The sequence below is a fragment of the Streptococcus suis genome (genome assembly GCA_002831545.1).
Lineage (GTDB): Bacteria > Bacillota > Bacilli > Lactobacillales > Streptococcaceae > Streptococcus > Streptococcus suis_P.
Genome location: CP025095.1, coordinates 922,743 through 1,384,115, shown reverse-complemented (window position 1 = coordinate 1,384,115; position 461,373 = coordinate 922,743). Strand labels below are relative to the sequence as shown.

Here is a 461,373-nt window from a genome sequence, read left to right as displayed (position 1 = left end):
TCGGTCTTAAAAATGATTTCCGAAATGAACTGTTTGAAGGTTCCCAACATTTGCTCTTATTGGCTGATAAATTAGATGAAATCAAAACAATCTGCCAATATTGTTCCAAAAAAGCCACTATGGTTTTGCGAACTCAAGACGGTAAACCAACCTATGAAGGCGCTCAAATTCAAATCGGTGGCAATGAAACCTACATTCCTGTCTGTCGCAAACATTATTTTTCACCGGAAATTAAAGATTTACCCTAATTTTTGAAAATGAAATGAGAAGCGACTGTAAACTGAGCATCTGTATAGAAATGAATTTGCCTATGACTCTGTGCCAATTTTCATGACTTACATACTACGGCAAAGGAATTGAATACGGGCTACGAACTGTGCCTGTTTCATGACCTACATATTACAGAAAGGAAATGAACACGCCCTACAAGCTGTGTCAAAAAGATAATTTCTCCAAGTGTTTGTAACACTTGGTCAAAATTCCTATTTTGACTGTGCTTGCTTAACGGGCTTTGTATCTTAATAGAACTGAACACGCCCTACAAGCTAACTAAAAGTGTGTTCTTTCCAAATTTTTAGAAAGGAACTGAATACGGGCTACGAACTGTGCAAAAAAGATAGTTTTTCCTAGGACGCTTTCGTCCTTCGTCAAAACTCCTATTTTTGCTTTGTTCGTTTAACGCCCTTAATATCTTAAAATTATGAACATCTACGATCAATTACAGGCGGTGGAAGACCGCTACGAGGAACTTGGTGAATTGTTGTCTGACCCTGAGGTTGTCAGCGATACCAAGCGTTTTATGGAGTTGTCTAAGGAAGAAGCTGCAACTCGTGATACAGTAACTGCCTACCGCGAATATAAGACTGTACTTCAAAACATTGTCGATGCAGAAGAAATGATTAAAGAATCTTCTGATGATGCTGACTTGGAGGAAATGGCTAAGGAAGAACTCAAACAAGCTAAGGCTGATAAAGAGGCTTACGAAGAAAAGCTGAAAATCCTTCTTTTACCAAAAGACCCTAACGATGACAAAAACATCATCTTGGAAATCCGTGGTGCCGCAGGTGGTGATGAAGCTGCCCTCTTTGCTGGAGACCTTTTGACCATGTACCAAAAGTATGCAGAAGGTCAAGGCTGGCGTTTTGAAGTCATGGAGGCTTCTTATAATGGTGTCGGCGGTATCAAGGAAGTGGTTGCCATGGTCTCTGGTCAATCCGTTTATTCAAAACTCAAGTATGAATCAGGAGCTCACCGTGTCCAACGTGTCCCTGTGACAGAAAGCCAAGGTCGTGTCCACACCTCAACAGCAACTGTCCTCATCATGCCTGAAGTTGAAGAAGTGGAATATGACATCGATCCAAAAGATCTTCGTGTCGATATTTACCACGCATCTGGTGCCGGTGGTCAGAACGTCAACAAGGTTGCGACTGCCGTGCGTATCGTTCACTTACCAACCAATATCAAGGTAGAAATGCAGGAAGAGCGTACTCAGCAGAAAAACCGTGAAAAGGCCATGAAGATTATTCGTGCCCGTGTAGCTGATCACTTTGCACAGATTGCCCAAGATGAGCAGGATGCAGAGCGTAAATCAACTATCGGTACAGGAGACCGTTCAGAGCGTATCCGTACCTACAACTTCCCACAAAACCGTGTGACAGACCACCGTATCGGCTTAACCTTGCAAAAGCTGGATACTATCTTGTCAGGTAAGATGGACGAAGTCGTAGATGCCCTTGTTCTCTACGATCAAACGCAAAAACTAGAAGAGCTTAACAAATAATGAATTACGCTCAATTATTTGCAGCATACGAAGAACAATTAGTCGCAATCGGTGAAGAGGCAGAATCCCTGTCCTTCACCTTTCGTGGCTTAAAGGGATTGAACTTTACGGAATTTCTCCTCCTGCTCCGTCAGGAAGTTACACCGACTGACAAAGAAGAGATTGATGCGATTTTTCAGCAACTTTCCCAGCACCGACCTGCCCAGTACATTATCGGCAAGGCTGATTTTCATGGCTTGGAGTTTGCAGTGGATGAGCGAGTCTTGATTCCAAGACCTGAAACGGAAGAATTAGTTGATTTGATTTTGCAGGAAAATAGCGGAGCAGGTTTGCGTGTATTAGACATCGGTACAGGAAGCGGTGCCATAGCTATTTCCCTTGCAAAAGCTAGACCTGATTGGGAAGTGGTAGCAGTTGACATTTCAAAGGATGCCCTAGCAGTGGCTCAGGAAAATGCAAGAACCAACCAAGTCTCTGTTCACTTTCTAGAATCGGATGTCTTGCAAGCTGTGACAGGGCAATTTGACATCATTGTTTCTAATCCGCCCTATATCTCACCAGATGACACAGATGAAGTTGGACTCAATGTATTGACTTCTGAGCCTCATCTGGCCTTATTTGCGGAAGAAGATGGCATGGCTATCTATAGACAAATTGCAGAGCAAGCAGGGGCATTTTTGAAGGAAAATGGAAAACTCTACTTTGAAATTGGCTACAAGCAAGGGCAAGACCTAACCGACTTACTCGCTCTGCATTTCCCCAAAAAGCGAATTCGAGTCCTCAAAGACCAATTTGGACAGGATAGAAAGGTCATAGCGGATGACAATGGATAAACTCCGAACAATTCTTGAAAATGGTGGTGCTGTTATCCTTCCAACTGAAACAGTCTATGGGCTTTTTGCCCAAGCCTTGAATGAAGATGCAGTCAATCGTGTCTATCAGTTGAAACAGCGTCCGAGGGACAAGGCAATGAACTTAAATGTCTCAAATCTGAACGATATTTATTTTTTCAGTCAAAATACACCCTTTTTTCTGGAAAAACTGTATAATAGATTTATGCCAGGACCGCTAACGATTATCCTGAAAGCAAACAAAAATGTTCCTTTTTGGGTTAATTCTGGACTGGATACTGTTGGTTTTCGTCTTCCCAATCACAAACAAACCTTACGTTTGATTTCAGAGACTGGCCCACTTATTGGACCGTCCGCCAATATTTCAGGAAACGAAAGTGGCAAGAAGTTTTCGGACATCCAGGCACAATTTTCAGTTGATTTGCCTGGCATTGAGGATGACCAAGCTCTGACAGGCATTGATTCAACGATTTTGGACCTTTCTGGGCAGAAAGCGCGGATTTTGCGCCAAGGTGCTATCAGCCGCGAAGAGATTCAGAAAGCCATTCCCGAAATAGAATTTGAGGTAGTTTTATGATTCGTCCCATTGAGAAAAGTGACTTGGTAGTCATCCGAGAAATCAATGCTCAATCCTTAGGGTATGATTGTTCATTGGAACAAACTGAGCGACAGTTTTTTAGATGCACGAGCACATTGGGGCATATCTTGTTGGTCTATATAGATGACATAAGTGGCGCAGTGCAAGGCTACATTCACGCACAAGTCTATGAAAGTCTCTATTCGGATACAGGCCTCAATATTCTCGGACTAGCTGTTTTACCTAGTCATCAAGGACAAGGGATTGGAGCAAGCCTGCTGAAAGCCGTTGAGCAAATTGCACAGAAAGAGGGCTACCATTTTATTCGCCTCAATTCTGCTGAAAGTCGTCTCCAAGCCCATCTTTTCTACGAAAAGAATGGCTATCATTCCGATAAAATGCAGAAGCGTTTTATCAAGCACATTTAGCCCAATACAAAGGAGTACCGTATATGATTTTTGACAAAGTTAACTACAAAGAATTTGATAAAGAAGTTTGGGAAGCTATCCAAGCTGAAGAAAAACGCCAACAAAATAATATCGAATTGATCGCGTCTGAAAATATTGTTTCTAAAGCTGTTATGGCAGCTCAAGGTTCTATTTTGACCAATAAATACGCAGAAGGTTACCCAGGTCGTCGTTACTATGGCGGTACGGAATGCGTTGACGTAGTTGAAAGTTTAGCTATTGAACGTGCTAAAGAAATATTCGGTGCAAAATTTGCTAACGTTCAACCACACTCAGGAAGCCAGGCCAATTGTGCTGCCTACATGGCCTTGATTGAGCCAGGAGACACTGTTATGGGGATGGACTTAGCTGCAGGTGGTCACTTGACTCACGGTGCATCCGTTAGCTTCTCAGGACAAACTTACAACTTTGTAGCTTACAATGTTGACGAAGAAACTGGCTTGCTTGATTACGATGCAATTTTAAAACAAGCAAAAGAAGTACAGCCCAAATTGATTGTAGCAGGTGCTTCAGCCTATGCACGTACAATTGACTTTGCTAAATTCCGCGAAATTGCAGATGCAGTGGGTGCCAAACTGATGGTGGATATGGCTCATATTGCTGGTCTTGTAGCAGCAGGTCTTCATCCGAACCCAGTGCCACATGCCCATATTACAACAACTACGACTCATAAAACTCTTCGTGGGCCACGTGGTGGTTTAATTTTGACCAATGATGAAGAGCTCATCAAGAAAATCAACTCAGCCATCTTCCCAGGCATCCAAGGTGGTCCATTAGAGCATGTCATTGCTGCAAAAGCCGTATCTTTCAAAGAAGTTTTGGACCCAGCTTTCAAAGACTATGCTCAGAAAGTGATTGAGAACAGCAAGGCCATGGCCGAAGTCTTCCTTGCAAACCCTAACTTTAAAGTCATCACAGGAGGAACAGACAACCATCTCTTCCTCGTTGACGTGACCAAAGTTGTTGAAAATGGTAAAGTTGCTCAGCATCTCTTAGATGAAGTAAATATTACTCTCAATAAAAACTCAATTCCTTACGAAAAACTCTCGCCATTCAAAACAAGCGGTATCCGTATTGGCTCTGCGGCCATTACTGCTCGCGGTTTTGGAGTAGAGGAAGCTCGCAAGGTCGCACAACTAACTATCAAAGCACTTGAAAATGCAGAAAATGAAACTGCTCTTGAGGAAGTCCGTCAAGAAGTGCGTGCTTTGACAGATCAATTCCCACTTTACGAAGGTTTATAATGGATATATTTGTAAAAAAAGCCATCATACATCAATTTAGTCCTGATGATACAGAGCTGGTCCTTTCCGACCAGCTTTTGACTGTTAGCCCAAAAATAGAAGAATATTTGCGTAAAAAGATTGAACGTGTCTTTTCTGATGAAGCAAAAACAGGACAATTTAACCCCGACAATCCTTTTCTTGACTATTTAGATGGTGACCTACTGACCAACTCTGTCAAGATTGCTAATCTCTGGAAAGAGGAATTCTCCATTTCTGAAAATCTCAAGACCAACGATTTGATATTTATTGAGTTTGAGAGAAATGGTGTAGAGCATTTTGCCTTTCTAAGAATTTCCTTACGTGAAAATCTCGCTCACGTTGGTCTGGAAAGCGGAAGTCCTCTTAAAATTACTCAAAACAATTTGCCAGGGGCAGGCTCTGCACCTGATGAAGCCTTGATTGTCAATCTTCAAACGCGGAAGTATCATTTGATTGAGAAAAGAATCAAACATAATGGAGCCTTCCTCAATTATTTCTCAGATAATCTTCTGCAGGTTACACCAGCTATTTCTGCAAAAAAATCAATCAAAGCAGTAGAGCAAACTGCACAGAAGATTGCTGACAATTTCCATCAAGGCGATTTTCAATTTCAATCGAAAGTCAAATCAGCTATTTTTAACAATTTGGAAGAAGATAATGAGCTTTCACCCGAAAAATTGGCTGATCAGTTATTCGATAACAACCTGACCGCTCGTTTAAATTTCGTCGATCAACTGAAAGAGGTCATACCTGATAAGATTTCCTTCGATGAAATTGATAGTAGCCGTCAACTTAAGAAATTTGAAAATCAGAAGCTATCTTTATCAAACGGAATTGAGTTGATTGTGCCAAATGCAATCTATGAGGATGCAGAATCGGTTGAGTTTATTCAAAATGACAACGGGACCTATTCTATTCTTATCAAAAATATTGAAGACATAAAGAGCAAGTAAATGAAAAAACTGATACGTACGCTGATACTTCTTTTGCTGATTTTTCTCGGTTACAAATTCTATCAAACCTACAGTGCAGTCAAGCAAGTGATGACCTATCAAACTATGGTACAAGAAGTATTGGCTGAAAACGACACACCAGCTAATGAAGAACTAGTCCTAGCAATGATTTACACAGAAACCAAGGGACAAGAAGCAGATGTCATGCAATCAAGTGAGTCCGCTACTGGCTATGCTAACACTATCACGGATAGTAGAGAGAGTATCAGGCAAGGAATTATCTACCTAACAGAAAACCTACGGTTGGCTGAGGAAAAAGGAGTAGAGGTTTGGACAGCAGTTCAGGCATATAATTTCGGTCCAGCCTACATCGACTATATTGCTGAGCATGGTGGAGAACATACACTCTCTTTAGCTAAAGAATACTCCAGAACAGTAGTAGCACCAAGCTTAGGGAATACTACAGAAGAAACATATACCTATTTTCATCCCTTGGCTTTGCTAAATGGTGGGAAGTTATATGTAAATGGTGGAAATATCTACTATGCTAGACAGGTTCGTTTTAATATGCACCTGATGCGCCTCATTAATTTATTTTAATACCTATCAAACTCATCGGAAATCTGATGAGTTTTTAACTATAGCATTTTTACAAACTAGGTAAAATTGTAGTATAATAAAGAGAATAGGAGACAGAGTGATGAAACGAAATGTATTGATTACAGGTGCAAGTAGTGGTATTGGCAAAGCAATCGCTTATGTGTTTGCTGCTAATGGTGATAATATCATCATTACAGGACGAAGATTGGACAAACTAGAAGAAATTAAGCAAGATATTGAAAGGCAATACCATGTTCAGGTATCCGTTCATTCATTTGATATTACGAATATGGAACAAACAATTGTAAATTGTCAAAAAATCTTAGAAGAAGTCGGACAAATTCATATTTTGGTAAACAATGCTGGTCTGGCATTGGGATTGGACAAATTCCAAGACTATGATTTGACTGACATGATGACAATGATTGATACCAATATTAAAGGATTACTAACTGTGACACGTCAGTTATTGCCACAAATGGTTGAAAATAATGAGGGTCATATCATCAATATTGGATCAACGGCTGGTATTTACGCCTATGCAGGAGCTGCTGTCTATGCTGCAACCAAATCAGCTGTCAAGGTGCTTTCAGACGGGATCCGTATTGACACGATTGATAAAAATATCAAGGTAACTACGTTACAACCTGGTATCGTTGAGACTGATTTTAGCCAAGTCCGTTTTCATGGAGATAAAGAGAGAGCAGCGACAGTCTATCAAGGAATTGATGCTCTTCAAGCAAATGATATTGCCAGCTGTACTCTATTTGTTGCAAATCAACCTGCACACGTGCAGATTTCTGATATGACCATTATGGCAACCAAGCAGGCAACTGGCTTTACTATTCATAGAGATTAGAGGGGAGATAGCTAGAATGAACAGAAAATATTTAGCACTCGCTCTTGGCTTGCTCACTATCATGTCGCTTTCTGCCTGTCAAACTGAAAAGAAGGGCAGTTCCGCAAGTACCTCAACTGCTGATACCCAGGTTTCTAATGCCAATACAAGCACGTCATCAACAATCCAACGTGAGATTTCTCTTAGTTCTATGGATATAGATGCTCTAATGCAAGGCAATTACGATAGTATACTAGGCACCTGGCAAAATAGCCAAGGAAATTCACTAGTCTTCAATAGCAAAGGATTAGTAGCAGATAGCCAATCCTTACTTGGCCGCGGAAAAATAACTGACGGAATTTTTGAAACAGGCTATGTAGACGCAATGATTGGCGATGTAACACTATTAATGATTCCCAAAGGAACACAAGCAAATACAACTGAGACAGACACTACTGACTCTACGCGCGATAGAATGATTGTAATAAGCCAAGAAACAGCAGCAGACGTGATAGATGTCTATTATCGCTTGACCAATTCAGCCACTAGCGGTATAGACCCATTAAAAAATACTGAAACAGGCGTACAGTTGGATAGTGGACCAAAAACGATTGATTATGCCAACTCAATTTTAGGCGAAAACAATTGGCGCGTCATTGAAGGTAACTACACGCGCACCGAATCTATTCCTTATAATGTTTTGGAAGGCGATGATAATGCCCGTTACACTATTTACCAAAACGGTGTCATTATCAATGCAGATTATCAAATTGTTTATCAACCATAATGATTCTCTAGGAGGTTAGACATGACATTCACATCATTTGAACCAACACGCAATGTGCAAGATTTTCATTTGGCAGCCTTTGCCTACTATGATGGACTAGATGTAATCGACCAACTCAAGCCAGGAACACCTGTTCAGCTAGTCGGAGAGCCTTCAAACCCACATGACTCAGAAGCTGTAGCAATCTTTTATCAGGGCACAAAGTTAGGATATATCCCATCGGATAAAAACTCACTAATCAGTCGGTTAATCTATTTTGGACACGGCGATATTCTAGAGGCACGTATTCAGATGTCCAATACAGAAAATCATCCTGATCGCCAGTTTCGAGTCGTTGTAAAACTAAAAGATAATCGTAAAAATGATAGTCGGTAATTTACCAACCTACCCATTTTCTACTTAACACGGAGCTGTGCTCTCCGTTTTTGTTCTTCAATAATGCTTAAAAAGGCTGCAAACTCCCTATCCAGGCGATGTTGGTAGGCCTTATTTTTTATTGTGAGATCTTCCAGGAACACTGGATAGGTTCCTTTTTTATACAATTCTCCCTGAAAGAAGGTAACCGCCCAATAACAAGGTATATTGAAAAGGTTCCAAAGTCCTGTCGACTCTGGAACCTTTTTCTATTTACACGCTCTCTTAATTGTTTCCTTCCATGGCAAATAAGCCTCTAGCACCTCTTTTTTTGCGAGCGTCTCTTCGTTGGGTAAGTGTTCTAGAAGATAGGTCATATATTTCTCTGCATCAAGTCCGTGTCGCTTAGCTGTTTCCAAAAGACTCAAAATGACAGCTGTCGACTTGGCTCCCTCAAAGCTCTGAGAGAACAGCCAATTTTTTCTGCCCATCACCAAGGTCTTCATAGCCCTCTCAGCCATATTGTTGGATAGGACTAGGTCACCGTCCAAGAGAACGTTTCGGAAGGTGGTTTCGTATTTGAGGCTATACTCCATTGCAGTGCCCAATTTGGAGCCTGGCAAAACGGCCTGATTGCGACACCAATCAAAGAACTCGTCCATCAAGGGAGTTAACTCTGTCTGCCGTTTATGTCGCCGTTCCTCAGTAGACAAATCTGCCCAGTCATTCTCTAAGGCAAATAGGCGGTCGCAATAGGCTAAACCCTTAGCACCTAAAGAAGTCTTGTCTGTCTTCTTAGGAGTCGCCTCAAAGAACTTCCGTCTAACGTGAGCCCAACAGCCAACCAGCTGTGCCTTGTCTAACTGCCGATAGGCCGACCACATATCACAGTGAACATAACCCGCATAATCCCCAAGAAATTCCTTTACAACCAAGCCACTCCGTCGTTTGTCATGATGATAGAGGGTGACGCCCTTTTTCTCATGTTTCCCAGACAAGAAGGTCCAGTAGAAGGTCAACTGGCTATCATTTTCCAAGACCTTGTAGGAGGTTTCATCCGCATGGAGAATAGGCTGCTCCAACAATTTCTCGTGCAACAGGTCATAAATCGGTTCGAAATAATACTGACTAGACTTGATGTGCCAGTTGGCTATTTCCTTCCGACTGATTGGCAGACCAAGCTTATGCCAGTCCTCTTCCTGGCGGTAATTGGGCACCTTAAGATTGAACTTCTGATGAATAGTATGGGCGATGATAGAAGCTGAACCCAAGCTGTGTGCCAAAGGTGCCTTAGGAACTGGAGCCTTGATAATCTTATCGCTCAGATTCTTCTGACTACATGCCTGACACTTGTATGCGTGTTGAACATGGTCAATCCGCTTTAATTGTGCGGGAATGAAGACCAACTCTTGTCGTTGAACAGTAGAACCAATCTCTTTCAACTGTCCATGACAGTCTGGACAAGTGCAATCTTCGCCCTGCAATTCGTGATGAACAATCTCTGGAGTGAACTGACTAAAAATAGCCTGACGAACTCCCTTGGCTTTCTTGCGTTTATAGGTGATGGTCTCCGTTTCAACTGGGTAAGTCAGCTTCTTCTTCAGGGAGAATTTCCTCCCCAAACAAGCTCAGCTGACCGGGTTGATACACAACCTTCTCTGATGATTTTCCGTAGAGTTTCTGTCTCAGATACTCAATCTGTTCACGAAGGAGGGTAAGTTCATTAGCCATCATATCTATCGTTTTTGACTGTGTTTCAATAATTTTTTCTAGTGATGACATAACCAATCTCCTTCTTTTTATCTCATTATACACAAAGAAAAGCCATGATTTCAATAGAAATCACGACTTTTTGAAAGATTTATTTTTGGATTGATAGAAAATCCTTTCATGAGCCAGTCCACCTGCTCGGAAGTTAGAGCCTTGACCTCTTCTTCATTGTTTGGCCAGGTCAATTTTCCATTCTCAAAACGTTTATACAATAACCAAAATCCTTGTCCGTCCCAGTAAAGAGCTTTGAATCGGTCTTTTCGACCTCCGCAGAAGAGATAGACCTGACCTGAAAAGGGATCCAGATTGAATTGACTTTTGACAAGGTAGGCGAGAGAATCAATCCCTTGACGCATGTCCGTTTTACCGCAAACCAAGTAGACTTGACCTAAATCACTGAGTCGGATGGTCATAGTGCAGTACCTTATCCAAGATTGTTTCTAATATTTTTTGGTTGATAGAGTGAAAGAATGTGACTTCCACTTTTCCGAGACGAATTTTCATCAGAATATCGTTTCTGCCTTTCTTCTCAAAGCGGCGAGATTGGGGAACAGTCAATGGGACGATGGGCTGTGACATAATAAATCCTCCAGTTTTGTTTTTTATAACAGTATACTGGAGGAGGGAGTGATTAGATAGATACTTTGTTATTGGGCGGTTACGAAAGAAGAAGCGGTCCGATAATTTATCAACTGAAACAAGAGAAGAACGCCAGCGGCTTTTACGAGAGTGAGAAGGTTTCCAAGATATTTTTAATTGCTTCTCATAAAAGTACCAGCCCATAATATAGATTTTAGTAATCTGATTTCGTTTCCTGTCTTGATAGAAACAAGGAACTGCATAAACATTTCCATGCTTTGTTTGCAAAAAAGGATGGAAATCTTTTATCTTTTCGTATTCTTTCTTTGGAATAAGGGTTAATTGATTATCCTTAATAACCTTCTTTTCATCAATAGTATATGAATAACGGTAGGGGTCATAAATGGTTGATTGTCCACGCGCTCTATAACGCTCTGCCATTTCCTTAAAAATAGGTAGACGTCCATAACCATCCATCAGACTAGATAGACTAAGTCCTCGTCGATTATTATTTTTCTTCACACCAAGAATCTGGCAGGTAGGCCAATAATTGATAGGAATGGCTCCTAATCCGACCAGAAGACCGGCGCTGTCAAAATGACTGGCAAAGCGTACCTCACGAGTGTGACCAGTCTCATTTTTCAAATCAACAAATATAGGTTGCTTGTCCTGTTCAAAAACAATTATATAATTTCCAGAAGACTCCGTATTTTCTCTAATTGGAACGGTGTAGAAGTGGTGAAAATTTGGTAATTCTAGTAACTTTCCAAGTGTTGATGTTTTCATAACACAAGTATAACAAAAAATATTTTTCAAATCCACAAAAATGTTTAATTTGTTAAACAAAATATAAAGAAGCTGGGAAAGACATCCATGACGACTTTCCCACTCCCACCGTTTATTCAAGGATAGGTGATAATTGTCTTATCTACCGAATCTTCTAAAGCCTGGCGCGATTCTTCTGATAAACGCAAATCTGCAAGGGTTTGTTCTGAAAAATAGTAGGGATTTAGACTATCTACAAATGCAAAAATTGAAATGACAGCTTTCTCCAATATCAGAGATTTTTCAGTGTAAGCAAAGGGAATAGCAGACCAATCATCACTCTCGAACATTTCTAAAATATCTTTTTGAACTTGAATTTCAGCCTCATTTTTAGCTGAAACTAGGATTGTTTTTAGTGTAGTACGAAAACTTTCCTTGTCTTGCACCAAGTCTTCCAAGGTCAGCAAGCTTTCATCTGCCTTCTCATAAAAAATATCTAATTCCGTCTCTGATGAAGTAGTCACATGGAGCCAGTCAGCCTTGATACTGTTTTTCATTACTGCATAGGCAGAAGTATTTTCAAAGGGACTGCTGCGCGTTTGAGGATAGAGAACAATCCACTCTTTCTGGAATAGATTGTCAGGTTTAGCTATTTTCAGTTCCTCCTCAGAAGCTGTACCAATCCGCTGGCTGATAGCAGTAGTGTCATCTCGCTGAAAGAATCCAATGATACGCGGATTTTGCGGACCACCAATGGCATCAATTTTTGTTCCTAGATCATTAATAATGCGTATGTTCAAGGCATGCCACTGCTCATTTAATAGTCTATTTTGCTCTTTTCCGAGCCAGTAGATTCCGATACAAGATAGACCAGTGGCAATAAGCAAGACAAGTAACAGCACTTTCGAGTATTTCAACACAGCCATCACACCTTTCTAAAACGTTTTCATCCATATATTATCATATAAAAATATAAAAAGCAACTATTTTATGGTACCACATTAAACGGTTACACAAGTATATAAATTCTAAGTTTACGACAGGAATGTTTAATGATAAAATATAGGTAATTCGAACTCATAATTTAATAGGTGTAGATACAACACCGTTGGAGGATACTATGGATGAACAATATCAATTCAATTGGGTAAACTTTTATAAGGAATTTGCTTGGAAATTAGTAGACTATAAAGATAATAGAGCAGAGCTGGTTGAGAAAGTAAAAGCTATCTATACCAAAACAAAGATACATATGCCCACGTTAGAAAAGGACAATCAACTGATGGATATTGATCCTTTTACGATATTTGGACTCTTCAATAAGCAAATAAAAGAGGAGAATCGTATTAAAATTCTGACAGCTATAGCAGAATTATTCCACCTCCAAGCGGAAATCCCATCCTCTTTTGAAAGCATACCAGTACTGAATAATCAGAATGCGACTTTCTATTACTTCATCGGAGATCGTGATGAGAATGATATTGATGACTTATGGGAACTTTTCATTGCTGCTTTGACCTATAGCAAGGAGCCTACGGCTGAGAAGAAAGAAAAATTTTCACACTATTTTGATTTGGCTATAAACAAGAAAGGAAATGGCAACAGCAAGATTACGATGGCCTTGTATTGGATTGCTCCTGACTTTTTCTTGAACCTAGATGGTCAAAATGAAAAGTATGTGTATGAGTCTGGGGAGATTCCTGCTGACATTGTCCAAAAATTGCCAAAGATGAAGTCAAAAATTTCTGCTGATGAGTATTTTGATATTTCAGATTCTATACTTCAATATTTAAAGAGTGCAGAGAGCAAACTGAAAAATTTTAAAGAATTATCATCCATGGCTTGGAAATACAATCAAGAAGAGAAAGAAAGAAGTGCTGAAACAATTTCTCCACTGGCTGATGAAGCTGATACTGGAAACGAGATAGGTAGAGAAGAGGTAGTAGAAGATAGCTATACTAAAAATCACTTCCTATCAGAAGTCTATATGACAGAAGAAGAGTATGATCAATTAACCTCCATACTCCAAATGAAAAAGAATATCATCTTACAAGGAGCGCCAGGAGTTGGAAAGACGTTTGTTGCAGAGCGCCTAGCATTTTCATTAATGGGTAAACCAGATTTAGAAAGGGTCATGACAATTCAGTTTCACCAAAGCTATTCCTACGAGGACTTCATCATGGGCTTTAGACCTTCGACAAGTGGCTTTGAGCTGAGAAGAGGGGCATTCTATACTTTCTGCAAAAAAGCAGAGTCTGACAAGAATCATGATTATTTCTTTATTATTGATGAAATAAACAGGGGAAATTTGAGCAAAATTTTTGGTGAATTGTTTATGCTGATAGAAAATGACAAACGAGGCAAGTCTTTACAACTCCTCTACTCGGATGAGCAATTCTCAATTCCAGAAAATCTATATATCATCGGCATGATGAATACCGCAGATAGGAGTTTAGCCCTACTTGATTATGCACTGAGACGACGCTTTGCCTTCTTTGACATCAAGCCAGGTTTTTCAACTGCGGGATTCAAAGATTATCAAACAAATCTGAAAAACGAAAAATTCGATAGACTCATTTCCTGTGTAGAAAAGCTAAATCAGGCCATTTCAACAGAGGAAGTACTGGGAGATAGCTTCTGTATTGGGCATAGTTACTTCTGCGGTTTATCGGCAGAAGTACTGGACCAAGGTTTGCTAGAAGCCATTGTTGAATATGAACTGATTCCTCTCTTGAAAGAATATTGGTTTGATGAACCGACAAAAATTCATGATTGGAGTAGTAAGTTAAGGAGTGCCATCCAGTGATACCTGTCCAAAATATCTACTATATGCTATCCTACGCATTCAAAATCCTTCATAAGCAGGAATATAAACGGATCGCTACTGAAGAATTTAAAAATGCTGCAGATCTACTGGCGGAAATAATGATAATCAGCCTCTCGATACAGGTGAAAAGAGGACTTGGTCGAGAGTATCGTTCTCAAACCGAGTCACTCTCGGCACTTAAAGGTAAAATAAATATCTCTGAATCTTTAACACCTCCGAATTGGCGTAGAAAGCAACTTGTTTGCCAATACGATGATTTTTCTCTTGACAGTAGAATGAATCGCATTATCAAAGCAAGCATTGAGATACTGCTAAAAGCTGATATAAGCAGGGACAGGAAAAAGAAATTGAGAAAACTCTTAGTTTTCTTTGGAGAAGTCTCAAAAATTAATCTACACTCAATCAATTGGAATTTACAATATAATCGAAACAATCAGTCGTATCAATTACTAATGTCAATCTGCTATTTGGTGGTGAATGGATTAATTCATACAGAGAGGGAGGGGAATAAGAAATTGATGAATTTTCTTGATGAGCGAAGGGAATCCTTGCTATATGAGAAGTTCATTCTTGGATATTATAAAAAGCATTATCCCCAAATACAGGTTACCGCCTCTCAGATACCTTGGGCACTAGATGATGGTTTTGGAGAAATGCTCCCCATCATGCAAAGTGATATTTACCTCAAATATAAAGATACTATATTGATTATTGATGCTAAATATTATTCTAGTAACACACAGATTCGCTTTGATAAGCGCACACTCCATTCAAATAATCTATACCAAATTTTTACCTATGTGAAAAACCAGGCTTATCGCCTGTCAGATTCAAACGATATAGTAGCAGGAATGCTTCTATACGCTAAAACCGATATAGATATTCAACCTAATCAGGTCTACCAAATGCATGGAAACCGGATTAGTGTCAAAAATTTGGACTTAAACCTGCAGTTTGCAAGTATTGCTGAACAACTGGATGACATCATTACATCGCATTTTGCATCCCCTCCAAAACGGTACTAGTTAGAGCTTTAAGCTAGAAAACAAAAAAACAATCAAAGTAGTAGCACTAAACTACTCTTTGATTGTTTTTTTATAAGACTCTTTCCTATTTTGGAGCGTCTGGTTAATTGATTTCCCAGATCAGCGACGCTTTTTTGTTTTTAGGCATCGGGTAAATTAGTCTGATTGAATTGCTGATAGAGCCTATCCCCAGGCTCTATCACTCCCACTCAATTGAAACAGGTATCCTCCTATCCCTTGTGGGACAAGGGATTAGAAGTAGTATATACATCAAAGGGGGGTGTTTTAGGGGGGATTGATTTTTTCATATGTTGGTTTCCATTAAATTTTACTCTAGTTTCATGTGCAGTTTGTATGTTAATTGCATTAGTGAGTAACTGGGCTATCTCTTTATCAGCACCACTGTACAAGTGAGCATAGTGACGCAAAGTTATCTCAGGACTTGAATGTCCTAATCTCTTTGAAAGCGCAAGAATAGAAGCTTTTAACTCATTTAAAACATAGCTTGCATGACTATGTCTTAGACCTTTAGGTTGAATCCTACGAACGCCCGCAAGCTCTGCATATCTATTTAATATTCGATTTATTGTTGACTTTATCATAGGGTAGCCATCGTAAGTAAATATAAAGTCATTTTCTTTACCAAGTCCTATTTGAGTTTGTATTTCTCGCCATTGTCTCAATATACTGACAGTTGTATCATCTAATTCAATGATTCTTTTGCCATCATCTGTTTTTGTATATTCTTTTCTAATGTATTTTTTTCTTGATTGAACCTCAAGCATGTGGTGGATGCGTAATTGTTGTTGCTCAAATGCAATATCACTCCAAAACAAAGCAGTTCCTTCATTAACTCGAATACCAGTCGTATAATATAAATATAGCATTACAAAACACAAATGTTCATATACATCATCTAGGCATATTTGTTGCAAGACTAACTCGAATTCCGTCCTTGTCCAATAAGGGACAATTTGCTTTCCTTTCGGAATTGCCTTTACTTTTTTTGAAATATTGTATTCAAGAAAATTTCTCTCGACAGCTTTATCAAGTGTTTTACGAAACATACCAAAAACTAGGGAAGCATATGATTGACTGTAACCTGAGCCTCCATTGTTTTCATCTGTCAGTAGCCAAATCTTAAAATTATCAACATCGGTCACGCTTATTTCACGTAGTTTTATATCACCAAATTTTTCAATAATAAGTTGTAAAGCTGGATATCTAGTATTAAACGTTGAGGTCTCGACATATGAACGATAGTATGGAATATATACTGTGTCCATAAATTCTCGATACTTCATATGATAAAAAGAATAGCCATCTGCTTTATGGTACTCTCTTTTTATTCTAGTAACTTCTTTATGTGCTTGAAGTGCTGATGTAAAGATATTCCCGAATCTATCTTTTGATTTTTTCCTCCTTATTCTTTCACCTGTTGCTTTGTCTGTACCTAACTCAATCTGATAAAAAAATTTACCTGACTTTAGGTCCTTGTAAACACCTGGATACTTAGTTTTTTGTTGGGTTTTGTTTGCCATTCTCTTCTGTCTCCTCTGAAATTGTTACTCCAATAAAAGATTCGACAGCAGAAGCTGGAACAATACCAAGTCTCTTGTTATTATACAAATAATAACCTTGATTGACAAGGTTCAGCTTAACTTGTTTGATAATGCCTGTGGCTTGGTATTTTGTAAACCCCATCTTTATCAGATGGGATTTTTCAATCATTCTGTCTGTCATCATCTTCCTCCTTTGATATTTTGAGAGTCATTTTTTTATACTTATCATAAACATCTGAATTGAATTCAATTTTATCTTTTTCGGGCTCGTAGTAAGGATTGCCGATTCGCTCATGTTCTACATATTCATTTTTTTTATTATCAAATTTATATGTGATAATTGATTTATCTGTTACTTCTTGAAGCAGTGTGATTCGTCTAATGAGCTGGGTCAACGTATCAATTTTCTTATCAAAACCAGCTTGTTTACTTATTGATTCATAGAATTGAGAAGGTGAAAATGGGGTGTTTATTATTATTGTCGTCGCAATAATTGGTTTATCAAAGAAACGGCTGGAAGCAGTAGCATCAGCATTGAATGGGTCAATGATAAGTAAGAAGTCAGCGTAATTAAAATTACCTCCCCGACCTGGTCTGATTTCCTCGATAATTATAGTCTCTTGTGAAGCGACATTTTGAAATGGGTCACGTGAAGAACCTGTTGTATAAAATGGTTTTCCAAGCGATTTTGCAAAGTGTTTACATAATCTTGATTTTCCAGTTCCTGATGGTCCATAAAGCCAGACTATTTCTCGCTTAAACCCATTTTTTAGTGCATTTTCTTTCCAATTTTCAAAATCAATTTCTGTTCGTCTTTTCTTAGCTTTTGAAAATTCTCTATCGTATTTCACAAGTGTATATCCATCAACCTGTTTAATTGCTTCGTCGAAAGTTATATCTCCAGCGATTATTTTATTTATGAGATTTCGGACAACGTTGATTGTTCTTTCTTTCCTTGAGTTAGATTGGATTTTTGACTCAATGTTCTCGATTCTTTCAGCATAGTCAAAATTTGCGATAACTTCATCAACTGTATATTGATGTTTTTCACTAGCATCCTCCGTACGATGAATTAAATAAGAATAAGCGTTATTAACTTTACCTTTCCATGCTTCGAAAAAGTTTGATTGAACCTCAAACCCATTTTGCGAAAGCTTGTTGATAATTGAATTTAACCAAACAGCATTTTTAAATCTGATGATAATATGATAGTGTGATTCTGTATCAATATCTTTATCGTGGATGATACCTGCAATTTCAAATGGATTCAGTGTTTCTTGAAATAATTTGATTATTTCTTGCAAATTTTTAATTGAAACACTTTCAACTGTTGAACAGAACATATAAGCAGTATGTCGAATAGTAGGTACCTTTTCTGACATTTTTCTCTTTTTCTTCATTTTATTCCTTTCAAATTTTGACAATGACAATGTAATTCATGCTGTCTATAACAAGCCCAGACAGCATTTTTTTCTAGAGCAGATGTTACTCTTGACAATGACAAAATAAAAATTTGGATAATTTAATCGCTATGTTTCGTCAGTGCAAATCTTCAATAAATTTTCTTACGAAATGCACAATTAAAATAGAATTTTAGAGGAAATATGATAAATTTTTCGTTATTTTTCTCAATAATGCATGCTAATTCTTGTATAAACTATAACGATAGAAAAATTGATTACTTGTTAAGCGTTACTGCTCAATAGCTAGTCATTGCCCTTGTTGAGGCTGATTTTCTAAAGAACTGTGATTTCATTCATCTGTCTCGCAGGCTTCAACAGCTTACATTCAATCACAGTTCTTAAAAGAAATTATCAGCAAAACAACAAATCGAGCAACGATAGATTGAGTGTTTCACTTAAGTACAAGCAATCAATTTTTATCGGTTTCTAGAGTTATTTTAAAGAATTAGTCATATATTAACTGAGAAAGCCAATACAAAAATCGAAAAATTGGGTTATCATCTTTCCAATCATCAAATTCTTTTTCTGCTTTGCGCTTATCTCGTTCAAGAACACGTATTTCTTGATTCACACTTGCACGTTCTCTAATAGCGTTTGAAATATCTTTCTCAACTTTTTCTTTGTCACTGAGCAATCGATTTAACTCTGCATTTCTAGAAGTTAATACTGACTCTGTTCTTTTTAAATCAGCTTTTGTATTTTCAAGTTGCTCATTGTACAGCTTTTCTTGTAGTCGTAAAACAGAAGAAGTATCACAATATTCACCAGTAAATTTATTTTTTAGCACTAAATAGACTGGTGCTTTTTCACGCTCTTCATGACCGATTATCATGTCTTCTAGACTACTTGAACATTGTAACTTGAAGTCTTTTTTTGACATTTCGCTGTAAGTGATGAGAGCAATGTCAAAGTCAGTTGCTTCATTTTGTAATGTATGCTCAGCGACAGTCGATAACAAAGTTATCTTCATTTTTCAGTTTACCTTTCTTTTTTTATTCAAATAACTGAATTGATTCAGCTCTGAAATAAATCGTACCATTGAAATCATAAGCTTCTAAATTCTGAAATTTATATCCAATGAATATTTTTAGATTCTTGTTTAACTCTGCTGGAAGTGCAACTTGAAACGGCTCTGAATTATCTTGTATAAACCAGTATTTGTACCCTGTGATTTTATCGGTCCTACCATTATCATCATACTTAAATTTCAAAGTATAGTCGGTGGACAATAAAAAATATGGTTTACTAACATCAGTTACAACGCTGGCTAAAACTGAAGGACTTAGTTTTTTTGTTTTCATTCTTAATTTTCCTCTCATTTTCCTGGTCTTTTTTGTAGTATACTTATGTGTTAAAATATTCTACAAAGAGTTAAAAAATCAATTAACGTTAATCTATATTCATTATATCTGCTATAAACTTATGTGTAAAAAACAGAAAATAGTTCGAATCCGAATCTATGAAATTATATAATATACAAGTTATATAAGTAGTCTCACATGCTAATTAGTAGATTTCAGAGTTTTAGTTAAAATCCGAAGGGTGCAATGTTATGAAAATTTATTTCAATGAAAAAGAGCTTGAAATAGCTTCTGTAGCAACGTTTTTGAGGGGTACATATGATTTTGTAGAATACAAAAATAATATTTTTTCTGAACAGATTGAAGAATTTGATAAGGTAAATGGCCAGAGCAGGACTGGTCACGTTATACTATTTAAAATTTTTCAAGAAGAAGTTGCAGAATTGATAGCTCAATCAATGTTAGTAGAATTAAGCTACAAACTAGCAAAAGTATTTACTAAGGAGCCACTTGCAATAAACTATACTCATTGGATTGTAGAAGAGATTACAAACAAGGTACGACTAAATAAAAAGAATAAGGAGCAAATGCATAAGTTAATTGCTGATTTTATCCTTTACATCTCTGAAAATTATTATGATAAAAAAATGGAGACTCAATTACTTGCTACTGAATCGTTAGTTACGCTTATACAATTTGTTAATGGAGAGATATTTCTTAATAAACAAGAAATTAAGTTTTTAATAAATAATCAATACCTTACAAAATCTGTACAGATTAACATTGAGAAGAATGATGATTATAAGCTCGAATCTTTAATACGTTTGGTCAGAAAATGCTCAACTGATAACCACAAGAATTTTAATGGTCACTACGAACTAAAGGCAACACTAGAAGCAATTAAACGAAGTCGTTTAAGCAAATCGCCACAGAAAATTTCTACTCTTATTCCTGAAGAATATAGAAAGTTAGAGAAGAAGTGGGAAGGAACAAAGTTACAGTTGCAAAATATTATTGAAGAATATCAAGGTTTAGACGAAAATATAAACTATACTTTAAATAAATTGAGTGATGATTTCGAAGACTATTATTTGGAACTAAGGAAATGTATTCAGAAAGTTACAATTACTATGCTTATCATTGAAAATTTGAATCGTAGCAGTTCTGAGTTAGAAATAATAACTATTGAAAATGTCCTAGATTCCCTGAATATTAAGAAATACTCCTTTAAAAGTATTTTGGAAAAATGGAAAGATTTTGAGAACGAACTCGAAAAGCAGAACCTTGAGTCAATGTATTACAAAGATATGTATGATTTAATGGATGAATATTTAGGAAAAGCAATTGATTATAGCAAATACTCGAATGATTTTGAAAAGGCCATTATTCAATTATTACTTAAGGTTGAAGAAGTACTCGCAATTACAGATAATTGTGACAAGTTGTATTTAGACATTAAGAAGAAGCTTCAGCAGTCCAAGGAGGATTGCCTTGAATATGCCAAAAATATTGATATGAGATTAAAAAATTTCTTAGAAAACCGAATATACTAAAAGCCAAGCGATTGTGCTTGGCTTTTAGTATTCATCTAGTTCATGTTTGATTATGTCTTCAACATTACATTCAAGAATTTCACATAATTTATCAATTGTTTTTGTTGTTATTGGTTCTCCTGATTTCATTCGATGTAACGTATGTGCAGAAATTTTTTCAACCTTGATTAAATAATATTCTGAAATTCCTCTTTTATTCAAAGTCTCATAGAAGGGTTTATATGAAATCATGTTATTACTCGCTCTTAAATTCTCTTATATAAACAATATGGTAACATTACCAACATATTGACTATATTCAATTTATTGAGTATAATTTTAGATAATAAACAAATTAGAGGTAAAAAATGGAAGTTTTATACGCTCTCAAGAGATTTTTAACCCTAAAAAATAATCTAATTCCCTCAACACAAAATAGAATAAAAGAACTTGGAAGAGAAATTTTTCAAGCTGAGGTTACCCTGAATGCTATTTCAGATGAAAAAGTATTTCTTGAGGACTTTAAATGGGATATTCGCACAAGAGGATTTACTATTTTTAATCTGGTTCACCTACCATCCCTGATTGTGTTTATCATATTTCTTATAGTTACACTATTATCTTTAGCAGGGATTGCCATTATTGGTGTCATTATAGAAACAATTATTCGAACTTTTATACTTTTCCAAGATTTTGAGTTTGAGGATACATTCTTCTATATCCCAATAAAAGTGGTTGAAGACTTTATCTATTCTCCTCCCTCAATTCCTGTTCCGATTGTGGTTGGGCTTTTGATAGTCTGGGTTTTATACAGTATCAGACAGGTTCAAAAAAATAGAATCTACTATGAAAATGTTGTTATTCCAGAGAATCGAAAGAAAAACGCTCTCGTCCCTGGAAAGCGTAGAAAACAACAATTAGCAGTAGATAATCTGAAAAATACCTTGAAATCCACTGAAGCTCAACTACTGAACCATCAAAATGAAATGATGAATATTATGAATACCATTTCCATTCCCAATCAGTATTGGAATAATGATGAAGTCATAAATTTCCTCATACAAAAATTAGAATATGGGCAAGCGAAGACTATCGGAAAAGCTTTGAATCTTTGGGATATAGAAGTATCGACTAGAAGAGTTGAGCAGGCATCGAAAGCTGTTATAAAAGAGACGAGAGAATCGGAAGCTCGTCTGGCTAGACAACGTGCAGAACAACACGCGCAAGAGCAACGTAACATTAGAGATAATACCGAAGCTCAAAATAAAGTGGCAGAAGAATTAAAACGAAGGAATGACCGTTCTGAGTTCTATGATGATATTGCGAAGAAAAACGGTTGGTTATAAATAAGGAGACACACTATGAACAAAAAGAAATTTTTAGCGAGCTTTACACTATTGGCATCTACAGCACTCTTATTTGCTTGTCAGAGTAATGAAAGTACCACAAAATCCTCTGAAAAGATTGTTGAAACCTCCTCTTCATCAAAGGATGCAATCTCCGAGGAGCAAAGAAATAAGTGGTTGAAGGAGTTTTATGAAGAAGTAGCTGAGACTGATGGTTCAAATTACCATAATGAGATTGAAGAACGAAGTCAAAAAGCATGGAATGAGAATCAAACCAACATCTTCAATGGACAGGCTAGTCTAAATGTTACTAATGACTATCTTCCTTCTGAATTGACAAAGCTAAAAGTCACGCTTGACGGTTATGATGAATCAACTAGAAGATTAAAAGTTACTGTTACTAACAACTACGATGAAACACTGATTGGAACAACAACCAATTCAAACAATAACAACTTGTACGGAACATATTTCACTCTATATGGCTACACAACGTTGTCAGGACGTTCTGAGAGGGTAAAAATTGCTCAGATTGCTCTTGCTAGTGATTTACCAGCTGGGGAGTCTATTCAACTAGAGATTCTTCCATCAGCTCTTGCAAATCGTCAAACTGATTATGCTAAAAAATTGCAAAATAGTGAGCTAGATTCTAAATACTACTTACTATCAAGCGATTACGGAAATTCTTTATGGGACATTACTAAAGACCAAGTAATGGGAGAAGAGATTATTTCAGAACAAATAGTATTATCTAGCCTTGCGAATATCTACATCGTACCCAAGCTAGTATTTGAAACTTACCCATCTACAGCTCCAAGTGATTCAGAGCTAGAAAATCTAATTTCAAACAATTAAAGAAAAGAGCAGACTGATGAGCGTAAAGAAACTAATATTGACCCTACTCACTCTAACACTAACAATTGTCCTTTGTGCTTGTGGTAAACAATCGAATACTAATGATAGTCAGCTATCAGGAACATATTCATACGAAAAAGGCGGTATTGATGGTTCTGAAATGGGATTCGAAGATGAAGAATTAACATTGCATTACGAACTAAAAGTAAGTGGTGATGAAAACATACTTAATATCAATCTCCTTTCAGAAAGAGGTAATAATGTGAAGTACCTCTATTCCGAGAAAGTAACCATTGATACAGACAAACAGATTATCAGTGATAGTAATGGAACAGAGCTGAAATATTCAGTTTCAGGAGATTCTGTAACAATACCTGATTTAGCAGGGGACAGTGGTGAAACAGTAACATTAAATAAATAATGTTGACAACCGAGAAATTTCTTGGTTGTTTTCTTATGGATTTATTTTACTTAATTCTATTGACATTATTAATAACTGTAAGTTATTATCTAAATATCGAAAATTTAAGTTATAGAAAGAATTATTAATATGAATAATTATTTTGCATCATTGTATAATCTTGATTTTAATGAAGATGAACAGACCTTATATGTATTTGACTCAAACTATATATCGTATGCAATTCAATCGGTACATAATTCAGAAAAATTTTTTAATGCGTTAGAAAATGTTATTGACAAAACATATTTACCATTTATTGTTTATCTTGAAAGCATTGATAACATTAGGAGTCACATATCTGGTACAAAAAACACACTAGATGCAATTAACAGCATATTTGAAGGAATAGAGGATTTGGATTCTGTCTTTGACACAGATACTAAAGCGTTCCAAGATTTTTTGAAGAAAAAAATCATAAACAAACAGGGTATTGACATTAATGCTTTAAATGGAAATATAAATTTTAAAGGAGAAAATGGAGCTAATAAAAAAATAGATTCTTTCTTAGACGAAATTTTTAACAAAGTAAAGTCACAATTAGATGGATTAAACGAGGTATTAGTTGAATCACTGAGTCAAATCGAACCCGACAAAGCGGATTTCAATTCCCAAAAATATATTGAAGGTATTGAAGAGCGCCTTCAACGAATTAATTCAATTTTCCTAAAAGAAGGTGTACTTGGGAAAGAGTATACTCAGGAAAAACTTGATTATTTTGGAAAAGTAATTCCTGAAAGATATCAAAAAGATATTCCACCCGGATTTAAAGATAAACAAAAGAAAAAAATGCGTAAATTTGCTACACTTGAATTTAATGCATCTTTTGGTGATGCGATGCTTTGGCTTGATATTATAGAATTTGTAAAAGAGAAAAAATTTAGTAATGTAGTAATTGTTTCTGATGATAAAAAGACAGATTGGTGTACTAGTAACGGAACCTCAGAATTAGAGTTATTACCAGAACTTAAGGTAGAGTTTCTTAAAGAAACAGGTATACCCGTTATTAGAAAATCAAGTTCACTATTTATTAAAGATATATTGAGCTTATCAGAAGACGAGAAAAAAGGTATAGAGAAGGAAATTGATGAAATTGAAAAAATTAAGTCGGAAATAGAATATCAAAATACAATAATTGTTAGAGCAAGAAAGAGTGGCTTCGAAAAAGTATTTATTGGCGAAAATTCATGGTATTCAGTTAGGATTAACGAGGATAGGATTCCATTTTTGAAGTATATTGCTGTATACCAAAAAACGCCTATTAAAAAAATTACACATTATGCAGAAATCGAAGATATTACTATATCCCCTGAAGATTCTTCAAAGAAAAAAATAGTATTTAAAGGGGAGGCGAAAGAGTTACCTAAAAAAATACCTCTAGGGGATGACTGGAATGCCTTGCAATCAAATAGGTATACGAATTTTAACAATCTATTTACTTCAGCAAATACTGATGAATTATTTTCAAAAACATTTGAAAACGATGGAGACGAACGTTCTTATCACAGTGAAGAATTTGATGACGGATTTGAAACAAATCAATAGTATATAAAAAGAATTAGCCAGAAAAAATTTCTAGCTAATTCTTTTTTCGGGGGGATTTAGGGGGGAATCAAACGAAGATTCACCCTTTTTAGACTAGTTTGTTCCTGCTAAACTGCTGTAGAATCGCTATTTTGAAGGTAAATCAAGCCTCTCCATTATTCCCACTCAACTGTTGCTGGTGGTTTACTTGTTATATCATAGACGATGCGGTTGACGTGGTCGACTTCGTTTACGATACGGACAGAGATTTTTTGAAGAACATCCCATGGTAGTTTGGCAAAGTCAGCTGTCATTCCATCGACAGAAGTGATAGCACGGATGGCGATGGTGTAGTCGTAGGTACGACCATCTCCCATGACACCTACGGAGCGAACGCCAGTGTTAACCGTGAAATATTGCCACACATCGCGGTCAAGACCTGCTTTTGCAATTTCCTCACGCAAGATAGCGTCAGATTCGCGAACAGTTTGAAGTTTTTCCTCAGTGATTTCACCCATGACACGAATGGCAAGGCCTGGTCCTGGGAATGGTTGGCGCCATACAACTTCATCCGGCATACCAAGAGCAGTACCAAGGGCACGAACTTCATCCTTAAAGAGAGTATTGAGCGGTTCAATCAACTTGAACTGCATATCTTCTGGCAGACCACCAACGTTGTGGTGAGATTTGATTGTCTCAGCAGTATCCGTTCCTGACTCGATTATATCGGTATAAAGCGTTCCTTGCGCTAGGAATTCAACATCAGTCAACTTGCTCGCTTCATCGTCAAATACGTAAACAAATTCATTACCGATGATTTTACGTTTCTTCTCAGGGTCAGATACGCCAGCAAGTAGGTCTAAGAAACGCTTAGCAGCATCGACGCGAATAATATTGAGGCCAAATTTACCGCCCAACATTTCCATAACCTGATCGCCTTCATTCTTACGTAGAAGACCATGGTCAACGAAGATACAGGTCAATTGGTCACCGATAGCGCGTTGGAGAAGGACGCCAACAACAGATGAATCCACACCGCCTGATAAACCGAGCAAGACTTTCTTGTCCCCAACAGTCTGGCGGATTTTTTCAATTTCTGTTTCGATGAAGTTTTCCATTTCCCAGTCGCCTTTGGCTCCACAGATACCAAACGCAAAGTTTTTCAAAATATCGTTTCCATATACGGAATGACGAACTTCTGGGTGGAACTGGATACCGTAGATACGGCGTTCCGTATTTTCAATGGCCGCGTAAGGGCAGTCAGCAGACAGACCAACCAGGTGGAAATCAGCAGGAATTTCAGTTACTGCATCACCGTGGCTCATGAGTACAAGCTGTTCTTCTGGTGTTCCAGCAAATAAGGCTGATTCAGCTTTCAATTGCAAGTTTGATTGACCATATTCACGATTTCCAGCCTCACCAGCAGGTACAACCTTACCACCCAATTTGTGAGTAATCAACTGCATACCGTAGCAAATACCCAAGATTGGAATACCCAATTCAAAGATTTCTGGATCAATATCAAAGGCATTTTCTGCGTAGACAGAGTTCGGTCCACCTGAAAGAACGATACCAATTGGATTGATAGCACGGACTTCCTCAGCTGTAATTTTATGGTTTTTCAATTCTGAAAAGACACCAAATTCACGAATTCGACGTGAAATAAGTTGGTTGTACTGGCTACCATAATCCAATACAATAATTTTTTGGACATCTTGTTTTGTCATGTTTTTCCCTTTCGTTTTGAAAAAAATTCAAATACTATTAGTTATTTTAACATAAAAGCGAACATTTTCAAAATTTTATTTGTTAAATATCTGTTTTGCAAACTATGAGTGATAATAAAAATGTTAGTGTTCGTATTTTTATTGTTTTTACTCACTTTATTTTAGGTAATCTGACTTCATTGTTTGCCTAGGAGAATTTTACCAATAGAGTGTGGCCTGAATTAGCCAAACGCCTTTATTTTTGGTAAACTAGAAAGAAGAGAAAGGCTAGATAAATGAAAGCAGCATATATCACAATTCACGATAAAATTAAGGAACAAATCGATAACGGAATCTGGAAAATTGGTCAACGTTTACCAAGTGAACGCGATTTAGCAGATGAATTTGGTGTTTCTCGTATGACGCTCCGTCAAGGAATCACACTTTTAGTGGAAGAAGGTATTCTACAACGCAAGATTGGTTCCGGTACTTATGTCGCCAGTACACGGGTTCAAGAAAAGATGCGAGGCACGACTTCCTTTACTGAATTAGTACAACTCCAAGGAAAGACGCCAAGCAGCAAATTATTGTCCTATACACGAACCAAACCTAATGAAAAAGAAGTTGAACAGTTAGGTTTATCCCGTGGCGAGTATGTTATTCGAATGGAGCGGGTCCGCTATGCAGATAATGTTCCCGTCGTGTATGAGGTTGCCAGCATTCCTGAACGCTTGATAAAAAATGTCCCAAAAGAAGATGTTACCAACCATTTCTTTAAAACACTTATGGACAATGGTTATCGAATTGGAACGAGCAAACAAACCATTTTTGCGCGTTTAGCCAATGAAAAAGTGGCTCAATATTTACAAATTTCTAAAAACCAGGCTATTCTCGCACTAAAACAAGTATCTTATCTCGAGGATGGTCAAGCATTTGAATTTGTAAATAGTCAGTATGTTGGGGAACGTTTCGAATTCTATTTAGAAAACAATTAACATAAAAATAATTATGCAAAACATTTTTAAAATCCGTAATCTTTCTAGTGATGACGGATTTTCTTATTTATAAAATATGGAATTTTTGATATAATAAAGTTTATGGAAATTGAAAAAACCAACCGAATGAATGCCTTATTTGAATTCTATGCAGCCTTGCTAACAGACAAGCAAATGAACTATATCGAGCTGTATTATGCGGATGATTATAGTTTGGCTGAGATTGCTGAAGAATTTCAAGTTAGCCGTCAGGCGGTCTATGACAATATTAAACGAACAGAAAAATTACTGGAAGATTATGAGATGAAGCTGCATATGTATTCTGACTATGTGGTGCGTAGTCAGATTTTCGATGAAATACTCACTAAGTATCCAGAAGATGCTTATTTGAAGGAGAAAATCGCCATTTTAACCAGCATTGATAATAGAGAGTAAGAGGAGAAGTATATGGCTTTTGAAAGCTTAACAGAACGTTTGCAGAGTGTTTTTAAAAACCTACGTCGTAAGGGGAAAATTTCTGAGAGTGATATCCAAGAAGCAACCAAGGAAATCCGTCTGGCCTTACTAGAAGCCGACGTTGCTCTTCCAGTTGTAAAAGATTTCATCAAAAAAGTACGTGAACGTGCCATTGGTCACGAAGTCATTGAAACCCTGAACCCCGCTCAACAAATCATCAAAATCGTTGATGAAGAATTGACGGCTGTATTGGGGTCTGAAACGTCTGACATTATCAAGTCACCCAAAATTCCAACTATCATCATGATGGCTGGTTTGCAGGGTGCGGGTAAAACAACCTTTACAGGTAAGCTGGCCAACAAACTCAAACAGGAAGAGAATGCTCGTCCTCTCTTGATTGCTGCCGATATTTATCGTCCAGCTGCCATTGACCAGTTGAAAACCCTGGGTCAACAGATTGATGTACCTGTATTTGAGCTAGGCAATCAGGTTCCTGCCCTGGAGATTGTACGCCAAGGTTTAGAACAAGCCAAAGCTAATCATAATGACTACGTTCTGATTGATACGGCCGGTCGTTTGCAGATTGACCAAGCCCTCATGGACGAATTGAGAGAAATCAAAGAGTTTGCTCAGCCAAACGAAATCCTCTTGGTTGTCGATGCCATGATTGGTCAGGAAGCTGCCAACGTTGCGCGTGAGTTCAATGATCAACTGGCTATCACTGGTGTGATTTTGACCAAGATTGACGGCGATACACGTGGTGGTGCAGCCTTGTCTGTCCGTCACATTACTGGTCAGCCAATCAAATTTACCGGTACTGGTGAAAAAATCACAGATATTGAAACCTTCCACCCAGACCGTATGTCCTCGCGTATTTTGGGCATGGGCGACATGCTGACCTTGATTGAGAAGGCAAGCAAAGAGTACGACGAGAAGAAATCACTAGAACTCGCTGAAAAAATGCGTGAGAATACCTTTGATTTCAACGATTTCATTGATCAGCTGGACCAAGTTCAGAATATGGGACCAATGGAAGACCTGCTGAAGATGATTCCAGGTATGGCTGGTAATCCAGCACTTGCCAACTTGAAAGTTGACGAGCGTGAAATTGCACGAAAACGAGCTATCGTATCTTCTATGACACCAGCCGAACGAGAAAACCCTGATTTGTTGACACCGAGCCGTCGTCGTCGTATTGCTAACGGTTCTGGAAATAGCTTTGTCGAAGTCAATAAATTTATTAAGGATTTCAACCAAGCGAAAACCATGATGCAGGGTGTCATGTCAGGCGACATGAATAAAATGATGAAACAAATGGGAATCAACCCAAATAATCTCCCTAAAAACATGCCAAATATGAACGGTATGGATATGTCTGCTCTGGAAGATATGATGGGCGGTGCAGGCATGACTGATATGAGCCAACTGATGGGAGGGGCTGGTATGCCAGACATGTCCCAAATGTTTGGAGGCGGTTTGAAAGGTAGAATCGGCGAGTTTGCTATGAAACAAGCCATGAAACGCCAAGCCAATAAAATCAAGAAAGCCAAAAAGAAGAGAAAATAATCTCTTCTTTTTTACTTTTTATTCGAAGAAGTAAGATACAGCGCTATAAAATAGAAGTAGCAAAGCAGGAAAAATGATTTTTGAACCCCAATACTTTCCATTATAATGGAAATATTCTAAAATGTCCTTTCTAGTGGACAATCTTTATATTGTCCGTTATAATGGAAATATAATAGAAATCAGAGGACAAGTTATGAATTATATCGCATTAATAGGAGATATTGTCAATTCAAAACAGACTTCAAACCGCTCTAGTATTCAAGAAAGGCTAAAACAGCAGCTGAATAGAATCAATCATTCCTTCGCTCAGGACTTCGCATCGCCATTTACCATTACAAAGGGAGATGAATTTCAAGCCTTATGCAAGCCTAACCCTTATATTTTTTTAATAATTGACCAAATCCAACTAGCCTTTCGTGATGAGGTGGAGATTAGATTTGGAATTGGTTTGGGTGAGATTCTAACAGCTATCGATCCCAAGCTAAGTATTGGAGCAGATGGTCCAGCTTATTGGGAAGCACGCAAAGCTATCGACTTCATCCACGACAACCATGACTATGGCACCAGCAAAATTGCCTTTTCATCCGAATACAAGCAAATCGATCGTGTGATTAACCCCTTGCTAACTTCTAGCGATTTCATCAAAGCTGCCTGGAATCGTTCGCAAACGGATCTGTTTGAGACCTTAATCTCCAAAAAAATCTATCAAGAAGATTTCACACAAAAGCCAATTGCTGAGAAAATGAAACTCAGTCAAAGCGCCTTTACCAAACGTTTGAAATCCAGCGGAATCAAACTCTATCTGCGTAATCGTCAAACTGCAATGAATTTGATTCTCCAGCTCAGTCAAAGAAGCTAATTTTGTTTACATAATTTATTTTGTGTAAACTTTTTTTAGAATTCTAATCGCAATATAATTTCATCTTCATCGTATTCGCCAGTTTCAACAAAGCCAAGCGATTGATACAAGGCTTTGGCTGGGGTGTTTTGGGATAAAATGCAGAGCTGAACAGCTGAAAATTTTCTTTCTGAGCAGAATTTTTCCAGTAACTGTGTCATAGCCTGACGCCCCAAACCTTGTCGCTGGAAGTTGGCATCAATGAAGAATTCAGAGATGAGATAGGCTTGCCGTTCAGGAAAATCATGGTATAAAATCAGGCCAACTGGGCAATCTTGCTGGTAAATCAAATAAGCCTGGCTATCAAACATCCGATAAGCAAATGCACGTGCCAAAGTTGTCACCTTATCCGCAACAAATTCGGCTTGGTCAGGAGAAACAGCTAAAGGAACTCGCCAATTCTCTGGACTAACAGGAACAAAATCTAGCATAAAACATCCTTTCGTATTTGTTTGTATTATATTATATTTGATTTTATTTGAAATACCCACCTACATCTTTCCGAAAAACTATAATTTTCTTGAAACTTATATAAGGTTATGCTATACTACTCATATAGCAAAAATCAGGAGAAAATGATGAGACGCGAGTTATTATTGGAAAAAATTGATCAACTAAAAGAAATCATGCCTTGGTATGTCTTGGAATACTATCAGTCAAAGTTGTCTGTGCCATACAGTTTTACCACCTTATATGAATACTTGAAAGAATACCGTCGTTTTTTTGAATGGTTACAGGATTCGGATTTGGTCGCTGTTGAACGGATTGCTGACATTCCCTTGGATATTCTGGAACATTTGACAAAAAAAGATATGGAAGCTTTCATTCTTTATCTGCGGGAGCGTCCCTTACTGAACGCCAATACCACGCAGAATGGTGTGTCGCAGACCACCATTAACCGTACCCTGTCGGCACTTTCTAGTCTCTTCAAGTATTTAACCGAAGAAGTGGAAAATGAGCAGGGCGAGCCCTACTTCTACCGAAATGTCATGAAAAAGGTGTCTACTAAGAAGAAGAAGGAAACCTTGGCAGCTCGGGCGGAGAATATCAAGCAGAAGCTCTTTTTGGGCGATGAAACGATGGAGTTTTTGGACTATGTGGACAAGGAATACCAGGTCAATCTCTCCAAACGTGCCCTCTCCTCCTTCCAAAAAAATAAGGAACGGGACTTGGCGATTTTGGCACTTCTCTTGGCATCTGGAGTTCGTCTGTCTGAGGCGGTCAATCTGGACCTCCGTGATGTCAACCTCAAGATGATGATGATTGAGGTAACGCGTAAAGGTGGCAAGCGGGACTCGGTCAATGTGGCTGGTTTTGCTAAGCCCTATCTGGAAGCCTACATGAGCATCCGTCAGCAGCGCTACAAGGCTGAGAAAACGGACACGGCCTTTTTCCTGTCTGAGTACCGTGGTCTGCCTAATCGCATCGACGCTTCTTCCATTGAGAAAATGGTGGCTAAGTATTCTGCGGACTTCAAGATACGCGTAACCCCCCACAAACTCCGTCATACCTTGGCAACTCGCCTCTACGACGCCACCAAGTCGCAAGTTCTGGTCAGTCATCAGCTTGGTCACGCCAATACCCAAGTCACTGACCTCTATACCCATATCGTCAACGATGAGCAAAAAAATGCTCTGGATCAGTTGTGACGTTACGTAAAATAAATTATGTAAAAAATCAAGGAGTAAGCGAAAAGCCTACTCCTCTTTCTATTAAATCAATTCTTTCAATTTTTCCTGATTGACAGCTGGGTACTGGTCCAAAAAGGCTGATAAGGTTTTCAAAACAGCAGGAATATAGCCGGTTTGGTCATTCTCCACCTGCAAGACCAAGAGTGGCTCGTGGAGGCTCATACGGAGCAAGAGCCAGCCGTCACCATAAGGCTCAGTCAGGTCAAACCGCACTCCTTCTTCGTTTTCTGGGTTAAAAGCAAAGCCTTCGAGGCTGGTGTTTCTGAGTTCAGCAATGACCTGTTCACCCAGTGCTCGATAGTCTGCCACTTCTAATTTGAAACGCACTTCTTGGGTTTCCAGCGGTTGTTTAAGCTGGGCAATCAAGTCGTCCAAGGACTTGCCTTTCGCTTGCAGTTTTGGTAAGAGCATGAGAATCTTAGCCGCTACATATGTTCCGTCATCGAGGAAGTAATTTTCCTTAAAGGCAGCGTGTCCTGAGGTTTCGATAGCCAACTGGCAATCAACTCCCTCTTGGTTTGCTAAAATAGCACGGTTGATGACATTACGGTAGCCTGAAATATAGCGAATTTGTTTGCCTCCCAGGCTTTCTATAAAGATCTTAAGGTGTTCAGTGGTTGGGGAATTGGTCACAATGCTGGTACCTGGATGTTCCGTCAAGGTAATCTGGCTGAGAACGGCAATCAGGTTGTTACGGTTGAGGATTTGACCGGACTTGGTCACTAGTGCTGCACGGTCAACATCGGTATCAAAGATAATACCAAGATCTGCCCCTTGCTTCAAGACTGCCTGACGAATGCTTTCCATAGCTTCCTTGTTATCAGGATTTGGAACGTGATTCGGGAAGGTTCCGTCTGGGTCTAGGAATTGTGAGCCTGTGGTATCTGCTCCTAGCTCTGCCAACACTTTCTCAGCAAAGAATCCGCCCGCACCGTTTCCAGCATCAACGATAATGTTGAGATTGGCAAGTGGTTTTTCTTGTCCACCACAAGCGGTACGAATTTTGCCTACGAGGTCTTGGGAGTAAGGCATAATCAGGTCTGCGGTGGTCACACTTCCAAGGGTGGAAGCTGGCAAGTCTTCGCTATGTGAGAGGATGAAGTCGATATCTTCGTGCTCTGCTCCGCCATTTTCCGAAAAAATCTTAATGCCGTTAAAGTAATAAGGCAGGTGACTGGCAGTAACCATGACGCCTGCGTGGCACTTGAACTGCGGGTACTGGGTGCTCATGAAGAGTGCTGGTGTGGTGGCCATGCCGAAGTCAATCAACTGAATGCCCAAACGCACTGCTTCTTCTGTGAAGGCGGCGACCAAGTCTGGACCACTGAGGCGGCTATCTCGGCCAATACCAATCTTGAGTTGTCCTACTTGATAGGCTTGAGCAAGTTCAGGCTTCTGGGTCAGCCAATGAATTAGTCCGCGAACCACTTCCTTGATGGCCAGTGGAGTGAGATTGACAGCATATTCATCTGTAGCGATAGCAATTCCACGAATATCCGATCCGTTTTGCAAAACATGATGGTGTGACATAGTAGCCTCCTGATTTATCTAGTAGGTTCAGTATATCACAAAATCAAAACGCTTTCAAAAGAAAAAAGTACAGCTTCTACTGTACTTTGGTGATGGTTACTGTGGTGCCGACGTCTACTCGGCTTTCCACTTTAATGCCTAATTCTAATTGACTTAAAATACGCTTTGTCAAATAAAGCCCAAATCCTGTCGCTTTTTGATGTTCACGGCCATTAAAACCTGTAAAACCTTCGTCAAACAGGCGTGGAATGTCTTCTGCCAGAATGCCAATTCCCGTATCGGAAATGGAAATTCCCTCATTCAGTTCAATGGCTACCTTACCACCAGTCTTATTGTACTTGAGGGCGTTGTCGATGATCTGTGATAGGGCAAAACTGAGCCACTTTCTGTCGGTTTTCAGTAACCAATTTCCATCGATGGTCACTGAAATGTCTTTTTGCAAAAACTGATTGCGGTATTTTTTGACCAAGTCCACAACTACTTCTCTCACCTCTACCTGCTCAAAGCGAAAATCACTGGCATGGTTGGTCAGCTTGAGGTAGTTGAGAAGATTGGCCATATAATTGTCCAATCGTAAGAGCTGATGATCGACATCCTGCTGGTTGAGATTGTCTGTCTGGCTCATCAAAGACAGGGCAGCCAGAGGCACTTTCATCTGGTGGGACCACATTTTGACCATGGCTTGCAGGTCCTCTTCCCGCGACTTATAATCCAAGAGCTGCTCCCGCGTCACCTCTTTCTCAGCTTCAATCAAGTTGAGATAGGCAAGGTCCATAGGCTTATTCAGCAGGGGCAGAGCTTCTTCATGGACGTAGTCTTCCAAGGCTCTCATGCGGTTGCGAAACTTCCAGAAAAGCCCTGCAGTCAGAAGGATTAAGAGGGTTAGGGACAATATCAGAGCGTTTTGCAGGAATTCGGTGGGGAGTTTGTAAAGTAAAAAGAGCAAGAGAAAACTAGCAGCCAAGACCAGATAGGCGAAGTAAAAACTACGGTATTCTCGGATAAATTTTGCCATCATTTGACCAGGTACCCCACGCCACGAACAGTATGAATACGGTCAAATCCCACTTCACTCACCTTCTTTCGCAGACGAGTCATGTTGACATTGAGGGTATTCTGGTCGATAAATTCTTCATTTTCCCAGAGTTTTTCCAAGAGTTCATCCTTGCTGACAATCTGCCCTTGTCGTTCTAGTAAAGCTGATAAAATCTTGGTTTCCGTAGGAGACAATTGAACCTGTTCCGATTCGTTTGAAAATCGCCCGTCCAAACTAAGCTGGAATTGGTCGATAGACAAGTCCGTTGTTTTGCTGAATTGATTAACCCGACGCAGAAAGGCACCGATTTTGGCATCCAAAATTCCTAGTGAAAATGGCTTGGATACAAAATCATCGCCACCCATGTTCATAGCCATGACCGCATTCATCTCATCATCGCTAGAGGAGATAAAGATAATGGGCATGGTCATGGTTTTACGGATTTCTGTCGTCCAGTAAAAACCGTTATAATAGGGGAGGCTAATGTCCATCAGCACCAAGTCTGGTTTGATTTCTGCCACTTCCTGACTGACAGCCCGGAAATTCTGCACACTTTCTACCTGATAAGATTTTCCCAAATGCTGCTTCAAGAGTTGGACGATCATCTCATCATCTTCAACAATATAAATCTTCTCTTTTTTCATCATTTTCATTCTGCAAAAGCCAGGACACAGGTTTTGGCTTTCTTATATACTTCCATTTCTCATTTTTAGACTTGTAGCTGTCACTTTGTCATCTTCGATGCTGACGATAACCCTGTAATTGCCGATACGGTAGCGCCATTGGCCAGAACGATTGGCAGTTAAGGCTTTTCCGTATTGTCTAGGGTTGTCAGTCACATGACTGGACAGGTAGTTGGTAATCTGCTTTTGAGTAAATTTATCCAGCTTTTTCAACTGTTTAATAAAACGACTGGTTGGTACGAGTTTATAACAAGTCTTCATTCGTCAATCCCAACTCTTCCAACATTTCCTCCCAGCTAATCGGCTCAATGCCATTCGCCAAGTCTTCTTGGTATTCTGCCCAAGCAATGTCTGCCACACGGGCATCGTACTCATCTTCAAGTGCTTCAAGGGTTTTAGTCCGAATGAGTTCTGACAAACTCACACCTTCAAACTTTGCCATAGCCTGCATAAAGAGTTTGTCCTGCTCAGAAACTTTCAATGTAATAGCTGCCATTTTCTCACCTCTTCGAGTATTCCTTTGGTATTACCATTGTAACACCATTCCCCTGAAAAAGCAAGAAATCTCGCACAAGGCGAGACTTCTTCTAGCGTTCAATAATGCGGTAATAGGTGCGACTAGTCCACTTGTAAATGACAAAGTAAATCAGAGCGACTGCCAGTAGGGTAATTCCGCTGACGGTATAAATCATAAGCGAAGAGGTGACACCTAAGGTCAATAGCATTTGCTTAAGCATAACAAGAGAAATCACGAAATGCAAGGTCGCCATAGCTAGTGGCATAAAGAAGACCGTAAGTGTTTGCGAGTTAATGGTCTTTTTGACCGCTGCTGCACTCATGCCCACTTCTTGTAGAATCTTGTAGGATTTCTTGTCTTCATGCCCTTCCGAGTACTGCTTGTAGTAAATAATCAAGGCAGCACCTAGCAAGAAACTAATACCCAACAAGAAGCCTGTGAAGAGAAATCCACCTCTGAAGCCCATGATCATATTGGTAAAGTCTGTTTTCTGCATGACGTATCCTAAAGATTCTCCATTAGCATCACTGATATTATAGGCATCGCCTGCCTGCTCACCAAGAGTGGCCACTTCCTCATTGGTCATATCAGTAAAGACACGGTAGTCCAGACTAACCTGATAGCCTTGCGGATTATTTGACTCATAGTAACTGCGAATGGTTTCCAAGACACTATCATCACTGACCACCATGACGGCAGCATTGAGCGTATTAGTAATATCAGGGAAAATAGCTGTATCAAGATTTACTACATTCTCGAAAGTACTATCTCCCAAAGTGACTTTCTCTAGCAACGGCATTTCACTTGGACGGATAAAGGCAACTTGATTGGCAGCCAGCTCTGGCAGGTCATTGCCCAACTTCCGGAAATCATCTTGGGTGACGAAGTAGGTAAAGGCTATTTTGCTAAAGTCTGGATTGGCAATGGTTTCTGGACTAATGACAATCTCCTTCCCACCGTCATAGACCAGACCAGCTTGGTAGGTCAGGTAGGACAGACTATCTTCCGCTTTTTCTGGAAAATGGCTGAGCACCGATTGCTGATAGGCACTTTCACCCTGACTTCTATCCGCAACTTTGTAGGTAATAGATGTTTCCTTTGGATAAAGACCACTTGTCATGCTTGACATGCCAGTATAAAGTGAAGTCGTTGTTGCAATGGTCACAAAGGCCATGACTGCTAAGAGGGTAATATTTGCCAAACCAGTTGCATGCTGTTTCATACGGAAAATCATCTGCGACGTGGTAATGAAATGCTCTGGCGTGTAAAAATAGCCTTTGTTTTTCCGACGAGCCTTCAAATACCAAGTCATAAAGCTGATGTAGAACAAGTAGGTCCCCGCGATGACAAAGAGCACAGCGATGAAGAAACGAATGATGACGCCAACTCCTGCAGATTGAGAAGAAAGTGATAGGTAGTAACCAACCCCTAGGCTAAGTACACCGAGTGCTGCCAAGAGGAAATTCCCACGCGGCTCCTTCTCCCCTTTTTCACTAGCTCGGAATAAAATCAGCGGACTGGTCTTGCCAATAGTCCGAATAGCCAGTAATTCCAAGATAAAGAAGATACCTGCAAAGAGAAAGGCGGTCATGGCAAATGCCAGAGGTGAAATACTAAAGTGTAAGTCACTATAATTGGTCAGATTCACAAAAATCAAGTAGAGAACATTAGCAAATACACCGGCTAATGCAGAACCCAGCACAATGACCAAGAGGAAGATGAAAAACAACTCAATGCTGGCAACCAAGGCCACCTTCTTCTTGTTCATCCCCAGCATATTGTAAAGCCCGAACTCCCTAGTCCGTTGCTGCATGAGGAAATTAAAGCTATATATTTCCATAATGACCGAGAAAATGGTCAGAACAATCACGCCAAGACCGATAGAAATGGCACCTGAGCCCATGGTCTTCATTACTGGACTGAGCATGAGTAAGAACATAGAACAAATCAAGGTAAAGAGGACCAGACTGGCTAAAACAAAAGGAGCAAACACACCCATGGATTTTCGGATATTTTGTCCAGCAAGTTTGAGGTAAAACATCTATTCACCCCCTAAAAGTGCAGACATATTGAGCGAAATTTCCTTGGCAAAGTCTTGATTGCTCTTACCTGCCTTGTACAATTGGTGGAAAATCCGACCATCCTTGATAAAAAGAACCCGTTTGGCATGGCTGGCTGCGTTGGCTGAGTGGGTCACCATGAGAATGGTTTGTCCATCTAGGTTGATGTCCTCAAATAAATTCAGCAAGTCTTCCGAATTGCGATAGTCAAGGGCGGCAGTTGGCTCGTCCGCTAGGACAATCTGTGGCTGTGTAATCAAACTACGGGCAATGGCCACGCGCTGCTTTTGTCCACCAGATAGTTCAAAAGGACGTTTTTTCAGCAAATCTTGAATCCGCAGTTTTGGCACCAAGACTTTCAAACCTTTCTCCATTTCCTCATGGCTGGTACGTGCCAATACCAGAGGTAAAAAGATATTGTCTTGGATGGACAGGGTGTCCAAGAGATTAAAATCTTGGAAGACAAAGCCAAGATTACGCAAGCGAAAATCGGCCAGCTCGCTCTCCTTGATTTTGGTAATATCTTGATTGTTCAAAAGAACAGAGCCACGAGTTGGCTTGTCCAAGGTTGCTAGAATATTGAGCAAAGTCGTCTTACCTGAACCACTTTCACCCATGATGGCGATAAACTCACCCTCTTCTACCTTAAAATCCACATCTTGCAAAGCACGAGTTTCCTCTTTTGAAAAGCGCGTGCGGTAAACTTTTTCTAAATGATTGATTTCTAATAACATAGTTACTCCTAATTCCTTATTCACTGTCTAAATCAACTTGGTCAAGAACTGCTTGATAGTCGATTCGGTCTGATTCAGCAATATTATCTTCTAAATCCACCTTATAATAACCACCCTGGACACCGATGGCCCATTCCTTGTTAGAAGTAGTGTAAAGATTATTCAAGGAAACTGTTTCTTTGACAGAACTCTCTTCTTTGACAACGGGCCATTCCATAAACTTAGCTTCTGTTCCTCGAATACTATCTTCGGCAACTTCCTGCTTGCTAACGGCATAGTCTTTTCCCTTGTAATGGAAAGTTTGATAGCCCTCATCAAAGCTAAGACCTGCTGAAGAGGAAGAACAAGCAGTTAGCATTATACTGCCCAAAGCCAGCAAACCAAATACTTTCTTTTTCATAGTTTCCTCCCTCTAGTATGCCATAAATCTTATACTTTGCAAATCATGGGCGAGCTCTTCTAAGAATGAGGCTTGTTCCATGAGTTCAGCCTTTTCTTTTTCTGAGAATACTTTTTCTTCTATTCTCTTCGCTTGTAAAAATTTGAATGACATATAATTTCCTTCTTTCTGTTATTTATGAGTCTATTATAGAAAATATTCCTCCTGTGCTCTCTTACAGTTCTGATTAAAAAACTTACAGCTTTGTAAGGAAAGAAAAAGGGAGTGGGAAAGAACTCGACTGGTCAAAAAAAGAGTTCGTCAACAAGTCCTTATTTCCAGTTGTTGAGCTGAAACAGTCTATCCCCAGACTGTTTCACTCCCACCCCCGCACAGCTCAAACTGTCTGGGAGACAGTTTGAGGTTGGAAATAGAGCGAACTTTGTTCGCAACAGTCGTAATGGTCAGATTTGGAGTGTGAAACACGAACAAATCTGCCAATCAACCACTGCGCTGAGATGTTGATGCGAACTCTGAAAAGAGAGGCTGGACTTTTTGCCCAACCTCTTAATCTAGTCTATTTTGTCTTCCCAATAAAGGCAATCATGGCGTCTAATTCTTCCTTGCTCTCAGTCACGAGAAGATAAGCATCGTTTCCTTGCAGTTCCGCAAAGGCGTCTGGCATGCGTTTGACTGTCTTAATCTTACCAGCGAATGTCTGATGAATGTCATCTGCTGAGTGAACATATTCAGTCGTATCACGGCGAGTTGCGACCAAGCAGTATTGAGGCTCAAATCGACGTTCCTCAACTGTAGCACCAGTTACCACATTGGCATAGTCACGGAAAAGGTCAATCGAATAAGCATAGTTGTAAGCTTCTACAGTGAAACCGCCTGCCATACGGTTATTGTATTCAATGGCGATATAGTCTTTACCATCTTTGAAGAATTCAATGTGGAAGAAACGTTCTTTCATACCGAAGGCTTTGATAATCGCACGACCATATTTTACTAATTTCGGATCTAATTCTTTTTCAATATAGTAGGCATTATCTTTTTTGCTTTGCATCAATTCAAACGGTGTATGAACATAGGTCAAACCTGTTTCAAAAACAACATTTCCTTCATGATCGACCAATCCGTCATAGGTTGTGATGATGCTTGAATTAACAAATTTTTCAAAGAAGTAAACCGTTTGACCGTCCCAAGCATTTTTAAATGTTTCGATATCAGCTTTTTTTGTCAATTTAAAGGTTCCGGAAGCGCCGACTCCATTATCTGGCTTGGCAATCATTGGAAAACCAATTGTCTTAACAGCCTTATCAATGTCTTTCTCCGATTTGACAACCATACCTGGAACGACTGGAACCCCTGCTTTTGAGAAGAATTTTTTCATCTCTGACTTAAATTTTGTCTTTTTCAGGTGTTTGGGTTTGGTACCAAAGATATTAAATTGTTCACGAAGGGCTGCATCATTTTCAAGCCAATGTTCATTGTGGGATTCTACACGGTCAATAGGACCATGCTTGTAAATTAGGAAGGCTGCCGCACGCTTGACTTCGTCAATATTTTCCAAATCATTGACACGGAAGTATTCTGTTAAGGCATTACGAAGTTCTTCAGGCAATTGATCGTAAGGTTCTTGCCCGATACCTAGAACCGTAACGCCTTCTTTTTTAGCCAATTCAATGGTGAATGGTTGAAAATTTTCTGGATAAAAAGGTGAAATAACGAGATAATTCATAGGTAGTCCTTTCTAGCTTATAGTCCGATAGAATGAAGGAAGAATGGCATTTGCTTTCTCCACCACACCCAGTCGTGGGCCACATCTGTTCCCCAAGTATCAAACCAAGCTGGGATATTCTTTTCTTCAAAGGCACGTTTTAGGTTATAGAATGAGTCCAGACCGTCTTGCTCCCAATCGCCCAAACCTGTACAGACGATAATATCAGCCTGACGGTATTTGTCAATAAACCAACCATCATTCTGATTCCAAATGTAGTCAGACGGTGAGTTCTGATAAACAGCATCGTCATTGCCATAGTCTTGATTGTTGTTGAAGAAACGAGCATCATAGACACCTGAAAGGGCGATGACTTTTGTGAAAACATCCGGATGCTGGAGGAAGAAATTCAGCGCGTGGTAGGCTCCCATAGAGCAACCGGTCGTCATCATCCCATCGAACCAGCCAGTTTTATGTTTGATAAAGGGAATTGCTTCTTCAATCACATAGCGTTCGTAGGCGCGGTGAGCTTCTGCTTTGTCATGAATAGATTTCCAGTCTGCCAACCAGCTTTCACTATCGTAACTCGTTAAGGTGAAAAATTGAACATGACCTGCCTCGATAGATCCACGGCAAGCTTCAATCATCCCAAAATCCGCATACTCATTGTAAGAACCGCCTGATGAGGCAAAAACTACCACAGGAATCCCTGCGTGACCATAACGATTTAGATTCATTTCTCGACCAAGATTTCCAGACCAGTGACTTAAAAATTCTACATGCATATTCATACTCCTAACAATTTCTAATCTATTACCATTTTTCACTTAAAAAGCGCAAGCAATCTGGCAAATAAGTTGCCCAAGCTTCTTCACTATGGACCGCACCTGAAACGACTTCCAAGGCGATATTGTCTAAATCCACTCCGCCAGCGATCAATTGACGATAGTAAGTCAGAGAGGAATTGATATAGGATTGCTTGATATTACCTGCCATCAAGGTTTTATCTGTATCATCGGCTTCTTCTGTTCCAACGTAGATATAAACTCGTTGGTCCTTGTCTAAGTTTTGGCGTTCAATATAGAGGTCAAATGCTTCTTGATGAAGCCAGTTGGCAGATGAAAAGACACCCAGACAGCCAATCTGGTCTTGATAAGCCAATCCCATAAATTGTGTGATATTACCACCTAAAGATGAACCAATCATAGCTGTGTGGGCCTTATCAGACTTAGTACGGTATTCTTGATCGATAAAGGGCTTCACCACATCCATGACAAATTCGGCATATAAGGTTCCCTTGCCACCAAACTGAATGCCTGGAATCCCCATTTCGCTAAACTTCCATGCGGCATATTCATGCATCCGTTCAGCACCATCGTTGTCAATCGCTACGATAATCATCTTGGCAATATCGGGATTTCGCTTAATAGTTGGGATGACTTTCCATGAATGACCTGAAAAAGCTTCCTTACTGTAGAGTACATTTTGCCCATCGTGGAAATAAACAACGGGATAGGTCGTTTCCGTATTTTCTTCGTAACCTTTTGGTAATAAGACACGGACACGACGCTTTCGACCAGTGAATGGAACGTCTAATTCATGGGTTTTCATATCCAAATAAAAATAGGACTTGTTCATATACATCTCTTTCTAACAGTATTTTTAGTATTATACCATAGTTTTTCTGGAATATTCAGAAAATTTAGTTATTTGTTTGCAATTTTCGGATTTTCCGAACATAGTTAGTTAATGTCACAGAATTTTCTCATACATTTGGCGGTAATGATTCAATTCTTTTTCTTCTTGTTGTGTGATGTCTTCAAAAATATCTAGCAAAATGGTACCTTTATCTCGTTTCCAGGTTGCCACCAATCGTCCTTTATAAAAGACAACAGGTTTGACAATACCCGTCAAAGTATAGATATTACGGATGTACTTAGGATTAAAAAAGGGATTAGCTTTCTTTTCATAACCTAGCAAAAGTTGGTCAAAGCCTGCAATGAAGAGGCAGTCAGGTAGGGCGGCTTCTTCTAATTCTCCCAGATAAAAGCGTTCTTCCCCTGCTACCTCAACGGTTTTTAAATCTAATTGCTCCATCCAATTTAGGACCGTAGATTTATTTTCCTTGAAATAGTAACGGGCATCGGCTAGGCTGACTGGCCCAAAACCTGCAAAATACCGTCGAGCAATTTCCAGCTCTGCTTTTTCCCGAGAAAGTGGCTGAAAGTCTTTCAGACGATGAAAACGCTTGGCACCATATTCTTGATAGACTTCCCCACGCTCGACCATGTAGCGAAAGAGACCGCCCCAGGCATTAAAGACCTGCTTCTCTTCTTCCAGTGTCATTTTCTCGGATCGGCAAAGGGACTTGAGTTCCTCGCGGGTCATGGGACCTTGTTCAAGGGCTTCTAAAATCAGCTGGTGATATTTCTGCCTGGTCTGAGGACTAAAAACGTCCCGTCCTTCTATCTTGAAATAGTCGGTGCTGGCCAGCCGCCCCTCGTGGATATAGAGAGAAATTTCCGACTTGAGATAGGCATGAACCGTTCGCCGAATGGACCACTGACGAGTCAGCTCCTCCTGCCAGCTCCCCTCATGAAAATCCTCCGCTGTCATACGGTTACGAAATCCGACATGAACATAGGGCTGAAACTGAGCCTGCAAACCGTTGAGGTTTTGGCAGATTTGCTGAACAGACTGTCCCTCCAGCAAGCCCTGCTTCTTGAGAACAATCCCCTTCCAAGTCTCCTGATTCATAACTTCCCTCTTTCAACTTTACTAAGTCCAGTATATCATAAAAGACACCCGAAGGTGTCTAAAATAGCTAATCATCTTAGTAAGCCAAAAACTCTTCCAAGTCCTTGAGGGAACGTTCTGCTATTGCCTCATAACGCTCCTTCTTATCACGGATACGCGGACCGTCCAGCTCCTTGATGATACCAAAGTTGACATTCATAGGCTGGAAGTGCTTGCTTTCGGTGTGGGTGATGTAGAATGGCAGAGCTCCGATGGCTGTGGTCTGTGGGAAGATGACCGGCTCCTCGCCTCGGAAACGGCGAACAGCGTTGATACCGGCCACTAAGCCAGAGGCGGCAGACTCAACATAGCCTTCTACTCCTGTCATTTGACCTGCAAAGAACAGATTTGGATTTTTCTTGGTCGCAAAGGTCTGTTCCAATAAGTTTGGCGAATCCATATAGGAATTGCGGTGCATAACGCCGTAGCGGACAAATTCAGCATTTTCGAGTCCTGGAATCATTTGGAAGACCCGCTTCTGCTCGCCCCACTTGAGATGAGTCTGGAAGCCAACAATATTGTAAAGGCTACCTGCTGCGTTGTCCTGACGGAGTTGGACAACAGCATAGGGGGTCTTGTATTCACCGTCACGAGGTCCCTTGTAATCTTCTGGATACTCTAAACCAACTGGCTTCATTGGGCCATAGAGCATGGTTTTGATACCACGTTTGGCCATGACCTCAATGGGCATACAGCCTTCAAAGTATTTTTCTTTTTCAAAGGAATTGAGCGGTGCTTCCTCGGCTGAAATCAAGGCCTCATAGAAAGCGGTGAACTGCTCCTTGTTCATCGGAGCATTGAGATAGGCAGCCTCTCCCTTATCATAACGGGACTTGAGATAGACCAAATCCATGTTAATGGTCGAGCTATCCACAATCGGTGCTGCCGCATCGTAGAAGTAAAAACCATCACCACCATTAAGCGCGTGAATCTTCTCCGCCAAGGCGTCAGATGTCAAAGGCCCCGTCGCGATAACTGTGATAGCATCGTCAGGAATCTCTGTAATCTCGCCACGAATGACCTCAATCAGTGGGTGGCTGTGAATCTCATCAGTAACTGCTTGAGAGAAATTCTCACGGTCCATGGCCATGGCACCCCCAGCAGGCACACGGTGAGCCTCTCCGGCACGCATGATGATGGAATCCAAGCGACGCATTTCTTCCTTGAGAAGACCGACAGCGTTGGTCAAACTATCGCCACGGAAAGAGTTGGAACAGACAAGCTCCGCAAACTTGTCGGTCTTGTGCTGGGGCGTTGGTTTGACACCACGCATCTCGTAGAGTTTGACAGGAATGCCACGCTTGGCAATCTGATAAGCAGCTTCTGAGCCAGCCAAGCCAGCTCCAATAACGTTAATGTGGGTTTGAGACATGAAACTAATACCTCTAGCCAGAATATCTGACTACTGTTTGGGAATAACCCAAAACAGAACCTTTCTAAATTTTATACCTATCTAGTATACCAGAAAATGGCTAGAAAAGACAAAACTACCTTCATTGAAATGAAAGTAATTTCACCTTTTTACATAATATATTTTATGTATATTCTTTACGGGAGTTTGACAGTTTGAAACCACCAAAAGTGTCACAAACGTTGATGTGACGCTATTTTTTTGTCAAATTCTCGCACATTTTTATTGCGTACTTTCTCGTACTGTGGTATAATAGAGTGAGGTGCGAATCCATGAGAGTTAAAAAATCAGTATCTAAAAATACTATCAACTATGCCATTATCAAAGATATCAAGGTCGGAAACAAACGGACATCAACCATTGTCGAAAATCTCGGCAATCATGAAACTCTTCAACAGCTACATCCCGAAATGGAACCAATGGAATGGGCAAAATTGCGGGCTAAAGAGTTAACCGAACTTGATAAAGAAGATAAACAAGAAATATTAGTCAAACTTCATGAGAATAAACAGTTGAAACAAAATCAACGAAATGAATATCATGGGGGATATTTATTTCTACAGAATATCTATTATCAGTTGGGATTGGATAAAATCTGTCAAGATATTCAGAAGAGGTATCACTTTAGTTTTCACTTAGATACCATTCTTTCTCGTCTCCTCTACGGCAGAATCCTATTCCCATCCTCTAAACGGTCTACTGCTCATTTTTCACAAACTCTCCTAGAACCTAAAACTCTGGAACTCCAGCACCTCTACCGAGGATTAGAAATTATTGCCAAAGAAACTGACTTTATTCAAGAACAACTCTATAAAAACTCAACTGCACTTTCCTCTCGTAAAACTGATGTCCTCTATTACGACTGTACAAATTTCTATTTCGAAATTGAGGAAGAAGATGAGGAGGGGCAACTGAGACAATATGGCTATTCTAAGGAACATCGACCGAATCCAATCGTTCAAATGGGGCTGTTTATGGATTCTCAAGGAATTCCATTAGCTTTCTCCGTCACACCTGGTAATACGAATGAACAAACGACTATGAAACCTTTGGAGAAGAAGATTATCAAGGATTTTGAAAAAGCTCAATTTGTGGTCTGTACAGATGCTGGACTATCTTCTATTGGAAACAAACGCTACAATAATATCAGCGGGAGAGCCTTTGTCACAACTCAATCTATCAAAAAGTTAAAGAAAGAAGACAAAGACTGGGCTACAGCTTCTACAGGTTGGCGGTTGATGGGAGATAAGTCCGAGACATTCTATGATATTTCTGCACTAGATGAAAGTAATCAAGACTTTCTCTATAGACAAGTCTTTTACAAAGAATGCCCCTTACCACAAGATGGGCTAGAAGACCAACGATTGATTGTAACCTTCTCAGCTAAATACAGAGATTACCAAAGAAAGATACGCGAACGCCAGATTCAACGTGCCTCAAAATGGATTGGAAAACCAGCTGACTACAAGAAGAAACAATCTACAGATCCTAAGCGTTTCCTAAAAGTAACAGAGACAACAAGGGATGGAGAAATAGCTGAGAAAACGTTTATTGAGTTGGATGAAGAACGAATTGTTTCTGAAGCTAGATTTGATGGAATTTATGCGGTAACAACAAACTTAGACGATACGATTGAGACCATTGTTTCCATTAATCAGAGAAGATGGGAAATTGAAGAATGTTTCCGTATTATGAAGCATGAATTGAAAGCTAGACCAGTTTATTTAAGTCGAGAAGATCGCATTTCTGCTCACTTTACAACTTGCTTTCTTGCTCTTATACTCTATCGTTACTTAGAGCTGGCGGTTCAGAAGCAATTCACATGTACTGAACTCATTGAAACCTTACGTTCATACACCTTTAAGTATCTGCCTGGTTTTGGTTATCTACCTAACTACACTCGGACGGCTATTACTGACCAGCTGCATCAGACATTTGGATTCAGAAGTGATTATCAAATTCTAAGCGAAAAAAAGATGAAAAAAATTTTACAATCGTCAAAATCGAGAAAAAGTACGCATTTTTGATATAAAAAGAAAACCTCGCTAAACCCTTGATATGCATAGGGTTAGGGAGGTTTTTGTCTTGTAAAACTGTCAAAGACGGGAGTATACCAGAAAATGGCTAGAAAAGACAAAACTACCTTCATTGAAATGAAAGTAATTTCACCTTTTTACATAATATATTTTATGTATATTCTTTACTATTCTATCGCTTATTTACAATAGCTCCGCTATATCTCCAACAACCTCAAAATTCCAACCAAGTCTCCTATAAGAGTCGATTTCTTCCTGACTATACGGGAAAGTATTCAGCAAAATGGAATCCATTCCCAATTCATGAGCAATAGCTATATCGGATGTCAAATCATTACCAACCATAACCGTTTCTTCAACATCAAGATTATTTTCCTCTAAAACCAGTTGAAGAAATGCTGGTTCAGGCTTCTTCATCTTAAAGTCAGAAGAGATATAAATTTTTTCCATCAAATCCGCACAACCTGTCTGTTCAATTTCTGCCTGAGTAAAAATTCGTTGAGCATTGGAGAGAATAAATAATCGCACTTCTCTGTCCTTTAATATCTGTAGACTAGTTAGGGTATTTTCATAAGCTTCTAACTTTTCACGTGAAAGCACGCGGAAAATCGTGGCTACTACTTGCCCAAAAGTCTCTAAATCAGTCGGCTTATTGGTACTTTGGTTTTCATTTGGTGAATCCGTTAATAGGCGAATGAAGATTGTTTCTAAATCAATTTCGACATACTGATAACTCACTGTTTCCGCGAGAGATCTCTCTGCCTCTTCTACAAAACGATGATAGGCATTTTTCAACTGGCGCGGTCGATAGGAACAACCAAAAGCATTGTAAATCTGTGTTAGCTGATTCCAGACCTCTAGTTTATTCTCATCTGTACGAATGTCAACCAATGTACCATAAAAATCGAAGATATAGTTTTTGTAACTTTTCATGTCTTTCTCCTAATCTTTAGACAACATGTTTTATATTATACCTCACAACGAAAACGTTTGCAACAATAGAACGAAAAAACCTACCACATTAAGTGATAGGTTTTTATTTTGATTGGAAACTCTATTATTTAAGAGTAACAATTGCACAACCTGTTAAATGTGCAGTATCAAGGGGTTTGAGTTCATAAATTTGAAGTTTGGCAGGAATTTTGGCATAAAATTGAATCCAATCCTGCACTTTTTATATTTTGTGTGATTTCTTCAGAAACTGTTTTATCTAAAGCATTAAACCAATGACTATATGTGTTCAAAGTTGTTGATTTATCAGCATGTCCCATTCGTCTTGCCACATATAAAATATCTTTTTTCAAAACATTTATTAGATAAGAAGCATGACTATGTCTAAGACCTTTCCCTGTTATAACAGGCACTCCTACTTGCTGCGCTTTACGTTTGATGATACGACAAATGGTTGATTTACAAAAAGGATCTCCAAATCTTGAAATGATAAAATCTGTCTCTTGATTTGCAAACTGATTTTTTCGCCAAACTTGAAGTACTTCAATAGTAATATCATCCAATTCAATAAGTCGTTCACCTGCTGGAGTCTTTGTTTGGTCTTTACGATACCAATTTCCATTTTCATCTTTCTCCAAGGTTGTATGTACCTTTAGAAATTTATTTTCAAAATCAATATCTTCCCAACATAAAGATAAACCTTCACTCACTCGTACACCTGTCATATAATATAACCAGATGGCAGTAAATCGTTGTAATTCTTCATAATCATGTAAGTCAAATGATTTGACAAATGTCTGAAACTCCGCATAGGTCCAAAATGGAGTTTCTGGATGCTTACCTCTAGGATTATCTAATGCTTTACAAGGCATATCTGAAATATAGCCAAGTCTTTCTGGCATAACCCATACAAGCTTTAAACCTTGACCATAAATTTTTCGCATAGTTTTCAGAATAATTTTCTATGATATGTAATCTAAAGCCTCGCAATCTCTAGGAGTTATTGCTTTTAATGGCTTTGAACCAAAATATTGAATAAAAAGTTTATGATGAGGAAGAGCCGTCTTATATGTCACAGACTGAACTTTTTGCTTATACGCTCTTAAATAAATTTTGTTCATATAGTTTTCAAAAGTCATATTGTAATTTTCTAAACTGACTTTGTTGGCAAATTCATATTTTATACGAACTAATTCGTCATATGCTTCTTTCATTGTTTCAAAGTTTTACCATATTGATTTTTTCTAGCTTTCTTTTGTACCCTTTTGCCAGTTACTGGGTCGATTCCAAGATCAATCTGATAAAATATCTTTCCCTTATTATCACAATAAACACCTTTGTATTTTTTACTACTTTTTGTTACCATTTGGATTCTCACTTTCTAAATGTTATTTAGATAGTGGAATCCCTATTAATTGTTCCACAATTTCTGCTGGTGCGATACCTAGTCTTCGATTGTCAAAGGGCGATTTACTTAATTGTACCGCATTATGGTCAACTTTGCGAGCTTCTTCAAACTTTTTTACAGCAATTCTTTTAGCTTCTCGAATAATGTCTCTAGAGGTATGTTCAGGAAATCCTAAATTCATTAAATCTTTATATGTAGCAGTTCTCATACACTTTTCTCCTCAAATCACTAAGTTTTTTTACACGCTAGATGAGATTTGAATGGTTAGTTCAATCATGGGAATTTCACCCGCTGTCCTTTTACGATGGCAGCCTGAACGGTCAGAAGTATCATTATCATTATTTGTGTCATGGCAGATAGGTTACCATCCTATTTTTGAATAAATGATTTTCGCTCATTTCCTGGCGCATTACATTCTATTGCTCAACAAATAAATAAAGTCCCACCTAGAATTATTCAATTGTCAATGAACAAATCAGGAGGACTATTTAAATTATTCTTTATTCGGTGGGGAAAGTCAGTTTGCCCCAACAAATAATCTGTACTGACGTTGTAAAGATTCGAGAGTTGTATTAGCACTTCAGCCGATAATGTATGTTCACCTCGCTCAATCTTTGCGTATGCTGAACGTGTAATACTAAGATATCGGATACATTCTGCTGATTAAGTCATAATCCTCTCGTATATCTCTTATTCGCCGATACATTAAGCTTTCTCCTAAGAAAAAGTATACTGTACAAATTATAAAAAGACGGAAAATGGTCCAGCTTGGACCAAACAGATTATTAAAAAAGAGGAGTACCTCTCCTCTTTTTTAACTCCTATAAAAGCCTAGTGACTTGTATGTTATATAGAAGCGATTTATTTAAAACTAATTATTTTTTTCCAAAACATCTACTGTTAATTTATAAAAAAGGATAGAAAATATACTATTTACTACCAGAAAAATAGATAAATTACCAAAAGACATATCTGTTAATGCTCTACTTCGGAGTGCAACCATTGGCTGAGAATAAGGGGAAAAATTTTGTTAAATCTTCATTGATAAAGATAAGTACAAAATTCAATACACTTCCAACTGTCGCAATTCCAATACTTTTACTGAAATTTCTTGTTTTCACTGTTATATACGATTGAAGAATAATTATTGGAACAGATGCTAAAAGTGACAATAATAGCCATTTAATATACGTCTGTAAACTCAAATCCAGAATAATTTCCATCAGCATGAATTGCTATAATAAAAATAATTAATAATACTAGTTGAACTGGAAGAATAATGAAAAAACTACACAATAATTTACCAAAATACAATTTCCACATTGAGACTTGGTTTGCTTTCAACATTTCAAGGTTTTTTCGTTCAAATTCAGGTATAATCAGTAAACCAGCAATAATAGCAAGCATCGGAGGATAGAGCAAGGTGCTATTATAAAATGTTAATTGTCCCCATAAAACCAGTGATTGTGTTCCTTCAACTAAAACATCCCTATTAGAAAAATATATTCCTAACCCAATAAAACTAGAAAAAGTCAGAAAAGCCATTCCAATCAACCAAAAGTTGGATTTTTCTAGCTTTTTTCCATTCTGCCTTAAAATAACTTCCCATCTTTATTCCCTCTCTTTCTCAAAACGAGATTGGCTTATAGCATACAACAATAAACAATAAACAAATAAATTATCAACTTCCAAAATAATTGACTATCAAAAATGTATGCAAACTCCCCGCCACCAAGAGACTGATATTTATAGGGTGCTAAGCTACCAAATCCTGTTATAGGATTAATCAAACTACTGAAGCCATAACTTCTTGGAGTCAAAACAATGCCTAAAAAACCACCTAACAAACCTAATGCCAATAATAGACCCTGTTTTTCTACTACTATAGCTAAGAATAAATAGATACAAATCAAAGAATATACTGAAAGAAATTGGGCAAAAAGTTGAAATAAAATAACTGAGAACGGGATTCTGATGCCTACTTGTTGACCAAAAATACAAATAGCAATGACTTCTAGAATTGACATGAAGCTAAAATAATAACCATAAATAAGAATTTATTGGCAAAAATAGTTAGAAGATTATGACCATTTGAAAATTGCAACTTAAAAGTCTGACCCTCACGCTCATTCCATACAATGCGAGCAGGCAAATACACAAACTGCTATAGGAAGCATGAGGAGGTTGACATTTTGATTGCTAAATAAAATTTCTACCCCTTTTAATTCTGGATGGGAAGAATGCAGAATTAAACGTAACGATATTCCATAGTGTGTCGCAACAATAATCAAATAGTTACTATTGAAAAAGATTTTGTTCGTTTACTTTTTAACCATTCAATGTATATACCTCTCATGCTACACCTCCTTGGTTAACTCTAGAAAAATATCTTCTAGTGTTTCACTCTCTCTGACCACTCTAAAAATGCGATAACCACTCTTGGTTAAATAACTTACTACATCTGCTAATTTAAATTATCCAATATCGCTTATTTTGACATAACTTGCAGTTGCACCTAATACTTCTACTGAACCGAAACTCAACCAAACTCTGAACTATATTATTTCTGAGAAAAATCTCCACCAATCTCCACCCACCTATTAGCTTTAATAGCTTCGATTTCTCCTTCATAAACCAAACGTCCGTGATTGATAATTCCAACTCTGTCTGCAATATACTCAATCTCTGTAAAGAATATGACTAGAAATAAATACTGTCAATCCCTCTTCTTTAGCTAATTTAACAATTAATTCTCGAATTTCATGAATGCCGCTGGATCAAGACCATTGGTCGGCTCATCAAGTAAAGAATTTTGGGTTTCTTAACCAACGCAAAAGCAAGTGCTAGTCTTTGTTTCATACCAAGTGAATAATCCCTCACAAGTTTTTTCCGATTTTTTTCTTCTGACAATCCCACTAACTCTAATGTTGGCCAAATATTTTCTTTTGCGAATCCTACCATCTTCTGAAAGACCATTAAATTTTCATAACCTGTAAGATTAGGATAATAAGAAGGTTCCTCAATCATTGACCCAATTTGTTTTAGATAGCCTTTGCCATTTTGTATATTAGAGCCAGTTACTATGATTTCTCCCGAAGTAGGACTAATCAGAGACAATATCATTTTCATAGTTGTTGTTTTACCTGCCCCATTTGGTCCAAGAAAACCGTAAATTTCACCCTCTCGGACGGTAATCTTTTCTAAGTCTACCGTGGTAATATCTTTATACACTTTTGATAGTCTACGCAATTCAATTACATTTTTCATCTCTACATACCTAATATAAGCCTACTCTTAGGGCTCTTCCTCTCTTTTTTATTTCACTACTATTGTACTGTCACAAGTTAAAGATAACATTAAGAGAACTGGGGTTTACTTAAAAACTAGAACAAATAAATTTTCCATAATTTACATTTGTTTCCATGAGATTCTTATGACTATCTTTAATCACTTCACCAGACTCCTCATCAATGAATATAACATTGTCAACAAAATTCACAATATCTAAATGGTGACTTACAATCAGCATTGTTTTATCCGAATACCTAGAAGACTGTAATACCTATAAATTCTATTTTTTACTGTGTTCATCCAAATTACTAAACGCCTCATCCCAAAAAACAATGCCGTTATCTTTTATCAATGATTTTGCTATAAGTAATTTCTGAATTTGTCCACCTGATAAATTTTTCCCCTGTTTTAACAATTTAGAATATATTTTGTTAGGTAGCTGAGAGATTACTTCATCCGCTGCCGTATCTTTCAATATTTGATAAAGAGGAGATAAATCATTAGAAGTCCATTCAAGATTTTCTAAAATACTTCCTTTTCTAAGCGTCATATTCTGTAAAACCACACTTATATAATCCTCAAATCCTACGATTCATATCTAATAGAGCCATTATAACGAAGCATGCCTGCTAGAAGTAACAGTAATGTAGATTTACCACTCCCCGATTTTCCTACAATAGCAATTTTTTCTCCTTTTTTGACTGTAAGATTAATATTTTTATAGATTGGTTTATTACCATAAGAAAAGTTTAAGTTATCAGTCTGTATTAAATAATCGTTTGATTCTGAACTCGGTACAGTAATTGGTGCTGAGTCTTTCAACAAATCACTTTGCTTTTCAGCGTAAATCTCCAATCGAAGTATTTCGAAAATTGCTCCTTTCACCTGTTCAATTGCCGAAATCAATAATGAAATGCTAGTTTGATATACAAGTAAGTCCGAAAGTGATACTTCTATATAGTTATTGTAAACTGATATAACTATAATAGAAGATAAACTGATGTAGTTAAATATAGTTCCAATCAATTGAGATAGATTTTCAATTCTCAAAATTTGAGAGTATTTTGTTGTGACTTTATTATTGACTGTCACCCAAGAATTGAAAATTTTATCTTCTTTTCTCATTATCTTTATATAGTCAATATCGTCCAAATCGGTTTGTAATTCCGAATTAAAATCGATAAGATATTGCAAATACGTTTGATTGTATTCGCTTTGTTTATAATATAACAGTATCGAAAATATACTATAGACAGAGATCATCACAACTAAAATCACTGTTAATTTTACAGAGATTGTCATTAAATAGATAAAAATTACCAAGGCTGAAATTAAACTTATAAACGACGGTATAATTTTTAATGTAACATTATCTCTTAATATTGATTTTAGATTAATCTTTTCAGAACCCCACCACTTAAATGATTGCGAAAATATAACAAAGGCTTCTTTAAAAGCCTTATAAATAACTCTTTACTATAATATTTGTCAAAATCCCTATTATACTTATTCAGCGCCTTATTTTTTACAAAATATCCAAGCAGTTGAAAAACAAGAACAAAACTTAGTAAAAATAAATTTGCACTGAATTTGAACTCATCTGTTAGCATTTGTCTTAAATTTATTGAAAACAATAGTACACTTGCTTGAATAAATAACAAAGATTAAATAAATAAGGAAATGGGTTTGACCTGAAGTGTCTTCTTAAAATAACTCCAAAAAATGGGGTTATATCTTTCTGGCTTAAACTCGTTACCTTTATTTACCATAATCATCGTTCCAGAATAATGTTCCATAAACTCACTTTTATGGTATCTAATTCGGCCAATTGCAGGATCTACAATTAGGACTCGGTCAGTTTTAATTTTTTCTAGAACTACAAAATGATCGTTATTCCAGTGAATAATCATTCTTCTTTTGGTTTCTTCGTAAATTTTCAATAAATCATCAAATGAAGTTCGATAAGCATTTATAGTCACTCCAAATCTATCATTTAAAGTTAGTAGATAAGATAAACTTAGACCATCTGCTGGTAATGAATCTTTATTACAGACTTCATGTAAAGGGATTCGGTGTCCAAGGTCATTCAACATCATAGTATAACAAGCTAGAAGACAATCTTCTTCATTGTTTTTGCAAAATAATCTTCATCGTCTTTCTTCCTTTCTGTAACTCATACGCTAGGAATAAGAATATCAAGCGATTTATCTTCTTTTAGATATTTAGCTGTAGAAAACAAAATTCCTGGAATCCCAGTCATTAAGCCATAAACATTATATTTTGTATTAAAGCTGCACATCCAGCCTTTTTCTAACCAAATGAATGTAACTTTTTGTATTCTCGATCTACAATACCTTTGAGTTTTTTGGACTGGCAATTCTCCATATAATTTAAATAATAACTGAGAGCTAATAAATTTCCACTGGTACCATGGCACAGCGAAAAATTAGTCATATCAAAACCAATTTCAATAATTTGTTTTACAGCATGCTCTACATCTCTTCTCAATTCTTCTACCTCAGAATCAGATAAAATATTATATTTATCATTTAATTGCAGCTGTGCCAACCTTGCAACTAATACCCCTGTAGAACCGTGGCACCAATTCGCACTTGTTTCACCATTCCTTTTATCAATCCAGCCTTCACCTAGTTTTTGTTGATTTTCAAAAAGTTCTAGCCTTATTAAATAGATCTAAGGCCTCTGAACGATTAGATTTATATGCTAAAAACAACAAGGCTACTTCTACTCCTAAATTCCCATGGGCAAGGCTGACATTATTTGCTTCTAATCGATTCCAACATATATAATCATTGTTATTGACACCTAATTCTTTAAGTTTAACTAGTGATTGAGCTAGATTCTCTATATTTGTGTCTGTATTCCTGAATGCAACAATTTCATTCGGAAAACTTGATAAAAAATCAGCTTGCGATGTAAATTTAAACAATATTGATCTCTAATTTTAAATATATCATCTGAAGTCTCTGACCTGTAATCAAGCTAATTCTAGAAATAGCAGAAAAAACTCCTAATTTTCCAACGAAGTATGTTGGATTTTCTATTTTAGTATATAAATTTAATAAAGTTGATAGTATTCGCTTCAAACAATCCATAATTCTCTCTTGTCTAGAAGGATCAACTAAATCATAAGCTTCAGATAAAGCAATAGCCATGCCAGCGATTCCTTCGTATACTGAATTATCCATTGGAACTAATTCAAAAGCGTCGTGATCATTAACTTTTAAAGTTAACCAATTTGTACTATCATCTTCCAATGAATATTTCTCATCATCCAAGATGATATCTACTAACGCATTAATACCTTCATTTAATATACCGTCATCAACACTAGTACAGTCATATTTTCTATATTCTTCTTGAAGCTCTGTACTATACAAAGCTTGTGTAGTTTTTAGTGAAAATTCTATCAAATCAATCTGTTCCTCAATTAATTCATCACTAAGCCTCTCTAACTTTTTAAGAGCCGTATTTAACGCTGAGATTTTTAATTTCCAAATTTTTCTCTCTCCATCTGTAATATCACAGCTATTAATGCTTGTGCTAAAATATGGAATATCCATGTTTAATAGCTGATTTTTTTCTGACTGGATTAACATATCACAGTCATATTCATTTAGTTTATTTGACATTTTTTCAAATAGCACTTTCGACTTATCGCAGTATACGGGAGATATTAGTAATTGTCGTATTAAACTATAATCCTTAGTGTTTCGAAATAAAATTCTAGTCTGAATATCGCTATGATTTAAATAAAGATTTTTAAGGTATTGTTTTTCCTTGACAAAAAAATTCCCCAATTCTCGGAATCCCTCTTTAATGAATTCAATATATTCTACCGCATTAAGATAATGCTTCTCTCCTCCTGAATTAAGAAAATAGGGTAAATGTTCTTGATTTTTTATCTGATATTTTTTCTTTTCGATACGGATGTCATCCCGATTATGATTAACAACAACTTTTACTTCCCCAAAGAATGTTCCCCCAAGAACTCCACTAGTATCCCCGCCAAAAACATCATCTGAGTCAGCAATTGGAAGAAGACCAGTGGAAAGTACGGAGTCTCTACTTTTTTCTATAATATGAAATGTTGCTTTATTACCAACCAACGTATCAAATGGTGAGATAGAAAAAATTGTTTCGACATCAACCAAAATAGGTGTAAGATTTGAAGAGATTAAATTTTCAAAATGTAAGTCTGAAATATTTAAAATGTAGGAATATCCTAATAAATAACCGATTCTACGATAAAATTCCTCAGCTTCATTTTTTGAATTAATAGGCTTACTAATTACGAATTTTTCCCAAAAATAATTTCCTTTATTCAAAAAACTAGGAATAAAATGAATTTCTTTATCTAGATAAGCACTGACTCTAGAATCTAATCGAGCCAAAAGTATGTTTGGTTTAGCTGATTTCTTTTTTAATACAACCTTTTGTCCTCGGTAAGATACAATACATACTCCGTCACCATTGTGAATATCTCCAGTAACATTAAGTTTGATATCACTTATGTTAGGAGTCACGCACGTACTATTAATGTACTTTTTTGCTACTAATTCTGAAAAGTCAGAAATAAATGTATTTTTTACAAATTCAACCAAACTTAAATATTTTTGAATACTGAGTACAACGCGATGATTTATTTCTGGGAAACGTTGCTCAATCTCATCCAATATTATACCTTTCCTACATAAGACATTATTAAAAAAGTCATAACGAATCTCTGGTGTAGACCCTACTAGACTTCCTTCAATCCGCTTCTCATTTATTAAATAAATTAGCGTCGGACGATAATAATCTAAAATCTTTTTCCCAATCTCATCAATGATATCACCATCCTCCAGTAATAGTTCTGGAAAGTATCTTTCAAGAACTACTTTTTGAAAAGTATTAAATTGGTTGTACAAAATTTCGCTACCCACCATACTGTTCCCCTCCAAAAACTAACAACATGTGAAGATTGCCTGTAAACTATTCCAACGACATTCCGCAGAAATAGTATTAACACCATGACCTGCTCCTCCTAAAAGAATATCCAGATCATCGATTTTTACTTCTTGTAGTGTAGCAACTGCTTCATAATTTATTTCTTTATTAGTTTTCGCATTCATAATTTTTTACCTTCTTTTTAATATTAGTTTAGTCAGTGCACTTCTCTATATGATAATTTTAGTACTCTTACTTAAAGATAAGTTTAAGAAATAATAAATTTTAAATAAATTTATACATTACAAAATATTCGTCACTTCTATGGCAACGATCAACTTCACATGAGACCTCTAGGGATAAGTCCTGCATCTTTCCTCGTTTACACAAGATATGAGCTCCCTAACTCTCACATTGCTAGGTAGGTTTCTAGGTATTTAGAATTTTTGGTCTTCTCATCCTCCATATATACCTTACATAACATTTCTGTTCAGAGAACCACCATTTCACTATTCCTCCCTATCCTTGCCACCTCATAATAGTCAGCATTTTGAGTCCTATTGGGTTACTCGCTAGCAGGTGTCCCCAGAGTACTTTCATCTTAAATGTAGCCATGCCCAGCGTTATCAAAAAAAGACAGACCAAAATAATTTTGAGTCTGTCTGTAAATTGTCAGAGGAAATCCTCCATTACGTAACTTCAAAGATATCTAAATGTATATATTTATGAACAACACGTAAATAGGAATTGCCATGAATTCATATGACATTCATGCGAAATAGTTTTAAAAACCCCATTTTTTCCAGCACCAATAATTTGATCCAACTCTTCAAGACTTACTTCTTGAATCGTACTCATTAATTCAATATCTTTTTTCATTTTAGTCGCCTCTCTTTGAAAAATTTTTTTACGAGCAACATGTGAATAAAAACTGCCATGAATTCATGTGACATTCATGTGAGATAGTTTTAAAAACTCCATTTTTTCCAGCACCAATAATCTGATCCAACTCTTCAAGACTTACTTCTTGAATCGTATTCATTAATTCATAGTTATCTTTCATAACATTTTCCTCTTTCTATTTTTTATTACCGACAATATCGATATCTTCTTTGTTACAAGTTCATCTTACAGGAGTATCTTAAAGTCTGTATAAAGAAAACATAAATTTAACTTTAAGATTTTTAATCTCCAAATATTTTAATTTAGTTAGTGAGGCCCTTGAAATAATATATTTTTATCTATAACTTGTTTTATTTTTCGAATTACAACATTAAATATTATTTCAATCTTTATTATATGATTGTCAAGTCATAAAATATTTGTATGCTTATTATATTTTCATTCTGAGTAAGGCTAAATAAACCCGATAACTTTATTGTATGATATAATTTATATAAACATTGGAGGTAAAAGTATGGGTTTTGAAATACAATTGTTGAATAAACATATACTAATTGTGGATGATGACATCGCATTAAGCGAATCAATCAAAGAAGTGCTCATGAGTCGTGGCTTCAAAAATATTAGTTTTGCTTATAGTATTAGCGAAGGTATTGATATTTTTTCAGTATCTCAAATTGATTTAATTATTCTAGATGTCATGTTACCAGATGGTGAAGGCTATTTACTTTCCAAATATGTAAGAAAGACATCTGATGTCCCAATTCTATTCTTAACTGCTAAAAATAATCCTGATGATGAAATAAATGGGCTTGACTCAGGAGGAGATGACTATGTTACAAAGCCATTTTTACCTAAATCTTTAACTTACCGTATAATGGCATTGTTGAGAAGAGCTTACCGAGATGAATCTGAACTCATTGAATTAACAGATTGCACAATTGACTTGAATAATGCAAGCGTAAAAAAAAGTAATCAAAATTTTTCACTGACCCCTACTGAAATTCAAATTCTTAGAAAGCTATTTACCAACAAAAATTACATCGTTTCCACAGAGACAATATGTGATACTATTTGGGGATTAGATAGCTTTGGATATGAAAAATCCTTAATGGTCCATATACGCAATATTCGAGAAAAAATCGAAATTATACCTTCCAAGCCAAAGCATCTAATTACCGTTAAAGGGCTTGGATATAAACTTGCTATTTAAACAATAAGAGATCTTATGAATATTTTCAAAAAGAATATATTAAAATTTATTTTATCGTTTATTTTCATCATAATGGTTGATATAGTACTTCTAACTGTAGCAGCAAACTATATACGTAGCCAACAGTCTGCCTCCAACATTATAGAAACAGTATCATCAGAAATTGTTTTATCTGATGGTAATTATACTGTCAGTCAAAAAGCCAAAGAATTAATCGATAATAATAACTTATGGATTATGATTATTGACAAAAATAGTGGAAAAGAAAAATTTAATATTGATAAACCTAAAGATATAGCTAATCAATTTGATTTTGCAGATGTTATTCGTTTCTCCAGATTTTATTTAAAAGACTATCCTGTATTTACTCAAATAAAAGAAAATGATCAGGATATATATATTATTGCATTCCCGAAAGATAGTATTATTCGCTATAGTAATAATTATTTTGATTTGAGCAGGATTCAAATTTTTCCCATCATTATCCTATCAATTATTTTTGCTAACATATTATTTTGCTTAATTTTATACATTTATAGTATTACTTTTCTAGATAGAAATATCAAGCCAATTATTTCTGCAATTGTAAAATTACCGAACGGTGTAAATACACAAGTTAAATCAGTAAAAGAACTAGATAAATTAACATTCGCCATTAATTCTGCCAATCAGAAACTTCGTGAAAATGAAGAGTTTAAAGAAGATTGGATTTCTGGAATTGCACACGACATAAAAACTCCTCTTTCAGTTATTGTATCCAACATATCTTTAGCCATTGAGAAAACTGATAACGACACTCTACTCAAATATTTAACTCCTACTTTAGTTGAAAGTCATTATATCCAGAACCTTCTCAATGACCTAAATATATTTGCTAGATTAACAAACGGAAATCTGATATTGAAACAAGAAATTATTTATATTATTCCATTTTTTAAAGATATAATCATTCAAATTATTAATCAAGAAATTTGGCACGATTTCAATTTTGAATTTACTGCCGATGAAAATTTATATAACAAAAAAATGTATGTCGAAAAATCTCTTGTTTCTAGGATAATCCATAATTTGATTTACAATTCTGTTTTACATAACCCCTCTGGATGTGATATTCAGATTATTCTTAAATCTCTGACCAATGACAGATTTTCAATTACTATACTAGATAATGGAGTGGGAACATCTGTGGATAGACTTAACAATATCAATAAAATTGAAGAATTTAATTTTGATATTTCTGGAGTTCGTAGGAGTGGTATAGGCTTAAAAATTACTAAGCAAATTGTTGATTTGCATGGTGGTGATATGTTTATATCTAGTCAACAGGGAGAATACTTCCAAACTACTATTACTTTAGATAGTATTGGTTGAAGATATTTTTGAGGATACCTTTATCAATCGCCCAATTATCAATTCTTTCGATAGATTTCTTCCTTATTTTTTATAGCAAAAACTCTCCTTGATTTTTATTAATTAAACCTATAGGTAATAGTTTATTCTAGTGAGACATTCTCTTGGAATTTCAAGTCTATATCTGTATTAAGAATTTTTACAAACCTTTCTATTCTACTTACCAGCCCTTCATACTCATCCAGATATAAGCTAAATTTTTCTTGTAATAGCTTAATTTCTTCAGTCACTTGTTCTAGTGTAATTGATTCTGTCAAATTTAGTTTTGAAAAGTCATACCTTGCTAGTTTTCGACTATTCGGATCATCACTCTTTAGGTTGATAAGCACTTCCGCCATCTTATTCAAGGTGGCGATTTTTTCATTGGTTTGATTTAGTTTGACATCTAGCTCTGCTATTTCTGCGACCAGTTCGTCTTTAACGTCTTGGTATCTTTTGTCTGTCTCTGTTAACTCAATCAAGAGGTTAATCTCAGTAATCTTTTCTTGAAGTCTTTCAACAGTCGGTCGTCTGTATGGTATTGCTCGACTATCGTTGGTTAGCTGTCTAATCAAGGTTCGTCCTTTTATATACTGATTCTTATCCGAATGTTCTTTGTTATAGATAAAGTATGAGGTTGTCTCACGGATATAGACTTTATATTTTGTCTGATTCTCTTCTTCAAGAATATCTAATTGATAGTTAGGAATGAAAATAAAACCGCTCTGCTTTACACCAAAAGACACCTTGATATAAACGCCCTCATCAACTAACTTCTCTATTTGGTGTCCTGCAAGTTCCACTTCAAATTCGTGAACGGCATCTCGTGTTTCCTTAAATGTCTCAAAGGCTTCCTCAATCTCTTTAGTGGATACCTTATCCTTATCTCGTTCTTCTTGAAAAGCATGGTACTGCTCCTTTAAATTCTCTAATCCTCCTGAATCACCTACTTCCTTATTTTTAAAGTAATCTTGAAAAAAATTGACATCATATAATTTCTTGTCACTTATTTTTTTATGATTCAGACATATCTGCTTTCCATTTTTTTCAAGTATGAAGGTTACATTCTTTTGTTTTAAGTCAATGGTTAGATTCAATTCTTTCGCTTTTGTCAGTAACTTTTCCAAAGAATTAACACGGTTCAACAAAAATTCTAATCGATTTTCAATCTCTAGCTTGGCAAAATATGTACGGAAAAAGTCTTCATCATATAGCTCTCGTTTACTGAGTTGGCGTCCTCGAATTGGCTTTGTCATGGATCTATCTGTCATCATGAATCGACTATGCTTCTGACTAAAATCAATATGAACATGTAGCTGCTCTGCTTTTTCTAAAAAATCATCAAAGGACTTTGACTGTTGCATCAAAAAATAAAGGCGCTGCTTCAATTCAAATTTATGACTAATCTTCCTATATTTTTGGTAGTCACGGTAAGAGAAACGCTTCTCAATAATTTTCGCTCCAGCCATTTTAGAAATGCGATCTGAAATCATGCGAAGGTTTCGTTCCAAGGCATAATTCCATATCAACTTTTTATCTGAATTGCGGTCAATAGCATTGATTAGGATGTGATTATGAACATGATCTTTGTCTGTATGAGTCGCTACGATGAAACGAAAACGACCTCCTGTTAATTCCATCATGGTCTCATAACCAATGCGGTTAATTTCTTCAGGTGTCAGATTATCCTCGGGAGAAAATGATTGTATGAGGTGATGGGCATGAATATTTTGTTGGTGTTTTTCTTGTCGGTCATTTCTAGATTCGTACAACTTGTCGTTATTGGTAAAGTTGACATTGTACATTTCTACCATTTCTTCATAGCTAGGAAAGTCTAAGTAATTGCTCATGCCAAAATCAGATACCAATTTCAAATTGTCTGTTTTACCGGGATTGAGGATATACTTAATCAGACGCCTACGGTATTTTTTCCCGTGCGTTGCAAAGTGTTTAGTGACTACCATGAAACTCCCTCAGTCTCTTCACTTCCACTTGAAATTCTTTCTCCACTCCAGTAATCAACTCACTAACTCCTTTACTTAATTCTTGTAACTGTTCTTGAGAAATCAGATGACTTTGATTAATCGCACGCGCAATTTGATTAATGTTATTTCCAATCCGTCTCAATTCAAATACTAACTGGTCATAGGTATCCGTGTTAATGGTGACAAATGACATATTGGGATTCAGCAACACTTTTCTAGCATATACTGAGAAATTTTGACAATGACTCTTAGCAATCCGTTCATTCAATTGATGTAATTCTGAATCTGTTAGAAATACTTTTTTGAGATTGGTACGATAACGATAAACCATAGTAGCCCCCTATCTCATATATTTTTCACGAAACTCACGACTGAGTGGCTGTACTTGATTGACTTCCGCAATCAATTCTTGAACGCAGGTCAATAAGATTGAAACGTGTTCTTGAGTCACTTGGTGATTTTCTCTTGCGACAACTAGAACTTCATGCACATCTCGACTAATTTGTTCAAACTTTTGAGACTGCCAAAGGGAAAACCAACTTTCAAAAATTCTATCCTGATAATTCTTTTTCAACAAATTTTGACGAAGAAATTCTGAGAAACTACCCACTTTTTGTTCCCTCATCATTTCTTTTATCTGTTTTTCTTCTTGTCTCGTGATTCTAAATTGCTTACGGATTAACTTAATTTCTTGTCCCATCCTACTATCCTTTCAACATGATATTTGTCTGACAATGTAAGGCTGCCTCACATTGTCAGTACGCTTCCTAAAGACTTCACTCTCTCCTTGTTCGGTCTTTGCGAGCTCAGATATTGTGTCCACAATATCCCCAAAATCATATCGCCAGCTGACCAAAACCTTTGAGTTTTGATAGCTGACGATAAGATAACTTGGTGGCTTCGCCCCCAAACCCCCAGTAGAAAATCAACACTTGATTTTCTTAGGAATGATATTAGGATAATAGAGGTGATTTGGAAAAAGTATCACAAAACAAAAAGTAGGATATTTCTAACCTACTTTTCATTTCCTTATATTATTCAGAAAGAGCTGTCTCATATATGGACATCTTATGTTTAAATGAGTCTCTTCCACCTTCCAATTGATTGATAATATGGTTTTTTATAAATTTTTCACTAACATATCCCTGTGATTCAATCCAAGCATGAGCCCCATCTGATTCCATAATTACCACTTGATCGGTCATGGAATTTGTTACAATTGTCGCATTATGGGTTGCTAAAATAATTTGTCGTTGAGCTTTCACGTCTCTAAACTGTTGAACTAAATGTCTGTATATATAGCGGTTATCCAAATTATCTTCAGGTTGATCAATAATTAATGGTCTGAAATCCTTTGAATAATCACTATATGCTAGTAAAAAATCTAACATCGCTACAACTTTTTGACCCAAACTTAATACACTAACTTCTTTATAAAGAATGTCAAGATGTTGTGATGTTTCTTTTGAGTTAATGTTAAACTCCAAAAAAAGTCTTTCATTGGCTACATGTTCTTTTAGCACTCTCTTTAACTCATCTAGTAAACTACTATTTGCGATTAAAGAATAAATACTAGTTTTTAAATAGGGTATGTTAGAATCATTAATCTCGGAATTATTTCTCCACTTATTCTCATGTTTTGCAAAATTCTCCTCAGAAATATTTTTTAATAATATAAAATACCTATTAGGAATATTTTGTTTCAAAATAACGTTAACAAATCCTTTTATTCCTAACTCCTGATAAACAAGGTATAGAATATCTGCAACATCCCGCTTACTAATTCTATAATTTTCAAATGAGAAATTGAGAGTTGAATTACTTTTGAAAAGAGTGCTTTCAAAATCTGGTACTTCCCATCTATCAATTTGCTCATAACAGATTCTTAACTTACCAACTTGAGTTTGATTGAAATCATCAATTATTTTGAGTATTGAATCCTTACGAACTCTCCTATATTTATCAAGTTCCTGTAGTTTAGCTTCGAATGATTCTAGAGTCTGGGTTCTTAAACCATAGTTTGGTCTCGGTAAATTTTTATTTTTTAGCATTAAGTCGGAAATAAATTCTGTAATTTTTTCTCCATCCGCTGTTCTAACCAACTCATTAACAGAATATCTCCTATCAAACATTTTTTCTAATATTCTAGTTTTATCAACTAATTTGAAAAATTTTCCCTCAACTTTGTATACTCTCGTATATTGAGAGCGTGTCCACTCTTTGATAGAGTCAGAATTGTAGTTATAAGGATATCCATACCTATTCTCACGATTTTGCCCATAATATTGTAAGATATTGTCCTTATTTTCCTGCAAGACATCTGGCAAACTAACCTCAATGATATATTCAGCATCCTCTAAAACATAGAGTACAAAAGCATTTGCATGGTTACATAGGAATTCTAATTTACTCTGCTTGTCGCAATCCTGAGAAAGTACAAATTGTAACATATCTATTAGTGTACTTTTCCCTGTACCTCTCCCTCCAATTAAACAGTTCATAGATGGTGAGAATGTTAAAAAGAAGTCTCTATCTTTTTCTAACTTATCACCTGTAAGAAAACTTCTATCGCCTCCACGACTTTGAATGTATAAACCTTTTATGTAAGACTTTTGTTCAAAATTTGGTTCAAATAAACTTACTGATACAGTGTAATCAAGCAAAGCTTCTTGGAACATTTTAAAAGAAATCTTTCCACCTTTTATCCACATATTATTCTTTCCGACTGAATCAATATCATGTGAATCATTATCTAATAAAAAATTTGGTTCACAATTAAAATCTGTCAATAAACGATTTTTCGATCCTTCAACAGAATTTATATTTTTTACACCAATAAATCGTGTATTTTCTTTTGTAAAAACTTGTCTCTTATATGCACCCGACAAGTGAGAACCTTTTTTCAAAATATTATAACTATTGAAATGAGCAATGTAGTTAATTATGTTTTGATTATTAAAATCTTTCATGATAGTCAACGAATGCTGATAACTTCCATCTTTTTCACTTATAATATTTTCACATAACCATTGATTAACCCAAGATTCTTTTTCATGATCGTATATACAAACAATATGTAACTTATCTGCTGCACTAATTTCTACTCCATGTAAAATATGAGGATGTATATTATAAGTCGGATAGGTTCTCGTTATAATTGAAACTGCTGTTTGAAGTTTTTTAATACCTTTGGTAGTATTATGATCAGTTACTACAACTATTTCTATTTCATTTTTTAAGATAGCTTCTGCTAACAAAAGAAAACTAATGTACTCTTTTGGGCTAGAAAAGACAACTTTATCAAAGCTACTAAAAAATTTTGTTTTATCAACTTTGATTTTCTTATTTTTGAAAAATATATCAAATAATTCATCTTCTGTACTTTTTCTATATTTCGTTGAAGTCCAGCTCGAAAATAGCTTATAATCATAAGAAACAGGTGTATGTAAATGAATCAAGGTCTTATGAAAACTACCGAATTTCTCTTTGGTATTTGTTAATTCTCGATAAACAGATTTTATCTTATTATTAAATCCTCGCAATTCTAACCCCCAAAAAATATTATCTTTAAAATCAATTATTTATTTTTCTCAAGTAATTCATTAAGTAGGAGTTCACTCTCCTTCACCATCTCCTCCTCTACCTTGCTCCATTTTCCAAAGAGACACTCTTGTAACACTTCTGCTGCGGAGCCTTCATCAATTGCAGAATCATAAATGCAAGTCCTGTCTCTTTGATAAATCTGAATCTGGTCAAAGAGTTGCTCTCTTTCTAACTCCCTTAGGTTATCAACCAAGTTCTCTACAATCCCATCATGGTGTTCTTTTGGCGTTGCTCTGGCCTGATTGGGATCGATGGCATAAAGCTCTTCGTAACGAATCAAAGTACTGAGATAGGACAATTCTGGTTTGGTGCCAATCACAGCTAAGGAAACCTGGTAGCCTTTTGATACTAATAATTGAGCAGTCTGACGAGGAACTTGAGTGGTTCGCAAAGTTCCCTCAATCAGCAAGTGATACCCCTGCGTGCTGAGTCCGTCAACCAGATGCTCTACCATTTTTCCTGCAAATCCCTTGGTATAGTCCACGCTGTCCTTGCCATACTTTTCTTGCAGGGCTAAGTAGTTGGGATGCTGAGAACGGTAGCTATCACCATCGATGATAATGATATTGCCTTGAAATTCTTTTTGCTTGATACGATGAATAGTCGTCTTACCTGCTCCGCTTTGTCCACCAAGCAAGATAGCTTTCGGTTGACCTGGAATCGTCTTTCCTCGGGTTAAGGCCCGAATGGTTCGCTGTAAGGCCTTCTGAAACTCAGCCTCACTGAATTCTTCCAACCTCATTAAGCCACCACCCGATGATGCACCATGTCTAACATCCGCTCGATACCGTCTAAATAGCCATTGTAACGCTCTATTTCATCGAAAGTATCGACAAGGTAAATTTTTGTGTTAATCAATTCGGCCAAGTCATCACTCATCAAAATCCAAGGGTTGGATTCATCATCAAAAGCAATATCTTGACTATCCTGGTATCTATAAAGCTGTGATAAAATGGCAGCTCCACGTTCTTTTATCACTTCTACTTTTAAAGTCAGTTGGTAATCTTCAACAGGTGTTAACATCTTATCCTCCCCTACAATATCGACATAAGAAACGTTAAATTTCTGACAAATACGGTCGATGAGTTCAGTTGAAACTGTACTAGTCCCATTTTCATAACGACTTAAGCTATTGCGTGAAATACCAACCATTTTCGCAAATTCTGGTTGTGTTAAATCATGTGTTCGGCGTAGCGACTTGATATTGTCTCCAATCATAGATAAAGACCTCCTCATATTTGCTTTCATTATACCATAAAAAACGGATAACGCACCAAATATGGTGCGTTATCCGTTTTTAGGTTTCTTCGCCTGCTTAAACTGTTCGATTCGTTTCTCCAGTTGTTCCGTCTTAAGTTTATTTTTCGCTTCTTGGATCGACTTATCAAGACTTTGTTCCTCATCGGTTATAACGCTTTGAGATAATTCAACGTTCTTATCAGGCTTAAAATTTGTATCAAAAACCACATCTAGGAGTTGTTCTACTTTGGTTAGTTCAGTATCTGACATCTCAGATAGTCGATGAATCAGTCGTTTAAATTGATCCTGATTCTGGGTTTTCTTTTGAAAAAATTTCATTGTCTTCTCCTTCAATTGTAAAAAGGTAGCCCGCATAGGACTACCTGACTTATAAATCATCAATGGCTACTGAAATAGCCTGCAACTTTTTATTTTGGATTTTCTTTTCATCAATCAATTGATGAAGTTCTTCAATTTGTTTCTGACAGGCGGAAATATCCTTGTTGTTTTGTGCAATGGTATCAGCCAAGTGTTGTTTATAGTCACTTGTGATATTTACTTTCTTCGGCTGACTTTGTTTAACGGTTGATGCGAGCGTTTGTACATCTTTAGATTCTGACTCCTTTTGTTGCTGTTCAAAAGCAGCCACATAATCTACTTCTTCAATTGGTTTTTCATCCTGTTTATGGAAAAGTGCTGCAATTTTTGCTCGTTCTTCATGGGAAGATGTTGGTTTCACATCATCTAGTGGCTGATCAAAATTCCAAGTTTTACTCATTTTATATCCTCATTTCTGTAATCTGAGTGTAGTGTGGTTTCTTTACCAAAGGCTTGCTCTAGTGCTTCATGAAATGACAACTGACTAGATTGTTGCCGTTTGATAAAGGTACTGTACATAGCTGTTTGTAGTTGGTCTCGATAGTGTTCCAATTTCTCAGTCTCACGTGAGACTTTTTCTTCTTGTCTAGCTACTTTTTCAGCCAGACGTTCAATCACACTCATAGGGTGTCCTCCTTGTCACTTTCTAGATTATGATAGTGGACTTGATTTTGTTATCACAATTCCATAGCACGCTCTCGTTTAGGTGGAGGATGATTCTTATTAACTTGTGCTTGGGCTGTTTGGATACAATCACTTAAGGATAGTTCACTCTGCTGTTTCACAATATCATTCCAATCTGACTTTGTTTCAAGTCCTTGCAATGGTGGTAAATCTTGAGAAAGCGGAAGTCCTTTATCTGACAGTTTCTGACAAAATTCTCTTCCTGCCTCATCGTTATCAACAGCCAATGTTAATGCATTTGAATGAGTTTGGTAGAAGGTTGTCGTCTCTTGTATTGCCTGAAGATAATGACTAAGTCTGCTTGGATTTACTGTATCTAGAAATGCCAATTTCCCCTGTTCCTCTGCTGCTAGACGCAAGGTCTGATAAGCAATCACAGAAAGTTTTAAACCTTCCATTGAAATCAGGCGAACATCGGATAATTGCTTTTGGTAAAGCTGATAATAACTCATCATATCGATAACTGATTCACAAAAAATGAGTCGCTTAGGATTCCCAATATCGAAACTAATACCGACATAGCCATGAGATCCTTTCATGATTTTTTTGAGATAACCTCGATCGTGTTTTTCTTCATTTTTGACGAGACCTTGAAGGCTTGCGGCCTGTAAGGTCCCGTTGTGGTCATAGCTTTTTAACACTAATACGGGCTCCGATTGATAAGTAGCTTGAGCAAGCAATCCTTGTCTACCAAAGGTATTGATAGTCTGATCACTTAGGCCACGGATGTCTTTTAAGTAAATACGTGCTTGCTGAAAGGGTTCTTCATGCAAATAATATTGAAACGGTTGATAAGTTTCTTCTATCAACTTAGCTTGTTCAAAATCCCCAGTTTCAAGATAGGATACAGCCTCTTTGAAAGTAACGCCTGCCACTAATTGAACAAAGTCTATCACATCCCCTTGTATATCTCTTGAAAACCATTTGAAAGTATTGGTATCCGCAAAAATCCGAAAGGAATCATGGTCTGGGTGTTCATAAATGTGTCCTGATAAACGTCTGAAGGAATAACCCAGACTTTCAGCCACATTTAAAATGGCCTTTTGTTTTACTGCTTTAATTCGTGTCATCTTGTCTCCCTATAAAAAAAGCAGAAGAATGTCTCCTGCTAGTTGTTCTCACTTGTTGTAGTTCAGTCGGTCATTTTTTGCGGACAGTTCATACATGCTATCCTTTTCTGTTCTCTGCTCCTGCGTTTGCTCTCGTTTGATTTCTCCCTCCGTATCTTCTTGGCACAAGCAGGACAATACCTTGATGCACCAGAGCCCGGGACATATTCAACGCCGCACACCGTACAATTTTTAGCGGGCATTGCTGCCCACCGTTTTGTAGGTATGATATGTAATTCATCGACAAAGCCGATGAATTTATAGTAAATCTTGATTTCCTGCTTCACTGTTCCGTCTGCTATCTTCTCACGCTCCGAAACAAGTATCTTGTCTATGAGTGCGTTTATAACTGTTGCATCCAGTTCTTTTAAGCCTTGATAATTTCGGATAAGGGCGAGGAAGTCACGGATTCCCCGTGATTTCTCGTAGCTTTCATTAAGAGTTTCCGTCACCTCTTTCAGCCTTGCTTCAATTTCAAGCTGCTCTTTCTGGTATTTCCCCGACATCATCTCAAAATTCCGCTCGGTAATACGCTCCATGACCTTATCCTCGTAGAGAGAGGAAAACAGCCTGTCCAGTTCCGCAAGGCGTTTGTTCAGCTTCTTACGTTCTTTCTCTAATGCTTTCGCCCTGCTCTGGTCTGTTTCCGTGAGCCGCTTTTCTATGGCCCTGACCGCCTTTTCATCATTCACTGCCATATCCGCAAAACAGTTGATGTCGGCAAGAACGGCATTGAATAAATCCCTTGCTTCTATATTGTGGGCACTACACTCGCTTCTTCCGTTTCTTGCATAATTATTACATGAATACTGTACACAGTCGATAATCTCTGGGCGTTTCCTCCTGTGTACGTTCATTGCCCGCAGAGCACATCCGCAGTCCACACACTTGATAACGCCTGCAAAAATATTTACAAATCCTCCCTTGTTCTGTGGAAGCCTACGACTTGTAATAAGCTGTTGGACAATATCAAATTCCTCCTGCGTGACTATTCCCTCATGGGTATTGGGTATCACTTCCCATTCTTCGGGCAGCTTAGAGGGGCGTTTCTTGCTTTTCATATTGGCGGCAATCCGTTTGTAGCCTACAAGATTTCCCGCATATATCGGGCTTCTTAAAATGCTCCTCACGCTGTTCCCACTCCAAATATAGCGTTTGTCCTCGTTCCCCTCAAAATGACGTTCAAAGCCTGTTTCGCCACGCTCCGCCGCATAAGCGGCAGGGCGTAGGATATGCTGTTTATTAAGATGTCTGCAAATTTTGGCAACTCCATTCCCTTTTAATGCAAGGTCGAATATCTCTTTTACAACATGTGCCACTTTATCATCTATCAGCAGATGGTTGTGGTCGGCAGGGTCTTTGATATAGCCATAAGGGGCGGTAGTTCCCATGAATTTCCCCTGTTGAAACCTCGCCCGATATGCCGATTTTATCTTAACAGATATGTCAGCGGCATACATTTCGTTTAAAATGTTGCGGAAAGGCGTGATGTCCATAGCAGATTTATTCAAGGTATCTACGCCGTCATTGACCGCTATATACCTCACGTTATGCTCTGGGAAGAAAACTTCCAGATATAACCCACAATCAAGATAGTTTCTCCCCAGACGGGATAAATCTTTCGTAATCACGCAGTTTATCAGACCGCTTTCAATGTCTTTTATCATATTCTGGAAACTTGGTCTTTGGAAATTTGTACCAGAATAACCATCGTCCACATATATTAATCACAAATCACTTATCACAAATCACAAGTGATTTGTGATTGTTGATGATAAAATAAGAATAAGAAGAAATAGAAAGAAGTGAGTGATTGTGGGAAATTTAGGCGCACAAAAAGAAAAACGAAATGATACACCAATCAGTGCAAAAAAAGATATAATGGGAGATAAGACGGTTCGTGTTCGTGCTGACTTGCACCATATCATAAAATTTTGTATAATAGGAATTGAAGTTAAATTAGATGCTAAAAATTTGTAATTAAGAAGGAGGGATTCGTCATGTTGGTATTCCAAATGCGTTATCAAATGCGTTATGTAGATAAAACATCTACTGTTTTGAAACAGACTAAAAACAGTGATTACGCAGATAAATAAATACGTTAGATTAATTCCTACCAGTGACTAATCTTATGACTTTTTAAACAGATAACTAAAATTACAAACAAATCGTTTAACTTCTGTATTTGTTTATAGATGTAATCACTTCAGGAGTGATTAAATGAACAAAAATATAAAATATTCTCAAAACTTTTTAACGAGTGAAAAAGTACTCAACCAAATAATAAAACAATTGAATTTAAAAGAAACCGATACCGTTTACGAAATTGGAACAGGTAAAGGGCATTTAACGACGAAACTGGCTAAAATAAGTAAACAGGTAACGTCTATTGAATTAGATAGTCATCTATTCAACTTATCGTCAGAAAAATTAAAACTGAATACTCGTGTCACTTTAATTCACCAAGATATTCTACAGTTTCAATTCCCTAACAAACAGAGGTATAAAATTGTTGGGAATATTCCTTACCATTTAAGCACACAAATTATTAAAAAAGTGGTTTTTGAAAGCCGTGCGTCTGACATCTATCTGATTGTTGAAGAAGGATTCTACAAGCGTACCTTGGATATTCACCGAACACTAGGGTTGCTCTTGCACACTCAAGTCTCGATTCAGCAATTGCTTAAGCTGCCAGCGGAATGCTTTCATCCTAAACCAAAAGTAAACAGTGTCTTAATAAAACTTACCCGCCATACCACAGATGTTCCAGATAAATATTGGAAGCTATATACGTACTTTGTTTCAAAATGGGTCAATCGAGAATATCGTCAACTGTTTACTAAAAATCAGTTTCATCAAGCAATGAAACACGCCAAAGTAAACAATTTAAGTACCGTTACTTATGAGCAAGTATTGTCTATTTTTAATAGTTATCTATTATTTAACGGGAGGAAATAATTCTATGAGTCGCTTTTGTAAATTTGGAAAGTTACACGTTACTAAAGGGAATGTAGATAAATTATTAGGTATACTACTGACAGCTTCCAAGGAGCTAAAGAGGTCCCTAGCGCCTACGGGGAATTTGTATCGATAAGGGGTACAAATTCCCACTAAGCGCTCGGGACCCCTTGTAGGAAAATGTCCTAAGTGTGGCAACAATATTGTATTAAAAAAATCGTTTTATGGTTGTTCAAATTATCCTGAATGTACCTTCACTTTAGCTGAACATTTTAGAAAGAAAAAACTCACCAAAACAAATGTAAAAGAATTACTAGAGGGAAAAGAAACCCTGGTAAAAGGAATCAAAACGAAAGATAGAAAGTCCTACAATGCCGTTGTAAAAATCGGAGAAAAGGGATATATTGATTTTATATCTTTCTCAAAATAAACATAAAAGCCCTTTAAAGAGGGCTTTTATACGTTTTTGCTATGTGCCATCCCTGCTTTTTCACATAATCCGTGAGGATGGATTTCTGTGTCGCAATGCTCGCACTCTCGTTATCCGTACCATCGTCTTTAGATAAGCGGCAATAAATGCCGACTAAATAGATTTTCTTTTCTTCTTTGATTCCTGCCATACTGTAAAACCTCCGTATCTGTCCTATCTGTTTTCATGTCCCATTGCGTACATTCTAAGCGGACAGCCCCTCATTGTCGAAGGTGTCGCCCTCGGCAATCTTCTTCCGAATATCCTCGGAGATAATCGGGACAAACGCTTCTGTAACGGTCTGTGTGCCGACATATTCACGGCTGATTATCATCTGCACTGGTGCTTTTGGCACGATACGCTTTCTCTTTTTATCTGCTTTCTTATCCTCGCCCATACTTAAATCTTCCTTTCCAGACAGGGCAGGGAAGAGTTTGGAAATGTCCCCGCCCTGCCAATCAGATACCATTAATCCTCGCTGTTTAATTCTTTCTGTAATGCTTTAAGGAGTGCCGCCGCTTCATCAGCGTTCAGCGTGATTCCCTTGCCGCACTTTTCACGGTTCGGGGAAAAGCTGCGGATGTCATACTTCGGCTCTTTCCCATTCCATGAAATGAGATTGATTTCCTTTGTGTAGCCACTGTCGCCCGTAGACAATACTGCGATTTCCTTTACGATTTCATACTGGATTTCTCTCATTCTCCATACCTCAACTCTCTGTATTTACTTCCCGAAAAAAGAAGATTAGCGGCTGTCACGGTTGCGTTTCCTCTGCAACTCACGCTCCAAAAGTTTGATGATGGTTTCCTCCATCTGCTTCGGCGTTGTGTTCTTCGGAAAGTATTTTTTCAGCTTGCTTGTGTTGATTTTCAAGGTTTCTTTCTGGTTGCCCTTTTCCTCCGTCATAATCGCAAATATCGTATCCATGTCAAGCCGCCCGCTCTGGCTTAACTGTTTCATCCGCTGTGCCTGTGAGAGTGAGGGCGTTGCTTCTTCGCTCTCCATCGTGGCAAAGAGGTTTTCCTGCTCGTCTTTCTTCAAGAAGGACAGTTCCACCGCAGGCGTGAGGGCGATTTTCCCCTCGTCCACCATCTGCAAAATCGGCGGTATCAGTTCCGTCAGGCGGATAAAACGCTGCACGGTCATCCTGCCCACGCCGAAGCCCTGTGCCACCTTGTCGTCCGTCCGCAACTTCGTCACAACTTGTGACGAGGTTAAGTCTGTGCGGAAACCCTGCCGCTTCATGGCTTCGGATTTCATCTTGTAAGCAAACGCCCGCTCCGATGGCAGGATATTCTCACGCTGCAAATTGCTGTCTACAAGGGTGATGATGGCTCGGTCACGGTCTAAGGGCAGGACAAACGCAGGCACGGTATTTATCCCTGCAAGTTCAGAAGCACGGACACGCCGCTGTCCTGCAATCACTTCATAACCGTCCCCGTCCTCTTTCGGGCGTGTGATTATCGGCGTGACAATGCCAAATTCCTTGATGCTTTCCGCTAACTCTGACAGTGTTTCATCTTCTGCCACATGAAACGGATTGTCGGGGAACGGGTACAAGTCTTTGGTCTTTAACACCTTAAAATCCTGTTTCTTCATTCACATATCTACCTTTCTTTCGCTCTGCTTCTATGATTTTTCTGCAATTCTTCCAACACTTCGGGCGGTATTTTTGACAGCAGCCGCCCCATCTGCTCGTTGGTTCTCTGCAATTCAAATATCTTCTGATTCGCTTTCTGCACCTTTAGTTCCTGCTCGTACTTTTCATCACGCATACGCCCCGCATAGTCTGATTCCTGCCCAATTCTCTCTTTCAAACTGTCGATATACGCCTGCTGTTTCCCGATTTCCTTAGAGAATTTCTCCACGTCTGGCAGCCATGCAGAGAGTAAATCTAACGCTTTATCCCTTTTCTTCCCTGCGTTAAAGGCGTTGATGTCGGATAGGGCAGACACGATTTCTTCATACTGTTTATCAAGCCTGCCGCCTAATTTATAGAGCCATGTGGGGACGTGTTTCCGCTTGGTTTCCATTGAGGACTGCCCCCGTTCAAGCTGATTCCACCGTGAGGACATCCGCTCATGGTAGGCGGTCTGCCACTCGGATAATGATTTCTGGTTGCCTAAGATAGCTTTCGCTGACAGCTTATTGTCTGGCGTAATCGGCACAAAGCAGAGGTGCATATGGGGCGTTCTCTCGTCCATATGGACGACAGCGGAGAGGATATTCTGCTTTCCAACACGCTCCGAAATGAAGTCAAGAGCCGTCTGGAAATACGCTTTTTGTTCTTCGGGCGGTAACTGGTTCATAAATTCTGGTGAAGCTGTGATGAGCGTTTCCACCATCATCACGCTGTCTTTCCTTGTCCTGCACCCCGCTTCGGCTACCATGCGGTTAATCTCTTTCTTGTAGGTGTACTTTGGTGGTGCTATGAGATGGTAATTGTTTTTAGAGCGTTCCATATCTATATCTGGGTTGCTTTTGTAGGCTTCTTTCTTCCGCTCGTTGTGGCGTTCACAAGCCGCAACGCCGCCCGCTTTTCGTTTCTGGAAACGCAGGATTGCATAAGGCATAGGCGGATTCCTCCTTTCTTTCGGCGGGTGACCGTCCTTTGGGGTGACAGCGGTGACGGTGGTGACAGCAGTTTTGGGATACCCCCTGCCGACTGCCGCAACTGTCACCCTCACCCCCTGCATGACGGTCATGTCGATGATGACGGTGTTTTTGGGATACCCCCCCCTCGCAAGAGCCGTCACCGTCATGCCGCCATTCTTTTATCCGAAGCCGTAAGGCGTAGGATAGCAGGGCACAGCCCTGCCTTAAGGGAGTCCAGAGGGAACGTCTGGCACACGACTTTGCAGGGCAAAGTGTAGTGTGTTACACCCTGTAAACGCAGTCGGAAAAATCGGAATGATTTTTCTGACCGCAGGGGTGGTTTTACACGACCGAAAAGGGCGAGTAAATCTCACGCCTGCATTTTGCGTTTACGGGGTGTTCTCCCGTAGGGATGACAGCGGCAGGGTATCCTAAAATCACTGTCACCACCGTCACTGCTGTCACCCGCAGGGCAGAGCCGCCAGCTTTACATGGCTTTAAGCGTCAATGACAGTAACAGGGGGGTATCCTAATATCGCTGTCACCACCATCACCGCTGTCACCCGCCCTCCTTGCAAGGGCAATCCGCCTGCCGTCTTTCCTGCGGCTGTACTGGTAGCAGATACGGTTCTCGCTTAAAAATGTGGTGCGGTATTCATTCAGCCATTTCGTAATCACCGTGGGTATGGTTTCCGTTTCCCCCATAGCGGCTAACAGTTCCGTTGCCGTGCCTATCCATTCTTCCTTATCCCTCATAAAATCCACCAACCGAAAAAGGACATCTGGTATCGTTTCTTTCGCAAGCTGCTCCTGCGTTTTCCGCTCCACAAGCTCCCAACGGCAATCACGGAAACGCAGCGTGTATTCCTGATAAGGCGTGTCCCTGCCCGTCACATACAGCTTGGCGGTGTCAGACGCACGTTTCTCCTTTTCCAGAACAAAGGTAGCGTCTGCACTCCCCGTTAAGCCTGTCGTCCCAGACACCTTGTTGAACACGTCGCTGTCATTCTGCTTTCGGATGTGGTGTACGACAATGACCGCCAGAGAGTGCCTGTCGGCAAAATCTTTGATTAGGGAGATGTCCCCATAGTCGCTTGCGTAGGCATTGTCTTTGGATGCGGTTCGGACTTTCTGCAAGGTATCAATCACAATGAGCCTGCTGTCTGGATGGTCTTTCAGATAATCTTCCAACTGCACGATAAGACCGTCTGACAGCTTGCAGCTTGCCACGGCAAAATGAAGCCGCCCGCTTGCTTCATCCGTCAAGCGGAATAATCTGTCCTGTATGCGGCAGAACGTGTCCTCAAGGCAGAGGTAAAGCACATCGCCCTCCATTGTCGGCATGTTCCATAAAGGGATTCCCTGCGACACGCATAGGCATAGCTTCAGCATGAGCCAGCTCTTGCCTATCTTCTGTGAGCCGCAGAACAGCGACAAGCCTGTCGGGATAAGACTGTCCACCACAAAGGACGGCTTCTCAAGCGGCTCATAAAGGAGCGTTTCGGCGTTGACTGTCTGTAACTTCTGCATGGCTTTCCTCCTTTCGGGCAGTTATCTTGTTGTTGCACATAAGCGTTGACCTCCTTAAAAATAGATTTACTCCCATGAAAAAAATGAGAGTATGTAATGCCGCCAATCCCGTACAAATAAAAAACGGATTTCTTTTTCGGGCGGTGTCGGTCACGGTTGGAGATACTTTTTCATTTCCGCCTTTACTTTCTCCTTTGCAATCGCAACAGATTTCTGTATTGCCGAAGCGGTGCAATGCTCCATCGCAGCGATTTGATAAAAATTAAATTCGTACTCGTAGTAGAGCAGGAAACGCCGCCTTTGTATCTCTGGCAGTCTGTCAACCGCTTTACAAAGCAGTTCCGCCCGTTCTGCTTCAATCATTTGTTCCTCAATGCTCTTAGGCAGCTTTAACGCCCGCCTGTTCAGCGTTTCGTCCCATACTTCCGAAAACTCCCTGTGCCGCTCGTCCCATTGGAGAAGATTCCTGTTCCTGCGTTCCATTTGCCGAAACTCCATAAAGAACTGTTCCGACACTTCCAACTCGTGGGATTTGCCCTGCCCGTCCTTAAAGCTGATAAAATACCTTGTGCTGCTTTCCGTAGATTCCTCCCGAAGCGTGTATGCCTTAACTCTGTATGTCATCCTGCTTACCTCCTGCAAAAAATGAGTGAGGGGATTTCCATCCCTCACCCAGTAGCCCGCAGGACGGCAGGCTGTTTTAGACGCTATAAAATTTTCGTAGCTTCTTCCGCAGATGGTCTAACCTTGCGTAAATAGCACCAGTCGTCAAATGCACGAGCGGGGCAATTTCTTTTGTGGAATACCCCTGCATTTTCAGCAGGACGATTTTCAAGGTACGTCCGTCCACCGTGACTAATACTTGATAAAGATTTTCGCTCTCAATCTCGTCCAGTAACTCCGCAACCGTACCCACCTCCGTCTGCCGCTCCCTGTCTGCCATGTCCTCAAGGTATTCCGCAACGTCATTCGTCCATCGGTAAAACCGCCTGTTGGAATTGAAGTCTGCCCTGTCCGCAATGCGTATCTGCTCAATGGTCGCTTCATCAACGCCGCACTCACGCAGCAGCTTTTCCTCCGCTTCTTTCCAGATACGCCATTTCCTGTCCTCCCGTCCGTGGTTATATGCCATGCTTCTTTTCCTCCAATCAGAATTGATTGAGAGGGCAGAGAAAAACCCCCTCATTTTCCCAAAGGAAAAAACAAGGGGGCTGAACGCCTTAAATTTTAATTTTCTATTATCTTTCTTAGTTTTCTTAGGATTCTGGCTTTGCGTTTGTTCACAACGCTCTGGGTTATGCCGAACCTCGCCCCGACTTCACGCTCAGAAAGTCCGTCAAAAAAGATTGCCTGTATCAATTCCTGTTCACTATCCGACAGCAAAGGCAGGGCGGCTTTCAGCCTGTCCACCATAACCGCATTGACAACGGTTTCCGCAATGTCCGCCGCTTCATCAGCGATAAAGTCTAAAGGCTTCCCCTCGCTGTCCGTAAATCCATCCAGAGAAAGCAGGCTGTTCTTCGTATCTAATTTTTTCAGATAACGCCACCGTTCCTTATCTCGGTAGAAGTCCGTGTATTGCTCCCTCACGACTTCAAGCAGACAGCCTTGAACGGGAATAAACAGCTTGTCCATGTAGGTCTGGTCGGATTCCCTGCGGCGGCAGAAATCCATGTAGGACAGTTCCACATATCTGCCGCTTTCTTTGATAAATACCTTTCTTGGTGCGTATTTCACCGCTAATACCTCCAATCTGAATTTTTGAAATGTAAAAATCCAGATGGAGAGGCGGGGAGCGGCAACGCACACCAGAAACAGCCCTGCGGCACTTTCCAACAAAAAACGACAAAAGAAAAACCGCAAAGGCTCTGTGACCTTCACGGTTATGGGAAATACAAATTCTGTTGTATGGAGATTGTACTTCCACTTTCAAGGTGAGAAGTACCGCTGCACTGGCAGAAATTTTTTTAACTGGTTTCCTGCCATTCTCTGATATGCTATGTATTGATAAATTTTACTTCGTATGAGCAGATGAATAACCGCCCGAAAAAAGAACATAAAAAAATCCCTCCAAATTTAAAAACAAATTCAGAGGGTAATTTAGGGTATAACAAAATAACCCACCCGAATATCGTTTTTTTTATTTGGTGAGTTTGTTCTTTCAAATACGAAACAAAAAGAGCCGATGATTCGTGAATTGTTCCACAATTTCATCGGCTCTGCGTCTTAAGCGTCTGGCTCTTTGATGACAGTTATCTTCAAGTTGTCAACTTTAATCAAGCTTTCTTGTCTGCATTTTGGACAATAAAGGGGATAATTCTCCAAAACAGTGTCCTTCCTAATTTTATTACGGGTTTTGCTCCCACAAACAGGACACAATATCCATTCGCATTTCATCATAATTAGTCTCTAATCCTTTCAAATCTCATTTTATATGACTTTTGCAAGCTGTTAAGCTAACTTGTGGAACATATGCCGAACCTTATCTATACGGCTATTCGGGCGGCGGGGTTGGCAAATAAATTTACCAATAGCTGGCTGGTATCCTTTTAACTCTGTCAAGCAGACTCCCTGCCCATTTGTGAAATAAGTTAAATCGTTCCTGTATTCTTGAATACATCTAGCAGGGATTTCTCCTTTCAGAATGACCTCGTCATTCTTTATCTGAGTACTTACAATATCTGCACAATACCTTGGAGCATCATGATACGCCCGTGAGAGATATTCCTGCGGTGCATAAATTTCAAAGTGGAGATATGGCTCTAATAGTTCTGTCCCTGCTTTTTTTAAAGCCTGCTCCAATACGATAGGGGAAAGCAGCCGAAAGTCTGCGGGGGTACTTACAGGACTATAATACAATCCATATTCAAAACAGATTTTACAGTCTGTCACTTTCCATCCATACAGCCCCTGCTCGCAGCCATAAAGAACCCCCTCCATAACCGCATTTTGGAACGATTGGTTTAAATATCCAAGTGAAACTCTGCTTTCATACTGCACTCCGCTTCCAATAGGGAGCGGCTCTATGGACAACCCGACAGAAGCCCAGAAAGGATTTGGCGGGACTTCTATGTGGATGGTATATTCTGCTTTTCTAAGCGGTCTTTCCATATATATAACAGTAGGCTCTTTTATTTCTGCCTCCACATGGTATTTTTCCTCAAGGATGGCACAAATGACTTCCATCTGCACATTCCCCAAAAAAGAAAGTATAATCTCATGCGTTGTAGTATCCACATAATATTTTAAAAGAGGGTCGCCATCTGAAATTTCTGTAAGTGCCCCAAGCAATATTTCCCGCTGTTCAGATTTCTTTACTGCAATCGTTGTTTGGAGCATAGGGAGAGGATTTTCAATAAATTTTCTCTGCGGCAACAGCATTTCGTTCCCCAAAATACTGTTTAGCTGCAAAACATCATTTGGTAAAATTACAATATCACCAGAGCAGGCTGTATCGGATGAATATAATTCACCGTTTGTCGGAACACACATCTCTGTGATTTTTATTTTCTCTTTTTCAGATATTTTAATAACATCCCTCAAATGCAATGTTCCGCTATATATACGCACATAAACAAAACGCCGCCTTTTCTCTGAATATTCAATCTTAAAAACCTGCCCGCATAGTTCAGATTGACCTTCAGGCGTTGATGAATAAAACTTACTGGCAATCACTTCTATAAGCTGCCGAATCCCCAGATTGTTTTTAGCACTTCCGTGATAAACGGGAAATAACGTTCCGTTTTGGAATCTCCTGTTTTCTTCCTGTTCCAGTTCTGACATTTTAAACGGTTTCCCTGACATATATTTCTCTAATAGTTCATCGTTTCCCATAATTACCGCATCCCACTGTTCCATATCGTCATTGTCCGTTACATTTATATGGGGATGCTGCCCAACCTTTTGCTTCACTATAATTTCCGAAGAAAGCTTTGCTTTCATTTCTTGATATACCATTGGCAAATCAATCCCCTCTTGGTCAATTTTATTGATGAAAAAAATTGTCGGAATCTTCATTGTCTGTAGTGCATGAAACAGTATACGGGTCTGTGCCTGTATGCCATCCTTTGCAGAAACTAATAATACTGCTCCGTCTAATACGGATAAAGAACGGTATACTTCCGCCAAAAAATCCATATGGCCTGGCGTATCTATAATGTTGACTTTTACATCCTCCCACTGAAAAGATGTCACTGCTGTCTGGATAGTGATTCCCCTTTGACGCTCCAAATTCATTGTATCTGTCCTTGTTGTGCCTTTATCTACGCTCCCTGGTTCTGCAATTGCACCACTGGTATACAATAAACTCTCCGTTAATGTTGTCTTTCCTGCGTCAACGTGAGCCAGAATGCCTAAGTTAATTATTTTCATGTGATTTTCCTCCTATCAACACCCAAAAAAGGGCATAAAAATACCCAGTGATAAATACTCCTATCACTGGGTAAATAACTCCAATAGCCCCAAAACACTTATATGTTTTCGGGCATATAAAATTACATGATAAAAGTATTATTAAACTGGGTACAAAAAACTAAGCCCCATATTAAAAGTGAAACGGGACTGCTACTTTTTGTTCCCACTATCAAATTGACAGTTTATTTAAGAATACCTTGCCGCATATTTATTAACTCCTTGTATAATACTGAATCTAATTATATTCCTTAACCCTTTATTTGTCAAGCTGACAAACTAAAGCAGAAAAAGCGGCAGGATTTCCCCCTGCCACTAATCATCTGTTTATGCAAAAATAATTTCCTTTTCCACAATCTCCCTCGCACAAGCCCTTATGTTATTGAGGCATCCTGTCCATTCTAAGGCGTTTTCTGCCTTTAGCTGTTCCGTTATGCCCTGTGCCTGTTTCATACCCTCTATGAGCCTTTCAAAGCGTTCCTGTGCCTGTCTGTTGATGTCGGCAAGGTAGGCGTTTAGCCTGCCGCTTGTAAGAAGATTGGTGTATGTAACTTTACGGTACTGTTTTAGATAATCTAAATGCCGTTGCCCCCAGATGCCTATTGCCTGTTCTTCTTCGGCGGGTACAGTTAAGCACGGTATCAAATAATCCCCTTGCCTTTCGTATTTGCCGCCCAGTTCCTCAAATAATGATTTTGCCATTGTCTGTTACCTCCACATTCTTTTTTATTTTGAATGTCCGCAAAATCCGTCCTACATCCTTGGATCGTTGGTATGCTGGAATTTGCACCATCTGTGGCTTCTTTAATGTCCTCTAGTTTTCCATTCCAAATGGTCAACTGATTAACCAGGAGCTTGTCGGAAACTTTGGAGTAGGATAACATAACCGTCTTGGTTTCTGTTTGAGAGGTTCGCTGTTGTTGCTCACTCAAATCAGATACATAGGTCACTTGATAGGTAACTTCCGCAAGTGCAACATTACTTTCTGTATTGACATAGATACTGGCTGATTCAAATCGGTAGTCAAGCATATAGTCTTTATAAACTTGATTGATCGCTTTATTCTGATTTGCTTCCTCTTCTGAAAATGCCGAGTCCGTCATGTAGGGTTTGATACGAGCGTTATTTTCACCCAGCTGGACCTTGGTGAAATATTGAGTGAGAAATTCATTGACAATCTCATCTGATAGGACTGTCGCTCTTTCCTCCTGCTTTTTCTTTGACACAAGTTTATTGGCTTCTGCTCGTATTTGGTTCTCTGTTTGCTTTGAAATGGTTTGTGAGCCAATCGTGTAGCCAATCATGACCATAAAACTGACTGCGATTAAACCTCCTAATCCAATCAGAAATCGAGCTTTCACTTTATTTAACATGGCTTACTCCTCTATTAGTGATAGCTTCATCATATCAAGATTAGCTTGGAGATTTTATCACAAGAAAAAGGACTACCAATCGGTAATCCTCCGTGTTAAACTATTCTATTTCTCCACCACTTTATAATAAAGCTTAAAACGAGAAATAGATTCAAAGCAATAAAAAATCCTGTAAAACTCCAAACTCCATTAGTTGCTAAATCTTCTGAATAGAGGTATCTCTCAGTAAAGAAGAGGTAAACTCCATAGATTTCAATAAAGACTAATCCACTGATGAGTCCGATAAGAAATAAAGCACCTGAAACTTTCACAATCCGATAAAGGACAAACAACATCAGTCCTATTGCTGCGATAATCAAAAGGCTTTGTAGAATTTGCTCCAACATCTTACACCTCTTTCTAGGCTAATTGCTTGCGATAGTAGTCAGCCTGTCTCTTGTCTAAATCATCAAGTTGGGCAACCAAATCAAGGTATTCTGCCTTCGTCACCTTATCTAAGCTTGGAAAATCATTCTCACGATTTGTGATGATGATTTCCAGCTGTCCAGTAATTTCACGCCTTGAAAAACTGTAATCAAAGGTCTCATCTTCATACTGTTCCTTTAAAGTTTGGTAGTTTGCCCTATCTTCTGAACTCGTAAAGCCTTGTGACAACCATTCTTCAAGTTGATAACGCATTTCTTCTACTGTTTTGGTCATGGTCTGTTCTCCTTTTGTGATTTCTTGACTTCATTTTACCGCGTTCAAAAATATTTGTCAGCCTTTTTTCTTATATCTCGAGTGCTAGTTGTTGCTTCTTTTGGGCTGTTGTATCTTCACTAAACTTGGCCAAAGCTGCATCTATCTCTTCAATCTCTGCTTCTTTTTCAACCAAGGGAGCCAAGACATCATACTTAGCCTTTACAAGCTGATATTCCTCTTCCTTGGGAAAGATTTTCTCAACTTCAACTTTGGCTACTTGTAGCTTATCTTTTAAATCCTTTACCAGCTCTTGCGTCTTTTCTTGGTCATCCAAAATATGGTCAATGGCATTACTGATCCGTTGAATGGTTCCCACGTCTGATTTCAAATCAAGGGCGACTGTATATTGGTTATCGCCTACAATCATCAAAGAAACAGTCTCTGGTAAAGGCTCACTAGGACCACGTGTTGTCATTTTCAAATCAAATCCTCTAAAGCTGGCAAGCGTTTTGACTTCCTTGGTCTCTGAGCGGTTATAGGTGATGAGTTTACGCAGATAGTCCCCAGCTTCAGCACGATTATCTATTGCTTGATTGTCAAATTGCATGACAAAATCTTGCGACTTTGTTGCCAAAGATTGGGCAATATCTTTATCATATTGACTCAACCGTTTTTCCATAATAGGGAGGTGCTTCTCGCTATAGGAAATGGTATGGCGATACTCGTCTTTGGAGCGATTAAAGGCGCGTTTTTGATTTTCTAAAACTGTCAGTTCATTTTCCAACTCCATTTTGAGCTTAAGGTAGGGATTACCAGTGGCTAAAGCCTTAAAGTCAGAAGCAGTCATGGTTTGTTCATCAATGTCTTCAGCTGATCTCACAGGATCTTTTGAGGTCATTATCTGCGTAATGTATTTGAGCTTATTCTCCTGTGTCTGCCAGAGGTAATTGTCGAAGCTCCCTTTAGTAATATAGTGATAAATATCTACCTCCTGGTGCATGTTTCCCTGACGAATCAATCTACCATTTCGCTGGACAATGTCTGAGGGACGCCATGGAACATCTAAATGGTGAACAGCTTTCATGCGTGATTGTACGTTTAGACCCGTTCCACCTTTTTCAGTCGAAGCCATGAGAATCCGTACTTCCCCACTATTGACCTTTCGTGAGAGAGAGTTTTTCTTCTCATCGGTATTGGCATCATGGACAAAGGCAATTTCTTCTTTTGGAATCCCTCGATCAACCAGCAAAGCTTTCAGTTCGTTGTAGACATCAAAGCCTTCTTCCTTACTTTTAGGTGTTCCAATATCAGAGAAAATCATCTGAGTGGCTTTGTATTCAGCTCCTTCACGGTAAATCCGCTCGACATTATCGACTACTTGAAGGATTTTCTGATTATCCGATAAGGAGTAAGCAGGGTCAATCAACCGCATATCAATGGCTAGTTTTCTGGCTTCTCCTGTGTAGGGTAGGATACTAGCGAGGTAGTCATTGCGACCCCTTTTCCATTATCCCCCCACCGAACCGGACATGATACTTTCGCATCATCCGGCTCTCCAGTAATTTCATTTCATAAACGTGTATTTATTGAACCATTATGTATTGCATGGTGACAATCCCGACAAGTCACTAGCGTTTTTCGACATCTTGCTGACATGATTTCTTTCCACTTTGGAACTAATTTCCCATTGTGTTTGTTCAAGTCTGCTAATTTTCTGATATGATGTACCTCTATGTTCTCCTCACTTCCACATAGCTCACACTTATTTGCGAGTAATCGCTTGATAAGCTCTGTTCGACCACCATAAACTTGATACGGAGCATCTTCTATTACAGCTTTCTTTTTATAAGAAAGTGAAATGCCACCCCATGTTGCAACTAGAGGAGGTTTATCTTCTCGAGGCACAACTACCTGTAAACACGGCACAGTTCGGCCATTCGTGCTAGTTGTGGTAGTCTTATATTTAGCTAACATTTTATTAATGGATGACTTATGTTTAAATGCTAATGTTTTAAGGAGTGATGTTTCCATATACCAATAGACTTTTGAGAACCATGACAAATTTTGTGCCAATATATAATATTGAACCAGCCCTCTATATTCTTGTTGGTAAGTTTGAACGATACTAAAGTCATCATCATGCAATAAGTTATTACGATGAATAGCTTTACCATTTTTCATGTATTGGCGGCATTTGCTTTCAATAACCGATGCAGGTACAAATAATGCGATAACACCATTGGCACTCCGTCTCCCTTTGTTATCAATATAATCATTGACACGTTGTGCTTTTATCTCATATCCCAGAAATTTAGCTGATTCTCCAGTCGCATGGGTAATCAAAGTCTTTTCTTGAGAAAGTTCCAAAGATAACTTAGTATTTAAAAAGTCTCCAATTTGCTTCTTTATAGCCTTTGCCTCAGCTTTTGAACCTGTAAAGCCTAGAATAAAGTCATCCGCATACCGAACATATCTTAATCTCCGATAGCTGGTATCATAAGTATCGACTGAAGGGAGATTTCTTCTCTCAACAATTAACTGATGAGCTTTTTTATAATCTCCTTTATCCTGATAGCATTTAATTCTTCTACTCAAACGATTATAGGCTGAGTTTGCTTTCTGCTTTTTACCTCTTGTATATTGAGGTATCAGTTCTTCACCGACCCACTTATCAAATTGATGTAAATAGATATTAGCTAATAAAGGACTAATAACTCCACCTTGCGGTGTTCCACTAATAGTCTTGTGAAACTTCCAATCATCAAGACATCCTGCCTCAAGCATATTTTTGATAAGCCTAATAAACCGACCATCCTGAATTTGTCTAGACAACATAGTGATTAATACATCGTGGTCAATCGTGTCAAAATAACTAGAGATATCTCCTTCTATGAACCAACGTGTCCCTTTCCAGGTCTGAATTTCTTGTAAAGCTGTATGACACCCTCTTTTTGGTCTAAAACCATGAGAATGTTCACTAAATTGTGGCTCATAATAGGCTTCTAATATCATGCGAATCACTTCCTGAAGAAGTTTATCACTCCATACTGGTATTCCCAAAGGACGGTGTTTTCCATTCTTTTTAGGAATGTACTCTCTCCTAGCTGGTCTCCAGTAATAGGTTTCTTGTCTTAATTGTTCAATAATCATATCTATTTTTTGAATAGACATTCCATCAATCGTTTCCTCTGTAACACCCTTTGTCATTGCTCCATTATTCGGGTATAACTTTGCATAGGCTATCAGATAGAGTTCACGATTAAATAGTAACTTATAAACCCTTTCGAGTGGTTTATCTTGTTTTCCACGTTCATGAATGACCGTTAAAATAGTTTTGGCTGTACGCATCCCACGCACCTAATCCTTTCTAACTAATCGAAATTACCTGTCACCCTTCGCCATGTACAAGGATTTCCCTTGCTCGGACTACTACGGTGACTCCGTTACCATAAGGGTCTCCCCTCTTAGGCAATCCTGCTATTCGTTAAAAATGTACGTTCTAGTAACCCTTAGGTTCCTCACTCATTCCTTTATTCATACTTATCGTATGCTCTTTTACTGTAGAAAGTTATTCGTCCAAAATCACAACAACGAATATACAGTAACATCGGTCTCAGTTACTTTCCGATGGGCGATGCTTTGCACCTAGTCAGAATTGAGGTTCAAGCAGTTTAGCCTTAACCATAGGTTACGGAACTTGCGGCACATCAAAGCGTTGTAACTCGCTCCTTATCCGCTTTACTAACATGCTATTGTCCCCTTTGGGTTTCCCCGCTAGGTTAGTTAGTTGTTCCTATTATTTACTTTCAATAATATCCCTCTGTGAGGGAGATACATTTTTACGCTTAACAGCGCACGATTTTAAGCATGTTATCTCTACTTGGATCAACACTACCTGACTTGATAGCGTCCGATCGCTCTACCAGCTCTTCTAAATAGTATTTCTGAGCTTGCGTTAACTCGCTTTCCACCGCAATAATCTTAGCTTCAGGTACAGGTAAGTCGAGCATATCTGAGGTCTGAATATCGGCAGTTTCCTTGTAGATTCGCATGAGTTCAGGAAGGTTGACAAATTTCTTGAACCGTTTCTTGGGTTGGTACTTATCTCCTGTCGGGGCTAGTTCCATAGAGTTTTCAATATTCCCAAAAGCCCCAACCCATGAATCAAAATTGGATACCTGGTATCGCTCTAAAACATCAGGTTGAATGTAATTCATCATGGTGAAAAGTTCACTAATAGAGTTAGAAACTGGTGTTCCTGTCGCAAAAACGACATTTCTATCTCCATGCTCTGCCTGAACCTGTCTCACTTTCATTTCCATATCCACGTTCTTTTTTGAAGTTGTGTTGGTAATGCCAGCTACATTCCCAAGTCCAGTGATTGGACGGATATTCTTGAAGTGATGAGCCTCATCCACAAAAAGAAAATCAATTCCAAGGTTTTCAAATTCGATAAAGGTATCTCGCTCTAGTTTTTGGAGTTCTTTCAACTGGTGTTCCAATCCCTTAATCGAACGTTCCGCTTCTTTCACCGTGTAATCAGAGTCACTTCCTAGTTTAATTTCTCTGAGTTGCTCAAGTTTGTCATTGATATAGGTGACCTGTTTTTCACGACTCATCGGTATCTTCTCAAATTGTGAATCCCCAATGACAATGGCATCATAGTCCCCTGTAATAATCCGAGACACAAACTGCTTACGTTTGGCTTTGGCAAAGTCTTTCTTAGTAGTCACATAGACTTTCTTGGTAGGGAAAAATTTCATGATTTCTTGACCAAACTGGGCAGTCAAACTAGAAGGGACCACATAAAGTGGTTTATGTACCATTCCGAGTTCTTTCAGTTTGAATCCTGCCCCAAGCATGGTAAGTGTTTTACCTGAACCAACTTCATGAGCTAGTAGGGCACGTTTCTCCTCCACAATCCGTTGAATGGCATTCTTTTGGTGAGGACGTAAGGAAATATTCTGGGCAAGTCCATCAATGGTTAAATGGCTACCATCATAGACCTTTGATACTGTACGATTATAGAGACTGTTATAGGTGTCTTCAATCATCTGTTGGACTTCTGGATACCTTGCTACAAAATCTTGAAAGAATTCCTGTAGGTGTGTTTCCTTGGCACGCAGGACTGTTGTTTTCTCTACATCCGTCACATTCTTTTTCTTATCCCCTTCAACAATTTGTTTTGTGATCGTTGGTTGATTGGAATTCAGGAGATTTTCGAAGATTTTTCGACCACTATCATAGCGTGAAGCAGGGACACCTAAACTCCTATCCGTTGCGTTGGAATTGGTGTAGGCAAACTTAGATTGGTAAGTGATAACCCCGTCAATGGGACTGACTTCAAGGACTGTTGCTACTTCTTGGTCTGACAGTTCATAGGCTTTCCCCATAAAGGTTTCTTGGGCAAATTTTCCATAAACAGCCAGAGGAATCCAGCGTGAACCGATTCGATAATCAATGTCTGCTAAAGTAATGCGGGCTGGTTTGACTGTTTCTAGAAGTCCTGCATAATGCGGCCGGTTAAAGTCCTGATTGTCTTGTTTGACGAATAGGTCCACCTCTTCTAACTTGCTAACGACATCCCCTGACAGAAAGTCTTGACGAGAAACATAGGTCAATTCTCCATTCAAATACTTCTCAGGATCAGGCATAATGAGGTCACCTAATTCCTCAATCAAGGTCATCTTCGATTCAACCTGATAGATAGACATCATATAAGCGAAATCAACACCTCGTCCGTCAGCCAAGCTCGAATTTAAGGCATCAAGGGCAGTATGTACCTTTTTAACCTCTTTTTCAGGACGCACTAGAGCCTTCTCAAAGGCAAGGGATTTAGTATAGATAACAGACTTTCCACTTGGATCCAGACGTTCATCTTCCAAACTAGCAAGAAGCGAATACTTATCATCACTATCAAAAAGATTGCGGTTCACTGCACTGTTCAAATACCCAAAGCGTTTGACAAAGCTATCATAGGTATGATTGAGGTTGCCTAACAAGTGGTTAAAGCTCTCCTTATCGTAGTCATAATAGCGTTGAATGGCAATAACTTCTTGGTAGGCATTGCGAATGTCCACCATTCCTTTGATTCGTGCCACTTCTTTATCAGACAAAGGAGCTTCATAGAAAACTGTCTTTTTATAATATCCCTTAAACTGACCACGTTTGGCTGCATCATCGGTCACATAGACATCCAGAGCAGTGTTATCAGTCACTTCTAAGGCATTAAAGCGATCAATCTGCTTTTGAGAATGTTTGGTGTCCCATGCTTTGAAGTTGCCCTCTTCATCGACATAGTAACTGATTTCTTCCGTCTTGGTTCCGACTCGAATGCCTTTATTATCTCGATAGTAAACTGTAGAACCCTGGTAACCAAAACTGTACTGACCCAGATTCTCCCTCATTTCAGCTGGAATGGAGGTATCAATGACTTGTTTGGTCAACACAATTGGATTAACGATGACCTCATTTCTATCAATCTCTCTTGGGGCCTTAACGTGATTTAGAGCAGTTTGGACACTTGCAATCAAGTCATCACTAGTCCCCTTAACAGAAAGTGTTCCGCCGTTAAAATTTCTGACCTCGTAGGTTCCTAGCACTTGGCTATTGTATTCCCCATCAAAGTAAGGATTGAGCCAAATGCGACTATCCTTATCATAACGAATGGAACCTGAAAAGGCTAAGTCGTCTGCCACATATTCCTTGTTCAGGTGTTTCTGGAAGAATAACATATCCGTTGTGACACTCGTTCCCGCAATGGCCTTAAAGGCAGAATCAGGCAGTCGAACCCCACCAAGAAATTCAGTTGTCTCACGAATATCTTGTAAGATGTTTTCTGTTCGCTTATCCATAGTTCCTGTGGAAGAGATAATCGCTACTTGTCCACCATCATGGACCAAATCAAGTGACTTTTTGACAAAGTAGTCATGAATCATGTAAGGCCTATCGTACCTGTTATCCGCAATTCGTATATTGGCAAAGGGCACATTTGAAATCACCAAATCAAAACTATTGTCGTTAAAAGCCACCGTCTCAAAGCCCTTAATTTCAATGTGACTATTGGGATGAAGGTGTTTGGCAATAGCTCCTGTAATAGTATCTAATTCCACACCATATAACTCACTCTTTTCTCTTAAGTGTTTGGGCATAGCCGCAAAAAAATTCCCTGTTCCCATGGAAGGATCTAGGATTTTGCCGCCTGTAAAGCCATCTCTTTCCAACTTATCCCACATCTGACGGATCAGGGCAGGGTCTGTATAATAGGCTGTCAGAGAGGACTGTTTCATATCCGAATACTCTTTATCTGTGACTAGGCTTTTCAGTTCTTCTCGTTCCTTAGAAAATTTTGGATTATAGTCATCAAAGAAATCATTGGCAAGTCCACCCCAGCCCACATACTTGGCAAGGAGTTCTTGTTCACTTGATGAAGCATTGCGGTGCTCTACTTCTAGATTTTTTACCAAACGAATGGCCGCAATGTTTGTCTCAACCTTATCTCTAGCAGTCTTTGGATAAAAGTCCGTCATATCTTCTGGAAAATAAAAGTCCGTTACTGGAATCTCAGGAATTGTTTCGACGACTACCTCTTCAGGAATTTGACTATCTGTTTCTTCAAGATCAGTATCGTTTTGACCTTTTTCAGAACCATCGGGTTCCAATAGTCCAATACTCTGAACTGGCTCCTCTTCCAGAAATGAGAATAGGTTTAATTCTTGGTCCGTTTCTTCTAACTCTGTTTGTTGTTCTGACTTTAGCTGATGAAGTGCCTGACTGACTTCTTCCCAGGTCCTCACATAAAGAACTGGATTTTGTTCAATGATAACCGAAAAATCATTGACTAACTCAATCCGAATCAAACCGTTCAATCGAGCATCGCTGACCGACATGACCTCAAAATCCTGTCCCTTATAGGAAACCAATGCCCCCAGAGGATAAGTGTCCAATACTCTCTGAACCAGTGGATTTTCCGAAAATTCTTCATCAACCACTACTTTCGTCTCAGCTTTCTCTAGCTTGTTCTTCCAATTTCTAAAGGTCAAATCTGGCTGGTTGCCCTTATCTTTTTCAAAATACTCCGCATCTTCTCTGCTGAGTTCTTCGTGTAAAAAGGCGTAGGCAACTTGTCGCAGCTCTTCAAGGGAAAGCTGGCTACCAAAGAAAAATTCAACCTTTTCATGACTCAATCCCATTTGGAGTAGTTCTGTCGCAAGGGCTAGTTGAGTTACCGAGGCTTTGGGATAACCACCTAATAAAGCAAGGTCCGCATTTTTTAAACGAAAACGACCAGCCGCATCCAATAAAATACCGACTTGGTCTGGGTCAAACTGAGATAGCTCAATCCCCACTTGAGTCAATTTTTCTTGATTTTCTATCCTAATGGCTTGTCCAATTTTTTCTAATTCCTTTTCTTCGACTCTAGTCAAAGTTCTTTTCAACTCATAGGGACTACCATCAGCCTCTAGATAGGTAAGTAACTCCTCGCCATCAAAGACTGGTGTCATTTCCATCTCAGTATCAAAATCACCTCGTCTAAAACTTGGGACTTTTGAACGTTCATTACGAATTTGGTCAAAATATGTTAGAATCTCAAATTTACGTCGTAATGACAACTCTTCATAAGCTGGCAGATGACTGGTTTTTCCTGTTTGAACATCTAGTTGAGACAAATCTACATCCAAACTAGCAATGATGAGAGAGCCATCTTCTCTAAATGATATTACTTGATGAACACTTGTTTTGTGCTCATCAACAGTTTCTTCATTTTCTAGAACAGTTTCATCAGCTCTTGTTTCAAGCTCAGGCTCGTAAGTTAAGAGAAACTGTTCAATATCTCGGCTGATTCGATCCGCTAAATTATTAGCCACACGATACACATTGACCAAATTAGCTCCCCTACTCTTTTGTAAGAGTGAATCCGGCGATATGGTTTGGTAGTGACCATTGGAATCTAATAATTGAAACCGAGTGGCCAGATTAAACAAGGCCACTTCAATCACCAAGTCTTTTTCAGACGGCGATAGTTTGTCGAGTTTTTGGAGACCAGTTTGGCCGAATACTTGTGTATAGGTCAATAAATCATGAGCAGTATCATAAGGACTAGCCTGAACAAAAGCTGAAATATCTGTCTCAAAGTGAAGTACTTGAACAGACTTATTTATTTCTTGCCTATTGGTTAAAAACTGACGAATAAGACTTTCCCACTCCTCATCAAAATGCTCTGCTTGGTAATATAAAAACGCTTCAAGCAGGGCTCTATCACGAGGAATGGTGGCTCTCATCATTTGTAGTAAGACTTCTTGATTCATTTTTCCCTCCCATCAAAAAAAGAGCTGAGATTCTTTTCTCAGCCCTTCGTTTTAGTCTAGGACCAAGGCTCGTTGGTCTTTTTCTTGCGGAATACCTTCCATTACAGTTGCCACATAGTGTTGTAAGAAATGACTTTTCTGGTCTAGTAAATCTTTTTGCAAGGCAAGGTGAACCAAATCTCCAAAATAATCCTGACTGGAAATAGCCAATTCCTGTTGAATCATGTCCTGTAAGGTTTCAAGGCTAAGTGGTGAATAATCGTCACTATCCAAAACCTCATACTGTTCCAAGGTGTCTGAAAGACTATTTGAAGACATCAGATCCATAATAAAACTAGAGCCTTCCCCTGTTCGGTACAACTTTTCTAGAATGTCAGTCATATCTGCCTGTACTTCATCCTGATAACTATCAACTTTAACTCGTAGCTCATCACTAATCAAGGATAGGTCATCTTCATCCATATAATCTTGATAAACCTGATTGAGGATTGTTCTATCAGAAATACTTAATTCCAAAGAGAGAAAGGCCTTGATAAACTCTTGGTAATCGACCTTCTCCATTTCAGACAAAGCCTCTTTCATGGTGTCAAAGTTCCAAGCCATCACACAACTCCTTTTGTGGGACTAGTGGTGAATGTCCAGATTGTAGCTCCTCTAAATCAGCTTGACCATCACCATCTGTGTCAACAGACTGCGGATTGGTTCCCAAAGCCAGTTCCTGAGCATCTGTCAAACCATCTTGGTCTGAATCCTTTTCATAAATAGTTTTTGGATTCATCTACTTCTCCTCCTTTTTCTTCAGTCCATAAGCCGTACCAAGTAGAATACCAGCTCCAATCAAGCCCAAAAGGGATTCCTGTTCCCCTGTATTTGGCAAAATATTTGCTGGAACAGGCGGTTCAATAGTCTCAATTGGTGGTTGAGGTGGTGTGGGTTGATTTGGACTTGGTTCTTCAGGTTGAGGTGTATGTGTTACAACTGTATTTGAGCTGATGACATAGCCATTCACTGTATAAAGGTAGGTATTCTCCACCTGACCAGTCGCAATCCGTTTCATCTGCAGGTAAACATCTGCCTGAAAGGCTGAATCATCAGAGATAGTCTCTAAGAAGGATTTATCAAATGAAATTGACACGAGGCCATTTTCTGTATCCACCTGTTGCAAGGTATATTTCGTGACTTCTGTCCCCTCTTTTAAGACAGAACCATCTTTGAGGATGACATCCGTCATCAGATAGCTGCGATAAACACCATTATACTCATCATGCTTTTCATCATAGTTATCTTCAAAACCATATTCAAATAAATCAGTCGCACGATTGCTTGGAATCAATGCTCCAACCAAGCGATAGTTAAAGGTTTGATACAAGGCCACTTCTTTCCCGTCAAGGCTCTCATCTTTATGAGACAAGTCAATCACCACATCTTTTTGTGGGTCTAGTTTGGGAACATTATTGACCACTGTTTCCGTGACATAGGCCAAGCCAAAATCAATCTGATAGGCTGTATTTTCATACTGACCACCTGTTTTGGTCAACCCATTTTTTACCGTCATCGGAAGCGTGACAACTAAGGTTTGACCAGTCTTCACATAGGTCTCATAAAAGGTTTTGGGATCATCGCTGCTAAGGACCTGAATGGCTCCTTTAGGTGTAAACTGACGTTTAGCCATGGCATCTTGAACAACTTTCGGAGCTTCTGACAAACTAGCGTAGGTGCTGACAGAGATACCAGATACACGATTGCCATCCTTATCCAAAACTTGAATGCCATCAGGAATTAGGGTAAGGGCTTCTTCTGGGTAATCGTCTACCATGTAAAATCCCTTGGCAAGAACATCATCCGTCACGACCATGTCCTTGTATTGACTGTAATCCAAGACAATTTTGTAATAATTGACCGTATTCGGAAGAACAGTCTTTCCATCAATTGAAATACCTTCTTGATTGGTATTAGACTTATGTGGAGTTACTTTAGGGACAAAATTGGTCACCGTGTTGGTTTCATAGGCTTGCCCAAAGTCCACCTGATAAGCCACGTTTTCATAAGACTTCCCTGAATTAAGCATGGTTTCCAAAACCGTCATCGGAGTGACAATGGTAATATTCTCCCCCTTGGTCACATAAGATTCAAAAAAGACTTGTGGGTCCTCAGGCATGAAAACTTGAAAAGCTCCTTTAGGCTGAATTTTTTGTTTCGAAAGGGCTGCTTGTAGCGTTTTAGGAGCTTCTGATAATTGAGAATAAGCCTTCACCGTGATTCCTGAAACTGTTTTGCCATCAGATGTGACAAACTGAATAGCTGCTTCATCCGGCAATAAAGCTTCTTCTGGATAATCATCCACAAAGTAAAAACCTTGTGCAATCTGAGAGTTGTCTGCTTTCATCCCTCGGTATTGGTCCAAGTCCCATGAGAGAGTATAGTGATTTTGAGTTCCCACTAGCATGGGCTTCCCATTGATGTCTACTTTGTCTTTATTGAGGTTTTGTTTCTTGGGTACTGGAGAAACAAGGGTGTTGGTCACTTCCTTAGTTTCATAGCCATTGCCGAAATCAACTTGATAAGCCTTGTTTGTATAGGTCTTAGTTTGACCATAGAGACTATCTTTCACCGTCATTTTGGTCAAAAGAGCTAAAGAAGTTCCTGTTTGAACATACTGGTCATAAAAGGCTTGGTTGTCATCCGGCAAAAAGACTTGAAAGGCACCTGTCGGTGTAATCTTAGCACGAGCTAATTTAGCTTGAAGGTCTTTAGGAGCTTCATTTAGTGAAGCATAGTTTTTAACCGTTATTCCTGATACCTTCTGACCATCAAGGGTTGTAACAGCCGTGCCATTTTCCACCACATCGAGCACTTCCTCTGGGTAATCGTCCACAAAGAAGAAGCCTCGTGCAATTGTCTCTTTAGCAGAACGATCTCCCTTATACTGGTCCAAATCCCAAATCAATCGGTAGTGGTTGGTTGTGCCAAGGGCTACGACCGTGTCATTAATGAGGACACCATCCGCATTTTCATTGTTTTTATCTGGTGTAATGAGTGTGGTTGTCTCCCCATCACCTGGTGTACGAACCGTTACAACATTTGAAGTGACTGTGTAAGTATTGGTTGTGCCCTTGTTCAAAAGGAGTTTGTAACTATTGGAATAGGTGGCCCCATCATTTTGAACAGAACCATAGAGTTTTGGAGCGGTCAGTTGATAAACCTTGGTTAAATCTTTATTTACCTCCTGCAACAAGTTTTCCTTTGCGGTCAAGGTCACAAAATTCTTAGTCACATCAAAGCTAAGGATATAGTTTCCATTCTCTTTTTGTGTTGTTTCCTTATCAAATAGGTAACCAGCAGGCAAGTAGTCCTCAAAAATGAGACTAGTCGTTTGGGCACGATTGGGCGATAAGGCATCAACTGTTAAGGGATAAATCACCGTTGAATCTTTTGCGACAGTTTTCTCATGAAGATTAGCTTGGTCGCTATTGACCACTTCTTTCATAATCTCTGGAGTAGTCGTCAAACGATAAGAGTGATAATGAACTGTCGGTACTTGTGGTGGAGTCGGAAGTTCTTTTGGAGTAGGATTAACAGGTAAGGTTACTTTGGTCAAGGTCAGACTAGGCTGCACCACCTCTTCCAAAGGTTTTGGCGTGAAGGTCACAGGCTTTTCTGGTGTAAATGTTTTAGGAGTAAAGACATCTGGTGTTACCGTAATAGGTTCTGGAATGGGTTCAAGTTCCACCGTTACATGAGGTTTGGGACTATATGGTGTTACAGTACGTGCCACTGGTAGGGTATTTAAGGCAAACCAGTAAGACAATCCAACATTCTGTGGCATATCGCCTTGGCCAAAGGTTACTGTGTAGGTATTTCCTGATGTAACTGTTGAGACAATTGCTCCTTTATAAGCATAACGACTTGATGTGGTATCCCATTCCTCAGGTAAATTCAAATCACTTGCACGGTTGGAACCCAAAGAACGTGCTAGACCTTCATTAGTCACTTGAACGGTTGAACCATTAATCGGCACAAATTTCCCAGATGAATCTTTGACATATTCTAGACCAATGTCATTATGATTGAGGGAAGAGTGTGTGAAGACTCCTGGCTTTTCTTTGGAGAAGGAAACTTGTGAACCGTCTTCCAAGAAATACTTGGCAACTACACGAAACTCCATCTTGTCTGTTCGCCAATCACCGTTTCCGTCATTTCGATAGGCAATGAAGCCCTCGGTAGGATCATTTGGTACAACCAATTTCACGGTATCGGTTCCAGCTGGTGATACAAGGTTGGTAATATCGTAAGTCACTCGACTAATCTTTTTCCCATCAAATCGTGCATGTTGAAGATTTTGATAGCTAAAACTAAGGGTCTCACCTGTTTTGAAGCTATCATAGACAAAGAATCCTGTTGAATCCAAAATTCTTGAGTAGCCACCCAGCAAAGCATCGCCAGTTGAAATAATCTGATCAGGATTTCGGGTATTGCCTCCATGTTGTGCTTGTGGCTCACCGTTATTGAGATTGAGGGCTTGAGCAAGGGCTTCAGAAATATAACCTTCTTCACCTTTTGAAATCTCGGCCAAATCACGTTGATAGCGTTCCAATTCTTTGGCATTATAGGCATCGATCGCTTCATTCTCTTTTCTGGCTGTGGCTTCTTTTTCTTGATTTCGTTTAGTAATGGCTTCAATCTCAGCTGCACGATCTGAAACTATTTGTTGTTTCTCCTGATTATCTTGATCTACTGCGGCTTGACCTGTACGGTTTTCAGCATCAACAGCTGCTTGACCAGCCTGATTACGCCTTTCAATGGCTTCATTATCTGCCTTTGCCTTAGCAAGTCCAGCTTCATTTTCTTTTTGAATGGCCTGGTTTTTCGCAACAATATCATCTGCCTTGGCTTTCTTTATTAGATAATCCGCTACAGCTTGTTCGTTAGTTGATTGAATGCTTTCAACACCCTTGCCATAGTTTGTATAGTCAAGTACAGATGTCCCATTTCTTGATGAAACTACTTGTTCTTTTACTGTCACATCAGCATCTGCATACCGAGTTTTTAGGTCATTGACTTTAGAATCAACCCAAGCATTTGTCTCTTTACCAGTTTGGTTGGCCCCTTCGTAGGCCTGTGACAGCTCCTTATTTTCTTGTTCAATGCGGGCTTTATTCGATTCGTATGTCGCTTTGTCAGCTTTGTAGGTTTCAGTAACTTCATTGATAGCCTCAACTTGGTTTTGGGCATCTTCTTCTGCTTTTGAAATTTGTGGGTTGGTTTCTGCCGCAGAAGTTGTATTTCCTAAATCCATTGGACTATCTTCAACCGTAGAAACACCTTCAGCCTTTGCTTCTTCAACTGCTTGTATTACCGTATCATGTGGTACGGTAACAGCAATCGCTCCATTAGATTGTCCAGTTAACGCTAAACTTTCAGTTTGTTCAGATACAGGGTTTGGCTGTGCTTCTGGTAAATTTGTGGCTGGATTCTCCGTTCGTTGAATGGTTGTGTCAACTGATGGTGTCACTTCATCAGCATGTGCAACCGTTCCTCCCCAAGCAACAACAGCCGTCACCATGGTTCCAAGGGCAACGGAACATAAAGTACGATATTTTTTACTCTTGCGAAAGACGTGTTTCTCGCCTTTTTCCTGATTGACAAGAAAGTGATGATTACATGTTTTGGTCATAAATAGTCCTTCTTTTCTTTTTTATGTAGCAACAAACTGTCACTCTTTATTAGATACGAGGGCGTTATGCGAGCATGACAAAAATAGGAGTTTTGACGAAGAACTTTCCGTTCTAGGAGAAACTCTCTTTTTTGTACAGCTCGTAGCCCAAGTTCAATACCATCATAAAAAAGAAGGCTTGATTTTGTTATCACAATCAGTTCAGGGAAAAGAAAAAAGCTATCGGAAGCACAACCGATAACCTCTGAAGAATACTTAAAAATAAAAAAAGAGGAGGACTGACGCATCAGACCCTCCCAGACGTGACTAGCACGCCCCAATTCGATACAACAATAATACCATTAATTTCGTTTTTCGTCAATAAATTTACTTAATTGTTGAATCGATGTTTTTCTATTTGTACTGATAATCTTAAAGAGAATATCACGATTATTGAGGGAAACATCAAATCGTTCAACAATTTCATTGAATTGATTGATATAGTTATTGAGGACTACTGTGTCAAATTTTAAAATGTTCAAAGTCCAAATTAGTAGAATGAAATAATCTTCAATGAAAACACAAGTAAATGTCGATAATCCTAAATCTTGTTTTATCTGTTTTTTGAGTGCTTTAGATACACCGCTTGAGAAATTAGCATCAAAAATCGCACTGTTATGCATGGTAGCATTCCTTAACTCAATAAGAGCGTTGACAACTAACTCGAGAGAGTTTGACCTATTTGGAATAATCGTGAAATCTTGATTCAATTTTTCACGACTTGACTTAGTTAAACTTCCTAAAAATCTACTAAACTGTCCTAAAGTAATAACTTCAAAATAAGCCCAGAGAGGAATTTGATAATCACTTTTTAAATAATGCTTAATGACCTCATTTTTATCTGAGTAATAGTCAATTGTATCCAGTACATTTTGTCTAGTTTCATTATACTGATCGAGTTTATTACCATATTTTTCATGGTCTTCAGGATAGTCCATGTAACAAGCTAATTGATGTTCTAATATATCTTCTATCCCACTACTAGATTCTGCGACTATTGAATCGATAGTCCGATTTTTTAATGCTGTCTCTACAAGCATTACTATTGGATAAAATAGTCCTTTTAACTCCATATCAAAATTGTAGATTGCTTCAATTTCCTTAAATGAAGAAAGGGGCAGAATCCCATCTGAATTGGATTTTTTAACGAATCTATATCGTTTATAACCATGATAATATCCCATATTTAAGAGTGTGACAGAGTCACCATCTTGAATATCTATTTTATGATTTTTAAAGATATGGTTAACTAGATCCCCAGAAGTTAAACCAGTTTTCGACTCTTTTTTCATTTTTTCAATAATTGTTTCCATTAAAATATTCAGTAACCTCTCCTTAGTATTATATCATATCACTAAACTTATCAAAGTAACTAAAAGGTAGAATTTCTTACGAAATATTTGCAAAACAATATGCTAACAAATCCAATTATTGTTAGCATATCCTTTTTTTATTTCGTCGTATAAGCAAAACTCAAACTACTATCCACTCCAGATAATTTACGGAAGGTGTAGTTGGGATTGCCATTGTAATTGGTTTCGGAGATAAGGAATGAGCCATCTGGGTAAACTTTTTCGACGAAAGCCACATGTCCGTATTCTGTTGGTGTACCATGTCCTCCTCCCGCAAAGGAAAGAATAGCTCCAGCTTGTGGACTTGTCCCTGTCTCTCCACCGAGACTTGCGGCTGTACGAACCCAATCTTGGCCATTGCCCATGGTACTGATAATTGGAATCTTCTCACCATTCTTACCTTTGAGTTTTAGCCCCAGTTGGTTGATACGGGCTGCAACTCCCCAAGTACATTGGCCGTAGGCATACCCCATACCGTCACCACCTCCTGGAACAGAGTTTTCAAAAAGGTCTCCTCGTACAGCTTCAAGTGCTTTGGGATCACTTTGTGCTGTCCCACCGTTGGGTTGACTAAAGCCTTTTTCAATTTGGTAATACCACTCACTTGCTCTTGTCTGACGTTCAAGTAGCTTATCACCACTATTTCCTTCCCAGTAAATGAGAAATAGTTGGGCAAGACTAGCTGGACTACCTGTATTTTTGAAGAAGTCCTTTAACCAGTTGGTGTAATAAGAACTATCCCCATGCAACATGAAATCCAGTTGTAACCCTAAGTCATACCACTTTTGATGTTTTCCTTTGGCATATTCGAGCAATAAGGTATGTCTGCGTGACCCATCCGCGGTATCTGTCCATTGGCCTAAGCCTAAACCACGTTTGAGAATATTTGGGTAACGCCCATTATATATAGTTGGACCATTGAGTGAAAGCCAGCCCTCATCATCCCACGAACCGTCTGTCGCACCAATAGGGGGAGATAGATAGTCGCCCTCCGCACGCTTGGGATTAATAGAGGATTCTACCGACCAATTTCCTAGAATGGCTGCGATAGCTTGATTGGTCGCACCTTTGCTTTTAAGATAGTCATAAATTGCCTTGGCTCTCTCGAACTCATCGCCGCCAAACTGACCGATAGTTGGAAGAATGGTGGTCTGAACCTGGATCACTTTTGGAAAGTAGAAAGCTGGATTGACATAGACCAACTTATCCGTGTCATCATCAACTTTTTGATAGGTGACTTTTAGACCCGTTCCGTCTTTGGTCTGACCAATAATATCTCCTGCCAAGACATGTTGATTTTCACTCACTCGACCTGAATGAATGCCAAACAAGGTTAGTTTAGTCTTATTCACTCCCTTACCAGATGTCAAAACAACGTTCTCTCCATCAAGAGATACCTTGCCATCCATCGGAGCTACAATGACTTGACCTTCTTTCGCTTCTAAGATGATATGGTGATGAAGCGTTGGTTTCTCATCAATGACCTCATACCCATATCGGTAGGTCATGCTTAAGCTATCCTCGTCAGTCTGTCCCTGAAAGGGATTGTCCAATTCTTGAAGGGCTAGATAGTTGCCTTCTTCGATCAATTCCTTTAGCTCTTCCTGGTCCTCATCAGACAGCTTGTAAGTAGGTTCTTTATATAAGTCAGACATGGATTTAATAGAATCTCCACCATCTAAGTCTGTCCACACTTGACTGAGAAACGCTTTGTAGGTCACACCACCTGTTTCCATGAAATCGTCAAGCTTGTAGTCTTGGTATTGATGATTCATGTAAACCATAATCTCATCAATCTTGGTGTAGTAGGCAATCCCTTTTTCATTGGTTCTCGTATGTTCCGCATCTTCCCACGTCATGTGGGTATAGGCCTTGGTCAACTCCATCTCATCTTGTTGAATGACACTACTACCTGAAACACTCATGAAAAAGCTCATCATCAAAAGGAGTATCAAGAGAATGCCTGAGACAATCCAAGTCAAAGGATTTCCCGCAAGGACAGAAAAGAAAGTCACACTTCCCTTAATGGCTTGGACGATTCCTTTGATACCTGCGACACTTTGTTTTCTCACATGCTTTAAAAAGGTTTGGTAGCGTCTTCTTGGTTTAAGAGGTTTCTGGCGTGTGAATCCTTTTCCCTTTTTGAAGTTCTGGAATCGTTCCTTTCCATGAGAAAATTTTGTTTTGGTAAACCTCACACCAGTCTGTCCACTTTTTACTGCCACCTTACCTGCTTGATAGGTTAACCTGCCATAGCGTCTGACTTTCAGGCTAGTATCCTTTAGGGTTCTAAGTCCATCTAATTCATCATCCTGTGATACCAAGTCAAGGGATTCAGATGCAACTAAGCCTAATCCAACTTTGACTTTGGTAGAGTTTTTCTTAGTCTTTTGGACTTTCTTGAGTTGTTTAACCTCACGCTTGGCAAAACTTACGTCTTTTTCTGCACTTAGCCGATCAAATGATTTTTCTTGGTGAAACTGAAAGCGAGACTTCAGGGAAGGATTTTCTTTTTGGAAAGTAAACTTGGGATTAACTACCTGCTGTTTCTCACTTAGTTTCACTTCTGACAGATGTTTTCTTGCCGTCCGCAAACGTTCTTGAGCTTGCGGAAGTCGATAGTTTTTGATTTCCTTTACCTTCAACAGTCTAGGAGAAACATAGGTAATTTCCTTTATGAACTTCTCTTCTGCTTCCTTTTGGCTACTGAGTAGATTTCCTTTTAACTCTGTTTTCTTATCTTGAAACAGAGAATTTTGGGCTGATTTTCGAAATCGTCCTTTTTTAGGAACAGTCTGTCTTAAGGTCCTAACTTCTTTCCGATAATGCATACGGGCTGATTTTAAGTTGCTTCGAAAGTTTTGCCTAGCCTGTTTGACTAGCTTTTTATCCTCTTTCATCTCATGTCCTCATTTTTTCAGGGTCCGTACTCATGATATCAAAGAGCTTGGTGTGTTGTGGAATCTTATTCTTGAATGGAACAACGGTTGAACCAGCCTTGATTAGTCCAGCCCCTTTTTCAGGATTGACCAAGTATTTCTCCAATTCCTTGGAAAGTCCAAGCATATGTACCAATTCTTCGCGATCGCTCTTAGCCTGTTTTAAAAGAATCATAAACTCGCTATTGGCAATAATGCGTCTGCCGTTGGCATCCAATAGAAGTGTCTCCACATTTTGAGTAATGCCTGTCGGTATCGCCCCATACTTACGGACACGACTCCAAAGTTTGAAGAAGAAATCAGAGGCATATTTGTCCAATAAGAGTAACTGCATTTCATCAAAGTAAATCCAGGTCTTCTTCCCTAGCTTTTGGTTTTTGACCACCCGATTCCAAATCTGGTCAAAGATAACCATGAGGGCAATTTGTTTTAATTCATCGCCTAACTTTTTGACATTGTAAATCAGGAAATGACTGTCTGTTTTAATATTGGTCCGATGTGAAAATATGTCCAGCGACCCTTCCACATAGAGTTCCATATCTAGTGCCAAGTCCTTAGCTTCCTGTTCAGGTTGTTGGGATAAGACAAAGACCCACTCGACCAAAGACGGTGTCTCAAAATGCTTATAGGTGAGTCGTGTCACACGGTCAATCAAGGACTTCTCACGACCATCCATTTTGCGATCCAAGAGCTTCCCAATCCAAGACAAGAGAAATTCGGATTTGACCTTAACTGGGTCCTCATCCATATTCTCATCAGATAGATCTAAGACATTTAAGAAGGTAGTGGAATCTGGAGCAATATCAATACTCTCCCCACCAAAGGCTTGACCGATAATGCTGTACTCGTTTTCTGGGTCAACAATAATAATTTCAGTATCGCAATCTGCTTCCTTGAGCTTAGTAGAGATGATTTCATGTTTTGTCGCCATCCCTTTGCCAGCTCCAGAAGTCCCTAAAATCAAACCTGACGGAGTATTTAACTTACCACGGTCAATACTGATGATATTACTTGAGATTTGATTGATGCCATAAAATTTCCCACCCTTGTCCTGAATATCAACGGAAGTCCAAGGTGCATTCACGGCAATGTTTGAAGTCAATAGAGACCGAGAAACACCCTCGAGATAGTTCTTCCCAAATGGCAAGAGACTATTAAAGGCTGCTTCTTGCATATAGGTCAAGTTATCGATAATCATATCATTAGACCCTGCCACTTGCTTGATAATATCAAGAGATTGTTTGAGTTGGTCTTCAGTATCCGCCAGCACGCCAATTAGAAATACGGTGTCAAACAGTTTATCTCCTGTTTGAGTCATGGTTTGAAGAAGAGCCTCAGCTTCATCAATATTGTTTTCAAGAACATGCCCGACCTTCTCCAAATAGATTCCAGTCCGAGCCATCTTTTGTTGTTCCCCAATCTTTTGCGATTCCATCAAGGTCTTCTTGGTTCGTAGCTTGGTCATGGTTTCAGACTTGGTAGAGCCTTTAGCATGTAGGCTAATCATCACTTCCAAATCTGACTGCATGAGGTCACGAATAAATTTATCCCCTAGCTCCATACCGTAATCACGAACATAGACAATCTGTAATAATCGATCGTCCAATTCAATATGATTCTTGTGTTTAAAGGAAAGGTAGGTTGGGGCAATAAAGTGTTTGGTAGTTTGACCTGAGAGGGTCAAATCCTTGTAAGAGAACGGTAAATGATTTTCACCTCGCAACATATCCGCAAGGACATTCACTCGCTCCTCTCCACCAAGTAAACCAAGAGCCACATCAATCTCTGAAAAGCCACTCTTGAAATATTCCCCAATCTGTGACAGAGAACGAAAAGCTACTTTTGGTGTTTGGTCGCTCTTGCCAAATGAAAGAAACTTGACGGCTGAAAAGTTGTTCTCACCCGCCTCTAAGTTGGCATCCATCATGCGATTCAATTCATCACGATAAGCATCAAACCCATCTTCCTGCAAGGGATAGAGAATACTCTTACGGAATTTTTCCAAATTAACTTTTTGATTGAAAATGGTCAGTTGGAAATTGGTCTGATCATCCAGTGAATTGATTAAATCGGAATATTTCTCCACGATAGCTCCCTTATCATCTAAGCCAACTGTTTGATAATTGACATCTCCTAAGAGATAGGTTTGTGAGAAATAACTTGGACTGATCTGCATAAGGCCATTCTGAAAAAGCCCTTGATAGGCTAACGTATTTACGGTAGAAGGTCTGATCTCCTGCTTCTGTGTTTTCGTCTTTTGCTTTTTGTCATTAGAAGAGGTCTTTGGTTTCATTGAGTGTTTTAATTTTTTCACGTTGGTCTCCTTTTCTTCCAGTAAATGTGCGGTCTGGCACCGTTAGTTCATAATGAAAACGGTACTTGAGGTAGATTTCAAATGGTAAATCATTAGGGCGATAGACCCCAAATAACATGAGTGGAATGGTAAAGCTAAAAACAAAACCATAGACAAACCAATCCCCAAATTGCCAGTAAAATAGGTTCAAGCCCAATACCAAAATGGTTATGGCGACGGCTGGAAATACAAAAATAACCTGTCTAGTTGTAAATCCCAGCCATGCCCTGTGTTGAACCTTTGAGATGTCCTTAAAGACACGTGTGTTCATAAATGTTCTCCAATCTAAATAAGCTATAAAAAGAGGAGGCGGGCAATTTACTCCCATCCTCCTACATCCCCAAAATACTTCGGGCGGTTCGTTGACTGCCAACTAAGGCAATGATTAACAATATGGCCTGTACCAAGCCACCAAACATAATGGCGAGTGATTCCATCACTCCAGCTCCATTTGATACGGCAATCTTTCCAGCCGATTCAAACAAGGGAACAAGAGATACAATTAGAAAAATCAAAATACCCTGAACGGCATAGACCATAATGTTTTTAAGGTAACCAATCCCAACACTTCTCCAGTCATCACTAAGGAAGGTCGGAATGGTAACAGGGGCAAAAGGAATCATCAGATAGAGTTGGATAAAGCGAATGGTAATCAAGATATTGACAACCATGATACTGGCCATTCGTACCAACCAAATGAGAATCGCAAAAAAGCCAATAATCATTTTTCCTACAATCCCAGATCCCTTAATGCCTGAGATGGTATCGTAATTAGTACCACCATTCGTGACAAGACCTGCCACTTGTTCAATAACATAAGAGGCAAGGGCAATAATGGCTTCCACAATAACCGTCGTATTGGTAATCACGACCGCGACCATGATGTAGCTGACAATCATAGGTGCCATGGCTTCGAAGGTCATTGCACCACCTGAGTTTGCGATTTTCTTGGCCATTTTTGAAAATTCGAGTACGAGAACAACCGCAAGAATAGCTACTCCCAAGGGCTGCATAATTCCCTTGGTAATGGCTGTCATGTAAGACCAAACCGTCGGATTAAAGTCCGCTAGTGACTTAACCAAGTTGGCGGTCGATTCTAAATCCACTTGAAACCCTTCAAAAAGGCTATCGCTAGATACTTTTTCAGAGGCTAAATATACAAAAGGTGACGTAAAATTCATCATCATGTCATGTGCAGTCCTCCCCTAAATGGTAATCTGAGTCACAAAAGCACCAGCGGCTCCCACCATGACCCCACCAACAATTTCTAGAATAGCATTTCGGACACCTGGTCCACCATCTTTAATATTGGTTGAAAGGTTGATAATGCCCATGACAACAAGAAAGGCTCCTACTGCAATTAAGCCTTTTTGTAATAGAGACATTGCTTGGGAGAACATGGAGCTGGCGTCCACTCCGTAAACAAAGCCTGTTAGTTTTTGATTCATATAATTCCTCATTTCTATTAATGTAGTGTCGTTTCTGTGCTTAAATCCCTTATTTTATGGCCTGACAAATCTACCTCTTCCTCAGCGGTTAGGGGATTGATATGATAGTGCCACCAGCGTTCATCGGTTTCCTTATCCGCAAGCCATTTCCAATTCTTATGTTTGAGCGGAAAATATTTCTTGGTTCGAAAAACAGGAACCCCTGCAATGCGTACAAGACACTCATCTCGTTTCATATTCCCGACTTCATCAGCCGTCATCAAGTCACGGGCAATTTTCTGGTGAGAGGTAGAACTTGAGCCAGTCTGCCCAAAAGAACGACTGGTACTTCTGACATCAATGGTTTGTTTGCCTAATAGACCACTCATAAATTTGAATGTTTCCTCGTCATTTCCACCCAAATAGAGGAGGCTGTCACAGTTCCCCAGTATAGTTTTCCAAGCCTCTTTTTCCTTATAAAGTCCTTGGAGTTGAGCAATATTTTGCAAGATTGGAACTAGACTCATGTTTCTAGAGCGAACTGTTGAGGTTTGTTCGGCAAAGTCTGGGATTTCTCCGACATTCGCAAACTCATCCAGATAGCTTCTAACATGAATCGGCAGTTGCCCTTTAAAGTCAACATCAGCCTGTCTGGTCAAAGTGGAGAAAACTGTAGAAAAAAATAAAGCAGATAGGAAACGAAAGGTCGTATCATTGTCTGGAATAACAAGATAGACCATGGTCTTTTGAGTGCCCCACGTTTTCAAATCCATAGTGTCTCTTTGCGTCAAATCAATCACTGATTGGATATTAAAGAGTGCAAACTTAGCGGTCGTCACAGCAATGACCGAATCCAAGGTCTTGTCCTTGTAGTTCTGAAAATCCGCCCAGTTTCTCATGGTAAAGTTCTCATGACCATATTTCTTAGCATAGTCTTCAAACAGGACTTCAAGAACACTTTTGTCCTGATTGTCTCCCTTTGATAAGAGTTTGATGAGTTTCCCAATCTCAGAAAAGGCTGGATAACGGCCACGCTTACGTCTTGCTTCCTGCTCTTGCTTGGAACTTCCTGGAGGATTGTAAAAATCCACCAAATAAGAGGCAATAGCTCTCACCAATGTCATGGAAGCCTCGTCCCAAAATGGATCACTGCGAGAACCAGACCCACGGGTATTGTTAAAATAGACCGTTAACATGCGGTTCAAATCATTCTCTGTTTCTACATAACGAAAGGGATTAAAACCGTCTGAATTGGTCATATTAACCAAGTCTAAAACCTTGACCTGATAACCGTTTTCTAAAAAGAGTTTACCTGTCTTCTCAGCCAAATGGTCTTTAGGATCTACGACAATATTGGAACAATTAAGTTGGATAAGATTGGGTTTAACAAATCGAAAGGTCTTGCCTGCCCCAGAACCCCCAATAACAATCAAGTTTTTATTTCGGTCAAACAGGGGCTTCTTCTTTTCCAACAAGGTTAGACGAACATCACGAGCCAAAATCGTGTCATTGAAAGGATTCTTACTGTAAAAGTTCCGCTTTTCCTTACTGGTTCCAAATCGTGCAGAACCGTATTCTTCCCCTTCTCGATAGACCTTCTGTCCTGTCGATACATAAAGATAGACTAGTGTCATCGTTAGAACCCCAAGGATAAAGGCAAGAAGAGATTTTTGAGTAAAAGCAAAAAGCCATAAAGGATTGAAAACCTGATTTAACCCCTCTCCTAAGAGGTAGGCAAATCGTTCCATAGGTGGGGCATTGGTTAAACTATCATAGAGTAGAGTTAGACGATGGCAGAAATAGCCAAAGGCGAGACCCAAGAGACCAAAGACAAATGCTTTTCGTCTTGAATACATTACAAGGTCACCTCCTTGGTTTTGACTGCCGAAGGTTCTGTCACTCTAATTTTCTCTTTGGCCAGTTCTATCTCTTGATCCAAGGTTTTATCAAAGGTTAAACCTTCTAGCTTCTCTGGATTAGACATCAGTTTCTTCAACAATTCATCCAAGTGATGATCAAGCAAGGTCTTATCCTTGGCATAAAAGTAGAGATAGTCTTTTTGCCAACTAATTACGATTGGCAGTTTTTCTGACTCCATCAACTCCTTAAATTTCTCCACATCGATTGGCTTATCCAGTATGTCTTTACTAACATCTATCGCTTCAATTGCGTAAGGGCTTTGAAGGAGTTCTTCCAGTTTTTGAACCCCAATCTTATAAGCTGAATCTTGGGCTAAGGCTTGCCTAGCCGACCATTCTAAGAGCTTTAAGAGGGTTCTGACTGTCAATAAACTACTTCTTTCCACGTATTGCATCGCTTGACGTTCTTGTTGTTCAGATGACATGGTGGCCTCCTCTTTTTTCGATTCCCTATCAAACATAAGGTGCTTCCATAATACGGAAGCACTCTTGATTTTGGTATCACAAGAAAGTTACGACATAAGCCAAACTATTCCAAAGTAAATGTAAGGCGATTGCCGTCATACAATCAGTTTTCAATCGAACAGCAGCCAAGGTCAAGCCAAGACAGCTATAGATGAGCCAACTCCCTATCTGATTGGGTCCATGGGATAGAACAAAGAAAAAACTGGTCACGCCTATTTGTAGAAGAGGGAATGTCAATTTTTCCCACAGCAGTTGCCTATAAACAATCTCTTCAAGGAGACTTGCATTTATTAGAAATAATAAAAAGATAATAGGAGGAACCTGTTTTCCTACTTGTAACAATACCGCTTGATTCCTAGTCTGAACTGAAGATAGGAAACTGATGAAAACTGCAAAAGCAACCATACACACAAAACCAAGAAGCAACCATCTTAGGCGATTTCTTAAGGTTATATTTTTTGCTTGAACAGTTTTATGACGGGCAATCTCTAAGCAAGTCACACTTAATAGGACCAATTGTAGCAAGACTATACCCTCTATTGTCAGATACTCTTTCAGGTATAAACTCACCAGAAGACCGTTTAGCTGTATAGCTAGATAAAACACCACTATCCTTATCATTGTCACCTCTTGAATAAATCTTCATAATCAATATCTAAGACTAGAACAATTCGCTCAACCCATCTAGTTTGTGGCATGAGACGATTCGATTTGTAATGCCGTAATTTTTGATAGAGGCGATTAAACTCACTTGGATAAACATATTGACCGTTGAATACTTTGCGAGCTAGTTCTGCCCAAGTGAGGTCTTTTTCTGCCAGAATGATTTCTAAATTATCCCAAAATCGTTCATTCATCTTCACACCTACCCTGTCACTTGTTTCATCAGGCTGGCCTGAAACAGTTCTTCTTTTACCTGTCTGGGAAGAAAGGTACGCACTTCGTCTAGCCCAATAGCTGGATAGACATGATTCTGACAGACAATGAGAGGCAACCGAAGATTCTGGTCTGGCTTTTGGAGAATGAGCTGAATCATCTCATTCAAACTTATCGAATATTGACGTTTAAAGCGAAGAAATCGTGGCGATAGCAACTCAAAACAATCCGTGGTTTTCGCAAAGAGTGACAGTAAGATTTCACGGTTTACATCACACGCTTTTATACAACGATAAGTCACACCATAGGTCGTCAAAATAGTTAGTAAATCTTGATTTGTATTGGCATTATTTCCTAGATATACCTCAATCATAGGCTCCTCCTTATAGGGTTAGGCTATTTTCAACTGTTTGTTCAAGAGTTGAGAAATAGCGACTCATATCAATGGGCATCCGTCCTTCACCAAAGCACTTGACCGTCACTAAAGTCGTTAAAATGCCATCCTTTCCTCTAGCAGAATAATGTTCACCAAAGGCACGAAAGGCCAGGTGATTGTCTTTCGTCAATAGTGTGTCTACACCATTTTTAATATCCCTAGTTTCCATAAAATCCGAAATCCGATGAAGATTGGATTCGTAGAATAGGGGATCATTCATCTCTTTGTGGTAATCATCTTCAAAAGTCACCTCAAAGTCACAATCAAAATTGGGGAGCGACAGTATCTTTTGTAATAACTGATTGGTCTCAACTTGGTGAATACGTTCCTCTAATTCAGTACACTCTAAAATACTTTTCTTATGTAGTAGGTTCATATTTTTCTTCCTCTTCCGTTCTTCTAAATTCTCTGGCAATGGCTTCAATAACTGTGACAGTCACGCTATTGCCGGCCTGTTTGTATAGTTGGCTCTTACTAGAAACACTTTCTGCTCTTTCATAAGCCCAGTCAGGAAAGCCTTGAAGTCTGAAACACTCTCTTGGTGTCAGTCGTCTTATTCTCAGGCGATAAAGTTTCCCCTCTAAGACAATGCCTGTGACTTCATACCACTTATCCTGTCGATATTCCAGAGCAGCAACCACCACTCCCATATTGTCTGAAGTTGTCAAGGTATTGGATATTCCCTTTCCCACACGTCCCCTACGTTTGGTTGAGGCTGGATAAGCCAGATTGACAGAGTCTCCAAGAGTTGCCTTTGCGTACCCTGTTTTTGTGGCTTCCTTGATTTTCAGAAATGGTAGCTCCTCCCTCAGCAAAATCTTTGGCACCTTGTCTCCACCTTGCATGGTGGTCAAGGTCGGTGATAAGCCAGAAATGTCAAATACTCTACCGGTCTGGTCAAAGCTAGTCGGCAGATTTCCTGCGACAACAACCCCGTGTTTGTCTTGACTGGTCAAAGTAAACATAGGGTCTTGATTATCCTTAAATCGACGACCATGTTGGCGTTTTTCAAGTCTATCTGGTGTTAAGACTGGAATGGCGATTTTTGCTCCCTCTCCTTTACCTCTTGTTAGTGTAGGAGCAAGTCCATTCGTCAGATAGACTTCACCATTCAAACCACGTTTAGAGGGATTGATATTTCCTAGCCTTTCAAGATGAGCTGGGCTGTTTTCTCTTCTGAGAGGAAATATGAATCTGGAACGGTATCTTCTAGAATGTCCGATAATAAAGACCCGCTCTCTGTTTTGCGGGACTTGGAAGTCCTTACTGTTAAGCACCTGCCATTCGACATCATACCCCAATTCATCCAACGTGGAGAGGATTGTGGCGAACGTCCGTCCCTCGTCGTGATTGAGTAGGCCTTTGACGTTTTCCAAAAATAGAAAACGTGGTTGGATTTGTTTGGCCGCTCGAGCAATCTCAAAAAAGAGAGTCCCTCGAGTATCTTCAAATCCCAATCGTCTGCCTGCGAGTGAAAATGCTTGGCAAGGAAATCCCCCGCAGATGATGTCCACTTGCCCTCTAAATTGTCTAAAGTCATGGTCTGTGACCTCTTTAATGTCATGGTATTCTATTTCCCCTTCTGTGTTAAACATAGCTTTATAAGATGTTCTAGCGAATTTATCAATTTCACAAAAGCCCAGGCATTTATGCCCCTGTGATTCCATCCCTAGCCTAAAACCACCTATCCCAGCAAATAAATCTAAAAATTTCATTTTTCCTCTCTTTCCAACTAAAAAAGAGCCTTACACTTGTAAAACTCTTGCTTATATATGATCATCCATTTCTGGTGCACGGATGATTTCAACAATCAAAATGATGATAGAAATCAGATAGATTCCGCCTAGTATCCACCAAATCAACTTAATCACCTCCCTTTACTTCTTGTCGTCTCAGTTGCTTGGTCCACTCTGACAGCACACCATTAAATACATATTCAGCTATTACTTCCGCTGACCGAGCAAATCGCATATGTTCCAGAGCATACTGATAACGGTCACTAAAATAAATCATGGCATAGTCACTAGCCGACTGAGATAGACCTGTCTGTCTTAACTGGTCATGAACCAAACCCCAAATATAGTCTCGATCGTACTTGGTCACGCCATCGACTTTTGAAGTAAAGTTCTCTTCTTGTTTCTCATCTACTAGCTGCCTCTCCTCCTCGTCCTCAATAAGGAAATCACTCCCTTCAGTTTCACTATATTCAGTTTCACTTCCTTCAGTCTCACTAGGGGCTGAATTTAAGACCGGCCCCGTCTTTCTTTGAGCCCCCCCTAGTATTTTTTTAACACTAGCCCCGTCTGTATGTAAGACTGGGGTAGTTTCATGTTCCAATTCCCCCAAGTAAATTTTATTTGCCATTCGACCTCTTTCACTAGAGGACTGTTGGACTTCATCGATTAAGCCATATTCGCGTAAGGTTTTCTTGATAGAGAGTAGTTTTGACTTTGAACAGCCTAAAAGTGCCATCAGATTTGAATTGGAATAAATCAAATAAATAGCCCCATCCTCATCAATCCAACCTTTACTCAAAGACAGCTCCAACCTATCTTTTAAAACCGCGTAGGCTACCTTAACTTCCAGCTTCATATCCTTATAACGTTCACTCTCAAACAAGACTTTTGGGAGTTTATAATAACGCTCTGATGTCTGATATTGATTAGCGGTAATACGTTTCATGATTATCCCTCCAAGACTAAAAGTCCAACATTTCCGAATTCATCAAATCGGATTAAACCTACTTGTTCCAATTCATCAACCAGATGAGTTGCTTTCTCAATATCAACTCCTAAAATAGCCACGAGATGGCACATCACGATTTGGCGTGATGATTTTTCCTTCTTTTGCATGATTACCTCCAAAACGCAAAAAAAGGGGTAGACAATTTAATGTCTACCCCCCGAAAATTTATTAAAACAAAAATCCTGCCAAAGAATTTTTGGCAGGATTTTTGGCAGGAAACCAAATCAATTTATCAGTTTCTATCAATCGCTTATCGCTCTCAAAGACTGGTAAATAGGGATTCCGCAATCTAATTATGATGTGACTCTTATTTAAGAGTAACAGTTGCATTCATTCAATTTTTCCTTGTATTATCAATACTTTTCAAAACTAACCTTCTATCGTGGTGGGGTGTGTGGTGGGGTATGCTACAGTTTTATCTGATTTTGTTTTTGCCACTCCGCTTTGTTCTAACACTTCCTGAATTTGTCCACCAATTGTGTTGTCTACTTGATAATAATGTGAATAGGTGTTTAATGTAGTCGCTTTATCAATTCTTCCTGATCGATGTGATAATGCTACAACATCTAAATGTAAGACATTTATCATGAACGAATCATGTGAGTGTCTTAATCCTTTTCCTGTAATCACTGGAACACCTGCTTTAAGGGCATATCTTTTTAACATTCTGGATAAGGTGCTTTTTACCATTGGTTCACCAAAACGTGAAAGAATATAATTATCCTTTGAATTCGCAACTTGAATCTTTCTCCATTCAGACAATATCCGAACAGTTTCATCATCCAATGAAATATAACGCTTCCCTGCCTCTGTTTTAGTCTGTAATTTTCTTAGATATTGTCCTTTTCCAATCGCTTCTAGTGTTGATTGAACATGAAGTGTTTTTTTCTTAGCATTGAAATCGGACCAAATCAATGAGAATCCTTCACTTACTCGAACTCCGGTCATATAGTATAACCAAACTGTTACGAATCTTAAGTGGTCTTCATAATCTGTTAGGTCAAACTGGTTTATGACTTTTAAAAATTCTTCGTATGTCCAGAATTTTGTTTCTGGTCTTTTCCCTTTTGGGTTATCCAATGATTTACATGGAAACGATTTTATATACTCTAACCGCTCAGCATAACCTAATGATTGTTTAAACCTACACCACAGCTGTTTTGCGTAGTTAGGTGAATAATTGGCAATAATCTTAACTCGAAACTGCTCACACATTCTTGGTGTTATGTTTCTCAATTTTGTATCGCCAAATTCCTCAATAAATAATTCAAAATGAACCATTGCAGTTCGATAAGTCAGCCCTTGAACTGTTTGTTTATAGTATGGTAAAAATACACTGTTCATGAATGCCTTATAAGAAATATCATAATCTGCATATTCAAATTTATCATGATACTCTGCACGAACTCTGCACAATTCATTATACGCTTCTTTCTCAGTATCAAAAGGTTTACCCCACCTGTTTAAATAACTTTTATATCTTTGTCTTTTGCCAGTTATAGGATTTGCTTTAAATTCTGTTTGTATGTATATTCTACCTTTCTTATCTCTATTTACACCTTTATAGTTTTTAGTCATGGTTCTTCTCCTCGTATTCCACGAGCGAGAAACCTAGTAATTCTTCAACAATAGATAACGGTGCTAAGTCTAATCGCCTATTGTCGAATGGGGATTTACTTAATTTTACCGCATTTACACTATTTTTGTCTGCTACTTCAAATCTCTGAATTGCAATATTTTTTGCTTGTCGTATTATTTTTCTAGCTGTAGTTTTTGCAAAACCCAATTTCATTAATTCTTTGTGAGTTATTGTCTTCATAGATACCTCTATCTATCCGAAATGATTCGAATGCATGTTACTCCGAACTAAGTTTCACGACATTGGTGGGTTGATTTGGAAATCAACATAGGAATCTCACCTGCTCCATTTTTCGACTAGAGCCTGAACGTTCAGAAGTATCATTAACATTATTTGTGTCATGGCAAATTGGTTTCCAGTCAATTTTTGAACTAGATAGTTTCTCGCTCATATCATCGCGTATCTGGTTCAGCTGCTCGACAAATAAATAAAGTCCCACCTTGGTCTATTCAATTTTCAAGGGACATAAAGAAAACTCTTTCACTATATAAAGTGAAAAAGTTCTCGGTCTGTTTCACATTTTATGCGAATTTTCAAGCATGTTTTTTAACTTATCAAGGACTTTATCTCTTAATCTAGAGATTCTGGATGGGCTAGTTTTTAACTCTTCAGCAACTTGACGTAGTGTTTTTTCCTGAAAGTATATAGACTCAATTAAAAGCATTTCACTTTTATTTAGTCTCGAAAGTGATTCTGATAGTAGCTCCAACATAATTTTTGTTTCTACAATTTTCTCAATATCTACAGTCAAATCAGGTAAAACATCTTCTAATCTAAAGTTTTCTTTTTCAAACGATGAAAACGGAAGTACGGAAAATAATATTTCACGTCTTCGTAAATAGTTTTGATGATTTACCAGACTCCAGTAACCACTATATACTTTTTTATCAACAAAAATCTTCCGTCCTCGTACAATTAAATAATATTCCATAGTATTCCTCCAATTGCTAAAAACTTATTAAGTACAATTGGAGGACTCCGTGTCCTACTCATACTTGAAACTCTCTTTATTTTTTTCCTCCCTACCTAGTAAGTGAATAATTTAATTGCAAGTTTTACTTCTTTATAAAAAAAAGAGCAAAATTTCATGATTTACATCTTGAAATTTTGCTCAATTTTTATTAATTAACTATTTTATTTAATAGTTAATATTCAAATCAACATAACCATTTGATACGATTCTAATCGTCGCAGTTTTTGATTCAGAATTGTATTCTACACTTGGAGTTACAAAATTAGAATCACTAGAATTCAGTATCTCAACAGTTGGTTGTTTACTTACATTCTTCAATACATATACTGTCTCACGCTGCTCGGAGCTTGGAGTATTATGGATATAAGTATTAAATACCCAATTTATAGCATCAGATTTTGATAGTTGAGGTAATGCTCTAGCTTGTGTTGAATTTGAAGCACCTTCCCATAATGAATCTTTATTGATTCGGAAGTTATTTTGTTTGATATTTAATCCTGTTGCAATATTCTCTACAATCGTGAACGAGTGAGATTTCAAAGTTACATCAAACTCTTTACCACTAAGTTCGAATGAACCAGTCTGGTCATTGTCGCGATTATACTCATAATTATAGATAAATGCTCTATTGTCAATCTCATCACCAAAAATGTTTCCAGTATACTCTTCTGGATATAGGCCGTTTAATAAATTTCTTCTGTTAGCCGCCGAAGACATACTGCCGTCATTTAGACTGACAACCTGAATATGGTCAGGTAATTTTGAATTCAATACTTCTGAAGAAATACTAGATGGTACAGCAGGGATTACACCATATCGACCAGTTGTATATAGTGGACTTTGGTGTGTTGCTGTATTGACATCAACATAGAAATGACCATCTCGTTTAGATGAGAAATTTCCATTTATCAAAATTTTTGTAGCAGCGAGTACATCTTCTTTAGAAGGTGCAGGATTATTTATTACATATTTGAAGAAGTTTTCAATTACAGTTGAATATAATGGTGATTCCTCATTTCTTACACCATAGGTATAGGCAGGATGCTCAAAATTATATACCGATCCACCATTTAAATAGATATTAATAGCCTCTGCTCCTAACATGGCTTCTGGTTGAGTTAACCATTGTCTATTCCCTTGTGTTTTTCCAATTCCAGAGCTTTCAAACAACTTCCATTTTCCTGTTTCATACCATTTCCAAGTGTCCATCAATCCACCCCACTGGTATGCATAGTCAGCAAGCCATAGACCTGTCATGTAACTTACAGTTGGAGCATCATTACCTTCATGTGCAGGGGTATTCTTGAACATGAAAATAAAGTTTTGCCAATATTTTTCGACTGTCTCTTTAAAGATCGGTCTTCCCTGAGTTCCTAAAGCTTTTTCAATGGAGGCACCATTGTTTTGCTCAGACCAAATGAAATATCCTCCGTGTCTTGCTGACAATTTTAAATACTCAGCCGCATTACTTTCAACATTTCCAGCCCAGATCCAATAATTTTCTGTTGAAAAGATTCCTTGAAGACAAGAATACTTTTCATACATTCTATCAATCCATTCCATCGTAATCCAATGTGCAGCAGTATAATGTGATTGGTTGCCTGCTGTGTATACAGTTAAGATAACTGGAATAGGTTCATTTTGACCGGTGGTTGGATTCACATAGTTTTGAGCTTGTTCGAGAATTTTCTCATAAAAATCCTGAGCTACTCCTGCTCTATGTGGCAAATCATCTGGGTGAACTTGAATTACTGTATAAGGCTTTAATTCTGGATCAATATTTTCCCATTTACCAACTAAAGTATCCTCTCCCCAGAATGAATAATTTCCTTTACTGTATTCTGAACCATTAGCATATAATGGCATCATAAGTAATGGACTTGTGTTAGAAATTTCTCTACGTTTTGGTGCAGGCTCAAAGTCATTGGGATTACGGAATTGTCCACTTGCTACAAAGTAAGCACCTGCTAAAACTAACTCATCGCCCCAGGTTTGTTGACCAGAATAACTATTTAAACGAATAGAACGAGCACCTTCTGGAATTTCAACATCAACTTTAATTGCTGGAGTATCATAATTAAAACCATCTGGATATTCGTTCAAAGTCGAGTAAATTACAGTACCATCAACTTCAATTTCAAATTTTTCAATATTAGCATACCTATTATCTGCATGACCAGCACTCCTATCTAATCCTACAAATGTGGTAAACCGTGATACTCCTGCTCCAGAAATATCATATTGTATTGTCGATGGTCCAGCAGCGATTGTACCTAGTCCTTTTTCAAACTCCTTAATAGATCCATCAGACATTTTTAAAGAAATTTTCTGATTACTTCCATTATTCCCTAGCGTAAATGGTTTATTTTTTTGAACAGTTTTTGAAGCTGTGGCATCACCGTGACTAGCACTTCGCCAATCTAAGTCTGAAAGATAAACAGAATTCTCTCTAACAGGTAGTTCATTTGGAGAAGTCTGATCTACAACATCTACTGCATCATCTTGAATTTCCGAACTATCGGGAATTTCAAAAGTTGGATTACCTAACACAACTTCATCACCCCATGTATGTTCTCCTGAGTAACTCTTAAATTCAATTATTTGTGCATTAGATGGAATATCTAATTCAAGCCAAATCGCTGATGTATCGTATTTAATCCCATCTGGATAATTGTCAATTGATGTATAAATTACAGCCCCATCTACAAGCACTTCAAATTTACTAATTTTGGAATATCTATTATCCGTAGGAACAGCTGTCCTATCAATTCCTACAAAGGATTTAAATTTCGTTGCTCCTAGGTTAGAAATGTCATAGCTAATTGTAGAAGGATTTGCCGCAACAGTTCCGATTCCTTTCTCAAATTCTCTAATTGAGCCATCTTCCATTTTTAATGAAATTTTATTCTCACGGTTTTCATTCCCTGCAGTAAATGGTTTATTCTTTTGAACAGTTTTGGATGAAGTAGCATCACCGTGAGTTGCGGTAGTCCAATTTAAATCAGACAATGAAACCTCAGATGCAAACACATGATTTTGAAACAAGAATGCTGAAGCCAATGTTGCAATCGTTAAAAGTGTAAATTTTCTCTTGTTATTTTTCACTTGTTTTACCTCTTATTCTTGATAAAAGAGAACTTTTGCTTCCCAACATTTCCTAGTCCATTTTTTCTGATATTGGAAAACAAACTAAACTATAAAATTGAAAGTATTATGAACTATCTATTTTCATCGCATTTCTTCTCTATTATTGGACTAGGAATGCAGAACCAATTATTCCGTTATTTCCATTATCTATTTTTGAGATGATAATATTATTCAAAATATGTTTTTGTTCATGATGTAAAGATAGTCCCAAAACGGTCTTTATATCTTCAATAAAATCTGGGTTATTTTGTGCAACACTACCACCCAAAACGATTATTTTAGGATCCAGTAAACAAATCATATTATGAATCGCTTGGACCATGCCATCTCTCGCATTAGCGATAATAGCCGATGCTGTAATATCTCCTTTACGCCAATTATCAAACACTGCCTTGGTTGACAAATCTTCACCATACATTTGCTTCCCTTGGCGTTCAATGGCTGGTCCTGAGCAGGAGATTTCTAGACCACTTGTTCTTCCGAAACTCCGAACTGGCATAAAACCGATTTCGCCCGCAAAGCCAGATCCTCTTAGAATTGTGTTATTTATGATATTGGAAGCTGCGATACCTGTAGAAATAGTAATATAGCCAAACATATCATCTGCTTCTAATGAAAGCATTCGATACTCTGCATAGGCCGCCACTTTCACATCATTGTCAATTTTTATTGGAATATTTCCAAATTCTTTTTGAAGTCGCTTCACAACAGGAAAATTCTCCCATGGAATGTTGTTTTGAAAAACTGCAACTCCATTTTCAACATCAACTTTTCCTGGCAAGCCAACTCCAATCCCTGCAACATCCTCAATATTCAGTTGCTGACTGTTTAGTAGTTCTCGAATAGCTGTACACACGCATTGAAATAAGGTTTCTGATGATTCTTTATTGCTTGGCACTTTTAAACTATAAGCCACATGACCTGTACCATCTACCAGTCCCACAGCAACTTTTGTACCACCAATATCTACACCTAAAGCATATTTAACTGCCATATTACCCTCCTAGTTTCTCTGCAATCAGAATTGTATATGGAGCTAGTTCATACTCTGTTTCTGTCAGAGCTTTATAATCTCCTCTAACCAATTGATAGTCGGAAAGATTGATATTATCTAACTGAATAGTGGCTGAATGGCTAGCTGGGTTCCGAAGCGAGAGAATTTCTTTCCCTGCTTCTTCATCAATACATCTGTAACCATAAATTTCAAACGCTGACGGTTTACCACCAATCATTTGACTATGTTTTAGAGTTGAGTAATTGTTCTCTATCCATTTGACAGCACGAGCATTGGCCTTCCAACGTTCCTGATCAAACATTGTATAGGAATAGTGGAATTCCCAAAAAGCATTTCCTCGAGTGGAAATAAATAGGAGATAATCTTCAAAATCTTCTACACTAGCATACATTTGATGGTCCATGTACCAGGTATGAGCTGTACTCGCATAGACAGGCTCATGGTTATAAAGGCTCCAGAGTGGCAATTGAATATCCCGTTTAGTTAAAAATTCTTCATATTGGCAATCACGGTAGGTAATCATCCGTTGAATATCATTCCCAGCATTTTCTGTAAAGCCAACATCCTGCGAAATTTGTATCCAAAGGCTGTTGACCCATTGTAAGAACCATGGGCTTGGATTGACATAGGAAGTCAAGTTTAACCAGCAATCTCTATCTCCTCGCTCTGCCCTTAAATCTTTTAAGAGGTCAATCAAGAATTCATAGACAGGAGTCATAGTGTGCATGGCAAACTCGCCACTAGGGTCTGGTTTGTCTGGCTTCAGCAACCAACCATCGATTTTCCAATAGCTGATGTCATATTTTTTCTGGTAATCCAACATTTTTTGCTTCATGACTTCCAAATAATTGAAGTCACCAATATTGACATCATTTGACAAGGCATTCTTGCTACCGAATTCTGGATGGGCCTCCAACCAGTCACTCATGATAACTTCTGTACCGTTATAGCCTCCACGTGGTCCAATCCAAAGACCAAGACTTGCACCCAGATTATTTACGAGAGCTTTTACTTTTGTTAGACCGTTAGGGAACTTTTCATTAAACTCCCAAACACTTTGGTAATCACACCAGCCATCATCAACGACATAGGCATCCAACTTCACACCATTGTCTTCAAAGCCATGTGAAATCTCTTCAAAACTCTTTACAATAATCCCTTCATCAATGGCAGTCATATGGTCATACCAAGAATTATATTGTTTTCTGAAGTAACTTGGCTGAGCAATTCCACTAATGTAAGTAAAGAAATCCTGTTGAATGCTTGCTTTCTCAAATCCAGAAGCTGCACCAATAACAACTGGCCAGATTTTTTTAGGCTCTTTAATTTCGTGACCGACATAGTAGCGAGAAAAATAGGTTTGATCTACCAGTCTATTTTCTCCCATTGGAAACTCCATACCAAAGAAGAAGGACTTGGCATAAATTGGTTGTCCCAACTCTACATAATAGCCAGAAAATCCAGCCATTTCCTTAATATCTTCTTGCTGTTTCGGAATATATACCTGCTCTAAGTTTGCAAAACCAAACTGCTCCACATCAATATAGTTAATCGTTTTAGAAGATGACAGAATAGTAACCTCTTTGGCAAGTACATCTTCACGTCCTGAATATAGAACGGTTAACTGGATTTCTGAATGATAGAAACTCACCAAAAGACTTTCATTGGTTTGTTCGACCACATGAGCTGTAAAATCCTCAGAGCCGAGCTGGCTTCCATCACAGAAAGAAACAAGGAATTCCGTATTTTTTTCATTTCCAATGGGTTCATCAAGCTTTTTATTCAAGATATGGGAAGTATAAAACTTCCCATCTTCTAATTTAAAATAGCGTGCTATCTGTTTATTTTCTATCTTCACTATCATCACCTACTAATTCAATCTTAATCACACTATCTACGCTGTCTGGCAAAGGATAAGTAAAGTGAGGAATATCGCCGTACTGGGCAAAACAAATCCCTTCGTAAGCATTAGTTGTCCAGCTCTTAGAAATCTTCACTTCACTACCATCATGAAGGAAACTCATCCTTTTAACTTTGCTTTCATCGATACCAATCAAGGCAAGTGGACCAATTGGCTGTTCGAAGACATGGGCATAAACCGTATTCCCTTTTTGAGTATAGTAGCCCCATTCTGGCTTAGGTAATGAACTAACGCCACAACCATAGATAGATTCACCATTCTTATCCAGCCATTTTCCAAAATCATTTAGAATTTCCAGACTCTCTTGGTTGATAATTCCTAGTGCATCTGGACCTACATTCAGAATCATATTCCCATTTTTACTTACACACTCAACCAACTTACGAATAAGTGTCCTGGACGATTTGTAGAGATGATCCGTAGGATTGTAGGCCCAGTTATTATTCATAGTTAAGCAAAGCTCCCAAGGAATTGGCTCTCCATGTATATTTCGAATTCCCTCATGCGGAACGATCTGCTCTGGACTGACAAAGTCTCCAGAATAAAGATTGATATTATCCGTTACAATACTGCCAAATCCTTCTCCTGATGTTTCTAAACGATTGTCAACAACTACATCTGGTTGATGCTTACGTACAAGCTTAATCAAATCTGTTGCACGCCACTTTTCACCGAACATTTCTCCATAAGAGTAGTCAAACCATAGAATATCCAGTTTGCCATACTTGGTTACAATTTCTTCTACTTGATTGTGTAAGAAAGTCAAATAGTTATCAAAGTCAATCTTCTCACCTTTGAAGGCTTCATTCTCACGCATGGGATGAATCATATCGCCATATTTCGGATAATCTGGATGATACCAGTCAATCAGACTGAAGTATAGACCTACTTTTAATCCTTCTTCTCGTACCGCTTCAACAAACTCAGCTACCAAGTCCTTTCCAATTGGTGTGTTTGTAGCCTTGTAGTCAGTATAGGCTGAGTCAAACAAGCAAAATCCATCATGGTGCTTGGCAGTCAAGACCATGTATTTCATACCTGCCGCTTTTGCCGCTTTTGCCCACTCTCTCGGATTGTATTTTACAGGATTAAACGCCTCAAAAAATGGTTGATAATCCTCAATGGATAATTGCTGGTGGCTACGAATCCACTCCCCTTTTCCAGGGATAGAATAAAGTCCCCAGTGAATGAACATACCAAATCGATCTCTTCGGAACCATTCGGTCCGTTTATTAATTTCTTGTAAACTATTTCTTGTCATCCTTTAACTGCTCCTCCTCCAAGGGCTTCAATAAAGTATTTACTTGCAAAAGCAAAGAGTAAAATTGGTGGTAAGATAATCACAACGATAGCTGAAAAAAGACCATTATAATTGGTATTAAAGCTAGTTGTGAACTGTCCAAGTAAGGCTGGAACCGTCAACTCATCTTTATTGATAATCAGCATAGAAGCCCAGTAATACTCATTCCAGTTGTTAATAAAGGCTAAAATTGCTGCCGTTAAAATGCCAGGTCTAGCAATTGGTAGCATAACTTTCCAAAACGTCTGAGCATAGCTTGCTCCATCAATCTCAGCTGCTTCTTCTAATTCTTTAGGGATGATTGCAAAGTAGTTTTTTATAATAAAGAAACTCATAGCAATACCGCTGCAAGAGTAGACAAAAATCAGAGCTACTGGTGTATTATAAATCCCCAAAACATTTACCAAGCGATAGACTGGAAATGTCATAGCTGTAGCAGGGATAAAAAGAGTTGAGTACAACATGGCAGTTATCAACTTTTTACCACGGAAATCCATTCGAGCTATGACATAAGAAGACATGGAAATCATGATGATGCTGATAATAACGGAAATTGAAACCACTTTAAAACTGTTCCAAAAATAATCCAATACATGCAGTTCTGTAAACACCTTGATATAACCGTCAAAGCTTAAATCTGTCGGTAAACTAATACCTGGATTTTTCATAGGATCTGCTTTTAAGGAAGACAGGAAAATCCATAAAATTGGAAACACTGAAATCAAACAAGTAATAGCCATATAGATGTAAATTATTAATTTTCCCGTTTTGGAAAGGCCATTTAAACGATTGTCCATACGCTTTATCTCACTTTCTACGCTTACCTTCTTTGAAGATCAGATTGATACACAAGATGATTAACATCCCACCAAGAATCTGAATAACACCTATGGTATTCGCTCTGGCGTATTGTGTACGAGAACTGGATACTGCCAACTCCCTAATGATAAAACTAATACTTTTAGTTCCTGCTGCACCATTTGTAAGGAAGAATACTTCGTTATACAAAAGGAAACCTGAAGTTGCGGCCATAATCGATACAGTTTTTAATGTTTCTTTTATCATTGGAATGGTGATATACCACTCTCTTCTCCAACCTGTGATATTATCTAAAATAGCTGCTTCATGAATTTCTTGTGGAATGGCGAAAATTTGACCCAATATCATTATTGTTGATGTCCCTGCAAAGAAAATATAAGCACAGGTCATTGCAATGATATTTAAACCAGGTGTCAATAAGATGGCATCCGAAAATTCAGGGTTGAAGAAGCGGATAACTTGGTTAACGACTCCATAATTTGGATTGTAGATCTGAAGAAAAATCAAACCCATTGCCGCACTTGAAATAATACTAGGTATGATGTAAAGATTTCGAGATATTTTCCAACCAGCCAATTTTTTTGATAAAGCAATCGCTACCGATAAAGCTAATGGAACTTGAACGACTACACCTATAATTGCCCATGTAATTGAATTTTTCAATGCTTCCAAAAAGAAAGGATACTCACTAAAAATATACTTATAATTGGCAAAGAGATTGCCAAAACCTAGAAATTCTGGGCTGGTTAAATTCGTGTAATCCCACTTAGTAAAGGAGGTTGCAAAAATAGTTACCACCGAATAAAAGTAGAAGAGAAAGAAACAAACTAATGTCGGAAGTAAGAATAGAAAAATAAATCGTTGTTTCTGTGCCTTCCTATTTTGTAAGGTCATGGTTTTCTTTGCCATAAAATACTCACTTTCTAAAAAAGGGCTAAGGAATACATCCTTAGCCCTGATATATTAGCCGATAAGGGCTTTCAAGATGTCTTGTGTTTCTTTTACTTTCTGATCAATATCTACACCATCAGCTGCACTTTCAGTCAATGCGTTGATAATTGCAGTACGAACATCACCACCCCAAACTGATACAACAGTCGGAACAGTTACATCTGCATTGTTTGCCATTGACGTTGCTTCACCTAAGAGTTTTACAGTAGCGTCGTCAGATCCGCTTGCAATTTCTGCAGTATCGATTGCTTGGCTGGCTGGGTTAGCTCCAACTTTTTCAAAAATGGTTGTTTGAACTTCATCGCTAGTCATATATTTTACAAATTCCAAAGCAAGTTTTTCTTCTTCTTCAGAGAGATTACTTGAAATTGTAATACCACCACCAGCTGAACTAATTGCAACATTGCCAGCATACAAACCTGGTTTCAAAGCTGCATTATCTTTCAAACCACCTGCTGCCCAAACTCCGTTAAAGAATACTGCTGATTTATTTTCAGTAAAATCAGTAGAATAAACATTGGCATCACCGCCAGCATTAGCTGAACCATTAGCTTGAACTTCTGTCATAACTAATTTAAGGGCTTCAGCAAATTCTTTTGAATCAATTCCTTCAGACGTTAGAGGACCTTCTAACAGTTTACGACCTGCTTCAGATGAGCCAAGTACTGTGTTAAAGAGACGAATTGCTGGCTCCCCTGCACCAAAGGCATAGACACCTTGTTTTCGAACCAAGGCCATAGCTTCCGTAAAATCACTCCACTTGGTCCATTGGTCAGGTGTTTTAGCTCCAGCCTTTGAGAAAATATCTGCATTGTACCATAGACCCAAGGTCAACAATTGGTCATGGACTGTATAGATTTTTCCATTCACATCATTTTGTGTATAGTTTAGACCAACATTTTTTTCCAAACCATTTTCATCAATGTATGGTTTCAAATCTAGAACCAAACTTTGTTCAATCGCAGCCAAGGAAACATCGTTACCAGCCAAGTCAATCATATCTGGGAATTCACCACTTGCAACCTTGTTGTTCATGATGTCTGTCAAGCTTCCATTCACAGGAGTTGGTTTGAACTCAACGTCCCCAGTTGCGTGTTTTTTAGCAAATTCATCATAAAGGTCACGCATGACTTTGGCTGCTGGCCATTCTTCTTCACTATGGTGATAACCATGATAGAATTCTAGAACAGTATCATCACCACCTGAAGCTTTTTCAGTACTTGAACTAGTGCCTGACGACGACCCACAAGCAGCAAGAATGACTGACGCAAACAAACACAATGCACCGCATTTCAACAAACTTTTTTTCATTTTAGGTTCCTCCGTATTATTTCCTTTGTCCGTAAGTTTTAAATTTTTCAGCCATCAATTCCATTTCTTCATCTGGGAGGATGACTGGTTCTCCCATGCTTTTGGCAACACAATAAATTTTTGAACAGTATTCAACCTCCTCAATGATATTGAAGGCATTTAGTAAGTCCTGAGCACCCGCTAAGATACCGTGGTTGGCAAGAAAGACTGCACGTCTGTCTTTCATCGCCTCAGCAGCATTTTCAGCCAATTCCTTAGTCCCATAGGTGGCATAATCTGCTACTCGGACATCCTTTCCTGCTACAGCAATCATATAGTGGCTAGCTGGCAAGGGTTCTCTTAGCACTGCCAAAACGGTTCCGTAAGTGGTATGTGCATGAATGACTGCATCAAGGTCTTCTCGTTGCTGATACTGAATCAAGTGCATATACCACTCGCTAGAAGGAAGTTTTTCACCTTCGACTACCTGTCCTTCCAGGTCCATGATGACAATATCTTCTTCCTTGATTTCAAAGAAATCAATTCCAGATGGAGTGATTGCCATTAGACCTTTTTCACGGTTAAATACGCTCAGATTCCCACCAGTACCCTTGGTTAAGCCTTCAGTAACTAACTTTTTGCCGTACTTTATAAGTTCCTTTCTTTCTTTTTCCATGAACATAAAGTGTTCTCCTTCTATTTACTATATAGCGGTCCTAAAACCTCACACATCTTGAAATCTGCCGCTTCCAAATCCTTAGTACCGACACCATCAAAAATGCTTGGACGGAAAATTCGTTCCCTTGGAATATTGTGGAGGGCTACAGGAATTCGCAACATACTAGCCAGAGTGATAACCTCTGCACCAATGTGGCCATGAACAAAGGCTCCATGGTTAGATCCCCAATGATTCATGACATCATAGACCGTTTCAAAACCAGGTTCTCCAAGATTCGGAGCAAACCAAGTTGTTGGCCATGTTTTATCTGTCCGCTCATCCAAGATACGATGCACTTCGTCATCCAATGGACAAGTGTAGCCTTCGGCAATCTGTAAACTTGGACCAACACCCTTGACTAGATTGACACGAATCAAGGTCACAGGCAACTCTCCTTGAGTTTTGAAGTGAGAAGAATAACCGCCACCACGGAAATATTCATAGTTAGCTCGACACCAATCTGTCGCTTCCAGACAAGCTTTGACATCCTCCTCCGTCATATTCCAAAATTCTTTCATGGTTGGCTGACCAGCTTCATCTCGTGCTGCGGCACTTCCATCAAGGGCTGAAGCACCTGAGTTAATCAGGTGAAGAATACCATCTTTAGCCCGACCTGTTAGTTCTTGACCAGTCACTCGTTTGACCGCCTCTGGGCTCCAATAAGTCCGAACATCAGAGAAGATTGGAGCCTTGTTGGTTAGGAGGGTTCCAAATAGCATGGCAGTCGCATTCAACGTATCATTTTCTGTTGCAAAAGCAGTGACAGGTCGTGGTCCATTCCAGTCAAAGGTAGAAGCCAGGATTGCTTCAGCGAAATCTCCGTTTGGCAACCAGTCAGTCCATTGCCGTTGACCTTGGAAACCACCTGAAATAGCATTTCTACCACGAGCTTCCTCTTCCCAACCAATCTCTGCCAATCGAGGATTTCCAAAGAGAATGTCTCGAATAATCAAGGTTTGCTTAGCAATAAATTCCCAATCCTTGTCAGCTGGAATCACCTTGGACTTGGTAATCACTTCTGGAAATTCCTTCCCTGCATTGATGTCAACACCCTCTTTACAATATTCTTTGATCCAAGCAAGAGCTTTTTCATATTCTTCTTTATCGTAGATTTCCAACTCCATACGGCGAAGGATTTCTGTCATATCCACAAATTCGACTAACATTCCCAGATAGTCTTCAAAGAAGGAAGTGGTAACCTGAGAACCTGCAATCCCCATTGAAGAAGCTCCAATGTTGACATAGGACTTGCCTTTCATCTGACCAGCAGCGATCGCCCCCTTGGCAAATAGCAAGATTTTTTCAGCCACATCAGCAGGAATGCTATTATCATCCAAGTCCTGAACATCATGGCCATAAATCTTGAATGCTGGGTAACCCTTCTGAGCATAGCCACTCATGGCTGCGGCTAGATAAACTGCACCAGGCCGCTCTGTCCCATTAAAGCCCCAAATAGCTTTAATCGTGTGCGGATCCATATCCATGGTTTCTGTCCCATAGCACCAACTTGGTGTGACAGATAAGGTAGCAACTACATTGTCACGAGCAAACTCATCGTAGACAATACCTGCATCGCCCTGACCACCAATGGTTCGACTGGCCAGTAAACACTGAACAGGTGTTCCATCTGCATAACGCAAATTGGACTCAATCAAATCCTTAGCAGCTAGGGCCATCTGCATGGTTTTTTCTTCCAAGGATTCCCTTACACCGCCCTGTCGACCGTCAATGGTTGGACGGATTCCAATTTTAGGATATAGTGTCATTTTCTTCCTCCTCTTTTGGGTAGAAATAGTTAAATGTTATAGACTCTTTTACAAGTTCCTTGGCTTCTTTCATATCTTTAACACAGCCAAGAGCCTTAAATTGAACGAGTGCATTACCAATCGAAGTTGCTTCATACAGACCAGTAACCACAGTCTTTCCTGTCACATCTGCTACTAATTGTGAGAAATAGTTCGACTTAGAACCTCCGCCTATCAAGTCAATTCTCTTATAGACATTTCCAGTTATTTTTTCCAATTGTAGAATGACTTCTTGATATTTTTCGGCCAAACTTTGATAAACTATTTTAAATAGAAACGCTGGATCTGTTGATATTGTTATATCTTCATCTGCAAAATAATCGACAATCTTTTCAATCATGTTCCCTGGACTTGAAAATGTCGAAGCATCCGTATCAAATGTTGGGACACAACTTCTCGTATTACTCACCATTTCAGTAATTTCGTCATAAGAAAAGTCATTGCCTAATTTAAAGAATGATTTTTTTAATTCTTCAAGAATCCAAAGTCCAGTACAATTTTTCAAAAATCTAGTGGTCCCATCATAGCCCGCTTCATTTGTAAAATTATACTTCAGCGCACTATCTGTAAGTATAGGAGATTTCAACTCTGTTCCGATTAATGACCAAGTTCCACAAGAAATATAAAGTAAATTTTCTTCTTCATGTGGTATCGCTGCTACCGCACTTGCTGTATCATGTTGACAGACATTAACTACTACTATTTCATTCTTTGAAATTTCTTTAGATGTTTTACCTAGAATGTTTCCTTCGGATACTAATTTCGGTAAAAGTAATTCAGAAATTTCAAATGTTTTTAAAACCTCTTGGTTCCAGTCTTTTGTCAAGGGGTTAACCAGTTGCATTGTAGATGCTATACTTCTTTCAATTGCAATCTCACCAGTCAATGTATAATTCAAGTAGTCAGAAATCATTAACAGCTTATTTCCTTTGAAATATTCTTCAGGAGTCTGAGATTTACATGCAATTAACTGAAATAGTGTGTTAATCTCCATCAACTGATTGCCGGTTTTAAAATACAAATCATCTAAGGATGAGTATCTCGCGATCTCATCTAAGATTGATTTTGTTCTACCATCACGATAACTTACTGGTTGAGCAATGAGTTCACCATTTGTATCCAAGAATACAAAATCTACTCCCCACGTATCAATTCCTACAGAAGCCAATTCTGAATGTTCTTGAGAATCTTCGATACATTTTTTTATGTTTTTTTCTAAGTTCTCAACATCCCAACATAATCTTCCCTTGACTTTATGAAGTGAATTTTGAAATCTGCGAACTTCTTTTGAAATCAATTTCCCGTCTTTAATTGAATACAGGATTCCTCTCCCTGACGTAGCACCAAGATCGATTGCCAATACAGTTTTCATCAGAACCTCCTTTCTGTTACCGTTTTCATATTTTAATTTTAATATATCTACAATTCCATTACAATACTTGAACGATAGATTGGAAATTATTCAAAATATTGACATAAAATCTCCATTATTGTTCAAAATATGTTATCATATACTCAAGAGGTGTTGATATGAGTAGAGACAAACGCTTAAAGGAAATAACAGATATTCTTCAAAATAAAAAAAGAATCGATGTAAAACAACTTGAAAAATTAACTTTTTCAAGTACTTCTACACTTCGTAGAGATTTAATTTTTCTCGAAGAACAAGGACTCATAAAGCGAAAACACGGAGAAGTGGTGTTAAACGCATTTAATACTGTTGAGCTTGCTCATAGTATCAGAGAAACTGAAAATAGGTCTGAGAAAAAAATAATTGCTGACCTTGCAAAAGATTTTGTTGGTCCAGGGATGTGTATTTACTTAGATTCAAGTACAACGGTTTATGAATTATGTCCTTTCCTGTCTACCATTGACAACCTAATTATCTTTACGAATGGACTGAATACTGCTCAACTGCTATCTGATCTTTCTAATCCAACTATGAAAATTTTTGTTACGGGTGGTGAAGTTAAGCTCCATTCCGCCTCCATTGTCAATCATAGTATGGAGAATAGTCTTCTTGAACACTTTAGTATAGACCTTGCATTTTGTTCAGCGAGAGGAATTGATGAAGAGTTTGTCTATGAAGCTTCTTTCAGTCAGGCCATCGCAAAAAAATCTATCATTGACAAGGCTAAAGAGACAATATTACTGATTGATAGTTCGAAATTTCGGATGTCAGGATTTTTCAAAATTAACAATCTAAAACAATACAAAACTATCATTTCAGATAAGTTACCTGACGAATCCTTATTAACTTCTGCCGAAAAGTATGAAGTTGAATGGATTGCCAATAATTAACATAAATAGTATATTAGCTTACCGCTCTACAATATAAAACTGTTGTAGCAAGCACAGTAAGTGGGTACCCACTTACGATAAAATTAACGAAGCAGATGCCTTTGGCTCTGCTTTTTTCGTTATATTTTACTTGTTAGGGAGAACCCTAAGACCCCGATAGAAAGGAATAGACAATGGAAAAACGTACCCGACCAAACCAATTAAAAATTCGACTTTCAGACAAGGAACTTGCTCAAGTGCGAGAAAAATTTGGACAATCTCGGTCAAAATCAATGCGGCATTTTGTTCTCAAATGTATCCTGGAAGCATCAATCTATGAAGTTGACATGCAACCATTTAGAGAGTTACAACATCTTCTTTCCAAGACATCAACTAATATTAACCAGATTGCAAAGAAGGTTAATACCTACTCCGTAGTATATAAGGAAGACATTATGACAATACAAAATGAAGTCCAGCACTTGAGTAAGGAACTGCATAAACTACAAAACATTCTCTACAATAGGACAAATCAAGGGGATATTTGATATGGCTGTCACCAAAATTCACCCCATAAAATCTACTCTCCATTTTGCAATTGACTATATACTCGAAAAGAAAAAAACAGATGGTCAAACGCTCATTTCGACACATATGTGTTTCCCTACTACTGCTCATTTACAATTCTTACAAACTCGAAAAGAGAACAAAGTAAATGGAACTGTTCTGGCTCGACACCTTATTCAATCCTTTTTACCTGGAGAAGTTGACCAAGAAACAGCACATAAGATTGGCTTGGAACTATGTCAAAAAATCTTAAAAGATGAATACGAGTATGTTTTAACTACACACATTGACAAGGACCATATTCACAACCACATCATTTTTAATAATGTCAATTTCAAGAATGGAAAGTGTTACCAAAGCAATAAACAGTCCTATCACCAGATTCGGTCTACTAGCGATCGACTTTGCAAAAAATACAAACTGTCTATCATTGATGAACATTATCAGAGCTTCCGTAAGAAATATAAAACCAGAGGAAAGTCTCATTATGAATGGGAACAAAGCCAAAAAGGAATGGGCTGGAAATCCTACTTACAGTTCCTCATTGATTTAAATATTTCACGTTCAAACTCTTGGGAAGACTTTCTGGACCGTATGAAAAAATCCAAATGTGACATCAAATTTGGTAAACATATTAGTTTCAAAGGCAAGAATGCTTCACGATTTACACGATCCAAAACAATCGGACCTGACTATACAGAAGATAGATTAAAAGAGAGAATTGCTTCCAATCCACCTCAAGAGCTGATTGATACGTCTAAGTTTAAAGACCAGAAAGGATTCGAGTTCTGGGCTAGAAAACACAACTTAAAATCCATGGCACAAGGCCTAGTTGAATTGAGAAATTTAGGAATACACTCAAAAGATGACTTAGAAAGGGCAATTGAATCCTTGGCTGATAAACAAATTTCAATTCAAGATGAAGTAAAGACTATTGATGAGCAAATGACAGATTTAGGGGAGAAAATGGAAAGTCTGCACATAGTACAACAGTATCAACTCATCTACCAACATTACCAAAATAACAAAGATAATCAACAATTCAAAAGAGAATATAAAAAAGAAATAATGGCATATACAAAAGCAAAAAATAAATTATTAGCTTACGATAAACCTTTAAATTCTAGAGAATTATTGTCACAGTTGGACAAGCTGCAAGAAAAAAAGAATACCCTTATGGCAGAGTATTCTCAAATAAAAATTCAATTTAATAAACTTTATCAACACAAGAAAAATTTTGACTCTTACTTTGAAACAGAGCAAAATCGAATCATTTAATCTATAGCCCAGTTAAATACTCCATTCGCTTTTTCCATACAGGAATTGAAACTAAGAAAAAGATTACATAGTATAAAATATCATTGGCAAGATTATTGGTCAAAAATTGTATGCGATAGGTCGGCTCAATACTCGAATGAAAGATTGATAATAAGAAAGTTATGAAATCAGTTGCTAAACAAATTCCTATACCAACACCCAAAAATACAATGACAAAATTGATGGTTTTACTTATTCTTGGCAAAAAAATTGAGAGAGCAACCATTAGAAAACCATATATCAAAACTACGGTCAATCCAAACAGAACATCCCAAAAATAAATCGTATTACCATTCGCAATCTTACTAGAAATTGGTTGGTGTAACAGATAAATTGTGTAGATAAATACTGCACAAAAATCAATCGCAAAACAGGCAAGTTTTACAGAAGTTCTAGCTATAAATAACCAAAGCCAAAATGCTGCTAAGATTAACATTCCATAAAGTGTTAACAAAATCATTAAAAACTCACTCCTTTCACTACATCTAGTTTACTGCATTATACTAATTTTGTCCGCTCATTATATTGAATTTCTGACGAAATTTTTAAAGTTATACTTGTCAAATTAAAAAAAATAATTTATACTTTTTGTAAGTTTATAAACTTACGACGAAAGGAGTAACCATGTTCTCTCCAAAAAGACTAAAAGAAAAAAGAACGGAACTAGGACTATCTCAATCTGAAATCGCACGACAACTTGAAATTAGTCGCATGTCATATAGTGCCTGGGAACGTGGAAAAACCAAACCAAACCAGAAAAATCTTTCTATGCTTGCTACTATTTTGAAAGTTGACGAGTCTTATTTTGAATCTGAATATACTATCGTTCAAAACTATCTTTTGTTAACCGATGAAAACAAATTGGCTGCCGAAGATTACGTTGAGCAACTACTAACATCTCAATCTATTGCAGAAAATGTTGTGTCACTATACTCCTATCAAGTGCTTTCAGCTATCCAATTATCCGCTGGTCCTGGTGAAGGTCTATACGATGAATTTGAAACTGAGACTGTCTATTCGGAAGATGAATATACAGGATTCGATATAGCGACATGGATTTCTGGTAATTCTATGGAACCTGTTTATAAAGACGGTGAAGTTGCTTTAATCAGGTCAACTGGTTTTGATTACGATGGAGCTGTATATGCCTTGAATTGGAATGGATCGCTCTATATCAAGAAACTCTATCGTGAAGAAGATGGTTTCCGAATGGTGTCAATTAACCCAGAAGTTGCTGAAAGATTTATCCCATTTGAAGATGAAATCAGAATTGTTGGTAAAGTTGTTGGCCACTTCATGCCTGTGATTGGAGGTTAGCAATGGCAAGACAGTTTGACGATATGATTTACATTAAAGGAGATCGCATTATTCTAGCACTCGACCAAAAAGATTACGATGTAACAGACCATCTAACAGAGCTTGTTGAAGAGTTAGCAAAATTGAAAGCTAGGTGATCACTATGGGCTATATTGACTATTCAAAAGAACCTCGAAGTGATATTGCTTTTGTTGATATGAAATCTTTTTATGCTTCTATTGAATGTGTGGAGAGAGGACTTCATCCCCTTCATACTTCTCTTTGTGTCATGAGTAGAGCGGATAATTCTTCTGGTCTCATACTAGCTTCTTCGCCAATGTTCAAAAAGGTTTTTGGGAAAGGGAATGTTGGACGTGCCTATGAATTATCATTTGATGTTAGTACTCGCAAGTTCAACTACTTTCGTGCTAAGGAAGCAGGATTACCTACCCACCCTAAATTTGTCTCGTATATTGAAAATTGGGCTAAACGTACTTTCATTGTCCCACCACGGATGGATCTGTACATTCAAAAGAATCTCGAAATTCAAAAAGTATTCCAAGACTACGCTGCGAGCAATGATATCCACCCATATTCTATTGATGAGGCTTTTATAGATTTAACCCAGTCACTCAACTACTTCATATCTAATAAAACCATGCCTAGAAAAGATAAGTTGGATATACTCTCTGCAAAAATTCAACATGATATTTGGATGAAAACTGGGGTCTATTCAACAGTTGGCATGAGCAATGCTAATCCATTGCTGGCAAAATTAGCACTTGATAATGAAGCTAAAAAGACAATTACAATGCGTGCTAATTGGTCCTATGAAGACGTTGAAACAAAGGTCTGGAATATTCCTAAGATGACTGATTTTTGGGGAATTGGTTCACGAACAGAAAAAAGATTAAACAAACTTGGTATCTATTCCATCAAGGAATTAGCCAACTGTGACCCAACTATTTTGAAGAAAGAATTTGGTATCATTGGCGTACAACACTGGTTTCATGCTAATGGTATTGATGAAAGCAATGTACACGAACCCTATCGCCCTAAAGCTGTCGGGATTGGAAATTCGCAAGTTCTCCACAAAGATTACACTCGTCAAAGCGATATAGAACTTGTACTTAGAGAGATGGCAGAGCAAGTTGCCATTCGCTTACGTAAGAGACACAAAAAAGCAACTGTAGTCGCCATAAATGTGGGATATTCAAATTTTGAAAACAAGAAATCCATCAATGTTCAGAGAAAAATAAATCCAACCAATCGAACACTTGTTTTTCAGGATGAAGTTATTTCACTTTTTCGCTCAAAATATGATGGTGGGGCAGTTAGAAGTATTGCTGTGAGATATGATGGATTAGTGGACGAAAACTTTGCAGTTATTTCACTTTTTGACGACTTTGAAGAAAGCGAAAAAGAGGAAAAATTGGAAACAACTATTGATAAGATTCGTGATCGATTTGGATTTCTTGCAGTACAGAAAGCTAGTTCTTTATTAGAAAATTCAAGGGCAATTGCTCGAAGTAAACTTGTCGGCGGTCATTCCGCTGGCGGATTGGAGGGATTAAGATGATTGACCGTAGCTATCTACCATTCCAAGTGGCTAGAGAATACCAAGATAGGAAAATGGCAAAATGGATGGGATTCTTCTTGTCAGAACATACATCTGGTTTGGAGAATGAACGTAATCGCATTGATTTTTCAACTGAATTGACCTTAGCTGATAAACTACTCCTACTCAATCAACTATATAGTAATCAGTTAAATGGTATTCTGACAGTTCCTGGAAAAATTTACATTGGAAAAGTAAAAAATTTGACCTTCCAATCTGTTTCATTTGACACTAAAGAAGGCTACATCAATATTCAAATCTCTGATATTCTTGCAATAGACTTGGAGGTGGAATATGAATCAGCTTGAGTTTAATAAAAATCAATTACAAATGGACTATTTTAGTGATAGCTACCGAAAATTTGAAGAGGATTTCTATCGCTACTCAAAATTAGCCGTTCCACTTACCTTTCTTACAGATGATTTGATGAATTCAATGGCATCCTCAGGAATAAACTATTTTGTTTTAAACAAAGAAAAATCAAAAGACAACCGAGATCATTATTTCATTTTTAAAATTGAAACGTATAGTGATAATAAGTTAATTCGTAAGTTCATATATCAGAAAACGACAACAAGTTTGGCATAAAAAATAGGAGCTCATCACATGATGGGCTCCAGTTGTATTTTAATTCCTATTCTTTTTCAAATATTATTCCAAATTTATATGTATCACAACTCCATCCCTCTATCCTGTTTTGGTTTACTTGGTTCTGAACTTGTCTGTTGGGAGTATTCCTTCAAAGCTCCGAGAGTTGAGGGCTTTTCTCCTTTTCCTGCCTCCTCTAGTTGTTTTTCTTTCGTTTTAAGGATTTTAATATTTTTAACAACAAGATTTTTGTAGAGTTTCCCTTCATACTCTTCATACTTCATCTGGCCAGTTAGCTTGACAAAATCCCCTTTCTTGAGTTGGTCTGCAAAGTCGGCACGTCCGTTATAAGCTGTCACATTTGTAAAGTGACTATTCCCTTGTTCATCATTTCGAGCAATTGAAAAATTGGCAACTTTAAATTCCTTTCCATCTTCTCCAGGGAAGACTTTAACCTCGACATCTTTAGTTACATTGCCAACCAATTCTACATTATCTGTTGATAATTGACTTTTATCGGACTCCAAAGTTTCAATTATTGCATCAATATTGGAATGAAGTAAACCAGATATAGAATCATCATCCATGTATGCTTGATAGACTTGCTGCAACAAGTCTGGATCTGAAATATCTTTCTCAATCGCAATAATGGCCTTGGTAAAGTCGGCATAATTTTCTTTTAACATATTATCTAAAGTTGATTTGATTTCTTCAAAGTTCATATTACTTGCTCCTCTTCTATTTCTTCTTTTGTTTGACTTTTGTAGTCACGTTCTTCCACTTCTGCCTTATAGGCTTGAATTTGTGCTAAAGTAGATGGCCGTTTTTCTTTCTCGTCGACATCATAGTTTGATTCAAAAGCATCACTATCTTTAAAATCATGGTCATAACGGTCTACTATGCCGTCACTATCCAAATCCTTGTCAAGCAAATCTCTAATATAAGGTAAACCTAGCGTTTGACAAGCCTCCTTTTCATCAATTGAGAGTAAGTCCTCATTAGTGGAATGCTCCAAAAATAGTTTAAAGTGTTGAGCTTGCTCCTCTGGTGTATTTCCTTCAAACACTCCAGACTTTAAATCTGAATCTGCAAATGATAGTTTCCAGAAAAAATTGGATAGATCTACACTATACTCAATATCATAGTCGCCAACCTCACTTTTTCCCTTTGCTAGATACACCACATCTCCAGTCGAAAAGATGTCTTTAAATTGTTCCGTTCTACTTTCTTCAGAAAGTTCGGTATCACCATATTCTCTGGCTAAGAAGTCAACAATTGCTGCCTTAACATCTTCAAGTAAAGGATTCGGATTCTCTAACTCTTCCACATCCCCCATATCCAGGATGCGATTGACCTCTGCTAAACGCAAGGTCTTTTCTTTTAGTAAGTCCGCCTTTTCAAAAGGTTTCGTTACCTCTTCTTTCGCAACCTGGAGCTTGTATTGGACCTCTGACAGTCTATTTTCCAACTTGGATACTTCTTCATCTATCCTATCCAAAACATTGTCTAAACGTTGAATATTGCCCTCAGGGCTATCACCGAAATGACCAACGTAGGATAAATTACCCTCAATCACAAAATCCATTGCTTGAGCAATTTGGTTAAAGAATGCGGAAACTTCAAATCCACGATAGTGACCAATTGACATTGTACCTGATGCAGGAACTAGTGGTAAAATTTTCATCAATTCTTCTGCTGCTGATTTCTTATCTACAAAGTGTTTTCCTAAAATTTCCATCCCATTAAACTGACCATCACCTTGTACTTTTGGAACTTTTCGTTCCATATCTTGCTTGGCAAATGCAATTTGTTCTGTTAGACGAGCAATTTCGGACGGATAGTGTTTTGCTATCTTATCTTCTAACTGATATAAATTGGACTTGTAGTTTGATTCCAGCATCCGTAATTTAGATACTTCAACATCTAAATCCATCTTCTCTTTGATAAGTGGATTACCAGTCGCAAGTGCCTTGATTTCCGCATAATTTAAGGTATTCTCATCCACATCATCAGCCACACGCACAGGCGTTTTCGAGGTCATAATTTGAGAGATAAACTTCTGTTTATTCTCAATGGTCTGCCAAAGATATGCGTCGAATGTATTCTCCGTCACATAACGATAGATATAGACGTCCTTATTCTCATTTCCCTGACGAACGATACGACCAGACCGTTGCTCCAAATCTGCTGGTCTCCAAGGTACGTCCAAGTCGTGGAGGGCAATGAGTTTGCTTTGCACATTTGTACCTGCCCCCATCTTCGATGTGGAACCAAAAAGAATACGAATATCGCCACTTCTCACCTTGGCAAACAACTCAGCTTTCTGCTTTTCATTATTCGCATCATGAATAAAGGCGATTTCATTTTCTGGAATTCCAAGATTAACTAACTTGGTTTTCATATCATCGTAGAGGTTAAAACTTCCATCACCCTTCGGTGTAGACATGTCACAAAATACAAGCTGAGCGGAACGTCGCTCACTTGATTGTTCCCAGATTGCGAAAATGTTCTTGGTACAGACATTTACCTTGCTCTCTGGATCATCTGGTAAAAAGGAATTAACCAAACGTTGGTCTAAAGCAATCTTCTTACCATCATTCGTAATCCGCAACATGTTATCTTCCTGGGGCTCTACTTTCCTATTTCTAACCTTATCAGCACGCTCGGAAAGGCTTTTTAAAATTTCTTTCTGATGACCTGTTGGCTTGGTAAGTATGGTTTCATAATGAGCCTGTGGAGTTGGTAAATTCAACTGATCTGCAGTCTTAATATCTGCCATCTCTTTTACAAGAGACATCAGTTCAGGAAGATTGTAAAACTTTGAGAAGCGTGTCTTACTACGATAGGAGTCTCCTTCTGGAGAAAGTTCTATGGCAGTTACGGTTTCGCCAAAGGTTGAAGCCCAGGAATCAAAATGATGTAGACCTTTTCGTTCCAGTTCATCAAATTGTAGATAGCGTTGCATGGTGTAAAGTTCGCTCATAGAATTCGACACAGGTGTTCCTGTCGCAAAAACGACACCCTTTCCTCCTGTTAATTCATCCAAATAGCGACACTTCATAAACATATCCGAAGATTTCATGGCTTCAGATTGACCAATCCCAGCCACATTTCTCATTTTGGTGTAAAGATAAAGATTCTTATAGTTATGGGCTTCATCAATGTAGAGTTTATCAACACCCAATTCCTCGAAAGTCACAACATCATCCTTACGAAAATCGTCATTTAGTTTTTTTAGCTTTGCCTCTAGTTTCTTCTTCGTTCCCTCAAGCTGTTTTACAGTAAAATTTTGGTCTCTCTCGTACTTATATTCTTCAATGAACTCGACTATATCCTGAATTTGATGTTTCAAATGTTGTTCCTGGTATTCTCTACTCATTGGAATCTTCTCGAATTGAGTGTGACCAATAATGACCGCGTCGTATTCGCCAGTCGCTATCCTACCTACAAACCGTTTTCGATTAGCAGGTTCAAAATCTTTTTTTGTGGCTACCATAATATTGGCTGCTGGATACAACTCCATAAATTCCCTTCCCATCTGTTCTGTCAAATGGTTTGGAACGACAAACAAGGCTTTATTACTCATTCCAAGTCGCTTACTTTCCATAGCACTTGCTACCATTTCAAACGTTTTACCTGCTCCGACTACATGAGCCAAGAGGGTATTTCCTCCATAAAGCGTTCGTGCTATGGCATTCTTTTGATGTGGACGTAGGCTAATATCTGATGTCATCCCCTCAAGAGAGAGGTGTTGGCCATCATATTCTCGGTTTCGGATTGAGTTAAATTTTTCATTGTAGAGTTTTTCGAGCCTATGCCTACGACTTTGGTCTTTGAAAATCCAGTCTTTGAAAGATTCTTTGAGAAGTTCCTGCTTTTCACCGGCCAACATGGTTTCTTTCTTGTTCAGGACTTGTTTTTTATTTCCCGCATCATCATAAACCGTATCGTAGACTCGTGTATCTCGTAAGTTTAATGAATCTTCGATTAACCGATAGGCATTGACTCTACTTGTACCAAAAGTCAGATTTGCAAGGTCATTTCGACTATCCTGTGTTTTCCCATCAATCTTCCATTCCGATGTAAAGGGAGAGAACTGTACTATAATTGATTTTTTCGCATAGTAGCTAGGTTGAAGTGTGTCAAAGATAAACTGCTCAATATCTGAGGTTGGAATCCAGGTAGCTCCTAGTCGGACCGAAATTTCACTTGCTGTCAATTCCTTGGGCATAACTTCTTCAAGTCTATCACGTTGAAATTTTAGTTCGTTAATATTCTCAAGAACTTCCTTATCTGGATTGTCGATTGATTGATACCTATCAATGTAAAAATCCATTATAGAAATCTTCTCACGGATGTTACCGCTTAAGAATTGGTCAGCAGGAACATAAGATAATCCCATTTCTTCCATCCCTTGCTCAGAAAATGGATGAAGCATACTCTCTTCATAGGCAAAAGGAATATCCAAATAGATTTCCCCTTTTAATTCTTTTATCAATTCCTCCCTGGGCTTGTCAGTCAACTGTGTCATATAGTCGAAGTCAACCCTTCCCTTTTCAGAAATTGAAAGAATCAAGGCCTCATGACTAGTATCACAATGCTCGACAACCTTTGCTTTTGCTATTGTCCGCTTAAAGAAAATATCGCCCTTCCCTACAAACTTACCTTTGTCTAGCTTCTCAATAGATGATACTAAGGGATAATGACTATCCTCGTGTAAATTCCTGCGATTAAGTGTAGAGTTGATAAAATCATATTTCGCTTTAAAAGAATCATATGCCTTGTTCAGTTGCTCTTGACTTTCTTGAATCAAAACATCGCTGGCATTTTCTTTTTGGAGTTGAATAACTTTTTTCAAACTATCCACTACGTAGATGTAATCTCTTAATCTATTTAGTTCTTTAAGTGATAACTTTTGACGAATCATGACAGAGTCTTCTCTGTAATATGGAACTCCATCAACCAAAGTATAAGAGAAATTCTTAACATGATCCATTGCTGGAAGAATGTCCTGTCCATCATCTAAACTGTGAACTTGTTCGGCACGTGGGATTTCTCCCTGAATGGATTGAATAGCTGTGCTAAGTTGCTCCTGTAGGTCACTCCCATCTGAAAGACAGGCTAAACTAGGACCAAATCGACCTGAGACTTCTGCCATTTGCCCCAAGACCATCTCTGGATGTTCTACAAAATACTTATTGTAAATAAGGCCATTCTCATCTCTAGCTAAATGTATCCAGTCCACATCCTGCTCTCTCACAACATCCCGTTTTTGTAAGACTAGAATATCACTTGTAACCTCAGTACCTGCTAACCCCTTAAAGGTATCATTTGGCAATCGAATAGCACCCAACAAGTCACATCGATTGGCCAAATATTGTCGAACACGACTGTCTTGTTTATCCATTGTTCCAGAAGAAGTTACAAATGCAATAATACCTCCACTACGAATTTTGTCGATTGACTTGGCAAAAAAGTAGTCATGGATAAGAAAGTTTTCTCGGTCATAATCTCGATCAGTTAGTTTGAAATCTCCAAACGGCACATTCCCAACCGCTACATCAAAGAAATTATTAGAAAATCTTGTTTCTTCAAATCCCTTTATCTGCACACTTGATTTTTGATAAAGTTCCTGAGCTATCCTACCACTCAATTTATCCAGCTCGACTCCATACACCTTAGAACGATTCATATCTTTTGGTAAACGACCGATAAAATTTCCTACCCCACAAGAGGGTTCCAGAATATTGCCTTTCTCAAAACCAAGATTCTGCAAGACTTTATAAATAGAATCAATCACGAGTGGTGGGGTATAAAAAGCAGTCAAAGTTGATTCCTTGGCTGCTTGATATTCTTCTGGTGATAATAATTCTTGTAATTTACTTCGAGCATCAGCCCATTGACCTGTCTTCTCCTCATTGAAGACATCTGCAAGACCTCCCCAACCAACATATAATGAAAGAGTTTCTTGTTCTTGTCGGTTGGCTCTTCTGCCTTCTCTCTCAATATTCTTTATGATTTGAATTGCAGCAAGATTATTTTCTAAGCGTTGTGACGGAGGTAATGAACCTGGTAGATCTTCAAGTACAAAATTTTCCAATGGTCTTTCTTCAGTATTAACTGTGGTGAACTCTGCAATTCTGTATTTTTCAGAATTCTCTTGTTCTACTTCTGCAGTTTCATCAGAAGTTTCCTCTTCTAACGCATCAAAATCAAAGAGGTCTAATTGCTCATGCTCCTTCATTTTTTCAAGCAATAGACTGTTTTCTAGGTTTCGTGCATACTCATCAATTTTGTATCTGAATCGTTCTTCTAATTCCAGTACATAGTTAATCTGACCAACCGTATCAATGCGAGCAACCATTTCATCTTCCATGTAGACGATGATTTGTCCATTTTCTTGTTTATCAAATTCAAATAACGGTGAAGACTCAAAGTCAGAAAAAATATGGTCATTAAAACGATAAAGTTTATTTTCATCATCAGAAAGATAGGTTTCTTCTTCCAATAGAGCATCAATTTCACCCGCAACTTGTCGCCAACTGAATGATTCCCTATGTCCATCGGATTTACGTGTTAAATGTAATCCCTTTGAATCATATTGATAGGAAATTGGAAAACTTGGACCACTTGCTCCACCCCAGCCGTATTCCTTTTGTAAAAACTGGGCTTGAAATTTTATATCTTCTTGACTAGCAAAAAAGTGAGCAACTCTTAGTCGCCCACCTTGTGTTCCTGTTCCTTTACGAAGAACATCATGCAATTCTTCTTTGGTTATTTTTGCTAAATGTAAATCAGATTGTGCCTTACCTGTTCCTTGATCGAGGAGCGTAGGTTGTTCATCTGAGCGGTCCACTTCAACATGTCCTTGGATTTCAATTCCTCGGTCAAATTCCACTCTGGTATCAATTGTTGTTCGAGTATTAGCGTCATCGTCTGAGCCTCTTTCTCCACTTCCATCAAGTGAGGAATCAACTGGGCTGTCTGATACAATTCTAGCAACATTTCCATCTTGCTCTCCTCCTTGCTCAGATACTCCAATCGTTCCTTGGCGTAGGGGGCTGTCCCAATCTCTCTCTGAATCTGTGGATTGGTTTGAAGTGTATGAAGAGTTTGTTGGTAAATCATCTCTACTATCTCCTCTGTTGTCTGACAATGACTGAACTCGTTGGCTGTCATGGTCGTATTCATCTTCTCGATAACTAATGCTTGATTCATTTGGTTGACCTCCTCTATCTTCTACACCATCATTATACCGCTCAATAATCTCTTTTGTCTGCTCTTTTAATGCAATTTTCTCAATCTTTTTTTGATGAATAATACGAAAAATTTTTTGGGACATTCTTGATAAGTAATCACCAAAAAGCAGAAACTGTCTAGGACTAAATTGACCTAACCCATTCTCAAGTAAATCATTGTTTAGGTCCATCTCAACCCCAAGTCTACCAGCAAATACTGCTTGAAAACTTTGTTCAATAAAACGAAGTAAATAGTTTTCACTTTCCACATCTAAATTCATTCCTGCAAGGACTTTTTGGCCAATACCTTTGGTAGCTAATCCTGCCAAATAACGAATCGCTGCCTCTTCATTTTCCGGTCTAAGTGACAATCTCTCATCAATAATATCTGTAAGGATGGATAAATCTTTTCCTGATTCATATCTCCATTGTTCAATTGGTCGTCTATCCTTATTCACTAGGACAGTCTGGCTAATATCAAAGACATACCCTACGCTAGTCGTTGATTGATTAGATAATAAAATCGGTACCCCTTTTTGACCACGTCTAACAATATAGTCAACGGACTTCCAAGATTGAAAATCTGAGCATAAGCTAGCTGTCGGTTTCTGATGAATAATACTCAATTGGTTTTGAAAGCCAAAACCAACGACATAACCTAGCCGCCCTAGCATCCTTTGATAAGCATCTACATCCGAAAGATAATGAGTGGATAAGTCTCCGACATAGTTGGCGTATTCTTCAACTCGCATGACTTCTCCTTTCTTTCGCTATAAAACCTGTTCTGACTTGATTTTGTTCATCTGCTCTTTTTCATGTACTGGAATAGTAAAGTGCTGACTAAAGTCCACCTGGTTTCCCGCTTCATCTTTAGAGATGACTGTGACAGAAGTTCGTACCACATCTGACACTCCAGTAGAGCGAATCGTATAAGATTGACCGTAAGCCATAAAACATAGATTTCCTTCTTCAGTTAAATGAACGTCTACCCCATTCTTAATATCTTGTTCTGCTATAAAATCGAAGATGTTATGAAGGTAAGATTCATAATCAAGTGGAACGTTCATTTCCTTATGATAATCATCCTCAAACCTCAGTTGAAACTCAGAGAGAAAATTTGGAAGAGAAAAAAGTTTTGACATAATATTATCAATCTCTATGTCATGTTGTAAGGCTTCATCATAATTACTTTCATAAATTGATTTTTGATGTAATAGTTTCATGAGTTTGACTCCTTCTGATAAATTTGTTTTACAATTGCTTCAAGTACCGATACAACAATAGAATTGCCTGCTTGCTTGTACAAGATACTGGACTTCTTGCTAATTTTCTCTGGAAAAATTGTTCGTAATTTATTAAAATCCTTGTCAATAAACCCCATCAATCGGAAACACTCTCTTTCTGTTAAGTAGCGATATTTTCCAGGACCTACTCTAATAAATCCAGCATTAGGTACTCGTGTTTGCTTAGTCGAAATCGTGTAACAATAATCTTGAATAATGTGTACACGTGCTGTGAAAACTGACTGACATGCCTTTTCTATGTACTTAAGAATGGACGGTTGAGTGACAGTATATTTTTCAGCTACTTTGCATTCTAAAAATTCTTCAATGGCTGGTGCTTGTGTTCGCTCTAGTTTAGAAAAATCAAATTGATTTTCCCTACCTAGATAACTGACCACAAAAATCCGTTTCCTTTTTTGAGGTATCCCAAAGTCAAAGCTATCCAGTATCCAGTAACACGATGTATAGCCTAAATATTCCAATTCCGTTAGATAGGCTTCAAATGTTGGTTTCATTTTCTTATCTAACACGCCAACAACATTCTCCCAAACAACCCATTTAGGTTTTTGGACCGCATTTTTTAATATCAAGATTGTTTCAAACAAAAGAGAACTTCTAGTATAGGAGCCTCTCTTCCCACCTCTTTTAAGTCCTGAGCGTGAAAAATCTTGACAAGGACTGCCATGCATTAACAAGTCAATCTGCATATTGGGTAGAGAATACCCTTTAACAGATTGTGGTATAAAATTCTCATTATAGAGTACGTTGTAGCTCTTTACACAATTCCTATCTATTTCTACATAGTCTATCAATTGATGAGGAATTTCCTGATTAAGAAGTGCTTTACGGAGGGCTCCTATTCCTCCAAATAATTCAACAACTGTCAGAGTCTTCATTCACTCTCCCCCTCCTTCTCAATTGTTGCTAAACGTTTGCCAATTTCAAATGCAACAGGTACAGTCACTGCATTTCCTGCTTGCTTATACAATTGTGAATTTGAAGTTACTCTACTTGCTCGATTAAATGCCCAATCAGGAAATCCCTGTAAACGAAAACACTCCCTTGGAGTTAGCTTACGAATCTGTAATTGATTCGTTACAACCCCAAGAGAGTTTCCAGTAACTATTGTTTGAGCAACCTGCTTACCAACTCGACCTCTTCTAACTTTAGATGACGGATAAGCGAAATTGACAGAATCTCCTTCAAATGCAGTTTCAAATCCCTTATTGGTATTTGAGCGTACATAAACTCCCCTACTCCGAGGTAAACGTTTTTCTAAAACAACACCGTGCCTGTCCTGAGAAGTAAGTGTAAACATGGGTTCTGATTCTTGTTTTACCCTCCTACCTTTCTGTCTTTTCTCAATTCTTTCAGGAGTTAGAATTGGATAAGCAATCTTAACGCCCTCGCCTTTATTCGTTGTAAGAGTGGGAGAAATAGCACTAGAAGAATACACCTTTCCATTCAATCCATATCCCGATGGATTTATGTTTCCCATGCATTTCGGACCTGATAGAGGAGAGACTTTACTTTTTCGTCCGATAGGAAAAAGGAACTGTCTACTTCGTCCTCTAGAATGTCCAATAAGATAGACTCTTTCCCTATGTTGAGGGACACCAAAATATTTGCTGTCAAGTATCTGCCATTCAGCATCATACCCCAATTCATTAAGCGTGGACAGTATAGTTCTGAACGTCCTCCCTTGGTCATGATTGAGTAAGCCTTTGACGTTTTCAAGCAATAAAAACTGTGGTTGGATTTGTTGGGCCGCTCGAGCAATCTCGAAGAACAAAGTTCCTCTAGTATCCTCAAATCCCAATCTTCTTCCTGCAAGCGAAAATGCCTGGCAAGGGAATCCACCACAGATGAGATCAACTTTTCCTCGGAGCTTTCGGAAAGCATGATTGGATATTTTTCGTATGTCATGATATTCGACTTCTCCTTCTGTATCAAAAATAGCCTGGTAGGAGTTACGAGCGAATCGGTCTATCTCACAAAAACCAACACAAATATGTCCAGCTTGTTCAAGCCCCAATCGAAAACCTCCTATCCCAGCAAATAAATCAAAAAAATACATTTATCCTCCTTTATGACAAAAGAAAAAAGCGACTAGATTTCTCTAATCGCTAAAACCATCATTCAAGTTTTAAAACTTTATGAAGTTGTTTGAAAATATTCAGGTTTAATTTTGTCAATCAAGGTGCTTGCAATGGAGTTAACTCCAACGTGCATCAAGATTGGATCTTCAAAATCTACCTGACTTGCATATTGTCTTGCTATCTGATGTGCAACACTAGCCTCAAGTCTGTATTTTGATGTTTCTAACAAAGCCTGTGCTAACTCATTGCTATACAATTCAACAGGACTAATCATTGTTTTTGCCATTGGTCTAACTCCTTTCCATCTTTTGATAAATAAATCTTTGTTACCTTCATTATATCACAAAACTCTTGATTGTGAATGGATAACTGTTTAAATGAGAATGGTTTGCGAAACTCGTCTAATACATCAGCTTTTGAAACCAATCCAGCCTTATATTTTTGGAGTAACCCTGTCGGATTATCGTCCGTCTGAACTCCATAAATAAAATCGAAATCATGAATGCGTTCCTTTGAGCGAAGCCGATTCTGAAAAACGAACTCAGCGAAATCTATCACATCATCAGAAATATTGTGGCTTTTGAAATAATGACACTTATAATTTGATGTTGTAAAAATTGAAGGAAAATCCGTCAACTCAAACTCTAGAATAATCCCTTCCTCATCCATATTCCCCAAAAATTCAGCACCAGCTTTATTGGTATTTAAAAATTCTACCAAACGGTTTATATACTTCTGTGCCTGTTGAAAATCTGATGTAATATAAAAACCAGCACCAAAATCCAGTTCATGTCCTAAATTGTAGTCTACTTTTATCCCTTCTAATAAGGAAAGGAGATGTCGTTTTAATGTAGCATGATACCATCTATTATGTGATAAATTCTTAATTTGCTTACTTGATAAATCCATTTCATTACCTCTAATTTCATTATACAAAAAAGGAAAACAATGTCAAACCTCATCTTCACCATCACTTATATAGTCTTCATCTTCTTCGAATTCTTCAAAGTGGTGTTCTTTCTTTGGTTTAATGACTTTTATATAATATCCTACACACAATACACAAAGAAGGAATAGACCGATAATAATGTAACTTCCAGCTGAAGATTTTTGTTTTGGTTCTTCATTTTTGACAGTTTTTTCTTCAACGACTTCTTCAACCTTTTGTGGTTTGACAGCAACAGTATCAGTTGATTCAACAAGGTTGAGTAAATCCTGTTCAGATACTTCTGTCAATAATTGTACATTTTGTCCACCTTTATCATGATCTATAATCAAGTGAAATACCTTTCCTGACTTACTTGTAAAAGTGACAAACTGCCGCTTAGTAGCAACTGAATCAGTAATTTCGTAATCTTGATTATTGGCATCTACATTTTCTGTGACTTGGCCCTTGGCGTTACTTTGCTCTGAGGCTTGTGGATGTACAGAAATGGCTACTGGCTGACTATTTGGCTCTGAACTAGGTGAACTTGCATAAATAGTTTGACACCCGCTAAATAACATAACCAAACTAGCTACTCTCACAAAACTAAATAATCGTTTCATGCGACAACTCCTTTTCAAATAAAACTTTTTTAGTAAATTCTTCGAGAGATAGATTAGATTTCTCAAAAACAACTATGACTTCTTCATAAATCAAATCTTGTTCTTCTTGTAAAACTTGAGCCAAATCTTGGTCAATTTTTTGCTTTTTTTCAAGTAGTTTTTCTTTCTTTTTTTGTAACATCTGAATATCTTTACGCATAAATTCCTCCTTATAATCCAAAATTGATGTAATAACATTGTGCGGCCATCTCCCGTGGAAGATAGCCTGTTGAAATCACAAATTCCCCTTTTACATTCATTTCTGAGATAACAATACTACCATCAGGGTTAACGCGTTCTACAAACGCAATGTGACCGTAAGTCGGATCTGCATATGGTACAGTTGGAGGCATACAGACTGCTGTACCAGCTCGTGCCTCTCTACTGACTGGATAACCATATTTTGCAGCATAGAACGCCCACTCGCCACCATTTCCCATTGGTGAATGTTGGATTGGCTTTCCAAGTTGTGAGAATCGATTATAAACATACCAAGTACATTGCCCAGGGTAACCGCCATTTAGAGCAGCAACATGATTAGGGTTTGGTGGTGGAAAATTTCCGCCTGTTAAATTGACATCATATACCGATGATACATTTCCAGGAAGACTGATCGTCGTTCCCGAAGGAAAGGCAGTTTCTAAATTCCCTTTTGTTTCTCTAAGAATCCTATAATGTTCTAAATTGCTAGGACTACCAGCAAATATTGACTGAATAACTACATCCATGTCATTTTTTGAAACTGTTGCTATCAATTTTCGATAGGTATAGGGAACTTCTTTCTCAACAATCGTTTTCTTACCACTGGTGTCAAGAACTTCTTCCTTGACCTTTCGATAACGGATTTCCCTCTCTTCACGATAGGAAACCTGATATATCTGGTCAAATAGTTGTTTCATCGCTGGTTCAACACTTGTTTGGTCTTTTATTTCCCCAAATCTAGCTGTCAAATAGGCTAATAAGACATGTGGATCATGACCAATTTGTTCCCTCCCTTTAACGATGTATTCATCGTATCCAGGTTTCGATTCCTTCAATCTTGCCAATTGATTGGATAAATTCAATTCATAGGTAGAGAATATGTGATTCAATGCAACAAGCATTTCCTCTGAAGAAAGATAGGATGTAGTGGTAAGCTGATAAGAAACTGATGATAAAGCACCAAACATAAATTGACTATTTGAATATACAACTGTCAATAGAGAAAATAAAGCCAAAGCCAATACCAAAAAACTCTTCCACCTTGTGGTAATGAACTGGACCATTTGATTTAACAGTTTTTTTAGCTCTTCTTTTATCCTGTCTCTAATTCTAGGGAAGTGCTTGTTACGAATTTGTTGCTTCATCCGCTGTCGATACATTGCCTTTCGATAGAATAATTGCCGTTGAAAAATCTTATCTTCCTTCATCAATCGATACTTATGCCGAAATTCCAATTGCGATTGTCTTACCTTTGCCTTCTTGGTCAATTTCTTTATCGTCTTTTTACGATTCGATTTTTTTGCAAGTCTCATTAGTGTAGCAGCATTAATGTTCAGTACTTTCGTAGTTGCATCAACTGCCACATTATCATCAGCTCCTGCTTGAAGATAACTAGCTACTAGAAACTCACTGCTGGCCAATCCTGACACTACTTTTTTAAGTGGGCTTGATTGTATTCTGCCAAGTTTTGCTTGTTCAATTTTTTTAAGTAAATGACGATTCTTCTTATCCTTTACAAACTCAATTGGCTCAATTACTAAGGAATTCAACTTTTCATGAATTTGTAACTGATCTTTTAATAATCTATGACGTCTAAATTTATTCGCCTTAATGTTATTAGTTAAAGTAAGTCGCCCTTTATAAAATTGTTTTTTTGCTGTAGTTGCAAAATTATATTTAGGTCTACCATCAACTTGAATTGGAGTGATACTCAATTTCGTTTTGGATGATTTAGATACAGTTTTTCTATTTTTGTCACTAGTTGTACCAGGATATAAACTACGAGCAATATTCGATTTTGTTTCTTTATTGCTCAGTCTATTTGACAATCTCTTACCTTTTCTGGTCAATGTTTTAATCTCATCATTCTGTATCTTACCGCCTACAGCATTAGAGTGCAAAATATCTCTAGAGAATAGTTTAATTTGAGGTAGATGAAGTTTTTTAGACCAGTCGATGTTGGGATAACTTATCTGTTCAATCATTATCGAATTTTCATTAAGATTTGACTGAAATTGGTTTGAACTTTGTTTACCCCCATCTGTATGAGTTACAGTTTTTTCAATTTGTTGACTTTGACTATTCTTTACCACCCTTATTTTATTTTTCGAAAGTTTAGAATTACTCGGTTGAAATTTCTTATTATCTATTCTCAATTGACTTTGTAGAAGTGAAACATCAAAGACACTCTCATTATCTGCTTGATCAATAATAGAATTAGACTCATCACTCACTCTTGGATAAGTTTTTATTGGAACTGAATCTGTAGAAGAATCAAATTGAGAAATAGGTAATTCTGACAGAACGTTTTGGCTTTCATGAACTGAATTGACATGAACATGTTTCTTCCCCTTTTTATTCTTAAACTGGGACGGCGTTCCTTGATTCTGATTGTGAATTAATTTTGCTCTCCCCTCATTTCTCCGATGGGTAAACTTTGTTTCAGTATCAATAATTCTACTTTGATTTGTATCAAACTTACGAAACGGACTATCATGAATTTTTCTTTCAATAGATTCAGTCGGTTGAAAAATATTTTGTGCCTGAGTATGACTTGAACTTGGTTCGAAACTCAAGTCCTTTGAGTGATTTAGTTCGCTGGAATTTACTGGATTTTGGTGCATAATTTCAAATTGTATTTGTTGAACTTCTTGTTCATTACCAGTTTGTGCAAGATTCCCATCAGAACTAACGTGTATTTCCGAATTATGACCATTCTGCTCGGTGAACTCAATATCGTTCCTTGATTCAACATTTTGCTGATTTTCAAATGCTTTTCGTTGATTCAATTGGACTTGTTTCTTATGACTTATTGGCTTTGATTCAACTAGGGGTGCTTCTGGTGGAGAGGGCTGATGTAAATAATTTTTATTAACTATTTCATCTTGTAGATCTGTAATTTGAATAGTTGATCCATTTTTATCATGAATAGGTAAAGGAGTTTGTGTAGACTTGTCATCCACAATATTAATATTTTTCCGCCTCTTTCCAGAAGATTCAACTTGATTTTGCCTACTCTCTAATTTACTTTCTTTATGAATAATCTGGTGTTGAAATTTAACACTCTCATCAACTGTTCTTCCAGAAAAATCTTGCTCTTCCTTCCTTTGTCGAATGTCAGGTTTTGATTTCGCATAATGTTTCTTATTGGTCTCTCGGACCATTCGTTTTGACTTTCCCATAATTCATCTAGCCCTTCCTGACCTCTTCTGGTTTGGTTGTCATCTTCTGATACAAAAGTGTATTCTTAGGGAATTGGTCTAAGAAAGGAACAATTGTATTACCAAAGAATAGTAGCCCCTCTCCAGCATCAGAGTTGGTTACATAATTGAGCTGATAGGGAGATATTTTTAGTTTTCTAGCTAGAATTTCTCTGTCCCCTGAAGCCTGGTTCAACATCATAATAAAGTCCGTATTATCAAAAACATTTTCTATTTCCTTACTCGCTAAAAGGTCTTTTACGTTTTGAGTTAAACCTGTCGGAATCCCTCCCCACTTACGAAACCTCTTCCAAATTTCAACCGAATATTGAGCTGTTTGTTCCTCCTTTAGCAGTAAGTGAAATTCATCGATATAATACCGTGTAGATTTTTGACTTTGCCTATTTTGTGAAACCTTGTTCCATACCTGGTCTTGAATAACTAACATACCAATCTTTTTTAACTGTGTCCCCAGCTCTTTTATATCGAAGCATAGAAGTGATTTATTCAAGTCGACATTTGAACGATGATTAAATACATTTAGTGAACCTGTCACATATATCTCCATTTCAGTCGCTAATTTTCGACCAACGCTTTCTTCCTGTTTTATCAACAAATCATATAAATCCTGTAAGATTGGCATATTCTCTGGAATAGGGTTTTCGAAGTATGCTTCGTAGATTTTCGGCAGACATCGGTCAATGACAGATTTTTCAGCGGCTGTTAACCCAGAACCGCCTACTACAAGTTCGAGCATTGACATGATAAAATTCGCCTTATCTTTCAGAGGTGCATCGCCATCTCCATAGTTGAAGTTTATATCTAATGGATTCAAATAATCCTTAGATTTAGCGGAAACATGAATAACCTCTCCACCAAATGCTTCTACAAGAGCACCGTACTCTCCTTCTGGATCACAGATAAGAATATCATCATCTGTTACTAGTATGGCATTGGAAATTTCACGCTTGGCTGAGAAAGACTTACCAGAACCAGGTGTCCCCAAAATTAATCCATTGGGGTTCTTTAGTTTCTTCCTATCTGCCATAATCAAGTTATGACTTATAGCATTTAATCCATAATAGATAGATGTACTTGAAGTCATAAAAAGCTCTTCAGTCGTAAAGGGTATGAAGACGGCCGTACTTGAAGTCGTTAATTGCCGCTTGATTTTGATACAATTTATTCCTAACGGTAAAGCTGATATTAAGCCTTGCTCCTGTTGGTAATCCAGACATTTCAGCATACAATTATGTCGGCTACAAATAGTTGCTAATTGAGAGACTGCATTATCCAGTTTTGCTTTCGTTAATCCTTGATTAAGAAGGATAAACGATACGAGAAACATCTTTTCATCACGACTCTGCAAATCATTCAATAGGTGTTTCAAATCAGTACCATAGGTCATCAAATCGGAAGGAATAATATCTAGATCATAACCAGAACGATATGCCTTCTTCTGCTCTTCCATCGTCATCCGTTGCACATCGGTAAACTTACGTTTAACTAACTTGATCGCTTCAACTTGATCTAATGCTTGTATATGTAGCGATAGAACCATATTCTCCTCAAGAGTAAGTAATTCAGTTAAAAACCTATCTGATAATTCTGATGCTAAAATCTGTACATGATTGGTCTGACACAAAACATTATCCATTGAAAAATACTTCTTCTGAAAGTGAAATTTATCTGGCACAATCGAAGTGCGACAATCACTATTGCCCAAATCCTCTGGCAAATCAGAAACTTGCTCTGTCGGGTTCAAAATATGATGAAGTACAATCAATCGTTCAAAACCATTTAGGACAATAGAACGAATCCCCATCCCTTTCAAATGAGATTGTAGATCAATTTCCAACCTGGATAAAACAACCTTTGCTTGACGATAAGTATCTTCTTTTACGCCAAAAACAATATATTTTGTTTGCCTTAAGCCGTTATTCCCCTTCTCCAATTGATTTTGAAGCATATCTCTAAATTCGCAACGTAATGACTCTAATCCATCATCTTTTGATGGGATTGTAATTGCATCTGCTAATTCATCCAATCTTCCAAGTTGGTTAGTAAAACAAAGTTGCAATCTGGTCGAATTATCAAAACTATTTAAAAATGCAGCAAACTGATTGAAAATGTAATCTCGTTGCTCTTCCAATGCTAATTGATAGTTAATATCTTCAAAGGCAATCATTTTTGTATAGTAGCCATCAGTTAATTGAAAAATTCCATTTTCATATACTTTTTCAATTGGTATTGTATCTTCAGCAGTCAAACATTTATCTCCTAATTCAAAAAATGATTTAATAGAACCAAGTAACGTGTTATTATCCTGTTTTAGAGGTTCCTTTTGAATCTTTTTTAATTGGGCTTCCTTTGCTTCAAGAAACTCTTGTGCCTGTTTTCTTTTTCTTTCTGGTCTCATGTACCTCCTCCTTGTGCATCTTTTTGTAGAGTGTTCTCTTATATCTCACACATGGCTGATAGTGTTGTTGTAAGAAAATATACTTAAGATAGATTTCACTAGTTAATCCATCCTTTTCATAAAACGTTAAAAATAAAAAAGGGAAAGCAAGTAAAATAAAGACGAGCATAGCCAAATCGTTACCAACACTTTCCCTAATAGATAAATAAATAGGCAGACTTACTAAGCCTGCCACCGAAAAACCAATTAACTGACGCTTGGTTAAATTAAAAGCTATTTTTGTTTTTACCTTGGATAAATCCTTTGGAATTTGAACATATGCCATATTATCTCCTCTCTAATGGGCATTCATGATTGACCTTGCAAGGGAACCAGTTTTCAACATCATGAATCCAAGTAATACTGTATAACCTAAAATTGAAAAGACGGACATATGAATATCCGTCATTTTTACACCTCTTAGTAATACAGCATAAATACCAAAACAGATGACCAGGAACAATCCTTGTAAAGCCAATGCGAACAGCCCACGAATGTAGTTATGTCCCAATTGACCCCAATCTCTATTGCCAAGTGTAGCAAATGGCAAAGCGGCAACTGAACTATAGGCATATATCTCAAACATCCTTCCATATGTGATAATGAGAATAATCAATGAGATAATTTGAATAGTTAGTTTTACTACTTGAAGTTCAAAGACTATTCCTACCAATTCTCCAATGTTCTTATCTTTCAAACTGTCAACCATGGCAGTAATCTGCTCAGATGAAATAGATGTCTCACTATGAATGACTCCTGTTGCTTGTCCTATCATGTGTTGACCTACATCAAAGGCTGCCATCGCAAATTCAAAAGCATGGGAGACTAAATACACTGCAACCCACATCTTGATGACATATTTGAAAAATTCAAACGTATCAACTTCTGCCATATTGTTCTTCTGCATCACTACTTGGATTAACTCTAAACATAAAACAGCTGTAATAACCAATCCAGCGATTGGTAGTACGACACTATCATTAATGTGTTTGATAAAGGAAAACACTTCTCCATTGAACTGGCTAGGCGATTGACCTACTTGGCCAGATACAAAATCTAATTGATGATTCAAGTCAGTAAACATACTTGTCAATGTTCCTTTTATCATATCCAAAAGGATCTCTTGAATCATTTCTTCTAGTTTTCCAAAAATATCAAACATAGCCCCTCCTACTGGATTAAGTTAGCAAGAAGCGGGATTAGTTTTAAACCAATTAACACAATACCTCCACCAGCCATTAGTTGCTTAATACCTTGTGACTTTGCTCCAGGGTTATCATTACCATAACCTTCCATGAGGTTGATAACACCCCAGGCACCTAAACCACCACCAATAGCAATTACCAACGTTTTTAAGACATCAACGCCTTGTGTAAAAAAATCCATTACTCTTCCTCCATTTGTTCTGTTTCAATTTTATTCATTGATTTTACGATAAAATTCTTGTAGACTTTATCACCTTTTCGATTTTCCTTGAAGTAACCAAATACATGGATGAGGTCACCTTTTTCAAATTCTTTTGCAATTTCTACCTTGTCGCCATAGGCAGAACAATTAGTGTATTCCTTACCCTTTCCGTATTTTTTTACTAGTGAGAAATTTACAACTGGGACGATACCCTCCTCAGTTTCAAAGCTAGAAAAAACGACATCTTTGACAAGATGAGCATTAATATTAATCATTTCATGTTCCATAATTTTCCTCTTTCTATGATTTTCTAAATCTATATAAAAAATATTGGCGGTTCTCTAATCCTCATCAGATACCTCCTACAACTGAATAATTCTAGTATTCTCAGACAGTTTGGCTTGGCCTCTATTCTTGAGATAGGCCTCAATATCAAACTTGTTTCTCTTATCAAAATCCTCTAATAATTTGTAATGCTTATGCTTAGTAATATCATACTTATCAGAATAAAATGGCCGTGTCCCACGAATCTCCAGGATACATTTCCCTCCATCCATCACTTTTAACTCATCTCTGGACATTAACTCCTTTCCGAGTTTTTGGTAATTAAGACCAAATGATTTCTGATTGGATCTGGTTTCACTTGTATTGTAGAGTTCAATAGTTTCTTTACCTAAGTTTTCAGCCAATTCTTTTAGCGTAGTACCTTCTTTTCCTCCAAGAAATAACTCGGTATCACAGTTTCCAATAATTGTGTCAGCATTATCCTTATATATGGCTTTCAATTGAGATTTCGCTTGAAGAATGATTGCCGCGGAAATTTCACGAGAACGAATTGTAGCAATTAACTTTTCAAATCTCGGAATTAAACCAATATTTGCAAATTCGTCCAGAAGACAGCGAACATGGACTGGTAGTCGACCACCATAAACATCGTCTGCTTTATCGCAAAGTAAATTAAATAACTGAGAATACATGATGGACACTACAAAGTTAAAGGTGTCATCTGTATCAGAAATGATGACAAATAGGGCAGTTTTTCTATCTCCCAGAGTATCCAACTCCAACTCATCATCACTCATAAGTTCTCGCAACTCTTGAATATCAAACGGTGCCAATCTAGCTCCACAGGATATGAGAATAGATTTGGCAGTTTTACCCGCTGCTAGTTTATACTTTTTGTATTGCTTGACCGCAAAGTGATGTGGTTTTCTTCTTTCCAAGGCCAGAAATAAATAATCAATGGCATTCTTGAAATTTTCATCATCTTCACGAACTTCACTAGCATCAATCATGGCCAATAAGGTATTAAAGTTTTGTTCTTCTTTTGGACTTTCATAGTAGATATAACCAATCAAGGCTGTATAGTAGAGTTTCTCGGCTTTGACCCAAAAATCTTCTCCCGCTTTTTCTCCCTCTCCCTTGGTGTTGGCTATAATAGTTTGAACTAGTTTAAGAATATCCTTCTCACTTTTTATATAAGCGAAAGGATTATATTTCATTGACTTTTTGAAGTTAATAGTATTCAGTATTTTTATCTGATAGCCATTTTTTTCCAACATCTTGCCACATTCAAGAACGATTGTTCCTTTTGGATCTGTGACACAGTAACTAGAATGCATTTGCATTAGATTCGGCTTCACAAAAAATCTTGTCTTTCCACTACCAGACCCTCCTACAACCAAGATATTTTTATTCCGAGCAAACTTTGGATTCGACGGTCGAGAATTCATGGTTAATTTCTCACTATCTGTCAAAAGAATATTATTCTCGAATACTGGATCTTCATATGGCTGAATATCTTTCCTATCACCCCATCTGGCAGACCCATATTCCACTCCATTCCTAAACTTTTTTGCATTCTTTTTTCTAAAATAAAGTACTATTCCAACAACAACTGACAAGGTTAAGCCAGTTATTATTTCATCAAGACTAGGAAAGAATATCCACCGCATCGTTTCAATTTCTAGGATTGCTTGAAATAACCTATCAAGGAAATCCCCATCAGAAAAGTTATTGACATGATGTCCTAGACAGGTACCGAGATACAAAAATAGGAGATAGGGTAATAAACTCTTTGCGAGTAATCTCCTATCTCCTAAGTGAATAATATTGAGTATATCTTGTTTGATTTGTTTTAATACTTCAATCCTACCACCTCCTACAAGGATTGTTCCTGATGTTTTTGTTTGATTTTTGGTTTTATGATATGTTGGCCAAGTGATTTTTGATATTGTTCTATTTTCTTAAGAGTTGACTGCTTAATTTTTGTTTTTCTCTCTGCACGTTCAACTGCCTGCTTAAAAGAATGTTCTAAGACAGCCGTATCTTTAGCCTGAAAAAACACCTCAAACTGTTTATTCTCCTTATTCCTCAATACCGAGAATCGAACACCATGCTTATTTAGTTCCTTTTTCAATTCAAGAAGTTCAGGCTGTTTCATAGGCAAATTTTCTAACGTTCCCTTTCCAACTAAATCTTTTAAGGGAACTTCCCCCTGTAAACTTTTTTGAGATATGTATTGTTTGACTGATAATTTTTTTGATTCAGCTTCTTTAATAACTAGCTTTAAAGCTGCAATTATCATTTTGGCGGAACTTTTTGCTAACCTTAGATTTAGTGTTACAAGACGATTGCCAACCTCCTCGTTAATCATTTGATTTCCGTCCCTTCCAAATAATCATCCCCAATGAAGTAAATAAACAAAAAATACTACTGATGATAATCAACAGAGGACTTACAAGTGTTTCTCCAGTTTCTGGCAATTTTGAACCATTTGTATTATTTGTAGTGTTACTATCCAATTTTGTTGTAGTTTTACTTTTATTTTCATCAGTCTGACTAGAATCTTTCTGATTAATTTCTGAACTATCTTTAGTTACTTTCTCGATTGGTTTTTCTGTATCACTCTGCGGATTATTTGGTATTTTTGGCACTTTAGGAAGATTATCATCAGATGATGGAATAACTATCTTAGTCTGACTGTCTGTATTATCATTATTTGGAGAAGGGGACTCTTTCTGTAATGTTTTTGTTCCTACTAGGATAACTTGATTCTGTGGCTCTTCAATCGGAATTTCTTCTACGATAGATTCGCCACCTTGTATCCCACGTACATAATTTGTTGTCACAATAATTTTTTTCTGTCCATTTTTCCCAACTTGGATTATCTTCTCAACACCTTCTTCAAGGCTATCATCATACTCTTTCACAACAGTAAACGGAATTTCATTCAAATTCTCAACTTTAGAAGTGGTATTTATAGGCTTTGTACCAACCTTGACCAATTCATCAACTGCTTCACGTTGAATAAATGACTGAACATTGATTGGCTCTCCGATTTTTTCACCCTTACTAGTTCTATATGTTGTTACCACATCTACAATTCCAGGGACTCCTTCTCTAATAACGACACGTTCGTCCTCAAATAAATAATTATCTTCTTCAATAATCATTCCAAATGGAATCTTCTCGCTTGATTTTTCTATTACCTCACCTTCAATTTGCTTGGTCCCAATTTTTACGACCTTATCAATTTTAGGCTTATTTTCCTTAGCTTCTGATTTGAAAGGGGCGAGTTCTTTTGTACCTTTAATTGTCCGGTAATAATCGTGAAAAGTAAACTCACCGTTTTGACCCTCGACTATTGTTACAATTTCACCTTCGTATAGATTTGTATCTACCTCCTCGATGATATTAAATGGTGTAATTTCAGTTCTTGTGATAATTTCCTCGCCTTCAATCGCTTTTGTGCCGTAGTGAATTATTTCATCACTTGGGGCAGTCTCAGAAATAACACTTGAGCTTAATAGCTTATCCGTTCTGATACCTTTTTTTGTTTCAAAAATATCTTGAATAGTCTTTGTGCCTCTTATTCCTTTTCTAACTATAATTTCATCTCCAACATACATATCAGGATTTTCTTGTCGAATAACACGGTAATCTATCTCTTCTACTCTTTCTAATGTTTCCTGACCTGTATTCTCATTAACAATGATTTGAAAAGGATTACTGTCCTCCAGAACAATACTTGTAGGAGGTATTGAAACAAATGTATATCCATTCGGTGGGGTAATCTCTAATGTGACTTCTTCTCCTTTGTTACCAGTAATTGATGGCCCATCACTTACCTTTTCGCCGTCTTCAGTAACAAATTCAATCATTTTAGAAATAGACTCAGGAATTGAGGGCTCTTCCGATATCTTTTCTACAACTTCGATGTAATTGTTGTTTGAGGCATACAAATCAAAACCATGTATATTATTTCCATCACCAATTGACATAACTGCAAGTCGTGTTTTTAATGGATTAATAGTCGAGTTTTTCCAAAAATTTAATCGACCAGTTGTCTGATATGTTTTACCATTTACGTCAAATTCAATTTCTGAGTTTACCTTTGTTTCAGTTACTTTCAACTGTTGAACTTCATCTTCAGTTAGTTCCCTTAATTGTTTCATTGGTTTTCCAGTTTGTGGATCCATTGAAAATTCACCATTTGATACTAGATAAAAATGTTGTTTAGCAGTTTTCAGTCCATTCAATCGACCGTTAATAATATTCGTAGAAAGTTCTTGATCACCCACTTGTACTTTTAAGTATCCTGAATTTGATTTATGATAGGCAGATGCCATATCTCGGTACTCAGGTGTTTGAAAGAATCCAGTTACTAACTGACCACTAACATCCCTTACGTTATCTGCTTCTGTTAATTCAAAGTATCCATGGTGGGAAGTGCGAGTTGTAAGAAATGCGTATGCAGTATATGATAGACTACCGTAAATATTATAAATATCCTTACCTAGGTAGCGATTCATCTGATACTCTACCATACCGTAGTCAAGCAAAGGTACTTCTCTGCCATCTATAACAGCAGTTAGTTGACCTATTTTGTCACGCTTTAAATCAGATAATGTCTTTGGCTGTCCATTGACAAATAATTTGTAAGGATAAGTTTCAGGAATACGGATAGCATGATAATTCTCCGAAAGACTAGAATGTGCTGCTTTAGAAACTTCAAAACTCGTATTTGAATAATCAATAATGAATTGATTCCCAGCTAAAGTCCCCCATTCTTTACTACTCCCAGCTATATCATTTCGATGAGATGCTACTTCATTAGCATAAACTGTGAATAAATTATTAGGACTAAGAATAATAGAATTTACGCTAATGAAACCAATGGAGAGTGAAACCAATCCAATCGTTAATTTACGTAGGCAAAATTTACTTATTTTTGAAATCATAAAATACTTCCTCCAAAATCTTGTTTTACTTGGTTTGAATAATAAGCACCTATTGTTTGAGGTGCATTAAATGCTGTTGTTAGAATATAGGCTCTGATATTACGAATGTTAGAATCTACCTTTGACAAACACTCACAGATATAGTCAATATGGTGCATATTTAATTGTCTAAAACGTTCTTTTACAAAATTTATCGGCAATCTCATTTGATTGATAGAGATTGTGCCTTCATTTTGGTAAAACACATCAGCAATGATAGGTAGCACCTCATCCCATTCACATAATTTCTCAACACAACCTGATTCTTTCAATATGTCATACTGAACTTGTTTTTTTAATTTTTCTAGCTCATCCTCCACTTCGATAAATTGATTGATATAAAATGAAGTATTATCTGTTGTATTATTTGAAGTATTATTTGGTAATGGTTGGCTCATATTGACACTTTGCATTGGTTCAGTTTGAACCAATCCATTGGTTCTTTCTGAATTATTGCATTGGTTCAATTTGAACTTTTCCATTGGGTCATTTTGACCCAATGCATTGGTAACATCATTCTCATCTGCCTTTTCTAAAACTTTACTTGCTACGTTATTTCTCTTTTGCTTTACCTCCTCCTCTAATGTGAAAATTTTGTCATAGTTCAATGAATACCATTTTGTTTTATCCCTTGGATCTTTATTGTAATTCCCCGTAAATAAATAGCCGGCTTTTTCTAGTTTTGAAAATGTCCGTTTTACAGTTTCATAACTTAGGTAAGAAAAATCGGACTCATGCCAAGCCCGAATAGAATTATAAGTCCAGTATTTTCCATCATGGTAGTTCTTCCCATTCTGTTTATTTATTTCTAGCCAAAAGTTAATTTGTTGAAGGACGATAGCCTCGTTCAATCCAATTTCTCTGGCCAAGACAGGATTTGCGACTATTGGTCGCTCATCAAACAATAGTGCGTTCATACACACCTCCTACATCATTCTTCAAAAAGAAAAGCAACCAGAATTTTCTGATTGCTCAATAATCTAAAATATTATAAAACCCCACCACGTTTAATCGTGGTGGGGTTTGTGGTGGGGAATCAAATGATTCCAAACCAATTTAAATCACCATAAAGGCGTTAAAAGCCTTATTACTTGGTTTCTCACTCCAAATATACTCTAATATATTATTTAAGAGTAACTGAAGCGCCTGCTTCTTCCAATTTAGCTTTGATTTCTTCAGCTTCTGCAGTTGCAACGCCTTCTTTAACCATAGCTGGTGCACCGTCAACAAGCTCTTTAGCTTCTTTAAGACCAAGACCAGTGATTTCACGTACAACTTTGATAACGCCAACTTTTTTGTCGCCAGCAGATGTCAATTCAACGTCGAATGAGTCTTTAGCTTCTTCAGCAGCACCACCAGCTGCAGCAACAGCTACAGGAGCAGCCGCAGTTACACCAAATTCTTCTTCGATAGCTTTAACAAGGTCGTTAAGCTCAAGGATAGTAGCTTCTTTAATTTCAGCAATAATGTTTTCAATGTTCAATGCCATTGTGATTTTCCTCCAATTTAGGTTTTTAAATAGTTTGTAGCACTAAGCAGCTACGCTCTGACGCATTAAGCTGCGTCTTCTTTTTCTGCAACAGCTTTGACAGCGTATGCAACATTGCGAACTGGCGCTTGAAGTACAGAAAGCAACATAGAAAGCATGCCTTCGCGGTTTGGCAATGTAGCAAGTGCTTCGATTTCTTCTTTAGAAGAAACTTTACCTTCTACAGCACCACCTTTGATTTCAAGAGCATCAGCAGTTTTCGCGAAATCGTAAATTGTTTTAGCTGGAGCAACTGCATCGTTTGAGAATGCAACTGCAGATGGACCTACAAACAATTCTGCAAGACCTTCAAGACCAGCTTGCTCAGCAGCACGACGCAAGATTGAGTTTTTGATAACTTTGTACTCAACTTCTGCACCACGCAAGTTACGACGAAGAACTGTATCTTGTTCTACTGTCAAACCACGAGCGTCTACAACAACGATAGATGTTGCAGCTTTCATTTGCTCAGCAACAGCATTTACTAATTCCGCTTTTTTAGCGATAATAGCTTCACTCATTTTTTTACCTCCGTTTTTATTTTGGGCTAGGCACAAAAAAATCGCACCTAAACCTAGACACGAAAGTACAAATACGTTTATTTCAATAATCGTTTTGTGCCTCGGTAGGATGTTTACGAGTCTAGCTCCCCTACTGTCTTAGGTCAGTTTTTTCAAACCTCAATTATCATAACACAGTATTTTCAATAATGCAAGACTTTTCTCCTATTTTTTTAATATTTTTTTCAATTTTTTTCAAGCAGCAGTGCCGTTTAGTTAGTTTTAGTTGTAGAGGTCAGACTTGGAATGTGAAACACGAATTGCTGTGATTTGCTTCGCAAATCTTATCTCCAACCTTTTTACCTCGATTTTTTCATTTCTAAGCTCAGGCTGAAACAGTTCACTGAACAGTTTCACTCCACTGGCCTGTTAAACCCAATCAACCACTGCACTGAGAAGTGACTTTGGACTTTTTGACCAGCCTCGTTTAAAGTTGAAAATAAGGAAACGAAGTTTCCTCGCTTGTCGAAGTAAGCTAAGATAAACTAACATGACTATAAAAAAACAACTGCCATTCCCTTGAGAATAGCAGTTTAATCTTATTTAATCTTGTCTTCTTCGTAGTCACCATTTGGGCAGACAACTTGTTTACCACCACCACGAACTTTTTTCTCAACGAGATAGTGGTCGCATTTCGGACAAGAACGCCCGACTGGCTTGTCCCAAGAAGTAAATTCACACTCTGGGTAGCGATCGCAACCATAGAAAAGACGATTACGTTTACTCTTGCGTTCAATCACTTGCCCTTTTTGACAAACCGGACAAGTCACACCGATTTCTTTAGTGATTTGCTTGGTATTGCGACAGTCTGGGAAATTGCTACATGCATAGAATTTCCCAAAACGTCCTAATTTAATAACCATTTCATGTCCACAAACATCACAGTCAAAGCCAGCTGGTTCATCCTTAATTTGGATTTTTTCCATCTGTTCTTCTGCCTTAGATAATTCTACCTTGAATGGCTGATAGAAACCGTCAATGACCTTCTGCCACTGCTCTTTCCCGATTTCTACATCATCCAATTTTTGTTCCATATCGGCTGTAAATTTGACATTGACAATATCTGGGAAGAATTCAACAATCAGCTTATTAACGATTTCTCCGAGTTCAGTTGGTTCAAATCGCTTAGCTGCAAGCTTAACATAGTAACGTTTTTGAATGGTTTCAATCGTTGGTGCATACGTAGATGGGCGACCTACACCATTCTCTTCTAATGTTTTAATTAAGGTTGCTTCAGAGTAGCGAGCTGGTGGCTGAGTAAAGTGTTGTTCTGGATTTGTTGACGCGCGCACCACCGTGTCACCTTGTTCCATATCTGGCAACATTTTATTTTTATCAGCGTCGTTATAGACAGCCATATAACCATCGAATTTTACTTGGCTACCATTAGCAGCAAAAATCACTCCATTTTGACCCAAACGAACACTCATGGTATCAAAAACTGCTGCAGCCATCTGACTTGCGACAAAACGATTCCAAATCAGTGTATATAGTCGCAACTGGTCCTTGTCCAGATATTTTGCAATTGATTCAGGTGTTAAGTTAACATTTGATGGACGAATGGCTTCGTGGGCATCTTGTGCACCACTGGCATTTTTTACTTTATTACCATGCTTTGAATAGGTAGCACCAAAACGCTCCGTGATAAAGTCAGCAGCTTGTGCTTGTGCAACAGGGCTAATACGTGTTGAATCCGTACGCATATAGGTAATCAAACCTTGGGTACCACCTGTGCCAAGACTGACACCCTCATAAAGTTGTTGAGCAACCATCATGGTTTTACGAGTACGGAAATTGATTTTATTAGCTGCATCCATCTGCATAGTAGAAGTTGTGTAAGGCAGAGGTGCATTTCGTTTGCGTTCCTTACGCTCAACCTGTTCTACTAAGAAATCATCCCCATCAAGTCGGGCGAGAATTTCTTTAACCTGCTCATTGTTTTCAACCTTGACTTTTTTTCCATCTAAGCCATAAAAGCTGGCTTGGAATTTCTTGCTCCCCTTTTTAAAGGTTGCATCAATTGTCCAATATTCTTCTGGTTTGAAATTGCTGATTTCATTTTCACGGTCGATTATTAATTTGAGCGCAACCGATTGAACACGTCCTGCTGACAGACCTTTTTTGACTTTCTTCCATAAAATAGGTGATATGGAGTACCCTACAATACGGTCTAGAACACGGCGAGCCTGTTGGGCATCAACCAAATCATGATTGATGGCACGTGGCTCCTTAAAGGCATTTTTGACAGCATCTTTTGTAATTTCATTAAAGACAACACGGTTTTTGTCATTTTCATCAAGGCCCAAAATATGAGCCAAATGCCATGAAATAGCTTCTCCTTCACGGTCCGGGTCACTTGCCAGAAAGACTTGTTTGGCATTTTTTGCCTCTTTCTTCAAGGAATTGATAAGCGGACCTTTTCCGCGGATATTGATATATTCAGGTGCGTAGTTGTTATCGAAGTCAATAGACATACTGGATTTTTTCAAATCACGGATATGACCTACTGAAGCAACGACCTTATAATTTTTACCAAGATATTTTTCGATTGTTTTTGCCTTAGCAGGCGACTCTACAATAACGAGATTTTTCTTGGTTGTCGTTTTTTTCTTACTAACTGTTTTTGTAGCCATTCTTATACCTTACAAATATTTTTAACCTCACAAAGAATATACTATTTTTCAGTCAGTGTCAAGCTATTTATTTTCCTATAGGAAGACTTGTTTTAAAATTGATACTCAGAAATGATGTCCAATCCTGATGTAACGCACTTTGCTCCCTCTTGAATCAAATGATGACATCCATCTGATTTCCCATCCATAATGGAACCTGGAATAGCATAGACTTCTCTGCCTTCTTCCAAGGCACGTTCACAAGTAATCAAGCTGCCAGACCGCATTTTTGCCTCGCAGACTACCAATCCTTCCACCAAACCAGCTATAATGCGATTGCGTTCTGGAAAATGGTATTTGAGAGGCTGAGCACCAGCTTCATACTCTGTCAGCACCAAATGGTGTTTTCCAATATAGGTCTGCAAATCCTTATTTTCTTTTGGATAAATCTTATCCAAACCTGTTCCAATAACGGCAATGGTTTGCCCACCATTTTTCAGGCTAGCAATATGAGCAGCTGTATCAATTCCCCTTGCCAAACCACTGACAATAACAAAGCGATTATTTAGTTCCTTGATAATTTTCTGAACAGATTGGATACCATTTTTACTGGCATTTCGTGTACCAACAACTGCCAGCTTTGATTTTTCCAGCAATTCTAAATCCCCTTGATAAAACAAAAGTACAGGTGGATTGTAAATCTGTTTGAGCGCCAAAGGATAGATGTCATCCAAAATCGAAAAAGAAGGAAACTTGTTAAATTCTTCCCGACAAGATTTGATATCCAAATTTTTATAGTTTTCCATAAATAACACTGGATTTTTACATTCGGATACGACAGCGATATTGCGCAAGGTCAATTTTTTACCATGTAAATCTTGATAGGCCAAAACTTTATTAATATTAAGATTGGTCAAACCTGCTTTTTTCCATTTAAACAATTCAAAATTATTCATTTTCTTCACCTCATCTAGTCTATTCGCAAGGCAAAGAAAAAATTCTCCCGAAGAAATTATTTTTTAGGTATTTCTTTGATAACACGCGCAGGATTGCCAGCCAAAACGACATTATCACCGAATGATTTGGTAACAACTGCTCCAGCTCCAACAACGACATTATCGCCCAAGGTCACGCCAGGTAAGATTGTCACCCCACCGCCAGCCCAGAAATTATCACCAATGGTAATTGGAGCTCCATATTCCAAACCAGAATTTCGTTCATCAGGATCCAGTGGATGAATAGGAGTTAACAACTGTACATTTGGACCAAGCATGGCATTTTTCCCAATGGTAATGGGACAAACATCCAACATGGTACAGTTGAAATTAGCGTAAAAATCCTCACCAACATGAATATTGCTACCGTAGTCACAATAGAAATTTGGCTCCATATAGATGCGTTGGCCTGTAGTTCCAAACCAGTTCTTCAATCGCACAGAGCGGACTTGTCCATCTAGTTCTTCGTTAAATTTTTTCATCTGTTGGCGGGCAAAGATTCGCATCTCTCTCAATTCAGCATCTGCTGCCATATAAAATTGCCCAGCTATCATCTTTTCTTTTTCTGTTGGCATACTTCTGCTCCTATTTTCTTCTTAATACATATCATAGGATTTCTTATTCTAAAAGTCAATCTTTCTTGACAAGTCCAGCTAAGATTTGGTATTGTTCTTATTAATTTAAACCAACGAAAGAGGGAAGCATGCAAGAAAAACATGAACAAACTATAACTTTGACTGCTACAGAATTGCTTGGGTTGATACAAACTGAATCGGTGCAATTGCTAGATGTTCGTGACCCAGAAGAATATTCAGCTGGTCATATTGGTGGTGCTATTAATTGTCCCATGGATCGGATTGCCGCATTTGATGGACCAGTCGACCAACACTATCTCCTCATCTGTAAGAGCGGAAAACGTAGCAAGCTGGCCAGAGAAATCATGTCATCTAAGGGATTTAAGGCAAATGATATTGCAGGTGGCATGGAGGCTTGGGACGGATTGATTGTGAAATAAGGGTATTTCGGAAAGGAAGCATCCTTTTTCTTTACTTTATTTTTTAAAAATTATATAATCTAGTTATCATTACTAGATAAAAGAGAGTAGATAATCATGAAACAAACTATCCCCTACTGGCATGAACTACCAGACTTAGACCTCTATTTGGACCAAGTTCTGCTGTATGTTAATCAAGTAGTCAATTCTCAGGAAAGCCTTGAACAGAAGAGTTTATACTCAATGAAAATCAACAGTAGCCTAGGAAACGAAGCCAATGATAGAACTGGGGTTCATCAAGGCAAGTTGACAACGGATAATGTTGATTTTCGAAGAGTATTGACGGCTGCCATGATAAACAACTATGTCAAGCACAAGCAGCTCGAAAAACCTGTTAAGAAAAAATACCAAAAACAACAAGTAGCCCGCTTGATTGCCTTGACTATCTTAAAAAATGTCTTTTCCATTCAAGAAATCAGTCAGACCTTACATCTTCTTCTCCAGACAAACAGTTCTGAAACACTCTACAATCATTTTGTTGACTGCATGCGAAACGAGGAAAACGAAAAAACACCTGACATCATTCGCTACGCTTGTCAATCCATCAAACTCTACTACAAAACCCGTCAACTCACTGTTGAGTTAGAAAGGAAATATCATGAATCCTAGTTTGAAATTAAGTTTAAAGCTTTCATTTGGTGAAGAAGTCGCAAATAGTGTGACACATGCAGTTGGGGCCTTGTTTATGCTGATTTTACTCCCTATTACTGCTATCCATTCTTTTCAAGATTATAACGTGACAGCAGTAGTCGGCATGTCCATTTTTGTCATCAGCCTATTTCTCATGTTCCTATCCTCTTCCATCTACCACTCCATGCCCTATGCTTCTACTCACAAATACATCCTGAGGATTATTGACCATAGTATGATTTACATCGCTATCGCTGGGAGCTACACACCTGTTGCCCTTTCCTTGGTCGGTGGTTGGCTGGGCTATCTGATTGTTGGTTTGCAATGGGGATTGACTATTTTCGGTATACTCTATAAAATTTTTGCTAAAAAAATAAACGAAAAATTCAGCCTATTTCTCTATCTCTTTATGGGCTGGTTGGTGGTCTTTATCTTGCCAGCCATTCTTCAAAAAACTGGACTTATTTTCGGAATTTTGATGCTGGCTGGTGGCTTATCCTACACCGTAGGTGCTATCTTTTATTCTAAGAAAAAGCCTTATTTCCACATGATTTGGCATCTCTTTATCCTATTGGCTTCAGCACTGCAATACATGGCCATTGTCTATTTTATGCTATAAGAAAACAGCTTCTAGAAAACTAGAGGCTGTTTTTACTACATTAAACTGATGATCATACCAAGCAGATAAAGAACTGACATGATACCTAAAAACACCAAATGCACCTTTCGGCTCATGACTACATAGCCAACAAATTCCCGAATAAAGGCATTAAGGCTAAAGTAAAATTTGGTTTTTGCTCCATAGCCGATACATTTGATTTTCAGTTTTCGGGCCAATAGCAGAGCTCTGAAAACATGATAGTAATTGGTTACAAGGGCAAATCGACTACCAGGTTTCATTAGGGCATAGGAAAATTTCAAATTTTCTTCTGTGTTGGTTGATTGGTTTTCGATGAGAATGTCTTCAGCAGGCACTCCTTTCTCCAAGGCATAATTTGCCATAGCTTGACCTTCAGCTATGAGTTCATCAGGTCCTTGTCCGCCTGACATGATGAGCTTACTGCCAGGATGTTTCTGGTAGATCGCTATGCCTTTTTCAATCCGCGAAGCCAAAAGTGGCGTCACCTTATCACCAATCAATCCAGCTCCAAGCACCACCACATAATCAAGCTTCCCAGGGAAAAGATTGACCAAATTGACAAAGCTAGATGTCGTATAAAGCATACTGATGATAATGGCATAGGACACTAAGAATCCAACATAGACAAACACCATATTGAAAAAACTGATACCAGAAAGGGAGCTTGCCACAGATGGCGCGATAAAGAGATAGAAAGTTAAGCCGATAGCTAATCCTAAAGACAAAAAGTTATGAAAACGGACACCTTCTCGCTTCAAAATCCGAAAACCGTTCAGATAGAGGGTAATCAGCAAGACAAATGGACCACTTAAGAAGGCTAGAGCCAATACCATTGCCAGAGCGATTGCCAATAAACGCAAGATTTCATTGTTTTCGAGAATGCCTGTTGAGATAATCCATGCCAAGGCCCAGACGAGGATGTTCAAAGCAAACAGGGAGATAAAAATCGACCGTCGCTCCCAGAAATAAAGAAGGGCAAATAATCCGCTGGAAGCTAGTAAAAGCCAGAAAAAGACCGTCACGACGATTTCCCTCCTGCTAGCATTGTCTTAATGGGCTCAAAGGTCTTACGGTGAATGGGCGTGATGCCTAGCTTGTTCAAGCCTTCTAAATGCTCTGCCGTTCCATAGCCAGCATTCTTGGCGAAACCGTAGCCTGAGAACCCCTTGTCATAGTCCGCCATCATCTTATCCCGCGTCACCTTGGCAACGATAGAGGAAGCTGCGATAGATAGGCTATTGGCATCTCCCTTGATGATAGAAGTTTGCGGTAGGGGTGTATCCAACTTCATAGCGTCTATCAAAAGGTGTTCAGGCTCTTGGCTCAACTGCCCCAAAGCTTCCAACATGGCTAATTTGGTCGCCTCATAGATGTTGACCTGGTCGATGACAGCCGCATCTTTGACGCCTACACCGACTGCCACCGCTCGCTCCATCACTTCTTCGTAGATAGCCTCGTGCTTGGACTTGGGGATTTTCTTGGAGTCATTGAGGTAGCGAATTTTACAGCACTTGGGCAAGATAACTGCCGCTGCCACCACAGGACCTGCTAGAGGCCCTCGGCCGACTTCGTCGATACCAGCGATGAACTCCACCCCATTTTCATAAAGGGCTTTTTCGTAAGATAGCATAGCTTCTAAGCGAGCATCTTCTGCTGCTTCTTTTTCCAGCTCCTTACGGCGTTTCTTAATAGCAGCCTGAACCCCTGCTCGCTCATCCTGAGATAGTTGGTCCCAGACTGGACTGTCCAGACTGTCTACCTGAGCCAGCAGAGCAGTCACTTCCTTAATCGTTGCCATCTAAGTCACTCACCCTGTCTAATGTATAGGTACCTAAACGCCCATCCCGAACGTCCTTGACAAAGAGGTTGTAAAAACGGTCATAATCATCACGGAAGCCCAGTTTTTTTGTCCAGTCCATAATAAGTTCAGGCGTTTCCTGCTCCAAATCCATGCCCTTGAATCGCTCTTGGAGGCGTTCTGGGTAATTGGCTTTGAAGTAATCCAGACCGAAAATAGTCACTTCGTCCATGGGCAAGAGCTGATCCTTAATGGCTCCTGTCAGAGCCAACTTAAGTCCAACTTCCTGGTCCTCAAACTTAGGCCAAAGAATTCCTGGCGTATCAAGGATTTCAAGGTCCTTGTTAGATTTAAGCCACTGCTGCCCCTTAGTCACACCTGGTTTGTTGCCGACAACGGCGATTTTCTTACCAGCCAGACGGTTCATGAGGGTAGATTTCCCTGCGTTTGGAATACCGATAATCATGGTCCTCAGGGTTTCTTTTTGAATGCCTCTTTGGCGGAGGCGTTCAATTTTCTCTTTCATCAGGCTCTTGGCTGCGTCGGTCACTTTTTTCACCGTCGCTTGCTCTTTTGAGTTGATAGCAAGGGTACGAATGCCCTGACCTTCAAAGTAGCTCTGCCATTCTTTCGTACGGACAGGGTCTGCCAAATCGACCTTGTTGAGAATCATGAGCTTGGGCTTGTCTCCAACAATCTTTGTCAGCATGGGGTTCTGGCTGGATAGGGGCAGGCGGGCATCGACCAAAATGGTCACGAAATCAACGTGCTTGATGTTTTCCTGCACCTGCCTGCGAGCTTTTGACATGTGGCCCGGAAACCATTGAATAATTGCCATGGGGTCCTCCTAAATATGATTCATTGAAAAAAGCCGTAAAAACGGCTTGTTTTTTTATTATTATAGCAGAAAATCAATATTTTGTCTTACTTGTTCCCCTTAAATTCTCTCCCGTAACTTTTCGACAAAGAGATAGGCTGCGGGACAAATCAGAGTATTTTTTATTGTTAAATTATTGATTTGATAAATCTTCTTGCGGTCAGTATGCGGAAATTCTCGACAGGCTTTGGGACGAGCATCATAGATACTACATAGATTATCGCCTCCAAGGAAGGGACAGGGCATGGATTGAAACACCTTATCTCCGTCCTCATCCACACGCAAATACATATCCTCAAAAACTGGAAGTTTCATGCGCAAATGCTTGGCAATTCGGGTAATATCTGCTTCTGTAAAGAGTGGTCCCAACGTTTTACAACAGTTGGCACACTCTGTACAGTCGATTTCAGAAAATACTTCGGCATGAATATCTTGAACAATTCTATCCAAATTTTTAGGTGCTTTTTTCTTCAAATTTGCTAGAAATTTTCGATGTTCTCCTTGCTTCTGCTGGGCCAATTGCTTGTATCTTTCAATGTCGACGGTCATAAACTCTCCTTTTCGACCACTATTATACCACAAACTAGCTATTGAGCTCTGCTATTTTTCAAAACCTTCTTCAGAAAAAATCCTGCGGGAAACTTCGGCTACAGGTAGACCAATAATGGTGTGAACATCCCCTGAAATGCCCGCCACAAAGCGTGGATCCAGCTCCTGAATACCGTATGCACCTGCCTTGTCGAGTGGCTGCTTTTAACGGATATATGATTGAATAACCTCTTCAAGGGCTGGATAATAGTCGACAAAATCAATCTGTGCAACCGTATAAAAAACATCCAGTGAGTGTCTTGTCCGTAGGCAGACAGAGGTTACAACGTGATGACTCTTTCCAAAATAGGAACGTAACATGGTTTCAGCTTCTGTCAAATCTTGAGGCTTGTTAAAAATTTGCCCATCTGACACGACGATTGTATCCGCAGAAATGTAGAGATGACCAGTTACCAAATCCATGTCCGATTTGGCTTTGGAAATTTCACAACAAGTTTTTGCAGCTCGAGTGAGAAAATCGTCTGTAGCGAATTGTTTCATAAAATGTTCTTCGATACCACGCTCATCCACTTCAACTGATGCGATTTGTGGTTGTAAAAATCCCAATAATTGTTTACGACGCGGGGAGTTGCTAAGCAGAACGTAAGAACTAATCTGCTCACGATCCCCCTCTTTTTGATATTGAAATACAGTTTGCATGTTTCCTCCAGTCAAAAACAGAGTCCGAAGACCCTGTTTTCAGATGATTGATTAATTTTCTTTTCTACGACCTACTGCCATGGCCAGTCCTGCAAGACCTAAACCAAACAGGCTGAGCGTCAGATTCATCTGATCACCAGTATTTGGCAAGACTCCTGCTTTTGTAGTTTTTACTGGACTTGCTACTTCTGATTTTTTATCTCCTACTTTAGGAGAATCAACTGGGGCCTTCTTGTCCGTTGCTGAAGTATTTTGCGCTTGATTAGATGGTGAATCCGTATTTTCAGCTGGAACAGTTTCTGGATTTGAGGCTGGATTTTCTGGCTCAGTATCCAATAAAATTTCGATAAAGTCTGGGTAGCCATCTTCATCCGTATCAATGCTTGAATTTACAGGAATGATACGTGAATATGGGTTGACAACCTCATAAGCTGATAAGTCAGCTGTCTTTAGGTATTCAGCAAAGACGCTGTCCATTGAAGGACCTTCTTCACGTGCTCCGCCAAGCATTGTGTAGCCATCACCACCAGCAGCAAGGAAGTCATTTGTTGCTAAATAGTACGTTTTTTCAAGATCCAAGGCGTCATATTCGCCAGTCTCTGGATTAAGAATACCGATAAGAAGAACACGTTCTTCTACAGGAAGGGTTGGATCGTAGAATACATTTGCTCCTGAAATGTGTAGGAATCCACCACTAGCTTCAAAGAGCGGCATACCATTTTCATCTAAAAGCATCTCGCCAGTTTCTGGATTCACTTGCAATGTAGATGATAAAGACTTGGTAAACATATCATAAATTTGCTGACCAGTCACAGTGATTTGAGAAACAATGTTACCAAATGGCAAGACTGCAATAATATCACCTTTTGTAACAGGCTGATCTTTAGCAATTGTTGCACGTAGACCACCACCGTTAGTCACAGCAAGGCTAGTTTTGTTTGAAAATCCTGTTTGACCATAGGCATAAATCGCATCCGCCACTGCATTCCCCAAGTTGGTTTCACGAACACGCACGTTTGAGCGGTCTCCGTTTAATTCTACTGGGTTATTTTCAATAACTACTTGAGCATTTTCAGCTTCATATTTTGCTTTAATTTCATCAACCAAGGCTGCGATTTTAGCATTTGGCGTCACATTTTTAGTATCCGCAGCAGAAATCAAGCTAGCTTCACCCAATAACTTATCGGATTTCAAGGTTACTTTACCGATATTGTTCAAGTAAGAGCCTGTTTGATTATAAGTAACGTTTTCTCCATAGGTAGTCGCTTCTACCGTGTGGGAATGACCATCGATAACAATAACACGTTTACCAGCTAATTTACTATTTTTAGAAAGTGCTTCAGCAAGAGTTGAACCTCTCCATTCAACAGGTGTTGTAGAATCAACACCTAGGTGAGCTAGAATGATATAGTTCTTGTAAACACGATTATCTGCTAGAGCACGCGCTTCCACTTCGTCAATCACTTTATTGACTTCTGTGACTGGGTCGGTAAATATTACTCCCTCAACATTTTTAGGATGGGTTTTTGTAGCAGTTTCAGGTGTTGTTACACCGATAACTACAAATTCATCGCCTACAACAGTTGGAGTTTTATCGACAATAGTTGAAGCTTCAAAAACACGAGCGCCATTAACGTAAGTGTTAGCACTCAATAGCGGGAAGTTCAAGGTTTCTTTGTACTTGATTGCTTGATCCATCCCAAAGTCAAATTCATGGTTACCAACAGCCATTGCATCATAGCCGACTTGGTTCATGATATTGGCGCGGTCTTCACCTTTTGTAGAGTTGGAAATTGGAAGTCCTTGGAAGGCATCACCAGCATCTACTACAATTGTATTTTCTACTTTGGCACGTTCTTCTTCAATGACTGCTGCAGCCTTAGCGTCACCGATGACATTCTTTTCTTCAAGAATGCGACCGTGAACGTCGTTTGTGTGGATAATGACTGCCTCTACTGTTTCTTCCGCAGCAGGAACAACAGTTTCCTCCGTTGCTACATTTTCAACTGACGTTGCTGGCTGATTGGTTGTCGTAGCTGCAGTCGTTGTTTCAGCAGCTTGTACTTGTTGAGCTAAAACAAATGGCGCCAACAAGAGTGTGGACATTACAGGCAACAAGATTTTTTTCTTTTTCATAAATAGACCTTTCTTCGGCATTTTTTATATCTCTATTATACACTTTTTATCAAAAAACAAAAACATTAAAATCGCTTACATGTCAAAAAGGTTCGAAATAAGGGAGCGGGAAAGAACTCGACTGGTCAAAAAAGAGTTCGTCAACAATTTTTCGTTTTAAGTTGTTGAGCTGAAACAGTCTATCCCCAGACTGTTTCACTCCCACCCCCGCACAGCTCAAACTGTCTGGGAGACAGTTTGAGGTTGGAGATAAGGCGAACTCTGTTCGCATCAGTCGTAGAGGTCAGATTTGGAGTGTAAAACACGAATTGCTGAGATTTGCTTCGCAAATCCTATCTCCAACCTTTAACAGTCCACTGGACTGTTAAACCCAATCAACCACTGCGCTGAGATGTTGACACGAACCCTGAGAAGCGAGGTTAAGCTTTTTGCCCAGCCTCCATTTCCTATTTACCAAATACTATTTGTCCATTTGCAATGGTGTAAAGGACCTGTCCTTTCAGACTATCACCAACAAACGGAGAATTAGCAGACTTCGAGGTAAAATCCGCTGTGACCAACCGATTTGCATTTGGGTCAAAAATAACAAGATCAGCTGGGCCATTTTCAGCAAGATAGCCAGCATCAAGACCATAGAGCTTGGCTGGATTAATAGTCATTTTCTCCAACAATTGCACGAGGGTCAGATGCCCTTCTTCCACCAGATGCGTCAAACCAAGTGAAAGCGAGGTTTCCAAGCCTGTCATTCCTGAAGGAGCTTGCGTAAGATCCTCTACATTTTTCTCATCTGCGTGATGAGGTGCATGGTCCGTCGCAATGACAGAGATAACACCAGATTTCAACCCATCAATCACAGCCAAGCGATCACTTTCTAATCGTAGTGGCGGATTCATTTTAGCATTGGCACCTTTTGTTAGAAGTAAGTCCTCAGTTCGTGAAAAATGTTGAGGTGCGACTTCTGCCGTGACGTTTGCTCCGAGACCTTGAACAAATTCAACCACCTTGACCGACTCGGCTTTGGATAGATGCTGGATATGGACACGCGCACCTGTTTCATAGGCAATCATAACATCACGCGCAACCATGCTGTATTCTGCCACGCCAGTTGCACCACAAACATGAAAATGTTTTTCAGCTACTTGCTCGTTGAGTCCCAAGACACCATTCAGGTCAGGGTCTTCTTCATGCAGACTGATGAGACAGCCCTGCTCTTTGGCTAATTTCATAGCTTTTCTAACCACGCCAGCATTTGTCAAAGGAATACCGTCGTCCGAAAAGGCCACCGCTCCAGCTTCTAGCAAAGCAGGAAAATCGGTCAGATTTTGACCGTCGAAATGATCTGTAATGGTTGCCACACTATAAATGTGAATAGCTTCTTTTTTAGCGGAATCCAATACTTCTTTTAAGGTTTCAACATTTGAAATCGTCGGATTAGTGTTTGCCATCATGACAACAGAAGTAAAACCACCCGCTGCTGCAGAAAGAGCTCCTGTATGAATATCTTCTTTATGGGTCTGACCAGGCTCCCGAAAATGCACATGAACATCAACCAAACCAGGAGCAACGACTAATCCTGTCGCATCAATCACTTCTTGCTCAGCATCTTCTGAAATCGACTCCGCAATCTTAACAATCTTACTTCCGTCCATCAAGATGTCGCAAACCTTGTCTAAACCGGATTGCGGATCCAATACACGACCATTTTTCACTAATAACATTCATATTCTCCTTTGTAGTACCAAAGCCATTACCATCTACTGTCGCAGCCAATCAATTCCTGTTCTGCCTTGTGAAGTCAAGTAGGCATTTGCTTGTGAGAAGGGCTTGCTTCCGAAGAAACCTCGATAGGCTGAAAGAGGGCTTGGATGAGCAGATTCGATAACCAGATGTTTTGGATTGGTTATCAACGCCTTTTTCTTGCGAGCATAAGCACCCCAAAGAATATAGACAACAGGCTGGTCTAAGCTATTGACCACCTTAATAACAGCGTCCGTAAAAGGCTCCCAGATTTGCCCTGCATGTCCATTGGCCTGACCTGCTGGCACAGTTAAACAAGCATTGAGCAAAAGCACACCTTGTTCCGCCCATGCTGTCAAATCATGATCTTGTTTGACGCCAATATCATCCGTCAATTCTTTTAAGATGTTTTGAAGAGATGGCGGAGCTGGTACCGAGTTCGGAACAGAAAATGACAAGCCCTGTGCCTGACCAGGTCCGTGATAGGGATCCTGTCCCAAAATAACTACTTTAACCTCTTCCAAATCCGTTGTTTGAATGGCAGCAAATACCTTCTCACGAGGCGGATAAATGGTTCCACTAGCATAAACATGATCTAAAAACTGATTGATTTTACCAAAATAATGCTCTGGCAACTGTGCCTTTATCAATTCGTGCCAAGCTGAATGTTCCATAAACTGCTCCTAGTTTGAACTTTTCTCTTTAACAATATAAATCGGACGTTTCTTCGTTTCCAAGAAAACTTTTGCCAAATATTTACCGAGAATACCAATGGTCATCAACTGCAGACCTCCCAAAAATAGGATGATACAAATAGTCGACGGCCAGCCAATTGTAGGATCTCCGAACACCAAGGTTTTGAAAACCACAAAGACCATTAGAACTAGCGACAATAGGAAGGTGAAGAAACCTGTATAGGAGGCAATATTCAAAGGTGTATCTGAAAAATTGATGATTCCTTCAATAGAATAAGAAAGCAATTTCCAGAAAGACCAACTAGTTTCGCCAGCGACCCTCTCAACATTTTCATAGGGCAAGTATTCTGTCTCGAATCCAACCCAAGCAAAAATTCCTTTCGAAAAGCGATTGTATTCAGACACAGATAGAATGGCATCTACCATGTGACGACGCATGAGACGGAAATCACGGGCACCGTCTACTACCTCGACCTGGCTGATTTTATTCATCAATTTGTAGAATAATTTTGCAAAAAAGCTACGAATCGGTGGCTCACCATCTCGACTGACACGACGGGTTCCAACGCAATCTAAATCTGGATTTCCATCCAACATATCCTTCATTTCCATCAACATTTCAGGTGGATCTTGTAAATCAACATCCATGACGGTCACTAGCCCACCTTGCGCAGCTTGTAGACCTGCATAGAGAGCAGCTTCTTTCCCGAAATTCCTTGAAAAGGAAAGATAGCGAACAGCTCGGTCTTGACCAGACAATTGGCGTAAAACCTTTAGTGTCCTATCCTTTGAACCATCATTGACAAAAATATACTCAAATTGTTCCCCCATCTCCTTACGAACTTTCTCCATAGCATCGTAAAAATAGGGAATTGCCTCTTCTTCATTAAAACAAGGCACGATAACTGAAATCATCTATTTCTCCTCATACGGTCAATTATTGTATTCTCAAAATACGTTAGAGACTATTATACCATTTTACAGGATAAGTTCCCAGAAATCGTGCGTGGGCTCGTTTTAAATCTAGTCTTCCTGCCAAGTTTCTTGATTTTGACGGAACTTTTTAAGCAGATTCAAACCATCTGCATTGATATATCCCTGTACTTTTGCGACCTTGATTAACTCTGAATAATTGCTAAGCGTCACCAATTTCACGCCAGCATTATCAAAATTACGATCTGCCTTTGGCAATTCATAGGTAAAGATTGCCACAACACCAATAACGTCAGCGCCTTCACGCTCAGCTGCTGCTACGGCATCTAGAACAGACCCTCCAGTAGAAATCAGGTCTTCAACGACAACCATTTTTTGTCCCTTGACGATGCGACCCTCTAATTGATTCCCTACACCATGGTCTTTTGGTTTGCTACGGATATATGCAAATGGCAAATTCATCCTATCTGCAATGATAGCACCATGAGGAATACCTGCTGTGGCAGTTCCGGCAATCACCTCAACCTCAGGAAATTCTTCTTCAATACGTTGCACAAAGCCATCTTCAATCAAATTTCGAGTTTCAGGATAAGATAGTGTAATACGATTATCTGTATAGATAGGGGATTTGATACCTGATGCCCATGTAAATGGCTTTTCTGGACGCAGATGAACTGCCTTAATATCCAATAAGTGTGATGCGATTTCTGTTGCTAGTGTCATAATAGACCTCCTTCTAAATGCGTACCATTCCAACATGACCATCCCGCCGAATAGCCTGTCACTCCTAAAGTACCGGTTCAATCTATGAACCCTATAAAAAACTATATTTATCCCTGTTGAATTCTTACAGACTTCTCCTAGTCCACAATTTCAATCCATGAATCAAAATACTGTTCAATGAAATTGGTTTTCTCTTTTATTTCTGTCACGGTAAGTTTTTCATCAAGACCTGTCAGAACCCATTTATCCTCGACATCATCTCTGCGATGTATAATCGCGACCAATTTCCCCTCGAAAGCTGTCAAGGGCTGCCGAACAGCTTTGGAAATGATGTAAACATCTTGCTCTTCACCATCTCCAGCCAATAGATTTGGGACGTAGCCGTAATTAATGGGGTACTGGTTGCCAAATTTATCAATATACCCGAGAGGTCTATCGATTATAATCTGATAAATCTTATCCACGATTCCACTCCTCTTTAATAGACAAATAAGTCTGGTAAGGATGTTCTGATTTTGTAATCGGGCGACCTACGACGATGTAATCACTACCGATTCGAGCAGCATCTGCTGGTGTCATAACTCGTTTCTGATCGCCTACTTCACCGCCAGTCGGACGAATCCCTGGCGTCAGGCACACAAAATCAGAACTTGTGACATCTTTAATCAAAGTCACCTCATGAGCTGAACAAACCACCCCATCAAGACCAGCTTCTTGTGCTCTTTGAGCATAATGAACAACCGCTTCCTGCAAACTAGTCTGTATATTCTGGTCCGTTCTCATCTGCTCTTCTGAGGTAGAGGTCAACTGAGTGACCGCTATTAAAACAGCATCCTTACCCAATCCCCTTCGTGCTGCCCGCATCATCTCAACACCACCAGCAGCGTGAACGTTGGTCATATCCACACCGAGTTTTGCCAAGACTTTCATAGCAGACTCGACGGTATTAGGAATATCATGCAGTTTCAAATCTAGAAAAATACTGTGACCGCAGCCTTTCAAATAATTGATAATACCTGGTCCCTCCGCATAATACAACTCCATTCCAACCTTTACATAGAGTTTCTCATCTGGTGGGAACTGTTCCAGAAAAGACTGAACTTCTTCTTTACCTGCAAAGTCAAGGGCAATAATTGGTCTTGTTTCTTTCATAAAATCCTTTCATTTACACAAAAATCCCTGCCAAATCGGTCAGGGATGTGCACGAATTCAGCTTGAAAATCACCTTTCAAGCATATTACATGGCACCTTCCTAGCCTCTCTGGACTTAGTTAAAGGAGATATTTTCTTTATATTACTCTTTTATTTTACCTTTGTCAACGCTTACCCAAGCTTTCTCTAACTTCTTGGCGTAAATTTTCTAGGGTGTCCATCCCATAAACATCCATGCGTTCGGGTAAATCCTTGATAATAGTTGGACAGGCAAATGGGTCTGTAAAATTGGCCGTTCCAACTCCAATCGCTGAAGCTCCTGCAATCATCATCTCTAAAGCCTTGTCAGCCGAATCCACACCACCCATGCCAATGATAGGAAGGTTGGTCATCTGAGCTACCTGACGAATGAGTTTGAGAGCAACCGGAAAAACTGCTGGACCTGACATTCCTCCTGTACCATTTGCCAAGATTGGCTGGCGAGTTTTGAGATTGAATCGCATACCAACCAAGGTATTTATCATCGTCAAGCCAGTCGCTCCAGCATCCTCAGCAGCCTTGGCCAACAGGGTTATGTCTGCCACACTTGGTGTCAACTTAACGTAAACAGGTACAGATGAGGCTTCGACTGCTGCTTTTACTGCTTGATAGGCCAATTCTGGCACCTGTCCAATCAAGAGACCATTATTTCCGTGGTCCACATTGGGACAGGAAATGTTCAGCTCGATAGCTTTTACGTTTGGAGCCTTTGAAATTTTCCCTGACACATAGGCATATTCTTCATTGGAAAAACCAGCCACATTGGCAATGATAGGCAAGTCTGGAAAATGCTGTTCCAACCATGGTAATTTTTCGGATAAGACTACATCAACGCCTGGATTTTGAAGTCCAATGGCATTGAGCATACCTGCTGGTGTCTCGGCTACACGGGGAGTCGCATTGCCATAACGAGGATGACGGGTAGTCGCCTTAATCATAATGGAGCCCAACTGGTTTAGGTCATAATAATCCGCATACTCCTGACCAAAACCGAAGCAGCCAGAGGCTGGAATGATGGGATTTTTCAAGTCCAAGCCTGGTAAGGAAATCGCTAATCGTTTTGTCATATCAACCTCCTATAAAATCAGACTACCAGTCGCAAAGACTGGACCTTCCTTACAGACACGCTTGTTTTCATGCTCCTGACCCTCTTTAGGTTTAACCACACAAGCGTAACAAGCTCCCATGCCACAGGCCATGCGGGCTTCTAGGGAGATGTAGGCGTGGGGATGGTCCTGAAAACGTTGGTCAACGTAATTCATCATAGCAGGTGCTCCACAGGAATAAATGGCAGCAAAGTCGTTTGTCAGCTCTTCAACGACCGTTGCGACATTCCCCTTACGCCCATAGGAACCATCATCCGTTGTGACATAAACTTGACCATACTTGGCTAGTTCCTCTTCCAAAATGACGGCCTCTTTGGTGGCAAAGCCAATGACTGACGTGACATTGACACCACGGTTCGCCGCCTGTTTCGCCACTTCCACCAAGGGAGGAACACCGATTCCTCCGCCAATAATGAGAATGCGGTCACCTTCTTTGAGAAAGTCTACTTCAAACCCTTTCCCAAGCGGTCCCATAACATCCAAATACTGCCCAACAGTCATTTTCGAAAAGACTTCCGTCCCTTGACCTTCCACTCGGTAAATAATCCGACATTGAGACTTATTCCGATCAATCTCGGAAATAGATATTGGTCTCCGCAAGAGCATGGAATCATCTGGAACACGAATATGGATAAACTGCCCCATTTTCATATCTTGGACCATATCACCCTGCAAGGTCATAGCAAATATACGTGGAGCAAGCTGGACTTGGTCAACCAATAACATCTGTTCTTTTAAAATCATCTTTTCTCCTATTCTATGAAACACAGAAAACAAGAAAGTCGATATAGAGAAAAAACCTTGCTGGCTAGCAAGGTTACACGAAAAGAAGGCAGTATTTGCCCTATTTATCACGTTCCCTTCTTCGCCTCTCTGGACTCAGTTAAAGGATATATTTTCAGCATTATACATTTTTTAGAATAATTTGTCAAATCATGTTACAATAGAGGTATGAGAATCCAACAATTATACTATATTATCAAAATTGCAGAAACAGGTAGTATGAATGAGGCTGCCAAACAACTCTTCATTACCCAACCCAGCCTTTCCAACGCTGTACGAGACCTGGAAAAAGAAATGAAAATTAAAATCTTTTTCCGTAATTCTAAGGGCATTACCCTGACAAAGGATGGCATGGAGTTTCTTTCCTACGCTCGTCAAATTGTTGAACAGACCGAACTATTGGAAGACCGCTATAAAAATCCTAATGCAAAACGCCAACTCTTCAGCGTATCTTCCCAACACTATGCCTTTGTCGTCAACGCCTTTGTCTCACTTTTGAAAGAAACTGAAATGGAAGATTATGAACTCTTCCTACGTGAAACACGGACCTGGGAAATCATCGATGACGTCAAGAATTTTCGCTCAGAAATCGGTGTGCTTTTCCTCAACCATTTCAACCGTGATGTTCTGCTGAAACTTTTGGATGACAATCGACTATCCTATACAACTCTCTTCACTGCCAAACCACATGTATTTGTCAGCAAAACCAATCCTTTGGCACAAAGAAAGTCAATCACTCTCGATGATTTGGTAGATTTCCCCTATCTCAGCTACGAGCAAGGTATTCACAACTCCTTCTACTTTGCAGAAGAAATTCTAGCCCAGGAACACCATAAAAAATCGATTGTCGTATCTGACCGTGCCACACTCTTCAATCTCTTAATCGGTCTGGATGGCTATACAATCGCAACAGGTATCCTTAATTCAAATCTTAATGGAGATAATATTGTATCAATTCCTCTGGAATTTGATGATGAAATCGAATTGGTCTATATCCAACACGAAAAGGCATTGCTGTCCGACATGGGAGAAAAATTCATCAATTACCTACTTGAAGAGGTAAAATTCGACCGAAAATAAATACAATATTATATAGACTAACACAAAATAATATGTTATAATATGCTTATGAAAGCCGTTGAAAAGAAATTTGAAATATTTCAATTTCTTTATAGGAAACGCTTTCATTTTTAATACTCTATGCTATAATACATGTATCATATATATTAAGGAGTGGTTAGATGGCTCAAAATAAAATGTTAGCTATGATTCTTGCTGGTGGACGTGGAACACGTCTAGAAGGGTTGACAAAAAAAGTCGCCAAACCAGCGGTCGCATTTGGCGGAAAGTACCGCATTATTGACTTTCCTCTCAGTAACTGTGCCAACTCAGGTATTGATATTGTCGGAGTTTTGACTCAGTATGAGCCTGTTCTCTTGAATTCATACGTTGCACAGTCTCAACGTTGGGGGCTTGATGTACAAGGATCTGGCGTCTTTGTATTACCACCGAGTGAAAAAATCGAAGGTTTCGGACTTTACAAAGGTACAGCCGACGCTATTACACAGAACATTGATTTCATTGATCTTCACGATCCAGAGTACGTATTGATTTTGTCTGGTGACCACATCTATAAGATGAACTACGACAAACTCCTTGATACACATATTCAGAAAAAAGCAGATGCTACGATTGCGGTTATCGAAGTTCCGATCAAAGAAGCTTCACGTTTTGGTATCATGAATACGGACGAAGATTACCGTATTGAAGAATTTGAAGAAAAACCAGAAAATCCTAAGAGCAATTTAGCATCAATGGGTATCTATATCTTCACTTGGAAGACCTTGAAAAAGTACCTTCAAGAAGATGACAAATTGGACACTTCATCTCACGATTTTGGGCACGACATCATTCCGAAATACTTAGAAGATGGCCGCACTCTCATTGCCCATCCATTCCGTGGTTATTGGAAAGACGTAGGTACCGTTAACAGCCTCTGGGAATCCAATATGGACTTGATTGATCACGCTGGAGATTTGGACCTTTCTGACCGCTCATGGAGAATCTATTCAGAGGATAAGGGCTCACCTGCTCAGGTGATTGGTGCGACTGCAACTGTTAAATCTGCCTATATTGATAAAGGGGCAGTTATTGACGGTACAGTAGAACATTCTGTTATTTCAACAGATGTACAGGTCAACCAAAATGCCGTAGTAAAAAATTCTGTCGTCCTGCCTGGTGCTATTATCGGCGAAGGTGTTGAACTTGACTACGTCATCGTCGCTGAAAATATTAAAATTGCCGACGGAGTTAAACTCACAGGAGACATCGACCATATCCTCTTGATTGACAAGAATGTGACCAAGTAAGAAAGGACTGCTATGCTAAGAAATACTCTCGGAATTGTAAATATTGAAGGAAACAACGTACATTTTGGTGACGTGATGAAGCACCGTGGCGTACAAGCTTTCGGTTTCTTAGGTCGTTATCGCCTAATTGACTTTGCTCTATCCAATATGTCAAACTCTGGAATTACAGAATTCCAAGTATACATGCCTGCCGAAATGCGTTCAACAATTCAGCACGTTGGTACAGGAAAACACTATAATATCAACAGCAAACGCGGTACCCTTCGCTTGCTCAATAGCGCAACAGACCCAAATAGTGTCTATCGTCACGATATTAATGCCTTCACAGAAAACATCCACTACATCGAAAAGTCTACAAAAGATTATGTGCTAGTTGCTCCATCTTACTTCATCTATAGCCAGGATTTTTCAAAAGTCATGGATGACCATATTGCAACGGATGCTGATATTACCGTTCTTTATAAAAACGTTTCAGATGCTAAAGAAAATTTCATCGGCTGCCAAACTCTCAAATTTGGTGAAGACCGTCGTGTCGTAGCTTTTGAGGAAAACCACGGTAAATATAAAAACCGTCCCGTTTCCCTTGAAGCCTACATTATGAAACGGACTACATTTATCGACTTGATTAAACGTGCTAACAAAGTGTCGTCTCTCTACTGGTTAAAAGATATTTTACGTGATACAGTTGACCAGTACAAGATTATGGGCTATGCACATCGTGATTATGTCGCATGTATCAATACGACAGCTTCCTACTTCAATACTCAAATTGAATTGATTGACCAAGATACCCGCAAACTCCTCTTCAAACATGATTGGCCAATCCATACCCAAACAAGTGATAGCTCACCATGTTTGTATGGTCCATTGGCAGAGGTCAAACGTAGCCTAATTTCAAATGGAGCGAATATCAATGGTCAAGTCGAAAATTCAGTCATTGACCGCGATGTTATCATTGAAGAAGGTGTTGTTATCAAAAACTCAATCATTCTCAATGGCGTGACAATCAAGAGTGGGGCGAATATTGAAAATGCAATTATCGATAAAGCAACTAAAATTATTCACCCAATTGACATCAAGGGAAGCGAAACTTCGCCTTCATACTTGAAACCACACCAAATCATTTAGGAGCTAACATGACAAAAAAATCTGTTCTCTTTGTAGCATCTGAAGGACTTCCATTCATCAAGACTGGTGGTTTGGCCGATGTAATCGGTTCCTTACCTAAAGAATTGGTAAAACAGGGGTTGGACGTCCGAGTGGTACTTCCTCTCTATAAGAAAATTGCTATCAATAACCATGCTGATTTCGATTACGTATCAAGTTTTGATGTGCGGGCTGGCGACATCCAATCTATGGCAAATGTTTACAGTCAGGTTGTTGATGGAGTGACATTCTATTTTATTGAGCACCGCGATTTCTTTGAACGCGATGAACTATATGGATATGACGATGATGCCATGCGTTTTGGCTATTTCCAACATGCTACATGTCGTCTGTTAGAAGCACTTCATTTCTTCCCGGATGTCATGCACACACATGACTGGCACACTGCTGCCCTTCCATTCCTTTGCCGTACTTTCTATAGCTACCGCGAAGAATTCCGCAATATCAAGCATGTATTCACTATTCATAACTTGGCTTTTCAAGGTATTTTCCACAAACAAGCACTTTGGTCAGCGCTTGGCATGGACTATAGCTACTATTTGGATGGTATTGCACGTTTTCATGATGAATGTATCAGCTTCATGAAGCTTGGTATCCTATACGCTGACAAGGTTACTACAGTTTCTGAAACTTATGCTCGCGAAATCCTAACGGAAGAATTCGGCGAAAACATGCAACATGTACTAGAGTTGCGCAAATATGACTTGGTTGGTATTGTCAATGGTATCGACTATGACAGTTGGGATAGTCAAACAGATCAGTACCTTGTGAGAAATTATAGTCTTGAAACGATTGAAAGTAAAAAGGCTAATAAACTGGCCCTGCAAGCACAATTTGCCCTTCCACAAGATGAGAATGTCCTATTGATAGGTATCGTCTCTCGTTTGACATGGCAAAAAGGGTTCTACCTCTTGACCGAGGTACTTGGCCATCTTCTTCAAGCCCATGTCCAATTTGTTATCTTAGGCAATGGTGAGGAAGACATTGAAAATGCCTTTAATCACTTTAAACATGCTTATCCTGATAAATTTGCATTCTACCGTGGTTACAATGAACCACTTGCCCACCAAATTTATGCAGCAAGTGATCTCTTCCTCATGCCTTCTATGTTTGAACCATGCGGCATTAGCCAGTTGATTTCAATGCACTACGGAACACTCCCTCTAGTGCGTGAAACAGGTGGCTTGGTTGATACTGTAGCACCATACAATATGTCTACCAAAGAAGGAACTGGTTTTAGCTTTGGAGGGCGTGACGCTTACAATATGCGACAAGTCTATGATTTAGCCCTTCAAACCTACTATGACCGTCCCGATGACTGGTATGCCATGGTTGAACAAGCTATGAAGCGTGATTTTAGTTGGACAGCTTCGGCAGAGAAATACATCTGGCTCTACCGTGAAATTAGTGGTTAGGAACTAAGATGAAAAAATAAACTGAATCGGAGTGTGACCCTAGTCCACTCCTTTTCGGCAATGGAGATTGCTATGACAGAATTTACTGACCTAGATTTATATTATATGAATGCTGGTGAGCATACCACTCTTTACGAAAAAATGGGTGCTCATATTATAAAAGAACGAAACAAAATTATCGGAACCCAATTTCGTGTCTATGCCCCAAATGCCAGAGAAGTATTCTTAGTTGGCAACTTTAATGAGTGGCAACGCAGTCACTCTATGGAGCGTGAAATTGATGGAGTGTTTCAACTTTATGTAGACGGATTGAAATCCCTTGAAGATTATAAATATCTGATTATCACACACGATGGGCGTGAAATATATAAGGCTGACCCTTATGCATTTTTCAGCCAAGTTCGTCCAGACACTGCCTCTACAACCTACAATTCGCGTTATAAATTCAAAGATGACATCTGGATGTATAATCGTGTTAACTATGATTTTAAAGAACAGCCAGTATCCATCTACGAGGTGCACTTAGGTTCGTGGAAGCAAAAATTTGCTAATAAAAATGAAGGAGGAGCTCCTGTAGAAGCTTTCAATAGTTATAAGGAAATTACTCCACTTCTCATCGAACATATCAGGGAAAATAACTACACACATATTGAATTATTGCCAATTACCGAGCATCCTCTCGATGCGTCTTGGGGCTATCAGGTAACAGGCTACTACAGTCCAACTAGTCGCTATGGCAAGCCAGATGAACTTAAGTATTTAGTTGACCAATGTCACCAAGCAGGAATCGGAGTGATTCTTGACTGGGTACCACTTCATTTCTGTAAAGATGCTCATGGGCTCTACCAGTTTGATGGCAGTTGGCTATACGAATACTCCTACGAACAAGACCGTGAAAACCACCAGTGGGGGACTGCTAATTTTGACCTTGGAAAAGGACTGACTCGTTCTTTCCTTCTTTCCAATTTAAAATACTGGTTGGAATATTTCCATTTTGATGGCATCCGTGTTGATGCACTATCTTATCTCCTCTATTGGCGTGGTGAAACAGATGAGGATAAGATAAATCATGCTGCAATTGACTTTATCAAACGTGTCAATGCCATGGTCCATACCGACTATAAGGGAGTCCTGATGATTGCTGAAGACTCTTCAAGCTTCCCTAAAGTCACACATTCTCTAGAAGATGGCGGTATTGGATTTGACATGAAATGGGATCTGGGCTGGATGAATGATACACTAAAATTCGTGGAACGCCCTGCTATTTATCGAAAATATCACTCAAATGAAATCACTTTTGGTATGTACTATAACCAAAACGAGCAATTCTTACTACCACTTTCGCACGACGAAGTTGTTCATGGGAAGCACTCCATTATCGAGAAGATGAATGGCGACTACGAAGATAAGTTCCATCTGGCTCGAGTCTACTACAGCTTTTACTTTGCCCATCCTGGAAAGAAATTACTCTTCATGGGAAATGAATGGGGTCACATCCGTGAATGGCATGAATATACAGAAATGGACTGGGGACTGCTACAATTTCCAATCCACCATTCTTTCTATCAAATGATGAAAACATTATCTACTTTCTATAAAGAACATGATGCTTTCTGGAAATATGACTACCAAGCCTATGAAAAAGGATTTAATTGGGTAAAAATAGATGAAGAAGCAAGCCTGTATGCTTTTTCTCGCACTAGTGATGAGCAAGAAATCTTGACTATTCATAACTTTAATGATCAAGAACTATTTGATGTACACTTGGATTTGCCAGCTGACAGCGAATATAAACTTGTCTTCTCATCTAATGCTATTCCAATAGACACATTTAGCCTCTATCCCGATGAAAATGGAGCCAGAATTACTGTACCACGTTTGACCAGTTTTTATCTAGAGCGTGTGAAATAATTATCTATAAAAAATGGAGTATTGAACCGACCCCAATTTTCTGTCTAACTTTTGGGGAGTGGCTCACTTACTCCATTCTTTTTTGCATACAAAAACAACCACCGTTTCCGATGATTGTTCGTTTCTCTTATTCAACACTTGTATATGTTGCAGCTTTCTCAAGGAAAGTATCAAACTCACCACTTGCTTTTACTTCTGCGATAACCTTGTCTATCGCAGTTTTTAGTTCTGTACTACCTTTTGGCAAAGCAATGACTTTCGAATTCTCATCAATCGTTGGAAATTCAACGGATGCAACGGCTAAATCTGAATTCTGTGAAACATAACCAGCAGCAACTGGAGAATCCATTAAAATAGCATCAACTTTTCCTGATTTGAGCTCATTTACAGCTTCACCCATCAAGGTTAAAGAAATTATGTTAGCTTGACTAATGTTTTCCTGTGCGTAGGATTCTTGTGTTGAACCCTTTTGTACCGCGAGAGTTTTCCCGCTCATAGCATCAATTGAAGTGAGTGAATTGGCGCTATCTTTTTTGATAAGTAATACATCAGAAATTTGATAGTAACTTTCAGAGAAATCAAAAACTTTTGCACGCTCTTCCGAATAAGATAGACCAGCAATTGCAATATCAGCTTTGCCATTTTGAACGCTAGACAATACATTGTCAAAACTCATTGCTGAAACTTCAAGCTTGACCCCAAGTTCGTCGGCTATTTTTTGAGCCAACATAATATCTGCACCAACAACTTCATTCTTTCCATCAACTAGTGCCTGAAACTCGAATGGAGCATAGTCTGGACTAGTTGCCACTACCAATGTTCCTTTTTCTTTAATTTTATCTAATGCGGATTGTGATGACGTCGAAGAACAAGCTACCAATGTCAATCCTGCTAAAACTGTTGCTGCTAATGCCAAGATTTTTTTCATATTTCCTAAATACCTTCTCTTTATTTTAATAAAATACTTATTCTAAAAAACACAAGCTTATTGATTTTCATTGTATTTTCTTGCAGTTTTTCAGAATGTATTCTCATTTTAATTCATTTTTATACATTTGTCAAGAAAATATTATTTTTATTCAATTTAATCGTATAAAATTTAATTGTTAGCAATGGATAATTCATAGGCTTCTTGAACAAATTGATCCATCTGTCCAGATTCCACTAGTTTTGTAATGACAGAGTCAACTTTTTCCTTTAAAGCTGTACTTCCTTTTGGCAAGGCAATAGCATAGGCATCTGAATAGCTACTTTTTATCTCAGTATCTAAAATAACCAAGTCATCATTTTTGGCAACATAGGCTTTCGCAATCGGCTCTTCAAAAATAACTGCTTCTAGCTTCTGTGATTTTAATTGATTAATCAGCTCGCCGTTCGAAGCTAGAGCAATAACCGTGGAAGACGGAAGCTGTTCTTTAACAATTTGTTCTTGAATAGAACCTTTTTGTGCTCCTATATTTGCCTCTGCTAGAGAATCAAGCGATGTATATTGTGCAAGATCCTCTTTATTTATAATAACTTTATTGGTTGAGGTGTAGTAAGGAATGGAAAAATCATACACTTTTGCACGCTCTTCAGTGGCTGAAATTCCTGAAATGGCAATATCCGATTGCCCTGACTGGACATTGTTCAAAACATTATCAAAACTCATCGCTGAAAATTCGACTTCTACACCCAATTCTTGACCAATGGATTTTGCAAGCTCAATGTCAGCTCCAACGATTGTATCTTTGCCATCAACCAGTGTTCTAAACTCAAATGGTGGAAATTCTGGATTCAATGCAACAATTAGTTTTCCCTTTTCCTGAACATCCTTCAAGGAAGTATCTTCTTGAGTAGCATTTCCACTACAAGCACTTAGGGTCATCGTTGCCAACAAAACCAATCCCGTCATAATATATTTTTTCATCATCATATTCTCCTTTAAAACAATCCTGTGCATACTTATACCGTTTTTTATATAAAACATCGGACTTTCATTATAGTAAAATGCATATTTTTTCTCCTTTTTTGAAAGATAAAAACATTTTACGTCATTTTTATACATTTGTCAACTAGTTTGTTGTATTTTTATTCAAACAGCATAAAAAAGAAGCTATTTCTAGCTTCTACCTAAAATTTATATCCCACTCTCCATCGTCATTTTTTCTAGTATAAAAGAACTCGGACAAATCTGGCTCATCCATGACTTTCAGTATTTCTAGCAAATCATAGGCCAAATCCATCTGAGGCAGGTCCGACTTCTCGACCCAACGCACCTCGCCTTCTTCAGTTGATCGGATAGTTCCTGTAAACTCTGTTGCCTTATAGAGAAATACAATGTAACGATGCCCTTCCTTATCCGGCCAATGTTTAAGACCAACCAAGCGAGCATCAGTGACTGTTAAACCCGTTTCTTCTTGCACTTCTCTAACAACCGAATCATGGAAATTCTCGCCTTCTTCAATATGTCCCTCTTGTGTCAAGCTACTGACACTATTTATTTACTAGATTTCACACTAATTATATCACAAAGCAACCTATCGAGAAAGAGACTTGATAGGATTCAAGTCTCTTCCTCAACTATTTATAGATAACTGTAAAAAAGCCAAGACAATCAACCACAACTTTGTCAACGTGTGCAACTACAATTTCTTTGCTTAACTTCTTGTCAGTTGGTAACTGAACACAGTTCGCTTCTTTCATCTGTTCTTCCAAAGCCTGAACAGATTTATCCACTTCCTTTTTCTTGGCAATATAATCTTCTCTGGTCAACAGGCTATCCTTGTAGTCCTGAAAGCAGGCAAGTTTTTCTGTCTTCAAACGTTCAATTTCACGAAGAACAAGGGTCTTAGATACCTTTTGATGAGGTTTTACTGCTTCATCTCCTAGTTTCCCTTTGATTGCTTGTTCAATCCTATCCACTCGACAAGACTTCATTTTTTCTCCCTGCCCCTTACAATAACGACAGGAAAAATATTGGTAACCTTGATGGTTGTAATGTCCAATCAAAGAATGATCACAATGCTCACAACGAATCAGACCTGTCAATACAGATGATGTTTTAGGTATCTGATGCTGTTTTCTTTTAGTGGCTTTTGATCCTTTTAATTGGACAACTTGTTCAAATAGTTCTGATGAAATAATCGCTTCGTGATTGTTCTCAATCCGCTCCCACTCTGATTTTGGTCTGAAAACATGCTTCCCCCTTACATACGTCCGAGTATTAAAAAGATAAGTTCCCTTATAGGCTTCATTCTTTAAAATTTGACCAACGGTAGTGCTACTCCAAACATTTCGTTTTTGCTCAGTTGTTAAACGGAGTGACTTTGCGTAACGTGCCTGACTGATTTGCATCTTTCGTTCTGCTGGAGTAATGACTTGTTCTTCATTCAGGAGTCGAGCAATTGTTTGGTAACTATTACCATCAAGGTACAAGGCGAAAATCCGTCGAACAATTGGTGCAACTGTCTCGTCAATAATAATCTTGAAACGGTCCTCTGGATCCTTGAGATAACCAAACGGCGGCAACCAGCTCATGTTTTTGCCCGAGCGTTTCATGCTGTTCATCGCACTCTTGATCTTTTCAGAAACATCCTTAGCATAAAATTCATTAAGCAAATTCTTAAAGGGAACGTCAATCTCAACACCATTATTCTCTGATGTCAGGCTATCATATTGGTCATTTAGAGCAATGAACCTCACTCCTAGAAAGGGGAATATATTTTCCAGGTAGTTTCCTAACTCCAGATAATCACGCATAAATCGTGAGAGGTCTTTAACAATAACATGACGAATCTCGCCAGATTTTACCTTTGTCATCAATCGTTGAAAAGCAGGACGATTGACGGTTGTCCCTGAGAAACCGTCATCCACAAATTCTTCTCGCTGAAAGTTTTGAAAGTCAGATGAATTATCTAGATAATGATGAAGCAAGTATCTTTGATTGACAATGGAAATACTCTCATCCGTTCCAGCCTCATCGACAGATAATCTAAGATATAAAGCTACTTTAGACATTGACTGCACCTCCCAGCTGACAGCGAAAAGTAATCGTTACTTGTTTATTTACGTCAACTTCGATGCGTTCGATAATTGCCTGTAATAGTTCCGAGGTTAGAGTCTCTGTTCCTTGGCATTGAGTTAGCGATTTTACCCAACTTATCTGCTTCTGATGTTCTTCTTCCAGTTGCCCAATAGCCACCTCACAATGTCTTATTTCCTGCGAAAGTGTCTCAATTTGAGCTTCCTTTTCAGATTTTTGAGTGAGATAGGTTGCTTTTTCAGTCCGTACCAAACTATATGAAGCATATAAGTCACTTATTTCTTCTAGTAATCGCAAGATAGCTTGTTGGTGTTGCCTTACTTGCCTATAATAAACCTTAATACAATCATCTTTTTTTGTTTTCAACTTAGACAGTAGCTGCTCAGCTATTCCTAAACGTTCGATTTCTGCTTGAAGCAACTCTGAGATTATTCTATCTAAAGCTATCTCACTAATATAAACTGTCTGTTTTTCAGATATTTGAGGGTCATAGACATGGTCCGTGAAGTAATAATAATCATAGTCAGATTTCTGATTTGAAAAGTGACGACAATAGCGATACATTTGCTTAGAATTTCCTTGAGCGTAAATCAATCCCTTGTATCGATTAGGCCTCTTCGGCTGTAGCCTTTTTTTAATACTCCGTCTGCTGTGAAGATAGGTAACGATTTTATCATATTCTTCTCGAGTGATATAAGCTTCATGAGCGTATTCAAATCGAATATAATCCGTCTCCGTAAGAGTTTTATTGGATTTACGCTGCACAAGATGTCCCTGATAAACAGGACTTTGGATTAAACGAAGGATAGTCGAATTTCTCCACTCTGTTCGATCATCTTCACTACGATATAGTTGTCCAGTTCGCCTATATACGGTTGGAACTGCAACTCTAGCTTTATTGAGATATGCCGTTACTTTACTAATGGATTTTCCCTGAACTAAAATGTCGAAAGCTATTCTTAAAATCGGCTTTACAAGAGGGTCTATCATCAGTTTGACACCATGCTCTTGTTTGTCCAACTGATACCCATACGGAGCAAAACTTCCAATATAGTAGCCACGGCTAGCATGATAAATATGACTCGCAGTCACTTTCTTTGAAATATCTTTAGAATAAAGGTCGTTAACCAAATTCTTAATTTCTACCTCAAACGACTTCTTTTCTTCAAGTCCGTTAAGGGTATCAAGGTTATCATTGATAGAGATGAAACGAACACCCAAGAAGGGGAAAACTTTATCAATAAGACGACCCATTTCGATATAATCTCTACCCAGGCGTGATAAGTCACGAATCAGAATACAATTGATATGACCTTTTTTAATGTCCTCCATCATTTCTTGAAAGGCAGGGCGGTTAAACTTCGTGCCTGAATACTCATAATCAGTATATGCCTTGACAACCATTAAGCCCTTATCTTTGGCGAATGTTCTCGCTAAGCTTTCTTGTGTCTCTAATGACTGTGATTTATTTCTCCAAGTTTCTGTTCTTTCCTTAGATAATCTAATGTAAATACCAGTTCGATAGATTGTAACCTGAGTAGTCTTTGTTTCTTCTGTACGATAGCGATTCTTCGTGCGAGCCATCAAACCGCCTCCGTTTCCGATTGAGAAAACTGTTGGAGAATATCCATCTCTTTTATATCATGAAAGACCAGCGTAATCTCGTGGTCTTCTCCAATATTAATCCGATCTAAGAGGGAAACCAATGTCAAGCGGTTTAAGCAGTCTGTGTCTCTCAACTCACTTAATTGCTTCAACCAAGCTTCCCTATCTTGGAGTTTATGATAGAGTTCCTGAGCTAATTCTTTTTTAAGAGCAATGGTTTCTTCAACCTGCTTCAGCTTTTGGCGATAATGTCTCTGAAATTCCTGATACTCCAACTCATTGATAAGACCATCATCTAGGTCCATATACAGGGATTGGATTAATAGCTCATACTTCTTTCGTTCGGTCACAAGTCCTGTAAAGTCAATTTCAAGAAAAGGTTCTTGTGAAAGATAATGAGGGATACGTTCAATCAGATAGGACTTCCACTCCAGGTGTTGAGCTATCAAGGTTGAAATGACTTCCAGTAGGCTGTCGTCCTTAATAGAATGACGACTACAACCTTTTCCCTTGTTGTATGTACTACAGATGTACTGAATGGTCTCTATTTTCTTGTAACGGACTTTTCGCTGTATCATCTGAGATTGACAGTCTTTACAAAAGAGTAATCCTGTAAATAAAGAAGGCTGCCCTTTTCCATTTTTGACATCTCTAAGTAATAAGCTATTGGCAATCTCAAAGGTGCTTTCAGATACAATACCTTCGTGTGTGTTCTCTACCCGCACCCAGTCATCTGGACTAACCTTTAGAGACTGTTTCGATTTGTAATTCAGTTTCGTATGTTTTCCCTGTTCTAAAGTCCCTGTATAAACTCTATTGACCAGAATACGATTAACCATTTTGGCATTCCACTGATTAGAATTACCATAAAATCCCTTGAAATTTTCGTGACAAGATTTCTTATATTGGAGTGGGGTTGCAATGCCAGCTTTATTGAGATAAGTGGCAATCCTATTGGAAGAATATCCTTCTAACTTGAGTGTAAAGATTTTTTCAATGATTGAACGAGCACTCTCATCCACTACTAGGTGGTTCCTCACGTTATCGTCTTTACGATAACCGTAAGGGGCAAAAGCTCCTATAAATTCTCCGTTCTGACGCTTAGCCTTCTGTGTGCTACGGACTTTCATAGAAATATCCCGACAGTAGCTATCATTGATAAGGCTTTTAATCGGCAGGACAAGATGTGTTTCATTGGTATCAGCAGTCAAACTATCATAATGATCATTGACCGAGATAAACCTAACACCAATAGAAGGGAAAATCCTTTGAATATACTTCCCAGTCTCAATATAGTCTCGCCCAAACCGAGACAGGTCTTTGACGATAATAGTATCTATCCTTTTCTCATTAACCATCGTCATCATACGGTTGAAATCCGGACGATTAAAGGTTAGGCCACTAATACCATCATCTACAAATTCTTCTAAGATGATAAGGTCATGCTTTTGGGCATAGTCTCGTAAAAGTGAACGCTGATTGACAATGGAGTTACTTTCAATATTATCTCCATCGTCTCGTGATAGGCGTAAATAAATACAGGTTTGTGTCATTGTCTTCTCCTTAATCGAATATTAGGTGCGGATCAATCAAGGATTGAAGTTCTACTATTCTATTTTACATAATTTACTGTTACTTGTCCGCTAAAAGTTTATATTTTTTCTAACTTTCTACCAAGTAAATCATCTAAAATATCCGTTAGGCTCAATGGCTTATCGGTAACCTTTACCGTTACTTTGTAGCCTTCAATGACAACCTGCGATGTGTCCTCACCTATTATTATTTTTGTCATACTATATTATTCCTTAAAATTTAAAATAATGACCTCAGCGGGAATGACTGGTTAGGTCATTCATGGGAGTTACACCCGCTGGCCTTTATCGCTGGCAGCCCGAACGTGCAGAAGTATCATTATCCTTAATTTGTGTCTTGGCAGATAGAATACCATTCTATTTTATAGCTGATTTTGTTCGCTCATATCATGGCGAATCAAGCTAAACTGCTCGACAAATAAGAAAGTCCCACCTTGGTCTATTCAGTTGTCAATGAACAAACAAGGAGAGACTATTTTTTATGATGAAGGCGATAAGGATAATCTGTTAAACCAAGCAAATAATCGGTACTAACATGATATAAAGTTGATAGTTTAATTAAGTATTCGATTGATAATTGTCTTTTACCATTTTCAAGCCTTGAATAAGCTGATTGACTACAGGATAAATACTTTGCAAGATAGTCTTGAGAGTAATCTTTATCCTCTCTTAAATCCTTAACACGCCTATACATCCGTCCACTCCTAACACCATTATAGTCAAGCTTTGAACGAATCTTATAATTTATGCCAGATTGGCATAAATTATTGTAAAAAAGAGGGATAGCACTAAAATGAATTACTCACAAAGTGCTATTCCCTTCAATTCAGTTAACTAATCGCAATATATCTTCTATTACCACTATAAGCAATGTACGAAATCCATTGGCGTCCTGAAACGTTTGAAATTACAACATCAAAAGTACCTAACTGATCATTTTTGTTTTGAATGTTAGTTGTTCCTTTGACAACAGGCGAAACTGGTTTGGCTAACTGGTTAATAGCGATATATCTGCGTGCCCCAGAATATGAAACATATGATATCCACTCATGATTATCGGCTACTAATGTTTTATCATAATTGACTGTATCTCCACTGTCATAATAAGCTATGTCGGTACTATAGATTTTAGGTTCTGATTTAATGCCTTTACGGCTAGTAAATCTATATGTTCCAGGCTGAAGTAACATAGTTCCTAGATTAGTCTGTCCTCCTGAAGAATTACCGCCTGATGCATCAGAAGAATTACTGCTAGTTAAATCTTTAAAATGAACAAAGCCAGTATATGCTGAAATCGGTTGTATTCGCGTGTGATAAGCATAATCCCAGTTCCAGTTATATTCTTCTACTGTTACTGTATTTCCTGATACTGAGGCAACCCAAGAAACATGCCCAAATGTTCCATTTGTTGTCCAAGCTACTGAGCCAACAGTTGGAGTATTATCTACTCAATAGCCTAATCGACGGGCTATATTCCCCTACTGTCCAGCATCTCCCATTGCTCTTGGAACTTCAAATTTGTTTACGCTATGTAACCTATGCGCTACAAATGAAGTACATGTTGATTTATTGTATCCCCAAGTATCAAACTCATCTGGTCTCTTTTTCCAACTAGCTGGATAATCATCACCTATTACTTTCCCTGCTCTAGAAGTAGCTCCTTTAGATAATTTCAAATCATTATTTTGCTCAAGGAAGTCTTCAATTGCAACCAAATCGTCATCAAAAATCCACCATCTTTGCTAGATTTAACTTCATTAGTAGCTTGTTTTACAACCTCTACCGGGATTGTATCATTCAAGCCCTCTGTAATTGCTGACTGTTTAGATAATTCTTCATCTGCAGGCTCTGCTTTGCTTGATTCTGGCGAAGTAGCCGTTACACTTTCTGTATGCACCGCTAACTCGTCTAGTATATTTGATTCAGCTTGTTTTTTACATCAATATTTTAGGAATAAGCTATTTTCCCATTAGAAACATCTATATTAGTTTTGACGTCTTCAAGACTATCATTAATTTTTTCGTTTTCTAATGGTACATCATCCATTTGAGAGAATTCCTCAGCTATTTCATTCCCAGAAGCAGTATTTTGATTGACTATAACTTCTTGAAAAGCGATTGCAGCTGCTATTTCATCTGCAGATACACTCTTCTGAGTTGCCCCAAATAAACATACCACAAGCAACACTGAAGTAACACCAATTGAATACTTGCGTACAGAAAAACGTTGACGCTCAGTTGATCAAAATTCTTTTTTCATGAATTTGTACTCCTTTACACTTGATATTGTAAAGTTAAAAGTTCAGGGTTTGTTCAGAATATCGAACCGTTTATTCAAAAATTATATCCTTAAATAAAAGTAGTCCTGCCTGCCAATAGGTGTTCACATTCTTTGAATATATGTGCAACATAGATAATAAAACACCCACATCGCCATTTAAATAGCCAAACTGTGAAATTATTTGTAATTCGTTATTCCTTTTGGACTGCAGGTATTGGGTAATTTTTTTATCAAAATCATAAATATATTTATCAAATTCATCTGTTTGATATACATACTTGAAAAATTGACATATTTCTAGTAATCCAGCATAACCATGACATAAAATAGGAGAATCTATTCCAGCTTGTCTTTCCATTGAAGTTTTTAAAATTTCGACTGCTTTATTCTTGAGATACTCATCATTTAATGCAACTCCGCAATACATATATAATAGAGATATGCCTGGACTACCATAGCACCATGCATCAATATTTGGTAAGAATTTAGAATTAGAATATCCTTGTTTTAATTCATCAATATCTAATCCATCCTTCCATGTATACAAACTAGGTGTTTCAAATTGTTCATATACATCAATGATATGTCGCAAGGTTTCTTCAATTTGACAACTAAAGTTTCCTTTTATCATTGTGTAAGCTAAAGCAATTCCAACTCCCGCTAAGCCATGTGCTACCCCTAAATTTAAGCAACCTTTGGGAAATAGTACGCTCTCCGATTCAGACATTTGATTTTGAGAAGTGACATAAAAAATATCGTTCCATATATCCTCTTTGAATGAACTAGTCAAAAAATTTACAATTTTTCTTTGAACATCTTTTAACCTTTCTCTATCATGAAGCGAGATATAAACTAAGATACCAGATACTCCCTCTATAATATCATAGTCTGTTGGGGACATATTTCCCGTATCTATCGAAGGTAAAAATTCACTAACGAAATATTCGATATATTCATCTAAACTTTCCACTAATCTTTTATACTTATTTTCATTTAAATGTAATAAGCTAATCCCAATTCCAGCAGCACCCGAATACAGAGAGCCTGTCATAACACCTCTTTCTGATAATATTGAAACTAGAATTTCAATATAAGAAGTCAGTTTTTCTTCATATGAACTCACGTGATTACTGTTCAGTTCCGATACTAGTAATATATAACCTGGAAGTCCATGTGATAAAGTCACAACATCATAGTTATTATTACTATTTATAATGTTATCAAGTTCAAAATCATATTCAGCTATTGTTATTTTTGAGACATCTTCAAGTAATTCATCCATTTTCATCATAATTCCTCATATTGTTCTGAATAGTACATTTTTTTATAGTGCTCATTTGTCCTTAATAAAGTTTCATGATTACCCACTCCATCAACTTTTCCATCTTTCATTACAATAATCTTATCTGCTTTTTTAGCTGACTTTAAATTGTGTGAAATAAAAATAGATACATGGTCACGAGAAAGCTCTATGAATTTATCGAATATTTCTTTTTCAGATACTGGGTCTAGTGCTGAACTTGGTTCATCTAAAATATAAACAGAAGCATTTTTTAAGAAAGTCCTTACTAAGGCTAATTTTTGCCATTGACCACCAGACAATTGGCGCCCATCTTGAAACCAAGTCCCCAATTGCATATCAATATCCCGATCCACTTCAAAAGAAAATTTCTTTAAAGCTAACTTAATAGCTTGTGTATCGTTTAAAATTTCTAAATTACTTAATGCTATATTTTCTCTCAAAGTTAATTCATATTTAACAAAGTCTTGAAAAAGAACTGATACATGCTTTTGATAAAAGGCTAAATCTAAATTTTTATTCGAGATACCATTAAATACTATCTCACCTTGACTTGGCTTATAAAGCCCACATAATAATTTTACTAATGTACTTTTACCCGAACCATTTTTCCCCACAATAGCGACAAGTTCACCACATTTAAAACTTAGGCTGATTTCTGATAATGCATTAATAGAACTATTGGGATAACAATAACTAACATCCACTAAATTGATTTCTGATACTTCCTTTAGTGAAATATCTGTGTTATTTATATATATATTTGATTGATCATATTGCTCTGACTCAAAAAAGTTAAATAATTGCTCCATGAATAAGCTAGTATTATATATTATATATACGCTCTGTATCATAGATTGAGAGTACGTATTGATTCTTGTAAGAGCCTGAATAAGACTTATTAGATTTCCTAATAAAATCTCCCCTGCTCTAACAGCAGAAATTAACATTATGATAACTAAACAATTTATAAAATTCAGCAAAATGTCTAAAATAGCATTAAAAATATTCTTTTTCTTTGAAATTTCCGAATCTTGAGAAATAAATTCTTCTTTTATTAAACTAAACTTATTAATTAAATAGTCACTGATGTTATTTAATTTAATTTCCTTAAATGAAAAGTCATGTGTTAATAAGTAGATATAATACCAGACTTTTCTCTCAGCACCAACACGATTCCATTGGATTAAAAATTCTAGTTGTCCAATTTTTAAAAAAGTGACTAAAGAAATAAGAGGTATGCACAACAAAAAAAGTGCAATACTAGTTTTCCATGTACTTATATAAAATAAACAAACTAGTAAAGAAATAATAGAGGAAAAGAAACTTATGATAGCATTGAATAATTGATATGGTTTATATGTACTATCCTGTGTTAGATTCTCAACTAGGTTATATGTGTCAGCATTTTCAAAATCAGCCAATTCTAGTGAAGATGTTTTTGTAATCAATTTTTTACTTAAGCTATAAGATAAATTTAAATTGAACTTCTCTAGGAAAAATGCATTAATTTGTACAAAAATAGAACTAACACTTTGCACTATAAAATATATGACTAATGTTTGTAAAACTTTATTAGACTGCAACAAAATTGCATTTATTAACTCTTGATAAACGTAAAATATGCCTAATGGAAATAGAGCTATTAATACATTGATAACAATTAAATATGTGGCATATTTCTTTTCTAGTCGAAAAATTAACTTTAATGTATTTGGAATCGTGAATACTGTAGACAATAATTGTTTGGAGGTAATTTTATCCATATTACTTATCCTTTGTAAATTTTTCATTTTGAAAGACCAATCTTAAAATATTATATATCTCTTTTTCTTGTTCTCGATCAATACCTATTAATCTATTATTATGAACATGGATTATACTATCCACAATAGATGTTTTTCGGAATTTTTCGAACTTATTTATTTTGAACTGGATAGAGTGAAGCAATATACTTAGTTCAGTTATTATAGGAAAATTTGATTGGAGATTATTCTTCAAAATATAATTTTTTATCATATTTATATAGTGATGCTTTGTTTTATTCAAATTCTTTGATCTATTTGATGGGGAAACATCCTCTAGGAATTCAATAATTGAGTCATCTCTTATAAAGAGAGTTTTTAAATATATGTAATTAACCAAAACCGCATAATCTAAAATAGATAGCTCGGAGTCAAGTTTAGAGGAATTAATCATTTCAATACAAATTTGAGAATCTACACAGAAGATATCTTCAATTTCTCTCATAAGTAAACTACCACCATATCTTTCAAGCTCTCTCTCATAGATATCAATTGAAAATGTAGAAACAATACAGTTTTTTATTGCTTCATTTATAATTGATAGTACACTATAATACAATTCTATATTCTCTGATAATCCTGATATTCTAAGCCTGATATGAGGTTTGGGATCCCTATACCTTAAGTAAAAGACCTTACCTTCATTTTCTAAAATATGATTCTTAAGTCTCGTTAAATAACCTATTAGAAACTCATCCTGCCTATCTTCTGATATATAAATTTTAAAGTACGTCCACTCTTGAAATGGTAATTGCCTACGTTCTCGATCCATCAATTCAAAATCCTGAGTTTCCACAATTTTTTTATAACCGTGCGAACAATTACTCAAATAATTTGTATTTCTAAAAGGAATCACTAAATCAGACGATGTTGATTTCCCGTTTCTCACTACCGGACTATCATCTCCTATGACCTCAGTTAAAATTAACTGAGTTTTATTTTGGAAGCTGCTAGATAACAGATTTTCAAAACTATTGTAATCCAATTGTTTAGTTAAGTTGATAAGGATTCTACTATCTCCTTCTTCGATATAGAAAGTTTGAGGTAGACCATATTTTTTTACAATTTGATTAACTGAGTTCATAGTATCATTAACACGAACACGCCACTTTGCAGGAGCTATGATAATATCTTCAAAAGTCAATCTAGGTACATAACTAAAATTTTTATAAATTATTTCCCAAGGTATTTTTCCAATATTATTTTTTATTGAAATTTCAACTAAAAATCTTAGCTCATTACAAAATAACGTCAAATTGTACATATTGGTAGAATAAAATCTGATAAACTCTCCACTTCTTATATCCCTAGCGTAAAATTTCAAATCTGAGCTAAGTCCTATATAAATATCTTCTAATAAAATTTTCTTACCAGAAACATCTGTAGATATAGGAAGGCAGAAATTTCTATTTGAAACAGTATTCATAATATTTCTATGCCTCAAGTTCTCTGGTAAAAATAAAATTTCGCAAGTACTAATATTATCTAAGTCCCCAATTCTATCTTCATGTTGTAATAGTTTCTCATGAAAATTCTGTAGAGTGCCACTCAAGCCAGCAAAACGACCGGAACCGCCACCTAATGTATTTGAACCAATAATATTACTAAGACTAAAGATTGTTTTACCATCCTTTTTTACCATATTAAAAAAAAGATCAAAACCGTCTATATTAGATAACTTTTCTGAATTAATTTTTTCATAATGATTTACTATTGATGAAAGTTCAATAGGTCTTCGCTCACTAACTGCTTTAGTATATAGATCCAGATACATTTGTTCTTCCGCTTCGGAGTAAAATTCAAAAGGTGGTTCCTCCATTATGAAATCATTACTAGGATGATTATAACCAAATGGAGCTCCTAAACCAATACAGGGATCCAATAGTTCAACTAATTTGACTTCTCTTTCAAGTCCATATTTTTCTAAAAAAGCTTCTGAATAGTAATCAAGATGTGTTTTATTAGTAGATTCTGTTGAAAGAGCTATGAAGTTTGCAAATCTTTCGAACTTCTCTTGTATTTGAGTTGAGAATGAAAACTCAGAATAGTTAGATATCAGATCAATTTTAAGGTACGATTTACTTCTTACGATTGATGACATTGTTTCATAAATTTTTTCTAAGAGTGCAACCCCTTCTCCAATTGGAAGTTTCGAGTATAAATCAATCATTTCAAAAATATTACGCAATGAAGTTTTTATATGAATGTCTATATAATTACGTGAAATAAAATCTAACAATTTTTCTCTTGGTGAACCGCATAGTATATCTTTTTGAATATCCGATAAAAGGTAATGATTTTTTATTAAAGTTAAAATATAGTCCTCGGCAAGATTAGAACTTTCTATTCCATATACACTAACTAACTCTTCAATAAGTTTTCGATAATTACAGTAACCCCGACTACAATTTTTTGAAATTATTTTATATACTGAAGTTTCCCTAATACTAATTTTTTCTTGATCTTCAATGAGTGAGTAAAGTTGATAAATCCTATCACCTTTTTTATAACAAGCATTATTAATAGTAAAACTTAGTGAGTTGTAGTACTCAGATTCAAATTTATAGACTAATAACATTAACCATTCAGCATCCAATGTAATAATTTTATTTACATTTTCATTAAGTTTCATATGATTATTCTCTTGAAATGTCCCTATAGAGGTTTCGCTGAATAATCCCAATGGAGTTGGCCTTCCATGAGAACGTTTATAATATCGATATACTGAAATTGCAATTTTATCTACTTTTTTAGTATTAGAAATGTTACCTTGATAGTATTTTAGTAGTTGATAGTAGAGAGACGAATTGGCAAAAAATAATTGCTCTAAAAACATTTGATCATTCTTCAAATGTTCTAAAAAGTCAATATTATTCACAAAATTTTTAGTCTGAGTTTCTAAAATTGAACTTCGAATTAAATAAGAATCTGTCTTAAAATATTTGTCATTCACCATTTTTCCTATCTCCTTTGGTATTTCATAACTTCATTTAGTGATTATAGATTAGTGATTATAGATTTTAAATAAATTACATTCTACAGCATTTATTTTACTTTTATCAGCTTTATTCAATATCGAACAAAACTGATAAAAATAAAGGTAGCATGACTAAATAGCTGCTACCCAAATAAAAAGTTAATTAGTGACAGTTACATGAAACTGTTGGTGTCTTATGACATCCCATAATTCTACCTGTAATACAACCAGCTGTACATAATGAGATACTAGTAATACGTGGTGAAGCACCCTGTTTTTTTTTCTTTTGAAGTTGACACTAGGTCAAGATTAAAATCATTATTTTGCATTATAATTTCCTCCAATTTTTGAAATTTATTTTATTTGTTCGAACACCTGTATTATAATACTCGTATTTCAGAATTTGTTCAGAAAAAATTTTTCTATATATATTTTTTTGAATAAAATGATTAATTACTTCAATATTTTAATTTTTGAGTATTTTAGTAAATATATTTGAGCTAAAAATAGCAAAACTATCCAACTGATAAAGATAGATAGGTTTACTAAATACCCATCTACAGGTTCTAAAATCATATTAATTGGTAGTGCTATTGGTAACCAGTGCATCTCTAAAAATACCTTATTTGTTGCAAAGATAATAAGTAAACACTCAATAAACGCTACAATCAAATTCCCACTATTTCCTAAAAGAAAGGCTAACAATAAGTGAAAATGATTTAGGAAAGCACTTAATAACCAATAGATTAATCCAACTGTTAAATATGAATCTTGCTTGAAAACTAAGTATAATAAGCTCCATACCCCAATTGTTGGTAGTAAAAGCATTAAATCTAAAATTATGATCTTAGCCGCCCATAACTTAGCTCCTTCCCGTTCACTAATCAATATTTGAAAGTGATTAGCCTGCTCTTCTTGTTCACAAATCAAAATAGCTACTAAGCTAATGATTACTGCAATAACTAGCATTGGAAAGAAGATAGCAGCTTCTAAAGCTTTACTACTTTTCACAAATATTAAATATGGCAAAATCGTGATTATTTCAATTAGCGAAAAACCTAATATAAGATAGCTTGGATATGACATTTTAATTTTCAGCCACTCACTTTGAATTATTTTCATATTCATTCCTTCTTTCGATACATTAACATACAAATAATAAGCGTTAACATTGCTGACAAGAGTACACACAATAAAACTATGGAATGATTTAGATTTCCAAAACTTTGTTCTAAGTCACCAGACGGTCGTAAATGTAGTATAGTCTGTGCCACCTTGTAATGATAGGTATAAGGAAAAATAAACCAGAACTTTGTCTGTGCAATCAATGGTGCAATCAAAAGGCAAATAAAAGTGTTCCCAACTACAAGCAGGTAAGGGTTTAACTTATCTGATAAATAATACAGAAAAGCTATATTCCAAACCACACTTAATAGCATAAACAATAATGTTATTGAATCATGTAAAGTATTAACCTCCATATAATTCGGATATAAATAGCTTTCCATTACTTTTATGATAAGCATCAAGAATGCACTTGAAAAAAAGACTTGAACTGCTACTAAAATCATTTTAGATACCCGAATTTTATATCCTAATTTTCCTAAAGTAACATTTTGAAATTGACCTGCCTTCTCTTCGCTTTTAAAATCCTTAAGAAAAAGTAACCCCACTAAAGCAAAGAGAAATAGTGCCTCCCACCAATAAATTGTAAAACTTTCTAAAATCTGTGGTCCAACTAATAAGAAAGCAATCAATGCTGCTAACAAGGGGAGGGCTACCAATAGTTTCCTATAACTATTATTATTTATTTTCAAAAACTCTGATCGGATAATATTTTTCATTTCAAACCTCCATGAACAATGTTAAAGAAAATCTTTTCTAAGTTATCATCGTGATTATTTAATTCGTTATAGCAAATATAGCCCTCATTTAAGATTACAATATTATCAGCCACCTTACTGATTTCATGCAATTGATGACTTGAGATAAGAATTGTCATCCCATTCCTCTGCAAATCCTTCAATAAATCTAATAGTTCCTTAATTCCATCTGGATCTAACCCATTTGTTGGTTCATCAAGAATAAGTAAACTCGGGTTCGTCAAAATAGCCATTCCTAAGCCCAAGCGTTGCTTCATTCCTAAAGAAAACTTACCTGCTTTCTTTCTTCCAGTATTTTCTAGCCCAATCTTTTTTAAAACTTCTTTAATTCGATCATCTGTAATATCATACAGCAATGCTTTGGTTTTTAAATTATCAAATGCTGAAAGATTCATATAGATAGCAGGTGTTTCTATTAAAGCTCCTATTCTATCATTATATTCATTTACTTGACGTTTACGATTATCAAAAAAGATCTCTCCACTTGTTTCCTTCTCTAAACCAAACATAATTTTCATTAGTGTTGATTTTCCTGCTCCATTCACACCTAATAAGCCACAGATACTGCCAGCTTTAATTGTGAAATTAACACCCTTTAGTACATGTCTATCTCCATAATTTTTGGATAGATTATTGATTTTTACTTGCATAAATAGTTTCCTCCTTACTTTATACAAACATCATATTACTTCTTGTTCAGATTTTGTTCAGAGTCAAAACTTTTATGAAAACGAGTCATTTTTCTTATAGGAAGAAATCTCCTAAGGCGTTTTCAGTTAGAGCAACTATCTCAAAATCATATAAAAAAAGATAGTCACTCCTTGAACAATGTCATTAAGTTAAATCCCCTACTACTCCAAATTTTGAGTGGCAGGGGATTTTTTTCTATGTTAGACTAAAAATAAAAGGAGAAAATCATGTTTGACCAAATTAAAAGTCATTTGCTTAATAGTATTGATGACATCGTTTCAGATGCCAACCAGTTTGTCCGTCAACCAGCAAAAGATTTCAGTCGAAACAGCCCATTGACCATGAAAACGATGTTGAAATCTCTCCTTGCCTTGGGTGGCAAGAGTTTAGCTAAAGAACTGCTGGATCTGGACTTGCCGTCTCTCAGTCTGCTTTCGTTCAACGACGTTATCAGATTAAATTCCAAGCATTTGAAAGGCATTTTAGAGATTTTACTGCTAAAATCCCCACTGTTAACCCTATGCCAATCTTAGCTGTGGATGGCAGTGATGTCATTTTGCCTAGAAATCGCTTTGATAAGACGACCTGTATCCAAACGGGGGCAAATCGTACGCCTTACAATTTGACTCATATCAATGCACTTTACGATTTAGAAAACGCTGTTTATCGTGACCTGCGGATTCAAGACAAGGTCGATAATGATGAATCATTGACATGATGGAGAATTCTCCCTTTCGCACGAGCACTTGTCATCGTGGATAGAGGCTATGAATCTTACAATGTCATGGTCCATTGCCAAGAGAAAAATTGGTTGTATGTCATCCGAATTCGGGATGGAAATGCCTCCATCAAATCAGGTTTGAACCTGCCTGACACGCCTTGTTTTGATGAACATTTCAACCTCAAACTCTGTCGGAAACAAACCCAGGAGATGAAGCAAAACTATCGAGACTTTCCCAACCAATATCACTATTTAACGCATCACTACCCTTTTGATTTCTTACCGAGCTCTAGTCGAAAAGCGGAACCCATCAGCTTTTATGAGCTAACATTTCGTATGGTACGACTGGAAATCCAACCTGGTTGCTATGAAACCTTAGTTACAAATACAGATAATCCCGTGGAAAAATTAAAAGACCTCTATGCCAGCAGCTGGAGCATAGAGACCAGTTTTCGTGACCTTAAATACAGTGTGGGGTTGACTCATTTTCATGCCAAAAAGAAGGAAGGGATTCTCCAAGAAATCTATGCACGTTTTATCAATGTTAACTTTTGTAAATGGCTCATCTCACATGTTACCATTAAACAATCAAAGGCGAAAAAAGCTTATAAAATCAACTTTTCAGACGCTGTTTATGCCTGTCAAAAATTTCTCAGAGGTATACTTGCTTCCTCCAAATTGAACACCTACATAGCCAAGCATTTATCCATTGTTCGACCCAATCGAACATTTCCAAGAATGATAAAAAGCCAAAGTCCAGTAAGTTTCACTTATAGAGTTCCATAATTAATGAAAAATGGGGGAAAAAACTTTCCTTTTGTGCGGCCAAAATGCGATAAAAAGCACAACCTATCCCAGAATATGCACTAATATACGAGTGTAGGAATAGGTTGTTTGATGAAGGATGAGGTTAACTTAATGACATTGACTCCTTGAATGCTATCCTTTATTCCTATGATATAATAAAATTCAATTTTTACTTCATAAGAGTTTGTTCTTAATATACAATTCCACTTTTGCTCCTCCAGTTTCAGGATTTGTCAAAACTAATCTTCCTTCATGTTTTTGGGCAACTTTCTGGGCAAATGATAATCCAATTCCATAATGATGACTACTACTTCGACCAAAATTTTCAGTGTAAAATAATTTATTAGCGTTACTAAGAGCCTCTGGTGTGAATGCTGAACCGCTATTCCAAACTTCAAAAATAAGAAAATCTGCTGTATCTTTTACTGATAATATAACCTTTTTTTCAGCGTTAGCGTAACGTGCTGCATTTGCCAAAATATTAATTAATGCTCTATTCAAATTAAGTTGATTCCCATAAAAATTCTTAGCTGATGTCGAATTAGTAAGTTCGAACGTCACCTTTTTGGTAACCATAATATCCTCAGCTTCGGCCAATAAATCATCTAAAAATTCTGATAAAAAAATATTTTTATGAGATTCTCCATCTTCAATTAAAAGTCTCGAATAGCTTAACATCTCATTAAAATACTTTTCAAAAGTATTAATGCTATGGTTCATCGAAGAGATAAAATCTTCTTGTTGCTCTGTCAAATTAGTCATTTCAAGTAACTCGAGATTTCCCTTTAATACAGTTAGTGGCGTTTTGATATCATGAGCTAGAGCACCAACTTGGAAAGAAAAATCTTTCTTCTCCGATTTTTCTTTTTCAATAAGTGTCGCTAAATCATTGCCCTTTCTATGAAGAGTCTTTAAAACAGCATCAAACTCATCAATTTGAGAATATCTATCATTGAGCGGGAAAGCTCTACTTCCCATCTGGACAGACGTATTCTGAATAGATCTAAAATTTGCAGAAATCTCTTTTATGTATCTCGTTAAACAAATAATAATTGACAGAGCAAAAAGTAAGAGAAATAAAGTTATAGTCAGGTAATTATAGGGAATTTTTCTAAAATATTGATTTGAAAATTCTGGGACTTCACTATATCTGACAACTAAAAAATAATCGTCAGTTTGAAACTGTTCATAATGTATCAAATCTACTTTGAGATTTTTCTGCTTTTCTATCACTGATTTATAGTAATGCAATTCATTATTGACGAAATGACCTTGACTGACCTCTTCTGACATTCTACTAAAAATAGCAAAGTCATATCTATAAGGCTTCATAACCTCACTAAGTTCCTCAGCCGTCATCTCTTTCTGTATAGGGAAGTCCATTCCTGTCGTTCCATATGTCACAAGACCTAACTCGGAAAGCACAGCTGATAAAAATAAAATCACTACTACATTACAAATTGTCAAAATAATAACTTCAAAAACAACTTTCCAACTTCTCTGCTTTATCGAATAGTTCTTTTTAGTCATACCACTTGTATCCCATGCCTCTTATTGTACGAATCGGATTAATTCCATATGGCGAAAATTTCCCTCTTATTTGATATATATATTCAGAAATAGACCTAAACAATGCATCAGCCTCGTCATCATATACTTGCTCATAAATATCTTCCCTTGTGTAAACTTTATTGGTTTTACGTGATAACAATTCTAAAATATCATACTCTCTTCGAGTAAGAGGTATAATGTCTCCATTAATACAAACTTGTTTTTCCTGAAGATAGAAAGTGATGGGGAGCAATTCTCTAACAACGCTTTCTTTCTCTTTAGAAGTCTTGTGCCTCTCCTCTCTCTTTAGATGAGCAGCGACCTTTGCTACTAATTGATGGACACTAAACGGTTTAGTAATATAATCATCTCCGCCTAAATTTAAACCTGATACAATATCATTTTCACTATCTCTAGCGCTTACGAAGACAATTGGTGTATCTACTTCATCACGAATTTTTTTACAAATCTGTAGTCCGTCAATATTAGGCATCATGACATCAAGAAGTATTAAATCAAAACCTTTAAAATCATTAATAGAAAGAGGAACTTTAACCTCTTGGTAGGTTGTTACCTCATAATTTCTCATCTCTAAAATAGTTCTCATCAGTTTCAAAATTTCAAAATCATCATCTACAGCTAATATCTTATACATCCTGATACCTCAAAATATTATATTTCTATTTTACACTATTATTGCACAAAATTCGTAATATTCAGCGATCTAATTTCTTGATTATTGTCATCTTTACTTAACCAGCTATTATCATATAGAATTTTAATTGCTTCATCTGGTTGATCTTTTAAGTTATACTTTTCAATAATCAGTCCTAATGCCGCAGATACTTTAGGAGTAGCAATAGAGGTCCCATAAGCATAAGTGAATTTCCCTTCTAATGTAGGAACAATTACCCAATCTTTCTCATATAACTTTTTACTAACCCAGTTTTCATAACCAACTTCTGCTAATGCCTTAGTTCCACCTCCAGTAGCATAAATATCTACACTGCTACCCCTATTTGAAAAACTGGAAATATAATCATCATCATCTACGGAACCAACTGTAACAATGTTATCTAATTCCGCTGGGATATCTCTCACAAAACCGTCTACCTGATTATAGTCTTTGCCATTTAGACTTCCTAGATAATCTTTCAATTCAGCTTGATTATCTAAATCAATCCCCTCATCTCCAACAGAGGCAACAACAACCGAACCTTGATTATAAGCATAATTGATTGCTCTTTGATAAATGTTAACTAAGGCAGTATTGTCATCTTCATCAGTTGAGTTTTCTAACAGATACTCTCCTAAACTTAAATTAATGACATCAACATCATCTTTTGCTGCTTGAATAATTGCTTTTAATATCCATTGATCTTGAGCGTTTCCCTCATCAAATACACGATACATCCTTATTTTCATTCCTGGAGCAATGCCTTTATATTCACCATTTGATGAAATTTGTCCAACAACTGACGTTGCATGTCCTGTTTTATCGATGATATTTTGCTCATCAACTACACCCGTATCTAAATCTGCTGTAAAGTTTTTTACTGAAATAATATTTGAATAAATTTGTGGATTATCATATGTAATACCTGAGTCTATGACTCCAATTGTTGCCTTGCCAGTTGATTTATGTCTAAATTTGGTCCCCGTACTGATACTTTTTTGCATATCCCACTGATTTGACCAGAAATCAAAGCTATTATTTGTATAAACATTTTCACCATATAAATAGGTTATATTAGGTTTTACAGTTAACGTATTATTAGCCACAATTTCTTCAATATACGAATCGTTTAGTTCTCTAATTTCATCAATACTTTTATTAGTAGATACAGTTAAAAAGTTTATTTCAGGAATTTTATCTGTAACCTTGATTCCTTGTTTTTCAAAATTCATTTCAATATCATCAACCGACTCAGGATTTTTTAGTAGAATATTATACCTAACGTCTGCATTTTCATTAGCTTTCACTTGCATTGGTAAATTATTAAATGAAAGAATAATTGACGACAAAAAAATGTTTAATACTAAATTTCTTTTTTTCATGATTATAACCTCTATATTTTTCGACTATATTATACCAACTGTATTTCAGAATTTCTTCAGAATAATTATTACACATTTTATTTGAATTTTTCTATGTTTTCATAATTTTTCTAGAGTAATACTCTATATTAGCATCGATTGACTTTACACAATTTAAGATTTTAACAAACTTTTCCAACCTTCTCACTAGATATTCATACTCATCTATGGATTTACTGAGTTCATTTTGAGAAGTTTCAATTTCTTTCTCAACCCCTTCTATTTTTACAGCCGCAGTCAGATTCATCTTGGCATAATCATACCTGGCTAGCCGTCTGTTTTCTGGGTCAGAGTTATTAAGATTGAGCAGGACTTCTGCTACTTTGTTGAGATGAGCGACCTTATCCTGCAACTCCGTAATGGTCAAATCCAGCTGGGCGATGTCCTTGATTAACTCATCTTTGACTTCCTGGTAAGATTTGTTGTTGATGTCTAATTCAATAAGAAGATTAAGCTCTGCTATTTTCTCTTTGAGACTGGCCATAGTCGGGCGTCTGCGTTTAGGGATATGCTTGCTGTCGTGAGTGAGTTGGCGGATTAACTCCCGTCCTCGCATGTAGCGGTTGAGGTCAGAGTTCTCTTTATTGTAAATGAAAAACTGGGCGGTCTCTCGGATAAAGACATGGTAGGTCTTGTCCTGATCACTCTCATGAATATCCAATTTGCGGTTTGGTATAAAGACCAAGCCGTCTTTTTTGATACCATAATTGATTCTGACAAAGAGACCGTCTTTAACTAACTTGTCAATCTGGTGCTCCGCTAATGCAACTTCAAACTCCTGGACCTGGTCTCGTTTTTCTTTGAAATCCTTATAGGCCGCCAAGAGTTCCTCAATTGGGAGCTTGTCCTTGTCCCGCTCTTCTTGGTAGGCTTCAAAGTCTGAGACCAGGTTAGCCAAGTCATGTTCTGGTGTGATGTCTCTTTTATCAAAATAGTCCTCAAAAAACTGGACATCGTAGAGGTGTTTTGTGCTGACCTTTTTGTTCTCAATGGAAATTGTTCGGTCGTCCTCTTTCAAGGTAAAGGTAACATGCTTTTTCTTCGGGGAGATTTTCAGGTTTAACTGCTCTGCTATTTCCAAAAGATGAGAGAGGTTTCGTACTCTGGGCAAGAGAAAATCCAGTCGCTGCTCAATAGCTCGTGTCGCAAAATGCTCTCTGAAATAATCCTCGGTGTAGGGCTGGCGCTTATACAGCTGATGGCCGCGAATGACCTGCTTCATGTCTCGGTCGGTCATGAAAAATCTGGCGTACTTGCGAGAGAAATCCATCTCCACGTTGAGAGCGGAAGCCTTGACCACAAAGTCCTCAAAGTTCTTGCTGTTCTCCATGAGAAAATAGAGACGCTGCTTGAGTTCAAACTTGTGATTGGTCTTGCGATAAGTTTCAAACTTCTCATGCGAATAGCGATTGGGCGGAATAATCTTTGCCCCTGACTCCTTCGCCAAGCGGTCAGAAATCATGCGAAGATTTCTCTCCTGGGCATAGTCCCATCTGAGCTTCTTGTCAGAGTTTAGGTCAACAGAGTTTATCAGGATATGATTATGGATATGATTCTTGTCTGTGTGAGTCGTGACGATGAAACGAAAGTTGCCCCCTGTCAACTCCTTGATAGTCTCGTAACCAATGCGATTGATTTCCTCTGGTGTCAGCTTGTCTTCAGGAGAAAATGATTGAATCAAGTGGTGTGCATGGATTTTGGTCTGCTTGAGTTGCTGGCGGTCGTTTCTGGAATCATAGAGCCGATCATTGTTGGTCAAGTTTGCCTGATACATCTCCACCAATTCCTCATAGCTGGGAAAGTCCAAGTAATTGCTCATGCCAAAATCAGAGACCAGTTTCAGCTTCTTCGTCTTTTCTGGATTGAGAATATACTTGATGAGGCTCTTACGATACTTGGTGCTATGCACCGCAAAGTGTTTAGTGACGACCATAAAACTCCTTCAGCTGCTGACACTTTATGTTAAAGTCCTTCTCCACTTCCTTTATGAGTTGGCCAATGCCTTGCACCAAAAATCCACGGTCGCTTGGTGTTAAGATGTGAGTCTGGTTGACGGTCCGTGCGATTTGATTGAGGTTGTTTCCGATTCGTCTCAACTCAAATACCAAGTCGTCATAGTTACTGGTGTCAATGGTCAGAAAGGTCATGTTGGGATTGAGCAGAACTTTTCTAGCATAAGCAGAGAAATTTTTACAGCCACTCTGACCGATACGGTTGTTCAGGGTTTCCAACTCCTGGTCTGTCAGAAAGACTTTTTTGAGGTTGGTACGGTAACGATTTTCCATATCTAACCTCCCATGTACTTGTCACGAAAATCTGGGCTAAGTGGGATAGCCTTCTCCACTTCTGCCATCAGCTCCTGCACACAGGTTAGGATAATTCGCAAGTGCTCTGCTGTAACCTGATGGGTCTGTTCAGCCATGATAGTCACTTGTAAAATGTCTCGACTGATTTGTTCAATCTTCTGGGACTGCCAGAGGGCAAACCAATCCGTTACTGCCTGCTTCCTCTCAACCAAGTCCATCAGCTTTTGACGGACAAAGGGAGAGAATTGCTCTGCGTGTTCCTGCTTCATCAGCTCCTGAATCTGCTCAAGTTCTCCTGGTGTCAGATTGATTTCCTTACGGATAATACGATAGTGGTCTGTCATCTCGTTATACTCCTTCTCTACTTGCCTCTATCGGGTCAGCCCCGATACCGTATGGGATACGGGTGCTTCCTAAAAGCCTCAACGCTTCGCTTTTCGGCTTTTGCGAGCTCAGTTATTGTGTCCACAATAACCTAAAATCTAATCGCCAGCTGAACCCAAACCTTACAGGTTGGTCAGCCGACGATAAGAAAACATGGTGGCTTCGCCCCCAAACCCCCAAGAAAAAGTCAAGGGTTGATTTTCTAAAACTAGATAGAGTGTAACAAGAGAGAGCTGAAAAAATTATCACAGGAAAAGAAAAAGAGCCATTTGGCTCTCGAAAAATTTCTGAAATGAAATAGCTTAACCTAAAACTTCAAAATCATCACTACCATCGGCTTCACCTGTTAGACACGTGAAGCACATGTAGCTCCCTACCAGTGCACTCCCTGCTACCCAAATAGGAGATCCACAATTCATACACCTTGCCCCTCCTTCTTTTTCTTCAAGTACTGCACGCAAGGTTTCTTCAAGCTCTTTGGGATTGATGTCTGGATTATTATTGATAGTCAATTCGACAAATTCTTTGATTGAAATAAGATTCAATACTTTACCTCCGTTCTAATCTATTTTTTAGTCCGTGTCCATCTAAGCACTTATCATATCTTTATTGCCAATAAATCCATCCAATTTTTTGGAAAACCATAGTGTCTCAAATCCACTTGTTCTTGATTACTTTCTTCCAGAAGCTTTTGTAATTTTTTATTCCAAAAATTCTTAGTTTCTATGGACATTGACAAGATGAGATGTCTCATTGCTATAAAATAGATAAATAGTGTCTTGCTATCATTCTCTGAGTCTGTCACTAGCAACTCTCTGTCAGAATGATGAAAAGCTGGCAGTGTATGGTGTAAGCGACCATATAATCTGCCATTGTGTGAGCAAATATTCCTAAGATAACGAAGAGCGTTACACCAAGACAATAAGATTTTAGCTGGAATGTTATCATCCTTGTCCAAGGGAAGACTAATATAGGCAGCAACCTTATTTCGATATTCTGGTTGTAGGGCAACGAGGAAGGACGCTATATTTCCAAATGTCATTAAACGAAAAACGGTCCAAGGTAACACGACCCCATATTGGTTAATCTGATTCTTGATTGTGGCATCATCTTGTTTTTCCAAAATCAATCGTGACAAATGATATTTTGTTTTCAAAACAATATCCAGCCTCTTAGGATTTTCTTTTCGGTATTTAGATTGTTCTGAATAATAGAGAGTATCATCTTCAAAAATATAAGAAGTTTTATTGTATCCAATCGTCAGAGCATCAGCTGTACTCTTCTTCAAAAAAACTTCGATACGCTCCAATATCTCTTGAAGAAAATTTCTAAAGTAGCTATCAAATAAGTAAACTCTTTTTGCTTCTATGTATTTTCTGTCCACCAACTTCCCATATTGAGAGAATGATTGGAAGTCTATATCTCTTAAAAAGTCAATACAATCCTGTTTATAAAAATCATCATTCCCATTGTATTTGAAAGACCAGTTAGAGTTTTCTTTCATATGGACATATAACTGTTCTTCAGTTAAAGCCGGCTCAAGAGAACATTTTAATTGAGTTGGTGCTAATACTGGTCTATAAACCAACCTAGTTTTATCAGTAATATCTAAATCTAACGGAAAATAGTCCTTAAAATTTATTAATTCAAATACATTATTAGGCATAAAATATCTCTCCGCAATATGAAAAAAGGCCACCTAGTTATACATTGCTGTACCTTCGATGACTTCTAATCTAACTAAATTATACCACAACACCTCCTACTAAGCAAGAAATATTTTTACTTCGTTTGATTCAACGATGGCACATATTTCAAAAAACAGGCCAAAATAATTGGTCTGTTATTTGTTATTATTGCTCTCTCGCCTACCTTGTCTAAATCTCTCAATGTTTTTTTCCAACTGCTCAGTATTCAGTTTATTTTTCGCTTCTTGAATTGACTTATCAAGACTTTCTTCCTCATCGGTTATAATGTCCCTAGATATTTCCACTCTCTCACTAGACTTGAAACTAGAATCAAAGACCACATCTAGGAGTTGTTCTACTTTGGTTAGTTCACTATCTGACATCTCTGATAGTCGATGAATCAGTCGTTTAAATTGATCCTGGTTTTGTTTTTTCTTTTGAAAAAATTTCATTATATTCTCCTTCAATTGTAAAAAGGTAGCCCGCATAGGACTACCTGACTTATAAATCATCAATGGCTACTGAAATAGCCTGCAACTTTTTATTTTGGATTTTCTTTTCATCAATCAATTGATGAAGTTCTTCAATTTGTTTCTGACAGGCGGAAATATCCTTGTTGTTTTGTGCAATGGTATCAGCCAAGTGTTGTTTATAGTCACTTGTGATATTTACTTTCTTCGGCTGACTTTGTTTAACGGTTGATGCGAGCGTTTGTACATCTTTAGATTCTGACTCCTTTTGTTGCTGTTCAAAAGCAGCCACATAGTCTACTTCTTCAATTGGTTTTTCATCCTGTTTATGGAAGAGTGCTGCGATTTTAGCTCGTTCTTCATGGGACGATGTTGATTTCACATCGTCTAGTGGCTGATCAAAATTCCATGTTTTACTCATTCTATATCCTCATTTCTGTAATTTGGTTGTAGTGTGGTTTCTTTACCAAAGGCTTGCTCTAGTGCTTCATGAAATGACAACTGACTAGATTGTTGCCGTTTGATAAAGGTACTGTACATAGCTGTTTGTAGTTGGTCACGATAGTGTTCCAATTTCTCTGTCTCACGTGAGACCTTTTCTTCTTGCCTAGCTACTTTTTCAGCCAGACGTTCAATCACACTCATAGGGTGTCCTCCTTGTCCCTTTCTAGATTATGATAGCGGACTTGATTTTGTTATCACAATTCCATAGCACGCTCTCGTTTTGGTGGAGGATGATTCTTAATGGCTTGTATCTGGGCTGACTGAATAAGATTGCTTAAGGATATTTCCTTCTGTTGCTTCACAATATCATTCCAATCTGACTTTGTTTCCAGTCCCTGCAATGGTGGTAAATCTTTGGTGATTGGAAGTCCTTTATCTGACAGTTTCTGACAAAATTCTCTTCCTGCCTCATCGTTATCAACAGCCAATGTTAGCACGTTTGAATGAGTTTGAAAAAAGGTTGTCGTCTCTTGTATTGCCTGAAGATAATGGCTAAGTCTGCTTGGTTTTACTGTATCTAGAAATGCCAATTTCCCTTGTTCCTCGGCTGCTAGACGTAAAGTCTGATAAGCAATCACTGAAAGTTTTAAGCCTTCCATTGACACCAGGCGAACATCTGATAGCTGCTTTTGGTGAAGTTGATAATAACTCATCATATCTATAACTGATTCATAAAAAATGAGTCGCTTGGGATTCCCAATATCGAAACTAATACCAACATGGCCTTTTGAGCCTTTCATGATTTTTTTGAGATAACCTCGATCGTGTTTTTCTTCATTTTTGACGAGACCTTGAAGGCTTGCGGCCTGTAAGACACCATTATGGTCATAGCTTTTAAACACTAAAACTGACTCCGCTTGATAAGTAGCTTGAGCAAGCAATCCTTGTCTACCAAAGGTATTAATAGTCTGATCACTTAGGCCACGGACGACTTGCAAGTAAGTACGTGCTTGCTGAAAGGGTTCTTCATGCAAATAGTATTGAAATGGTTGATAAGTTTCTTCTATCAACTTAACTTGTTCAAAATCCCCAGTTTCAAGATAGGATACAGCCTCTTTGAAAGAAACACCTGTCACTAATTGAACAAAGTCAATTACATCTCCTTGTATATCTCTTGAAAACCATTTGAAAGTATTGGTATCGGCAAAAATCCGAAAGGAATCATGGTCTGGGTGTTCATAAATGTGTCCTGATAAACGTCTGAAGGAACAGCCCAGACTCTCAGCAACATCTAAAATGGCCTTTTGTTTTACTGCTTTAATTCGTGTCATCTTGTCTCCCTATCAAAAAAAGCAGAAGACTGTCTCCTGCTAGTTGTTCTCGCTTGTCGTAGTTCAGTCGGTCATTTTTTGCGGACAGTTCATACATGCTATCCTTTTCTGTTCTCTGCTCCTGCGTTTGCTCTCGTTTGATTTCTCCCTCCGTATCTTCTTGGCACAAGCAGGACAATACCTTGATGCACCAGAGCCCGGGACATATTCAACGCCGCACACCGTACAATTTTTAGCGGGCATTGCTGCCCACCGTTTTGTAGGTATGATATGTAATTCATCGACAAAGCCGATGAATTTATAGTAAATCTTGATTTCCTGCTTCACTGTTCCGTCTGCCATCTTCTCACGCTCCGAAACAAGTATCTTGTCTATGAGTGCGTTTATAACTGTTGCATCCAGTTCTTTTAAGCCTTGATAATTTCGGATAAGGGCGAGGAAGTCACGGATTCCCCGTGATTTCTCGTAGCTTTCATTAAGAGTTTCCGTCACCTCTTTCAGCCTTGCTTCAATTTCAAGCTGCTCTTTCTGGTATTTCCCCGACATCATCTCAAAATTCCGCTCGGTAATACGCTCCATGACCTTATCCTCGTAGAGAGAGGAAAACAGCCTGTCCAGTTCCGCAAGGCGTTTGTTCAGCTTCTTACGTTCTTTCTCTAATGCTTTCGCCCTGCTCTGGTCTGTTTCCGTGAGCCGCTTTTCTATGGCCCTGACCGCCTTTTCATCATTCACTGCCATATCCGCAAAACAGTTGATGTCGGCAAGAACGGCATTGAATAAATCCCTTGCTTCTATCCAGTGACTAATCTTATGACTTTTTAAACAGATAACTAAAATTACAAACAAATCGTTTAACTTCTGTATTTGTTTATAGGTGTAATCACTTCAGGAGTGATTACATGAACAAAAATATAAAATATTCTCAAAACTTTTTAACGAGTGAAAAAGTACTCAACCAAATAATAAAACAATTGAATTTAAAAGAAACCGATACCGTTTACGAAATTGGAACAGGTAAAGGGCATTTAACGACGAAACTGGCTAAAATAAGTAAACAGGTAACGTCTATTGAATTAGACAGTCATCTATTCAACTTATCGTCAGAAAAATTAAAACTGAATACTCGTGTCACTTTAATTCACCAAGATATTCTACAGTTTCAATTCCCTAACAAACAGAGGTATAAAATTGTTGGGAATATTCCTTACCATTTAAGCACACAAATTATTAAAAAAGTGGTTTTTGAAAGCCATGCGTCTGACATCTATCTGATTGTTGAAGAAGGATTCTACAAGCGTACCTTGGATATTCACCGAACACTAGGGTTGCTCTTGCACACTCAAGTCTCGATTCAGCAATTGCTTAAGCTGCCAGCGGAATGCTTTCATCCTAAACCAAAAGTAAACAGTGTCTTAATAAAACTTACCCGCCATACCACAGATGTTCCAGATAAATATTGGAAGCTATATACGTACTTTGTTTCAAAATGGGTCAATCGAGAATATCGTCAACTGTTTACTAAAAATCAGTTTCATCAAGCAATGAAACACGCCAAAGTAAACAATTTAAGTACCGTTACTTATGAGCAAGTATTGTCTATTTTTAATAGTTATCTATTATTTAACGGGAGGAAATAATTCTATGAGTCGCTTTTGTAAATTTGGAAAGTTACACGTTACTAAAGGGAATGTAGATAAATTATTAGGTATACTACTGACAGCTTCCAAGGAGCTAAAGAGGTCCCTAGCGCCTACGGGGAATTTGTATCGATAAGGGGTACAAATTCCCACTAAGCGCTCGGGACCCCTTGTAGGAAAATGTCCTAAGTGTGGCAACAATATTGTATTAAAAAAATCGTTTTATGGTTGTTCAAATTATCCTGAATGTACCTTCACTTTAGCTGAACATTTTAGAAAGAAAAAACTCACCAAAACAAATGTAAAAGAATTACTAGAGGGAAAAGAAACCCTGGTAAAAGGAATCAAAACGAAAGATAGAAAGTCCTACAATGCCGTTGTAAAAATCGGAGAAAAGGGATATATTGATTTTATATCTTTCTCAAAATAAACATAAAAGCCCTTTAAAGAGGGCTTTTATACGTTTTTGCTATGTGCCATCCCTGCTTTTTCACATAATCCGTGAGGATGGATTTCTGTGTCGCAATGCTCGCACTCTCGTTATCCGTACCATCGTCTTTAGATAAGCGGCAATAAATGCCGACTAAATAGATTTTCTTTTCTTCTTTGATTCCTGCCATACTGTAAAACCTCCGTATCTGTCCTATCTGTTTTCATGTCCCATTGCGTACATTCTAAGCGGACAGCCCCTCATTGTCGAAGGTGTCGCCCTCGGCAATCTTCTTCCGAATATCCTCGGAGATAATCGGGACAAACGCTTCTGTAACGGTCTGTGTGCCGACATATTCACGGCTGATTATCATCTGCACTGGTGCTTTTGGCACGATACGCTTTCTCTTTTTATCTGCTTTCTTATCCTCGCCCATACTTAAATCTTCCTTTCCAGACAGGGCAGGGAAGAGTTTGGAAATGTCCCCGCCCTGCCAATCAGATACCATTAATCCTCGCTGTTTAATTCTTTCTGTAATGCTTTAAGGAGTGCCGCCGCTTCATCAGCGTTCAGCGTGATTCCCTTGCCGCACTTTTCACGGTTCGGGGAAAAGCTGCGGATGTCATACTTCGGCTCTTTCCCATTCCATGAAATGAGATTGATTTCCTTTGTGTAGCCACTGTCGCCCGTAGACAATACTGCGATTTCCTTTACGATTTCATACTGGATTTCTCTCATTCTCCATACCTCAACTCTCTGTATTTACTTCCCGAAAAAAGAAGATTAGCGGCTGTCACGGTTGCGTTTCCTCTGCAACTCACGCTCCAAAAGTTTGATGATGGTTTCCTCCATCTGCTTCGGCGTTGTGTTCTTCGGAAAGTATTTTTTCAGCTTGCTTGTGTTGATTTTCAAGGTTTCTTTCTGGTTGCCCTTTTCCTCCGTCATAATCGCAAATATCGTATCCATGTCAAGCCGCCCGCTCTGGCTTAACTGTTTCATCCGCTGTGCCTGTGAGAGTGAGGGCGTTGCTTCTTCGCTCTCCATCGTGGCAAAGAGGTTTTCCTGCTCGTCTTTCTTCAAGAAGGACAGTTCCACCGCAGGCGTGAGGGCGATTTTCCCCTCGTCCACCATCTGCAAAATCGGCGGTATCAGTTCCGTCAGGCGGATAAAACGCTGCACGGTCATCCTGCCCACGCCGAAGCCCTGTGCCACCTTGTCGTCCGTCCGCAACTTCGTCACAACTTGTGACGAGGTTAAGTCTGTGCGGAAACCCTGCCGCTTCATGGCTTCGGATTTCATCTTGTAAGCAAACGCCCGCTCCGATGGCAGGATATTCTCACGCTGCAAATTGCTGTCTACAAGGGTGATGATGGCTCGGTCACGGTCTAAGGGCAGGACAAACGCAGGCACGGTATTTATCCCTGCAAGTTCAGAAGCACGGACACGCCGCTGTCCTGCAATCACTTCATAACCGTCCCCGTCCTCTTTCGGGCGTGTGATTATCGGCGTGACAATGCCAAATTCCTTGATGCTTTCCGCTAACTCTGACAGTGTTTCATCTTCTGCCACATGAAACGGATTGTCGGGGAACGGGTACAAGTCTTTGGTCTTTAACACCTTAAAATCCTGTTTCTTCATTCACATATCTACCTTTCTTTCGCTCTGCTTCTATGATTTTTCTGCAATTCTTCCAACACTTCGGGCGGTATTTTTGACAGCAGCCGCCCCATCTGCTCGTTGGTTCTCTGCAATTCAAATATCTTCTGATTCGCTTTCTGCACCTTTAGTTCCTGCTCGTACTTTTCATCACGCATACGCCCCGCATAGTCTGATTCCTGCCCAATTCTCTCTTTCAAACTGTCGATATACGCCTGCTGTTTCCCGATTTCCTTAGAGAATTTCTCCACGTCTGGCAGCCATGCAGAGAGTAAATCTAACGCTTTATCCCTTTTCTTCCCTGCGTTAAAGGCGTTGATGTCGGATAGGGCAGACACGATTTCTTCATACTGTTTATCAAGCCTGCCGCCTAATTTATAGAGCCATGTGGGGACGTGTTTCCGCTTGGTTTCCATTGAGGACTGCCCCCGTTCAAGCTGATTCCACCGTGAGGACATCCGCTCATGGTAGGCGGTCTGCCACTCGGATAATGATTTCTGGTTGCCTAAGATAGCTTTCGCTGACAGCTTATTGTCTGGCGTAATCGGCACAAAGCAGAGGTGCATATGGGGCGTTCTCTCGTCCATATGGACGACAGCGGAGAGGATATTCTGCTTTCCAACACGCTCCGAAATGAAGTCAAGAGCCGTCTGGAAATACGCTTTTTGTTCTTCGGGCGGTAACTGGTTCATAAATTCTGGTGAAGCTGTGATGAGCGTTTCCACCATCATCACGCTGTCTTTCCTTGTCCTGCACCCCGCTTCGGCTACCATGCGGTTAATCTCTTTCTTGTAGGTGTACTTTGGTGGTGCTATGAGATGGTAATTGTTTTTAGAGCGTTCCATATCTATATCTGGGTTGCTTTTGTAGGCTTCTTTCTTCCGCTCGTTGTGGCGTTCACAAGCCGCAACGCCGCCCGCTTTTCGTTTCTGGAAACGCAGGATTGCATAAGGCATAGGCGGATTCCTCCTTTCTTTCGGCGGGTGACCGTCCTTTGGGGTGACAGCGGTGACGGTGGTGACAGCAGTTTTGGGATACCCCCTGCCGACTGCCGCAACTGTCACCCTCACCCCCTGCATGACGGTCATGTCGATGATGACGGTGTTTTTGGGATACCCCCCCCTCGCAAGAGCCGTCACCGTCATGCCGCCATTCTTTTATCCGAAGCCGTAAGGCGTAGGATAGCAGGGCACAGCCCTGCCTTAAGGGAGTCCAGAGGGAACGTCTGGCACACGACTTTGCAGGGCAAAGTGTAGTGTGTTACACCCTGTAAACGCAGTCGGAAAAATCGGAATGATTTTTCTGACCGCAGGGGTGGTTTTACACGACCGAAAAGGGCGAGTAAATCTCACGCCTGCATTTTGCGTTTACGGGGTGTTCTCCCGTAGGGATGACAGCGGCAGGGTATCCTAAAATCACTGTCACCACCGTCACTGCTGTCACCCGCAGGGCAGAGCCGCCAGCTTTACATGGCTTTAAGCGTCAATGACAGTAACAGGGGGGTATCCTAATATCGCTGTCACCACCATCACCGCTGTCACCCGCCCTCCTTGCAAGGGCAATCCGCCTGCCGTCTTTCCTGCGGCTGTACTGGTAGCAGATACGGTTCTCGCTTAAAAATGTGGTGCGGTATTCATTCAGCCATTTCGTAATCACCGTGGGTATGGTTTCCGTTTCCCCCATAGCGGCTAACAGTTCCGTTGCCGTGCCTATCCATTCTTCCTTATCCCTCATAAAATCCACCAACCGAAAAAGGACATCTGGTATCGTTTCTTTCGCAAGCTGCTCCTGCGTTTTCCGCTCCACAAGCTCCCAACGGCAATCACGGAAACGCAGCGTGTATTCCTGATAAGGCGTGTCCCTGCCCGTCACATACAGCTTGGCGGTGTCAGACGCACGTTTCTCCTTTTCCAGAACAAAGGTAGCGTCTGCACTCCCCGTTAAGCCTGTCGTCCCAGACACCTTGTTGAACACGTCGCTGTCATTCTGCTTTCGGATGTGGTGTACGACAATGACCGCCAGAGAGTGCCTGTCGGCAAAATCTTTGATTAGGGAGATGTCCCCATAGTCGCTTGCGTAGGCATTGTCTTTGGATGCGGTTCGGACTTTCTGCAAGGTATCAATCACAATGAGCCTGCTGTCTGGATGGTCTTTCAGATAATCTTCCAACTGCACGATAAGACCGTCTGACAGCTTGCAGCTTGCCACGGCAAAATGAAGCCGCCCGCTTGCTTCATCCGTCAAGCGGAATAATCTGTCCTGTATGCGGCAGAACGTGTCCTCAAGGCAGAGGTAAAGCACATCGCCCTCCATTGTCGGCATGTTCCATAAAGGGATTCCCTGCGACACGCATAGGCATAGCTTCAGCATGAGCCAGCTCTTGCCTATCTTCTGTGAGCCGCAGAACAGCGACAAGCCTGTCGGGATAAGACTGTCCACCACAAAGGACGGCTTCTCAAGCGGCTCATAAAGGAGCGTTTCGGCGTTGACTGTCTGTAACTTCTGCATGGCTTTCCTCCTTTCGGGCAGTTATCTTGTTGTTGCACATAAGCGTTGACCTCCTTAAAAATAGATTTACTCCCATGAAAAAAATGAGAGTATGTAATGCCGCCAATCCCGTACAAATAAAAAACGGATTTCTTTTTCGGGCGGTGTCGGTCACGGTTGGAGATACTTTTTCATTTCCGCCTTTACTTTCTCCTTTGCAATCGCAACAGATTTCTGTATTGCCGAAGCGGTGCAATGCTCCATCGCAGCGATTTGATAAAAATTAAATTCGTACTCGTAGTAGAGCAGGAAACGCCGCCTTTGTATCTCTGGCAGTCTGTCAACCGCTTTACAAAGCAGTTCCGCCCGTTCTGCTTCAATCATTTGTTCCTCAATGCTCTTAGGCAGCTTTAACGCCCGCCTGTTCAGCGTTTCGTCCCATACTTCCGAAAACTCCCTGTGCCGCTCGTCCCATTGGAGAAGATTCCTGTTCCTGCGTTCCATTTGCCGAAACTCCATAAAGAACTGTTCCGACACTTCCAACTCGTGGGATTTGCCCTGCCCGTCCTTAAAGCTGATAAAATACCTTGTGCTGCTTTCCGTAGATTCCTCCCGAAGCGTGTATGCCTTAACTCTGTATGTCATCCTGCTTACCTCCTGCAAAAAATGAGTGAGGGGATTTCCATCCCTCACCCAGTAGCCCGCAGGACGGCAGGCTGTTTTAGACGCTATAAAATTTTCGTAGCTTCTTCCGCAGATGGTCTAACCTTGCGTAAATAGCACCAGTCGTCAAATGCACGAGCGGGGCAATTTCTTTTGTGGAATACCCCTGCATTTTCAGCAGGACGATTTTCAAGGTACGTCCGTCCACCGTGACTAATACTTGATAAAGATTTTCGCTCTCAATCTCGTCCAGTAACTCCGCAACCGTACCCACCTCCGTCTGCCGCTCCCTGTCTGCCATGTCCTCAAGGTATTCCGCAACGTCATTCGTCCATCGGTAAAACCGCCTGTTGGAATTGAAGTCTGCCCTGTCCGCAATGCGTATCTGCTCAATGGTCGCTTCATCAACGCCGCACTCACGCAGCAGCTTTTCCTCCGCTTCTTTCCAGATACGCCATTTCCTGTCCTCCCGTCCGTGGTTATATGCCATGCTTCTTTTCCTCCAATCAGAATTGATTGAGAGGGCAGAGAAAAACCCCCTCATTTTCCCAAAGGAAAAAACAAGGGGGCTGAACGCCTTAAATTTTAATTTTCTATTATCTTTCTTAGTTTTCTTAGGATTCTGGCTTTGCGTTTGTTCACAACGCTCTGGGTTATGCCGAACCTCGCCCCGACTTCACGCTCAGAAAGTCCGTCAAAAAAGATTGCCTGTATCAATTCCTGTTCACTATCCGACAGCAAAGGCAGGGCGGCTTTCAGCCTGTCCACCATAACCGCATTGACAACGGTTTCCGCAATGTCCGCCGCTTCATCAGCGATAAAGTCTAAAGGCTTCCCCTCGCTGTCCGTAAATCCATCCAGAGAAAGCAGGCTGTTCTTCGTATCTAATTTTTTCAGATAACGCCACCGTTCCTTATCTCGGTAGAAGTCCGTGTATTGCTCCCTCACGACTTCAAGCAGACAGCCTTGAACGGGAATAAACAGCTTGTCCATGTAGGTCTGGTCGGATTCCCTGCGGCGGCAGAAATCCATGTAGGACAGTTCCACATATCTGCCGCTTTCTTTGATAAATACCTTTCTTGGTGCGTATTTCACCGCTAATACCTCCAATCTGAATTTTTGAAATGTAAAAATCCAGATGGAGAGGCGGGGAGCGGCAACGCACACCAGAAACAGCCCTGCGGCACTTTCCAACAAAAAACGACAAAAGAAAAACCGCAAAGGCTCTGTGACCTTCACGGTTATGGGAAATACAAATTCTGTTGTATGGAGATTGTACTTCCACTTTCAAGGTGAGAAGTACCGCTGCACTGGCAGAAATTTTTTTAACTGGTTTCCTGCCATTCTCTGATATGCTATGTATTGATAAATTTTACTTCGTATGAGCAGATGAATAACCGCCCGAAAAAAGAACATAAAAAAATCCCTCCAAATTTAAAAACAAATTCAGAGGGTAATTTAGGGTATAACAAAATAACCCACCCGAATATCGTTTTTTTTATTTGGTGAGTTTGTTCTTTCAAATACGAAACAAAAAGAGCCGATGATTCGTGAATTGTTCCACAATTTCATCGGCTCTGCGTCTTAAGCGTCTGGCTCTTTGATGACAGTTATCTTCAAGTTGTCAACTTTAATCAAGCTTTCTTGTCTGCATTTTGGACAATAAAGGGGATAATTCTCCAAAACAGTGTCCTTCCTAATTTTATTACGGGTTTTGCTCCCACAAACAGGACACAATATCCATTCGCATTTCATCATAATTAGTCTCTAATCCTTTCAAATCTCATTTTATATGACTTTTGCAAGCTGTTAAGCTAACTTGTGGAACATATGCCGAACCTTATCTATACGGCTATTCGGGCGGCGGGGTTGGCAAATAAATTTACCAATAGCTGGCTGGTATCCTTTTAACTCTGTCAAGCAGACTCCCTGCCCATTTGTGAAATAAGTTAAATCGTTCCTGTATTCTTGAATACATCTAGCAGGGATTTCTCCTTTCAGAATGACCTCGTCATTCTTTATCTGAGTACTTACAATATCTGCACAATACCTTGGAGCATCATGATACGCCCGTGAGAGATATTCCTGCGGTGCATAAATTTCAAAGTGGAGATATGGCTCTAATAGTTCTGTCCCTGCTTTTTTTAAAGCCTGCTCCAATACGATAGGGGAAAGCAGCCGAAAGTCTGCGGGGGTACTTACAGGACTATAATACAATCCATATTCAAAACAGATTTTACAGTCTGTCACTTTCCATCCATACAGCCCCTGCTCGCAGCCATAAAGAACCCCCTCCATAACCGCATTTTGGAACGATTGGTTTAAATATCCAAGTGAAACTCTGCTTTCATACTGCACTCCGCTTCCAATAGGGAGCGGCTCTATGGACAACCCGACAGAAGCCCAGAAAGGATTTGGCGGGACTTCTATGTGGATGGTATATTCTGCTTTTCTAAGCGGTCTTTCCATATATATAACAGTAGGCTCTTTTATTTCTGCCTCCACATGGTATTTTTCCTCAAGGATGGCACAAATGACTTCCATCTGCACATTCCCCAAAAAAGAAAGTATAATCTCATGCGTTGTAGTATCCACATAATATTTTAAAAGAGGGTCGCCATCTGAAATTTCTGTAAGTGCCCCAAGCAATATTTCCCGCTGTTCAGATTTCTTTACTGCAATCGTTGTTTGGAGCATAGGGAGAGGATTTTCAATAAATTTTCTCTGCGGCAACAGCATTTCGTTCCCCAAAATACTGTTTAGCTGCAAAACATCATTTGGTAAAATTACAATATCACCAGAGCAGGCTGTATCGGATGAATATAATTCACCGTTTGTCGGAACACACATCTCTGTGATTTTTATTTTCTCTTTTTCAGATATTTTAATAACATCCCTCAAATGCAATGTTCCGCTATATATACGCACATAAACAAAACGCCGCCTTTTCTCTGAATATTCAATCTTAAAAACCTGCCCGCATAGTTCAGATTGACCTTCAGGCGTTGATGAATAAAACTTACTGGCAATCACTTCTATAAGCTGCCGAATCCCCAGATTGTTTTTAGCACTTCCGTGATAAACGGGAAATAACGTTCCGTTTTGGAATCTCCTGTTTTCTTCCTGTTCCAGTTCTGACATTTTAAACGGTTTCCCTGACATATATTTCTCTAATAGTTCATCGTTTCCCATAATTACCGCATCCCACTGTTCCATATCGTCATTGTCCGTTACATTTATATGGGGATGCTGCCCAACCTTTTGCTTCACTATAATTTCCGAAGAAAGCTTTGCTTTCATTTCTTGATATACCATTGGCAAATCAATCCCCTCTTGGTCAATTTTATTGATGAAAAAAATTGTCGGAATCTTCATTGTCTGTAGTGCATGAAACAGTATACGGGTCTGTGCCTGTATGCCATCCTTTGCAGAAACTAATAATACTGCTCCGTCTAATACGGATAAAGAACGGTATACTTCCGCCAAAAAATCCATATGGCCTGGCGTATCTATAATGTTGACTTTTACATCCTCCCACTGAAAAGATGTCACTGCTGTCTGGATAGTGATTCCCCTTTGACGCTCCAAATTCATTGTATCTGTCCTTGTTGTGCCTTTATCTACGCTCCCTGGTTCTGCAATTGCACCACTGGTATACAATAAACTCTCCGTTAATGTTGTCTTTCCTGCGTCAACGTGAGCCAGAATGCCTAAGTTAATTATTTTCATGTGATTTTCCTCCTATCAACACCCAAAAAAGGGCATAAAAATACCCAGTGATAAATACTCCTATCACTGGGTAAATAACTCCAATAGCCCCAAAACACTTATATGTTTTCGGGCATATAAAATTACATGATAAAAGTATTCTTAAACTGGGTACAAAAAACTAAGCCCCATATTAAAAGTGAAACGGGACTGCTACTTTTTGTTCCCACTATCAAATTGACAGTTTATTTAATAATACCTTGCCGCATATTTATTAACTCCTTGTATAATACTGAATCTAATTATATTCCTTAACCCTTTATTTGTCAAGCTGACAAACTAAAGCAGAAAAAGCGGCAGGATTTCCCCCTGCCACTAATCATCTGTTTATGCAAAAATAATTTCCTTTTCCACAATCTCCCTCGCACAAGCCCTTATGTTATTGAGGCATCCTGTCCATTCTAAGGCGTTTTCTGCCTTTAGCTGTTCCGTTATGCCCTGTGCCTGTTTCATACCCTCTATGAGCCTTTCAAAGCGTTCCTGTGCCTGTCTGTCAATGTCGGCAAGGTAAGCGTTAAGTCTGCCGCTTGTAAGAAGATTGGTGTATGTAACTTTGCAGTGATGCTTCAGATAATCCAAATGCCGCTGTCCCCAGATGCCTATCGGCTGTTCTTCTTCGGCGGGTACAGTTAAGCACGGTATCAAATAATCCCCTTGCCTTTCGTATTTGCCGCCCAGTTCCTCAAATAATGATTTTGCCATTGTCTGTTACCTCCACATTCTTTTTTATTTTGAATGTCCGCAAAATCCGTCCTACATCTGAGGGACGCCAAGGAACATCTAAGTGGTGGACAGCTTTCATGCGTGATTGTACGTTTAGACCAGTTCCACCTTTTTCCGTAGAAGCCATGAGAATCCGCACTTCACCACTATTGACCTTTCGTGACAGTGAGTTTTTCTTCTCATCAGTATTGGCATCATGGACAAAGGCAATTTGTTCCTTTGGAATACCTCGATCGACTAGCAAGTCCTTAAGTTCATTGTAGACATCAAAACCCTCTTCCTTACTTTTAGGGGTACCAATATCAGAGAAAATCATCTGTGTGGCTTTGTCTCCAGCTCCTTCACGGTAAATCCGCTCGACATTATCGACCACTTGAAGGATTTTCTGATTATCTGATAAATTATAAGCAGGGTCAATCAACCGCATATCAATGGCTAGTTTTCTGGCTTCACCTGTGATTTTAAGCATGTTATCTCTACTTGGATCAACACTACCTGACTTGATAGCGTCTGAACGCTCTACCAGTTCTTCTAAATAGTATTTCTGAGCTTGCGTTAACTCGCTTTCCACCGCAATAATCTTAGCTTCAGGTACAGGTAAATCAAGCATATCTGAAGTCTGAATATCAGCTGTTTCCTTGTAAATTCGCATGAGTTCAGGAAGGTTGACAAATTTCTTGAACCGTTTCTTAGGTTGGTATTTATCTCCTGTCGGGGCTAGTTCCATAGAGTTTTCGATATTCCCAAAAGCCCCAACCCAGGAGTCAAAATTGGATACCTGGTATCGTTCCAAGACATCGGGTTGAATGTAATTCATCATAGTGAAAAGTTCACTAATGGAGTTTGAGACTGGTGTTCCTGTCGCAAAAACAACATTTCTATCGCCATGCTCTGCCTGAACCTGTCTCACCTTCATTTCCATGTCTACGTTCTTTTTTGAAGTGGTATTGGTGATACCCGCGACATTCCCAAGTCCAGTGATTGGTCGGATATTCTTGAAGTGATGAGCCTCATCCACAAAAAGAAAATCAATGCCAAGGTTTTCAAATTCAATAAAGGTATCCCGCTCCAGTTTTTGGAGTTCTTCTAATTGGTGCTCTAGTCCCTTAATCGAACGCTCTGCTTCTTTCACCGTATAATCAGAGTCACTTCCTAGCTTGATTTCTCTGAGTTGTTCAAGTTTGTCATTGATATAGGTGACCTGTTTTTCACGACTCATCGGTATCTTCTCAAATTGTGAATCTCCAATGACAATGGCATCATAGTCCCCTGTGATAATACGTGATACAAACTGTTTGCGTTTAGCTTTGGCAAAATCTTTCTTGGTGGTCACATAGACTTTTTTGGTTGGGAAAAATTTCATGATTTCTTGACCAAACTGAGCAGTCAAACTAGAAGGAACCACATAGAGAGGTTTATGTACCATTCCGAGTTCTTTCAGTTTGAATCCTGCCCCAAGCATGGTAAGTGTTTTACCTGAACCAACTTCATGAGCTAGTAGGGCACGTTTTTCCTCGACAATCCGTTGAATGGCATTCTTTTGGTGAGGCCGTAATGAAATATTCTGAGCAAGTCCATCAATGGTTAAATGGCTACCGTCATAGGTCTTTGATACCGTACGATTGTAGAGCCTATTATAGGTGTCTTCAATCATCTGTTGGACTTCTGGATACCTTGCTACAAAACCTTGAAAGAGTTCTTGTAGGTGTGTTTCCTTGGCACGCAGGACTGTTGTTTTCTCCACATCCGTCACATTCTTTTTCTTATCCCCTTCAACAACTTGTTTTGTGATGGTTGGTTGATTGGAATTCAGGAGGTTTTCAAAGATTTTTCGACCACTATCATAGCGTGAAGCAGGGACACCTAAACTCCTATCCGTTACGTTGGAATAGGTGTAGGCAAACTTTCATATCGTTCAATTGTTCCTAAGTATGATTCAATTTTCGGTACTGCCATGACATACATTTTTGTTTCATAACCTTTGGCTTGAAGCATTGTTGCGGTTTGAATGGGAACGTCTGTTGTTCGTCCTGTACCTTCAATCACCAAGTTATAGCCTTGATCGCTTAAACGGCTTATGATCGCTTCTGTCATGCGATTAGAATAAGGGGTAACGTGTTTTACTACGTCTTTCTCATAAAGTTTCGCTAGTTCATCAAAATTAGGGTGCTGTTGTTTAAAGGTATCATTATCAATGACAATAACATTCCCTTGTGTTTCTTCAAGAATTGCTGATCGCAAACTCGTTTTCCCTGACCCTGGTTGCCCACCAAGTAAAAAAGCGGTTGGCGATTCAACCGCTTTTTTTCCTTGAACCAATTCTTCTAAATTATCATTTAAGCGATTTTCAAATTGTTTGTCAGTAAAATTGACTATATTTGCCATATTAAGCCACTTTCTCTTTATTCAAAACTTGTTTTGAATAGCGATTCATTGACCGCCAATACTCATGAACGGCTTGTAATTCTTCTAAAGAATAATCAAAAAGATTTACACGTTTTGCAAGCTTTAATTGGTTTAATAAATTGACTTCCAATAATTGAGAGTCATTTTTATTTAATTCATGATTCAAAACATAGTTTAATACTCGATTATAAACGCTTGCCGATAATTCGTTAATGATCTCTATTTCAAATGTTTTTTCATAAGTAACTGCCATTTCATTTTCACTCCTTTTAAAGTTTGTCAGGTAAATATTTCCGAATATATTCTTCTAAGGCTTTATCCATAACTTCTTTTACGTTTCCGCCATTCTTTGCTGTTTCGATTTTTATAATATGGTGCAAGTCAGCACGAACACGAACCGTCTTATCCCCCATAATATCTTTTTTTGCACTGATTGGTGTATCATTTCGTTTTGCTTTTTGTGCGCCTAAATTTCCCACAACCACTCACTTCTTTCTATTTCTTCTTACTCTTATTTTATCATCAACAATCACAAATCACAAGTGATTTGTGATTAATCACTTGTGATTTGTGATTCTATTCTTTTTCGTTTTCTAATTGAATGATTCGCTCAAGCATTTCAAAAAATACGTTCTCATACATAGATAAAACTTTTTTGTCATAGCCTTTGTGTTCTGTAATGCCGTTTTTAGACCAGGTACTTACTTTATTACTTCGCTTGATAATATTTTGGAAAACCAAGTTATCTTCTTTATGTTGCTTGTACAGTTCTTCCAGGTTTGATTTTATCGTTGTGCTGTCCGTATCAACTAAATAAGGAACAAAACCGATCATATCTAGTCCAGGGTTAAACTGTTCTTGTAAATCAATCAAATAGGAAATATAGTTTTGAATGTTGTTTGTACTTTCTTCTTCTGCTTGTAAAGGGATCATGACGTAATCACTTGCCACGATTGCATTATTTGTATAAACGCTTGGCGTTGGTACAGTATCAATAATAATGAGATCAAAGTCACTTTTTAAAGGTGCTAAAAGATCAGAAAAGATTAGATGTCTAAAAAGCTTGTAGTTAAAGCTTTTTAGACATCTAAATCTAGGTACTAAAACAATTCATCCAGTAAAATATAATATTTTATTTTCTCCCAATCAGGCTTGATCCCCAGTAAGTCAAAAAATAGCTCGACATACTGTTCTTCCCCGATATCCTCCCTGATCGACCGGACGCAGAAGGCAATGTCATACCACTTGTCCGCCCTGCCGCTTCTCCCAAGATCAATAAAGCCACTTACTTTGCCATCTTTCACAAAGATGTTGCTGTCTCCCAGGTCGCCGTGGGAAAAGACAAGTTCCTCTTCGGGCTTTTCCGTCTTTAAAAAATCATACAGCTCGCGCGGATCTTTAAATGGAGTGTCTTCTTCCCAGTTTTCGCAATCCACATCGGCCAGATCGTTATTCAGTAAGTAATCCAATTCGGCTAAGCGGCTGTCTAAGCTATTCGTATAGGGACAATCCGATATGTCGATGGAGTGAAAGAGCCTGATGCACTCCGCATACAGCTCGATAATCTTTTCAGGGCTTTGTTCATCTTCATACTCTTCCGAGCAAAGGACGCCATCGGCCTCACTCATGAGCAGATTGCTCCAGCCATCATGCCGTTCAAAGTGCAGGACCTTTGGAACAGGCAGCTTTCCTTCCAGCCATAGCATCATGTCCTTTTCCCGTTCCACATCATAGGTGGTCCCTTTATACCGGCTGTCCGTCATTTTTAAATATAGGTTTTCATTTTCTCCCACCAGCTTATATACCTTAGCAGGAGACATTCCTTCCGTATCTTTTACGCAGCGGTATTTTTCGATCAGTTTTTTCAATTCCGGTGATATTCTCATTTTAGCCATTTATTATTTCCTTCCTCTTTTCTACAGTATTTAAAGATACCCCAAGAAGCTAATTATAACAAGACGAACTCCAATTCACTGTTCCTTGCATTCTAAAACCTTAAATACCAGAAAACAGCTTTTTCAAAGTTGTTTTCAAAGTTGGCGTATAACATAGTATCGACGGAGCCGATTTTGAAACCACAATTATGATAGAATTTACAAGCTATAAGGTTATTGTCCTGGGTTTCAAGCATTAGTCCATGCAAGTTTTTATGCTTTGCCCATTCTATAGATATATTGATAAGCGCGCTGCCTATGCCTTGCCCCCTGAAATCCTTACATACGGCGATATCTTCTATATAAGCGTACCGGTTCCAATTTTTTCGCAGTTTAACTTTTCCGACGCATTTATCGTCTTGGTAGTAAAGATATATTATCTTATCAGTATTGTCAATATATTCAAGGCAATCTGCCTCCTCATCCTCTTCATCCTCTTCGTCTTGGTAGCTTTTTAAATATGGCGCTTCATAGAGTAATTCTGTAAAGGTCCAATCGCTTCATTTTTACTGTTTAAAATACGTCTTAATTCTTCAAGTATTTTGAGTTCTTCCTTCTCCATAACTACGCCCCATTCTTTTTTTGTATAGTAATATTGTATCATTAGGAATCACAAATCACAAGTGATTTGTGATTAATATATAAAAGCCCTCTTTAAAGGGATTTTATGTTTATTTTGAGAAAGATATAAAATCAATATATCCCTTTTCTCCGATTTTTACAACGGCATTGTAGGACTTTCTATCTTTCGTTTTGATTCCTTTTACCAGGGTTTCTTTTCCCTCTAGTAATTCTTTTACATTTGTTTTGGTGAGTTTTTTCTTTCTAAAATGTTCAGCTAAAGTGAAGGTACATTCAGGATAATTTGAACAACCATAAAACGATTTTTTTAATACAATATTGTTGCCACACTTAGGACATTTTCCTACAAGGGGTCCCGAGCGCTTAGTGGGAATTTGTACCCCTTATCGATACAAATTCCCCGTAGGCGCTAGGGACCTCTTTAGCTCCTTGGAAGCTGTCAGTAGTATACCTAATAATTTATCTACATTCCCTTTAGTAACGTGTAACTTTCCAAATTTACAAAAGCGACTCATAGAATTATTTCCTCCCGTTAAATAATAGATAACTATTAAAAATAGACAATACTTGCTCATAAGTAACGGTACTTAAATTGTTTACTTTGGCGTGTTTCATTGCTTGATGAAACTGATTTTTAGTAAACAGTTGACGATATTCTCGATTGACCCATTTTGAAACAAAGTACGTATATAGCTTCCAATATTTATCTGGAACATCTGTGGTATGGCGGGTAAGTTTTATTAAGACACTGTTTACTTTTGGTTTAGGATGAAAGCATTCCGCTGGCAGCTTAAGCAATTGCTGAATCGAGACTTGAGTGTGCAAGAGCAACCCTAGTGTTCGGTGAATATCCAAGGTACGCTTGTAGAATCCTTCTTCAACAATCAGATAGATATCAGACGCATGGCTTTCAAAAACCACTTTTTTAATAATTTGTGTGCTTAAATGGTAAGGAATATTCCCAACAATTTTATACCTCTGTTTGTTAGGGAATTGAAACTGTAGAATATCTTGGTGAATTAAAGTGACACGAGTATTCAGTTTTAATTTTTCTGACGATAAGTTGAATAGATGACTGTCTAATTCAATAGACGTTACCTGTTTACTTATTTTAGCCAGTTTCGTCGTTAAATGCCCTTTACCTGTTCCAATTTCGTAAACGGTATCGGTTTCTTTTAAATTCAATTGTTTTATTATTTGGTTGAGTACTTTTTCACTCGTTAAAAAGTTTTGAGAATATTTTATATTTTTGTTCATTTAATCACTCCTGAAGTGATTACATCTATAAACAAATACAGAAGTTAAACGATTTGTTTGTAATTTTAGTTATCTGTTTAAAAAGTCATAAGATTAGTCACTGGTAGGAATTAATCTAACGTATTTATTTATCTGCGTAATCACTGTTTTTAGTCTGTTTCAAAACAGTAGATGTTTTATCTACATAACGCATTTGATAACGCATTTGGAATACCAACATGACGAATCCCTCCTTCTTAATTACAAATTTTTAGCATCTAATTTAACTTCAATTCCTATTATACAAAATTTTAATCAATTTGTCTAGGTTTCGTTTTTTCTGTAGTTGGTTACCACTCAACAAGCGATTAATTGACTTCGCAAATTGGAACATTTTTACAGTCACTTCATTTTTTTCTGGTACGTCTTTATCCAATTCTTGGGATTGATCTTTATTGGTATTTTCAATTTCCTTACTTAATTCTATCTTATCAGAATCAGGTAAATAAGCATTGCGATTAACAACCTTTTTCAGATTGTGTTTTGCTAATGGGCTTAGTTCATCAATATGTTTCATGCTATCTTGAACAAAAAATACACCTTGACAATCATTAGGAATTTTCACCGTCTGAATGTTAGTTAAGAAGCCTTTTGATTGTTCCAACATGTCTGCTAAAGTAATACGTGCTGGTTTGACCGTCTCAAGTAACCCTGCATAATGTGGCCAGTTAAAGTCCTGATTGTCTTGTTTGACGAATAAATCTACCATTTCTAACTTAGTGACGACATCCCCTGACAGAAAGTCTTGGCGAGAAACATAGGTCAATTCTCCATTCAAATACTTCTCAGGATCAGGCATAATGAGGTCGCCTAACTCCTCAATCAAGGTCATCTGCGAATCAACCTGATAGATAGACATCATATAAGCGAAATCAACACCTCGTCCGTCAGCCAAGCTCGAATTTAAGGCATCAAGGGCAGTATGTACCTTTTTAACCTCTTTTTCAGGACGCACTAGAGCCTTCTCAAAGGCAAGAGATTTAGTATAGATAACAGACTTTCCACTTGGATCCAGACTTTCATCTTCCAAACTAGCAAGAAGCGAATACTTATCATCACTATCAAAAAGATTGCGGTTCACAGCACTATTCAAATACCCATAGCGTTTGACAAAGCTATCATAGGTACGATTGAGTTTACCTAACAAGTGGTTAAAGGTCTTCTTATCATAGTCATAATGGCGTTGAATGGCAATGACCTCTTGGTAAGCATTGCGAATATCGACCATTCCTTTGATTCGTGCCACTTCTTTATCAGACAAAGGAGCTTCATAGAAAACTGACTTTTTATAATAACCCTTAAATTGTCCGCGTTTAGCTGCATCATCGGTCACATAGACATCCAGAGCAGTGTTATCAGTCACTTCTAAGGCATTAAAGCGATCAATCTGCTTTTGAGAATGTTTGGTGTCCCATGCTTTGAAGTTGCCCTCTTCATCGACATAGTAACTGATTTCTTCCGTCTTGGTTCCGACTCGAATGCCTTTATTATCTCGATAGTAAACTGTAGAACCCTGGTAACCAAAACTGTACTGACCCAGATTCTCCCTCATTTCAGCTGGAATGGAGGTATCAATGACTTGTTTGGTCAACACAATTGGATTAACGATGACCTCATTTCTATCAATCTCTCTTGGGGCCTTAACGTGATTTAGAGCAGTTTGGACACTTGCAATCAAGTCATCACTAGTCCCCTTAACAGAAAGTGTTCCGCCGTTAAAATTTCTGACCTCGTAGGTTCCTAGCACTTGGCTATTGTATTCCCCATCAAAGTAAGGATTGAGCCAAATGCGACTATCCTTATCATAACGAATGGAACCTGAAAAGGCTAAGTCGTCTGCCACATATTCCTTGTTCAGGTGTTTCTGGAAGAATAACATATCCGTTGTGACACTCGTTCCCGCAATGGCCTTAAAGGCAGAATCAGGCAGTCGAACCCCACCAAGAAATTCAGTTGTCTCACGAATATCTTGTAAGATGTTTTCTGTTCGCTTATCCATAGTTCCTGTGGAAGAGATAATCGCTACTTGTCCACCATCATGGACCAAATCAAGTGACTTTTTGACAAAGTAGTCATGAATCATGTAAGGCCTATCGTACCTGTTATCCGCAATTCGTATATTGGCAAAGGGCACATTTGAAATCACCAAATCAAAACTATTGTCGTTAAAAGCCACCGTCTCAAAGCCCTTAATTTCAATGTGACTATTGGGATGAAGGTGTTTGGCAATAGCTCCTGTAATAGTATCTAATTCCACACCATATAACTCACTCTTTTCTCTTAAGTGTTTGGGCATAGCCGCAAAAAAATTCCCTGTTCCCATGGAAGGATCTAGGATTTTGCCGCCTGTAAAGCCATCTCTTTCCAACTTATCCCACATCTGACGGATCAGGGCAGGGTCTGTATAATAGGCTGTCAGAGAGGACTGTTTCATATCCGAATACTCTTTATCTGTGACTAGGCTTTTCAGTTCTTCTCGTTCCTTAGAAAATTTTGGATTATAGTCATCAAAGAAATCATTGGCAAGTCCACCCCAGCCCACATACTTGGCAAGGAGTTCTTGTTCACTTGATGAAGCATTGCGGTGCTCTACTTCTAGATTTTTTACCAAACGAATGGCCGCAATGTTTGTCTCAACCTTATCTCTAGCAGTCTTTGGATAAAAGTCCGTCATATCTTCTGGAAAATAAAAGTCCGTTACTGGAATCTCAGGAATTGTTTCGACGACTACCTCTTCAGGAATTTGACTATCTGTTTCTTCAAGATCAGTATCGTTTTGACCTTTTTCAGAACCATCGGGTTCCAATAGTCCAATACTCTGAACTGGCTCCTCTTCCAGAAATGAGAATAGGTTTAATTCTTGGTCCGTTTCTTCTAACTCTGTTTGTTGTTCTGACTTTAGCTGATGAAGTGCCTGACTGACTTCTTCCCAGGTCCTCACATAAAGAACTGGATTTTGTTCAATGATAACCGAAAAATCATTGACTAACTCAATCCGAATCAAACCGTTCAATCGAGCATCGCTGACCGACATGACCTCAAAATCCTGTCCCTTATAGGAAACCAATGCCCCCAGAGGATAAGTGTCCAATACTCTCTGAACCAGTGGATTTTCCGAAAATTCTTCATCAACCACTACTTTCGTCTCAGCTTTCTCTAGCTTGTTCTTCCAATTTCTAAAGGTCAAATCTGGCTGGTTGCCCTTATCTTTTTCAAAATACTCCGCATCTTCTCTGCTGAGTTCTTCGTGTAAAAAGGCGTAGGCAACTTGTCGCAGCTCTTCAAGGGAAAGCTGGCTACCAAAGAAAAATTCAACCTTTTCATGACTCAATCCCATTTGGAGTAGTTCTGTCGCAAGGGCTAGTTGAGTTACCGAGGCTTTGGGATAACCACCTAATAAAGCAAGGTCCGCATTTTTTAAACGAAAACGACCAGCCGCATCCAATAAAATACCGACTTGGTCTGGGTCAAACTGAGATAGCTCAATCCCCACTTGAGTCAATTTTTCTTGATTTTCTATCCTAATGGCTTGTCCAATTTTTTCTAATTCCTTTTCTTCGACTCTAGTCAAAGTTCTTTTCAACTCATAGGGACTACCATCAGCCTCTAGATAGGTAAGTAACTCCTCGCCATCAAAGACTGGTGTCATTTCCATCTCAGTATCAAAATCACCTCGTCTAAAACTTGGGACTTTTGAACGTTCATTACGAATTTGGTCAAAATATGTTAGAATCTCAAATTTACGTCGTAATGACAACTCTTCATAAGCTGGCAGATGACTGGTTTTTCCTGTTTGAACATCTAGTTGAGACAAATCTACATCCAAACTAGCAATGATGAGAGAGCCATCTTCTCTAAATGATATTACTTGATGAACACTTGTTTTGTGCTCATCAACAGTTTCTTCATTTTCTAGAACAGTTTCATCAGCTCTTGTTTCAAGCTCAGGCTCGTAAGTTAAGAGAAACTGTTCAATATCTCGGCTGATTCGATCCGCTAAATTATTAGCCACACGATACACATTGACCAAATTAGCTCCCCTACTCTTTTGTAAGAGTGAATCCGGCGATATGGTTTGGTAGTGACCATTGGAATCTAATAATTGAAACCGAGTGGCCAGATTAAACAAGGCCACTTCAATCACCAAGTCTTTTTCAGACGGCGATAGTTTGTCGAGTTTTTGGAGACCAGTTTGGCCGAATACTTGTGTATAGGTCAATAAATCATGAGCAGTATCATAAGGACTAGCCTGAACAAAAGCTGAAATATCTGTCTCAAAGTGAAGTACTTGAACAGACTTATTTATTTCTTGCCTATTGGTTAAAAACTGACGAATAAGACTTTCCCACTCCTCATCAAAATGCTCTGCTTGGTAATATAAAAACGCTTCAAGCAGGGCTCTATCACGAGGAATGGTGGCTCTCATCATTTGTAGTAAGACTTCTTGATTCATTTTTCCCTCCCATCAAAAAAAGAGCTGAGATTCTTTTCTCAGCCCTTCGTTTTAGTCTAGGACCAAGGCTCGTTGGTCTTTTTCTTGCGGAATACCTTCCATTACAGTTGCCACATAGTGTTGTAAGAAATGACTTTTCTGGTCTAGTAAATCTTTTTGCAAGGCAAGGTGAACCAAATCTCCAAAATAATCCTGACTGGAAATAGCCAATTCCTGTTGAATCATGTCCTGTAAGGTTTCAAGGCTAAGTGGTGAATAATCGTCACTATCCAAAACCTCATACTGTTCCAAGGTGTCTGAAAGACTATTTGAAGACATCAGATCCATAATAAAACTAGAGCCTTCCCCTGTTCGGTACAACTTTTCTAGAATGTCAGTCATATCTGCCTGTACTTCATCCTGATAACTATCAACTTTAACTCGTAGCTCATCACTAATCAAGGATAGGTCATCTTCATCCATATAATCTTGATAAACCTGATTGAGGATTGTTCTATCAGAAATACTTAATTCCAAAGAGAGAAAGGCCTTGATAAACTCTTGGTAATCGACCTTCTCCATTTCAGACAAAGCCTCTTTCATGGTGTCAAAGTTCCAAGCCATCACACAACTCCTTTTGTGGGACTAGTGGTGAATGTCCAGATTGTAGCTCTTCTAAATCAGCTTGACCATCACCATCTGTGTCAACAGACTGCGGATTGGTTCCGAAAGCCAGTTCCTGAGCATCTGTCAAACCATCTTGGTCTGAATCCTTTTCATAAATAGTTTTTGGATTCATCTACTTCTCCTCCTTTTTCTTCAGTCCATAAGCCGTACCAAGTAGAATACCAGCTCCAATCAAGCCCAAAAGGGATTCCTGTTCCCCTGTATTTGGCAAAATATTTGCTGGAACAGGCGGTTCAATAGTCTCAATTGGTGGTTGAGGTGGTGTGGGTTGATTTGGACTTGGTTCTTCAGGTTGAGGTGTATGTGTTACAACTGTATTTGAGCTGATGACATAGCCATTCACTGTATAAAGGTAGGTATTCTCCACCTGACCAGTCGCAATCCGTTTCATCTGCAGGTAAACATCTGCCTGAAAGGCTGAATCATCAGAGATAGTCTCTAAGAAGGATTTATCAAATGAAATTGACACGAGGCCATTTTCTGTATCCACCTGTTGCAAGGTATATTTCGTGACTTCTGTCCCCTCTTTTAAGACAGAACCATCTTTGAGGATGACATCCGTCATCAGATAGCTGCGATAAACACCATTATACTCATCATGCTTTTCATCATAGTTATCTTCAAAACCATATTCAAATAAATCAGTCGCACGATTGCTTGGAATCAATGCTCCAACCAAGCGATAGTTAAAGGTTTGATACAAGGCCACTTCTTTCCCGTCAAGGCTCTCATCTTTATGAGACAAGTCAATCACCACATCTTTTTGTGGGTCTAGTTTGGGAACATTATTGACCACTGTTTCCGTGACATAGGCCAAGCCAAAATCAATCTGATAGGCTGTATTTTCATACTGACCACCTGTTTTGGTCAACCCATTTTTTACCGTCATCGGAAGCGTGACAACTAAGGTTTGACCAGTCTTCACATAGGTCTCATAAAAGGTTTTGGGATCATCGCTGCTAAGGACCTGAATGGCTCCTTTAGGTGTAAACTGACGTTTAGCCATGGCATCTTGAACAACTTTCGGAGCTTCTGACAAACTAGCGTAGGTGCTGACAGAGATACCAGATACACGATTGCCATCCTTATCCAAAACTTGAATGCCATCAGGAATTAGGGTAAGGGCTTCTTCTGGGTAATCGTCTACCATGTAAAATCCCTTGGCAAGAACATCATCCGTCACGACCATGTCCTTGTATTGACTGTAATCCAAGACAATTTTGTAATAATTGACCGTATTCGGAAGAACAGTCTTTCCATCAATTGAAATACCTTCTTGATTGGTATTAGACTTATGTGGAGTTACTTTAGGGACAAAATTGGTCACCGTGTTGGTTTCATAGGCTTGCCCAAAGTCCACCTGATAAGCCACGTTTTCATAAGACTTCCCTGAATTAAGCATGGTTTCCAAAACCGTCATCGGAGTGACAATGGTAATATTCTCCCCCTTGGTCACATAAGATTCAAAAAAGACTTGTGGGTCCTCAGGCATGAAAACTTGAAAAGCTCCTTTAGGCTGAATTTTTTGTTTCGAAAGGGCTGCTTGTAGCGTTTTAGGAGCTTCTGATAATTGAGAATAAGCCTTCACCGTGATTCCTGAAACTGTTTTGCCATCAGATGTGACAAACTGAATAGCTGCTTCATCCGGCAATAAAGCTTCTTCTGGATAATCATCCACAAAGTAAAAACCTTGTGCAATCTGAGAGTTGTCTGCTTTCATCCCTCGGTATTGGTCCAAGTCCCATGAGAGAGTATAGTGATTTTGAGTTCCCACTAGCATGGGCTTCCCATTGATGTCTACTTTGTCTTTATTGAGGTTTTGTTTCTTGGGTACTGGAGAAACAAGGGTGTTGGTCACTTCCTTAGTTTCATAGCCATTGCCGAAATCAACTTGATAAGCCTTGTTTGTATAGGTCTTAGTTTGACCATAGAGACTATCTTTCACCGTCATTTTGGTCAAAAGAGCTAAAGAAGTTCCTGTTTGAACATACTGGTCATAAAAGGCTTGGTTGTCATCCGGCAAAAAGACTTGAAAGGCACCTGTCGGTGTAATCTTAGCACGAGCTAATTTAGCTTGAAGGTCTTTAGGAGCTTCATTTAGTGAAGCATAGTTTTTAACCGTTATTCCTGATACCTTCTGACCATCAAGGGTTGTAACAGCCGTGCCATTTTCCACCACATCGAGCACTTCCTCTGGGTAATCGTCCACAAAGAAGAAGCCTCGTGCAATTGTCTCTTTAGCAGAACGATCTCCCTTATACTGGTCCAAATCCCAAATCAATCGGTAGTGGTTGGTTGTGCCAAGGGCTACGACCGTGTCATTAATGAGGACACCATCCGCATTTTCATTGTTTTTATCTGGTGTAATGAGTGTGGTTGTCTCCCCATCACCTGGTGTACGAACCGTTACAACATTTGAAGTGACTGTGTAAGTATTGGTTGTGCCCTTGTTCAAAAGGAGTTTGTAACTATTGGAATAGGTGGCCCCATCATTTTGAACAGAACCATAGAGTTTTGGAGCGGTCAGTTGATAAACCTTGGTTAAATCTTTATTTACCTCCTGCAACAAGTTTTCCTTTGCGGTCAAGGTCACAAAATTCTTAGTCACATCAAAGCTAAGGATATAGTTTCCATTCTCTTTTTGTGTTGTTTCCTTATCAAATAGGTAACCAGCAGGCAAGTAGTCCTCAAAAATGAGACTAGTCGTTTGGGCACGATTGGGCGATAAGGCATCAACTGTTAAGGGATAAATCACCGTTGAATCTTTTGCGACAGTTTTCTCATGAAGATTAGCTTGGTCGCTATTGACCACTTCTTTCATAATCTCTGGAGTAGTCGTCAAACGATAAGAGTGATAATGAACTGTCGGTACTTGTGGTGGAGTCGGAAGTTCTTTTGGAGTAGGATTAACAGGTAAGGTTACTTTGGTCAAGGTCAGACTAGGCTGCACCACCTCTTCCAAAGGTTTTGGCGTGAAGGTCACAGGCTTTTCTGGTGTAAATGTTTTAGGAGTAAAGACATCTGGTGTTACCGTAATAGGTTCTGGAATGGGTTCAAGTTCCACCGTTACATGAGGTTTGGGACTATATGGTGTTACAGTACGTGCCACTGGTAGGGTATTTAAGGCAAACCAGTAAGACAATCCAACATTCTGTGGCATATCGCCTTGGCCAAAGGTTACTGTGTAGGTATTTCCTGATGTAACTGTTGAGACAATTGCTCCTTTATAAGCATAACGACTTGATGTGGTATCCCATTCCTCAGGTAAATTCAAATCACTTGCACGGTTGGAACCCAAAGAACGTGCTAGACCTTCATTAGTCACTTGAACGGTTGAACCATTAATCGGCACAAATTTCCCAGATGAATCTTTGACATATTCTAGACCAATGTCATTATGATTGAGGGAAGAGTGTGTGAAGACTCCTGGCTTTTCTTTGGAGAAGGAAACTTGTGAACCGTCTTCCAAGAAATACTTGGCAACTACACGAAACTCCATCTTGTCTGTTCGCCAATCACCGTTTCCGTCATTTCGATAGGCAATGAAGCCCTCGGTAGGATCATTTGGTACAACCAATTTCACGGTATCGGTTCCAGCTGGTGATACAAGGTTGGTAATATCGTAAGTCACTCGACTAATCTTTTTCCCATCAAATCGTGCATGTTGAAGATTTTGATAGCTAAAACTAAGGGTCTCACCTGTTTTGAAGCTATCATAGACAAAGAATCCTGTTGAATCCAAAATTCTTGAGTAGCCACCCAGCAAAGCATCGCCAGTTGAAATAATCTGATCAGGATTTCGGGTATTGCCTCCATGTTGTGCTTGTGGCTCACCGTTATTGAGATTGAGGGCTTGAGCAAGGGCTTCAGAAATATAACCTTCTTCACCTTTTGAAATCTCGGCCAAGTCACGTTGATAGCGTTCCAATTCTTTGGCATTATAGGCATCAATCGCTTCATTCTCTTTTCTGGCTGCAGCTTCTTTTTCTTTATTACGTTTTGTAATAGCTTCAATCTCGGCAGCACGATCTGAAACGAATTGTTGTTTCTCCTGATTAGCTTGATCTACTGCGGCTTGACCTGCACGGTTTTCAGCATCAACAGCTGCTTGACCTACCTGATTACGCCTTTCAATGGCTTCATTATCTGCCTTTGCCTTAGCAAGTCCAGCTTCATTTTCTTTTTGAATGGCCTGATTTTTCGAAACAATACCATCTGCCTTGGTTTTCTTTGTTAGATAATCCGCTACAGCTTGTTCGTTAGTTGATTGAATGGTTTCAACAGCCTTGCCATAGTTTGTATAGTCAAGTTCAGATGTCCCATTTCCTGATGAAACTACCTGTTCTTTTACTGTCACATCAGCATCTGCATACCGAGTTTTTAGGTCATTGACTTTAGTATCAACCCAAGCAATTGTCTCCTTACCAGTTTGGTTGGCCCCTTCGTAGGCCTGTATCAGTTCCCTATTTTCTTGTTCAATGCGGGCTTTATTCGATTCGTATGTCGCTTTGTCAGCTTTGTAGGTTTCAGTAACTTCATTGATAGCCACAACTTGGTTTTGGGCATCTTCTTCTGCTTTTGAAATTTGTTGGTTGGTTTCTGTCGCAGAAGTTGTATTTCCCAAGTCCATTGGACTATCTTCAACCGTAGAAACACCTTTAGCCTTTGCTTCTTCAACTGCTTGTGTTACCGTATCATGTGGTACGGTGACAGCAATCGCTCCATTAGATTGTCCAGTTAACGCTAAACTTTCAGTTTGTTCAGATACAGGGGTTGGTTGTGCTTCTGGTAAATTTGTGGCTGGATTCTCCGTTCGTTGAATGGTGGTGTCAACTGATGATGAGACTTCATCAGCATATGCAACCGTTCCTCCCCAAGCAACAACAGCCATCACCATAGTTCCAAGGGCAACGGAACATAGAGTGCGATATTTTTTACTCTTGCGAAAGACGTGTTTCTCGCCTTTTTCCTGATTGACAAGAAAGTGATGATTACATGTTTTGGTCATAAAGTGTCCTTCTTTTCTTTTTTATGTAGCAACAAACTGTCACTCTTTATTAGATACGAGGGCGTTAAACGAGCACGACAAAAATAGGAGTTTTGACGAAGAACTTTCCGTTCTAGGAGAAACTCTCTTTTTTGTACAGCTCATAGCCCAAGTTCAATACCATCATAAAAAAGAAGGCTTGATTTTGTTATCACAATAAATTGAGGGAAAAGAAAAAAGCCACCCATAAAAGTGGGTGACTAAAATAATTGATGTCTAAAGTTTATGGATTTCTTTTTCTAAATTAGCGATAGTTGTTAACAACTCTTCAAATGATGGCACAGACCCATAAAACATTTCTTTCATCTGGTTGTAATCTGATTCAATTTCATTCAATCTGTAATCATCTGGAAGTAATCTGATTCTTTCAATAGTTGCGTCTTCATATTTTGCCCATTTTCGAGGATAAAATTTTTCCTTAAATGAAACAACTTTCTCCAATAACTCTTGATTCATAAAGGCTCTATTCTTATAAATCGAATGGGCAAGACAGTAAATATCATAATAATGCCGTGCATAGCGTATAGGGATTTTACTATCTGCTGGTCTATTTGCCTCATGATGTAAAATTGTAGCTTTTTCCCAAAAGGTTCTCTCAGGTAAAACAGTCCTAACTGAAATACTATCTCCCACAAATAGCATAGGGTAAACCTTGTATAAATCAGGAGTAATCTCTACCATTTCAGAGGGTGTCCAGGCAGCTAAAGCACCAATTTCTAAGCGAATGACTTGCTTCACATACTCTGATTGGAAACTTGTCGGATATTCAAAAAGTACTGTTTGTGGGTCATTTACATCTATACTAATTTGAAAATCATCTTCAATCAGTTTCGCAAAATCTAACCTCATCTGTGGAATTAACGTATTCACAAGAAAGTCTTCTGCTTTTAAATTTGATTCCTTATTGAACTTGTCCTGTTGCGTATTTGAACGGGATTGCCACGGTTCGTCTTTACCATATCCAATAACCTGCCAATCCAAGATTAAATCAATATCTTCTGAGAATCGCTTAATTAAATCATAGCACTTAGAAAGACTTGTACCCCCTTTAAATGTAAAAGCATCCTTCCATTCACTCTTTGTAAAGAGATAGTTGAGTACGAAACAAACCCAATAATCTTTTTCAACGATCACTTCATTGATACCAAGTCTCTCCGCAGCATTTCTAATAATGGCTTGAAGGTCGTCTTTGGAAATTTTTTTAAATTCTAGCATCTTTAGGATTCTCCTATTTTTTTCAAGATTTTATAAATCCATGCACTGGTAGTCTTGCCTTCCTCAAGAAGTTTCTCTTTATCACTTTTAGTTAACCTTTTCTTAAGATAAAGAATCTGTTCTTCTGAAATATTATCTTTTCCAATAGCTTTGATGGCTTGAATAACTAGTGCAGTTAATTGTGACATATTTGAAATGGTACTGTTTGTTGTTCGCTTGAATACTAGCTTCGTATTTCCAATTAAAAAATTTACATACCGTCCATCAGAAATATATGTCCATTGAGCTGGAACTTGTGTTGACAACCCTAATAAATTTAGAGCTGTGTTCCCTGAAGGTGCAATTGTCCAATTATATTTTCTAGCAATGGCAATAGCCACTTCATTTATTGAAGGAGACTCAAATTCCCCAATCAACTCAATAAACCTTGGTTTGTAATACACACCGTTTACAATACGTTGAATCGTTCCATCGTTAACAAATCGATTCAAATTTTTTCTAATTGTCTCATAATCAGCGAGCTCTAAAAAATCATTTGAAATAAAGACTGCGCCGTCTGGCAGATTATCAATCTTACTATTTATTTTAGACTTTATGTTAATCAATTCCTCACCACCTTGTCCCAAATATTATACAATATTTGGGACAAAACGACAACTATCTTTCTGGAGATTATTTCGTCGTATAAGCAAAACTCAAGCTACTATCCACTCCAGATAATTTACGGAAGGTATAGTTTGGATTGCCATTGTAGTTGGTTTCTGAGATAAGGAATGAACCGTCTGGGTAGACTTTCTCCACAAAAGCCACATGTCCGTATTCTGTTAGGGTGCCATGTCCTCCTCCCGCAAAGGAAAGGATAGCTCCTTCTTGTGGACTTGTCCCTGTCTCTCCACCGAGACTTGCGGCTGTTCGTACCCAATCTTGGCCATTGCCCATGGTACTGATAATTGGAATCTTCTCACCGTTTTTACCTTTGAGTTTTAGACCCAGTTGATTGATACGGGCTGCGACTCCCCAAGTACATTGGCCGTAAGCATATCCCATACCGTCACCACCTCCTGGAATAGAGTTTTCAAAGAGGTCTCCTCGTACAGCTTCTAAAGATTTTGGATCACTTTGTGCTGTCCCACCGTTGGGTTGACTAAAGCCTTTTTCAATTTGGTAATACCACTCACTGGCTCGTGTTTGACGTTCAAGTAGTTTATCACCACTATTTCCTTCCCAGTAAATGAGAAAGAGTTGGGCAAGACTAGCTGGACTACCTGTATTTTTGAAGAAGTCCTTTAACCAGTTGGTGTAATAAGGACTATCCCCATGCAACATGAAATCCAGTTGTAACCCTAAGTCATACCATTTTTGATGTTTTCCTTTGGCATATTCCAACAATAAAGTATGTCTGCGTGAACCATCCGCGGTATCTGTCCATTGGCCTAAGCCTAAACCACGTTTGAGAATATTTGGGTAACGTCCATTGTATATAGTTGGACCATTAAGTGAGAGCCAGCCCTCATCATCCCACGAACTATCTGTCGCACCAACAGGTGGAGATAAATAGTCGCCTTCAGCTCGTTTTGGATTAATGGAGGATTCTACCGACCAGTTACCTAGAATGGCTGCGATGGCTTGATTGGTCGCACCTTTGCTTTTAAGATAGTCATAAATTGCCTTGGCTCTCTCGAACTCATCGCCGCCAAACTGACCGATAGTTGGAAGAATGGTGGTCTGAACCTGAATCACTTTTGGAAAGTAGAAAGCTGGATTGACATAGACTAGCTTATCCGTGTCATCATCAACCTTTTGATAGGTGACTTTTAGACCCATTCCGTCTTTGGTCTGACCAATAATATCTCCTGCCAAGACTTGTTGATGTTCACTCACACGACCTGAATGAATGCCAAACAAGGTTAGTTTAGTTTTATTCACTCCCTTTCCAGATGTCAAAATAATATTCTCTCCATCAAGAGATACCTTGCCATCCATCGGAGCTACAATGACTTGACCTTCTTTCGCTTCTAAGATGATATGGTGATGAAGCGTTGGTTTCTCATCAATGACCTCATAACCATATCGGTAGGTCATGTTTAAGCTATCCTCATCGGTCTGTCCCTGAAAGGGATTGTCCAATTCTTGAAGGGCTAGATAGTTGCCTCCTTCTGTCAACTCCTTTAACTCTTCCTGGTCCTCATCAGACAGCTTGTAAGCAGGTTCTTTATATAAGTCAGACATGGATTTAATAGAATCTCCACCGTTTAAGTCCGACCACAGTTGACTGAGAAATTCTTTGTAGGTTGTTCCGCTTGTCTCTATGAAATCATCTAACTTGTAGTCTTGGTATTGATGATTCATGTAAACCATGACCTCATCAATCTTAGTGTAATAGGTAATTCCCTTTTCGTTGGTTCTTGTATGCTCCGCATCTTCCCACGTCATGTGGGTATAGGCCTTGGTCAATTCCATCTCATCTTGTTGAATGACACTGCTACCTGAGACACTCATGAAAAAGCTCATCATCAAAAGGAGTATCAAGAGAATGCCTGAGACAATCCAAGTCAAAGGATTTCCCGCAAGGACAGAAAAGAAAGTCATACTTCCCTTAATGGCTTGGACGATTCCTTTGAAACCTGCGACACTTTGTTTTCTGGCAAGCTTTAAAAAGGTATGGTAGCGTCTTCTTGGTTTAAGAGGTTTCTGGCGTGTGAATCCTTTTCTCTTTTTGAAGTTCTGGAATCGTTCCTTTCCATGAGAAAATTTTGTTTTGGTAAACCTCACACCAGTCTGTCCACTTTTTACTGCCACCTTACCTGCTTGATAGGTTAACCTGCCATAGCGTCTGACTTTCAGGCTAGTATCCTTTAGGGTTCTAAGTCCATCTAAATCATCATCCTGTGATACCAAGTCAAGGGATTCAGATGCAACTAAGCCTAATCCAACTTTGACTTTGGTAGAGTTTTTCTTAGTCTTTTGGACTTTCTTGAGTTGTTTAACCTCACGCTTGGCAGAACTTACGTCTTTTTCTGCACTGAGCCGATCAAATGATTTTTCTTGGTGAAACTGAAAGCGAGACTTCAGGGAAGGATTTTCTTTTTGGAAAGTAAACTTGGGATTAACTACCTGCTGTTTCTCACTTAGTTTTACTTCTGACAGATGTTTTCTTGCCGTCCGCAAACGTTCTTGAGCTTGCGGAAGTCGATAGTTTTTGATTTCCTTTACCTTCAACAGTCTAGGAGAAACATAGGTAATTTCCTTTATGAACTTCTCTTCTGCTTCCTTTTGGCTACTGAGTAGATTTCCTTTTAACTCTGTTTTCTTTTCCTGAAACAGAGAATTTTTGGCTGATTTTCGAAATCTTCCTTTTTTAGGAACAGTCTGTTTTGAGGTCCTAACTTCTTTCCGATAATGCATACGGGCTGATTTTAAGTTGCTTCGAAAGTTTTGCCTAGCCTGTTTGACTAGCTTTTTATCCTCTTTCATCTCATGTCCTCATTTTTTCAGGGTCCGTACTCATGATGTCAAAGAGCTTGGTGTGTTGTGGAATCTTATTCTTGAATGGGACAACGGTGGAACCGGCCTTGATTAGCCCAGCCCCTTTTTCAGGATTGACCAAGTATTTCTCCAGTTCCTTGGAAAGTCCAAGCATATGTACCAATTCTTCGCGATCACTCTTAGCCTGTTTTAAAAGTATCATGAACTCACTATTGGCAATAATGCGTCTACCATTGGCATCCAAAAGAAGAGTTTCTACATTCTGAGTAATGCCTGTCGGTATCGCCCCATACTTACGGACACGACTCCAAAGTTTAAAGAAGAAATCAGAGGCATATTTGTCCAATAAGAGTAGCTGCATTTCATCAAAATAAATCCAGGTCTTCTTCCCTAGCTTTTGGTTTTTGACCACCCGATTCCAAATTTGGTCAAAGATAACCATGAGGGCAATCTGTTTTAATTCATCGCCTAACTTTTTGACATTGTAAATCAGGAAATGACTGTCTGTTTTAATATTGGTCCGATGTGAAAATATGTCCAGCGACCCTTCCACATAGAGTTCCATATCCAGTGCCAAGTCCTTAGCTTCCTGTTCAGGTTGTTGAGCTAAGACAAAGACCCATTCGACCAAGGACGGTGTGTCAAAATGCTTATAAGTGAGTCTTGTCACACGGTCAATCAAGGACTTTTCACGACCATCCATTTTACGGTCCAAGAGCTTTCCAATCCAAGACAAGAGAAATTCGGATTTGACCTTAACCGGATCCTCATCCATATTCTCATCAGATAGATCTAAGACATTTAAGAAGGTGGTAGAATCTGGGGCAATATCAATACTCTCCCCACCAAAGGCTTGACCGATAATACTGTAGTCGAGTAGGTTAGTGGTATTACTACCACCTTCCTCTCTAAGAACCGTACGTGAGAGTTTCCCCTCATACGGCTCAAGCATTTCATCACTCTTTCGAGCGGCTCTCAATAAATAGTCGCTGACAGTAGCTATGCACATAAGCCATATTATCAACTTCTTCCACACCTCCCTTTGATTTTGGAACTTTAAAGAAAATTTCTCTATCTTCTCCAAGTTCCATCGGGAGTCCACAGTGATGACAGCGTCCGTCTTGTTTCTTCCAAACAAGTTTAAAACGACCTGTCAACCGTTTCATACCATGATTAAAGGTTCGTTGAGCAAAATAGTCTATATCCAAGTAAGGATTGGCATTTTCTCTGACTTTTGTATGTCTGACGATAGCAGTATGGTCAACTCGAATGAGTTCTTTATCGCCTGAAGCGAATACCCAACTTCGATTGCCTCTTCTATGCCAATACTTGGTCGAAACCCACCACTGGCCTTTCTTTGGATGACGACGTTTTGCCCATCGCCACAATAATTCGTATAAATGATAGTCCAGATAGGAGAAGGCTTCACTAGCACACACGGATTGGTGGTAGTTTGTCCATCCTCTTATCTGTTGATTTAGTTTCATGATTAAGACTTCTTGCTCCCATGCTTTTCCTCGCTTGAGGATGGTTTCTGAGAATTTACCAATAACAGTTTGAATAGAATTCTTAGATGGTTTTACAATCAATTTCCCCTTGTACTTCCGAAAATTCCAACCAAGTAGGTCGAAACCATCGTTGATATGAGTTACCAATGTCTTTTCCTCTGACAGCTCTAAACCTCGTCCAAGCAGAAACTCTCTAATCAATTCTTTAGCCTCTAATGCAATTTCTTGTGTCGCAGCTGTGACGATAAAATCATCCGCATAACGGACAAGATTGACCTTATGGCTATTTTTGAATCGAAGGTCGGTTTTTCCTAAACGATTGGTATGAAATCTGTCTGATAAGACTTGTTGTAATCCATCGAGTGCCATATTGGCAAGGATAGGCGAAATGATACCGCCTTGTGGCGTGCCGTCTTCCGTTGGGAATAACTCACCCTTGAACACAAAACCTGCTTTAAGGAATTGTTTTAAGATAGATTTATCCATCGGAATGTTCTCTAAGAGCCAGTCATGACTGATGTTGTCAAAACAGCCTTTGATGTCGCCTTCTAAAATCCACTGAGGAGAAGCTTTCCGTGATAGTGCTGTGAAGATATATTCACAAGCATCTTGACAGCTTCTTCCTTTTCGGAAGCCGAATGATTTAGTATCCGCAGTTGTCTCTGCGACAGGCTCTAGTGCTAAAGCATAGAGTGCCTGCATGGCTCTGTCATACATAGTCGGAATCCCTAATGGACGTTTCTTCTTTTTCCCCTTTTTGTCGATGTAAACCCGTCTTAACGGACTGGCTTTGTAGCCTTCGTCCGTTAGGGACAGGAGAGCTTCCATCTTTTGAGCAGGTGTCGTCCATAGTTCACCGTCTATACCAGCTGTTTTCTTGCCTTTGTTAGTCGTTACTCGACGAACGGCAAGTGCCTTGGCATAGAACGAATGGGTTAGTAAATATTGAAGTCTTTTCACTGTGTTTGTGTGTTTGGCTTGAGTAGCCTTGACAATCCTGATTTGTAGCCTATTCACTTCTTGTTCTGCTCTCTTCCAATCAATGCTTTTCCATTGTTTCGCAAGCAGTTGCTTGTGTGATAACTTCTCAGCTGGTGCTGTCGTTGAATGTTTATCATTCATAGGTTTACCTCCATTTTTGTCATGAAATACCATAGGATAAGTCTGCACCCTTTCAGGTCAGGGCAAAGTTTGAACCCCTATCTCCTACCATTACAGTTGGAGTATTCGCTTTTTATCCTTTCCTCTACCCTCTGTATCGTCTATCCCTCTTACGAGTTCAATACCTTCTATCGATTAAAAGGAATACATAGGGCTTACCAAGTTCCGTGTTATAAATAATTGTGAATACCTTAGGTGCCATCTTTGAGCCGGGAAGAATGTATCCATTTGCCATCAGGTTATGAAAGCCCCAATGACCTCCTCCGTACCTTTTGGTGTAAGTGTATCAGCCTTATTTCACTTAGTCCCTGTAACGACTCTTGCGATGGTTCACGTCTGTTCACCATAGTATTCTTATCCTAACAGTCCATCCGATTTTAGGCTATCAGACTTTCCATATTGTCCCACAGGCTTCCCAACATAGCCGTTACCAGTCAAGCAGGCTGTGGTAGGATTACCCCAAATGGATAGAGTAGCTAAACTAGCAATTTACAACACGACTTCTTGTCGCACCTCATTTTCTGGGTCAACAATAATAATTTCAGTATCACTATCTGCTTCCTTGAGCTTTGTAGAGATGATCTCGTGTTTTGTCGCCATTCCTTTGCCCGCTCCAGAAGTCCCTAAAATCAAACCTGACGGAGTATTTAACTTGCCACGGTCAATACTAATAATATTACTTGAAATCTGATTGATGCCATAAAATTTCCCACCCTTGTCCTGAATATCAACGGAAGTCCAAGGTGCATTCACGGCAATGTTTGAAGTCAATAGAGACCGAGAAACACCTTCAAGATAGTTCTTCCCAAATGGCAAGAGACTATTAAATGCAGCTTCTTGCATATAGGTCAAGTTATCGATAATCATATCATTAGACCCTGCCACTTGCTTGATAATATCAAGAGATTGTTTGAGTTGGTCTTCAGTATCCGCCAGCACGCCAATTAGAAATACGGTGTCAAACAGTTTATCTCCTGTTTGAGTCATGGTTTGAAGAAGAGCCTCAGCTTCATCAATATTGTTTTCAAGAACATGCCCGACCTTCTCCAAATAGATTCCAGTCCGAGCCATCTTTTGTTGTTCCCCAATCTTTTGCGATTCCATCAAGGTCTTCTTGGTTCGCAGCTTGGTCATGGTTTCAGACTTGGTAGAGCCTTTAGCATGTAGGCTAATCATCACTTCTAAATCTGACTGCATGAGGTCACGAATAAATTTATCCCCTAACTCCATGCCATAGTCACGAACATAAACAATCTGTAATAATCGATCGTCCAATTCAATATGATTCTTGTGTTTAAAGGAAAGGTAGGTTGGGGCAATAAAGTGTTTGGTGGATTGACCTGAGAGGGTCAAATCCTTGTAAGAAAACGGTAAATGATTTTCACCTCGTAACATATCCGCAAGGACATTCACTCGCTCCTCTCCACCAAGTAAACCAAGAGATACATCAATCTCTGAAAAGCCACTTTTGAAATATTCCCCAATCTGTGATAGAGAACGAAAAGCTAGTTTTGGTGTTTGGTCGCTCTTGCCAAATGAAAGAAACTTGACAGCTGAAAAGTTGTTCTCACCCGCCTCTAAGTTGGCATCCATCATACGATTCAATTCATCACGATAAGCATCAAATCCATCTTCCTGTAAGGGATAGAGAATACTCTTGCGGAATTTTTCCAAATTAACTTTTTGATTGAAAATAGTCAGTTGGAAATTAGTCTTATCATCCAGTGAATTGATTAAATCGGAATATTTCTCAACAATAGCTCCCTTATCATCTAAGCCAACTGTTTGATAATTAACATCTCCTAAGAGATAGGTTTGTGAGAAATAGCTTGGACTGACCTGCATAAGGCCATTCTGAAAAAGCCCTTGATAGGCTAACGTATTTACGGTAGAAGGTCTGATCTCCTGCTTCTGTGTTTTCGTCTTTTGCTTTTTGTCATTAGAAGAGGTCTTTGGTTTCATTGAGTGTTTTAATTTTTTCACATTGGTCTCCTTTTCTTCCAGTAAATGTACGATCTGGTACTGTTAGTTCATAATGAAAACGGTACTTGAGATAGGTTTCAAATGGTAAATCGTTGGGGCGATAAACTCCAAATAACATGAGTGGAATGGTAAAGCTAAAAACAAAACCATAGACAAACCAATCCCCAAATTGCCAATAAAATAGGTTCAAGCCCAATACCAAAATGGTTAGGGCGACGGCTGGAAATACAAAAATAACCTGTCTAGTTGTAAATCCTAGCCATGCCCTGTGTTGAACCTTTGAGATGTCCTTAAAGACACGAGTGTTCATAAATGTTCTCCAATCTAAGTAAGTTATAAAAAGAGGAGGCGGGCAATTTACTCCCATCCTCCTACATCCCCAAAATACTTCGGGCGGTCCGTTGACTGCCAACTAAGGCAATGATTAACAATATGGCCTGTACCAAGCCACCAAACATAATGGCGAGTGATTCCATCACTCCAGCTCCATTTGATACGGCAATCTTTCCAGCCGATTCAAACAAGGGAACAAGAGATACAATTAGAAAAATCAAAATACCTTGAATGGCATAGACCATGATGTTTTTAAGGTAACCAATCCCAACACTTCTCCAGTCATCACTAAGAAAGGTTGGAATGGTAACAGGAGCAAAAGGAATCATCAGATAAAGTTGGATAAAGCGAATGGTAATCAAGATATTGACAACCATGATACTGGCCATTCGTACCAACCAAATGAGAATCGCAAAAAGCCAATAATCATTTTTCCTACAATCCCAGATCCCTTAATGCCTGAGATGGTATCATAATTAGCACCACCATTCGTGACAAGCCCTGCCACTTGTTCAATAACATAAGAGGCAATGGCAATAATGGCTTCCACAATAACCGTCGTATTGGTAATCACGATCGCGACCATGATGTAGCTGACAATCATAGGTGCTATGGCTTCAAAGGTCATTGCACCGCCTGAGTTTGCGATTTTCTTGGCCATTTTTGAAAATTCGAGTACAAGAACTACCGCAAGAATAGCTACTCCCAAGGGCTGCATAATCCCCTTGGTAATGGCTGTCATGTAAGACCAAACCGTCGGATTAAAGTCCGCTAGTGACTTAACCAAGTTGGCGGTTGATTCTAAATCCACTTGAAACCCTTCAAAAAGGCTATCGCTAGATACTTTTTCAGAGGCTAGAAATACAAAAGGTGACGTAAAATTCATTATCATGTCATGTGCTGTCCTCCCCTAAATGGTAATCTGTGTCACAAAAGCACCAGCGGCTCCCACCATGACCCCACCAACAATTTCTAGAATGGCATTTCGGACACCTGGTCCACCATCTTTAATGTTGGTTGAAAGGTTGATAATGCCCATGACAACAAGAAAGGCTCCTACTGCAATTAAGCCTTTTTGTAATAGAGACATGGCTTGGGAGAACATGGAGCTGGCGTCCACTCCGTAAACAAAGCCTGATAGTTTTTGATTCATATAATTCCTCATTTCTATTAATGTAGTGTCGTTTCTGTGCTTAAATCCCTAATTCTATGACCTGACAAATCTACTTCTTCCTCAGCGGTTAGGGGAGTGATGTGATAGTGCCACCAGCGTACATCGGTTTCCTTATCCGCAAGCCATTTCCAATTCTTATGTTTGAGAGGAAAATATTTCTTGGTTCGAAAAACAGGAATCCCTGCAATGCGTACGAGGCACTCATCTCGTTTCATATTCCCTACTTCATCAGCCGTCATCAAGTCACGGGCAATTTTCTGGTGAGAGGTCGAACTTGAACCAGTCTGCCCAAAAGAACGACTGGTGCTTCTGACATCAACGGTTTGTTTGCCTAAAAGACCACTCATAAATTTGAAAGTTTCCTCGTCATTTCCACCCAAATAGAGGAGGCTGTCACAGTTCCCCAGTATAGTTTTCCAAGCCTCTTTTTCCTTATAAAGTCCTTGGAGTTGAGCAATATTTTGCAAGATTGGAACTAGACTCATATTCCTAGAGCGAACTGTTGAGGTTTGTTCAGCGAAGTCTGGGATTTCTCCGACATTCGCAAACTCATCCAGATAGCTTCTAACATGAATAGGCAGTTGCCCTTTAAAGTCAACATCAGCCTGTCTGGTCAAAGTGGAGAAAACCGTAGAGAAAAATAAAGCAGATAGGAAACGAAAGGTCGTATCATTGTCTGGAATAACAAGATAGACCATGGTCTTTTGAGTGCCCCACGTTTTCAAATCCATAGTGTCTCTTTGCGTCAAATCAATCACCGATTGGATATTAAAGAGGGCAAATTTAGCTGTTGTGACCGCAATCACCGAATCCAATGTCTTATCCTTATAGTTTTGAAAATCTGCCCAGTTTCTCATGGTAAAGTTCTCGTGACCGTATTTTTTAGCGTAATCTTCAAACAGGACTTCAAGAACACTTTTGTCCTGATTATCTCCCTTTGATAAGAGTTTGATGAGTTTACCAATCTCAGAAAAGGCTGGATAACGGCCACGCTTACGTCTTGCTTCCTGCTCTTCCTTGGAACTTCCTGGAGGATTGTAAAAATCCACCAAATAAGAGGCAATAGCTCTCACCAATGTCATGGAAGCCTCGTCCCAAAATGGATCACTGCGAGAACCATTTCCTTTGGTATTATTAAAATAGACCGTTAACATGCGGTTCAAATCATTCTCTGTTTCTACAAAACGAAAGGGATTAAAACCGTCTGAATTGGTCATATTAACCAAGTCTAAAACCTTGACCTGATAACCGTTTTCTAAAAAGAGTTTACCTGTCTTCTCAGCCAAATGGTCTTTAGGATCTACGACAATATTGGAACAATTAAGTTGGATAAGGTTGGGTTTAACAAATCGAAAGGTCTTGCCTGCCCCAGAACCCCCAATGACAATCAAATTTTTATTTCGGTCAAACTGGGGTTTCTTCCTTTCCAACAAGGTTAGACGAACATCACGAGCCAAAATCGTGTCATTGAAAGGATTCTTACTGTAAAAGTTCCGCTTTTCCTTACTGTTTCCAAATCGTGCAGAACCGTATTCTTCCCCTTCTCGATAGACCTTCTGTCCTGTCGATACATAAAGATAGACTAGCGTCATCGTTAGAACCCCAAGGATAAAGGCAAGAAGAGATTTTTGAGTAAAGGAAAATAGCCATAAAGGATTGAAAACCTGATTTAACCCCTCTCCTAAGAGGTAGGCAATACGTTCCATAGGTGGGGCATTGGTTAAACTATCATAGAGCAGGGTTAGACGATGGCAGAAATAACCAAAGGCGAGCCCCAAGAGTCCAAAGACAAATGCTTTTTGCCTGGAATACATTACAAGGTCACCTCCTTGGTTTTGACTGCCGAAGGTTCTGTCACTCTAATTTTCTCTTTGGCCAGTTCTATCTCTTGATCCAAGGTTTTATCAAAGGTTAAACCTTCTAGCTTCTCTGGATTAGACATCAGTTTCTTCAACAATTCATCCAAGTGATGATCGAGCAAGGTCTTTGCTCTTTTAGCTCTTCTCTTACTTGAGCTTTTAGATATTGCTGTTCTTGTGTTCCAAAAAACTCATTTTCTGTAAAATCTTCTAATTGTAATTTTTTTGTTTTTTCCATTTTCTTTTCCTCTTTTCTTTTTTTTGATTTTTAGTTTTTTGACAACCATTTTTGTTAGGCGTTTGAGGAAGTGAAGCTGTTTTCCTCATGTTTTAAAAGCTAGAAATAAATTACAGTATACGCTCCTTTCTTTTTTCGTTTTGTTGGTTCATTTTCGCCAGTGTGTTCGTGTCGTTTGCTGTGACGAGAACGCAACATAGACACAAAGAAAACACAAGGGCGAGCTTGCTCGTTTATATACCCTTGTGTTTTCGACTGGATATGTTAAGGTAACAAACAGTAAATGACACGTTACAGACTGCAAAATGTACCAACTGAAAAAAGAAAGAATACCGTTGTGTGCTTTATTTCTCGATCAGCTTTTAAAACATGAGGAAATGTTTTTATAAAAAAAGAGTAGTTACCGTTTTTTGGTAACTACTCTTTTCCTTTTTTAAGGTTTAAAGTCCTGGAAGTTTAGGTGTTTTGGGTATTGGTGGTGTAGGTGGCTGCAAGCTTTCCAATTTTTGTTGAATTGCTTTAAATTCAGGGGTTTCTTGGTGTTGATTTTGAACCATTTTTTGCTCTATTCTCTCCAAAGTCGGTTGAATTTCTTTCCCTGATACTTTACGATTTAATTCTCTTTCTAAGGTCTCTTTCGGACTAATGGAAGGCGTTTCTAAGCTTGAATAGAGTTTCACTCCTTCTCTATTGTAAAGCCTTATATCGCTAAATAAGCCCGTTTTATGAAGGGTTTCTAAATTGGTCGGTAAGTTTTTGACAACAATATCATGCGCTTGTTTTGGTGTTGCCCTGGCTGTCATTGGATCATCTGCATACATGGTTTCATATCGTTCAATTGTTCCTAAATATGAGTTGATTTTAGGTACTGCCATGACATACATTTTTGTTTCATAACCTTTGGCTTGAAGCATTGTTGCGGTTTGAATGGGAACGTCTGTTGTTCGTCCTGTACCTTCAATCACCAAGTTATAGCCTTGATCGCTTAAACGGCTTATGATCGCTTCTGTCATGCGATTAGAATAAGGGGTAACGTGTTTTACTACGTCTTTCTCATAAAGTTTCGCTAGTTCATCAAAATTAGGGTGCTGTTGTTTAAAGGTATCATTATCAATGACAATAACATTCCCTTGTGTTTCTTCAAGAATTGCTGATCGCAAACTCGTTTTCCCTGACCCTGGTTGCCCACCAAGTAAAAAAGCGGTTGGCGATTCAACCGCTTTTTTTCCTTGAACCAATTCTTCTAAATTATCATTTAAGCGATTTTCAAATTGTTTGTCAGTAAAATTGACTATATTTGCCATATTAAGCCACTTTCTCTTTATTCAAAACTTGTTTTGAATAGCGATTCATTGACCGCCAATACTCATGAACGGCTTGTAATTCTTCTAAAGAATAATCAAAAAGATTTACACGTTTTGCAAGCTTTAATTGGTTTAATAAATTGACTTCCAATAATTGAGAGTCATTTTTATTTAATTCATGATTCAAAACATAGTTTAATACTCGATTATAAACGCTTGCCGATAATTCGTTAATGATCTCTATTTCAAATGTTTTTTCATAAGTAACTGCCATTTCATTTTCACTCCTTTTAAAGTTTGTCAGGTAAATATTTCCGAATATATTCTTCTAAGGCTTTATCCATAACTTCTTTTACGTTTCCGCCATTCTTTGCTGTTTCGATTTTTATAATATGGTGCAAGTCAGCACGAACACGAACCGTCTTATCCCCCATAATATCTTTTTTTGCACTGATTGGTGTATCATTTCGTTTTGCTTTTTGTGCGCCTAAATTTCCCACAACCACTCACTTCTTTCTATTTCTTCTTACTCTTATTTTATCATCAACAATCACAAATCACAAGTGATTTGTGATTAATCACTTGTGATTTGTGATTCTATTCTTTTTCGTTTTCTAATTGAATGATTCGCTCAAGCATTTCAAAAAATACGTTCTCATACATAGATAAAACTTTTTTGTCATAGCCTTTGTGTTCTGTAATGCCGTTTTTAGACCAGGTACTTACTTTATTACTTCGCTTGATAATATTTTGGAAAACCAAGTTATCTTCTTTATGTTGCTTGTACAGTTCTTCCAGGTTTGATTTTATCGTTGTGCTGTCCGTATCAACTAAATAAGGAACAAAACCGATCATATCTAGTCCAGGGTTAAACTGTTCTTGTAAATCAATCAAATAGGAAATATAGTTTTGAATGTTGTTTGTACTTTCTTCTTCTGCTTGTAAAGGGATCATAACGTAATCACTTGCCACGATTGCATTATTTGTATAAACGCTTGGCGTTGGTACAGTATCAATAATAATGAGATCATAGTCACTTTTTAAAGGTGCTAAAAGAGTAGCAAGCAATCTACTTTCATTTTCAAAAGTCCATGAGCGAGTTAATTTTGGCAGTAACATCAAATCAAACGTGCCAGGGATCAAGTCTAAATTATCAGTCAAATGAACAATAGAAGAAGCCAAGTTTCCATTTTTCAGTCCTTCATAAAAATTAACACGTGGCAATTCTACCTTAAATGTTTTTGCTAAGTCTTTTGTCAATGTTGCTTGTAAGTCCTTATCGATCATTAAAACTTTTAAATTAAATTTGTCTGTCAAGTAAGCAAACATAGTCGATAATTTTGACTTTCCAACACCACCTTTAAAATAATTGTTTAAGATAACAATCGCTTCATTTTTACTGTTTAAAATACGTCTTAATTCTTCAAGTATTTTGAGTTCTTCCTTCTCCATAACTACGCCCCATTCTTTTTTTGTATAGTAATATTGTATCATTAGGAATCACAAATCACAAGTGATTTGTGATTAATCACTTGTGATTTGTGATAAGTGATTTGTGATTAATATATAAAAGCCCTCTTTAAAGGGCTTTTATGCTTATTTTGAAAAAGAGATAAAATCAATATATCCCTTTTCTCCGATTTTTACAACGGCATTGTAGGACTTTCTATCTTTCGTTTTGATTCCTTTTACCAGGGTTTCTTTTCCCTCTAGTAATTCTTTTACATTTGTTTTGGTGAGTTTTTTCTTTCTAAAATGTTCAGCTAAAGTGAAGGTACATTCAGGATAATTTGAACAACCATAAAACGATTTTTTTAATACAATATTGTTGCCACACTTAGGACATTTTCCTACAAGGGGTCCCGAGCGCTTAGTGGGAATTTGTACCCCTTATCGATACAAATTCCCCGTAGGCGCTAGGGACCTCTTTAGCTCCTTGGAAGCTGTCAGTAGTATACCTAATAATTTATCTACATTCCCTTTAGTAACGTGTAACTTTCCAAATTTACAAAAGCGACTCATAGAATTATTTCCTCCCGTTAAATAATAGATAACTATTAAAAATAGACAATACTTGCTCATAAGTAACGGTACTTAAATTGTTTACTTTGGCGTGTTTCATTGCTTGATGAAACTGATTTTTAGTAAACAGTTGACGATATTCTCGATTGACCCATTTTGAAACAAAGTACGTATATAGCTTCCAATATTTATCTGGAACATCTGTGGTATGGCGGGTAAGTTTTATTAAGACACTGTTTACTTTTGGTTTAGGATGAAAGCATTCCGCTGGCAGCTTAAGCAATTGCTGAATCGAGACTTGAGTGTGCAAGAGCAACCCTAGTGTTCGGTGAATATCCAAGGTACGCTTGTAGAATCCTTCTTCAACAATCAGATAGATGTCAGACGCATGGCTTTCAAAAACCACTTTTTTAATAATTTGTGTGCTTAAATGGTAAGGAATACTCCCAACAATTTTATACCTCTGTTTGTTAGGGAATTGAAACTGTAGAATATCTTGGTGAATTAAAGTGACACGAGTATTCAGTTTTAATTTTTCTGACGATAAGTTGAATAGATGACTGTCTAATTCAATAGACGTTACCTGTTTACTTATTTTAGCCAGTTTCGTCGTTAAATGCCCTTTACCTGTTCCAATTTCGTAAACGGTATCGGTTTCTTTTAAATTCAATTGTTTTATTATTTGGTTGAGTACTTTTTCACTCGTTAAAAAGTTTTGAGAATATTTTATATTTTTGTTCATTTAATCACTCCTGAAGTGATTACATCTATAAACAAATACAGAAGTTAAACGATTTGTTTGTAATTTTAGTTATCTGTTTAAAAAGTCATAAGATTAGTCACTGGTAGGAATTAATCTAACGTATTTATTTATCTGCGTAATCACTGTTTTTAGTCTGTTTCAAAACAGTAGATGTTTTATCTACATAACGCATTTGATAACGCATTTGGAATACCAACATGACGAATCCCTCCTTCTTAATTACAAATTTTTAGCATCTAATTTAACTTCAATTCCTATTATACAAAATTTTAGTCTTTTTGCCAACTAATTACGATTGGCAGTTTTTCTGACTCCATCAACTCCTTAAATTTCTCCACATCGATTGGCTTATCCAGTATGTCTTTACTAACATCTATCGCTTCAATTGCGTAAGGGCTTTGAAGGAGTTCTTCCAGTTTTTGAACCCCAATCTTATAAGCTGAATCTTGGGCTAAGGCTTGCCTAGCCGACCATTCTAAGAGCTTTAAGAGGGTTCTGACTGTCAATAAACTACTTCTTTCCACGTATTGCATCGCTTGACGTTCTTGTTGTTCAGATGACATGGTGGCCTCCTCTTTTTTCGATTCCCTATCAAACATAAGGTGCTTCCATAATACGGAAGCACTCTTGATTTTGGTATCACAAGAAAGTTACGACATAAGCCAAACTATTCCAAAGTAAATGTAAGGCGATTGCCGTCATACAATCAGTTTTCAATCGAACAGCAGCCAAGGTCAAGCCAAGACAGCTATAGATGAGCCAACTCCCTATCTGATTGGGTCCATGGGATAGAACAAAGAAAAAACTGGTCACGCCTATTTGTAGAAGAGGGAATGTCAATTTTTCCCACAGCAGTTGCCTATAAACAATCTCTTCAAGGAGACTTGCATTTATTAGAAATAATAAAAAGATAATAGGAGGAACCTGTTTTCCTACTTGTAACAATACCGCTTGATTCCTAGTCTGAACTGAAGATAGGAAACTGATGAAAACTGCAAAAGCAACCATACACACAAAACCAAGAAGCAACCATCTTAGGCGATTTCTTAAGGTTATATTTTTTGCTTGAACAGTTTTATGACGGGCAATCTCTAAGCAAGTCACACTTAATAGGACCAATTGTAGCAAGACTATACCCTCTATTGTCAGATACTCTTTCAGGTATAAACTCACCAGAAGACCGTTTAGCTGTATAGCTAGATAAAACACCACTATCCTTATCATTGTCACCTCTTGAATAAATCTTCATAATCAATATCTAAGACTAGAACAATTCGCTCAACCCATCTAGTTTGTGGCATGAGACGATTCGATTTGTAATGCCGTAATTTTTGATAGAGGCGATTAAACTCACTTGGATAAACATATTGACCGTTGAATACTTTGCGAGCTAGTTCTGCCCAAGTGAGGTCTTTTTCTGCCAGAATGATTTCTAAATTATCCCAAAATCGTTCATTCATCTTCACACCTACCCTGTCACTTGTTTCATCAGGCTGGCCTGAAACAGTTCTTCTTTTACCTGTCTGGGAAGAAAGGTACGCACTTCGTCTAGCCCAATAGCTGGATAGACATGATTCTGACAGACAATGAGAGGCAACCGAAGATTCTGGTCTGGCTTTTGGAGAATGAGCTGAATCATCTCATTCAAACTTATCGAATATTGACGTTTAAAGCGAAGAAATCGTGGCGATAGCAACTCAAAACAATCCGTGGTTTTCGCAAAGAGTGACAGTAAGATTTCACGGTTTACATCACACGCTTTTATACAACGATAAGTCACACCATAGGTCGTCAAAATAGTTAGTAAATCTTGATTTGTATTGGCATTATTTCCTAGATATACCTCAATCATAGGCTCCTCCTTATAGGGTTAGGCTATTTTCAACTGTTTGTTCAAGAGTTGAGAAATAGCGACTCATATCAATGGGCATCCGTCCTTCACCAAAGCACTTGACCGTCACTAAAGTCGTTAAAATGCCATCCTTTCCTCTAGCAGAATAATGTTCACCAAAGGCACGAAAGGCCAGGTGATTGTCTTTCGTCAATAGTGTGTCTACACCATTTTTAATATCCCTAGTTTCCATAAAATCCGAAATCCGATGAAGATTGGATTCGTAGAATAGGGGATCATTCATCTCTTTGTGGTAATCATCTTCAAAAGTCACCTCAAAGTCACAATCAAAATTGGGGAGCGACAGTATCTTTTGTAATAACTGATTGGTCTCAACTTGGTGAATACGTTCCTCTAATTCAGTACACTCTAAAATACTTTTCTTATGTAGTAGGTTCATATTTTTCTTCCTCTTCCGTTCTTCTAAATTCTCTGGCAATGGCTTCAATAACTGTGACAGTCACGCTATTGCCGGCCTGTTTGTATAGTTGGCTCTTACTAGAAACACTTTCTGCTCTTTCATAAGCCCAGTCAGGAAAGCCTTGAAGTCTGAAACACTCTCTTGGTGTCAGTCGTCTTATTCTCAGGCGATAAAGTTTCCCCTCTAAGACAATGCCTGTGACTTCATACCACTTATCCTGTCGATATTCCAGAGCAGCAACCACCACTCCCATATTGTCTGAAGTTGTCAAGGTATTGGATATTCCCTTTCCCACACGTCCCCTACGTTTGGTTGAGGCTGGATAAGCCAGATTGACAGAGTCTCCAAGAGTTGCCTTTGCGTACCCTGTTTTTGTGGCTTCCTTGATTTTCAGAAATGGTAGCTCCTCCCTCAGCAAAATCTTTGGCACCTTGTCTCCACCTTGCATGGTGGTCAAGGTCGGTGATAAGCCAGAAATGTCAAATACTCTACCGGTCTGGTCAAAGCTAGTCGGCAGATTTCCTGCGACAACAACCCCGTGTTTGTCTTGACTGGTCAAAGTAAACATAGGGTCTTGATTATCCTTAAATCGACGACCATGTTGGCGTTTTTCAAGTCTATCTGGTGTTAAGACTGGAATGGCGATTTTTGCTCCCTCTCCTTTACCTCTTGTTAGTGTAGGAGCAAGTCCATTCGTCAGATAGACTTCACCATTCAAACCACGTTTAGAGGGATTGATATTTCCTAGCCTTTCAAGATGAGCTGGGCTGTTTTCTCTTCTGAGAGGAAATATGAATCTGGAACGGTATCTTCTAGAATGTCCGATAATAAAGACCCGCTCTCTGTTTTGCGGGACTTGGAAGTCCTTACTGTTAAGCACCTGCCATTCGACATCATACCCCAATTCATCCAACGTGGAGAGGATTGTGGCGAACGTCCGTCCCTCGTCGTGATTGAGTAGGCCTTTGACGTTTTCCAAAAATAGAAAACGTGGTTGGATTTGTTTGGCCGCTCGAGCAATCTCAAAAAAGAGAGTCCCTCGAGTATCTTCAAATCCCAATCGTCTGCCTGCGAGTGAAAATGCTTGGCAAGGAAATCCCCCGCAGATGATGTCCACTTGCCCTCTAAATTGTCTAAAGTCATGGTCTGTGACCTCTTTAATGTCATGGTATTCTATTTCCCCTTCTGTGTTAAACATAGCTTTATAAGATGTTCTAGCGAATTTATCAATTTCACAAAAGCCCAGGCATTTATGCCCCTGTGATTCCATCCCTAGCCTAAAACCACCTATCCCAGCAAATAAATCTAAAAATTTCATTTTTCCTCTCTTTCCAACTAAAAAAGAGCCTTACACTTGTAAAACTCTTGCTTATATATGATCATCCATTTCTGGTGCACGGATGATTTCAACAATCAAAATGATGATAGAAATCAGATAGATTCCGCCTAGTATCCACCAAATCAACTTAATCACCTCCCTTTACTTCTTGTCGTCTCAGTTGCTTGGTCCACTCTGACAGCACACCATTAAATACATATTCAGCTATTACTTCCGCTGACCGAGCAAATCGCATATGTTCCAGAGCATACTGATAACGGTCACTAAAATAAATCATGGCATAGTCACTAGCCGACTGAGATAGACCTGTCTGTCTTAACTGGTCATGAACCAAACCCCAAATATAGTCTCGATCGTACTTGGTCACGCCATCGACTTTTGAAGTAAAGTTCTCTTCTTGTTTCTCATCTACTAGCTGCCTCTCCTCCTCGTCCTCAATAAGGAAATCACTCCCTTCAGTTTCACTATATTCAGTTTCACTTCCTTCAGTCTCACTAGGGGCTGAATTTAAGACCGGCCCCGTCTTTCTTTGAGCCCCCCCTAGTATTTTTTTAACACTAGCCCCGTCTGTATGTAAGACTGGGGTAGTTTCATGTTCCAATTCCCCCAAGTAAATTTTATTTGCCATTCGACCTCTTTCACTAGAGGACTGTTGGACTTCATCGATTAAGCCATATTCGCGTAAGGTTTTCTTGATAGAGAGTAGTTTTGACTTTGAACAGCCTAAAAGTGCCATCAGATTTGAATTGGAATAAATCAAATAAATAGCCCCATCCTCATCAATCCAACCTTTACTCAAAGACAGCTCCAACCTATCTTTTAAAACCGCGTAGGCTACCTTAACTTCCAGCTTCATATCCTTATAACGTTCACTCTCAAACAAGACTTTTGGGAGTTTATAATAACGCTCTGATGTCTGATATTGATTAGCGGTAATACGTTTCATGATTATCCCTCCAAGACTAAAAGTCCAACATTTCCGAATTCATCAAATCGGATTAAACCTACTTGTTCCGATTCATCAACCAGATGAGTTGCTTTCTCAATATCAACTCCTAAAATAGCCACGAGATGACACATCACGATTTGGCGTGATGATTGTTCCTTCTTTTGCATGAATTCCTCCTGAAAATAAAAAAGCGGGAACACTTATTAAAATGTCCTCGCTTGTGCGATATGATATTATAAATAAAAAATAAATTTTTCCTCCTTAATGACAGATTGTAGAACACTCAAATCCTTGATTTGACAGCGTTTTAAGCACCTGTCATTATTATGACACAATCCCCACCTGGAAAGGCAACACCAGACCAACGATAACACTTGGGATCTCGAATCTGTACAACGACCTTACCTTTCTTATCTTCGATTAGACACATGTTGGTCAAAGTGACCATTTCTTTTCTAGCCATTTTCTCTCTCTTTCTGTTTAAAAATCATTCTATATTCTGTACGTTCTGCGCCTAAATTGACCGTTTTTTTGACACCATCAAATCGGAAGCCCACTTTTTCATAGAAGGCAACGGCACGCGCATTCCCCTCCAATACCCAGAGAGTAACGGTTTCGTAGCTCTGCAATTTTTCCAAAGCTGCCTGCATGAGCTGGTAGCCTATCTTCTGATCATAATAGTCCGCCAAGACATAGAGGGCGTAGAGCTCCCCTGCCCCTGGCAAATCCTCCTGACTAGACGAGCCGTAACAGGCAAAGCCAACCACCTTATCATCCATCACAGCTATCAAGATATTCTGAGGATACCGATCCGCCCAGTCTTGACAGCGTTCTAAGGTGTAAGTATTCTTTAAAAATTCCTGAGGTAACAAGTCAGCATAGGCCTCCTGCCATGATTTCCAATGAACATAGGCCTTACCTAGCATTTCACTTTTCGTTTCCAGTGGTTTAATCATCATCTAATGTACCTCCGAATTTTTTCCTCTAGTATACATTAAAAAACAAGTTGGCACAAGACCCAATGTCATTAAGTTAACTAACCTATCACGTTTTGTGGTGGGTTAGTTAACTTAATGACATTGCCGTCAACTCCTTCTTACCTTTTTTATCAAATCTAACAGCTAATAACAGGAGAGACACTCCACCCACCACCAATAGTCCGGTTTCTACAGAGCCAGTATTTGGCAAAACTTGAGACGTGCTTGTCAATGGAGTAGATGCTGTGCCAGTAGCTGGACGATAGATCAGGTAATAATTTGCATCCGTTTCCTGAGCTAAACCAGGCAAGTCACGAATAATCAACTCCTTTTCTGCATCTGTCAATTCTTGCTCTGTCACATAGGAATAATTGATAGACTGAGCACTAGCTGACGGTGCTGCTGCGACCGACGATGCAAAAAACAAACTTGCTACAGCTGCCGAGACAAGTCCAATTGACAGTTTCCGAAAACCGAACCGCTATCGTTTTTCACCAAAAATATTTTTCATAAAAACTCCCCCTATTCCCTAAATAGTATAGAAACCATTATAACCTTTTATAGGGATGAGGCTGGGCAAAAAGTCCAAAGCCACTTCTCAGAGTTCGTATCAACATCTCAGCGCAGTGGTTGATTGGCTTAAACAGTCTGGGGGACTGTTTAAGGTTGGAGATAGGATTTGCAAAGCAAATCTCAGCAGTTCGTGTTTCACACTCCAAATCTGACCTATACGACTGATGCGAACAGAGTTCGCTTCATCTCCAACCTCAAACTGTCTCCCAGACAGTTTGAGCTGTGCAGGGGTGGGAGTGAAACAGTCTGGGGATAGACTGTTTCAGCTCAACAACTTAAAACGAAAAATTGTTGGCGAACTCTTTTTGACTAGTTGAGTTCTTTCCCACTCCCAAGTCCACAAGTAAAAATTTTAAGTATTATAAAAGGTGGCAGGTCAATTTCTACCTGCCGCCTCTTGTAATTTCATTCTACTTAAATCACTGAACCTAGTAACTCTTACTACATATTCTTCAACTCAATGACCATATCACGAATCTGGGCTGCCAGTTCAAAGTCAAGCACTTCTGCTGCTTCCTGCATTTGACCTTCCAGTTTCTTAATCATGGCCTTGCGTTCATCTTTATTAAGAGCATTGAAGTCCACCACTTCTTCCTTGTCCTGAGTGACAGCCTTGGTCACGCTAATCAGGTCACGGATCTCTTTCTTAATGGTCTGTGGAATGATACCATGTTCTTCATTATAAGCCATCTGGATTTGACGGCGGCGGGCTGTTTCGTCCATGGCCTTCCGCATGGACTCTGTGACCTTGTCCGCATACATAATCACATGACCCTCAGAGTTACGAGCTGCCCGACCAATTGTCTGGATGAGCCCTCGTTCATTACGGAGGAAGCCTTCCTTGTCTGCGTCTAAGATAGCAACCAGACTGACTTCTGGCACGTCAATCCCTTCACGCAGGAGGTTAATCCCTATCAAGACATCAAAGACACCTAAGCGAAGATCACGGATAATCTCCGTACGCTCCAAGGTCTTGATATCCGAGTGCATATACTTGACCTTGACGCCCATTTCTTTCAGGTAGTCGGTCAGGTCCTCTGCCATTTTCTTGGTCAAGGTAGTGATAAAGGTCCGCTCACCTTTCTCAACACGGGCATTGATTTCACCTAAAAGGTCGTCCATTTGCCCCATGGTTGGACGGACTTCCACCTCAGGATCCAGAAGCCCGGTCGGCCGAATAATCTGCTCGACAATGGTATCGGTCTGCTCCATTTCATAGTCACCCGGCGTCGCAGATACATAGACAATCTGGTGGACATGGCTCTCAAATTCTTCCCTGCGCAGCGGACGATTATCCAGTGCACTCGGGAGGCGGAAACCATAGTTGACCAACATCTCCTTGCGTGAGCGGTCACCATTGTACATCCCCTTAATCTGCCCCATGGTCATGTGGCTCTCGTCAATCATAATCAGGTAGTCTTCAGGGAAAAAGTCCAGCAGAGTATAAGGAGGCTCGCCCTCGCTTCGCCCGTCCATGTGACGAGAATAGTTCTCGACTCCGTTGGTGTAGCCCATTTCTCGAAGCATCTCGATGTCGTAGTCGGTTCGTTGTTTCAATCGCTGAGCTTCTAAGAGTTTTCCTTCTGCCTCAAAGACCTTGAGCTGCTCTTCCAGCTCCGTCTGAATCTTGGCAATGGCCGTTTCCATGTGGTCATCGTTGGTCACGAAGTGGGTGGCAGGGAAAATGGCCAAGTGATCCACATCGCCCAAGACCTTACCAGTTAGGCTTTCAATCTCACGAATGCGGTCGATTTCATCGCCGAAAAATTCCACACGGAAGGCGTGTTCATCACGGGAAGCTGGGAAAATCTCCACCACATCGCCACGCACACGGAAGCGTCCCCGTTGGAAGTCGAGGTCGTTCCGCTCAAACTGGATATCCACCAGAGAATTGAGCAACTGATCACGGGAAATCTCCTGACCTGGTCGCAGGCTGACCACGCTGTCAGAATATTCCTTGGGCGAACCCAAACCATAGATACAAGAAACCGAAGCCACTACAATGACATCGTTTCGTTCCAGCAGGGCCGACGTCGCTGAGTGACGGAGTTTGTCAATCTCATCATTGACCGAACTGTCCTTCTCAATATAGGTATCGCTAGACGGTACATAGGCTTCTGGCTGGTAGTAATCATAGTAAGACACGAAGTATTCGACTGCATTTTCTGGGAAGAATTCCTTGAACTCACTATAAAGCTGACCAGCTAGGGTCTTGTTGTGGGCGATGACTAGGGTCGGCTTATTGACACGGGCAATGACCTGACTCATGGTGTAGGTCTTACCAGTACCAGTCGCCCCCATGAGAATCTGGGCTTTTTCTCCACCCTCGATATTATCGACCAAGGTTTCAATGGCTTGGGGCTGGTCACCAGACGGTGCATATTTTGACACAAGTTTAAATTGGTTTTCAGTATTTCGATTAATCATACTTCTATTTTATCATAAGTTCAACCAATGGAGAAACATTCTAAACCATTCACAACTATGTCCAAAACATTAAATTTTCTCACATTTTAATGACTTTGTATGTCAGAAATTCTAACATTGTAAAAACCTCGATTTTGCATTAATTTTCAGAATATGATATACTAGGACAGTTATTTTATAATAGAAGGAGTATGGAAATGAAGAAAAAATTACTCATGTTATTGGCAAGCATTCTGCCAGTATTCTTTATTTTTACTGGCGTTAAAGCTGACGATACTATTGATATCGTATTTGATAATGCTTACGCCCCATTCGAGTTTAAAGACTCAGATCAAATTTATAAAGGATTAGATGTTGACATCATCAACGAAGTAGCCAAGCGCTCAGGTTGGACCATGCATCAAAGCTTCCCAGGATTTGATGCAGCTGTAAACGCTGTACAGGCTGGATCTGCGGACGCCCTAATGGCAGGTACAACTATCACCGAAGCGCGTAAGAAAGTATTTACTTTCTCAGACCCTTACTTCGACACCAAAATCGTTATCGCTACCACAAAGGCAAATACCATCTCTTCATATAAGGACCTTAAAGGCAAGACTGTCGGTGTCAAAAACGGTACTGCAGCCCAAAACTTCCTAGAAGAAAACAAAGACAAGTACGGATACAACGTAAAAACTTTTGATACTGGCGATTTGATGTATAATAGCCTTTCTGCTGGTGCTGTTGATGCAGTCATGGACGACGAAGCGGTTATTCAATACGCTATCCAACAAGGTCAAGACCTAAGCATTGACATCGAAGGCGAAGCAATCGGTTCATTCGGATTCTCTGTAAAAAAAGGTAGCCAATATGAATACCTTGTTGAAGACTTCAACACAGCACTTGCTGCAATGAAGGAAGATGGTACTTATGAAAAGATACTGAATAAATGGCTAGGCTCTTCCAATAGTACTGAGAACACTGATTATTCTTCTCGCTTAAGCTTAACAGGAAACGCATCAACTAAAGCAACACCTGTCAAATCAAGCTACACCATTGTAGCTGATTCATCATTTGCTCCATTTGAATACCAAGATGAATCAGGTAACTATGTCGGGATTGACATGGAATTAATTAAGGCTATCGCTGAAAACCAAGGCTTTACTATTACTATTCAAAACCCTGGTTTCGACGCTGCACTAAATGCTGTTCAAGCTGGACAAGCTGATGCAGTTATTGCCGGTATGTCTATCACAGATGCTCGTAAGGAAATCTTTGACTTCTCAAACGCCTACTATACTTCAAACATCCTATTAGCTGTTAAAAATGGTAGCGACATCGCTTCTTACGAGGACTTAAAAGGGAAAACTGTTGGAGCTAAAAATGGTACTGCTTCATATAGCTTCTTAGAAGAAAACAAGGCAAAATATGGTTATACCCTAAAAGCCTTCGACGAAGCTTCAAGTATGTATGACAGTTTAAACTCTGGTTCTATTGATGCTCTTATGGATGACGAAGCGGTTCTTCTATATGCCATCCAACAAGGTCGCAACTTTGCAACACCAATTCCTGGCGAAAAATCAGGTGAGTACGGATTTGCCGTTAAAAAAGGTGCCAACCCAGAATTAATTGAAATGTTTAACAACGGTTTAGCTGCCCTAGTTGAATCAGGCAAATATGATGAAATCCTTAATAAGTATTTCAACTCAACTGAAGAAGCAAGCACAGCAACTTCAACTGTTGATGAGACAACGATTGTTGGTCTTTTAAAAAACAACTACGGTCAATTGCTCTCAGGTCTTGGTATCACAATCGGACTTGCCCTTCTATCATTTGCTATTGCAATTGTCATCGGTATTATCTTCGGTATGTTTGCTGTCAGCCCAGTTAAAGCACTTCGTGTGACAGCATCAGTGTTCGTTGATGTGGTCCGCGGTATTCCTTTGATGATTGTTGCCGCATTCATCTTCTGGGGCATACCAAACCTGCTTGAGTCAATTACAGGTCAGCAATCACCTATCAACGATTTTGTCGCAGGTACAATTGCTCTATCCCTCAACTCTGGTGCCTATATTGCTGAGATTGTTCGTGGTGGTATTCAAGCCGTTCCAGCTGGTCAGATGGAGGCGTCTCGCAGTTTGGGTATTTCCTACGGAACAACCATGCGTAAGATTATCCTACCTCAAGCTGGTAAAATTATGTTGCCTAACTTCATCAACCAGTTTGTTATTACTCTGAAAGATACTACTATCATTTCTGCGATTGGTTTGGTCGAACTCTTCCAAGCAGGTAAAATCATTATTGCACGTAACTACCAATCCTTCCGTATGTATGCAATTCTTGCCATCATTTACTTGGTAGTTATCACACTCTTGACTCGCTTAGCACGCAAACTCGAAAAAGGAGGCAAATAATGGCTCAATTAAAAATCAACGTCCATGACTTACACAAGTCTTATGGTAAAAACGAGGTCCTCAAAGGTATTACTGCTAAGTTCTATGAAGGCGATGTTGTTTGTATCATCGGTCCTTCTGGTTCAGGTAAATCGACCTTCCTTCGTACAATGAACTTACTTGAAACCATTACAAGTGGTCAAGTAACAGTCGATGGATATGACTTAACCGATCCTAAGACAGATGTTGATGCCTTCCGTTCAAATGTCGGAATGGTATTCCAGCACTTTAACCTTTTCCCACACATGTCAGTCCTAGACAATATCACATTTGCGCCAATCGAACACAAATTGATGGACAAGTCTGAAGCTGAAAAAGTCGGCATGGAATTATTGGAAAAAGTTGGATTGGCAGACAAACGCGACGCTATGCCTGATAGCCTATCAGGTGGTCAGAAGCAACGTGTTGCCATCGCTCGTGCCCTCGCTATGAACCCAGACATCATGCTCTTTGACGAACCAACTTCTGCCCTTGACCCTGAAATGGTTGGCGATGTACTCAACGTTATGAAAGACTTGGCAGAACAAGGTATGACCATGTTAATCGTTACCCACGAAATGGGATTTGCCCGCAAGGTTGCTAATCGCGTTATCTTCACTGATGGCGGTGAGTTCCTTGAAGATGGTACACCAGAGCAAATCTTTGACAACCCACAACATTCACGTTTACAAGACTTCCTTGATAAGGTCTTGAACGTCTAAGCTAAACGAAAAGCCTTGACTTACGTCAAGGTTTTTTTGGTATTTCCAAATTAATTTACAATATCATCTTATAGGACCAACCTTTCTTTGTCTTTTCAACAGCTTCAAAGCCACATTTCTCAAATAGTTTACGGGAGCCCGTATTCCAGTCATAAATTTCTTCTACAAGTATTTCCTCAAGACCCACTTCCCTTGCACGCTCGATCATTCGCTGTAATACCTTAGTCCCGATTCCCTTTTTCCAATACCGCTTATCTCCAATGGCAATGGCAAAATCATCTGCAAACAGCGTCACATCACCAATTGGGATAAACTGATCGTCTTCAAAAATTTCAATAAAGTAACATTCGCCATTTTTAGACAAATAATCATACATACGATTGAGCAAGTCAAGACTATAACGTTCTTTATCGCCATCAACAAGCCAGACCAATTCCAAATCTTGGTGCCATTCAAAAGCAAAATCATGCTGACCATCATACCGACGTAAACGGACTTGTTTGTCTATTTCTAAAATATCTGCTTGCTCAATTCCAGTGATTGCCATTTCGGATCCTCTCTCATTTACAATAAGTTCATTTTAACATATATCTCTATCAATATAAATAAATATTATAGCACGTTAATTGACAAGATTCTATCGATATGCTATATTAAAATAAATAAAGCATTGCGAGGTAAGGAGAAATGGACAATAACAAGTAAACTCAATCTAAGTTCTATACTTATTTAGTAGTTTTCTTGCGTCCATTTTTCTGTTCTCTCTATTCCTTGAATAGGGTCTTTTTGAGCAGATTTCGACACACTACTAAATAGGTAGTGTGTTTTTTCTTGTAAAGGAGGCCTTATGCTACTAGCCACTCAACACCTAACCCTCGACCATCAAAAAGATTTGAGAAATCTGGTTCATGACCTAAACCTCATTGTCAACCCTAGCGATAAAATAGCTATCATCGGCGAAGAAGGAAATGGAAAATCCAGTCTATTACTCACCTTGATGGATTCAACTCTTGTCGCCGACTACCTACTCATATCAGGCAGCATTCACCGATATTTTCACTCGCCAGTCTACATTCCCCAAGGTCTTCCATTGGAAATGGCAGAGCTAACCTTGAACGACTACTTCTTCGGAGATATGGACAGTGACATTGATTACCGCCTACTCTACCTCTATGCTGAGCAGCTCCAGTTTAACAGCGAGCGATTTGCCAGTCAACAATTGATTGGAAGCCTGTCAGGTGGCGAAAAATTAAAAATTCAGTTAATCAAATCTCTAGCAACTCCATCTGATATTATTTTTCTGGATGAGCCGTCCAATGACTTGGATTTAGATACCTTACTTTGGCTTGAAAACTATATCATTACTAGTCCTAAAACCATTCTATTTGTTTCCCACGATGAAGACTTCCTCAGTAAAACAGCTACAAAAATCATTCACCTAGAATCTGTTAAGAAGAAAACACTTGCTCAAACCAAGGTTGAAGAACTAGATTACCAGGATTACGCATTGGGACGCCAACAAGCCTATCAAAAGCAAGTCCAACAAGCTCGGAACGACAAAAAAGAATTTGACAAAGCTATGAACAAGCACCTACGTCAAAAATCACAGGTTCGTCATACCTTGCTCAACACCCATGATGCCACACTAGGACGGCTTATAGCCAAGAAAATGAAGAATGTCTTATCGCGTGAAAAACGATATGAAAGAATGAAGGAAAATCTCACACAAGTTCCTTTTCATGAAGATGCTATTTCCCTCTTCTTCTCAGACATTTCACCACTACCAGCTAGAAAGCAAGTACTTCACTTAGAAAACTTCCAATTAAAGGTTGACGAGCGACTACTCGTTCAAAACATCCATTTCAACTTAAATGGACAAGAGAAAATTGGCATCATTGGACAAAATGGAATAGGTAAATCCAGCTTTCTAAAGATCATCTATCAGAAACTCAGGCAACGAGCAGATATAAACTTGGGCTACATGCCCCAGTACTATACAGAAGTCCTTGATGAGTCTAACACTCCACTTGATTTTTTATTAGAAAATGGCAATCGTGAACAGGAACAACTTATCTTGACCCATCTAGCTAGCCTGCAGTTTACACGACAAGAAGTCCATCACAAGATTAGCCAACTTTCAGGTGGACAAAAAGCCAAGTTACTCTTGTTAAAAATGGTTCTTGAACAAGCCAATTTTCTTTTATTAGATGAACCCAGTCGAAACTTCTCTCCCACTTCTCAGCCATATATTCGTCAACTATTTGCCGATTATCCAGGTGGTTTGGTATGCGTATCACACGACAGACGCTTTTTGAAAGAAGTTTGTCAAAGAATCTACCGACTAACTGAAAATGGACTGGAAGAACTGTAACCGCCCAATAACAAGGTATATTGAAAAGGTTCCAAAGTCCTGTCGACTCTGGAACCTTTTTCTATTTGCACTTTTCTTGAATATTTTCAGCCCATGGTAAATAAGCCTCCAGAACTTCTTTTTTTGCGAGCGTCTCTTCGTTAGGTAAGTGTTCTAGAAGATAGGTCATATATTTCTCTGCATCAAGACCGTGTCGTTTAGCAGTTTCTAAAAGACTCAAAATGATAGCTGTCGACTTGGCCCCCTCAAAGCTTTGAGAGAACAGCCAATTTTTACGTCCCATCACCAAGGTCTTCATAGCCCTCTCAGCCATATTGTTGGACAGGACTAAATCGCCATCCGAGAGAACGGTTCGGAAGGTGGTTTCGTATTTGAGGCTATACTCTATTGCAGTGCCCAATTTGGAACCTGGCAAGACAGCCTGATTGCGACACCAATCAAAGAACTCGTCCATCAAGGGAGCCAACTCTGCCTGCCGTTTATGCAGCCGCTCCTCAGTAGACAAGTCAGTCCAGTCATTCTCCAAGGCAAACAGGCGGTCGCAATAGGCTAAGCCCTTGGCTCCTAAAGAAGTCTTGTCTGTCTTCTTAGGAGTCGCCTCAAAGAATTTTCTTCTGACATGAGCCCAACAGCCAACCAGCTGAGCCTTGTCTAACTGCCGATAGGCTGACCACATGTCACAATGTACATAGCCCGCATAGTCCCCAAGAACTTCCTCCACAACCAAGCCACTCCGTCGTTTGTCATGATGATAGAGGGTGATGCCCTTTTTCTCATGCTTCCCAGACAAGAAAGTCCAGTAGAAGGTCAACTGGCTATCATTTTCTAAGACCTTGTAGGAGGTTTCATCCGCATGGAGAATAGGCTGCTCCAACAATTTCTCGTGCAACAGGTTATAAATCGGTTCGAAATAATACTGACTAGACTTGATGTGCCAATTGGCTATTTCCTTGCGACTGATGGGCAGACCGAGCTTGTTCCAATCCTCTTCCTGACGGTAATTGGGCACCTTCAGATTGAACTTCTGGTGAATGGTGTGGGCAATGATAGAGGCTGAACCCAAGCTGTGTGCCAAAGGTGCCTTAGGAATGGGAGCCTTGATAATCTTATCGCTCAGATTCTTCTGACTACATGCCTGACACTTGTATGCGTGTTGAACATGGTCAATCCGCTTTAATTGTGCAGGAATGAAGACCAACTCTTGTCGTTGAACAGTTGAACCAATCTCCTTTAATTGACCATGACAGTCTGGACAGGTACAATCTTCGCCTTGCAATTCGTGATGCACTATCTCTGGAGTGAATTGGCTGAAAATAGCCTGACGAACTCCCTTAGCTTTCTTGCGTTTATAGGTAATCGTTTCTGTTTCAACTGGGTAAGTCAGCTTCTTCTTCAGGGAGAATTTCCTCCCCAAACAAGCTCAGCTGACCGGGTTGATACACAACCTTCTCTGATGATTTTCCGTAGAGTTTCTGTCTCAGATACTCAATCTGTTCACGAAGGAGGCTCAACTCGTTGGTCATGATTTCAATGGTTTTTGTTAGACTTTCAATCACTTTATCTTGTGACTCCATGGACTTACCTCCTTCTTTTTATCTCATTATACACAAAGAAAAGCCATGATTTCAATAGAAATCACGACTTTTTGAAAGATTTATTTTTGGATTGATAGAAAATCCTTTCATGAGCCAGTCCACCTGCTCGGAAGTTAGAGCCTTGACCTCTTCTTCATTGTTTGGCCAGGTCAATTTTCCATTCTCAAAACGTTTATACAATAACCAAAATCCTTGTCCGTCCCAGTAAAGAGCTTTGAATCGGTCTTTTCGACCTCCGCAGAAGAGATAGACCTGACCTGAAAAGGGATCCAGATTGAATTGACTTTTGACAAGGTAGGCGAGAGAATCAATCCCTTGACGCATGTCCGTTTTACCGCAAACCAAGTAGACTTGACCTAAATCACTGAGTCGGATGGTCATAGTGCAGTACCTTATCCAAGATTGTTTCTAATATTTTTTGGTTGATAGAGTGAAAGAATGTGACTTCCACTTTTCCGAGACGAATTTTCATCAGAATATCATTTCTGCCTTTCTTCTCAAAGCGGCGAGATAGGGGAATAGTCAATGGGACGATGGGGTGTGACATAATAAATCCTCCAGTTTTGTTTTTTATAACAGTATACAGGAGGAGGGAGTGATTAGATAGATACCTTGTTATTGGGCGGTTACGAAGAACTAGAACAGATATAAAAAAGAAAAATGGCACACACGCCAAATTTCCTTTTATTTTTTCATAAAGAATGAAGCCATGCTATTCGGTTCACAACCTATAATTTATCAAGAGCAAGTTGCAAATCTTCTAGCAAATCATTGATATTTTCAAGACCAACAGATAGGCGGATTTGATTTGGTGTGACACCAGCAGCAAGTAAATCTTCCGGAGCTAACTGAGCATGCGTGGTTGTAGCTGGATGAACTACTAGTGATTTAGCATCGGCAACGTTTGCTAGATTAGAAAAGATTTCCAAACTATCAATAACCTTACGCGCTTCTTCTGCTCCGCCTTTTACTTGGAAAGAGAAAATAGAGCCAACTCCCTTAGGCAGGTACTTATCCGCCAAAGCCTTATAAGGACTATCTGGAAGTGATGGATAATTGACCGACTCTACCTGAGGATGACTAAGTAAAAAGTCAACAATTTTTTCAGCATTAGATACATGACGCTCTACACGGAGAGACAAGGTTTCTAACCCTTGCAAAAGCAAGAAGGCGTTGAATGGAGAAAGGGCAGCACCTGTATCGCGAAGTAATTGTACACGAACTGCTACAATAAATGCTGCAGCACCAATATCACGAGTATAACTAATGTCATGATAGCTTGGATCTTCTTCAACAAATTGCGGAAACTTACCAGATGCCGCCCAATCAAACTTGCCGCTATCGACAATCACACCGCCAATGGTCGTACCATGCCCACCGATAAACTTGGTTGCTGAATGAACCACAATATCAACACCATGAGAAAATACATTAATCAAATATGGGGTTGCGAAGGTATTATCTGAAACAAGCGGGATGTGGTGGGTGTGTGCAATTTCTGCTAATTTTTCAAGATCAGGAATATTGATAACAGGATTTCCCAAGGTTTCAATAAATACCAGTTTTGTATTATCTTTAATCGCAGCTTCTACCTCTTCAAAATCATCAATATCTACAAAGCTTGTTGTAATACCATAGCGAGGAAGGGTTTCTTTGAATAGGTTAAAAGTCCCACCATAGAGTGTCGTTGCCGCCACAATGTGATCGCCAGCATGTGCCAACGCTAGAATAGTGTATGTGATGGCTGCCATTCCTGAAGAAGTGGCCAAGGCACCAATACCACCTTCTAAAGCTGCCACACGATTTTCAAAAGTAGAGACCGTCGGATTCGTAATTCGAGTATAGATATTCCCCGGTTTACGTAAAGCAAATAAATCTTCTGCTTCTTGAGCATCTTCAAAAACATAGGAAGTGGTTTGATAGATGGGTACAGCACGTGATTTTGAAGCAGAATCAACTTCTTGTCCAGCATGGAGTTGAAGGGTTTCAAATGAAAATTCTCTAGTCATAAAGGTACTCCTTTGGTCTTTTTCTGTATTCTACCTCATTTTTACCATCTTGACTAATACTTAAACATTAGAGATATGTATAGTTAACAACTATAGCCACTAATCAGTTATCCTATAAGAAAAATTTTTCTATATTACATGAATACTAAACAAGCACTTAAATGACTAAAATGTCAGTCAGTAAAAGCGGAGAAATATACTTCAAAAATCGTGACTTTTCTTCTCGACATGCAATTAATGGACAAGCTACTGGAGGAAAAATGGTGCAAGCTTTTCCCTTCTTTACGAAGCTGACAAATCCCATTTCTTTGTCGTTTTACGGTCATCATTTCGTAGTCAACGAAATCGATTCATCAAAGTAGGCCAATAGTTAAAGATTTTACTAAATTAATGCATTTAGGTCTAAAAAGACTTAATGACTAAATTTTAGAACAAGTTTTATTCCATTTTATCTGATGTTCGTTAGATATACTTCCACGAAAAAGAGGAAGCCGGGCAAACCATAATGGATTACTTGCCCAGCTTCCTTAACAGAAAACAGATATTATCCTAGAACAATTCTTTGTAATATGAGATTGTCTCATCTAATGTTGGCATGAATGGATTTCCTGGTGCACAAGCATCAATCAAGGCATTCTTAGAAAGGTATTCAAAGTCAAAGTCTTCTTCTTTGATGTCCAACTCTGTTAATTTCTTCGGAATACCGACTTTAGCTGACAATTCTTCGATTTGTGCAATGGCATAGTCAGCACATTCTTCGTCTGACTTGCCTGCGATATCAAGACCTAAAGCTTTTGCAACATCGCGGAAAGCAGCTGGTACACGTTTGGCATTCTCACGTTCTATGATTGGCAAAATCATAGCACAGCAGACGCCGTGTGGTAGATCGTAAACAGCTCCCAACTGGTGAGCCATCGAGTGCACATAACCTAAACCAGCATTGTTAAAACTCATACCGCCAAGGAAAATAGCATGGACCATAGCCTCACGGGCTTCGATATCTTGTCCGTTTTCAACTGCTCGTGGTAGGTATTCTTTAATTAACTCAATGGCACCCATAGATAATTTTTTGGTTACACCGTATGCTCCAGGAGTTACCAAGGCTTCGATGGCATGAGTCAAGGCATCCATACCTGTTGCTGCAGTCAAAGTTGCAGGCTTGGACAACATAAGCTCAGGATCGTTGACTGACATAACAGCTAGACTGTTTTTATCCACCATAACCATTTTAACCTTGCGTTCTTCATCGGTGATAACGTAGTTAATGGTGATTTCGGCTGAAGTACCTGCAGTTGTATTGATTGCTACAACTGGCAGACCAAGTTTTTCTGACTTATGCAATCCTTCATAGTCTTGTGGTTTACCACCGTTTGTCGCCATGATAGAAATACAGCTTGCCGCATCCTGAGGAGAACCACCACCAACTGAGATGATGAAATCACAGTCATTTTCCTGCAAAACTGCTAGACCATCAAATACATTTTTACAAGTCGGATTAGGATCAACCTTACTAAAGACTACGTAGTCAATACCTACTTCATCAAGTGGCTTGGTAACTTTAGGTAAAATATTACTTGTTCGGATAAAATCATCTGTTACAAGCAGAGCCTTTTTGTAGCCCAAATTCTTGACATAACTACCAATTTCGTTGACACAACCGCGACCAATCAAATTGACTGCTGGGACGTAAAATGTTGCCATAGACAAGCTCCTTTATTTATTTTATTTTTATATTATTATACTATAAATAGCAAGTTGTGTAAAGGTTTTGTGAAATTTTTAACGTAAAAAATTTCATCCTGCCCAAGACAATGATTCACCATCTACCTTACTGCTACTCCGCAACAATTCGTTTACTTGATGAATGGTTTAAAATTCAGTAAAATAATGTCTACGAGGAGGGAAAATGATGAATTTACTCGAGTATATCGGTCCGATTCTCTTCATTACTGCAATCATTAGCTACAGTCTCTACCGGAGGTTTAAAGATAGCAAGGCCACTATTAACGTACCAAAATGTCCAAAATGTAAGTCAGAAAAACTTCAAAAATACCCTCCCAAAAAACGCGAATATTCTCCTCGAGATGCAATTATTGGTCAAGCAATTGGTGGAAGAAACGGCGCAATGTTTGCCCTTCTTTATGAAGCTGATAAAACTCATTACCATTGTCGATTTTGTGGACATAATTTTGCAATAAAAGAAAATCGTTTAATTAGAGAATCCTAAAATTATCAATTTAAACCTTGAACATCATTTTACCTTCAAAAAGCAAAAACAACTGATAAAATATTCTAGCAGATTTCAATTTGGAATTGTCTATAGGTCTGACAAACTCCCCCCATCCAACTGCTACGAATCAATGTCTAGAAAACACATTACCAAAGTTATTGTTATTCAGACCCTGGTCAAAAATCATAAAATAGAAAACAGCTTAGAATCAACGTTTCTGGAAATGTAATTCTAAGTTGTTTTTTGAACAAATTTGTATTTGGAGAGAATATTTGCACATCCACAGTATGATAATATCGTCTCAATCTTTAAAAGATATAAATACCAATCTCAGTAAAATGAAATAAAAGGTTAACGAAGTATTCTAATAAAATAGTCCTTTATCAATTTAATGCAGTGGCACACAAAATAAAGATTAGTGATATTCTAGACTTATTGAATAAAAAGATATCGAAAATCAAACTTAACTAGCATACCCATTATTTTCTTCAAAGTTCTCCATCATTTCCTTCTGCATAAGTATAATTTCGGAACGAAACACATTAGCCAAAGTGGATTGATTGATGATTTGACAATTGATTCGCACAGATTTCAAGACCCTCTCAACTAGACTTTCGACTTCTGAACTGTTACGAATCCCCATATCCCATAGTTCTTGCAAGACTGATTTTTCATATCTTCTTTCATACTCAGACATCCCCTGCTTCGCCCAAAACAGTTGACCACTCTCATTCTCAAGCCAATTCCAAACCAGATCAGGATTTTTTACTAAAGGTTTCTCAATTTGACAAGATTGACAAAGAACCATTTTATTAGACAAAGAATAGGACAACGGCCAGATTTTATTGACAATTTGACAAGCAGATACAGCAAAAGAAGATTTACATCTCCAGCAACAACCACTCAAATTATCTTCGATGTCACAAATTCCCATGTCAACTAAAGTACTTGCCCAATATTCTTCAACCTCTTTGACTCCTGTTTTTTTAGCTACTAATCCAAACATTTTTATAATCTCCTTTAATAATCAATCAAATTTGAAAAGTCGATAGAATGCCAAATTTAAAATAAGCTCTAGAAAATAGTCCAAATAAATTTATTTTTTTCATTCGACTTGATCTTTATGCTTATATATTACCACCAATTTTTTATTTTGTCAAACATGTTAAACAAAATTTGCAAAAAATATTTTTTAATGGTATAATTAGTTAAACAGATAAGGAGACAACCATGATTTTAGGTGATATTTTAAAAGAATACCGAAGCAAGAATAAATTATCAATGGATAAATTCGCTGAATTATCTGGTTTAACAAAAGGTTATATTTCTATGTTGGAAAAGAACCAGCATCCCAAAACCAAAAAAGCTCTCCTGCCAACGATGGATACGCTAGAAAAAGTCGCTAAGGGCATGGCTATATCGGTTGGTGAGCTAATCGAGCAACTAGATTCCAATCAGGATATAGCTTTAACGATTACTCCTTCCCAATTTAAACTCTTTCAACAGCCTATTCATCCAGAGGTTCAAACCTTGGACAATGAATTAAAAGGTGATTTCCATGCACAATGGTTAGCTTTTGGTCAAGAACAGTTAGCAGCTATGCAAACTACCTCAGTTACTCCTTCTGCTTCTATTCTTCACTTGGATGACTATCGGGAGCGAATCGAATTACCTGTTCCTGGTAAGGTTTCTGCCGGTACAGGTTACTGGCAGGATACAGATATGAACAATCTTGTATCATTCTATAACGATGAGATTCCAGATAACCAATCTTATGATACAATCGCTCAGGTTGTGGGAGATTCTATGGCTCCGCATATCGAGGATGGAGACTATCTCTTCATTCGCCTAACTCCTCATATTCCTCTAAATACGATTGGAATTTTTTCAGTAAACGGAGAAAATTTTGTTAAGAAATTCAAAGGTAACTACCTACAATCCTTAAATCCAGACTATGATGATATCTATTTTAGCCCAGAAGACGATATTCGGCCTATTGGTCAAGTTGTAGATATTTATAGTCCAGATTGATTTCTAAGCCTAGTTAATCACTAGTTATATTGGCTACATTCATCCATCTAGTTTTGGAAAGTCTGTTCGTATAGCTGGCGTTTTTTCCTACTGAAAACAAACTGAAAAGCACAGTAAAAGGAGGCTATGACAGCCTCCTTTTTATATGTCAAATTGGAAAAGTCCATTACCAGATAGTTATTTGACAACAAGTTAATGATTAAATAATTATTCTGCTACCCTTATGTCTTTGATTGTCCTCTTACTATTTGTCTAAAGTGTGGAGATTGCTTATTATGATGAAAATCGCTAGAGGTTTTTGTGATTTTCTCTATAGGTTTTTGTGATTTTCTAAGGTTATGTTCAAAAGTTACAACATCTTGAACACATAGTAGTTACGACACGAATATTCTTAGCCTACTTTTGAGTGAACTGGGTAGCAAGGCTAATTGTAAGTTATGCTATGCATTTGACAATGGATATCACAAATAGATATAAAACAGGGATAACGGACTTTTCCCCTACTAGCATCCCTCTCTTTTTATTAGAGAAAGATGGCTAATAGTATATACACTTCTACGAACGCTAAAGAACTCCTTTCAACAATTCAGATGGCGTTCAACATCTTAACTAACTATTTCCTTTTTTCAATTAGATTATACCACTATTATAAAACGCTTTCAAATAATTATGTGCTCCAAAGTCAACTTTTTTGTTTTTCTTTTTCCTTGATAAAGTTTTCCCACATTTTTTGTTGCGGCTTAGCAAATGGGTAGGTAGGAAAATCTTCTACAGAAACCCATTTCAATTCTTTTGATTCTGGAAGGTTAAGTGTTTCTGCCACACCTTCTACCATTTCTATCTGCCATTTGCGGTGACTAAAAATGTGCTGGACGATGCCAAATTCTTGCTCTTGCCAATCAACAGTCAGACCATAAAGTTCCGTAAAGCTCTGCCGAATATCTGGCTGAACAACTTCTTCTGCAACTTCAAAGAGAGAGACTTGTTTTTCAACGATTGCTCCTTTTTCCAAAAGCGGAAAAGACCAAAAACCTGATAGAAGACCTGCTTCATTATTTTTTTCCAATAAAAATTGATTGTCTTTATTCCTGATGAGAAATCCCTGGTAGGCCACGGGAATCGGCTTTTTCTTTGGTGCTTTGATTGGATACTTATCCATTGTACCGTTTAAGTAGGCTGCGCTAAAGGCTTTGACTGGGCTGTCCTGGGGACGTGGATTAACTGGCGATTCAATATCCGACCCTAGATCCATCAGAGCTTGGTTGAAATCGCCCGGTCGCTCTGGATCAATCAATAGCTCCATCATCGCTTGGAAAATCTTGCGATTGGCAGGAAGCCCAATGTCATAATCAACCTCAAACAAGCGGCTGAGAACCCGCATCACATTGCCATCTACCGCTGGTTCTGGCAAATTAAAAGCAATACTGGAAATTGCTCCAGCAGTATAAGGACCAATGCCCTTTAGGCTTGAAATGGCTGCATGCGTGGTCGGAAATTGCCCATCAAAATCTTCTACCATTTGTTGCGCTGCCTTTTGCATATTCCGCACGCGCGAATAATAGCCCAATCCCTCCCAGAGTTTGAGAATGACCTCCTCTGGTGCTTGTGCTAAATCACTAATCGTAGGCAAGTGATAGAGAAAACGTTCATAATAAGGAATGACCGTGTCTACTCTTGTCTGTTGAAGCATGATTTCAGAAACCCATATAGCATAGGGATCCTTGGTCCTTCTCCAAGGCAAGTCACGTTTATTAGCATCATACCAATCTAAGAGTGCCTTGCGAAAAGCTTGAATCTTTTCCTCCGGCCACATTTCAATTCCATATTCTTTCAAATCTAACATACATCTAGTATAACACAAAGAAAGGGAGCCAGCTTTTGCCAACTCCCTTATATCGTTTATAATCAAAATCAAACTAGCTCCAAAGTTTGGAGGTTGGAAATAGAGCGAACGAATTTGTTTCTCTAAATCTAGCCAAGACTGTCTGCTTTTGATGTTCGAAGAGTATTATTCTACTTTTCCTGTTACAAACATGGTAAAACTTGCTGAAGCAAGTAGCTGTTTATTTTGGTTTTTTATCTTAACTTCGACGACCTTTGTTCTACTTCCATCATGTGTGCAAGAGCCTATTACTGATAAGGTATCACCAAGTTTAGCTGCCTTCATATAATGGATATTGGACTGTAGGGTGACAGAATAAGAACCCCTTGCTACCGTTGTCAGACCTGCAACTGAATCTGCCAATGTGAAAAGAAAGCCTCCATGTGCCATACCGTATGGATTGAGAGATTTTTCCGTCACCTTTGTAGTCAGTAGCACCTCTTTCTCATTGAGCATTGTAGCTTGATAGTCATCTAAAACCGTAATCGGTTGTAAGTTTAATTTACCTAACACTTTCATCCTCCTCTGTCTGCTGACTTGTTTGCATTTGATAATAAACGCCTTGTTCAGCCATCAACGCTTCATGATTCCCTTGTTCAACAATTTTTCCATCCACCATGACCAAAATCAAGTCAGCTGATTGAATGGTTGATAGGCGATGAGCAATAATAAAACTGGTCCGTCCTTCCATCAATTTGGCAAATGCTTCCTGTACTAAAATTTCTGTCCGTGTATCAATAGAGGAAGTCGCCTCATCTAAAATCAGGATTTTAGGTATCTTGACAAAGACACGCGCAATAGACAAAAGCTGACGTTGTCCCTGGGATAAGCCTTCTCCTCCATCTGCCAAAACCGTATCGTAACCCTGCGGAAGTTGTCGAATAAAGAAGTCTGCATTGGCTGCCTTAGCCGCCTCAATGACCAATTCCCGCGTGGCATTTGGATAGCCATAGGCAATATTATCATGAATGGTACCAGATTTGATCCATGTCTCCTGTAAAACCATCCCAATCTGTCTGCGGAGATCCTCACGACTGTACTGGCTAATCGGAACCCCATCCAAAACAATCTGACCAGCCGTCACATCATAGAATCGCATAAGTAGGTTAATCATGGTTGATTTTCCTGCTCCTGTTGGTCCAACAATAGCAATTTTCTGCCCAGATTTGACATCAATGTCCAGATGTTCAATCAGAGAACGGTCAGGGCTATAGGAGAAAGACACATTGTCAAAGGAAATAGCTCCCTTCAACTCCTCTGAATCAATTTTCCGCTCAGCCTGATCGTCAATGCCATCTAGAGCCAAGATAGCAAACAGCCTGTCTGCACAAGCTAAGGCGCTCTGCAATTCCGATAGGACCGAGGAAATATCATTAAAAGGCTTGCTGTACTGACTAGCATAATTGAGAAAGGTTGTCAGAGAGCCAACGGTAAAATTACCAGCCATAATTCTCAGCGCTCCAAGTCCTGCAAGTAAGGCATAAATAATAGCATTGATAAACCGCGTACTTGGATTGACCGTTGAAGAGGCAAAGATAGCCTGTTGGGAATAGGTCGCATACTGGTCATTCACAACTTGAAAACCTTGCGTAAATTGCTCTTGAGCATTGAAAGATTGAACCAGTGTCAATTGACTGATGGACTCTTCCAAAAGCTGAGATTGCTTCCCACGTGCCTGAGTCTGTTGTCTATAATAACCATAGGATTTCTTAGCGATATAGCGTGCCACAAGCAGAGAAACTGGAGTCAGGGCAACAACAACCAACATCATGGTCAAGTCAAGCCTAGCCATAGTGAAAATGGTTAAGAAAATGGTCAAGATACCAATGAAAAATTGATTAAAAATCATCAAGAGTCCATTTGTTAATTGCTCACTATCACTTGAAAAACGAGCCACCAAATCACCGACTGATTGACGATCCAGATAAGATAGGGGCATCTGGTGCAGCTTCACATAGACCTGTTCACGCAAGTCGGCCACCATTCCGTAAACCAAGCGATTGGTTACCAAAGGTAAGTACCATTGCACCAGCGTATTAAGCAAGATAGCCATCACCATTTTGCCTAAGATACCGAGCAAGACCTGACCATTTGCTATCAATACTGCATCGACTGCCTGACCAATCAAGATAGGCAGATAAACTGTCAGAAGGACTTGCACCAAAGTTCCCACCAACATCAAGGACATTCGAAGGGGCTGGTGTAAAACCAATCTGACCAGTTCCTTAAAACTAGCTTGTCTCATAGCTATCCTCCTCTCCTTGTTGTTGCGACTGGTGAATTTCTTGATAAATAGCAGAGCTTCTCAGCAAGTCCTCATGGCGACCAAGTCCAACTTGACGCCCTTGTTCCAAGACTAAAATCTGATCAGCTGTCCGTAAACTATTGGTTCTTTGTGACACCATGATTAAGTTCTGACCTGGTAATTCCTGGCGAATAGCAGCTAATAATCGACTCTCCGTCAAATAATCCAGAGCAGATGTTGCATCATCTAAGATTAAAATCGGTGCTTTCTGTAAAACAGCGCGTGCAATGGTCAAACGTTGACGCTGTCCACCAGAAAAATTCTTCCCAAAGGCTTCGACAGGGCTATCCAAACCACCTTTATCCTCTATGAAAGATTTAGCCTGTGCAATTTCTAATGCAGACCATAGGTCACTATCAGATATTTCTTCCAATCCTAAAGATAAATTAGAACGTATAGTTCCAGCAAAAAGTTGAGCCTGTTGCGGAACGACGGCAATTTGCTGCCGCCACTCTTTTAAATTCTTAGGACTTTTTCCATCAATGAAGAGAGAGAGCTGATTTGTTGGCACTGAATAGAGTGCCTGCAATAAATCTACTAGGGTGGACTTACCTGACCCAGTTCCCCCGATAATTCCCATAAACTGTCCCTTACGTAAGTCAAAAGCAATGTCAGACAGGGACTCCTCAGCAGATTTTGGATAAGAAAAGGAAAGATGACGCACAGAAAAGATGATTTCCTTATCCTCACTAACCACTTTTGGCAAACTAGACTCTACATCCTCAGATGTTTGATCAAAAACCTCTTGAATACGTTGCGCTGAAATATAGGTCTGGTTGAGAGTAGATACGACCATAATCATCTTGACCAATTCGACTAAAATTTGAAGAAGATAGTTGATAAGAGCGACCAACATCCCCTGTTCCAACAATTTGTGTGAAATCGCTATATTTCCCTGCCAGATGAGAATGAGCAAGGTGCCATTGACCACTAAAAATGTTAATGGTGATAAAAGACTAGACCAAAAACCAGCCTGCAACTGTTGCTTCTTATAAATCTGATTTATGCCTTGAAAAGCCTTAATTTCTCGCTCTCTTTGTCCAAATGCACGAATCACTCGCCAACCAGTCACTGTCTCACGTACCTGCCCCACCAAACCATCTAATTCTTTTCGCATCGATTGATAAATACGGCTGGTCATAACAGAAATGACTGTCACTATAAAAATCAATAGGATAATCATTCCTAGAAAATAGGCAGATAGACTTGGGCTAATATAGAATGCCATGATGAGCGAACCAAATACGACAATTGGAGCACGTAAAAACAAACGAAGAAAAGTATTAATACCCGTTTGAATTTGTAAAGTGTCACTGGTCAATCGTGTCAGCAAACTGGATGAGGAAAGAATATCTCGGCTAGACTTGGGAAGGGAAAGAACCTTCTGATACAAGTCATTCGTCAGCTCTTTAGTCACACCAACCGCTGCTTTAGCTGAATAATATTGCGCTATTAGTGAAACAATAATTCCAATACATGCTAGACCAACCAGTAAAAAAAGCATAGCAACCAGGTTTCCCTGGCTGCCATTTGGAATAATTGTATCAACGATATAGGCGATAATTAATGGTACCAAAAGCTCAAAACAAGCTTCCAATAGTTTAAAAACTGGACCTAATATGGATTCCTTAATATAGTCCTTAAAATATCGTGATAAAAATTTCATATTAACGGTGCTCCAAAGCCTGAACCGCAGTAATCAAGGTCAAGTTGTAAACATCATCAGGGTTACAACCACGAGACAAGTCGTTTACAGGCTGATTCAAACCTTGTAAAACAGGACCTACCGCTGCAAATCCTCCCATACGTTCGGCAATTTTATAACCAATATTACCAGCTGAGATACCTGGGAAAATAAATACAGTCGCTTGACCAGCAACACTCGAACCTGGGGCTTTTAATTTACCTGTGGTAGGAACAAAGGCAGCATCAAATTGCAATTCACCATCCAAATCCAACTCCGGACGCAATTTTTGAGCAATTTTTGTAGCTTCAACAACCTTATCTACTTTAGGACCAGCACCAGAGCCTTTTGTTGAATAGCTGAGCATTGCAACTTTTGGATCAATACCAAACATTTTAGCAGTACGTGCTGAGTTGATCGCGATTTCTGCCAGGGTTTGAGCATCTGGATCAATGTTGATAGCACAGTCACCAAAAATATAACGCTCTTCACCTTTTACCATCAAGAAGGCACCTGATGTTTTCGATACACCTGGCTCTGTTTTAATGATTTGAAGAGCTGGACGAACTGTTGAAGCGGTTGAATGAATCGCACCAGATACCATACCTTCTACTACGCCCATATATACCAACATAACACCAAAGTAGTTAACATCTTTCAACAACTCATGTGCCTGCTCTTCTGATACCTTACCTTTACGGCGCTCTACCAAAGCAGCTACCATCTCATCATATCTATCATAATGAGCTGGGTCAATAATTTCAAAACCTTCTGTAATCCCTTCAATGTCAAGGTAAATCTTAATACGATCTGGGTTTCCAAGCAAGACGGGTACTACATCCGACTCATTTACCAAACGTTTTGTCGCCTGCAAGATACGTGGTTCTTCACCTTCTGGCAATACGATACGTACTTTTTTACCCTCTAGCTTTGTAGCTAATTGCTCAAAAATTTTCATGAACAAACTCCTTAAATTTATTTACTTATTAACTGATTGATGACAGCCTGAAAATCCTCAGGAAGCGGTGCTTCCAAATCAATCCTTTCGGCTGAAAAAGGATTGTCGAAGGCCAAATTATGACAATGCAAGGCTTGACGTTCTATCCCACATTCCAAACTTCCACCATACATATCATCTCCTAACAATGGAAATCCAATGTGAGAAAAATGAACACGAATCTGATGAGTCCGTCCAGTATGTAGTTGAATATCTACTAAATGAATATCTCCCCACGATTGCACAACACGATAGGAAGTATGAGCATATTTTCCATTCTTTGTCACACAACGGGTAATGATGCTGTCTTCTAGACGACCGATAGGGGCAATAATATCCCCTGTCTCTTCTAGCTGCCCATTCCCCTTCACCAAAGCATAATAACGTTTATGAATAAGCTTTGCCTGCAACTGCTTATCAAGTCGTGCATGGGCATAGCCATGTTTGGCAAAGAGCATAACACCCGAAGTATCTCTATCCAACCGCGTTACGATATGGACCTGCTTATTTTCGTAATCTTGCTCCACAAGGTAGCCTTTCACAAAATTAGCGATTGTGGATGAATGCAGGGCTGACGGAATAGAAGCATAACCAACAGGCTTGTTAATAGCAAGAAAATGATCATCTTCATAGACAATATCCAGCGGAAAGGAAATCGGTTTCAAACTTCCCGTTAAATCCTCCTCAGCAGGTATGTCAATTGTAACCCTATCTCCAATATCTAGCAAGTAAGTTGCATTGCGCTCGATGTCATTGACCCAAATATTGCCACCAGTGTACTTGATTTTTGCCAACAAGCCCTTTGAAACACCATGTTTTTTCAAAAACGTTTTAATTTTCGTATGCTGGTCAGCTATGAATTCAAACCGCATTACTCCACCTCTCCGATAAAGGCGTCCTTAACCCGATTCCAAAAACTAGTATGACTCGGTGTTGCAACAAAATGAATCTTACTATTGTCTATCTGATACTCTATACTTTCAATACTATCATAGACAAAAGTCTTATTGTCTACCGCAATCGAGTAACGGTCACTATGCTTTGGTTCAATCACAATCTTGTCTTTTTTAGGAACAACAACGGATGAACCTAAGGTGCGGTAAACACGATTGTTCAAACTTGCCACTTCTGCAATCTGCAATGCCTCGATTGTTGGATGTAAAACAGCACCACCTAATGACTTGTTATAGGCTGTTGAGCCTGTCGGCGTTGAAACCGAAATTCCATCCCCTCTAAAGCGTTCGAAGGGCACATTGTTAATAATAATATCTGCGACCATGGTCTTAGAAAGACGTTTTACTGTCGCCTCATTTAAGGCACGCGCCTCGACAATGCGACCATCTGCCATCTTGACCTTAACATTTAAAATCGGATACGATACTCTAGCACCTGTATCAAGCTTAAGATTTTCAATCAGCTTGTCCACTTCAAAATCGCGATAATCTGTATAAAACCCCAAATGACCCGTGTGAATTCCTACAAAACGTACACGATCAATCAACTTTTCATATTTGTGAAAAGCAGATAAAAGCATCCCATCTCCACCGATAGAAATGACAATATCTGGATTTTTAGGAGTCAAAATAAAATTTGCTTCTTTTAACTTTGTCCATAATTCTTTGGACACCGCTTCACTCTTAGGATTTCGACTAGCGAGCAGAGCGATTTTTTTTCTACCTGTATTCTTCATCTGTATCATCACTGTTGCCCACACCGTCATTCAGTTTGCGATAGGCAGGATCAAATAAGGCCTGCGCTTCTTGAATGTCGTTGCGGATTTTTCGCATCTCCTCATCTAATTCATAGGCAATTTTTGCTGTAACTTCCAAGCGTTTCTTGATTTCTTCTGGAAAATTCCCCTTATATTTATAATTCAGAGAATGTTCAATTGTAGCCCAGAAATTCATGGAAAGGGTTCGAATCTGGATTTCTGCCAGAACCGTCTCGTTGCCATTTATAGTATCCACAGGATACTCAATCACCACATGATATGAACGGTAACCAGAGGCTTTCATATTATTGATATAATCCCGTTCATGCACAATTTGCATATCCTTGCGTTTCCGCAAAATAGCTAATACTTCTTCAATGTCGTCCACAAATTGAACCATAATCCGAAGACCGGCAATATCTTGCATATCTTGAGCAAGATTTTCCAATTTGATATGTCGCAGGGCCATTTTTTCTTTAATGGATTCAATCGGTTTTACCCGTCCTGTGACAAACTCAATTGGAGAATGCCGATTAGCCTTGCGATACTGCTTGCGAATCCCCCGCAGTTTGATTTTCAATTCACCAACTGTCTGAATATAGGGGTCTAAAAATTCTTCCCAGTTAAAGTCCATACGGCCCCTTTCTTGTCAAAACTTTTAAATTGTATTAGAATAACACAAAGACTAATCTATTATAACACATTGAAAGGGTTTACTGCATGAAAAACCACCTTGAAATTGAGTATAAAACCTTACTGACCAAATCCGAATACAAACGCCTGCTTACTGACTTTTCAGATGTGAGCCCAATTCTTCAAACAAACCACTACATTGATACCCCAGACCTAGATATGAAGAATCACCGCTTTTCACTCCGTATTCGTACATTTGAAGACTCAGCAGAACTAACATTAAAAATTCCACAAGAAGTCGGAAATCAAGAATATAACCAAGTTCTAGACATCCAAACTGCTCATCATTTACTGGAAAATTTTCAACTACCTGCAGGACAAATTTCTGACATTATTTCTGCAACCGAAATTCCACTTGATAAACTTGCTGTCTGGGGAAGCCTTACGACAAAACGCTATGAGAAACAGACATCTATAGGTCTTATGGCCCTCGATGAAAATGATTATGTGGGACAAAAAGATTACGAATTAGAAGTCGAAGTGACCGATGCAGATGCAGGGAAAATTCTTTTCGATGAATTCCTTAAGAAGAAATCAATTCAATTCAAATATGCTAGTAGTAAGGTTGCACGAACAGCTGCCCACATAAAATAACTATAAAAAATCAGCCAAATAAGGTTGATTTTTTAGTTTCACTACTGAAAATTTTTCATTTTTTTGATAGAATAGAACTATCTATTGTAAAAATACTTTTATGTCATCATAAAAGCTCAGTGTGTAAAAGGAGTTACTTTAAAATGGTACAACCACTCGGTGAACATAACATTAAATTATTCTCACTCAATAGCAACCGTGATATTGCTGAAAAAATTGCTGATTCTGCTGGAATTCCTCTTGGAAAGCTGTCTTCTCGCCAGTTTTCTGATGGTGAGATTCAAATTAACATTGAAGAATCTGTACGTGGCGTAGACGTCTACATTATCCAATCAACAAGCTATCCGGTTAATAATCACTTGTGGGAATTATTGATTATGATCGATGCTTGTAAACGTGCTAGTGCCAACACCATTACAGCTGTCATCCCTTATTTCGGCTATGCTCGTCAGGACCGTACCGCTTCTCCACGCGAACCAATTACAGCTAAATTAGTTGCAAATATGCTGGTTAAAGCTGGTGTCGACCGTGTATTGACTCTTGATTTGCACGCTTCACAAATTCAAGGTTTCTTTGATATTCCAGTAGACAATCTCCTTACAGAACCACTTTTTGCAGCCTACTACATGGAAAAAGGACTCTGCGGTGAAGATGTCGTCATTGTGAGTCCTAAAAATTCTGGTATCAAACGCGCGCGTAATATCGCTGAATTTCTAAATGCACCGATTGCGATTATCGACTACGCTCAAGATGATTCTGAGCGTTCTGAAGGCTATATTATCGGTGATGTTGCTGGTAAAAAAGCTATTTTGGTGGACGATATTCTCAATACTGGTCGCACTTTCTCACAAGCTTCAAAAATTGTCCAAGAAGGTGGTGCTACTGAAATTTATGCAGTTGCCAGCCATGGTCTCTTTGCAGGAACTGCAGCCCAACTCTTAGATGAAACACCAATCAAAGAAATATTAGTTACCGATTCTGTTGCAAGCAAAGAACAGCATCCTAAAAATATCGCCTTCCTAACAGCTAGTGACTTGATTGCAGATGCCATCCACCGCATCCAAGAACATCAGCCACTCAGCCCACTTTTCAAATTTACTAGTCCTGAAAAAGAAAACTAGGAGTAACTCTTTGATTTATTTAGATAATGCAGCAACCACTGCCCTATCTCCTACTGCACTCCAACGGATGATGGAAGTGGCTCAAGAAAATTATGGAAACCCCTCCAGTATTCATCAAAGCGGTCGGAAAGCCAATCAATGTCTTAGACAAAGTCGTCAAGAGATTGCTCAGATTCTCTCCGCCTCTCCCGAACAAATTATTTTCACATCTGGAGGCTCCGAAGCTGATACTTTAGCTATTCAAGGCTATGCACTTGCGCATCAATCCAAAGGAAAACACCTGATTACTACGGCTATCGAACACCATGCTGTCCTCCATACCATGCAGTATCTAGAGGATCGGTTTGGGTTCGAGGTAACCTATATCCAACCAGTCAACCAAGTAATCACCGCTCAACAAATTCAGGATGCCCTTCGGCCAGATACTATTTTAGTCAGCGTCATGTTTGCTAACAATGAGACCGGTCAGCTACTTCCCATCAAGGAAATTGGAGAGCTCCTAGCCGATCATCAGGCCGTCTTTCATGTAGATGCTGTCCAAGCAATTGGAAAAATTACAATTTCTCCCTCTGACTACGGAATTGACTTGCTCGCGGCCTCTGCCCATAAATTCCATGGTCCAAAGGGGATGGGATTCCTATATAGTAAAGTTCATAAATTTGATTCCTTGATTCACGGCGGAAAGCAGGAACAGCAACATCGAGCAGGTACTGAGAATCTCCCTGCTATTGCTGCTATGGCGACTGCCCTAACAGAACAATATGAGTCCTTAGATACGCATCATAAGCATGTCAGTGAACTGCGACAACATATTATTGAGGGATTATCTGGCTTAGATTATTATCTCAATCAGGCTGGACCTCATCTCCCTCATGTCCTTAATATCGGTTTTCCTGGTAAACTTAATGAACAACTACTCATGCAACTAGATTTGGCAGGTATTGCTGTTTCTAGCGGTTCTGCATGTACGGCAGGTGTTGTCCAAAATAGCCATGTTTTAGAAGCTATGTATGGAAAAGACTCCCATCGTCTGAAAGAATCCATTCGTATCAGCCTATCTGAAATCAATACAAAAGAAGAGATAGATACTCTTATCATCGAACTAAAGAAAATACTTGGAGGTTAAAATGGCATTCCAACAATCAGTTACCTTAAAAGATTGTAATTTTACTTATCACATTAGCCCTGCTATCAAAAAATATACACTCCGTGATAACACCTTTGAACAAACCAAAGCAGGTCACTATCAGCTTACACGTCTTCTGGAAGAAATTCCAAATTCAAACCAAGGATTCCTCTTGAAAATTATTATCAACCAAGACCTAACTGGTTTTAAAATTAATATTACCGACAAGTCTGGTCTTCATCTGGTAAACATTTTTAAGCCAGAAAGTAACAAGGTTATCCAAGAAAAATTCTATTTCCTCATGGATAGCTTGATTGACCGTGACATCTTTACAAAAGAGGCTTAGTATGATTGAAATTCACTATCTTGACGCTTACAAGCAAGAACGTATCCAAACATTTGAGAATAAGGATGCAGCCATTCTGGCTTTTGCCGGTTGCTTAACCCTCCCAGACTATTATCCAGTTACCAGCATTACACAAGACGGACAAGCTCTGGATTACAAAGGGACAATCGGAGATCTCTATCGCTATTTACAAACACTAGATTAGACAGTTTCCTGTTTAATCTTTTTTTAAAATCAATCTGTTGATTTTTTCACAAACTTGGACTAGAATAGAATAAAGAACTGTTTAATATATAAATAATCGATAAAGCGTATTCTATCGAAATAAAGGAGTCTAAAGTGAAAAACGATAAAAAATCTGATATTCCACGCGCTACTGCCAAACGTCTATCCCTCTATTATCGCATTTTTAAACGTTTCTATGCAGGAAATATTGAAAAAGCTAGTTCAAAAGAAATTGCCGAAGCTATCGGAATCGATTCAGCTACCGTCCGCCGAGATTTTTCCTATTTTGGAGAGCTTGGTCGTCGTGGCTTTGGCTACAATGTCAAAGAGTTGATGGATTTCTTTGCGGATATTCTAAATGATACCTCCATCACCAATGTTATGCTTGTTGGAGTCGGGAATATGGGGCGGGCCTTGCTACACTATCGCTTCCACGAACGAAATAAAATGAAAATAGTCATGGCTTTTGAAGCAGATGATAATCCAGCTGTTGGAACGACAGATGAAAATATCCCAATCCATGCAATCTCAGAAATCAAGGAACGTATCAGCGAAGCAAACTCTCAGACAGCCATTCTAACGGTACCCAGCGTCAAGGCACAAGAAGTGACCGATATTCTTGTTGAAGCTGGTGTCAAGGGAATTCTGAGCTTTTCACCAGTTAACTTGTCTGTCCCAAAAGATGTCGTTGTCCAGTATGTTGATTTGACTAGTGAATTACAGACACTACTCTACTTTATGCGAAAAGGATAAGCAATGAAAAAACCAGTTATTGGTATTTCTGGAAATGAATATAAAACAGGGGATCATACAGAACCCCTGCTTTCTTATACCCAGACTTGCCTCGTACAAGCTATTGAAGATGCTGGCGGGCTCCCACTCATCCTTCCTGCTACAGAGCCAGATTTGGCAAAATATTATATTCATCTTATTGACAAACTCATCCTAGCAGGAGGACAAAATGTCCAGCCAAGTTACTATCACGAAGAAAGGACTATTGACAGCGATAATTATCTACCAAAGCGTGACGAGTTTGAATTAGCCCTCATAAGGGCTGCCCAAGAAAATCAGAAACCTATCTTCGGTATCTGCCGAGGTCTACAGCTCTACAATGTAGCTCAAGGTGGTAGCCTTCATCAATCAATTTCTGAACATTGGCAAGACATAGACGGACAAGAAGTCAGTCAAACGATTCAACTGACTCAAAATAGTCCACTTTACGACATATATGAGTCCAATCCGAGTGTGAACTCATTTCACCGTCAGGCTATCAAAGACTTAGCACCTGACTTAGAAATCATTGCACTATCAGATAATCAACAGATTATTGAAGCAGTTCATTCAGCCTACCCAACTAAATTTTTAGGGGTTCAATGGCATCCTGAACTACTCTACGGTAAACGTGAGATTGAAAAAGAACTCTTCCACTATATTGTCAATAAACTTTAAAATAACTCACTTTCTTCTCTAAAAGAATAGTAATCCTTATTTCCAACAATTAAATGATCTAATAATACCAGTCCTAGCTTTTCGCAGGACTCTTTTAAATTCTCCGTAAATAGCAAATCATTCCTACTAGGTTGTACTGAACCCGACGGGTGGTTGTGAACGATGATAATCGATGTTGCCATACATTTTACTGCGTAATGCAAAATTTCACGTGGTTCTGCAATGCTACGATTAACACTCCCAATAAAAATCGTTTTTTGACTGATAATCTGGTTCTGTGTATTGAGATAAAGTGCAACTAGGTGCTCCTGCTTCTTATGCCCGATTTCATGAATCATCTTACGTCCCAACTTCTCACTTCCCAAAATTCTCTCATTTAAGAGTAGCTCTGATTGATTGATACGTTTTCCAAGTTCAATCATAGCCTTAATTTCAATCGCCTTGACGCGCCCAATGCCAGTCAAACTTTGCAATTCTTCAATTGATAGTTCTCTTAGAGCCGCTAAACTCTCCAAACGATTCAATAATTTATTGGAGAGAATAGAAACAGGTTCTTTTTTTGTCCCAGTTCTAATAAAAATTGCTAGTAGTTCCTGATTACTGAGACGCTCAGCTCCAACTTCTACTAAACGTTCTCTAGGTAGAATGGCCTCTTCTTTAAATTCAATTTGATACATAATTTCCTCCTCACCTATCTATTCGTAAAATCTTGCAAAAAAAGAAGCCATATAAAACCAAAGATTATCTCCTCAGTCTTATACCACTTCTTTATTCGATTTTGATTGCCTTGAATAGTGAAAAGGGCTGGGGATAGCCCTTTTCAGCTTATCTCCTGAAAATAGGAAAGAGATAAAGAAAGGGAGTGGGAAAGAACTCAGCCATTCATAGAAGAGCTCCCCTCACTTCCAAACATTTAGGTTTGGGCTAAAATAGTCCACTGGACTATTTTGACACAAACTTCGTTTGTTTTATTTCCGCGCTCCAACAGTCACTACTCTGACTGTTGGAGGTTGGAAATGAAGCGAACTCTGTTCGTATCAGTCGTAGAGGTCAGATTTGGAGTGTGAAACACGAAGTGCTGAGATTTGCAAAGCAAATCCTATCTCCCACCTTTAACAGTCTCCCAGACTGTTAAAGCCAATCAACCACTGCGCTGAGATGTTGACACGAACTCTGACTAGTGGAGCTGGGCTTTTTGCCCAGCCTCTAGGTGTTAACTTTTCATCTACCCACTACAGTTTTATTTACGTTAAAATAAGGTAAAATAAGACTTCGTCATCATCTTGGATATATAAAAATCTCAAAGGTTGACCAATTGTTGACTAAAAAAATACTCTACATATGCAGAGAAGCACCTCGTAGGAAGTACTCTCAGATCAAAGACAAAGTCGCTAGAATGACATTTCTAACGACTTTCAGAATGAAGACAAACATCAATCGAGATATTTGTCTTTTTTCCATCTTCTAGCCTAAATTTTTTTCTTTTTTCTAAAATAGAGGACCTTTCCCCTTAATACACCGCCATATGGATGGTATCACCTTTGATGATGATTTGGTCTGGTGAGAAGGTTGACCAGTCCTTGCTTTTAAAATAGGCTTTTATAGCGGAATCCTTCTCTGTTTTTTCAAGCTTTTCCCCTGTCATATACGTATAGATTGAAAATGGGTAGAGATTTGTAACGGGGCTTTTCACTAAATTCCCCGTGTTAAGTATTCCCGAATGACTATCTATAAAGTCTGTATATTGATTATCCAGCTGAGGATGTGCATCTGTATATATTGCTCGCTTTGTTACTTTTATCTGCGTCTTTTCCTCATAGTCACGAACCATTTGCTGTACCACCTGCATACGGTTTTGATCCAACTGGGTGACGACTATCTGTTGTAAAAATATTTTGTTAAATGTCAGCGTAAGTACTGCTAGATAGAGGGTGACTAGTGTACCTTTGACTAGCTTAGCCTTTTTGAAGTCTAGTCTAGCCAATAATAAGAATAGACCAACCAAACAAGCAGCCGAATACGTAGACCGAGCACCTGAACCAGCTTTTGTAACCAAACTTAGGGCACATGGCAAAAGAAACAATAAAGGAAGAGCCAGCAAGATAAGCTTCGCTCTTGTCTTCTCAGCTGCTGTCCCATTAAGTTGTCGTCTCACTCTCCAAAGGAGATAGCCAATGGCAAGCAAAAGGGAAAACAAAAGAAAACCATCGGGACCAATGTTGAAACCTAAAATATATGATTTGATCAAACTTTTTAAAAGTTGTAACATTCGAGCGACTAGTCCGAGATTTTCAAGATTAAATCGACCAATGCCAAAGAGTTTTAGGTAAAGAAGTGAAACAAGACCACTCACGACAAATGGGATCGAGGAGAGGAGAAAGCTACGAATAGCTGTCTTAACATCTCGTTTTTCCACCGCAAAACACAGGCAAAGCATCAAGTACAAGGAAGTAAAGGACTGGTAGGTGAGCATGGATACTGTCGCTAAAACGGTAGAAACCAGGAGCCAATGCGTGATCGGTTTGCAAATCCGTATATAAGTGGCAAGAATAGCCATCAATAAAGCAAACATCATCATACCACGTTCAACAAATAAAAAATAGCTGATGATAAGGGGATTGACCAAGATGATCAATGATAAAAAAGGAGCCATCAAAGAGGAAGCTACCTCAGTCTTTTCAAACAATCTCGCTAAACACCACACAGACAAGCCCAGAAAACAAAGTGCTAAACAACTTGAGATAAGCAAATAGAGTTCTGGCGCTTGATGCAGACTCCCCATCAGGATAAAGAATAAGGAAATAAAGGGACGACCATTTCTACGAGACATGTTGATGGCACTTTCCATCCATGTGCGGTTAAAATGAATATACGTATCAGCTGTAAAACTCGGATAGAAACTCAATCCAAGGACGAGTAGCAGGAACAGGATTACCCCCCCCTGCTACTATTTTTTTATTGTTTTCTTTTGTAGACATGCAATCTCCTTCTCATTTATCATTCAATCAGCTTTCCATCTTCCTTCAAGCGAATGTAAATCATCTTATCATCCCCATAGATAGTGTGGTAGTATGTGTCTACTAGCATAGGAAGATGGGTTAATGTAGGAAGTAGCTTGTCGGGTATCTCATAAATTGTTTGCACAGTAGGCAAGTGACTCAGCTTTCTACGATCCCAATACTCATTATGACTGATTGCTAACATTGGGTAGGCAAGAAACTGCTTTTTTAAGGTCGGTGGCGCAGAAATCCTTCCAAGAAAATATACATCTACTGTCTCTTTATTCTTAACCTGTGGTAAGTGACTCAAATCCTCATAGACCAACTGAAGACGGAATTTTCTATAGTCAGCAATAGTCGCTAGAGCATTTCCATAGACCAGAGCATAGACAAAAAAGATATAGGAAAGAACAAGAATCGGTAGACGAAGAACGGATCTCCGCCCCCGCTCTACTATAACCAAGCCACAGAGGACAATAACAACTACTAGACCATACATAGCACGATTATTTAGCTGTGGTTCTACCAGTATGGGATAGAAGCCAAAGGAAAGGAGCAACATCAAGACAAGTGAAACAAGAGAAAAACTAAATCCAAGAAGATTTCTCTTTTTACTCATACAGTACACTAGGAAACTTCCTAAAATAAACAAAGTCGTAATAAGCCACAAAGGGGTAAACCCATCCCATACCTTGGTAAAATAAGCTGTGTAATTTTTTAGGAGAAACTCAGGAATCTCCGATAGAGCAGGAATACTTACATCAAGATAATCTTTACGAGGAGCAATCATGACAACTAGATAGAAATACAGGGCACCAGCTCCATAACCTAGTAAAGACTGCCATAAGAAACCACCTAACTCCTTATGCCATCCCTTCTCCTGCCACATTCTCAGGAGCAATAGGATGACTAGCATGGGAAAAATCCCAAAAGAAGCCTGGTAGGATGTCATGACCAGTAAGCTTCCAAGAAAACAAGCTAAGACATACCATCTAGCCCCTGAAAAGCGGAACACAAGCGGAAAGACCGCAGCAAGCAGTGAGAAAGCCATAAAAGGAGCATCAAATTTATAGCTAAGATTGACGATGAAAAAAGGATTTAATCCCAAAGGTACAAGTGCTACTACTTCCCAAATCGTAAATGCCTTACGCTTATAAAGCAGACCTAATAGGAGGATACCAACAAGAGCTAGGATAGCTACTGCTAGAATCTGACTATAGGGAGAGACATCAACCGCAAACTTGCCCCCAAAAAAGTAAATGGAGCTTCTATCCGTAAAAAAGCGACTCCAATCATCCCATCCACGACTACCACCAGAAAATCGCCAGTTATCATCATTATAGTAGACATTTGCTCTCAAAAGAGCACTAATCCCAAGGAGATAAATGCCAAACAGGATGGCAAAGTTTGTTTTCGCCGAAAAGACCCACTTCTTCTTGGTCACTACTTCACATGATAGACCCTGCCACCAATTGACAAGCAGTCTATGAAAATGTGACAAAACCTGAGCAATAATCGGAATAGCAAGAATCCGAAGAATGTTAGTGGTGATAAAGCCAATCCCCATCCCATCAAAAAGTTTTGTCACCATACCCCTACAATCAAGACTGCTAGAGGGAGGTAAGTCGCATAGCGAGACCAATCATAGATTGACCCAAGCCCATTCTCTTCTGTTATATATATATATATATGCAGTCGCTATCGCTCCCAACATCACCAATAGGGCTAAGGGTGTACGATGAGTGACTGTCAGCATGAAAAAGGCTGACAGCGATAGCAAACTCGCCCATCTAGGCGGAATGATTTTCTGAACGTTCTTTAAAATCATGGGTTTCCTTTCTGAATAGTGAGATGTTTTCTTTTTATATCCATCATCCTTGAGACGAGCAAACACGACAGGTAGATGAGGTAGAGTGCCAAGATAAAGGAGATACGATCCCCTGATGTAAAAATAGTTCCAGAAAAACCAACCATAGCTAGACTTGCCACAGCTACAAACAAAAGATACACCAAGTCCAACCGTCTAAAGACCAGATAAAGGGCGTAGGCAATCAAGCAGAGCAGACAAATGATAGCTACTACAAACAAAGCAGATACTTCCTGTGTCAGCCAACCAGGAAGCGTTTTAACCTTTCCGGCATAAAATTTAGGATAAGCAAATAAATCTTGTAAGATTCCCAAGGAATTACCGACCTTCATAAAGAGCTGACCAAGGGACAACAGAGCCATAAAAGGTACAAAAATCAAGAAAGGGAATAACTGCTTTTTAGACAGAGGGGTCAGGAAAAGATTTAAGACCAAGAGCAACAAAAAGACAACAAAGAGATGATTGATATTATACAAAAGCGTCTTTCCAACATGGGATAAACCAAGCAAAACCTTGTCTAATACTGTCAATTTAAAAAACTCAGGAAAGTATTTATTTGCTTGCTCAATAGCCCGAACGGATATCCCCGGTGACAAAAGGGCAAAAACAAGATTACACCCTGTGAGGATGAACAAAACCCAACCAAATGGCGATAGACCCTTTTGCCGCCACCATTCATAGCCCCAAATGGCTAGAAAAACAACTGCTACTTGCTCGTGATTCGTAGCAAAGAGTAGTAATATACTTGACATAATATATATATATATATATATATATATATTATGTTTGAATTTTCTTTCTTGGTAGCTACGATAGAGAAGAAAACTTGCTAGGCCTGCTGTTACCGGCCATAGGTAGTTTAGATTGGTCATCATCAAGCCAGGGATTAAAAACATCGATATCGGAAGTAGAGCAAAGAACCCCAAGAGAAGAAAAAGGTACTTGACTTTCCTCCCCAAGCTATTGGCTAGTATGATATCCAGTAAGCCAACAAAGACGAGACTATTGAACAAACGGAAGACTACTTTAGGGAGGTGACTAAACACCAAGGCAAAACTTTCAATCACCAAACGATTTGACCATATCTGGTAGCGCTCGACCATAAAGTCCAGACTGAATGGCTTATCTAGCCACCACTTATCGTCCATGATGACAGGGTAGGACCATTGTAAGACAAATAATAAAAGGGCAAGTAAGAACAGCGTAATAGGGTAGGGATTGGCGCAGAAGCTACCTCCCCATTCTTTTATCTTTTTCATCTAATCTCTCCTAAAAATATCTCTGGTGTATACCTTATCTACTACATCATCTAAAACAGCATCGTAGCGGTTAGCGATGATGGCATGGCTTTTCTTTTTAAAGCTGGCTAGATGATTGACCACCTTAGAGCCAAAAAAGCGGCTACCATTTTCCAAGGTCGGCTCGTAGACGATGACCTGTGCCCCCTTGGCCTTTATCCGCTTCATCACGCCTTGAATGGCGCTCTGTCTGAAATTATCCGACTGACTCTTCATGGTCAGGCGGTAAATCCCAATCACCAAGTCCTTCTCATTCTCCTGATTATAGCTTCCATGGTCAGTGTAATCATAGTAACCAGCCATTTTCAGCACCTGATCAGCGATAAAATCCTTTCTTGTCCGATTGGCTTCGACAATGGCAGACATCATGTTTTGAGGTACGTCATCGTAATTGGCAAGTAACTGCTTGGTATCTTTGGGCAAGCAGTACCCACCATAGCCAAATGACGGATTGTTATAGTGCTGACCTATCCGTGGATCCAAACCGATACCAGTAATAATAGCCTGAGTATCCAAGCCTTTCAATTCTGCGTAGGTATCCAGTTCATTAAAATACGACACACGAAGTGCTAGATAGGTATTGGCAAAAAGCTTCACCGCTTCTGCTTCTGTCGCACCCATCTGTAGCAGTGGCGCATCATTCAAGGCTGCATGAGCAAGTAAAGCAGCAAACTGGCTAGAAAGCTCCTGAACCTCTTCACTGTCTGTAGCTTCGCAAGATACGATAATGCGTGATGGATAGAGATTATCGTATAGTGCTTTTGATTCTCTCAAAAACTCTGGACTAAAGAGGATACGATCCGTTTGGAACTGTTCACGCATCCGCTGGGTAAAACCAACTGGCACCGTTGACTTGATGACCATAACCGCCTGCGGATTGACAGCCCTAACAAGGGAAATCACCTCCTCGACATGACTCGTATCAAAATAATTTTTCGCACTATCGTAGTTTGTTGGAGCAGCAATCACGACAAATTCTGCTTCTGCATAGGCCGTCTCAGCATCCAAGGTCGCTGTCAAGCTCAAGTCCTTTTCAGCCAGATAGGCTTTAATATAGTCATCCTGGATGGGAGAACGACCAGCCTGTAGAAGGGCCACCTTTTCCTCCACGACATCTACTGCGGTGACATCATGGTATTGTGCCAGCAGGACAGCCAAGGAGAGGCCGACATAACCAGTCCCAGCCACTGCAATCTTCGCCCGAGAAGGGAGGTCTCGCTCCTTCTTTTTCTCCACATAAAAATCCGTCACATCACATGCCAATGCCTGAGCCAGCAACTCCAACTGAGCTAGACTGGGAGTATGTTCTCCCTGCTCAATACGACTGATGACAGAGCGATTGATGCCTGTCCTATCAGCTATATCTTGCTGTGACAGGCTGTCTTGACGGCGTTTATTTTGCAATGTACTAGCTAAAACTGCTAATGAAAATTGTTTCATCACTTCTATCTCCTAACATGATTGATAAAATCTATTATACTATTTGTGACGGAAACAATCAAAACGAGAGCCTGTTGTGCTATTCATTCGCGAAAATGTTTCATTTAATAACACCATCACCCAAATACTCTTGCTACAAGTTTTTTCGTCAGTTGTCGAAATTCCTGACTCAAGACCCAGTTACAGACAAATAAGAGTACGGATACATAGACAAGTGCCGCAAGCCCTGGAAGGATAAAATCGAGATAGCTCGTGACCTGAAATGGATATAGAAATTGAAAAGATAAACCTACCACCACGATAAACAAAGCACCGCCAACACTCATCAAAGAAGATTTTTTTCCATCTATATAGAGTATCTCTCGGCTCAGATAGTGATTATTGTAAAACAGGCGGTATAAATTGGCAACGACTGCTGCTACCGCTAAGCCCACGAGACCAACGAATAAAAATAAAACAAGAGACAAGACGATGAGCACTATCGATTCCAGAATAAAACTCTTTCGATTGTTTTCCCAATGCCCAGCTGCCTTAAAAGCATAGGAAGACATCGTCCGTGCATTTTGTAAAAAGTCAGCCACAAGGTAAACATAGGCAAAGAGAGGCTGGACATAGTCTGCTCCTGAAAATTTTCTCGCATAGTGAGATAAAAATGCCATGAAGAGACAAGCCGCCACTGTATAGATAAAAACAAACCAATTATGCCAGAGATAAACCTGATGCTGGTAACTCTTACGCGTTTCCTCGATTGATTTTGTGGCTAACTGATGCCCCAAAACAAAGTCCAGATTATTAAAAGCCGTGATTGCTAGACTGCTAAACATGGAGACAAATCTCGTATAGAGCGTAAAAACGGACACCAGTGCTAGCCCATTGAAATACGAAATAATAAAAATAGCACTGGAGTTTCGAGTGGTATAAAGGATATGGTCAATGACCGCCAGAGGGTTATTTTTCAAAGGGATAACTTCTGTCGATTCATTCTTGAGAAAAGGATAGTGTCGCTTCACATACAGCCAGATTAGGATAGGAGTTAGCAAGCCAAGTCCAGCCATCAAGCTCTTATAGCCAAGATAGGAAATTCCTGCTGTTACAGCCACAATCACAGAAAGCTGCGTCACGACCCGTATCCCAATACCGATGCTCATGGATACATAGGACTTCCCATCTGCCCGAAGCAACATCCGATGCTTGCGGCGAAACATATACTCTACAAAGGTACCGAATGCTGAAATAAGAGTCAATACAAGTATGGTCCAGCGGTCAAACGGCATCTGGATAATAAAGGGCAAACCAATACCAATCAACAGTGCATACAGCACAAACATCAGCCCCTGCCGTTTAAAGAACTGATCCGCAGAACTCAAAATCGTATTGACTTTCTTATAGTCCTTATCCGCCAAAGGTTTGTAAAGCTGAGCCTGGACAATGGTCGGAACGCTAGAGTCAAAGGCAGCAAAATAACCCAGATAGGCAGACAAGGTAACCCCCAAGCCTCTCAAATCTGATCCAAAATGACTGATAATCAACCCCGGAGCAATTAAGCCAAATACAATTCCAACCAGTTGAGAAAGATAGGAGGTTAAAACCGTTCTAAAAATCTTTTTTTTCATCTTTGTTTTCTCAACTTCCATATCTTTCTAGCATACCAATGATACCCTATCGCAAGATGATAGTGGTATTTGGCAACGAGCTTCACCATCTTTTTATAGCGGTGAAAAATAGGCATCGTATCAAGATAGTCAACACTCTCTTGAAAGTAAGGAGATTGGCCTAATTGTTTTAAAAACAGATATTTTTCGGTGTAACTTCCACTGCTGCGTAAGCCTTTTTTCAGCAACTTCACCTGATTGCGAAGGGCGACTTCTCGCAGAGATTGTTGATAAACATTTCTCTCTTCCAAAGGATAAGCCTGTAACCGCTCAAAAAGAAGAGCATTGAGATAGCTCCTAATCTGGTAACGCTTCGCTAGTGAGAGTGACATAAACTTACTCTCCTCGTATATCCGATGAAAATAAAGATTTTCTCCCAGATAATAGGGCGACTGACATTTTTCAAAGAGGACAATCGTAGGCAAGACATCTCCAAATATACTTGAATCATGCTCGCCACATTCCTCTACTGTAGGAGCTAACTCACGTTTAAACGCCTTGTACCACATGGCAGACCCATACTGACTATAATACCATGAGAGCAAGTCTTTTTTAGCAATCCTCTCATACGACGTAAAAGGAAAGTCCTTACAGGCCAGCTCAAAATCTGCCTGCTCTGAAAAATTATATAACACCATATCGGCATGGGTCTCTACTACTAAGTTATGAATCTGCTCCAGACAATCCTTACGAAGGAAGTCATCATGGTCAAGACTGACGATATAGCGACCTCTTGAAGCTTGATAGCCCGTCAAACGAGATGCCAGCTCCCCTATATTGTCCGCATGCGATAGGATACGCAGAGGCTGAGCCAACTTCTTCTGAAACTCTCGGCTGATAGCAACCGTCCTATCTGTCGAACAGTCATCCACCAAAACAATCTCAAAATCTTGGAAAGTCTGATAACGACAGGATTCTAGAGCCTGTTCCAGATAAACTTCGCCATTGTAAACAGGAATATTGATCGAAAAAAAAGGTCTGTGACTCATTTTCAAAATAACCTTCTCCAAATTCTTGATAGGTAGGTAGTGAGATACGCTACTGACGCTAAAATAGGGTAACGATGAACTGTAAACCAGCGACGTTGCTGAGGAGTGACTGCATCAAACTCCAGATAAGCCAAGCTCTGCTGAAAGACAGCAGAGGAACGCACATGCCTTAATCGTTTCAAAAAATCAAGATAATTCTTCGCCGCTGAAAGATAGAGAGCGGAAAACCAGCTCACTCGACGAACCATGCTGGACTTTACAACATCACCAAGTTTTTTATACTTTTCTTGAAAATAAAGCTCTAGTTCCACTTTTGAGTCAAAAAAATATGTGTCCAGTGTATTACTCAAACTATTTGGAACCTGTCGATAAAAATAATAGGCTTCGTCAATAGAAAGTGGTTTCTGAGCATGCTCCATCACATAGGCAGAAACAACCCCATCCTCACCTGTTCGAAAGTCAGGCAAGTCCTTGTAAAAACCAGCAGGTGGACAAAGGGAACGGTGAAAGACTTTAGTCCACAGTGTCATCAGATTCCCTTTACTAAAAAAAGCTTCGAACACTTGCTTAGGGTCTAAAATCTCATCTGTCGGAAAGAGACAAGGTCTTTTTTTCCTTGAAAAATCAGCTTTGATTGAATAATTTGTCAACACTAGATCCGCACCTGTCTCTTGTATCCGCTGAAAGACCCCCTCAAGATAGTCACTTCTCATCTTATCATCAGCGTCAATACAGAGGATGTAGTCACCTTTCGCTCTTTCCATCCCTAAAGCACGTGCAACCAATGACCCCTGATGGTGGCCTTCAATCAAGGTTATCTGCTTCTCATACCGCTTCTGAAAATCCGTGACAATCGCCACACTACCATCATCTGACCCATCATCAATCGCTATCAATTCAAAGTCTTGGTTGGTCTGCCCAAATACAGCCTCCAAAGCCTCTACCAGATGAGGCTCAGCATTGTAAATCGGCATGATAATCGAAAAAAAGGGGGAGTGACTCATTTTCAAAATAACCTTCTCCAAATTTTTAATAGATAGGGAACAACATATGCTAACGGGTCTAGGATGGGATAGCGATGAACGGTAAACCAGCGGCGTTGGTAGCGAGTGACTTCGTCAAAATTCAGATAGACCAAGCTTTGCTGAAAGACAGCAGAGGAACGCACATGCCTTAATCGTTTCAAAAAATCAAGATAATTCTTCGCCGCTCGAAGGTAGAGAGTGGAAAACCAACTTATACGACGAACCATACTGACTTTTACAACATCGCCAAGTTCCTTGTACTTTTCTTGAAAATAAAGCTCTAGTACCACTTTTGAATCAAAAAAATTTGCGTCCAGAGTATTACTCAAACTATTTGGAACCTTACGATAAAAATAATAGGCTTCGTCAATAGAAAGTGGTCTCTGAGCATGCTCAATCACATAAGCAGAAACAACGGCATCCGTACCCGTTCGAAAGTCAGGCAAGTTCTTGTAAAAATCAACAGGTGGACAAAGGGAACGGTGAAAGACTTTGCTCCACAGTGTCCTCAGATGCCCTCTTCTAAAAAAAGTATCCAACACTTCTTGCGAATCTAGTAGCTCATCCGTTGGAAAGAGGCAAGGGCGTTCTTTGTTGGAAAAATCAGCATAGATAGAATAATTAGTCAATACCAAATCAGCACCAGTCTTTTGTATCCGCTGGAAGACCCCCTCAAGATAGTCACGTCTCATCTTATCATCTGCATCAATGCAGAGAATATAGTCACCTTTAGCCTTTTCCATTCCTATGGCACGTGCGACTAATGACCCCTGATGAGGACTTTGAATCAAGGTCAGTTGCTTCTCATATCGCTTCTGAAACGCTTTGATAATCGCCACACTGCTATCATGTGAGCCATCATCAACCGCTATCAATTCAAAGTCTTGGAGGGTCTGTCCAAAAACAGCATCCAAAGCCTCTAGCAGATAGGATTCAGCATTGTAGATTGGCATGATAATAGAAAAAAACGGTTTATTCATCTAGCCTCCCTTTGCAGATACCATTTTCTGATGCGTCCCAATGGAAAATACAACAATAACATTGGGTGTGTAAAACGATGCTCGACAAGATACAAGAATACCTTATCACTAAAACGCAATTTTGCGGAACTCCCAACTGCTATCGCTCTCTTGAAAAACAAAGATTCCTTGATATGCTGAGTATTTTTTAATATATCACTTAAAGGACTTGAGAGCAGTAATCGTTTTCCTGACCAAGAAACACGTCTCATCAAACGTTCCGCCATCTCCACTGGCAAATCGGTCGCATATTTTTCATGAAAATACCAATCTGAAAAGGCTACGGAGTCAAAATGTTTTACCGTGTAAGAGTTACTGAGGCTACTTGGCACAAATCGATAATAATAGAGTGCCTCATCAAGAACAACAACATGATGGATGTTTGAAAAAATGGCTTCAATGGTCACTAAGTCAGAACCACATACTAATCGCTGAAAAGACCCAAAAAAGTGGTCATCTGGTAAAAAACATGACTGAAAGACCGTACACCACAAGGTCATTAGCACACGATTTGCCAGTATCATCTCTTTCACAACCTCTGGTCCAGTCATCTGACGATGAACATAAGGAGTGTAATCAACAGGCTTTTGTGAAAAATCTATCCGACGAGAAGAGTTAATCACCACAGCCTCTGCCTGCGTCTCATCAATCGTTTGCCTAACCATTTCTAAATAATCCGCTCTCAAGACATCATCCGCATCCATGCACAGGCAATACTGACCTCTCACCTCTGCCATGCCTGTCGCACGTGTCAAAAGTAAGCCCTTGTTTTCAGGATGAGAGTAGAGGCGGACTTTATCCTGATGCGAAGCGACAAACTCCTGACAAAGCGTCTCAGACTGGTCAGTCGATGCATCATTGACCAAAATCAGCTCAAAATCCTGATAGGTCTGAGCTAGAACAGACATAATCGCCTCAGTTAAATAGAGCTCCGCATTATAGACTGGCATGACAATCGAGAAAAAGGGATTGGTCTTCATAATAACCTCCTTAAACGCTTTCTATACCAATTGATAGCCAAAAGCAAATGTAGGATTCGGTAGTTCAAGAGTAAGAGAAATAGGCGGTCATACTGTGACTGCGTGTCTTTCTTTATTTCCATTACCTTCCTAAAAACGAGAGACTGACGAATCACCCTTGCTCTATCACACACTTCCTTGAAGGATTTACTTTTTAGCAATACTTTTTTGGTATACCAGAGAAATCTCCTTACCAAATATGCATCCATGTTTTCTGGAAATTTCTTATGATAACTATCATACAAATACAAATCTGTCTGGGCACATTCTTCAAAATCTATTTCGTTAAAATTAAAACTTAAGCTAGTCGACACCTGACGGTAATAATAGAGAGCTTCATCTAAAACAAGCACTCTTTCTACCCTTGCCAAAATATGGTGCAAGGGTATCCGATCCACACTCCGAACAAAGTGCCCAAATTGCTGATAAAAAGCTTGATCAGGTATAAAATAAGCCTTAAACACCAGTTGCCATACAGTTGTCAGCTGAGTCTTCGCCAGAAGTAGTTCTTCAATGACTTCCAAGCCCGTCATTTGACGATTCAGAAAAGGACTAAAATCTCTTCGCTTGATAGAAAAATCAGGCTCCATCGAAAAATTGATTACCACAGCATCTGCCTGCATCTCATCAATTGTTTGCTTGACAAGCTCTAGATAGTCCATCCGTAAGACATCATCCGCATCCAGACACAGGCAATACTGACCACGTACCTCTGCCATGCCTGTCGCACGTGTCAGAAGCAAGCCCTTGTTTTCTTTATGAGAGTAGAGGCGGACTTTTCTCTGATGTAAAGCTACAAACTCCTGACAAATCATCTCGGACTGGTCAGTCGAGGCATCATTGACCAAAATCAGCTCAAAATCCTGATAGGTCTGATGTAATACAGACTCGATCGCTTCCGTTAGATAGAGCTCGGCATTATAGATAGGCATAACAATTGAGAAAAAAGGCTTAGTCTTCATTGGTCTCCTTTACGTTTGGAAAAAATGGGCGATAAATCACATCCGCATAACTTCCATCGAGAATTGATTTACGATAAAATTTCCAAGAAAATTTCACTATTGGACTTGTCTCTAGCACTTCTTGCCATCGCTTCTCATCAAATGGTTCATTAAAATGAACAGACACGAAATCTCTATTTTCAATCCCAGAAACAATAGGCAGGTAATCAATCACCTCTCGAAACTCAGGATGAAGCCTGTAATGAATATCTTGGAACAGATCAATCGTATAGTTGATGGGATTATCTACTTGACTAAAATAGTAAAGCAAACAATCACGGATATAGCGTACATGAGGATTTCCCTTCTTTGCAGAAAAACAAAACGAAGTCCACCGCCCTTGCTCTATCCAATATAGATAATAGTTTCTGACACTTTCAATCTGATGTCGAAAGGTAAAAAAATCATTTGCAAACAAATGACTGTCTAATTGGTCAGTGACATAAAGGGTCGCATCCATCCAAACACCTCCATGTTGGGCAAGCAGAGCATAGCGAACATAGTTTGAAAAAGGGGTAAACGCCATCTTTTTTCGTGCCAGCTTATCCAACAAAACCTCTGGAATCGCTAGATAATCAGCCAGATTATCCTTTGTCAAGAAGATGTGCTGGTAACCATTTTTCTGTGCAAAGCGTTTTTGACTCTCAATCGCATGGCGACAGACTGCGGGAAGCTCCGACTCACCCTGCCACCACAAGGTCCAGATGATTGGTGTTAGGGAGTCAGCTGTATTGTCATTCTCTAAATAAGCAGAAAACGGAGACAAGTGACGAGTAACTGTCTTTTCATAAAAACGTGAATGAACTCGCCACTTTAGACGCGAAAGCTGCATTCCCAAAAAGGAATCAGGCTTTATGGCCTCTTCAGCCCCAAACTTTGTCAGAACTTTAAACAAAGCCATACTCGGCGACTGTCTGAATACAGTCATAAATTTTCCGACATTCCTTATCATCTAGCGACAAACTCCTTTTCTATCTTCGTAGCATATACTTATAAAACGCCCTTTGTACACGTAAAGGAAGAATCCCCATCATCAAGTGAAGAAGATTTACCGATAGGAAATCCCAAGCTGTCATCTCCTGCCGTCGATAGGAAGCATACCGCAACCGTATCAGTTGCAAGAGACTCGTCCAAGATTTCCGCCTTTTCAAGGTATCGCGGTTAAAGCGGAAGTCAAGCAAAACCTCAGGGATATTGGCTGCACGATAGCCATGATGAAGCATCCGCAACCACAAATCCCAATCTTGATTGTAGCGAATGGTAGGATTATATCCACCAACTGCATCAACCGCCGATTTGCGAAACATGACACTTGAGTGATTGAATGGATTTCTTCGTTTCGAAAAATTCACAATCGCCTCGTGATTCAAGGGAACTTTTCGGATACTCAATGATTCGCTAGTCGTTCCTTCAAATTCTGATACATAACTTCCTACAAGCGAAAGCGTCGGGTCACTCTCAAAACAGCTCACTTGCTTTTCGCACCGCTCCTGTCGTGAGACGTCATCCGCATCCATACGAGCAATCAAGTCTGTCTTAGCAACTGATAAGCCTGCCATCAGAGCCGTAGCCAGTCCCGAATGTTTCTCTAAAACCACTTCAACAATGGGAATTTTTGCATTTTTTTTTCGACAATCATTGATAACATCTTGTAAACTAGCTGGAACAGGTCCATCTTTTACAATGATACATTCCTCTGCGGGGTAGGTTTGTGAAAGCATACTTTCTATTGCCTCACGAAAATGGTCAGGATTGTCTTCCCGCCATACCGCTAATAAGATTGAATACGGCTCCATGTTCCTCCTTAAACTATTTTTAGAACCTGCATTTGCAGTTCAGCACTTCTATCTAAAACTCCTTTTTCAGCTACTCATTGTTCGTTTTTTTTTAATACAGCCAGTATTTCCTCAAAAACTGCTTTGATTAGCAAAAAATTTTCTTACATAAAAGCACGACACTTGTGAATACAGGTTCTTCTTTTTATAGGTTATTTGTATCTTCAAATCGTCATCAGTATAGCATAGACATTTGAATTAGCTTTGATACAGCGTCACTTTCGACTTGCCGTACTCTAGTACAGCCTGCGTCTCAGTTCCTTGTCTGAAAGCTAATTCATTCGACTATAATTTCCTGATTGAACATCTGAAACTCTTTGGCGAATTTCTTCTTTTAATTGCATAAACAAGAGCTCATTTTTGTCTTTTTCATCAGAAGGTAAATCACTAGTTTTTGGCACAGTCATTTGTTTTATATCCCTTTCGCAAAGGTATAGCTATTTGGAAAGATACGTTTTTTCAATGTTGTACTAACTTATTTATTTTACATTAAAACAAGATGAATAGCAAATTTCCTTCATTTGCTATCTTTTACGCTTATTTCGTCCCCTAAAAGGAAGCAGACTTGATATCAATACTAACGGTGTTATCAGCAAGCAGTATAGGTCAAGGGAGAGACTTGCTTCAGATAGGTATTGTCTGTCCCACTCAACCTTACTTTTCACCTTGTGGACTTGTAAACCTTTCACTTGGGCTAGTCCTGTTAAACCAGGTTTTAAACGATTGACACCATATCTATCTCGAGCATCAATCAAAGCCGTTTCACTCCACAAGGCTGGTCTCGGTCCAACCAGAGACATATCACCTTTTAAGATATTCCACAGCTGAGGAAGTTCGTCTAACTTTGACTTTCTCAGCCATTTTCCCACAGGAGTTACCAGACCTTTCCTAGGTTTTACCTGATAGGTCGGAACATCGCTAGGTACTGTAGCATACATGGTACGGAATTTATAAATGGTAAATGGCATCTTATCTTTTCCAATACGCGTTTGAGTAAACACTACAGGGAATCCTGTATCACAAGCGATAAGCACCGCTACCAAAAGAAAAATAGGAGAAAAGAGTAAGAGCATGAACACAGCTCCAACAATGTCTATCAATCGTTTGAATACTTTATAAAACAGATGCTTTCTCCTTTCTCACATTCATCTAATTACAGATAATATTCCTTATACCACTGGGCAAATCGCCGCAAGCCATCACGCAAGGACGTTGTTGGCTTGAATCCAAAGTCTTTTTCTAATGCACTCGTATCAGCATAGGTCACTGGGACATCGCCAGGCTGCATGGGAACAAGTTTCTTATGCGTTTCAAAATCATAGTCACCAGATAAAACACCAGCTGCTACTAGTTCTTCCTGTAAAATTGTCACAAAATCCAAAAGGTTCTCGGGGTGACTATTTCCAATATTGTATAGGGCATACGGTGGAATCGGCAAACCATCTTCACCGATTTCTAACTTTGGAGCCTTCTCCATGACCAGACAAATCCCTTGTACAATATCATCAATATAAGTAAAATCACGCTTGCAGTGACCATAGTTAAAAATTTCTATCGTCTCTCCCTTTAGCAATTTATTGGTAAAGCCAAAGTAAGCCATATCTGGACGACCAGCAGGACCGTAAACTGTAAAGAAACGCAAACCAGTTGTTGGGATTTGATAGAGTTTACTGTAGGCATGAGCAAATAATTCATTGGACTTTTTAGTTGCAGCATAGAGCGAGACTGGATGGTCTACCTGATCATCTACCGAAAATGGCACTTTCTCATTTCCACCATAAACAGACGATGACGAGGCATACACTAAATGCTCAACAGGATGCTGGCGACAAGCCTCTAAGATGTTTTGAAAACCAATCACATTACTCTCAATATAGACATCTGGGTTCGTAATCGAATAGCGAACACCTGCTTGTGCTGCAAGGTTCACCACAATATCAGGTCTAAAGTCAGCAAAGACTTGAGTAACCAAGTCTTTATCAGCAATATTTCCTTTGATAAAGCGATAACTGGCTTTAGAGTTTGCAGCCTCTTTTTCCAGTTCAGCCAATCGCCATTCTTTCAAAGATACCTCATAATAATCATTTAAAGAATCCAGACCAATAATCTGCATCGCTTGATTGACTTTCAATAACTTCTGAACAAGATGGCTACCGATAAACCCAGCAGAACCAGTGATTAGGATGGTTTTGTTTGTAATCACAACTACTGAACCTTTGACTTATTTTTTATCAAACTTAACTGTTTTACAACGACACCCTTTAGGGTCATCACAAATGGATAATTTATTATTATCAATACTACAAAAACAAAAAGATCACTATATAACGGCAGTGCTATCAATTTTAATGAAGCAAATACACTAAGAACTATGATATTTAGAAAAAATCGAATATAATCCACTGAGTAATTTGCAATCTGTCTCGCAATCCATAACCGATAAATCATCACAATAAAATAGCTAATTGCACTTGATAAAGCCGCTCCTATTATAGCATATTCAGAAATTAGAAAATAATTCCCAATCAAGCAAAGTACGGCACCTAAAAATGTTGATATAAAAATAGGTCTTGTCTTTTTGATCGCCATTGAACTTGTTGCAAAATAGCTGGAAAAAATCGAAAAAATCGTTCCTAAAACCAAAAAGGGAGTTGCCGTATTTCCTAAATAGTAATCACTAGAAAATAATATCGTAAATAACCACCTATTCAGAGCTATTAAAATAAAAGCTAAGACAAAGACAGTCAACGAAAAAACATTAAAAATCATTGTATTAATTTCATTTTCATCTTTTTCTGACTCCTCATCTTCAAAAGCAATCAATTGCCAGGATTGCATAAAAATATTGCTAGCTAGATTTAACAAGGTTGGTATTTTAACAGCTACTGCATACAAACCGTTTGCCACTGCCCCAGCACTACTTATCAGAAAAAAACGTGATGAATAGTTGACCACCCACCACATCACATCATTAGGAATCAAGGGAAACCCATAACCTAACATATCTTTTATTAATGTGAAATCTGTTACCTTGAATTGTTTTATAGATTTTAGAGTAATGCCACAATACATTAAAAGATAAATCGTAGAAAAAAGGGAAATCAATATATTCGATAAAAGGTATCCGAAAATTCCTAAACGGAAGTAAACAATAAATAAAATACTCAAAACTCCTGTTAGAGTTGTTTGAAGAATGCCATTTACTGTATATAATTTAATCTTTTCAATTCCTATAATATACTGCATCATAATCGTATTGATAGAACGACAGTACAATAACAGTAAAAAAAGGTAGTAGTAGTCTGATATAGACGGAAATAGGTTTAAAAAAGGAGAAATAAGAGCAACGCATACAGCAATAATATGAAAGAGCAATAAAGAAGTTAATAAAATGTCACGTTGTTTTGACTTATATTCAATTGTAAAACGTACAATTGAAAAACCTAGCCCTAAACTTATAAAAGGTAATAAGATATTTGTCAGTGCTAATATTAAGTCAACAGTACCGTATTCATCAGGGATTAAATAAGCAGTCAGAATTGGTAATAATAAAATACCAACAATAGTTGTCCCTACATTCCCAAATGCAAAAAGCAAACCGTTAACGACTAATTTTTTTATTTTATCCACTTTAAATTTCTTCCTCAACAATTTTTTGCACTAATAATGTCTGTTGAACTTGATTAAGCATTGTAGTCAAATGGATATCTCTATTTCTGACCAACTCATCTGCATCAATCTTTAAAATTGTATCTACAACGACTGTTGCATTCGCTTCAATAGTAAATACAGACTGTGGCAGGTGAATTTTATCGTAAAACTGTCTTACTTTTGTATCCCATTCTACAGCTACTGAGGGAATTCCTAAAGAATAACTCGTAATAAGACTATGAAGTCTAAATGAAATAATCCTATTGAATAAACTAACCTGTTCAACAAACTTTTCAGGTTCAGTTGCCCTATCGAGTAGATAGTCATTTTTTTATCATATAGAAAAAGCTTTTTCAGAAGCAAGCTACACAGTTGGTAGTCTTTTTCACCACCATTAGTAAATAATTTCCACGCTATATTACGCGAATCTAACTCTCCAATGATAGCCTGCCAAAACTTCAATAGTTGTTCTACAGAAAAATGTTCTACCCACATTACCCCTAATCCAATGAGCTCAGATGGTTGTTTTTCAATTTGATACATTTTAGACGCAACTATAGCCGGATCGAAGATGCTTTTTACATAATCATTTTTATTTAAGAGATGATTTAAGAAATCAACGTCATCTCTAGATGTTACAGATATTACTGAAGGTTTTAACAAGGTTTCCTTTAGTTTATCTGCGTTTTGTTTTGTGATTTTGCCTACACCGCAAGCGTTAAAAATAATGGGAACCCGCTTTTTATCAAGTAGATTAACAATATAATGAATCGAAGGAATAAAATAGTCTAAAAACATTTGCCCACCAGCAAAAATAACTAAATCATATGACTTGTTCAATTGCTCATCATAAAATTTTTTATTTTGCGTCAGTAATAGTTTAGAATGTTTTCTTGTTAAAATAAAATTCACTAGGAAACTTTGTTTTAAATAGCTTTTTAATACATTTTTCTTGACAACATCCCTGCTCTTCTCATTGCTGTATTTAGGAGGGAGAAAAGCAGTTCTCCCTGACAAATCCATATGTTCAATCGTTGCATCTGAAAACTTAGCTATAATCCACTCTACAGATTGACAAATCAAAGGATCTCCTAAATTCGAAGAATAGGTTTCTCCAATTACCAAAATATTCATATTTAACTCCACTAGCTAGTCTATGTACAAATAGAACTAACCTGTTTAAACAACTTTCCTTTTAATTACTAAAAATAAATCCCTTTAGCTATGAACAAAACTCAAACTCAAATTTAAAGATTAATAATTCTAAGAGCTTTTTCTTCAAAAATACATTATACCTCAATAAAAGCAAACTAGTAGATAAACTTTTATATCCTCCGCATTTGGTGATATTTCTTTATCAAAAATGGGGGTATCATCTTTCGAATTTTTAATTTTAAACGTGTTGCTGGCGATAACCATGACCCATTAAAATGATGAATCGTATAAGTGTTATCTGTAACTTTATATTTTAATGTTTCAATATCCTTAGCACAAAAAACATCTGAAGGATAAATATGCAAATCTTCTTGGAGAACCTGATATTCATCCAATGGAATCCATCCATACTCTTCTCTAGTAATTTCAGTAATAATTACTGTATTGGGACGAACATTTAGTTTGTCATTGCTAACAAGAGATGGATTATCGTAGTAGGATAACAATCTCTTAATCCATGGGTGTCCCTTCACAGCCCCCATTGTTGCAGTAATACAATAAAATTCATTTTCACAACCAGTAAAAGCCTGATGTTTTAAGAATTTTTCAAGAGATTGTTTGACTTCGACATCAGTATCCATATAAATTCCACCGAATTCCTCTAGTACTTTTAATCTAGCAAAGTCAGTTATATATGCCCACTTCTTTTCTTTATATGCTGTCCGCACAAAAGGATGAGATGTCAAATCAAAATTATCATCTGTCCATATTTTTATTTCAAACTCTGGCATATGATTTCGTGCTGTTTGGATAAAATTTTCTACCTCTTGGGGCAGTTCTTTGCCACCAAACCAACAATAGTGGATAATCTTTGGAATCATCGTTATCTTCTTTCTTTAGTATTTCACTTTTTCAACTTCATCTGATGCAATATTTTATAAAAAGCAGATGGTACCAAAATGAGCAATAAAGGCTTCAATGCATAGATATAATTTATCGGTGACAGATGCAACTGTTGAATCGCTAAACGCTTAACGTATACTTCATTGAGACGATTGGATAGTGTTCGTCTCCCCTGAGCATCCTTATCATCACGAACTTTATATAAAGCCTCAGTTAGGTTGTGACCTTTCAAACCTTTTTCGTAGAGTTTTATCCAAAGGTGATAATCTTCTACACGAAGCAATTTTGGAGAGACACTGTAACCTCCCACTCCCATCACAGCAGCCTTTCTCATCAATACCGTCGCATGTGCAAACTGACTCCCCTTCACCAAATCTTCTTTTCTAGGTTCAGCCAATAAGGTACTCACTCCCCAATCACCATTTTCATCAAAATGAATCATATTAGTGCCCACAAAAGCGTGGTCAGGATGTGAATCTAAGAAAGCAACTTGTTTTTCAAATCGAGTAGGCATCGAAAGGTCATCCGCATCCATACGTGCGATATATTCACCCTCTGCTATCTTTAGGCAGTCATTCAAGGTCTCGTTTAGCCCTTTATTTTTTTCATGTATAATAAGTCGTATCTTATCAGGATATCTTTTGTGATATTTTTCTAGTAAGGAGACCGAACCGTCATCACAGATAATAAACTCAAAATCTTGAAAAGTCTGTCCTAATATTGAATCAATAGCCGCTGATACCGTATCAACTGCATTGTAAACACCCATAATAACAGAAATTTTCACGTTAATTTCTCCTTATTTCTAAACAAGCTCCTCGTCTTTCTTTTTGACATTAGCAAAAGAGGTGGAAGCCAAAACAAATAAAATCCAAAAATACGGTTGTCGTTGATTGGCTAAAGTAAAACTTTCAATGATTAAGGGAAGAAATACAATCCAAATCAATTGCCCTGATTTTCGGATATTCCCCCAAATCCAGTACAACAAGCTTGAAAAAGGTATCATACCATAATAGAAAAGCATTCCTAAAAAAGTTGAATGGATTTCTAACTGGATTGCACTCAAAACAAAGCGTTTGTAGTAGCCCTCACCAGCTCCAAAAAGAAGATATTGAGGATAGAGTAATACCCGATCTATCCCACGTTCCTGAATTAAGGTTAGTTCTCCATAACTACCAGAATTATTAGATGAATTTGTCAAACCTTTATCAATCTTTGTCATCAACCGCTTGTATAAAAAGCTATCCTCAAATCCTGAGATAAATGTCGTTCCAACAATTTGTAAGAGTAACACTGCCACTAGCCCACCAAATATGAACAACAGCACTTTATTTAATAGCGAGGTCATATCTTCAAAGAAAAGAAGATAAAAGAAATATAGTGACGCAAAACCTAGCAATATTCCTGTCGAAGAAGTTGCAAATAAGAGAATTATAGCACAGATATGGTCAATCAATCTTTCTCTCTGTTTTAACTTACGATTGATAACAACTATTACATAGATACTAGATAGCAAAAAGAATCCTAGCTGGTTGGGGTCATTAAATGTCCCTGTATAACGAACTTCCGACGTATCTACTAAAAACGAAGGTGCGACAAAGTACAATAGCAATTGGATGTACAAAGATAAGCGAACAACTGTACGTAATCGAAGTAGCCCTTCCTTTTTCTTAAAGAAATAGCGACAGAGTATAATTACCAATAAATTATAAAGATAGTATAGAATGGGTAAAATAAAGCTAAGAACAGGAATGTCACCATAATAAATTGAAAAATAGATTAGATTGATGACTACAACAAAAAAATAAAAGAAAAGATATGCTTTATCTATACTTTTGTAATATAGCTGGAGACGATTCTCAACGATGTATGCCACAACAGATAATACTAAGAATACATCCCCAGGCTGAACTCCTCCTGATTTAAAAAAATAAAAAGGCTTAGCTAGTAGAAAAAGGTAAAATAGTATTTCTGATAGTCTCATTTTTCCTCCACCCTATTCATTTTCCTCTTCATTTCTAACTTTTTCATAGATTGTTTTCAATTGAGTCTTTATCTGGACAAGTGAGTACTCTTTAGCATTCTTCATTGAAGCCACTTGCATTTTTTGATACAATTCCTCATCATCTATCATTTGTTCTACCGCATTAGCAAATGCTTCTGCTGTTGCTTCTTTCAAAACAATGCCATTTTGCCCGGTTTCAACCAAATCACGATTGCCCCGACAATTTGAAACAACCAAGGGGAGACCCGTCGCCATTGCTTCGATTAAATTGACAGGTAGCCCCTCTCGCTTGGAACTAGATAAAGCAAGCTCTGAAATTTTCATTAAATCAGGAACATCGCTTCTGTAACCTAATAGGTGAACAAAGTCCCCCAACTGTTTTTCATCAACTTGCTGTTGGTAAGTATCTGCAAGGACACCGTGACCAACCAACAAGAGCACTAGGTCTTGTCGCTTTTTAGAGAGTTGCTCCATCATCTCTATCAAGACGGTTTGATTCTTATTGGCATTGAGTTCTCCAACAAAAATCAAGTATTTTTTATTGGCATCAAATCCTAATCTTCTTTTGAGTTCACTCTTTTCTTCCTCGTTCACAGGTTGGAACTTTTCTGTATCAATCCCTACCCCATTGACCAAGTAAAGGTGCTTCATCTGAAAATTTTTTTTTGCAATCGCATAATCTTCGTGATTAATCGTTATCAAGGTATCTGTATAGCGAGAGAGGAATTTTTCAATAGGATAATAGGTTAACCAATTAAATAATGGACCACCTTTTAAAAAGTGAAAACCATGAGCAGTATAAAATACTCTAACGTTTGGAAGATTACGACAAGCCAAACGTACAATAGCAGATGCTATCGGGGTATGGGTATGAACAATATCATATCCCCCATTTTTAACGATATCTCTTAACTGACCTATAAGCTGTTTATATGGATTGCGTAGAGGGCTACGGCTAAATGGTAACTCATAGGTTGCCCCTACCAAGTTCAATAAGTTATCCTCAAAAGGTCTTTCTAGTTTGCAAGCCACATCAACCGTGTGCCCATCTTCAACCAATTGTTCAATATGGGGTATCAAAAAAGCATTCAGTGTATTTGAAATGGTTGTTACGTATAAAATTTTCATTATTTTATCTCGATGATATTCTTTAAGGTTTCCGATACTTTGGAAAATAATTTGTTTCTAAATCTTTCAACTCTTCTCCGCGAAGTTTGACAAGTTTCTCGTACATTTCCTTATCAAAGATACGTTGACCAATATAGAACTTTCTGTCAAAATTTTTGTTAAATTTTCGCTTAAAGCGGAAAAGGTTATCCTCTCGTCCTCCCAGACCGCCTCCCAACATCATTTCAGTAAAACCATGCTCACTACCCCAATGTGCCATAAAATCAATTAGTAGATTTGTTGGATATAGCGAAGCATAGTCTGTTTTTGAAGCAGAAAGATGATAATGGATTTTGCTGTTGTATAAATAAAATATTGACATAGCAATGATTGAATCATCTTTCTTTACATAGGCAAAAAGGACATTTTGTTTTAAAGCATCAAATAGATAGTCATAATATTCCTTTTCGAAATAGTAATACTCCGTTGCATCATCTCTATCCATTGTTTCCTTATAAATACCCATAAATGTATTTACTAAAGCTGGGTCATTGCTTAAATAAACATCTAGTTTGTTTTTCTTCGCCTTATTGATATTTCTTCGATTGGAATTTTCGTAAGAGACTTGAATTGCTTCTTTAGATTCTAGTTTTATAGTAATATTGGGACCAATTTCAGTTATATTATATAGTGTCGCACTTTTTTTATAGTTTTCTAGTATTGGATGGAATCGAACAAATTCTGAGATGATACTGTTATTCCTACAGAACTCCAAATATTCTTGCTTCAATTTAAACATGCTATGCTCACTATTGTTTCCTTGTATCAGCATTCCACCATAACCATACGGAGTTGCGATATCAAAATATGTATTTTCAGGTAAACCATTAAAAAGGCCCGAGTGGGCAATATCACGAAGCATGACAACATTTATTGCACGAATAAAATCATCATAATAATAAATAAGAATGGGTTCACCATCTCCGTGAATTTTATATAATTGAGCATGCTCAGCAGTGTAGTAAATATCTACATCATCAAATGTAGAAATAATTTGATTCCATAATTCACTCTCAGCTAAGGTTATTTTTTTTATCATCGTTCTCCATCTCCAACACCATGACTTTTCTGTATTCTGTAAAATCATGATGCTCATAAAATTGAACAGCTGTTTCATTACTAGTGGTTACTATAAGTTCAATATTCGAAATACCTCTCGCCTTTGCAACTTCCTTTAGGCGAAACAACAATTGACTTGCAATACCCCGACCACGTACAGAATGTTTTGTTGCAATAAAATTTATGAAAATTTTATCAACCCCAAAATCATTTTTATGATAATACCATAAAAAACCTAAAACTTCACTCTTCTCAATATAGGAGAGTACAAAACCTGTATTATTCGCCAATATCCTTGACATATCTGCATATTTTTCATTTACAACTGTGCACAAATACGAATCGTCAATGACAAAGCTACTACTGTATACCTCTCTCAATAATTCCAATATGTCATCTTTATATTGAGGAAGATTATTATACGTTATTTCTGTAATCATTTTTTCTTTCAATATCTAAATCTTTTATTGTACCAGTATCCACTACCACTACATCTTCACGTTTTACAACTTTAAGAACTGTTTTTAATAAAATTTGAATATCAGTCCACATCGTAATGTTTAGGGAGTATCGGACATCTAATTCTAACCTTGTATCCCAATCCAAGCAATTTCTACCATTTATTTGAGACAACCCAGTAAGACCTGGCCTAACTGAATGACGAAATTTCTCACGTTCAGAATAGTACGGTAAGTATTTGATTAGAAGTGGCCGTGGTCCAACAATACTCATATCCCCTTTTAAAATATTCCATAATTCTGGCAATTCATCCAAGCTGGTAGAACGTAAAAACTTTCCAAAGGAGGTTAGACGTACACTATCTGGCAATAAATGACCATTTGCATCTTTTTCATCCGTCATCGTTCTAAACTTGTACATTTTAAAAATCTTCTCGTCTTTTCCTGGTCGTTCTTGCGTGAAAAAGATCGGTGTTCCAAGTTTCAAACGCACTAGAATAGCTACTATTGAGATAACTGGTGATAATACGATTAGCGCTAAGAATGATAGCACAACGTCAAGTGTACGTTTTAAATATCTTTCATAAATCCCTTGTTTTCTTGTCATTACTCCTTCTTTCCTACTCAAAACATGCTCTAATTACTTCGATAATGCGATTTTGCTCTTCCACTGTCATTTTATTATCACTCGGTAGGCACAACCCTCTTTCAAAGATATCTGTCCCTACTTCAGCGGTTTCTTCTACAATGTAGGCATTTGTTTGTGCACGACCATCTCCCCTTGCAGTTACAAAAGGATTTAACCTAAAAATGGGCTGCAAATGCATGGGCTTCCAGATAGGACGACCTTCAGCATTTATTGAGTTCAGGGCATCTAAAATTTCTGACGGACAAGTCTTTCCTTTTGCCTTCGTATAAAGTACATCATTATCCGAACGAACTTGCTTGGTCATTGCTTCTGGATTGATAGTCAGACAGGACAACCAGTAGTTTGGTGAACTATTTTCCGCATCAAAAGGATTCATCTGAATAGGTAAATCTTTCAGACCTTCCTGATAGCGTTCATAGATAGCTTTTTTCTGTGCAATGTGTTGCTCAAGATATGGCATCTGTCCACGCACCACTCCAGCTATCACATTACTCATACGATAGTTATAGCCGATTTCCTCATGTTGATACCAAGCAGCTTGCTCACGCGCCTGTGTTGACCATTTCCTCGTCTTATTGGCTGCATGTAAGTCAGAAGTTAGTAATGCACCGCCACTTGAACCGGTAATAATCTTATTTCCATTAAAGGAGATGATGGAATAGCGACCAAATGTCCCTGTCTGCTTTTCTTTATAGGTTGCCCCTAATGACTCTGCTGCATCTTCGATCAAAATCGCACCATGCTTTTCACAGATTTCTTGGATTTCGTCAAGTTTTGCTGGAACGCCATACAGATGAACCAGTACCACTACCTTCACATCTGGATACAACTCAAAAGCTTTTTCCAATGCTTTAGGATCCATGTTCCAGGTATCTGCTTCTGAGTCAATAAAGATTGGAATCCCACCTTCATATGTCACAGGATTGACTGTCGCTGAAAAAGTCATGTCGGAACAAAAAACATAATCACCTGCCTTCACTCCTGCCAATTTGATAGCCAGATGCAAAGCAGCTGTACCAGATGATAAGGCCACCGCATGTTCGCTCTTTGTATAATCTTGGAGCAATTCTTCTAGAGCATTGATATTAGAACCTGCTGTTGTCATCCAATTGCTATTATATGCTTCTTGCATATAGGTCATTTCATCTCCATGCATTGTGGGAGATGAGAGCCAAACTTTATTTTCAAAAGGGAAAAAGCTCCTTGAACGTTCAAACGCCATATCTTACTCCTAACTATTTCATTCTAAGACAGGGAGAATACTCTGATACACCATCCTGTACAGTTACTTTTTCTAGTCTTCCTAGAATGTAATACTCTTCGAAAATCAAAATCAGACGTTGTTGACTTGATTTGATGAACTTCAGTTCTATCTGCATCTGCGTCGCCTAGTCGGATTTTGATTTTCATTGAGTATAAAGATATTTTTTACACTCTAGGAGGCTGGGCAAAAAGCCCAGCTCCACTACTCAGAGTTCGTGTCAACATCTCAGCGCAGTGGTTGATTGGCAGATTTGTTCGTGTTTCACACTCCAAATCTGACCTAATCAACTGTGCGGGGGTGGGAAAACGAACTCTTTTTAGACCAGTCGAGTTCTTTCCCACTCCCTCTATTCCTGTTTTGCAAAGTCAATTAAAGTTTTTTTCAAGGCTTCAGTAGATTTTTCAGCTAAACTTTGGATGAATTGTTCGACCGTTTCCTTGTCATAATTTTGCACTCGACCAACAAAAATTTTGTCATAGATTTGTTCGCTGACTCGTTCATCCGTAGAGAGCAATTCTTCGTACAATTTTTCACCTGGTCGAATACCCGATTCGACAATACCAATTTCTTCCTCAGTATGCCCACTGAGTTTGATGACTTTACGTGCCAAGTCCAAAATCTTAACGGGTTCTCCCATATCCAAAACAAATACCTCTCCACCCTTCGCTAGATAACCCGACTGTATCACTAATCGACTAGCTTCAGGAATCGTCATGAAGTAACGAGTCATACGGAAGTCGGTCACTGTAACAGGACCTCCATTCTTTATCTGTTCTTTAAAGAGTGGAACAACACTTCCTCGACTGCCTAGTACATTACCAAAGCGTACGGCAACAAATTGCGTACTGTCTTTTTCATTTAAGTTTGTGACAATCATTTCTGCAACACGTTTTGTTGCTCCCATGACATTTGGTGGATTAACAGCTTTATCTGTCGAAACCATGACAAACTTCTCAACCTTATTCGCCTTAGCCGCTTCGGCGATATTTTTTGTACCGAAAATATTGTTTTTTACTGCTTCATGTGGATTGTATTCCATCAAAGGAACATGCTTATGTGCTGCTGCATGATAAACGATATTGGGACGATAGTCAGCAAGAATCTGAAATAAGCGCTCTCTGTCTTGGATATCAGCAATGATTGGAACAATGTCAATCACACCCTTATAGCTAGCCTGCAATTCTCTATGAATGAGGTAAATAGAATTTTCACCATGCCCCAATAACAGTAATCGCTTGGGTGAAAAACGCGCAACCTGCCGACAAATCTCCGAACCGATTGAACCCCCTGCACCAGTAACCAAAACTGTTTTTTGCGCAAAATACTCACTCAAACGTTCTTGTTGCAAGACCACCTCAGGTCTTCCTAGCAAATCAGCAATATCAATTTCCCTCAGTGCACTGATGGATAACTTCCCAGATAGAACATCCTCAATATTCGGCATATTGAATACTGGAACATGTGCTTGCTGGCAAATCTCAACAATGCGCTCACGTTCTTTACCTGATAACGAGGGAATCGCAATGACAACTTGTTTCACATCTTGTTGAAGGATAATATCTGGAATATCTCGGCTCGTTCCCAAAACACCCACACCGCCAATATGAGTTCCCCTCTTCTTTACATCATCATCAACAATACCGACAATACGATAAGGAAGTTTTTCTTCGCCGATTGTTTTTATAAACAAATGTGCCCCTTCACCTGCACCGACCACTAATGTAGATAGAGACTGATTTGATGCCCCTACTTTTCGATTATGAATTTGATAATAGCTCCTCCAAGCCAAACGTGGAAAAGTTAATAATACGATTGAAAAAACGAGGGAGATAAGAGAAAAACGAAAACTTACAAAATGTAAGACAAGCGCAGAAAACAGAAATCCGACGACATAAGCAAGTACTAAACTAAAAGTCAGTCTCAACAACGTATCTTGATCAGTAAAGCGTGTTACTCTTGAAAAAAGCCTCTGTTTTCTAGAAAAAAACACATAGACCGCACCAACAAGGACGTAGGTAAGCCCAAAAGTGGACCAAGTCATCGAAAAAAGAATGTCTAGGAATTGCATACTTGCATACATCGAAACAGCCATCATTATCAAATCCACGGCAATTAATATAAGGACTTTTAAACTTCTAGACATTCTTCTCTCCTAAATTTTCACTCTTTTTTGTAATAATAGTATTTATCATCCTGATCCATTGGCACATCGTTTAACACACAACCTAAAATACGTGCCTCGACGTTTTCCAAAGCTGTCCGACTCCTTCTCACCTCATCTTTATGAACATAGCCAGAGCGTACTACAAGGATAACTCCATCAACACGGCTCGCTATAATTTGAGGGTCTGTAACGCTATTAATCGGCGGAACATCATAAATGATATAATCAAAATGCTTTTCCAGTTCCTCCATAATTTTCTTCATATTCTGAGAGGCGAGCAACTCTGATGGATTTGATGGCAACTCGCCCGCTGGCATAACAAAGAGCGATACATCTTCCTTGAAACAAATAACATCTTTAGCTGGAATATTGGGGTTTAAGATTAAATCTGATATCCCAGGAAATCTTGACACCCTAAGTGTCTTATGAACAGTTGGTCTTCTTAAATCAGTGTCAACAAGCAAAACATTCTTTCCTGTTGCCGTTAAACTTACCGCCAAATTTGCCGCTACTGTTGACTTTCCCTCTCCAGGAATAGACGATGTCACCGCAATCGACTTCAATGAATCATTAACTTGTATGAACTCTAAATTAGTGCGCAACATTCGAATTCGTTCAGAATTTTGTGATTCTGGTTCTACATATGTATAAAGTGGTGCTCCTTTTTTTTGTTCAACAGCCAAACTCTGTCTATTTCTACGTTTCTTTTTAAACAACATTAGATTGCCTCCTTTCCAACTTATCTATCTACGTCTTGAACTCTGTTCTTGTAAGCGACTATTTTGCTGTTCTTTTGGGGACATTGTATATAGTTCCCCCAAAACAACTAGGTTCATACTTTCTAAAAATTCTGCATTAGTTACTGTATTATCTGCCAACATCATATAAAGTGCTTGTACAATGGCTGAAACTCCGCCAATCACGGCACCAATTAAGGCATATTTTTTTAAATTTGGTTCCGTTTTCCCCGCACTATAAGACGCTTTTGATAGAACAACCACCTTAGATACATTGTCCCCATAAATCGTCTGTAAGACCTGTGTAAACTTCTCTGTTATAATCGTTAGTATTCGTTGTGCCTCATCAGGGCTATTCCATTTTAATGATAGTGTGAAGGTTTGAGATTTCTCATCAGAATGGTTGAATGTTAAATTACTTTTCAAACGACCTACTGTAACCTGGCCTCCAACTTCTTTGACCACTTCATCTAACACCGGTTCACTCACTAAAATTTCTTTGTAAGTCGGTATCATCTCTAGGTTGGTTCTTGTTTCATTTTGGTAGCTTTGTTGCTCAATGGTCTCATTACGCGTGACCAATAACTGAGTTGTAGAACTATATTTTGGAGCAACCATAAACATAGCATATCCAAACATGATAATAGCACCAATTAGTCCCAAAATAATTATTTTAAAAAGATGTGTTCGCAAAAATCGAACAACATTCATCAAATCTATCTGCTCATTTTTAATTTCTTCCATAACGAGAATATCATTCCTTTTTCTACTTAATCTTTAAATCCTTGAGGATACTTTTGCTGCCATCTCCAAGAATCTCGACACATATCTTTAATATCAAACTGAGCTTTCCACCCCAATTCTTGTTCAGCTTTACTTGCATCCGCAAAACATGTTGCAATATCACCAGGACGCCTGTCCATGATTTTATAAGGGAGCGACTGACCAACAACTTCAGACATCATCTGGATTAGTTCTAAAACAGAGTAACCCTGACCTGTTCCCAAATTATAAACTTCTAAACTTTGTTGATTTTCTAAATGTTCTAAAGCCGCTAAATGCCCTGTAGCCAAGTCCATCACATGAATATAGTCCCTAACTCCCGTACCATCCTTGGTCGGATAGTCTTGACCAAAAACTCGAATATAGGGAAGCTGACCAATAGCGACCTGTGTGATATAGGGAAGCAAATTATTAGGGATGTCTTGTGGACTTTCTCCCAGTAATCCCGACTGATGAGCACCTATAGGATTAAAATACCTTAACAGGGTTATCTTCCAAGTCTGATCTGAGTGGTACAAATCACGCAAAATACTCTCAAGCATCAATTTTGTTCTACCGTATGGATTGGTTACAGAAAGTTTTGCATCTTCTGGAATTGGATTTATCTCGGGAGCTCCATACACTGTGGCTGAAGAACTAAAGATTATCTTTTTACAATTGTACTGTCGCATCACCTCGAGTAATGTCAATGTTCCTGCCACATTATTGTGATAATATTCCAAAGGTATTTCAACTGATTCCCCAACAGCTTTTAGCCCTGCAAAATGTATAACAGCTTCTATCTGTTCCTGTTTGAAAATATTCTCCAACAATTCCTTATCACGAATATCACCTTGGTAAAATGTTAAAGATTTTCCTGTAACTGTTTCGATAGCCTCTAAACTTTTCTTGCTAGAGTTAATCAAGTTATCAATCACAACAACATCATAGCTTGCTTCAAGTAACGCTATGCAAGTATGAGAACCAATATAACCACAACCACCTGTAATTAATATTTTCTTCATTTTTTCCTTCTATTTTCAGACACTAATACTTCTATTATACCCCCCCCATCATTTTGTCAAATTTCAACCCACGCCGTCGCAGGACAAACGCATGAAGAAAATGCATGTAACCATACTGTTAAAAGACTAAATTCAGAAATACGAAAAATATTAAAATTCGCTAAACGAGACAAACTTTCCATTACTGATTTTACTGACGGAGTTATCATCGCAGGACAAGCTAGTCGGAAAATCAAAACTGAAAAAGCTATCACAAGTACTGTTGATTACTATAAACTTCTATCAACTTGAAAATATAACATAAACAAGGAATACAATATTCTTGACTACTTGCTCTATCTTCAATTAAAAACAGGTCTACGCTTTGGTGAAGTCTTAGGTTTATACTCATTCGATTTCAAAATCTAAACAGATCCATTTTCTATGTACAATACTTTTTAGATTCTCACTATTTAACCCTCAAATGATTTCTTGGAGCTTATCAATGACTGATTCCAATGTTTGAAAGGCTCTGTTCTTAAAGCCGCGTTTTCGGATTTCTGCCCAAACTTGTTCAATGGGATTCATATCTGGGGTATATGGTGGTATGAATGTAAATTCAATATTATCAGGTATTTCAAGTGCCTGAGATTTATGCCAATTTGCATTGTTCATGACTAAAATGATGTAGTCATTGGGATAAGCTTCTGATAATTGTCGTAAAAATTCATTCACCCAAGCGGTATTACAACCATCAGCTATCACCAGCTATTATGAAGAAAGATTCACCTGTATGGGCATCTACCGCACCATAGCAGTAACGAAATTCGCGGATGTGATGACTTGAGATATTCGGACGGTGCTTTTTAGGGCTCCAACATGCCCCTAGTTTACTAATCCAACCAACCCCTGCCTCATCTTGATACAAAAAGTCTGCTGGGAGCAGACTTTTTCCTGAGCTCGGAAATTGGAAAGCGAAGACGGGTTTGCTTATAGGAATTTTGTCCAAGAAACCGCTTACCTGACTTTTCCTTGTACAAAGATTTTATTTTTAGACGCTAGAATCGTTTCGGCGTCTGCTTTCTTTGGATGTTCTGGACGGGGGCTAACTTTTGTTGAGGCTGGGCAAAAAGTTTAATCTCGCTTCTCAGGGTTCGTGTCAACATCTCAGCGCAGTGGTTGATTGACAGATTTGTTCGTGTTTTACACTCCAAATCTGACCTAATCAACTGTGCGGGGGCGGGAAGACGAACTCTTTTTTGACCAGTCGAGTTCTTTCCCGCTCCCTTTATTTCCCGTCTCAAAGAATCTTTTGATTCTTTGACCCATCCATGACGTTTCAATAGTTGGTAGAAACCATCTTTAGTTGTCGTGCGACCAATTTTATCTTGATAAGCTCTATAGAGGGATTCAACAGTCACAAATTCTCCATTTACAGCAGAAGTTAACTGCTCACTCAAGAAGGCTTGTTCTTCTTCAACTGTCATATAAGAGTGGCGACGACCTCCTCTAGCATCTGAAGTAATGCCTGTTAAACCATATTCTTGATATTTCTTAGTCAATCTCCAAATTGTATCGTGTGAGACATCCAGCATGTCCATAATCGCTTTGTAGGGAGTATGGATAGCCCTGAGATATACTGCTTGAATACGTTTGTGATGAGGTGCTAAGTTTTTATCTTTTAGAGCTGTTTTAAGCTCTTTAATCATTTCGTTAGTAAATTCCATGTTTCTATCATACTTCAGTTTTTGAAATTAGTTAAGTATAAGAAATTAGTCCAAGATAATAGAGATAAAAATAAAAACACAAATAGTTCGGCTGGATTTCATTAAAATCAGCTTGAATCTATCTGTGTTTTAAACATAAGGAAAGAGAGAACGCATTTCGTCCTCTCTAGGTGTTAGCTTTTCATCTACCCACTACAGTTGACAAAGAGCCAATATATAGATGTTTTATTGTCCATAATCATACTGATTATAACTCTTATTGAAGGAATCTAAGATGTCTTTTGCAGTTTCATTATATGGAGTTGTTGATTCAAGAACTCCTTTTACAACAATACGTTGCGTAGCATAATAGTCCGTACATGTCACTAACGTAACTTCTGTACGTCCTTCTACATCATCAATGACATAGACACTTTCAGGCGAAACAATTTCCACACTATCAATAACGTAGGTGTAAACATTGGTCTTGTCAGTAATATAGATTTTCATGCCGTTTTTAGCACGATCAAGCGGTGAAAAGAGAACATCTGCCGCACCAGTTACACCAAAAATATGGTGGCTGGCCAACGCATAATTTCCTTTCCCCATCTCTTGGTTTTCCTTCATGGTACCAGCTCCATACATGAGCGAAGTATTGAAGACCCCTTTAAAAATAGGAAGGTTGATACCAAGCTCGGGAACCGCAATTCCACCAATTACAGGTAAGCGTTGTGCATCCCACTGAGCTGCTAAAATAGCCTCTGTAGAAATAGACTGAACCTGATCGAAATCAAATGTTGTTTCAGCCTGTTTATTCTTTTCGATATCCTCTGTCGTAACATTGCTAATCTGGTATTTATTCGTATTCCAGCCGATAATAAAATTACGGATAGAGGTGTTGAATATCAACGCTAGGGAAATCAGTATCAATACAACTGTTAAAAGATTGCGCCAAAAAGAACCTTTACTCTTCTTCTTTTTTTCACGTTTTGACATGATTATTTATTCCTTTTCTTCTTTAATTTCGGCAGCATCTACCAAGGCAAAGGTCATGATTTTCGCTTCATCATTCAAGCGCATCACTTTTACACCCATGGTTGAACGACCTGTTTGTGAAATATTTGCAACACTTGTACGAATAATCACACCAGTATCGGTAATAACCATAATATCTTCATCACCAGATACCGTTGTCAAACCTGCCAGAGAACCATTCTTATCAGCAACTTTAAGAGTCTTGATACCCTTACCACCACGACCTTTGGTTGGATACTCGCTGGCTGGGGTACGCTTACCAAAACCTTTTTCTGTCAAGACAAGAACTTCCTGATCATCTGAAATCATGGTCGCACCAACTAACTGGTCTCCCTCGCGTAGTTTAATACCGCGAACACCAGTCGCAGTACGGCCCATATTACGAACATCTGTTTCTGTAAAACGAACAGAATAGCCAAATTTGGTCCCCATGATAACATCTGCCTGGCCATTGGTCAAGAAAACGTTAATCAACTCGTCATCTTCTTTCAAGTTCAATGCCTTGAGACCACTTTGACGGATATTAGCAAATTCTGAAACACTTGTCCGCTTGACCACACCTTGACGGGTTGCAAAGAAGAGATAGCTATCTGCCTCCTGGTCCTTGGTCACGTTGATAATGGTTTGAATTGCCTCGTTTTCTTCCAATTTAAGCAAATTGACTACTGGAAGTCCCTTTGCAGTACGACCATATTCTGGGATTTCATAGCCTTTGAGACGGTAAACACGTCCCTTGTTAGTGAAGAAGAGCAAGCGATCATGAGTGCTTGTAGAGACTAATTCTCGTACAAAATCATCATCCTTGACGCCAGTTCCTTGAACCCCACGTCCTCCACGCTTCTGAGCTTGAAACTCATCCTGTGCTAAACGCTTGATGTAGCCTTGATTTGACAAAGTGATTAAAACATCCGTTTCTTCAATCAAGTCCTCATCTTCAAGGGAAAGAACTTCACCAACCATCAATTCTGTACGGCGTGGGTCAGCATATTTACGTTTGACTTCTTCTAATTCGTCTTTAATAATCTGAACAACACGCTCAGGCTTAGCTAGAATGTCAGCCAAATCTGCAATCAATGCCACTAACTCATCATATTCTGATTGAATCTTGTCGCGTTCCAAACCTGTCAAACGACGAAGACGCATATCAAGAATAGCCTGACTCTGACGTTCAGAAAGGTCAAATTTCTCCATCAATTCAGCTTGAGCAATAGCATCAGTTTCTGAATTACGGATAATACGAATGACTTCATCAATATGGTCAAGAGCAATCAGCAAGCCTTCTAAGATATGAGCACGCGCCTCAGCCTTTTCTTTATCAAATCGTGTACGACGAGTGACTACTTCTTTTTGGTGTTCAATATAAGACTCTAGAATCTGACGTACAGAAAGGATTTTCGGTACACCATTTTGGATGGCCAACATGTTGAAACTAAAGTTGGTTTGAAGCTGTGTTTGCTTGAATAGGTTATTCAAAATAACGTTAGCAGAAGCATCACGACGAACTTCGATAACAAATCGTACACCCTCACGGTTGGATTCGTCTCGAACAGCAGTGATTCCTTCAATACGTTTTTCTTGGACTAATTTAACAATATGTTCTTGAACCTTGGACTTATTGACCATATATGGAAACTCTGTAACAACAATGCGTTCACGACCATTTCCATATTCTTCAATTTCTGTGCGGGAACGAAGAACTATTGAACCTTTACCAGTTTCATAAGCACGGTGAATTCCAGATTTCCCCATAACCAAGGCACCAGTCGGAAAGTCTGGTCCAGGCAGGACTTCCATGATTTCACGAGTTGTTACCTCTGGATTGTCCATAACCAGCTTAACTGCCTCGATAGTCTCACCCAAGTTGTGTGGAGGAATGTTGGTAGCCATACCAACGGCGATACCAGTCGTTCCGTTAACCAGAAGGTTAGGGAAACGAGCAGGTAAAACCTCAGGCTCACGTTCACTCGCGTCATAGTTATCCGCAAAATTTACCGTGTTCTTGTTAATATCACGAAGCATTTCAAGCGCAATCTTGCTCATACGTGCTTCTGTATAACGCTGAGCGGCTGCTCCGTCGCCATCCATGGAACCAAAGTTTCCGTGACCATCAACTAACATGTGACGGTAGCTCCACCATTGCGCCATACGAACCATTGCTTCGTAAATCGCACTATCCCCGTGCGGATGGTATTTACCCATAACATCCCCTGTAATACGGGCTGATTTTTTATGTGGTTTATCCGGTGTAATTCCTAATTCATTCATCCCATACAAAATACGGCGATGAACCGGCTTCAGACCATCACGTACATCAGGCAGAGCACGTGAAACGATAACACTCATCGCATAGTCGATGAAGGATGATTTCATCTCATTGGTCAGATTAACCGTTACTAAGTTTTTATCTTGCATTATATGCCTCTTTCAACAGTCATTGTGCTTCTATTATACCATATTGGCGAATAAATTTCTTTGTTGGAAACTAGCATGTAAACATTTTCAAAGGCGCTTTCACAAGTGACAAAAAGCTTAAAACATGCTAGAATGTATTATGGTCGGGATGAAGTCATCCCCAAATAAAACTAAGGAGATGTTTAGCAATGACTGCAACTAAACAACACAAAAAAGTAATCCTTGTCGGTGACGGTGCCGTAGGTTCTGCTTATGCTTATGCTCTTGTTAACCAAGGGATTGGTCAAGAATTGGGTATCATCGATATCAACAAAGACCGTACTCAAGGTGATGCAGAAGACTTGAGCCACGCATTGGCCTTCACATTCCCTAAAAAAATCTACTCTGCTGAGTATTCAGATGCTCATGACGCAGACTTGGTTGTATTGACAGCTGGTTTGCCACAAAAACCAGGTGAAACTCGCCTTGAATTGGTAGAGAAAAACCTTCGTATCAACCAACAAATCGTTACAGAAATCGTTAACTCTGGTTTCAACGGTATCTTCCTTGTTGCCGCTAACCCTGTTGACGTATTGACTTACTCAACTTGGAAATTCTCTGGTTTCCCTAAAGAGCGTGTTATCGGTTCTGGTACTTCTCTTGACTCAGCTCGTTTCCGTCAAGCATTGGCTGAGAAAATCGGTATCGACGCACGTTCAGTTCACGCTTACATCATGGGTGAGCACGGTGACTCAGAATTTGCAGTTTGGTCACATGCCAACGTTGCCGGTGTGAAATTGTACGACTGGTTGCAAGATAACCGCGATATTGATGAGCAAGGTCTTGTTGACTTGTTTGTATCTGTTCGTGATGCAGCCTACTCAATCATTAACAAAAAAGGCGCAACTTACTACGGTATCGGTGTTGCACTTGCACGTATCACTAAAGCAATCTTTGATGATGAAAATGCAGTACTTCCATTGTCAGTTTACCAAGCTGGTCAATACGAAGGTGTTGAAGATGTCTTCATCGGTCAACCTGCCATCATCGGTGCCCACGGTATCGTTCGTCCAGTAAACATCCCATTGAGCGAAGCTGAATTGCAAAAAATGCAAGCATCTGCTAAACAATTGAAAGACATCATCGATGATGCTTTCGCAAACCCAGAAATTGCAGCTGGTGTTAAAAACTAATTATATAAAATAGTAAAAAAGGTGAGCAATAGCTCGCCTTTTTTACCTTCTAATATCATAACGTAACATAGCAATTCCATCTGTGACAGTGGACTCTATAACTCCTCTTCCTTTGAATAGGACAATTATTCATTTCCTGTACAGCAAAGAACATGATAAAAAGATCCACTGGACCTAAAAAAATTGAAGAAGTTTGCGAAAGATAGCAGGTTATTAAACTCTTAGAAACATTGATATTTCAGCGTTTCTGAGAGTTTTTAATTTTCAACATAAAGAAAAAAGATTGAAGAAAATTATCCAAAATGGACTTTTTCTTCAATCTGAAAGGTTCGCTGGACCTTATTCGCTTTCGTATTTTCAAGCTCATGATAAAAAGGTCCAGTGGACCTTTTTATTTAGATTTGATATAGTTGATACCGTCTGCTTTAGGAGCGACTGCTTTACCAAAGAAAGCAGACAGAGCAATAACAGTAATCAAATATGGTGCAATTTGAAGATAAACCGTTGGAATATCTTTCAATCCTGGTAATTGTCCACCCACTACTGCCAAACTTTGCGAAAGACCGAAGAATAGACTGGCGAGCATAGCGCCAATTGGATTCCACTTACCGAAAATTACAGCTGCTAGAGCGATGAAACCTGAACCTACGATTGTTGTTGCAGAGAAGTTGATATTCACTGATTGAGCACTTACAGCTCCACCAACACCACCAAGGAAACCAGCAATCAACACACCTGCATAACGCATAGCGTAGACATTGATTCCCAAAGTATCCGCTGCCTGCGGATGTTCACCTACTGAACGAAGGCGCAAACCGAACTTGGTTTTATAAAGGATGAACCAAGCAAGAAATGCTGTTGCAATAGCCACATAACCCATCAAGCTTGTATTTTTGAAGAAAATTTCACCAATGATTGGAATATCTGCCAAGATAGGGAATGAAAATTTACCAAATGATTCAGTAATACTATCAGTTTGACCCTTATTATAGATAACCTTGACTAGGAAAACTCCCAATGCTGGAGCCAAAAGGTTCAACACCGTACCTGATACAACGTGGTCTGCACGGAAATTAATCGTCGCCATCGCATGAATAGTGGCAAAGATAACACCAGCAAGACCTCCTACAATAACAGCTAATAATGGAGTAGCATTACCAAATGTCCCTGCAAATTCGATATTGAAAACAACACCAGCAAAGGCACCGATAACCATGATTCCTTCTAGACCAACGTTTACAATACCACCGCGTTCAGAGAAAACTCCTCCAAGACTGGTAAAGATTAAGGGTGCTGAATAAATCAACATTTGCGAAATGAGTAAGGCAAGAATTGAAACATTCATCTTATTTCGCTCCTTTCGCTTTATTTCTAGATTTTAATAATTGTTCAAAAATAAATTTCACACCGATAAAGAAAATGATTGATGCCGTAACAACGTTGATCAATTCAGGTGGAATCTGTGCACGTACCATACCTGGGGCACCGACAGAAAGAACACCGAATAGAAAGGCAGCCAATGGAATACCTAACGGTGAATTAGAAGCTAAAAGCGCTACTGACATACCATTAAAACCAATATCCAAGTTACCGCTTTGGATATAAACGTTTTGGAAAGTACCCAAACCTTGGATAGCTCCCCCAAGACCCGCAAGAGCACCTGAAATAACCATAGATAGAATAATCGTACGTTTCGCAGACATACCCGCATAATCCGATGCTGTTGGGTTAAGCCCCACTGAGCGAATCTCAAAACCAAGAGTCGTTTTGGTCAATAGGAACCAAATCACAAAAACTGCAATAATGGCAAAGAAAATACCAATATTCATACGTGAGTTATCTGTCAATGCACGGAGCCACTCTGTTTGGTAAGAGGCATTTGCTGACACGTTAACTGTTGAGTCTGTATTCTTCATCAAACTATCTGCAAATACATCACGAATGATATAGTTACATGAATAGAGTAAGATGTAGTTCATCATAATCGTAACGATAACTTCACTTGTTCCCAAATAGGCACGTAGAATACCTGGAATAGCTCCAGCAATACCGCCTGCCAACATAGCAATCAAGACTGTTCCCAAAATCAAAACTGGACGTGGTAAGTCAGGATTTGCCAAGGCAAACCATCCAGCAAAAACCCAACCAACATAGGCCTGACCAGACAAACCAACGTTGAAGAAACCTGCACGACTAGCTACTGCGAAACCGAGAGCAGTGAAAACAAGTGGTGCCATTGCACGGAAAATTTCACCAATTGATTTGATATTACCAAAAGCTGAATAGAATAACTCTTCATAGCCCCAAATTGGATCGTAGCCAAAAACAAGCATGACAATCGCTCCAAGTAGGATACCGCTGACCACAGCCATTAATGGAAGGGCCAAATTCTTATATTTATTAAGCATGTTCTTCTCCCTTCTCAATATGTCCACCTGCCATCAAGACACCTAACTCTTGTTTATTGGTCTTAGCAGGTTCAACAATACCATGGATGACACCATCATGGATAACAGCAATTCTATCTGATACATCCAAAATTTCATCCAATTCGAAGCTGACAACAAGAACAGCCTTACCCTTATCACGTTCTGCAATGAGACGCTTACGAATATACTCAATAGCACCAACGTCCAAACCGCGTGTTGGTTGGCTAACAATGAAAAGGTCTGGGTTGCGATCGATTTCACGCGCGATGATAGCTTTTTGCTGGTTACCGCCTGAAAGAGCCTTGATTGGGACGAGTTCACTCGCCCCGCGAACGTCAAATTCTTCCATTAACGCGCGTGCTTTTTCATTAATGATATTATAGTTCAAGATACCATTTTTTGAAATCGGTTCTTTATAGTAAGTTTGAAGCGCAAAGTTCTCCGCAACAGTCATCGGAAGAACGAGTCCATCACGATGACGATCTTCGGGAACGTGGCTCACTTGCATTTCTGTAATTTTACGTGGAGTTTTACCAACTACTTCCTCACCTTTGATAGTGATTGAGCCAGATTTTACCTTACGTAAACCAGTGATTGCCTGAATCAACTCACTTTGACCGTTTCCGTCGATACCGGCAATACCAACAACCTCACCTGCTCGAACATCAAGCGACAAGCCCTTAACTGCTGGAATACCACGGTTTTCATTGACAACCAAATCCTTAATTGACAAAATGACTTCTTTAGGACTCGCTTCAACTTTCTCTGTTTTAAAGGAAACGGAACGTCCAACCATCCACTCAGCCAAATCTTGGTTTGTTGCTCCTTCAACGGCAACTGTTTCGATTGATTTACCTCGACGAATAACTGTTACACTATCGGCAACTGCACGAATTTCATCCAATTTGTGCGTAATCAAAATAATAGATTTACCTTCTTCAACCAAGGCTTTCATAATTTTCAAGAGCTCTGCAATTTCCGCAGGGGTCAATACAGCTGTCGGCTCATCAAAAATTAAAAGGTCTGCTCCACGGTAAAGTGTTTTAAGGATTTCTACACGTTGCTGTGCACCCACAGAAATATCTGCAACCTTTGCAGTTGGATCAACTTCAAGACCATATTTAGCAGAAAGTTCTTTAATTTCTGCGATAGCTTTTTTAAGGTCAATCACGCCACCTTTGGTGGTTTCAGAACCAAGAATGATGTTCTCAGCAACTGTGAAAGCATCAACCAACATAAAGTGTTGGTGCACCATACCAATACCCAATTGGGCTGCTTTGGATGGAGAGTCAATCTTCACGGATTGACCGTTGATAACAATTTCACCGCTTGTAGGTTCCAACAAGCCAGCAAGCATGTTCATCAGAGTAGATTTATCCGCACCATTCTCACCAAGAAGGGCATGGATTTCACCACGTCTGACATTCAAATTGATGTGGTCATTTGCTACAAATTCACCAAATATCTTAGTGATATTGCGCATTTCAATGACATAATCCTTAGTCATAATCTATTATCCTTTCTGACTATAGCCTTCTGAAAATTCTTCAGTACTACTTTAGTACCTTAAAATTCTTCATCAACTACACCATTTTTGTCAGTAAAACCTACCATAGCTGATAGGCTTTACTGAGAAAAATCTCAGCCCGAAAACGGCGACCCCGTCGGGTCGCCGAATCGGAATTGTCGAAAAGAAATTCATTAAGGTTTTTCAGGAACTTCTACTTTACCATCCAAGATAGCTTGCTTAGCATCTGCAACTGCTTTAGAAGCATCTTCTGAAAGGTTAGTTTCTGCCAATTCAACACCTTTATCTTTCAATGAGAATCGAAGTACTTGACCACCAGGGAATTCACCTGCAACAGCTTTAGTTGCAATATCTTTAACTGAAGTACCAACTTGTTTCAATGTTGAAGCCAATACAAAGTTAGAAGACTTACCATCTTTAGAAGTGTATTCACCTTCTGCTGATTGGTCACGGTCAACACCGATTACCCAAACTTTATCTGCTTCATTACGAGTTTCATTTTCTGCTTTAGCAGCAGCAAATACACCGTTACCAGTACCACCAGAAGCGTGGAAGATCACGTCTGCACCTGCAGCATATTGAGCAGCTGCAAGAGTTTGACCTTTAGCAGCATCACCAAATGAACCTGCATAGTCAACTGTAATCTTGATGTCTTTGTTTACAGACTTAGCACCCGCAACGAAACCAGCTTCAAAGCGATCGATGATAACACCTTCCATACCACCGATGAAACCTACGTGGTTTGTTTTAGTTGACTTAGCTGCAGCAACACCAGCAAGATATGATGCTTCATGGTCTGCGAAACCTACGCTAACTACGTTGTCTTGATCTGGAACAACACTATCCACGATTACATAGTGTGTGTCAGGATTATTTGGTGCAACCTCAGCAATCGCACTCTCCAAGGCAAAACCAATACCGAACACAAGGTTGTAACCACCAGCAACAGCTGAATCAAGGTTTGTAATGTATTCTGATTCATTAGCTGATTGGAAGTAATCGTAGCCATTACCTTTAGAAAGACCAGCTGCATTACCCCATTCTTGAAGACCTTCCCATGCAGATTGGTTGAATGAACGGTCATCAACACCACCAATGTCAGTAACGATAGCAGCTTTTACAGATGTGTCCGCTGATGAAGATGCTTCTGAGCTACTGCTTTTTGAAGCACGGTTACCACATGCAGCCAAAGATACAGCCGCAACAGCTGCCAGACCAAGTCCTACAAGTTTCTTGTTCATTTCTGAACCCTCCTAAAAATCTTTTTGCAACTACATTGTTGCAGAGTAATATTGCTACAGTCAAATGACTGTCATACAGACTAGGTTAAGTCTGTAAAGGAATATGGAAGTAATTCCCCGACTGTCATCTCGACTGTCGATTGATCTTTAGCGACCAAGGTCACTTTTAAATCCTTATCAAAAAATTCTGCCATAACTTGGCGACAAGCTCCACAAGGAGATATTGGCTTTTCTGTTTCGCCATAAATAATGATTTCAGAAAAATCTTTCACACCTTCAGAAATGGCCTTGAAAATAGCTGTCCTTTCAGCGCAATTGGTCAAACCAAAGCTTGCATTTTCAATGTTTACACCCGTAAATATTTCCCCTGTCTTAGCTACAAGAACTGCACTAACTGGAAACTTTGAGTACGGTACGTATGCTTTTTGACTGTTTTTTACAGCTAATTCAATTAAATCAATAGTCTCCATCTGCCTGTGCTCCATTCATGATTGCCACGCCTGATGACGCACCAATACGAGACGCTCCTGCTTCGATAAAGGCAATGGCATCTTCATACGAACGTGCACCACCTGAAGCCTTCACTCCCATGTCAGGACCTACTGTTTTTCTCATTAAGGCAACATCCGCTACTGTGGCACCGCCTGTAGAAAATCCTGTAGATGTTTTAACATAGTCCGCACCAGCTTCTTGAGATAATTGACAAGCTTTCACTTTCTCATCATCAGTCAAGAGGCATGCTTCGATGATAACTTTGACTAGTTTATCACCACTTGCTGCTACAACAGCTTTAATATCCTCCAAAACCAAATCGTAATTTCCAGTTTTCAGAGCACCGATATTGATAACCATGTCAATCTCATCTGCTCCATTTGAAATTGCGTCTTTTGTTTCGAATGCTTTTACAGCAGGTGTGTTTGCTCCGAGAGGAAAACCAATAACCGTACAAACTTTTACATCACTATCTTTCAAGCTTTCAGCTGCTAAAGCAACCCAAGTTGGGTTAACACAGACACTTGCAAAATCATATTCTTTTGCTTCTGCCAAAATCTTTTCAACCTGCTCTTGTGTTGTCTCAGGTTTCAAGATTGTATGGTCAATATATTTATTCAATTTCATAGTTTTCTCCGTATATTAAGAAATAATCTCTATGATTTCTTTCGTTTTTACACTTTCTTTATCTATTTTAACATTTTTTTGGAAATTTGTAAGCATGTTTTCCGAAATATTTTCATTGGCATAAATCGTTGCGATTTGTTCACCCTTAGAAACAGCTTCCCCTACTTTCTTATGGAAGACAATACCTGTTTCATAATCTAAATCGTCTGTCTTGACTGCGCGACCTGCACCAAGTTTCATTGCAAAGAGACCGAATTCCAACGCAGGAAGCCCTACAAGGTATCCATCCTCCTCCGCAAGAACTGGAACTTGCTGTGTAACCTGAACTGGACGATATAAATCTTCTAAGTCACCACCTTGAGCAAGGACCATCTCTTCAAATTTCTTCAAAGCTGCACCATTGTCAATATGTTGGCGTACTTCTTCAATGCTTTTCTCAACATTTGCAAGCCCCAACATAATTTGGGCTAGTTCACAGATAAATTCGGTAACATCTTCTCGACCTTTACCCTGTAAAATTTCAATAGCCTCTAAAATTTCCAAACGATTTCCAATCGAAGTTCCAACTGGTTGAGACATGTCAGTCAAAACAGCAACGGTCTTACGCCCAACCGCCTTGCCAAGATCCACCATGGTTTGAGCTAGAACCCGTGCTTCTTCAACGGTCTTCATGAAGGCACCTTCTCCTACTGTTACATCTAGAAGAATCGCATCCGCACCTGCGGCAATTTTCTTAGACATTACCGAGCTCGCAATCAGTGGAATAATGTCAACGGTTGCTGTCACATCTCGAAGGGCATAAAGCAATTTATCAGCTTTAACAAGATTGTCTGACTGACCAATAACTGCAACACCAGTATCTTGAACTTGCTTGATAAAATCTTCTTGACTAACTTCAATCTGGTATCCTTTGATTGACTCTAACTTATCCAAGGTTCCGCCAGTATGACCAAGTCCACGACCGCTCATCTTTGCAACTGGAATATCAAAACTTGCTACCAATGGCGCTAAGATGAGTGTGACCTTATCTCCGACACCACCTGTAGAATGCTTATCTACCTTGATGCCTGGAATTGCAGACAAATCAATCTGTTCACCCGTTGCAACCATAGACATTGTCAAATCAGAAATCTCACGTGTTGACATCCCTTTGAAATAAATCGCCATCGCCAAGGCTGACATTTGATAATCCGGTACTGTCCCAGCTACATATCCATCAATCAACCATTTGATTTCTTCAGACGATAGTTCTAAGCCATCACGCTTTTTTTGAATTAAATCAACTGCTCTCATTCTCTCACACTTTCAAGGATGTAGTAACCCTTGTCTTTCTTTATAATTTGGCAGTTGCCGAACACCTCTTCCATCTTAGCCTTGGCACTCGGTGCACCTTGTTTCTTTTGAATGACAATAGTCAAGGTTCCGTTTGCCTCTAAGCGTTGAAAAGCGCCAGCAATTACTTCATGTACAACCGATTTTCCGGCCCGAATAGGTGGATTTGAAACAATATGATTGAATGTTTCGTCCACGTTTTCGTAGATATTGGATTGATAAATTTTAGCGGTAACACCATTCCTCTCAGCATTTTTTGTAGCTAAATCCAAAGCTCTGCTATTAATATCAATCAGTGTTGTCTTGGTGCTGAACACCTTAGCAAGTGTCAAACCAATTGGTCCATAACCACAACCAACATCCAACACCGATGCCCCTTTTTCAAAATGAAGGGTTTTTAAAAGCACTTGACTACCATAATCAACCATCTTCTTGCTAAAAACACCTGCATCTGTCATGAAAGACATTGGGGTGTCTAGTAAGTTTACGTGAATCTCATGAATATCATGTGCTACTGTAGGATTTTTTTCGTAATACATATTGGACATGTACTTATTATAACATTTCCTAAAAACGTTTTCAAGAGTTTTTCTTACATAAAAAATATGATAAAATGAAATCGACATTGAAACGCTTACCTATAGGAAGAATTATGTATGAAAAACGAATTTTTAAATTTTGAACAAATTGACCGAGCCACTTGGCAACAACTACACCGTAAGACTACCATTCCACTTAGTCAAAGTGAACTAAATTCTATTAAAAGTTTTAACGACCGCATTCAATTACATGAGGTTTCTGACATCTATCTTCCTTTGGTTAATCTTATCCATATCTATCGGAAAGCACGCAAAGACCTAAATTTTACGAAGAGTTTATTTCTACAAAAGACTATCAAGCCTCAACCATTTATCATTGGCGTTTCCGGAAGTGTTGCTGTCGGCAAATCAACAACTAGTAGATTGCTGCAAATTCTTATCGCTCGGACATTTAAACACGCCAAGGTTGAATTAGTGACAACAGATGGTTTTCTCCATCCAAATGCGGTCTTAGAAGAACGGCAACTGTTAAATAAAAAGGGGTTTCCTGAGTCCTATGACATGGAGAAATTGATTGATTTCCTTGATAAGATAAAAAATGGCTACGACTGCCAAATTCCTGTCTATTCACATGAAATCTATGATATTGTCCCCAACAAAACTCAGGAAATTAAGTCTCCAGATTTCTTGATTGTTGAAGGAATCAATGTATTTCAAAATCCACAAAACCAGCGCCTCTATGTCAGTGACTATTTTGATCTGTCTATATACGTTGACGCTGATGTGGAGCATATTGAAACCTGGTACTTGGAGCGATTCCAAAAATTATTGACATTGGCAAAAAACGACCCTAACAACTATTACCATCGTTTTACCCAGATGACGTACCCTGAGATTCTATCTATTGCCCAGAATACTTGGAAAAATATTAATCTAGCTAACTTAGAAAAATTCATTGAACCAACCAGAAACCGTGCTGATATTATTCTTCATAAGGCCGAAAACCATGAGATTGATAAAATTTATCTAAAAAAATAAATTTCACTTGTCAAAAACACTCTTTTCAGATATAATGGCATAGTTAGTACAAGAAAGGGTGGAGGTGAAACCATTGGCAAACATTAAGTCAGCTATCAAACGCGCTGAATTGAACGTTAAACAAAACGAGAAAAACTCAGCACAAAAATCAGCTATGCGTACTGCAATCAAAGCATTTGAAGCTAACCCATCTGAAGAGCTTTTCCGCGTTGCTAGCTCAGCAATCGATAAAGCAGAAACTAAAGGTTTGATTCACAAAAACAAAGCAAGCCGCGATAAAGCACGTCTTGCATCAAAACTTGCTTAATTAAAAAAGAAACCTTTGGGTTTCCTTTTTTTATTTTTTCCATCGGACAAAGTGGAACAGTTTTCCCCTCGATGAATAACATCATTAACTCGTCAACCACAAAGCCCTCACTAAAATTATACACCTAGTGAGGGCTTTATGTTTGTTTTCATTGAGGGCGGAGCCACCATGGATGTCTTTCCCGCTCCCTATTTTTTATTATTAGGGAAGAACACGCTCCTAGAGATTCAAACTAATTCGTTAGAACCAATCTGCCAGTTCAAATGTATAGGTTTTGTCATTATAATAGTACTGATACTCTCCTACATCGCCCAAAGCCTGAAAAATAGCATTATTTTCAGTAGAGGCCAATGTAATCATTTGTTGCATTGCTTCTGCTGTTCCGAATTGCAAGACTACTTTATCCGTACCTTGTAGTCGCTGGTCAATGATGGACTGTAAAATTGCAGCTTCATCAAAGCTTGTGAAATAAACTCCCTTTTGAACATAGTAATTCAATGAATTATCTGTGCACTTTGGATAGGTCAATACTCTAGGTTCGTAATATTGTTCTTCTCCCCAGTAGTCGAGTAGGTCGCTATCAGCAATTCTACTTCTCTCTAATATTTCATCAGGGACACATAGATAATCGTATGAAATATCTGTATGCGCTTCTCCACTTATAGCTTGATCAAAAACTGGATCTCCCCAAGTCGTATCAACACCATAGTATTGTCCATTTATCTTGACTAGATTCCAAGCATGCCCAAACTCACCGTTTTGCCCATTTTTTGCAATCCCTGTAACATAGATACAATCAATGCCTGCTTTTTTACATAGATATTGGAAGGTGCGACTATAGCCAGCACAAACGGATTTCTTATCTAATAGCACACTGGTAATTCCTTGACTTCTCCACGTGACAGATTTGGTCTGCAGGGCTTCAAGGTCGTAATCCGTTTGCTTTATAATCACCTCGTAAAAATATTTAACCTTCTCATAGTCCGACCCTTTTGGTGTCTGAGCAAGTATCTTATTCACTTCATCTTCTATTTTATTTTGTGTCGGAGATAAATCACTCGGATACACCGGCTCTTCTAAATCCAATATATCAATTCCACCAGCCATTGCTGCTTCATCTGTTAGCCAGTAAAATTCTGGATAATCATGGGCGACAGAAAAATATACGCGCGAATATATTTCATCATTAACAGAATCAATATCGATCACTTGCATCCGCTTGCTGAGTCCATTAACAAATTGGAGATAGACACGACGTTCCTTATCAGTATCCAATTGTTGGTAGTAAAAATTTCCTTGAACCTCTTCTTTTAATGCTGTTAATTCTGCTTCTAGTTGCTTTTTTTCTTTAGAAAATTCAATTTTAACTGCTTCCAAACGTTCACTCAGCTCTTGTCCTCCTCCTGAACAAGCAGAAAGGACTGTCGCCGATATTAATATGGTTAAAACGCCACGAGAAACTTTCCTCATATTTACCTCCATTCTTTTTTAAGTATAACATAATTAGGAGACATCTGACGAACTACACAAAAAAATTAGACTAGAATTTTCCTAGCCTAATAATATTGTTTTATTTAGGTAATCCTACCTCAAAAATAGTTCCTTTCGGTTGGTTATCTCTAACAGAGATTTTCCCACCTAGTGTCTTGATAATTTGCTGAGCCAGCGATAATCCTAGACCGAAACCACCTTTTTGACGCGTTCTGGCCTTATCAACTCGATAAAAGCGATCAAAGATTTTCTTCTTATCAGCATCGCTGATTCCCAAACCATTGTCGGCAACTGTGAAGTAGACAGATTTATCCTTGATATTAGCTGTAATTTGAATTCTGCCATCATCGTCGGTATACTTCATGGCATTGTCAAATAAAATGGTAAGCAACTGTTTAATCAGGACCTTGTCTGTTCGAATCGGCTGATGAATCAAATTATTAACTGTTAGTGTTTTTCCATTTTCTTCAGCAATCATAAGGTAATTAGCAAAGATTTCATCAAAATAGTTGGGTTGGACATCAATCATATCGACTTTTAAGCCATCATCACGACGAGCCAAATTGAGTAGGTTCGTTGTCAATAATCGCATATTTCGAACTTCTTCCAAACTAGATCCGATGCTTTCACTACTCTCTAAAATCGTCGCTTCGGGATGGCGAAACAGGCTCTCCAAGCGATTTTGGAGAACAGCCAACGGCGTACGCAACTCATGACTAGCATTTTCAACAAAGTCTTTTTGCTTTTGATAGCTAATTAGAATTGGACGCATGCTAAGATTCGATAGGTAAATACTGGCTAAGATAGAAATGAGCCAAGCTGAAACCATAACAATAGCAACTGTCGATTCATAGGTCTCAATGGAGGATTTTATTTGGCTGACATTCACTAAAATTGTCGCATATTTTATATCATAGGACGAATAATAACCTAGTTCATCTGTAGCCAGCTCAATCGTCACATAGCGATAATCTTCAGACATACCGAAGCTTGATTCAACCTTTGCTTCCTTAATTTCGCCCAATTTTTCCTTATCTAACGGTAGGTCGGCCAAACCAGTAAAAGTATCCGGATTGACCATTTCTCCACTTTTACTATAGAGTAAGACATGAGTATTGACACCTAATCTCAGCTGATCTCCATCTCTAGTATTTTTTTGTTCTTTAGGAACAGGCATGCTATCTGAGCTAGAGCTCGTCGTTTCTTCACTAGTTGGGCTATCTTGAAGGATAAAGACAGAGTTGGGCTCATAGGTTCTTGCGATCGCAAAACCAACAGCCATCACTGGTTCTTCCTTAATCCGTTTCAAGGTATTATCTGAATTTTGATACATAGTTGAACGCATTAATTGAAAAATGATAGCTGTCATCAAGCCAAAAATCAGGGTAAATACTGCAAAATAACGGATAAAGAAGGAAAATTTATCCGTGTACATTAATTTTTTAAATCGCTTAGGCATTTTTTAGAATGTACCCGACACTACGCAGGGTTTGAAGATTTTCCCCGAAGGTCGTTCCTTTCAACTTTTTCCTAATTTTAGAAACATATACTTCTACTACTGAAATAGTCGTGTCACTGTCAAATCCCCAAATACGGTCAAAAATTTGAGTTTTTGGTAAGATAACATTTTGATTTTGCAAGAAGTAGACTAGTAGATCGAATTCTTTTCCTAGCAATTCAACTTCTTCGCCATTTACAGTTGTAGAGTTTGTCGATAAGTCAACGGTCACGTCCCCATAAGTCAGTGTGTTTTCATTAAACTTGCCCGATCTCTTTAATAAGGCTTGAATACGCATCTTCAACTCTTCTAAATAAAATGGCTTGGTCAAATAATCATCTGCACCTAATTCAAATCCGTGACCTTTATCTTCAAGGCTTTCCTTGGCTGTTGTAATCAGAACAGGTGTCGTAACACCTTTTTCACGTAACTCTTTCAAAACTTGGAAGCCATCTTTTTCAGGTAACATTAAATCTAATAAAATTAAGTCGTACACACCAGTTTCCGCTTCATAGATTCCTTCTTCACCATCAAAAACTTGCATGACATCTGCAAAATCATCTAGAAAATCAAAAACAGAATTCGAAAGGCTTAAATCGTCTTCTACTAACAAAATCTTAATCATGTCTATCTCCTTAACCTAATATCCAAAAGACAATTCAAAGACACAAGTAAAAACTTGGTCTTTGAACATATTTTTTCACTTTAATAGTTGCCTCTGCATTTCTGTCAGAGTTTAATTTATTATACCACTTATCTCAAATTTTTCCTATTGGTTTGAAGTGTTAGAACTACCTGAAATTTGGGATTTTATTTCTTGATTCTTTTCTTTTAAAGCATTTACCTCATCTGAGGAAGTATTTGATTGTGTTGCACCACTTGTAGCATCTGGAGGGGTTGTCCCTTGACCAGGGGGCATGCCTTGGGTATTGCCATTTTGACCAGGTGGCATACCACGCATCTCACCGTTTCGACCAGATGGCATTCCTTGGGTTGTTTCGCCTGTTGCATCTGGTGGAGTCATACCTTGACTATTCCCATTCTGTCCTGGAGGCAGGCCTTGAGTGTTTCCATTTTGACCAGGGGGCATGCCTTGCATACCACCATTAGAGGCGGGCGGCATTTGATTACCTGCGATTGAATTAGCTTGTCCGTTCGTTGCTCCATTCTGAGCTAATGCCGCTTGGCTTTGTGTCGATACAGCTGTTGAAGATTTTGAAATGCTCATACCTCCAGCAAAACCTACAGTTGCTGCCGTAATAGCAACCGCTGCCAAAACTGTTTTCGACTGTGACTTTAATTGATTGATTATTGACATAAAATTCCTCTTTTCAATAAAATTTTATCATAGCGAGTCTTTACTCACCTGATGACACGAACAGTATAGAATGAGAAACTTAAACCAAGCTAAAGATTCATTGCATTTTCCTTAAAGCAAACTAAAAGAAGTCCTTTCGGACTTCCATCTTACAATTCAGTGATGTCGCCTGTTCGTAGGTAAACAACCCACTCACAGATATTTTTAGCATAGTCACCGACACGTTCCAAGTAGGTTAAAACTTGGTAATAGTCGCGACCAGCAACCAAGGATTCTGGATTCTTCTTGATTTCTTCTGTTGTTAATTCTTGGATGGCTGAATAAAAGTCATTGACAATTTCGTCACGAGCTGCCACTTCATAAGCGACCTCAACATCAGAGTTTGCTAGATATAGTTCGAGCGTTTCCTCAACAAGTTTGCGAACTTCTTTCCCCATTTTCTTGACTTCTTCCTCGACTACAGGAATGCGAACTTCGCCCTTCATCCGAATAGCAGCTTTTGCAATAGACACAGCATGATCCCCCATACGCTCCAAGTCGCTGGTTGCTTTTAAAACAGTGATAACACTCCGTAAATCTGTAGAAACTGGTTGTTGAAGGGCGATGATTTCAAGTGATTTTTTCTCCAATTTTACTTCGAAAGCATTAATTTTCTTATCTGCTTCAATGACTTCTTTTGCTAATTCACGATCATGAGTTGTAAAAGCACGAACGGCATTGTTGATTTGTGCCAACACTTCGTTCCCCATGGCGTAAAATTGGTTATGAAGTTTTCCTAATTCCTCTTCAAATTGAGCTCTTAACATGTGAACCTCTTTCTTTTTCTTATAGGCCTTAGCCGAACTTACCTGTAATGTAGTCTTCTGTTTCTTTATTGGCAGGATTCAAGAACATTTCTTTTGTCAGATTGTATTCTATCAAATCGCCATCAAGGAAGAAACCTGTTCGATCTGAAATACGTGATGCCTGTTGCATAGAACGTGTTACTAGCACCATTGTATACTTATCTTTCAGACCATAAAGTGTGTCCTCAATTTTACCAGCTGAGATTGGGTCAAGGGCTGACGTTGGCTCATCCAACAAAATAATTTTTGGGCTTGTTGCCAATACACGGGCCACACATACACGTTGCTGCTGACCACCTGAAAGTCCAACTGCTGAGTCATGCAAGCGATCTTTCACTTCATTCCAAATAGAAGCACCAATCAAAGAACGCTCAACTGCTTCGTCCAAGACCTGCTTGTCCTTGATACCGTTAATACGTAAACCATAAACGACATTCTCGTAGATAGACATCGGGAATGGGTTTGGTTGTTGGAATACCATACCGATTTCCTTACGAAGATCAACAGTATCCGTACGAGGACTGTATATGTTCTTTCCGTTGTAATCAATCGCACCTGTCAATGTTACCTCTGGGTTTAAATCTCCCATACGGTTAATAGAACGCAAGAGGGTTGACTTACCAGAACCAGATGGTCCAATCAAAGCAGTAATTTCATTTGGATAGAAATCGATTGACACATTATTCAAGGCTTTTTTCTTGTTATAGTAAACAGACAAATCTTTTACTTGTAAAATAGGTGATGTCATTTGTTCCCTTTCTATCCAAAATGTCCTGAAACGTAGTCACTAGTTGACTTGAGTTTTGCATTCTGGAAGACATTTGCTGTCTTATCATATTCAATCAAGTCACCCAGATAGAAGAAAGCTGTGTAATCACTTGCACGAGCTGCTTGTTGCATATTGTGCGTAACAATGATAATGGTGTAGTCCTTCTTCAATTCAAACATAGTTTCTTCTAACTGCATAGTCGCAATCGGGTCCAGGGCTGATGCAGGCTCATCCATAAGCAAGATTTGTGGTTTTACAGAGATAGCTCGTGCAATACACAAACGCTGTTGCTGTCCACCTGATAAGGTAAAGGCTGACTTGTGCAAGTCATCTTTTACCTGATCCCAAAGGGCTGCTTGTTTCAGAGAAGTTTCAACAATCTCATCCAAAACCTGCTTATCTTTCACGCCTGCACGTTCATGTGCGAATGTGATGTTGCGGTAAATAGATTTTGCAAATGGGTTGGGACGTTGGAATACCATTCCGATATGCTTCCGAATTTCGTAAACGTTCATATCTGGTCTATTGATGTCGATTCCTTCATAAAGAATTTGACCGGTTACCTTAGCAATATCAATAGTATCATTCATGCGATTAAGACTGCGAAGATAGGTTGATTTCCCACACCCTGATGGTCCAATCAAGGCTGTAATTTTATTTTTTTCGAACTGCATATCAATGCCCTTGATCGCTTCATTTTTACCATAGTAAACATGAACATCTTTTGTCGAAAGGGCGATATTCTCCTCTGGAAAAGTAATGATATGGCGTTCATTCCAGTTGTAATCTGCCATTTTTTCTCCTTATAAGTCAGACTTCTAGGCTGCTGAAGTCATTTTCGCATGAAGTTTCTTACCGATATATCGTGCAGAAAGGTTGAAAATCAAGATAAATACCAAGAGGATTGCTGCTGAACCAGCAGAAACTTGGGTTGCATCTGGAATTGTACCTTCACTGTTTACCTTCCAGATATGAACCGCAAGGGTTTCTGATTGACGGAAGATAGAAATCGGACTAGTAACACTCAATGGATTCCAGTTTGACCAGTCAAGAGCTGGAGCTGACTGACCAGCCGTGTAGATAAGAGCTGCTGCCTCACCGAAGATACGACCAGATGCCAAGACGATACCTGTTACAATCCCTGGAAGTGCTTCTGGAATAACAACATGGAGAACAGTTTCCCAACGTGATAGACCAAGAGCCAATCCTGCTTCACGTTGTGTATGGTGAACGTGACGAAGGCTGTCCTCTACGTTACGCGTCATCTGTGGTAAGTTGAAGACTGTAAGAGCCAAGGCACCTGATAAGATAGAAAAACCGTACTCAAACTGAACAACGAAAATCAAGTAACCAAACAAACCAACGACAACGGACGGTAGGGATGACAAAATCTCAATACAGGTACGGATAAAGTTAGTCAATGGACCTTTTTTAGCATATTCAGCCAAATAAATACCTGCACCGGTTGACAAGGGAACAGAAATTAAGAGCGTTACAACCAATAGGAAGAATGAGTTGTAGAGCTGAATTCCAATACCACCACCAGCTTTGTAAGATGAAGATTTACTTGTCAAAAAATCCCAGCTTACATGTGGCAGACCACCTAGCAAGATGTAAAGAATCAGTGACGTCAAGATAACGACAATCACACCAGCGATTGAGTAAAGAATACCAGTCGCCAATTTATCAAATTTTTTAGCGTGCATAGTTTTTCTTACCCTCTCTCGTAATAAATTTCATAATCATGTTAAAGATAAGGCTCATCAAGAGCAAGACTAGGGCCAAGGACCATAGGACGTTGTTCTGAACAGTTCCCATAACCGTATTACCGATACCCATTGTCAAAACAGAAGTCAAAGTCGCTGCTGGCGTTGTCAAGGAAGTCGGGATAACCGCAGAGTTCCCCACTACCATCTGAATCGCCAAGGCTTCACCAAAGGCACGCGCCATACCAAAGATAACGGCCGTAAAAATACCTGGCTTAGCAGCATTCAAGATAACACGCCAAATCGTCTGCCAGCGAGTGGCTCCCATAGCCAAACTTGCTTCGCGGTAGTGACGAGGTACTGCACGCAAACTGTCAACCGTCATAAAGGTTACTGTTGGCAAAATCATAACGAAAAGTACAAATACACCCGACAAGATACCGAAACCTGTTCCACCGAAGATTGAACGTACAAATGGCACAACTACTTGCAAACCAATGAAACCATATACAACCGATGGAATACCAACCAAAAGTTCGATAACAGGTTGTAAGATTTTTGCACCACGTTTTGGTGATATTTCTGTCATGAAGACCGCTGCACCGATTGCGATAGGGGTAGCAACAACAGCTGACAGAATCGTAACAATGAAAGAACCTGAAATCATTGGCAGGGCACCAAATATTTTCGAGCTTGGTTCCCACTTGCTTCCAAATAAGAAATCAGTGATGCTCACACCGTCAACAAAGAAAGTCGATAATCCACGCTGTGCAACGAAAATCAAAATCATTGCAACAATAAAGACAATCAATGATAGACAAAGGAATGTAATTACCTTACCAAACTTCTCTAATCGAGAGTTTTTAGATGGAGACGATAGCTCTTTTGCTAGTTGTTCGTTTTTCATGCTTACTCCTTCTCAGTCACCGTGCCATCAGCATTTTTCACAACTTTCATATCGTTGATAGAAATGTATCCCATACTTTCAACGATACCATTTTGAACTTCATCTGACATCATGTAATCTAAAAATTCTTCTGTCAAATCAGTCGCTTTTCCCATCGTATACATATGCTCATAGGACCAAATTGGCCAATCATTTGTTGCTACATTTTCAGCAGTTGGTTCAAAACCGTTTAACTTAATTGTTTTAACGGAATCATCTAGATAAGCAAATGATAGGTAGGAAATTGCACCTGGTGTCTGAGCAACAATAGATTTTACCATACCGTTAGAATCTTGTTCTTGACTCTGAGTTGCGGTTTGTCCATCCATGATAACACTATCAAAGGTCGCACGTGAACCTGAACTAGCTGCACGGTTAATGATTGAAATTTCCAAATCCTTACCACCCAGCTCTTTCCAGTTGGTAATCTCACCAGTAAAAATTTTACGCAGATCTTCTGTAGTAATATCTTTAACCGATACCTGCTCATTTACAATAACGGCCAAACCAGCTACTGCTACTTGATGGTCAACAAGTTTACTTGCATCAATACCATCTTTTTCCTCAGCAAATACGTCAGAGTTACCAATCTGAACAGCTCCAGACTGAACTTGTGACAAGCCAGTACCTGATCCACCACCCTGAACGTTGACGGATTTACCGATATTGACACTACCAAATTCATCTGCTGCTGCCTCAACAAGTGGTTGAAGCGCCGTCGAACCTACGGCTGTAATAGACTCTCCTCGATCGATCCAAGAAGAACAACCAGAAAGAGCCATACTACTCAAAAGAAACAAAGCTACAATTCCAAGCTTCTGCTTTTTTTTCATTTCGTTTTTTCCTTTACATTTTTCAGTGGAATCTCCTAAAATTAACTCTGTATTTTACATAGAATTTACAAGATATTTCCACTCATCCACTATATCATATAAAAAGACAAGTTGCAAAAAAAATTTGCTGATTTATTTTAAAATCTCAACCCTTTTGGAAAGCCGTTTTTAAGCGTTCCAGATACAATTTTTGCGAAACCAAGACCGTTCCCCTGAACTGCTACCTGATACCAGCCATTAGCTAAATCCTTGGACACAGCTATTGTATGTCCAGCAGTATAGGACGAGAATTCTTCTGAGCTGATTTCCACTCGATTTTTAACCTCCGAACTATGGAGTGCTAGACCTAAAGCAAAACTTGGTTCAAATCTTTTTTTCTTAAACGTCCCCAAGTGAAGGCCATTTCGAGCAATCTTTACTTTTGACAAATCAGGAAGGCCGTGTGGCAGTAGATAGAGATTGTCGCCAAAAACCTGCAGTAAACCATCCAATTGAACCCTTAAATGCTTCTGTTCAAATTCTTTCCATAGAGATTGCTGTTCTCTATTCAAATTGGATTTTCCTGGTTTTAATTTTTTCTGACTGGCTTCCCCTAGAAATCTAAATTTAGCAACGAACTGACCTTCTCCTGCAAAATGGTGGGGATACATACGAGCAACTTCTGGATAACCGACTCCTTCTACCATTCCATTGATTTTAGGAATGTCTATTAGTTCCAAATCATACTGTTCTAAGAGCCACGTCACTACTTCTTCATTTTCCTCTGGTGACCAAGTGCAAGTAGAATAAATCAATTGACCACCTGGAGCCAACATGTTCAAGGCCGATTCTAAAATTTCACGCTGTAAGCTGGCACATTGTGCTGGATAATGTTTGGACCAATATTGAATCGCATCGGGGTCTTTTCGAAACATCCCTTCACCTGAACAGGGAGCGTCTAGGACAATCATATCGAAATATCCTGGAAAGACCTTGGCCAAACGATCGGCAGATTCATTGGTCACGACTACATTTCTCGCCCCGAAACGCTCAATATTTTCAGCCAATATTTTTGCTCGTTTGTTAGAAATTTCATTACTAACCAAGAGCCCCGTATTTTCTAAGTATGAAAGCAAGTGAGTAGACTTTCCTCCTGGCGCTGCTGCCAAGTCCAATACTTTCATCCCTTTTTTCGGTGCTGCAATCTGACCGACAACCTGTGCAGCTGGCTCTTGTGAGTAGACTAAGCCAGTTACATGTTCTGGAGACTTTCCTGAGACCTTACCATAGTATGACCAAGTCATATTAGGGATTGGTTGCTCAAAGTCCAATTGGCTTTCTTTAAGAGGATTTGTGCGAAATCCTGAGATTGGCTCTTGTTCAAAACTCTCAAAAAATGCTTGGGCTTCACTACCAAGCAAATGATTATATTTATCTATAAAATCCTGTGGTAATTGCATTAGAATATATATCCCTTCACTTCCTCAAGATGGGATTCTGATACTAGCATGACAAACTCTCGCTTATCATAGGCCAGACTCGGACCATCAAAACTTAACATGACTAAGCCTAAAGAGGAACCAATAATACTGGCTGCTGCGTAGTCCCAGGGACACAGATAAGAAGCATAGGCAAATAATCTTCCTTCCAGAACGTGGGCGAAACCAATTCCAGCACTTCCTACAGATCTTGTTCCTAAACTTTGATTTGCTAATTCTGCCACTCCATGTGCATTGCCTGCGTACAACTTTGCATTGATTCCTATCAAACTCTGACGAAGAGGGCGCAGCTCTGGTTTCTTTAAGCGTTCTTGATTGCAATAAACAGGGAATGAATCTCCTCCATGGAAAAGTTTGTCTCGCATGACATCATAAATGATACCGAACTTTCCTACTCCATTTTCAAAATAGGCAATCATAATGGCAAAATCAGTTTTCTGAGCAATAAAATTTGTGGTGCCATCAATTGGATCAATAACCCAAACATTTCCCTCATGAATAGAAGAAACGTCCCCACCTTCCTCACCTAAAATCCCATCACCCTGATAGCGAGATTGAATCTGTTGAGTCAGCATTTCTTGCACTTGTTTATCAAGGTGTGTTACCAAGTCTGTAAAGTCACCCTTTTCTTCAATCTGAAGATCATCATGTAAATGCTGTCGGAGAAAATTTCCAGCTTCCAGGACAATCGTTTGGGCAAAGTGATACTTAGTTTCCAAAACGAATAACTCCTTTCCCTTTATCTCGAGCAGCCTTAACAACTCGATAGGTTGAATAACCAGAAACTGCTTCAAAGTCACGATCAATTTGACGTTCCTGTCCCTTACTTTTAACAACATCTTTGAAGCTTTTATAACTAGCTAATATAGCTACCGCATCTGCTCCTTTTTCATAAGCTGCCTCCACCTGATTCAAAAAAGAAAGCACGGAGGAAATCTCCTCTGTGCTCCACGAAAAATCAAGTGGATATGAATAATTTTTGTTCATATCTGTTATCTTTCTTATCCTATTTCTGCTCTCAATGTAGCATTTTTTAGTTCTTGTTTGCGATACTTCCGCGGAAGAAATGCACGAATTTCATCTTCGTTAAAACCAATCTGCATCCGTTTTTCGTCCAAAATAATCGGACGTCGTAAGAGACTCGGATAGGTTTCGATTAACCCAATAAGCTGCTTCACAGAAAGCTCATCAACATCAATATCTAGTTTCTGAAAAACTTTTGAACGGGTAGAAATCAAGTCATCTGTCCCATTTTCTGTCAATGCTAAAATGTTCTTCAATTCCTCAGCAGTTAGAGGGCTAGTCATAATATTGTGCTCAATAAAAGGGACTTCGTGACTTGTCAGCCAAGCACGAGCTTTACGACAACTGGTACAACTCGGTGACAAAAATAAAGTAATCATGTCTTCCATCCCCTCTAAAAACATTTTTCTTCTTATAGTATACTCTAACTTAAAAGAGTTTTCAATAGTAAATCTAATCTCTTCCCTGTAATTTTTCCAAAGATTCTATTTTTTTCTCTAAGCGTAGCAATATTTCGTTTTGTTCATCTATTTTTGCCATCAAGGTATCCAACTTCGTTTCACGCTCTGTTTCAGAGAAAAAACGAGTTATTGTAGAGGTAACCATACCAAAAGTACAAATACCAACCAACATCAAGAGGATGGCTATAATTTTAGAAATCGTATCTTGGGGGACAATATCTCCGTACCCTACAGTTGTCATCGTTACAATGGACCACCAAAGTGCATCAAAGAATGATTTCCCTTCAATCACTGATAGTAAGACACTTGCAACTAGAACCGCTGAGATATTTAACATCAACACTTTGGATAAACTGTTGGTATGCAATAGCTTGTTGATTGTATCCCAGAATCGATTAGACAGGGCAAATATTCTCGTTACTTTGACTAATCTGAAGAGTCGTGCAAGTCTTCCCAAGCGAAGAAAACTGAAGAATAAATCGAATGGAATAATAGCAATTAATTCTAAGATATGGCCCTGTACATATTCAAGTATGTCATCCGCATAATAAAGCTGAGCAAAATAATCGCAGACAAAAACAAACCATAAGAGCAAGTCTAGTACCCGATACCCACTAGAATTAGCAATATTAGCATCCATCAATTCAAGTACGATAAGAAATACATAGACTACAGCTATGTAGGTCATAGCCTTCTCATAAAAAGGATGACGAATCAATCGTTTAAGCATATTTCTCCCATTGCAAGGCAAATTCCTCATCAGACTTCATCTGCTCCATCAAACCTTCAATCCCATCAAATTTGACCATATCTCGAATTTTTTCAAGCCAAAAAATAGTTATTTTTTCTCCGTAGATAAAGCGGTCAAACCCAAAAATATGGGCTTCTATCCGCATCTCCGTTCCATCAAAGGTCACATTTTTCCCAACGCTTGTCATAGCTCGATAGCGTTTTCCATCTACTTCAACATCCGCGACGTAGACTCCCTCAGATGGTAAATGGACACGGTCAAAAGGTGCCAGATTTGCTGTAGGATAGCCGATGGTGCGCCCTCTGGCATCTCCATGAACAACAATTCCCTCCGTCATAAATGGATAACCTAAAAGTTGATTAGCCAGAGAGACATCCCCTGACTGGATAGCTTGGCGAATACGAGTTGAAGAAACTTTTTCTCCGCCCAGGCTCACTTCACTTACAATTTCTACCTGACCATCGAATAACTCTGTCAAGTCTGTCACATCTGCTCTGCAATTTCCGAAATGATAATCGAAACCTGCCACTAAGACTTGTGCGTTCAACCCCTTGATGTAGCGTTCTAAAAACTGCTGAGGAGTATTATTAGCAAATTCACTGGTAAAATCTGTCAAAACCAGCTGGTCTACACCGTATTGCTCCAACAAGTGGTAACGCTGATCTTGACTGGTCAAATGGAGTAAAAGTTCTGGTGTAAAACGCGCAAAAGCCAGACGAGGGGTCTCTGGAAAAGTCAGTACGGTCACTGATAATCCTTTTTCATCTGCAACTTGTCTAGCACGGTCTAAGAGGGCCTTATGCCCCAAATGAATCCCATCAAAATAGCCTAATACCAAAACCGTCGGTTTTTCCTGATGGAGTTCTTGATAATTTTTTATCGTTCTAATCTTCATATTGTTTATTTTATCACAACTAGGCTAAAACTTCTTCTAGAAAAACCTTACGAGGCTTGTAAACTTGGTCACGTTTTTCCAGGATAGCCACCAGTTTCTCCCTATGAAAACCTGCCAACAATTCCGCCTGACTATCTAAGGTAATAAAACGACCAAATCTGGCATCAATAACTTGCTCAATCGTCAAATCAACAATGGGCAAGTCACCAATTCCCTGCTCAATAGGGCGGAGGAAGGAATAATCATTTTGAGCAACCTTGTTCGCAATCTCTTCAATGGTCAAGGCATCAGCCAGACTCATACCAGCTGAACCTGTACGCTCCAGCTTAGACATATGACTGGCGTAGCCTAACTTAGCCCCTAAGTCAACAGAAAGAGTACGGACATAGGTGCCCTTTCCACAACGAACTCGGAAGGTAAAACGTGCACAGTCATCTGCTAGTTCAATCGGACTAGTCCGTTCAAAACTGTAAATCTCAATTTGGCGTTGAGGGCGCTCAACTTCTTCGCCCGCCCGTGCGTATTCGTAGAGTTTTCGGCCGTTTACTTTGACGGCAGAATACATGGGTGGAATCTGGGTAATGGTCCCGATAAAACTAGCCATGGCTTTATCAACTGCCTGCTCTGCTATTTCCAAAACCGGTGTCTGCTCGACAAGGTCACCCGACGCATCTTCAGTCGTGGTCGAATAGCCGAGGGTAATCTCCCCCTCGTAGATTTTCCCCTCTTCCTGCATGTACTCAATCATGCGCGTGGCCTTGCCGACTGCAATGGGCAGAACACCTGTCACATCTGGATCCAAGGTCCCACCGTGACCAATCTTCTTCTCCTGCAAAATCTTGCAGAGCTTAAAAACAACATCGTGCGAGGTCATGCCCGCCTCTTTTTTTACGTTAATAATTCCTGAAATCATGTTCCCATTATAACACAAAGGACCGCTCTTGTGGGCGGTCCGGTATCAATCAGTCATCGTAAAAACGATAGCTACCGAATGTTGTACCTATCAAATTCTCTAGTTCCTTGTGAATACGTCGCATGGTTCCAGAAGGTGCTGCTTCATATGTAATAACCTCATCAATACCGACCTCTTCCTCCTCATCATAGCCCCAAGAAAATATCAACGGAGCGTCATAGTATCCTTTGTCAGCAAATTTTATAGTCGACCATTCCAACAACTTGATTTCCTTTCAAAAATGACTAAACTAGAGTTCCCGATGAAAATCGCTACTTATCTCAAAAAATGGTTGAATATCCTGAACATACTCCAAAACGCCTTGAAATTCTCCTTGATCATCACGCACTGCCTTATAGACCACATAGACAAACTTGCCCATGCTCTCGGACTTGAACCACATGGTGACCTGGTCTTTTTGCCCTGTGCGGAGCAGTTCAAAAATCTTCTTGACCTTGTCCACTATTTTGGGAGGATGGCAGAGCTCCACATGGCGTCCAATCTGGCTTGGCGTCCGTTTGAAAATCATGTCTTCGACAGGGTGGCTGTCATTATAATATTGGAAAATGTCATCATGTTCATTGCTATCTTCCTAGTAATCCATCCAATATTTCGATCAATTTTTCTTTTTCCTGACTCTCATTTGTTTTAAACCTGATTAGAGGGAGGTCGCATTTTTTCAAAATGTTATCCTTCATAATATCACGTTCAAACTGCTTAGAATTACCTTTGTGGAATGCATATCCATCTACTTCTACAGCAAGTACAGGGGCTTTGGTAAGTCTATTAATTATCAAAAAATCAAGGTGCGTATTTCCATGCCTTGCATACTTGGCTTCCACTTCTGTTAGTCGAGTAAAATCCTTCACAAGATTATGCAGTTTATAGTCATGTATAACATCTAAACTATTATATTTTTCATCGCTCATAAACACTTCCCTAATCCGATGATACATTAAATTCTCAGAATCATATCGCGATATCCGTTTTCGTTTTCTAAAATATTCCTCCTTTTCTTGCTCATACTGTTTGTATAAGTAATCGAAGATGGAATATATAGGGCTCTCTCTTACTTCAAAATTATTATATTGTATATATCCCAATAAATCACTAATATTTTTATCTAACGATTGCTCATTCCCAGTCATGACAAGAAATAATTTATTTTTAGCTCTTGATATCGCCACATTTAGTAAGTACGGATCATCCGTAAAACGTGTTATGCTGTTATCAACCGTGGAGATGATTATCGTATCTTTTTCTTTTCCCTGAAACTTATGGACTGTATCACTTTCCAAATCATCAATTTGCTCTTGCAACTTCTCTTTCTGCTCTCGATAAGGCGTGACAACTCCTGTCCGCTCCCGATAGATTTCATAATTTGGAATAACATCTTTCAGAATTATATCAATCTCTCTCTGACTATAGTGATCTCGAGCGTGATTTCCCTTAGGTGTTCTGATAGCCTGAAGAACATCTTTTTCCCCATTATCACCTGTCATAATCACTAAGTCACCATTATAAAACTTTTGATTGCAGAAATTGATAATTTTGGGATGACATCTATAATGCTCTCGTAATAGCGTTTCTGGAATATTCGGAATCACTTTTAGTACCGATTGAAGAAAACTGTTTGTGTATTCATAACCACTATGAACACCGTATTTATGGAAAAGCTGAGCACTACTTTCTTTAACATCTTTTGTGACAATATGCGGTAGCTGTTTACTATCTCCAACAACTACAACATTTTTAGCACAGGATAATGCTAGTGCCCCAGTTGTAATATCCACTTGTGAGGCTTCATCTATGATTAAATAATCATAGGTAATATCCTTTCCTAAACTTGTTGTTGATGAAAATGTTGTACTAAGAACAATAGGATATTCTAGAAGAACTCGTTTCGATTGTTCCCTTAAATCTTCCTTTGTAAACTGTACTCTATTTCTTTCATTCCCATACTTACTAACTAGAAAATCTTTGAAAATCTTTAATGAATCACTGGTCAAATTGTTTAAAACTTCCGTACCATTTAAGTGAACCAATTCTTCTTGAAGAGTTTCTAATTTAGTCCTTATTTCTGTTTGTTTATGCTGGTAAAATAGGTTCTGAAATTGTATTGTCAAATCAGACAATTCTTGTTTATAAAGTTCCCAGTTTTTAACACCATATAATAAAAAGTTTTTTATCTTAAAAATTAAACCAAACCTTTTATTCCTTTTATAGAATTCCTCAAATTCATTCCAAAGCTTAAATAACTTCTTAGAAGAATAAAGGTTTAATTCTATAGGCGATATATCTATGTGCTCAAAAAAATCTTTGAAATGGCGAAATTCCGTTTCTAATTCTGAAAGTTCTTGTCTCAGATTGGCCAGTTCTTCCTGAATTTCAAAAATACGAGGAAGCCTACGAATCTTTTCATTTAATTCCTTATCAAGGCTTTCAATACCATTATCTTTTAATCTCCAATAAGAAAAATCAGGGTACATACTATGCTGATTGAGAATAAAATTATTTTTATTTTTTTCACTTCCAAGGTAAGCCACGGGAAAGTCAAGACCATAGTTCTTTAGTTTTTCGTAAATATTATCAATGGCTGCATTATTATTAGAAACAATTAGAACCGTCTTATTCCGTATCACTATATTAGCTATAATATTCAGAATCGTTTGTGTCTTACCAGTTCCAGGAGGTCCTTGAATGACACTAAATTGATTTATTAAGGCATTTTTTGTTGCTTTATATTGACTATTATTACAACCAAAAGGGAAAATCAGTTCCCCATGAAACGGCAAGTTATTCTTCTTACTGGGACTTAGATAGCTCGCTAAAGCAACTGTTTTGTCTACGTAATCCAATTCCTCATACCTTTTTAACAAGAGCAATTGATCAGTCCCAGAGTTTCTCAGAGGATTCAGCTTAGATAGTTCCGTCAAATAACTAAAAACATGACGACTATTCGAATGTGTCAACTCATTTTGCCGTATTTCTAGGTCTCTACCCATATATAATTTTCCAGTGCCATTTTTGTAGCGGATGATATAAGCCCGTGAGTGCGTTCCATTGAATTCAAACATTGACTCAATATTATTTAATAAAACCCCATCTTGCCTTCTATAAACTCCTATCTCTGAAGGATTCAACTGTTTGGAAAACTTCAGCACCTCAACTCTCTGCACATTGTAGCGATAAGGTTGGACATTATTTTTAAAATAAATTTCAAAGTAGAGCTTCCCTTTGTAACGAATCGATTGAAGCGACTCGATATTTTCTGACTTGTCCTCTCCATCAATCAAAATTATTTTTCTATCTTTCACTATATCTCCACTCTCACTTTCAATCTTAATCTTTCTCCTCCCTCAACGCCTCAAACTTGGCTTTCATGGTTGGGTTATTGCGAGTGAGTTTTTTGACGGAGACGTCGTCTAGCTTATTATTGGCTAGGCGAAGCTGGTTTTCGCTGGTGGTCAGGGCTGCCTTGACAGCTTCCATTCGCTTGATTGCCTTGTCGATTTCATCAATAGCCTTTTGGAAATTGTTGCTGGCCGATTGATAGTTTTTTGCAAAAGCATTCTTGAAAATTTCCAAATCTTCTTCAAAATGAGTAATATCAATATTCTGCTCCTTAACCAAAGCTAACTCCTGCTGATATTGCAGACTATTGAGCGCAGCATTTCGTAAAATTCCGATTAATTGGATAAAGAACTGTGGTCGAATAACATACATCTTCTCATATTCATGACTAACATCCACAATCCCTGTATTGTAATAGTCATTGTCCGCCTCTAGCATGCTGACTAATACAGCATATTCGCATTTTTTCTCCCGACGGTCCTTATCCAACTCCTTAAAGAAATCAGCGTTTTTATGCTTGGTCTTGGTCGTATCTGCCTCGTTTTTCATTTCGAACATGATGGAAATAAATTCCAAGCCCGACTCGTCAAAATCACGGAAGATGAAATCTCCTTTTGAACCGGACGCTGATACTTCGTTGTCCTTCGCAAATTTGGCACGTGGAAAAGCATAGGAACGAACCTTGTTAAACTCCGCCTCAGCAAATTGCTCCAAGCTCTCTCCAATTGCCTTAGTAGACTGCTGGGCCTTGAAATTTTTGTAAAATTCCACCTGCTCATCCGCCGCCTTGAGCCGTACTTCGTACTCCTGACGAGTGGTCGCCAGGGCTAACTCTTGCTTTTGTTCCTGCAAAACCAAAGCATTTTGTGCCGCATCCCGCTCTTTTTCCACCTGAGCTACCGCCTGCTGCAACTCCAAGTCCTTGGCAAGACCGATTTGCCCCAACTGAGCCTTAAGCTCTTGGATTTCTTGGTCTTTTTTGGAAATAGCAGAGCTGATTTCCAGTTCCGTCTGACTAGCAAATTTATCAAGTTTTGCGGTCAGTTCCAGAATCTCCTTATCCTTATCACTCAATCTAGCCTGCAAATCATTTTCAGCCTTCTGGCTTAATAATTCTCGTTCCCGCTCCAAACGGTCGTGGATTTCCTTGTCAAACTCCGCTCCACGCACCTGGGCTAAAAGCTGACTATATTCTGTTTCATTGACCTGAAAGGCCGTCCCACAATGGGGGCAAGTAATTTGATGCATATTCTCTCACTTTCTTCTTTTCAAATAAGATATTAATTTATGTAAAACCGTAGCTACTCCCAGCGCCAATAAAAAATAAAAGAAACGAACCGCATTTCTAGCATCTGGAAGTGATAGAGCCCAAAGGACAAAAATCGTTATAGCAGTCGGCCATCTCCAGCCCCAGGTCATCTTCCGTTTGATAAACCATTCCATCCAATCTTCATTAGAATCAAACCGTGTTTCATAATATTCTTCTTTCAGTTGTTCCCACCACTTTTTCATAACAACCTCCTTTCAGATTACAGACCTTCTAATTCAAGCTCCAGAAAAGTCCTCCACTTTTCCTGCAAGGGTTGACGCACAGGCGGCTCCTGACCTTCTAAGAATTTTTTGATACATTCATTTTGCACCAACCATCCTGTCATGTCTTTTTGAGCATTCGCAAATTCATTACCAAAATCTTCTGGAATTCGTTCTTCAAAACTAATCAAGGTCTGATTTTCTAGCTGAGACAGTGTAAATGAAACTGTTACTGAATCCCACCTGTAGGCAATTTTCTCATTTTTTCGATATTCCAGTAAATCCATGTTTTCACGGAAGTCTTCCATTTCAAAAACCAGCGTATTTCCTACAATGTTTAACTGTGAAAACCAGCGAGCAAAACCACTATCCGTTGCCAACAAATCCCAGGACTCCGCCAAACTAGCCGACACAGAATAGCAAATGCTGAGCAGGTAGTGCCCCGCCTCTTTCTTCACACTAATCTTCATATCATGCTCCTATTCTATCCTTCTATTATACCAAAAAACACCGGTCTATAACCAATGTTCCATATATATTTATAATTTTTGACCATCAGTAAGCAGCCCATTCTCAATTTTTATACCGTATTTCTTCTAGTATTTCAATCATTCCTTTCTCATTTTATGCTATACTAGATGTATTGAAAACAAGGAGGTTTATATGATTAAACTAATCGCTCTTGATATGGACGGAACCCTTTTAAACGAGAAAAAAGAGCTGATGCAGCCACAGATTGATGCCATTCATCAGGCTGTTGAAGCGGGCGTCAAGATTGTTCTTTGTACTGGTCGGCCCTTGGCTGGTGTTAAACCTTTCGTAGAGCAGCTCGGCTTTGACACCGAGGAAGAATTTATCATTGTCAATAACGGCTGTTCAACGCATTCGACAAAGGATTGGAGCCTGATTGACTGGGAAGAACTATCTATCTCTGATATTGATTATCTTTCCACTTTTATTGAAAATGATGATGTGCAAATTTCTCTCTTTGATGAGGAAGACTACTTCGTTCTTGCAGAAAAAGCCAATGCACGCGTTAATTTAGACGCAGGTTTAGTAGGAATGACTCCTCAACCAATTGATTTAAAAGAAGCCCAGTCAGGTCAGCATCGCTTCTTTGAAGCCATGTTTGTCGGTGAAAAAGTGCATATCGATGCTTTTGAAAATCAACACAATCCTATACTCAGCCAACACTATTCCACCGTTCGTTCACAGGACTATCTGTTAGAAATTTTACCAAACGGTGCCAGCAAGGCCTCTGGTTTAAAAAAACTGGCAAACCGCCTCGGTATCCTTCCTGAAGAAATCATGGCTATGGGAGATGCCAACAACGACCTGGAAATGATTGAATTTGCTGGACTTGGTATTGCCATGGGCAACGCCAATGAGCAGGTCAAGGCTATCGCCCAGGACATCACAGACACCAATGAAAACAATGGCGTTGCCAAAGCCATTGAAAAACATATTTTGAACAAATAAGGAGATACTATGAAATACCCAACACTCTTAGACCGCTTTTTAGTCTATGTCAAAGAAAACACTCGCTCAGATGAAAACTCGACCACTACACCTTCTACCCAAAACCAAGTCGAGTTTGCACAGAATATCCTTCTGCCTGAAATGAAACGCATCGGCTTACAGAATGTCCACTACCTACCGAACGGCTTTGCTGTGGGAACACTGCCTGCCAACGACCCAAGTTTGACACGTAAGATTGGCTTCATCGCCCACATGGATACGGCTGATTTCAACGCTGAAGGTGTCAATCCGCAAATCATCGAAAACTACGACGGCAACCCAATCGCTTTGGGAACTTCTGGCTACGAATTGCATCCAAAAGACTTCCCACAACTTGCCAACTACCACGGTCAAACCTTGATTACCACTGACGGTACTACCTTGCTAGGCTCTGATGACAAGTCAGGAATTGCAGAAATCATGACAGCGATTGAATTCCTAGTCCAAAATCCTGACATCAAGCACTGCGAAATCCGTGTCGGCTTTGGTCCTGACGAGGAAATCGGTGTCGGAGCAGACAAGTTTGATGTGGAAGACTTCGATGTGGACTTTGCCTACACCATGGACGGCGGACCGCTGGGGGAACTCCAGTACGAAACCTTCTCAGCAGCAGGTGCCAAGATTGATTTCCTAGGACGTAATGTCCACCCAGGATCTGCTAAGGACCAGATGATCAATGCCTTCCAAATGGCTATTGATTTCCACAATGCCCTTCCAGAAGCAGACCGCCCTGAGAAAACAGAAGGCTATGAGGGTTTCTTCCATTTGATGAATATGGAAGGCAGCGTTGATACTGCTTCTACCTCCTACATCATCCGCGACTTTGAGGAAGAGGATTTCCTTGCCCGCAAACAGCTCATGCTGGACATCGCTGAAAAGATGAATGCCAATTTTGACACTCCACGTGTCATTGTCAACCTACATGACCAGTACTACAACATGAAGAAAATCATCGAAAAAGATATGACTCCAATTAACATTGCTAAGGACGTCATGGAAAATCTAGGTATCAAGCCACTGATTGAGCCTGTTCGCGGAGGAACAGACGGCTCCAAGATTTCCTTCATGGGCATTCCAACGCCAAATATCTTCGCAGGTGGCGAAAACATGCACGGTCGCTTCGAGTTCGTCAGCTTGGAAACCATGGAAAAAGCTGTTGATGTGATTTTAGGTATTGTAGCATATAAATAAACAATTTGTTCAGACTTTCAATTGAAGGTCTGATTTTTTCTGAAAATCTTTCAAAATTTTTGAAAAACTACTTGTATTATTGAACTAATACTGTTATAATAGAACCATCAAAAAGAAATGGAGTTTTAATATGACAGAAGAAACATTAGCACAGGGAATTCTCATTGGCATTTGGGGTACAACACTACTATTTTCATTTATTTGGTATATTCTTGTTGCTATTTCCAACTACATCCTCTTCAAAAAAGCAGGCTATGCTGGTTGGAAATCATTGATCCCAATCTACAATCTCTATATCCAACAATGCATCGCCTTTGGCTATGAAAAAAGATGGTTCATTCTATTCTTACTGATTCCACTAGCAGGACCATTATATGGCATCTATCTCGTTTACAATTTTGGTCGTAGCTTTGGTTTATCAGCTGTACAAGCTATCTTCTATGTTCTTCTTACACCTATCTTTAACCTCTACATCGCCTTTAATGATGGAAGTCGTTACCAAGGTCCACAAGAATTCTTTATTGATTAATATACAATCAAGCCCCCGCACACGCGGAGGCTTTTTTAAACGAATAGAAAAATAAGAAGAACCATCATGACTAGGCTGACCAAAATAGATAAGGAGTTAACATTGGCAGGTTCAGCTGAGCGACTACCTAACTTTAATGCATAAATTGGGGACATGACTGAAATCGGAGAGACTAGACAGACCAGCAACATGATTTTCATCGTTTTATCAATAGGTAGAAGAAAATAAATGACTCCTGCTATTAGAATATTCGCACCCAGCCTCAAAGAGAGAAGATAGACCAATCGACTAATTTCTTGCCAATTCAATTTTAAATCAAGCAAGATTCCCAACATGAGCATGGCTAAAAAAGGATTAGCATTACTAGCTATCGTCAGCGCAGAGATAAGTTCGCGTGGAAGTTTGATAGAGCAGACTGCTAACGATAGGCTAACTAGATAGACTACTAGTGGAACTGAGCGTGAAAGATTCTTTATAAAAGTTGCAACGGTCATTCTTTCCTGCTCTTCATCCACACCAGCTGCGATACTGTAATTCCCACCTAGAACCATGATTGCATTCCCCGCATCAAATACGATGACGCTTAGTAGACTAGATAGCGGAAAAAAAGCTTGCACAAATGGGAGTGTAAAGGTTCCGATATTATAGCCTGATAACTGCATAAGACCGACTGAAGTCTGTTGACCAGACTTCTTTGCTTCCCAGTATCCCACCATATCCAAAAAAAGATTACAAAGAATCCCTAATATGAAGGGAACGTATAAATCTATAGATACTTGGGCTGTCGCTGAAGCTACAAGGAGAGAAGCTGGTAGCGTAACATTCATCACTAAGCTAGAAAAGATTCTTGCATCTTCCCTTCGAACAATCCCTTTGACTTTTAATGTATAACCTAAACCGATAACAAAGATAAAACCGAGAGCACGGGCTAATAATTCAAGTTCATTCATGAAACTAGTATAGCATATAGAAAAGAATTTTGATGATATATAAAAATTTTATATAATCGCTTGATTTTGCTAAACAATAGGTATATAATTTATATATAAAATAATTATACATAGCCTTTCAGTTTGCTTTTAATACGAGGCAACTAGCTGTAGGCTGTACTAGCGTACGGCAAAGCAAGTTAACGAAGTAGTAAAAGATAAACTGGATGGCTATAAAGATAAAGAGGTGAGTTTATGTACTACCCCGTATCCTCTATCTTGATTGAATTTCTGGTATTAGCCATCGTGGAAAAGCAGGATTCCTACGGCTATGAAATCAGTCAAACCATCAAGATAGTTGCTGATATAAAGGAATCCACACTCTACCCTATTTTGAAAAAATTGGAAAAGGCTGGCTATGTCACCACCTATACCCAAGAATTTCAAGGGAGAAAGCGGAAATACTATACCATCACTCCTGCTGGACGTGAACACCTCCCCTTCCTGCAGGGTGAATGGAATAGCTACAAAGACCATATTGACGGAATTATAGAAGGGAGCTTACGAAAATGACACGCGCAGATTATTTGAACCAACTGGAACAAGCATTATTTCAACTTCATCCAAGTGCCAGACAGGAGGCTTTAGACTACTTCAATGAGTATTTTGACGAAAAGGATAACGACGAGGAAGCTATTATAGAGCTAGGAACACCTGATGAAGCAGCAAAAGAAATCATTGCCAATCTACCTGAAGATGCCCTAATCACCGAGAAAGACCAAGCAAGTCCACATTCATCTAAACCATTTGATTTCAACTTTGATTTTGATTTTCAATTTGACTGGGAGAATTTTTTCAACAATTTCAAACATTCAGCCTATCAAGCTAGGGAAAGAATTGAATTGACGGCGAAGATCGAAGAATTACCTGAGTTTTCAAATCTACAGATTTCGCTCGAAGATCAGGCCCTTAGTGTTCAAAGTTATGAAGGAGAAGCTGTCTTATTGCACAATCCTGTTTCAGAAGATGGGAGCTACCAGGCTTTTGACTATCAACTGGTTCATGATAGTTTGTACATATCTAGCAAGCCACTCCCTGACCAGCTCTACTTCTCAAACAATCAAACCAGCTCTGCTATTCTCAAAATCCCTAAAAAACTACTGCCCCTTACTAGTCTCAATCTGAAAACGACAGATAGTAGTCTGACGACGGCGGCTGTGCAGGCGAGCGAACAGCTAGTCATCAATGCAAAAGATAGCAGCATCAGCATGACGAAAGTGAGCTGCCCAAGCTCTGCTCTACGGTTAGAAGACTCTACACTAACTATCTCAGATGGACAGCTGAGCGAGTTAAAATTGGAAGCCAGCGATGCTGTTATCACTCTCTCAAGCATGAGCCTTTCAGATGCAAGGATAACATTAGAAGACTGTGTCTGGAAGTTGAAGGATTTTGTCCTTGAAAAGAGCCTTAACTGCCAGGCTGAAGATTCTGTCGTAACCTATAAACCAAGTACAGACATCAGTTTGGACATCTGGGAGGAGGATTCTAGCCTTAAACTTCCAAAGGATAAGGCCTTTACAATGATGAAAGAGGATGACATCACTCATCTCAGCTATAAGCAAGAAAATAGCCCTGCTCAGCTAGTTATTCATTGTCAAGATTGCCAGCTTACTGTTGGATAAAGGAGGTTCCCATGAAGCGCAAGGAATATTTACAGAAACTCGAAAAACATCTCAAACACCTGCCAAAAGAAGATTTTCAAGATACCTTGGACTATTTCAATGAGTTTTTCGATGAGAAAGAAAACGATGAGCAAGCTATTCAAGAGCTAGGCAGTCCAAAAGATGCAGCCCGTGAAATTCTAGCCAATCTCTATGATAAAGAGAAGATTGAGGATAAGCCAAATACCCGCAATATGGTCTGGTTGACCATCCTCGCTATCCTTGCCGCACCCGTCGGCATCCCCCTAGCCATTAGCTTGGTCGCCCTCTTCATCATCCTTCTCGTGCTCATCTTCAGTGTCTTCCTACTTCTTATCTCACTCTGGATTGTCCTCCTCAGCCTGGCAATCGCCCAGCTACTCCTCGCCTTTGACCTCTTCACACTATCATGGTCTACCTCCCTGCTCTTCACAGGCCTCGCCATCATCTGCTTGGCCCTCACACTATTGGGTAGTAAATTCACTCTAGACCTTGGAAGCAAAACCTTCTTGCTTGTTTTACATTGGATACAAAGAAAGATCCGCAAAGGAGGCTACTATGAAACAGCTTAAGCCATTTACGAAAATCAGTCTGAGCCTGTTCACTCTTGGCACAATTCTCAGCCTCATCGGCTACTTTGCTGGTGGTTGGACAAATATGAAAAACATTGGCGAAAACTATTTTCAGCCCCAAACGGCAAGTTTTACGGATATTCGTTCTATAGAAGTTAATGAAAAACTGTCCATTATGCCCTCGCCTGACAACCAATTCCACCTCCACTACTACCGAAATCAGCACAAAGGCATTGACCTACTCAGCCACCAAGTTCAAGATGGAAAATTGACCATTTCTAGTGCCTATCAAGGCATCGTTACTTATGATGGTTTACTCGAACCTATCTTACATCTTGTCAATGACCAGAATATTGCCTACTACCAACCTGTTTTACAGATCCCCAAAAACAGCACAATCGAAACACTCTCAGGCAACCTTCAAGGAGACCTTTATCTGGATAAAGTAACTATTCAAAATCTTGAACTCACTGCTGAAGATGGGGACATGTTGATTGAAAACAGTCACATCAGTCTTAGTAGACTATTACACATCAATGGAGAAGTTACAATCAAGCAGTCCACTTTAACAAGTCCAGCGGACATCACAGATACTACCGGAAGTATTCTAACTGTCGAGGATGGGGATTTTAAAGCTGAAAACTTAAAACTAGAAGGAAGACATAACATCAGTAATTACAATGGTTCGATTGACATTTCTCTTCATCCCCAAACAAAAACTGACATCCATATAGATGCCAGTCAAAATAATCTGGGAATTGACCTTCCAACCTATTCCAATCCCCAAGCCACTAATTACCTCCATATCTCTACACTAGATGGAGAACTGAATATTCAGTAATTGCAAAAAGCCCTCCTCAACGGAAGGCTTTTTAACCTATTTAAACAACAAAATAGAAATTAATGCCAAGATTGCTGGTCCACCTTGGGTTAAGATGATTTTTGGACTAGAAGTCGCTGCTCCGTAGCCTGCTGCTCCAATAACAAACAAGACAAAAATAGTTGTCACTTCAAGGTTACCTGCGAAAATTCCATAGATAAGGAAGACGGCCAACAAACCATTATAGATTCCCTGGTTTTTAAATAGGGTTGTCACAGACTTACGTTGTAATTCTTCCTTCTCCATATTGAATACGCGACTAGTAGAGCCTGAATGGGTCGCAAAGGTTTCCAAATACATGATATATAGGTGCTCAATAGCTACGATACTAGCTAGAATAGTGGTAAAAATAGACATAATGTCTCCTCTCAAAAAATTATATAGGTAGATTTTGCAAGCCAATCAACAGTTTATCAAGAGTGGCTAGGAATTGCTCGCTCTCCTCAACAGTTAGAATCTGATTCATCGAAGTTTTGATAGCTTGGTGGTGGGCAGAAGGATTCGTGATTAGCGCTTCTCTAGCCTGCTCAGTTGGCCAGACAAGTACTTCTCTCTGATTGTCAGGATTTCGCTTGCGAATGATATAGCCGCTCTCCTCCAACAATTTGAGATGACGCGTAACCGCTGCGCGGTCTATCTGAAGCCGCTCCTGCAAAGCCAACTGATGCAGGGGTGCATCTTTTAGTAATGTTTGCAATATTGAATAGCGTGTCAAACTGATTCCCAACTGCTTTTCAAAAAGATTGGAAATCGTCTCATCTGCCACTTTCAATCTGTATAACAAATCTTCCATTTCTTGCATTATCTACCTCTTTTGATTGATTAATCAATCGTTGATAAGTCAATTATACTACAATCCGAACAATTTTCAACTATTTTGCCTATCTATTAAAAAAATATGTTGCCTACACCTATATTTTGTTATAATTAAGAAAATAACTAGCAGAGGGATGGGACTTACTTATGGAAAACACTCCTAGACTAAACTTGGTCATAGACGTGCTCATGCTCGCTGGTGCCATTTTGGCACAAAGCGGTGCAGAAATTCACCGAGTTGAAGATACCATGATTCGGATTGCACATTCACAAGGAATTGAACAGGCCAATGTCCTTGCCATCCCTGCTGCTATCTTTTTCTCCATCGACCATACGAATATTTCGCGTATGAAACGCATTGTCAATTCAAATTACGACATGCAGAAAGTTTGTGACGTCAACCAAATCTCCCGTTCCCTAGCCAATGAAGAAATCAGCCTAGAAGAAGCTTGGAGCCAATTAAATGCAATCAAACAACAAAAGCCACCTTATAACAATATCCAAATAACCTTAGCTGCCGTAGTAGCCGCACCATTTTTTACCATCATGTTCGGAGGTTCTCTTTTAGATGCAGCAGGTGCTGTCCTCGCAACAGCTTTAGCTTTCCCTATCTCACTAATTGTCGATCGCTATATTGGAATTGATTTTGTCACCACCTTCGTTGGCGCCTTTGTCTTCTCACTCACCTCTTATTTATTAAGCGCAACCACTACTCTCCCCATTAATCCTAACCTGATTAATGCAGGGGCAGTCATGCCTTTTGTACCAGGGATTGCTTTTACAAATGCTGTAAGAGACCTCATGACCAATCATATCAATACAGGGATGACCAAATTTTTCCAAACAGCGCTTATTATCTTATCGCTCGGTGCAGGTACAACTGTGGCCTTTATGCTTGTGAGGTAATCTATGACACCAGTTCACTTCTTATTACAGGCACTCGCCTCTTATATCGCTATTGCAGCCTTCTTAATTGTTCTCAATGTTCAAAGAAAAATGCTGGTCCCTGGTGGACTCCTAGGCATGCTTGTTTGGCTTATTTATCTTTTACTATTGGAACCAACAAATGTCTTGATTGCTACCTTTTTCGCGGCAATTATCGGATCCTGTGTCAGTCAAATCATGAGTATTTGGTTAAAAACACCCTCCGTCATCTTTTCATTGGCTATACTTGCACCACTTGTTCCAGGCTATCGAGCCTACATGACCACGACTTATTTCGTTTCTGGGGACCACGCTCAAGCCCTAACCAATATCACTACCGTCTTAACTTTAGCCTTAGTCATTCCCATCGGTATGGCCAGCGGAACAATATTATTACGCCTTTATAAGGTTCTTCGAACCGGCAAAAAAGCAGCCTAACCCCTTGAAAATAAGGGGCCTTTTTGTTAAAATGAAAACTTATCAAAGGAGATGCTATGAACCAAAACGTAACCAATTTAAAACTTGCTGAACGTGGTGCCTTGCTATCTATCGGTGCCTATATCGTCTTATCAGGTATCAAACTCGTTGCAGGACAGCTCTTTCATTCGGATGCCTTACGAGCAGATGCCTTCAATAATATTTCTGATATTATCGGTAATATCGCTGTACTTGTTGGACTAAAAATGGCACAGAAACCAGCTGATACCGATCATAAATTTGGACACTGGAAAATGGAAGACTTGGCAAGCTTGATTACATCCTTCATTATGTTTGTCGTTGGTTTTCAAGTACTCTATGATACCCTCCAAAAACTAATCAGCAATTCTTCTATCGAAGTAGACATTATGGGGGCCATTGTCGGAATTTTTTCTGCACTAGTTATGTTAGCTGTTTATTTATATAATAACCGCTTGGCAAAAAAAGTACGTTCCAAGGCCTTAGAAGCAACTGCCAAGGATAATCTATCCGATGCAGTCACTTCCATAGGAACTTCTATCGCAATCTTTGCTGCAGCTTTCAACTTCCCTATTGTCGATAAAATTGCAGCCATCATCATTACCTTCTTTATCCTAAAAACAGCCTACGATATTTTTATGGAAAGCTTCTTTACCCTATCTGATGGATTTGATGAAAACTTATTGAAAAAGTACGAGGAAGATATTCTCAAACTCCCAAAAATCGTTTCTGTCAAATCACAACGTGGTCGGACTTATGGAGCCAATATCTACCTTGATGTTGTTTTAGAAATGAATCCAGACTTATCCGTTTATGAAAGTCATGAAGTGACTGAGCAGGTTGAGCAACTCCTAACACTCAAACATGGAGTTTTTGATGTGGATATTCACGTAGAACCATCTGAAATTCCACACGATGAGATGTATGAGCATGTGTACGACAAACTCTTCCGTTTTGAAACAGAGATACAAGCACATGCTAATGGGTATGAAGAATTGATTGACGATCAGTATCTCTTAATTGATGCCAAAGGCCGCTATCGAAATAAAACTCAGATGCTTGCCGACCACCCCATCCAAACCACGTATTTATCCAATTACCAAATGACCTCCATTAGCCAAAAATCAAAATTAGTTACGTTTGAAATTGGTGATTATGTTCATACGTCACTTTGGCGCCGTCATGAAAATTGGACTGTTATTTTCCACCAGATTTCAAAGAAACAAGCCTAGTCGAATGACTGGCTTTTCCTTTATAGTCGAATGAATTAGCTTTCAGACAAGGAACTGAGGCGCAGGCTATACTAAAGTATAGCAAGACGAAAGTGACGATGTATCAAAGTTAATTCAAATGACTGATATGTAAAGCCCTTTGTCAAGTAAAAACAATCGAACTGATTAAAAAATGAAAAGTATCTAGAAAGAGCCTAGTTCTTAGCTTCGGGCATTGGCCACTCTGATATTCGTGGATTGGTTACCTACAGGTCAATGGTTCTGCCGCGAGTCCTACTCTCTATAAGCGTGGATCACAATTGTGCCACTTAGTCATTTCGTAGATGACTCAAACCTTGAAGTCCTAAACTCCTTCAAGATACTTTCCATTCAAACATGATTTCAATCCTTATTTCTGTCCAAATTCACCCAGTGATTTTGGATAGAAATAGGGATTCCTCATCGCTCTGCGATGATAAAACTTAATGGTCAAAAGTGTACATGAAAACAAGCGCTAACTTCAAGCTATTCTTCCTGTCATCATCCCCCAAATAAAACCAGACAATTCTCGTGCAATAGCTGTTTTAGCAACATTTTGTTTCTTATTTTTTCCTAGAACAAGTGTGCGATAACGTCTTCTTAAGCGTTCATTAGCCTTATCCGCATAAGCAATCACCTCCACTCGGTTTCCACTTTGTCTCCGTTTCAATTCTTTGGATTTATACCCAATCGTCCCCTTAGCCAATGATTGTGCAGCTTCTATCAGAAGTCGTCTCACATGGCTATTCCCAGCTTTGGTGATAGCACCTCTTCTCTCCTTGTCACCGCTAGAATTTTCGTTAGGAGTTAGCCCAAGATAGGAAGCAAAATGTTGAGCTGTCGCAAAGCGGTTAAAATCACCGATTTCCGTCACAATGGAAAGTGCGGTTAGTGTTTTAATGCCAATAAAGCAAGAGAGCCATGAGACCTTCTCTTGATAACTGTCGCTTTGACCCAGTTGCTCAATTCGCGCATCATACCGTTCTATTTGATCTACTAATTTCTCATAGGTCAATAGGTATTCTGTCAAAATCTCTGCGTAAAGTCCATCAGGATTTAGGGAATGGAGCCAGCGGACATGTTTCTGTGTCCAATTACTGCTTCCCTCGGTATAGCGAAAATCATGTCGGAGACAGAAGGCAAGAATTTGTTGTTTGATTTTCTTCAGAGCCACTTTGTGGTCTGTTCTCATGCGGATATATTCTTTGACTTGTTCATCCTCAACAGTAGGAATATGAACAGGCCGATAGCTACGAAAGGCCAGAGCTTTTGCGAGCTGAGCTGCATCTTTTTTATCAGTCTTAACACGCTTAGATCCTTCCTTCATCACCGTTGTAGGCGCCATCACGATACAGGGAATCCCGTGAGCTTGTAGCTGGTGATATAGGGTAAATCCAAGACATCCGGCTTCGTAGCCACATAACACTTCTGCATCTTGACCATATAAACGACGAAGCTCATTCACATAGTTCACAATATAGCTAACATTTGGACCAACTTTAGTGCTATGTTTGAATTGATTCGCCATCATATCATAATAGCAGAGTGAAAAACTTTCTTTGTGAACATCCATTCCGATGAAAAGTGTGGTAAAATGAAACATATAAGACCTCCAATTGAGTGTGGTAATTCCTGTTAGAAGTTGATTGTTTTTTTTATTCTAGTGTACAGGTAAATCCACGAATTCTCAACTGGGGGTCTTTACATATTGTCTATACCTTAAATTTGGGTTTTAAAAAAGAGCACTAGGCTCTTTTTCTTATATTATTATTTTTTTACTGCATCGGTTGCAACATCCTCACCAAACCATTTTTGGGAGATTTCTTGGAATTTACCTTCTTTATATAATTCAGCAAACGCCTTATTAATGTTTTCTACGAGTGTCGTATCTGATTTACGAGCACCGACTGCAAAGGCTTCATTTTCAAAACCTGCATCAATGATGTTGTAATCTGCGATAATTCCCTCTTGTTGCAAGTAATAATTTGCATACACACGGTCAATCAAAAGACCATCAATACGATCGTTTTTCAAGTCAATCAAGGCTTCATTGAAGGTCGCATACTGACTTGCATCCTTATTTTGAACAATATCTTTCAAAATAGCTGGTTGTGATTCAAATACTGAATAGCCAGATGAACCTGCTTGTGCACCTAAAATCTTATCCTTCATATCAGATACTTGGCTAATATTGGAAGATTTTTTAGTTACAAGAACTTGTTGGTTATCCATATAGGGATTTGTGAAAAGAACTTTTTCCTTACGCTCATCTGTAATAGAATAACCATTCCAAATTAAATCAATATTCCCGTTATTCAATTCAGTTTCTTTCAAATCCCAGTCAATTGGTTGCCATTTTACAGTAATTCCATATTTTTCAAAGACTGCATTAGCCAAGTCAATATCAAACCCTGTGTAAGAACCATCTGTCTGTTCAAATCCCATTGGAACAAAGGTCTTATCAAAGCCAATCGTAACGGATTTTTCAGACTCGTAGGCTGTCCAATTATCAGACTTAGTAGCCGAATCATTGGAGCCACAAGCAGCAAGAGTTAAAGAAGTTACAAGAGCAAAAGCTCCAAGCATCATTTTTTTAATATTCATCATCATATTTGTTCCTTTTCTTAGTGTTTCGGTTCAATTTTGATGATTTCATCTGCGATATTCTCAGCAAACTGCATATCATGGGTGACCACAATTTGCGTGATTCCAGTAGCCCTATTTTCAAGAATCAGTTTTTCAACTTCTTTTCTTAATTCAGGGTCTAGGGCCGAAGTTGGTTCATCATAGCCGATAATCTCAGGATCAATCATCATCGCACGCGCCAAGGCCACACGTTGTTTCTGTCCACCCGATAATGAAAATGGGTAGGCAGTTGCGTGGTTAGCAAGTCCAAGAGTATCCAAGAGTTTAAGGGCCTTGTCTTCCGCCTCTGAACGCGACATATTTTGCGTTTTCATAGGAGAGAGAACCAAGTTTTCCAATACGGATAGGTGCGGGAAAAGCTGGAAGTCCTGGAAGACAAAGCCCAGCAAATGTCGTTTTCCCAACTCCTCTAATGGCAGTTCTTGACCATTATACATCAAAGTTCCTGAATCAATAGTCTCTAAACCAGCCAACATCCGTAAAAGAGTTGTCTTACCACCGCCAGATTGACCAACGATGGCAACAATTTTCCCTTCTGGAATGACCAAATCATAGTTGGAGAAAATCTGTTTATCTTCAAAGCGTTTTGACAAATTGCGTAACTCTAACATGACTTCCTCCTATCTATAATAATCAAATTTCTTTTCTACTTGTTTAGAAATCAGTGTTACCGCACCGATCATCAATAGGTAGATTGCACCTGCGATAAACATAGGCGCCAAGCTGGCATCACGATTGGCAGCAGTACGACTAGCCAACAACAAATCGCTAACCCCAAGTGCATAGACCAAAGAAGTATCCTTTACCAAAGTCATGACTTCATTGAAAACACTTGGCAGAACAATTTTCACAACCTGCGGTAAGACAATGTAGCGAATGGTCTGAACAGGGGTAAATTTCAATACCTTAGCAGCTTCATACTGACCTTTTGGAATAGCTTCAATACCACCACGGAAAATTTCAGAGAAATAGGCCGCATAGTTGAGCGTAAAGGCCAGAATCACAGCAGGCATTCGGTCAAATGTAATACCAACACTAGGTAAAACATAATAAACAAAAATCAGTTGCAAGAGCAAGGGAGTTCCACGCATAATTAAAACATAGAAATGCAATAGCCATTGCAAGGGTTTAAATTTTATTTGCATTAAAAATGCAAGAACAGCTCCCAGAGGCAAGGATAGTATCAAAACTAGAAAAAATACTTGCAGGGAGACCACCGCTCCATTTAATAGACTGGGCAGAACTTCCAAAACATAATCCATAGAATTCTCCTAAAAGAGTGATTAGGTTATAGTATATCAGAAAATATCTTGTATTTCAAAGAATTTTTCAGAATTTTTAATAAATTTAACAAAAATTTGTATATTCTTTCATCGAATTGAAAAAAGGTCCGAAATCCGAACCTTTTCTCCCTATTCAACAGTTACAGATTTTGCCAAGTTACGTGGCTTATCAACGTCCAAACCACGTTGTAAAGTCGCATAGTAGGCAATCAACTGAGTTGGAACAACCATTGCAATAGCTGACAAGAATGGGTGAACTGTTGTAACAGTGATATCATCTTCTTCTTTAGCTACTGCTTCATCTACGATTGTTAAGACATTGGCACCACGCGCCACTACTTCCTGAATATTGCCTCGAGTATGGCTTGCAAGGTGTGGGTGATTTGAAATCAAGGCCAAGACAGGAACACCGTCTTCAATTAATGAAATGGTACCGTGTTTCAATTCACCTGCCGCAAAGCCTTCACATTGGATGTATGAAATTTCTTTCAATTTCAAGCTGGCTTCCATAGAAACGTAGTAGTCACTACCACGACCGATATAGAAAGCGTTGCGAGTAGTCGATAATAGTTTTTCAACTTTTTCAGCAATCACATCTTTTTCTGACAAGCTGGCCTCGATAGATTGAGCTACGATGGACAATTCATGTACCAAATCAAATTCTTTAGCGTAGGCATTACCATTTGCATCGCCGACAGCCTTAGCCAAGATTGCCAATGTCGCAATCTGTGCAGTATAGGCTTTTGTAGAAGCTACTGCGATTTCTGGACCTGCATGGAGCAACATGGTGTAAGTCGCCTCACGTGATAGAGTAGAACCAGGAACGTTAGTCACAGTCAAACTTGGGATGCCCATTTCATTCGCTTTAACCAATACCTGACGGCTATCAGCTGTTTCACCAGACTGGCTAATCATGACAAAGAGTGGCTTTTTGCTCAAGAGTGGCATGTTGTAACCCCACTCAGATGAAATTCCCAACTCTACTGGTGTATCGGTCAACTTCTCCAAGAAATCTTTAGCGGCAAATCCTGCGTGATAAGACGTACCAGCAGCCAAGATATAGATACGGTCAGCTTCTTGTACTGCCTTAATAATATCCGCATCAACTGTAATTTGACCTTCTTCATTTGTATAGGCGCTAATCAATTTACGCATAACAGTTGGCTGCTCATCAATTTCCTTGAGCATGTAGTATGGATAAGTTCCCTTACCAATATCTGACAAATCAAGCTCAGCTGTATAGCTACCGCGCTCAATAGCATTGCCATCATAGTCCATAACTTCTACGCTATCTTTCTTCACGATAACCAATTCTTTGTCATGGATTTCCATATATTCACTTGTCTCACGAATCATAGCCATGGCATCGGAGCAGACCATGTTATAGCCATCACCCAATCCAATCAAAAGTGGAGACTTGTTTTTGGCAACGTAAATAGTATCTGCATCATTAGCATCAATCAAAGCAAAGGCGTATGAACCTTGGATGATATGAAGTGCTTTTTTGAAGGATTCCAAAGTAGACAGACCTTCCTCAGCAAATTGACCAATCAAGTGTGCAGCAATTTCTGTATCTGTCTGCCCTTTCAAGTCATGACCTGCAAGATACTCTTCCCTGATTTCTGCATAGTTTTCAATCACACCGTTGTGGACTAGGATATGTCCAGCAGTTTGAGAAGTGTGAGGGTGAGCGTTGTTCTCAGTTGGCTTACCATGAGTCGCCCAACGAGTATGACCGATCCCTGTTGTCCCTTCAGTCTTATCGCCAACTTTTGCAGACAATTCTGCAATGCGACCAACAGCTTTCACAAGATGAGCTTGCTCACCACCCGTCACAAAAATACCTGCTGAATCATAACCACGGTATTCTAATTTTTCAAGTCCTTGAATCAAAATATCAGTTGCGTTTGTATTTCCTACAACACCAACGATTCCACACATACATGTCACCTACGATGTTTGTTAACATCGGCTTTCATTTCTTTAAAAATTGGTCTAGTCTAATTTATATCTAAAAAGACTAGTGAAATCAGTATATAACAAGTTTTTATCCTTGTCAACATTTTAATTGGTCTAGTCTAATTTCAAAATACAGTTCCAGTCATCTCAACACAATAAAAAAGCTGATTCTACTGAACCAGCCCTGTCTTAATAAAACCAAATTCTGAAAGTGGACTAATCCGAAAAGTCAGTCTACCAACAATATCCTCACTAGAAATCAAACCAAAACTACGACTATCCTGTTGATTCGTTCGTACATCATTCAACACCAAATAGTGCCCCTCTGGAATGACATTGTACTTTCCATTTGTCAAGGTTTCCAATGTAAAGTCATCTGTATAACTTTCTTGTGAATGAGGTGTTTTTAAATAGTTCTCGGTAACAATAATATCATTACGATAGAGAACATCGTCCATATAGGTAACCGTCTCGTTTTCCAATGCAATCACACGACTCACATACTCTTTTCCCTCATGGTTATACAAAATAAAATCTCCATGAATCGGGCGGACATTTCGCACCGTCATGATAAAGTCATTTTCCTTCAAATAACTATTTGCCATCTCAGGGGTAATCGTGACTGGCTCAAGTAACCAAAATCGTAGGCCAATGATTCCCAAAATCAATAAGACCAATAAACTGATTTGTTTTATTAAATCTCTTTTTACCATAATCTCTCCATTTCACTAGTATTATACCACAATTTAGAGCCATTAGTGTCTGAGATGCTGGTAAATCTCTTCAGCAATAACTTGATTTCCTAGCGGTGTCAAATGAAGACCATCGCTATAGTATTCAAGATGTCCCTCCGTCACAGTGTAAAGGTTAATAACTGGTAAACCAAGTTCGTTTCCGATAGCTGGGATAATTTTTTGTAATTCATCTTCAATAATTTGATTATTCAATCCAAAACGACTGGTTGGCACGTAAGGCGGGATGACTAAATAAACATCCGGCTGGCTTGGTAAATCCATATACTGCTCTGCCATTTCCCTATACTCTCGAATAAACCTCTCTCTATTCCAATATGGTCCTCGGCTATCGTTACTACCAATCATGATGATGACAATATCTGCTTCACTCTCAAGTGAAAGTTGGGCATTCTTCTCTTTAAAGTAAGGAAAATCTGCAGTTGACTGAAGTGAACGCCCACTCAATCCGTAATTTGAAACTTGATAGTGATGCCCAAGTTTCTCAGCTAGAATACAAGGATAGGCATCTTTTTCCCGATTCTCCAAGCCATATCCATAAGTCAAACTATCTCCGACTGTTGCAACTTTTACGGCCCCACTTCCAACGGTTAGGACCTCAGGATACATTATATCTGACACACGAACTCCTCAATTTTTCTTATTTTCTATTGTATCATGTTGAAAAAAATAAATAAACTTCTAAATTTGTGATATAATTAACTTATGAAAAAACAAGTTATTATTATAGGCGGAGGAATTGTTGGCTCTACTGCAGCCTTTTATCTCTCCCAAGAAGAACAAGTCCATCTTACTCTCATTGATTCAGGTATTGGAACAGCCACACGAGCTGCCGCAGGTATCATCTGCCCATGGATGGCTCAGAAAAAAAATAAAGACTGGTATAAGCTGACTTCCGATGGTGCTGTTTTCTACCGTCGATTGGTAGCCGATTTGGAAAAATTGGGTGCTACTGAAATTCCATTCAAACAGACTGGAACCATCGGCCTAAAAAGTAAGCCTGAACTACTTGATAAAATCCAAAAAATTGCCGAGGAACGTCGCGTAGATACTCCGACTATTGGCGAAATTACTCCGCTTATAGGCTCGGAAATTAACCAGTACCTGCCACTACTTAAGCCAGACTACTTTGGTATCCATTTAGAAGGTGGCGGTCGTATTGATGGTGGGCGTTTGATTGATATTCTTCAGGAACAATTTTTGAAAAATGGTGGTACACGTATCTACGGACAAGCAAAACTGCTCGACAACCATACTGTCGAAGTAGATAATCAAGTGCTTACTGCTGACCATATTATCTTAGCCACAGGGGCCTGGTTGCCACATATTCTTGAACCTCTTGGTTATCAAGTGGATGTTCGACCACAAAAAGGACAATTGTTCGAATTAGATACAGAATTCGATACCGACAATTGGCCAGTTTGTATGCCTTACGGAGAGATTGACATCCTACCATTTGAAAATGGAAAAATCATTATTGGTGCAACTCATGAAGATGATATGGGCTACGATTTAGAACTAGACCCTGAAAAAATCCAAGCCATGCATGATAAAATAGCTGAATTCATGCCTGATTTGGCAAACTATCCTGTAGCCAGAACTCGCATTGGAACGCGCGCCTATACTTCAACTTATTCACCATTCTACGGAAATATTGAGGATATGCCTAATGTCTGGGTAGCTAGTGGTCTAGGCTCCACCGGTCTGACAAATGGTCCAATTATCGGTTGGCAAATTGCTAAAGAAATTCTCAACCAAGAAACAAACTTTGACCGTACACCATATTCTCCAAATAGATATATTCTCAAAAAATAAGATACGATACGTTTAGATTCTACTAACCCTTTAAATGTAGATACTAAGACTAGTTTGTTATCTAAGCAGTCAAAGAGGCTGGGCAAAAACTAGTTTCTCACAATAAAAAAACGAGCAATTCCAATTAGGAGTTGCTCGTTTTCCATTTCATGCTTTATAATTATAATAACGACAAAACAACTAGAAAGGCATGAAAATGTATAAACAGTATAACACAAATCAGCTTAGTTTGGAATTAAATATTGCTTGGGACTTACCTGCTACACATGAGGCACGTCTGATTAGTCAGTTTGTGGATACCATTCCTCAATCCGTTCTATTGGAAGAAACTTCCCACACAGGTCGTCCAGCCTTTCATCCAGCTATGTTACTTAAAATGACCCTGTTCGCCTATGCTCGTCAAGTATTCTCTGGTCGGAAAATCGTTCAAATGAATGAAGAAGTTATCCCTATGAAATGGTTGAGTCAGGATACCTACATCTGTTATCGAACTATAAATAGTTTTCGGGCTAGCACACATGCCAATCAGCTCATCAAAACTGCCTTCATCTACTTCACTCTCCTCCTCAGAGAGAATGGATTGATTGAAGATGAGGCTCTCTTCATTGACGGAACTAAGGTAGAAGCTGATGCCAACAAGTATTCTTTCACGTGGAAAAAGGCCGTTGAACGCTATGAAGATGCCTTGAAAGGAAACATTTCTGCCCTTTATGACAAGCTAGTTCAAGAAGGGGTGAATACTGCCTTGTCCAAGGAAGAATGCCTCACTAGCGAGGGGCTGACCCAACTCCTACAAGAAACCGAACAAGTATTGGACGAGGTGGAAGAAGCTATCTCACAAGAGCCTAAAGTCATCAAAGGTGGCTCAGCCAACAGACAGAAACGAAGAAGAATTAAGAAACTCAAGAGAAAGTTGAAAGAGGATTTTCTTGTTCGGAAACAGAAGTACGAACGGGATAAACAGATTCTACAAGAGCGAAATTCCTATTCTAAAACGGATCATGATGCAACATTCATGAAAATGAAAGAAGAAAGAAACAGTCTGGGGATAGACTGTTTCTTCACGAGCCTTGAAATAAAAGAGCGAGTATGAAGAATGGCCAGCTCAAGCCTGGTTACAACCTCCAACTTGGCACAAACAGCCAGTTTGCCTTAGCTTACGGACTGTTTCCGAATCCAACTGACACTCGTACACTCAAGCCTTTTCTTCAATCCATCCAAACCCTAGAACTCTTTCAACACATTGTCGCAGATGCAGGTTATGGTAGTGAAGAAAATTATAGCTTTATCGTTGATGACCTGGAGAAAACACCTCTGATTCCCTACGGAACATATCAGAAAGAGCAGAAGAAAAGCTACAAGAAGAGTGATGCCAATCCTGAAAACTGGACCTACTTAGAAGATTCTGACCAGTGGATAAAACCAGATGGGGTTGTCTACTCGTTTAAGAATTATTCACGAAGAACGGAGCAGAATGGATTTGAGAAAGATATTAAGATTTACGAAGCTGATCCAGTACAAGCTAGCGAGGAATTGGACCAGTTAGCACGGACAGAAAAAGGTAACCTCAAACAAATTCAGTATAATCCTACGTAGAACTATTTCAAGAACTTAGTCAAAGATAAATTGACAAGTAAAGAGGGGGCCCGCATTTATGCCAAACGTAAGGTGGATGTCGAACCTGCATTTGGTAGGATGAAGGGTGTTTTTGGCGTGCGCAGAGTGCATGTCAGAGGACAAAAAGTGGTTGAAACTGAGATAGGATTCCTCCTAATGAGCATGAATCTCACGAAATTGGCTAAGAAAATAGTCCAAGATAAGAGAAATAAAAAGAAAAACACAGACGGTTCAGCTGGATTTCATCTGAAGCAGCTCAATCTATCTGTGTTTTTTTATTTACTGGCTAGTTTTTGCCCAGCCTCGTTTCCATTAACAATCATATTAAAATGAGCTAATTTTTAACAAATTTTAAACCTTATCCTAGCGACGGAAACTTGGGTCTAATTTGAATGATTTATTCTCTACAATGTTCTTCGCTGAACCGTAAGGAATTTTACTAATTATCTCAATGCGGAATTTCTTTGCACCTTTTAAATCTGCATCCGTCAAATTAGCTGCATAGTCTCCAGATGGTGTTTGATCGAGCGGATAACATAGTTTTCACCCAAAATAAAGTAAACATCTGGTGCTTCTGCATATTTTTGTTTTAGTTTTACAACTACTCGTTCACCTGGAATACCTGTTTTTTGTGACAATGTCACATCCACAGCTGAGCTGCGGCAGTAAGTAACTGTTTCTTTTGTATTATATTTTACGTAAGTATTTGATTCAGATGTATTGGCGCTAACAACAGGAGCAAGCGCTGTAAGTCCTGTACTCATGCAGGCTACTGAAAGCATGGCAAAATTTTTCATTTTCTTTGAAAAGTTCATAACAGTTTCTCCAATTTCTATTATCTTGTATTTATATCATTTAAACTCAAACTATAAAATAGCAATATGATGAACTAATCCTACTGGAATAGTTTCCTTAGTCCGTAACAATTTTTTCGAATGCACTCTATTGATTGTTACAAGATAATTTTAATTGAATTCTCCGCAGATGGTCGCTAATTATTCACTCTCTAACCCTTGATTATTGCTTTTTACTTGCTTTTTTTTAATAGTGCCCAAACACTACCAAGTACAAGAGTTAATAGGCTAATTCCAACAATCTTCCCAGAAGCATTTGTCATTGTTGTTGAAGATTGTTCCACACTTAAAACTTGCTTTGTATCTATTTTGGAGTGAGCAGCCGAATTCTGACCATATTTTCTCGTATTATTAATTACCTTAGGTTCAGCTGACTCGTCTAGATCAGTCTCTTTGTAGCCCTTGTCCATTTCTATACTGGACATCTGAGGCTCTCTCTCTGGAACTTCTGGCAATACAATCTCCTGAGAACTTATACCTATTTTAACATTAGCCAATAATCTGGATTCAGGAACCAAGATTCTTTCTGTACTCTCCAAATCACTCATCAATTTATTCGGCTGAGTCACCTTTGTTCCTGTTAGAATTGAAGAACTATCTGCTTCAGCCAGTATGCTTTCTGTCGTTGCTTCTGTCAAAAATTCAATTTGAGGAGCATTCGACTCATTGGCAACCTCCTCAGAACCCACTTTCAATGTGGAAGAAACTTCGGCATCTACAAACTTGTTTTTTTCAGAAATAGTAGATAATTTAGCTACTGATTCGGCCACACGAATTGCTGAATGCCCAGGTAAAACTGGAATATCCTCAGCAACAGGAACTAAAGTGGCTTCATTTTTGGCGACACTCTCACTTTCTACACCCACTGGTTCATCTGAGGATTCGACAGTTAGAGTTTTGGCGGTGGCTGGTTGTTCAGTAACGGTCGTCGCAACTTGAGTTTCTTCCTGAGAAGCGACTTCTGGTTGAACAGGAATAGCTGACCTGCCTGGAGACGAAGTTGGGGCTGGTTTAGCTACAGTCTCACTTTCTACACCAACTGGTTCATCTGAGGATTCGACAGTCAGAGTTTTGGCGGTGGCTGGTTGTTCAGTAACGGTCGTCGCAACTTGAGTTTCTTCCTGAGAAGCGACTTCTGTGACTTCTGGTTGAACGGGAAGAGCTGACCTGCCTGGAGACGAAGTTAGTTCAGTTTTAGCGACACTCTCACTTTCTACACCCACTGGTTCATCTGAGGATTCGACAGTCAGAGTTTTGGCGGTGGCTGATTGTTCAGTAACAGTCGTCGCAACTTGATCTTCTTCCTGGGAAGCGACTTCTGTGACTTCTGGTTGAACGGGAAGAGCTGACCTGCCTGGAGACGAAGTTGGGGCTGGTTGGGCGACTGTTTCGCTTTCTACACTAGCTGATTCGTCGAAAGATGCTTCGACTGTTGTGGTTTTGGAGGTGGCTGGTTGTTCAGTAACGGTCGTCGCAACTTGAGTTTCTTCCTGAGAAGCGACTTCTGTGACTTCTGGTTGAACGGGAAGAGCTGACCTGCCTGGAGACGAAGTTAGTTCAGTTTTAGCGACACTCTCACTTTCTACACCCACTGGTTCATCTGAGGATTCGACAGTCAGAGTTTTGGCGGTGGCTGATTGTTCAGTAACAATCGTCGCAACTTGATCTTCTTCCTGGAAAGCGACTTCTGTGACTTCTGGTTGAACAGGAATAGCTGACCTACCTGGAGACGAAGTTGGGGCTGGTTGGGCGACTGTTTCGCTTTCTGCACTAGCTGGTTCGTCGAGAGATGCTTCGACTGTTGTGGTTTTGGAGGTGGCTGGTTGTTCAGTAGCGGTCGTCGCAACTTGAGTTTCTTCCTGAGAAGCGACTTCTGTGACTTCTGGTTGAACGGGAAGAGCTGACCTGCCTGGAGACGAAGTTAGTTCAGTTTTAACTACAGTCTCACTTTCTACACCAACTGGTTCATCTGAGGATTCGACAGTCAGAGTTTTGGCGGTGGCTGATTGTTCAGTAACAGTCGTCGCAACTTGATCTTCTTCCTGGGAAGCGACTTCTGTGACTTCTGGTTGAACAGGAATAGCTGACCTACCTGGAGACGAAGTTGGGGCTGGTTGGGCGACTGTTTCGCTTTCTGCACTAGCTGGTTCGTCGAGAGATGCTTCGACTGTTGTGGTTTTGGAGGTGGCTGGTTGTTCAGTAGCAGTCGTCGCAACTTGATCTTCTTCCTGAGAAGCGACTTCTGTGACTTCTGGTTGAACGGGAAGAGCTGACCTGCCTGGAGACGAAGTTAGTTCAGTTTTAACTACAGTCTCACTTTCTACACCAACTGGTTCATCTGAGGATTCGACAGTCAGAGTTTTGGCGGTGGCTGGTTGTTCAGTAGCGGTCGTCGCAACTTGATCTTCTTCCTGAGAAGCGACTTCTGTGACTTCTGGTTGAACGGGAAGAGCTGACCTGCCTGGAGACGAAGTTAGTTCAGTTTTAACTACAGTCTCACTTTCTACACCAACTGGTTCATCTGAGGATTCGACAGTCAGAGTTTTGGCGGTGGCTGATTGTTCAGTAACAGTCGTCGCAACTTGATCTTCTTCCTGAGAAGCGACTTCTGTGACTTCTGGTTGAACGGGAAGAGCTGACCTGCCTGGAGACGAAGTTAGTTCAGTTTTAGCGACACTCTCACTTTCTACACCCACTGGTTCATCTGAGGATTCGACAGTCAGAGTTTTGGCGGTGGCTGATTGTTCAGTAACAATCGTCGCAACTTGATCTTCTTCCTGGGAAGCGACTTCTGTGACTTCTGGTTGAACAGGAATAGCTGACCTACCTGGAGACGAAGTTGGGGCTGGTTGGGCGACTGTTTCGCTTTCTGCACTAGCTGGTTCGTCGAGAGATGCTTCGACTGTTGTGGTTTTGGAGGTGGCTGGTTGTTCAGTAACAGTCGTCGCAACTTGATCTTCTTCCTGGGAAGCGACTTCTGTGACTTCTGGTTGAACAGGAATAGCTGACCTACCTGGAGACGAAGTTGGGGCTGGTTGGGCGACTGTTTCGCTTTCTGCACTAGCTGGTTCGTCGAGAGATGCTTCGACTGTTGTGGTTTTGGAGGTGGCTGGTTGTTCAGTAGCGGTCGTCGCAACTTGATCTTCTTCCTGAGAAGCGACTTCTGTGACTTCTGGTTGAACGGGAAGAGCTGACCTGCCTGGAGACGAAGTTGGGGCTGGTTGGGCGACTGTTTCGCTTTCTACACTAGCTGATTCGTCGAAAGATGCTTCGACTGTTGTGGTTTTGGAGGTGGCTGGTTGTTCAGTAACGACGGGCGCAACTTGAGTTTCTTCTTTTACATTTACCTCCTCCATGCCTATGGGACCTGATAGAAGTTCTGACCTCTGATTCTCAACTGTTTCTGATTCAAGAAGTTCTTCCACAGGGACTACCTCATCATTTTTCACATCTTCTTCAACAACTACTACTAGCGAATCCGTTTCTGACGTTTGCATGTTTCTTGATAGTTCTGAACCAAATTCATCCTTGTTTTCAATAATTATTGGTAATGTATCTGCCTCTTGTTCAAAAACATTATCTCCCTCAGCCTCTACAGAAGATGTCGTTTGGACCTCCACTGGAAAATGCAATTGATTGGTACCATCTGCAATAAGACTTGCATTCTCTGGGTCTACTTCCAAATTTGTGGAACTTGTTTCTTGAGATGATAGAGAATCAACATCTGAAACCGTTGAACGATTACCTACTGGTAAATCTGGTGCCAAAGCATTTCCAACTTTTGAAATAGGAAAATCTAAACTCTTTAAACTATTTAAACCATTTTCCAATGCACCACTTAGCATCTCAGAACTTTCTGCCTTTTGAATAGATAGAATTCCTTGATTATAGAGATTATTTAGTTTTTCAAGATAAATCAGTCGCATTGATTCTGGCAATTCAGATTGTCCTTGAATAGACAAATCCAACGCCTTCTTTGTATCGGCTAATGTCTGACTAGCTGTTTCTTTGGCTTTTGCAAGCGGATTGAAATATTCTTCCCATAAGTCTTGACCAAGACGAATCGTATGAACATAATCCAAAAGCGCCCCAGCTGAATTATTTTTCACATGATTATTTAAACGTGGATTTCCAGAAGCATCACGAGTGATGCCCATACGCTTCAAACCAATTTGTTCTTGTTGATCATCAGAATCAGTGATATAGACAGCCCTAATCTTACCTTGATTATCGTACTCAGCACCCCATACCGTCACAATATGCGTTGCATAGCCTAATGTTCTATAAGTTAGACCGAGTAATCCTTTGCTCTCCAAAACAGTTCGAACATCCTCACCAAAACGCTCATAGCTACCACTGAAAAGACGATTTGTCAGTTTTTTCTCTTTGAAAACGTCGTAGAAAAAGCCACCCCTACTATCTGGTACTAACTGGCTATCTTCCAGATTGACACCACCCTGTACCTTAGGTTTATATCCATTAATAAACAAGTCAACTAAGGCATCTGACACAAAGCCATTTGTACGATAACCGTAGTAAGTTTTGAACATGTCAAAGACTCGACTATTTTGCTGATCCTGGAACGAATCAATATAACGACGCAGGTCCGTTATTGCATAGTTTTCCCCAACATTTACTGTACTATTTTTTTCTTTAAGATATCGCTCAACATAGGAACTATTCTGTTCCAACCACCAATGTACCATGTTGGAAGACACGGCTGCAAAACATAGGTTAAGGTCAATAAATGAAGCATTGAGACTTTTATTGGTATCATAATAGCCTTTTCCTGCCTCAAATGGCGCTGTATAGTTTAAATAGTCTCCATACTTTTCCTTTACAAAACCACCGCTTTGTTCCATTACAGGAGGAGTAATTCCATGGGCCCATACAATTTGTCGTTGCTCGCTACTCTCCGTTTGATAACTAGTCTGATTCAAAATTTCTTTTGTCTCAGTAACCTCTATCTGATTTTGCTCACTCGTCGTAACTTCTTTATCATTTCTAGAAACTACATTCTCGGTCCCTCCATCAACTTTCATCTCTACCGCTACTTCCCCTTCAGCGATAACAGGTGATGGGATGTTATCTGCTATTTCCTCTACAATTTCAAGATTAGAACCCTCTAGGGATTTATTTTTTTCTGATTCAATAGATGCCTCATCCTTGACTTGTGATTCTTCAATTATTTCATTCATTCCTGTAACAACTGTATCTGCAGCAACAGTGGATGTATAAATAGCACATAGCAAAGAGACTGAGACCAAACCAACCGCTGATTTTCTCAAAGAAAATCGTTCTTGAATATTCATCTTTCCTCCGTTTATCATCAAAAATTTGAATAAACTATTCTATTTACGACTTATTTTTATTTCCACATCCCCCAAGAAAATATTTCTAAACAAGCGTTTGAAAGAAATTCAGATATAGTCTATTTCCATAATCACGCCAAAAAGGTCCAAAAGGACCTTTTTGATTATTTTACTGTACGAACACGCATAGTGTTTGTTGAACCTGCAACACCTACAGGCACACCAGCAACGATAACAATATCATCTCCTGCTTCAACAAGACCTTGTTCTTTGGCAATGCGTTCAGCCAAATCAAACATATCGTCAGTTGAATCTGGACGGTTTGTTACAACCGGGATAACACCCCAGTTAAGCATCAATGATTTTTGTACTTTCTCAGTAAATGTTACTGCCAAGATGTCAGCATCTGGACGGTATTTAGAGATTGAACGAGCTGAGTAACCAGTTTCAGTAACTGTTACAACCAACTTGATGTTCATTGAGTGACAAGCATCTTTTACTGCTGATGCAATAACTTCTGTTTTAGATGCACGGTTAAAGTGATCAGAGTTCAAACGACCGTATTCGTTAAGAAGAGTTTGTGCGTTTTTAGCAATAGTTGCCATTGTACGAACTGATTCAACTGGATATTTACCGTTTGCAGACTCACCTGAAAGCATTGTTGCGTCAGTACCGTCGATAACTGCGTTGAATACGTCAGATACTTCAGAACGAGTTGCACGTGGTTTTTCAGTCATTGTTTCCAACATGTTTGTTGCTGTGATAACTGCTTTACCAGCTGCATTCACTTTAGTGATAATCATTTTTTGGTAAACTGGAACCATTTCAAATGGTACTTCGATACCCATGTCACCACGAGCAATCATGATACCATCTGAAGCTTCAATGATTTCATCAATATTGTCGATACCTTGTTGGTTTTCGATTTTTGAGAACAATTGAACGTGCTCATTACCAGTTTCTTTAAGAATGTTACGAACTTCTTCAACATCTTTTGCTGAACGAACGAATGAAATTGCGATGAAGTTCAAACCTTGTTCCAAACCGAAACGGATATCAGCGTTGTCGCGGTCAGCAAGAGCTGGGAAAGGAATTTTAGTATAAGGAATGTTTACACCTTTTTGTTTAGCGATAACACCGTCGTTTTCAACTTCAACAATAAATTCACGTTTTTCAGCATCTTTTTCGATGACTTTAAGACCTAGTTTACCATCGTCAACAAGAACTTGTTTACCAACTTCAACATCATCAAATACATCCAAACCACCTGCAACGTTCAATGCAATCACTTCGCGAGTTGACTTAATGCCTTGTTTAGTTGCTACGCGGATTTTTTCACCAGTTGTGTATGAAAACTCTTTAGCATCGTCAGCAAACAACTCAGTACGGATTTCTGGACCTTTTGTATCCAACAAGAAACCAACTTTTTTACCAGCAATTTCTTCCGCACGACGTACAGTTGCCATACGCTCACCTTGCTCTTGGTGGTCACCATGTGAGAAGTTGAAACGGAATACGTTTGCACCTTCAGTGATCAATTGAGCAATTTTCTGTGCTGATGCTTCAACATCAAGGTTTTCACCCCAATAACCATCATCACCGAATTTTTTTCCACCACGGATTTCTACCGCAGGTCCGAGGGTTGCAACGATTTTTACACGTTTATTCATCTTAACAAAACTCCTTTATATTTAATGGTCTTTTGACCCTTAATAACAAATAATGAAATTGTCAAATTAGATTGACAAGTTGCGGTTTAATTCAGCCATATCCAAGTCAGCTTTATGTGGATTGTTCACAATAATCTTACCATCTGCAGTCAAGCTGAACAATGCTCCTTCTTCAGCTGTACCAAGAATTGGATTTTCAACCATTTGCTCGTTACGGATACCTACTGCAAGACCTCCACGTCCTTCTTTAAGCAATTTAACGGCATGAGCACCCATACGAGAAGCGAGTACGCGATCACGCGCTGTTGGAGAACCACCACGTTGGATATGACCAAGTTCTGTCACACGAAGATCACTTGTATCGCCTGCTGCTTTCAATTCTTCAGCAAACTGTGCAGCTGGCATAACACCTTCAGCCAAAACAATGATGCTATGTTTCTTACCATTGTCGTAGCCCGCTTTAATACGGTCAACAATGTCGTTTATATTGAAGTCTTCTTCTGGAACAACGATAACATCTGCACCAGAAGCGATACCAGCCCAAAGAGCGATGTCTCCCGCATGACGTCCCATTACTTCAACAACGAAAGTACGACGGTGACTTGATGAAGTATCGCGGATTTTATCAATCGCATCCATAGCAGTTGTTACAGCTGTATCAAAACCGATTGTAAAATCTGTACCCACGATGTCGTTATCAATTGTACCAGGTACACCAATAGCTGGGAAACCATGCTCCGTCAAGCGCATTGCTCCGTGGTAAGAACCATCACCACCGATAACAACTACACCTTCGATACCATGTTTTTTCAATTGCTCAATCCCTTTAAGTTGCCCTTCTAATTTGGCAAATTCTGGATAACGAGCTGAACCAAGGAATGTTCCTCCGCGTGAAATAATATCACCTACAGAACGTGCAGACAATTCATGGATATCACCCGCAACCATACCTGCGTAACCTTCGTTGATTCCATAAACTTCCATTCCTTCTGAAATTGCTTGGCGAACAACTGCACGAATAGCAGCGTTCATACCAGGGGCATCACCACCACTGGTCAAAACAGCAATACGTTTCATTCGTTAATGCTCCTTTAACTTTTCATTTTAACTGCCCTATTATAACATACTTAACCTAAACTTGCTTGACTTTTTGCTATTTTTTTATCGAAAAATCGTTTTCATAACAAATTCACTTAACTCTTCTTCTAATTGAGGCGTTTTCATAACCATGTGGTGCTCAGCCTGAATTGTCTGATTACTATCTTGATAATGAAGTACTACTGGAATGCTTCCTCTATATTTATCCAAAATACGAGCAACGGCATAATCGTGTTCTCGATTTTCCAAAAGAATCCAAAATTTCTCCAAACTGACAGGCTCTAATTTTTCTAGAACTAATTGCAACTGTCCATCGCGCTCTTGCACTCTACCTGTGATGTACCCCATTCCCCCTTCTTCCAAAACAGAAGCGTATTGGCGATAAGATTCTGGGAAAAGAGTCACATCAAGCGTCCTCTTGGTATCTGTCACTCGAAGAAACGCCATCTGCTCCCCAGTCTTTTTGGTACGAATCAATCGAATAGCTTGAATCTGCACAAGAACGGTTGCTCGATTGCCAACCGCTAAATCAGCCAAATCTGTAAAACTACGCTTAGACTCTCGACAAATATTGACTAAAGGATGCGGACTAATACCAACACCTAGCAATTCTTGCTCTAGCATAAATTTTTCGCTGTCGCTGTAATCTTCTGCATCTGTCCAACTATAACTCTCCTCTGCAAAAAATGTACCAATTGCCTCTGCAAAGACAAAGAGATTGTCTAGATTTTCAATAATCTTTTTACGATTGGCGTCAAAATCATCAAATAAACCAATCTGAATAAGAGGAATTAGTAAATCTTTTTTCTTGAAATTATCTGGCAAGCGCAAAATAAAATCTTCTACAGACTTATAGGGACGATGATCCAATATCCATAAAGCTAAATCTTTAGGCAAACCTTTCAGTGTTTTTAATCCTAGGTAGACCTTACTTTTATCAAACTTATCGTGATAAGGAATATTGTTAATCGTGAGTCGAGCTACCTCAAAGTCAAACTGCATCGCATCTTCAATATAAGCACTGCTAGAATGATTGAGCATGACATCAAAAAAGACATCCGTATAGTGACTCTTGAAATAGGCCATTTGAAAGGCTAAGGCTGAATAAGCATAGGCGTGGCTACGGTTAAAACCATAACCAGCGAACTTAGCCATCATGCCAAATATTTCCCTTGCATTCTCTTCAGCATGTCCGTTTTTCAGTGCTCCCTGTAAAAATTCCGCTTCCATTGCCTGCATTTCCTGGGCATTCTTTTTAGACATCGCCCTGCGGAGTAAATCCGCCTTGCCAAGCGTAAATCCTGCATAGACCTGTGCAATCTGCATGACCTGTTCCTGATAAAGCATGATACCATAAGTCGGTTGTAAAATAGGAGCAATGGTTGGGTCCAACAAATCAACTGTCTCTTGTCCATGTTTGCGTTTGACAAAATTATCCGAGTAATCACTGGCACCAGGTCGGTTCAAACTGGTGGTGGCTACCACATCCTCAAAACGCTCTGGTCGAACCCGTTGTAGAAGGCTAATGGCACCCGGTTGTTCAAATTGGAAAATTCCCTTGGTCTTACCTGCCGCAAAAAGTTCCAAGGTTTTTCTATCTTCTAAATCAATCTGGGCAATGTCAATTTCTTTCTGGTAACGCTCTAGAACCCCTTCCGCCATTTTTTGTACAAAGGTCAGATTTCGCAGACCAAGAAAGTCCATCTTGAGCAAGCCATTGGCCTCTACTGCATGGGCATCATACTGGGTCACCAGCATATCATCACCCATTTTCAGTGGAATGGTATCAGTCAAGTCCTCGTCACTCATGACCACGCCGGCTGCATGAATAGAGGTCTGGCGAGGTTGTCCCTCGATTTGCTGGGCAATGGCAAAGGCTTTTTGGTACTCAATCTTACTATTGATAATCTGTCGGAAGGCTGCATTACGTTGATATGCTGAAGAAAGATTATCCTTAAATGAGATTTTCTTGGTAATATTAGTCAACTCATACTCAGGCGTTCCAAACCGTTTGAAAACATCACGAATAGCCTGCTTGGCACCAAAGGTTGAATAGGTCACGATTTGAGCAGCGTGAGTCGTACCATAGCGGTCCCGCACATAACGAATAAAGTCAGGGCGATGAATATCTGGAATATCGATATCAATATCCGGCATGCTATAGCGTTCATTATTTAAAAAGCGTTCAAAGAGCAGCTGATGTTTAACGGGGTCAATGCCCGTAATATTCAAGGCATAGGCAACCAAACTCCCTACCGCAGAACCACGACCCATACCCATATAGTAGCCCTGGCTACGTCCAAATCGGAGCAGGTCCCAGACAATCAAGAAATAATCATCAAAGCCCATCTCATGAATAATGGACAACTCTCTTTCCAGGCGCTCCTGATAGACAGGCCCCGTCACCCCCTTTTCTTCCAAGCCCTGATAGGCTTTCTCCTGCAATTCTTCCACTGCAGGTCTGTCACGATTAAAACGTGGCAATTTTAAATCTGTATTTAATTGATAAGAAATCCCTGCAACCAAGTCACGTAAATTATCAACTGCTTGCGGAAACCGATTAGAAAATAGATTGGTTAAGCTATCAGCCGATAAAAGCTTTTGTCGACTATCTATATCTGCAACTTGATTAAGTGGAATATTATCTCGAATAGCATGTAGAACCTGCAAGCTCTCCAACTGTTTCTCCTCGAAAAAACGAACCGTATGGATGGGCAGAATAGGACCATGAAAATCTTGAATAGGTGTATCCCTAGTCACTCCGACATAATAATCCAGCCCAATATCCAGCTGCTCAATCCCTGAAAAGTAGGGAATGATGATAGCGATATCCACTAAATACTGGCGAATATCTTCAAAGTTATCCTGTCCAGTCATTTTTGCAGTCGATATTTTCAAGAGATTTCGATAGCCCTTGGTGGTCAAGGCAATCAACTGAGTTGTCACTTCTCGCTCCTGCCCCTCCAACTGCCAGTCCAATTCACAGCCGATGATTGGCTGTATTCCTGCCTTCTGACAAGTTTCCATAAAACTGTAAGCCGCATATAGACTATTCTTATCCATCATCCCCAAGGCTTGGTAGCCCAGCGACTTGGCTCTCTTTACATATTCTTCAATGGTCACCATGCTATCCATAAAGGTATAGACGGTTTTTGTATCTAGTTGTGCCAGCATGGTCTTCTCCTTTTTATTTCTTCTATTATACCAAATATTCTAGGAAAATTTTTTCAAGAAATGCAATCAAAAGACTTGCAATTTATCATGTTTTATTGTATTATTTTGTTAGAACATAGGTATTGGCAAAAATGCCTAGAAAGGAAAGAATAATGGCTTGGAAATTTGACAACAATATGCCCATATATATTCAAATCAGTAATACTATAAAATTACAGATTGTGACCAATCAATTGAAATCGGGAGATAAATTGCCAACCGTGCGTGACTTGGCTGAAATAGCTGGCGTCAATCCAAACACGGTGCAACGGGCCCTGTCTGATTTGGAAACGGAAGGATTTGTTTACTCAGTCCGCACAACAGGACGTTTCGTCACAGACAATCAAGAATTGATTTCACAGACCCGCCTGCATTTGGCACAGAAAGAACTTGAAAACTTTGTGACCAATATGCTGGACTTGGGCTTCAATCAAGATGAATTAACCCACCAGTTAGATGATTATTTGAAAGGAGTGTCTTATGAATAATGCATATACCCTGGTCGAATTACAACAGGTTTCAAAATCCTATGGCGGTGCTGTAGCTCTCAATAATGTTAACTTAAAATTGACTGCTGGTAAGATTATTGGACTTTTGGGACCAAATGGTTCTGGTAAGACGACGTTAATCAAACTCATCAATGGACTATTGCAACCTGAGTATGGTCAAGTCCTTATCAACGGTCGCACTCCTTCACCTGAAACCAAGGCAATCGTATCCTATTTGCCAGATACGACCTATCTTGATGAAAGCATGAAGGTTTCTGATGCTATCACCTTCTTTACAGATTTCTATGCGGACTTCGATAAAGAACGAGCTCTTCACCTCTTGCAAGACTTAGGAATTGATTTGAACAGCCGCATGAAACACCTGTCAAAAGGGAACAAGGAAAAGGTTCAGCTGATCTTGGTAATGAGCCGTCAAGCGCAGCTGTATGTTTTAGATGAGCCAATTGGTGGTGTTGACCCTGCCGCTCGAGACTACATTTTAAAAACCATCGTCAACAACTACTCTCCGACTGCCTCTGTTATTATCTCTACTCACTTAATTTCAGATGTCGAGCAAATTTTGGATGAGGTTATTTTCCTACACTACGGAAGTGTTATTCGCCATGAAAACGTGGATGACCTCCGTATTGAAAGTGGCGAGTCCATTGACGAACTCTTCCGCCAAGACTTTAAGGCTTAGTTAGAAGGAGATTGCTATGTTTAAGAAATTACTCAAATATGAATTTCAATCCGTTGGAAAATGGTATTTAGGAATTTATGCCGGGGCATTGGTCCTGTCTGCAATACTTGGATTCTGGTTACAAGCTTTGACCCTACGGGCACAAGCTGGAAGCACTGAACCTGGTGGTGCTGAAATGGTTCTTTTCGGTACATCCTTCATGACCTTCGGTATCTTAATTGCAGCACTCGGTTTATCCACCTTTTTCATGGTTATTAACCGATTTAGAAAAAATGTCTATGGTCGTCAGGGCTATTTAACCATGACCTTACCTGTCTCCAGCCACCAAATTATCCTCAGCAAACTTGTAGCTTCATTGGTTTGGTACTTTTTGGCAGGAGTTACCACTGTTCTTTCAATCGGAATCATTTTAGCTGTTCTCATGCTCGGAACTGAGGAAATCATGATTCCTGAATTGCATACTGTTGTACAAGCATTAGACTGGCCTGTCATATTTGCACATCTATTCTATGTGCTGATTGAGTCAACAATGGGAATCTTGCTGATCTACTTCTCCATCTCTGTTGGTCAACTGTTTAAAGATCACCGTCTACTGTTTGCCATTTTAACCTATATCGGAATTTCAATTGTTCTCGGTGTGTTTGGAGCTCTCGTTTTTACCAATTATCTAGAGAATCTTTATAATGCCGCGCTACCATTATACCCAAGTCCTATCTTGGCCTTGGTCAATATCATTCTGGCCTTTGCCTACTATTTTGGTACACACTTTATCATGACCAAGAAATTGAATTTGCAATAAGAAAAAGCTCTTTGCCGGTCGTTCTGACATGGCCTAGAGCTTTCTTTTTACAAATTATACTTTTGGGCTAGGACATCAAGTAAGTTTGCCTTTTCTTCTTCACTGGCAAAGCTTGCTTGAATAGCATTTCTGTTGAATTGATAAAATTCTTCCTTGGTCGTTCCAAAATACTCTACAAATAGCTGATATTCTTTATTTAGATTTGTATTGGAAACCGTTCGATTATCTGTATTGATGGTAATCTTTGCTCCCGCTTGAACCAGCTGTTCATAGGGGAAGTCTGCTAGAGTTTGGGCAGCTCCGGTCTGGAGATTTGAAGTCAGGCACATCTCAAGCGTTGCTCCGCTATTGACAAAAAGCCTGAATAGCCTCAGCGTGACCGCTAAGAGCCGTTCCATGTCCAATCCGCTTGATACCCAAGGCCAGAGCTTGGGCTACATTGGTCACGCAACCACACTCACCAGCATGGAAGGTCATGGGGTAACCCAGAGATTGTGTGTAGTCAATCAACTCAGCCAGCTCATGAGTTGGGTAGTCTGCCTCGTTTCCAGCAAAATCAAAGCCAACCAATCCTTTCGGTGCCAAATCAGCAATAGCCGAAAAGAGTTCCTTCGTTTGATTCGTATTCGTTTGCTTTAAACCACAAACCAGAAGTTTAGCAACCACTCCAAAATCTTCCTGCCCCCTGTTTAGTCCAACTAAAACTGCTGAGACCGCTTCTAAAATAGTCAAGTCTTGATCCGTCGACAGTTCTGGTGCAAAGCGAAGTTCAATATAGAGGACTCCATCCTCTGATGCTTGACCTAGAACATCGTAGGCAGCTAATTCCAATGCTTCTGGGGTTTGTAAGAGTGGACGGATAAAGTCAAAAGTTTTCAAATAGGTCATCAGGCTATCCACCTTGCCTTCGATACTGACCAATTTTCTGAGTTCCTCATCCTTGTCTGGAATGGAAATTTCTGCCAGTTGGGCAAGTTGTCGGATTGCCGATAAAGATAGGGAACCATCCAAATGGCAATGCAATTCTGTCTTGGCTAATTCTTGTACATTCAACATCAACACTTCCTCTTTCGTAAGTAGATTGTTAACTATCATATCATATTTTTGACAAAATACAAGACAATCTCCACAAAAAATGAACATTATTCTTATTAGATAATTTCAAGTGCAAGAAAAAAGAACGATTTTCATCGTTCTTGCCATACGGAAGACATGGGATTCGAACCCACGCACGCTGTTACACGCCTACCGCGTTTCCAACACGGCCTCTTGAGCCTCTTGAGTAATCTTCCATATATGGAGCTGGTGGGAGTCGAACCCACGTCCAAACACCTGCTAACTTATTCGTCTACAACCATAGGTTATGTCTTGCTTTAACTTGGGCTCGATACATAACTCAAACCTAGACCAAGCGAGTCAGTAAATCTCTTTTGGAACAGCCTGACTCAATCCCAACGTAGCTTGTTATTTTAAGACCAATCAGCAAACACAAGCAATTCGCGAATGGTCACGCAGGCAGGTTATTAAGCTGCTAATGCGTAAGTGTTTGTATTTTTTGCAGTTATATTTAACTGGCATTTTTACATCTGCCGATGAGTTGCAGAACAAGCCTCATAATGCCTGTCGAATCCGTAACAACCCCGTAGGATTTGATACAGGAATTATTATAGCAGAATTTTTTATAAATAGCAAAATTATTTTACATTTTCCTTACAATTTAAAAAAATTTTGAAATATGGTAAAATGAAAGTATGTATAAATTTTGGCAAAAAACCATTCAAGTATTAAGTATTTTGACCCTTATCGGGACTGCTATTTTTCTGTTTTGGCTCTATAAGATTGGCATTTTGAACGACCAAAATGTCTTAAGCGATTTAATCAAAAGCCAAGGTGCTTTAGGTAGCCTCTCTTTTTTAGCTATTCAGATTATTCAAGTTGTATTTCCGATTATTCCAGGCGGTGTTACGACTGTTGTAGGTTTCCTCGTATTTCATTTTTGGTGGGGATTCTTTCTCAATTATCTTGGAATTTCAATCGGTAGTATCATCCTTTTCTGGTTGGCTCGTCGCTATGGAAAGAAATTTTGTCTCCTCTTCATGTCTGAAGATACGTTTTACAAATATGAAAGCAAAATTGATAATAAACGTAGTTATGAAATTTTCTTTGTTCTTTGTATGCTTTCTCCCATTTCTCCAGCTGACATAGTGGTGATGATTACTGGATTAACAAGCATGAGCTATCGGAAATTTATTATGATTACTTTACTTTGTCGCCCTTTCTCAGTTGTGGCCTATAGCTTCTTTTGGATCTATGGCAGCCAATGGTTGCAGCAATTGTTAGGATAAGTCATAACCACCCGTGAAAACGGGTGGTTTGAACAAGGGCTATAAGCCCACATCACCAGCCAGCGCCTAAAGACGCTGGCTTTCACTTTGTTCAAGCCTCACTGCTTTTGACTCGTCACTAGCCTCTTAAAGAGGCATTCGTACTACTTGCCATTATCCCTAAAGGAATCTTCATACTCTTTTACACTCAATTTATCAAGTGCTAGATCATGTTTTTCCTGTTCTTGTATATATTTCTTAATTGTGGCTTCATTAAGTCCAACCGTACTTACATAATATCCCTCTGCCCAGAAATGACGATTGCCAAATTTATATTTGAGATTGGCGTGTTTATCAAACATCATAAGAGCACTCTTGCCTTTTAAATAGCCCATAAAACTGGATACACTTAACCGCGGGGGAATATTGACTAACATATGAACATGATCCAGCATCAGATGACCTTCGATAATTTCAACACCTTTATAACTACACAATCGTCGAAATATCTCTCCAAGACTACTTCGATATTGATTATAGATAATTTTTCGTCTATACTTAGGGGTGAAGACAATGTGGTAGAACACAGCCACTTTGTATGTGATAAACTATGTGCCTTTTGCGCCATATTTTTCTCCTTTCGCTTTACAATAGGCTTGAACACCTTTATTGTATCGCGTTTGGAGTTTTTTTGGTATAACCTTCGTCGCGCACCCGCATAGCGGGTGGTTTATTTGTCACGCACCTTATGGAGCGTAACGGACTAAAAGTCACATAACAAAGCAAAAAGAGCAGGGTTCATCCTGCTCTACAATCCAAATCGACGCTTTTTATTCTTCTCTTGAGTTTATGTGCCTACCGTTTCCTACTCTCCAGTGCAAATATATACGTACTTTATTGACCGTTTCACAAGATGACGTGTGCTTTCACCACACTAAATTTGATATACGAATTAGGGATGAACCCTAAAATCAACTTATAAAATGTAGGCTTTTAACCCTATCAATAATGTGGCTTACGCCACGCTTCGGCATTCGACCCGCCTGTCCGTAGGCTTTGGTTATGATAAATAGCAGAGCTACCCATCCCATATAGGTCTGATATTTGCTAGAATAGGTATGACTACTTTTCCTAGGCCTGTTTATTGTAACACGGAAATTTCTCTTTGACAAGTATAATTTTTAATATTTTTTACAAAAAATCCAAACATTAATAAAAAAATGGCTTCAAACGTTCGAAACCATTTTGTTTTTTTATTTAATTCCTAATGCAATTCGAGCATAACGACTCATTTTTTGAATGGTCCAAGCTGGTGACCAAACCAGTCTCACATCTACTTCTGTTACTTCAGGGACATCCTTCAGTACATCATGAATTTGATCGGTAATTAGATCAGCTAATGGACAACCCATGGTCGTCAAGGTCATATCAATTTCAGCCTTGCCCTCAATAAATCGGATTTCATAAATTAGCCCTAAATTGATAATATCAATACCTAGCTCAGGGTCAATCACATCTTCAAGAGCATGAAAAACACGCTCCTGAATGTCTTTAATTTGATCTTCTGTGTACGTCATTTTTCTCTCTTTCTTTTTCACAAGTTCAATACTAGAAAAGAACCAAACGAAGTTTGTGTCAAAACCTCCCCGAACTCTCGCTCGTTTCCTGTTTTCAGCGAGCGGTTGATTTTGTCTCCCAGACAAAATCAATCCTCAATAAAATCTCTGAGTGGTTTGCTGCGGGATGGGTGGCGGAGTTTACGGAGGGCTTTGGCTTCAATTTGGCGGATGCGTTCACGGGTTACGTTAAAGACTTTACCAACATCTTCAAGCGTACGCATTTTACCATCATCTAAACCAAAACGAAGACGCAATACGTTTTCCTCACGGTCAGTAAGAGTATCCAATACCTCATCTAACTGTTCACGAAGAACGACACGAGTTGTGTAATCAACTGGATTTTCAATGACTTCGTCTTCGATAAAATCTCCAAGATGACTATCATCTTCTTCACCAATTGGGGTCTCGAGTGAAACAGGCTCTTGTGCAATCTTGAGGATTTCACGAACTTTCTCAGGCGTCATATCCATACGCTCAGCGATTTGCTCAGGAGTTGGATCTTGGCCCAATTCCTGCAAGAGATTGCGTTGTTCACGGACCAATTTGTTAATGGTTTCTACCATGTGAACAGGGATACGGATTGTACGCGCTTGGTCCGCAATGGCACGAGTGATAGCCTGACGAATCCACCAAGTTGCATAGGTTGAAAACTTGAAACCTTTTGAATAGTCAAACTTATCAACGGCCTTCATCAAGCCCATGTTTCCTTCTTGGATAAGATCAAGGAACTGCATACCACGGCCGACATAGCGTTTGGCAATGGATACAACCAAACGCAAGTTGGCTTCAGCCAAACGTTGTTTCGCTTCTGGGTCCCCTGCTTCGACTGCCAGAGCCAATTCTTGCTCTTCCTCGTTGGTCAAAAGAGGTACAACACCAATTTCTTTCAAATACATGCGGACTGGGTCGTTCACTTTTGCAGAAGTGCTTCCGAGCAATTCTTCATCAGATAATTCTGGTTCTTCCTCTACCTGCATAGCACGCGCAGAAGGATTACCATCCTTGTCAACAATCGAAATCCCGGCATCTTGAATACGTTGGAGCAAATCATCAATCCCATCAGCATCAAGCGTAAACGGAATAACCAGTTGGTCATTGATTTCATCGTCTGTAGCTGAACCTTGTTTTTTATGGTTACGGATAAATTCGGCAACTTGTACATCAAAAGTAGTTACTTCTGTTTTTTTATCTTTTTTATTTGTCATATTTACTCCATTTGTCTTCTTCTATCGAGGAGTTTTTGCAACTCATCGAGGGCAATATCTGCATTTCCCACATGGGAATGTTCACGGATTTTCCGTGCTAGATGCTGGTTCTCCTTCTTCAACAATTCCTTGTCTCGCCGAATTTCTAATTCTTCGATTTCGTGTGGAGATACTTCATTAGGTAAACGTTCTTCCTGCATACGATACCAAGCCTGTTGAGCGGAATCGTTCAACTGTGATAGTTCAAAACTGGTAATTTCCCCAGATTTTTTTAACATATCATAAATAGCTTGCAATTCTGGCGTCGCAAAATAAAAATCTTCTCGTAAACGGAACTCATTGAGAATATAAGGATGTTCAACCATCCGATAAAGTAAATGGTTTTCTGTTCGAATTAGACTCGTTATACGAGCAATCGTTTGGACTGGTGGCAAATAAGACTGACCAGTCTGTGATTGAAATACCTGTTGTGTTCTCTCCTGGCGCTGGTTCAGACGAACAGCATTTACTGCCTGTTCCACCTGATTATAATCAAAATCAGAAAGTAAATCCGCCACCTTATAAATATAAGAATTTTGAGCTGTAATGGATGATACTTTGGCAATAATTGGTGCAATCTTATCTACAAACTCAATCTGCATTTGTAGATTGTCAGGATTTTCAGGCTTCAAGTATTGAATCAAAAATTCTACATCGCTGATTCGTGACTTGGTTAAAACCTGTTGCAAGGCTTCTTCCGAATTTTTCTGCAAAAATTCATCTGGGTCCATATTATCTGGCAAACTCACGATTTCAACCTGAAAATCTTGTAGTTCGTCCAGCACCTTCATGGTAGCTGCCTGTCCAGCCTTATCCCCATCATAAGTCAGAACAATTTTCTTACAAAACTTAGCTAGATGTGCAACATGCTCTCTTGTCAAAGCTGTTCCCATGGAAGCCACTGCATTATCAATCCCTACACGATGAGCAGCAATGACATCTAGAAAACCTTCCATGAGATAGGCTTCACGTTGCTTCTTAATAACCGCTTTAGCCTTGTCCAAATGATACAATTCATAGCTTTTATTGAAAATCGCAGTACTACGAGAGTTTTTATACTTAGCTAATTGTTTATTGTTTCGATCTTCTTCGGTCCAAATCCGACCTGAAAAAGCTACAATTCGACCATATTCATCCGCCAAGGGGAAAATAATCCTCGCTTGAAAGGCGTCATAAATAATATTATTCTCACTTGGATTGAACAAACCCGAATTCAATAGACTTTCTTCGTCATATTGACCTGATAGTTTTTGGTAAAGAATATTCTGTTCGGCAGGAGCTAAGCCTAGCTGGAATGTTTTTATGACATCATCTGTCAAGCCACGTTGGTGTAGATAAGCTCTAGCTTCCTCACCCATTTTGGTTGTCATCAAAAGGGCATGATAAAACTTTGCAGCATCCCGATGAATATCATACAGTACCTGATGCGGACTAACCCTTTTCTCCTCTTGATGATAGGAAGGAGTTACATCTACTTGAAACCCTGCCTTCTCAGCTAAGATAGCTGCCGCATCTGCAAAAGAAACACCACGAACTTCTTCGACAAACTTAAATACATCGCCAGACTTCCCACATCCAAAACAATGATAGAACTGCTTATCTTCAATCACATTGAAAGACGGGGTTTTCTCCCTATGAAAAGGGCAAAGACCGACATAATTACGTCCGGCCTTAGTCAAAGCAACCGTTTCACCAATAACATCAACGATATTGAGAGCTTGTTTTATTTCAGTAATTTTATCCTTTGAAAGCACATTCCCTCCTCATATCATACTAGCTAATTTAAAAAGTGAACACTCTTCCCTTAGTTTAACATACTCTATTTTATACTAAAAGAAGGAAAATGTAAAATTTCTGAAACAAATTACTTGTAAAATAATTTTTAACGGTTACTATATATAGAGTAAAATATTTATGAAAGGACATATTTAGGATATGTTGAAAGATTTAAAAGCCTTTTTGTTCCGTGGAAACGTGATTGATTTGGCTGTCGGTGTGATTATTGCATCTGCATTTGGTGCAATCGTTAAATCATTGGTTGAAGATGTAATTACTCCATTGTTCTTGACGCCAGCTTTGAAAGCTGCTGGTGCAGAAAAAATCGCTGACTTGTCATGGAACGGTGTAGCATACGGTAACTTCTTGAGTGCTGTTATCAACTTCTTGATTGTTGGTACTGTTCTCTTCTTCATCGTTAAGGCTGCGGAAAAAGCTCAAAGCTTGGCTAAGAAAGAAGAAGCTGCTGTTGAAGAAGCTACACCTGCTGGTCCAACTCAAGAAGAGTTGCTTGCAGAAATCCGCGATTTATTGAAAAAATAATCAATAATATATTGAAAAACAGGTCTCCATACCTGTTTTCTTCTTGTCAAAAAAAGGGAGCCAATCGGCTTCCCTTATTGTTTTATCCTTCATATCCATTTGGATTTTTAGACTGCCAGTTCCATGTGTCACGGCACATATCCTCAATCGTTTTCTCTGTTTTCCAATTGAGTTCAGCTAGAGCCTTGTCTGCATTAGCATAGCAGGTCGCCACATCACCCGGACGACGGTCAACGATTTTATAAGGTACCGGTACACCATTCACTTTTTCAAAAGCTTGAACAAGTTCTAAGACACTAGTTCCTTGACCTGAACCAAGATTGTAAGTATGTACACCTGTAGTAGTTGAAATTTTTTCAAGCGCCTTAATATGACCGAGCGCCAAATCAATCACATGGATATAATCACGCACTCCAGTACCATCAACTGTATCATAATCGTTACCAAAAACGCTGAGTTCCTCACGTTTACCAACGGCTACTTGTGCAATAAACGGCATCAAATTATTAGGAATACCAGCCGGATCTTCCCCAATCAAGCCAGATTCATGGGCACCGATTGGATTGAAATAACGGAGCAATGCAATACTCCACCCCTTGTCTGCTACTTCCACATCACGCAAGATTTGTTCCAACATAACTTTGGTATAGCCGTACGGATTCGTTGCGCTAGTTGGCATAGTTTCAACCAAAGGCGATGGATTATTGAGGCCATAAACAGTCGCACTTGAGGAGAAGACAATTTTCTTAACACCAAATTCTGCCATGACTTCTACCAAAGCTAGGGTTGACATGATATTGTTTTCATAGTACATAATTGGCTTAGCTACGGACTCACCGACTGCCTTGTAGCCAGCAAAGTGAATGGCTGCCTCAATGTTTTCATTTTCAAAAACTTGGCGCAAGGCTTCCTTATCTGCCACGTCCAACTCATAGAAAGTTGGGCGCTTGCCAGTGATGGTTTCAATGCGATCTAAAACCAAAATACTTGAGTTTGAAAGATTATCCACGATAACCACTTCTTTCCCCAACTTCAACAATTCGACAACCGTATGACTACCAATATAACCTGCACCACCAGTAACTAAGATACTCATCTCTTTACTCCTTTTCACTTGGACAAAAATTCTATATCCCTATTATATGTTACTTGTTGTAAAATGTAAACAAAAAACAGCCTTTCGGCCGTTTTCAAATTCAATTAGAATTTTTTACGCTTGCGAGCTGCTTCTGATTTACGTTTACGTTTTACAGATGGTTTTTCGTAGAATTCGCGTTTGCGTGTTTCTTGAAGAGTACCAGCTTTAGTAACCGCACGTTTGAAACGACGAAGAGCATCATCAAGTGATTCGTTCTTGCGTACTACTGTTTTTGACATTTTTTTCACTCCCCTCAATTTCAAATTACATACTATTATAACTGCAATCAAAAGGATTGTCAAGAACTTTTTTACATAATCACGACTTTTTCCCCTTTTTCCTTAGGAGCAATAGCCAAGCTCCACAGATGATTTCATACAAGACAAAGAATAGGAGAAAACAATGCAGGAAGAATTCTGCTGGTAAGATGTAGATAACCGGATCCGTATTTGGGTTGAAGAGCCAGGTCGAGTCACCAGGAAAAAGAACTTGATGAAAGAGAGTAAAGAAAGAATCGAAACCAATCAACAAACCTAGTACAGCAATGAATAAGGGTACTGCTGCCATCCATAGAAAGACGGCTTGATACAATTTTCCATATCCTTTTCGCACCACTTCTTTCCAAAAATAGAAAACCGCAGGCAAACTAATCAGGAAAATAACCTGAGTTAGATGGAATAAATGTTTCACATCCGCAAAATGTTTCAGACCATCAGCTGAGGATGAAAAATTTGGCATGTCTAAAACACTTGCAAAAGGATTGGTCAGATAGTTCATCAAGATATTAAAATTATAGGAAATATCTGCCGCTTTCATGTAGACCACTTTTTCCAACCCCAAAAAAGAAATCTCAAGCGGATAAACTAGCCAAGCTAGGTAGATGGTACCTAGAACTGCTGCCGACAAGACAAATAAAATCGTTCCGATAATCTGTAACTTAGTTCTCATCAAAACTCCATTCATCTAGGCTGTTGAGGACATGGGTTGGAGCCAGGGGTAAGTCTGCTACTTCTTCTGGCTTGGTAAATCCAGTCAGGACTAAAAGAGTTGGAAATCCATTGTCAATCCCTGCACGAATATCCGTCAAGTAGTTATCCCCCACCATAACCGTTTGGCTGCGTTCTGTCCCCAAAATCTCCAGAGCCTTGTCCATGATAATGGCTTCAGGCTTGCCGATAAAGGTCGGATCTACTCGTGTAGCTGCTTTCAGGAGGGAAATCAGTGAACCCGCACCTGGCAAGTGACCACGCTCCGTCGGAATGTTCAAGTCAGGATTGGTACCGATAAAAGTCGCTCCCTTTTGAATGGCCAAGGTGGCAATGGTCAGTTTTTCATAGGTCAACTGAGTATCCAAACCTACGACAACATAGGCTGGATTTTCCGTGTCTTCCACATAACCTGCCTCAAAAATGGCAGACTTGAGCCCATCTTCTCCAATGACATAGACTGTCTTTTCCTTGCCCAAGTCATTCATATAATCTACTGTCGCCAGACTGGCCGTGTAGATAGTTTCAAGTGGTGTCTCGATATTAAAATGCTCCGCCAACATAGCCTGTACCGTTTCAGGACGGCGTGTGGTATTGTTGGTCACGAATAAATAGGGAATCTGACGTTCTTGCAAGCGATGAATAAAACGTTCACCAGCAGGAATCCGCTTTTTCCCTTCATAAATGGTACCATCCAAATCAATCAAATAACCTGTATATGTCATTTTTCCTCCTTAATCAAATCGTGTTTCCCAATGCTCAGACCGACTAGCTTCCAAGCAAAGTGCTAACTGCTCTACTGTGTTTTTCCCAAGTGAAAGTGGCGGTAAATCGTCTAAACTGAAAAATCCACTGGCAACTGTTTCCGAATTGGGCTGAAACTCCCCGCCAAGGAGACGACATAAAATGAAGACCTTGGTCACGCGGTGGGCTGACTTGGCAGGATTGTTCTTGTGTTTGTCCAAAATCGCCACCACACGTTGAGCCTCCACATCCAGCCCCGCTTCTTCCTTTACTTCCTTGACCACATTGTCCTTGACGGATTGATTCACATCGCACCAACCTCCAGGTAAGGACCAGAGCCCATCGTTTTCCTGAACCAGTAGGATTTTATCCTCTTGAAAAATAGCTGCGCGGGTATCCAGCTTGGGTGTCTGATAGCCTGTTTCATTGCAAAACAAGTCTTTCACCACCTCCAAGGGCTGTCCAGATGGCTCTACCAACATTTCCGCTGCAATCTGACGGATTTCCTCAAATCGTTCCATATCATAAACATCTTTTCCATAGGCCAAGCCTGTCTGAGCCAAAGCTTGTAAACGTACGGCCCATTCCAACCACTTATCCTGCGACATGACATTCTCCATTCAATGTTTACCTAACTTGCTTAATAATCAACATTATACCACAAACCGAATCAGCGAGAAAGAAACCAGCTGTATACGACAGGTCATACGCATGAAGAAAGGCTCTATAATTTCTGTAGTGAGTAATATCCACCGCTACAGTTGACAAAGAACCGTTATAGTCAAATGAATTAGCTTTCAGACAAGTAACTGAGGGCAGGCAGTACTAATCCGAAAGTGACGATGTATCAAAGTTAATTCAAATGACTGATATGTAAAGCCCTTTGTCAAGTAAAAACAATCGAACTGATTAAAAAATGAAAAGTATCTAGAAAGAGCCTAGTTCTTAGCTTCGGGCATTGGCCACTCTGATATTCGTGGATTGGTTACCTACAGGTCAATGGTTCTGCCGCGAGTCCTACTCTCTATAAGCGTGGATCACAATTGTGCCACTTAGTCGTTTCGTAGATGACTCAAACCTTGAAGTCCTAAACTCCTTCAAGATACTTTCCATTCAAACATGATTTCAATCCTTATTTCTGTCCAAATTCACCCAGTGATTTTGGATAGAAATAGGGATTCCTCATCGCTCTGCGATGATAAAACTTAATGGTCAAAAGTGTACATGAAAACAAGCGCTAACTTCAAGCTATTCTTCCTGTCATCATCCCCCAAATAAAACCAGACAATTCTCGTGCAATAGCTGTTTTAGCAACATTTTGTTTCTTATTTTTTCCTAGAACAAGTGTGCGATAACGTCTTCTTAAGCGTTCATTAGCCTTATCCGCATAAGCAATCACCTCCACTCGGTTTCCACTTTGTCTCCGTTTCAATTCTTTGGATTTATACCCAATCGTCCCCTTAGCCAATGATTGTGCAGCTTCTATCAGAAGTCGTCTCACATGGCTATTCCCAGCTTTGGTGATAGCACCTCTTCTCTCCTTGTCGCCGCTAGAATTTTCGCTAGGAGTTAGCCCAAGATAAGAAGCAAAATGTTGAGCTGTCGCAAAGCGATTAAAATCACCGATTTCTGTCACAATGGAAAGAGCAGTTAGTGTTTTAATGCCAATAAAGCAAGAAAGCCGTGAGACCTTCTCTTGGTAACTGTCGCTTTGACCCAGTTGCTCAATTCGTGCATCATACCGTTCTATTTGATCTACTAATTTCTCATAGGTCAATAGATATTCTGTCAAAATCTCTGCGTAAAGTCCATCAGGATTTAGGGAACGGAGCCAGCGAACATGTTTCTGTGTCCAATTACTGCTTCCCTCGGTATAGCGAAAATCATGTCGGAGACAGAAGGCAAGAATTTGTTGTTTGATTTTCTTCAGAGCCACTTTGTGGTCTGTTCTCATGCGGATATATTCTTTGACTTGTTCATCCTCAACAGTAGGAATATGAACAGGCCGATAGCTACGAAAGGCCAGAGCTTTTGCGAGCTGAGCTGCATCTTTTTTATCAGTCTTAACACGCTTAGATCCTTCCTTCATCACCGTTGTAGGCGCCATCACGATACAGGGAATCCCGTGAGCTTGTAGCTGGTGATATAGGGTAAATCCAAGACATCCGGCTTCGTAGCCACATAACACTTCTGCATCTTGACCATATAAACGACGAAGCTCATTCACATAGTTCACAATATAGCTAACATTTGGACCAACTTTAGTGCTATGTTTGAATTGATTCGCCATCATATCATAATAGCAGAGTGAAAAACTTTCTTTGTGAACATCCATTCCGATGAAAAGTGTGGTAAAATGAAACATATAAGACCTCCAATTGAGTGTGGTAATTCCTGTTAGAAGTTGATTGTTTTTTTATTCTAGTGTACAGGTAAATCCACGAATTCTCAACTGGGGGTCTTTACATATTGTCTATATTGGGCGGTTACGTTACTTACAATATACAAAGACCCTCAAGATATGAAATCTCGAGGGTCAAGTATGCTGACAAGCCCGTAGAAGACTAGTCATTATTTACTATTGGTCTTCTTCTTTTTTCTTCTTCACCAAACCAAAGAGTCCTGCTAGACCTGTAGCAAAGGCTAGTACTCCATATAGAGGACTGGTGCTGGCTTCACCAGTATTTGGCAACTGTGCAGTGCCTGCTTTTGGTGTAACAGTGATTGTACCAGTCGTTGGAGTTGGGGTGGTGCCGCCGTCCGTTGGCGGAGTGGTGCCGCCGTCTGTTGGCGGATTAACTCCTCCGTCCGTCGGTGGGGTAGTGCCTCCATCTGTTGGCGGGGTGGTGCCGCCGTCTGTTGGCGGATTAACTCCTCCGTCTGTTGGCGGGGTGGTGCCGCCGTCTGTCGGTGGGGTAGTGCCTCCATCTGTTGGTGGGGTGGTGCCGCCGTCGGTTGGCGGATTAACTCCTCCGTCCGTCGGTGGGGTGGTGCCGCCGTCGGTTGACGGGGTAGTACCTCCATCTGTTGGCGGGGTGGTGCCTCCATCTGTTGGTGGGGTGGTGCCGCCGTCCGTTGGCGGGGTAGTGCCTCCGTCCGTCGGCGGGGTGGTGCCGCCGTCTGTCGGTGGGATGGTGCCGCCGTCTGTTGGCGGGGTAGTGCCTCCATCTGTTGGTGGGGTGGTGCCGCCGTCCGTTGGTGGGGTGGTGCCGCCGTCTGTTGGCGGGGTGGTGCCGCCGTCTGTTGGCGGGGTAGTGCCGCCGTCGGTCGGTGGGGTGGTGCCGCCGTCTGTTGGCGGGGTGGTGCCGCCGTCCGTTGGCGGATTAACTCCTCCGTCGGTCGGTGGGGTGGTGCCACCATCTGTTGGTGGGGTGGTGCCGCCGTCCGTTGGCGGATTAACTCCTCCGTCCGTTGGCGGAGTGGTGCCGCCGTCTATCGGCGGGGTGGTGCCGCCGTCCGTTGGTGGATTAACTCCTCCGTCCGTTGGTGGGGTAGTGCCGCCATCTGTTGGTGGGGTGGTGCCGCCGTCTGTCGGCGGGGTGGTGCCGCCATCCGTTGGCGGGGTGGTGCCGCCGTCTGTTGGCGGGGTAGTGCCGCCATCTGTTGGCGGGGTAGTGCCGCCGTCGGTCGGTGGGGTTGGCTCACCTGGCTTAGGTTCCTCTGGCTTAGGTTCCTCTGGTTTAGGCTCCTCTGGCACTTCCGCATAGACATAGGTTACGACGAGCTCACCTGAGACGTTACCTTTCTCGTCTGCTGAGCCAGCTTTCACTGCAACAAGTTGGTAAGTCTTACCACCTTTTTGCAAGGTTTCAGGTTTCTCATTGTCTTCTGTCGTGTTATATGGAACATCCTTTGTACTTGGAGTAACTTCAGCTTCACCTACATAGGTCTTCACGCCATTGTACTCATAGTACTTCCGCTTAGTTGTGATGCTACTGATTTCAGTACTTGGTGTATCTAGGAATGGACTCTGAAGCTCTTTGCCGTCAACTGTTTCGTACTTAATCGTTACAGAACCGTTAGTTGGTTCGGTTGTGACTTCTTCCTTGATTTCCGCATAGTAGTAATTTACAACTGTATCCTTGGTCAAGGTTCCGCTGACGCCTGTACCTTCCGTGAAGGTTGTCGCTGCCTCTACCAAGTGGTAGGTCTTGCCACCTGACTCAAGTGTGGTTGGACGTTCTTCTTTACCATTCTTGGTTTCAGTTGTATCATAAGACACCGCTGGATCAACTGGATTGATTACTACAGCCGGATTACCTACTGGCACACGCTCATTATTGGCATCTAGATAATAGGTGTTGGTTGTTACCGTCTCCGAAATCTTAGTAGCCGGAGTATCTTCATAGCTTGGTTGAAGAGGTGTGCTTGTACCCAAGATATAGTAATTTACAGTTACCTTGGCTTTGTTCTCTGTAGGGATTATTTCAGTCTGTTCTGGGGCATAGACATAGGTTACGACTGTATCACCTGCTGGCAAGGTTCCATTCTCTGGAGTTTTGTCCTTAGTCTTGATGAGGTGATACGTAGTACCTGATTCATCTGTAAGAGTAGCTGGTTTTTCGTTTACTCCACCCGTTTCTGATTTGTCTTCACGAGTATCGTATGTCGCATCAGTTTTTGTTGTTGTGCCACGAACTGGTTGCTCATCTAAGTAAACCTTATTGCCATCTTTTAGGTAATAACGTCTTGTCGTTGGAGTGCTTGAGACAAGGACGTTTTCACTATCCTTATAGGATGGTTTCAAGGTTGTGCCACTTTCTGTCTCATATTTGACTGTGACGTTCCCTTTTTCTTCGATCACACCTTCCTCTACTTGCTCTTCCGCATAGTAGTAAGTAACTTTTGTCTCACCTGCTGGAAGTGTGCCGTTTTCTGTACCATTTACACGAACTTTGTGGTACGTCTTCCCACCAATTGTCAAGACATCTGGCGCTTCGTCCTTAGTTACTTCATAGGTCGCATTTGTTAGCGTTACAACAGGTTCGCTGGTATTGGTTACCTGCTCCTCACCATTTTCATCCACGTAGTAGGTTTCAGTAACGGTTGAAGTCGATACCAATTGATCCGTTGTGTCTTTGAAGTCAGCCTGAAGTTTTGTACCTTCTGGATTTTCAGTGGTTTCACTACCTTCCAACTTGTACTCCACAATGACACTACCATTTGATGGGGTTGGTACTTCACGTGTCTGTTCTGGGGCATAGACATAGGTTACGACTGTATCACCTGCTGGCAAGGTTCCATTCTCTGGAGTTTCGTCCTTAGTCTTGATGAGGTGATACGTAGTACCTGATTCATCTGTAAGAGTAGCTGGTTTTTCGTTTACTCCACCCGTTGCTGATTTGTCTTCACGAGTATCGTATGTCGCATCAGTTTTTGTTGTTGTGCCACGAACTGGTTGCTCATCTAGGTAAACTTTATTGCCATCTTTTAGGTAATAACGGCGTGTCGTTGGAGTGCTTGAGACAAGGACGTTTTCACTATCCTTATAGGCTGGTTTCAAGGTTGTGCCACCTTCTGTCTCATATTTGACTGTGACGTTCCCTTTTTCTTCGATTACACCTTCCTCTACTTGCTCTTCCGCATAGTAGTAAGTAACTTTTGTCTCACCTGCTGGAAGTGTGCCGTTTTCTGTGCCATTTACACGAACTTTGTGGTACGTCTTCCCACCAATTGTCAAGACATCTGGCGCTTCGTCCTTAGTCACTTCATAGGTCGCATTTGTATTTGTTACAACAGGTTCGCTGGTATTGGTTACCTTTTCCACACCATTTGCATCCACGTAATAGGTTTCAGTAACGGTTGAAGTCGATACCAATTGATCCGTTGTGTCATTGAAGTCAGCCTGAAGTTTTGTACCTTCTGGTTTTTCAGGTGTTTCACTGCCCTCCAACTTGTACTCTACAATAACACTACCAGTTTTTTCGGTTGGTACTTCACGTGTCTGTTCTGGGGCATAGACATAGGTTACGACTGTATCACCTGCTGGCAAGGTTCCATTCTCTGGGGTTTTGTCCTTAGTCTTGATGAGGTGGTATTTCTTACCTGATTCATCTGTAAGAGTAGCTGGTTTTTCGTTTACTCCACCCGTTTCTGATTTGTCTTCACGAGTATCGTATGTCGCATCAGTTTTTGTTGTTGTGCCACGAACTGGTTGCTCATCTAAGTAAACCTTATTGCCATCTTTTAGGTAATAACGTCTTGTCGTTGGAGTGCTTGAGACAAGGACGTTTTCACTATCCTTATAGGCTGGTTTCAAGGGTGCGCCACCTTCTGTCTCATATTTGACTGTGACGTTCCCTTTTTCTTCGATTACACCTTCCTCTACTTGCTCTTCCGCATAGTAGTAAGTAACTTTTGTCTCACCTGCTGGAAGTGTGCCATTTTCTGTGCCATTTACACGAACTTTGTGGTACGTCTTCCCACCAATTGTCAAGACATCTGGCGCTTCGGCCTTAGTCACTTCATAGGTCGCATTTGTTAGCGTTACAACAGGTTCGCTGGTATTGGTTACCTTTTCCACACCATTTGCATCCACGTAGTAGGTTTCAGTAACGGTTGAAGTCGATACCAATTGATCCGTTGTGTCTTTGAAGTCAGCCTGAAGTTTTGTACCTTCTGGTTTTTCAGGTGTTTCACTGCCCTCCAACTTGTACTCCACAATAACACTACCAGTTTTTTCGGTTGGTACTTCACGTGTCTGTTCTGGGGCATAGACATAGGTTACCGTTTTTGTCGCTTCTGTGACTAAACCTGTTACTGTTGCTGAATCGTCCTTGAGCTTGATAAAGCGGTAGGTCTTACCAGCAGATTCAATTGTAGCTGGTTTCTCAACCGTTCCATCCTCACGAGTCTGGTCGGCATTGTATGCAAGATTAGACAACTCCACTGTTTCAGCTGGTTCTGAGTCCAGGTAGGTTACTTGATTGTCAACCTTGATATAGCGACGACTTGGGGTGGTGTACGTCGCCACCACTCCTTGATCAGTATCTTTCAACTGACCTTTGATTTCTGTTCCAGCAGTATCCTCATACTTGATGACAACATCACCTTTCACTTCTCTTGAAGTGGCTGGTTGTTCCTGCACCAAGGCATAATAATAGGTTACGGTAGTGGTTCCTTCTATTACTTGACCTTCGAGTTGTGCATCATCTGTAACAGTAACTGGAGCTGCATCTGTCGGTGTTTGTACCGTTGTTTTTGCAGATACCAGTTTATATTCACGACTTGGATTTGTTTCTGTCGCTTGCGTCGTAAATGTTTCAGGTCTTTCGTCGATAGAATCTGTAGCAGTATCCTTATCATGGTCAACACCCGTCTCTTTGGCATTCCATGGTGTACCTACCGCTGCATCCTCTGTGTCAGTGACATCTGCTCTTAGAACCACACTGCTATCTACATCTGTACCATCAGCATTCAAAGCCTTGTAGACAATCTTCACTGTTCCCTTTGGATTCGGTTGTGGATTATCGGAAAGGGTTACGATATCCAGATTAACCTTAGGCTCAAAGTCAAGCTGCGGGATAGGTATATCCTGTACCAACGAGTTCCAATAACTTTCATTCACGCCTCCCGGTTCCGGAGTAAAATAATGAGTAAACATGGTTTTTGTAAAGATAGGACCTAGGCTGTAATAGTCTATCAATTCCTGATCATGATCACTAGGTTTAATCTTCGCAGTCTCCCCAGAATCCCTAGGAGGCTTGTAATCTGTGATATAAGGTGTATATCCCAGCAGCGCTTCAGTAATGTCATCGCCATCTCCCTGGAATAAATCCATGTCATACGGGAAATATCGTGCTGGTGATGTAGCGTGATTACCGTTGCTTGTTTCTCCGTCCTTATTTACCCAGTCATATCGCTTATTTCCCAGATTCGAAAATTGTGGCATTGCTCCGTCTTGCGGTGTACTTCCGTCCACATTCGGATATTTTATCTCCATCTCTACCGCTTCATTTTTCATAACTTCTGGCAAGCCAGAGAAATCGATATTGTCTACGATGCCCTCTGCAAAGTTATTTTCTGTGTTTTCGAGCGTTGTTTTCACCAGATTCTTCACTGCATCGAGAGTATTATACACATGTAATGTAATTTCTCTCCAGTTTTTATCTTCTTGGATAATTTGTTCATCTTTTTTTACGATAAACTTAAATTTTAATTTCTGTTGAGGATTTAAAACCGTCCACTCAGCATCATTATATTTGAGTCTATCCATCATCTCGTTCATAGCCCCAGCAAAGGTTGTCTGCTGACCACTCGAATTTGCAAAGATCACCTCCACGCCTTTCGGTAAATTCATGACGGTATTTGGCTTATTGACCTTATCATCGCTTACAGCTATATGCGACAAGAACAAACCAAAATTCGTATAAGACTGGTCATTTGGTCCTGACTGCTCCACAGCTTCACGGATATTGTCCACCACCAACAACGTATTATTTTCTTCCGGCAAATATATCGATGGGGTACCCGGATTACTCGCATTCTTAAACTCAATCTCCGATACAAAGGAGCCCGGTCGTGCCAATGCTATAAGTACACTATCAGACGCCGCATCTTCAATAGTAGCCCCTTCAAAAAAATTATCTCCACCTAAAACCAGATTTTGTCTATGGTGGAATTTCGTCAGGTCATAGCTTTCCTCAATAGAGGTAGAAGTCGGATCGGAGGTAAAGTCCGATTCCTGAATAATATATACTTTATCGGTTGCCTGCAATGCACCGTTTGCCGTTTTGTATGTCGCAGCATCTACAAATTCGTCTGCCACATATGCCGCCTTTGCAATATCCATGGTAACCGTACCGCTAAACTTCTTATACTTATAGGTTCCATCCGTCATCTTTAGTGCAATGATAGGATTTTTCAGTATATCCGTCCACTTAAAGTTTGTATGCTCACTGGTAACGGTGTATTGTCCGTTATTAGCAGAAATAGCGTCAATACCGCTTTGGTTGGCATCTGCTGCCCCCGATGTCGTTGCAGCTAGCATAACCGTCACTTCTTCCGTTCCTGTAAAGCTTGTCAGCTCTGGAACCAAGTTTCCTACTGCGGTACGGATAGCTGTGATTTGGGCATTGATATCTTCAAGACTGGCATGTTCATCCGCAAAGACTTGGTTGGCTGCTTCTGCTGCTGCTTTGGTTGCATTAGCTGCTGATTGAAGCGAGCTTGTGTCTGCTGTTGACTTAGCTGCTTTGCGAAGAGCATCGGCTGACAAGACTTCCGCTTCTGAGATGACTTCTTCGAGAACTTTCTTGGCTGCTGCTAAGGCATCGTCACTTTCTTTTGTGCTCAAGCTTTCTTGCTGTGATTCGTTTGTTGGAAGGGAATCTGCATTCTCGGCCACTGGAACTGTCTCTTCTGTAACAACCTTTTCCGACTGTGCAGGTGTTTCCGCAGGAGTTCCAGTATTAGGTGTAGACGAAGGCACTAGCTCCGATTCTTTTATCTCAGCGGAAGATGACAGATCTTCCTCACTTACTGGACCACTAGTAGGAATCACTTCCTCGTTAGAAGCCAAATCATTTGCAGAAACAGATACCGCACCATTACCTAAAAACATGAAGGCTGCGATGGCTACCGAAGCGATGCCCACATTAAACTTACGAATCGAGTAGCGGTAATGTTTATCAGGTGTCGTCATCCGCTTACGACGAAAATTTATTTTTTTCTTATCTAACATTTTATTTTCCTCTTTTGAATCTTAATTGAATGGTCTGAAGAGACAAGTAAATCTTATTCTCTAGCAATTTGATAGAGATAGGCAAAGAGTGGCTTGATGATGTCCCTCTTCAGCCGTTGTTTGAAATAGTCTACTTCCAGTAGCTGGCAGGCAAAGTTCTCTGCTTTTTCTAGCTCTGCTCTACTGGTTGAGTAGGTAGCAGGGAACATGGTCTTGCCCAGATAGAGCATATCTCCCTCGTAGGGCACTCCATGGCTCTGGTAAAAATGGCGATTGGCCCGATTCAGTCGCTCGAGGGTGACAGACTGAGGGACTGACGAAGCACTGCCTTCTCTGGAACGAACATGGATCAGATGGAGGTGAAGCAGGTAGACCTCCTCTTCCATGATGATTCGCCTGTGAAGCTCAAAGTCCTCAACCCCATCGAAGCGGGAGTCATAGCGGTACCCTTTCTCCTTCCAGCTCTTTGTCCTAAAAATCACGCCAGGGTGTAGGAGGTAGGGATGAAAAAGATAGAACGTCCTCAATTCATTAAAGGTGGTCAAGCGTCTTTCACCAAAAGCCACCTCCCACTTGTTGCCATGAACAGGGCCTGGATAGCTGGTACAGCCACTCATAAAGACCCGTGGGTTATTTTCCATAAAATTGACCTGTATCCGAATACGGTCATAATGAGCCAAATCATCTGCATCCATACGGATGATATAATCTGTATCAATATGGTCAATGCCATAGTTGAGAGCATAGGAAATGCCTTTGTTCTCCTCATAGGAAAGAATTTTCACGGGATATTGTTGCAACTTTTCTAAAGTTTTATCCCTACTACCATCGTTAACAACCAGTATCTGATAATTATCATAGCTTTGATTTAGCAGACTATCCAAACAATCTCCGATGTGTTCCTCCCCGTTATAAACAGGAATAAGCACCGTTACAGATGGTTGAGTTTTCTCTGTCAAAACATCTCCTCCTCTCCAAAAAAACAATAAATAAACAGCATATATATATATATATATATATATATCGGAGGCTATCCTTTTTATAAAATATCCCTTTTTCACAAGGATTATAAGACCTCGTAAAAAAAGTATACACAATTTAACTTTAGCATATTTAAAATAAAAACTCCAGTAAAAACATACATTTTATGAAAAATATTCGTTTATTTTTTCAGAAATAATAATCACTTAATATAGCGATACGTATTAAAAATAAGGCATATCTAAACTTATCAATTTGAGAACTCTAAAACTATTTTGAGAATGGGCTACTAACACTATAACTTAAGGTCGTCCTACTTCTAATTCAAACAACTATAGTCATTTGAATTAACTTTGATACATCGTCACTTTCGGCTTGCCGTACTCTAGTATAGCCTGCACCTCAGTTCCTTGTCTGAAAGCTAATTCATTCGACTATATATTTCAAAAAACTACAAAATGTTCTTTCATTTTTTGGGGGTTGAGATAGCTCGCAAATAGAAAAAGGGGCGCACTGCCCCTTATTTCTTTCTCAAGCTGCCCAGACAGCTCTATCAACATTTCCGCCGCAATCTGTCTGATTTCTTCGAAACGCTCCATATCATAGACATCTTTACAAACCAGTCTGAGCCAAGGCTTGTAAACGTACGGCCCATTCCAACCACTTATCCTGCGACATAACGTTCCCTCCATTCTATGACAGCTTGCGCATGAATATGCCCATCTACCACAATCTCATGCTGGCTGACACAAGCATTAGACACCATGCGTGAACTTACCAAGCTAGTCGCCTCTACCTCCTTAAGATACTTGAGTTGGATTTTTTTAGGGACATGGCAGAGCAGAAAATCATAGCCTAGTGCTTCATACATCCATTCCAGATACTTGCCATTATTGACATGCCCATTCATATCCAAGTCAAAATAGCGAACAGGAAATTCTTGAACAGATGGATTTTCCAAGAACTGATACTTAGGAGCCCGAGGCAATTTCTTGACCTGCTCAGACTGATAGGGAGCAATCAAGGCCTCTGGCACAGGTGCCACCTTGCGACTCTCAAAATCAATCAAGACAAAATAACAGAGAATATCCAGCAAAAGATTACCTGCCTCATCGTAGATGTAGAACATCCGATGACAGAAAAACTTGTTGTAGGCAACTGCTTCTGTTTTTATCGTGATGGTTTCATTATACTTGGGTAGGCCTTGAATGGTCAGTTCATAATCTGTCACGACCCAAATCAAGCCAAATTCCTGAAAAACATAGAGGTCACTGCGACCCAGTTCTTCCGACTGCCGACCTGACACACCGAGACAGTAGGAAATAAAGTCAGGCAGTTTAATTTCTTGTTTAACATCCACCATATCAAAGGGAATGGTGAACTCTTCTTGGTAGGTTAAGCCCATCGTTTTTGCTCTTTTCTAATCTGTAATAATAAATCGTTCAGCAACTGTATCGCCAAGAAACAATCCTTTTTTGGTCATCCGAAGCCAACGGTCTTCTTCTTGCAAGAGACCTTCATTTTTCAAGTCTCTGACCACCTGACCGTAGCGATCTTCAAAGGAAATGCCAAACTTTTCCTCGAATCGCTCAATGGACACGCCAGTTTTTTTCCGTAGCCCTAAAAACATCTCTTCTTCCATCTGCTCAGTCTGGCTGAGGAATTCTTCGTGTAAGCGGGAATGGCCTTTTTCGCGGATGGATTTGAGGTAGTGCTGAATGGGGCCGCGGTTGCGATAGCGCATGCCGTCGATGTAGCCTGAAGCTCCTGCCCCCAAGCCGTAATACTCGGAATTGTCCCAGTACATGAGATTGTGGCGACTTTCAAAACCAGGTTTGGTGAAGTTGGAGATTTCGTAGTGTTCGAAGCCGTTTTTCTCCAACTCTTGCAGGATGTAGTCGAACATATCGGACTCCACATCTTCGTTGGGCAGGTGGAGGTTGCCACGGCGTTGGCGGTTCATGAAGACCGTGTGATTCTCCAAAATCAAGCTATAAAGGCTCATGTGGGGAATATCCAGCTCCAAGGCCTTTGCGACATTATCGACCACCTGCTCCATGGTCTGACCAGGAAGGGCATAAATCAAGTCAATAGAAATGTTGTGGAAGCCCGCTTCCTTGAGGGCAGCAATGGTTTCATAAATCTGGGCCTGATTGTGGCTACGACCAATTTTTTTCAACATACGGTCATCAAAGGTCTGGACCCCCAGCGACACTCGATTGCACTTGGACTTTTTCAGAACCGCAATCTTATCCGCCGTCAAGTCACCTGGATTGGCCTCGATAGTGAATTCTTCCACCTGTGACAAGTCCAGCAAGTCCTCCAGATTGGTCAGGAGATAATCTAGCTGGTCTGCCGAGAGAGCCGACGGTGTTCCACCTCCGATATAAAGTGTGCGGAGGGCTGGCAGGTCGTAAAACTTGACCTCTTCCATGAGGGCAGCCAAATACTCATCAACAGGCTGGTTCTTGATAAAGACCTTAGAAAAGTCACAGTAGTAACAAATCTGGGTACAAAATGGAATGTGGATATAGGCAGATGTCGGTCGTTTTTTCATACCAACTATTATAGCACACTATTAGACTTTTTATGTTTTTAGCAAAACAACAAAAGGACCTAAAGTCTAATGACTTCAGATCCTTTTTATTTTGAACTGTACAGATGGATGACTTACCAAGGGATATCCATCTGTACTCAACTTTTCGAGAAAAGATAGTTTCTTATCAAAAAGATTTCGATGAATGGCTTATTTTAAGCTTCTTCTTCGTCTTTTTTTCTCTTTGCTGCGAAAAGTGCTAATCCCATTCCAAGAACTGCTAATCCAAGTGAAGTTGCTGAAGTTGCTTTTTCACCTGTATTTGGCAATTGCTTAGCTTTCTTAGTTGACTTGTTGGCATTTGAAGTAGAAGTAACTGATTTCACTTTCACTCCTGCTGCAGGATTATTTGCATCTACTGCTTCAACTTCTGCCGAATTCAAGTCTGAAACATTTCCAGCCATATCTTTAGAGTAAGCTGTCACAACTGTTCCTGGCTTGATAGCAGAACCTGGAATGATAACTTGACCAGTAACAGGATCTACAATCACAGCTTTAGCAGTTGTTGTCCATTTACCATCTGCACCCTTAGTAACAACAACAAGTTGAGCCTTACCATTGTTATCTACGTAGGTAACAACAAATTCAACAGCCTCTTTAGTTGGAGCAACTACAATATTACCTTTAGCATCGTCTGTAATCGCAGGAGCAGTTGTATCTGCCTGTTTCACAATCTCTGCTGGCAATACCAAGTCGATAGTACCATCTGGGTACTTGATTGACACAGAAGCATCTTTAGAAACGATGATTTCAGTTCCTTCTGGGAATGTATTGTTCTCTTCAAGGAGAGCCTTGATGCGAGCAATTTCTTCTTCAGTCAAGTTGTTTGGATCAAGTACTGGTGTTACTGTTACAACTGGTTTGATAAGAGCTGAAAGTGGAAGTTTGATTTCACCCAATGCATGATGAGTTCCAGCACCATTGATAGCAATAATTGCTTCTTCAACAGCTTTATCGATTTCAGCCTTAGCTGCTGCTTTCTCTTCTGGTGTCAAGTTTGGATTTGCATCGATAGCTGCTTTCGCTTTATCTGCTTCTTCCATAAGCTTGTTCTTAGCACCTTGCTTAGCTGCATCAAGAACATTTTCTGCAATAGCAGCGTTGCCCTTATCTTTAGCAGCTTGAACTTCAACTGAAGATGTTGAACCGTCAATTGCTTTATTTGCCGCTGCTGCTGATGCATCTACTGCATCTTTAGCTGCTTGTTTCTCAGCGTCTGTCAAGTTGTCGTTGGCGTCAATTGCTTTCTTAGCATCGTCTGCTGCTGCCTTAAGTTCTTCCTTAGCGACTGCTTTCTCACCTGCAAGAGTTGCTGCGTCAACTTCGTCAGCCTTAGTTGCTGCATCGATGGCTTCTTCTGCCTTAGCTACTTCTGCATCTACTGCTGCCTTAGCGGCTGCTTTCTCTTCTGGTGTCAAGTTGTCGTTAGCATCGATAGCTGCTTTCGCATCTTCTGCTGCCGCTTTAAGCTCTTCCTTAGCGACTGCTTTCTCACCTACAAGAGTTGCTGTCTCAACTTCGTCTGCTTTAGTTGCTGCGTCGATTGCGTCATTAGCTTTCGCTACTTCTGCATCTACTGCTGCCTTAGCGGCTGCTTTCTCTTCTGGTGTCAAGTTGTCGTTAGCATCGATAGCTGCTTTCGCATCTTCTGCTGCCGCTTTAAGTTCTTCTTTAGCGACTGCTTTCTCACCTACAAGAGTTGCTGTCTCAACTTCGTCAGCTGATGTTGCTGCATCGATGGCTTCTTCTGCCTTAGCTACTTCTGCATCTACGGCATCTTTAGCTGCTTGTTTCTCAGCGTCTGTCAAGTTGTCGTTGGCGTCAATTGCTTTCTTAGCATCGTCTGCTGCTGCCTTAAGTTCTTCCTTAGCGACTGCTTTCTCACCTGCAAGAGTTGCTGTCTCAACTTCGTCAGCTTTAGTTGCTGCATCGATTGCCTCGTTTGCTTTCGCTACTTCTGCATCTACTGCTGCCTTAGCGGCTGCTTTCTCTTCTGGTGTCAAGTTGTCGTTGGCGTCGATGGCTTTCTTAGCATCTTCTGCTGCTGCTTTGAGTTCTTCCTTAGCAACTGCTTTCTCACCTGCAAGAGTTGCTGCGTCAACTTCGTCTGCTTTAGTTGCTGCATCGATAGCTTCGTTAGCTTTAGCTACTTCTGCATCTACTGCATCTTTAGCTGCTTGTTTCTCAGCGTCTGTCAAGTTGTCGTTGGCATCGATTGCTACTTTCGCATCGGCTGCTGCCGCTTTAAGCTCTTCCTTAGCGACTGCTTTTTCACCTGCAAGAGTTGCTGCGTCAACTTCGTCTGCTTTAGTTGCTGCATCGATGGCGTCGTTTGCTTTCGCTACTTCTACATCTACTGCATCTTTAGCTGCTGCTTTCTCTTCTGGTGTCAAGTTGTCGTTGGCGTCGATTGCTTTCTTAGCATCGTCGGCTGCAGCTTTAAGTTCTTCCTTAGCGACCGCTTTCTCACCTGCAAGAGTTGCTGCGTCAACTTCGTCAGCCTTAGTTGCTGCATCGATGGCGTCGTTAGCTTTCGCTACTTCAGTATCTACTGCTGCCTTAGCGGCTGCTTTCTCAGCGTCTGTCAAGTTGTCGTTAGCATCGATTGCTTTCTTAGCATCGTCGGCTGCGGCTTTAAGTTCTTCCTTAGCGACTGCTTTCTCACCTGCAAGAGTTGCGGCATCTACTTCATCAGCTTTAGTTGCTGCATCGATAGCTTCGTTAGCTTTCGCTACTTCTGCATCTACGGCATCTTTAGCTGCTTGTTTCTCAGCGTCTGTCAAGTTGTCGTTAGCATCGATGGCTTTCTTAGCATCGTCGGCTGCGGCTTTGACTTCTTCTTTAGCAACTGCTTTCTCACCTGCAAGAGTTGCTGCGTCAACTTCGTCTGCTTTAGTTGCTGCGTCGATGGCTTCGTTAGCTTTAGCTACTTCTGCATCTACTGCATCTTTAGCGGCTTGTTTCTCAGCGTCTGTCAAGTTGTCGTTGGCATCGATGGCTGCTTTAGCATCGTCGGCTGCCGCTTTAAGTTCTTCCTTAGCAACTGCTTTCTCACCTGCAAGAGTTGCGGCGTCTACTTCGTCAGCCTTAGTTGCTGCATCGATTGCGTCGTTAGCTTTCGCTACTTCTGCATCTACTGCTGCCTTAGCGGCTGCTTTCTCTTCTGGTGTCAAGTTGTCGTTAGCTTCGATTGCTTTCTTAGCATCTTCTGCGGCTGCCTTGACTTCTTCTTTAGCGACTGCTTTCTCACCTGCAAGAGTTGCGGCATCTACTTCGTCAGCCTTAGTTGCGGCATCAATTGCGTCGTTAGCCTTAGCTACTTCTGCATCTACGGCTTTCGTAGCTGCTGCTTTCTCTTCTGGCGTCAAGTTGTCGTTGGCATCGATAGCTTTCTTAGCATCTTCTGCTGCCGCTTTAAGTTCTTCTTTAGCGACTGCTTTCTCACCTGCAAGAGTTGCTGTCTCAACTTCGTCAGCCTTGGTTGCTGCGTCGATGGCTTCGTTAGCTTTCGCTACTTCTGCATCTACTGCATCTTTAGCCGCTTGTTTCTCAGCATCTGTCAAGTTGTCGTTGGCGTCGATAGCTGCTTTCGCATCGTCCGCTGCCGCTTTAAGTTCTTCCTTAGCAACTGCTTTCTCACCTACAAGAGTTGCTGCATCTACTTCGTCTGCTTTAGTTGCTGCGTCGATGGCGTCGTTAGCTTTCGCTACTTCTGCATCTACTGCATCTTTAGCGGCTGCTTTCTCTTCTGGTGTCAAGTTGTCGTTGGCGTCGATAGCTGCTTTAGCATCGTCAGCTGCGGCTTCAAGTTCTTCCTTAGCGAATGCTTTTTCACCTACAAGCGTTGCATTGTCGATAGCATCTGCTGTAGTTGCTTTATCGATTGCTTTTTCAGCCTTGCTCAATTCAACGTAGACATCTGCTTTCGCTTTTGCTTTCTCATCGTCTGTCAAGTTTGCATTTTCATCGATAGCTCGCAATGCATCTTCTGCAGCGGCTTTGACTTCTTCTTTAGCGACTGCTTTCTCACCTACAAGAGTTGCTGCGTCGATTTCTTCTGCTGTCTTAGCATTGTCAATCTCAAGGTTTGTTGCTGCAACTTCTGCATCAATCGCTAATTTAAGAGCAGTCTTCTCAGACTCAGGCAAGTTTGCGTTTGCGTCGATGGCTTTCTTAGCATCTTCTGCTGCCGCTTTAAGCTCTTCTTTAGCGACTGCTTTTTCACCTACAAGAGTTGCTGCGTCTACTTCTTCAGCTTTGGTTGCTGCGTCGATGGCTTTTTCTGCCTTAGCAACTTCATCATCTACGGCTTTCTTAGCTGCTGCTTTTTCTTCTGGTGTCAAGTTTGCGTTTGCGTCGATAGCTTTCTTAGCATCGTCCGCTGCCGCTTTAAGTTCTTCTTTAGCGACTGCTTTTTCACCTACAAGCGTTGCATTGTCGATAGCATCTGCTGTAGTTGCTTTATCGATTGCTTTTTCAGCCTTGCTCAATTCAACGTAGACATCTGCTTTCGCTTTTGCTTTCTCATCGTCTGTCAAGTTTGCATTTTCATCGATAGCTCGCAATGCATCTTCTGCAGCGGCTTTGACTTCTTCTTTAGCGACTGCTTTTTCACCTACAAGAGTTGCTGCGTCGATTTCTTCTGCTGTCTTAGCATTGTCAATCTCAAGGTTTGTTGCTGCAACTTCTGCATCAATCGCTAATTTAAGAGCAGTCTTCTCAGACTCAGGCAAGTTTGCGTTTGCGTCGATGGCTTTCTTAGCATCGTCGGCTGCCGCTTTAAGCTCTTCTTTAGCGACTGCTTTTTCACCTACAAGAGTTGCTGCGTCTACTTCTTCTGCTTTAGTTGCTGCGTCGATGGCTTTTTCTGCCTTAGCAACTTCATCATCTACGGCTTTCTTAGCTGCTGCTTTTTCTTCTGGTGTCAAGTTTGCGTTTTCGTCGATAGCTTTCTTAGCATCGTCCGCTGCCGCTTTAAGTTCTTCTTTAGCGACTGCTTTCTCACCTACGAGTGTAGCTGTGTCTACTGCATCGGCTGTTGCTGCCTTGTCGATAGCTTCGTTAGCTTTCGCTACTTCAGTATCTACAGCTGCCTTAGCGGCTGCTTTCTCGTCGTCTGTCAAGTTGCTGTTAGCATCGATAGCTTTCTTAGCATCTTCTGCGGCTGCCTTGATTTCTTCCTTAGCGACTGCTTTCTCACCTACAAGTGTAGCTGCGTCAACTTCATCAGCTGTTTTCGCTGCTACAACGGCTTCCTTAGCTTTTGCCAATTCAGCATCGACTGCATCCTTAGCAGCTTGCTTCTGGTCGTCTGTCAAGTGAGTGTTGGCATCGATGGCTTTCTTAGCATCTTCTGCGGCTGCTTCAAGTTCTGCAGTAGCGAATGCTTTTTCACCTACAAGCGTTGCATTGTCGATAGCATCTGCTGTAGTTGCTTTATCGATTGCTTTTTCAGCCTTGCTCAATTCAACGTAGACATCTGCTTTCGCTTTTGCTTTCTCAGCGTCTGTCAAGTTAGCATTTTCATCGATAGCTTGCAATGCATCTTCTGCAGCGGCTTTGACTTCTGCCTTAGCAATTGATTTTTCTGTTGCAAGAGTTGCTGCGTCGATTTCTTCTGCTGTCTTAGCATTGTCAATCTCAAGGTTTGTTGCTGCAACTTCTGCATCAATCGCTAATTTAAGAGCGTTCTTATCAGACTCAGGCAAGTTTGCGTTTTCGTCGATGGCTTTCTTAGCGTCATCGGCTGCTGCCTTGATTTCTGCTTTAGCATTTGCTTTTTCAGCGTCAAGTGTCGCTGTGTCAACATCTGCTGCTGTTTTCGCGTTTTCGATGTTTTCAAGAGTGGTATCTCTTGCTTCCTCAATGGCTGCAATTGCTTCTTCTTTGGCAGTATCTGACAAGTTGTCGTTGGCCTTGATACCCGCGATTGCATCAGCTGCGTCAGCTTTTACTTCTTCTTTAGCAACATCTTGAGTAGCATCGAAGGTCTTGCTTTGAATGTCAGCTGCTGTTGTTGCATCTGTAATAGCTTTTTCAGCTGTTTCAGCTGCTTTGGTAACAGTTGCTTTGTATTCATCTTTTTCAGCATCTGTCAAGTTGGTATTTGCTTCAATACCTTTCACAGCATCAGCTGTAGCTGCGGCTACTTCTTGCTTAGCGATATCTTTTTGAGCAAGAACTGTTTCAGCATCAACAGTATCTGCATCCGTTGCAGCGTCAATCTTAGTTTCTGTATCTTTCAACGCATTATCGATTGCATCTGTGTAGACTTTCTTCTCTGCATCTGTCAGGTTTGAATTTTGTGCGATAGCTGCTTTTGCATCGTCAGCTGCTGCTTTAGCTTCAACTTTAGCAATAGATTTCAAACCATCAAGTGCACCTTTGGCAACTTCATCAGCCGTTGATGCCGTCTTAATAGCTTCTTCTGCTGCTTGGCGAGCTTTCTTCAAGTCTTCTAAGGCTTGTGTTTTAGCTGCTGTTGACAAGTTGTCCGCTGCTTCGATTGCTTTCACTGCGTCATCGTAAGCCGCTTTAATCTCGATATTTGCAAGGTCTTTTACAGCTGCATCTTCTAAGGTTTGAGCTGCTTCTGGTGTCGTTGCTTTTTCGATGTTTGCTACTGCTTCCGCTGCCTTAGCCTGAGCTGCAAGTTTCGCTGCATCTTTTTCGTCTTCTGACAAGTTTGAGTTAGCATCGATTGCTGCTTCTACAGTTGCCAAGTCTTTAGCTATCTTGTTCTTAGCGTCTTGCTTAGCTGCGTCAAGAACATCTGCGGCGATAGCTGCCGTACCAGCTTCTTCTGCTGCTTGAGCTGCTTCTGGAGTTGTTGCTGCATCGATAGCTTTCTTAGCGTCTTCTGCTGCTTTAGCTACTTCTGTCTTAGCGTATGCAATTTCTTTTTCTGACAAGTTTGGATTTGACTCAATAGCTGCATTAGCTGCTTCTACATCTTTGTCAATCTTGTTCTTAGCGTCTAGTTTAGCTGCGTCAACAACATCTTCTGCGATAGCTTTCGTGCCTGCAAGAGTTGCTGCATCTACTTCATCAGCTTTGGTTGCTGCGTCGATGGCTTTTTCTGCTTTCGCTACTTCATCATCTACGGCTTTCTTAGCTGCTTGTTTCTCAGCATCTGTCAAATTGTCGTTAGCTTCGATAGCTTTCTTAGCATCGTCTGCTGCCGCTTTAAGTTCTTCCTTAGCTTGATCCTTCTTAGCACTTGTGCTTGTGTCGATACCAGAAATTGCGGATTGACCGTTAGTTAGTGCTGTGTCTACTCCTGCATTATCTGTTGCTGTGACAATAGCATTTTCAGCATCTTCTTTAGCCTTATCCAATTCTGCCTGTTTCACTGCTTTTTCTTCTGCGGTCAAGGCTGACTTAGCAATCTCATCTTTCTTAGCATTGTAGGCATCTTGAAGAGCTTGCTTAGCAGCTGTTTTCTTAGGACTTGTAGTTGTATTGATAGCTTCAATCGCTGCTGTACCATCCGAAATAGCCTTAGTTAAGTCTTCAGTAGTAGTAGCATTATCAATTGCATTATTAGCTCGGTCTTTTGCTTCTTGAACTTCCGTCAGTTTGGCTGCTTTCTCCTCATCAGTAAGGGCAGAAGCATTGATTTCAGCAACCTTCTCTTTTGATGCTTTATCAATTTCCGCTTTCGCAAGATTTCTTGCAGGCGCTTTATCTTCATTGATGAGGTGTGATGCTGGAACTGTTACGACAGTACCGTCATTATAGGTTACTGTTGCTTCACCTGTATCAGATACGGTAATGCTTTGAATGAGGTTAGCGCTATCTGTATTCGCGTTGTTAATCGCTTGTTTTAAACTATCCTTCTCAGTATCAGTTAGTTTATTGGCATCAAAGACGACAGTCTTGTCTGTTGGATGGGCAAGATACAGTGCCTTATAGGTTGTGTCAGTTGTGATTTCACCACTCTTAGGTAATACTTCACCTGCATCTGTTTGCCAACGCACAAAGGTATGTCCCTGAAGAGTAGGCGACTCAACTTTTTCTTTAAACTTTTTATTACTAAAATCAATAGAATAGAGATTTTTGCTCACAGCTACCATTTTAGATTGTTTTGAGCCACTGAGTTGACCTTGATCAGCATCAAACGTGATAAAAATCCATTTATCTTGCTCATCTGGACCATATTGTGCTAAATAACCTTCTTTAGTCCCGTTTCCTCCTACATCTTCAACTTCAAAAACGACGTTTGGATACAAGGTTATATTAGTGACATCAGTATCCTTATAATTGTCACGTGCAAAAGCATTTCCTGGTTTATAATTATAATCATTCACAGACCAACCAACAACCGTGTCGCCTTCATCTGTTTTTACAGTCGGCCATTGCCAAGCAGGGTCATCTAACAATTCTCCCCATTTCACATTCTCTTTGACAAATACTTTTACCGATTCGCCAGTTTGAGTACCTAATGTGAAACCTCGAGTATAATCATGTTTGCCGAATGTTACAGTTACGTAGCCCTTAGGTGCTTGTTCCGACGCAGAACTTGGGATTTTAATAATCGCTGTGTATGTAGACTCAATAGTCGCTTTACCATTTTTAAGAGCCCCTTCAACAGCCGAATCTGTTTTTGCATCATCAACTGCTTTTATAGCATTTTCCTTAGCTGTAGTCAACTCAGCTTGTTTAGTGGCTTTTTCGTCAGCTGTAAGTACAGAATTTTCAATTTCTGCTTTCTCAGCATTGTAGGCTGTTTCCAAGTCTTGCTTAGCAGCTGTTTTCTTAGTAGCACTCGTTAAATCAAAGTTTTCAATGCTATTCTTACCATCTTCAACGATCTTATCAAGAGCATCTTCAGAGGTCGCTCCATCAATCTGCTCTTCTATAGATTCTTGAAGTTCTCTCAATTTATCTAACTTATCTTGTTGCTCTTTTGCCGTTAGCTGACTTTTTGCAATATCATCCTGTTTTTGCAATACTGCATCGGAGATAGCTTCCTCAGCTTTAGCGCGTTGTTCTGCAGAGTTGTCCGATACCAAACTCGCTCCTGAAATAGTCCGCTCTTCACCCGTTGTAAATCTAACCGTAGCATCACCATTATTCGCTACAGTTATTTCTTGAATGCTATCCTTTAAGTCAGTATTGACACTACGAATCAGGTCTGCAACTTCTGTTTTATCAGTCTCACTCAGTTGTGCTGGGTTAAAAACTTTTACCGCTTCTTCTGGATGTTTTAACCATACAGCAGTAAATTCAATCGTGTCAATTTGTCCCGAAGTAGGTATTCCTCCTCCTGTAGCTGTTTGCCAACGAACAAAAGTATAACCATCTCTGGATGCTTTATTGGATGCAGCATCAATTTTTGAAGTTACTCGCGGATTACCCCATTGTACATGCTCATGAGCCACATAAAAAGCTTTTTTCGCTTTGCCGTCAATTGTGCCACCGTTAGCATTCAATGTAATTCCGTGGAATTGAGGAATATGGAATTTAGCATACGACCCCGAGTTCATGTATTCTTCAAATGTTTTTCCGTCTTTAACATCGCCAACAATGTAATCCACAACGGTATTGATCTGCCATGTGTCTACAATAGCAGTGTCATCGAGAGAATTGAAATCAATGTACTGTAGGTTTCCGCTAACACTTCTAGCATAACCTAAAATAAAATCGCCGTCGCCTACTGTATATTTAGGCATTCTAAATTGCGGGTCCCTCTTTAATGCTCCCCATGTAGTTCCAGTCTTAACCCAAAAAACAAATTTTTTAGATTTTCCATTTTGAATTTCACCAGGTTTTCCTTCAAAAACCAATGTCGAAAAATAAGTGGAAAACTCTACTTTCTGGTAACCAGCAGGTTGTCTTTGGTCATCTTGAGTCGGAAATTTGATAATCGGTTCATCTACTGGTTGGTTAGTCGAACCATCTCCTTGTGTTCCAGTATTTGCTGAACGTGAGGTTCCTACTGGTTGGCTACTTGCTGAACCTGTATCATCTGCAGGCTGGACATTCGCAGTTGAGTTTGTTGTATTACCAGTCTGAACTCCTGAGCTATTGTCTCCTTGATTATCCCCTTGTGGCTGCGTGCCATCGGATGTTCCAGTACCATTTCCAGGTACAATTTGCCCGTTTGAAGCTCCATCCCCATTGACTCCTGTTTCAGCGCCTACAATCGTTCCTGTACCAAGAACCAAGGTCGTACCTAACAGAACACTTGCAGCACCAATATGATATTTACGGATAGAGAAACGCTGGCGCGCTCCATACCAATCAAATGATTTCTTTTTCGAACGATTCATATCGTCACTCCTTTTGAATAAATATTACCAGAGAAAAAAGAAGCGTTCAAAAAATCAGTTTTCCCTAGTTTCAAGTCACCAAGACTCTGAGTTAATTATACCTCACCCCCCCCCGATTTTCAAGTATTTTAGTACATTCTTTGTACCGCACGTTGTAAAGTCAAGTGCAACAAGTTCATTGATGACTAGAGTTCCAGAATCCAAGAAGAAGGTATCTATTTCGACATCACGATAAAAGCAAAATTACATGAACTCCTTTATCTGCTTTTTAAACATCGCCATGTAGACAGACACTATTCTGATGATACCTACCAAAAATGCCGAAAACTCAAGGAATTGAGCCGATTATCATTCACAAATTAATTGCAACTCACTTTAGAGATTAGTAATTTTAATACTCATTTAAAATCAAAATTAGCTATCTACTAATCAAATTGTATATAGAGAATTTCAATTTTGAAGTTGTCGAAATGAGATGGCTAGTCAAAATCTATGATTTCCAATCTGAGCTTAGATATTGAAATTTTACACATAGAAATTGACCTTAGTATTCTATTTTTGATTTTTATTGAGCATTAGATATGTCCTATTTCTAATTCACTAGACTATCCAATCCACAGATTTTCATAATATTTTTTCTTTTATCCTTTCAAACGTTGATTTCATGCGGTTTCTAGCACCTTGTATTTAGTTGATTTTGTAATTTGTTCACCTTTTTGTTCACCCTAAAGACTATTCATGGCTTTTTCGTAATATAAAACCGCTTCTTTTTCCTTGTCTTTGGATAGGTGACCATATGTATCTAAAGTCATAGCGATATTGGAATGACCGATCCTATATTGTAATTCCTTATAAGTGATACCAGCGTTCAACAGTAAACTAGCGTGGGTATGGCGGAATGCGTGACAAGTAAAACGAGGAATACCCAAAGCCTTACACCGACAATTTATAACTTCTTGTAGTGAAACCTGTGGGAGGTATTCCCTTAAAGTTGTCGCAAAGACAACACCAGGAGCACACGCGCCAACCTCAAGAAACATCAAGCGTTGACGATTTTGATATTGTTTCAGCAAGAGAACTGTTTTTTTGTCTATGCTGATAATACGGGTACCCGCCTTTGTCTTTGTTGTCCCGATAATGTGTAGTTCCATGCTATAGGTTTTACTGATTGATATTGTACCAGCTTCTAGGTCAATATCAGACAATTCAAGGGCAGACAATTCACCAATACGACAACCAGTGGCAAGTAATAACTTAAAAATAACATATTGGTAATACTTGGTAAAGTTCCTACTTGCTAATTGTTCAGCATAATCGAGAAACTGTTTTAAGTGTTCAGGTTCGATAAACCTGACCGCCTGACGACCCGAAGCACGCAAGAAGATAGATTACTGAATGCTATCGCAGTAAGTCAGGAAGTGGATGAAATAGAGCGAGCTATCTCAAACTTGGATAAGTTACACAGTGACATACTTACAGAGAAGTATATCAAGCGTCAGAAAACAGGTTTGGCACTCTATGAAAGTTTTTACATGGGAAAGTCTATGTTTTACGAAGCATTACAAACAGCTTTGTTAGACTTTGCTTGTATATTTAAGAATGGGGAACTATTGCAGTATAAAGACGGTCAGGGCTAAAATTCGTAAATACCCCCATCTTTTTTCAACGGGGGTGGGTTTGTTCGGGGTTCAACGACGCCGCCCTCTTCCGTGCACAATTTTCCCTTTTTGAAATTTTTTAGGAATGTAAGACAAATAGCATAATCTATTGACAAATGCGCATAATGCGTATATAATAAATAATGTAAGGAGGTAGAGCGCTATGCCACTTACTGGAAAAGAAATGGCAAAACTTGCAGAGGCTAACGGGTGGAAAGAAATCCGAGTCAATGGAAGTCACCACCATTTCAAAAAAGAAGGATTTTCAAAAATAGTCACAATCCCAGTTCATGGAAACAAGGACTTGGGCAAAGGGCTAGAAAAGAAAATCCTGAGAGATTTGGGGCTACTTTGAAATGCCCCTCCTTTTTCGCTTTTGGAGGTAGAAACATGTTAAAATCTTACCCAGCTATTTTTCATAAAGATGAACAAGGTTATTGGGTGGAGTTCCCAGAGTTTAGTGGTGGTACTCAAGGGGATAACCTTGAGGAAGCTATGTACAATGCCCGTGATTTTTTAGAAAGCTCTATTGCCCTTTATATTGATGAGGGGATGGAGTTACCAAAAGTAAGCGATATAAAGGAGTTAAGCGCTCCTGATGGCTTTGTTTCAATGATACAAGCTGATCCAACACCGTATATTAAGAATAATAAAGCAATTAGAAAGAATGTGACAGTGCCTGAATGGTTAACAAAATTAGCAGACCGTGAGGGTTTGAACTATTCGGAAATTTTAACAACGGCTTTAGAAACACGATTACAAGTGTAAACATGATATAATACACGTACCAGCGATCAAAAAAAAGCGCATCAATTCGATACGCTAGTTACTTGCCTGCTAAACTCATAAAATTTTTGAGGTTATCGCCCTTTGATAACCTTTTTTTCATTGTAAAATTTGTTCACCTTTTTGTTCACCCTGAGGGGGAACATAAGGAAATATAAAGAGATACGATTTTTTAAAAAACCAGTAAAATCACGAGTTTGGGAGTTATAACACTCTCAAACGTTAGTCAAATTTCAATTCCACAACAACTCATACTTTCAAAGTCAGAACACAAAAAATGACCCCGCAAGGTCATTTTTAGTTTCTATTTCGCTTCCAAATGCCAAATATCTTCGTTGTACTGTTGAATCGTACGGTCTGATGAGAAGAATCCTGCTTTAGCAATGTTGACGATAACCTTTTCCAACCAGCTGTCACGGTCTTCATAGTCAGCCAACATTCTTTCCTTGGTTTCAATATAATCTTCCAAATCAAGCAAAGTCATGAAGTGGTCATTGTGCTTAAGGTTATCCTGTAAACGCCATAGACGTTCATCAATACCGCCAGCCTGACGAATGGTGTCAGAAGTGATGAAATCAATCAATGGACGGATGGCTTCACGTTCGTATAAGGCATATGGATGGTAGGTTCCATTTGCATAGTGGTCGATAACAGTCTGGCTATCTTGACCGAAGATGTAGATATTTTCATCGCCGACCAATTCATGAATTTCCACGTTGGCACCGTCGTCTGTACCGATGGTCAGGGCGCCGTTCAGCATGAATTTCATGTTACCAGTACCAGATGCTTCTTTAGATGCAAGAGAAATTTGCTCTGAAATGTCTGCCGCTGGAATGATGAAGCTGGCTTCCGTTACGTTGTAGTTTTCAATCATGACCAACTGCAAATGTGGTGCCACTTCTGGGTCATTTTTGATAACCTGTGATAAGACCAAAATCAAGTGGATAATATCTTGAGCCGTTGTGTAAGCTGGTGCTGCTTTTCCTCCAAAGAAGACAGTCAATGGACGCGCGGGGATATTCCCAGCCTTGATATCCAAATACTTATGGATAACATAGAGGACATTCATCTGTTGACGCTTGTACTCGTGCATACGCTTGATTTGCACGTCAAAGATAGACTCTGGATTAACTTCAACACCTTGAGTTTTAGCAATATGACGTTGTAATTTACGCTTGTTGTGTTGCTTGTTTTTATCCAACCAAGATTTCAATTCCTTGTCATTCTTGTATTCTAAAAGTTTTTCCAACTCGCTGGCATCATGGTGATAACCATGGCCAAGTAGGCCATCAAGATAGCTTGCCAAACTTGGGTTGGCATGCATGAGCCAACGACGGAAGGTGATACCATTCGTCTTGTTGTTAAACTTCTCTGGATAGAGCTCATAGAAGGCTTTTAACTCTGATGTTTTCAAAATCTCAGTATGAAGGGCTGCCACACCATTGATAGAGTAGCCATAGTGAATATCCATGTGGGCCATGTGGACACGACCATGCTCATCGATGATATTGACAGCAGGATCATCCTTCACTTCTTTGGCACGACGATCCAGCTCTTCAATAAATGGCACCAAGTGCGGAACCACACGATTCAAGAAATCAAGCGGCCATTTTTCAAGAGCTTCTGACAAGATGGTATGGTTGGTATAAGCAGTCATTTTCTTAACAATTTCAACTGCCTCATCAAATGAAATGCCACGAAGTTCCAACAAACGAATCAATTCTGGAATAACAAGTGATGGATGGGTATCATTGATTTGAACCACTGCATAATCAGGCAAGTCATGAAGGTTTGACCCTTTGGCAACCGCTTCGTCAATCAAGAGTTGGGCAGCGTTAGACACCATGAAATACTGCTGGAAGATACGGAGAACTTTACCCTCGTCTGTCGAATCATCTGGATAAAGGAAGAGGGTCAAATTACGGAAAATATCTTCCTTGTCAAACTCGATACCATCGTAGATGATATTATCATCAACTGAACCAAGGTCAAACAAACGTAGACGATTCTTGCGTTCCATTTTATAACCAGGTACATCGATGTCATACAACTTAGATGTCAAGGTAAAGTTTGCAAATGGCACCTGATAAGAAATCGGTGACTCTGTTAACCATGAACGTGGTGTAATCCACTCGTTTGGCACAGCTGACTGCTGATGGTATTCGAATAATTGTCTAAACAGTCCAAAGTGATAATTCAAGCCGACCCCATCACCGTTAAGACCCAGACTAGCAATGGAATCAAGGAAGCAGGCAGCCAAACGACCCAAACCACCGTTACCTAGAGATGGCTCCATCTCCACATCTTCAATGGCAATCAAGTCCTTACCAGCAGCAGCTAACTGGCTCTTCACCTCGTCATAGACACCTAAGTTAATCAGGTTGTTGGACAAGAGTTTACCAATCAAGAACTCTGCTGAAATATAGTAAACCTTTTTCTTCTGGTCGTTAGTATATTTGGCTTCACTTTGCTGTTTTGTAAAAGCAAGCAAGGCGTAATAGAGTTCTTGGTCTGTACAATCCTCAATACGTTTAGCATACATGGATTGAACAAAATTTTGTAAATTTATCATGAGGTTTCTCCTGTATATTAATGTAATCATTCAGAAAGATTTCACTCTTTCTTTGTAAACGTTTTCTTAATTATACCCTATTTATAAAAAAAAGACAAGCCAACTCCCGTACAAATAGAAATTGGTTCGTCTTTTAAACGATTGCAGGTTACTACAATCAAAATTATTCTTAATTATTCTGCAATCAGAGTTTCCAAACCAACTTTCATCATATCTGTGAAGGTGTTTTGACGCTCTTCTGCTGTGGTATCTTCTTCTGGATTGACCAAACTATCAGAAATAGTCATAATGGCAAGCGTTTCTACGCCGAATTTAGCACCCAAGTAGTAGAGGGCTGCTGCTTCCATTTCGACTGCCTTGACACCTAGTTGACCTAATTCTAAGTTGCGACTAAACAATTTTGGAGAATAGAAACTATCTGATGATAAAACATTGCCAACATGCGTTGTCATGTTGAGTTCTTTGGCGATATGATAAGCCTTATCTAAAAGACCAAAATCAGCGATTTGTGGCAAATCGTACTCTGGCCAGTCAATATTGATCATACGAGAATTAGTTGCGGCTGCTTGCGCCAAAACCAATTCACGAACATGGACATCCTTGTTGAGCGAACCGGCAGTTCCTACACGGATTAGCTTTTTCACGCCATAGTCATTGATAAGCTCGTGGGCGTAGATAGAGATAGAAGGCATTCCCATACCTGTTCCCATGACAGAGACACGATGACCCTTGTAGGTACCTGTGTAGCCGAACATATTGCGAACTTCGTTGAAGCAAACTGCATTTTCAAGGAAGTTTTCAGCGATAAATTTAGCACGAAGCGGATCACCAGGAAGCAAAATCTTATCAGCGATTTCGCCTGGTTTTGCGGAAATATGGATAGACATGTAATGTACCTCTTTGTTCTATTTTCGAATGCTTATAACTCAGCCAAGATAGCTTTCACCAAGCCCTTGAAGTTGCCCTTGATTTGCTCGGTTACTTCTACAACTTCTTCGTGATTGAGTTCAGATTGGAAACCAGCCGCAAAGTTTGTGATAGCAGAGATACCCAAAACTTTCATACCTGAGTGAGCTGCCACGATAACTTCTGGTACTGTTGACATACCGACTGCGTGGGCACCCATAGTCTTGAAGGCCAAGATTTCAGCAGGTGTTTCATAGGTAGGGCCTGTCACACCGAGATAGACACCATCGTCCAACTTGATACCCAATTTTTCCGCAATGGCATGGGCTTTTTCACGGTATTCTTTTGTATAGGCATTTGACATATCTGGGAAACGTGGACCAAATTCTTCCAAGTTTTCGCCAATCAATGGATTTTGGCCAGTCATGTTGATGTGGTCTGTAATGGCCATGAGAGTACCTGGACCGTAACCGATACCACCTGCGGCATTAGTAACAATCACGCCTTCACAACCAAGAGCTTTCATGACACGGACTGGGAAAGTCACAACTTCCATCGGATTTCCTTCGTAGAAGTGGAATCGACCTTGAAGAGCCAAGACCTTACGTCCTGCCAAATCACCGTACACCAACTTACCAGCATGACCTACAACTGTTGACTTGCCCCAGTTTGGAATATCTGCATAGTCGATGACAATGGCATTTTCAACTTCTTGGGCCAATTCACCCAAGCCAGAACCCAAAATCAAACCGAATTCAGGTTTTACCAGACCTTTTTCTTCTAAGAACGTTTTTGTTTCATTGATTTTTGCAAGTAAACTCATATTTTCTCCTTTTATAAATAATCCGACCAGTCATATTCTGGCATTTTTTCTTTAATGATTTCAAGTGGACGACAGAGAAAGGCTGTCTGCTCTCGCTCGATAATGGGACGGTTGAGAAGAGCAGGCTCTTTAACTAAACGCTCAAAGATTTCTTCTTCTGACAAGGCTAGTCGTTCTTCTTCCTTCAATCGAGTAACTGCTGAAGGTTGACTGCCCATTTTTTTCAAAAGAGCTGTCAATTCTGCCTCTGTCAAAGGATTTTCTAAATAATTGACCCACTTGATATCTAAGTTTTGACTAGGTAATAAGACTTGTAATTTCTTACACTTACTACAGTCGGGATTGATATAGACCGTTAGCTTCTCCATTAAATTAGTTTCTCCAAGAAGCTTTCGCCAATCATTGCTGTGTCCACTCCGAAGTTTTCCGCAACGGTTGCTGAAATGTCCGCAAAATGGCCTACTGGCAAGACACCGCTACCTTTGAAAGCCTTGCTGTATGCTAAGAGTGGCACATATTCGCGTGTGTGGTCTGTTCCAGCATAGGATGGATCATTTCCGTGGTCAGCTGTAATCAAGAGCAGGTCATCTTCACGCATATTGTCAATAATCTCTGGAATACGTGCATCAAACTCTTGCAAGCAGTCGCGATAACCTTCGATATTGCGACGATGACCATAGACAGCATCAAAGTCAACTAGGTTTGTAAAAGTAAAACCTTCCTCGAATTCAGGCAACTGCAACGTTTCAAGCAAGACATCGACACCGTGCATGTTGGACTTGGTGTGACCCATATCATTTGTAATACCTGAACCATTGAAAATATCACTGATTTTACCAACTGAGTAAGTTGGTACACCCGCATCTGCTAGTTTGTTGAGTACTGTTGCTTCAAACGGTGATACTGCATAGTCATGACGATTTGCAGTCCGTGAGAAATTGCCTGGCTCACCAACGTATGGACGGGCAATAATCCGACCAAGAAGAGCTGGGCGTTCAAGGGTAATGGAACGAGCGTATTCACAGATACGATACAACTCATCAAGTGGAATAATATCTTCGTGGGCTGCAATCTGAAGCACAGGGTCTGCGGAGGTATAGACGATTAACTCCCCAGTTTCCATTTGGCGAGGGCCAAAGTCATCAATGACAGCTGTACCTGAATACGGCTTGTTTGCTTCGCGGATGATTTTACGACCTGAGAATTCTTCGATTTTTGTCAAAATCTCTTCAGGGAAACCATCCCAGAATGTATCAAATGGCTCAGTAATATTGAGGCCCATGATTTCCCAGTGGCCTGTCATGGTGTCTTTTCCGAGCGACACTTCTTCCAGCTTGGTCACGTAGCCAGTTGGATGACTTTCAGCAGGAACTGTCGCAAGCGCTGTATCTCGAGGGATATTTCCAAGACCAATTTTTGCCATATTTGGCACTGCAAGACCTGCTTTTTCAGAGATGTGACCGAGAGTGTCAGATTCTGTATCTGCTACACCCGCATTGAAAAATTTATCTGAGTCTGGTGCTGCGCCGATTCCGACAGAGTCCATAACTACCAAGTGAACACGTTTAAATTTAGGCATAATTGTCTCCTTTATTTGAATAGTTAGATTCAACCAAAATCAACATCCAACCAAGTTGCTAGACTGGAAATTATCGTTACCACATCTAAACATTTTAATGGGGTGCAATACTATACAGTCAAAGCTCTCGGCATCAAACTTCCTAACCATCAAAACTAGATACTGTTACTCGCTTCACTGCCTGCTGTTCAGCTATCGCTTTTTCAGTACCTATCATCTGACTGCTACGAGGTAAGGGGATAGATTTTTGAAGAGTCTAAACGTTCGTGTTTTCATTATACCATAAAAACGCCTCTCATTGTACCAAAATGAGAAGCGTTTTCAATTTATTTCTTTTCGATGATGTTCGGTCCTTCTGGTGTGCCAACAATTACCTTGGAAATCAATCCAATAAAGAGACCGTGTTCTACAACACCGACGGTCCGGTCCAATTCTTCCGCCAATGCATATGTGTCGTCTATTCTGCGCAAATCAAGGTCAATGATAAAGTTCTGCATATCCGTGATATGTTTTTCTCCATTACGCATACGAAAACTTGGACGATACCCTTTTTTCTCAAATAGTCGGAAAAGATTTTCCGCACCGTACTGCACGACTTCCACCGGCAACTTGAAGGTACCTAGGGTTTGAACCACCTTGGACTCATCCACAATCCAGATGCAGTCCTTGCTGTTGACAGCGACCACCTTCTCCATGAGCAGTGCAGCACCGCCACCCTTGATACCATTGAAGGCTCCGTCCACCTCATCGGCTCCATCCACCGTCAAGTCCACATATTCGACTTCGTCGATATTTTTTAGGGGAATCCCAAGGGACGCAGCATGTTCTGCCGTAGCATGAGAGGTCGTTACGCCTGTGATCTGTAGCCCTTCTTCTGCAACCCGGCGGCCAATCTCCTGCACGAAATAGTAGGCAGTCGAACCAGTTCCAAGTCCAACAATCATCCCGTCCGTCACAAATTCCGCCGCCTTAATCCCAACCTGCTCTTTTAGGTTTGTCATCTTTGTCTCCTTTGAAGTCATTCATGAAATAATTATACCACGAACTGGTTTAAGAGGATAGCGAATACATAAAATTAACTACTTCAATTTTTCCAGAAAGCTAGTTAATTCTGCCTGTGCTTCCGGTGTGGTGCCGACTAGCTGACCAAGCATAGCTTCAAGCTGGGCTGTGGTTGCTGCGATTTCCTCATCGGTCTGGGCAAGCTTATCCGCAAGCTCTGTCAGTGGAATGACCGGCTCTTCCTCAAAGGTATCGACATAGCGAGGGATGTTGAGGTTGTAGTCGTTTTCCACAATCTCCTCAAAGCTAGCTAGGTGGGCAAACTTGTCCACATCTTGACGGTCTTGATAGACTTTCAAAATCTTGGCGATATGATCATCGGTCATGATATTTTGGTTTTTGCCCTTGTCAAACTCTTTTGAGGCATCGATAAAGAGGACATCTTTGCTGGTGCGGTTTTTCTTGAGAATGATGACTGTGGTTGGAATGGAGGTATTATAAAAGATGTTGGCTGGCAGGCCAATCACGGTGTCAATGGCTCCTTCTTCTAGAAGATGCTGACGGATTTTCTGCTCTGCATTTCCCCTAAAGAGAACCCCGTGAGGAAGGACAATAGCCATAACGCCTGAATGCTTGAGATGGTAGAAACCATGTAGCAAAAAGGCGAAGTCAGCCTTAGACTTGGGTGCTAATACTCCATAGCTAGAGAAACGTGCATCTTGCAGGAAGCCAGCATCTCCACTCCACTTCTGAGAATAAGGTGGGTTCATAAGCACACCGTCAAAGTCTGTCGGCTCCGTCGTTGGCCAGTCCGCATCAAGAGTGTCACCGACATGAAGTTTTTGGTTCTCAATAGCAACACCGTGGAGCATCATGTTCATGCGGGCCAGGTTGTAGGTCGAGGTGTTAATCTCCTGACCAAAGTAGGAAACGGTCGAAGACTCTTTACTGTAACGTTTGGCGTTAAGAAGGAGGGAGCCTGACCCCATGGTTGGGTCATAGAGGGTCATGCCCTTTTGATGTTCCCGTCCAAGAAAGACAATCTGGGTCATGAGGTGGGAAACGGCTTGAGGTGTATAGAACTCGCCCGCTTTCTTTCCAGAGTCGCTGGCAAACTGACCAATCAGGTATTCATAGGCATCTCCCAAGACATCTCCATCATGGTTGCTGAGGTTGAGCTCATGGAGTTCTTTGATCAGGGCTGAAATGACCTGATTCTGCTTTTGCGGTGTTGGTCCCAGCTTTTTAGAGTAGAGGTCGATGTCTTCAAAAAGGTTTTCAAAAATCTCGTTAGACTGCTCAATGTCTCGGAAGCCCTGTGCCAAATCTTCCAACTGGAAGTTGCTATTGTGGACTTTTGCTACCAAGGCCGTAAAAGTCAGACCAGGCTCGATAAAGTAACCCAGCTCATCATCAAGGACATCTAGCAAATCTTCCTTAACATCTGGATCCGCAAAATTTTCTTCATAAAGTCTTTGCGCCTGTGACAAACTGTCAAAGGTTTCATCGAGGTTATCACAAACTGCCAGAAGCAACTTGTCTGATAGGTATTTGTAGAAAATCAAGCCCAAAAGGTAGGACTTGTATTCGTTAGCGTCCATCTTGCCACGGAGAATATCCGCCGCATTCCAAAGGGACTGATAGAGGGATTGTGAGTTGTTTGAATTGTTCATGTCTGTGATTCTTTCTAAAAATATGGTATAATAGATAAGTAGAGAAATATGACGGTGGTTCCAACTTTCTAACTGGAGGTGGTGCTTATGGAAATAAGTCCGAAATCTTACAGAAAGGGGGAACAAATGTCTCTAACTGATGTTTTGATGGTAATGATTGCCTTCGGTGGATTTATCTTAAATCTCATCAATTTAGTCATTATCATCTATAAAGCATTCGCAGACAAAAAATAAAACCGTCAATATTTTGGGACACTGACGATTTTATTTTAATATAAAACAAACATTGTGAACCACCGAAATGGCTCTACTAGGAGTTGGATTGCCGTCCAACTCTTTTTCTATGCTTATTTTAACAAAATTTCGTCAGTTAATCAAGATTTTTATATGGTGACTTAGGGGGAGTGAAACACCTGATGAAAACAAAAAATAATCCGTCCCCACTTTCGGCAAGTTGAACGGATTATTTCTGTAAATATGAGCCACCGTCTTAAACGGTTCTACTGAGAGTTGGATTGCCGTCCAACTCTTTTTCTATGCTCATTCTATCAGAATATCAACCGTTCGTCAAGAAATATTATAATGGGAATTAGGAGGGCGAGAGGCTAGGCAAAAAGCCCAGCACCACTTCTTAGAGTTCGTGTCAACATCTCAGCGCAGTGGTTGATTGGCATATTTATTCGTGTTTCACACTCCAAATCCGACCATTACGACTGTTGCGAACAAAGTTCGCTTCATCTCCAACCTCAAACGGTCTCCCAGACAGTTTGAGCTGTGCGGGGGTGGGACTGAAACAGTCTGGGAATAGACTGTTTCAGCTCAACAACTGGAAATAAGGACTTGTTGACGAACTCTTTTTAGACCAGTCGAGTTCTTTCCCACTCCCTGAATTATACAAATAATTTACGGAGCAGAGTCTTTTTCATCTCTTTCAAGCTAGTCAGCTTGTCCTCCACCTGAGCAATCTCTTGGTCAAGGGTTTGGAAGAAGGTGCCGATGGCGGATTGTTCTTTCTTCAGTATTGGTAAATCTATAGGTGTATTTTTTCCTGTGTTTATTGTAAATGTTCCAACTGTTCCTATCCCAGCCGATTCTTTTATAAATGATTGAATATTTTTGCCAATGAATGAATAGTAGAAAAACTGACCATCAATTTGATTTTCATTCTTAAACCAAATAATATTTCCATCCTTAAAATAAATTGGTTCATTCTTTTCAATTAGCATAGGGATACCAATTGTACCAACTCCAGTAACAAGCAAATCACCTTTTGTAACCTTTCCTGAAATTGCTGTATATTCATCGTATTTTTTTTGTGATATGAATAAGGGCTCGGAGACTGACTCATTTTTTGATTCTGCAACTATATCTCTTGCCCGCAAAAATCTTACTCCAAAATCTGTCCAATCAGATTGATGAATACGTTTTACCGAGGTAACTTCCATTATCTCCCCCAACTTCACTTCTTCCCAGTCGTCTTCAAAGCCTTGGAAACGGAGGGCTGGTTTGGTTTGTCCCTTGACTGGAAAGAGGAGTTTGAGATAGGTCTTCTTCTGCTCCTTGAGCGTGTCCAACTTACGCTGATGAAGGGTGATGTGGCGGTCCAGGGTGGAGAAGAAGGTGCCGATGGTTTCTTGTTCGGGGAGGGAGGGGAGCTTTATATCAAAGTCACTAAGAACTTCCTTGGTAATTGTTTTGATTGTTCCACCGGGGGCACACTTTGCTTCTTCAATAAATTTTTGTTTAATTATATAAGCCCAAAACAAATTATCAACTGGTAAGTTAAAGTTTTCAAAAATCAGTACCGTCCTATCAATAAAAGCCCCATATTGGGTAATAGCAACACGACCAATACTACCTTGTAAAGTAACTAGTACAGAACCTTCCTCAGCAAAGACACTTAGTGGTTGTGCTTTTCTACTAATTTTTTGTTTTGTATCTCCTACTAAATTCATCTCATCTGTGACATCTGCAACTTGAACAAAAGGCATTGCTCCGTCACCATCATACCATTCGCTATTTCCGTAAGGTTGCGGAAAAGAACCACGTCTAAATCTAGCCACTTCCCCCAACTTCCGCAGTTCCCAAGCGTCAGTGTAGCCTTGAAAACGATAGGCTGGGATATTATTGTTTGTTTTCATTTAATTTAATAACTCCTTTCTCATCTGATCTATATCATAACTTTTCACAAATACAATATTTCCTCTACCAGTTAACTCTACTAACTTTCTTTTTCCTAAAATAATTGCTAGATTTTTAACAATATTTCGTTTCGTGACCTCGTCAAGGAAAGTAAATATGAACTTGTAAGCATAGCCCCCTTCATGGGCTAAATCAAAACAGGCTTTAAAAATTTCCTTATCAAGAGGATCTACGGAATGACCAAAGATGATAATATTTTTACTAGCCGAATACACCCAATCGTCACTAAACTCTAAAGTATTTTCAAAAAAATTCTCAAACTTGCTTCCTGTTTCTTTAACAGCCCGTTGATAGAATTTCTGAAATGGAATTAAATCTTGATGGATATTTTCAGTTTCTGCTTCCTTATCTTCAATACCGAAAACCATGGTATTGATGTCATCATCAGATCGATTGAATTGACATCTTCCATGAATAAAGTGAGTATTTTCCTCGGTTACACCCAACATTTCACTAGCAGTATTGGTATAATTAAAAGTGATAACTTTAGATTTTTCAATATTTTGAATCGCATCCAATGCTGTTGAAGCAGGTCTAATCTTTTGAATTTCAAAATCAATCTTATCCAAATAGGTTAAATAAAATTCCAGGTAATCTGTTATTTTCTCTAATTCAGAAATCATAGATTCATTAATAGCATCAAGGTGATGAAGTACGGATAACTTTGAACTTTTACAAATAGACTCACTTTTCAATAAATCCAAAACACAACATATTGCCAGATGATTTACACTATCAGCAAACTTTGATTTTACACTCTCTAGTTTAGAGTTCCTCTGAATAACATTTTCTTCCGCCAACACATCTGTTAAAATGGATGCACTATGTTTAAGCTCCATTATTGCCTCTGCAAGTGATGAAATAGCATGTTCAATATTTGACCAGTTTTTGCCTAGTAAATCTTTATTTTCTTCAAGAAAGCGAACGTAGATATTATCTGGTAATTTAAACAACCATTCAAAATCCTTTTTTTCAACATTTGACAATATCTCGGCAATTGATTCGACATCAAAATATAATTGTGATGTCTTTAAGGAATTTTTTATAGTCACCACTCCTCGACTGAGTATAGTATTAGCTATTGGGTCATTGGATAACGAAAAATCCAGAATGTCTATTGGTAAACTGTTTTTCACTTCGTAGTAAAGATAATCTGACATCAAAAAGAATTTTTTAAAATTACTTAAGCTCAAAATTTTCTCATTCTCTTTGTCTGAGAATTCCGATTTTAAATCATCTAAGGCTTCAGAAATTCTTGTTATTATCCTTTGATAGTTTTGACTTACATTTTCCAATGAGTAATCATTTGTATCTTTTAAAACATACTTTTTCAAAACACTAACAGACCTTGAAAATTTCAAAAAATCTCCATAGCTGGTCTTTCTACCCATCGCAAGGTCAAAACCATTTCCTAAAATTAAAATATTTTCCGCCATTCATTCTCCTTTCTATTTTCATTTCTCTCAAATACCACATTTTGTTGAAATAGCTCTTAATTATTATTTTCTATTTTGACAAAATGCTGATTTTGATAAAATAGACTTAAGTTTTTTCATTCTAATTTGACAAAATGGCTGTTTTGAGCAGATAGAAAATAAATCTCAGGGTCTATTTTGACAAATTGAGGGTTTTGTCAAAATACATCTACCCTACCTCCCCCTCAATGGCAGGATTTCTTCCGCAATCATGTTCATATAGTCCTCTTTGAGAGCTTTTTTGTATTTGAGCTTGTTGAGGGCTTGGTCGCCCTTGTTTTCCTTGTAGCTTATATAGTCGTAGGTATCGACCAGGGCTTTTTCTCCGATTTGCTTGTCCTTGCCGACTCGGTAGTTGTCCACGATAAACTGGAGTTCGTCTTCGCCAACACACCAATCTCGTGCTGTGGATACGACTTGCTCACGGATGGTTAGGTCAATCATCTCGTCTAGCTTGTGGGCGATGGATTGGCCCTTGTAATCTTGAGTATTGGTCTGAGCTTCCTGCCAGATTTTTGAGATAAGTTGGGAGAGTTTGGGATTGGTCTTGTCTAAGTCGGCGATGTAGTTGTCCACCATCTTTTTCTCTTTATCAGGAATGACTTGATTTTTACTGTCAATCAGGTTTTGGATGAGAGAGATGATATAGTGGTAATTGATTTCATCCGTACGGACAGACTCCAGCTCGTATTCAATATCAAAAGGCGTATCTTCTATGCCCTCGTCATCCTTCCGCCGTCTGCGGAGTTCTTCGATGACATTTTGGTATTGTCCAGAAAAATTCTCAATATCCTCCAGACTAAGCCCGATTTCCTTGAGAATGTCCTCTTGCTCGTAGTCGGCATAGACCTGTACGGAGGCAAAGAGCTTGTCAAATTCCTGAAAGGCCTTAGCAAAGCGTTTCAACTCGGCATCACTGCTGACATCCAGGTCTGGCACCATTTCAGGATTTGGGGCAATAGCCAGCAACTGCTGAACTTTTTCCTTGAACTTGGCTTTTTCTTCCAACCAAGTCGGAGCCAACACCGCAAACTCGCCACCATTTGAGTAAAGACTGAGGGCCTCGTCAACCTTTTCCTTAAAGCGTTCTGGAGTCTGGAAGGTGACGATTTGTCCAAACTTCTTGCCCTCGTCAAAGAGACGGTTGGTCCGTGAAAAGGCTTGGATGATGTGCTGGGGTTTCATAGGTTGCCTGTCCATGAAAATGGTAGACAAGCACGGAGCATCAAAGCCCGTCAAGAGACGATCCACCACAATGACCAAGTCCAACTGCTCCTCACGGAAGGCATACTTGTCTTTTTTCCGAGCCAAGCGTTCGTTGAGGTCAGTATTATAGGAACCAAGGGTCGCCAGAGTGAAATGCGTACCAAACATGGCATTATAATCCTCCAAGCTCTTGCTCATGTAGTCTTGATTAGCAAAGGAAGACTCTTCATTTTCAGTCACTGAGTATGTGATGGCAACTTTTGGAAAGTCTGGTAAAACCTTCTTGACAGACTCGGAAATCGTCAGGCTCTTCTGTCCTGCCTTGACTTCTTGTATCAGGTCATAGTAGGCTTGGGCACGGGCGATGGACTTGACAGTCAGTAGGCCCTCGTAAGTTTTCCCTACACCGTTTTGGAAACCGAGCTTGCGTTTGGATTTGTTTAAAATGGCATCCAGCACCGTCAGCATGTGCCGTTCATCGTCATAAAACTCGTCTTCGATTTCATCTTCCGCCCAGCCAGGCATGGTGGTCTGATATTCCACTTGGAAACCAAGAACAGCTCGATCATGGATGGCTTCTTTGACTGTGTATTCATGGAGACATGGCCCATACTGTTCTTCTGTCGTCTGGGCTAAATCACCTTTTTGCTCTCGCTTGTTCTCCTTGAAAATAGGAGTACCTGTAAAGCCATACCAAAGCGAGTTGACAAAGAACTGTTCCAAAATCCGCTGGCGTTCTGGGGTGACAGCCCGGTGGCATTCGTCCACAACAAAGGCTAGATTTAGGTTCTTAACACGCTGGTGGAATTTCTCATGAAGCCCCTCTTCAAATTGACGCAGGAGGGTATTGAGTTTTTGAATAGTGGTGACCACGACACGGCGGTCTTCTGAAGACAGATTTTTCAACAAGTGCTGGGTATCGTCCGTCTGGTCAATATCTATCATGTCATTTTCCGCGTAGGATAGAAAGGCAGCGGTGGTCTGCTGGTCAAGGTCTGTCCTATCTATGACAAAAATAGTCTTCTCAATGGATGGAATTTGCAGGAGATTGCGTGCCACCTTGTAGGATGTCAGGGTCTTACCAGAACCAGTTGTGTGCCATATATAGCCTGACTGGCGTAGACGGCTAGCTTCTCTGATAGCTTCGATGGCATGAATTTGATAAGGACGGAGCAGGATAAGGGCTTTTTTGTCGTCGTCGATAACGCTATATTGCATGACCAATTGGTGAGCCATGGGAATGGAAAGGACCTCTCTGGCAAAGTCAAAGAGATGGGGTTGAGCTTGGTTATGCTTGTCTACCCACTTGGTCAAGAAACGATCATTGAGTTTGGATTCCTTGGCTGCTGCTATGTAGCGGGTTTCCGTGATGTTAGACACTACAAACATTTGTAGACTCGAAAAGATACCCTTAAACTGACCTTCTTGCTCATATTTGCGAATTTGACGGAAGGCATCCATATAGGGATGGGAACGGCTCTTGAGCTCAATCTGAATCATGGGAAGACCGTTGATTAAGAGGGTCACATCACCCCGTCTTTGTCTGGCAGCATCCCCACCTGTCACAACTTGGTTGACAACCTCATAACTGGACTTGCCCCCTGCGACATTGTGCCGCCAGATGACCTCTAGTCGGATGGTGCCCAGACTAGCATCTTCCCGCTGGACTTGGACCTTGGCAATACCATTCTCACCTGCTAGCCACTTGGCAGCTTCGTAGAAATTGACAAAGTTGAGCTGGTTCTTGATTTGGTGCTTTTCTTGCTCTGTCAGAGGATGGTCAGCTAGGTGGCGGACGTTATTGGCCTCTAGCTTGGCGAAAAAGTTGGACCAAAGGAGTTCTTCACTATTGAGTTCAGGACGGTAGACCCACTGACTCTCTCCGCTGGTCAGATGGCGGATGAGTTCGTCTTCCATCTGCACTTCATTGGCTGGCTTTTTAGTCTGATAAAGAGCCTGAGGGTCAACCAATTCCCGCTGACCAGGCAACAAGCGTAAGCTAACTTGAAAATCTTTCAAATCCTCTTCATTGACCTTTTGCAAGAGTTTGTGGAGATGCTTACGGAAACCGATTAACTGACCGTGGGCATCTGCTAATTTCTGCTCTGCTTGGGCATAGTGGTCAGGCTTACGCTTGATGTCCAGATACCCTTTGACAATATCGGTCAGGCGGGCTTGTTCCACTTGGTAAACAGCCTCCAACTCTAAGGCATTGTCCTGTCTTTCTAGTTTTTCAAGCAAGCCTGTTTGGTATTCCTCTATGGCTTTCATTTCTTCCAAGAGTTCTGGTGCATAGACTGGTATGTCTAGCATAAGTTGTTTCCAAGTCATCTAGACACCAGCCTTTCGACAACGCAAAAAGCCTGCCAAGACTGGCAGGTTTTGTTTACTATGAAATTGAAAAAAAGTTTTAAATTACTTTGATATATATATATATATATATATATATGCAAATCTATTTAGAAATTTCATATCTCTCTCCAAAAAAATACAAAGATTATGTATGTTTATTTTATCATATTTTAAGCTAGAATGGAATAGAAAAGCAATTGATTTAGTGAGCATGCATTCCCATCCCTCATTTGTGCTTTTTTTATCATTCCATGATACACTAATAGATAAGACGATTTTAGAAAGAAAGATATATGATTACCAAAGAATTCGACACCATTACCGCTATTTCCACCCCTCTCGGTGAGGGCGCTATCGGGATTGTCCGCCTTTCTGGGACGGACGCTTTTGCCATTGCCAGCAAGGTCTTCAAAGGAAAAGACCTTGCGACTGTACCCAGTCACAGCCTCAACTACGGTCATATCATCGACCCTGCGACGGGTCAAGTGCTGGACGAGGTTATGATCGGAGCCATGCGTTCCCCAAAGACCTTCACGCGCGAAGATGTCATTGAGATTAATACCCACGGAGGCATCGCCGTTACCAACGAAATCCTCCAGCTCCTGATTCGCCAAGGGGCTCGAATGGCTGAGCCGGGCGAATTTACCAAGCGTGCCTTTCTCAACGGTCGTGTGGATTTGACTCAGGCCGAGGCCGTCATGGATGTCATCCGTGCCAAGACCGACAAGGCCATGCACAATGCCGTCCGCCAGCTTGACGGCTCCCTCTCCCAGCTCATCAACGACACCCGCCAGGAGATTCTCAACACGCTGGCACAGGTTGAGGTCAACATCGACTACCCTGAGTATGACGACGTCGAGGAGGCGACGACAGAGCTGGTCCGCGAGAAAACCCTCCAGTTCCAAGCGCTTTTGGAAAATCTCCTCCGTACTGCCCGCCGTGGAAAAATCCTGCGTGAAGGCATCGCAACCGCTATTATCGGTCGTCCAAATGTGGGAAAATCCAGCCTGCTCAATAACCTTCTCCGCGAGGAAAAAGCCATCGTTACAGACATCGCAGGAACAACCCGTGACGTTATCGAAGAATACGTCAACATCAAAGGCGTCCCCCTCAAGCTGATTGATACAGCAGGTATCCGTGAAACAGACGACATCGTTGAAAAAATCGGTGTGGAACGGTCCAAAAAAGCCCTTGAGGAGGCCGACCTCATCCTACTAGTCCTCAACGCATCTGAGCCTCTGACCGAGCAAGACCGTAACCTCCTAGCCATTTCCGATATGGCCAACCGCATTGTCCTGCTCAACAAGACCGACCTGGAAGAGCAGATTGAAGTAGACCAACTGCCTGAAGATGTCATTCGCATTTCCGTCTTGAAAAACCAGAATATCGACCAAATCGAAGAGAAAATCAACCAACTCTTCTTTGAAAATGCTGGTCTGGTCGAGCAAGATGCCACCTACCTCTCCAATTCTCGCCACATTTCCCTCATTGAACAAGCCGTCCAAAGCCTACAAGCTGTCAACGATGGGCTGGAAATGGGCATGCCAGTAGACTTGTTACAGGTTGACCTGACCCGCTGTTGGCAAATTTTGGGGGAAATAACAGGGGATGCTGCTCCAGATGAACTCATTACCCAACTCTTTAGCCAATTCTGTCTTGGAAAATAAGAACAAAAGTCATGTAAGAAAACTTGCATGACTTTATTTGTATATTAACACATGATTTCTTGTCTAAGATGACAAATTTTGATATACTAAACAGTGAAAGGAGGTCTTTCCATGAAAAAATCATCATCTGTATTACACTTCTGTCCTGTCTAGTTTTTCCCTTTATTGGCTGGAAACTCTACGCCTACCAGCACAACAAAATAGGCTTAACTGAGAATGCGGATTTCTACTTGGTTTATCCCGGTAAGGTCGAAGCCTTTCAGCTAAATGGGCAAGAGCCAGAACTGCTTCATACCCAAAAGATGAATTCTCAAGGGTATTTTGGCTCTGGTGAAAATTATGTCATAGACAATCGGTATCTAGTCTTTGCCAACGATCAGCAAAAATTCATTAACGACAATCTGATATCCATCGATTTCAATACTGGCACTGTCTTGCGAAAGCCAAGTCAGTATAGTAGCTATATCAGTGGTACAGATGGACAAAACTTTTATACAGCGGGGCCCTATCACAAACTAGCGCAATTTGACAGGAATTTTGATACCATTCAAACCCACGTTTTAAACGATGACTTCATACCAAATGCTCCAGTCATGGTAGACCAAACGTCAGTCTATTTAACTGGTTTTGTGAAAGATTTTACCCAAGATGGATCTGAAGAAAATGTCCTAGTGATATTTGATAAGAAGGATTTTTCGAAACAAGAGGTATTTAAGTACGACAATACCATTGCCACAGGAGAGGGGCTTTTGATCAATGGAACCATCTATCTCCCAAATTTAGGGAAAAAAACAAGTGAGTATGAGGACATTGAACAGTCATCCGAACTCTTGGCCTTTGATACAAAAACAAAAACATTTTCGTCCGTAACTTTAGAGCACCACTCACCAAGTACCCTCCATGCTCTCAAAGACGAAAACCTTCTTCTCATCGAGCATCAAAATGGTATGTTTAGCCCACTTTCCTTTACTATTTACAATACCCAAACTGGCGAGCAATCCTATCATACTTTGAAGGACTTAAATCCCCGTCCTCATTACATCGACCATATCCATCAAATCGATGACAAGCGCTTAATGATTATTTTGGCAAATCAACTCCTTATCTATGATACGGAGGCTAAGAGCATTATCAACCAGACCACTCTGTCAGAAGACTACGTTTCTGGAATTTGGATCAATCCATAAAATAAAGAACTCGGCTCCCTGAGCCGAGTTCTTTATTCGTTATCCTTTAAATCCACACTTGGAACGGTTGTTGCCGCATCATTTGTTGCCTGGAAGAGCTCTACTTTTTCATAGCCAAATAGGTTGGCATAGATGGACGTCGGGAACCGTTTGATTTTTTTATTATAGGCAGTTGCTACCGCATTATAATCCTTGCGGGCAACTAAAATCCGATTTTCAGTCCCCTCTAGCTCGGTAATGAGGTCAGATACCTGTTGGTTGGCTGTTAATTGCGGATAATTTTCCGTCACCATCAGCAAGCGAGACACAGCCGAATCCAGCTGGCTTTGGGCTTGATTGTAGTCACTGGTCCCTACTTGGCTGGAACCGATTTTCGCACGTGCATCCGCAATGGCTGTGAAAATCTCTTCCTCATGCTCCATGGCGCCTTTGACAGCTGCGACTACATTGGGTATTAAGTCATAGCGACGTTGCAACTGTGTGTCTACATTGGCTTGCGCATTTTCAACCTCAGCATAACTGTCAACTAAGCCATTGTATTGCCCAACTGCGCCCATTCCTAAAAATAGCAGAGCGAAAACTGGGATTAGTATGGCTAACCATTTCTTTTTCATAAACATTTTCCTTTCTTACCAACCAGATGAGGCTCCGCCACCGCCACCACCGCCGCCAGACCAACCACCTCCACCATAGGATGATGAAGATGATGAAGAATGGGAAGAATGATTGTTGTGGTAATGATGGTGGTCATCTACCAACATCCAAAGCAGATTACCTGGACCACCGCCTCGACCACGGCTAGCCTTATCAATAATTCCAAAAATTATGAAGATTAGTATTAGAATTAAAAACAATACAAAACTATCACTTTCCGCACTGGTCCTTTCTTCCATGGCTGCCAGTTGTTCCTGACCCAGACTAGTCCCGTAGAAGCGATCTCCGATGGATTGGACAATGTAGGTCACTCCGCCATTATAGTCTTCCTGACGGAAAAATTCTCTAGCATTATCTAGAATGTCCTTGGCTTCCACATCTGTCAACACCGTGGCAGCATTGTCGGAGGTCTCTATCCGAAACTCCCTGTCGTCTATGGCAATCACCAAGAGGATACCATTGTCTGTCCCAGCAAAGCCAACCTGCCATGCACGAAAGGTTTCGTTTGCCAGACTTTCAATATCCCTTGAAAGACTTTCAGTCACATAGACCCCAACCTGCAGTTGTTGCTCGCTAGCTGCCCAAGTCTGATTGAGCTGGTCAATGCTGGCGATGGTTTCACTGGAAAGAAGATTGGT

General features: G+C 39.4%; 414 protein-coding genes, 1 tRNA gene, 1 other RNA gene and 41 pseudogenes (2 of these 457 running past the window's edge). 95 read left to right on the top strand and 362 right to left on the bottom strand.

The genetic code is table 11. The annotated features are described in order from the left end of the window. The 11 genes from CWM22_06885 to CWM22_06835 all read left to right on the top strand — a co-directional run. Window positions 1–248, top strand: partial view of a thymidine kinase gene (locus tag CWM22_06885; protein AUC91629.1) — the 3' portion only. Its footprint begins 334 nt before the window's first position; 248 of the gene's 582 nt are visible here — the last part of the coding sequence; the start codon falls outside the window, past its left edge; its stop codon occupies window positions 246–248. A 452-nt stretch (window positions 249–700) separates the two neighbouring features. After that, entirely contained in the window at window positions 701–1,780 is a 1,080-nt protein-coding gene (locus CWM22_06880) for a peptide chain release factor 1 (protein AUC91628.1), read from the top strand. After that, window positions 1,780–2,613 carry a peptide chain release factor N(5)-glutamine methyltransferase gene (gene prmC, locus CWM22_06875; GenBank protein ID AUC91627.1) on the top strand — a complete coding sequence of 278 codons (834 nt, stop codon included), beginning with the start codon at window positions 1,780–1,782 and terminating at the stop codon, window positions 2,611–2,613. The genes CWM22_06880 and prmC overlap by 1 nt, the downstream gene beginning before the upstream one ends. Then, entirely contained in the window at window positions 2,606–3,208 is a 603-nt protein-coding gene (locus CWM22_06870) for a threonylcarbamoyl-AMP synthase (protein ID AUC92861.1), read from the top strand. Before prmC ends, CWM22_06870 begins: the two co-directional genes overlap by 8 nt. Beyond that, window positions 3,205–3,636 (top strand): GNAT family N-acetyltransferase, encoded by a 432-nt coding sequence (locus CWM22_06865; protein AUC91626.1) that lies wholly within the window; start codon window positions 3,205–3,207, stop codon window positions 3,634–3,636. The genes CWM22_06870 and CWM22_06865 overlap by 4 nt, the downstream gene beginning before the upstream one ends. Before the next feature lie 23 nt (window positions 3,637–3,659). Further along, window positions 3,660–4,919, top strand: coding sequence for a serine hydroxymethyltransferase (gene glyA / locus CWM22_06860; GenBank protein ID AUC91625.1), 1,260 nt, complete (start codon window positions 3,660–3,662; stop codon window positions 4,917–4,919). After that, window positions 4,919–5,893: a nucleoid-associated protein gene (locus tag CWM22_06855; GenBank protein AUC91624.1), complete on the top strand. Its 975-nt coding sequence runs from the start codon at window positions 4,919–4,921 to the stop codon at window positions 5,891–5,893. Before glyA ends, CWM22_06855 begins: the two co-directional genes overlap by 1 nt. After that, window positions 5,894–6,493: a lysozyme family protein gene (locus CWM22_06850; protein AUC91623.1), complete on the top strand. Its 600-nt coding sequence runs from the start codon at window positions 5,894–5,896 to the stop codon at window positions 6,491–6,493. A 100-nt stretch (window positions 6,494–6,593) separates the two neighbouring features. Next, window positions 6,594–7,352: an NAD(P)-dependent oxidoreductase gene (locus tag CWM22_06845; GenBank protein ID AUC91622.1), complete on the top strand. Its 759-nt coding sequence runs from the start codon at window positions 6,594–6,596 to the stop codon at window positions 7,350–7,352. A gap of 16 nt (window positions 7,353–7,368) precedes the next feature. Then, window positions 7,369–8,118 carry a translation initiation factor 1 (IF-1) gene (locus tag CWM22_06840; protein AUC91621.1) on the top strand — a complete coding sequence of 250 codons (750 nt, stop codon included), beginning with the start codon at window positions 7,369–7,371 and terminating at the stop codon, window positions 8,116–8,118. Window positions 8,119–8,139: 21 nt separating this feature from the next. After that, complete coding sequence (locus CWM22_06835; protein ID AUC91620.1) at window positions 8,140–8,493, top strand: restriction endonuclease; 354 nt, start codon at window positions 8,140–8,142, stop codon at window positions 8,491–8,493. A gap of 248 nt (window positions 8,494–8,741) precedes the next feature. Here CWM22_06835 and CWM22_06830 read toward each other — a convergent pair whose 3' ends face one another. The 6 genes and pseudogenes from CWM22_06830 to CWM22_06805 all read right to left on the bottom strand — a co-directional run bounded on the left by CWM22_06830 (window position 8,742) and on the right by CWM22_06805 (window position 12,512). Continuing rightward, the gene (locus CWM22_06830) at window positions 8,742–10,094 is read right to left on the bottom strand and encodes a transposase (GenBank protein AUC91619.1); all 1,353 of its coding nucleotides are present in this window, start codon (window positions 10,092–10,094) and stop codon (window positions 8,742–8,744) included. After that, window positions 10,048–10,254 (bottom strand): transposase, encoded by a 207-nt coding sequence (locus CWM22_06825; GenBank protein AUC91618.1) that lies wholly within the window; start codon window positions 10,252–10,254, stop codon window positions 10,048–10,050. Before CWM22_06825 ends, CWM22_06830 begins: the two co-directional genes overlap by 47 nt. Before the next feature lie 50 nt (window positions 10,255–10,304). After that, window positions 10,305–10,655: an IS66 family insertion sequence hypothetical protein gene (locus tag CWM22_06820; GenBank protein AUC91617.1), complete on the bottom strand. Its 351-nt coding sequence runs from the start codon at window positions 10,653–10,655 to the stop codon at window positions 10,305–10,307. Further along, a complete protein-coding gene (locus tag CWM22_06815; GenBank protein AUC92860.1) occupies window positions 10,636–10,821 on the bottom strand; it encodes a hypothetical protein in 186 nt (61 codons plus the stop codon). The genes CWM22_06820 and CWM22_06815 overlap by 20 nt, the downstream gene beginning before the upstream one ends. An 81-nt stretch (window positions 10,822–10,902) precedes the next feature. After that, window positions 10,903–11,607, bottom strand: a pseudogene (locus CWM22_06810) (hypothetical protein). 116 nt (window positions 11,608–11,723) lie between these two features. After that, window positions 11,724–12,512: a hypothetical protein gene (locus CWM22_06805; GenBank protein ID AUC91616.1), complete on the bottom strand. Its 789-nt coding sequence runs from the start codon at window positions 12,510–12,512 to the stop codon at window positions 11,724–11,726. A 194-nt stretch (window positions 12,513–12,706) separates the two neighbouring features. Here CWM22_06805 and CWM22_06800 point away from each other — a divergent pair, with 194 nt between their 5' ends. Next, window positions 12,707–14,392 (top strand): AAA family ATPase, encoded by a 1,686-nt coding sequence (locus tag CWM22_06800; GenBank protein ID AUC91615.1) that lies wholly within the window; start codon window positions 12,707–12,709, stop codon window positions 14,390–14,392. Beyond that, on the top strand, window positions 14,389–15,438 hold the full coding sequence (locus CWM22_06795) for a 5-methylcytosine-specific restriction endonuclease system specificity protein McrC (GenBank protein AUC91614.1): 1,050 nt from the start codon (window positions 14,389–14,391) through the stop codon (window positions 15,436–15,438). Before CWM22_06800 ends, CWM22_06795 begins: the two co-directional genes overlap by 4 nt. A 230-nt stretch (window positions 15,439–15,668) precedes the next feature. Here the strand turns inward: CWM22_06795 and CWM22_06790 are convergent, their stop codons facing one another. The 5 genes from CWM22_06790 to CWM22_06770 all read right to left on the bottom strand — a co-directional run bounded on the left by CWM22_06790 (window position 15,669) and on the right by CWM22_06770 (window position 19,764). Next, window positions 15,669–16,979 (bottom strand): site-specific integrase, encoded by a 1,311-nt coding sequence (locus CWM22_06790; GenBank protein ID AUC91613.1) that lies wholly within the window; start codon window positions 16,977–16,979, stop codon window positions 15,669–15,671. Continuing rightward, a complete protein-coding gene (locus CWM22_06785; GenBank protein ID AUC91612.1) occupies window positions 16,951–17,184 on the bottom strand; it encodes a DUF3173 domain-containing protein in 234 nt (77 codons plus the stop codon). The genes CWM22_06790 and CWM22_06785 overlap by 29 nt, the downstream gene beginning before the upstream one ends. Then, a complete protein-coding gene (locus tag CWM22_06780; GenBank protein AUC91611.1) occupies window positions 17,162–18,400 on the bottom strand; it encodes a replication initiation protein in 1,239 nt (412 codons plus the stop codon). Before CWM22_06780 ends, CWM22_06785 begins: the two co-directional genes overlap by 23 nt. A 508-nt stretch (window positions 18,401–18,908) precedes the next feature. Then, entirely contained in the window at window positions 18,909–19,433 is a 525-nt protein-coding gene (locus tag CWM22_06775) for a hypothetical protein (GenBank protein ID AUC91610.1), read from the bottom strand. 22 nt (window positions 19,434–19,455) lie between these two features. Then, window positions 19,456–19,764 (bottom strand): hypothetical protein, encoded by a 309-nt coding sequence (locus CWM22_06770; protein ID AUC91609.1) that lies wholly within the window; start codon window positions 19,762–19,764, stop codon window positions 19,456–19,458. 251 nt (window positions 19,765–20,015) lie between these two features. Here CWM22_06770 and CWM22_06765 point away from each other — a divergent pair, with 251 nt between their 5' ends. Then, entirely contained in the window at window positions 20,016–21,317 is a 1,302-nt protein-coding gene (locus CWM22_06765; GenBank protein AUC91608.1) for a hypothetical protein, read from the top strand. A gap of 24 nt (window positions 21,318–21,341) precedes the next feature. Here the strand turns inward: CWM22_06765 and CWM22_06760 are convergent, their stop codons facing one another. Beyond that, window positions 21,342–21,548 (bottom strand): XRE family transcriptional regulator, encoded by a 207-nt coding sequence (locus tag CWM22_06760; GenBank protein ID AUC91607.1) that lies wholly within the window; start codon window positions 21,546–21,548, stop codon window positions 21,342–21,344. A gap of 116 nt (window positions 21,549–21,664) precedes the next feature. Between CWM22_06760 and CWM22_06755 the strand changes: the two genes are divergently transcribed. The 4 genes from CWM22_06755 (at window position 21,665) to CWM22_06740 (ending at window position 25,502) form a co-directional block, all read left to right on the top strand. Then, window positions 21,665–22,642 (top strand): hypothetical protein, encoded by a 978-nt coding sequence (locus tag CWM22_06755; protein ID AUC91606.1) that lies wholly within the window; start codon window positions 21,665–21,667, stop codon window positions 22,640–22,642. A 15-nt stretch (window positions 22,643–22,657) separates the two neighbouring features. Then, window positions 22,658–23,497 carry a hypothetical protein gene (locus tag CWM22_06750; GenBank protein ID AUC91605.1) on the top strand — a complete coding sequence of 280 codons (840 nt, stop codon included), beginning with the start codon at window positions 22,658–22,660 and terminating at the stop codon, window positions 23,495–23,497. Window positions 23,498–23,513: 16 nt separating this feature from the next. Next, the gene (locus CWM22_06745; protein AUC91604.1) at window positions 23,514–23,918 is read left to right on the top strand and encodes a hypothetical protein; all 405 of its coding nucleotides are present in this window, start codon (window positions 23,514–23,516) and stop codon (window positions 23,916–23,918) included. Window positions 23,919–24,047: 129 nt separating this feature from the next. Then, entirely contained in the window at window positions 24,048–25,502 is a 1,455-nt protein-coding gene (locus CWM22_06740; protein ID AUC91603.1) for a hypothetical protein, read from the top strand. Window positions 25,503–25,657: 155 nt separating this feature from the next. Here the strand turns inward: CWM22_06740 and CWM22_06735 are convergent, their stop codons facing one another. Then, window positions 25,658–27,208: a GMP synthase (glutamine-hydrolyzing) gene (locus CWM22_06735; protein AUC91602.1), complete on the bottom strand. Its 1,551-nt coding sequence runs from the start codon at window positions 27,206–27,208 to the stop codon at window positions 25,658–25,660. A gap of 275 nt (window positions 27,209–27,483) precedes the next feature. Between CWM22_06735 and CWM22_06730 the strand changes: the two genes are divergently transcribed. The 4 genes from CWM22_06730 to CWM22_06715 all read left to right on the top strand — a co-directional run bounded on the left by CWM22_06730 (window position 27,484) and on the right by CWM22_06715 (window position 31,063). Beyond that, complete coding sequence (locus CWM22_06730) at window positions 27,484–28,182, top strand: GntR family transcriptional regulator (GenBank protein ID AUC91601.1); 699 nt, start codon at window positions 27,484–27,486, stop codon at window positions 28,180–28,182. Between the two features lie 102 nt (window positions 28,183–28,284). Further along, complete coding sequence (locus CWM22_06725; GenBank protein AUC91600.1) at window positions 28,285–28,617, top strand: putative DNA-binding protein; 333 nt, start codon at window positions 28,285–28,287, stop codon at window positions 28,615–28,617. Window positions 28,618–28,629: 12 nt separating this feature from the next. After that, on the top strand, window positions 28,630–30,204 hold the full coding sequence (locus tag CWM22_06720) for a signal recognition particle protein (protein AUC91599.1): 1,575 nt from the start codon (window positions 28,630–28,632) through the stop codon (window positions 30,202–30,204). 193 nt (window positions 30,205–30,397) lie between these two features. Then, window positions 30,398–31,063 (top strand): DNA-binding protein, encoded by a 666-nt coding sequence (locus CWM22_06715; GenBank protein ID AUC92859.1) that lies wholly within the window; start codon window positions 30,398–30,400, stop codon window positions 31,061–31,063. Between the two features lie 35 nt (window positions 31,064–31,098). Here CWM22_06715 and CWM22_06710 read toward each other — a convergent pair whose 3' ends face one another. Further along, window positions 31,099–31,533 carry a GNAT family N-acetyltransferase gene (locus tag CWM22_06710; GenBank protein AUC91598.1) on the bottom strand — a complete coding sequence of 145 codons (435 nt, stop codon included), beginning with the start codon at window positions 31,531–31,533 and terminating at the stop codon, window positions 31,099–31,101. Between the two features lie 147 nt (window positions 31,534–31,680). Here CWM22_06710 and CWM22_06705 point away from each other — a divergent pair, with 147 nt between their 5' ends. Beyond that, window positions 31,681–32,751, top strand: a complete 1,071-nt coding sequence (locus tag CWM22_06705; protein AUC91597.1) for a tyrosine recombinase XerS — start codon at window positions 31,681–31,683, stop codon at window positions 32,749–32,751. Window positions 32,752–32,814: 63 nt separating this feature from the next. Here the strand turns inward: CWM22_06705 and CWM22_06700 are convergent, their stop codons facing one another. The 14 genes from CWM22_06700 to CWM22_06635 all read right to left on the bottom strand — a co-directional run bounded on the left by CWM22_06700 (window position 32,815) and on the right by CWM22_06635 (window position 45,623). After that, window positions 32,815–34,323: a phosphomannomutase/phosphoglucomutase gene (locus CWM22_06700; GenBank protein AUC91596.1), complete on the bottom strand. Its 1,509-nt coding sequence runs from the start codon at window positions 34,321–34,323 to the stop codon at window positions 32,815–32,817. A gap of 76 nt (window positions 34,324–34,399) precedes the next feature. Then, window positions 34,400–35,341: a sensor histidine kinase gene (locus tag CWM22_06695; protein ID AUC91595.1), complete on the bottom strand. Its 942-nt coding sequence runs from the start codon at window positions 35,339–35,341 to the stop codon at window positions 34,400–34,402. After that, window positions 35,338–36,003, bottom strand: coding sequence for a DNA-binding response regulator (locus CWM22_06690; GenBank protein ID AUC91594.1), 666 nt, complete (start codon window positions 36,001–36,003; stop codon window positions 35,338–35,340). The genes CWM22_06695 and CWM22_06690 overlap by 4 nt, the downstream gene beginning before the upstream one ends. Window positions 36,004–36,045: 42 nt before the next feature. Continuing rightward, complete coding sequence (locus CWM22_06685) at window positions 36,046–36,303, bottom strand: type II toxin-antitoxin system RelE/ParE family toxin (protein AUC91593.1); 258 nt, start codon at window positions 36,301–36,303, stop codon at window positions 36,046–36,048. After that, window positions 36,287–36,538 (bottom strand): antitoxin, encoded by a 252-nt coding sequence (locus tag CWM22_06680; protein ID AUC91592.1) that lies wholly within the window; start codon window positions 36,536–36,538, stop codon window positions 36,287–36,289. The genes CWM22_06685 and CWM22_06680 overlap by 17 nt, the downstream gene beginning before the upstream one ends. Window positions 36,539–36,629: 91 nt before the next feature. Next, entirely contained in the window at window positions 36,630–38,600 is a 1,971-nt protein-coding gene (locus CWM22_06675; GenBank protein AUC91591.1) for an ABC transporter permease, read from the bottom strand. Continuing rightward, the gene (locus tag CWM22_06670; GenBank protein AUC91590.1) at window positions 38,601–39,353 is read right to left on the bottom strand and encodes an ABC transporter ATP-binding protein; all 753 of its coding nucleotides are present in this window, start codon (window positions 39,351–39,353) and stop codon (window positions 38,601–38,603) included. Window positions 39,354–39,369: 16 nt separating this feature from the next. Next, window positions 39,370–39,753, bottom strand: coding sequence for a NisI/SpaI family lantibiotic immunity lipoprotein (locus CWM22_06665; GenBank protein ID AUC91589.1), 384 nt, complete (start codon window positions 39,751–39,753; stop codon window positions 39,370–39,372). Window positions 39,754–39,765: 12 nt separating this feature from the next. Continuing rightward, window positions 39,766–39,906: a hypothetical protein gene (locus tag CWM22_06660; GenBank protein ID AUC91588.1), complete on the bottom strand. Its 141-nt coding sequence runs from the start codon at window positions 39,904–39,906 to the stop codon at window positions 39,766–39,768. A 403-nt stretch (window positions 39,907–40,309) separates the two neighbouring features. After that, window positions 40,310–41,476, bottom strand: a complete 1,167-nt coding sequence (locus CWM22_06655; protein ID AUC91587.1) for a carbamoyl phosphate synthase large subunit — start codon at window positions 41,474–41,476, stop codon at window positions 40,310–40,312. 17 nt (window positions 41,477–41,493) lie between these two features. Further along, a complete protein-coding gene (locus CWM22_06650; protein AUC91586.1) occupies window positions 41,494–42,240 on the bottom strand; it encodes an esterase in 747 nt (248 codons plus the stop codon). Window positions 42,241–42,268: 28 nt separating this feature from the next. Continuing rightward, window positions 42,269–43,093, bottom strand: coding sequence for an esterase (locus CWM22_06645; GenBank protein AUC91585.1), 825 nt, complete (start codon window positions 43,091–43,093; stop codon window positions 42,269–42,271). Window positions 43,094–43,207: 114 nt separating this feature from the next. Beyond that, window positions 43,208–44,212, bottom strand: a complete 1,005-nt coding sequence (locus tag CWM22_06640; protein AUC91584.1) for a hypothetical protein — start codon at window positions 44,210–44,212, stop codon at window positions 43,208–43,210. 76 nt (window positions 44,213–44,288) lie between these two features. Next, entirely contained in the window at window positions 44,289–45,623 is a 1,335-nt protein-coding gene (locus CWM22_06635; GenBank protein AUC91583.1) for an FADH(2)-oxidizing methylenetetrahydrofolate--tRNA-(uracil(54)-C(5))-methyltransferase TrmFO, read from the bottom strand. A 458-nt stretch (window positions 45,624–46,081) separates the two neighbouring features. Between CWM22_06635 and CWM22_06630 the strand changes: the two genes are divergently transcribed. Continuing rightward, on the top strand, window positions 46,082–47,689 hold the full coding sequence (locus CWM22_06630; GenBank protein AUC92858.1) for a transposase: 1,608 nt from the start codon (window positions 46,082–46,084) through the stop codon (window positions 47,687–47,689). 192 nt (window positions 47,690–47,881) lie between these two features. On the opposite strand, the gene CWM22_06625 is transcribed toward CWM22_06630, so the two are convergent. The 12 genes and pseudogenes from CWM22_06625 to CWM22_06570 form a co-directional block, all read right to left on the bottom strand. Next, entirely contained in the window at window positions 47,882–48,631 is a 750-nt protein-coding gene (locus CWM22_06625) for an HAD family hydrolase (protein ID AUC91582.1), read from the bottom strand. Between the two features lie 182 nt (window positions 48,632–48,813). Then, window positions 48,814–50,015 (bottom strand): annotated as a pseudogene (locus CWM22_06620) (site-specific integrase). Between the two features lie 22 nt (window positions 50,016–50,037). Beyond that, entirely contained in the window at window positions 50,038–50,265 is a 228-nt protein-coding gene (locus CWM22_06615) for a DUF3173 domain-containing protein (GenBank protein ID AUC91581.1), read from the bottom strand. 248 nt (window positions 50,266–50,513) lie between these two features. Continuing rightward, window positions 50,514–50,763: pseudogene (locus CWM22_06610) on the bottom strand (XRE family transcriptional regulator). A 165-nt stretch (window positions 50,764–50,928) separates the two neighbouring features. Continuing rightward, window positions 50,929–51,666: pseudogene (locus CWM22_06605) on the bottom strand (ABC transporter permease). A gap of 34 nt (window positions 51,667–51,700) precedes the next feature. Further along, window positions 51,701–52,413 (bottom strand): annotated as a pseudogene (locus CWM22_06600) (hypothetical protein). Window position 52,414: 1 nt separating this feature from the next. Further along, window positions 52,415–53,324, bottom strand: a pseudogene (locus CWM22_06595) (bacteriocin). A 109-nt stretch (window positions 53,325–53,433) separates the two neighbouring features. Then, window positions 53,434–55,444, bottom strand: a pseudogene (locus tag CWM22_06590) (peptidase C39). A 77-nt stretch (window positions 55,445–55,521) separates the two neighbouring features. Further along, window positions 55,522–58,297 (bottom strand): annotated as a pseudogene (locus CWM22_06585) (type 2 lantipeptide synthetase LanM). An 18-nt stretch (window positions 58,298–58,315) separates the two neighbouring features. After that, window positions 58,316–58,483, bottom strand: coding sequence for a type A2 lantipeptide (locus CWM22_06580; protein AUC91580.1), 168 nt, complete (start codon window positions 58,481–58,483; stop codon window positions 58,316–58,318). A gap of 538 nt (window positions 58,484–59,021) precedes the next feature. Next, the gene (locus tag CWM22_06575) at window positions 59,022–59,177 is read right to left on the bottom strand and encodes a type A2 lantipeptide (GenBank protein AUC91579.1); all 156 of its coding nucleotides are present in this window, start codon (window positions 59,175–59,177) and stop codon (window positions 59,022–59,024) included. A 28-nt stretch (window positions 59,178–59,205) separates the two neighbouring features. After that, on the bottom strand, window positions 59,206–59,361 hold the full coding sequence (locus tag CWM22_06570; protein AUC91578.1) for a type A2 lantipeptide: 156 nt from the start codon (window positions 59,359–59,361) through the stop codon (window positions 59,206–59,208). A 354-nt stretch (window positions 59,362–59,715) separates the two neighbouring features. Here CWM22_06570 and CWM22_06565 point away from each other — a divergent pair, with 354 nt between their 5' ends. Further along, the gene (locus CWM22_06565; GenBank protein ID AUC91577.1) at window positions 59,716–60,414 is read left to right on the top strand and encodes a DNA-binding response regulator; all 699 of its coding nucleotides are present in this window, start codon (window positions 59,716–59,718) and stop codon (window positions 60,412–60,414) included. A 15-nt stretch (window positions 60,415–60,429) separates the two neighbouring features. Further along, window positions 60,430–61,785, top strand: a complete 1,356-nt coding sequence (locus CWM22_06560) for a sensor histidine kinase (GenBank protein AUC91576.1) — start codon at window positions 60,430–60,432, stop codon at window positions 61,783–61,785. 122 nt (window positions 61,786–61,907) lie between these two features. Here CWM22_06560 and CWM22_06555 read toward each other — a convergent pair whose 3' ends face one another. From CWM22_06555 to CWM22_06500, 12 genes are all read right to left on the bottom strand, one after another. Continuing rightward, window positions 61,908–63,767, bottom strand: a complete 1,860-nt coding sequence (locus tag CWM22_06555) for a relaxase (GenBank protein AUC91575.1) — start codon at window positions 63,765–63,767, stop codon at window positions 61,908–61,910. After that, complete coding sequence (locus CWM22_06550) at window positions 63,754–64,119, bottom strand: plasmid mobilization relaxosome protein MobC (GenBank protein AUC91574.1); 366 nt, start codon at window positions 64,117–64,119, stop codon at window positions 63,754–63,756. The genes CWM22_06555 and CWM22_06550 overlap by 14 nt, the downstream gene beginning before the upstream one ends. 9 nt (window positions 64,120–64,128) lie before the next feature. Next, window positions 64,129–64,488 (bottom strand): hypothetical protein, encoded by a 360-nt coding sequence (locus CWM22_06545; GenBank protein AUC91573.1) that lies wholly within the window; start codon window positions 64,486–64,488, stop codon window positions 64,129–64,131. A 12-nt stretch (window positions 64,489–64,500) separates the two neighbouring features. Further along, window positions 64,501–64,698, bottom strand: a complete 198-nt coding sequence (locus tag CWM22_06540) for a hypothetical protein (GenBank protein AUC91572.1) — start codon at window positions 64,696–64,698, stop codon at window positions 64,501–64,503. A 124-nt stretch (window positions 64,699–64,822) separates the two neighbouring features. Continuing rightward, on the bottom strand, window positions 64,823–67,330 hold the full coding sequence (locus tag CWM22_06535; protein ID AUC91571.1) for a recombinase RecF: 2,508 nt from the start codon (window positions 67,328–67,330) through the stop codon (window positions 64,823–64,825). A 35-nt stretch (window positions 67,331–67,365) separates the two neighbouring features. After that, entirely contained in the window at window positions 67,366–68,133 is a 768-nt protein-coding gene (locus tag CWM22_06530) for a toxin PezT (GenBank protein AUC91570.1), read from the bottom strand. Beyond that, window positions 68,133–68,609 (bottom strand): XRE family transcriptional regulator, encoded by a 477-nt coding sequence (locus tag CWM22_06525; GenBank protein ID AUC91569.1) that lies wholly within the window; start codon window positions 68,607–68,609, stop codon window positions 68,133–68,135. Before CWM22_06525 ends, CWM22_06530 begins: the two co-directional genes overlap by 1 nt. A 69-nt stretch (window positions 68,610–68,678) precedes the next feature. Further along, entirely contained in the window at window positions 68,679–69,029 is a 351-nt protein-coding gene (locus CWM22_06520; protein ID AUC91568.1) for a hypothetical protein, read from the bottom strand. Beyond that, on the bottom strand, window positions 69,019–69,408 hold the full coding sequence (locus CWM22_06515) for a chemotaxis protein (GenBank protein AUC91567.1): 390 nt from the start codon (window positions 69,406–69,408) through the stop codon (window positions 69,019–69,021). The genes CWM22_06520 and CWM22_06515 overlap by 11 nt, the downstream gene beginning before the upstream one ends. Continuing rightward, a complete protein-coding gene (locus CWM22_06510; protein ID AUC91566.1) occupies window positions 69,405–69,632 on the bottom strand; it encodes a hypothetical protein in 228 nt (75 codons plus the stop codon). The genes CWM22_06515 and CWM22_06510 overlap by 4 nt, the downstream gene beginning before the upstream one ends. 53 nt (window positions 69,633–69,685) lie before the next feature. Beyond that, window positions 69,686–70,762: a DNA primase gene (locus CWM22_06505; GenBank protein AUC91565.1), complete on the bottom strand. Its 1,077-nt coding sequence runs from the start codon at window positions 70,760–70,762 to the stop codon at window positions 69,686–69,688. Between the two features lie 62 nt (window positions 70,763–70,824). Next, a complete protein-coding gene (locus CWM22_06500; GenBank protein ID AUC91564.1) occupies window positions 70,825–72,519 on the bottom strand; it encodes a recombinase in 1,695 nt (564 codons plus the stop codon). 91 nt (window positions 72,520–72,610) lie between these two features. On the opposite strand from CWM22_06500, the gene CWM22_06495 reads away from it, so the two are divergent. The 5 genes from CWM22_06495 (at window position 72,611) to CWM22_06475 (ending at window position 74,189) form a co-directional block, all read left to right on the top strand. Continuing rightward, window positions 72,611–72,781 carry a peptide-binding protein gene (locus tag CWM22_06495; protein AUC91563.1) on the top strand — a complete coding sequence of 57 codons (171 nt, stop codon included), beginning with the start codon at window positions 72,611–72,613 and terminating at the stop codon, window positions 72,779–72,781. A gap of 20 nt (window positions 72,782–72,801) precedes the next feature. Continuing rightward, on the top strand, window positions 72,802–72,897 hold the full coding sequence (locus tag CWM22_06490) for a 23S rRNA methyltransferase attenuator leader peptide ErmL (GenBank protein AUC91562.1): 96 nt from the start codon (window positions 72,802–72,804) through the stop codon (window positions 72,895–72,897). Between the two features lie 124 nt (window positions 72,898–73,021). Next, window positions 73,022–73,759 (top strand): 23S rRNA (adenine(2058)-N(6))-methyltransferase Erm(B), encoded by a 738-nt coding sequence (locus tag CWM22_06485; GenBank protein ID AUC91561.1) that lies wholly within the window; start codon window positions 73,022–73,024, stop codon window positions 73,757–73,759. Window positions 73,760–73,763: 4 nt separating this feature from the next. Further along, entirely contained in the window at window positions 73,764–73,895 is a 132-nt protein-coding gene (locus CWM22_06480) for a hypothetical protein (GenBank protein ID AUC91560.1), read from the top strand. Between the two features lie 9 nt (window positions 73,896–73,904). After that, a complete protein-coding gene (locus CWM22_06475; GenBank protein AUC92857.1) occupies window positions 73,905–74,189 on the top strand; it encodes a topoisomerase in 285 nt (94 codons plus the stop codon). Between the two features lie 28 nt (window positions 74,190–74,217). On the opposite strand, the pseudogene CWM22_06470 reads toward CWM22_06475, so the two are convergent. From CWM22_06470 to CWM22_06425, 10 genes and pseudogenes are all read right to left on the bottom strand, one after another. Further along, window positions 74,218–74,379 (bottom strand): annotated as a pseudogene (locus CWM22_06470) (recombinase). A gap of 54 nt (window positions 74,380–74,433) precedes the next feature. Further along, window positions 74,434–74,697 carry a stage II sporulation protein R gene (locus CWM22_06465; protein ID AUC91559.1) on the bottom strand — a complete coding sequence of 88 codons (264 nt, stop codon included), beginning with the start codon at window positions 74,695–74,697 and terminating at the stop codon, window positions 74,434–74,436. Next, window positions 74,697–74,927, bottom strand: coding sequence for a hypothetical protein (locus tag CWM22_06460; protein AUC91558.1), 231 nt, complete (start codon window positions 74,925–74,927; stop codon window positions 74,697–74,699). The genes CWM22_06465 and CWM22_06460 overlap by 1 nt, the downstream gene beginning before the upstream one ends. Before the next feature lie 45 nt (window positions 74,928–74,972). Beyond that, the gene (locus CWM22_06455) at window positions 74,973–75,827 is read right to left on the bottom strand and encodes a chromosome partitioning protein ParB (GenBank protein ID AUC91557.1); all 855 of its coding nucleotides are present in this window, start codon (window positions 75,825–75,827) and stop codon (window positions 74,973–74,975) included. An 8-nt stretch (window positions 75,828–75,835) separates the two neighbouring features. Then, window positions 75,836–76,801: a plasmid recombination protein gene (locus CWM22_06450; protein AUC92856.1), complete on the bottom strand. Its 966-nt coding sequence runs from the start codon at window positions 76,799–76,801 to the stop codon at window positions 75,836–75,838. 526 nt (window positions 76,802–77,327) lie between these two features. Beyond that, window positions 77,328–78,353, bottom strand: coding sequence for an ATPase (locus CWM22_06445; protein ID AUC91556.1), 1,026 nt, complete (start codon window positions 78,351–78,353; stop codon window positions 77,328–77,330). Between the two features lie 150 nt (window positions 78,354–78,503). Continuing rightward, window positions 78,504–78,977 (bottom strand): sigma-70 family RNA polymerase sigma factor, encoded by a 474-nt coding sequence (locus CWM22_06440; protein ID AUC91555.1) that lies wholly within the window; start codon window positions 78,975–78,977, stop codon window positions 78,504–78,506. 76 nt (window positions 78,978–79,053) lie between these two features. Next, window positions 79,054–79,485 carry a sigma-70 family RNA polymerase sigma factor gene (locus CWM22_06435; protein ID AUC91554.1) on the bottom strand — a complete coding sequence of 144 codons (432 nt, stop codon included), beginning with the start codon at window positions 79,483–79,485 and terminating at the stop codon, window positions 79,054–79,056. A gap of 95 nt (window positions 79,486–79,580) precedes the next feature. After that, on the bottom strand, window positions 79,581–80,090 hold the full coding sequence (locus CWM22_06430; GenBank protein AUC91553.1) for an RNA polymerase subunit sigma: 510 nt from the start codon (window positions 80,088–80,090) through the stop codon (window positions 79,581–79,583). 2 nt (window positions 80,091–80,092) lie between these two features. After that, window positions 80,093–80,286 (bottom strand): annotated as a pseudogene (locus CWM22_06425) (hypothetical protein). A 71-nt stretch (window positions 80,287–80,357) separates the two neighbouring features. Between CWM22_06425 and CWM22_06420 the strand changes: the two are divergent. After that, a pseudogene (locus tag CWM22_06420) lies at window positions 80,358–80,583 on the top strand (hypothetical protein). On the opposite strand, the gene CWM22_06415 reads toward CWM22_06420, so the two are convergent. From CWM22_06415 to CWM22_06380, 8 genes and pseudogenes are all read right to left on the bottom strand, one after another. Further along, window positions 80,580–80,753, bottom strand: a complete 174-nt coding sequence (locus tag CWM22_06415) for a conjugal transfer protein (GenBank protein AUC91552.1) — start codon at window positions 80,751–80,753, stop codon at window positions 80,580–80,582. The pseudogene CWM22_06420 and the gene CWM22_06415 sit on opposite strands and share 4 nt — an antisense overlap. A 51-nt stretch (window positions 80,754–80,804) precedes the next feature. Beyond that, on the bottom strand, window positions 80,805–82,724 hold the full coding sequence (locus tag CWM22_06410) for a tetracycline resistance ribosomal protection protein Tet(O) (protein ID AUC91551.1): 1,920 nt from the start codon (window positions 82,722–82,724) through the stop codon (window positions 80,805–80,807). A 366-nt stretch (window positions 82,725–83,090) separates the two neighbouring features. Continuing rightward, entirely contained in the window at window positions 83,091–83,465 is a 375-nt protein-coding gene (locus CWM22_06405) for a TnpV protein (protein ID AUC92855.1), read from the bottom strand. Next, window positions 83,405–84,136, bottom strand: a complete 732-nt coding sequence (locus CWM22_06400) for a peptidylprolyl isomerase (protein ID AUC91550.1) — start codon at window positions 84,134–84,136, stop codon at window positions 83,405–83,407. Before CWM22_06400 ends, CWM22_06405 begins: the two co-directional genes overlap by 61 nt. 95 nt (window positions 84,137–84,231) lie before the next feature. Further along, the gene (locus tag CWM22_06395; GenBank protein AUC91549.1) at window positions 84,232–84,522 is read right to left on the bottom strand and encodes a hypothetical protein; all 291 of its coding nucleotides are present in this window, start codon (window positions 84,520–84,522) and stop codon (window positions 84,232–84,234) included. 13 nt (window positions 84,523–84,535) lie between these two features. After that, window positions 84,536–84,835, bottom strand: a complete 300-nt coding sequence (locus tag CWM22_06390; GenBank protein ID AUC91548.1) for a hypothetical protein — start codon at window positions 84,833–84,835, stop codon at window positions 84,536–84,538. 70 nt (window positions 84,836–84,905) lie between these two features. Continuing rightward, window positions 84,906–86,294: pseudogene (locus tag CWM22_06385) on the bottom strand (hypothetical protein). A 92-nt stretch (window positions 86,295–86,386) separates the two neighbouring features. Beyond that, window positions 86,387–88,165 carry a reverse transcriptase gene (locus CWM22_06380; GenBank protein ID AUC91547.1) on the bottom strand — a complete coding sequence of 593 codons (1,779 nt, stop codon included), beginning with the start codon at window positions 88,163–88,165 and terminating at the stop codon, window positions 86,387–86,389. Window positions 88,166–88,563: 398 nt separating this feature from the next. Here CWM22_06380 and CWM22_06375 point away from each other — a divergent pair. After that, window positions 88,564–88,689, top strand: a pseudogene (locus tag CWM22_06375) (phosphoesterase). On the opposite strand, the gene CWM22_06370 reads toward CWM22_06375, so the two are convergent. From CWM22_06370 to CWM22_06205, 34 genes are all read right to left on the bottom strand, one after another. Then, window positions 88,663–94,125, bottom strand: coding sequence for a hypothetical protein (locus CWM22_06370; GenBank protein AUC91546.1), 5,463 nt, complete (start codon window positions 94,123–94,125; stop codon window positions 88,663–88,665). The pseudogene CWM22_06375 and the gene CWM22_06370 overlap by 27 nt on opposite strands. A gap of 51 nt (window positions 94,126–94,176) precedes the next feature. Next, on the bottom strand, window positions 94,177–94,728 hold the full coding sequence (locus CWM22_06365) for a hypothetical protein (protein AUC91545.1): 552 nt from the start codon (window positions 94,726–94,728) through the stop codon (window positions 94,177–94,179). Then, window positions 94,712–94,903 carry a calcium-binding protein gene (locus CWM22_06360; protein AUC91544.1) on the bottom strand — a complete coding sequence of 64 codons (192 nt, stop codon included), beginning with the start codon at window positions 94,901–94,903 and terminating at the stop codon, window positions 94,712–94,714. The genes CWM22_06365 and CWM22_06360 overlap by 17 nt, the downstream gene beginning before the upstream one ends. Beyond that, window positions 94,904–99,799 (bottom strand): glucan-binding protein, encoded by a 4,896-nt coding sequence (locus CWM22_06355; protein AUC91543.1) that lies wholly within the window; start codon window positions 99,797–99,799, stop codon window positions 94,904–94,906. It abuts the gene before it with no gap. Continuing rightward, entirely contained in the window at window positions 99,796–100,086 is a 291-nt protein-coding gene (locus tag CWM22_06350; GenBank protein ID AUC91542.1) for a hypothetical protein, read from the bottom strand. The genes CWM22_06355 and CWM22_06350 overlap by 4 nt, the downstream gene beginning before the upstream one ends. Window positions 100,087–100,140: 54 nt before the next feature. Next, window positions 100,141–101,151: a DNA-binding protein gene (locus CWM22_06345; GenBank protein ID AUC91541.1), complete on the bottom strand. Its 1,011-nt coding sequence runs from the start codon at window positions 101,149–101,151 to the stop codon at window positions 100,141–100,143. Between the two features lie 137 nt (window positions 101,152–101,288). Continuing rightward, the gene (locus CWM22_06340; GenBank protein AUC91540.1) at window positions 101,289–104,090 is read right to left on the bottom strand and encodes a CHAP domain-containing protein; all 2,802 of its coding nucleotides are present in this window, start codon (window positions 104,088–104,090) and stop codon (window positions 101,289–101,291) included. A gap of 1 nt (window position 104,091) precedes the next feature. Further along, entirely contained in the window at window positions 104,092–106,422 is a 2,331-nt protein-coding gene (locus tag CWM22_06335; GenBank protein AUC91539.1) for an AAA family ATPase, read from the bottom strand. Then, entirely contained in the window at window positions 106,400–106,753 is a 354-nt protein-coding gene (locus CWM22_06330; protein ID AUC91538.1) for a PrgI family protein, read from the bottom strand. Before CWM22_06330 ends, CWM22_06335 begins: the two co-directional genes overlap by 23 nt. A 61-nt stretch (window positions 106,754–106,814) precedes the next feature. Further along, the gene (locus CWM22_06325; protein ID AUC91537.1) at window positions 106,815–107,669 is read right to left on the bottom strand and encodes a conjugal transfer protein TrbL; all 855 of its coding nucleotides are present in this window, start codon (window positions 107,667–107,669) and stop codon (window positions 106,815–106,817) included. A gap of 18 nt (window positions 107,670–107,687) precedes the next feature. Then, on the bottom strand, window positions 107,688–107,930 hold the full coding sequence (locus tag CWM22_06320; protein AUC91536.1) for a hypothetical protein: 243 nt from the start codon (window positions 107,928–107,930) through the stop codon (window positions 107,688–107,690). A gap of 17 nt (window positions 107,931–107,947) precedes the next feature. After that, the gene (locus CWM22_06315; GenBank protein ID AUC91535.1) at window positions 107,948–109,765 is read right to left on the bottom strand and encodes a conjugal transfer protein TraG; all 1,818 of its coding nucleotides are present in this window, start codon (window positions 109,763–109,765) and stop codon (window positions 107,948–107,950) included. Next, a complete protein-coding gene (locus tag CWM22_06310; GenBank protein AUC91534.1) occupies window positions 109,765–110,253 on the bottom strand; it encodes a hypothetical protein in 489 nt (162 codons plus the stop codon). Before CWM22_06310 ends, CWM22_06315 begins: the two co-directional genes overlap by 1 nt. A gap of 76 nt (window positions 110,254–110,329) precedes the next feature. After that, window positions 110,330–110,914, bottom strand: coding sequence for a CPBP family intramembrane metalloprotease (locus CWM22_06305; protein AUC91533.1), 585 nt, complete (start codon window positions 110,912–110,914; stop codon window positions 110,330–110,332). A gap of 2 nt (window positions 110,915–110,916) precedes the next feature. Beyond that, the gene (locus CWM22_06300; GenBank protein ID AUC91532.1) at window positions 110,917–111,150 is read right to left on the bottom strand and encodes a transcriptional regulator; all 234 of its coding nucleotides are present in this window, start codon (window positions 111,148–111,150) and stop codon (window positions 110,917–110,919) included. A gap of 8 nt (window positions 111,151–111,158) precedes the next feature. Next, on the bottom strand, window positions 111,159–111,542 hold the full coding sequence (locus CWM22_06295; protein AUC91531.1) for a hypothetical protein: 384 nt from the start codon (window positions 111,540–111,542) through the stop codon (window positions 111,159–111,161). A gap of 10 nt (window positions 111,543–111,552) precedes the next feature. Beyond that, window positions 111,553–111,981 (bottom strand): hypothetical protein, encoded by a 429-nt coding sequence (locus CWM22_06290; protein AUC91530.1) that lies wholly within the window; start codon window positions 111,979–111,981, stop codon window positions 111,553–111,555. Further along, window positions 111,965–113,320, bottom strand: coding sequence for a DNA (cytosine-5-)-methyltransferase (locus CWM22_06285; protein AUC91529.1), 1,356 nt, complete (start codon window positions 113,318–113,320; stop codon window positions 111,965–111,967). Before CWM22_06285 ends, CWM22_06290 begins: the two co-directional genes overlap by 17 nt. 51 nt (window positions 113,321–113,371) lie before the next feature. Beyond that, a complete protein-coding gene (locus CWM22_06280) occupies window positions 113,372–113,467 on the bottom strand; it encodes a hypothetical protein (protein AUC91528.1) in 96 nt (31 codons plus the stop codon). A gap of 1 nt (window position 113,468) precedes the next feature. Beyond that, complete coding sequence (locus tag CWM22_06275) at window positions 113,469–114,287, bottom strand: replication initiator protein (protein AUC91527.1); 819 nt, start codon at window positions 114,285–114,287, stop codon at window positions 113,469–113,471. A gap of 2 nt (window positions 114,288–114,289) precedes the next feature. Continuing rightward, window positions 114,290–114,457, bottom strand: coding sequence for a hypothetical protein (locus tag CWM22_06270; protein ID AUC91526.1), 168 nt, complete (start codon window positions 114,455–114,457; stop codon window positions 114,290–114,292). A gap of 262 nt (window positions 114,458–114,719) precedes the next feature. Further along, window positions 114,720–115,928, bottom strand: coding sequence for a site-specific integrase (locus tag CWM22_06265; protein ID AUC91525.1), 1,209 nt, complete (start codon window positions 115,926–115,928; stop codon window positions 114,720–114,722). Further along, a complete protein-coding gene (locus CWM22_06260) occupies window positions 115,921–116,169 on the bottom strand; it encodes a DUF3173 domain-containing protein (protein AUC91524.1) in 249 nt (82 codons plus the stop codon). The genes CWM22_06265 and CWM22_06260 overlap by 8 nt, the downstream gene beginning before the upstream one ends. A 334-nt stretch (window positions 116,170–116,503) precedes the next feature. Continuing rightward, window positions 116,504–116,920, bottom strand: a complete 417-nt coding sequence (locus CWM22_06255) for a sigma-70 family RNA polymerase sigma factor (protein AUC91523.1) — start codon at window positions 116,918–116,920, stop codon at window positions 116,504–116,506. A 207-nt stretch (window positions 116,921–117,127) separates the two neighbouring features. Then, window positions 117,128–120,067 (bottom strand): beta-galactosidase, encoded by a 2,940-nt coding sequence (locus CWM22_06250; GenBank protein AUC91522.1) that lies wholly within the window; start codon window positions 120,065–120,067, stop codon window positions 117,128–117,130. 142 nt (window positions 120,068–120,209) lie between these two features. Beyond that, complete coding sequence (locus CWM22_06245; protein AUC91521.1) at window positions 120,210–121,103, bottom strand: ROK family protein; 894 nt, start codon at window positions 121,101–121,103, stop codon at window positions 120,210–120,212. 1 nt (window position 121,104) lies between these two features. Beyond that, entirely contained in the window at window positions 121,105–122,988 is a 1,884-nt protein-coding gene (locus tag CWM22_06240; GenBank protein AUC91520.1) for an alpha-N-acetylgalactosaminidase, read from the bottom strand. After that, a complete protein-coding gene (locus CWM22_06235) occupies window positions 122,966–124,306 on the bottom strand; it encodes an alpha-L-fucosidase (protein ID AUC91519.1) in 1,341 nt (446 codons plus the stop codon). The genes CWM22_06240 and CWM22_06235 overlap by 23 nt, the downstream gene beginning before the upstream one ends. After that, window positions 124,303–125,142, bottom strand: coding sequence for a carbohydrate ABC transporter permease (locus CWM22_06230; protein AUC91518.1), 840 nt, complete (start codon window positions 125,140–125,142; stop codon window positions 124,303–124,305). Before CWM22_06230 ends, CWM22_06235 begins: the two co-directional genes overlap by 4 nt. A gap of 10 nt (window positions 125,143–125,152) precedes the next feature. Beyond that, a complete protein-coding gene (locus CWM22_06225; GenBank protein ID AUC91517.1) occupies window positions 125,153–126,073 on the bottom strand; it encodes a sugar ABC transporter permease in 921 nt (306 codons plus the stop codon). Window positions 126,074–126,127: 54 nt separating this feature from the next. Continuing rightward, window positions 126,128–127,426: a carbohydrate ABC transporter substrate-binding protein gene (locus tag CWM22_06220; GenBank protein AUC91516.1), complete on the bottom strand. Its 1,299-nt coding sequence runs from the start codon at window positions 127,424–127,426 to the stop codon at window positions 126,128–126,130. Window positions 127,427–127,442: 16 nt separating this feature from the next. Beyond that, complete coding sequence (locus CWM22_06215; GenBank protein AUC91515.1) at window positions 127,443–128,087, bottom strand: fuculose phosphate aldolase; 645 nt, start codon at window positions 128,085–128,087, stop codon at window positions 127,443–127,445. A gap of 14 nt (window positions 128,088–128,101) precedes the next feature. Beyond that, entirely contained in the window at window positions 128,102–129,889 is a 1,788-nt protein-coding gene (locus tag CWM22_06210) for an L-fucose isomerase (protein AUC91514.1), read from the bottom strand. Continuing rightward, complete coding sequence (locus tag CWM22_06205) at window positions 129,873–131,300, bottom strand: rhamnulokinase (GenBank protein AUC91513.1); 1,428 nt, start codon at window positions 131,298–131,300, stop codon at window positions 129,873–129,875. The genes CWM22_06210 and CWM22_06205 overlap by 17 nt, the downstream gene beginning before the upstream one ends. 158 nt (window positions 131,301–131,458) lie before the next feature. Here CWM22_06205 and CWM22_06200 point away from each other — a divergent pair, with 158 nt between their 5' ends. The 3 genes from CWM22_06200 (at window position 131,459) to CWM22_06190 (ending at window position 134,053) form a co-directional block, all read left to right on the top strand. Next, window positions 131,459–132,229: a DeoR/GlpR transcriptional regulator gene (locus CWM22_06200; GenBank protein ID AUC91512.1), complete on the top strand. Its 771-nt coding sequence runs from the start codon at window positions 131,459–131,461 to the stop codon at window positions 132,227–132,229. Between the two features lie 173 nt (window positions 132,230–132,402). Continuing rightward, entirely contained in the window at window positions 132,403–132,756 is a 354-nt protein-coding gene (locus CWM22_06195; GenBank protein AUC91511.1) for a conjugal transfer protein, read from the top strand. A gap of 1 nt (window position 132,757) precedes the next feature. Further along, on the top strand, window positions 132,758–134,053 hold the full coding sequence (locus tag CWM22_06190) for an endonuclease (GenBank protein ID AUC91510.1): 1,296 nt from the start codon (window positions 132,758–132,760) through the stop codon (window positions 134,051–134,053). 1 nt (window position 134,054) lies between these two features. Here CWM22_06190 and CWM22_06185 read toward each other — a convergent pair whose 3' ends face one another. After that, a complete protein-coding gene (locus tag CWM22_06185) occupies window positions 134,055–134,552 on the bottom strand; it encodes a hypothetical protein (GenBank protein ID AUC91509.1) in 498 nt (165 codons plus the stop codon). Between the two features lie 164 nt (window positions 134,553–134,716). Here CWM22_06185 and CWM22_06180 point away from each other — a divergent pair, with 164 nt between their 5' ends. The 5 genes from CWM22_06180 to CWM22_06160 are packed head-to-tail and all read left to right on the top strand — an operon-like array spanning window position 134,717 to window position 137,594. Next, window positions 134,717–135,409 carry a DNA-binding protein gene (locus CWM22_06180; protein AUC91508.1) on the top strand — a complete coding sequence of 231 codons (693 nt, stop codon included), beginning with the start codon at window positions 134,717–134,719 and terminating at the stop codon, window positions 135,407–135,409. A 2-nt stretch (window positions 135,410–135,411) separates the two neighbouring features. Beyond that, on the top strand, window positions 135,412–135,546 hold the full coding sequence (locus CWM22_06175; protein ID AUC91507.1) for a hypothetical protein: 135 nt from the start codon (window positions 135,412–135,414) through the stop codon (window positions 135,544–135,546). A 5-nt stretch (window positions 135,547–135,551) separates the two neighbouring features. Beyond that, entirely contained in the window at window positions 135,552–136,967 is a 1,416-nt protein-coding gene (locus CWM22_06170) for a DNA polymerase (protein ID AUC91506.1), read from the top strand. Further along, the gene (locus CWM22_06165) at window positions 136,964–137,314 is read left to right on the top strand and encodes a hypothetical protein (GenBank protein AUC91505.1); all 351 of its coding nucleotides are present in this window, start codon (window positions 136,964–136,966) and stop codon (window positions 137,312–137,314) included. The genes CWM22_06170 and CWM22_06165 overlap by 4 nt, the downstream gene beginning before the upstream one ends. After that, window positions 137,301–137,594, top strand: coding sequence for a hypothetical protein (locus CWM22_06160; GenBank protein ID AUC91504.1), 294 nt, complete (start codon window positions 137,301–137,303; stop codon window positions 137,592–137,594). Before CWM22_06165 ends, CWM22_06160 begins: the two co-directional genes overlap by 14 nt. A gap of 83 nt (window positions 137,595–137,677) precedes the next feature. On the opposite strand, the gene CWM22_06155 is transcribed toward CWM22_06160, so the two are convergent. The 24 genes from CWM22_06155 to CWM22_06040 form a co-directional block, all read right to left on the bottom strand. Then, window positions 137,678–138,316 (bottom strand): hypothetical protein, encoded by a 639-nt coding sequence (locus tag CWM22_06155; protein ID AUC91503.1) that lies wholly within the window; start codon window positions 138,314–138,316, stop codon window positions 137,678–137,680. Beyond that, complete coding sequence (locus tag CWM22_06150; protein ID AUC91502.1) at window positions 138,313–145,584, bottom strand: helicase; 7,272 nt, start codon at window positions 145,582–145,584, stop codon at window positions 138,313–138,315. Before CWM22_06150 ends, CWM22_06155 begins: the two co-directional genes overlap by 4 nt. Window positions 145,585–145,602: 18 nt before the next feature. Next, on the bottom strand, window positions 145,603–146,055 hold the full coding sequence (locus CWM22_06145; GenBank protein ID AUC91501.1) for a hypothetical protein: 453 nt from the start codon (window positions 146,053–146,055) through the stop codon (window positions 145,603–145,605). Then, a complete protein-coding gene (locus CWM22_06140; protein AUC91500.1) occupies window positions 146,052–147,011 on the bottom strand; it encodes a DNA (cytosine-5-)-methyltransferase in 960 nt (319 codons plus the stop codon). The genes CWM22_06145 and CWM22_06140 overlap by 4 nt, the downstream gene beginning before the upstream one ends. After that, window positions 147,008–148,192 (bottom strand): DNA (cytosine-5-)-methyltransferase, encoded by a 1,185-nt coding sequence (locus CWM22_06135; protein ID AUC91499.1) that lies wholly within the window; start codon window positions 148,190–148,192, stop codon window positions 147,008–147,010. Before CWM22_06135 ends, CWM22_06140 begins: the two co-directional genes overlap by 4 nt. 77 nt (window positions 148,193–148,269) lie before the next feature. After that, window positions 148,270–148,500 (bottom strand): hypothetical protein, encoded by a 231-nt coding sequence (locus tag CWM22_06130; GenBank protein ID AUC91498.1) that lies wholly within the window; start codon window positions 148,498–148,500, stop codon window positions 148,270–148,272. Further along, window positions 148,485–149,123 carry a hypothetical protein gene (locus CWM22_06125; protein AUC91497.1) on the bottom strand — a complete coding sequence of 213 codons (639 nt, stop codon included), beginning with the start codon at window positions 149,121–149,123 and terminating at the stop codon, window positions 148,485–148,487. Before CWM22_06125 ends, CWM22_06130 begins: the two co-directional genes overlap by 16 nt. Window positions 149,124–149,165: 42 nt before the next feature. Beyond that, on the bottom strand, window positions 149,166–149,762 hold the full coding sequence (locus CWM22_06120) for a hypothetical protein (GenBank protein ID AUC91496.1): 597 nt from the start codon (window positions 149,760–149,762) through the stop codon (window positions 149,166–149,168). After that, window positions 149,746–149,961, bottom strand: a complete 216-nt coding sequence (locus CWM22_06115; GenBank protein ID AUC91495.1) for a hypothetical protein — start codon at window positions 149,959–149,961, stop codon at window positions 149,746–149,748. The genes CWM22_06120 and CWM22_06115 overlap by 17 nt, the downstream gene beginning before the upstream one ends. A gap of 10 nt (window positions 149,962–149,971) precedes the next feature. Then, window positions 149,972–153,184, bottom strand: coding sequence for a hypothetical protein (locus CWM22_06110; GenBank protein AUC91494.1), 3,213 nt, complete (start codon window positions 153,182–153,184; stop codon window positions 149,972–149,974). Between the two features lie 7 nt (window positions 153,185–153,191). Beyond that, window positions 153,192–155,621 carry a conjugal transfer protein TraE gene (locus tag CWM22_06105; protein AUC91493.1) on the bottom strand — a complete coding sequence of 810 codons (2,430 nt, stop codon included), beginning with the start codon at window positions 155,619–155,621 and terminating at the stop codon, window positions 153,192–153,194. After that, the gene (locus CWM22_06100) at window positions 155,578–155,946 is read right to left on the bottom strand and encodes a PrgI family protein (GenBank protein AUC91492.1); all 369 of its coding nucleotides are present in this window, start codon (window positions 155,944–155,946) and stop codon (window positions 155,578–155,580) included. Before CWM22_06100 ends, CWM22_06105 begins: the two co-directional genes overlap by 44 nt. A gap of 12 nt (window positions 155,947–155,958) precedes the next feature. Continuing rightward, a complete protein-coding gene (locus CWM22_06095; GenBank protein AUC91491.1) occupies window positions 155,959–156,822 on the bottom strand; it encodes a hypothetical protein in 864 nt (287 codons plus the stop codon). An 8-nt stretch (window positions 156,823–156,830) separates the two neighbouring features. After that, window positions 156,831–157,046, bottom strand: coding sequence for a conjugal transfer protein (locus CWM22_06090; GenBank protein AUC91490.1), 216 nt, complete (start codon window positions 157,044–157,046; stop codon window positions 156,831–156,833). Further along, a complete protein-coding gene (locus tag CWM22_06085) occupies window positions 157,046–157,354 on the bottom strand; it encodes a single-stranded DNA-binding protein (protein ID AUC91489.1) in 309 nt (102 codons plus the stop codon). Before CWM22_06085 ends, CWM22_06090 begins: the two co-directional genes overlap by 1 nt. A gap of 75 nt (window positions 157,355–157,429) precedes the next feature. Beyond that, a complete protein-coding gene (locus tag CWM22_06080) occupies window positions 157,430–159,217 on the bottom strand; it encodes a conjugal transfer protein TraG (protein AUC91488.1) in 1,788 nt (595 codons plus the stop codon). Between the two features lie 11 nt (window positions 159,218–159,228). Then, a complete protein-coding gene (locus tag CWM22_06075) occupies window positions 159,229–159,723 on the bottom strand; it encodes a PcfB family protein (protein ID AUC91487.1) in 495 nt (164 codons plus the stop codon). Then, window positions 159,716–162,310: a hypothetical protein gene (locus CWM22_06070; GenBank protein ID AUC91486.1), complete on the bottom strand. Its 2,595-nt coding sequence runs from the start codon at window positions 162,308–162,310 to the stop codon at window positions 159,716–159,718. Before CWM22_06070 ends, CWM22_06075 begins: the two co-directional genes overlap by 8 nt. Then, window positions 162,307–163,266 (bottom strand): conjugal transfer protein, encoded by a 960-nt coding sequence (locus CWM22_06065; protein ID AUC91485.1) that lies wholly within the window; start codon window positions 163,264–163,266, stop codon window positions 162,307–162,309. Before CWM22_06065 ends, CWM22_06070 begins: the two co-directional genes overlap by 4 nt. Window positions 163,267–163,472: 206 nt before the next feature. After that, the gene (locus CWM22_06060; GenBank protein AUC91484.1) at window positions 163,473–163,838 is read right to left on the bottom strand and encodes a 50S ribosomal protein L7/L12; all 366 of its coding nucleotides are present in this window, start codon (window positions 163,836–163,838) and stop codon (window positions 163,473–163,475) included. Window positions 163,839–163,903: 65 nt separating this feature from the next. Next, the gene (locus CWM22_06055) at window positions 163,904–164,398 is read right to left on the bottom strand and encodes a 50S ribosomal protein L10 (GenBank protein ID AUC91483.1); all 495 of its coding nucleotides are present in this window, start codon (window positions 164,396–164,398) and stop codon (window positions 163,904–163,906) included. 578 nt (window positions 164,399–164,976) lie between these two features. Next, complete coding sequence (locus tag CWM22_06050) at window positions 164,977–167,070, bottom strand: type I DNA topoisomerase (protein AUC91482.1); 2,094 nt, start codon at window positions 167,068–167,070, stop codon at window positions 164,977–164,979. Window positions 167,071–167,162: 92 nt separating this feature from the next. Next, window positions 167,163–168,005, bottom strand: coding sequence for a DNA-protecting protein DprA (gene dprA, locus CWM22_06045; GenBank protein ID AUC91481.1), 843 nt, complete (start codon window positions 168,003–168,005; stop codon window positions 167,163–167,165). A gap of 56 nt (window positions 168,006–168,061) precedes the next feature. Beyond that, on the bottom strand, window positions 168,062–168,619 hold the full coding sequence (locus CWM22_06040; GenBank protein ID AUC91480.1) for a sugar O-acetyltransferase: 558 nt from the start codon (window positions 168,617–168,619) through the stop codon (window positions 168,062–168,064). Window positions 168,620–168,747: 128 nt separating this feature from the next. Between CWM22_06040 and CWM22_06035 the strand changes: the two genes are divergently transcribed. The 3 genes from CWM22_06035 to CWM22_06025 all read left to right on the top strand — a co-directional run bounded on the left by CWM22_06035 (window position 168,748) and on the right by CWM22_06025 (window position 170,347). Next, the gene (locus CWM22_06035) at window positions 168,748–169,059 is read left to right on the top strand and encodes a rhodanese-like domain-containing protein (GenBank protein ID AUC91479.1); all 312 of its coding nucleotides are present in this window, start codon (window positions 168,748–168,750) and stop codon (window positions 169,057–169,059) included. A 96-nt stretch (window positions 169,060–169,155) separates the two neighbouring features. Further along, entirely contained in the window at window positions 169,156–169,707 is a 552-nt protein-coding gene (locus tag CWM22_06030; protein AUC91478.1) for a DUF1836 domain-containing protein, read from the top strand. Further along, a complete protein-coding gene (locus CWM22_06025; protein ID AUC91477.1) occupies window positions 169,697–170,347 on the top strand; it encodes a hemolysin III in 651 nt (216 codons plus the stop codon). Before CWM22_06030 ends, CWM22_06025 begins: the two co-directional genes overlap by 11 nt. Before the next feature lie 35 nt (window positions 170,348–170,382). Here the strand turns inward: CWM22_06025 and CWM22_06020 are convergent, their stop codons facing one another. The 14 genes and pseudogenes from CWM22_06020 to CWM22_05955 form a co-directional block, all read right to left on the bottom strand. Beyond that, on the bottom strand, window positions 170,383–171,390 hold the full coding sequence (locus CWM22_06020; protein ID AUC91476.1) for a YdcF family protein: 1,008 nt from the start codon (window positions 171,388–171,390) through the stop codon (window positions 170,383–170,385). Continuing rightward, window positions 171,387–172,166, bottom strand: a complete 780-nt coding sequence (locus CWM22_06015) for a ribonuclease HII (GenBank protein AUC91475.1) — start codon at window positions 172,164–172,166, stop codon at window positions 171,387–171,389. The genes CWM22_06020 and CWM22_06015 overlap by 4 nt, the downstream gene beginning before the upstream one ends. Next, entirely contained in the window at window positions 172,153–173,004 is an 852-nt protein-coding gene (locus CWM22_06010) for a ribosome biogenesis GTPase YlqF (GenBank protein AUC91474.1), read from the bottom strand. The genes CWM22_06015 and CWM22_06010 overlap by 14 nt, the downstream gene beginning before the upstream one ends. A 99-nt stretch (window positions 173,005–173,103) precedes the next feature. Next, on the bottom strand, window positions 173,104–173,592 hold the full coding sequence (locus CWM22_06005) for a YkgJ family cysteine cluster protein (GenBank protein ID AUC91473.1): 489 nt from the start codon (window positions 173,590–173,592) through the stop codon (window positions 173,104–173,106). A gap of 51 nt (window positions 173,593–173,643) precedes the next feature. After that, window positions 173,644–174,291: pseudogene (locus CWM22_06000) on the bottom strand (septum formation protein Maf). A gap of 51 nt (window positions 174,292–174,342) precedes the next feature. Further along, window positions 174,343–176,448: a bifunctional metallophosphatase/5'-nucleotidase gene (locus tag CWM22_05995; protein AUC91472.1), complete on the bottom strand. Its 2,106-nt coding sequence runs from the start codon at window positions 176,446–176,448 to the stop codon at window positions 174,343–174,345. A 425-nt stretch (window positions 176,449–176,873) separates the two neighbouring features. Next, window positions 176,874–178,145 (bottom strand): dihydroorotase, encoded by a 1,272-nt coding sequence (locus CWM22_05990; GenBank protein ID AUC91471.1) that lies wholly within the window; start codon window positions 178,143–178,145, stop codon window positions 176,874–176,876. A 36-nt stretch (window positions 178,146–178,181) separates the two neighbouring features. Continuing rightward, window positions 178,182–178,838: a uracil-DNA glycosylase gene (locus CWM22_05985; protein ID AUC91470.1), complete on the bottom strand. Its 657-nt coding sequence runs from the start codon at window positions 178,836–178,838 to the stop codon at window positions 178,182–178,184. A 9-nt stretch (window positions 178,839–178,847) separates the two neighbouring features. Further along, the gene (locus CWM22_05980) at window positions 178,848–179,774 is read right to left on the bottom strand and encodes a glycosyltransferase (protein AUC91469.1); all 927 of its coding nucleotides are present in this window, start codon (window positions 179,772–179,774) and stop codon (window positions 178,848–178,850) included. A gap of 108 nt (window positions 179,775–179,882) precedes the next feature. Beyond that, window positions 179,883–180,515, bottom strand: a complete 633-nt coding sequence (locus tag CWM22_05975) for an orotate phosphoribosyltransferase (protein AUC91468.1) — start codon at window positions 180,513–180,515, stop codon at window positions 179,883–179,885. 137 nt (window positions 180,516–180,652) lie between these two features. Further along, window positions 180,653–180,979 (bottom strand): inorganic pyrophosphatase, encoded by a 327-nt coding sequence (locus CWM22_05970; GenBank protein ID AUC91467.1) that lies wholly within the window; start codon window positions 180,977–180,979, stop codon window positions 180,653–180,655. Further along, window positions 180,972–181,667 carry an orotidine-5'-phosphate decarboxylase gene (locus CWM22_05965; GenBank protein AUC91466.1) on the bottom strand — a complete coding sequence of 232 codons (696 nt, stop codon included), beginning with the start codon at window positions 181,665–181,667 and terminating at the stop codon, window positions 180,972–180,974. The genes CWM22_05970 and CWM22_05965 overlap by 8 nt, the downstream gene beginning before the upstream one ends. A gap of 164 nt (window positions 181,668–181,831) precedes the next feature. Beyond that, entirely contained in the window at window positions 181,832–182,773 is a 942-nt protein-coding gene (locus tag CWM22_05960) for a dihydroorotate dehydrogenase (GenBank protein AUC91465.1), read from the bottom strand. A gap of 9 nt (window positions 182,774–182,782) precedes the next feature. Then, complete coding sequence (locus CWM22_05955) at window positions 182,783–183,667, bottom strand: dihydroorotate dehydrogenase electron transfer subunit (GenBank protein ID AUC91464.1); 885 nt, start codon at window positions 183,665–183,667, stop codon at window positions 182,783–182,785. Window positions 183,668–183,763: 96 nt separating this feature from the next. Here CWM22_05955 and CWM22_05950 point away from each other — a divergent pair, with 96 nt between their 5' ends. From CWM22_05950 to CWM22_05930, 5 genes are all read left to right on the top strand, one after another. After that, window positions 183,764–184,675, top strand: coding sequence for a LysR family transcriptional regulator (locus CWM22_05950; protein AUC91463.1), 912 nt, complete (start codon window positions 183,764–183,766; stop codon window positions 184,673–184,675). Window positions 184,676–184,836: 161 nt separating this feature from the next. Next, a complete protein-coding gene (locus tag CWM22_05945) occupies window positions 184,837–185,964 on the top strand; it encodes a glucose-1-phosphate adenylyltransferase (protein ID AUC91462.1) in 1,128 nt (375 codons plus the stop codon). A gap of 12 nt (window positions 185,965–185,976) precedes the next feature. Next, window positions 185,977–187,092: a glucose-1-phosphate adenylyltransferase subunit GlgD gene (glgD, locus tag CWM22_05940; GenBank protein ID AUC91461.1), complete on the top strand. Its 1,116-nt coding sequence runs from the start codon at window positions 185,977–185,979 to the stop codon at window positions 187,090–187,092. Window positions 187,093–187,100: 8 nt separating this feature from the next. After that, window positions 187,101–188,546 (top strand): glycogen synthase GlgA, encoded by a 1,446-nt coding sequence (locus tag CWM22_05935; protein AUC91460.1) that lies wholly within the window; start codon window positions 187,101–187,103, stop codon window positions 188,544–188,546. 72 nt (window positions 188,547–188,618) lie between these two features. After that, the gene (locus CWM22_05930; protein AUC91459.1) at window positions 188,619–190,457 is read left to right on the top strand and encodes a 1,4-alpha-glucan branching protein GlgB; all 1,839 of its coding nucleotides are present in this window, start codon (window positions 188,619–188,621) and stop codon (window positions 190,455–190,457) included. Window positions 190,458–190,584: 127 nt separating this feature from the next. Here the strand turns inward: CWM22_05930 and CWM22_05925 are convergent, their stop codons facing one another. The 17 genes and pseudogenes from CWM22_05925 to CWM22_05845 all read right to left on the bottom strand — a co-directional run bounded on the left by CWM22_05925 (window position 190,585) and on the right by CWM22_05845 (window position 208,573). After that, window positions 190,585–191,385 (bottom strand): amino acid ABC transporter substrate-binding protein, encoded by an 801-nt coding sequence (locus tag CWM22_05925; GenBank protein AUC91458.1) that lies wholly within the window; start codon window positions 191,383–191,385, stop codon window positions 190,585–190,587. A gap of 171 nt (window positions 191,386–191,556) precedes the next feature. Further along, window positions 191,557–192,366, bottom strand: a complete 810-nt coding sequence (locus tag CWM22_05920) for an amino acid ABC transporter ATP-binding protein (protein AUC92854.1) — start codon at window positions 192,364–192,366, stop codon at window positions 191,557–191,559. A gap of 199 nt (window positions 192,367–192,565) precedes the next feature. Further along, window positions 192,566–192,910: pseudogene (locus CWM22_05915) on the bottom strand (NUDIX hydrolase). 109 nt (window positions 192,911–193,019) lie between these two features. Then, a complete protein-coding gene (locus CWM22_05910; protein AUC91457.1) occupies window positions 193,020–194,456 on the bottom strand; it encodes a recombinase in 1,437 nt (478 codons plus the stop codon). Next, window positions 194,449–196,065: a recombinase gene (locus CWM22_05905; GenBank protein AUC91456.1), complete on the bottom strand. Its 1,617-nt coding sequence runs from the start codon at window positions 196,063–196,065 to the stop codon at window positions 194,449–194,451. The genes CWM22_05910 and CWM22_05905 overlap by 8 nt, the downstream gene beginning before the upstream one ends. Further along, window positions 196,065–197,639 carry a recombinase gene (locus CWM22_05900; GenBank protein AUC91455.1) on the bottom strand — a complete coding sequence of 525 codons (1,575 nt, stop codon included), beginning with the start codon at window positions 197,637–197,639 and terminating at the stop codon, window positions 196,065–196,067. Before CWM22_05900 ends, CWM22_05905 begins: the two co-directional genes overlap by 1 nt. Before the next feature lie 511 nt (window positions 197,640–198,150). Beyond that, window positions 198,151–198,372 (bottom strand): XRE family transcriptional regulator, encoded by a 222-nt coding sequence (locus CWM22_05895; protein AUC91454.1) that lies wholly within the window; start codon window positions 198,370–198,372, stop codon window positions 198,151–198,153. Between the two features lie 136 nt (window positions 198,373–198,508). Beyond that, a pseudogene (locus CWM22_05890) lies at window positions 198,509–199,408 on the bottom strand (hypothetical protein). After that, a complete protein-coding gene (locus CWM22_05885; GenBank protein ID AUC91453.1) occupies window positions 199,351–199,575 on the bottom strand; it encodes a hypothetical protein in 225 nt (74 codons plus the stop codon). The pseudogene CWM22_05890 and the gene CWM22_05885 overlap by 58 nt, the downstream one beginning before the upstream one ends. A 50-nt stretch (window positions 199,576–199,625) precedes the next feature. Further along, window positions 199,626–199,865 carry a hypothetical protein gene (locus CWM22_05880; GenBank protein AUC91452.1) on the bottom strand — a complete coding sequence of 80 codons (240 nt, stop codon included), beginning with the start codon at window positions 199,863–199,865 and terminating at the stop codon, window positions 199,626–199,628. 142 nt (window positions 199,866–200,007) lie between these two features. After that, on the bottom strand, window positions 200,008–201,249 hold the full coding sequence (locus CWM22_05875) for a hypothetical protein (protein AUC91451.1): 1,242 nt from the start codon (window positions 201,247–201,249) through the stop codon (window positions 200,008–200,010). Then, window positions 201,246–203,033 carry an ABC transporter ATP-binding protein gene (locus CWM22_05870; protein AUC92853.1) on the bottom strand — a complete coding sequence of 596 codons (1,788 nt, stop codon included), beginning with the start codon at window positions 203,031–203,033 and terminating at the stop codon, window positions 201,246–201,248. Before CWM22_05870 ends, CWM22_05875 begins: the two co-directional genes overlap by 4 nt. Further along, window positions 203,026–206,019: a Nisin biosynthesis protein NisB gene (locus CWM22_05865; protein AUC91450.1), complete on the bottom strand. Its 2,994-nt coding sequence runs from the start codon at window positions 206,017–206,019 to the stop codon at window positions 203,026–203,028. Before CWM22_05865 ends, CWM22_05870 begins: the two co-directional genes overlap by 8 nt. A gap of 184 nt (window positions 206,020–206,203) precedes the next feature. After that, window positions 206,204–206,369, bottom strand: a pseudogene (locus CWM22_05860) (lantibiotic nisin-A). 124 nt (window positions 206,370–206,493) lie between these two features. Next, complete coding sequence (locus tag CWM22_05855; protein AUC91449.1) at window positions 206,494–207,162, bottom strand: ABC transporter permease; 669 nt, start codon at window positions 207,160–207,162, stop codon at window positions 206,494–206,496. Between the two features lie 2 nt (window positions 207,163–207,164). Beyond that, window positions 207,165–207,884, bottom strand: a complete 720-nt coding sequence (locus tag CWM22_05850) for a lantibiotic ABC transporter permease (GenBank protein ID AUC91448.1) — start codon at window positions 207,882–207,884, stop codon at window positions 207,165–207,167. Continuing rightward, a complete protein-coding gene (locus CWM22_05845; GenBank protein ID AUC91447.1) occupies window positions 207,881–208,573 on the bottom strand; it encodes a lantibiotic ABC transporter ATP-binding protein in 693 nt (230 codons plus the stop codon). The genes CWM22_05850 and CWM22_05845 overlap by 4 nt, the downstream gene beginning before the upstream one ends. Before the next feature lie 267 nt (window positions 208,574–208,840). Here CWM22_05845 and CWM22_05840 point away from each other — a divergent pair. Next, a pseudogene (locus CWM22_05840) lies at window positions 208,841–210,120 on the top strand (IS4 family transposase). 195 nt (window positions 210,121–210,315) lie between these two features. Here the strand turns inward: CWM22_05840 and CWM22_05835 are convergent. The 6 genes from CWM22_05835 to CWM22_05810 all read right to left on the bottom strand — a co-directional run bounded on the left by CWM22_05835 (window position 210,316) and on the right by CWM22_05810 (window position 216,439). Next, on the bottom strand, window positions 210,316–211,671 hold the full coding sequence (locus CWM22_05835; GenBank protein AUC91446.1) for a sensor histidine kinase: 1,356 nt from the start codon (window positions 211,669–211,671) through the stop codon (window positions 210,316–210,318). Further along, window positions 211,664–212,347 carry a DNA-binding response regulator gene (locus CWM22_05830; GenBank protein AUC91445.1) on the bottom strand — a complete coding sequence of 228 codons (684 nt, stop codon included), beginning with the start codon at window positions 212,345–212,347 and terminating at the stop codon, window positions 211,664–211,666. The genes CWM22_05835 and CWM22_05830 overlap by 8 nt, the downstream gene beginning before the upstream one ends. Before the next feature lie 38 nt (window positions 212,348–212,385). Next, window positions 212,386–213,750, bottom strand: coding sequence for a peptidase S8 (locus CWM22_05825; protein ID AUC91444.1), 1,365 nt, complete (start codon window positions 213,748–213,750; stop codon window positions 212,386–212,388). 91 nt (window positions 213,751–213,841) lie between these two features. After that, entirely contained in the window at window positions 213,842–215,722 is a 1,881-nt protein-coding gene (locus tag CWM22_05820; protein ID AUC91443.1) for a relaxase, read from the bottom strand. Then, on the bottom strand, window positions 215,709–216,074 hold the full coding sequence (locus tag CWM22_05815) for a plasmid mobilization relaxosome protein MobC (GenBank protein ID AUC91442.1): 366 nt from the start codon (window positions 216,072–216,074) through the stop codon (window positions 215,709–215,711). The genes CWM22_05820 and CWM22_05815 overlap by 14 nt, the downstream gene beginning before the upstream one ends. Window positions 216,075–216,076: 2 nt before the next feature. Beyond that, window positions 216,077–216,439: a hypothetical protein gene (locus tag CWM22_05810; GenBank protein ID AUC91441.1), complete on the bottom strand. Its 363-nt coding sequence runs from the start codon at window positions 216,437–216,439 to the stop codon at window positions 216,077–216,079. A gap of 62 nt (window positions 216,440–216,501) precedes the next feature. Between CWM22_05810 and CWM22_05805 the strand changes: the two genes are divergently transcribed. Beyond that, window positions 216,502–216,702 carry a hypothetical protein gene (locus CWM22_05805; protein ID AUC91440.1) on the top strand — a complete coding sequence of 67 codons (201 nt, stop codon included), beginning with the start codon at window positions 216,502–216,504 and terminating at the stop codon, window positions 216,700–216,702. Window positions 216,703–216,781: 79 nt separating this feature from the next. Here the strand turns inward: CWM22_05805 and CWM22_05800 are convergent, their stop codons facing one another. From CWM22_05800 to CWM22_05770, 7 genes and pseudogenes are all read right to left on the bottom strand, one after another. Further along, window positions 216,782–217,024: a hypothetical protein gene (locus CWM22_05800; GenBank protein ID AUC91439.1), complete on the bottom strand. Its 243-nt coding sequence runs from the start codon at window positions 217,022–217,024 to the stop codon at window positions 216,782–216,784. A 53-nt stretch (window positions 217,025–217,077) separates the two neighbouring features. Next, window positions 217,078–218,145, bottom strand: coding sequence for a DNA-binding protein (locus CWM22_05795; protein ID AUC91438.1), 1,068 nt, complete (start codon window positions 218,143–218,145; stop codon window positions 217,078–217,080). A gap of 177 nt (window positions 218,146–218,322) precedes the next feature. Further along, on the bottom strand, window positions 218,323–218,679 hold the full coding sequence (locus CWM22_05790) for a hypothetical protein (GenBank protein ID AUC91437.1): 357 nt from the start codon (window positions 218,677–218,679) through the stop codon (window positions 218,323–218,325). After that, the gene (locus CWM22_05785) at window positions 218,669–219,058 is read right to left on the bottom strand and encodes a chemotaxis protein (protein AUC91436.1); all 390 of its coding nucleotides are present in this window, start codon (window positions 219,056–219,058) and stop codon (window positions 218,669–218,671) included. The genes CWM22_05790 and CWM22_05785 overlap by 11 nt, the downstream gene beginning before the upstream one ends. Continuing rightward, the gene (locus tag CWM22_05780; protein AUC91435.1) at window positions 219,055–219,282 is read right to left on the bottom strand and encodes a hypothetical protein; all 228 of its coding nucleotides are present in this window, start codon (window positions 219,280–219,282) and stop codon (window positions 219,055–219,057) included. Before CWM22_05780 ends, CWM22_05785 begins: the two co-directional genes overlap by 4 nt. 53 nt (window positions 219,283–219,335) lie before the next feature. Then, the gene (locus CWM22_05775; protein AUC91434.1) at window positions 219,336–220,412 is read right to left on the bottom strand and encodes a DNA primase; all 1,077 of its coding nucleotides are present in this window, start codon (window positions 220,410–220,412) and stop codon (window positions 219,336–219,338) included. Window positions 220,413–220,475: 63 nt separating this feature from the next. Then, window positions 220,476–221,216, bottom strand: a pseudogene (locus CWM22_05770) (recombinase). A gap of 95 nt (window positions 221,217–221,311) precedes the next feature. On the opposite strand from CWM22_05770, the gene CWM22_05765 reads away from it, so the two are divergent. Genes CWM22_05765 through CWM22_05755 form a run of 3 tightly spaced genes read left to right on the top strand, consistent with a single transcriptional unit; the run spans window position 221,312 to window position 222,479 of the window. Further along, window positions 221,312–222,049 (top strand): 23S rRNA (adenine(2058)-N(6))-methyltransferase Erm(B), encoded by a 738-nt coding sequence (locus CWM22_05765; protein AUC91433.1) that lies wholly within the window; start codon window positions 221,312–221,314, stop codon window positions 222,047–222,049. Between the two features lie 4 nt (window positions 222,050–222,053). Continuing rightward, entirely contained in the window at window positions 222,054–222,185 is a 132-nt protein-coding gene (locus CWM22_05760; GenBank protein ID AUC91432.1) for a hypothetical protein, read from the top strand. Between the two features lie 9 nt (window positions 222,186–222,194). Then, a complete protein-coding gene (locus tag CWM22_05755; GenBank protein AUC92852.1) occupies window positions 222,195–222,479 on the top strand; it encodes a topoisomerase in 285 nt (94 codons plus the stop codon). Window positions 222,480–222,507: 28 nt separating this feature from the next. Here CWM22_05755 and CWM22_05750 read toward each other — a convergent pair. From CWM22_05750 to CWM22_05705, 10 genes and pseudogenes are all read right to left on the bottom strand, one after another. After that, a pseudogene (locus CWM22_05750) lies at window positions 222,508–222,669 on the bottom strand (recombinase). A 54-nt stretch (window positions 222,670–222,723) separates the two neighbouring features. Continuing rightward, complete coding sequence (locus CWM22_05745; GenBank protein AUC91431.1) at window positions 222,724–222,987, bottom strand: stage II sporulation protein R; 264 nt, start codon at window positions 222,985–222,987, stop codon at window positions 222,724–222,726. Next, window positions 222,987–223,217, bottom strand: a complete 231-nt coding sequence (locus CWM22_05740) for a hypothetical protein (GenBank protein ID AUC91430.1) — start codon at window positions 223,215–223,217, stop codon at window positions 222,987–222,989. Before CWM22_05740 ends, CWM22_05745 begins: the two co-directional genes overlap by 1 nt. A gap of 45 nt (window positions 223,218–223,262) precedes the next feature. Beyond that, window positions 223,263–224,117, bottom strand: coding sequence for a chromosome partitioning protein ParB (locus CWM22_05735; protein AUC91429.1), 855 nt, complete (start codon window positions 224,115–224,117; stop codon window positions 223,263–223,265). Between the two features lie 8 nt (window positions 224,118–224,125). Continuing rightward, entirely contained in the window at window positions 224,126–225,091 is a 966-nt protein-coding gene (locus CWM22_05730) for a plasmid recombination protein (protein ID AUC92851.1), read from the bottom strand. A 526-nt stretch (window positions 225,092–225,617) separates the two neighbouring features. Next, entirely contained in the window at window positions 225,618–226,643 is a 1,026-nt protein-coding gene (locus CWM22_05725; protein ID AUC91428.1) for an ATPase, read from the bottom strand. Between the two features lie 150 nt (window positions 226,644–226,793). Beyond that, a complete protein-coding gene (locus CWM22_05720; protein ID AUC91427.1) occupies window positions 226,794–227,267 on the bottom strand; it encodes a sigma-70 family RNA polymerase sigma factor in 474 nt (157 codons plus the stop codon). Window positions 227,268–227,343: 76 nt separating this feature from the next. Then, window positions 227,344–227,775 carry a sigma-70 family RNA polymerase sigma factor gene (locus CWM22_05715; GenBank protein AUC91426.1) on the bottom strand — a complete coding sequence of 144 codons (432 nt, stop codon included), beginning with the start codon at window positions 227,773–227,775 and terminating at the stop codon, window positions 227,344–227,346. Window positions 227,776–227,870: 95 nt separating this feature from the next. After that, on the bottom strand, window positions 227,871–228,380 hold the full coding sequence (locus CWM22_05710) for an RNA polymerase subunit sigma (GenBank protein AUC91425.1): 510 nt from the start codon (window positions 228,378–228,380) through the stop codon (window positions 227,871–227,873). A gap of 2 nt (window positions 228,381–228,382) precedes the next feature. Continuing rightward, window positions 228,383–228,576, bottom strand: a pseudogene (locus CWM22_05705) (hypothetical protein). Between the two features lie 71 nt (window positions 228,577–228,647). Here CWM22_05705 and CWM22_05700 point away from each other — a divergent pair. Continuing rightward, a pseudogene (locus CWM22_05700) lies at window positions 228,648–228,873 on the top strand (hypothetical protein). Here the strand turns inward: CWM22_05700 and CWM22_05695 are convergent. From CWM22_05695 to CWM22_05450, 50 genes and pseudogenes are all read right to left on the bottom strand, one after another. After that, window positions 228,870–229,043, bottom strand: a complete 174-nt coding sequence (locus CWM22_05695) for a conjugal transfer protein (protein ID AUC91424.1) — start codon at window positions 229,041–229,043, stop codon at window positions 228,870–228,872. The pseudogene CWM22_05700 and the gene CWM22_05695 sit on opposite strands and share 4 nt — an antisense overlap. A 51-nt stretch (window positions 229,044–229,094) precedes the next feature. Further along, the gene (locus tag CWM22_05690; protein ID AUC91423.1) at window positions 229,095–231,014 is read right to left on the bottom strand and encodes a tetracycline resistance ribosomal protection protein Tet(O); all 1,920 of its coding nucleotides are present in this window, start codon (window positions 231,012–231,014) and stop codon (window positions 229,095–229,097) included. A 366-nt stretch (window positions 231,015–231,380) separates the two neighbouring features. Then, window positions 231,381–231,755: a TnpV protein gene (locus CWM22_05685; protein AUC91422.1), complete on the bottom strand. Its 375-nt coding sequence runs from the start codon at window positions 231,753–231,755 to the stop codon at window positions 231,381–231,383. Beyond that, window positions 231,736–233,682 (bottom strand): annotated as a pseudogene (locus CWM22_05680) (hypothetical protein). Before CWM22_05680 ends, CWM22_05685 begins: the two are co-directional and overlap by 20 nt. Next, entirely contained in the window at window positions 233,655–234,161 is a 507-nt protein-coding gene (locus CWM22_05675; GenBank protein AUC91421.1) for a zeta toxin, read from the bottom strand. The pseudogene CWM22_05680 and the gene CWM22_05675 overlap by 28 nt, the downstream one beginning before the upstream one ends. 1 nt (window position 234,162) lies before the next feature. Continuing rightward, on the bottom strand, window positions 234,163–234,435 hold the full coding sequence (locus CWM22_05670; GenBank protein ID AUC91420.1) for an antitoxin: 273 nt from the start codon (window positions 234,433–234,435) through the stop codon (window positions 234,163–234,165). A 16-nt stretch (window positions 234,436–234,451) separates the two neighbouring features. Beyond that, complete coding sequence (locus tag CWM22_05665) at window positions 234,452–234,667, bottom strand: peptide-binding protein (protein AUC91419.1); 216 nt, start codon at window positions 234,665–234,667, stop codon at window positions 234,452–234,454. Between the two features lie 91 nt (window positions 234,668–234,758). After that, window positions 234,759–235,292, bottom strand: a complete 534-nt coding sequence (locus CWM22_05660) for an ATPase for chromosome partitioning (protein ID AUC91418.1) — start codon at window positions 235,290–235,292, stop codon at window positions 234,759–234,761. Next, window positions 235,283–236,077: an aminoglycoside O-phosphotransferase APH(3')-IIIa gene (aph(3')-IIIa, locus tag CWM22_05655; GenBank protein ID AUC91417.1), complete on the bottom strand. Its 795-nt coding sequence runs from the start codon at window positions 236,075–236,077 to the stop codon at window positions 235,283–235,285. Before aph(3')-IIIa ends, CWM22_05660 begins: the two co-directional genes overlap by 10 nt. 92 nt (window positions 236,078–236,169) lie before the next feature. Then, window positions 236,170–236,613: pseudogene (locus CWM22_05650) on the bottom strand (hypothetical protein). A 174-nt stretch (window positions 236,614–236,787) separates the two neighbouring features. Then, entirely contained in the window at window positions 236,788–237,072 is a 285-nt protein-coding gene (locus tag CWM22_05645; GenBank protein ID AUC92850.1) for a topoisomerase, read from the bottom strand. A gap of 9 nt (window positions 237,073–237,081) precedes the next feature. After that, window positions 237,082–237,213 (bottom strand): hypothetical protein, encoded by a 132-nt coding sequence (locus CWM22_05640; GenBank protein AUC91416.1) that lies wholly within the window; start codon window positions 237,211–237,213, stop codon window positions 237,082–237,084. A 4-nt stretch (window positions 237,214–237,217) separates the two neighbouring features. Next, complete coding sequence (locus CWM22_05635; protein ID AUC91415.1) at window positions 237,218–237,955, bottom strand: 23S rRNA (adenine(2058)-N(6))-methyltransferase Erm(B); 738 nt, start codon at window positions 237,953–237,955, stop codon at window positions 237,218–237,220. Window positions 237,956–238,079: 124 nt separating this feature from the next. Beyond that, entirely contained in the window at window positions 238,080–238,175 is a 96-nt protein-coding gene (locus CWM22_05630; GenBank protein ID AUC91414.1) for a 23S rRNA methyltransferase attenuator leader peptide ErmL, read from the bottom strand. A 423-nt stretch (window positions 238,176–238,598) separates the two neighbouring features. Then, a pseudogene (locus tag CWM22_05625) lies at window positions 238,599–242,447 on the bottom strand (reticulocyte binding protein). Window positions 242,448–242,498: 51 nt separating this feature from the next. Next, a complete protein-coding gene (locus CWM22_05620) occupies window positions 242,499–243,050 on the bottom strand; it encodes a hypothetical protein (protein ID AUC91413.1) in 552 nt (183 codons plus the stop codon). After that, window positions 243,034–243,225 carry a calcium-binding protein gene (locus CWM22_05615; GenBank protein AUC91412.1) on the bottom strand — a complete coding sequence of 64 codons (192 nt, stop codon included), beginning with the start codon at window positions 243,223–243,225 and terminating at the stop codon, window positions 243,034–243,036. The genes CWM22_05620 and CWM22_05615 overlap by 17 nt, the downstream gene beginning before the upstream one ends. Further along, on the bottom strand, window positions 243,226–248,121 hold the full coding sequence (locus tag CWM22_05610) for a glucan-binding protein (GenBank protein AUC91411.1): 4,896 nt from the start codon (window positions 248,119–248,121) through the stop codon (window positions 243,226–243,228). Then, window positions 248,118–248,339: pseudogene (locus CWM22_05605) on the bottom strand (hypothetical protein). Before CWM22_05605 ends, CWM22_05610 begins: the two are co-directional and overlap by 4 nt. A gap of 37 nt (window positions 248,340–248,376) precedes the next feature. After that, window positions 248,377–249,375 (bottom strand): nucleotidyl transferase AbiEii/AbiGii toxin family protein, encoded by a 999-nt coding sequence (locus CWM22_05600; GenBank protein AUC91410.1) that lies wholly within the window; start codon window positions 249,373–249,375, stop codon window positions 248,377–248,379. A gap of 2 nt (window positions 249,376–249,377) precedes the next feature. Continuing rightward, window positions 249,378–249,980, bottom strand: a complete 603-nt coding sequence (locus CWM22_05595) for a hypothetical protein (protein ID AUC92849.1) — start codon at window positions 249,978–249,980, stop codon at window positions 249,378–249,380. 67 nt (window positions 249,981–250,047) lie between these two features. After that, window positions 250,048–252,849, bottom strand: a complete 2,802-nt coding sequence (locus CWM22_05590; protein ID AUC91409.1) for a CHAP domain-containing protein — start codon at window positions 252,847–252,849, stop codon at window positions 250,048–250,050. A 1-nt stretch (window position 252,850) separates the two neighbouring features. Beyond that, on the bottom strand, window positions 252,851–253,813 hold the full coding sequence (locus CWM22_05585) for a type IV secretion system protein VirB4 (GenBank protein AUC91408.1): 963 nt from the start codon (window positions 253,811–253,813) through the stop codon (window positions 252,851–252,853). A gap of 4 nt (window positions 253,814–253,817) precedes the next feature. After that, window positions 253,818–255,491, bottom strand: a complete 1,674-nt coding sequence (gene ltrA / locus CWM22_05580) for a group II intron reverse transcriptase/maturase (protein AUC91407.1) — start codon at window positions 255,489–255,491, stop codon at window positions 253,818–253,820. 528 nt (window positions 255,492–256,019) lie between these two features. Further along, complete coding sequence (locus tag CWM22_05575) at window positions 256,020–257,492, bottom strand: type VI secretion protein (GenBank protein ID AUC91406.1); 1,473 nt, start codon at window positions 257,490–257,492, stop codon at window positions 256,020–256,022. Next, window positions 257,470–257,823, bottom strand: a complete 354-nt coding sequence (locus tag CWM22_05570; GenBank protein AUC91405.1) for a PrgI family protein — start codon at window positions 257,821–257,823, stop codon at window positions 257,470–257,472. The genes CWM22_05575 and CWM22_05570 overlap by 23 nt, the downstream gene beginning before the upstream one ends. Window positions 257,824–257,884: 61 nt before the next feature. Further along, window positions 257,885–258,738 (bottom strand): annotated as a pseudogene (locus CWM22_05565) (conjugal transfer protein TrbL). Between the two features lie 18 nt (window positions 258,739–258,756). Then, on the bottom strand, window positions 258,757–258,999 hold the full coding sequence (locus CWM22_05560) for a hypothetical protein (protein AUC91404.1): 243 nt from the start codon (window positions 258,997–258,999) through the stop codon (window positions 258,757–258,759). Window positions 259,000–259,016: 17 nt separating this feature from the next. Next, on the bottom strand, window positions 259,017–260,834 hold the full coding sequence (locus CWM22_05555) for a conjugal transfer protein TraG (protein ID AUC91403.1): 1,818 nt from the start codon (window positions 260,832–260,834) through the stop codon (window positions 259,017–259,019). 723 nt (window positions 260,835–261,557) lie between these two features. After that, window positions 261,558–262,421 (bottom strand): toxin zeta, encoded by an 864-nt coding sequence (locus tag CWM22_05550; GenBank protein AUC91402.1) that lies wholly within the window; start codon window positions 262,419–262,421, stop codon window positions 261,558–261,560. A 1-nt stretch (window position 262,422) separates the two neighbouring features. Further along, window positions 262,423–262,695, bottom strand: coding sequence for an antitoxin (locus CWM22_05545; GenBank protein AUC91401.1), 273 nt, complete (start codon window positions 262,693–262,695; stop codon window positions 262,423–262,425). Between the two features lie 16 nt (window positions 262,696–262,711). After that, window positions 262,712–262,927 (bottom strand): peptide-binding protein, encoded by a 216-nt coding sequence (locus CWM22_05540; GenBank protein AUC91400.1) that lies wholly within the window; start codon window positions 262,925–262,927, stop codon window positions 262,712–262,714. Window positions 262,928–263,018: 91 nt separating this feature from the next. Further along, on the bottom strand, window positions 263,019–263,915 hold the full coding sequence (locus tag CWM22_05535) for a chromosome partitioning protein ParA (GenBank protein AUC91399.1): 897 nt from the start codon (window positions 263,913–263,915) through the stop codon (window positions 263,019–263,021). A gap of 102 nt (window positions 263,916–264,017) precedes the next feature. Then, window positions 264,018–264,302: a topoisomerase gene (locus tag CWM22_05530; GenBank protein ID AUC92848.1), complete on the bottom strand. Its 285-nt coding sequence runs from the start codon at window positions 264,300–264,302 to the stop codon at window positions 264,018–264,020. 9 nt (window positions 264,303–264,311) lie between these two features. Beyond that, entirely contained in the window at window positions 264,312–264,443 is a 132-nt protein-coding gene (locus CWM22_05525; protein AUC91398.1) for a hypothetical protein, read from the bottom strand. 4 nt (window positions 264,444–264,447) lie between these two features. After that, the gene (locus tag CWM22_05520; GenBank protein AUC91397.1) at window positions 264,448–265,185 is read right to left on the bottom strand and encodes a 23S rRNA (adenine(2058)-N(6))-methyltransferase Erm(B); all 738 of its coding nucleotides are present in this window, start codon (window positions 265,183–265,185) and stop codon (window positions 264,448–264,450) included. Window positions 265,186–265,309: 124 nt separating this feature from the next. Beyond that, window positions 265,310–265,405, bottom strand: a complete 96-nt coding sequence (locus CWM22_05515; protein AUC91396.1) for a 23S rRNA methyltransferase attenuator leader peptide ErmL — start codon at window positions 265,403–265,405, stop codon at window positions 265,310–265,312. A gap of 73 nt (window positions 265,406–265,478) precedes the next feature. Then, window positions 265,479–265,769 (bottom strand): annotated as a pseudogene (locus tag CWM22_05510) (hypothetical protein). A 76-nt stretch (window positions 265,770–265,845) separates the two neighbouring features. Then, a complete protein-coding gene (locus CWM22_05505) occupies window positions 265,846–266,430 on the bottom strand; it encodes a CPBP family intramembrane metalloprotease (GenBank protein AUC91395.1) in 585 nt (194 codons plus the stop codon). A 2-nt stretch (window positions 266,431–266,432) separates the two neighbouring features. Beyond that, entirely contained in the window at window positions 266,433–266,666 is a 234-nt protein-coding gene (locus CWM22_05500) for a transcriptional regulator (GenBank protein AUC91394.1), read from the bottom strand. Between the two features lie 8 nt (window positions 266,667–266,674). Beyond that, window positions 266,675–267,058, bottom strand: coding sequence for a hypothetical protein (locus CWM22_05495; GenBank protein ID AUC91393.1), 384 nt, complete (start codon window positions 267,056–267,058; stop codon window positions 266,675–266,677). Window positions 267,059–267,068: 10 nt separating this feature from the next. Further along, window positions 267,069–267,497, bottom strand: coding sequence for a hypothetical protein (locus tag CWM22_05490; protein AUC91392.1), 429 nt, complete (start codon window positions 267,495–267,497; stop codon window positions 267,069–267,071). Then, window positions 267,481–268,836 (bottom strand): DNA (cytosine-5-)-methyltransferase, encoded by a 1,356-nt coding sequence (locus CWM22_05485; GenBank protein ID AUC91391.1) that lies wholly within the window; start codon window positions 268,834–268,836, stop codon window positions 267,481–267,483. Before CWM22_05485 ends, CWM22_05490 begins: the two co-directional genes overlap by 17 nt. A gap of 51 nt (window positions 268,837–268,887) precedes the next feature. Next, window positions 268,888–268,983, bottom strand: a complete 96-nt coding sequence (locus CWM22_05480) for a hypothetical protein (GenBank protein AUC91390.1) — start codon at window positions 268,981–268,983, stop codon at window positions 268,888–268,890. Window position 268,984: 1 nt separating this feature from the next. Then, entirely contained in the window at window positions 268,985–269,803 is an 819-nt protein-coding gene (locus CWM22_05475; GenBank protein AUC91389.1) for a replication initiator protein, read from the bottom strand. 2 nt (window positions 269,804–269,805) lie between these two features. Further along, complete coding sequence (locus CWM22_05470) at window positions 269,806–269,973, bottom strand: hypothetical protein (GenBank protein AUC91388.1); 168 nt, start codon at window positions 269,971–269,973, stop codon at window positions 269,806–269,808. A 140-nt stretch (window positions 269,974–270,113) separates the two neighbouring features. Then, complete coding sequence (locus CWM22_05465) at window positions 270,114–270,269, bottom strand: DNA mismatch repair protein MutT (GenBank protein ID AUC91387.1); 156 nt, start codon at window positions 270,267–270,269, stop codon at window positions 270,114–270,116. Then, window positions 270,262–270,732: an N-acetyltransferase gene (locus CWM22_05460; GenBank protein AUC92847.1), complete on the bottom strand. Its 471-nt coding sequence runs from the start codon at window positions 270,730–270,732 to the stop codon at window positions 270,262–270,264. Before CWM22_05460 ends, CWM22_05465 begins: the two co-directional genes overlap by 8 nt. A 160-nt stretch (window positions 270,733–270,892) precedes the next feature. Beyond that, window positions 270,893–271,294, bottom strand: a pseudogene (locus tag CWM22_05455) (hypothetical protein). A 503-nt stretch (window positions 271,295–271,797) separates the two neighbouring features. Further along, window positions 271,798–273,783, bottom strand: a complete 1,986-nt coding sequence (locus CWM22_05450) for an excinuclease ABC subunit B (GenBank protein AUC91386.1) — start codon at window positions 273,781–273,783, stop codon at window positions 271,798–271,800. A 197-nt stretch (window positions 273,784–273,980) separates the two neighbouring features. On the opposite strand from CWM22_05450, the gene CWM22_05445 reads away from it, so the two are divergent. Together CWM22_05445 and CWM22_05440 are read left to right on the top strand one after the other, a co-directional pair. Next, a complete protein-coding gene (locus CWM22_05445; protein ID AUC91385.1) occupies window positions 273,981–276,176 on the top strand; it encodes an amino acid ABC transporter permease in 2,196 nt (731 codons plus the stop codon). Further along, on the top strand, window positions 276,176–276,916 hold the full coding sequence (locus CWM22_05440; GenBank protein AUC91384.1) for an amino acid ABC transporter ATP-binding protein: 741 nt from the start codon (window positions 276,176–276,178) through the stop codon (window positions 276,914–276,916). Before CWM22_05445 ends, CWM22_05440 begins: the two co-directional genes overlap by 1 nt. 55 nt (window positions 276,917–276,971) lie before the next feature. Here the strand turns inward: CWM22_05440 and CWM22_05435 are convergent, their stop codons facing one another. Then, a complete protein-coding gene (locus CWM22_05435; protein ID AUC91383.1) occupies window positions 276,972–277,463 on the bottom strand; it encodes an N-acetyltransferase in 492 nt (163 codons plus the stop codon). Between the two features lie 300 nt (window positions 277,464–277,763). On the opposite strand from CWM22_05435, the gene CWM22_05430 reads away from it, so the two are divergent. Beyond that, window positions 277,764–279,287: an ABC transporter ATP-binding protein gene (locus CWM22_05430; protein ID AUC91382.1), complete on the top strand. Its 1,524-nt coding sequence runs from the start codon at window positions 277,764–277,766 to the stop codon at window positions 279,285–279,287. 61 nt (window positions 279,288–279,348) lie between these two features. Here the strand turns inward: CWM22_05430 and CWM22_05425 are convergent, their stop codons facing one another. From CWM22_05425 to CWM22_05400, 6 genes are all read right to left on the bottom strand, one after another. After that, a complete protein-coding gene (locus CWM22_05425; protein ID AUC91381.1) occupies window positions 279,349–280,701 on the bottom strand; it encodes a transposase in 1,353 nt (450 codons plus the stop codon). Further along, complete coding sequence (locus tag CWM22_05420) at window positions 280,655–280,861, bottom strand: transposase (GenBank protein ID AUC91380.1); 207 nt, start codon at window positions 280,859–280,861, stop codon at window positions 280,655–280,657. The genes CWM22_05425 and CWM22_05420 overlap by 47 nt, the downstream gene beginning before the upstream one ends. 51 nt (window positions 280,862–280,912) lie before the next feature. Next, entirely contained in the window at window positions 280,913–281,263 is a 351-nt protein-coding gene (locus CWM22_05415; GenBank protein AUC91379.1) for an IS66 family insertion sequence hypothetical protein, read from the bottom strand. Then, a complete protein-coding gene (locus CWM22_05410; GenBank protein AUC91378.1) occupies window positions 281,244–281,429 on the bottom strand; it encodes a hypothetical protein in 186 nt (61 codons plus the stop codon). Before CWM22_05410 ends, CWM22_05415 begins: the two co-directional genes overlap by 20 nt. Window positions 281,430–281,610: 181 nt before the next feature. Beyond that, the gene (locus tag CWM22_05405; GenBank protein AUC91377.1) at window positions 281,611–282,891 is read right to left on the bottom strand and encodes an O-acetylhomoserine aminocarboxypropyltransferase/cysteine synthase; all 1,281 of its coding nucleotides are present in this window, start codon (window positions 282,889–282,891) and stop codon (window positions 281,611–281,613) included. A gap of 549 nt (window positions 282,892–283,440) precedes the next feature. Further along, window positions 283,441–284,592, bottom strand: coding sequence for a lactaldehyde reductase (locus CWM22_05400; protein AUC91376.1), 1,152 nt, complete (start codon window positions 284,590–284,592; stop codon window positions 283,441–283,443). Between the two features lie 205 nt (window positions 284,593–284,797). Between CWM22_05400 and CWM22_05395 the strand changes: the two genes are divergently transcribed. Beyond that, entirely contained in the window at window positions 284,798–285,118 is a 321-nt protein-coding gene (locus tag CWM22_05395; protein ID AUC91375.1) for a hypothetical protein, read from the top strand. A 466-nt stretch (window positions 285,119–285,584) separates the two neighbouring features. On the opposite strand, the gene CWM22_05390 is transcribed toward CWM22_05395, so the two are convergent. After that, entirely contained in the window at window positions 285,585–286,127 is a 543-nt protein-coding gene (locus CWM22_05390) for a hypothetical protein (GenBank protein AUC91374.1), read from the bottom strand. Window positions 286,128–286,351: 224 nt separating this feature from the next. Here CWM22_05390 and CWM22_05385 point away from each other — a divergent pair, with 224 nt between their 5' ends. After that, window positions 286,352–287,152, top strand: a complete 801-nt coding sequence (locus CWM22_05385) for an XRE family transcriptional regulator (protein ID AUC91373.1) — start codon at window positions 286,352–286,354, stop codon at window positions 287,150–287,152. Between the two features lie 682 nt (window positions 287,153–287,834). On the opposite strand, the gene mutY is transcribed toward CWM22_05385, so the two are convergent. The 8 genes from mutY to CWM22_05345 form a co-directional block, all read right to left on the bottom strand. Then, window positions 287,835–288,965: an A/G-specific adenine glycosylase gene (gene mutY / locus CWM22_05380; protein AUC92846.1), complete on the bottom strand. Its 1,131-nt coding sequence runs from the start codon at window positions 288,963–288,965 to the stop codon at window positions 287,835–287,837. A gap of 195 nt (window positions 288,966–289,160) precedes the next feature. Beyond that, window positions 289,161–289,547, bottom strand: coding sequence for a PaaI family thioesterase (locus tag CWM22_05375; protein ID AUC91372.1), 387 nt, complete (start codon window positions 289,545–289,547; stop codon window positions 289,161–289,163). Then, the gene (locus CWM22_05370; protein ID AUC91371.1) at window positions 289,537–291,279 is read right to left on the bottom strand and encodes an ABC transporter ATP-binding protein; all 1,743 of its coding nucleotides are present in this window, start codon (window positions 291,277–291,279) and stop codon (window positions 289,537–289,539) included. The genes CWM22_05375 and CWM22_05370 overlap by 11 nt, the downstream gene beginning before the upstream one ends. Continuing rightward, window positions 291,266–293,005, bottom strand: a complete 1,740-nt coding sequence (locus CWM22_05365) for an ABC transporter ATP-binding protein (protein ID AUC91370.1) — start codon at window positions 293,003–293,005, stop codon at window positions 291,266–291,268. Before CWM22_05365 ends, CWM22_05370 begins: the two co-directional genes overlap by 14 nt. Window position 293,006: 1 nt before the next feature. Then, window positions 293,007–293,981: a phosphate acetyltransferase gene (locus tag CWM22_05360; GenBank protein ID AUC91369.1), complete on the bottom strand. Its 975-nt coding sequence runs from the start codon at window positions 293,979–293,981 to the stop codon at window positions 293,007–293,009. 17 nt (window positions 293,982–293,998) lie between these two features. Further along, window positions 293,999–294,892, bottom strand: coding sequence for an RluA family pseudouridine synthase (locus CWM22_05355; protein ID AUC91368.1), 894 nt, complete (start codon window positions 294,890–294,892; stop codon window positions 293,999–294,001). Then, window positions 294,892–295,710, bottom strand: coding sequence for an NAD kinase (locus CWM22_05350; GenBank protein AUC91367.1), 819 nt, complete (start codon window positions 295,708–295,710; stop codon window positions 294,892–294,894). The genes CWM22_05355 and CWM22_05350 overlap by 1 nt, the downstream gene beginning before the upstream one ends. Further along, the gene (locus CWM22_05345) at window positions 295,694–296,365 is read right to left on the bottom strand and encodes a GTP pyrophosphokinase (GenBank protein ID AUC91366.1); all 672 of its coding nucleotides are present in this window, start codon (window positions 296,363–296,365) and stop codon (window positions 295,694–295,696) included. The genes CWM22_05350 and CWM22_05345 overlap by 17 nt, the downstream gene beginning before the upstream one ends. A gap of 86 nt (window positions 296,366–296,451) precedes the next feature. Here CWM22_05345 and CWM22_05340 point away from each other — a divergent pair, with 86 nt between their 5' ends. The 7 genes from CWM22_05340 (at window position 296,452) to CWM22_05310 (ending at window position 301,285) form a co-directional block, all read left to right on the top strand. Then, window positions 296,452–297,018 (top strand): CYTH domain-containing protein, encoded by a 567-nt coding sequence (locus CWM22_05340; protein ID AUC91365.1) that lies wholly within the window; start codon window positions 296,452–296,454, stop codon window positions 297,016–297,018. A 143-nt stretch (window positions 297,019–297,161) separates the two neighbouring features. Continuing rightward, complete coding sequence (locus CWM22_05335; GenBank protein AUC91364.1) at window positions 297,162–298,139, top strand: ribose-phosphate diphosphokinase; 978 nt, start codon at window positions 297,162–297,164, stop codon at window positions 298,137–298,139. A gap of 10 nt (window positions 298,140–298,149) precedes the next feature. Next, entirely contained in the window at window positions 298,150–299,265 is a 1,116-nt protein-coding gene (locus tag CWM22_05330) for a cysteine desulfurase (GenBank protein AUC91363.1), read from the top strand. 1 nt (window position 299,266) lies between these two features. Beyond that, window positions 299,267–299,611: a cysteine desulfurase gene (locus CWM22_05325; GenBank protein AUC91362.1), complete on the top strand. Its 345-nt coding sequence runs from the start codon at window positions 299,267–299,269 to the stop codon at window positions 299,609–299,611. A gap of 1 nt (window position 299,612) precedes the next feature. Beyond that, complete coding sequence (locus tag CWM22_05320; GenBank protein AUC91361.1) at window positions 299,613–299,816, top strand: DUF4649 domain-containing protein; 204 nt, start codon at window positions 299,613–299,615, stop codon at window positions 299,814–299,816. Window positions 299,817–299,950: 134 nt separating this feature from the next. After that, window positions 299,951–300,589 carry a redox-sensing transcriptional repressor Rex gene (locus CWM22_05315; protein ID AUC91360.1) on the top strand — a complete coding sequence of 213 codons (639 nt, stop codon included), beginning with the start codon at window positions 299,951–299,953 and terminating at the stop codon, window positions 300,587–300,589. Window positions 300,590–300,592: 3 nt separating this feature from the next. Next, window positions 300,593–301,285 carry a peptidase C26 gene (locus CWM22_05310; protein ID AUC91359.1) on the top strand — a complete coding sequence of 231 codons (693 nt, stop codon included), beginning with the start codon at window positions 300,593–300,595 and terminating at the stop codon, window positions 301,283–301,285. Here CWM22_05310 and CWM22_05305 read toward each other — a convergent pair. From CWM22_05305 to galE (CWM22_05160), 30 genes are all read right to left on the bottom strand, one after another. Then, the gene (locus tag CWM22_05305) at window positions 301,282–301,962 is read right to left on the bottom strand and encodes a JAB domain-containing protein (GenBank protein ID AUC91358.1); all 681 of its coding nucleotides are present in this window, start codon (window positions 301,960–301,962) and stop codon (window positions 301,282–301,284) included. The genes CWM22_05310 and CWM22_05305 overlap by 4 nt on opposite strands. A gap of 833 nt (window positions 301,963–302,795) precedes the next feature. Next, a complete protein-coding gene (locus tag CWM22_05300; GenBank protein ID AUC91357.1) occupies window positions 302,796–304,133 on the bottom strand; it encodes a hypothetical protein in 1,338 nt (445 codons plus the stop codon). A 149-nt stretch (window positions 304,134–304,282) separates the two neighbouring features. Beyond that, complete coding sequence (locus tag CWM22_05295) at window positions 304,283–305,875, bottom strand: hypothetical protein (GenBank protein AUC91356.1); 1,593 nt, start codon at window positions 305,873–305,875, stop codon at window positions 304,283–304,285. Window positions 305,876–305,926: 51 nt separating this feature from the next. Further along, window positions 305,927–306,112 carry a hypothetical protein gene (locus CWM22_05290; GenBank protein ID AUC91355.1) on the bottom strand — a complete coding sequence of 62 codons (186 nt, stop codon included), beginning with the start codon at window positions 306,110–306,112 and terminating at the stop codon, window positions 305,927–305,929. After that, entirely contained in the window at window positions 306,109–307,410 is a 1,302-nt protein-coding gene (locus CWM22_05285; protein ID AUC91354.1) for a hypothetical protein, read from the bottom strand. Before CWM22_05285 ends, CWM22_05290 begins: the two co-directional genes overlap by 4 nt. Beyond that, window positions 307,411–308,889, bottom strand: coding sequence for a nucleotide sugar dehydrogenase (locus tag CWM22_05280; protein AUC91353.1), 1,479 nt, complete (start codon window positions 308,887–308,889; stop codon window positions 307,411–307,413). 116 nt (window positions 308,890–309,005) lie between these two features. Beyond that, entirely contained in the window at window positions 309,006–310,523 is a 1,518-nt protein-coding gene (locus CWM22_05275; protein ID AUC91352.1) for a hypothetical protein, read from the bottom strand. After that, window positions 310,499–311,530: a hypothetical protein gene (locus tag CWM22_05270; protein ID AUC91351.1), complete on the bottom strand. Its 1,032-nt coding sequence runs from the start codon at window positions 311,528–311,530 to the stop codon at window positions 310,499–310,501. Before CWM22_05270 ends, CWM22_05275 begins: the two co-directional genes overlap by 25 nt. Before the next feature lie 2 nt (window positions 311,531–311,532). Next, window positions 311,533–312,534, bottom strand: coding sequence for a hypothetical protein (locus CWM22_05265; GenBank protein ID AUC91350.1), 1,002 nt, complete (start codon window positions 312,532–312,534; stop codon window positions 311,533–311,535). A 2-nt stretch (window positions 312,535–312,536) separates the two neighbouring features. Next, the gene (locus CWM22_05260; GenBank protein AUC91349.1) at window positions 312,537–313,535 is read right to left on the bottom strand and encodes a glycosyltransferase family 2 protein; all 999 of its coding nucleotides are present in this window, start codon (window positions 313,533–313,535) and stop codon (window positions 312,537–312,539) included. Continuing rightward, a complete protein-coding gene (locus CWM22_05255) occupies window positions 313,532–314,554 on the bottom strand; it encodes a glycosyltransferase family 2 protein (protein ID AUC91348.1) in 1,023 nt (340 codons plus the stop codon). The genes CWM22_05260 and CWM22_05255 overlap by 4 nt, the downstream gene beginning before the upstream one ends. After that, entirely contained in the window at window positions 314,551–315,555 is a 1,005-nt protein-coding gene (locus CWM22_05250; GenBank protein ID AUC91347.1) for a hypothetical protein, read from the bottom strand. Before CWM22_05250 ends, CWM22_05255 begins: the two co-directional genes overlap by 4 nt. Further along, window positions 315,545–316,546 (bottom strand): hypothetical protein, encoded by a 1,002-nt coding sequence (locus tag CWM22_05245; GenBank protein AUC91346.1) that lies wholly within the window; start codon window positions 316,544–316,546, stop codon window positions 315,545–315,547. The genes CWM22_05250 and CWM22_05245 overlap by 11 nt, the downstream gene beginning before the upstream one ends. A gap of 19 nt (window positions 316,547–316,565) precedes the next feature. Beyond that, on the bottom strand, window positions 316,566–317,390 hold the full coding sequence (locus CWM22_05240; GenBank protein AUC91345.1) for a glycosyl transferase: 825 nt from the start codon (window positions 317,388–317,390) through the stop codon (window positions 316,566–316,568). 563 nt (window positions 317,391–317,953) lie between these two features. Then, window positions 317,954–318,502 (bottom strand): sugar transferase, encoded by a 549-nt coding sequence (locus CWM22_05235; protein AUC91344.1) that lies wholly within the window; start codon window positions 318,500–318,502, stop codon window positions 317,954–317,956. Window positions 318,503–318,582: 80 nt separating this feature from the next. After that, complete coding sequence (locus CWM22_05230) at window positions 318,583–319,632, bottom strand: protein CapI (protein AUC91343.1); 1,050 nt, start codon at window positions 319,630–319,632, stop codon at window positions 318,583–318,585. Between the two features lie 2 nt (window positions 319,633–319,634). Then, the gene (locus CWM22_05225; protein AUC91342.1) at window positions 319,635–321,080 is read right to left on the bottom strand and encodes a hypothetical protein; all 1,446 of its coding nucleotides are present in this window, start codon (window positions 321,078–321,080) and stop codon (window positions 319,635–319,637) included. 213 nt (window positions 321,081–321,293) lie between these two features. Then, the gene (locus CWM22_05220) at window positions 321,294–322,214 is read right to left on the bottom strand and encodes a polysaccharide pyruvyl transferase family protein (protein ID AUC91341.1); all 921 of its coding nucleotides are present in this window, start codon (window positions 322,212–322,214) and stop codon (window positions 321,294–321,296) included. A 191-nt stretch (window positions 322,215–322,405) separates the two neighbouring features. Continuing rightward, entirely contained in the window at window positions 322,406–323,116 is a 711-nt protein-coding gene (locus tag CWM22_05215; GenBank protein AUC91340.1) for a glycosyl transferase, read from the bottom strand. A 23-nt stretch (window positions 323,117–323,139) separates the two neighbouring features. Beyond that, the gene (locus CWM22_05210) at window positions 323,140–323,907 is read right to left on the bottom strand and encodes a glycosyltransferase (GenBank protein ID AUC92845.1); all 768 of its coding nucleotides are present in this window, start codon (window positions 323,905–323,907) and stop codon (window positions 323,140–323,142) included. A gap of 36 nt (window positions 323,908–323,943) precedes the next feature. After that, window positions 323,944–325,122 carry a hypothetical protein gene (locus tag CWM22_05205; protein ID AUC91339.1) on the bottom strand — a complete coding sequence of 393 codons (1,179 nt, stop codon included), beginning with the start codon at window positions 325,120–325,122 and terminating at the stop codon, window positions 323,944–323,946. Window positions 325,123–325,134: 12 nt separating this feature from the next. Further along, window positions 325,135–326,271, bottom strand: a complete 1,137-nt coding sequence (locus tag CWM22_05200) for a glycosyltransferase family 1 protein (GenBank protein AUC91338.1) — start codon at window positions 326,269–326,271, stop codon at window positions 325,135–325,137. 22 nt (window positions 326,272–326,293) lie between these two features. Then, window positions 326,294–327,427 (bottom strand): GNAT family N-acetyltransferase, encoded by a 1,134-nt coding sequence (locus tag CWM22_05195; GenBank protein ID AUC91337.1) that lies wholly within the window; start codon window positions 327,425–327,427, stop codon window positions 326,294–326,296. After that, window positions 327,324–327,809, bottom strand: coding sequence for a GNAT family N-acetyltransferase (locus CWM22_05190; GenBank protein ID AUC91336.1), 486 nt, complete (start codon window positions 327,807–327,809; stop codon window positions 327,324–327,326). Before CWM22_05190 ends, CWM22_05195 begins: the two co-directional genes overlap by 104 nt. Continuing rightward, window positions 327,787–328,434 (bottom strand): sugar transferase, encoded by a 648-nt coding sequence (locus CWM22_05185; protein AUC91335.1) that lies wholly within the window; start codon window positions 328,432–328,434, stop codon window positions 327,787–327,789. Before CWM22_05185 ends, CWM22_05190 begins: the two co-directional genes overlap by 23 nt. Before the next feature lie 13 nt (window positions 328,435–328,447). Next, window positions 328,448–329,698: an aminotransferase DegT gene (locus CWM22_05180; GenBank protein AUC91334.1), complete on the bottom strand. Its 1,251-nt coding sequence runs from the start codon at window positions 329,696–329,698 to the stop codon at window positions 328,448–328,450. Window positions 329,699–330,086: 388 nt separating this feature from the next. Next, a complete protein-coding gene (locus tag CWM22_05175) occupies window positions 330,087–331,883 on the bottom strand; it encodes a polysaccharide biosynthesis protein (protein AUC91333.1) in 1,797 nt (598 codons plus the stop codon). A gap of 17 nt (window positions 331,884–331,900) precedes the next feature. Next, on the bottom strand, window positions 331,901–332,623 hold the full coding sequence (locus tag CWM22_05170; GenBank protein ID AUC91332.1) for an exopolysaccharide biosynthesis protein: 723 nt from the start codon (window positions 332,621–332,623) through the stop codon (window positions 331,901–331,903). A gap of 24 nt (window positions 332,624–332,647) precedes the next feature. Then, complete coding sequence (locus CWM22_05165; GenBank protein AUC91331.1) at window positions 332,648–333,385, bottom strand: hypothetical protein; 738 nt, start codon at window positions 333,383–333,385, stop codon at window positions 332,648–332,650. Between the two features lie 26 nt (window positions 333,386–333,411). Beyond that, a complete protein-coding gene (gene galE / locus CWM22_05160; protein ID AUC91330.1) occupies window positions 333,412–334,428 on the bottom strand; it encodes a UDP-glucose 4-epimerase GalE in 1,017 nt (338 codons plus the stop codon). 114 nt (window positions 334,429–334,542) lie between these two features. Here galE (CWM22_05160) and CWM22_05155 point away from each other — a divergent pair. Next, window positions 334,543–334,812, top strand: a pseudogene (locus tag CWM22_05155) (site-specific integrase). 78 nt (window positions 334,813–334,890) lie between these two features. On the opposite strand, the pseudogene CWM22_05150 reads toward CWM22_05155, so the two are convergent. From CWM22_05150 to CWM22_05135, 4 genes and pseudogenes are all read right to left on the bottom strand, one after another. Further along, a pseudogene (locus tag CWM22_05150) lies at window positions 334,891–335,435 on the bottom strand (IS630 family transposase). A 30-nt stretch (window positions 335,436–335,465) separates the two neighbouring features. Next, the gene (locus CWM22_05145; protein ID AUC91329.1) at window positions 335,466–336,134 is read right to left on the bottom strand and encodes a hypothetical protein; all 669 of its coding nucleotides are present in this window, start codon (window positions 336,132–336,134) and stop codon (window positions 335,466–335,468) included. A 225-nt stretch (window positions 336,135–336,359) separates the two neighbouring features. Next, window positions 336,360–337,109 (bottom strand): class A sortase, encoded by a 750-nt coding sequence (locus tag CWM22_05140; GenBank protein ID AUC91328.1) that lies wholly within the window; start codon window positions 337,107–337,109, stop codon window positions 336,360–336,362. A 6-nt stretch (window positions 337,110–337,115) separates the two neighbouring features. Then, entirely contained in the window at window positions 337,116–339,560 is a 2,445-nt protein-coding gene (locus CWM22_05135; protein AUC91327.1) for a DNA gyrase subunit A, read from the bottom strand. Window positions 339,561–339,748: 188 nt separating this feature from the next. Between CWM22_05135 and CWM22_05130 the strand changes: the two genes are divergently transcribed. Then, window positions 339,749–340,732 (top strand): L-lactate dehydrogenase, encoded by a 984-nt coding sequence (locus CWM22_05130; protein AUC91326.1) that lies wholly within the window; start codon window positions 339,749–339,751, stop codon window positions 340,730–340,732. A 391-nt stretch (window positions 340,733–341,123) separates the two neighbouring features. Here the strand turns inward: CWM22_05130 and CWM22_05125 are convergent, their stop codons facing one another. The 8 genes from CWM22_05125 to CWM22_05090 all read right to left on the bottom strand — a co-directional run bounded on the left by CWM22_05125 (window position 341,124) and on the right by CWM22_05090 (window position 348,929). Next, window positions 341,124–342,077, bottom strand: a complete 954-nt coding sequence (locus CWM22_05125; GenBank protein AUC91325.1) for an ABC transporter permease — start codon at window positions 342,075–342,077, stop codon at window positions 341,124–341,126. Between the two features lies 1 nt (window position 342,078). Next, the gene (locus tag CWM22_05120; protein AUC91324.1) at window positions 342,079–343,140 is read right to left on the bottom strand and encodes an ABC transporter permease; all 1,062 of its coding nucleotides are present in this window, start codon (window positions 343,138–343,140) and stop codon (window positions 342,079–342,081) included. Continuing rightward, complete coding sequence (locus CWM22_05115) at window positions 343,133–344,668, bottom strand: heme ABC transporter ATP-binding protein (protein ID AUC91323.1); 1,536 nt, start codon at window positions 344,666–344,668, stop codon at window positions 343,133–343,135. Before CWM22_05115 ends, CWM22_05120 begins: the two co-directional genes overlap by 8 nt. A 194-nt stretch (window positions 344,669–344,862) precedes the next feature. Beyond that, on the bottom strand, window positions 344,863–345,930 hold the full coding sequence (locus CWM22_05110) for a BMP family ABC transporter substrate-binding protein (GenBank protein ID AUC91322.1): 1,068 nt from the start codon (window positions 345,928–345,930) through the stop codon (window positions 344,863–344,865). 80 nt (window positions 345,931–346,010) lie between these two features. Then, on the bottom strand, window positions 346,011–346,400 hold the full coding sequence (locus CWM22_05105) for a cytidine deaminase (protein ID AUC91321.1): 390 nt from the start codon (window positions 346,398–346,400) through the stop codon (window positions 346,011–346,013). After that, window positions 346,387–347,049, bottom strand: a complete 663-nt coding sequence (deoC, locus tag CWM22_05100; protein ID AUC91320.1) for a 2-deoxyribose-5-phosphate aldolase — start codon at window positions 347,047–347,049, stop codon at window positions 346,387–346,389. Before deoC ends, CWM22_05105 begins: the two co-directional genes overlap by 14 nt. A gap of 15 nt (window positions 347,050–347,064) precedes the next feature. Continuing rightward, on the bottom strand, window positions 347,065–348,342 hold the full coding sequence (gene deoA, locus CWM22_05095; GenBank protein AUC91319.1) for a pyrimidine-nucleoside phosphorylase: 1,278 nt from the start codon (window positions 348,340–348,342) through the stop codon (window positions 347,065–347,067). Continuing rightward, entirely contained in the window at window positions 348,339–348,929 is a 591-nt protein-coding gene (locus tag CWM22_05090) for a class I SAM-dependent methyltransferase (protein ID AUC91318.1), read from the bottom strand. Before CWM22_05090 ends, deoA begins: the two co-directional genes overlap by 4 nt. A 108-nt stretch (window positions 348,930–349,037) precedes the next feature. On the opposite strand from CWM22_05090, the gene CWM22_05085 reads away from it, so the two are divergent. Further along, complete coding sequence (locus CWM22_05085) at window positions 349,038–349,958, top strand: type I pantothenate kinase (protein ID AUC91317.1); 921 nt, start codon at window positions 349,038–349,040, stop codon at window positions 349,956–349,958. Window positions 349,959–350,031: 73 nt separating this feature from the next. Next, a complete protein-coding gene (locus tag CWM22_05080; GenBank protein ID AUC91316.1) occupies window positions 350,032–350,265 on the top strand; it encodes a 30S ribosomal protein S20 in 234 nt (77 codons plus the stop codon). Window positions 350,266–350,505: 240 nt separating this feature from the next. On the opposite strand, the gene CWM22_05075 is transcribed toward CWM22_05080, so the two are convergent. The 23 genes and pseudogenes from CWM22_05075 to CWM22_04965 all read right to left on the bottom strand — a co-directional run bounded on the left by CWM22_05075 (window position 350,506) and on the right by CWM22_04965 (window position 370,585). Next, the gene (locus tag CWM22_05075; protein AUC91315.1) at window positions 350,506–351,735 is read right to left on the bottom strand and encodes a transglutaminase; all 1,230 of its coding nucleotides are present in this window, start codon (window positions 351,733–351,735) and stop codon (window positions 350,506–350,508) included. A 100-nt stretch (window positions 351,736–351,835) separates the two neighbouring features. Further along, on the bottom strand, window positions 351,836–353,215 hold the full coding sequence (locus CWM22_05070; GenBank protein AUC91314.1) for a sensor histidine kinase: 1,380 nt from the start codon (window positions 353,213–353,215) through the stop codon (window positions 351,836–351,838). Then, window positions 353,208–353,879, bottom strand: a complete 672-nt coding sequence (locus CWM22_05065) for a DNA-binding response regulator (GenBank protein ID AUC91313.1) — start codon at window positions 353,877–353,879, stop codon at window positions 353,208–353,210. Before CWM22_05065 ends, CWM22_05070 begins: the two co-directional genes overlap by 8 nt. A 225-nt stretch (window positions 353,880–354,104) precedes the next feature. Further along, window positions 354,105–354,572 (bottom strand): annotated as a pseudogene (locus CWM22_05060) (hypothetical protein). 149 nt (window positions 354,573–354,721) lie between these two features. Next, complete coding sequence (gene phoU / locus CWM22_05055) at window positions 354,722–355,378, bottom strand: phosphate transport system regulatory protein PhoU (protein ID AUC91312.1); 657 nt, start codon at window positions 355,376–355,378, stop codon at window positions 354,722–354,724. 28 nt (window positions 355,379–355,406) lie between these two features. Further along, a complete protein-coding gene (gene pstB, locus CWM22_05050) occupies window positions 355,407–356,165 on the bottom strand; it encodes a phosphate ABC transporter ATP-binding protein (protein ID AUC91311.1) in 759 nt (252 codons plus the stop codon). Between the two features lie 11 nt (window positions 356,166–356,176). Next, on the bottom strand, window positions 356,177–356,980 hold the full coding sequence (gene pstB, locus CWM22_05045) for a phosphate ABC transporter ATP-binding protein (GenBank protein AUC91310.1): 804 nt from the start codon (window positions 356,978–356,980) through the stop codon (window positions 356,177–356,179). A gap of 24 nt (window positions 356,981–357,004) precedes the next feature. Then, the gene (gene pstA, locus CWM22_05040) at window positions 357,005–357,892 is read right to left on the bottom strand and encodes a phosphate ABC transporter, permease protein PstA (protein AUC91309.1); all 888 of its coding nucleotides are present in this window, start codon (window positions 357,890–357,892) and stop codon (window positions 357,005–357,007) included. Continuing rightward, entirely contained in the window at window positions 357,882–358,799 is a 918-nt protein-coding gene (gene pstC / locus CWM22_05035) for a phosphate ABC transporter permease subunit PstC (GenBank protein ID AUC91308.1), read from the bottom strand. Before pstC ends, pstA begins: the two co-directional genes overlap by 11 nt. Before the next feature lie 2 nt (window positions 358,800–358,801). Further along, complete coding sequence (locus tag CWM22_05030) at window positions 358,802–359,671, bottom strand: phosphate-binding protein (protein ID AUC91307.1); 870 nt, start codon at window positions 359,669–359,671, stop codon at window positions 358,802–358,804. A 137-nt stretch (window positions 359,672–359,808) separates the two neighbouring features. Beyond that, on the bottom strand, window positions 359,809–361,110 hold the full coding sequence (locus CWM22_05025; protein AUC91306.1) for a 23S rRNA methyltransferase: 1,302 nt from the start codon (window positions 361,108–361,110) through the stop codon (window positions 359,809–359,811). Further along, window positions 361,110–361,868 carry an inositol monophosphatase family protein gene (locus tag CWM22_05020; GenBank protein AUC91305.1) on the bottom strand — a complete coding sequence of 253 codons (759 nt, stop codon included), beginning with the start codon at window positions 361,866–361,868 and terminating at the stop codon, window positions 361,110–361,112. The genes CWM22_05025 and CWM22_05020 overlap by 1 nt, the downstream gene beginning before the upstream one ends. After that, window positions 361,858–362,136, bottom strand: a complete 279-nt coding sequence (locus CWM22_05015) for a hypothetical protein (GenBank protein AUC91304.1) — start codon at window positions 362,134–362,136, stop codon at window positions 361,858–361,860. Before CWM22_05015 ends, CWM22_05020 begins: the two co-directional genes overlap by 11 nt. Before the next feature lie 14 nt (window positions 362,137–362,150). Continuing rightward, window positions 362,151–362,552 (bottom strand): transcriptional regulator Spx, encoded by a 402-nt coding sequence (locus CWM22_05010; GenBank protein ID AUC92844.1) that lies wholly within the window; start codon window positions 362,550–362,552, stop codon window positions 362,151–362,153. Window positions 362,553–362,625: 73 nt separating this feature from the next. Then, on the bottom strand, window positions 362,626–363,363 hold the full coding sequence (locus CWM22_05005) for an Ion channel protein (GenBank protein ID AUC91303.1): 738 nt from the start codon (window positions 363,361–363,363) through the stop codon (window positions 362,626–362,628). Next, on the bottom strand, window positions 363,356–364,279 hold the full coding sequence (locus CWM22_05000; GenBank protein ID AUC91302.1) for a bifunctional riboflavin kinase/FAD synthetase: 924 nt from the start codon (window positions 364,277–364,279) through the stop codon (window positions 363,356–363,358). The genes CWM22_05005 and CWM22_05000 overlap by 8 nt, the downstream gene beginning before the upstream one ends. A 19-nt stretch (window positions 364,280–364,298) precedes the next feature. Then, on the bottom strand, window positions 364,299–365,192 hold the full coding sequence (locus CWM22_04995) for a tRNA pseudouridine(55) synthase TruB (protein AUC91301.1): 894 nt from the start codon (window positions 365,190–365,192) through the stop codon (window positions 364,299–364,301). Window positions 365,193–365,241: 49 nt separating this feature from the next. After that, a complete protein-coding gene (locus tag CWM22_04990; GenBank protein AUC92843.1) occupies window positions 365,242–365,451 on the bottom strand; it encodes a hypothetical protein in 210 nt (69 codons plus the stop codon). A 30-nt stretch (window positions 365,452–365,481) separates the two neighbouring features. Continuing rightward, window positions 365,482–365,805 (bottom strand): annotated as a pseudogene (locus tag CWM22_04985) (DUF438 domain-containing protein). 10 nt (window positions 365,806–365,815) lie between these two features. Further along, a complete protein-coding gene (locus tag CWM22_04980) occupies window positions 365,816–368,548 on the bottom strand; it encodes a DNA helicase (GenBank protein AUC91300.1) in 2,733 nt (910 codons plus the stop codon). Window positions 368,549–368,573: 25 nt separating this feature from the next. Next, window positions 368,574–369,833 carry a DUF2130 domain-containing protein gene (locus CWM22_04975; protein ID AUC91299.1) on the bottom strand — a complete coding sequence of 420 codons (1,260 nt, stop codon included), beginning with the start codon at window positions 369,831–369,833 and terminating at the stop codon, window positions 368,574–368,576. A 6-nt stretch (window positions 369,834–369,839) separates the two neighbouring features. Beyond that, entirely contained in the window at window positions 369,840–370,097 is a 258-nt protein-coding gene (locus tag CWM22_04970) for a hypothetical protein (GenBank protein AUC91298.1), read from the bottom strand. A 17-nt stretch (window positions 370,098–370,114) separates the two neighbouring features. Continuing rightward, on the bottom strand, window positions 370,115–370,585 hold the full coding sequence (locus CWM22_04965; protein ID AUC91297.1) for an ATPase: 471 nt from the start codon (window positions 370,583–370,585) through the stop codon (window positions 370,115–370,117). A 193-nt stretch (window positions 370,586–370,778) separates the two neighbouring features. Here CWM22_04965 and CWM22_04960 point away from each other — a divergent pair, with 193 nt between their 5' ends. From CWM22_04960 to CWM22_04950, 3 genes are all read left to right on the top strand, one after another. After that, window positions 370,779–371,594, top strand: a complete 816-nt coding sequence (locus CWM22_04960; GenBank protein ID AUC91296.1) for a Cof-type HAD-IIB family hydrolase — start codon at window positions 370,779–370,781, stop codon at window positions 371,592–371,594. A gap of 9 nt (window positions 371,595–371,603) precedes the next feature. Next, complete coding sequence (pepT, locus tag CWM22_04955) at window positions 371,604–372,824, top strand: peptidase T (protein ID AUC91295.1); 1,221 nt, start codon at window positions 371,604–371,606, stop codon at window positions 372,822–372,824. A 130-nt stretch (window positions 372,825–372,954) separates the two neighbouring features. Next, the gene (locus CWM22_04950; GenBank protein AUC91294.1) at window positions 372,955–373,353 is read left to right on the top strand and encodes a hypothetical protein; all 399 of its coding nucleotides are present in this window, start codon (window positions 372,955–372,957) and stop codon (window positions 373,351–373,353) included. Between the two features lie 35 nt (window positions 373,354–373,388). On the opposite strand, the gene CWM22_04945 is transcribed toward CWM22_04950, so the two are convergent. After that, window positions 373,389–374,303, bottom strand: a complete 915-nt coding sequence (locus CWM22_04945) for a transporter (protein AUC91293.1) — start codon at window positions 374,301–374,303, stop codon at window positions 373,389–373,391. Window positions 374,304–374,537: 234 nt separating this feature from the next. Here CWM22_04945 and CWM22_04940 point away from each other — a divergent pair, with 234 nt between their 5' ends. The 4 genes from CWM22_04940 to CWM22_04925 are packed head-to-tail and all read left to right on the top strand — an operon-like array spanning window position 374,538 to window position 377,395. Next, window positions 374,538–374,855, top strand: coding sequence for a PadR family transcriptional regulator (locus CWM22_04940; GenBank protein ID AUC91292.1), 318 nt, complete (start codon window positions 374,538–374,540; stop codon window positions 374,853–374,855). After that, complete coding sequence (locus CWM22_04935) at window positions 374,852–375,964, top strand: hypothetical protein (GenBank protein AUC91291.1); 1,113 nt, start codon at window positions 374,852–374,854, stop codon at window positions 375,962–375,964. Before CWM22_04940 ends, CWM22_04935 begins: the two co-directional genes overlap by 4 nt. Window positions 375,965–375,975: 11 nt before the next feature. Then, window positions 375,976–376,554 carry a DUF1700 domain-containing protein gene (locus CWM22_04930; protein AUC91290.1) on the top strand — a complete coding sequence of 193 codons (579 nt, stop codon included), beginning with the start codon at window positions 375,976–375,978 and terminating at the stop codon, window positions 376,552–376,554. Continuing rightward, on the top strand, window positions 376,541–377,395 hold the full coding sequence (locus CWM22_04925; protein AUC91289.1) for a hypothetical protein: 855 nt from the start codon (window positions 376,541–376,543) through the stop codon (window positions 377,393–377,395). Before CWM22_04930 ends, CWM22_04925 begins: the two co-directional genes overlap by 14 nt. 36 nt (window positions 377,396–377,431) lie before the next feature. Here the strand turns inward: CWM22_04925 and CWM22_04920 are convergent, their stop codons facing one another. After that, window positions 377,432–377,791: a DUF1304 domain-containing protein gene (locus CWM22_04920; GenBank protein ID AUC91288.1), complete on the bottom strand. Its 360-nt coding sequence runs from the start codon at window positions 377,789–377,791 to the stop codon at window positions 377,432–377,434. A 19-nt stretch (window positions 377,792–377,810) separates the two neighbouring features. Next, a complete protein-coding gene (locus tag CWM22_04915) occupies window positions 377,811–378,236 on the bottom strand; it encodes a transcriptional regulator (protein AUC91287.1) in 426 nt (141 codons plus the stop codon). A gap of 161 nt (window positions 378,237–378,397) precedes the next feature. Here CWM22_04915 and CWM22_04910 point away from each other — a divergent pair, with 161 nt between their 5' ends. The 3 genes from CWM22_04910 to CWM22_04900 are packed head-to-tail and all read left to right on the top strand — an operon-like array spanning window position 378,398 to window position 380,862. Beyond that, on the top strand, window positions 378,398–379,156 hold the full coding sequence (locus CWM22_04910; protein ID AUC91286.1) for a threonine/serine exporter: 759 nt from the start codon (window positions 378,398–378,400) through the stop codon (window positions 379,154–379,156). Between the two features lie 3 nt (window positions 379,157–379,159). Next, window positions 379,160–379,612 carry a hypothetical protein gene (locus tag CWM22_04905; protein ID AUC91285.1) on the top strand — a complete coding sequence of 151 codons (453 nt, stop codon included), beginning with the start codon at window positions 379,160–379,162 and terminating at the stop codon, window positions 379,610–379,612. A gap of 56 nt (window positions 379,613–379,668) precedes the next feature. Then, complete coding sequence (locus CWM22_04900) at window positions 379,669–380,862, top strand: cation transporter (protein AUC91284.1); 1,194 nt, start codon at window positions 379,669–379,671, stop codon at window positions 380,860–380,862. Between the two features lie 499 nt (window positions 380,863–381,361). Here CWM22_04900 and CWM22_04895 read toward each other — a convergent pair whose 3' ends face one another. From CWM22_04895 to CWM22_04865, 7 genes are all read right to left on the bottom strand, one after another. Next, window positions 381,362–382,483 (bottom strand): IS110 family transposase, encoded by a 1,122-nt coding sequence (locus tag CWM22_04895; protein AUC91283.1) that lies wholly within the window; start codon window positions 382,481–382,483, stop codon window positions 381,362–381,364. A 164-nt stretch (window positions 382,484–382,647) separates the two neighbouring features. Next, window positions 382,648–383,484 carry a glutamine ABC transporter substrate-binding protein gene (locus tag CWM22_04890; GenBank protein ID AUC92842.1) on the bottom strand — a complete coding sequence of 279 codons (837 nt, stop codon included), beginning with the start codon at window positions 383,482–383,484 and terminating at the stop codon, window positions 382,648–382,650. Between the two features lie 20 nt (window positions 383,485–383,504). Next, on the bottom strand, window positions 383,505–384,137 hold the full coding sequence (locus CWM22_04885; protein AUC91282.1) for an amino acid ABC transporter ATP-binding protein: 633 nt from the start codon (window positions 384,135–384,137) through the stop codon (window positions 383,505–383,507). Window positions 384,138–384,146: 9 nt separating this feature from the next. Beyond that, on the bottom strand, window positions 384,147–384,788 hold the full coding sequence (locus CWM22_04880; protein ID AUC91281.1) for an amino acid ABC transporter permease: 642 nt from the start codon (window positions 384,786–384,788) through the stop codon (window positions 384,147–384,149). 150 nt (window positions 384,789–384,938) lie between these two features. Beyond that, window positions 384,939–386,750: a glutamine--fructose-6-phosphate transaminase (isomerizing) gene (gene glmS, locus CWM22_04875; protein AUC91280.1), complete on the bottom strand. Its 1,812-nt coding sequence runs from the start codon at window positions 386,748–386,750 to the stop codon at window positions 384,939–384,941. 188 nt (window positions 386,751–386,938) lie between these two features. Next, window positions 386,939–387,481, bottom strand: coding sequence for a signal peptidase I (lepB, locus tag CWM22_04870; GenBank protein AUC91279.1), 543 nt, complete (start codon window positions 387,479–387,481; stop codon window positions 386,939–386,941). Between the two features lie 42 nt (window positions 387,482–387,523). Beyond that, window positions 387,524–388,141: an esterase gene (locus tag CWM22_04865; GenBank protein AUC91278.1), complete on the bottom strand. Its 618-nt coding sequence runs from the start codon at window positions 388,139–388,141 to the stop codon at window positions 387,524–387,526. Between the two features lie 84 nt (window positions 388,142–388,225). Here CWM22_04865 and CWM22_04860 point away from each other — a divergent pair, with 84 nt between their 5' ends. Further along, entirely contained in the window at window positions 388,226–389,335 is a 1,110-nt protein-coding gene (locus tag CWM22_04860; protein AUC91277.1) for an FAD-binding oxidoreductase, read from the top strand. 196 nt (window positions 389,336–389,531) lie between these two features. Beyond that, a pseudogene (locus tag CWM22_04855) lies at window positions 389,532–391,285 on the top strand (IS5/IS1182 family transposase). A 155-nt stretch (window positions 391,286–391,440) separates the two neighbouring features. Here CWM22_04855 and CWM22_04850 read toward each other — a convergent pair. From CWM22_04850 to CWM22_04830, 5 genes are all read right to left on the bottom strand, one after another. Continuing rightward, window positions 391,441–391,767 carry a hypothetical protein gene (locus tag CWM22_04850; GenBank protein ID AUC91276.1) on the bottom strand — a complete coding sequence of 109 codons (327 nt, stop codon included), beginning with the start codon at window positions 391,765–391,767 and terminating at the stop codon, window positions 391,441–391,443. Window positions 391,768–391,979: 212 nt separating this feature from the next. Beyond that, window positions 391,980–397,118: a hypothetical protein gene (locus tag CWM22_04845; GenBank protein ID AUC91275.1), complete on the bottom strand. Its 5,139-nt coding sequence runs from the start codon at window positions 397,116–397,118 to the stop codon at window positions 391,980–391,982. A gap of 164 nt (window positions 397,119–397,282) precedes the next feature. Continuing rightward, window positions 397,283–398,788 carry a pyruvate kinase gene (gene pyk, locus CWM22_04840; protein ID AUC91274.1) on the bottom strand — a complete coding sequence of 502 codons (1,506 nt, stop codon included), beginning with the start codon at window positions 398,786–398,788 and terminating at the stop codon, window positions 397,283–397,285. Between the two features lie 66 nt (window positions 398,789–398,854). Continuing rightward, a complete protein-coding gene (gene pfkA / locus CWM22_04835) occupies window positions 398,855–399,865 on the bottom strand; it encodes a 6-phosphofructokinase (GenBank protein AUC91273.1) in 1,011 nt (336 codons plus the stop codon). 84 nt (window positions 399,866–399,949) lie between these two features. After that, window positions 399,950–403,060, bottom strand: coding sequence for a DNA polymerase III subunit alpha (locus CWM22_04830; protein AUC91272.1), 3,111 nt, complete (start codon window positions 403,058–403,060; stop codon window positions 399,950–399,952). A 152-nt stretch (window positions 403,061–403,212) separates the two neighbouring features. Between CWM22_04830 and CWM22_04825 the strand changes: the two genes are divergently transcribed. The 3 genes from CWM22_04825 to CWM22_04815 are packed head-to-tail and all read left to right on the top strand — an operon-like array spanning window position 403,213 to window position 405,086. Beyond that, complete coding sequence (locus tag CWM22_04825) at window positions 403,213–403,587, top strand: GntR family transcriptional regulator (protein ID AUC91271.1); 375 nt, start codon at window positions 403,213–403,215, stop codon at window positions 403,585–403,587. Further along, window positions 403,580–404,287 carry an ABC transporter ATP-binding protein gene (locus CWM22_04820; protein AUC91270.1) on the top strand — a complete coding sequence of 236 codons (708 nt, stop codon included), beginning with the start codon at window positions 403,580–403,582 and terminating at the stop codon, window positions 404,285–404,287. The genes CWM22_04825 and CWM22_04820 overlap by 8 nt, the downstream gene beginning before the upstream one ends. A gap of 16 nt (window positions 404,288–404,303) precedes the next feature. Next, the gene (locus tag CWM22_04815; protein AUC91269.1) at window positions 404,304–405,086 is read left to right on the top strand and encodes an ABC transporter permease; all 783 of its coding nucleotides are present in this window, start codon (window positions 404,304–404,306) and stop codon (window positions 405,084–405,086) included. A 47-nt stretch (window positions 405,087–405,133) separates the two neighbouring features. Here the strand turns inward: CWM22_04815 and CWM22_04810 are convergent. The 3 genes and pseudogenes from CWM22_04810 to ssrA form a co-directional block, all read right to left on the bottom strand. Further along, window positions 405,134–406,181: pseudogene (locus tag CWM22_04810) on the bottom strand (adenosine deaminase). A 109-nt stretch (window positions 406,182–406,290) separates the two neighbouring features. After that, window positions 406,291–406,378 (bottom strand) — tRNA-Ser (locus CWM22_04805). A gap of 2 nt (window positions 406,379–406,380) precedes the next feature. Further along, window positions 406,381–406,728: a transfer-messenger RNA gene (ssrA, locus tag CWM22_04800) on the bottom strand. Between the two features lie 109 nt (window positions 406,729–406,837). Here ssrA and CWM22_04795 point away from each other — a divergent pair. Both CWM22_04795 and CWM22_04790 read left to right on the top strand, forming a co-directional pair. Next, entirely contained in the window at window positions 406,838–407,431 is a 594-nt protein-coding gene (locus CWM22_04795; protein ID AUC91268.1) for a TVP38/TMEM64 family protein, read from the top strand. 23 nt (window positions 407,432–407,454) lie between these two features. Then, window positions 407,455–407,553, top strand: a pseudogene (locus CWM22_04790) (PTS cellbiose transporter subunit IIC). Window positions 407,554–407,574: 21 nt separating this feature from the next. Here CWM22_04790 and CWM22_04785 read toward each other — a convergent pair. From CWM22_04785 to CWM22_04770, 4 genes and pseudogenes are all read right to left on the bottom strand, one after another. After that, window positions 407,575–408,038 (bottom strand): annotated as a pseudogene (locus tag CWM22_04785) (IS200/IS605 family transposase). A gap of 625 nt (window positions 408,039–408,663) precedes the next feature. Then, entirely contained in the window at window positions 408,664–408,987 is a 324-nt protein-coding gene (locus CWM22_04780; protein AUC91267.1) for a metal-sulfur cluster assembly factor, read from the bottom strand. 128 nt (window positions 408,988–409,115) lie between these two features. After that, on the bottom strand, window positions 409,116–410,234 hold the full coding sequence (locus tag CWM22_04775) for an RNA polymerase sigma factor RpoD (protein ID AUC91266.1): 1,119 nt from the start codon (window positions 410,232–410,234) through the stop codon (window positions 409,116–409,118). A 2-nt stretch (window positions 410,235–410,236) separates the two neighbouring features. After that, window positions 410,237–412,027, bottom strand: a complete 1,791-nt coding sequence (locus CWM22_04770; GenBank protein AUC91265.1) for a DNA primase — start codon at window positions 412,025–412,027, stop codon at window positions 410,237–410,239. Between the two features lie 181 nt (window positions 412,028–412,208). On the opposite strand from CWM22_04770, the gene mscL reads away from it, so the two are divergent. After that, window positions 412,209–412,592, top strand: coding sequence for a large conductance mechanosensitive channel protein MscL (gene mscL, locus CWM22_04765; GenBank protein AUC91264.1), 384 nt, complete (start codon window positions 412,209–412,211; stop codon window positions 412,590–412,592). 82 nt (window positions 412,593–412,674) lie between these two features. On the opposite strand, the gene galE (CWM22_04760) is transcribed toward mscL, so the two are convergent. The 13 genes and pseudogenes from galE (CWM22_04760) to CWM22_04700 all read right to left on the bottom strand — a co-directional run bounded on the left by galE (CWM22_04760) (window position 412,675) and on the right by CWM22_04700 (window position 440,378). Next, window positions 412,675–413,688, bottom strand: a complete 1,014-nt coding sequence (galE, locus tag CWM22_04760; protein AUC91263.1) for a UDP-glucose 4-epimerase GalE — start codon at window positions 413,686–413,688, stop codon at window positions 412,675–412,677. Window positions 413,689–413,792: 104 nt separating this feature from the next. Beyond that, the gene (locus CWM22_04755) at window positions 413,793–413,969 is read right to left on the bottom strand and encodes a 30S ribosomal protein S21 (protein ID AUC91262.1); all 177 of its coding nucleotides are present in this window, start codon (window positions 413,967–413,969) and stop codon (window positions 413,793–413,795) included. A gap of 79 nt (window positions 413,970–414,048) precedes the next feature. Next, on the bottom strand, window positions 414,049–414,678 hold the full coding sequence (locus tag CWM22_04750; GenBank protein AUC91261.1) for a TIGR01906 family membrane protein: 630 nt from the start codon (window positions 414,676–414,678) through the stop codon (window positions 414,049–414,051). After that, on the bottom strand, window positions 414,668–415,441 hold the full coding sequence (locus CWM22_04745) for a TIGR01457 family HAD-type hydrolase (GenBank protein AUC91260.1): 774 nt from the start codon (window positions 415,439–415,441) through the stop codon (window positions 414,668–414,670). The genes CWM22_04750 and CWM22_04745 overlap by 11 nt, the downstream gene beginning before the upstream one ends. 9 nt (window positions 415,442–415,450) lie before the next feature. Further along, entirely contained in the window at window positions 415,451–416,068 is a 618-nt protein-coding gene (locus CWM22_04740; GenBank protein ID AUC91259.1) for an ADP-ribose pyrophosphatase, read from the bottom strand. Between the two features lie 635 nt (window positions 416,069–416,703). Next, complete coding sequence (locus tag CWM22_04735; GenBank protein AUC91258.1) at window positions 416,704–417,825, bottom strand: IS110 family transposase; 1,122 nt, start codon at window positions 417,823–417,825, stop codon at window positions 416,704–416,706. Window positions 417,826–418,038: 213 nt separating this feature from the next. Continuing rightward, window positions 418,039–425,142: a hypothetical protein gene (locus tag CWM22_04730; GenBank protein AUC91257.1), complete on the bottom strand. Its 7,104-nt coding sequence runs from the start codon at window positions 425,140–425,142 to the stop codon at window positions 418,039–418,041. Between the two features lie 53 nt (window positions 425,143–425,195). Next, entirely contained in the window at window positions 425,196–426,239 is a 1,044-nt protein-coding gene (locus tag CWM22_04725) for a hypothetical protein (GenBank protein AUC91256.1), read from the bottom strand. 420 nt (window positions 426,240–426,659) lie between these two features. Then, window positions 426,660–426,801: pseudogene (locus CWM22_04720) on the bottom strand (ADP-ribose pyrophosphatase). After that, window positions 426,788–427,528: an acyl-[acyl-carrier-protein] thioesterase gene (locus tag CWM22_04715; protein AUC91255.1), complete on the bottom strand. Its 741-nt coding sequence runs from the start codon at window positions 427,526–427,528 to the stop codon at window positions 426,788–426,790. Before CWM22_04715 ends, CWM22_04720 begins: the two are co-directional and overlap by 14 nt. Window positions 427,529–427,543: 15 nt before the next feature. Then, window positions 427,544–428,680: a coproporphyrinogen III oxidase gene (locus CWM22_04710; protein ID AUC91254.1), complete on the bottom strand. Its 1,137-nt coding sequence runs from the start codon at window positions 428,678–428,680 to the stop codon at window positions 427,544–427,546. Window positions 428,681–428,874: 194 nt separating this feature from the next. Continuing rightward, entirely contained in the window at window positions 428,875–438,993 is a 10,119-nt protein-coding gene (locus CWM22_04705) for a hypothetical protein (protein AUC91253.1), read from the bottom strand. A 725-nt stretch (window positions 438,994–439,718) separates the two neighbouring features. Then, complete coding sequence (locus CWM22_04700) at window positions 439,719–440,378, bottom strand: hypothetical protein (protein AUC91252.1); 660 nt, start codon at window positions 440,376–440,378, stop codon at window positions 439,719–439,721. Here CWM22_04700 and CWM22_04695 point away from each other — a divergent pair. The 3 genes and pseudogenes from CWM22_04695 to CWM22_04685 all read left to right on the top strand — a co-directional run bounded on the left by CWM22_04695 (window position 440,355) and on the right by CWM22_04685 (window position 441,419). After that, window positions 440,355–440,630 (top strand): annotated as a pseudogene (locus tag CWM22_04695) (ArpU family transcriptional regulator). The gene CWM22_04700 and the pseudogene CWM22_04695 sit on opposite strands and share 24 nt — an antisense overlap. A 184-nt stretch (window positions 440,631–440,814) precedes the next feature. Then, window positions 440,815–441,006: an addiction module toxin, HicA family gene (locus CWM22_04690; GenBank protein ID AUC91251.1), complete on the top strand. Its 192-nt coding sequence runs from the start codon at window positions 440,815–440,817 to the stop codon at window positions 441,004–441,006. Window positions 441,007–441,041: 35 nt separating this feature from the next. Beyond that, window positions 441,042–441,419 (top strand): HicB family protein, encoded by a 378-nt coding sequence (locus CWM22_04685; protein AUC91250.1) that lies wholly within the window; start codon window positions 441,042–441,044, stop codon window positions 441,417–441,419. A gap of 322 nt (window positions 441,420–441,741) precedes the next feature. Here CWM22_04685 and CWM22_04680 read toward each other — a convergent pair whose 3' ends face one another. From CWM22_04680 to CWM22_04650, 7 genes are all read right to left on the bottom strand, one after another. After that, window positions 441,742–444,009 (bottom strand): glycogen/starch/alpha-glucan family phosphorylase, encoded by a 2,268-nt coding sequence (locus CWM22_04680; GenBank protein ID AUC91249.1) that lies wholly within the window; start codon window positions 444,007–444,009, stop codon window positions 441,742–441,744. A 173-nt stretch (window positions 444,010–444,182) separates the two neighbouring features. After that, window positions 444,183–444,896 carry a purine-nucleoside phosphorylase gene (gene deoD, locus CWM22_04675; GenBank protein AUC91248.1) on the bottom strand — a complete coding sequence of 238 codons (714 nt, stop codon included), beginning with the start codon at window positions 444,894–444,896 and terminating at the stop codon, window positions 444,183–444,185. Between the two features lie 32 nt (window positions 444,897–444,928). Next, window positions 444,929–445,738 carry a purine-nucleoside phosphorylase gene (locus CWM22_04670; GenBank protein ID AUC91247.1) on the bottom strand — a complete coding sequence of 270 codons (810 nt, stop codon included), beginning with the start codon at window positions 445,736–445,738 and terminating at the stop codon, window positions 444,929–444,931. Between the two features lie 11 nt (window positions 445,739–445,749). Continuing rightward, window positions 445,750–446,106, bottom strand: coding sequence for an ArsC family transcriptional regulator (locus CWM22_04665; protein AUC91246.1), 357 nt, complete (start codon window positions 446,104–446,106; stop codon window positions 445,750–445,752). Next, complete coding sequence (locus CWM22_04660; GenBank protein AUC91245.1) at window positions 446,106–447,317, bottom strand: phosphopentomutase; 1,212 nt, start codon at window positions 447,315–447,317, stop codon at window positions 446,106–446,108. Before CWM22_04660 ends, CWM22_04665 begins: the two co-directional genes overlap by 1 nt. 326 nt (window positions 447,318–447,643) lie before the next feature. After that, window positions 447,644–448,318 carry a ribose 5-phosphate isomerase A gene (locus CWM22_04655; GenBank protein ID AUC91244.1) on the bottom strand — a complete coding sequence of 225 codons (675 nt, stop codon included), beginning with the start codon at window positions 448,316–448,318 and terminating at the stop codon, window positions 447,644–447,646. 78 nt (window positions 448,319–448,396) lie between these two features. Next, the gene (locus CWM22_04650) at window positions 448,397–449,992 is read right to left on the bottom strand and encodes a type I restriction-modification system subunit M (GenBank protein AUC91243.1); all 1,596 of its coding nucleotides are present in this window, start codon (window positions 449,990–449,992) and stop codon (window positions 448,397–448,399) included. 87 nt (window positions 449,993–450,079) lie between these two features. On the opposite strand from CWM22_04650, the gene CWM22_04645 reads away from it, so the two are divergent. After that, complete coding sequence (locus CWM22_04645) at window positions 450,080–450,226, top strand: putative holin-like toxin (GenBank protein AUC91242.1); 147 nt, start codon at window positions 450,080–450,082, stop codon at window positions 450,224–450,226. 656 nt (window positions 450,227–450,882) lie between these two features. Here CWM22_04645 and CWM22_04640 read toward each other — a convergent pair. The 4 genes and pseudogenes from CWM22_04640 to CWM22_04625 all read right to left on the bottom strand — a co-directional run bounded on the left by CWM22_04640 (window position 450,883) and on the right by CWM22_04625 (window position 457,206). Beyond that, window positions 450,883–451,437: a restriction endonuclease subunit S gene (locus CWM22_04640; GenBank protein AUC92841.1), complete on the bottom strand. Its 555-nt coding sequence runs from the start codon at window positions 451,435–451,437 to the stop codon at window positions 450,883–450,885. Window positions 451,438–451,518: 81 nt separating this feature from the next. Beyond that, window positions 451,519–452,133: pseudogene (locus CWM22_04635) on the bottom strand (restriction endonuclease subunit S). Between the two features lie 1,410 nt (window positions 452,134–453,543). Then, window positions 453,544–453,630 (bottom strand): annotated as a pseudogene (locus CWM22_04630) (hypothetical protein). Between the two features lie 213 nt (window positions 453,631–453,843). After that, complete coding sequence (locus CWM22_04625; GenBank protein AUC91241.1) at window positions 453,844–457,206, bottom strand: DEAD/DEAH box helicase; 3,363 nt, start codon at window positions 457,204–457,206, stop codon at window positions 453,844–453,846. A gap of 314 nt (window positions 457,207–457,520) precedes the next feature. Here CWM22_04625 and CWM22_04620 point away from each other — a divergent pair, with 314 nt between their 5' ends. Beyond that, window positions 457,521–458,894, top strand: a complete 1,374-nt coding sequence (locus tag CWM22_04620) for a tRNA uridine-5-carboxymethylaminomethyl(34) synthesis GTPase MnmE (GenBank protein AUC91240.1) — start codon at window positions 457,521–457,523, stop codon at window positions 458,892–458,894. Between the two features lie 68 nt (window positions 458,895–458,962). Next, complete coding sequence (locus tag CWM22_04615) at window positions 458,963–460,081, top strand: hypothetical protein (GenBank protein ID AUC91239.1); 1,119 nt, start codon at window positions 458,963–458,965, stop codon at window positions 460,079–460,081. Between the two features lie 32 nt (window positions 460,082–460,113). Here CWM22_04615 and CWM22_04610 read toward each other — a convergent pair whose 3' ends face one another. Continuing rightward, a complete protein-coding gene (locus tag CWM22_04610; protein AUC91238.1) occupies window positions 460,114–460,695 on the bottom strand; it encodes a LemA family protein in 582 nt (193 codons plus the stop codon). A 15-nt stretch (window positions 460,696–460,710) separates the two neighbouring features. Next, window positions 460,711–461,373 carry the 3' portion of a TPM domain-containing protein gene (locus CWM22_04605; GenBank protein ID AUC91237.1) on the bottom strand. The gene runs 123 nt beyond the window's last position, so only the last 663 of its 786 coding nucleotides appear in the window; its start codon lies beyond the right edge, outside the window; its stop codon occupies window positions 460,711–460,713.

Bases quoted from the DNA above. Each gene is read 5' to 3' on its own strand.
- CWM22_06880 (AUC91628.1), top strand. From the start codon at position 701: ATGAACATCTACGATCAATTACAGGCGGTGGAAGACCGCTACGAGGAA.
- prmC (AUC91627.1), top strand. From the start codon at position 1,780: ATGAATTACGCTCAATTATTTGCAGCATACGAAGAACAATTAGTCGCA.
- CWM22_06870 (AUC92861.1), top strand. From the start codon at position 2,606: ATGGATAAACTCCGAACAATTCTTGAAAATGGTGGTGCTGTTATCCTT.
- CWM22_06865 (AUC91626.1), top strand. From the start codon at position 3,205: ATGATTCGTCCCATTGAGAAAAGTGACTTGGTAGTCATCCGAGAAATC.
- glyA (AUC91625.1), top strand. From the start codon at position 3,660: ATGATTTTTGACAAAGTTAACTACAAAGAATTTGATAAAGAAGTTTGG.
- CWM22_06855 (AUC91624.1), top strand. From the start codon at position 4,919: ATGGATATATTTGTAAAAAAAGCCATCATACATCAATTTAGTCCTGAT.
- CWM22_06850 (AUC91623.1), top strand. From the start codon at position 5,894: ATGAAAAAACTGATACGTACGCTGATACTTCTTTTGCTGATTTTTCTC.
- CWM22_06845 (AUC91622.1), top strand. From the start codon at position 6,594: ATGAAACGAAATGTATTGATTACAGGTGCAAGTAGTGGTATTGGCAAA.
- CWM22_06840 (AUC91621.1), top strand. From the start codon at position 7,369: ATGAACAGAAAATATTTAGCACTCGCTCTTGGCTTGCTCACTATCATG.
- CWM22_06835 (AUC91620.1), top strand. From the start codon at position 8,140: ATGACATTCACATCATTTGAACCAACACGCAATGTGCAAGATTTTCAT.
- CWM22_06825 (AUC91618.1), bottom strand. From the start codon at position 10,254: ATGTCATCACTAGAAAAAATTATTGAAACACAGTCAAAAACGATAGAT.
- CWM22_06820 (AUC91617.1), bottom strand. From the start codon at position 10,655: ATGACCATCCGACTCAGTGATTTAGGTCAAGTCTACTTGGTTTGCGGT.
- CWM22_06815 (AUC92860.1), bottom strand. From the start codon at position 10,821: ATGTCACAGCCCATCGTCCCATTGACTGTTCCCCAATCTCGCCGCTTT.
- CWM22_06805 (AUC91616.1), bottom strand. From the start codon at position 12,512: ATGGCTGTGTTGAAATACTCGAAAGTGCTGTTACTTGTCTTGCTTATT.
- CWM22_06800 (AUC91615.1), top strand. From the start codon at position 12,707: ATGGATGAACAATATCAATTCAATTGGGTAAACTTTTATAAGGAATTT.
- CWM22_06790 (AUC91613.1), bottom strand. From the start codon at position 16,979: ATGGCAAACAAAACCCAACAAAAAACTAAGTATCCAGGTGTTTACAAG.
- CWM22_06785 (AUC91612.1), bottom strand. From the start codon at position 17,184: ATGATGACAGACAGAATGATTGAAAAATCCCATCTGATAAAGATGGGG.
- CWM22_06780 (AUC91611.1), bottom strand. From the start codon at position 18,400: ATGAAGAAAAAGAGAAAAATGTCAGAAAAGGTACCTACTATTCGACAT.
- CWM22_06775 (AUC91610.1), bottom strand. From the start codon at position 19,433: ATGAAGATAACTTTGTTATCGACTGTCGCTGAGCATACATTACAAAAT.
- CWM22_06770 (AUC91609.1), bottom strand. From the start codon at position 19,764: ATGAAAACAAAAAAACTAAGTCCTTCAGTTTTAGCCAGCGTTGTAACT.
- CWM22_06765 (AUC91608.1), top strand. From the start codon at position 20,016: ATGAAAATTTATTTCAATGAAAAAGAGCTTGAAATAGCTTCTGTAGCA.
- CWM22_06760 (AUC91607.1), bottom strand. From the start codon at position 21,548: ATGATTTCATATAAACCCTTCTATGAGACTTTGAATAAAAGAGGAATT.
- CWM22_06755 (AUC91606.1), top strand. From the start codon at position 21,665: ATGGAAGTTTTATACGCTCTCAAGAGATTTTTAACCCTAAAAAATAAT.
- CWM22_06750 (AUC91605.1), top strand. From the start codon at position 22,658: ATGAACAAAAAGAAATTTTTAGCGAGCTTTACACTATTGGCATCTACA.
- CWM22_06745 (AUC91604.1), top strand. From the start codon at position 23,514: ATGAGCGTAAAGAAACTAATATTGACCCTACTCACTCTAACACTAACA.
- CWM22_06740 (AUC91603.1), top strand. From the start codon at position 24,048: ATGAATAATTATTTTGCATCATTGTATAATCTTGATTTTAATGAAGAT.
- CWM22_06735 (AUC91602.1), bottom strand. From the start codon at position 27,208: ATGACAAAACAAGATGTCCAAAAAATTATTGTATTGGATTATGGTAGC.
- CWM22_06730 (AUC91601.1), top strand. From the start codon at position 27,484: ATGAAAGCAGCATATATCACAATTCACGATAAAATTAAGGAACAAATC.
- CWM22_06725 (AUC91600.1), top strand. From the start codon at position 28,285: ATGGAAATTGAAAAAACCAACCGAATGAATGCCTTATTTGAATTCTAT.
- CWM22_06720 (AUC91599.1), top strand. From the start codon at position 28,630: ATGGCTTTTGAAAGCTTAACAGAACGTTTGCAGAGTGTTTTTAAAAAC.
- CWM22_06715 (AUC92859.1), top strand. From the start codon at position 30,398: ATGAATTATATCGCATTAATAGGAGATATTGTCAATTCAAAACAGACT.
- CWM22_06710 (AUC91598.1), bottom strand. From the start codon at position 31,533: ATGCTAGATTTTGTTCCTGTTAGTCCAGAGAATTGGCGAGTTCCTTTA.
- CWM22_06705 (AUC91597.1), top strand. From the start codon at position 31,681: ATGAGACGCGAGTTATTATTGGAAAAAATTGATCAACTAAAAGAAATC.
- CWM22_06700 (AUC91596.1), bottom strand. From the start codon at position 34,323: ATGTCACACCATCATGTTTTGCAAAACGGATCGGATATTCGTGGAATT.
- CWM22_06695 (AUC91595.1), bottom strand. From the start codon at position 35,341: ATGATGGCAAAATTTATCCGAGAATACCGTAGTTTTTACTTCGCCTAT.
- CWM22_06690 (AUC91594.1), bottom strand. From the start codon at position 36,003: ATGAAAAAAGAGAAGATTTATATTGTTGAAGATGATGAGATGATCGTC.
- CWM22_06685 (AUC91593.1), bottom strand. From the start codon at position 36,303: ATGAAGACTTGTTATAAACTCGTACCAACCAGTCGTTTTATTAAACAG.
- CWM22_06680 (AUC91592.1), bottom strand. From the start codon at position 36,538: ATGGCAGCTATTACATTGAAAGTTTCTGAGCAGGACAAACTCTTTATG.
- CWM22_06675 (AUC91591.1), bottom strand. From the start codon at position 38,600: ATGTTTTACCTCAAACTTGCTGGACAAAATATCCGAAAATCCATGGGT.
- CWM22_06670 (AUC91590.1), bottom strand. From the start codon at position 39,353: ATGTTATTAGAAATCAATCATTTAGAAAAAGTTTACCGCACGCGCTTT.
- CWM22_06665 (AUC91589.1), bottom strand. From the start codon at position 39,753: ATGAAAAAGAAAGTATTTGGTTTGCTGGCTTTGGGCAGTATAATGCTA.
- CWM22_06660 (AUC91588.1), bottom strand. From the start codon at position 39,906: ATGTCATTCAAATTTTTACAAGCGAAGAGAATAGAAGAAAAAGTATTC.
- CWM22_06655 (AUC91587.1), bottom strand. From the start codon at position 41,476: ATGAATTATCTCGTTATTTCACCTTTTTATCCAGAAAATTTTCAACCA.
- CWM22_06650 (AUC91586.1), bottom strand. From the start codon at position 42,240: ATGCATGTAGAATTTTTAAGTCACTGGTCTGGAAATCTTGGTCGAGAA.
- CWM22_06645 (AUC91585.1), bottom strand. From the start codon at position 43,093: ATGAACAAGTCCTATTTTTATTTGGATATGAAAACCCATGAATTAGAC.
- CWM22_06640 (AUC91584.1), bottom strand. From the start codon at position 44,212: ATGAATCAGGAGACTTGGAAGGGGATTGTTCTCAAGAAGCAGGGCTTG.
- CWM22_06635 (AUC91583.1), bottom strand. From the start codon at position 45,623: ATGTCTCAAACCCACATTAACGTTATTGGAGCTGGCTTGGCTGGCTCA.
- CWM22_06630 (AUC92858.1), top strand. From the start codon at position 46,082: ATGGAATGGGCAAAATTGCGGGCTAAAGAGTTAACCGAACTTGATAAA.
- CWM22_06625 (AUC91582.1), bottom strand. From the start codon at position 48,631: ATGAAAAGTTACAAAAACTATATCTTCGATTTTTATGGTACATTGGTT.
- CWM22_06615 (AUC91581.1), bottom strand. From the start codon at position 50,265: ATGAGAACTGCTACATATAAAGATTTAATGAATTTAGGATTTCCTGAA.
- CWM22_06580 (AUC91580.1), bottom strand. From the start codon at position 58,483: ATGAATGCGAAAACTAATAAAGAAATAAATTATGAAGCAGTTGCTACA.
- CWM22_06575 (AUC91579.1), bottom strand. From the start codon at position 59,177: ATGAAAAAAGATATTGAATTAATGAGTACGATTCAAGAAGTAAGTCTT.
- CWM22_06570 (AUC91578.1), bottom strand. From the start codon at position 59,361: ATGAAAGATAACTATGAATTAATGAATACGATTCAAGAAGTAAGTCTT.
- CWM22_06565 (AUC91577.1), top strand. From the start codon at position 59,716: ATGGGTTTTGAAATACAATTGTTGAATAAACATATACTAATTGTGGAT.
- CWM22_06560 (AUC91576.1), top strand. From the start codon at position 60,430: ATGAATATTTTCAAAAAGAATATATTAAAATTTATTTTATCGTTTATT.
- CWM22_06555 (AUC91575.1), bottom strand. From the start codon at position 63,767: ATGGTAGTCACTAAACACTTTGCAACGCACGGGAAAAAATACCGTAGG.
- CWM22_06550 (AUC91574.1), bottom strand. From the start codon at position 64,119: ATGGTTTATCGTTATCGTACCAATCTCAAAAAAGTATTTCTAACAGAT.
- CWM22_06545 (AUC91573.1), bottom strand. From the start codon at position 64,488: ATGGGACAAGAAATTAAGTTAATCCGTAAGCAATTTAGAATCACGAGA.
- CWM22_06530 (AUC91570.1), bottom strand. From the start codon at position 68,133: ATGAGGTTGGAAGAATTCAGTGAGGCTGAGTTTCAGAAGGCCTTACAG.
- CWM22_06525 (AUC91569.1), bottom strand. From the start codon at position 68,609: ATGATTGGAGACAATATCAAGTCGCTACGCCGAACACATGATTTAACA.
- CWM22_06520 (AUC91568.1), bottom strand. From the start codon at position 69,029: ATGATTTATAAGTCAGGTAGTCCTATGCGGGCTACCTTTTTACAATTG.
- CWM22_06515 (AUC91567.1), bottom strand. From the start codon at position 69,408: ATGAGTAAAACTTGGAATTTTGATCAGCCACTAGATGATGTGAAACCA.
- CWM22_06510 (AUC91566.1), bottom strand. From the start codon at position 69,632: ATGAGTGTGATTGAACGTCTGGCTGAAAAAGTAGCTAGACAAGAAGAA.
- CWM22_06505 (AUC91565.1), bottom strand. From the start codon at position 70,762: ATGACACGAATTAAAGCAGTAAAACAAAAGGCCATTTTAAATGTGGCT.
- CWM22_06490 (AUC91562.1), top strand. From the start codon at position 72,802: ATGTTGGTATTCCAAATGCGTTATCAAATGCGTTATGTAGATAAAACA.
- CWM22_06485 (AUC91561.1), top strand. From the start codon at position 73,022: ATGAACAAAAATATAAAATATTCTCAAAACTTTTTAACGAGTGAAAAA.
- CWM22_06480 (AUC91560.1), top strand. From the start codon at position 73,764: ATGAGTCGCTTTTGTAAATTTGGAAAGTTACACGTTACTAAAGGGAAT.
- CWM22_06465 (AUC91559.1), bottom strand. From the start codon at position 74,697: ATGGTATCTGATTGGCAGGGCGGGGACATTTCCAAACTCTTCCCTGCC.
- CWM22_06460 (AUC91558.1), bottom strand. From the start codon at position 74,927: ATGAGAGAAATCCAGTATGAAATCGTAAAGGAAATCGCAGTATTGTCT.
- CWM22_06455 (AUC91557.1), bottom strand. From the start codon at position 75,827: ATGAAGAAACAGGATTTTAAGGTGTTAAAGACCAAAGACTTGTACCCG.
- CWM22_06450 (AUC92856.1), bottom strand. From the start codon at position 76,801: ATGCCTTATGCAATCCTGCGTTTCCAGAAACGAAAAGCGGGCGGCGTT.
- CWM22_06445 (AUC91556.1), bottom strand. From the start codon at position 78,353: ATGCAGAAGTTACAGACAGTCAACGCCGAAACGCTCCTTTATGAGCCG.
- CWM22_06440 (AUC91555.1), bottom strand. From the start codon at position 78,977: ATGACATACAGAGTTAAGGCATACACGCTTCGGGAGGAATCTACGGAA.
- CWM22_06435 (AUC91554.1), bottom strand. From the start codon at position 79,485: ATGGCATATAACCACGGACGGGAGGACAGGAAATGGCGTATCTGGAAA.
- CWM22_06415 (AUC91552.1), bottom strand. From the start codon at position 80,753: ATGATGAAATGCGAATGGATATTGTGTCCTGTTTGTGGGAGCAAAACC.
- CWM22_06410 (AUC91551.1), bottom strand. From the start codon at position 82,724: ATGAAAATAATTAACTTAGGCATTCTGGCTCACGTTGACGCAGGAAAG.
- CWM22_06405 (AUC92855.1), bottom strand. From the start codon at position 83,465: ATGGCAAAATCATTATTTGAGGAACTGGGCGGCAAATACGAAAGGCAA.
- CWM22_06400 (AUC91550.1), bottom strand. From the start codon at position 84,136: ATGTTAAATAAAGTGAAAGCTCGATTTCTGATTGGATTAGGAGGTTTA.
- CWM22_06395 (AUC91549.1), bottom strand. From the start codon at position 84,522: ATGTTGGAGCAAATTCTACAAAGCCTTTTGATTATCGCAGCAATAGGA.
- CWM22_06390 (AUC91548.1), bottom strand. From the start codon at position 84,835: ATGACCAAAACAGTAGAAGAAATGCGTTATCAACTTGAAGAATGGTTG.
- CWM22_06380 (AUC91547.1), bottom strand. From the start codon at position 88,165: ATGCGTACAGCCAAAACTATTTTAACGGTCATTCATGAACGTGGAAAA.
- CWM22_06370 (AUC91546.1), bottom strand. From the start codon at position 94,125: ATGAATCAAGAAGTCTTACTACAAATGATGAGAGCCACCATTCCTCGT.
- CWM22_06365 (AUC91545.1), bottom strand. From the start codon at position 94,728: ATGGCTTGGAACTTTGACACCATGAAAGAGGCTTTGTCTGAAATGGAG.
- CWM22_06360 (AUC91544.1), bottom strand. From the start codon at position 94,903: ATGAATCCAAAAACTATTTATGAAAAGGATTCAGACCAAGATGGTTTG.
- CWM22_06355 (AUC91543.1), bottom strand. From the start codon at position 99,799: ATGACCAAAACATGTAATCATCACTTTCTTGTCAATCAGGAAAAAGGC.
- CWM22_06350 (AUC91542.1), bottom strand. From the start codon at position 100,086: ATGCGTCAGTCCTCCTCTTTTTTTATTTTTAAGTATTCTTCAGAGGTT.
- CWM22_06345 (AUC91541.1), bottom strand. From the start codon at position 101,151: ATGGAAACAATTATTGAAAAAATGAAAAAAGAGTCGAAAACTGGTTTA.
- CWM22_06340 (AUC91540.1), bottom strand. From the start codon at position 104,090: ATGAAAGAGGATAAAAAGCTAGTCAAACAGGCTAGGCAAAACTTTCGA.
- CWM22_06335 (AUC91539.1), bottom strand. From the start codon at position 106,422: ATGAAACCAAAGACCTCTTCTAATGACAAAAAGCAAAAGACGAAAACA.
- CWM22_06330 (AUC91538.1), bottom strand. From the start codon at position 106,753: ATGAACACACGTGTCTTTAAGGACATCTCAAAGGTTCAACACAGGGCA.
- CWM22_06325 (AUC91537.1), bottom strand. From the start codon at position 107,669: ATGATGATGAATTTTACGTCACCTTTTGTATATTTAGCCTCTGAAAAA.
- CWM22_06320 (AUC91536.1), bottom strand. From the start codon at position 107,930: ATGAATCAAAAACTAACAGGCTTTGTTTACGGAGTGGACGCCAGCTCC.
- CWM22_06315 (AUC91535.1), bottom strand. From the start codon at position 109,765: ATGTATTCAAGACGAAAAGCATTTGTCTTTGGTCTCTTGGGTCTCGCC.
- CWM22_06310 (AUC91534.1), bottom strand. From the start codon at position 110,253: ATGTCATCTGAACAACAAGAACGTCAAGCGATGCAATACGTGGAAAGA.
- CWM22_06305 (AUC91533.1), bottom strand. From the start codon at position 110,914: ATGATAAGGATAGTGGTGTTTTATCTAGCTATACAGCTAAACGGTCTT.
- CWM22_06300 (AUC91532.1), bottom strand. From the start codon at position 111,150: ATGAATGAACGATTTTGGGATAATTTAGAAATCATTCTGGCAGAAAAA.
- CWM22_06295 (AUC91531.1), bottom strand. From the start codon at position 111,542: ATGATTGAGGTATATCTAGGAAATAATGCCAATACAAATCAAGATTTA.
- CWM22_06290 (AUC91530.1), bottom strand. From the start codon at position 111,981: ATGAACCTACTACATAAGAAAAGTATTTTAGAGTGTACTGAATTAGAG.
- CWM22_06285 (AUC91529.1), bottom strand. From the start codon at position 113,320: ATGAAATTTTTAGATTTATTTGCTGGGATAGGTGGTTTTAGGCTAGGG.
- CWM22_06275 (AUC91527.1), bottom strand. From the start codon at position 114,287: ATGAAACGTATTACCGCTAATCAATATCAGACATCAGAGCGTTATTAT.
- CWM22_06270 (AUC91526.1), bottom strand. From the start codon at position 114,457: ATGCAAAAGAAGGAAAAATCATCACGCCAAATCGTGATGTGCCATCTC.
- CWM22_06265 (AUC91525.1), bottom strand. From the start codon at position 115,928: ATGACTAAAAACTATAAAGGTGTAAATAGAGATAAGAAAGGTAGAATA.
- CWM22_06260 (AUC91524.1), bottom strand. From the start codon at position 116,169: ATGAAGACAATAACTCACAAAGAATTAATGAAATTGGGTTTTGCAAAA.
- CWM22_06255 (AUC91523.1), bottom strand. From the start codon at position 116,920: ATGGAATATTATTTAATTGTACGAGGACGGAAGATTTTTGTTGATAAA.
- CWM22_06245 (AUC91521.1), bottom strand. From the start codon at position 121,103: ATGGCAGTTAAATATGCTTTAGGTGTAGATATTGGTGGTACAAAAGTT.
- CWM22_06240 (AUC91520.1), bottom strand. From the start codon at position 122,988: ATGATAGTGAAGATAGAAAATAAACAGATAGCACGCTATTTTAAATTA.
- CWM22_06235 (AUC91519.1), bottom strand. From the start codon at position 124,306: ATGACAAGAAATAGTTTACAAGAAATTAATAAACGGACCGAATGGTTC.
- CWM22_06230 (AUC91518.1), bottom strand. From the start codon at position 125,142: ATGGACAATCGTTTAAATGGCCTTTCCAAAACGGGAAAATTAATAATT.
- CWM22_06225 (AUC91517.1), bottom strand. From the start codon at position 126,073: ATGGCAAAGAAAACCATGACCTTACAAAATAGGAAGGCACAGAAACAA.
- CWM22_06220 (AUC91516.1), bottom strand. From the start codon at position 127,426: ATGAAAAAAAGTTTGTTGAAATGCGGTGCATTGTGTTTGTTTGCGTCA.
- CWM22_06215 (AUC91515.1), bottom strand. From the start codon at position 128,087: ATGTTCATGGAAAAAGAAAGAAAGGAACTTATAAAGTACGGCAAAAAG.
- CWM22_06210 (AUC91514.1), bottom strand. From the start codon at position 129,889: ATGACACTATATCCTAAAATTGGAATCCGTCCAACCATTGACGGTCGA.
- CWM22_06205 (AUC91513.1), bottom strand. From the start codon at position 131,300: ATGAAAACTGTATTGGCAATCGATCTTGGTGCTACGTCAGGGAGAGGA.
- CWM22_06200 (AUC91512.1), top strand. From the start codon at position 131,459: ATGAGTAGAGACAAACGCTTAAAGGAAATAACAGATATTCTTCAAAAT.
- CWM22_06195 (AUC91511.1), top strand. From the start codon at position 132,403: ATGGAAAAACGTACCCGACCAAACCAATTAAAAATTCGACTTTCAGAC.
- CWM22_06190 (AUC91510.1), top strand. From the start codon at position 132,758: ATGGCTGTCACCAAAATTCACCCCATAAAATCTACTCTCCATTTTGCA.
- CWM22_06185 (AUC91509.1), bottom strand. From the start codon at position 134,552: ATGATTTTGTTAACACTTTATGGAATGTTAATCTTAGCAGCATTTTGG.
- CWM22_06180 (AUC91508.1), top strand. From the start codon at position 134,717: ATGTTCTCTCCAAAAAGACTAAAAGAAAAAAGAACGGAACTAGGACTA.
- CWM22_06175 (AUC91507.1), top strand. From the start codon at position 135,412: ATGGCAAGACAGTTTGACGATATGATTTACATTAAAGGAGATCGCATT.
- CWM22_06170 (AUC91506.1), top strand. From the start codon at position 135,552: ATGGGCTATATTGACTATTCAAAAGAACCTCGAAGTGATATTGCTTTT.
- CWM22_06165 (AUC91505.1), top strand. From the start codon at position 136,964: ATGATTGACCGTAGCTATCTACCATTCCAAGTGGCTAGAGAATACCAA.
- CWM22_06160 (AUC91504.1), top strand. From the start codon at position 137,301: ATGAATCAGCTTGAGTTTAATAAAAATCAATTACAAATGGACTATTTT.
- CWM22_06155 (AUC91503.1), bottom strand. From the start codon at position 138,316: ATGAACTTTGAAGAAATCAAATCAACTTTAGATAATATGTTAAAAGAA.
- CWM22_06150 (AUC91502.1), bottom strand. From the start codon at position 145,584: ATGCGAGTTGAAGAATACGCCAACTATGTCGGAGACTTATCCACTCAT.
- CWM22_06145 (AUC91501.1), bottom strand. From the start codon at position 146,055: ATGAAACTATTACATCAAAAATCAATTTATGAAAGTAATTATGATGAA.
- CWM22_06140 (AUC91500.1), bottom strand. From the start codon at position 147,011: ATGAAGACTCTGACAGTTGTTGAATTATTTGGAGGAATAGGAGCCCTC.
- CWM22_06135 (AUC91499.1), bottom strand. From the start codon at position 148,192: ATGTATTTTTTTGATTTATTTGCTGGGATAGGAGGTTTTCGATTGGGG.
- CWM22_06130 (AUC91498.1), bottom strand. From the start codon at position 148,500: ATGGCAAAAACAATGATTAGTCCTGTTGAATTGTATAGCAATGAGTTA.
- CWM22_06125 (AUC91497.1), bottom strand. From the start codon at position 149,123: ATGGATTTATCAAGTAAGCAAATTAAGAATTTATCACATAATAGATGG.
- CWM22_06120 (AUC91496.1), bottom strand. From the start codon at position 149,762: ATGAAACGATTATTTAGTTTTGTGAGAGTAGCTAGTTTGGTTATGTTA.
- CWM22_06115 (AUC91495.1), bottom strand. From the start codon at position 149,961: ATGCGTAAAGATATTCAGATGTTACAAAAAAAGAAAGAAAAACTACTT.
- CWM22_06110 (AUC91494.1), bottom strand. From the start codon at position 153,184: ATGGGAAAGTCAAAACGAATGGTCCGAGAGACCAATAAGAAACATTAT.
- CWM22_06105 (AUC91493.1), bottom strand. From the start codon at position 155,621: ATGAGACCAGAAAGAAAAAGAAAACAGGCACAAGAGTTTCTTGAAGCA.
- CWM22_06100 (AUC91492.1), bottom strand. From the start codon at position 155,946: ATGGCATATGTTCAAATTCCAAAGGATTTATCCAAGGTAAAAACAAAA.
- CWM22_06095 (AUC91491.1), bottom strand. From the start codon at position 156,822: ATGTTTGATATTTTTGGAAAACTAGAAGAAATGATTCAAGAGATCCTT.
- CWM22_06090 (AUC91490.1), bottom strand. From the start codon at position 157,046: ATGGATTTTTTTACACAAGGCGTTGATGTCTTAAAAACGTTGGTAATT.
- CWM22_06085 (AUC91489.1), bottom strand. From the start codon at position 157,354: ATGGAACATGAAATGATTAATATTAATGCTCATCTTGTCAAAGATGTC.
- CWM22_06075 (AUC91487.1), bottom strand. From the start codon at position 159,723: ATGATTAACGAGGAGGTTGGCAATCGTCTTGTAACACTAAATCTAAGG.
- CWM22_06070 (AUC91486.1), bottom strand. From the start codon at position 162,310: ATGATTTCAAAAATAAGTAAATTTTGCCTACGTAAATTAACGATTGGA.
- CWM22_06065 (AUC91485.1), bottom strand. From the start codon at position 163,266: ATGAACGCACTATTGTTTGATGAGCGACCAATAGTCGCAAATCCTGTC.
- CWM22_06060 (AUC91484.1), bottom strand. From the start codon at position 163,838: ATGGCATTGAACATTGAAAACATTATTGCTGAAATTAAAGAAGCTACT.
- CWM22_06055 (AUC91483.1), bottom strand. From the start codon at position 164,398: ATGAGTGAAGCTATTATCGCTAAAAAAGCGGAATTAGTAAATGCTGTT.
- CWM22_06050 (AUC91482.1), bottom strand. From the start codon at position 167,070: ATGGCTACAAAAACAGTTAGTAAGAAAAAAACGACAACCAAGAAAAAT.
- dprA (AUC91481.1), bottom strand. From the start codon at position 168,005: ATGAATAATTTTGAATTGTTTAAATGGAAAAAAGCAGGTTTGACCAAT.
- CWM22_06040 (AUC91480.1), bottom strand. From the start codon at position 168,619: ATGCCAACAGAAAAAGAAAAGATGATAGCTGGGCAATTTTATATGGCA.
- CWM22_06035 (AUC91479.1), top strand. From the start codon at position 168,748: ATGCAAGAAAAACATGAACAAACTATAACTTTGACTGCTACAGAATTG.
- CWM22_06030 (AUC91478.1), top strand. From the start codon at position 169,156: ATGAAACAAACTATCCCCTACTGGCATGAACTACCAGACTTAGACCTC.
- CWM22_06025 (AUC91477.1), top strand. From the start codon at position 169,697: ATGAATCCTAGTTTGAAATTAAGTTTAAAGCTTTCATTTGGTGAAGAA.
- CWM22_06015 (AUC91475.1), bottom strand. From the start codon at position 172,166: ATGGCAACGATTAAGGAAGTGACTGCTCTGCTGGCTCAGGTAGACAGT.
- CWM22_06010 (AUC91474.1), bottom strand. From the start codon at position 173,004: ATGGCAATTATTCAATGGTTTCCGGGCCACATGTCAAAAGCTCGCAGG.
- CWM22_06005 (AUC91473.1), bottom strand. From the start codon at position 173,592: ATGACCGTCGACATTGAAAGATACAAGCAATTGGCCCAGCAGAAGCAA.
- CWM22_05995 (AUC91472.1), bottom strand. From the start codon at position 176,448: ATGCCGAAGAAAGGTCTATTTATGAAAAAGAAAAAAATCTTGTTGCCT.
- CWM22_05990 (AUC91471.1), bottom strand. From the start codon at position 178,145: ATGTTATTAGTGAAAAATGGTCGTGTATTGGATCCGCAATCCGGTTTA.
- CWM22_05985 (AUC91470.1), bottom strand. From the start codon at position 178,838: ATGGAACATTCAGCTTGGCACGAATTGATAAAGGCACAGTTGCCAGAG.
- CWM22_05980 (AUC91469.1), bottom strand. From the start codon at position 179,774: ATGATTTCAGTTATCGTGCCTTGTTTTAATGAAGAAGAGGCAATTCCC.
- CWM22_05975 (AUC91468.1), bottom strand. From the start codon at position 180,515: ATGACACTAGCAACAGAAATCGCATCACACTTATTGGATATTAAGGCA.
- CWM22_05965 (AUC91466.1), bottom strand. From the start codon at position 181,667: ATGAAAGAAACAAGACCAATTATTGCCCTTGACTTTGCAGGTAAAGAA.
- CWM22_05960 (AUC91465.1), bottom strand. From the start codon at position 182,773: ATGACAAAACGATTAGCGATTTCCTTACCAGGCTTGGACTTGAAAAAT.
- CWM22_05950 (AUC91463.1), top strand. From the start codon at position 183,764: ATGAGAATCCAACAATTATACTATATTATCAAAATTGCAGAAACAGGT.
- CWM22_05945 (AUC91462.1), top strand. From the start codon at position 184,837: ATGGCTCAAAATAAAATGTTAGCTATGATTCTTGCTGGTGGACGTGGA.
- glgD (AUC91461.1), top strand. From the start codon at position 185,977: ATGCTAAGAAATACTCTCGGAATTGTAAATATTGAAGGAAACAACGTA.
- CWM22_05935 (AUC91460.1), top strand. From the start codon at position 187,101: ATGACAAAAAAATCTGTTCTCTTTGTAGCATCTGAAGGACTTCCATTC.
- CWM22_05930 (AUC91459.1), top strand. From the start codon at position 188,619: ATGACAGAATTTACTGACCTAGATTTATATTATATGAATGCTGGTGAG.
- CWM22_05925 (AUC91458.1), bottom strand. From the start codon at position 191,385: ATGAAAAAAATCTTGGCATTAGCAGCAACAGTTTTAGCAGGATTGACA.
- CWM22_05920 (AUC92854.1), bottom strand. From the start codon at position 192,366: ATGAAAAAATATATTATGACGGGATTGGTTTTGTTGGCAACGATGACC.
- CWM22_05910 (AUC91457.1), bottom strand. From the start codon at position 194,456: ATGTCTAAAGTAGCTTTATATCTTAGATTATCTGTCGATGAGGCTGGA.
- CWM22_05905 (AUC91456.1), bottom strand. From the start codon at position 196,065: ATGGCTCGCACGAAGAATCGCTATCGTACAGAAGAAACAAAGACTACT.
- CWM22_05900 (AUC91455.1), bottom strand. From the start codon at position 197,639: ATGACACAAACCTGTATTTATTTACGCCTATCACGAGACGATGGAGAT.
- CWM22_05895 (AUC91454.1), bottom strand. From the start codon at position 198,372: ATGTATAGGCGTGTTAAGGATTTAAGAGAGGATAAAGATTACTCTCAA.
- CWM22_05875 (AUC91451.1), bottom strand. From the start codon at position 201,249: ATGATGAAAATGGATGAATTACTTGAAGATGTCTCAAAAATAACAATA.
- CWM22_05865 (AUC91450.1), bottom strand. From the start codon at position 206,019: ATGGTGAATGACAAATATTTTAAGACAGATTCTTATTTAATTCGAAGT.
- CWM22_05855 (AUC91449.1), bottom strand. From the start codon at position 207,162: ATGAAAATAATTCAAAGTGAGTGGCTGAAAATTAAAATGTCATATCCA.
- CWM22_05850 (AUC91448.1), bottom strand. From the start codon at position 207,884: ATGAAAAATATTATCCGATCAGAGTTTTTGAAAATAAATAATAATAGT.
- CWM22_05845 (AUC91447.1), bottom strand. From the start codon at position 208,573: ATGCAAGTAAAAATCAATAATCTATCCAAAAATTATGGAGATAGACAT.
- CWM22_05835 (AUC91446.1), bottom strand. From the start codon at position 211,671: ATGACTAAAAAGAACTATTCGATAAAGCAGAGAAGTTGGAAAGTTGTT.
- CWM22_05830 (AUC91445.1), bottom strand. From the start codon at position 212,347: ATGTATAAGATATTAGCTGTAGATGATGATTTTGAAATTTTGAAACTG.
- CWM22_05825 (AUC91444.1), bottom strand. From the start codon at position 213,750: ATGAAAAAAAGAAATTTAGTATTAAACATTTTTTTGTCGTCAATTATT.
- CWM22_05820 (AUC91443.1), bottom strand. From the start codon at position 215,722: ATGGTCGTCACTAAACACTTTGCGGTGCATAGCACCAAGTATCGTAAG.
- CWM22_05815 (AUC91442.1), bottom strand. From the start codon at position 216,074: ATGGAAAATCGTTACCGTACCAACCTCAAAAAAGTCTTTCTGACAGAC.
- CWM22_05810 (AUC91441.1), bottom strand. From the start codon at position 216,439: ATGACAGACCACTATCGTATTATCCGTAAGGAAATCAATCTGACACCA.
- CWM22_05795 (AUC91438.1), bottom strand. From the start codon at position 218,145: ATGCCTAATAATGTATTTGAATTAATAAATTTTAAGGACTATTTTCCG.
- CWM22_05790 (AUC91437.1), bottom strand. From the start codon at position 218,679: ATGATTTATAAGTCAGGTAGTCCTATGCGGGCTACCTTTTTACAATTG.
- CWM22_05785 (AUC91436.1), bottom strand. From the start codon at position 219,058: ATGAGTAAAACATGGAATTTTGATCAGCCACTAGACGATGTGAAATCA.
- CWM22_05780 (AUC91435.1), bottom strand. From the start codon at position 219,282: ATGAGTGTGATTGAACGTCTGGCTGAAAAAGTAGCTAGGCAAGAAGAA.
- CWM22_05775 (AUC91434.1), bottom strand. From the start codon at position 220,412: ATGACACGAATTAAAGCAGTAAAACAAAAGGCCATTTTAGATGTTGCT.
- CWM22_05765 (AUC91433.1), top strand. From the start codon at position 221,312: ATGAACAAAAATATAAAATATTCTCAAAACTTTTTAACGAGTGAAAAA.
- CWM22_05760 (AUC91432.1), top strand. From the start codon at position 222,054: ATGAGTCGCTTTTGTAAATTTGGAAAGTTACACGTTACTAAAGGGAAT.
- CWM22_05745 (AUC91431.1), bottom strand. From the start codon at position 222,987: ATGGTATCTGATTGGCAGGGCGGGGACATTTCCAAACTCTTCCCTGCC.
- CWM22_05740 (AUC91430.1), bottom strand. From the start codon at position 223,217: ATGAGAGAAATCCAGTATGAAATCGTAAAGGAAATCGCAGTATTGTCT.
- CWM22_05735 (AUC91429.1), bottom strand. From the start codon at position 224,117: ATGAAGAAACAGGATTTTAAGGTGTTAAAGACCAAAGACTTGTACCCG.
- CWM22_05730 (AUC92851.1), bottom strand. From the start codon at position 225,091: ATGCCTTATGCAATCCTGCGTTTCCAGAAACGAAAAGCGGGCGGCGTT.
- CWM22_05725 (AUC91428.1), bottom strand. From the start codon at position 226,643: ATGCAGAAGTTACAGACAGTCAACGCCGAAACGCTCCTTTATGAGCCG.
- CWM22_05720 (AUC91427.1), bottom strand. From the start codon at position 227,267: ATGACATACAGAGTTAAGGCATACACGCTTCGGGAGGAATCTACGGAA.
- CWM22_05715 (AUC91426.1), bottom strand. From the start codon at position 227,775: ATGGCATATAACCACGGACGGGAGGACAGGAAATGGCGTATCTGGAAA.
- CWM22_05695 (AUC91424.1), bottom strand. From the start codon at position 229,043: ATGATGAAATGCGAATGGATATTGTGTCCTGTTTGTGGGAGCAAAACC.
- CWM22_05690 (AUC91423.1), bottom strand. From the start codon at position 231,014: ATGAAAATAATTAACTTAGGCATTCTGGCTCACGTTGACGCAGGAAAG.
- CWM22_05685 (AUC91422.1), bottom strand. From the start codon at position 231,755: ATGGCAAAATCATTATTTGAGGAACTGGGCGGCAAATACGAAAGGCAA.
- CWM22_05675 (AUC91421.1), bottom strand. From the start codon at position 234,161: ATGGCAAATATAGTCAATTTTACTGACAAACAATTTGAAAATCGCTTA.
- CWM22_05670 (AUC91420.1), bottom strand. From the start codon at position 234,435: ATGGCAGTTACTTATGAAAAAACATTTGAAATAGAGATCATTAACGAA.
- CWM22_05640 (AUC91416.1), bottom strand. From the start codon at position 237,213: ATGAGTCGCTTTTGTAAATTTGGAAAGTTACACGTTACTAAAGGGAAT.
- CWM22_05635 (AUC91415.1), bottom strand. From the start codon at position 237,955: ATGAACAAAAATATAAAATATTCTCAAAACTTTTTAACGAGTGAAAAA.
- CWM22_05630 (AUC91414.1), bottom strand. From the start codon at position 238,175: ATGTTGGTATTCCAAATGCGTTATCAAATGCGTTATGTAGATAAAACA.
- CWM22_05620 (AUC91413.1), bottom strand. From the start codon at position 243,050: ATGGCTTGGAACTTTGACACCATGAAAGAGGCTTTGTCTGAAATGGAG.
- CWM22_05615 (AUC91412.1), bottom strand. From the start codon at position 243,225: ATGAATCCAAAAACTATTTATGAAAAGGATTCAGACCAAGATGGTTTG.
- CWM22_05610 (AUC91411.1), bottom strand. From the start codon at position 248,121: ATGACCAAAACATGTAATCATCACTTTCTTGTCAATCAGGAAAAAGGC.
- CWM22_05600 (AUC91410.1), bottom strand. From the start codon at position 249,375: ATGCTAGAATTTAAAAAAATTTCCAAAGACGACCTTCAAGCCATTATT.
- CWM22_05590 (AUC91409.1), bottom strand. From the start codon at position 252,849: ATGAAAGAGGATAAAAAGCTAGTCAAACAGGCTAGGCAAAACTTTCGA.
- CWM22_05585 (AUC91408.1), bottom strand. From the start codon at position 253,813: ATGCTTGAGCCGTATGAGGGGAAACTCTCACGTACGGTTCTTAGAGAG.
- ltrA (AUC91407.1), bottom strand. From the start codon at position 255,491: ATGAATGATAAACATTCAACGACAGCACCAGCTGAGAAGTTATCACAC.
- CWM22_05575 (AUC91406.1), bottom strand. From the start codon at position 257,492: ATGAAACCAAAGACCTCTTCTAATGACAAAAAGCAAAAGACGAAAACA.
- CWM22_05570 (AUC91405.1), bottom strand. From the start codon at position 257,823: ATGAACACTCGTGTCTTTAAGGACATCTCAAAGGTTCAACACAGGGCA.
- CWM22_05560 (AUC91404.1), bottom strand. From the start codon at position 258,999: ATGAATCAAAAACTATCAGGCTTTGTTTACGGAGTGGACGCCAGCTCC.
- CWM22_05555 (AUC91403.1), bottom strand. From the start codon at position 260,834: ATGTATTCCAGGCAAAAAGCATTTGTCTTTGGACTCTTGGGGCTCGCC.
- CWM22_05550 (AUC91402.1), bottom strand. From the start codon at position 262,421: ATGGCAAATATAGTCAATTTTACTGACAAACAATTTGAAAATCGCTTA.
- CWM22_05545 (AUC91401.1), bottom strand. From the start codon at position 262,695: ATGGCAGTTACTTATGAAAAAACATTTGAAATAGAGATCATTAACGAA.
- CWM22_05535 (AUC91399.1), bottom strand. From the start codon at position 263,915: ATGATACAATATTACTATACAAAAAAAGAATGGGGCGTAGTTATGGAG.
- CWM22_05525 (AUC91398.1), bottom strand. From the start codon at position 264,443: ATGAGTCGCTTTTGTAAATTTGGAAAGTTACACGTTACTAAAGGGAAT.
- CWM22_05520 (AUC91397.1), bottom strand. From the start codon at position 265,185: ATGAACAAAAATATAAAATATTCTCAAAACTTTTTAACGAGTGAAAAA.
- CWM22_05515 (AUC91396.1), bottom strand. From the start codon at position 265,405: ATGTTGGTATTCCAAATGCGTTATCAAATGCGTTATGTAGATAAAACA.
- CWM22_05505 (AUC91395.1), bottom strand. From the start codon at position 266,430: ATGATAAGGATAGTGGTGTTTTATCTAGCTATACAGCTAAACGGTCTT.
- CWM22_05500 (AUC91394.1), bottom strand. From the start codon at position 266,666: ATGAATGAACGATTTTGGGATAATTTAGAAATCATTCTGGCAGAAAAA.
- CWM22_05495 (AUC91393.1), bottom strand. From the start codon at position 267,058: ATGATTGAGGTATATCTAGGAAATAATGCCAATACAAATCAAGATTTA.
- CWM22_05490 (AUC91392.1), bottom strand. From the start codon at position 267,497: ATGAACCTACTACATAAGAAAAGTATTTTAGAGTGTACTGAATTAGAG.
- CWM22_05485 (AUC91391.1), bottom strand. From the start codon at position 268,836: ATGAAATTTTTAGATTTATTTGCTGGGATAGGTGGTTTTAGGCTAGGG.
- CWM22_05475 (AUC91389.1), bottom strand. From the start codon at position 269,803: ATGAAACGTATTACCGCTAATCAATATCAGACATCAGAGCGTTATTAT.
- CWM22_05470 (AUC91388.1), bottom strand. From the start codon at position 269,973: ATGCAAAAGAAGGAACAATCATCACGCCAAATCGTGATGTGTCATCTC.
- CWM22_05465 (AUC91387.1), bottom strand. From the start codon at position 270,269: ATGGCTAGAAAAGAAATGGTCACTTTGACCAACATGTGTCTAATCGAA.
- CWM22_05460 (AUC92847.1), bottom strand. From the start codon at position 270,732: ATGCTAGGTAAGGCCTATGTTCATTGGAAATCATGGCAGGAGGCCTAT.
- CWM22_05450 (AUC91386.1), bottom strand. From the start codon at position 273,783: ATGATTAATCGAAATACTGAAAACCAATTTAAACTTGTGTCAAAATAT.
- CWM22_05445 (AUC91385.1), top strand. From the start codon at position 273,981: ATGAAGAAAAAATTACTCATGTTATTGGCAAGCATTCTGCCAGTATTC.
- CWM22_05440 (AUC91384.1), top strand. From the start codon at position 276,176: ATGGCTCAATTAAAAATCAACGTCCATGACTTACACAAGTCTTATGGT.
- CWM22_05435 (AUC91383.1), bottom strand. From the start codon at position 277,463: ATGGCAATCACTGGAATTGAGCAAGCAGATATTTTAGAAATAGACAAA.
- CWM22_05430 (AUC91382.1), top strand. From the start codon at position 277,764: ATGCTACTAGCCACTCAACACCTAACCCTCGACCATCAAAAAGATTTG.
- CWM22_05420 (AUC91380.1), bottom strand. From the start codon at position 280,861: ATGGAGTCACAAGATAAAGTGATTGAAAGTCTAACAAAAACCATTGAA.
- CWM22_05415 (AUC91379.1), bottom strand. From the start codon at position 281,263: ATGACCATCCGACTCAGTGATTTAGGTCAAGTCTACTTGGTTTGCGGT.
- CWM22_05410 (AUC91378.1), bottom strand. From the start codon at position 281,429: ATGTCACACCCCATCGTCCCATTGACTATTCCCCTATCTCGCCGCTTT.
- CWM22_05405 (AUC91377.1), bottom strand. From the start codon at position 282,891: ATGACTAGAGAATTTTCATTTGAAACCCTTCAACTCCATGCTGGACAA.
- CWM22_05400 (AUC91376.1), bottom strand. From the start codon at position 284,592: ATGGCAACATTTTACGTCCCAGCAGTCAATTTGATTGGTCGCGGTTGT.
- CWM22_05395 (AUC91375.1), top strand. From the start codon at position 284,798: ATGATGAATTTACTCGAGTATATCGGTCCGATTCTCTTCATTACTGCA.
- CWM22_05390 (AUC91374.1), bottom strand. From the start codon at position 286,127: ATGTTTGGATTAGTAGCTAAAAAAACAGGAGTCAAAGAGGTTGAAGAA.
- CWM22_05385 (AUC91373.1), top strand. From the start codon at position 286,352: ATGATTTTAGGTGATATTTTAAAAGAATACCGAAGCAAGAATAAATTA.
- mutY (AUC92846.1), bottom strand. From the start codon at position 288,965: ATGTGGCCGGAGGAAAAGATTCAAGCTTTTCGCAAGGCACTCTTAGAT.
- CWM22_05370 (AUC91371.1), bottom strand. From the start codon at position 291,279: ATGAGACAAGCTAGTTTTAAGGAACTGGTCAGATTGGTTTTACACCAG.
- CWM22_05365 (AUC91370.1), bottom strand. From the start codon at position 293,005: ATGAAATTTTTATCACGATATTTTAAGGACTATATTAAGGAATCCATA.
- CWM22_05360 (AUC91369.1), bottom strand. From the start codon at position 293,981: ATGAAAATTTTTGAGCAATTAGCTACAAAGCTAGAGGGTAAAAAAGTA.
- CWM22_05355 (AUC91368.1), bottom strand. From the start codon at position 294,892: ATGCGGTTTGAATTCATAGCTGACCAGCATACGAAAATTAAAACGTTT.
- CWM22_05350 (AUC91367.1), bottom strand. From the start codon at position 295,710: ATGAAGAATACAGGTAGAAAAAAAATCGCTCTGCTCGCTAGTCGAAAT.
- CWM22_05345 (AUC91366.1), bottom strand. From the start codon at position 296,365: ATGGACTTTAACTGGGAAGAATTTTTAGACCCCTATATTCAGACAGTT.
- CWM22_05340 (AUC91365.1), top strand. From the start codon at position 296,452: ATGAAAAACCACCTTGAAATTGAGTATAAAACCTTACTGACCAAATCC.
- CWM22_05335 (AUC91364.1), top strand. From the start codon at position 297,162: ATGGTACAACCACTCGGTGAACATAACATTAAATTATTCTCACTCAAT.
- CWM22_05325 (AUC91362.1), top strand. From the start codon at position 299,267: ATGGCATTCCAACAATCAGTTACCTTAAAAGATTGTAATTTTACTTAT.
- CWM22_05320 (AUC91361.1), top strand. From the start codon at position 299,613: ATGATTGAAATTCACTATCTTGACGCTTACAAGCAAGAACGTATCCAA.
- CWM22_05310 (AUC91359.1), top strand. From the start codon at position 300,593: ATGAAAAAACCAGTTATTGGTATTTCTGGAAATGAATATAAAACAGGG.
- CWM22_05305 (AUC91358.1), bottom strand. From the start codon at position 301,962: ATGTATCAAATTGAATTTAAAGAAGAGGCCATTCTACCTAGAGAACGT.
- CWM22_05300 (AUC91357.1), bottom strand. From the start codon at position 304,133: ATGGAAAGTGCCATCAACATGTCTCGTAGAAATGGTCGTCCCTTTATT.
- CWM22_05295 (AUC91356.1), bottom strand. From the start codon at position 305,875: ATGGTGACAAAACTTTTTGATGGGATGGGGATTGGCTTTATCACCACT.
- CWM22_05290 (AUC91355.1), bottom strand. From the start codon at position 306,112: ATGATTTTAAAGAACGTTCAGAAAATCATTCCGCCTAGATGGGCGAGT.
- CWM22_05285 (AUC91354.1), bottom strand. From the start codon at position 307,410: ATGAAAAAGATAAAAGAATGGGGAGGTAGCTTCTGCGCCAATCCCTAC.
- CWM22_05280 (AUC91353.1), bottom strand. From the start codon at position 308,889: ATGAAACAATTTTCATTAGCAGTTTTAGCTAGTACATTGCAAAATAAA.
- CWM22_05275 (AUC91352.1), bottom strand. From the start codon at position 310,523: ATGGAAGTTGAGAAAACAAAGATGAAAAAAAAGATTTTTAGAACGGTT.
- CWM22_05270 (AUC91351.1), bottom strand. From the start codon at position 311,530: ATGAGTCACAGACCTTTTTTTTCGATCAATATTCCTGTTTACAATGGC.
- CWM22_05265 (AUC91350.1), bottom strand. From the start codon at position 312,534: ATGAGTCACTCCCCCTTTTTTTCGATTATCATGCCGATTTACAATGCT.
- CWM22_05260 (AUC91349.1), bottom strand. From the start codon at position 313,535: ATGAATAAACCGTTTTTTTCTATTATCATGCCAATCTACAATGCTGAA.
- CWM22_05255 (AUC91348.1), bottom strand. From the start codon at position 314,554: ATGAAGACCAATCCCTTTTTCTCGATTGTCATGCCAGTCTATAATGCG.
- CWM22_05250 (AUC91347.1), bottom strand. From the start codon at position 315,555: ATGAAGACTAAGCCTTTTTTCTCAATTGTTATGCCTATCTATAATGCC.
- CWM22_05245 (AUC91346.1), bottom strand. From the start codon at position 316,546: ATGATAAGGAATGTCGGAAAATTTATGACTGTATTCAGACAGTCGCCG.
- CWM22_05240 (AUC91345.1), bottom strand. From the start codon at position 317,390: ATGGAGCCGTATTCAATCTTATTAGCGGTATGGCGGGAAGACAATCCT.
- CWM22_05235 (AUC91344.1), bottom strand. From the start codon at position 318,502: ATGCTCTTACTCTTTTCTCCTATTTTTCTTTTGGTAGCGGTGCTTATC.
- CWM22_05220 (AUC91341.1), bottom strand. From the start codon at position 322,214: ATGAATATTTTGGTAATTGGAGAAACCTATTCTTCGAATTTAGGAGAT.
- CWM22_05215 (AUC91340.1), bottom strand. From the start codon at position 323,116: ATGATTCCAAAGATTATCCACTATTGTTGGTTTGGTGGCAAAGAACTG.
- CWM22_05210 (AUC92845.1), bottom strand. From the start codon at position 323,907: ATGGGTGTTTACAATGCAGTTGATACGGTATCAGCGGCTATTGATTCA.
- CWM22_05205 (AUC91339.1), bottom strand. From the start codon at position 325,122: ATGAGACTATCAGAAATACTATTTTACCTTTTTCTACTAGCTAAGCCT.
- CWM22_05200 (AUC91338.1), bottom strand. From the start codon at position 326,271: ATGAAAATTTTATACGTAACAACCATTTCAAATACACTGAATGCTTTT.
- CWM22_05195 (AUC91337.1), bottom strand. From the start codon at position 327,427: ATGAAACAGCTGTTCAATTTTATGAGCATCATGATTTTACAGAATACA.
- CWM22_05190 (AUC91336.1), bottom strand. From the start codon at position 327,809: ATGATTACAGAAATAACGTATAATAATCTTCCTCAATATAAAGATGAC.
- CWM22_05185 (AUC91335.1), bottom strand. From the start codon at position 328,434: ATGACAAGAAAACAAGGGATTTATGAAAGATATTTAAAACGTACACTT.
- CWM22_05180 (AUC91334.1), bottom strand. From the start codon at position 329,698: ATGGCGTTTGAACGTTCAAGGAGCTTTTTCCCTTTTGAAAATAAAGTT.
- CWM22_05175 (AUC91333.1), bottom strand. From the start codon at position 331,883: ATGTCTAGAAGTTTAAAAGTCCTTATATTAATTGCCGTGGATTTGATA.
- CWM22_05170 (AUC91332.1), bottom strand. From the start codon at position 332,623: ATGTTGTTTAAAAAGAAACGTAGAAATAGACAGAGTTTGGCTGTTGAA.
- CWM22_05165 (AUC91331.1), bottom strand. From the start codon at position 333,385: ATGGAAGAAATTAAAAATGAGCAGATAGATTTGATGAATGTTGTTCGA.
- galE (AUC91330.1), bottom strand. From the start codon at position 334,428: ATGAAGAAAATATTAATTACAGGTGGTTGTGGTTATATTGGTTCTCAT.
- CWM22_05145 (AUC91329.1), bottom strand. From the start codon at position 336,134: ATGGAATTTACTAACGAAATGATTAAAGAGCTTAAAACAGCTCTAAAA.
- CWM22_05140 (AUC91328.1), bottom strand. From the start codon at position 337,109: ATGTCAAAACGTGAAAAAAAGAAGAAGAGTAAAGGTTCTTTTTGGCGC.
- CWM22_05135 (AUC91327.1), bottom strand. From the start codon at position 339,560: ATGCAAGATAAAAACTTAGTAACGGTTAATCTGACCAATGAGATGAAA.
- CWM22_05130 (AUC91326.1), top strand. From the start codon at position 339,749: ATGACTGCAACTAAACAACACAAAAAAGTAATCCTTGTCGGTGACGGT.
- CWM22_05125 (AUC91325.1), bottom strand. From the start codon at position 342,077: ATGAATGTTTCAATTCTTGCCTTACTCATTTCGCAAATGTTGATTTAT.
- CWM22_05120 (AUC91324.1), bottom strand. From the start codon at position 343,140: ATGCTTAATAAATATAAGAATTTGGCCCTTCCATTAATGGCTGTGGTC.
- CWM22_05115 (AUC91323.1), bottom strand. From the start codon at position 344,668: ATGACTAAGGATTATGTCATTGAAATGCGCAATATCACTAAGATATTT.
- CWM22_05110 (AUC91322.1), bottom strand. From the start codon at position 345,930: ATGAACAAGAAACTTGTAGGACTTGGTCTGGCAGCTGTTGCGGCTGTA.
- CWM22_05105 (AUC91321.1), bottom strand. From the start codon at position 346,400: ATGGAGACTATTGATTTAATTGAATTAGCTGTAAAAAACAGTCAAAAA.
- deoC (AUC91320.1), bottom strand. From the start codon at position 347,049: ATGAAATTGAATAAATATATTGACCATACAATCTTGAAACCTGAGACA.
- deoA (AUC91319.1), bottom strand. From the start codon at position 348,342: ATGAGAGCAGTTGATTTAATTCAAAAAAAGCGTGATGGCTTAGAACTA.
- CWM22_05090 (AUC91318.1), bottom strand. From the start codon at position 348,929: ATGTCCAATATGTATTACGAAAAAAATCCTACAGTAGCACATGATATT.
- CWM22_05085 (AUC91317.1), top strand. From the start codon at position 349,038: ATGAAAAACGAATTTTTAAATTTTGAACAAATTGACCGAGCCACTTGG.
- CWM22_05075 (AUC91315.1), bottom strand. From the start codon at position 351,735: ATGAGGAAAGTTTCTCGTGGCGTTTTAACCATATTAATATCGGCGACA.
- CWM22_05070 (AUC91314.1), bottom strand. From the start codon at position 353,215: ATGCCTAAGCGATTTAAAAAATTAATGTACACGGATAAATTTTCCTTC.
- CWM22_05065 (AUC91313.1), bottom strand. From the start codon at position 353,879: ATGATTAAGATTTTGTTAGTAGAAGACGATTTAAGCCTTTCGAATTCT.
- phoU (AUC91312.1), bottom strand. From the start codon at position 355,378: ATGTTAAGAGCTCAATTTGAAGAGGAATTAGGAAAACTTCATAACCAA.
- pstB (AUC91311.1), bottom strand. From the start codon at position 356,165: ATGACATCACCTATTTTACAAGTAAAAGATTTGTCTGTTTACTATAAC.
- pstB (AUC91310.1), bottom strand. From the start codon at position 356,980: ATGGCAGATTACAACTGGAATGAACGCCATATCATTACTTTTCCAGAG.
- pstA (AUC91309.1), bottom strand. From the start codon at position 357,892: ATGCACGCTAAAAAATTTGATAAATTGGCGACTGGTATTCTTTACTCA.
- pstC (AUC91308.1), bottom strand. From the start codon at position 358,799: ATGAAAAACGAACAACTAGCAAAAGAGCTATCGTCTCCATCTAAAAAC.
- CWM22_05030 (AUC91307.1), bottom strand. From the start codon at position 359,671: ATGAAAAAAAAGCAGAAGCTTGGAATTGTAGCTTTGTTTCTTTTGAGT.
- CWM22_05025 (AUC91306.1), bottom strand. From the start codon at position 361,110: ATGCAATTACCACAGGATTTTATAGATAAATATAATCATTTGCTTGGT.
- CWM22_05015 (AUC91304.1), bottom strand. From the start codon at position 362,136: ATGAACAAAAATTATTCATATCCACTTGATTTTTCGTGGAGCACAGAG.
- CWM22_05010 (AUC92844.1), bottom strand. From the start codon at position 362,552: ATGATTACTTTATTTTTGTCACCGAGTTGTACCAGTTGTCGTAAAGCT.
- CWM22_05005 (AUC91303.1), bottom strand. From the start codon at position 363,363: ATGCTTAAACGATTGATTCGTCATCCTTTTTATGAGAAGGCTATGACC.
- CWM22_05000 (AUC91302.1), bottom strand. From the start codon at position 364,279: ATGAAGATTAGAACGATAAAAAATTATCAAGAACTCCATCAGGAAAAA.
- CWM22_04995 (AUC91301.1), bottom strand. From the start codon at position 365,192: ATGATTTCAGGAATTATTAACGTAAAAAAAGAGGCGGGCATGACCTCG.
- CWM22_04975 (AUC91299.1), bottom strand. From the start codon at position 369,833: ATGCATCAAATTACTTGCCCCCATTGTGGGACGGCCTTTCAGGTCAAT.
- CWM22_04970 (AUC91298.1), bottom strand. From the start codon at position 370,097: ATGAAAAAGTGGTGGGAACAACTGAAAGAAGAATATTATGAAACACGG.
- CWM22_04965 (AUC91297.1), bottom strand. From the start codon at position 370,585: ATGAAGATTAGTGTGAAGAAAGAGGCGGGGCACTACCTGCTCAGCATT.
- CWM22_04960 (AUC91296.1), top strand. From the start codon at position 370,779: ATGATTAAACTAATCGCTCTTGATATGGACGGAACCCTTTTAAACGAG.
- pepT (AUC91295.1), top strand. From the start codon at position 371,604: ATGAAATACCCAACACTCTTAGACCGCTTTTTAGTCTATGTCAAAGAA.
- CWM22_04950 (AUC91294.1), top strand. From the start codon at position 372,955: ATGACAGAAGAAACATTAGCACAGGGAATTCTCATTGGCATTTGGGGT.
- CWM22_04945 (AUC91293.1), bottom strand. From the start codon at position 374,303: ATGAATGAACTTGAATTATTAGCCCGTGCTCTCGGTTTTATCTTTGTT.
- CWM22_04940 (AUC91292.1), top strand. From the start codon at position 374,538: ATGTACTACCCCGTATCCTCTATCTTGATTGAATTTCTGGTATTAGCC.
- CWM22_04935 (AUC91291.1), top strand. From the start codon at position 374,852: ATGACACGCGCAGATTATTTGAACCAACTGGAACAAGCATTATTTCAA.
- CWM22_04930 (AUC91290.1), top strand. From the start codon at position 375,976: ATGAAGCGCAAGGAATATTTACAGAAACTCGAAAAACATCTCAAACAC.
- CWM22_04925 (AUC91289.1), top strand. From the start codon at position 376,541: ATGAAACAGCTTAAGCCATTTACGAAAATCAGTCTGAGCCTGTTCACT.
- CWM22_04920 (AUC91288.1), bottom strand. From the start codon at position 377,791: ATGTCTATTTTTACCACTATTCTAGCTAGTATCGTAGCTATTGAGCAC.
- CWM22_04915 (AUC91287.1), bottom strand. From the start codon at position 378,236: ATGCAAGAAATGGAAGATTTGTTATACAGATTGAAAGTGGCAGATGAG.
- CWM22_04910 (AUC91286.1), top strand. From the start codon at position 378,398: ATGGAAAACACTCCTAGACTAAACTTGGTCATAGACGTGCTCATGCTC.
- CWM22_04905 (AUC91285.1), top strand. From the start codon at position 379,160: ATGACACCAGTTCACTTCTTATTACAGGCACTCGCCTCTTATATCGCT.
- CWM22_04900 (AUC91284.1), top strand. From the start codon at position 379,669: ATGAACCAAAACGTAACCAATTTAAAACTTGCTGAACGTGGTGCCTTG.
- CWM22_04895 (AUC91283.1), bottom strand. From the start codon at position 382,483: ATGTTTCATTTTACCACACTTTTCATCGGAATGGATGTTCACAAAGAA.
- CWM22_04890 (AUC92842.1), bottom strand. From the start codon at position 383,484: ATGAATATTAAAAAAATGATGCTTGGAGCTTTTGCTCTTGTAACTTCT.
- CWM22_04885 (AUC91282.1), bottom strand. From the start codon at position 384,137: ATGTTAGAGTTACGCAATTTGTCAAAACGCTTTGAAGATAAACAGATT.
- CWM22_04880 (AUC91281.1), bottom strand. From the start codon at position 384,788: ATGGATTATGTTTTGGAAGTTCTGCCCAGTCTATTAAATGGAGCGGTG.
- glmS (AUC91280.1), bottom strand. From the start codon at position 386,750: ATGTGTGGAATCGTTGGTGTTGTAGGAAATACAAACGCAACTGATATT.
- lepB (AUC91279.1), bottom strand. From the start codon at position 387,481: ATGGTAAAAAGAGATTTAATAAAACAAATCAGTTTATTGGTCTTATTG.
- CWM22_04860 (AUC91277.1), top strand. From the start codon at position 388,226: ATGAAAAAACAAGTTATTATTATAGGCGGAGGAATTGTTGGCTCTACT.
- CWM22_04850 (AUC91276.1), bottom strand. From the start codon at position 391,767: ATGAACTTTTCAAAGAAAATGAAAAATTTTGCCATGCTTTCAGTAGCC.
- CWM22_04845 (AUC91275.1), bottom strand. From the start codon at position 397,118: ATGAATATTCAAGAACGATTTTCTTTGAGAAAATCAGCGGTTGGTTTG.
- pyk (AUC91274.1), bottom strand. From the start codon at position 398,788: ATGAATAAACGTGTAAAAATCGTTGCAACCCTCGGACCTGCGGTAGAA.
- pfkA (AUC91273.1), bottom strand. From the start codon at position 399,865: ATGAAACGTATTGCTGTTTTGACCAGTGGTGGTGATGCCCCTGGTATG.
- CWM22_04830 (AUC91272.1), bottom strand. From the start codon at position 403,060: ATGCTGGCACAACTAGATACAAAAACCGTCTATACCTTTATGGATAGC.
- CWM22_04825 (AUC91271.1), top strand. From the start codon at position 403,213: ATGGCTTGGAAATTTGACAACAATATGCCCATATATATTCAAATCAGT.
- CWM22_04820 (AUC91270.1), top strand. From the start codon at position 403,580: ATGAATAATGCATATACCCTGGTCGAATTACAACAGGTTTCAAAATCC.
- CWM22_04815 (AUC91269.1), top strand. From the start codon at position 404,304: ATGTTTAAGAAATTACTCAAATATGAATTTCAATCCGTTGGAAAATGG.
- CWM22_04795 (AUC91268.1), top strand. From the start codon at position 406,838: ATGTATAAATTTTGGCAAAAAACCATTCAAGTATTAAGTATTTTGACC.
- CWM22_04780 (AUC91267.1), bottom strand. From the start codon at position 408,987: ATGACGTACACAGAAGATCAAATTAAAGACATTCAGGAGCGTGTTTTT.
- CWM22_04775 (AUC91266.1), bottom strand. From the start codon at position 410,234: ATGACAAATAAAAAAGATAAAAAAACAGAAGTAACTACTTTTGATGTA.
- mscL (AUC91264.1), top strand. From the start codon at position 412,209: ATGTTGAAAGATTTAAAAGCCTTTTTGTTCCGTGGAAACGTGATTGAT.
- galE (AUC91263.1), bottom strand. From the start codon at position 413,688: ATGAGTATCTTAGTTACTGGTGGTGCAGGTTATATTGGTAGTCATACG.
- CWM22_04755 (AUC91262.1), bottom strand. From the start codon at position 413,969: ATGTCAAAAACAGTAGTACGCAAGAACGAATCACTTGATGATGCTCTT.
- CWM22_04750 (AUC91261.1), bottom strand. From the start codon at position 414,678: ATGAGAACTAAGTTACAGATTATCGGAACGATTTTATTTGTCTTGTCG.
- CWM22_04745 (AUC91260.1), bottom strand. From the start codon at position 415,441: ATGACATATACAGGTTATTTGATTGATTTGGATGGTACCATTTATGAA.
- CWM22_04740 (AUC91259.1), bottom strand. From the start codon at position 416,068: ATGTCGCAGGATAAGTGGTTGGAATGGGCCGTACGTTTACAAGCTTTG.
- CWM22_04735 (AUC91258.1), bottom strand. From the start codon at position 417,825: ATGTTTCATTTTACCACACTTTTCATCGGAATGGATGTTCACAAAGAA.
- CWM22_04730 (AUC91257.1), bottom strand. From the start codon at position 425,142: ATGTTAGATAAGAAAAAAATAAATTTTCGTCGTAAGCGGATGACGACA.
- CWM22_04715 (AUC91255.1), bottom strand. From the start codon at position 427,528: ATGGGCTTAACCTACCAAGAAGAGTTCACCATTCCCTTTGATATGGTG.
- CWM22_04710 (AUC91254.1), bottom strand. From the start codon at position 428,680: ATGAAAAAACGACCGACATCTGCCTATATCCACATTCCATTTTGTACC.
- CWM22_04705 (AUC91253.1), bottom strand. From the start codon at position 438,993: ATGAATCGTTCGAAAAAGAAATCATTTGATTGGTATGGAGCGCGCCAG.
- CWM22_04690 (AUC91251.1), top strand. From the start codon at position 440,815: ATGCCACTTACTGGAAAAGAAATGGCAAAACTTGCAGAGGCTAACGGG.
- CWM22_04685 (AUC91250.1), top strand. From the start codon at position 441,042: ATGTTAAAATCTTACCCAGCTATTTTTCATAAAGATGAACAAGGTTAT.
- CWM22_04680 (AUC91249.1), bottom strand. From the start codon at position 444,009: ATGATAAATTTACAAAATTTTGTTCAATCCATGTATGCTAAACGTATT.
- deoD (AUC91248.1), bottom strand. From the start codon at position 444,896: ATGTCTATCCATATTTCCGCAAAACCAGGCGAAATCGCTGATAAGATT.
- CWM22_04670 (AUC91247.1), bottom strand. From the start codon at position 445,738: ATGAGTTTACTTGCAAAAATCAATGAAACAAAAACGTTCTTAGAAGAA.
- CWM22_04665 (AUC91246.1), bottom strand. From the start codon at position 446,106: ATGGAGAAGCTAACGGTCTATATCAATCCCGACTGTAGTAAGTGTAAG.
- CWM22_04660 (AUC91245.1), bottom strand. From the start codon at position 447,317: ATGCCTAAATTTAAACGTGTTCACTTGGTAGTTATGGACTCTGTCGGA.
- CWM22_04655 (AUC91244.1), bottom strand. From the start codon at position 448,318: ATGACAAACCTAAAAGAGCAGGTTGGGATTAAGGCGGCGGAATTTGTG.
- CWM22_04650 (AUC91243.1), bottom strand. From the start codon at position 449,992: ATGAACAATTCAAACAACTCACAATCCCTCTATCAGTCCCTTTGGAAT.
- CWM22_04645 (AUC91242.1), top strand. From the start codon at position 450,080: ATGGAAATAAGTCCGAAATCTTACAGAAAGGGGGAACAAATGTCTCTA.
- CWM22_04640 (AUC92841.1), bottom strand. From the start codon at position 451,437: ATGGAAGTTACCTCGGTAAAACGTATTCATCAATCTGATTGGACAGAT.
- CWM22_04625 (AUC91241.1), bottom strand. From the start codon at position 457,206: ATGACTTGGAAACAACTTATGCTAGACATACCAGTCTATGCACCAGAA.
- CWM22_04620 (AUC91240.1), top strand. From the start codon at position 457,521: ATGATTACCAAAGAATTCGACACCATTACCGCTATTTCCACCCCTCTC.
- CWM22_04615 (AUC91239.1), top strand. From the start codon at position 458,963: ATGACAAATTTTGATATACTAAACAGTGAAAGGAGGTCTTTCCATGAA.
- CWM22_04610 (AUC91238.1), bottom strand. From the start codon at position 460,695: ATGAAAAAGAAATGGTTAGCCATACTAATCCCAGTTTTCGCTCTGCTA.